Source organism: Klebsiella sp. P1954, from assembly GCF_018199955.1.
GTDB classification, from domain to species: domain Bacteria; phylum Pseudomonadota; class Gammaproteobacteria; order Enterobacterales; family Enterobacteriaceae; genus Klebsiella; species Klebsiella pneumoniae.
The window spans coordinates 1478219-1939591 of sequence record NZ_CP073373.1; the positions used below are offsets into that span (position 1 = coordinate 1478219).

Sequence of the window (461373 nt, forward strand, 5' to 3'; positions counted from 1 at the left end):
GCCTGTCGGTGCCATTGATGTTTGTGCTGCTGATGGTCTCCATGTATCTGGCGCTGCACCACGCCGGCGGCTGGCAGGCGATGACCCGTATTGCGCCGAGCGACACCATGACCTGGTCGGCGGCCATCACCATGGTCTTCGGCACTTTCGCCAGCGGCGCCACCCAGGCGACAAACTGGACCCGGCTGGCCAACTCCAGCCGGACCGCCATTCTCGCCAGCATGGGCAGCTTCCTCATCGGCAACGGGCTGATGATCGTCGCCGGCGCCTGGTGCGCTATCGTCTATCAACAGGCCGATATTGTGGAAGTCCTGATCCTGCAGGGGCTGTCGGTCGCCGCGGTGATCATGCTCTGTCTCAACCTGCTGACCATTCAGGGACCCACCATCTATAACGTCTCCGCCGCCGCCTGCCATCTGCTGCGCAGCGAACGTCGCCGGACGCTGACCCTCGCCGCCGCCGGGGTGGGCATTGTGCTGGCCATTGGCGGGATGTACGAAATGCTGATCCCCTTCCTCGTGCTGCTGGGCAGTATTATTCCGCCCATCGGCGGGGTGATCCTCGCCGACTACTGGTTCGCCCGCGGCGGGCGCTATCCCCTGCTGCAGAACGCCCGCCTGCCGCGTTTTAACTGGCTGGGACTCGGCGCCTACGCCGCCGGCGCGGTGGTGGCCTATCTTTCGCCGTGGATCGCGCCGCTGGTGGGGATCTCCGTCTCCGCGCTGGTCTATATCGCCCTGACTCTGCTAAGCAAACGCCAGCCTGCCGCCGTCGCGGAGCAGGAGCCATGAGCCTGACGGTCAGCGAACTGCTGGCCCTTGAGGGACTCTCCGCCCTGCGTCTGCGGGCGGGAAAGCAAGGGCTGCAGCGGGCCGTACGCTGGTACTACGTGGCGGAAAATGAACATATCGCCGAGTGGATCATGGGCGGCGAGCTGGTGTTTATCACCGGCATCAACCATCCCCGGGATGAAGCCAACCTGATCCAGTTGCTGATGGAGGGCAAACAGCGCGGCATCGCCGGGATGGTGATCCTCACCGGCGAGGCCTATATCCACGCCATTCCCGCCACGCTGATCGCCCTTGCCGACGAGCTGGGCATGCCACTGATCGAGCAGCCCTACCTGCTGAAGATGGTGATTGTCACCGAGCGCATCGGCACCGCGCTGGTCCGCAGCGAAAACGTCCTGCAGTCGCAGCGCGACATTCTGATGCAGCTGGTCACCGGCGACTATCCGGACCTGCAGATGCTCCATCAGCGCGCCCTGCACCAGCAGCTCGATTTTACCCGTCCGCTGCGGCTGGCGGCGCTGCGTCTGGAGGGGCTGTCCCGCCTGTTTCGCCAGTTCCCGCCCGAACAGGCCGAAGCCTGGCTGCTGCAGGCCCACCGCAGCGTGCGTCAGCAGCTGCAGCAGCAGCTCAACCAGCAGGGCAATTCCTTTCCGCTGCTGGAGCGCAGCAACATGTTCCTTTTCCTGCTGCCGGATGAGGAGGGGGAAGGCTTTCAGCAGAAAAAATGGCTACAGCAGTGGCTGCAGGCGCTGGCGGACGGAGAGGAGAGTTTGTCGCTGCTCTGCGGCCTCTCCGCGCCGGTCAGGCAGTTGCAGGGCTACCCGCGGGCGCTGTCGCAGGCGCGCCAGGCGCTGGATCTGTGCGATACCCTGCGGCCGACCCAGCGCATCAGCGACTATCAGCAGCTGGGGTTTATCAAACTGCTGTCCGCGGTCAGCGACCCGGCGCTGCTCAACGATTTTATGCACGACACCCTCGGCTGCCTGATCGAGCCGGGCCGTAAAGCGCCGTGGCTGCTGCTGGAGACCCTCGAGACGCTGCTGCAGGAGAACGGCAACGTGGTGCGGGCCGCCGACCGGCTGGGTCTCCATCGCAACACGTTGCATCAGCGCATCCAGCGCATTGAAAAAATGACCGGCTACCCGGTCAGCCACCCTCAGTTTCATCTCAACGCCTCGGTCGCGCTGGTGATCTGGCGTTTATCGCAAAACCATTTACAGGACCCACCATGAAAATTATTAACGCTCGCCTGCGCCGCCAGGAGGCGCTGTTTACTCTTGACCTGCAGGACGGGATGATTCACCGCATCACCGCCCAGGCCGCGATGCAGACTGCCGACGTCGGGGATATCGACGCCCAGGGCCGGCTGGCGATCCCGCCCTTCGTCGAGCCGCATATCCATCTTGACGCCACCCTCACCGCGGGTGAGCCGGAGTGGAACCGCAGCGGCACCCTGTTTGAAGGCATCACCCGCTGGAGCCAGCGCAAAGCGAGTATTACCCCGGAGGACACCCGCCAGCGGGCGCTGAAAACCATCGGCATGCTGCGCGATTTCGGCGTCCAGCACGTCCGCACCCATGTGGATGTCACCGACCCGTCGCTGGCGGCCCTGCAGGCGCTGCTGGCGGTGAAACAAGAGGCCGCCGATCTCATCGATCTGCAGATTGTCGCCTTTCCGCAGGAGGGAATCGAATCGTATCCCAACGGCCGGGAGCTGATGACGCGCGCCATCGAGATGGGCGCCGACGTGGTGGGCGGCATTCCGCACTATGAGAACACCCGCGACAAAGGGGTCAGCTCGGTGATGTTTTTGATGGACCTCGCCCAGCGCTACGGCCGCCTGGTGGATGTCCACTGCGATGAAATCGACGATCCGCAGTCGCGTTTCCTCGAAGTGCTGGCGGAAGAGGCGCGGGTGCGCGGCATGGGGGCGCAGGTCACCGCCAGCCACACCTGCGCGATGGGCTCTTACGATAACGCCTACTGCTCGAAGCTGTTTCGCCTGCTGAAAGCCTCGGGCATCAACTTCATCTCCTGCCCGACCGAAAGCATTCATCTGCAGGGCCGGTTTGACAGCTGGCCGAAACGGCGCGGCGTCACCCGGGTAGCGGAGCTGGATCGCGCCGGCATCAATGTCTGCTTTGCTCAGGACTCGATTCAGGATCCGTGGTATCCGTTGGGAAACGGCAATATCCTGCGCATTCTGGATGCCGGACTGCACATCTGCCATATGCTCGGCTATGACGATCTGCAGCGCTGTCTCGACTTTGTCACCGACAACAGCGCCCGGGCGCTCTGTCTGGGCGATAACTACGGCCTCGCCGAAGGCCGCCCGGCGAACCTGCTGATCCTCGATGCGGAAAACGACTACGAGGCCGTCCGTCGTCAGGCACGGGTGCTGACCTCCATTCGCCACGGCAGGGTGATTTTGCAGCGTGAGGTGGAGCACATCCGCTACCCGGCATAGGGCGCAAGGCGCTGCGCGACGACGCCTTTCTGTGATACCTTTTCAGGCAGTGTGCGTGACCGACGCCCGCCCGGGCGTCGGCTTCCTGGAAAACAGACGGCGCGAAACGACGATGAGCGATAAAAAATGGATTAAGGCCGAGGACGTGGCCAGACTGGCCGGGGTCTCGCGCTCGGCGGTCTCCCGCACCTTCACCCCCGGCGCCTCGGTGTCGGAGAAGACCCGGCAGAAGGTGCTGAGCGCCGCGGAAGCCCTGGGCTATCAGGTGAATATCATCGCCCGGACGATGATCACCGGCAGCAGTAATTTTATCGGCATCGTCACCGCCGGTTTCGACAACCCGTTTCGCAGCAAACTGCTGGCGCCGCTGGTCCATCAGCTGGCGCTCAACGGCTTTATACCGCTGCTGATGAACGCTGACGATCCGCAGCAGCTCGCCCCCTCGCTTAAACAACTGCTGAGCTATCACGTCGCCGGGGTGATCATCACCTCCGGAGCGCCGCCGCTGTCGCTGGCGGAGGAGTATCTGGCGCGCAAGATCCCCGTCACCCTGATCAACCGCCATGCGGACCTCGCCGGCTGCGACCGGGTGTGCAGCGATAACGCCCAGGGAGCGAAGCTGGTGGCGGATCTGTTCAGTCGCCGAGGCTGGCGGCAGGTTGGCTTTATTGGCGAAAATCGCGAGAACTTCAGCACCCGCCAGCGCTATGAGGCTTTTATCGCCCGGACGTCGGATATGGCGGTGAGCAGCCGCTTCTGCGACGGCGGCGGCTATCAGGCCGGCTACCAGGCTGCCAGAGAATTGGTTGCTGAAAACCCCGGGATGCAGGCGCTGTTTTGCGCCACCGATATGCTGGCGCTGGGCGCCCAGGACGGCCTGCGGGACGCCGCCGCCCCGCTGCCGGCCATCGTCGGCTTTGACGATATCCCGCAGGCGGACTGGCAGCCCTATCAGCTCACCACCGTTCAGCAGAATACCGCCCTGCTGGCCCACCACGCGGTGGATTTGTTAATGACGCGGATCGCCCGCTTCAGCCTGCCCTCGCGCCATCGCGAAGTGCCGGTGAAACTAATTATTCGTCATAGCGCCAAATGAAAAAATCATTTTATGCTGGAGCGATCACAGAATCTTCTGCGAAACCCGGCCACACTCATTCGGCCCTTCGGGGCTGTTTTTTTCACGCAAAATGCACACGTGTGCAAAATAGGGAGTCACTATGCAATCTCAGGAATCAGAAGCGCTACAGGCCCGCTACCGTCTGGCCTGCGAGCTGGCGAAAGCGGGGGCTGAGCTGGCGTTTGAATACTATCAACAGCGCGAGGCGTTGACCGTCGACCATAAGGGCGACGACCTGCAGGATGTGGTCAGCGTGGCCGATAAACGGGTGGAGGCCTTTGTCAAACAGCGCATTCAGAGCGCGTTTCCGGAGGATGGCTTTCTCGGCGAAGAGAGCGGCGCCCGCCTGCCCGACGCGCGAGTGCTGTGGGTGGTCGACCCCATCGATGGCACCAGCTGTTTCCTCAACGGCCTGCACACCTGGTGCCTGTCGCTGGCGATCGTCGCCGACGGCGAACCGGTCATCGGCGTGGTCTACGACCCCAACCATCGCGAGCTGTTTCACGCCCTGCGGGGCCATGGTGCCTGGCTCAACGACGCTCCGATCCGTCCGCACCCCGCGACGACGGTCAAAGAGGGCGTGATGGGCGTCGGCACCTCGCATCGCGTCACCCCGGCGGACTTTCTGCCGTTTCTGCAGGCGCTGCTCAGCGACGGCGGCATGTTTATCCGCAACGGCTCCGGGGCGTTGATGAGCGCCTGGGCGGCGGCGGGCCGGTTGATTGGCTACTACGAGCCGCACATGAACCCGTGGGACGCCCTGCCGGGGCTGGTGCTGATGCGGGAAGCGGGCGGCGCCAGCAACGATTTTCTGGCGCAGGAGGGGATCCAGCGCGGCAATCCGCTGCTGCTGGCCAGCCCAACGCTCTACCCGCAGCTGAAAAAGATGATCCCACAACCATTACATTAACCCTTACGGGTCAGGCTATTTCTGATTATGTACTCTACACAGTAACGATAACTTCATTCACGGACGAACCACATCAATCAGTCAGGCCTCCGACCTGCGGAGAACCACCTATGTCTGGAATTATCGCTTTTTTCCGGGCGTCGCCGCCGAAAGCGGGCGCCGCGTTTGATGAACACCGTTTTCGCCGGGTGCGCTGGCAAACCTTCATCGCCATGACCCTGGCCTACGTCACCTTTTACGTCTGCCGGTTATCCTTCACCGTCGCCAAAAGCGCGCTGGTGGAGCTGGGGATCACCCCGACGGAGCTCGGCATGATCGGCTCTACCCTGTTCTTCAGCTACGCCATCGGCAAACTGGTCAATGGTTTTATCGCCGATCACGCCAACGTGGTGCGCTATATGAGCCTCGGTTTATTGCTCAGCGCCGGGATGAACCTGATGATGGGGATGACCACCAACGCCCTGCTGCTGGCCATCTTCTGGGGGATCAACGGTTGGGCGCAGTCGATGGGCGTCGGCCCCTGCGCGGTCTCGCTGGCGCGCTGGTACGGCGTTAAGGAGCGCGGCACCTTCTATGGCATCTGGTCGACGGCGCATAATATCGGCGAGGCGGTGACCTATATGGTGATCGCCGCGGTGATCGCCGGGTTTGGCTGGCAGATGGGCTACCTGTCCACCGCCGCGCTCGGCGCCGCCGGCGTGGTGCTGCTGGTGCTGTTCATGCACGATTCGCCGCAGAGCAGCGGCTTCCCGTCCATCAACGTCATCCGCGATGAACCGCAGGAGGAGGTCGAAGCCCGCGGCTCGGTGTTTAAAAACCAGCTGCTGGCGCTGCGCAACCCGGCGCTGTGGACCCTCGCCCTCGCCTCCGCCTTTATGTACATCGACCGCTACGCCGTCAACTCCTGGGGGATCTTCTTTCTGGAGCAGGATAAAGCTTATTCCACCCTGGAGGCGTCCGGGATTATCGGCGTCAACGCTATCGCCGGCATCGCCGGGACCATCATCGCCGGCATGCTCTCCGACCGCTTTTTCCCGCGCAACCGCAGCGTGATGGCCGGATTCATCAGCCTGCTGAACACCGCCGGCTTCGCCCTGATGCTCTGGTCGCCGCACAATTACTACACTGATATTCTGGCGATGATTATCTTCGGGGCCACCATTGGCGCTCTGACCTGCTTCCTTGGCGGGCTGATCGCCGTCGATATCTCTTCGCGCAAGGCCGCCGGGGCCGCGCTCGGCACCATCGGCATCGCCAGCTACGCCGGCGCCGGCCTGGGCGAGTTTCTCACCGGGATCATTATTGATAAAACGGCTATCCTTGAAAACGGCAAAACGCTGTATGATTTCAGCACGTTGGCGCTGTTCTGGGTGGGTACCGGTCTGGGTTCCGCGCTACTCTGTTTTACCACTGCCGCCATCGTCGCCCGGCGCCATGCCGTCGAACGGCAGACCTCGTTCTCCTCATAACCGATTAACGAATAAGGAAGAAGATATGATGCCTGCAAGACATCAGGGGCTGTTACGCCTGTTTATCGCCTGCGCGCTGCCGCTGCTGGCGCTGCAATCTGCCGCCGCCGCGGACTGGCAGCTGGAGAAAGTGGTCGAGCTCAGCCGCCACGGTATTCGTCCGCCGACGGCCGGCAACCGGGAAGCCATCGAGGCCGCCACCGGACGTCCGTGGACCGAGTGGACCACCCATGACGGGGAGCTCACCGGCCATGGCTATGCCGCCGTGGTCAACAAAGGGCGTGCGGAAGGCCAGCATTACCGCCAGCTCGGCCTGCTGCAGGCCGGATGCCCGACGGCGGAGTCGATATACGTGCGCGCCAGCCCGCTGCAGCGGACGCGAGCGACCGCCCAGGCGCTGGTGGATGGCGCCTTCCCCGGCTGCGGCGTCGCTATCCATTATGTCAGCGGGGATGCCGATCCCCTGTTTCAGACCGACAAGTTCGCCGCCACGCAAACCGACCCCGCCCGCCAGCTGGCGGCGGTGAAAGAGCAGGCCGGGGATCTGGCGCAGCGTCGGCAGGCGCTGGCGCCGACCATCCAGCTATTGAAACAGGCGGTTTGTCAGGCCGATAAGCCCTGCCCGATCTTCGATACCCCGTGGCAGGTCGAGCAGAGCAAAAGTGGGAAGACCACCATTAGCGGACTGAGCGTGATGGCCAATATGGTGGAGACGCTGCGTCTCGGCTGGAGTGAAAACCTGCCTCTCAGCCAGCTGGCGTGGGGCAAGATCACCCAGGCCAGGCAGATCACCGCCCTGCTGCCGCTGTTAACGGAAAACTACGATCTGAGTAACGATGTGTTGTATACCGCGCAAAAACGCGGGTCGGTGCTGCTCAACGCTATGCTCGATGGTGTCAAACCGGAGGCGAATCCGAACGTACGCTGGCTGCTGCTGGTGGCCCATGACACCAATATCGCCATGGTGCGCACGCTGATGAACTTTAGCTGGCAGCTGCCGGGCTACAGCCGGGGAAATATCCCGCCGGGCAGTAGCCTGGTGCTGGAGCGCTGGCGCAACGCGAAGAGCGGAGAACGCTATCTGCGGGTCTATTTCCAGGCCCAGGGCCTCGACGACCTGCGTCGTCTGCAGACGCCGGACGCGCAGCACCCGATGCTGCGTCAGGAGTGGCATCAGCCGGGCTGCCGTCAGACCGACGTCGGTACGCTGTGTCCCTTCCAGGCGGCTATTACCGCCCTCGGTCAGCGTATCGACCGATCATCCGCCCCGGCGGTAGCCATGGTCCTGCCGTAGCGGCGCGGTGTTTGTCCGGGCCCGGGAAAACCTTTTTTTCCAGGCCCGGCACGACGTCCGTTATCCGTTGTCCGGCGCAAACGCCCCGGCGGCGACCTGCGCCGGGGTGACCACCCCGCTGTCCAGCACCCAGCCGCTTATCAGCCCAGCAGGCGTGACGTCGAACGCCGGATTGTAAACGGCGGCCCCCGTCGGCGCCCACTGTACCGCGCCGAAGCTGCCCGCCACTCCGGTCACTTCCGCCGCCGCGCGCTGCTCAATGGGGATCGCCGCCCCGTTCGGGCAATGGCGGTCGAGGGTGGTCTGCGGGGCAGCGACGTAAAACGGGATCTGGTGATAATGGGCCAAAACCGCCAGAGAATAGGTGCCGATTTTATTCGCCACGTCGCCGTTGGCGGCGATACGGTCGGCGCCGACCCACACCGCATCCACCTGCCCCTGCGCCATCAGGCTGGCGGCCATTGAATCGGCGATCAGCTGATAGGGCACGCCCAGCTCGCCCAGCTCCCAGGCGGTTAAACGACCGCCCTGCAGCAGCGGCCGGGTTTCATCAACCCATACGTTGGTCACTTTTCCCTGCCGGTGCGCCAGCGCGATAACGCCCAGGGCGGTCCCTACCCCGGCGGTCGCCAGGCCACCGGTGTTGCAGTGGGTCAGCAGTCGACTGCCGGGCTTCACCAGCGCACTGCCCGCCTCAGCGATGCGGTCGCACAGCTGTTTATCTTCTTCGACCAGACGCAAGGCTTCCGCTTCCAGCGCCTGCGGGTAATCCTCCCGGGCCAGCGCCTGCTTCATGCGATCCAGATTATTCATCAGGTTGACCGCCGTCGGCCGCGCCGCGCGCAGCGTCTCCAGCGCCTGCTGGAGTGCATCCCGGTTCAGGCCGCGCTGGGCCAGCAGGGCCAGCAGCAGGCTGGCGGACAGGCCAATCAGCGGCGCGCCGCGCACCCGCAGGGTATGAATATGGTCCACCAGCAGCGCAACGTTATCCGCCGCCAGCCAGCGTTGTTCCTGCGGCAAGGCCTGCTGGTCGAGAATAAAAAGCTGATTTTCACTCACCCGCAGGCTGGTGGTCTGTAATGTCTGCATGTCGTTAAATCCCTGTTGCGTTGTTGTATCACATTGTGTCAGGATGGAATCCAGAAGTATAGACGTCTGAACGGCTTAATCAGAATTCGAGGATCGAGGCAATGTCGCAATACCATACCTTCACCGCCCACGATGCCGTGGCTTACGCGCAACAGTTCGCCGGCATCGACAACCCATCTGAGCTGGTCAGCGCGCAGGAAGTGGGCGATGGCAACCTCAATCTGGTGTTTAAAGTGTTCGATCGTCAGGGCGTCAGCCGGGCGATCGTCAAACAGGCCCTGCCCTACGTGCGCTGCGTCGGCGAATCCTGGCCGCTGACCCTCGACCGCGCCCGTCTCGAAGCGCAGACCCTGGTCGCCCACTATCAGCACAGCCCGCAGCACACGGTAAAAATCCATCACTTTGATCCCGAGCTGGCGGTGATGGTGATGGAAGATCTTTCCGACCACCGCATCTGGCGCGGAGAGCTTATCGCTAACGTCTACTATCCCCAGGCGGCCCTCCAGCTTGGCGACTATCTGGCGCAGGTGTTGTTTCACACCAGCGATTTCTACCTCCATCCCCACGAGAAAAAGGCGCAGGTGGCGCAGTTTATTAACCCGGCGATGTGCGAGATCACCGAGGATCTGTTCTTTAACGACCCGTATCAGATCCACGAGCGCAATAACTACCCGGCGGAGCTGGAGGCCGATGTCGCCGCCCTGCGCGACGACGCCCAGCTTAAGCTGGCGGTGGCGGCGCTGAAGCACCGTTTCTTTGCCCATGCGGAAGCGCTGCTGCACGGCGATATCCACAGCGGGTCGATCTTCGTTGCCGAAGGTAGCCTGAAGGCCATCGACGCCGAGTTCGGCTACTTCGGCCCCATCGGCTTCGATATCGGCACCGCCATCGGCAACCTGCTGCTGAACTACTGCGGCCTGCCGGGCCAGCTCGGCATTCGCGATGCCGCCGCCGCGCGCGAGCAGCGGCTGAACGACATCCACCAGCTGTGGACCACCTTCGCCGAGCGCTTCCAGGCGCTGGCGGCGGAGAAAACCCGCGACGCGGCGCTGGCTTACCCCGGCTACGCCTCCGCCTTTCTGAAGAAAGTCTGGGCGGACGCGGTCGGCTTCTGCGGCAGCGAACTGATCCGCCGCAGCGTCGGACTGTCGCACGTCGCGGATATCGACACTATCCAGGACGACGCCATGCGTCATGAGTGCCTGCGCCACGCCATCACCCTGGGCAGAGCGCTGATCGTGCTGGCCGAGCGTATCGACAGCGTCGACGAGCTGCTGGCGCGGGTACGCCAGTACAGCTGAGTGCGCCTGTTTCCCTCACCCCAACCCTCTCCCACAGGGAGAGGGAGCACCCCCTAAAAAAGTGCCATTTTCCGGGATTGCCCGGCGGCGCTGCGCTTGCCGGGCCTACAGATAGCCGCATAACGGTTTGATCTTGCACTCTTTCGTAGGCCGGGTAAGGCGAAAGCCGCCACCCGGCAGACATGCGAGCACAATTTTGCGTTTACCTTACCCTCACCCCAGATACTCAATCACCGATAGCCCGCCGTTGTAATCGGTGCTGTAGATAATGCCCTGCGCATCGACAAACACATCACAGGACTGGAGCACCCGCGGGCGGCCGGGACGGGTATCCATCATTCTCTCAGGCGCAGCCGGCACCAGCGCCCCGGTCTCCAGCGGGCGATACGGGTTGGAAATATCGTAAGCCCGCACGCCGGCATTCTGATACGTGGCAAAAATCAGCGTTGAGCTGACAAAGCTCCCCGGCCGGTTCTCATGCAGGTTGTGCGGACCGAAATGCGCCCCTTTCGCCACATAATCCGCTTCGTCCGGCGGCGGGAAGGTGGCGATGCTCACCGGGTTGGTTGGCTCGCGGATATCAAACAGCCAGATCAGCTTCTCGCCGTCCTCCTGGTTGTCGAGCACCGCTTCGTCAAGCACCACCAGCAGATCGCGATCCGGCAGCGGCAGCGCGGTATGCGTTCCGCCGCCGAACGGCGGGCTCCAGTTGCGATGACTAATCAGCCTCGGCTGGGTACGGTCTTTGATATCCAGCAGCGTCAGGCCGCCGTCGCGCCAGCTGCCGTAGGCGGTATCCCCGGCAATAATGGCGTGATGCAGCGCATAGCGTTTGCCCTGCGGCCAGTCCGGTGTTTCACCGCCCGCCTGGTGCATCCCCGGCAGCCACCAGCGCCCGGCTACTTCGGGCTTACGCGGATCGGCCAGATCGATGGTCAGGAAGATGTAGTCGGTAAAACCGTCGATCAGCGCGGACACATACGCCCAGCGCCCGCCGACGTACCAGATGCGGTGAATACCGATGCCGTTAAGCGACAGGAAACTGATTTCCCGCGGCTGCGCGGGAGTGGAAATATCAAAGATGCGCAGCCCGGCGCTCCAGCCCCTGTCCTGCACATCGCTGACCGTGTCACCCACCGAGCGGGTGTAGTACACCTTCTCATCAGCAAAACGGGCGTCAGCAAACAGATCCCGGGCGTTGATCACCAGCAGCAGATCGTCATGCGCCTGGAGATGCACGTTCCAGGTGCCCGGCGGCGCGGCAATATAGTTGACGGTGGTGGGCCGGGTCGGATCGCGAACATCGACCACGGAAAAACCCTGCGACACCATATGGCCGATATAGGCGAATCCGCGGTGCACCATCAGCTGCACGCCGTCCGGACGACCGCCCTGATCGCTATGGCCAATCAGCCGCATATTGCGGCTGTATTCGGGGGAAGGTAATGCTGACATAGGGGATCCCTCTCGCCCGGTGGCATGGTTTTCCCCCTCTCCCTGCGGAGAGGGCCGGGGTGAGGGCACCAGGCCGCCACCCACCGCCACCCGGCTTGATTTTATTTGTTCTTCGCTTCCAGCGTCGCGAACCACGGCGCGATAAAGTCTTCGGTCTGGCCCCAGCCAGGGATAATTTTCCCCAGCGACGCCACGTTTACCGCTCCCGGCTGGGCCGCCAGCAGCGCCTGGGGAATCGCTGCCGCCTTGAAGTCGTAGGTGGCTGGCGTCGGCTCGCCGGCGATCTTGTTGGCGATCAGCCGCACGTTGGTCGCGCCGATAAGCTTCGGATCCACCGCCACGCTCACCTTCCACGGGCTGCCGGCTTCGCGCATCAGCTGCAAATCCTGGTTGGAAATATCAATGCTGTAGAGTTTGATCTCGGTGCGGCCGTTCTCTTTCAGCGCTTTATAGGCTCCCTGGCTAAAGGCATCCCAGGTGCCCCAGATCGCGTCAATTTTCCCTTTCGGATACTTGGCGAGGATCGCCCCCACCTTGTTGGCAGTGTCGCCCTGCACATCGGATGACACGGCGCCGATCGACTCCAGCTCTTTAATCCCCGGGTTTTGCTTCAGCAGCGTCTGGTAAGCCGCCTGACGGCGCTCCATCGGCGGGAAGCCCGCCACCCACAGCTTGACGATGTTGGCCTTGCCGTTGAAATCTTTCACCAGCTGGCCAAAAGAGAGCTCGGTCAGTGAGGCGTCATCCTGCTGGCTGACCGTCACCCCGGGGATCTCACCGCTTACCGCGGTATCGAACACCGCCACTTTGATCCCGGCGTCCACCGCCTTCTTCACCAGGGCGGTGGAATACGGGTCACGCCCCTGAGAGAGAATAATGCCATCGTATTTCTGGCTGATGGCCTGGTTGACGAAGTCCTGGAATTTGGCGTCATCGCCGTTGCTCAGGAAGGTGCTGATTTTGAAACCGAGCTTTTTGCCTTCCTGCAGCGCCCCGGCGACAAACTGGGTGGTGTTATCGTCAGACCCGAGGTTGCGGATCACGGCAATGCGGATCGGGCCGTTGTGTTCGGCAATCGCCGCCGGCACCGGCGTCGGGGCGGTGGCCAGCGCCGCCGTCGACTGCAGCAGACCCAGCGTCATCAGAGAGAGTGCGATCTTTTTCATGCGGTTTACCCTGTAAAATGTTAAGTACGGCGCTGAAAATAGGTCAGTGCCAGCGCGCCAGCCAGCACCAACCCTTTAATAATGTCCATCGCGTAATACGGCACCGAGAGCATCACCAGCCCGTTGGAGAGCACGCCGAGGATCACCGCCCCCACCAGCGTCCCCAGGGCGTTCGGTTTACCGGAGCCCGCCAGCGAAAAGCCGATCCAGGCCGCCGCCACCGCGTCCATCAGATAGCCGCCGCCGGCGTTGACCTGCGAAGAGCCGATGCGCGAGGCCAGCAGAATGCCGCCCAGCCCGGCCAGCAGCGAGGCAATCACGTATGCTGCGACTTTGTAACGCGTGATCCGCAGGCCGGAGAGCCGCGCCGCCTCCGGGTTGCCGCCGATGGCGTACATCCGCCGTCCGTGGGTAGTGAACGACAGCGCCAGCTGGGCGATCAGCGTCACCACCAGCATGATAATGACGATGGTCGGCACCTGCCCCAGCGCGCCAAAGGCCGCCGGGATAGTACCCTCCGCCATCTCGCCGCTCGGCAGAACCATGTTTTCGGTAATCGACCCACCGTAGCTGTAGGTCATTGCCACGCCCTGAATCACAAACAGGCTGGCCAGGGTGGCGAGCATGTCAGGAATGCGCAGCACCACGATCAGAAAGGCGTTAAACAGCCCCACCAGGGTGCAGAGCGCGAGGGTTATCAGAATCGCTTCGGTGGTCCCCAGGCCATGCCAGACAAACAGGGAAATCACCAGCGCGTTAGCCAGCGATGCCGTCGATCCGACGGACAGATCGAAGCCGCCGATGGTGAGGGAAATCGACACCCCAATGGCAATCACCGTCACGATGGCAATCGAGCGCAGAATGTTGATGATGTTGAACGGGTCAAGGAAGTTGTCCGAGGCGAGGCCAAAGACCGCCACCAGCAGCACCACGGTCAGCAACATGCCCCACTTATAGAGAAAATCAAAAAATCGCTGACGGCCCGATACCGTCGCGTTTACTGCCAGGGCCTTGCTCACGCTGCCGCTCCTCCGGTTGAATAATAAAGCAGTGTCTCTTCCCGGGCATCCGCGCCGGGGATCTCCGCTACGATCCGTCCGTCCCACAGTACGCAGATGCGGTCGCATAAACCGACCAGCTCGGCGAATTCACCCGAGGCATAAATCACCCCTTTGCCTTCCCGTGCCAGACCATCGATCAGCATGAACAGATCGGTTTTCGCTTTCACATCGACCCCTTTGGTCGGTTCGTCAAAAATCAAAACGTTGGCATCACCGCGCAGCCATTTGCCAATGGCCACCTTCTGCTGGTTGCCGCCAGAAAGACGGCGCAGCGTCTGACCGGGACCGGTAGCGCGCACGCCGAGGCGGGCAATCACCTCCTCCGCCCAGCGCCAGGCCTGCCGATGGCCAAACAGGCTCCAGCGCGAAAAGCTGTTATCGGCGCTGACCGCCAGGTTCATCGCGATCGGCTCTTCAATGAAAATGCCCTCTTTGCGTCGCTCCTCCGGGACCAGCGCCAGGCCGCGCCCCACCGAGTCGGCTGGATCGCGCGGTCGCCACGGCTGGCCGTTCAGCTCGCCACGCTGCACCCGGCTTTTGCTGGCGCCGAACAGCGCTTTGCACAGCTCGGTTTTGCCCGCGCCGGCCAGCCCGGCGATACCCAGAATTTCCCCCTTCCGCAGGCGCAGCGAAATATCCTGCAGCAACGCCTCATCATGCAGACCGTCAACCTGCAACAGCACCTCTTCGCCGTGCGGCGGGCGCGGCGGCGGGAAGATATCGCTCAGCTCGTGGCCCAGCATCTTTTCGACGATCTGTTCGCCGCTCAGCGGCCCCATCGGGCCGCTCTCAATCAGCCGCCCGTCGCGCAGCACCGTCAGGGTGTCGCAGATCGCCTTCAGCTCATGGATACGATGCGAAATAAACACCACCCCGATCCCCTGATGCTGCAGACGGCGTACTACCGCAAACAGACGCTCACTTTCATGCTGATCCAACGGCGCGGTGGGTTCATCGAGGATCAAAAAGCGGCAATGGTGCGACAGGGCGCGGGCCAACAGGATTTGCTGTTTTTCGGCGAGCGTGCAGCTGTCAATGGAGCGCCGGACGTCCAGCGCCACATCCAGCTGCGCCAGCGCCTCGCGCGCCAGCTGCCGAACCCGCGACCAGCGGAAGGTCATGCCCGGCTCCGCCAGCCTGTCCAGCATAATGTTTTCCGCAATGCTCAGGCCCGGCACCAGCGCCACGTCCACCTCCTGCTGCACCAGGTGGATCCCCAGCTGTTTAGCATCCCGCGGCGAACGAATGGTGACCGGCAGGTTGTTGATCGTCACTTCGCCCTCATAGTGGGCGTGGGTGCCGCACAGCACGGCCATCAGCGTCGACTTACCCGCGCCGTTGGCCCCGGTCAGGGCATGCACCGACCCGCCATGGAGGGTAAAGTCCACCTTGTTCAGCGCCTGAAAGCCGGAGAAGGCCAGGCTAATGTTATGCATCTCAAGGCGATTCGCGCTCATCACTGCTCCCGTGCGGCAATTAATCTTCTGATTTAACGAATTTTTCATAGCCGCCGCTGGCTGACAACTGCGTAAAAAGCATAAGATACAACGAAATAATATTAGCCATCTGGATGTCCAGACATAACATCAGGTTAGCCCAACACCCATAAGGACAGCTTCCATGAGCAACAGCGATATCCGCGTCGTGCCCGGCCCGGCCAACTATTTCTCCCATCCTGGCAGCCTTGAGCGGCTGAGCGATTTTTTTAACGCCGACCAGCTCTCGCGAGCGGTGTGGGTCTATGGCGAGCGCGCTCTGGCCGGCGCCGAACCTTTTCTGCCGGCGGCCTTCCACCTGCCGGAGGCGAAAAAGATCCGCTTTACCGGCCACTGCAGCGAACGCGACGTGGCGGGGCTGGTGCAGGCCTCCGGTGACGATCGGGCGGTAGTGATTGGCGTCGGCGGCGGCGCGCTGCTCGACAGCGCGAAAGTGCTGGCCCGCCGCCTGGGGGTACCGCTGGTGGCCATCCCGACTATCGCCGCCACCTGCGCGGCGTGGACGCCGCTGTCGGTGTGGTATAGCGACGCCGGACAGGCCCTGAATTTTGAGATCTTCGATGACGCCAACTTCCTGGTGCTGGTCGAACCGCGCATCATTCTCAACGCCCCGGCGGAGTACCTGCTGGCGGGCATTGGCGACACCTTAGCCAAATGGTATGAGGCCGTGGTGCTGGCGCCGCAGCCGGAGGCGCTGCCGCTCACCGTGCGGCTGGGGATTAATGGCGCGCTGGCGATCCGCGATGTGCTGCTGGCCAGCAGCGAAACGGCGCTGGCGGACCAGCGCCGCGGCGATCTGACCCAGGCGTTTCGCGATGTGGTGGAGGCGATTATCGCCGGTGGCGGGATGGTTGGCGGGCTGGGGGAACGTTACACCCGGGTCGCCGCCGCCCATGCGGTGCACAACGGACTGACGGTGCTGCCGCAGACGGATAAATTTCTCCACGGTACCAAAGTGGCCTACGGCATTCTGGTACAGAGCGCCCTGCTTGGTCAGGACGATGTGCTGGCGCAGTTAGTGCAGGCGTATCAGCGCTTTAACCTGCCGACCACCCTGGCGGCGCTGGAAGTCGATATCAATAACCGCGCAGAGCTGGACCGGGTCATTGCCCATACCCTGCGCCCGGGCGAGTCGATTCACTATTTACCGGTGACGTTAACCCCTGAGGTTCTGCGCGCGGCGTTTGAGAAGGTGGAATACTTCAGCCGTTAATCACCCCGACCGTCTATACCTAATGATGATGCTCACCACTCTCGCAACGAGGTCATCATGCAGATCGATTTAACAGGTAAGAAGGCGCTGGTTACCGGCGCCAGCCGTGGGTTGGGTCGCGCCATCGCGCTGTCGCTGGCGCGCGCCGGCGCCGATGTGGTTATTACGTATGAAAAATCGGTCGATAAAGCCCAGGCGGTCGCCGATGAAATAAAGGCCCTGGGTCGGTACGGCGAAGCGGTACAGGCCGACAGCGCCAGCGCGCAGGCGATTCAGGATGCCGTCACCCATGCGGCCCGGTCCCTCGGCGGGCTGGACATTCTGGTCAACAACGCCGGAATAGCCCGCGGCGGTCCACTGGAATCCATGACGCTGGCGGACATTGACGCGCTTATCAACGTCAATATCCGTGGAGTGGTCATCGCCACCCAGGAAGCGCTGGTGCATATGGCCGATGGCGGACGGATCATCAACATCGGCAGCTGTCTGGCTAACCGCGTGGCCATGCCGGGCATCGCGGTTTACGCCATGACCAAGTCCGCCCTCAACGCCCTGACCCGTGGCCTGGCGCGTGATTTAGGCCCTCGCGGGATCACCGTTAACCTTGTCCATCCAGGGCCGACCAACAGCGATATGAACCCGGAAGACGGAGAACAGGCGGAAGCCCAGCGCCAGATGATTGCGGTCGGCCACTACGGCCAGCCGGAAGACATCGCCACGGCGGTCACCTTCCTCGCCAGCCCGGCCGCCGGGCAGATCTCCGGTACGGGGCTGGACGTGGATGGCGGATTGAACGCCTGATCGCACATTTTCTGCAAGCCTCTGTCGCCCGGCAGAGGCCTTTCCGCGCCGCCTCGACGGGTTGCGTTTTGCCTCTTACCTGCGTTTTTTCTCCGCTCTACAGTACCCCATAAGAAATTCGGAATTTATCTAATAGTCTTATTATTTCCTTATATTTTGTGTGGGCGTACAGTGGAGGTACGGATGAAAATTGTCTGGTCAAAAACGGCAGATAAGCAATTTTCTAAAATCGATACTCGGTATAAGAGCCGCATTAAATCCAGGCTGGAGAAGATGGATGATAAAGCTTCACCTATCTCGGATATCAAAAAATTGTCCTCTCCCGAAAACCACTACCGGCTGCGATTAGGTGATTACAGAGTCATCTACACCTTTGGGGATCCACCGGGCGATACCTGCTACGTCGTGGCGGTTAAACGCCGAACCACCACCACCTACCTTCATGAGGAAGATACCGAATATGACTATTCAGTACATCAAGGATGAAGAAGGAAAAGACCAGTATGTCGTCATTCCTTACAGCGATTACTTTCGTATGCGCCTGGCTCTGCTGGAGTACGACGACGAGGATGAAAGCGACTGGTAAGATATTCCTTATGAATCAGATATCTATGATGACGTCATGCTGCCGGGCGAAGTCTGCGACGTGATGCATAAAGAAAACGTCAGCCTGCAGGCCGCGTGGCGCATCCTGCGCGGGATGTCCCAGCAGGAGGTAGCCGAAAAGCTTGGCATCAGCCAGTCCGCGGTGTCACAGCTGGAAGCGCTGGACTCCCGTCCGCAAAAGCGCACCCGCGAGAAGCTGGCGGCGATTTACGGCTGTACTCAGGAGCAGATCAGCCTCTATCTGCCGAAAGAGGGTTAACAGCACTTCGCCCCGCCCTTGCCGCCGTAGCGCGCGTCCTGGCGTTCGCGAAAGAACTCTTCATAGGTCATCGGCGTCTGATCCGGGTGGGTTATTCGCATGTGCTCGACGTAGTTATCGTAATCCGGCACGCCGATCATCATTTTGGCGGCCTGGCCTAAATATTTTCCTGCTTTGGAGAGGGTGTCAAACATAAGTCATTTCTCTTTTGTATCCCTCACCCCGAGCCTCTCCCAAAGGGAGAGGGAGGGTCGGAAATGTAGGCCGGGTAAGGCGAAGCCGCCACCCGGCACACCGGTTAATGCGCCCCTTTCGCCTGGGTCTCAATCGCGTCCAGGTTTTCAGGCATTGGCTCATACGGCGTCTCTTTCGCCGTCGGTTTATCCTCTTTCAGCGCCGCCAGCGCGGTTTTAATCGAGAACAGCGCCAGCACCACCACCACAATCATAAAGAAGATGGTCAGCCCGGCATCGAGACGGTTGTTAAACACCAGCTGCGCCAGCTGTGATTCGGTATATTGCGGCGGAATGTTGCCGCTGTCGATCATCGCCTGGAATTTATTAGCGATCGCCAGGAAACCGACTTTGGTGTCCGGGCTAAACGACTTCTGCCAGCCGGCGGTCAACGTACAGATCAGCAGCCAGCTGGTCGGCAGCAGCGCCACCCACGCGTAGCGCTGGCGTTTCATCTTGAACAGGACCACCGCGCAGAGCATCAGCGCCATCCCCGCCAGCATCTGGTTGGCAATACCGAACAGCGGCCACAGGGTGTTAATCCCGCCCAGCGGATCGACCACCCCCTGATGCAGGAAGTAGCCCCACGCCAGGACGCACAGCGCGGTCGCCAGCAGGTTGGCCGGTAGCGAGCTGGTTTTTTTCAGCCCCGGGCTAATCACGCCCAGCAGATCCTGCAGCATAAAGCGCGCCGCGCGGGTGCCGGCATCAACCGCCGTCAGGATAAACAGCGCCTCAAACAGAATGGCGAAGTGGTACCAGAACGAGACATCCATCAGTCCGCCCAGCGAGCCGTGCAGGATGTAGGCCATCCCCACCGCCAGCGTTGGCGCGCCGCCGGCGCGGGAGATAATCGACTGTTCGCCGACCTCGCTGGCGATTTGATGCAGCGTATCAGGCGTAATGCTAAAGCCCCAGCCGCTCACCACCTGCGCTGCCGAGGCGACGACATCGGTGGTACCCGCCGGCGCCAGCACCGCCATCGGGCTGTTCATCGCGAAGTAGACGCCCGGATCGATAATACAGGCCGCCACCAGCGCCATAATAGCGACGAAGGATTCCATCAACATGCCGCCGTAGCCGATAAAGCAGGCCTGGCTTTCGTTGGCCAACATTTTCGGCGTGGTGCCGGAGGAGATCAGCGCGTGGAAGCCGGAGACCGCGCCGCAGGCGATGGTGATAAACAGGAACGGGAACAGGTTGCCGGTCCATACCGGGCCGGTACCATCGACGAACTTGGTCAGCGCCGGCATCGTCAGGGTCGGGCGCATAATCAGGATGCCAATCGCCAGCCCCACGATGGTGCCGATTTTCAGGAAGGTGGAGAGATAATCGCGCGGGGCCAGCAGCAGCCAGACCGGCAGTACCGCAGCCACAAATCCGTAGCCCACCAGGATCCAGGTCAGCTGTACGCCGGTGTAATCAAACCACGGCGCCCAGGTCGGGCTTTCCGCCACCCAGCCGCCGGAGATGATGGCGAACACCAGCATCACCAGGCCTATCACCGACACCTCGCCGATGCGTCCCGGACGCAGATAGCGGATGTAGATGCCCATAAAGATCGCCAGCGGAATGGTAAAGGCGACGGTGTATGTCCCCCAAGGACTGTGGGTCAGCGCTTTCACCACAATCATCGCCAGGACCGCGAGGATGATCACCATGATCATAAAGCAGGCCACCAGCGCCAGGACGCCAGCGGTCGGTCCCATCTCCTCTTTAACCAGTTCGCCAAGCGAACGGCCATCGCGGCGGGTCGAAACAAACAGCACCATAAAGTCCTGTACCGCCCCAGCCAGCACCACGCCGGCGAGGATCCAGATCATCCCCGGCAGGTAGCCCATCTGCGCGGCGAGCACCGGGCCCACCAGCGGCCCCGCGCCGGCAATGGCGGCAAAATGGTGACCGAACAGCACTTTTTTGTCGGTTGGAACGTAGTCGAGGCCATCGTTATGCCGCACCGCGGGCGTCATCCGCGTCGGGTCAACGCCGAGCACGGTTTTAGCGATATACAGGCCGTAGAAACGATACGCGATCAAATAAACGCAGACCGCGGCGACGACAATCCACAGCGCGTTTATCTGCTCACCCCGGTTTAAAGCGATATAGCCGAGGGCGAAGGCTCCGATGACGGAGAGCAGCGCCCAGATAAGGTATTTCCCTGAATTATTCATTGTTGTGGTCCACCGGTAGGGTAATCAGGATGTTACATTTTGTTTCTAGATCACAACGCAGAATTTAACAACACCGAAACATCGCAGATGCCGTACACCCACAGAGATTTGTCTCACATTGCTAGCGAGATCACTTAAGGCAGGAAAATGAATGAAAGGGTTACCGTGAACGGTGCCGTTTTTTTTGTCGGGTGGCGGCTAACGCCTTACCCGACCTACAGATACTTAGCCCTGCTAAGCGCAATGCGAGCAGGGAAACTCCCGGATGGCGGCGCGCTGCGCCTTATCCGGGCTACCCCATTGCGCCGATACGTAGCCCGGCTAAGCGTAGCGCAAGCCGGGGAAACAGCGGCTTCTTAGCCCAGCACCGCGGTGCCCAGACGACAGGTGCAACAGCGCCGCCCCTTCTCGTCATATACCACAATCTCCCAGCTCTGGCTCTGGCGACCAAGATGCAGCGGACGGCACTCGCCGCGCACTTTCCCGCTGGAGACGGCCCGGTGATGGCTGGCGTTAAGCTCAGTCCCGACGACGCACTGCCCTTCTTCGGTCATCAGCCAACCGGCCATCGAGCCCAGCGTCTCCGCCAGCGCCGCGGAAGCGCCGCCGTGCAGCAGGCCAAACGGCTGATGCGTGCGCGCATCCACCGGCATCTCCGCCTCCAGCAGCCCCTCTTCCAGTCGGGTGTAGATGATGCCAAGATGCGCCACCATGGTATTTTCGCTGCTGGCGTTCAGCGCCGCCAGCGTAAGCTCTCGCTTCCAGGCCATTTACGCCCCCAGCGTCGAGCCGCCATCAACCACGATATCCTGCAGGGTGATATGGCTGGCGTGAGAAGAGGCGAGGAACAGAATGGTATTGGCGATCTCCTGCGGGCGGGCGATTTTACCCAGCGGGATGCCGAGCTTAAACTGCTCGCCGAAGCCGCGGATCCGCTGCTGCTCTGCATCGTCGCTGACCCACAGGGTGCGCTGCATATCGGTATCGGTGGAGCCCGGCGACACCAGATTACAGCGCACCCCGCTGCCCGCTAGCTCAAGGCCGACGGTCAGCGCCAGGCTTTTCAGCGCCGCCTTCGAGGCGCCATAGGCGCTCATGCCGATGCGCGGCGTGTGCGCAGCATCGGAGGCGACGGTGACGATCGCCCCGCCCCGCTGGCGACGGAACTGGGCCATCGTCTGCTGAAACAGGTTGAACGCCCCGCCGACGTTGACCGCGAAGGTCTGCTGCCAGTCTTCCGCGCTCAGCTGGTCGGTAGCGCCCATGCGCAGGATCCCGGCGGCGTTCACCAGCACATCTAAACGCTCGGTGTTCGCCAACAGCCGGCTACATGCCTCGCGTACCTGGTCGGCATCGGCAACGTCCAGCGTTTCGGTGGCAAACGGATAGCTTTCGCCGTCAAAGGCGAGGTCGAACCCGGTGACGTTGGCCCCGGCCTCGACGAAAGCCAGCGCGGTGGCATAGCCAATCCCTTTACCTGCGCCGGTCACCCACACGGTCTGACCGCGAAAATCCAGCGCCGCCATTAGTGCACCTCGCGGGAGAGCAGCGCCCACCAGGCGTCGATGGTCGGGTTTTTCGCCAGCATCACGAAGTCGATATCGCCGTGCACTTTGCGCCAGCGGGCGGCCAGGGCCATCATCCGCACCGAATCCAGACCGTAGTCGATTAGGTTTTCATCATCCAGCGGTTCATCGGATTCGTCGAGCAGCGGCAGAATTAGCTCACGCAGCGCCGCTTTGGAGGCTGGGAGCGGTAGCAGCTCTTCGGTCATCACCACGCGGCCGGAGCGGCCGGCGACGTATTTCAGCGCCATCAGGTGCTCTTCACGGCTGAAATCTGCCAGCGCGTCGGCGACAAAGAACGGTTTGATATCGCGCATGAAAGCATCGGTGGCGGTGGTCATGCAGCCGATATGGGCGTAAACGCCGGTGATGATCAGCTGGTCGCGACCGGTCTCTTTCAGCATCTCCTCCAGCGGCGAGCGATGAAACGCGCTGTAGCGCCATTTCACCAGCACGGTATCGTCTTCATCCGGCGCCAGCGCGGCAATCACCTGCTGCTGCTCCGGCGAGCGGGTCAGACCCGGCCCCCACATATCATTCAGCAGGGCGCGGTCTTCATCGCTCTGCTCTTTCGGCTGGGCGGTGTAGTACACCGGAATGCCGTTCTGTTTGCAGAAGTCGCGCAGGGCGGCGATATTAGCCACCACTTTCTCCATCATCGCGCTGTTTTCGCCCCAGAAGTTGAGGAAATACTCCTGCATGTCGTGGATCAGCAGCGCGGCGCGCGACGGCTCAAAGGCCCAGTTAACTTTGTTCGCCGGAATATCGCTGGCTTCCGGCAGCGCATAAGCCTGTAATTTAGGGATTGCCATTCTCTGTTCTCCTTCAGCCCAGCTTGCCTTCGGCCAGCCACTGACGTAATTGTTTTTTATCGACTTTGCCCACCGGCGTCAGCGGCAGCGCGGCAACGCACTCCACGCGGTCCGGCAGTTTAAATTCCGCCACCCCCTGCTCGCGCAGGAAGCGGCGCACGGCGACGGCGCGCAGCGGCGAGGTCACCACCAGATAAGCGCAGCTTTTCTCGCCCAGCAGATTGTCTTCGATGCTGACCAGCGCGGCGTGGATCACCGCCTCATGGCGCAGCAGCAGGTTTTCGATCTCTTCAGCGGCGATCTTCTCGCCGCCGCGGTTGATCTGATCTTTTTCCCGGCCCTGGACGGTGATATACCCATCTTCGTCGATCGAAATCAGATCGCCGGAGCAATAAAATCCCTCGGCGTCAAAGGCTTCCGCGTTATGCTGCGGGCTGTTGTAGTAGCCGCGGAAAGTGTACGGCCCGCGGGTCATCAGGCGGCCCACTTCGCCGCGCGGCAGCGGGTTGCCGTCGGCATCCGCTACCCACACTTCATCGTCCGGGCACATCGGACAGCCCTGGGTATTGATGATCCGCTCCGGGCTATCGTTAAGGCGGGTGTAATTTACCAGCCCCTCCGCCATGCCGAACACCTGCTGCAGCTGGCAGCCGATTTCCGCCGGAATGCGCGCGGCGAGCGTCGCTGACAGGCGCGCGCCGCCGACCTGCAGCAGCTGCAGCGATTGCAGCTGGGCGTTGCTGCCCCATTCGTGAATCGCCTGCAGCCACAGGCTGACTGCCGGCGGCACCAGCGAGGCAACGTTGATCTGATGTTTTTCGATCAGCGGGAAACAGAGCGTGGCACTCGGGTCGGCGGCGAGGATCACCCGCCCGCCGGCGAGGAAGACGCCGAGCGAACCCGGGGAACTCATCGCATAGTTATGCGCCGCCGGCAGCGCGTTGAGGTAGCGCGTTTCAGCGTTAATCCCGCAGATCTCATTGCTGCGGCGGATACTGTAGTCGTAATCGTTATGGGTGCGTGGGATAAGCTTCGGCGTCCCGGTGCTGCCGCCGGAGAGCTGGAAAAAGGCCACTTCGTCGGCAGGGGTTGGATTGGCGATAAAGTTATCCGCCGGGCGGTTAATCTCCGTCGCCAGATCGCGCTCGCCGCCGTCGTTACGCAACAGTGCGACGCGCAGGGAAGGATGTTCCGCGATAAACGCGTGGAGAAAGCTATCGTCAGCAAACAGCGCGTGCTCGCGATCGGCAATCAGCAGCGCCGGTTTAATCTGCGCAGCGTAGGCGTTAAGTTCGCTGCGCTGGTGGCTGAACAAAGCGTTCACTGGCGCGACGCCGATGCGCAGCAGCGCAAAGAAGGTCATGTAAAACTCGGCGACATTGCCCAACTGCACCAGCGCGGTCTCCCCGCGCTTCAGTCCCTGGCGCTGCAGCGAGCAGGCGAGGTTGTCCACCAGCTGGTTAAACTGGCGGTAGCTAATCTGCCGCTCGCCATCGATAATCGCCACGGCGTCATTGTCCGCGTGACGGGTGATCAGATTGGTTAACGGCAGATCCTGCCAGTAGCCTTTTTGACGATAGCGGGCCGCAAACTCTTCCGGCCAACGGGTAAATGCAATCATCCTTGCCTCTTAGTTCAAGCCAAATACGTTAAGCATGGTGGTCAGTTTGACGCCGGTTTCGCGCCATTCGCCCAGCGGCGAGGAGGCCGGAACAATGCCCGCGCCGGCAAACAGGCGCAGCGTACGCTGCTGCAGACGCGCGCAGCGGATAGTCACCACCCACTCGCCGTTGCCTTCGTCATCGCACCAGCCGACGATGCCGCCGAACAGCTGGCGATCGAAGGGTTCCAGTTCAGCAATCAGGCGCTTCGCCGCCTGATGCGGGAAACCGCTCAGCGCCGGCGTCGGGTGCAGCAGACAGGCCAGCGACATGGCGTTTTCTTCCGCCAGCGCGGTGCCTGCGATCGGCGTCGCCAGATGCCAGAGCGTCGGGGTGGTAATCAACTGCGGCGACTCCGGTAGCGACAGCTGACTGCTGCGCGGGCCCAGCACGCTCTTCATCGCCTGGGTCACCAGCTCGTGCTCGTGGCGATCTTTGCCGGAGGCCAACAGCCTGTTGCCTGCTTCCCGATCCAGCACATCGTCCGGCTGGCGACGGGCGGAGCCGGCCAGCGGCAGAGAGCTGAAGTGCTGTCCTTCTTTACGCAGCAGCAGCTCCGGGCTGGCGCCCAGCAGCACGCCGCCGTCGGAGAGCGGCACGTGGAAGTTAAAGCTGGCGGGGTTCTGGGCGATCAGTCGCTCCATCAGCGCGCCGCTGTCGACGCGGTCGCGGGTGGTAATATCGATAAGCCTTGATAGCACCACTTTGTCGACTTCCGGGGTGGCGGTCAGCGCGGCGGCGCGTTCCACCATGGCTAAAAACGCGTCCTGCTCCGGGATCTCCCGACGCTCCACCACCTCCATCGCCTCCAGCGGCGCGGCATAGCGGGCGGAACGCTGCTTTTCCGGGCGAGAGAACGCTTCCCAGCGCTCGGGGATATAGAGCTCGGAAGGCTGACAGGTGTCGAACGGGATAGCCCCGACCATCACCGGCTTGCGGATCCCCGCCGCCCGGGCCTCGGCAAAGGCGGCCGCCATCTGCTGCTGGAACTCGCCGTTCAGCGCATCGCCGCCAACGGCGGGCTGTGAGAAGCGACGGAAGCAGCCTGAAGTGGTAAAACTGCGGTACGGCGACATAAAGAAGAAGCTGTCCGGCGACAGGGTCCGGGTCGGTTTCTTTACATCCTCAGCCAGTGACGTTTCCATATCATCCTCCAAAAACGATAAAGATATTAAGAATAATTATCATTTATATTTTGGTTGGCTAACCTAAAAGGTATTGCCCGCCATGTCAACCGCGTTACGTCATGGCGCCGCCACTTTGGCTTGCATCCTGCTGACACAAAGTTGAAAATGAGACGCATTTATCACCTTTCAAATCAGGATGCGATGACGTGAACTTCTTTTCTTTCTGCCGCCGCGGTGCGCTGACCGGCATGCTGTTGCTTTTAGGAATTACCTCAGCCCAGGCGGCGGACTGGCCGCGCCAGGTCACCGACAGCTACGGGACGCATACCCTGCCGAGTCAGCCGCTGCGCATTGTCTCCACCAGCGTGACGCTTACCGGTTCGCTGCTGGCGATTGACGCTCCGGTGGTCGCCAGCGGCGCGACCACGCCGAACAACCGCGTCGCCGATAGCCAGGGCTTTCTGCGCCAGTGGAGCGAGGTTGCCAAAGCCCGCAAGCTGGCGCGGCTGTACATCGGCGAACCAAGCGCCGAAGCGGTGGCCGCCCAGATGCCGGATCTGATCCTGGTGAGCGCGACCGGCGGCGACTCCGCCCTGCCGCTGTACGATCAGCTTAAAACCATCGCCCCGACGCTGGTCATCAACTATGACGATAAAAGCTGGCAAACCCTGCTCACCCAGCTGGGGCAGATCACCGGTCATGAACAACAGGCCAGCGCGCGCATTGCCGACTTCAATAAACAGCTCGTTTCGTTAAAAGAAAAAATGAAACTGCCGCCGCAGCCGGTGACCGCCCTGGTCTATACCGCCGCCGCGCACAGCGCCAATATCTGGACGCCGGAATCGGCTCAGGGGCAGATGCTCGAACAGCTGGGCTTTAGCCTGGCGACGCTGCCGGGCGGCCTGCCCGCCAGCCATAGCCAGGGTAAACGCCACGATATCGTGCAGCTGGGCGGGGAGAACCTCGCGGCCGGTCTGAACGGCCAGAGCCTGTTCCTGTTCGCCGGCGATCAGAAAGATGCGGATGCCATCTACGCCAACCCGCTGCTGGCGCATCTCCCGGCGGTCGCAGGCAAACGCGTCTACCCGCTGGGCACCGAGACCTTCCGCCTTGACTACTACAGCGCTCTGCTGGTGCTCCAGCGTCTCTCCAGCCTGTTCGGCTAACGCGGGCTGCGCCATCAGGACGGGCTCTCGGCCTGCACACCTTGCCGGGCGGCGCTGCGCTTGCCCGGCCTACTGAGCTTGCACCGGCCTGCCGTACCCCAGGCCCGGTAAGGCGCAGCCGCCACCGGGCATCAGGCCGGGTACGCAACCTGAACTCTTTGCCGGGCGGCGCGGCGCTTGCCCGGCCTACAATGCCAGCGTCCCCAATCCAGACCGTAGGCCCGGTAAGGCGCAGCCGCCACCGGGCATCAGGCCGGGTACGCGGCCTGCACACCTTGCCGGGCGGCGCGGCGCTTGCCCGGCCTACTGAGCTTGCACCGGCCTGCCGTACCGTAGGCCCGGTAAGGCGCAGCCGCCACCGGGCATCAGGCCGGGAACGCGGCCTGAACACCTTGCCGGGCGGCGCGGCGCTTGCCCGGCCTACAATGCCAGCGTCCCCCAGTACCGTAGGCCCGGTAAGGCGTAGCCGCCACCGGGCATCAGGCCGGGTACGCAGCCTGAACACCTTGCCGGGCGGCGCGGCGCTTGCCCGGCCTACAATGCCAGCGTCCCCCAGTCCAGACCGTAGGCCCGGTAAGGCGCAGCCGCCACCGGGCAAGCGCACCCTACTTAACTTTCGTTGACAATTTCCGGGCGCTGGAAACGGCGCAGCTCGCGTAGCAGCCCAACCAGCAGCACACCGACAAGCGCCAGCGCCCAGCCGCTGGCGCTGGCGGATGCCGCCGGGGTCATCACCGCCCCTAAGCCGCCGAGCAGCGCCGCGCCGATGGCGTCGCCGGTGACGTTTTGCGCGGTCCACAGACCGTTAATCCGCCCGAGCATATGTTCCGGCGTCTGGGTCTGGATCAGGGTGTACTGCAGCAGCGAGCTAATAGCGCTCAGCCAGCCAAACAGCGCCAGGCACAGCGCGCCCAATGCCCAGTGCGGCATCAGGCTGAACAGCGCAATGGCGACAAACGATCCCACCGTCGTCGCCAGCATCAGCGCGCCCGGCCGCACCGTCTGGGCCAGTTGGCCGCTGGTCAACGCCCCCAGCGCCGCACCGAGCGGAATAGCGGCGTACAGCAGGCCAATCTGTCCGGCCGACATCTGCCAGCTACCGGCCAGCGCCGGATAGAGCACCCGCACCGCGCTGGCCATGGTCAGCAGACCGCCAAGCAGCGCAATCCCGCCGATAAGCGGGCTTCGGCAGAGGAAGGTCAGCCCCGCCAGCAGGGAGCGCAGCGGATGCTCGCGCGGCTGCGGAGGCGGCGGCAGCTGCGGCAGACGCAGCAGGGTTAAGGTGGTGATAAAGGTCCCCGCCGCCGCCAGGCCAAAGTTCCACGCCACGCCGCCGGTGGCCAGCAGCAGGCCGCCGATCATCGGCGAAATCACCGAGCCAAGGCGCACCGTCAACATGGTGATGGCCCCGGCCTGCATCAGGTTTTCCCGCCCCACCAGCGCCGGGGTCGCCGCCAGCAGCGCGGTCACCCCCAGCGAGGCGAAGAACCCATCCCAGATCCCCAGCAGGTAGATCGCCGCCAGCGACGGCTCCGGCAGCAGGGCGTTCAGACACAGGCCGACAAAGCCCACGCCGCAGGTGCCGCGCGCCAGCAGGATCAGGCGTTTACGTTCATAGCGGTCAGCCAGCACGCCCCCCACCATCAGACCAACAAACATCGACGCCCCGGTCAGCGTCACCGACAGCCCGACCTGCCAGGTCGAATGGGTCATCATCTGGATCTGCACCGGAATGGCCACGCCCAGCAGGCCAAGCGACAGAATAGAGATAAAGCGAGCGATAAAAACGGCGCGAAACGCCGGGTGAGTTTTCAGCAGGCTGAGATTGAGCAGCCAGGATTGTCGGTTCATTACAGCGCCTTGTCGTTATTTTTAATACCCTTTTTACTGTGGGTCATGCTACCATAGCTGAATAAAATCGATAACGATAATTACTATCATTATCATATCAGGGATGTCAGTTATGTCGTTTTCTACGACCGCGGTACGCTCTGTCGCCGTGCCCGGATTGTTGCTATTACTCGCCTTAGCCGCCGCGCTTAGCCTGACCATCGGCGCCAAATCGTTGCCGATCGGCACGGTATTCACCGCCTTCAGCGGAACCTGTCAAAGCGCTGATTGCACTATCGTGCTGGACGCGCGCCTGCCGCGCACTCTGGCCGGTCTGCTGGCCGGCGTCGCCCTCGGCCTCGCCGGCGCGCTGATGCAGACGCTCACCCGCAACCCGCTGGCCGACCCCGGCCTGCTGGGGGTCAACTCCGGCGCCAGCTTCGCCATCGTCCTCGGCGCGGCGCTGTTCGGGATCACTTCCCCGCAGGAGCAGCTGCTGCTGGCGTTCTGCGGCGCGCTCTGCGCCTCGCTGCTGGTAGCCTTTACCGGCAGCCAGGGCGGCGGTCAGCTGAGCCCGGTGCGCCTCACCCTCGCCGGGGTCGCCCTTGCGGCGGTACTCGAGGGGCTGTCCAACGGCATCGCCCTGCTCAACCCGGACGTCTACGATCAGCTACGCTTCTGGCAGGCCGGTTCGCTGGATATCCGCACCCTGCAAACGCTGAAAATTGTCCTGCTGCCGGTAGTGGTGGCGGGGATCGCCGCTCTGCTGCTGAGCCGGGCGCTGAACAGCCTGAGCCTGGGCAACGATACCGCCACCGCCCTCGGCAGCCGCGTCGCCCGCACCCAGCTGATCGGCCTGATCGTCATCACCGTCCTGTGCGGCAGCGCCACCGCCGTCGTCGGCCCCATCGCCTTTATCGGCCTGATGATGCCGCATATGGCGCGCTGGCTGGTGGGGGCCGATCATCGCTGGTCGCTGCCGGTCACCCTGCTCGCCACCCCGGCCCTGCTGCTGTTTGCCGACGTGATTGGCCGCCTGCTGGTGCCCGGCGAACTGCGGGTATCGGTGGTGAGCGCCTTTCTCGGCGCGCCGGTGCTGATCTGGCTGGTGCGCCGCCAGCCGCGGGGAGGTGGCCTGTGATTGCTCCGTCCCGCCGCCTGATAGCCAGCTGTCTGCTGCTGATGGCCGCCAGCCTGCTGATTTCCCTGCTCGGGCTGGCGCAAGGCCCGGTGCCCCTGACGATTGACCAGGTGTTCTCGGCGCTGTTCGGCGATGCGCCGCGCAACGTCGCGATGGTGGTGAACGAATGGCGGCTGCCGCGGGTGTTAATGGCGCTGCTCATCGGCGCCGCGCTCGGCGTCAGCGGCGCCATTTTCCAGTCGCTGACCCGTAACCCGCTCGGCAGCCCGGACGTGATGGGCTTTAACACCGGCGCCTGGAGCGGCGTGCTGGTGGCGATGGTCCTCTTCGGCCAGAACCTGACGGCGATCGCCCTGGCGGCGATGCTTGGCGGCGTGCTGACCTCGCTGGTGGTCTGGCTGCTGGCCTGGCGCAACGGGATCGAAACCTTCCGCCTGATCATTATCGGCATCGGCGTGCGCGCCATGCTGGTGGCATTCAACACCTGGCTGCTGCTGCGCGCCTCGCTGGAGACCGCCCTTTCTGCGGGCCTGTGGAACGCCGGATCGCTCAACGGCCTGACCTGGGGTAAAACCTGGCCGTCGGCGCCGCTGATCCTGCTGATGCTGGTGAGCAGCGCCCTGCTGGTTCGCCGGATGCGGCTGCTGGAGATGGGCGACGATACCGCCTGCGCGCTGGGGGTGCAGGTCGAGCGTTCGCGCCTGCTGCTGATGCTGGTGGCGGTGGTGCTCACCGCCGCCTCGACGGCGCTGGCCGGGCCGATCTCATTTATCGCGCTGGTGGCGCCGCATATCGCCCGCCGCCTGAGCGGCACGGCCCGCTGGGGACTGACCCAGTCGGCCCTGTGCGGCGCGCTGCTGCTGGCGCTGGCCGATTACGGCGCCCAACGGCTGTTTATGCCGTGGCAGCTGCCGGTTGGCGTGTTAACCGTCAGCCTCGGCGGTATTTACCTTATTGCATTGTTGATTCAGGAGTCCCGCAAAAAATGAGTGCTGTCCCCTCCCGTTTGCGCGGCGAGCAGTTAACCCTGGCCTACGGGAACAAGACCATCGCCGAGTCGCTGAACGTGACCATCCCTGACGGTCAATTCACCGCCATTATTGGCCCCAACGGCTGCGGCAAGTCGACGCTATTGCGCACCCTCAGTCGCCTGATGACGCCCGCCAGCGGCCACGTCTGGCTCGACGGCGCGCAGATCCAGCAGTACGCCAGTAAAGAGGTTGCCCGCCGCATCGGGCTGCTGGCGCAGAATGCCACCACCCCTGGCGATATCACGGTGCAGGAGCTGGTGGCCCGCGGGCGCTATCCGCACCAGCCGCTGTTTACCCGCTGGCGCAAAGAAGATGAAGAGGCGGTGAACAAGGCGATGCGGGCGACCGGGATCAGCGATCTGGCGCTGCAGAGCGTCGACACGCTTTCCGGCGGCCAGCGGCAGCGGGCGTGGATTGCGATGGTGCTGGCCCAGGAAACGGCGATTATGCTGCTGGATGAGCCGACCACCTGGCTGGACATCAGCCATCAGATCGACCTGCTGGAACTGTTGAGCGAGCTGAATCGCGAGAAGGGCTATACCCTGGCGGCGGTGCTGCACGATCTTAACCAGGCCTGCCGCTACGCCACCCACCTGATCGCCCTGCGCGACGGCAGGATCGTCGCCGAGGGGGCGCCGAAGGAGATAGTCACCGCCGATCTGATTGAACGGATTTACGGTCTGCGCTGCACGATCATTGAAGATCCGGTGGCGCATACGCCGCTGGTGGTCCCGCTGGGCCGCCGGTAATCTCCTCTTTCCCCGGCTTGCGCTACGCTGAGCCGGGCTACCTGCTGTAGCCCGAACTCAACCGTTACCCCAGAATCTCCCTGACCACCGGACCGATGGCCTCAAAGGCCTGCGGGGAGATGATATCGACGTGGGCGCAGTTCTGGCTGAACACCTCCAGTTCCCCCACCCACGGGCCCCATACGACCTGCGGATCCATCCCCTCCTGCCGCGTCTTCTCCGCCACGAACAGCGTCGCCTTGCCGTCAAACTTCGCGCTGTGGGCAGTAGTTAACAGCCGCACCGCATCGGCATAGTTGCCTTCGATAGCGCTGAACAGCTCGCCGGAGGCTTGCCCCTGCTGGGCGGCGAGGAACGCTTCGCGCTCGCGGTCGATCTCCGCCAGTACCTCGGGATCCAGCCCGTTGGCCTCTTTCTCCGCCCAGTTTTGCGTCTCCGGCGGCCAGGTATCCAGCAGGCCGAGGAAGGCCACCGCTTCGCCGCGCTGGCGCAAGCGGGCGGCAATCCCCTGGGCTAAGGTGCCGCCCAGCGAATACCCGAACAGGTAATAAGGGCCGTGCGGCTGCTGCGCCAGCAGCGTGCGCAGATGATGCTCGCACACCTCGTCGAGGCTGGCGGCGCTGGCCATCGGCCCCTGCGGGCGCGGCGACTGAATACCGGTAATCGACCAGCGCGGGCTGAGATAGCGCGCCAGCACGCTGAACTGCCAGGCGAAGCCGGAGGCGGGATGGAAGCAGAACAGCGTCGGGCCGTCGCTCTCGCGCAGCGGCAGAAGCGTATCCAGCCCCAGGCGCTGGGCCTGCTCATCGCTGAGATCGGCGGCCAGCAGCGCGCTCAGTTTGCCCACCGTCGAGGCCACCATCACCTGCCCCGGGGTCACCTGCCGCGCCAGCTGGCGGCTGAGCTGTGCCGCCAGGCGCATCGCCAGCAGCGAATGACCGCCAAGGGCGAAGAAATCGGCGTCGATATCGTTCACCTCGCAGCCCAGCAGCTGGCTGAAGGCGGCGGCGACAAGAGTTTCCATGCCGGGCTCCGGCGGCCGGCCGCTGCGCTCGCCGCCGAGGGTCGGCAGCGGCAGCGCTTTGCGGTCCAGTTTGCCGTTGGCGCTCAGCGGCAGCTCAGCGAGCTGCATCAGCACCACCGGCACCATATGCGGCGGCAGCTGTTCCGCCAGCCGCGCTTTCAGCGCCGCGGTATCCAGCGGCAGGCCGGAGTCAGAGACCAGATAGCCAACCAGCTGCCGGGCATCGCCGCCGGTCGCCGCCGCCTGGTTGAAGACGCAGGCGTGACTCACCGCCTGCGCCACGTCCGGCAGGGCCGACATCACCCGATCAATCTCGCCAAGCTCGATGCGCTGCCCGCGGATCTTCAGCTGATCGTCGCTGCGGCCAAGGTACTCCACCGCGCCGTTCGTCAGCCAGCGCGCCACGTCGCCGGTGCGATACATCCGCTCGCCGGGGGCAAACGGGTCGGCGATAAAGCGGCTGGCGGTGAGATCCGGGCGCCCCAGATAGCCCTGCGCCAGCTGGATGCCGGTGAGATAAAGATCCCCCGCCACCCCCGGCGGCACCGGGCGCATCGCGGCATCGAGAATGCGCAGCCCGGTGTTCCACACCGGCCAGCCAATCGGCACGCTGCTGCCGGTCACGGCCGCCAGCTCAGGGCCGCAGGCCGGGTACCAGCTGACGTCCACCGCCGCTTCCGTCGGGCCGTACAGGTTATGCAGCGGCGCACCGGTCAAGCGCTCCCACTCGCGGCACAATTCCGTCGGCAGCGCTTCGCCGCTGCAGAATACCCGCCGCAGCGTGCGGCAGGCAGCGACGCTGTCGGCATCCAGCGAGGCGACAAACGCCGCCAGCATCGACGGCACAAAGTGGGTGGTGGTCACGCCGTAGCGGGCGAAGAACTGCTGCATCGCCTGCGGGTCGCGGTGCGCCTCCGGCTCGGCCATCACCAGCTGCGCGCCGGCGATAAACGGCCACCAGAATTCCCACACCGACACGTCGAAACTGCACGGCGTTTTCTGCGCCACCACGTCGTCGGCAGATAACGGATAGCGATCCTGCATCCACAGCAGGCGGTTGACGATGGCGGTCTGGCCGACCATCACCCCTTTCGGCCGCCCGGTGGAGCCGGAGGTAAAGATGATGTAGGCGGTATGGTCTGGTTTTGACAGCGCCAGCGGCGCGTCATCCCCGGCGGCCAGCGGCTGCTGGTAGCAGAGGCTTTCCAGCCCCGGAATATCGCTGAAGCGGGCCAGTTGATCCTCCGTGGCGATCAGCAGCGACGGCCGGGCGTCTTCCAGCATCATCCGCAGGCGGTCGTCCGGGTAGCCGGTGTCCAGCGGCAGCCAGGCGGCCCCCGCTTCGACAATGCCGTGCAGCGCCAGGGTCAGGAACACCGAGCGCGGCAGGGCCACCGCCACGCTGTCCCCAGGCTTCACGCCGCGCTGACGCAGCAGCTGCGCGAGCGCCACCACCTGCTGACGCATCTCGCGATAGCTGAACTGCCAGCGGGCGTCCGCCAGCGCCGGGGCATCCGGGGTCTTCCGCGCCTGGTCGGCCACCAGCGCGCTGAGGGTGGTGGCAGGCAGCGGCACAGCGGTATCGTTGACCGCCGCCAGCCGGGCCAGCTCGTCGGCGGAGAGCATCTCTGCTTCGCCGCAGCGCAGCGTCGGATCGGCGGCGAACTGCGCCAGCAGCGCGGTCAGTCGCGCCATGTGGCGACGGAGCTCGGCTTCGTCGTACCGGGCCTTGTTGGCGAGGATCTCCAGCGACAGCCCGCCGGTCTCATCCGGGAACAGCGCCAGCTCGAGATCGTTGACCGGGCCGGTGGCGAGGGTGTGGGTCACTGCCTGCACACCATCGATATCTAGCTGGTAATCAAAGACTTTGACGTTCAGCACCGGGCCGAACAGCGGTTCGTCCCCTGCCGCTTTGCCGCTGTCGCGAACGATCTGCTCGGCGTCATAGCGCTGATGGCGGCGCATCTTTTTCAACTGAGCGGCGAGGCGCATCGCCAGGTCCGCCAGCGTCTCCTGGGCGTCAATATGCACCGCCAGAGGCAGGACATTGAGCACCGGCCCCGTCGAGGTCAGCGCGGCTGAACCCATCCGGCGCATAAAGATAAAGCCCGCCGCGTAGTCCATCCGGTTGCACAGGCGGCCCAGCCACAGCGTGGTGAGCGCCAGCGCCAGGTCAGCGGGCTGACACTGCGGCGCATGGCTGGCCAGGCGGCGGAAGGCGTCGGCGTTCATCTCCAGCTTCATCCGCCAGATATCGCTCCCGGCGGCGCGCCCGCCCAGCGGCGCGGCAGAGAGTGAGGCTGGCGCCGGTAACGCCTGGCGCTGGGCCTGCCAGAAGGCTTTATCCCGCTGCCAGGCCTCGCTGCCGGCGTAGCGCTGGTACTCGTCCACCACCTCGGCGAAGGGGGTGAAAGGCGACTCAGGAGTGGCTTCCCCACGCTGCCAGGCGCGGTAAATGGCGGCGATCTGCCGGGTTATCGCCGGGAAGCTGAAGCCATCCACCAGCAAGTGGTGATAACGCTGATACCAGTACCAGCGGTCGTCGCCGACGCGCAGCAGCTGATGGCACACCAGCGGGTTGCCGCCGTCGACGCGCAGATCCTGCGCCAGATCCGCCTGCATCCGCTCCGTAGCGGCGCGATGCGGATCCGGCGCCGTCCGCAGGTCAATGATCGACGGTTCGGCAAAGGTGCGGTCGGCCGCCAGCCACTGCCAGACTTCCCCCTCCTCTTCCTCAAAGCGCAGGCTGAGGGTGTCCGCCTGCTGCAGACCGGCGACAATCGCTTTTCCCAGCAGCGTCGGGTCGAGGGCGCCGCGTAGTTCAACATAGTGGGCTACGCTCCAGGCGCCTGGCAGAGTGGAGAGGCGCTCGGCCATCCAGATCCCCGGCTGCGCGGCAACCAGCGGTAAACGAGTGGTCATTGTCAGCTCCTTATGACGCATGATGGGCGGGGGTCAGTGTCGACCAGTTGGCCGCCAGCCAGGCGTTGCAGGCCTCGGCCGACTGCGGGGGGCACACCACCGTCCAGCCGGCAGGCAGGTCGCAATGCGCCGGCCACAGGCTGTACTGCTGTTGATCATTGCGCAGAATGTAAAACTGCCCTTGCGGATTGTCGAAGGGGTTACTGAATTGCATATCAAACTCCTGTCGTAAAACGCGATGCTAAGGGTGCGACAGCAGAGGCTGCCAGAGCTGGATAAGCCCTGCCGTCAGCCCGCCGCGCCAGCAAAGCGCATCATGCCCGCCGTCAACCTGACGCCAGAAAATCGTCTGCTGTGTTGTGGTGAGTTGCGCCAGTAGCGCCTGGTTCGCGCGAAAAATGATCGGTTCGCGTTGGCCCGCTTCCAGCCAGACGCGCAGCCCGGCCGCGGACACCTCACCCTGGCGAAGCTGTTCGCCGATAAAGCCCGTCCCGCGGCCATCACGGTGCGGCCACCAGTAGGAGCCTGACTGGCTGAGCACGCAGCCAAAGCGCTGCGGCCAGTTGAGAGCGGCGAACATCGCCGCCAGACCGCCGAAGCTTTGCCCGGCCACCACCGTCCGATCCGGGCGGTCGCTGAACGGGGCATAGCCGTGGACCAGCGGCAGGAGCTCCTCCTGCACCGCCAGCCAGAAATCGCGGTGACAGGGCAGCTCAACCCCGCGGCGCTGGTTGTCGATCGCGTCGATCAGCAGGTAGACCGCCGGCGGCAGTCTCCCCTCGCGGGTCAGGGCGGCCAGCGGCGACCACACCGGCATGCTCTCGGCCCAGAATTGGCCGTCGAGCAGGATCGCCAGCGGCCGCGTTTGCGGGTCGACAGCCTCGCCGGTGGTGTAGATCCAGACCCGGCGATGGTTGCCCAGACGCGCGCTGCGCCACTCAAGGCAACGGGCGGCAGGATATGCCTCATTAAGCGGGTCCCAGCCGGGCTGCGCGGGGGCCTGCGGCATCTCCAGGGCGGACACGCCATGGCCGCGTCCGCCCAGCCAGCTGTGCGGGTTCAGCGGATCGGCTATCGCCCGCGGCAGCAGTTTGCGCCAGCCTTCGCGTAGCAGCGCGCGGTCGGGCGCGTCAGCGCTGAACACCTCAGGGGAAAAATCATCGTCACGGTCGGAGGGAATAAAACAGTAGCTGCCGCGCCAGGTCGGCGACAGTGTAGTGCGCCAGAACCAGGCGTCGGTCCCGGGGAGACGTTGCAGCGATTGCGGTCGCGCATTCTGATGGTGGTCGGTCACGCCGGTGATATAGAGCCATACCCGACGATGGGGAGAGCAGGTCTCATCCCCCGCCGGGTCCCGCCACCAGAACGTTACCTCGATGGCGTCATCCACTGCGCGGCACTGCGGCCCCCGCAGGGTTTGCCACCACTCCTCGCTTCCTGTCCTTAACATTCTGTCATTAACCCTATGTATAGCGTGACTTTTTTAATTAATTGTCATTATTTATTGATAATATTATTGATAACTATTTGCATTTGCAATAGCGTATTAGCGCGCCGTGGGAAGCGCGTCTTTCATCAGAACATGTCAAATCGGGCTTATTCAGCCAGCGACGGAGTGCCTTTGCCCGCTTTTGGCAACATTTATGCCGCCTCCCCTCCCGGTGGGAAGGGGCGTTTGGGGAACGTGGCGACAAAAAGCAGGAATAACAATGAATAACAGGATCAAATCCCTGGCCTTGCTGGTCAATCTGGGAATTTACGGGGTTGCTTTTCCGTTAAGCGCAGCGGAAACCGCCACCGACGATAAAAACAGCGCCGCTGAAGAGACCATGGTGGTCACCGCCGCCGAGCAGAACCTGCAGGCGCCGGGCGTCTCCACCATCACCGCCGATGAGATCCGCAAACGCCCCCCGGCGCGCGACGTCTCGGAGATCATTCGCACCATGCCGGGGGTCAACCTGACCGGCAACTCCACCAGCGGCCAGCGCGGCAACAACCGCCAGATTGATATCCGCGGCATGGGCCCGGAAAATACCCTGATCCTGATCGACGGCAAGCCGGTCACCAGCCGCAACTCCGTGCGCCTTGGCTGGCGCGGCGAGCGCGACACCCGCGGCGATACCAGCTGGGTGCCGCCGGAGATGATCGAACGTATCGAAGTGATTCGCGGCCCGGCCGCCGCCCGCTACGGCAACGGCGCCGCCGGCGGCGTGGTGAATATCATCACCAAAAAAACCGGCGATGAGTGGCACGGCTCATGGAACACCTATATGAACGCCCCGGAGCACAAGGATGAAGGCTCCACCAAACGCACTAACTTCAGCCTCAGCGGCCCGCTGGGCGGCGATTTTAGCTTCCGCCTGTTCGGTAACCTCGACAAAACGCAGGCTGACGCCTGGGATATCAACCAGGGCCATCAGTCCGAGCGTACCGGGATCTATGCCGATACTCTGCCGGCCGGGCGCGAAGGGGTGAAAAACAAAAACATCGATGGTCTGGTGCGCTGGGAATTCGCTCCGATGCAGTCGCTGGAGTTTGAGGCCGGCTACAGCCGCCAGGGCAACCTTTACGCTGGCGACACCCAGAACACCAACACCAACGACCTGGTAAAAGAGAACTACGGTAAAGAGACCAACCGGCTGTACCGCAACACCTACTCGGTCACCTGGAACGGCGCCTGGGACAACGGGGTGACCACCAGCAACTGGGCGCAGTACGAGCGCACCCGCAACTCGCGCAAAGGCGAAGGCCTGGCCGGGGGCACCGAGGGGATCTTTAACAGTAATCAGTTCTCGGATATCGATCTGTCAGATGTGATGCTGCACAGTGAAGTCAGTATCCCGTTCGACTACCTGGTTAATCAGAACCTGACGCTGGGCAGCGAGTGGAATCAACAGCGGATGAAGGATAACGCGTCCAACACCCAGGCGCTGTCGGGAGGCGAAATTCCGGGCTACGACAGCACCGGCCGCAGCCCGTACTCGCAGGCGGAAATCTTCTCGCTGTTCGCCGAGAACAACATGGAGCTGACCGACACCACCATGCTGACTCCGGCGCTGCGTTTCGATCATCACAGCATTGTCGGCAATAACTGGAGCCCGTCCCTCAACCTGTCGCAGGGGCTGTGGGACGACTTCACGCTGAAGATGGGTATCGCTCGCGCCTATAAAGCACCGAGCCTGTATCAGACCAACCCGAACTACATTCTCTACAGTAAAGGCCAGGGCTGCTATGCCAGTAAAGACGGCTGCTATCTGCAGGGTAACGACGACTTAAAAGCCGAGACCAGCATCAACAAAGAGATTGGCCTCGAGTTTAAACGCGACGGCTGGCTGGCGGGCGTCACCTGGTTCCGCAACGACTACCGCAACAAGATTGAAGCGGGCTATGCCCCGGTCTATCAAAACAATAAAGGTACCGATCTCTACCAGTGGGAAAACGTGCCGAAAGCGGTGGTGGAAGGTCTGGAGGGGACGTTGAACGTTCCGGTGAGCGAGACCGTCAACTGGACCAACAACATCACCTATATGCTGCAGAGTAAGAACAAAAAGACCGGCGATCGTCTGTCGATTATCCCGGAATACACGCTGAACTCCACCCTGAGCTGGCAGGTTCGCGATGACGTTTCGCTGCAGTCGACCTTCACCTGGTACGGCAAGCAGGAGCCGAAGAAGTACAACTACAAGGGTCAACCGGTCACCGGCAGCGAGAAGAACGAGGTTAGCCCCTACAGCATCCTCGGCCTGAGCGCGACCTGGGACGTCACCAAATACGTCAGTCTGACCGGCGGCGTGGATAACGTCTTCGACAAGCGCCACTGGCGCGCGGGCAACGCCCAGACCACCGGGGGCGCCACCGGCACGATGTACGGCGCCGGCGCCGAGACCTACAATGAATCGGGCCGCACCTGGTACCTGAGCGTCAACACCCACTTCTGATAGCGGGTTCTCCCTCCCCCGCCCTTGCTGGACAAAGGGCGGGGGCAACCGCGGTAACCTTATCCTATGCGCCACCATCGCACCGTTTTGCCTCTGGCCGGCTATACCATCCAGCAGATCGACTTCGACCCGGCGACTTTCCAGCCTGAAGATCTGTTCTGGCTGCCCTATCACGCCAGCCTGACCGGGTGGGGCCGCAAGCGGCAGGCGGAGCACCTGGCCGGACGCATCGCCGCGGCATACGCCCTGCGCGAGGTGGGGGAGAAACGGCTTCCCGCCATCGGCGACCAGCGCCAGCCGCTGTGGCCCACGCCCTGGTTCGGCAGCATAAGTCATTGCGGCCAGCGCGCGCTGGCGGTGATCGCCGATCGGCCGGTGGGCGTCGATATCGAGCGCCGGTTTACCCCACAGCTGGCCGCGGAGCTGGAGAGCAGCATTATCAGCCCGGCGGAAAAAACGGCGCTGCTGCGCAGCGGCCTGCCCTTCCCGCTGGCGCTGACGCTGGCGTTTTCTGCAAAAGAGAGTGGGTTTAAGGCCTGCGATACCGACGTACAGGCGGGCGTCGGTTTTAACGATTTTACGCTGGCTGCAATAAAGGAAGGAAATCTGCGTCTTCGGCTCTCCACCGTGGAGTATCGGCTGCAATGGATTCAGGCAGGGGAATACATCATCACGCTCTGCGCGCCGTAAAAAAACCCGCGCGGCATCCCGCACGGGTTATCGGTTTTAGACGGCGAAAAATCAGCGCATTTTCTGCGCCAGCTCCGCGACGGAAGCGGCATCGAAACCGTGGTGTTTACGCAGCCAGCCGCGATCTGCCGCCGCCGCATACTCACCATCCGGGATCCCCAGACGTTTGAGCGGGATACCCACCCCAGCCTCAGCCAATACTTCCGCCACCAGGCTGCCCAGCCCGCCGTTGACGTTATGCTCTTCGACGGTGATCACCGAGCCGCACGGCCGGAGTGCCGCCAGCAGCGCCGCGGTATCGCAGGGTCGGATCGACGGCACGCTGACCACTTTCGCCTGGATACCGAGGTCGGCAAGCTGCTGCGCCGCCTCCACCACCTCATGCACCGTCGAACCGGTGGCCACCAGCGCGACGTCCTCGCCTTCGCGCAGGGTCAACACGGCGCCGGGAACAAAGCGATACGACTCGTCAAGCAGCTCCGGCAGCGCCTTGCCATCGAGACGAATATAGACCGGGCCCTGATAAGCAAGGGCATAGTCGATGATCTGTCGACATTCGCACGGCGTGGAGGGGGCGAAGATCTGGATATTGCCGAAGCCGCGCATCACCGCCAGGTCATCAATTGAATGGTGGGTGCTGGCCAGCGGACCGTAGCTGGCCCCGGCGTTTAGGCCAAACAGCTTGACGTTGGTGTTGTTGTAACAGACATCCACTTTGATTTGCTCATTGGCCCGCGAGATAAGAAACGGCGCGGCATTACAGGTCACCGCCACTTTTCCGCCCAGCGCCAGACCGGCGGCGGTGCCGACCATGCTCTGCTCGGCGATGCCGACGTTCACCAGCCGGCCGGGGAACTGTTTAATAAACGGCGCGATTTTGGCCGTTGACGTGGAGTCGGCTACCACCGGCACCAGATCGACGCCGCGCTCCACGGCGGCCATAAAGGCTTCGACCATGACGTTAGCCAGGTGTTCTGCATTACTCATCTTTCAGTTCCTCCAGTGCCAGTGCAATTTCTTCGCCTTTCGGCACCCGGTGGTGCCACTCCGGGCGCCCCTGGATAAAGGAAATACCGGCACCTTTCGTGGTGTTGGCAATAATAACGTTGGGTTTACCTTCCTGCTTCAGCCCCTCGATGGCCGAGATCACCGAGGCCATGTCGTTCCCCTCGCATTCGCTGACCGCCATGCCGAAGGCGCGCCATTTGTCGGCCAGCGGATCGGTATTCATGATTTCCCGCGTCGGCCCGGCCAGCTGGAGATTGTTCTTATCATTAATAATGACCAGGTTATCCAGACCGTAGTGCGCCGCCGCCAGGGCGGCTTCCCAGTTACTGCCTTCCGCCAGTTCGCCGTCGCCGGTGATCAAAAAAATGCGGCGGGTGCTGTTGCTTTTCTTCGCGGCCAGCGCCAGCCCCACCGCAACAGGCAAACCGTGGCCCAGCGCGCCGGTGTTGAGCTCGATGCCCGGCGTTTTCTGCCGCACCGGGTGGCCGGGGAGATGGGAATTGGCATGCTGGTAGGTCTCCAGCCACTCGACCGGGAAGAAGCCGGCTTCCGCCAGGACGCAGTAGTAGCAGCCCACGGCGTGGCCTTTCGACTGGATGTAGATATCGCGCTGCGGGTCGTCGAGCCGGTCCGGCGCGACGTTAAGGACGCGGAAATAGAGCGCGGTTAACAGTTCGACCTGCGAAAGGTCAGCCCCGGTGTGGCCGCCGGCCGGACTATTGGCGTTTAAGCGCACAATATGGCGCCGCACCGCGCGGGCTTTACGCTCCAGCGTCTGAATATCATATCTGTAGGGATTCATTTCACACCTCTGAATTTATTTTCAGCATGGAATATTTATTCCAGCAAGGACTAAAAAAACCAGATATCCCTATGCCGGGTGGTAAGCCTTCTGCCACAGCGCCCTACTCAGGAACATTCTGCCTCCCGCTCCAGGCGAAGCCCGGATAAACACATTGACTCGAAATCGCCTTGAATATATATTCAATAATGATTCTTTATTCGATTATGGCCTGGCTGTTTTGTTTTTGTCCATAGTCGATTTTGAGGATTGGCAAAAGTTAGACGCCTGTCACACTTAAGTCTGATTTTTTTTCGCGTATGATAAAAGTCACTACGATAATGGCTGCAGCTAACCGCCTGAAGAAAGGCGATAAATGATTTTCGAGGATTAATATGGCTAAGCAGGATGAACAACGGCTATTGGTTAAGATTGCCACGCTTTACTATCTGGAAGGACGAAAGCAGTCTGATATCGCCCAACTTCTCTCGCTGTCTCAGTCATTTGTCTCCCGCGCCATTACCCGCTGCCAGAAAGAAGGCGTCGTCAAGATCAGCGTCGTTCAGCCGTCCAACATCTTTCTGAAGCTCGAAAAAGGGCTTGAGGATCGCTACGGCCTTAAGCAGGCGGTGGTGGTGGATACCGAGGAAGAGGCCAGCGATCATACCATCAAGCGGGCGATTGGCTCCGCCGCCGCCCACTATCTGGAAACCCGGCTGCGGCCAAAAGATCTGATTGGCGTCTCCTCGTGGAGCTCAACCATTCGCGCGATGGTCGATGAAGTTCATGCGCAAAACCTGAAAGCCAGCGGCGTGATCCAACTGCTCGGCGGCGTCGGGCCAAACGGTAACGTGCAAGCGACGATTCTTACCCAGACCCTCGCCCAGCGCCTGAATTGCGACGCCTGGCTGCTGCCGTCACAGAGCATCGAAGGATCCATGGAGGAGCGCAACCGGCTGCTGGCCAGCAAAGACGTCGCTGACGTGGTGTCGCGCTTTGATGAAGTGGATATCGCCATCGTCGGCATCGGCATTCTCGAACCCTCTCAACTGCTGAAAACCTCCGGTAACTACTATCACGAAGATATGCTGCAGGTGCTGGCGGCGCGCGGCGCGGTGGGTGATATCTGCCTGCACTACTACGACAAAAACGGCCATCCGGTGTTACGCGATGATGAAGATCCGGTGATCGGTATGGCGCTGGAGAAGGTCAAAAAATGCCCGAACGTGGTCGCGCTGGCCGGCGGTACCGACAAAGTCGCGGCCATCAAAGGCGCCCTCACCGGCGGCTACATTGATGTTTTAATCACCGATTACCCTACCGCTCGCATGCTGGTTAGCGACTAACCTGCCGCGCTGCTTTTCCTCTCTGCCGCCCTGACGTGCTTTTTTAGCTTCAGGGCTGGCTCTGTTAATACATTTAAATTCAATCAGTTAATCAACCACTCCAGCCGCCTATCGCCGCTTTCGCCGATCGGCGAAATGTGATTGCCAGCACAATTGATGATTTTTCCGGTAGCCCGTCACCGGGTTTGTGGCTTAAGGTATCAAATAAATAATCACTATCGAATATATATTCAGTGATTAAAAAGATGATAATGAAATGTCACAACATGGCCTGCACAGACGCAGGAGACGGTGGGAGATATTCCTCGTCTTCGCGGTTCCAGGACACCGAGTGACCGAGGAGAGCACGATGCAGGCGACAGCAAAAGAGTTCATCATTGCCCTGGATGAAGGCACCACCAACGCCAAAGCGGTGGTGCTGGATAGCCGGGGCAAAGTTATCGTCAAATTCTCGCAGCCGCTGGCGATCCAAACGCCGCGCGACGGCTGGGTGGAGCAATCGGGCGAAGCGCTGGTTACCGCCTCACTGACGGTGATCGCCAGCGCGGTGGCCCACGTTGGCGCGGAAAACGTCGCCGCGCTGGCCATCAGCAACCAGCGGGAAACCGCCATCGGCTGGTATCGCGACAGCGGCGAACCGATTAACGCGGCCATTACCTGGCAATGCACCCGCAGCGCCGCGTTCTGCGACACACTGCGTCACGATCGTCAGGAACAGCACATTAAGCGTGCCACCGGCCTGCCAATCGCCCCGCTGTTCTCGGCCTCCAAAATGCGCTGGCTGCTGGATGCGACTGTCGATGGCCACCTGCGCGCCGAACGCGGTGAGATATGCCTCGGCACCATCGACAGCTGGCTGCTGTGGAATCTGACTGCTGGAGAAGCCTTCTGCTGCGACTACTCCAATGCCGCCCGCACCCAGCTGCTGAACCTGCACCGCGGCGAGTGGGACGACGAGATGCTGGCGCTGTTCGGCATTCCGCGCGCGGCGTTGCCGGACATTAAACCATCGAGCGGCCTCTTCGGCCATACCAAAGGACTGGCCGCCATTCCGGACGGTATTCCGATCATGTCGATGATCGGCGACTCCCACGCGGCACTGTTCGGCCACGCGCTCGGCGAGGCAGGCTGCGTCAAAGCCACCTACGGCACCGGCTCTTCGGTCATGGCCCCGGTCAAATCGGCGCAGTGCGATATCGACGCGCTGGCGACCACTGTCGCCTGGCACGATGGCGACCAGCTGGTGTGGGGCCTGGAAGGGAATATTCCTCACACCGGCGATGCCGTCGCCTGGATGGCGGACAGCACCGGACTGAGCGAACTCTCTGCCGCCGAGCTGGCCCATGAGCTGAATACCCTCCCCGCCTCCGTCGATTCAACCCTCGGGGTCTACTTCGTGCCGGCGCTGACCGGTCTTGGCGCGCCCTGGTGGGACGACAGCGCCCGCGGCGTGATTTGCGGCCTGAGTCGCGGGGTGAAACGCGCGCATCTGATCCGTGCGGCGCTGGAGTCCATCACCTATCAGATAGCCGACGTGGTGGTGGCGATGCGTCAGCATGAGGAGTTCACCCTGACGGCGTTGATGGTGGACGGCGGGCCGACCAACAATGACTGGCTGATGCAATACCAGGCCGATCTGCTCGGCTGCCCGGTGATGCGCAGCGACGTGCCGGAGCTGTCCGCCATCGGCGCGGCGTTGCTGGCGCGCAAAGCGCTCCATCCGGGGTCGACCGCCGATCTGCAGGCCTTCTTAACCGAACACAGCACCTTTCAGCCCGACATGGCCCGCCACCAGCGTTTACAAACGCGCTGGCAGGAGTGGCGCCATGCGGTCGACCGAACATTATGGAAACCGGACTCGCCAGCCTGACCGCCAGACTGCGCGACGACACGCATTCACTTATCACAGGAGAAACCCGGCCCATAACGATATCGCTATCCCCGAATACATCAGGGGAAATTTCAGACCGTAAAAGCCTGCCCGCTCAGGGGCTCATTTGTTCGAATATAAAAATACAGGAACAGAGTCATGAAATTACGTTTAACTCTTTTAACCGCTGCGACCCTGACTGCCTTCACCTTTGCCGCGCACGCCGCGGAGAAAGGCACCATTATGATCATGGTCAACTCGCTGGATAACCCGTATTACGCCTCGGAAGCCAAAGGCGCCAGCGAAAAAGCGCAAGCTCTCGGCTACAAAACCACCGTGCTGTCCCATGGCGAAGATGTCAAAAAGCAGAATGAGCTTATCGACACCGCAATTGGTAAAAAAGTGCAGGGCATTATTCTCGATAACGCTGACTCCACCGCCAGCGTCGCCGCCATTGAAAAAGCCAAAAAAGCGGGCATTCCGGTGGTCTTAATTAACCGCGAAATTCCGGTTGATGATGTGGCGCTGGAACAAATTACCCACAATAACTTCCAGGCCGGCTCTGAGGTCGCCAACGTCTTCGTCGAGAAAATGGCGGAGAAAGGCAAATACGCCGAGCTGACCTGCAACCTCGCCGATAATAACTGCGTCACCCGTTCTAAATCTTTCCATCAGGTCATTGACCAGTATCCGGATATGGTCAGCGTGGCGAAACAGGATGCCAAAGGCACCCTGATCGACGGCAAGCGCATTATGGACAGCATTCTGCAGGCTCACCCGGACGTGAAAGGCGTCATCTGTGGCAACGGGCCGGTAGCCCTCGGCGCGATTGCGGCGCTGAAAGCGGCCAACCGTAGCGATGTGATCGTCGTCGGCATCGACGGCAGCAACGATGAGCGCGACGCCGTGAAAGCCGGCACCCTGCAGGCAACCGTGATGCTGCAGGCGCAGGCCATCGCCGCTCAGGGCGTCACCGATCTGGATAACTACCTGCAAAAAGGTGAGAAGCCGGCGAAGCAGCGCGTGATGTTCCGCGGCATTCTGATTACTCAGGATAACGCCGATAAAGTCCAGGATTTCAACATTAAGTCCTGAGTTCGGGTGGTTGCGCCCCTGCGGGGGCGCAGAGGAGAGCATTATGTTTAAGAAAACCTGTCTGACGCTGGCCGTACTGGCGCTAGGGGGCTGTCGCATCGTCTCGCAGCAGGAGCTGGCAGACCTGAAATCCCCGCCCAACCCGCATATGGCGAATATGGATAAAACCTGGCAGCAGAGCATCGTACCGCAGGTGGTGACGAAAGCGCGTCCGGCGGCGGAACTAATGAGCGCGCTCAAGGCGGCAAAAGACAGGTGATGCTGCCAACTTACTGATTTAGTGTATGATGGTGTTTTTGAGGTGCTCCAGTGGCTTCTGTTTCTATCAGCTGTCCCTCCTGTTCAGCTACTGACGGGGTGGTGCGTAACGGCAAAAGCACCGCCGGACATCAGCGCTATCTCTGCTCTCACTGCCGTAAAACATGGCAACTGCAGTTCACTTACACCGCTTCTCAACCCGGTACGCACCAGAAAATCATTGATATGGCCATGAATGGCGTTGGATGCCGGGCAACCGCCCGCATTATGGGCGTTGGCCTCAACACGATTTTCCGCCATTTAAAAAACTCAGGCCGCAGTCGGTAACCTCGCGCATACAGCCGGGCAGTGACGTCATCGTCTGCGCGGAAATGGACGAACAGTGGGGATACGTCGGGGCTAAATCGCGCCAGCGCTGGCTGTTTTACGCGTATGACAGGCTCCGGAAGACGGTTGTTGCGCACGTATTCGGTGAACGCACTATGGCGACGCTGGGGCGTCTTATGAGCCTGCTGTCACCCTTTGACGTGGTGATATGGATGACGGATGGCTGGCCGCTGTATGAATCCCGCCTGAAGGGAAAGCTGCACGTAATCAGCAAGCGATATACGCAGCGAATTGAGCGGCATAACCTGAATCTGAGGCAGCACCTGGCACGGCTGGGACGGAAGTCGCTGTCGTTCTCAAAATCGGTGGAGCTGCATGACAAAGTCATCGGGCATTATCTGAACATAAAACACTATCAATAAGTTGGAGTCATTACCCAAAAGACATTGATAGCGCCTGTAAAACCCTCGGCTACCGTGCGCAGGATGAAAACCCCTGCATCTTCTACGTCAAGGTTTCAGGTACCGTCAGCAAACTCGATACCGCCTCGCGCAGCGGCAAAATGACCTTGACCGACGCCAGCGTCGGGAAGGTGACGGTGCAGATTGGCCCTACCCTGCGCGGCACCCAGCTGCGCGACGGCTACAGCGGCGCCAGCTATCAGGACTTTAATGACCAGGTGCTGTTCGGCGAGTACAGCAAGAATATCAACAGTCAGGCGGTCAAAATGATTCAGACAGCCAACGTCAAAACCGGCGACAGCGTGGAGGTGTACGGCGTCTTCTCGGCCTGGGATATTCCACAAACTCTCCCGGAAATTACCCCGGCGAAAATCATTCATGCAGGGGGACAATAATATGGCGCCGCACGATCTCGTCGCTCCCCAGCCCGTTGAGTCCGAAGTGATTATCGAAACCCGCGGCCTGTCGCGCGTCTATCCCGGCGTAACCGCCCTGGATAATGTCAATTACCGGGTCTATCGAAATAAGGTCAACGTGCTGATCGGAGAAAATGGTGCGGGTAAATCCACCATGATGAAAATGCTTGCCGGCGTTGAAACGCCCTCCTCCGGGCAAATTATCCTCGATGGTGAAGCGGTTTCATTACAGTCGACGCATCAGGCAGAAAAACTGGGCATCAGTATTATTTTTCAGGAACTGAATTTATTTCCCAATATGAATGTGATGGACAACATCTTCATGGCGAATGAATTCTTTCAGAAAGGACGCATTAACGAAAAATACCAGTACGCGCTGGCCAAATCGCTGCTGGAACGGCTGGAGCTGGATGTCGATCCTTACGCTCCGCTGGGTGAACTCGGTATCGGCCACCAGCAGTTAGTCGAGATTGCCCGCGCCCTGTCGAAAGACACCCGGGTGCTGATCATGGACGAGCCCACCTCGGCGCTGAGCCAGTCTGAGGTCAAAGTGCTGTTCAAGGTGATCGCGCAGCTTAAACGCCGCGGCGTGACCATCATCTATATCTCGCATCGCCTCGAAGAGCTGATGGAGATTGGCGACAACATCACCATTTTCCGCGACGGCCGTTTTATCAGCGAGCGTCACGTCAGCGACGCCAGCGTACCGTGGATCATCGAGCAGATGGTCGGTGATAAGAAAAAACACTTTGATTATCAACCGGCGCCGAAAGGCGACGCAGTGCTTGACGTCAAGGGGCTGACCGCGCTGCATCCGAGCGGCGGCTACAAACTTAATGACGTCACCTTCACCCTCAGCAAAGGCGAAGTGATCGGTATTTACGGCCTGCTGGGCGCCGGGCGCACCGAGCTGTTTAAAGGCCTGGTCGGCTTGATGCCCTGCCAGCGCGGCGAGGTGCATCTTAACGGCGAAAGCATCGGCAAATCTCGCTTTCAACAGCGCCTGAAAAAGGGGCTGGCGCTGGTGCCGGAGGACCGTCAGGGCGAAGGCGTGGTGCAGATGATGTCGATTCAGGCCAACATGACGCTCTCTGATTTCAGCCTGCAGGGGTTCCGCCGCGCCTGGCGCTGGTTGAACCCGCAGAAAGAAGAGTCCTGCGTGAAAGAGATGATCCAGCAGCTGGCGATCAAGGTCAGCGACGCCACATTGCCCATCACCTCGCTGAGCGGCGGCAATCAACAAAAAGTGGTGCTGGGTAAAGCGCTGATGACCCAGCCGCAGGTGGTGTTCCTCGACGAACCGACGCGCGGCATCGACGTCGGCGCGAAAACCGACGTCTATCACCTGATCGGCAAAATGGCTCAGCAGGGGCTGGCGGTGATGTTCTCATCTTCGGAACTGGATGAGGTGATGGCCCTGGCCGACCGCATCCTGGTGATGGCCGATGGCCGCATTACCGCCGATTTACCGCGCCATGCGGTGACCCGCGAACAGTTAATCGCGGCTTCAACACCTCAAGATTAATCAGGCTGGAATCCATCATGAACCAGAAATATATGATTTATATGTACCTGCTGAAGGCCCGCACCTTTATCGCCCTCCTGCTGGTGATCGCGTTCTTCAGCGTGATGGTACCCAATTTCCTGACCGCCTCTAACCTGCTGATCATGACCCAGCACGTGGCGATCACCGGCCTGCTGGCCATCGGCATGACGCTGGTCATTCTCACCGGCGGCATTGATTTGTCCGTCGGCGCGGTAGCGGGGATCTGCGGCATGGTGGCGGGTGCGCTGCTGACCAACGGCCTGCCGCTGTGGAACGGCGATATCCTCTTCTTTAATGTCCCGGAGGTGATCCTCTGCGTGGCGATCTTCGGTGTGCTGGTCGGCCTGGTCAACGGCGCGGTGATCACCCGCTTCGGCGTGGCGCCGTTTATCTGCACCTTAGGCATGATGTACGTCGCCCGCGGCTCCGCGCTGCTGTTTAACGACGGGAGCACCTACCCGAATCTCAACGGCATGGAAGCGCTGGGCAACACCGGTTTCGCCACCCTCGGCTCCGGCACCCTGCTCGGCGTCTATCTGCCGATCTGGCTGATGATCGGCTTCCTCGTGCTGGGCTACTGGCTGACCACTAAAACGCCGCTTGGCCGCTACATCTACGCCATCGGCGGCAATGAGTCTGCCGCCCGCCTCGCCGGCGTGCCGATCGTGAAAGCGAAAATATTCGTCTATGCCTTCTCCGGCCTGTGCGCGGCGTTTGTCGGCCTGATCGTCGCATCACAGCTGCAAACCGCGCACCCGATGACCGGCAACATGTTTGAGATGGACGCCATCGGCGCCACCGTGCTCGGCGGTACCGCGCTGGCCGGCGGCCGCGGCCGGGTGACCGGGTCAATTATCGGCGCCTTCGTCATCGTCTTCCTTGCCGACGGCATGGTGATGATGGGCGTCAGCGACTTCTGGCAGATGGTGATTAAAGGCGTGGTGATTGTCACCGCTGTGGTCGTCGACCAGTTCCAGCAGAAGCTGCAGAGCAAGGTCATCCTGATGCGCCGCCACGAGGAAAAACTGGCCGCCATCCCCCCCAACGGCGCCACCTCCAGCTAACCGGCAACGATTCACATCTTCCGCCGGGCCTGGTGCCCGGCTCAGCGAAAGGGAAAAAATATGCAACGAGATTTCCAGAACAAAACGGTGGTGATCACCGGCGCCTGCCGCGGCATCGGCGCAGGCATTGCCGAGCGCTTTGCCCGCGACGGCGCAAACCTGGTGATGGTCTCCAACGCCGAGCGCGTTCACGAGACCGCCGAAACGCTGCGTCAGCGCTATCAGGCGGATATTTTATCGCTGCGGGTCGATGTGACCGACGAAGCGCAGGTGCAGTCGCTGTATGAGCAGGCCGCCGCCCGCTTCGGCACCATCGACGTCTCCATTCAGAACGCCGGGGTGATCACCATCGATTACTACGACCGGATGCCAAAAGCCGATTTCGAAAAAGTGCTGGCGGTCAACACCACCGGCGTGTGGCTGTGCTGCCGCGAGGCGGCCAAATATATGGTGAAACAGAATCACGGCAGCCTGATCAACACCTCTTCCGGCCAGGGGCGACAGGGTTTTATCTACACGCCGCACTACGCCGCCAGCAAAATGGGCGTGATCGGCATTACCCAAAGCCTGGCGCACGAGCTGGCACCGTGGAACATCACCGTCAACGCCTTCTGCCCCGGCATCATTGAGAGCGAGATGTGGGATTACAACGACCGCGTGTGGGGCGAAATTCTCAGCACCGAGCAGAAGCGCTACGGCAAGGGCGAACTGATGGCGGAATGGGTCGAAGGGATCCCAATGAAACGCGCCGGTAAGCCGGAAGACGTGGCCGGGCTGGTGGCCTTCCTCGCCTCCGACGACGCGCGCTATCTCACCGGGCAGACCATCAATATCGATGGCGGTTTGATTATGTCGTAATCCCCCGCGGTTAGCGGGCCCCATCGCCCGAATAAGGCGTCCCGCATTGGCGCTACCACTCCGGGACGGCCCCCCGGTGGCGCTACGCTTACCGGGGTTACGTAACACCGCCGAAAGGTAGCCCGGATAAGGCGCGGCGCACCACCATCCGGGAAGCCAGGCTCCCGACGTTCGACACTATATTGAAGAGAATAATCATTATGATCGGTAAAGACTTTGCACAACACCTATTTAGCCTGCGGGATCGCGTCGCCTTCGTCACCGGCGCCGGCAGCGGCATCGGACAGACCATCGCCTGCAGCCTCGCCAGCGCGGGTGCACGGGTAGTCTGTTTTGATCTTCGCAACGACGGCGGGCTGGCGGAAACGGTCAGCCATATTGAATCCATCGGCGGTCAGGCTTGCTCTTATAACGGCGATGTCCGCCAGATTGCCGACCTGCGCGCCGCCGTCGCGCTGGCCAAAAGCCGCTATGGCCGCCTCGATATCGCCGTTAACGCCGCCGGGATCGCCAACGCCAATCCGGCCCTGGAGATGGAGAGCGAGCAATGGCAGCGGGTGATCGATATCAATCTCACTGGCGTATGGAACTCCTGCAAAGCGGAAGCGGAACTGATGCTGGAGTCCGGCGGCGGGTCGATTATCAATATCGCCTCGATGTCGGGGATTATTGTTAACCGCGGCCTCGACCAGGCGCATTACAACTGCTCCAAAGCCGGCGTGATCCATCTGTCGAAAAGCCTGGCGATGGAGTGGGTGGGCAAAGGGATCCGCGTCAATTCCATCAGTCCGGGATATACCGCCACGCCGATGAATACCCGTCCGGAGATGGTGCACCAGACCCGCGAGTTTGAAAGCCAGACGCCGATGCAGCGGATGGCGAAGGTGGAAGAGATGGCCGGCCCGGCGCTGTTCCTCGCCAGCGACGCCGCCTCGTTCTGCACCGGCGTAGACCTGGTGGTCGACGGCGGGTTTGTCTGCTGGTGATCCTCTCCTGCTTCAGGGCGCCACGCTGCGGCGCCCCTCTCCACCCCTGCCGTTAACCCAGCGGATACTGTTGAAACGCCGGCAGCGCCTCCCCCTTCTCCGCCAGCGCGCGAATATGTGGAAACTCAGCTGCCGACACCACCGCCGGGATCATCAACTGGATAAAGGACCAGACCACCGTGCTGGTGACCAGCACCTGATCCGGCTGCGCGGCGGCGGCGCGGTCTGCCAGCCGGGCGTCCCACTCCCGACAGGCGGCCAGCAGCTGGCCGGTCACCCGGGCTATCCACGGCTGATGCTGCTTCTCTTCCGGCCGCAGACGGTGCTCATAAACAAGCTGGACCGCTTTTTCACAGGCGGCGAGGATCACCCCCAGCAGGTGCAGATCGCGGGCCAGCGCCTCGGGATGCGCGGGAAGCAGCCGGCGCCCGGCCGGATTGGTCGTTTCGAAATAGTGGAGGATCAGCGTGGAGTCCATCAGCTGCGTCCCGTTATCGAGCACCACCGTCGGCGCCTTGACCACCGGATTAATGCGGGAAAATTCGTCAAAGCCGCTAAAGACCGATAGCGGCAGGCTCTCGAATTCCACGCCATAGAGCGCCAGAGAAACCGCCACGCGTCTTACATAAGGTGAATCCATCATACCAATGAGTTTCATCGTCACTCCTGCCTGCGATAAAGGGGTTGCGGCTTTACCTTACTGGAAAACCGAGGCCGCGAATATCACGGGATACTTACCGCAATGGTTAGTCAAACTAACAGATTGGCGACTCGCTGTAGCCCTCCACTCCCCCTTGTGCTATACCGACTGAGGCGGCATTTGGCTCCTTTTCAGCCTGTTTGCAGCGGCTTTAAAAGCCGCTAACCCGGTAGTAACGTTAACGTATCGACTCACTGACAGAGAAACCACCATGGCAGATTTTCCCCCTGTCGCCAGCCTGCGCAGCTTTGAAGCGGTGGCGCGCCTCGGCAGCGTGACGCAGGCCGCCCACGAGTTGAGCGTGACCCATTCGGCGGTCAGCCAGCACATCAAACAGCTGGAAGCCCTGGTCGGCGTCACGCTCTTTATCCGCCACGGCCGCGGAGTGCGCATCACGGAAGAAGGACGGCTCTATGCCCTGCAAATCCGCGAGGCGTTACAGCACATCGCCGACGCCACGCGCATGGTGCAGATCAAACCCCGCACCCTGGAAGTGACCCTGGCGACGATCCCCTCCTTTGGCTGCCACTGGCTGCTGCCGCGGCTGGCGCGCTTTCAGGCGCGGCATCCGCAGATCGCGGTGCGCCTGCTGACCAGCCTGGCGGTGGTTAACCTGCAACAGGAGGGTATCGATCTGGCCATTCGCATGGGGCAAGGCGATTGGGAGGGAATGGAAAGTCGGCATCTGTTTGCCGATGAACAGCTGGTGGTCGCCGCCCCCGGCTATCGCGGCGGTAACCTGCCGACCACCCCGCAGGCGATCGCCGCCAGCGATATTATTTTTTCCATGGAGTCCTGGAACGCCTGGTGCAGCCAGGCGGGGCTGGAAAAGCCGATCGTCCCCGCAGGCCTGCGCCTGAACGACTCCAATCTGGTGCTGGAGGCGGTCCGCCTGGGGGCCGGCGTGGCGCTGGAGCGGCGCTCCCTGGTGGCGGGGGCGATAGCCCGCGGCGAGCTGGTGCAGCTCACCGCCGTCACCGTCCCCTACCCCTGGCACTACTGGCTAACCGTCTCCCCGCAGGCGGAGAACCGGCCGGAAGTCGCCCGGTTCATCGCCTGGCTGGAGGAGGAGATCGCCCTCTGGCGCCAGCAGATCAGCGCTTAGCCTTCGGCCGACGGCGGCAGGCCCGTCCGGGCGGCGTGCTCCTGGGAGAGACGCCAGAAATCGTGCCCGGCGGGATACTGATAGAGGCGCAGGGAAAACTGTCCGGCCACCGCGGTAATGTACTCAAATATCGCCGACTGGGTGTTTTCGTAGTCTTTCCACAGCGTTGAGGAGGTGAAGCAGTAAATCTCCAACGGAATGCCCGAGGGCGACGGTTTCAGCGTTCTCGCCACAATGTACATCTGCTTAATAATATCCGGCCGCTCGGCGAGATAGTGCATCAGATAGTGGCGAAACAGGGTCAGGTTGGTCAGCCCGTTATCGATAAACCAGCGGTCGGCCACGCCGCCGGGATCCCGGCCGTCAAGCAGCGTGCCCAAAGGCTCACTCACCCCGCGGATGGTCAGCATCGAGGAGAGCATCTCCTGGTCGAGAAAACGCACCGAGTGTTGATCGATGGCGATACTGCGCATGATCCGCCGCGCCCCGGAGGAGAACATCGCCTGCCAGTTGGTATAGGTCTCGGTGAGGAAATTCTTGGTCGGGATACGGGAGATGGTATTGTCCCAGTTGCGGATGGTAATGGTGTGCAGCGCGATATCCGTCACCTCACCGCTGAGGTTCTTGTCAGGCATTTCAATCCAGTCCCCCAGCTGGAGCACGTCGTTGGACGACAGCTGAACGTTCGCCACCAGCGACAGCAGAGTATGCTGGAACACGATCATCAGTACCGCCGCCACGGCCCCCAGACTGGAGATAATAATGATCGGCGATTTGTTCGACATCACGGCGAGGATCATAATCGCCGCCAGGATGTGGACTAAGATTTTGCCTATCTGGATATAGCCCTTAATGGAATGATTTTTACGTTTGGTCTTTCGCAGATAGGAGCTGTTGACAATATCCAGCATCTCGTTGAAAAACACCGACATAAAAATAAAAAACAAGATCCCGCAGATAGTATTAATCGCCGTCACCAGCGATGCCGGCATCGCCGGCATAAACTGCAGAACGTAATAGACGATAATAACCGGAATGAAATTGGACAGTTTTTCGGCGATACGTCGATCCTTCTCCAGCGGCACATCCTGTTTGTGGCTACTAAAGAAGACCTTACGCACCACTTTAATCAGCAAGAACTTGCATAAAAGATGGGCAAATATGCCGGAGAGCAGCAGCAGAATAAGATTAAACCCCACCGCCAGCGCCGGATTACTCTCAATAAACGTCAGTAGATGATTCACATACGCCATGCTTTATCGCCTGAATAACTATGCCACTTCGCTAACTGCTTTATCCCAAGGGCATATATTTGGAAAATAAATCAATCCGCATCATGGCATATCGCTTAGCGTAACGTCCATGCGCGCACCGCTTCTAATCATTCACAGAAAATATGTCAGAGTTTGCATTAATCATTCTCTACGCTCACTATAAAGAGGCTTGTTATGAGGACGGAATAAGTCCAGGAGGAAACATGTTTAAAGCTCTTACCGCTATCGTCGCCTTAGCCGCCTCCGCCAGCGTTATGGCGCAAGGCGATGTCACGCTGAACAGTCTGGCTCAAGATGCCGCCACCCGGGCGTCGTTTAACCAGATGGTCAAAGGCCATCAGCTGCCCGCCTGGGTGACCACCGGCGGCACCGGTTCGCCCGCGCAGACGGTGAAACTGGGTAGCGAATCCTGGCAGGTGTTAAGCGCCTGCAAACCCCACGACTGCGGCCATGAACGTATCGCGGTGATCTGGTCGGAAAAAAGCAAACAGATGTCCGGCGTTTACTCGGTGGTCGATGAAAAAACCGACCAGGAGAAGCTGACCTGGCTTAACGTCAGCGATGCCCTGTCCATCGATGGCAAAACCGTGCTGTTTGCCGCCCTCAGCGGCAGCCTCGACAACCATCCGGACGCCTTTAACTACCAGTAACGACCATCGCCCCCGTCAGCCTTTCCCCGACGGGGGCTTCCCTGATTAGCCATCCGGGAACATCACGCTGTTCCCCGGCGCTTCCCGATGCAGATGGATAAAGTTCAGGTGCCGCTCGTACTGGTCGAGAATATCGGTGATCACCTGCTCTTTGCTGTAGTCCATCAGGTCGTTACCCTGACTGCCCTCCAGCAGGAAGGTCTCCAGCCGGTAATAGGTGGATTTCCCGCTGCGCGCCCGATAGGTAAAGCCCGGCACCGAGTACTGCTGCGGCCAGATCTTGTAGATAAAGTTCTGCTCGTCGCCCATGTGCACCAGCAGATCGAGGTGGCCAAGGTTCTCACCCTCTTCCGGCGGCAGGCTCTTCAGTTCCACCGCGGCGCCGCGCAGCCGCAGCTCCTGGGCCACCTCCTCCATCGCCGGGTAGCACACCGTCTCCATCATCAGTTTGGTATAGCGCGTGCCGGGGTAATTCATCAGCCGCGACAGGCGCTTCTTCCAGCTCAGACGATCCTGGAGGCCCATCGGGCGCGGGGCAGTGTCGCGGCTGGCGCTGACCCGACGGTAATCTTCCACTTTCAGAGATTTATACAGTCCGGCCATCACGAAGAAAATCACAAAGCTGAACGGCAGCCCCATGATCACCGTGGTGTTCTGCAGCGCCGAGATGCCGTTGGTCATCAGCATCCCGAGGGTCAACAGACCGATGGCCACCGACCAGAAGATGCGCAGCCAGTTCGGGGCGTCGCTGTTGATATCCTTCAGCTTCGAGGTGAAGTTCCCCAGCACCAGCGCGCCGGAGTCGGCGGAGGTAACGTAAAACAGCAGACCGGTGATGGTCGCCACCGACGCGCTAAAGGTAAACGCCGGATACTGCGCCAGCAGGCTGTAGAAGCCGCGCTCCGGGTGGGCCATCGCCTCCTGGGCAAAGGCCGCGTCGCCGTGGATGATCTCATACAGCGCGCTGTTGCCGAACACCGACAGCCACAGCAGGGTAAAGGTGAAGGGAATAATCAGGGTGCCCATCACAAACTGGCGGATGGTGCGCCCGCGCGAAATGCGCGCCAGGAACAGGCCCACAAACGGCGACCAGGCCACCCACCACGCCCAGAAAAAGAGCGTCCAGTTGTTCATCCATTCCACCGGCCGGTCGAAGGCGAAGCTGTTCAGCGTCATGCCCATAAAGCGATTGACGTAGTCGCCGACGTTGAGCACTAACGCATTGAGCAGGAAGGAGGTATCCCCCATGAACAGCACGAACAGGATCAGCCCCAGCGCGAGGGCGACGTTCAGCTCGGAGAGCACGCGGATGCCCTTGTCCACCCCGGAGGTGACCGAGATGGTGGCGATGATCACCGACAGCGCAATCAGGGCCGCTTTCGCCGCCAGCGAGTCCGGAATATCGAACAGCACGCTCAGACCGTAGTTGAGCTGCACGACGCCGATACCGAGGGTGGTGGCGATGCCGAAGATGGTGCCGATCACCGCCGCAATATCGACGCTGTGGCCGATGGGCCCATTGATCCGTTTGCCAAAAATCGGGTACAGCGCCGAGCGGATGGTGAGCGGCAAATTATAACGATAGCTAAAGTATCCCAGCGCCATGCCCATCAGGGCATACATTGACCAACCGGTTAAGCCATAGTGAAACAGGGTCCAGACCATCGCCTGGCGCGCCGCCTCGATGGTCTGCCCCGCCCCTTCCGGCGGCTGCATATATTGCGTCACCGGCTCGGCGACTGAGAAGAACATCAGGTCGATGCCGATGCCGGCGGCGAACAGCATCGCCGCCCAGCTCAGCAGGCTGAACTCGGGCTTTGACTGCTCCGGCCCGAGCTTCACCGAGCCGAAGCGCGAGCAGGCAATGCAGACGACGAAGACGATATACAGCGTCGCCGCCAGCAGATAGTACCAGCCGAAGGTTTTCGACACCCAGTCCAGGGTGCGCCCAATCCACTCGGCAGAAAAATCGCGAAAAAAGATCGTCATCAGGGAAAACAACAAAATCAGTCCGGCCGAGGTATAAAAAACCACCGGATTGATTTTGTCCTTTTCTCTGCTTTGCGAAAGATCTGTCATCCAGTATCCCCACTGTTTTTGTAACTATTAAAATCCAAATCCGCAACAATTAAGACACATTTTATATTGAACGTCCAATCAAAAACCGCTTTAATAGTTAACCAACGCTGATGAATGGAGTGGCAAAAATGCCCAAACTGGGGATGCAGCCGATCCGGCGCAGGCAGCTGATCGACGCCACGCTGGACGCAATAAATGAAGTCGGAATGCACGACGCGACCATCGCGCAGATTGCCCGGCGGGCGGGCGTATCGACGGGGATCATCAGTCACTATTTCAAAGACAAAAATGGTCTGCTGGAGGCGACCATGCGCGACATCACCAGCCAGCTGCGCGACGCGGTGCTCAACCGTCTGCACGCTCTGCCGGACGGCAGCGCCAGCCAGCGCCTGCAGGCGATTGTCGGCGGCAACTTTGATGAGACGCAGATCAGCAGCGCGGCGATGAAGGCCTGGCTGGCCTTTTGGGCCAGCAGCATGCACCAGCCGATGCTTTATCGGTTACAGCAGGTCAGCAGCCGTCGCCTGCTGTCGAACCTGGTGTACGAATTCCGCCGCGAGCTGCCGCGCGAGCAGGCGCAGGAGGCCGGCTACGGGCTGGCGGCGCTGATAGACGGCCTGTGGCTGCGGGCGGCGCTCAGCGGCAAACCGCTGGATAAAACGCTGGCGCAGTCGCTGACCAGCCACTTTATTCGTCAGCATTTACCGAACCCATAACCGAGGAGGCGTTATGTCCCGAATGGCAGAACAGCAGCTTTATATTAATGGTGGTTATACATCGGCCACCAGCGGTCGCACCTTCGAGACCATCAACCCTGCCACTGGCGAGGTGCTGGCGACCGTTCAGGCTGCCGGACGCGAGGATGTCGACCGCGCCGTCGAGAGCGCGCAGCGTGGGCAAAAAATCTGGGCGGCGATGACCGCCATGGAACGCTCGCGCATCCTGCGTCGCGCCGTCGACCTTCTGCGCCAGCGCAACGACGAGCTGGCGCGGCTGGAGACGCTGGATACCGGGAAACCCCTCAGCGAAACCGCCGCCGTCGATATCGTCACCGGCGCCGACGTGCTGGAGTATTACGCCGGATTGATCCCGGCGCTGGAAGGCAGCCAGATCCCGCTGCGCGACAGTTCCTTCGTCTACACCCGTCGCGAACCGCTGGGGGTGGTAGCCGGGATCGGCGCGTGGAACTACCCGATCCAGATCGCCCTGTGGAAATCGGCGCCAGCGCTGGCCGCTGGCAATGCGATGATTTTCAAACCGAGCGAAGTCACCCCGCTGACCGCCCTCAAGCTGGCGGAAATTTACAGCGAAGCGGGCCTGCCGGACGGGGTGTTTAACGTCCTGCCAGGGATCGGCGCGGAAACCGGCCAGTATCTGACCGAGCATCCGGACATCGCCAAAATCTCCTTCACCGGCGGCGTCGCCAGCGGCAAAAAAGTGATGGCCAACTCGGCCGCGTCATCACTGAAAGAGGTCACCATGGAGCTGGGCGGCAAATCGCCGCTGATTATCGCCGATGATGCCGACCTCGACCTCGCCGCCGATATTGCCATGATGGCCAACTTTTACAGCTCCGGTCAGGTCTGCACCAACGGCACCCGGGTATTTGTCCCGGCGAAACGGAAGGCGGAATTCGAGCACAAGATCCTCGAGCGGGTGGCCCGCATCCGCGCCGGCGATCTGTTTGCCGACGACACCAACTTCGGCCCGCTGGTCAGCTTCCCCCATCGCGACAACGTTCTGCGCTATATCGAGAGCGGCAAACGCGAAGGCGCGCGCCTGCTGTGCGGCGGCGAGGCGCTGAAAGGCGACGGTTTCGATAACGGCGCGTGGGTCGCCCCGACGGTGTTTACCGATTGCAGCGACGAGATGACCATCGTGCGCGAAGAGATCTTCGGCCCGGTGATGTCGATCCTCAGCTATGCCGACGAAGCGGAGGTCATTCGCCGCGCCAACGCCACCGAATACGGCCTCGCCGCCGGCGTGGTGACGCCCAACCTCAACCGCGCTCACCGAATTATCCACCAGCTGGAAGCCGGCATCTGCTGGATCAACAGCTGGGGGGAATCCCCGGCGGAAATGCCGGTTGGCGGCTACAAACACTCCGGCATTGGCCGCGAGAACGGCGTGATGACGCTGCAGAGTTACACCCAGGTGAAGTCCATCCAGGTTGAGATGGGTAAATTCCAGTCCATATTTTAACCGGGAGGTTTTTTTGCAATTTGACTACATCATTATTGGTGCCGGCTCCGCCGGCAACGTTCTGGCAACACGACTGACTGAAGATCCAAACACCACCGTCCTGCTGCTGGAAGCCGGCGGCCCTGACTACCGGTTCGATTTCCGCACCCAGATGCCCGCCGCGCTGGCTTATCCGCTGCAGGGCAAGCGCTACAACTGGGCCTACGAGACCGAACCTGAGCCGTACATGAACAATCGCCGCATGGAGTGCGGACGCGGCAAAGGGCTCGGCGGATCCTCGCTGATCAACGGCATGTGCTACATTCGCGGTAACGCGATGGATCTGGATAACTGGGCCAAAGAGCCGGGTCTGGAACACTGGAGCTATCTCGACTGCCTGCCCTACTACCGGAAAGCGGAAACCCGCGATATCGGGCCTAACGACTACCACGGCGGCGATGGCCCGGTGAGCGTGACGACGCCGAAGCCGGGCAATAATCCGCTCTTCGAGGCGATGGTTGAAGCCGGGGTGCAGGCGGGCTATCCGCGTACCGACGATCTCAACGGCTACCAGCAGGAAGGCTTTGGCCCGATGGACCGCACCGTGACGCCGCAGGGCCGTCGCGCCAGCACCGCCCGCGGCTATCTCGACCAGGCGCGCGGTCGCCCGAACCTGACCATCCGCACCCATGCGCTGACCGATCACATTATTTTTGCCGGCAAGCGCGCGGTGGGCGTCGAGTGGCTGGAGGGAGAGAGCACGATCCCGTCAAAAGCGACGGCCAACAAAGAGGTGCTGCTGTGCGCCGGGGCGATTGCCTCGCCGCAGATCCTGCAGCGCTCCGGAGTGGGTAACCCGGAGCTGCTCAGGCAGTTCGATATCCCGGTGGTGCACGATCTCCCCGGCGTGGGTGAGAACCTGCAGGACCATCTGGAGATGTATCTGCAGTACGAGTGCAAAGAGCCGGTATCGCTCTACCCGGCGCTACAGTGGTGGAACCAGCCGAAGATCGGCGCCGAGTGGCTGTTCGGCGGCACCGGCATCGGCGCCAGCAACCAGTTCGAAGCGGGCGGTTTTATCCGCAGCCGCGCAGAGTTCGCCTGGCCGAACATTCAGTACCACTTCCTGCCGGTGGCGATTAACTACAATGGCTCCAACGCGGTGAAAGAGCACGGCTTCCAGTGCCACGTCGGCTCGATGCGTTCGCCCAGCCGCGGCCACGTGCGCCTGAAGTCGCGCGACCCGCACGCCCATCCGGCGATCCTGTTTAACTATATGTCCCATGAGCAGGACTGGCAGGAGTTCCGCGACGCCATCCGCATTACCCGGGAGATCATGAACCAGCCGGCGCTGGATAAGTATCGCGGTCGCGAAATCAGTCCGGGAATAGAATGCCAGAGCGATGCCGAACTGGATGAGTTTGTGCGCAACCACGCCGAGACCGCGTTCCACCCGTGCGGGACCTGTAAGATGGGTTACGACGAGATGGCGGTGGTCGATGGCGAGGGCCGCGTCCACGGTCTGGAAGGATTGCGGGTGGTCGACGCCTCGATCATGCCGCAGATCATCACCGGCAACCTCAACGCCACCACCATTATGATCGGCGAGAAGATGGCCGACGCCATTCGCGGCCGCCAGCCGCTGCCGCGCAGCACCGCGACGTATTATGTCGCTGGCGACGCGCCGGTTCGCCGCTAACAGGTCAATGCCGGGCGGCGACTACGCCTTGCCCGGCCTACCCTGAGGCGATGTAACGTAGCCCCGGTAAGCGCAGCGCGACCGGGGTGCCGTTCCGGGTTTTGACCCCATAGGTTGATGTTAGCGAAACGCCTCCAGGCGCTTAATCTGCTGACCGTCGGCAGTAAAGTTCTCCGCCGCCAGCCACGCCCGCAGCGCCGCATCGCGCGCAGGCCACTCGCCGTCGATGATGGACAGCATATCGCTGTCGCGCGTCCGCCCTTTACGCACCAGCCTCTGCCGCAGACGTCCTTCCCAGCTAAAGCCCAGCCGCTCGGCGGCGCGGCGCGAGGCGACATTCATCGAATCGCATTTCCACTCCAGCCGACGATAGCCATGGTCAAAGCCGTTTTTGAGCAGCAGCCAGACCGCTTCGGTACCCAGCGGGGTGTTTTTCATCCGTCGCGACCAGGTGACATGGCCGATCTCAACCGTGCCCATTTCCCGCTCGATCGCCATATAGCTGACGATGCCCACCGCCTGCTCGCTACGCAGGTCAACCACCGCATACGGCACCAGAGCATCATCATTCACCTTGCCCGCGATCCAGTGGGCGGTCGCCGCCACGCTCTCCGGCCGCGTAGACGCCAGCCACGTCCAGTCGCTGTTGTCGCCGAGCGCATAGGCGGCAAACAGATCCGCCGCATGACGGTCAACGTCCAGCGGCTCCAGGCGGCAAAAACGGCCATTTAACGCTGTCCGCCGCAGGACTTGCGCCCCCTGCCAGCCAGGGACCAGGTCGTTCACCTGCTGGCCATACTCATTGATTTCCGGCACACCCACCTCCTCGCAATAGACAATGCGTTATAGCAAGAACCCCGCAGCGGAGAAAGGCGCTTCTGCGCGACCGGCAATAACCTGTCGTTCTTGAATATGCGTTTTTAGCATAAGGATATCCTTATTTTGACTTTACGCCTTATGGCAAGCGGCCTAACGTAGCGAGGCATAAAACAATAAAATAACCATTCTTCAGGGATTGCACATGACCAAAAAACTGTTGCCTTTACTGCTACTGTCGGCGCTCTCCGCCGCCGCGCATGCCGCCACGCCGCCCAACACGCTGGTGGTCGCCCAGGGTCTCGACGATATCGTCAGCCTCGACCCGGCGGAAGCGAACGAACTCTCCAGCATTCAGACGGTCCCCAGCCTCTATCAGCGTCTGGTGCAGCCCGACCGCAACAACCCTGAAAAAATCGTACCGATCCTCGCCGAAAGCTGGCAGGCCGATCCGGCGGCGAAAACCCTGACCATTAAACTGAAGCCGGATGCCAAATTCGCCTCCGGTAATCCGCTGCGCCCGGAAGATGTGATTTTCTCTTACACCCGCGCGGTGACGCTGAATAAATCGCCGGCGTTTATTCTCAACGTGCTCGGCTGGCAGCCGGACAACATCGCCAGCCAGCTGAAAAAGGTTGATGACCATACCCTGACGCTGCACTGGACCGCCGACGTCAGCCCGGCGGTGGCGCTGAATATTCTCTCCACCCCCATCGCCTCTATCGTTGATGAAAAACAGGTGGCGCCGAACGCGAAAAATAATGACTTCGGCAACGACTGGCTGAAGATGCACTCGGCGGGCAGCGGGGCCTATAAAATGCGCGTCTACCAGCCGCATCAGGCCATCGTGCTGGAGGCCAACGCCAGCTCCCCCACCGGCGCGCCGAAGATCAAGAGCATCATTATTAAAAACGTCCCCGACCCGGCTTCCCGCCGCCTGCTGATCCAGCAGGGGGATGCCGACGTGGCGCGCGATCTCGGCGCTGACCAGATTGCCGCCCTGCAGGATAAACCCGGCGTGAAGGTGCTGAGCATCCCGTCCGCCGAGCAGAACTACCTGGTGTTTAATACCGCCAACAGCGCCAACCCGCTGCTCAATAACCCGGCCTTCTGGGAGGCGGCGCGCTGGCTGGTCGATTATGAGGGCATCACCAAAAATCTGCTGAAAGGCCAGTACTTTATTCACCAAAGCTTCCTGCCGGCCGGCCTGCCGGGGGCGCTGGAGACTAATCCGTTCACCTTTGATCCGCAAAAAGCTAAGGCTATCCTCGATAAAGCGGGCATTAAGGATGCCCACTTCACCCTTGATGTGGAGAACAAACCGCCGTTTATCACCATCGCCCAATCGCTGCAGGCCAGCTTTGCCCAGGGCGGGGTGAAGGTGGATCTGCTACCCGCCGCCGGCAGCCAGGTCTATGCCCGGGTGCGCGCGAAGCAGCATCAGGCGGCGATCCGCCTGTGGATCCCGGACTACTTTGATGCCCACTCTAATGCCAGCGCCTTTGCCTGGAACGATGGTAAATCCAGCACCGTGGCCGGGCTCAACGGCTGGCAGATCCCTGAGCTGAATAAAGCCACCCTCGCCGCGGTGGCGGAGCCGGACCCAGCGAAACGCCTCGGCCTGTACAAAACGATGCAGGAAACCCTGCTCCAGCATTCGCCGTACGTCTTCATTGACCAGGGAAAAACCCAGATCGTGGTGCGTGACAACGTGAAGGGCTATCAGCAGGGACTGAACGCCGACATGGTCTGGTACGATAACGTGACCAAGTAAGCGGGTTTTGTCACCGGGTACGGCGGCCTTGTCTGCCCGGATGACCGACTCCTCACCCAGGCCCGGTCGGCATCGCGCCGCCGGGTACAATGCTGATATACCAGGAATTTCCATTTTCCATGCTATCGTTTTCCACTCACCTTACCCGCCTGCTGCAGGGGCTGTTTACGCTGCTGCTCACGCTGTTCGGGCTGTTGCTGGTCACCTTCTCGCTCTCCGCGCTGTCGCCCGTCGACCGCGTACTGCAGATCGTCGGCGACCATGCCAGCCAGTCGACCTATGACCAGGTTCGCCATCAGCTGGGTCTCGACCAGCCGCTGCCGGTGCAGTTCTGGCACTACCTGGTCAACCTGGCCCATGGCGATCTTGGCATCGCCAGCGCCACCGGCCAGCCGGTGCTCCACGACCTGCTGGCGGTCTTTCCGGCGACCCTTGAGCTGGCGACCCTGGCGCTGATCGTCGGCGCGGTACTGGGCATCGTCGCCGGGGTGCTGTGCGCCCGTTACGCCGGTTCGCCGTGGGATCTGGCGGTTCGCACCTTTACCCTGTTGGGCAACTCGGTGCCCATTTTCTGGCTCGGCCTGCTGATGCTGGCCCTGTTCTACGCCCGGCTGCAGTGGGCGCCAGGCCCGGGTCGCCTCGACGATATTTATCAGTACACCGTCGAGCCACGCAGCGGTTTTGCGCTGATCGACACCTGGCTCTCCGGCGATACCGCGGCGTTTAAAAATGCGATCGGCCATCTGGCGCTGCCGGTGCTGGTGCTGGCCTATTACTCGCTGGCCAGCATCACCCGCCTGACCCGCTCCGCCTGCCTGAGCGAGATGAACAAAGAGTACATTCTGCTGGCGCGGGCCAAAGGGGCCGGAGAGATGACGATTCTGCTGCGCCACGTCCTGCCCAATATCCGCGGCACTCTGCTGACGGTGACCGCTCTCGCCTGGACCTCCATGCTCGAAGGGGCGGTGCTCACCGAAACCGTCTTCTCGTGGCCGGGGATCGGCCGCTATCTCACCACGGCGCTGTTCGCCGGGGATACCACGGCGATCATGGGCGGCACGCTGCTGATCGGCGTGAGTTTTGTGCTGATCAATAACCTGACCGACCTGCTGGTACGGTTAACCGATCCGAGGGTGCGCTGATGCCGACTTATCTGTTTTTACGCCGTCTGCGCCGCTCACCCGCCGCCTTCAGCGGCCTGACCCTGGTGATCCTGCTGGTGCTGACCGCGCTGTTCGCCCCGTGGCTGGCGCCGCACGATCCCAACTGGCAGGATGCCGCCGCTCGTCTGCAGGGGCCCGGGGCGGGACACTGGCTCGGCACCGACAGCTACGGCCGCGACCTGCTGTCGCGCTTGCTCTACGGCGCCCGCCCGGCGCTGGGTCTGGTGGCGCTGGTGACCGCCATTACCCTGCCCGTCGGGCTGCTGGTAGGTATCCTCTCCGGTTACTATGGCGGGTGGCTGGAGCGGATACTGATGCGCTTTACCGACGTGGTGATGTCGATGCCGCGCCTGATCCTCGCCTTCGCGTTCGTGGCGATGCTCGGCCCGGGGCTGGTCAACGGCGCGCTGGCGTTAGCCCTGACCACCTGGCCGGCCTACGCCCGTCAGGCGCGCAGCGAAATTCAGCGCCTGCGCCATAGCGACTACCTCGCCGCGGCGGAGATGCTGGGCATTCGCGGCGGGCGGCTGCTGGTCGGCCATATTCTGCCGCTGTGTCTGCCGTCGGCGATTGTCCGGCTGGCGCTCGATCTGGCGGGCATTATCCTCGCCGCCGCCGGGCTCGGCTTTCTCGGCCTGGGCGCCCGCCCGCCGATGGCGGAGTGGGGAGCGATGATTGCCGACGGGATGCAGGTGATTTTCGACCAGTGGTGGATCGCCGCCATCCCCGGCGCGGCGATCCTGCTTGCCAGCCTGGCGTTTAACCTGCTGGGCGATGGCCTGCGCGATATTCTGGAGCCGCAACATGACTGACATCCGACTGACCGTCCAGGGACTCGCCGTCGACTATCCCACCGCCCGGGTGGTGGACAACGTCAGCTTCACCCTCGGCAACGAGCGGCTGGCGCTGGTGGGCGAATCCGGCTCCGGCAAATCGATGACCGCCCGGGCGCTGATGGGCCTGGTGCGCAAGCCCGGGGTGGTGAGCGCTGAACGGCTGGAGGTGCTGGGGCGCGATGTGCTGACCCTCAGCGCCCGCGGCTGGCGCGCGCTGCGCGGCAACGATATCGCCATGGTGCTGCAGGACCCGCGCTATGCGCTGAATCCGGTGCAGACCATTCAGACGCAGCTGGAGGAGGCGTTAACCCTCCATCAGCGTCTCAGCCGCCGCGCGCGCGCCGAGGCGGTCAAAGACGCCATCGCCGCCGTCGGTCTGGATCTGCCGGTCCTCAGCCGCTATCCCGGCGAACTCTCCGGCGGGATGGGACAGCGGGTGATGATCGCCCTCGCGCTGCTCAATAACCCGAAGGTGCTGATAGCCGACGAGCCGACCTCGGCCCTCGACGCCCGCCTGCGCAACCAGATCCTCGAGCTGCTGGTGGAGCAGTGCGCGCAGCGGCAGATGGCCATGTTACTGATCAGCCACGATCTACCGCTGGTGGCCGCGCATTGCGATCGCGTGCTGGTGATGTACCAGGGGAGACAGGTCGACGAGATGCCGGCGCGGGCGCTGCCGAGCGCGACGCACCCTTACACCCGCACCCTGTGGACCTGCCGGCCAAATGCCCACACCTACGGCCAGATGCTGCCGACCCTCGACAGAACCCAGGACTTTACGGAGACAGCCCATGGCGATCGTTAATCTTCAGGATTTACAGGTTACATTCGGCGCGAAGACGGCGGTCTCCGCCGCCAGTTTCCGTGTCGACGCCGGGGAAACCTTCAGCCTGATCGGCGCCTCGGGCTGCGGCAAATCGACGATTTTGCGCGTGCTGGCCGGATTGCAGCGTGAATGGCGCGGCAGCGTGGATCTGCTCGGCCAGGCCATTATGCCGGGCGCCCGCTTTCAGGGCGATCTGCGGCGCAACGTGCAGATGGTGTTTCAGGATCCGTACGCCTCGCTGCATCCCAACCATACCCTGTGGCGCACCCTGGCGGAGCCGCTGCAGATCCACGGCATCCGCGACGTTGCCCCGCGAGTAACCACCGCCCTTGAGCAGGTGGGTCTGGCCGCCGACGCCGTGCGCCGCTATCCGCATCAGCTCTCCGGCGGCCAACGGCAGCGCGTGGCCATTGCCCGCGCCCTGCTGCTGCGCCCGCAGATCCTGCTGCTGGATGAGCCGACCTCGGCGCTGGATATGTCGGTACAGGCGGAAATCCTTAATCTACTTAATCGTCTGAAACAGGAGCACGGCATGACCTATCTGCTGGTCAGCCACGATGCCGACGTCATCGCCCATATGTCCGATCGGGCGGCGTTTATGGCGGAGGGCGTGATCCAGCGCTTTTTCGATCGCGAAGCGTTGGTCAATGGAGAGCACCGGATGAGGTGAGGTCAGCGTATGCGCGGTTGTTTTGTCGGGTGGCGCTTCGCTTACCCGACCTACAGGATCCACTCACAGGCTCACACCCCGTAGGCCCGTGCAAGCGCAGCGCCGCCGGGCAAGATATCAGGCACGGTATCCTTGATTTCGCCGGGTGGCGGCTGCGCCTTACCCGGCCTACAGCCCCAAATCACCGCGGGTCCTGGGGCTGCTGAAACTGCCGGTGCTGGCGGCCTCAACATCGCTGAGACGTTCCCGGAAGGCCGGGGCAGCCCGCATGAATGCGGGCTGAGGGCCGTGTTTTGCACGGACGCTGCCTCGGCCCGACCCGAAGCCTGCAGGGATAAGTCGAAGGTACCGCGCAGCGGCGATGTTGCTGGCCGGAGCCCGGGGGTACAGGGGGCGGCGGCGACTGGCCGCCCCCTGTGTGCTCCCTGCGCCATGAATGACATAACGCAGACAATTAACCGGGAGCGCAAACTACGCTGAAGCCACCGATAACATAAACAACAACACTGCAGTGCTTCCCCTCACCCTGGCCCTCTCCCGAAGGGAGAGGGAACTGTCCGGCTGGCGTTTAGGCCCGTACAAGCGCAGCGCCGCCGGGCAATAATCAGGCACGGTACCCGTGGTGTTGCCGGGTGGCGGCTGCGCCTTACCCGGCCTACAGGATCCATTCACAGGCTCACACCCCGTAGGCCCGGCAAGCGCAGCGCCGCCGGGCAAGATATCAGGCACGGTATCCTTGATTTCGCCGGGTGGCGGCTGCGCCTTACCCGGCCTACAGGATCCACTCACAGGCTCACACCCCGTAGGCCCGGCAAGCGCGCCGCCGGGCAACAGTATCCGGCCCCCTCCCCTACTTCGCCAGACTGGCAAAGCGAGCAAAGACCGCATCAAAAATCGCCAGCCCTTGCGCCACCTGCTCAGCAGTAATGGTGCACGGCGGCACCACGTGAATGCGGTTCTCCACCACAAAGGCCAACAGCCCGGCCTCGGTTAAGGCCCCTTTGATCGCGGCCATGTCGGCGGCGGTCAGCGGCGTTTTTTGTTCACGGCTGCTCACCAGCTCCAGCGCCTGGAACAGGCCGCGACCGCGCACCTCGCCGATAATGGCGTGCTTCTCCGCCAGCGCCTCGAGACCGGGGCGCAGCACCTCGTTGCCGATAGAGGCCGCGTTCTCAACCACCTTCTCCTCTTTCATCGCGTCGATGGTGGCGACAATCGCCGCCATCGCCAGCGGATGGCCGGAGTAGGTCAGCCCCCCGGCAAAGAAGTGGTCGTCAAAGTAGCGGGCAATCGGCTCGCTAATCAGCACCCCGCCCGCCGGCACGTAGCCGGCGTTAACCCCCTTGGCAAAGGTCACCAGATCCGGCACCACGCCATCCTGCTCGAAGGCGAACCAGCTGCCGGTGCGGCCAAAGCCGGCCATCACCTCATCGAGGATCAGCACGATGCCAAACTCGTCGGCCAGGGCGCGCACGCCCTGCATATAGCCTGCCGGCGGCACGAGGATCCCGGCCGTGCCGGGGATGGACTCCAGCAGGATCGCCGCGATGGCCGTCGGCCCCTCGCATTCAATGATCCGCCGCAGATGCGCCAGCGCGCGCTGGCACTCCTCTTCTTCAGTCGCGGCGTTGAACTCGCTGCGGTAAAGGTAGGGGTTGAAGAAGTGAACATGGCCGCGGGAGAACTCATTCGGCACCCGGCGCCAGTCGCCGGTAGCGGCGATCGCGCTGCCGGTGTTGCCATGATAGGAACGATAGGCCGACAGCACCTTGTCGCGCCCGGTATAGAGCCGCGCCATGCGAATCGCGTTCTCATTGGCATCCGCCCCGGCGTTAGTGAAGAACACCTTACTGAAGCCCGCCGGCGCCAGGTCGACGATGCGCTTCGCCGCTTCGCCGCGGGCAAGGTTGGCGGTGGCGGGCGCGATGGTGACCAGGGTCTCCAGCTGCGCCTTCATAGCCGCCAGTACCCGAGGGTGCTGATAGCCAATGTTGACGTTCACCAGCTGGCTGCTGAAATCGAGCCAGGTGTTCCCCTCATAATCCCATAGCTCGCAGCCTTGCGCCCCGGCGATGACCAGCGGGTTGAGATTGCCCTGCATCGACCATGAATGAAACACATAGGCGCGATCTAATTGCCGAACTTCGTCATTGCTTACCGCGACCTCGTTGTGAATTGCCAGCTTCATACCCTGCCCTCTCTCATGTCGTAGTGGTTGGCTTCATCATTGGCCTTGGCCGCGCAAATCGGATAGAGCCAGTGCGCGCATAACGATGTGACACGGTGTCACATCCCTGCCCGTCGTCTGGCCCTGTGCCTTGTCGTCCGGCGTTTTTATAGTGAAGGGACAACCGCACAGGAGAATGAGATGGCAACGAGCAACGTAGTGTTTATCACCGGGGCGACCTCGGGTTTTGGCGAAGCGGCAGCGCAGGTGTTTGCCGACGCGGGCTGGTCGCTGGTGCTGAGCGGGCGCCGCTATCCGCGACTGAAGGCCTTGCAGGACAGACTCGCCGCCAGGGTGCCGGTGCATATTATTGAGCTTGACGTTCGTGACAGCGAGGCGGTGGCTGCCGCCGTGGCGTCGCTGCCCGCCGATTTCGCCGATATCACCACCCTGATCAACAACGCCGGGCTGGCGCTGTCGCCACTGCCGGCGCAGGAGGTGGCGCTAGAGGACTGGAAAACGATGATCGACACCAACGTCACCGGTCTGGTGACAGTCACTCACGCCCTGCTGCCGACGCTGATCCGCCATGGCGCCGGGGCGAGTATTATCAATATCGGCTCGATCGCCGGGCAGTGGCCCTATCCCGGCAGCCATGTGTATGGCGCCAGCAAGGCGTTTGTGAAGCAGTTCAGCTATAACCTGCGCTGCGATCTGCTTGGCACCGGCGTGCGGGTCACCGATCTGGCGCCGGGGATTGCCGAGACCGAATTCACCCTGGTGCGTACCAAAGGCGACCAGGCGGCATCGGATAAGCTCTATCGCGGCACCACGCCGCTGAGCGCGCGCGATATCGCCGAGCAGATGTTTTATATCGCCACGCTGCCGGCGCATATGAACATTAACCGGGTGGAGGTGATGCCGGTGCGTCAGGCGTGGCAGCCGTTCGCTATCGACCGGGATTAAGCGAAACCCGACGCATCCCCTGTCGGCGCTGCCGGCAGGGAATGCAGGCCGGACTAACGGCTGCTTTGCAGAAACTGCCTGACGCGTTCGGAGTCAGGCTGAGTGAAGAACTTCTCCGGCGGCGCCTTCTCTATCAGCAGTCCCTTCTCCAGAAACACCACCTCATTGGACACCTGGCGGGCAAAATCCATCTCGTGGGTCACCACCACCATGGTGTAGCCCTCGGCGGCAAGGGCTTTCATTACCCCCAACACCTCATTAACCAGCTCCGGATCCAGCGCCGACGTCGGTTCATCGAAGAGAATAACTTCGGGCGACATCGCCAGCGAACGAGCGATCGCCACCCGCTGCTTCTGCCCGCCGGAGAGAGTGATCGGGTAAACATCGGCTTTGTGCGCCATGCCGACTTTCTCCAGCTGCTGCATGGCCATGGCCTTCGCCTCGTCTCGTTTCATGCCCTTAACGCGCAGCAGCGCCTCGCTGACGTTCTGCTGCACGGTCAGGTGCGGCCACAGGTTAAAACTCTGAAAGACCATCCCCACCCGCTCGCGGATTTTGGCCAGCTGGCGGTGCGACATCGCCCGGCCGCGCTGTTCATCAATCCCCAGCCGTTGACCGCCGATATGAATTTCACCGCGGTCCGGCTGTTCCAGCCAGTTCATACAGCGCAGCAGGGTGGATTTTCCCGACCCGGACGAGCCGAGAATACTCACCACAGTCCCCTTCTCCACCGTCAGGTTAATATCCCGCAGGACTTCCACATTATCGAACTGTTTGGAGACGTTTTTGACGCTTACGGCAATAGACTCAGGCATGGCTCATTCCTCTTTTGGCTCCCCAGGCGGTCAGGCGCTTAATCAGCAGCTCCAGCAGAATGCTGATCGCCCAGTAAAGCCCAATGGCGACGATAAAGGCGTTAAACGGAATAAAATAGGTCGCCTGGACGCTGTTGGCGGCGGCGGTGATCTCCTGAACGGTAATAATGCTCAGGAAAGCGGTGTCCTTCAGGCAAATAATCAGCTGATTGCCGATCAGCGGTAAGGCGGAAGAGACGATATTGGGTAAAATAATCCGCCGAAAAATGGCATAGCGAGAAAAGCCCTGGGCAATCGCCGCTTCAATATATCCGCCGGAAAATACCCGCCGCTGGCTGCGCAATATTTCAAAGAAATAGGCGCCATGATAAATAATCAGGGCCAGTAAACCGGCGGTCCACGGCTCCATGCTAATACCGAGCTGCGGCAGTCCGTAATACAGAAGATAAGCGAGAATCAAAAAAGGGATCGCGCGCATCAGGCTGACGAAACCAATAATAATCCGGTTAATCACTTTCTTTTGATATTCGCTAAAATAGCACAGCGCAATACCGATAATCAGCGCCGCCAGGGCGGCGGTAATAAACAGTTCGAGGGTCGCGAATAACCCGGCAATAAAGCTATCGCGAACCGACCAGATAACGCCCCACTGATTCATAATGCCTCCCGTTCCTAGCGCGCCAGACGCCTGGCTTTACGTTCCGCGATACCCTGCAGCTTCAACAAACAGCCGATGATCGCCACATACAGCAGGCCGGCGGCGAGGATCGGCGACAGCGGCTCGTAGGTGACCGAGGAGATACGGTTGGTGACCCGGGTGAGATCCACCACGCCAATCACGGCGATGGCCGGGCTACCTTTGATCAAAAAGGACATCTCATTGACCAGCGCCGGCAGGCTCTCGATCCACATCTGCGGCAGCATGATGTAGCGGAAGTAGGTCCAGCGGCGCATTCCCACCGACTCCGCCGCCTCCCGCTGTTCGCGCGGAAAGGTGCGGAAGGCGTTGCGCCAGATCTCAGCGTTAAACGCCGACGTGTTTAGCGTCAGCGCCACGATGGCGGCCACGTTCTTATCGAGGTTAATGCCCATCGTGGGCAGGGAAAGGAACAGAAATAGCACCAGCGTCACCAGCGGCGTTGCGCGGGCCAGACTGATATAGATCACCAGCAGCTGGTCGATCACCGGCAGGCGCAGCATCCGTACCAGGGCGATCAGCAGGCCCGCCACCACCCCGAAGGCGATAGCGATGGCCGAAATCCAGAGGGTCGTCCATGCGCCTTCGATTAATAACTGCCAGGAAATTGCATCCATGAGGCCCTCCTTCTCAGCAACAGGCGGCGGTTACCCGCCGCGGAATATTACAGTCCGGCGAGTTTGTGAAACTGTTCCGGGCTGGTGATCGCCTCGGTCGGCAGGTTGTCATAGGTTTCGCCAAACCATTTTTTCTGCAGCTCGGCGAGCTTGCCGGTCTCCTTCATGTGGTTCATAAACTTGGTCATATAGGCCAGCAGCTGCGGCGAGTTTTTCGGGATCGGCCACGCCATATAGCCCGGTCCGGAGACGGCCAGCCCTTTGGCGAAGACCTTCGGTTTGGCTTTCGCCAGGTCGTTTACCGAGATCACCACGTTAATCACGTAATCCAGTCGCTTATTCGCCAGGTCGGCGTAGGCTTCCGGATAGGAGGGATACTCCACCACCGGTCCCAGCTTGCCGCCGGTCTTCTCCAGCATCGCCTTCAGCTCCGGCAAACGCGCCAGCAGCGCGCTCCCGGCCTGTACCCCCACTTTTTTGCCGCTGAGATCGGCAATGGTATTTAGCGAGGTATCGCCAGCGCGTTTGACGAAATAGTGCTGCGCGGAGGCCCACGGTGGGGTGAAATCAAAGACCTTCAGCCGCTCATCGGTAATAACCGCCCCGGTTAAGGCCATATCGTATTGCCCGGTGGAGACAGCCGCTAATAATCCGGTCCACGGTAATATGCTCTGGTCGACATGGAATTTGGCGTACTTACGTAATTCCTCAAGCATATCTTTGTTAAAGCCATCAGCCTGGCCATTATTCATAAAGTTAAATGGCGCATAATCATCTTCCGTCGCCACTTTCAAGGTGCCGGACTTTTCTATTTCCGGAAGATCGGCCGCGACGGCGTGATAAGAAAAAGCGACCGTTAATACAGCGCTCAGACACATTGATGCCAATGATTTTTTCATTATTTCACCCCTGATGGATTGGCCAGACGGGTTCATTCCAGAACGCGAAAAGGTTTCTGCAAAATAGTGGCCGGGGACGTTCCGGTCCACGGCGGCTGAATACGTTTTTAATGTGGGAGCGTTTTTCAATTCCGTATAGAGCCAGATGGGCCGCATCGCTGTGTCAGATGGCGGCAGGGTGGTATGGAATTTGCTGAGTGTAACGGGTGGTCGCAATGCGTTATTGCCAGAGGAGCCCCGTATGATCCGTCACCTGTTACACGTTGATTTTCAGCCTGGCCGCGGTTTGCAGGAACAGGTGCGAGAGACGCTGGTGAATGCCATTCTCAGCGGGATCTTCGCCGCCGACACCCCGCTGCCCTCCTGTCGCCAGCTGGCCAGCCAGCTTCGCGTCTCGCGTAACACCACCGCGCTGGTGTTTGAAAGTCTGGTCAACGAGGGCTACCTGATTAGCCGCCCACGCAGCGGTTACTACCTGCATCCCGACTATCATGAAGCTTCGCCTGCCGCCGTCGAGAGTGCACCGCAGCGCGAAGCGGCTGCACCACGCTGGGGCGACCGGCTGCAGATGACCCCCAGCCAGCAGGAGTCGATCCTCAAACCGGCGGGCTGGATGCACTACCGCTACCCGTTTATCTACGGCCAGCCCGATACCCGGCAATTCCCGCTGGCCACCTGGCGCTCGGCGGCGAACTGGCTGCACGGCGGGGTGCGCGACCCGGCGTGGGTCATCGACCATATTGACCAGGATGTGCCGATGCTGATCGAGCAGATCCGCACCCGGGTGCTGCCCAAGCGGGGCATTGTCGCCGCGCCGGATGAAATTCTCATCACCCTTGGCTCGCAAAATGCCCTCTACCTGCTGACCCGACTGCTGCTCTCTTCCACCACCCGCATTGGCGTCGAAAACCCCTGCTTCCGCGAAGCCATCAACACCTTTCTGCTCGCCGACGCCGAGGTGGTGCCGCACCCGGTGGATGAAGAGGGGATCGTGCTTAATGAGCGTCCCTGCGATTACTACTATGTCACTCCAGGCCATCAGGTGCCCACCGGGGTGACCATGAGCAGTGCGCGGCGTCGCCAGTTGCTGGAGCATGCCGCCCGCCATGACGCGGTCATTATTGAAGATGATTATGACTCGGAGAGTAACTTTACCCTCAACCCGCTGCCGGCGCTGAAGGCCAGCGATCGCAGCGGCCGGGTGGTGTATGTCAGCAGCCTGTCAAAAGCGCTGTCACCGGGGCTGCGGTTGGGGTTTATGGTCGCCGACCCGGACCTGATCGACGAGGCGCGCGCCCTGCGCCGGCTGGTCTATCGCCATCCGCCGACCAACATTCAGTACCAGATGGCCCACTTCCTTGCACAGGGCCATTATGAAACCCATCTGCGGCGCTACCACTATGACTCCGCCCAGCGCTGGGAGCGTCTGCACGCCGCCCTGCAGCGCTATCTGCCGTCGTGTCGCGCGCTGGCAGGGAGCGAACATGCTAACGCCTTCTGGCTGCAGACCCCGGCGCAGATCAACACCCAGCAGCTCACCTGGCGCGCCGCCCACGCCGGCGTGCTGATTGAGCCCGGGGCGCGCCATTTTCTCAGCGCCGCGCCGCCGGATAACTATTTTCGCATGGGATTCCACGCCATTAACCCTGACGCCATCGCCCAGGGGGTGGAGGTCCTGCGCGGCCAGCTGGAGCAGATGGGTTAGCGGTATTGTTCATACTCAACGGCGTCGCGCACGCTGAGCAGCGCCGGGCGCAGGCTGTCGAAAGGCACCGATCCGAGCGCAATGCGCAGCGCCTGCGGGATCGTGGCGGAGACGCAGAACGGCTCGGCGGTCGATACCGAAATGCGGCGTTCCATCAGCGCATTCGCCAGTCGATCGGCCCGGCTCTCTTCACCCAGCGGCAGCCAGACGAAGTACGAATCGGGATGACTGACGACGGGAAGCCCACAAAGCACCTCGCGGGCCACCTGCTGCCGCTGTCGCGCATCCTGGCGTTTCTGCGTTTCAAAGCGCGCCACCGTGCCATCTTCAATCCAGGCGCAGATCAGCGAACTTATCAGCGTCGGCGTATTCCACGTCGTGGCCCGGATGGCGCGCTCAATCTCCGGCCGATAGCGCGGCGGAGAAATCACCACCCCCACGCGCAGTCCGGTGGCGATATTTTTTGAAAATCCGGTGACATACACCGTTCTTTCCGGCGCATAGCTGACCACCGGCGGCGGCGGATGGCTCACCAGCCGGGCATAGGCGGCATCTTCAATAATCAGCAGATCGTGCTGGCGCGCGAGATCGGCCAGCGCCTGTCGCTGCCCGGTGTTGAGCACCCAGCCCAGCGGATTGTGCAGCGTCGGCATGGTATACACCGCCCGCACCCGCCGCTGCTGGCACAGCGTCTGAAGCGCCTGCAGGTCCGGTCCCTCCGGTCGACAGGGGATCGCCGCCAGCTCCAGATGATACAGCGCCGCCAGAACCTTGAAGCCCGAATAGGTCAGCGCATCCACCGCCACCACATCCCCCGGACGTAACAGCCCCATGACGGTCACCGCCAGCCCGTGCTGTGCGCCGTTGACGATCAGGACATTTTCCGCGTCCGGCGCAAAGTGCTGGCAGGTCAAATGGCGGGCGATAATGTCCCGCTCGGCGAGCCGCCCGGCGTGAGGCTGATAGCGCAGATGCGAGTCAATATCGCCCGCCATCGCCAGCTGCCTGAGCGCCTCGCGCAGCGCATCGCCCTGATCCGGCAGCGAAGGGTAGTTGAAATTGAGATCCACGACATCGGCGGCCACCACCTGCTGATCGACCCCGTGCCCCGGAGGCAGCGAGAGGTCGCGCACGAAGGTGCCGCGGCCGGTTTCGCCGCTGACCAACCCCATCTCTTCCAGTTCACGGTAGACGCGCGTGGCGGTGGCCAGCGAGAGGCGTTCTCCGGCGGCAAGGGTACGGTGCGTCGGCAGACGGGTGCCGGCGGGCAGCTGCCCGCTGCGGATCGCCTGCGCATATCGGTCGACAACGGCTTTATATCGGGCTTTCATCGTGAAATGTATCTATGACAATAATTTGATTGTATTAGATTGGCCACATTACCATCGCCGCTGACGATGCTCAAGCGGGCGCAGCCCAATCTGATAACGCGAGGTTAACGTGGTAGATTCAGCAATGGATAAATCGGCGCCCGGTCCCTGGTCCGGATGGCTTCATGGTTTACTGGGGGTGATCATTTTCAGCGGTTCGCTGCCCGCGACGCGGCTGGCGGTGCAGGATATGGATCCGTTGTTATTGACCTTTCTGCGCGCCTCTATCGCCGGGCTGCTTGCCATCGCGCTGCTGGTGGGCTTTCGCCAGAAACGCCCGCGCCTGGCGCAGCTTGTGCCCTTGATCATCGTCTCATCCGGGGTGGTGCTCGGCTTTCCGCTACTCACGGCGCTGGCCCTGCAGCGCATTACCTCGGCGCATTCGATTGTGTTTATTGGTCTGCTGCCGCTGATGACCGCCCTCTTTGGCGTACTGCGCGGCGGCGAACGCCCGCGGCGGGCTTTCTGGATCTTTTCGCTGCTGGGCAGCCTGCTGGTGGTGGGATTCGCCCTGACGCAAAATGCGGCGGCCTCACTCAGCGGCGATCTGCTGATGCTGGCGGCGGTTATCGTCTGCGGCCTCGGCTATGCGGAAGGGGCGAAGCTGACGCGGGAGCTCGGCGGCTGGCAGGTGATCTGCTGGGCGCTGGTGATTGCCCTGCCGTTGATGCTCCCCGCCTCGCTGCTGGTTCAGCCCGCATCCTGGCATGCCATCTCGGCCTCCTCCTGGGCGGCGCTCGGCTATGTGTCGCTGTTCAGCATGCTGATCGGCTTCATCTTTTGGTACAAAGGGCTGGCCGCGGGCGGGATCGCCGCCGTCGGCCAGCTCCAGCTATTGCAGCCGTTCTTCGGACTAGGCCTGTCGGCGGCGCTGTTGCACGAAACCGTCAGCCCCTTGATGCTGGCGGTCACGCTGGGCGTGGTGCTGTGCGTGGTGGGCTCGCGCAAATTTGGCCGCCAGCGGGTTGGCGAAGAAAACGGGGGCAACAATTGACCTGACGCGTCGCCTAATATCGCGGGATGCGGCGCGAGGCGAATGGATAAGCTGCGTAGCAAAGCCAACGTAAATGTGTGACGGGTATATACTTCAGGGAACACATCGACCGGGAGAGACTATGCCTTTAGCCGATTTTCACCGCTCCGATCCTTTTACCCTCGGTATCGAACTGGAGCTGCAGGTGGTGAACCCGCCGGGTTACGATCTCAGCCAGGATGCCTCGACGCTGATTGCCGACGTCCAGCATGAGCTGACCGTGGGAGAAGCCAAACACGACATCACCGAGAGCATGCTGGAGATCGCCACCGGGGTGTGCCGCGACATCAGCCATGCGCAAATCCAGCTCAGCGCCATCCAGCAGGCGGTCCAGCGCGCGGCGCTGCGCCATCATCTGCAGATCTGCGGCGGCGGTTCCCACCCCTTTCATGCCTGGCAGCGCCAGCAAATCAGCGATAACCCGCGCTATGTCAAAACCGTCGAGCATTTTGGCTATCTGGCACAGCAAGCGACGGTCTTTGGCCAGCATGTGCACGTCGGCTGCCAGAGCGGCGACGACGCCATCTATCTGCTGCATGGCCTGTCGCGCTTTGTACCGCACTTCATCGCCCTTAACGCCGCCTCGCCGTGGTTTGACAGCACCGACAGCCGCTTCGCCTGTTCGCGCCTGAACCGCTTCTCCTCCTATCCCGACAACGGTCCGATGCCGTGGGTGGCCGACTGGCAGGGGTTTCGTCGCCTGTTCCGCCAGCTGAGCTACACCAGCATGATCGATAGCATGAAGGATCTGCACTGGGATATTCGCCCCAGCCCGCAGTTTGGTACCGTCGAGGTGCGGGTGATGGACACCCCCTTGACCCTTGCCCAGGCGATCCACATCGCCGGCTTTATTCAGACCCTGGCCTGCTGGCTGTTGACGGAGCGTCCTTTTAAGCACCAGCCTGATGATTATCTGCTGTACCCCTTTAACCGCTATCAGGCCTGCCGCTACGGGCTGGACGGGACCCTCACCGACGTGCGCAGCGGGGAGCAGCGCAGCATCCGCCAGGAGATCCTGCAGCTCGCCGACCGGCTGGCCCCTTTCGCCCATCAGCTGAAGGCGACGGCAGCGCTGGAGGCGGTGGTTCGCCAGGCGAAATCGCCGCAAAGCGAGGCGCAGCAGATGCGCGACTTTATCGCCAACGGCGGTTCGCTTTCCGGGCTGGTGCAAAAACACTGTGAGATTTGGGCGGCATAAGGCAGCGAGGCGGGTATACTCGGCGCAGACTATAGAAAGGACTGCCCATGTTATTACGTTGCCTGCTCCCTCTGGCGCTGCTCCCTCTGGCGCTGCTGCCCCTGGCCGCCGTCGCCAGCGCCGCCTGTACCCTCACCGACCCGACGCTGACCCTGCAGAGCTATCGGGTGGATGCGCAGAAAGAGCGCATTGCGATGTACTGGCAGGATCGGCACGGCAAAGCCTGGGGTTCCCTGCGTTCGCTGCTGGCGGGTATCGATGGCGACGGCCGGGTGCAGATGGCGATGAACGGCGGCATTTACGATAAGGCCTACGCGCCGCTGGGGCTGTATATCGAAGACGGCAAACGGCTGACGCCGGTCAACCGCTCCGCCGGCGGCGGGAACTTCTTTATCCGCCCCGGCGGCGTATTCCTGGTGGAAAACGGCCGGGCGAAAATCGTGCCGCTGCCGGCGTACAAACCCTCTCCCGCCATCCGCTATGCGGTGCAGTCCGGCCCGATGCTGATTGAACATGGCGCCATCAACTGGCGACTGAAGCCCTCCGCCAGTTCGCGCAAGCTGCGCAACGGGGTTGGTATCGATAAGCAGGGCCGGGTGGTGTTTATGCTCAGCGATCGCGAGACCAACTTTTACGATTTTGCCTGCTATGCGCAGTCAAAGCTTGGCGTGCGGCAGATGCTTTATCTCGACGGCACCCTGTCGAAGATGTACCGCAAAGGCGGCAGCGTGCCGTGGCAGTATCATCCGTTCGTGACCATGATAACGGTGGAGAGAAAATAGCGGGCGCGTTTGGGGGCGGCCATTCCAGCCAGGAGAGTGAATAAATTAACGACAGGCCGGGCAAGGTATTGCCGCCGTGCCCGATGTCCTTGCCCGGTGGCGCTGCGCTTACCGGGCCTACAGAGTCTGTTCGCTATGGTATGGCACCTGAAATCTACGGGCGTGCAGCAGGGCCGATTCCCGCTGAAATCGGCGAACCGGAGGTCGGCAGATAAGGCGGGGCTCACGCCCAAACGCAACGTGAAGCAAAACCCACCCTCACCCTACCCCTCTCCCAAAGGGAGAGGGGACCGCCCGGTAGTCGTTGCAGCCTGGAGTATCCCCGTTACCGACCGGTAGCGCCGCGCTTACCCCCGCCGATGCGCCCACTCGCGCATACGCTGAAACAGTACATACAGCGACGGGATAAACAGGATGCCAACCATCGTCGCCACCAGCATCCCGCTGAATACCGTGGTGCCGATGATCCGCCGGCTCTGCGCCCCGGCGCCGGTAGCGAGCATCATCGGCATAATGCCGATAATAAACGACACCGCGGTCATCATTACCGCGCGGAAGCGGCGGGTAGCCCCCTCGCGCGCAGCGTCGACTATCGACAGCCCCTCCTCGCGCCGGCTGCGGGCGAACTCAACGATCAGAATCGCATTCTTCGCCGCCAGGGCGATCAGCAGCACCAGCCCTATCTGAACATACACATCGTTGGCATAGCCCGCGGTCCACAGCCAGAGCAGCGCTCCGCCGATGGCGAACAGCACCGAGAGCATGACGCTCGCCGGCAGCGTCCAGCTCTCATACTGCGCCACCAGGAACAGCCACGCCATCGCCACCGCCGCCAGCACGATCCACACCGCCTGATTACCGGTCTGCTGCTCCTGCCAGGAGATCCCGCTCCAGGCATAGTCATATCCCGGCGGCAGATGGGCCTGCAAAATCTGCTCCATGGCCGCCATCGCCGTGCGGCTGCTGACCCCCTCGGCCGCTGAACCGCTCACCGACACGGACGGGAATTGATTGTACTGCTGAATAAACGGCGCCCCCACCGTCGGCGTAATGGTGACCAGATTGCTCAGCCGCACCCGCTCGCCGTCGCGGCTGCGGACGTACAGCTCGCTAATCTGCTCTGCCCGCTCGCGCCACTGCATCTCATTTTGCATCACCACATGATAGACACGATTGTTACGGCTGAAATCGCCGGCGCGCGTGCCGCCGAACGCCGTCTGCAGGCTGCTGAAGATCTGCGCCACCGGCACATCCAGCAGCGCCGCCCGGTCGCGGTCAACCGTCAGGGTCAGCTGCGGCACGTTGCTGCTCCAGGTGGTAAACACCCGGCTCAGCTGCGGATGCTGGTTCGCCAGCTGGAGGATCTCCCGCGTCACCTGCTCCAGCTCCGCCGACGACTGACCGGCCTGCGCCAGGATGCGCAGATCAAACCCCGAGGCATTGCCCAGGCCCGGCAGGGTCGGCGGTGCGAAGGTCATGATCGTCGCCTCGGGTAGCGACAGCAGCTGGCGCTGAATATCCGCCATCACCGCATCCAGCGGCGGCCGCTGATGCCAGTCCTTGAGCATTACCGAGATAAACCCGCCGTTAGAGGCGCTGGTGCCGTTGAGAATGTTGAACCCGGACACCTGAATCACATCCTCCACCGCCGGGTTAGCCATCAGCAGCTTGCGCGCCTGGGCCATCACCGCTTCGGTACGCTCCAGCGACGCCGCCTCCGGCAGCTGCACGCTGGCAAACAGGTAACCCTGATCTTCCTGCGGCAGGAAGCCTTTCGGCATCGAGGTGAAGCTGAACGCCACCAGCGCGCCTGCCGCCACCGTCGCCGCCAGCGCCAGCCAGGGGCGGCGGTTCATCCAGCCTACCAGCCGGCCATAGCCGTCGCGGGTGCCGTCGAGAAGACGGTTAAACGCCCGCCACACCGCCGCTGGCCGGGCGGGACGCGGGCGCAGCAGCAGCGCGCAGAGGGCCGGCGTCAGGGTTAGCGCCACCAGGCTCGACAGGGCCACCGCGGTGGAGAGCGTTACGGCAAACTGCCGGTACAGCTCGCCGACGATCCCCGGGAGCAGCGCCACCGGCACAAACACCGCCAGCAGCACCAGGGTCGTGGCGATCACCGGCCCGGCGATCTGCCGCAGCGCCTGGGCGGTGGCCTGCAGGCGATCCAGCCCTTCCGCCATTTTGGTTTCCACATTCTCCACCACCACAATGGCGTCATCCACCACCATCGTCAGGGCGAGAATGATCGCGAACAGGCTGAGGGTGTTGGCGCTGTAGCCCAGCAGATAGAGCACCGCAAAGGTGCCGATCAGTGACACCGGGATCGCCAGCACTACGATCAGCGTCGCCCGCCAGCTCTGCAAAAATAGCGACACCACCACGACCACCGCCAGCAGGGTCAGCGCCAGCGAGACGCCGATCTCTTTGATCGTCGCCGCCACAAAGCGGGTGGTATCGAACTTCACCTCCCAGGTGAGATCCGCCGGAAAGCGAGTGTGCAAGCGGTTAAGCTCCGCACGCACTGCGCTGGCGACCTGCAGGGCGTTGGCGGTGGGCGTCGGATAGATCCCCAGATAGGCCGACGCTTTACCGTTCAGCTGGGCGCCGGAGCTGTAGCTGCGGGCGCCCAGCTCAATGGTCGCCACGTCGGCGAGGCGCACCAGCTGCCCCTGCGCGCCGCGGCGGAGGATAATCTCGCCAAAGCTGGCCGCCTCGTTCAGACGCCCCAGCCCGTTGATGGTCAGCGTCTGCTGCTGGCCGTTAAATACCGGCGGGGTGCCCACCTGCCCCGCCGCGCCCTGCACATTCTGCTCGCGCAGCGCCTGGGCGACATCATCCGTGGTGATGTTGAGCGCGTTCATGCGGTCCGGGCGCAGCCAGATGCGCATGCTGTAATCCCGGGCGCCAAACATCTGGACCTCGCCGACGCCGGGCAGGCGGGCCAGCGCCTCGCGCACCTGGGTGCTGGCGTAGTTGCTGACAAACAGCGGCGTCAGTGTGCCCAGCGGCGAGTAGAGGCTTACCCCCATAAGCAGATTGCTGGCGCGCTTGCGGACCTGGACGCCATTCTGCTGCACCTCCGCCGGGAGCTGCGCCAGCGCCTGCGCCACCCGGTTTTGCACGTCGATCGCCGCCAGGTCGGCATCGGTGCCCGCCGCGAAGGTTATGCTCAGGCGGTACGTCCCCTCATCCGAGCTGGTGGACTCCATATACAGCATATGATCGACGCCGTTGAGCTGGGTCTCCAGCGGGGCGGCGATGGCTTCCGCCACGTCTGACGCGCTGGCGCCCGGCCAGCTGGCGCTGACGTTCACCACCGGGGGGGTGATCGCCGGGTACTGCTCCACCGGGATCAGCTTCAGCGACACCGCACCGACAAAGGTCAGCAGCAGCGCGATCACCATGGCAAATCGCGGACGACGGATAAAAAAGGTCAGCATCCCTTCTCCTTAGCTAGTTCAGCACCTGCACCGCGGCGCCTTCGCGCAACCGCTGCGCGCCGTCGGTGATCACCTGCTCGCCCGCCTGCAGCCCTTTCTCGACCGCAAACTGCTGCCCCTGCTGCCCCGCGAGGGTCAGACGACGCTGCCCGGCGGTGTGGTCCGGCTTCAGCACCCAGCTGAAAAAGCCCTGCGGATCCTGCTGCACGGCGGCGGCCGGGACCATCACTCGCGACGGCAGTTCCTGCGGACGGAACAGGATCGTCACGCTGCCGCCCGGCAGCAGACGGTGCTGCGGATTGGCGAACTCGGCCCGCACCGCTACGCTGCCGGTGCGGGCGTCGATCCGGTTATCGATAGAGGTCAACACCCCGTCGCGCCGTTTACCATCAATCTCAATCTGCGCCAGCCACGCCTGCTTCAGGGCGTGGATATCGGCGTGCTGGCCGGTTTTACTGAAAAACGCGGCTTCGTCGAGGGCGAACGAGACCCGCACCGGATCCAACTGCACAATGTCCACCAGCACGCCGCTGGACGAATTGACCAGCGTCCCGACGTGAAAGGCGCTATGGCCCACGCGACCGGTCACCGGCGCCGCAATCCGGGTGTAGCTGAGCACTATCCGCTGGGCCTCGACGCGGGCTTTGGCCTGCTGCACGGCGGCGGCGGCGACGTCGCGCTGCATCCGGGCCGTATCGACGTCGTTGCGGCTGATGGAGTGGTTGTTGATAAGCCGCTCGTAGCGAGTGAGCAACTGCTGCGACTGACGTAATGAGGCTTCGGCGCTTTTCAGCTCGGCCTGCGCCAGAGCCAGCGCCGCGCGGGGCTGCGCGTCGTCGAGGGTAAACAGCAGGTCGCCTTCGGTAACATACTGCCCGTCCTGGAAGTGGCGCTGAACAATCACCCCTTCGGTGCGCGCGCGAATGTCGACGGCGCGGATCGCCTCGACCCGCCCGGGGATAGCGCGTTCTTCAGCATGAGGAGCCAGTTCAACCGTGGCGACGCGGACCGGCACCGCCGGCGCGGCGGTCGCCGTCAGGGCACCGCCGACCAGACCGCAGGCCAGCAGAGCAAAGCGGAAGGTTTTAATCATAGAGGATCCTTGCGACAGTAACGCGCGCCTGCAGCGAGGCGCGCGAGATTGTTCAGGCCGTTTTGCGGAACCGGCGCGTCAGACGCTTCTCGATTTCCACCACCAGGAACATGGCGACGCCGATGACCAGAGTGACAAACCAGTAGCGCAGCGGCAGCGCTTCCGTACCAAACATGCTCTGCATCAGCGGGACATAGATAATGACCAGCTGCATCAGCAGCAGGACGCCGGTCACCAGCCAGATGCCTTTGTTGCGCAGCAGACCCATGCTCAGGGAGAAGCTGTCGCTGCTGCGGCAGTTGATCATGTAGACCCACTGCGCCGTCACCAGCATCTGCAGCAGCACGGTGCGGATAAACTCCGGACTGTGGCCGCGCGGCGCCAGCCAGGCCTCAAGGATAAAGGCGGCAATCGCGATCATCGACCCGACGAAAGCCACTCGCCACACGGCGAAACCATCCATCACATGCTGGCCGGTTTTACGCGGCGGACGGTTCATCACGTTGCGCTCTGCGGCCTCAAAGGCCAGGCCGAAGGAGAGCGTCGCCGACGTCGCCATGTTCATCCACAGGATCAGCACCGGGGTCAGCGGAATAATGTTCCCCGCCAGCAGGGCGATGATGATCAGCAGCCCCTGCGCCAGGTTGGTCGGCATGATGAAGAGGATGGTCTTCTTCAGGTTGTCATAGACCCGACGGCCCTCTTTTACCGAGCTGGCGATGGTGGCGAAGTTATCATCGGTCAACACCATGTCGGCCGCCTCTTTGGTGACTTCGGTGCCTTTGATACCCATGGCGATACCCACGTCGGCCTGGCGCAGCGCCGGCGCGTCGTTAACGCCGTCGCCGGTCATGCCGACCACTTCGCCGTTATCCTGCAGGGCTTTAACCAGGCGCAGCTTATGCTCCGGGCTGGTACGGGCAAAGATGTCGTACTCCACCGCCGCCTTCGCCAGCGCCGCATCGTCCATGTGCTCCAGCTGGTAGCCGGTCATGGCCTGGCTGCTGTTGGTGATCCCCAGCATCTGGCCGATGCTCATCGCCGTCTGCGGGTGGTCGCCGGTGATCATTTTCACGCGGATGCCGGCGGTCTGGCAGGCGTGGATGGCGTCAATGGCTTCCGGACGCGGGGGATCCATCATCCCGGCGATGCCGAGGAAAATCAGTCCCTCCTGCAGGTCCTCATGGTTGAGGGTGGTGGCATCAAGGCTGGCTGGCTTACAGGCCGCCGCCACCATCCGCAGTCCCTGACGGGCGAAGCGCGCCATCTCCTCTTCCCAGTACTGCGCCTCGAACGGCACCGCGCCGTGGCGGCTCATCTGCTCGCGGCACATGGCGAAGATAACGTCCGGCGCACCGGTGATCAGCACCCGGGCATCGCCATCGATGTGCTGCAGGGTCGACATATATTTGTACTGCGAGTCAAAGGGGATCTTGGCCACCAGACGGGCCTCCACCGCCGGGAGCTGCGCTTTCGCCGCCAGCACTTTAAGCGCCCCTTCGGTCGGCCCGCCGGTGATCCCCCAAAGACCGCGCTCATCCTGGGTAAGCTGGCTGTCGTTACACAGGTCGATGGTGCGCAGCCAGGTCTCCAGCACGGTGCCGGGCTGAACCTGCACGGGCTCATCGCTCCCCTCGAGGAAGATCCGCCCCTGCGGCTCGTAGCTGTCGCCTTCCACCCGATAGCAGCAGTCGGCGGTGATGATCGCTTTGACGGTCATTTCGTTCATCGTCAGGGTGCCGGTTTTATCCGAGCAGACCACGGTCATGGCGCCGAGGGTTTCCACGGTCGGCAGCTTACGAATAATCGCCCGCTTGCGCGCCATCGTCTGCACGCCGAGCGACAGAATAATCGAGATGATCGCCGGCAGTCCTTCCGGTACCGCGGCTACCGCCAGGCTAATCAGCGACAGCAGCAGCTCGCCCATCGGGATATCCCGCAGCGCGAGGCTGAAGATAAACAGCGCCACCATCATGGCGAGAATAATGGCGAAAATCGCTTTGCCGAGCTTATCCATCTGCACCAGCAGCGGGGTACGGTGCTTCTCAATACCCGCCATCATCTGGTTGATATGGCCGAGTTCGGTCTGCGCGCCGGTGGCGGTCACCACGCCGACGCCGCCGCCGGCGCTGACGGTGGTCCCGGAAAAGACCATGTTCACCCGGTCGCCCAGCGGCAGATCGCCCTCCAGCGCGTCGGTGATTTTATCCACCACCGTCGACTCGCCGGTGAGGATCGCCTCTTCCACCCGCAGGTTGTGGGTTTCAATCAGGCGCATATCCGCCGGCACGCGGTCGCCGGCGCGCAGGATAACGATATCCCCCGGAACCAGGTCGCGCGTCGGGATAGTCTCATGCTTGCCGTTACGCTGGACGCGGGCATCGCTGGAGAGCATGTTGCGGATCCCCTGCAGCGATTTTTCGGCGTTGCTCTCCTGGATATGACCGATCAGGGCGTTAATCACCGTCACGCCGAGGATCACCAGGGTATCGACCCAGTGCCCCATGATGGCGGTCAGCGCCGCGGCGGCCAGCAGCACGTAAATCAGTACGTCGTTAAAGTGGGCGAGAAAGCGCAGCCAGCCCGGTTTGCCTTTCTTTTCCGGCAGCGCGTTCGGCCCACAGGTATTCAGGCGCTCGGCGGCGTCTGCGGAACTTAACCCAGCGGCCTGGCTTTTGGTCTGCGCCAGCACTGCGTCAACGGTCTGCTGCCAGACCTGCCGTGGCGCGGTGTCGCCCGAGGGCGTCGTAAACTTTGGGTTATTCATCTTGGTCAATTTACATTTTCCTTATAAATTCCGTGAGTCGGAAAGCCTGAAATCATTCCTGGCCAATGAAGTAAAAGAGGGCAAAAATGCCGATAAAAATGTGAACCAATACAAGTCTAAATTTTTCGCAAAATAAAAATTTTGTGATAAGTTAATTCCACAAACCAACTATTACAGAATATTAATAAACCAAAACTAAACGAGGTAAAATATGTTTGGAATCTACCGCGGGCGCCGTCTGGCGCTGTACATCGCGTTAGCTATCATCATTGCTACGCTGGTGGGATATAGCACTTACAGTTTTGTAAAAGCGCTGGCATAATAATGACGTTAATTTACACCCGGCTGCAATTAATTTAATTACAAATTATTTCAGATTAATTAACATGAGAGCGAAAGGCAGGCGATAATATTTAAAATAGTCGTGTTATAGCGAGTAAAAAAACAAAGCATATTGCGTTAAGCATTATTTTACCGGACAATATGTTTTTTAACTGATGATTAACATGACATGAAACATCCACTGGAAACGCTGCTCTCCGCCGCCGGGATCTTACTGCTGGCCCTGCTCTCCTGTCTGCTGTTGCCCGCGCCTTCGCTGGGCCTGACGCTGGCGCAAAAGCTGGTTGAGACATTCCATATGATGGATCTCAACCAGCTCTATACGGTGCTGTTTTGTCTGTGGTTCTTAGCGCTGGGCGTCATTGAGTATCTGGTGCTGCGCTGGGTGTGGCGTCGCTGGTTTTCCCTCGAGCGGTAAACCAGGAGAGGCGCGCCTCAGTGGGCGCGACTGTGGTTCTCTTTGCGGTAGGCGCCCGGCGGCTGATTGAAGGTCCGGGTAAAGACGCGGGTAAAAGTCTGTTGCGAATCAAAGCCATACTTGAGGCAGATATCGTAGACCCGCTGATCGGTGTCGCGCAGATCGCGGGCGGCCAGCAGCAGCTTCCTTTCGCGAATATAGCGCCCCAGGCTCTCCCCTTTGTACTGTAAAAACAGCCGTTGCAGATGCCATTTCGAATACCCGGCATGGCGAGCGATATCATCAATACGCAGCGGTTGATGCAGGTTATCATCAATCCACTCGACGATAGTATCAATCACCTGAGCGGAAATCGTCATATGCTCTCTCCTCTGATACTGCACTGGCGCTTAGCGCCACCAGGCGTTAAATGATTGCGTCTTATCGGCGACCCACACCGGCTCGCCCTGCACAGGCGTCAGCAGACGCCAGGCCCTTCCTTCGCTGGCAGCCGCCAGCCGTTGATACGGTTCATCCCAGCTGTGTTTCGCCAAAACGAATCGTCCTGCATGCCCAGGCAGCACCGCGCGAGCGCGCAGATCGTCGGCAGCCTGAGCCGTTTCATCCGGCATCATGTGGATATATTTCCAGTCCTGGTCATACTGCCCGTTCTCCATGATCGCCAGATCGACCGGACCGAACTCATCGCCTATCGCTTTAAAGTGCGGCCCATACCCGCTGTCGCCGCTGTAATAAATCTTTTGCTGCCGGGTAACGAACAGAAAACTGGCCCACAGCGTCTGGTTACGCTTCAGCCCACGGCCGGAAAAGTGCCGCGCCGGCAGCACGTGGACGGTGAGCTCGTCGCTGGCCGGTACCGCCTGCTGCCAGTCCGCTTCGGTAATCAGCGCCCCGTCCATTCCCCAGTAGCGCAGATGCGATCCGACCCCCAGCGGCGTAATGACCCGCTTAATTTTCGGCAGTAAGGCGCGAATGGTGGCGTAATCCAGATGGTCGTAGTGATCGTGGGAGATGATCAGCAGATCGATCTCCGGCATCCCTTCCGCCCGCCACGGATAGTCGCCGGGGAAGGCTTTATTGATAAAAGAGAACGGCGCCGCGTAATCGCTGAACACCGGGTCGATCAGGATGCGTTTTCCCGCCAGCTGCAGGTACCAGGAGGAGTGGCCGAGCCAGACCATCACGTCCTGCCCGAGGGGCAGCGTCGCCAGATCGGTCTTCACCAGCGGCAGCGGTTGCGCGGGACGGGCGTTTTCCCGTTTGGTCATCAGGAAATCCCACCACGCCTCCAGCATATTTTTCTGCCCGGTGAACCCTGGCGTGGGCAACTGGTTATGGAACTGGCCGTCCCGGTAGTGGGGAGACGCTTCCACCTGGCTAAGCTGTGCCCCCTGCGGCGCCTTACCAAAACCGGCATTAAGAACAAACGGCAATGTCGTTGCTGCTGCGAGTAACATGATGGCGACCACGCTGAAAGTGACACGGTTCATATCCTGACCAGACAAAAGCCCCCATCCCGGAGGCTTTATGATATAACTTGATTATGAGTGAATACGCACTCATTATTAGGAAAGCGATGAAAGTCGTCAAGACGATTTTCAATTTTTGCGTTCCGCCGTTGCAGCGACCTGGTCAGACGTGCCAAGATCGGCGGTTTGTTTAAACCTGCGTGAGGAAAAAAGTAGTGGCTCGTCCAAAGAGTGAAGATAAAAAGCAAGCGTTACTGGAAGCTGCCACCGTGGCTTTCGCCCAGTCCGGCATAGCCGCCTCGACGTCGGCCATCGCCCGCAGCGCCGGTGTGGCCGAGGGAACGCTGTTTCGCTATTTCGCCACCAAGGATGAGTTGCTCAACGAGCTGTACCTCGCGATTAAGCTGCGCCTGGTGCGCACAATGATCGCCGGGCTGGATCCGGACGAGAAGCGCCCGAAAGAGAACGCGCGCAATATCTGGAACAGCTATATCGACTGGGGCGTGCGCAACCCGATGGAGCACAAAGCGATCCGCCGGATGGCGCTCAGCGAGCGCATCACCGACGAAACCCGCCGCCAGGTAAAAGAGAGCTTTCCGGAGCTCAACGAAATGTGCCAGCTGTCGGTGAAAGAGATATTCCTCAGCGAGGCGTACCGCGCCTTTGGCGACGCCCTGTTTCTGTCGCTGGCGGAAACCACCATCGAATTCGCCAGCCACGATCCGCAGCGCGCCCGGGAGATTATCGCCCTCGGCTTTGAAGCCATGTGGCACGCCCTGCATGAGGCGGACGCATAATGACGCCGGAAACACTGCATCCCTGCGCTCACCGTATCGCCCTGACCTACCCGTTTACCGAACACTGCTGGCCCTTTGGGCCAGAGTACGACGTGTTTAAGGTCGACAGCCGCATCTTTATGATCACCATGACTATTCGCGGGCGGGCGCTGGTCAATCTCAAGGCCGAGCCGCAGAAGTCGCTGCTGAATCAGCAAATTTATCGCAGTATCGAACCCGGCTACCATATGAACAAGAAACACTGGATCACGGTGGTGCCAGGAGAGGATATCAGCGAGGATCTGCTGGCCGAGCTGATTGACGATTCGTGGCATCAGGTGGTGAACAAGCTGAGTAAAAAGGCGCAGCAGCGCCTGCGTCCGCGCTGATTTTCAGCCAAATGCGATAAGTGTTATCGCATTTTTCACCCTTATCATTTTGCGATCTTCGCTGTACTCTTCCTCTCCTGAACGCACCGGTAAGGTGCTGTAAACTGTGAGGAAGAGTTATGGATATCGTATCGGTCGCTTTGAAGCGCTATTCCACCAAGGCCTTTGACGCCACGAAAAAGCTGACTGCCGGGGAAGCGGAACAGCTGAAAACGCTGCTGCAGTACAGCCCGTCTAGCACCAACTCCCAGCCGTGGCACTTTATTGTCGCCAGCACCGATGAAGGCAAAGCTCGCGTGGCGAAAGCCGCCAGCGGCACCTACGTGTTCAACGAACGTAAAATTCTCGACGCCTCGCACGTGGTGGTGTTCTGCGCGAAAACCGCGATGGACGACGCCTGGCTGCAGCGCGTGGTGGATCAGGAAGAGGCCGATGGCCGTTTCGCCACCCCGGACGCAAAAGCCGCTAACCACAAGGGTCGCACCTTCTTTGCCGATATGCACCGCAAAGAGCTGAAAGATGACGATCAGTGGATGGCGAAACAGGTGTATCTCAACGTCGGCAATTTCCTGCTGGGCGTAGCGGCGATGGGCCTCGACGCCGTGCCGATCGAAGGGGTTGATTTTGCGATCCTCGATGAGGAATTTGACCTGAAAGCCCAGGGCTACACCAGCCTGGTGGTGGTCCCGGTCGGCCACCATAGCGTGGAGGATTTCAACGCTACCCTGCCGAAGTCGCGTCTGCCGCAGTCGACGACCATTACCGAGATTTAATCTCTCCACCAGGCGCCTTTCACCGGGCGCCTCTGGTGCCGCTTGTTATTGCCGGGTGGCGGCTACGCCTGACCCGGCCTACGTAACCATCTCTCTATCAGATTGTTACCCCTCAACGTAGGCCCGCGCAAGCGCAGCGCCGCCGGGCAGGGGCTGCGGGCGCGGAGCGGCTTTTATGCCGGGTGGCGGCTACGCCTTACCCGGCCTACGGCCCGTGCGACCTGTCGTTAATTTGCGCCGGTAAGTGAATAGCCACCGAGCGCGTTAGTAAAGTAAAACTTGCGGGTGCTTTATACCGCAGGCTAACGCGTATCGCGTTAAGGTATCCAGACTGGCGCGGGTGATATTGGCTTCCATTCTGGAGACTGTCGGCGCACTCACCCCCATCCTCTGCGCCACCTGGGCTCGGGTTAGCCCCGCCTGCTCGCGCCATTGCGCCAGCATAGTACGTAATCGCTGTTGACGTTCTTGCGCATCGAATGCAGCCTGAACCTCAGGCTGGCCAAGCAGTTCTGTTTTTAACGTATCCCAGTCAATGATCTTTTTACTCATTGCGCATCTCCTCTAATCGCTTCAGCGCCAGGCGAATTTCCGATGACGGGGTTTTTTGCGTTTTCTTGACAAAAACCCGTAGCAGAAAGAGCGTCTTGCCTTGCTGAAAAACGTAGATCCCTCGCCCCTGTACCGAACCTAACGCACGAATTTCAAATAGCCCCTGCCCCAGCGGTTTACTGTCAGGTTCTCTCAGCGCGGTGGGATTTTGGCGTAACTTGTCTAATTGCCGGATCATCTTCGCCTGGACAATGGGCGGAAGCGCCTGCAATTCCTTTTTAACGTCCACATGCACAACCAATCTGAACATCAGACTCCCTTCCTCTGGATGTTAGCATATAAGACAAATTGCCTTAAAGGCTAATCTTTGAGATACCCGGCAAGCCTATGCTCATTTGCAGCCAATCGCAGAAAAATGCGCTAAAACTGGAATCAGGGATGAAAAAAGGCCGCGACTGAGCGCGGCCTGAGTGGTTAGCGTTCTCAACGCGAGCTTATTTTTTCTCCACCTGCCCTTCGCCGGCATGCCAGATGCGCTCGGCATAGCGGCCAATCACCGCCAGCGAGACGGCAAGGATCAGGAAAATCAGCACCTTGTGCATCCCGTTCCAGAAAAACTCAAAGAAACGGGTATAGAGATTGATCGCCAGGAAGGTTAGTCCGAAGCCGCGCAGCATTCCGTCATCGGTTTTCAGGCTGATAAAAATGCAGACGCCGGCCGCTACGGCAAACAGCAGCCCCCACGGCAGGAGTCGCGCCTGGCTCACCTGGTACCAGCTGTCTGCGTCGTAATTGCCGAAAATCGACATGATCCACAGCGCAATAAACAGGTACGTGAGGCCCATCGCCTTGCTGACGGTAAACAGCTGCCGCTGGCGAAGCAGGGATTGCGCGCCGTAGCAGAGCGCCAGCAGCGCGCCGCCGAACAGGACGAAGCGAATCGGGTAGTTCATGCCCAGCCAGTAGGCGCCCCACCCCGAGACGTAGCCGGTTTCCGCGCCGAACCAGTTGCCCAGCGCCAGCAGAAAAAAGAGCCACACCAGCCCGGAGCGGGCAATATAGCCAATGGCACCGTAAATCACGCATCCGGCCAGAAACAGCGGTGCGATATGGCCGCTGCCGTTATCCAGCCGTTCGCCAAGCTGCCATAGCGCCACCGCGGTAAAGACGACGCCCAGAAACAAAATCGCCTCGGTGCTGTAGTGCCACTGCGTCTCCCGCCGCTGGCGGCGAAAACCCCAGCCGTAGCAGACGACTGCCAGCAGCGCAGGCAGCAGGATCCGCATCAGCGCCGAGTGGCTGAACAGGCTCAGCAGCCACGCCACCAGCTCGCTGTCGGCGAACAGACTGCCCAGGGAAATCAGCACGCAGGCCAGCGCGGTCCAGAAGGCATAGCGGCTCAGGCGCCGCCAGTCAAAGGGGGAGACGCGCATCGTTTGCGCCAGCCGCTGGCTGTCCGAGGGGGTTAACTCCCCGCTGGCCTGCCAGGCATTCAGCGCGCGCTGAATAATGCGCTGCTCTTTTCGGGTTACGTTCATAGGCATTCCTTGAGACTGATGACAAACCTGTTTTCGCTAATATGCTCGCCTTTCTGCCGGGCAGCGGCTGTCGCCCTCCCCGGCCTACTTAACCATTTATATATCAGATTGTTACTCCTTACCGTAAGCCCGCGTAAGCGCAGCGCCGCCGGGCATGATATCAGGCACGGAGCCGCTTTATTGCCGGGTGGCGGCTGGCGCCTTACCCGGCCTACGGTCCGTATCAGCCAGCCGTTAACTTACCCACTAGTGCGACTGAAACTGCCGCTGTTGCGGCCTCAACATCGCTGAGACGTTCCCGGAAGGCCGGGGCAGCCCGCATGGATGCGGGCTGAGGGCCGTGTTTTGCAGGGACGCTGCCTCGGCCCGACCCGAAGCCTGCAGGGATAAGTCGAAGGCACCACGCAGTGGCGATGTTGCTGGCCGGAGCCCGGGGGTACAGGGGGCGGCGGCGACTGGCCGCCCCCTGTGCGCTCCCTGCGCCGTAAGAGACATAACGCAGAAGACTAACCGGGAGCGCAATGTGCGCTGAAGCCACAGATAACATAAAAGACTTCCCGGCAGGGCTTTGCCTTCCCCCCTACTCCCGGAGGGAGAGGGAACCGTCCAGCAGCGCCGACCGGGCAATACCCGAAGATGGCATATTGCCAGCCATCTGATTCCTTGTGATTAATGTTGGTCCAGCCACGCCAGCGCCTGCTCGCCCGCCTCGTCCATCGGCAGGTAGACCAGCAGGCGCGAGCCGTTGCGCGGCGCCGAATACCAGTACATCTGCTGCAGGCTGAATCGCCCGAGCTGCGGGTGGTTAAAATGTTTAATCTGGTTTTCCACGCCGCGCACCTCGTAGCGCTGATGCCACAGCGCTTCAAACTCCGACGAGGCGGCGAAAAAGCGCGCCAGTTTGTTTTCCCACGCCGGATCGCCGCGGTGCTCGGCCATCGCGGCGCGGAAATAGGAGACGAAGGTCGGCAGCACATCGCGATTTTCGATCCGGCTGCGCCAGGTCTCATGGGTCAGATAGAGATAAATGCAGTTGCGATCTTCTTCCGGGAGGGTGGCGAAATCGATGCCCATCAGGCGGCAGAAGCTGTCGTTCCACGCCACAATATCAAAGTTCGGTTTCTGAATGCTGGCCGGCTGCGGCATCAGGCTGTCCAGCATCCGGCGGGTGCCAGGGCTGATGCCTTCGCACACCGTCACCTGGGTGGCTTCCGGCGGGGTCAGCCCGGCGAGCACGAACAGATGCCGGGTCTCCAGCGGACTGCACTGCAGGGCATTCGCCACCCCCACCAGCACCGCCTCCGACGGATTCACCTCCCGCCCCTGCTCCAGCCAGGTGTACCAGGTAACGCCGACGTCGGCGAGCATCGCCACCTCTTCCCGGCGCAGACCCGGCGTGCGCCGGCGGCCCACCCGGGGCAACCCCAGGCGCTGCGGATCGAGGCTTTCACGGCGGGCGCGCAGAAAGGCCCCCAGCTGTTTGCGTCGATCGTCCGGCACGGCGATCGTCGACTCCCGTTGCGGCATCGTGGTCATCACCCCTCCAGCATAGTAGTGCCAATACCAGTATAGACAGGAACTGGTACCCGTTTAATTTATCGGTAATGCTACGTCGGTCTGCTGAATGACGCAATGGAGAATCCCATGAATACGTCTGCTGTTTCACCCGGCCGCGCCGGTCTGTTGCTGCTGCTGAGCGGCCAGATGCTGCCGCTTATTGATACCTCGATCACCAATGTGGCGCTGGACGCCATCACCCACACCCTGGCGGCCAGCGCCACGCAGCTGGAGCTTATCGTCGCGCTGTACGGCGTCGCCTTTGCCGTCTGCCTGGCGATGGGCAGTAAGCTTGGCGATAACTATGGCCGCCGGCGCCTGTTTATGTGGGGCGTCGCCCTCTTTGGCATCGCTTCCCTGCTGTGCGGGATGGCGAACAGCATCGGCGCCCTGCTGGCGGCCCGCACCCTGCAGGGCGCCGGGGCGGCGCTGATTGTGCCGCAGATCCTCGCGACCCTGCACGTCACCCTCAAAGGCCCCGCCCACGCCCGGGCCATCAGCCTGTATGGCGGGATCGGCGGGATCGCCTTTATCGTCGGTCAGATGGGCGGCGGCTGGCTGGTGTCGGCGGACATCGCCGGGCTGGGCTGGCGCAACGCCTTTTTTATCAATGTGCCGATCTGCCTGCTGGTGCTGGCTCTGAGCCGCCGCTATGTGCCGGAAACCCGTCGCGAGACGCCGTCGCGGATTGACTGGCAGGGTACGCTGTACCTCGCGCTGATCCTCTGCTGCCTGCTGTTCCCGATGGCCCTCGGTCCGGAGCTGCACTGGCCGCTGTGGCTGCAGCTGATGCTGGTGGCGGTCCTGCCGCTGCTGTTCGCCATGCGTCAGAGCGCCCTGCGCCAGCAGCAGCGTGGCGACCATCCTCTGCTGCCGCCGCGTCTGCTGCAGTTGACCAGCATCCGCTTCGGGATGGCCATCGCCCTGCTGTTTTTCAGCGCCTGGTCCGGCTTTATGTTCTGCATGGCGCTGACCATGCAGGAGGGGCTGGGGATGGCGCCGTGGCAGTCCGGCAATAGCTTTATCGCCCTCGGCGTGGCCTATTTTATTTCGGCGCTGTATGCCCCGCGGCTTATCGCCCGCTACAGCATGGGGCGGATCCTGCTGACCGGTCTGGCGGTGCAGATCGCCGGACTCCTGCTGCTGTGCGCCACCTTCTCCCGCTTCGGCGTCGCCACCAGCGCCCTGACGCTGGTTCCCGCCACGGCGCTGATCGGCTATGGCCAGGCGCTGATCGTCAACAGCTTTTATCGGATTGGTATGCGCGATATCAGCGCCAGCGACGCCGGGGCCGGGAGCGCAATCCTCAGCACCCTGCAGCAGGCGACCCTCGGTCTCGGACCGGCTATCCTTGGTTCGCTGTTCCTGGCGCTGGCCCGTCGCGGCGGCGGAAACTATCCGCAGGCGCTGATTGATTTTCTGCTGGTCGAGGTGGCCATGATGCTGTTGCTGGGGGCGATAGCGCTGTGGCTGCGCCATCATCTCAACCGACAGCCGGCGACGGTGGCCTCGTAATACCGGCGGCGGTAATTTGCATAATAGCTATCCAGCGGTCATCATACCCGCTGGATATTCAGGAGACGTTATGCAGGAATTAATATCGCAAATTGCCGCCTTAGGAATCGAAATAACCCCCACCCGCTCGCTGATGATTATCTTCGGCATTATCTTGTTCACCGCCGTGGTCGTGCATCTGATATTGCACAAAGTGGTCCTGCGCGCATTTGAAAAACGGGCGCTGGCCAGCAGCCATCTGTGGCTGCAAATCATCACGCAGAATAAACTCTTTCACCGACTGGCCTTTACCCTGCAGGGGATCATCGTCAACGTCCAGGCGGTGCTGTGGCTGCAAAAAGGCAGCGAGGCCGCGGAAATATTAACCACCGTGGCCCAGCTGTGGGTGATGATATATGCCATGCTGTCCTTCTTCTCGCTGCTGGATGTCATTTTAAAACTGGCGCAGAAATTTCCCGCCGCCTCTCAGCTGCCGCTGAAGGGCATATTCCAGGGAATTAAGCTGGTGACGGCGATTATTATCGGCATTCTGATTATTTCGCTACTGATAGGTCAGTCACCGGCGATCCTGATTAGCGGGCTCGGCGCCATGGCCGCGGTGCTGATGCTGGTGTTTAAAGATCCGATCCTCGGTCTGGTGGCCGGTATCCAGCTCTCTGCCAACGATATGCTCAAGCTTGGCGACTGGCTGGAGATGCCGAAGTACGGCGCCGACGGCGCGGTGATCGATATCGGCCTCACCACGGTCAAGGTGCGCAATTGGGACAATACCATCACCACCATTCCGACCTGGTCGCTGGTCTCTGACTCGTTTAAAAACTGGAGCGGCATGTCGGCCTCCGGCGGCCGCCGCATCAAACGCAGCCTTAACATCGACACCACCAGCATTCATTTCCTCGATGAACAGGAGCAGCAGCGCCTGATCCGGGCGAAGTTACTTAAACCCTATATGGATTCACGCCACGAGGAGATTAGCGCCTGGAACCAGCAGTACGCCGGGGAGCAATCGATCCTCAACGAGCGGCGGATGACCAATGTCGGCACCTTCCGCGCCTATCTGCAGGAGTATTTACGCCATCATCCGCGCATCCGCCAGGATATGACCCTGATGGTGCGCCAGCTGGCGCCGGATGCCAACGGCTTGCCGATCGAGATCTACTGCTTCACCAACACCGTGGTATGGGCGGAATATGAGGGGATCCAGGCGGATATTTTCGACCATGTCTTCGCCGTGGTGGATGAGTTTGGCTTACGCATTCATCAAACGCCCACCGGCAACGATATTCGCGCGCTGACCGGCGCCTTCTCCCGCTGATCCTCAGACGCTGGCGCGGTCTATCACGCGCCAGTCCATCATCACCCGCTCGACGGCAGCGTCGGGATCGTCGATGCGTTTCATCAGTAGAGACACCGCCGTACGGCCGATCGCCCGGGAGGGCTGTTCGACGGTGGTCAGCTGCGGGGAGACCACTTCCGCCAGCTCGGTGCCATCGAAGCCGATCACCGCGATATCCTCCGGCACCCGCAGTCCGGCCTGGGCGATAGCCCGCAGCGCCCCGGCGGCGAGGGAGTCCGAAACGGCAAACACCGCATCGGGCTTCTCGTCTTGCGACAGCAGTTGCTCCATCGCCCGTTTACCGGCCGCCGCGCTAAGATCCTGCGCGTAGGTCACCTGCTGATACGCCAGACCGTGCACGTGCAGCACGCTTTTATAGCCGCGCTCGCGCAGACGGGCATAGCGATAGCTGAGGTCGTGATTAATGAGCGCGATGCGGCGGCGGCCGCTATCGGCCAACCGGGATACCGCCCCCTGAGCCGCCTCAACGTCGTTAATCCCGACGCAGGAGATGCTGCCGGTGTCGGCATACTCCGCGCACTGCACCCAGGGCGCGTCGCCAATCATGGTGGTCAGTTCCGGCAGGCTGGAGAGCGCGTTCATGGTAATAATGCCGTCGACCATTTTGCCGGAGAGCAGCTGCAGGCCCGAGGTCGAGCGGGCCAGATCCGACCCGGAGTTACACAGCAGAATGCGATAGCCATTCTTCTCCGCCTCTTCTTCTATCCCCTTCACCACCTCGGCGCAAAAGGGGTTAGCGATATTGGAGACCATCACCAGGATCATATTGCTGCGGGCGGTTCGCAGCTGACGCGCCAGCAGGTTCGGCTGATAGTTGCTCTCTTTGATCGCCTGCAGCACGCGCTCACGGTTTTTGGCTTTTACCGTATCGCTGTTGTTCAGCACCCGCGACACCGTGGCCACCGAGACGCCGGCCAGACGAGCAATTTTCTGAATAGACATAAACCCTGCACTTCCTGCGATAGAGGTGGATCCTGCAGGCTATCATAAATGACCTCTGATTGGCCTGCCAGCCTGGCGCGAAAGCGTAGCTCAGCGAGACGGTGTCCCGGGAAACTATTAATAATCAGGGCTTCTCTCCCGCCCCGTTAACGCGCATCCTTTTGCCGTTTCATATTCTCATTAGCGCAGGAGGCGCAACAGACCGCCTGCGCCCTATTTCTTCATTTATAATTAAGGATGATATCTCCATGAGGCTCTCCACCGCGGTTCTCGCCCTCAGCTGTGCCCTGGCAACGATCACCGGTTGCACCTCGTCAAAATCGTCACCGGAACGCCATGCCTACGCCTTCGTCGCCCACCGCTCCGATTTTGTCGGCGGCAATTTCACCGTCAACCGCCAGGAAAATTACCGTTTAAACCTGCCGACCTTCACGGCAATGTATGCCCGCGGGCAGCAGGATAAAGCCGCTGGCATGAGCGAAAGCGATGCCCGCCGCACCGCGGAAGCCATCAAACAGCAGGCGGCGCAGGGCACCCGCACCGAGCACACCTTCACCGGCAATGCCAGCGACAAATGGGATAATGCGATGGAAAATAAAGATGCCGTCCTGTTCGGCAACGAGCTCTCCGGTGCCTATCTCGACGGCTATCTTGGGGTGAAATAATCCTGCGCCCTGCCTGCGCTCAGCGTTCGACGCTGACCCAGCGCTGCTGCTGATGGCTTTTGACGATCGCCTCGATGATGTACATCACATCGGCGCCGTCGTCGAAAGCGGCGAAGCGCCGGGCCCCGGCCGCCGGCATCTTCCCGGCGCGCACCGCCTGATAAAAATGCCCCATCATATTCTTAAAAGCGTCCGGCCAGCCCTCAATATGGCCGCCGGGGTAATGGGCGCTGTCAGCGATTTCCGGCCGCAGCAGGCTCGGGTCATCGCTGAGCAGGCGATCCGGCTGCTCGCGGTGGCCGATCCACAGCCGCTGGGGCACTTCCTGATCCCAGGCCAGAGAACAGAGGCTGCCGTTAATCTCCACCGCCAGACGGTTTTTCCGCCCGGCGCTCACCTGAGAGACCATAAAGCTGCCCTTGCTGCCATCGTCAAAACGCAACAGCACCGAGCCAAAGTCCTCGGTATCGACAGGCCGCGTTTCATATGCCTGCGCCTCGTGAACGGCGCTGAAGGTCGCTTTGCCATTGACCGGCGCTTTACGCGTTGGCCAGACGATAGACAGATCCGCCATCACCTCGACAATCCGCCGACCGGTCATAAACTGCACGGTATCGCACCAGTGGGAGCCGATGTCGGCCACCGTCCGCGACGCGCCGCCCTGCGCCGAATCGACCCGCCAGTTGTAGTCGGTCTCCAGCAGCATCCAGTCCTGCAGATAGCTGCCGTGGGCCGCGAAGATTCTGCCGACCTCGCCATGGCGGATCATCGCCGCCGCCTGCTGGACCATAGCGAACTGGCGATAGACGAAGCTGACGCCATGCACCACGCCGGCCCGGGCGGCAAGCGCCACCAGCTCCCGCGCCTCCTCCGCCGTCATACACAGCGGCTTTTCCGAGAAGACGTGCAGCCCGGCGGCGAGGATCTGCCGGTTAATCTGGGCATGCAAATGGTTCGGCGTACAGTTATGCACCACCTGCAGCCCCGGATGGGCCAGCAGCGCCTCCACGCTGTCGTAGGCATGGGCAATGTTCAGCGCTCGCGCCTTGCGCTGCGCCGCCTCAAGGCGGCTGTCGCACAGCGCCACCACCTCGACATCTCCCAGCCGCCGGAGCGCCTCCAGATGCGCCGGGCCAATAAACCCTGCCCCGATAATCGCGACCTGAATCATGTTATTCCCTCCCGCCGGCGGCAAAGTCATCGAAGGCCCGTCCGGCAACGGGAATGATATGGCGGCGGATAAACTCGCTGCCCTCGCGCGCGCCGGTCTCACTATCCTTCAGGCAGCACTCCCACTCCAGCACCGCCCAGCCGGCAAAATCATATTCGGTCAGCTTACTGAACACCCCTTTGAAGTCGATCTGTCCGTCGCCGGGAGAGCGGAAACGCCCGGCCCGCTGCTGCCAGGGCTGGTATCCACCGTAGACGCCATTGCGCCCATTGCGGCGAAATTCGGCGTCCTTGACGTGAAACGCTTTAATACGCGCATGATAGATATCGATATAGGCCAAGTAGTCCATCTGCTGCAGATGCAGGTGGCTCGGGTCATAGAGCATATTGCAGCGCGGATGGTTATCCACCAGCGCAAGAAAACGCTCAAAGGTCACGCCATCGTGCAGGTCTTCGCCGGGGTGGATCTCATAGCAGACATCGACCCCCTGCTCGTCGAAGAGGTCCAGCAGCGGCCGCCAGCGCCGGGCCAGCTCGGCAAAGGCCTCATCCAGAAGCGGCTGATTGTGCGGCGGCCACGGATAAAAAAAGGGCCATGCCAGCGCCCCGGAAAAGGTCGCGTGCGCCTGCAGCCCCAGGCGGCCGGAGGCTACCGCCGCCTGGCGCACTTTCTCCACCGCCCAGCGCTGGCGCGCCTGCGGATCGCCATGCAGCGCCGCCGGGGCAAAGGCGTCGAACGCCGCGTCATACGTTGGATGCACCGCCACCAGCTGTCCTTCAAGGTGAGTGGACAGCTCGCTGATCACCAGCCCATGCTCCGCCAGGATGCCGCTGACCTCGTCGCAGTAGGTCTGGCTCGCCGCCGCCCGCTCGACATCAAAAATCGCCGGGTGGTTGCAGGGGATCTGCAATGCCTTGTACCCCAGGCCGGCGGCCCACTGCGCTATCCCCGCCAGGGTGTTGAACGGCGCCTGCGTCCCGATAAACTGCGCCAGAAAAATGCCCGGTCCCTTAATCGTTTTCATACCCCCTCCTGAAAAATTAGTGCGGCTCTTTCTCGTTGTACTGGAAAGAGAAAAGGAAAATCAGCGCGATAACCGCGGCGGCCACCGCCGGGATCCACCAGAAGGTCACCCAGGCCTGAGGCACGCTCTGGCCGGCCACCAGATGGTTATACAGCGCGCCGGAGATCTGCGAGCCCAGCAGCATGCCGATCCCGTAGGTGAACATCACAATCATGCTCTGCGCCTGGCCTTTTACCTTCTCGCCCGCCACGCGGTCGGTGTAGATAAAGCCAACGACAAAGAAAAAGTCATAGCACACGCCGTGCAGCAAAATGCCCAGATAGAGCAGGAAGCGCCCCTCCTCGCTGACTCCGAGAGCGAAAAAGGCGTAGCGGACGAACCACGCCGCCATGCCGATGAGCAGCATGTATTTCACCCCGAGGCGACGGAACAGCAACGGGATCACCAGCATAAAGACGATCTCTGACATCTGACCGAAGGACATCGCGGTGCTGACATCTTTGACGCCGGCATCCGCCAGATACGACGCGGTATAGGCGTAATAGGTGCCTAACGGCACGGAAATTAAGGTGGCGCAGAGGGAGAAAATCAGGAAATGGCGGGTTTTCAGCAGCGCGAAGGCGTCCGCGCACAGCAGGTCGCGAAACTGAACCGGCATGCCTTTGGCCGGCGCCGGGGTGTGCGGCAGCGTCAGGCTGTAGAGCGCCAGCGCGACCGAACAGAGCGCCGCCAGCGTGAAGATGCCGGTGGTATCAGAGATACCGGTCACCCCGATGCAGATCCCGGCGATAATCCAGCCGATGGTGCCGAACACGCGGACCACCGGGAAGGTTTTATCGACATTGGCCAGGCTGTGGAAGGCGATATTGTTGGTCAGCGCCAGGGTCGGCATATAGCACAGCGTATAGCCGAACAGCAGGCCAATCAGCAGGGCGCCGTTCTGCGCCACCAGCGCCTGCGGGACAAACCACAGGATCGCCGCCCCGGCCAGGTGCATCACCGCCATCACCTTCTGCGAGGCGAAAAAGCGATCCACCAGCATCCCCAGCACAAAGGGAGACAAGATTGAGGCGATCGGCCCGGCGGAGAACGCATCGCCGATCAGCAATGACATCTCATAGCGGGTCATCACCAGCCCCAGGGTCACCGACCAGCTGCCCCAGATAAAAAACTGCATAAACATCATTAACGACAGCCGCGGCACCAGAAAACGGTGGCTCACGCGGACACTTTCCCGACCTTCTGTTGTTGTGACCATGTTGCTCGCCCTCAGAAAAGTAATCGATTACAAAACCACTCAAAACAAAAGTAATCGATTACAAAAAGAAGATCGCCAGGCAAATGCGCCGCCTGCGAAGAGGATCACAATAAAAAGGCAGGCAGCCCCGCCGGACGGCGGGGCATCTCGCTTACGCCGGGCGGCGCAGCAGTTTGAAGGCGATAAACAGGAACAGGATCCACACCGGCAGCAGGATCGCCGACAGACGCATGCCGTCGATAGTGCACATCAGCGCCAGGATCAGCCCAAGGAAAGCAATGCAGAAGTAGTTGCTGGCGGGCGCCAGCAGCGCTTTGAACTTCGATTCGCGCCCTTTGCGGCGCTGGGCGGCGCGGAACTTCAGGTGCGCCATACAGATCATGATCCAGTTCAGCAACAACGTCGCCACCACCAGGGCCATCAGCAGCCCCAGCGCTTCATGCGGCAGCAGGTAGTTCAGCACCACCACCAGCGAAGTGATAATTCCGGAGAGCAGCAGGGAGTTCACCGGCACGCCGCGCTTGCTGACGCGGGCGAGAAATTTCGGCGCATTACCCTGCACCGACAGGCCGAACAGCATCCGGCTGTTGGAGTACACGCCGCTGTTATACACCGACAGCGAGGCCACCAGAATGACGAAGTTCAGCGCGGAGGCCACCAGGTTGCTGTCCAGATTATGGAAAATCATCACAAACGGGCTGCTGTCGGATTTGATCTCCACCCACGGGTAGAGCGCCAGCAGCACCACCAGCGAACCGATATAGAACAGCAGGATACGATAGACCACCTGATTGACCGCTTTGGGAATGCTCTTTTCCGGGTTTTGCGCTTCGGCGGCGGTGATGCCGATAAGCTCCAGCCCGCCGAAGGAGAACATGATCACCGCCAGCGACAGAATAAGTCCGTGCCAGCCGGTGGCGAGGAAGCCGCCGTGTTTCCACAGATTGTCGAACCCGGCTTTGCTGCCGCCGTGGCCGCCGAACAGCATCCACAGGCCGAAGGCAATCATGCCGATAATCGCCAGCACCTTGATCAGCGCGAACCAGAACTCCGCTTCGCCATACAAGCGTACGTTGACCAGGTTGACGGCGTTAATAATGATGAAGAAAGCCGCCGCCCAAACCCAGGTGGGCACGTCGGGAAGCCAGTACTGCATATAGATCCCGGCGGCGGTCAGCTCCGCCATCCCTACCAGCACGAACATCACCCAGTAGTTCCAGCCGGAGAGAAAGCCGGCGAACGGCCCCCAGTACTTATAGGCAAAGTGGGCAAAGGAACCGGATACTGGCTCTTCCACCACCATTTCGCCCAGCTGGCGCATGATCAGAAAAGCGACAATCCCGGCCACGGCGTAGCCCAGTAAGACCGCCGGGCCGGCCATTTGAATCGCGGGACCAATGCCGAGAAACAGGCCGGTGCCAATCGCGCCGCCAAGGGCGATAAGTTGAATATGTCGGTTCTGTAAACCGCGATGAAGCGTCGGGCCGCTCTCTTCTACGGCATCCGACGACGTTGACGCGTCTTTCACGTCGTTCCCCTGTGTGTTTTTGCGAAGGGGCACCTTTTATCACTTAGGGGGGATTGTCGCAAGTTGCGTGGGGCGAGCGTCAGCCGCCCGCCCCGCTTTTTTTAGCGTCAGAATTCGTAGCTCATTGAGACGCGGACGGTACGCGGATCGCCTTCGAACAGGTAAGTACCGGTATCGTCAATGCCAGACCAGTACTTCTCGTTGGTCACGTTGGTCACCCCGACGCGCCAGATCATTTCGTTCTGGTCGGCGTTCAGACGCATACGATAGCGCAGGCCTAAATCCAGGGTGGTGTAGCTATCCAGCTTCTTGGTATTGGCCGCATCGGCATACTGCGAGCCGCTATGATTGACGCGCGCGGTGGCGGTCAGGCCTTCCACCGGCTTGATGTCATATTCGGCGCCGAGTACCGCGTAGAAGTTAGCCACCCCGATGGCATCTTTACCGTCGGTTGCGCCTTCAGCGGTTTTAGTCTGTTTGGCATCCAGCCAGACGGTACTGGCGTTAAGACGCAGTCCCAGCATCGGCTCGCCAAAGACGTTCATCTCTACGCCGCGGTTACGCTGCTCGCCGTCGAGGCCGTAATTGCCAGCGGTATCGGAAATGGCGTTCGGTTTTTTGATTTCAAACAGCGCCAGCGATCCTCCGATCGTACCGTAGTCGATCTTGACGCCCACTTCGTCCTGCTTCGAGTGCGCGATCCCGGTACTCTGCCCGGCATTGGCCGCCGTCGTCGGCGCCACAGAGCCCGGCTGCAGCGCTTCGGTATGGTTAGCATACAGCGACAGCTGCTCCCACGGCTTGTACACCAGGCCAAACGTCGGCATCCAGCGGCTTTGGGTATAACGCGAAGAGGTATCTTCCAGCCCGGTGGCGTTGCTGTAGTTGCGCACAACCACTTTCTGATGACGAGCAGCGGCGGTAAACAGCACTTTATCGTTAAAGAAGCCGAGGGTATCACTCAGCAGCCAGCCCTGCGTACGGCTGCGCGAGGTGACCAGCGGATCGTGGTAGTTGCCGCCAAAATAGGCGTTATCCGGCATCGCCACATCATGGTTGTCATAGATATTAGTGGTCGGGTTCCTGGCCGACATCCGCCAGGCGGTCGCATCGGTATGCACCTGCGCCGCATAGCCGAGGTTCACCTTATGCGAAATCGCGCCGGTATTGAAATCGCCGCGTACCCCGCCCATGCCGCTGATCGCGTCGATAATGCGGTTAGTATCCAGGCGGCCCACCGTCGCATCGCCGTTTTTATTCAGAAGCTTCGGCGCGCTGTAGGTACCAATTTCATGCGAATGCTGGCCGCCGAGGGCGCTGTATACCGTCCAGCTATCGGTCAGGTCATATTCTGCCTTCGCCATGCCGAACTCGCTTTCAATATCGCTATAGCCCCACTTCTGGCTGTAGTTTTTGCTGTTGTCCGGCAGCGCCGGAACGAAATCCACGCCGCTGATATTGACGCCCATCGTACCACCGTGGAACGTTTTCTTCTGATAGCCGAAATCGAGCGAGGAGCGGAAACGGTCGCCGCGGTAATCAAGCCCCAGCGAAGCCAGCGTGGTACGGCGTTTATCATTATCGATAGCGCCTTCACCCTCGCGGTGCACCAGGTTGACCCGAGCGCCGAACTGGTTGTTGTCGCCGAAACGGCGCCCCAGGTCGAGGGTGCCGCCCACCTGAGAATCAGAGGTATAGTCGACGCCAACGCGTGCGGTCGGCAGATCTTCCGCCCGCTTCGGCTCGAGGTTAATCATCCCGCCGACGCCGCTGCTGGCCGCGCCGTTAAGCAGGCTGTTAGCCCCTTTGAAAATTTCAACGCGCTCCAGCATCTGGGTGTCCATCACCTGACGCGGCACCACGCCCGCCAGGCCGCCCATCGTCATGTCATCGCCATCGAGCTTAAACCCGCGGATTCGATAGGTCTCGGCGAAGTTGCCGTAGCCCTGTACGGCCTGCACGCCAGCGTCGTTACTGACGACATCGGCGATAGTTTTCGCCTGCTGATCCTGAATCAGCTTCGAGGTATAGCCGATGACGTTAAACGGGACGTCCATCGCTTTTTGTTCGCCAAGCATCCCCAGACGGCCGCCGTGGGCGATCTGGCCATCGAGGAATGCCGGAACCACCAGGTCGCCGCCGGATTTAAAATCGCTGGTTTCGTTAGCCTCGACGATGAGGGTCTCTTCGCCAGGCTGCTTCGCGGCGGCAGCGTCCGCGGCCATCACCGTTTGACTGGCGGCGCCGATGGCTAAGGCCAGCAGCGTTTTACGCAGCGGGAAGGATGAATAGTGCGTGGTGTGCATAATTTGCCCCATGGATGAGGATAAATGAATCAAAGGGCCCGTCGCCGGACCCGTTATTTTTATTGCGCGTTCAGGTCGATACGTACGACGCTGTCCGGGCCTTTAGTGGAGTGGTCTTTATTGAAGGGCTGTTTGACGGTGACAAACAGCGTCTGACCATCTGCGGAAAGCAGCAAGCTGTTTGGATTGGCCGGCAGCGCCCAGCTTTTCTTCAGCGTGTAGCGGCTGGCGTCAAGGCTGATGACCTTGCCGGATTCACGCTGTGAAATATAAATTTCGTGGCGTTTCTTATTGAACTGCACCGCCAGCGAATCGCCGACGTCGAGCTGTTTAAGCAGCTTGCCGCTGTGGATATCCAGCACCAGAGTGGTTTTCGCTTTCGAGTTGTCGGTCACGAACAGACGGCCGGTGTCGCTATCTTCGGCCATATTAAGCAGCAGCGCCGGCTTGTCGCCCAGCGGCTTCCAGCGCTGTTCAATGCGTTGGTTACGCGGGTTGATCACCAGAATTTCACCGCTGCCGTTAGCGGCGTACACGCGACCGGTTTGCGCGGAGTAGTGCAGGCCGGTCATCCATTTACCGGTATTTTTAATCCGCGTTTTCAGCTTCAGGGTAGTGGCGTCAACCACCCAGATTTGCGCCGGGTCGGCGACCGCGCCAACGTAGAGAGTATTATTCAGCAACAGCAGCTGACGGGCCCCATAAGGGCGACCTTTTTCATTGCGCTCGCTGAACAGCAGGCGGTTTTTTACCTTGCCGGTGGCGGTGTCGATAGCGCTGATGCCGCCGTCCAGCGAATTGCTGACATACAGCGTTTTACCCTCCGCAGAGAGCTGTAAAGCGAAGTTTTTCAGATCGGTATGCGTCAGGCCGATGGTATTGAGGGTGTGCGGATCCAGTGTGTAAACCGCCCCGCCCTGTACATTTTTAAAGCCTTCAGCGCTGGCGACGTACAGCACATCACCCTGCGGGCTTAACGCCATCTCGTACAGCCCTTCCGCTAGCTGGCGCTGCAGCGGTTGCGCCACGTTAGGGACTGGCGAGTCGACAACCGGTTGGGAAACGGCAGAGGAATGAGGCGTCGCGCAGCCGCTTAACGCCGCGCTGATGGCCAGCGTCAACGCCGGAAGTGTGTATTTCATTGGATCAACCCTATAAAAAATCAATGACCCGATGGACGAGCAGCGGCCGATATTGTGTGTTTCCAGCCTGCTGTCTTTACGTCACCCTACGCCTTCGCGACTCTTAGTGAACGACTCACTGGCGCAGCTCGAACCTTGCCAAAATTACGAATGAAAAAGAGAATGAGAACTATACTCATTATCTAATATCAAACAAGTCCTGGCGGGCAAAAAAGATAATCTGCTGATTTTTTTTACGGCAATGGCGGATTACGAGGGGAAGACAGGATCCGTGACGGGAAAAGCGTCCCGGAAGCGATGCCGTGCACCGCCCGGGTTGCAGGCCAGAAGGCACACGATGTGTCACCCATCTGGCGCAAAACGACACATGACAGCATTATGTCGCTGAACGGCGATTAATAGCGCACCATCACCGACTTCAGCTCCGTATAATCATCGATAAACGCGCTGCCGAATTCGCGCCCGATGCCCGAGCCCTTCATGCCGCCGAACGGTACCGCCGGGTCGAGGAAGGTATGCATATTGACCCATACGATGCCGGCCTCAATCGCCTCCGAGTAGCGTAGCGCCTGACGAATATTATCCGACCAGACGCTGGCCGCCAGGCCATACGGTGAGGCATTCATCCGCGCCAGCGCCTCTTCTTCACTGCGATAGCCGATAAAACTGCACACCGGACCGAAGGTCTCCTCGCGCATCAGGGTGCTCTCTTCGCTGCGCACTTTGACCGCGGTCGGCTGCAGGAAATAGCCCTCCCCCGGCAGCGCTTCGCCGCCGCAGACGATGGTATCGCCCTCGTCGCGGGCGGTCTGAATGAGCCGCAAAACTTTGTCATACTGCTGGCGGTTGGCCAGCGGCCCCATCAGCGTCCGTTCATCCAGCGGCGACCCCGGCGCAAAAGCGCTGAGCTTGTCTTTCAGCAGCGCCAGTACCGCATCCAGTTTTCCCTGCGGCAGATAAAAACGTTCCGCAGCGGCGCAAATCTGCCCCTGGTTCAGGTAGCCAGCTTCAATAATGCCGTTGACCATCGCCTCCGGCGTCAGGTCATCGAGGAACAGCGCGGCGTTTTTGCCCCCCAGCTCAAGGGTCACCCGTTTACCTGACGCGCTGGCCGACTGCTGGACTTTTTCACCGGTGGCCACCGAGCCGGTGAAGCTCACCTTGGCGCAGGCCGGATGCGTAATCAGCCGCTGGGCAATCTCGCCGCCGGCGCCGTTGACCACGTTAATCACCCCATCCGGGATACCCACCGCTTTTGCCAGCTCCGCCACGCGCAGCAGCGTCAGCGGCGTATATTCGCTCGGCTTGAGGACGATGGTGCAGCCGCAGACCAGGGCCGCCGCCAGCTTCCAGATGGCAATCATGATGGAGAAGTTCCACGGCACGATGCCAACCACCACCCCCAGCGGCTGGCGGCGGGTAAAGGCGGTATATTTCTCCCCGGCCATCGATGGCAGCGAGACATCCAGCGTTTCACCGGTGACTTTCCCCGCCCAGCCGGCGAAGTAGCGCAGGAACGCCACCGACTGGTCCAGCTCGAGCATCCGCGCCAGCGTGATAGTTTTGCCGGAACAGAGACTTTCCAGCTGCGCCAGCGCTTCGCGATGCTCTGCCAGCGTGTCCGCCAGCTTCAGCAGCAGCGCGCCGCGCGCCAGCGTCGGCATCTCGCGCCACTGACTAAACGCCTGGCGGGCGCTCTCCATAGCGCGATCCGCCTGGTCACTATCCGCCGCGGTGACCTCGGCAATCGCCCGCCCGGTCGCCGGGTTGATCACCGCGAACGGCGCGCCGCGGCCCGCCTCACGTTGACCGGCAATAAACTGCCCGTGCGGCTGGCGTAAGAAGGCGGTCACTTCCGCCAGTAAGGTTATCTCGCTCATCGTCAGCACCCGTTTTTCAGCAAAGTTAACCCATCACAGCACGGCTTCCCGCCGCAGCCTATCGTTCTAAAGAACGTCATTCTTCCGGACGATATTCAACGCCCGCGCGGCGTGCTGTGATGAGGGTCTTGAGCCAGGCAAGACCACAGGGTAACGCGATGAACATCAAGATCGATGCGCTGAACTACTACGGCGCGACGAAGAAATATCACCTCCATTTCCCGGCGCTACGGGAAGATATTGAAGCCGATGTGGTAATTATCGGCGGCGGCTTCTCTGGCATTAACACCGCCCTTGAGCTGGCGGAACAGGGGATCACCAACGTGGTGGTGCTGGAGGCGCGCCATCTCGGCTACGGCGGCACCGGGCGCAACGGCGGCCAGGTGATGGCCGGTATCGGCCACGATATCGAAGCGGTAAAAAAGCACGTCGGCAAAGAGGGGCTGGAGACGCTGTTTAAAATCGCCAACCTCGGCGCGGGCATCATTCGCGAACGCATCCGCAAATATAACATCGACGCCGATTTCGTGCCCGGCTACGGCTATCTCGCCTATAACCAGCGACAGCTTAAAACGCTGCGCCAGTGGGAGAAGGAGTTTAAAGCCGCTACCCCGGATGAAGAGATCGAACTGTATACCGGAAAAGAGGTGCAGCAGGTGGTGGGCTCCGAGGTCTACTGCGGCGCGCTGAAACATATGGGCGGCGGCCAGATCCATTCACTCAATATGCTGCTCGGTTCGGCGCAGGCCGCCCATTCGCTGGGGGTGAAGATTTTCGAATCCTCGCCGGTGGTGGAAGTGAATTACGGCAAACAGGTGCGGGTACGCACCGCGATGGGCAGCGTCAAAGCCGCCAAACTGCTGTGGGCCTGCGACAGCTTCCTCAACAATATGGAGCCGGAGATCTACAACAAGACGCTGGTCACTTACTCCTACCAGGTGTCGACCGAGCCGCTCTCCGATGAACTGATCGAACGCATCAGCCCGCTGCGCGGCGCCTTCAGCGATATTCGCCCGGTAATTAACTACTACCGCGTCACCCGGGAAAACCGCCTGCTGTTCGGCAGCGCCACCCGCTTTGTGGAGTATACGCCGAACGATTTCGCCGCCTGGAACCGCACCTTGCTGGCGGAGGTCTTCCCCTATCTCAGGGATGTGAAGATCGATTTTGCGTGGGGCGGGCCGATGGCCTGTAGCGCCAACCTGTTCCCGCAGATCGGCACCTTACGCGACCATAACAACGTCTTTTACGTCCAGGGGTACTCCGGCTTCGGCGTCACCCCGTCGCACATCGTGTGCAAAATCCTCGCCGAAGGGATCAACGGCGGTTCCGACCGCTATCGTCTGCTAAGCAGCATTCCTCACGCGACCATCCACGGCCGTGACAGCCTGCGTCTGTTATTAGTCACGGCCGGAAAACTGATGCATCAAACCGCCGGTTTCTGGAAAGGCCGGAGTTAACCAGGAGAACGCTATGCACGCTTTTAAACTTAAACACCCGGTACCTGATCTGCAGCCGATCGGCAGCGTCAGCCTGCTCGGCGCGACGCCGACCGCCGGCGACCCGCAGGTAGCGGGCGCGATGATCTACGGCGAGCCGCAGGACGCCTTTACCTGCGGACTGTTTTCGTCCACTGAGGGGAGCTTTACCATGACCTATCCGTTTACCGAGCACGCCACCGTGCTGGAGGGCGAAGTGGAGCTGACCGTCGCCGGCGGCGAGCCGCAGCGCTTTGCGCCGGGCGACAGCTGGTTTGTTAAACAGGGCACCGAAGTGGAGTGGAAAATTCTGACGCCGCGCTTTGTGAAGCACTACCTGGCGAACGTCGAGACCCGCTAACAAACTGATAATGCCCAGCGGCGCATTACGCCTTCTCCGGGCTACCAAATCGCGCAGCGCTGTAGCCCCGGTAAGCGGCAGCGCCACCGGGGGGTTTGAGGCCAAATTAAAGGCAGGCCGCACGGACCGTAGGCCGGATAAGGCGCAGCCGCCATCCGGCAGAAACAGGCGCAACGTGGCAAGACGGATGGCCCCGGTTTTCGGGGTCATATTGTTTATCCGCCGCGACATTCATCGACTGCGTCACAGAATCATGCGCCGCCCTCCACCTTCCGGACGATATTCGTTGAGCAGGATGCCCGCCTAAATTATGACTATCCGGGAGTGGCGCTGGCTATTCCCTGCCCTACCCCATTATTGTGCAGAGGTTGACTATGTTTAGTAACAGACTCGCCAGCCATCTTGAGCGCGGCGTCGTCGGCTTCCCGACCACCCTCGCCAGCTCCGTCGGGCTGATCATGGCCAGCCCGGTGATCCTGACGGTCACCAGCGGCTTCGGCATGGGCGGCGATACCTTCGCGCTGGCGGTACTGCTGGCCTTTATTATGATGCAGGCGCAGGTCACCACCTTTGCCGAGGCGGCGACGCTCATTCCCACCACCGGTTCGGTGTACGACTATATCTCCTGCGGCATGGGCCGCTTCTTCGCTATCACCGGCGCGCTGTGCGCCTATCTGATCGTCCATATCTTCGCCGGGACGGCGGAGACGATCCTGGCGGGCATTATGGCGCTGGTGAACTTCGAGTCGATTAACGCCCAGATGGCCGCCCACCAGAATACCTGGATGGTGGGCGTCGGCATGGTGGTAATTTTCGGCTTACTCAACGCCATCGGCGTGGAAATCTTCGGCAAGGTCGAAGTGGTGCTGACCTTCGGCATGTGGACCACGCTGACCATTTTCGGCCTGTGCGGCATTTTTATGGCGCCGGTGACTCATCTTTCCGGCTGGTTCGGCACGCCGCTGAACGTTAGCGATATCAACGGCCTGTTCGGCTATATCGGCATGGCGATGTTTATGTTCGTCGGTTGCGAACTGGTGACGCCGATGGCGCCGGAGATCAAACAGGCCCACCGCACCATACCGCGGGCGATGGCGCTGGGCCTGCTGGGGGTCGCCAGCTGCATGTTTATCTACGGCGCGGCGATCAACCGCCAGGTGGAGAATACCGTGCTCGACGCGGCCAACAACGTCCATCTGCTGGATACACCGATGGCGATCCCGGCCTTCGCCGAACGGGTGATGGGCCACGCCGGCCAGTACTGGCTGGGGGTCGGGCTGCTGTTGGCCGGCTGCGCCACCATCAATACGCTGATGGCCGCCGTGCCGCGTATTATCTACGGCATGGCGCTGGACGGCGCGCTACCCCGTTTCCTGACCTGGCTGCATCCGCGCTTTAAGACGCCGGTGATCGCCATTGCCATCGGGGTGGCGATCCCCTGCCTGCACGCCTGGTATCTGAACGGCGATCTGGACCGCATCGTGCCGCTGATCCTCGCCGCGGTCTGCGCCTGGGGCGTCGCCTATCTGCTGGTTACTCTGTCGGTGGTGATGCTGCGCATTCGCCGCCCGGACCTGCCGCGCGCCTACCGCTCGCCGTGGTTCCCGCTGCCGCAGATTATCTCCAGCGTCGGGATCATCATCGCTATCGTCAATATCACGCCGCCCGGGATGGACAGCCGCCAGGTGCTGGTGCCGTTCGGCATAATGCTCGGCCTGACCGCCGCTTACGCCCTGTTCTGGACGGTGTGCGTGCAGCGCGTCAATCCGTTCAAGCCGCTGGTAGTGGAAGAGGTGGTGGAGCGCGCCATCAACAATTATGAAAAACAGACCCGCGGGGAGATGACGCCAGATGTCCTCCGTCCCCTGGTTTGAAACGCCGTTAATGAACGCGGTGCAGCGCGATCTGGCGGGCTGGCCCAGCGAAAAGCTGAGCGAACGCAGCGCGCTGCTGCGCTTGAACGACGCCACCGCCGTCACCTTCAGCGTGCGTCAGAAGCGGCTGTTTATGGCCAGCATTCACAGCTGCGAGTTTGTCGTCGAGGGGCCGGTGACCCGGCCAGTGCGCGGTAACATTCGCGCCCATCAATCCGGCTGGTGGAAACGCCAGCCGATCCGCTTTATCGGCGGCAAAGGCAGCGAGGAACTCGCCGGCTATCTCAACGGTTTTCCTAATCTCCAGCAGACCTTAAGCGAGCTGGATTACCGCCGCTTTTCGCTGACCTTTGATAGTAGCGGCTGGCGCTGCAGCATTGAACCCTGGGCCGCCAGCGAAGTGGTCTGTAAAATGCCGCCGCTGCGCCGTTATCTGCGGCTGGAAGCGCAGCAGCGGATGCTGCTGCTCAGCGTGCTGGCGATGGTTAATCAGGCGGTAAGTCAGTGGATGCATGAGTGAGCCGGATGCCCGCGCCATCACGCGCCGATCAGACTCTCCAGAGGAATGCCGAACTGTGCGTGAAGCCGGCGAATCATCGGGAGCGTCAGGTTGCGCGTACCATTGAGAATTTCATACACGCGATTCGATTTACCAATCGCCGGCTCCAGATCTTTGACGGTCAGCCCCTGCTGCTCCATGCGAAACTTGATCGCCTCTATCGGCGTCGGCGGCTCGATGGGATAGTGCTTTTTTTCATATTCAGCAATCAGCAGGCACATCACCTCAAAAAAATCCCCTTCCGGCGTGTCCGGCGCAGGTTCATTATCAAAAAAAGGTTCAACCGCGCGTAACGCGGCCTCGTAATCTTGTTCAGTGCGGATAGGCTTCACATTCATCATTTACTTCCTCTCTATCGTCTCAGCGTTTATCTCGTCATATTCCTTATGCGAACCGATAAACTTAACGAACACCCACCCCCGCAGATAAGCAACGGCTACGATTAACCGGTAATCATTTCCTTTAATGTTGAATACCACCCGCTTATTTTTCAGAATACTTGCGCTGCGGTATTGGTCCTTTATCTCCGCCGGGGTTTTCCAGTCTGCTTTTGTCGCTTCGTCTACCCAGGCCTTTAGCGGTTGTTCAGCGTCGGGATTCTCCGCCCAGAAGTCCCTTAAGGTTTTCACTGAGATTATCTTCATGGGCAGAGACTAGTCCCATTTCGGGACTAAGTAAAGTAAAAGTCCCATATTGGGACTTTAGGGATCAACGTGAGCGTGAGCGACTATTGCAGGCCAAACTGCTGCGCCAGCCGATCGATGGCCTGGCGCTGGAACTGCGCGAACGTGGCGCGCGGCTGCTGCTGTTGAATAAATTCCAGCAGCGGATCCTGGACCTCGGTGCGGATGCCGCTCAGGGCTTCCATCACCGCCAGGCCGCAGAACGGCACGTAGGACTCGGCGTAGCCGCCCTCGTGCACCATCACCAGTTTCCCGCCGCACAGGCGATCCGCCGCCTGCTTGACCTGTTCGGTCATCGCCCGGAAGCTATCGCTGTGCAGCTGCATCCGCGCTAATGGATCCATGGCGTTGGCGTCATAGCCGCAGGCGATAATAATCAGCTCCGGCTCAAAACGCGCCAGCGCCGGAATAACGATAGTTTCCAGCGCATAGCGCCAGCTGTCATCCCCCGCCCCGGCCAACAGCGGAATATTGATGTTGTAACCTTCGCCCGCGCCCACGCCGCGATCGTCCTCGCCGGCGTAGCCCGGCGGGAAGCAGCCGTCCTGATGCAAGGAGATAGTCAGTACGTCGTCGCGCTGCAGGTAGATATGCTGGGTGCCGTTGCCGTGGTGAACATCCCAGTCAATGATCGCCACCTTGCCCAGCCCCAGCTGCGCTTTCGCTCGCTCGACGGCAATGGGAATATTGGCGAGGAAACAAAATCCCATCGACTGGTCCGGCAGGCAGTGGTGTCCGGGCGGGCGCGACAGCGAATAGGCGTTATCCAGCTCCCCCTTCAGCACCGCTTCCACCGCCGCACAGGCCAGCCCGGCGGAAAGACAGGCAATTTCATAACTGCCCGGCCCCAGCGGCGCCTCTTTGCCGAGCATGCCGCCGCCGTTATCGCTTATCGCCTTGAAGCGCTCCAGATAGCTGTCGGGGTGGATCCGCCGCAGGTCCTCAAGGCTCGCCGGCGCCGCGCTGCGCAGCGCCAGCTGCGGCGTCAGCCCGGAGACATCCATCAGGTTTTTCATCCGCCGTTTGGTCTCTGGCGATTCAGCATGACCGCCGCCGGCGGGCGGCTGTACCCACCCGCCCACTGGCAGCGTCACCGCGTGCAGACCGGTACTGTGCCAGAAACAACGTTCATCAAAAAAGAAACCGGTTTTTCTTTTCACTCTATCCTCCCGTGGGCTAAGCCTTCCCGGCGGCGGACGCCGCCACAATTAAAATCAGTGACAGCAGCACGCAGACGCCTGCCGCCGCCAGCAGCGGGTCGGCGCTGGCGAAGTGTTGCAGTAAGGCCCCCGCAAGCGCCGGGCCAGCCGCCATGCCGCCGCCGATCACCAGATTGATGCTGTTCATTAGCCGACCGCTGTTATCGAGCCCGGCCACGCGGGCGAGAATAAAGGGCAGCACGAAGGTCCAGGTGAACTTAAACAGCAGCGCCGCGATGGCGTAACGCACCAGCAGCGGCTGGCCGATCAGCAGCCCAACGCTGACGATCAACAGGCCGTAGCCCAGCCTCACCGGTAAACGATCGGCCCGCCGGGTGCCGCGCAGGGCCGCGCCGCAGGCGCCGATAATGCCGCAAACCGTCGCCGCCGCCAGCACCAGACCGACCTGCGTCGGGCTCAGCCCCGCCGCGCTGCCGATGGTGCCGATAAAGGTCCACACGGCGCTGAGGCTGATATAGAAAGTGAGCACCGCCAGCACCGCCAGCGCCTGACGCCACAGCGCCGTCGACGGCTGCTGGCGGGAGACTGAAAGCGGTTGAAAGCGCGGAGGGAAAGCGGATACCAGCGGCAAACAGCAGAGCATGATGGCAGCGAGGATCAGATACACCACCTTCAGGCCAAAGGTCGCGAACAGGCCGGGCAGCGCCAGCAGGCCAAGCATCCCTAACAGCAGTTGCCCGAGCACCCAGAAGGCGTAGACCCGCGACGGGTTCGGCGTTCCGGCCGCGCAGCTGATGCACAAAATCATCAACGTGCCGCCCGCCAGCGAGGCGATAAAGCGCGCCGCCAGCAGCGTCTCGTACTGGGTGACCACCGCCGAGGCGAGGTTGGCGGCCAGAAACACCACCCCGGCCGTCAGGGCAACCCGCCGCCAGTCGAGGCGGCTCATCCACCACCACGCCGGGAGCGTCGCCAGGCTCATCGCCCCCAGCTCCGCGGAGAACAGCCAGCCGATCTGCCCGGGTTTTAGCTGCCATTCGCTGGCCAGCTGCGCCGCTACCGCCGGCGCGGTCATCAGAATACCCGGCGCAATAGCGGCAAAAATCACGATCGCCGCCAGCAAACGCAGGGACACCACCAGCCCGGCGGGCCGGGAAAGCGCATTATCAGTGAGAGGTGTACTCGACATCGTAGGGCGTGCTCCGGTCAAAAAAGCCTCCCCCCGGAGGATCCTCCAGGGAGTGATACCCACAGGCATCAGGAAAACGCCGTGCTGCCACGGCGCGCGCGGGATGCGAAAGTCAGATCACAGATGCAGCGTACGCTGAGCGGCCGGCATCCAGGTTCGGGAAACCAGTTCGGTACGATTGACCACTTCGGTCTTGGCGAAAATATTGCGCAGGTGCGTTTTTACCGTCGAGAGCGAGATATCCAGCTGGCGGGCAATCAGCTTATTGCTGGCGCCTTCGCGCACCATGCCGACGATTTCCCGCTCTTTCGCCGTCAGGATGGCGGGCAGATCATCTTCTTCCTGCAGGCAGTCGCGAATGGCCAGCTCTACCAGCGGCAGCACCGCCTGGGCCCGCTGGCGCTCTTCGCTGGAGAAAGGCACGTCGCGCATCAGCGAGATACCGGCGACGATCCGCCGCTCGCGGCGGATGAAGATCTCGGTCATGTCACGCACGTTATTCGGCAACATAAATTCATGATAATAATGTCGGTTGCGATCGCAGAGCCGCGGCGTCATCGCCGCCACGGTGGTGTTCTGGTGGCTAAAGTGCGCCGGTAAATGCGGATCCAGCGGCTGGAAGTTTTCCAGATATTGTTGGTGCGTATTATCGGAAATATTATGCAATATATAGTTTTCGGGTTTTAACCGGTTATTTACTCGATAAAACACCGCTGAAGTCAGTGGAATTAACTGAGAAATAGTCTGTAAACAACGGGCTATTATCGCATCATTACGGCTGGCTTTTAACAAAGCAGACATGATAGGGCCTCCCCGTCGAGATGATGGTGCATGACACATGGATGACTACCGATAATTGAAGCATACATTTCACATTTAAGTAACACAATCATTAACATATTAACAATGTGATAGCCGTTACAAAATTTTCAGCAATACATTGTTATATAAAGCATTTAAAAAACACCCCGGCCATGCTTTACGATAGCGGCGTTAAAACATAAACAAATAAGATTAACACCCGGCGTACCTGCCCCTGGTGATAAAAAAACCCTATTCCCGACGCGTGATTCTCATCCTAAAGAACGATGGATTTTTGTTTTTTTTCACTTATACCCTTAACAGGATGCATTTAATTTTCGCCGCGGCTTAATCATGTGATTACGCCTGACCCGCTGTTGCCAAAATAATATCAACAGTACCGGTCATTAACCGAGGATAAGCCGATGCTGAATATCGCCGCCCTGCGCCAGCAGCAAATTCCGCTGGCCGCTGAGCCGCGCTCGCCGGTGCCGTTTCATATTCTGATGAAGCCGATTGGCCCCGCCTGCAATCTCGCCTGCCGCTATTGCTATTACCCGCAGGACGAAACGCCGGTCAACAAGATGGATGACGCGCGGCTGGAGCAGTTTATCCGCCGCTATATTGCCGCCCAGCCCGCCGGCGCGCGGGAAATCAACTTTGTCTGGCAGGGGGGCGAGCCGCTGCTGGCCGGCCTGAGCTTCTACAAAAAAGCGCTCGCCCTGCAGGCACGCTATGCCCCCGACGGCGTGACTATCAGCAACAGCCTGCAGACCAACGGGACGCTGATCAACGACCCATGGTGCCGACTGTTCCGCGAACATGGCTTTATTATCGGGTTGAGCCTCGAAGGCAACGAAGCGCTGCAGGACTACCATCGTCCGGATAAACGCGGCCGGTCGACCTGGTCGGCGGCGCTGCGCGGCATTGACCTGCTCCATCAGCATCAGGTGGACTTTTAATCTGCTGGTGGTGGTGCATAACGAGATGGCGGCCCACGCGGCGGCGATTTATGACCGGCTGGTCGGCCTCGGCGCGCGCTATCTGCAGTTTCAGCCGCTGATGAGCGAAGGCGCAGCGTTGCGCGAGGGCTATCAGCTGAGTGCCGATAACTGGGGGCGTTTTATGGTCGGCATCTGGCGACAGTGGCGGAAGCGCTGCGATAGGGGGCGGGTGTTCGTTATCAATATCGAACAGGCGTGGGCGCAGTATTTCACTCATACCAGCGGCAGCTGCGTGCACAGCGCCCGCTGCGGCAGCAACCTGGTGATGGAGCCCGACGGACAGCTCTACGCCTGCGACCACCTGATCAACGCCGAACATCGGCTGGGCCGCCTCGATGAGCAGACGCTCGCCGCCGCGGTCGACGCCTCGGTGCAACTGCCGTTCGGTCAGCAGAAAAGTCTGCGCCGTGAATGCCAGACTTGCTCGGTAAAAATGGTCTGCCAGGGCGGCTGCCCGGCGCATCTCAACGCCGCAGGCAACAACCGCCTCTGCGGAGGCTACTACCGCTTCTTTAGCGACATCCTCGCACCATTACGCCCCTTTTCCCGCGACCTTAATGGCCTGAAGGCCTGGCGGGCCGCGTTTGTTGGGACTGCGCATACTGCGTAGCGCCTTACCCTGATGATATCCCCCTCTGAACAGGAGAGTCAGTCGTGAACAAAAAAGCCATGGCCGCGACGGTCAGCATGATCCTCGCCGGTGGCGCGCACGCCGCGCAGCAGGAGCGTCCAAACGTCATCGTGATTATCGCCGATGATATGGGCTACTCGGACATCAGCCCCTTTGGCGGCGAGATCCCCACCCCCAACCTGCAGGCGATGGCCGAGCAGGGAATGCGCATGAGCCAGTATTACACCTCGCCGATGTCGGCCCCGGCGCGCTCAATGCTGCTCACCGGCAACAGTAACCAGCAGGCTGGGATGGGCGGCATGTGGTGGTACGACAGCACCATTGGCAAGGAGGGCTACGAGCTGCGGCTGACCGACCGCGTCACCACCATGGCCGAGCGCTTTAAAGACGCGGGGTATAACACCCTGATGGCCGGTAAATGGCACCTCGGTTTTGTTCCCGGCGCCACGCCGAAAGATCGCGGCTTTAACCACGCCTTCGCCTTTATGGGCGGCGGCACCAGCCACTTTAACGACGCGATACCGCTGGGGACCGTTGAAGCCTTCCACACCTACTACACCCGCGACGGCGAGCGCGTCTCCCTACCGGATGATTTTTACTCCAGCGAAGCCTACGCCCGCCAGATGAACAGCTGGATTAAAGCGACGCCGAAGGAACAGCCGGTCTTCGCCTGGCTGGCCTTCACCGCCCCTCATGATCCCCTGCAGGCGCCTGACGAGTGGATTAAGCGCTTCAAAGGCCAGTATGAGCAGGGTTACGCCGAGGTCTATCGCCAGCGCATCGCCCGCCTGAAAGCGCTGGGAATTATCCATGACGATACCCCGCTGCCGCATCTGGAGCTGGATAAAGAGTGGGAGGCGCTAACGCCAGAGCAGCAGAAATATACGGCGAAAGTGATGCAGGTGTATGCGGCGATGATCGCCAATATGGACGCGCAAATCGGCACCCTGATGGAGACGCTGAAACAAACCGGGCGCGATAAAAATACCCTGCTGGTCTTTTTAACCGATAACGGCGCCAACCCGGCGCAGGGATTCTACTACGAATCTACCCCGGAATTCTGGAAGCAGTTCGATAACAGCTATGACAACGTCGGCCGCAAAGGATCATTTGTCTCCTACGGCCCCCACTGGGCCAACGTCAGCAACGCCCCCTACGCCAATTATCACAAAACCACCAGCGCCCAGGGCGGCATCAATACCGACTTTATGATCTCCGGTCCCGGGATCACCCGCCACGGTAAAATCGACGCCTCGACGATGGCGGTGTATGACGTGGCGCCGACGCTATATGAATTCGCCGGCATCGATCCGAACAAGTCGCTGGCGAAAAAGCCGGTGTTGCCGATGATCGGCGTCAGCTTTAAGCGCTATCTCACCGGCGAAGTACAGGAGCCGCCGCGCGGCAACTACGGGGTTGAACTGCATCATCAGGCGGCCTGGGTCGATGGCGAATGGAAGCTGCGACGGCTGGTGCCGCGCGGCCTCACCGCCGGCGACGCGCCGTGGCAGCTGTTTAATCTGCACGACGACCCGCTGGAGACGCATGATGTCGCGGCCGAACATCCCGATCGGGTCAAAGCCATGAGCGAGGCCTACGAGGCATTTGCTAAGCGCACCATGGTCACCCGGGCACAGGGCAAGATGATCGACTACGTCGGCATCGACAGCAAAACCGGGCGCTATCTGGCGGTCGACCCCGCCACCATGAAGCCGGTGCCTGCGCCGCAGGCGATCCCTGTGAGCGAGATCCATTAACCACCACGGCTATCGTTCTTCCGGGCGATAGCCGGGACCTGACGCGCTTTTTAAGGTAATCGGAAACCCCATTACAGGAGAGTGCGGATGGCGAGAGTCGTGGTGATAACCGGCGGTGGAACCGGAATTGGCGCCGCCTGCGCGCGGCTGATGCGCGCCGCGGGCGACCGGGTGTTTATTACCGGACGGCGCGAAGCGCCGCTGCAGGCTGTCGCTGATGAGACCGGCGCCACGGCGCTGGTGGGCGATGCCGCCGACGGCGAGGTGTGGCGCCAGCGGCTGCTACCGGCCATCCTCGACCAGACCGGCGGGATTAATGTCCTCATCTGCAGCGCCGGCGGGATGGGCAACAGCCCCGCCGCCGAGACCAGCGACCGCCAATGGCGCGAGGCGCTGGACGGCAATCTAACCAGCGCCTTCGCCAGCGTTCGCGCCTGTCTGCCTTCGCTGATTGCCCGCCGCGGCAATGTGCTGTTTGTCGCCTCCATCGCCTCTCTGGCCGCCGGGCCGCAGGCCTGCGGCTACGTCACCGCCAAACACGCTTTAATCGGCCTGATGCGCTCCGTCGCCCGCGATTATGGCCCCCAGGGGGTACGCGCTAACGCCGTCTGTCCCGGCTGGGTCACGACGCCGATGGCGGATGAAGAGATGCACCCGCTGATGCAGGCGGAAGGGCTGTCGCTGGCTGAGGCTTATCAGCGGGTCTGTCGCGATGTTCCGCTGCGCCGCCCCGCCAGCCCCGAGGAGATAGCCGAGGCCTGTCAGTTTCTCTGTTCGCCGCAGGCCGCCATCATCAGCGGCGCTACGCTGGTCGCCGACGGCGGGGCCAGTATCGTCGATGTTCCCACTCTGGCGTTTGCCTAACGCCCTACTCTGTTCAGGAGCCCCTATGACTTCAGAAGCCGTATTTATCCAGGTCGGCGCGCTGGCCGATGGTTTTGCGCCGCACGGTAACCTGCTGGCTACCGCCAGCCTGCCCGCAGGCGAAAACTTTACCTTTTATGTCGCCGGGAGCGAGCCGCAGCAGCTGGTTATCGAAGATGAGCAGACGCTAAGCTGGAACGGCAAGCGCGCCCCCTGGCGAGCGACCGCCCTGCGCCCGGACATTCTGTTTATCGACTTCCTTGACCCGGAGCGGGATAACGCCAGCATTAGCGCGGTATGCAACCTGACGCAGCGCAATGCCACGCTGGTATACGGCCAGCTGCCGGACGAAGCCGCCGCGCGGCTGGACGCCTTCAGCCGGGTAGAACAAGGGTTGCCGCTGACCGCGGTTGAGGCCCGTTTCGTCTTCGCCCGCCTGGATGCCCAGCCGGGGCCGCTGCCGGGCTTTACCACCGCGCTGGTCGGCATGCGCAATCAGTACACCTATAGCCCGACCGAGCGCTATGAGCACATCTATCTCAACGATAATTTTTACGCCTGGCAGTGTCTGGACGGCGTGGAAAAGGGGCTGGCGGATGTCGATCGCTGCCACTATGTGCAGGTGGCGGAGGATCTCTATTTGTTCGTCTGGCGGGAGAAAATCATTCCCACGCTGGGGGTGATCCTCATCGATCTGCAGCAGATGCGCACTGACGGCAAGATCATGGGCTATCAGGGCAGCGATTTCGGCGCCCTCAGCAATTTTCCGGTCGGCGCCAGCGCGAAGATCCTCAACGTCACCCGCCATCAGGAATAGTAGGGCGCCGCCGGGCACGCTTTCAGGCACCGCACCCGTCATTTCGCCGGGTGGCGGCTGCGCCTTACCCGGCCTACCGGGGCCTCTCACAGGCTCACACCTCGCAGGCCCGGTAAGCGCAGCGCCACCGGGCGATGCCATCAGGCACGGAGCCGCTTTTATGCCGGGTGGCGGCTGGCGCCTTACCCGGCCTACAGGAGCCTCTCACAGGATCACACCTCGTAGGCCCGGTAAGCGCAGCGCCACCGGGCGATGCCATCAGGCACGGAGCCGCTTTATTGCCGGGTGGCGGCTGGCGCCTTACCCGGCCTACGGTCCGTAGCAGCCAGCCGTTAACTTACCCACTTGTGCGACTGAAACTGCCGGTGTTGCGGCCTCAACATCGCTGAGACGTTCCCGGAAGGTCGGGGAAGCCCGCATGGATGCGGGCTGAGGGCCGTGTTTTGCAGGGACGCTGCCTCGGCCCGACCCGAAGCCTGCAGGGATAAGTCGAAGGTACCGCGCAGCGGCGATGTTGCTGGCCGGAGCCCGGGGGTACAGGGGGCGGCGGCGACTGGCCGCCCCCTGTGCGCTCCCTGCACCATGACTGCCATAACGCAGACAATTAACCGGGAGCGCAATCGGCCCGGAAGTAACACAGAAGCTGTAGCCCTGCTAAGCGCAGCGCGAACAGGGACATTTCCGGTTGCGCCGTTATTTTGCCGGGTGGCGGCTGGCGCCTTACCCGGCCTACGGTCCGTAGCAGCCAGCCGTTAACTTACCCACTAGTGCGACTGAAACTGCCGGTGTTGCGGCCTCAACATCGCTGAGACGTTCCCGGAAGGCCGGGGCAGCCCGCATGGATGCGGGCTGAGGGCCGTGTTTTGCACGGACGCTGCCTCGGCCCGACCCGAAGCCTGCAGGGATAAGTCGAAGGGACCGCGCAGCGGCGATGTTGCTGGCCGGAGCCCGGGGGTACAGGGGGCGGCGGCGACTGGCCGCCCCCTGTGCGCTCCCTGCACCTTGACTGCCATAACGCAGACAATTAACCGGGAGCGCAATCGGCCCGGAAGTAACACAGAAGCTGTAGCCCTGCTAAGCGCAGCGCGAACAGGGACATTTCCGGTTGCGCCGTTATTTTGCCGGGTGGCGGCTGGCGCCTTACCCGGCCTACGCTCCGCGTCATGTTTAGCCTTCCCCCCTCTCCCCGCCGGGAAGAGGGATTGCCTCAGGCGCTGGCGCCGTCCAGCCGCGCCACTTGCTCCGCGCTCAGGCTCAGCGCCGCCGCGCGGGCAAAACTCTCCACCTGAGCCACGCTGGTGGCGCTGGCGATCGGCGCGGTCACCCCTTCGCGGCCGATCAGCCACGCCAGGGCAACCTCAGCCGGCTTCGCGCCCTGCTCGTCCGCGATCGCCGCCAGGGTATCGATAATCCGCATGCCGCGCGGATTCAGGTACTTACCAATCCCGCTTCCGCGCTGGCTCTGCGTCAGATCCGACGGCTGGCGGTACTTACCGGTTAAGAACCCCGAGGCCAGGCTGTAGTAGGTCACCACCCCGATATCGCGGCTGACGCAGAGATCGCACAGCGCGCCTTCAAACGCAGAGCGGTGGTAGAGGTTATATTCCGGCTGCAGCACCTGCCACGCAGGCAAGCCGCCCTTACGCGCCACCTCCAGCGCCCCCGCCAGCTGCATCGCATCGAGGTTAGAGGCCCCCATCGCGCGGATTTTTCCGGCCTGCTGCAGGCTGTGGAAGGCCTCCAGCGTTTCCGCCACCGGGGTTTGCGGATCCGGCCAGTGGGAGAAGTAGAGGTCGATATAATCGGTATTCAGGCGACGCAGAGAGTCGTCAACCGCCTGTTGGATCCAGGCTTTGCTGAGCCCTTTATGGCCGGGGAGGCCGAGATCGGAGCCGACTTTGGTGAAAATTTTGACTTTATCGCGCATGCCGGGGCGCGCCTGTAGCCAGCGGCCGATTATGGTTTCAGATTCGCCGCCCTGGTTGCCCTCCGCCCAGCGGGAATAAACATCCGCCGTATCGATAGCGTCAAAACCGTGGTCAACGAAAGCATCAAGAAGAGCAAAACTGGTTTTTTCATCGATGGTCCAGCCAAAGACGTTGCCGCCAAAGACTAATGGGGCGATGGAAAATCCGGTTTTGCCCAAAGGACGTGTCATCATGCCGAGTACTCCTTAGCTTATATTCTGCTTCCCTCAGGTAACCACAGGGGTCAGGAGAGGAGGTCGATTGGATAATCAGAAAAGGAATCTTACGGCGGGCGCTCCACGCCCGCAGGTACACTCTGACATTATGTCCCGGAATAAACATCAAAGCTAAAATATTTGCCAGCTAATTTTTTATAGGTGCCGTCGGCAAGAATCTTCGCAATCGCGCCGTTAATTTCCTGACGCAGCGCCTCATCGTCTTTACGCAAACCTATCGCCGCCCCGGCGCCAAACAGCGTATCGTCCTGCAGATGGCCGCCGACAAAGGCGAATTCCTTACCCTGCGGCTGCTGCAGGAAGCTGTAGTCGGCCATCATCCCGGAGAGCACCGCGCCGTCGATGCGCCCCGACTCCAGGTCACGCACCACGCTATCGGCCCCCTGGTAGGCCACAATGTTTATCCCCTGCGGCCGCCAGTGCTGGTTAACATACGTCTCCTGCGCTGAGCCCTGCTCCACGCCGATGGTTTTGCCCTTCAGCTGTTCCGGCGTATTGCCTTGCAGGGTATTTTTACGCGCCACGAGGAACACCGGCCCGTTATACAACTTGTCGCTAAAGGCAATCTGCGCTTTGCGCTTCTCGGTCATGTACATCCCGGAAAGGATCGCGTCGAATTTACGCGCCTTCAGCGCCGGGATAATGCCGTCGAAATTGCTTTCCACCCACACGCATTTCGCCTGCAGCTGCTGACAAATGGCGTTGCCTAAATCGATATCAAACCCCGCCAGCTTGCCCTGCGGATCTTTCCATTCAAACGGCGCGAAAGTCGGGTCGACGCCGAAGCGGATCTCCTTTCCCCCTTCGGCCAGCGCCGACGTCGACGCCATTAATGCCAGCCATAGCAACAGTGATTTTTTCATTCGCGTTCTTCTCCAGAGATTAGCGACAGTGTTTTTCCACCAGACGGGCGAACAGCGTCGCGCCGATGGTGATAATGTCATCGTTAAAGTCGTAGCCGGGGTTGTGCACCATGCAACCGCCCTTCTCTCCTTTCTCGCCATTGCCGAGCAGGAAGTAGCTGCCCGGGCGTTCACGCAGCATAAAAGCGAAATCCTCGCTGGCATTCATCGGCGAGACCGACTCCAGGACCCCTTCGCGGCCAAACACCTCCAGCGCCAGCGCCCGGGCGAAATCGGTCTCTTCAGGACTGTTGGTTAATACCGGATAGGAGTCGTAAACCTCCACTACGCTGCTGGCGCCATAGCTTTTAGCGGTAAAGTCAGCGAGCTCATGAATACGCTTGATCAGCAGGTCGCGGATTTCCGGCTTCATCGCCCGCACGCTCAGCTCCATCACCGCGCTCTCCGGAATGACGTTGGAGGCGATACCGGCCTGGAAGGTGCCGACGCTGACCACTGCCGTTTCCCCCGGCGGCACGTTGCGCGCCACAATGCTCTGCAGGGCCATCACCAGCGCCGCACCGGCGACGATCGGGTCGACGGTGCGCTCGGGGTGGGCGCCGTGGCCGCCGTAGCCGGTAATCGTGATTTTGACGGTGTCCGCCGAGGCCATGAAGTTGCCGGCGTAGAAGCCCAGCTTGCCTACAGGCAGGCCTGGCATGTTGTGCAAGCCAAAGATGCGTTCGCAGGGGAACTGCTCGAACAGGCCGTCTTTAATCATTAAATCCGCGCCGCCGATAGCCTCTTCCGCCGGCTGAAAAATCAGATGCACCGTGCCGTTGAACTGACAGGCCGGCGAGGCGATATATTTCGCCGCCGCCAGCAGAATGGTGGTGTGACCGTCATGGCCGCAGGCGTGCATTTTTCCTGGCGCCGTGCTGGCCCAGGGTAAACCGGTGGTTTCCTCGATCGGCAGGGCATCCATATCGGCGCGTAAACCGATGGTGCGCGGAGAATCGCCTTTGCTCAGGCTGCCGACCACGCCGGTCTTGCCGAGACCGCGCGTCACCTGATAGCCCCACTCCGTCAGCTTGCTGGCGACCAGTTCGCTGGTATTAAACTCTTCAAGACTTAATTCCGGATTGGCATGTAAATAATGACGGATAGAAATCATTTCCGCTTCCGTCGCTTTAATTTCTGGAATTACATAATCACTCATGCCGCTCTCCGGGAAATAAATTAAGGACTTATCACGGTATCGCGATGAAAAGTTTATGCAAGCAGCATTTCTAATACCTGGAATGGACGCATCTTATTTAATAATCCACTCACCACAGCGCAATGAATAATAAAAATAGTGCAATTAAAAAATAAAAGTTTATTTTTTTGAGAATTTCCCGTTATTTACCCTACCCTGCACGGCCACATCCAGCGTTATATAAAATAAACGGGCAGACAATTACAGAGGCTTTTCCTTCTCGCTATCGTCACGTTGGCGGGCTGCAGCGCGCCGATCGCCGCCTCCACCAGCGGCGTGGCGTCAGATACCGCCTCCCTGCCCTCGAAGGTCAACGTTTATCATCTGACCGAAAAAGAACTGTCCACCCAGGCAACGATCAATGGTTATAAATACTGGCCGGATGCTGCGCTGGATCCGTAGCTTTCCGCGAGTGCGCCATCGCCGGATCAGGCTTTTCCTGACCCGGCGTCGCGGAGCAGCGCATTTAGTGGCCGAGGGCGCCACTTACCAGAATCGAGGTGATGATCCCGGTCGCCGCGGCGATCAGCACATAGTTACCGTCGATATAGGACCAGTGATGGCCTTCCGGCGGGGGCGGCAGGCCGCGGTCGCTCCAGTCGCGGACGCGATATTCATCGCCACGGAACGGCGCCGGAGCCGGGTGGCCTTTGCGGAAATCGCTCCCGCGCCAGGCGAAATGGTCCTGCTCATGACGTGCCAGATCGCGTTTGTCATGGCCGTCGCGATCCGGGCCACGCTGGTCATGGTCGCCCTGATGATGCGCGTCAGGTCCGCCCTGCGGTGCATGCCCGTCATGGTCCGGACCGTTCTGCCACACCGTGGGTTGCCCCGGACGATGGCCGTCGTTCGGGCCATCGGCAAAGGCCGGGACGCTCAGCACACAGGATAAAATTACTGCCAGAGAAATCATCTTTTTCATGGTACACCTCCTGATTCAGCTCCTTTGTACCGGGCAAATGTGAAGAAAGAGTGAGTAACTGGTTAACCAGGACGATTCCTGGCATCGGCAGTTGCTGTGCTGCGCAACAGCCAGGCTGCGGGAGGAAGGACAATAAAAAAGGCCGCTTTCGCGACCTTTATTCAGACAGGTAAAAGGACTTATTCAGTCACTTTATTTTTTAACTCTTCGGCGCCGGTTTTGGTTTTATCCCAGCCCTTTTCCGCACCGGATTTGGTGGCGTTCCAGCCTTTTTCACTGACCTCTTTGGTCTTATCCCACCCCTTCTCGGTGCCTTCTTTGGTCTTGTTCCAGGTTTTCTGCGCGCCTTCGCTCACCTGGCTGCCGACGCTGTCCTGCTTGCCTTCGGCGGCGTGTTTCGCCTTCAGCTGCTGCTCTTCGCCCTCGTGCTGGGCCTGATGCAGCTTCTCTTTAGCGGTGTTGGCGTTGGCATTCGCCGCCGCGACGGTATCATCTGTTGCATGTGTTGTCGCAGCAAAAACCGGAGCCGCAACCAGAATAGCCGATAACGCAATCATTGCTTTTTTCATAATATCCTCTCTCACGTGTCGTGTTATGAGTCGCATTCAGGATGGCACAACGAACCGGGGATGACATTAGGAATTAGCCTGAAAAACGTCTTCGACCTCCAGCCATGGCAGAAAATGCTGCCGCCTCGCGCGCCCTGTCGGCGTTGGCATAATTTCCAACATGTTTGTTACATTTTATGAAATTTGCCCTTGATATACTTGCCGTTGACGTTTACTCGAGAATAATTCTCAGAATCATTATATTTATAAATTGGCAAACGGAACTCATTTTATGGCAAGAAAATCAGTAAGATCGCTGTTACTTACTGCGCTGCTCGCGACGCCCCTCCTCAGCTATGCAACCCAATATCCCCTGACGGTCACGGACCTCGACGGCCGGCAGGTCACCCTCGCCAAAGAGCCGCAGCGTATTATTTTGCAGGATGGCCGCGACATTATGACCCTCGCCCTGCTGGACCGGGACAATCCGTTTAAACGGCTGGTGGCATGGAATAATCTGGCGAAAAAGCAGGATGTTGCCACCTGGCAGATGCTGAAAACGACGTGGCCGCAGTCGGCCACGATCCTTGACATGGGCTTCAGCGATAAAGGGAACGTCGATCTTGAAAGCGTCATCGCCCGTCAGCCGGATCTGATGATCGCCCAGCTGCGCGCCAGGCCAGCGCTGATGGAGAGCGGCGTCATCGACAAGCTCAGCGCCCTGCACGTTCCGGTGCTGTTTGTCGACTATGAGATCGACCCGGCGAAAGATACCGCCCCCAGCATCGACCTGCTGGGCAAAGTCCTTAACCGCGAGAGCCAGGCCAAAGCCTTTACCGATTACTATCGTCAGCAGCTGCAGTCGATTCGCCAGAAGACCGCGACCATCACGCCGAAGGCCAACGTCTTCGTGGAAGCGCTGGCCGGCAACAGCGACGCCTGCTGCTTTACCCACGGCCACAGCGGCTGGGGCGGGCTGGTGGAGGCGGTCGGGGCGAACAATATCGGTTCGCAGCTGCTGCCGGGCGCCTCCGGGTTCGTTTCGCTGGAGAAAATCATCAGCATGAAGCCCGACGCCTGGATCATGACCGGCTCGAAGCGCGGCAACAGCCAGGTGTTGCCCCTGGGTTATGCGGTTAAGCCAGAGGCGGTGAAGGCCCTGGCGCAGACGCTGCTGGCGCGACCTGGGGTCAGCCAGATCCCGGCGGTACAGGAAAAGCGGGCCTATGGCGTTTATCACCACTTCTATAACCACCCGTGGAATATTGTCGGCATGGAATACCTGGCGAAAGATATCTACCCGCAGGCCTTCGGCGATCTCAACCCGGATGAGACGTACCATTATATTGTGCGCCATTTCACCGACCTGCCGGACCAGCCGTTCGTCTTCTCCTGGCAGCAGAGCGAGTAAATACAGCATGCGTTTAACCTCCGACTCCGTGCTCGACGGGCTGCCCGCCGGGACCTCTGGCGTGATGGATGACTATCGCCGTATCGTGCGTCGCCGTCTGCTGCTGATCCTCCTGCTGGCGCTGTTGATTGTCGCGTCACTGCTGCTCGATTTTATGCTCGGCCCCTCCGGTCTGCCGCTGCAGAGCCTGTGGCAGACGTTAACCGATCCGGCCAGCGCCGATCCGGGCACGCGCGCTATCGTCTGGGATATCCGTCTGCCCTATGCGGTGATGGCGATTATCGTCGGTCTGGCGCTGGGACTGGCCGGCGCCGAAATGCAGACCATCCTCAATAACCCACTGGCCAGCCCGTTTACCCTCGGCGTCTCCTCGGCTGCGGCGTTTGGCGCCGCGCTGGCGATTGTGCTCGGTATTGGCCTGCCCGGTATTCCCGGCCAGTGGTTTATCTCGGCCAACGCCTTTATCTTCGCCCTGCTGGCGGCCCTGCTGCTGGACGGCATCACCCGCTGGACCCAGGTGGCCACCTCCGGCGTCATTCTGTTCGGCATCGCGCTGGTCTTTACCTTTAACGCTCTGGTCTCGATGCTGCAGTTCATCGCCAACGAAGACACGCTGCAGGGGCTGGTGTTCTGGACCATGGGCAGCATCGATCGCGCCTCCTGGAGCAAAGTCGCCATCCTGCTGGTCGCCCTGGCGCTGGTGATGCCCCTGTCGCTGCGCAGCGCGTGGAAGCTGACCGCCCTGCGGTTGGGCGAGGACCGGGCCATCAGCTTTGGCATTAACGTTCGCCGTCTGCGCCTGACCACGCTGCTGCGGATCAGCATTCTGTCAGCGCTTTCGGTCGCCTTTGTCGGGCCAATCGGCTTTATCGGCCTGGTGGCGCCGCATATTGCGCGGATGCTCTTCGGCGAAGACCATCGCTTTTACCTGCCCGCCAGCGCGCTGATCGGCGCCCTGGTGCTCTCCCTGGCCTCCATCGCCTCGAAAAACCTGATCCCCGGGGCCATTATTCCGGTGGGGATCGTCACTTCCCTGGTCGGGGTCCCGTTCTTTTTGAGCATCATTTTACGTCATCGGGGGCAGGTATGAGCGACCAGACATTATCCGGGCTGTCGCTGTCTCACTTCAGCGCCGGCTACCCCAGACGCAAGGTGATCGAGAACCTGACGGTTCCCCATCTGCCGCGAGGGAAAATCACCGCGCTGCTGGGGCCAAACGGCAGCGGTAAATCAACGTTAATGCGGGCGATGGCGGGTCTGGGCCCCTGCGGCGGCGAGCTGCTGCTGGAGGGGGAAAATCTGCTGACGCAGCCGTTCTCACGTCGCGCAGAGCAGGTGGTCTATCTTCCGCAGACGCTGCCCGCCGGCGTGCATCTGCATGTGCTGGAGTCGATTATCGTTGCCCAGCGCGCCGCCGGAGGACGCCACAGTCCGCAGCGCCAGGAGGAAGTGATGGCGCTGCTGCGACAGCTGGGGATTGCCCATCTGGCGATGAGCTACCTCGATCAGCTCTCCGGCGGGCAAAAGCAGCTGGTGGGTCTCGCCCAGTCGCTGATCCGCCAGCCGCGCCTGCTGCTGCTCGACGAACCGCTCAGCGCCCTTGACCTCAACTACCAGTTTCACGTGATGGATCTGGTGCGCCGGGAGACCCGGCGGCGCAACATCGTGACCCTGGTGGTGGTGCACGACATCAATATTGCCCTGCGTCACGCCGACCACGTGCTGATGCTCAAGGCGGGCCAGCTGCTCGGCGACGGCACCCCGGCCGCGGTCATCACCCCCGAGACTCTGGCGGCCGTCTATGGGGTGCGCGGGCGTATTGAACCCTGTTCGCAGGGGGTGCGGCAGGTGATTATTGACGGCCTGGTGGACAGCGAGGCCTGACCGCGGCGCGGGGCGGTTCGTCCGCCCCGCGCCCGCCGGCTTAGTGATCGAGATAGATATAGTTTTCCCAGCTTTTCATACGGATCAGGATCTTCCTGATCAGCGACAGCTCTTTCAGATGATCCGAGTAGACCGCCGCCTCGAGGGTGGCCCCCTGCGGCAGAGCGTATTCGGCAAAACGCGGATCGGTCACCTTCAGCACCACCAGCGCCCGGCCATGGGTATTGAGCGCGTCTGTGGTCAGCAGTTTGCCCTGCCCCTGGAACTGGCTCTCGCCAATCGCCGGCAGCACGTCGGCCACTTCTCCGCGAAAGACGGTGCCCGGGATAGCCGGAAACATCAGCTCCGCGGGCTCGCCTTTATGCAGACGCTGCAGGGCGTTCTGGCGAAATGCCGCGACGTACTCCCGCGAGGCGGCGCCCTCCACCGGCACAAAGGTCATCAGCGGGATCATCCCCAGCGCAGTGGACATGGTGCCCGGCCGTAAGCCGACGGTACTGACATAGCCATCCTCCGGGGCGCGGACGACGGTGTTCTCCAGCTGAAACTGCGCCTTTTGCAGCTGCGCCAGCAGGGAGGCCACGGTGGTGTTTTTGCCCTTCACCACCGAGTCCAGCGCATTACGCGCCTGAACCACCTTCGCCTGAGCCGCGCTGACGCTGGCTTCATCGGCTTTCCACGTCTGCAGACGGGTATCAACCATTTGATCGGAGAAGGCGCCCTGGGCATGGCCCTCCCGATAGCGGGCATACTCTCGCCGCGACTGGTCACGCTGGGCCACCGCTCTGCTCAGCTCGGCCTGCGCCTGGCTTAACGCCGCGTTTAAGGAGAGCGCATCCTGACTGGCAGCTTTTATCTGCGCCTGCAGATCGTCCACTTTCGCCTGGAACGGCGTCGGGTCGAGGGTAAACAGCACATCGCCCTTACGCAGCATCTGGTTAGGCTTCACCGGTACGCTCTGCACCCGGCCGCGTACCTGCGACACAATCGGCACGGTGCGAAACACCTGGTTACCGACGTCGGTATAAGGGAAGTTGTAGTTCATCCCGAAGATCACCGCGCCAATCAGGGCGATACCGCCGAGCACCGCCGTCGGCACGGTCCACTTATTGAGCGGGATGCGAAAAACTTTAAACACCACGATGCATAGCGCGGCGTAGGTCAGCAACATTAACGTTTCCATTATTTTGCCTCCTTCGCTTTCAGAACGTCCACCTCGCGCTGGACCTGTTCCAGCTGCTGGACCACCGTTTCCAGACGCTGATGCAGCGCCTGCTGCTCGTCGGCAATGTGGCGCATCCCCCATCCGCGGTCTTCGCGCCACAGCGTCGCCCAGATCCATAACAAGGGCCACAGCGCGTGGAGGGTAAATAAGCTGACCCAACCGGCATAATGAATCGCATCCTGATGAGGATGACGCCGCTCTTTGGCGATTTCATAAGGAATATCGTGAATAACAATCACGCCATAAAAAAGTATTAAGGCCACGGCGATCAGAATGGCCAGCGCCACATAGTCCAGGGTCATAAAATAACTCCAGAGTGCAAGGTTAAATAAATAAAACAGCCAGATTCAGGCGTAACGGGGCCGGGGGAAAAAGCGCGCTTAGCGCTTTCCCTGGCGGTAATAGCAACGTGATGGCGTGAATCTGCCGAATCGGATTTAGAATTTCTCAGGAATATGACGGTCGATGGAGATCAGCTTGCCTTTTTTCACCGTGATATATCCCCCCTCGCGCAGCGCGGCCAGCACCTGGTACACATAGCTGCGCGAGAGATTGGTTCGTTTAATAATAAATGCCGACAGGCTCTCATGCTGACCCCCATCAATTTCGCCGCGATATAAATAGCGCGACAGCATCGATTTAATGGTCTGAAAGCTGGTCTGGCTGCCGCGTTCATAGTGGGCATCAAGGGCAAATATGCCCATATAGGCCAGGATCGTGGTCAGCTCTTGCATATAGCCCGGCGACGAATGAAAGAATATTCGCTCAAAATCGCTGGCGGTTATTTTCGCCAGCTGGCACTCGCCCAGACACTGATAATAGAGCGCGACCGACGGACAATAATGTTCCAGTAATCCTAACGGCATATGCGCGATAACAATCCCGACCAGGTTCTGCTCATCGCCAAAGGCCAATGTCATTTGCCCCTGCAGCAGAAAGTAGAGATAGCCCGGCTGCGGAATAAAGCCCTGGTCTTTGCCCAAACTCAGCGTTTCACTGCAGGCGATCACCGCCGGCAGATGCGTAGTCAGCGTCAGCTTCTGGTACCGATCGTAAATATCGCCAAAACTGGGGTTCATCGCGCTATGCACTCCTTTACCTTTGGCCACCGCGGCGGGGCTAACCGCGACCTGTTGAACTATACCTAAGCGGGTGGGGAAGGAAAAGTCCAGATCTGGAGTGGCGAAATATTCCGCCTGGCTCACATTTTTTACCCTCGCCTCCCTGTTTCGTGACCCAATCGTTCCGCTTACCGGTGGGCTGTGCTTTAATGAGCTAAACCGGTTTAATAAAGTTTAGCTTAGAGGAGCTTGTCGTATGAATGGAAAAATCTGGGTACTCGGCGATGCGGTCGTCGATCTCCTGCCCGATGGAGAGGGCCGCCTGCTGCAATGCCCCGGCGGCGCGCCGGCCAACGTGGCGGTCGGCGTGGCGCGCCTCGGCGGTGACAGCGGGTTTATCGGCCGCGTCGGCGACGATCCCTTCGGCCGTTTTATGCGTCACACCCTGGCGCAGGAGCAAGTGGATGTGAACTATATGCGCCTCGATGCGGCGCAGCGCACCTCCACGGTGGTGGTCGATCTCGATAGCCACGGGGAGCGCACCTTTACCTTTATGGTCCGTCCGAGCGCCGACCTGTTCCTTCAGCCCGAGGATCTCCCGCCGTTTGCCGCCGGTCAGTGGCTGCACGTCTGCTCCATCGCTCTCAGCGCGGAACCGAGCCGCAGCACGACATTCGCGGCGATGGAGGCGATAAAGCGCGCCGGGGGCTATGTCAGCTTCGACCCCAATATCCGCAGCGACCTGTGGCAGGATCCGCAGGACCTTCGCGACTGTCTCGACCGGGCGCTGGCCCTCGCCGACGCCATAAAACTTTCGGAAGAGGAGCTGGCGTTTATCAGCGGCAGCGACGACATCGTCAGCGGCATCGCCCGGCTGAACGCCCGCTTCCAGCCGACGCTACTGCTGGTGACCCAGGGTAAAGCGGGGGTCCAGGCCGCCCTGCGCGGGCAGGTTAGCCACTTCCCTGCCCGCCCGGTGGTGGCCGTCGATACCACCGGCGCCGGCGATGCCTTTGTCGCCGGGCTACTCGCCGGCCTCGCCGCCCACGGTATCCCGGACAACCTCGCAGCCCTGGCTCCCGACCTCGCGCTGGCGCAAACCTGCGGCGCGCTGGCCACCACCGCCAAAGGCGCCATGACCGCCCTGCCCTACAGGGACGATCTTCAGCGCTCGCTGTGATCCCCTTGGGCCGGTTAACGGCCCACTTTGCTGGCGACATCACAATTCTTAAACCGGTTTAGCAATTTTTATTTTCACCGCGTTACCGACATGTTTACCATATCAACTAAACCGGTTTAGCAAACATTAGCACACTCACTGATTTACCTTTGGATGTCACCAACATGTATAAAAAACGGAAGTTAGCCATTCTTATTGCTTTGCTAACCGGCACCGCCGCCGCCCATGGGCAGACAGACCTGAACAGCATTGAAGCGCGTCTCGCCGCCCTGGAAAAACGCCTGCAGGACGCCGAGACCCGCGCCAGCACTGCCGAAAGCCGCGCCGCCTCAGCGGAGCAGAAAGTTCAGCAGTTAACCCAGCAGCAGCAGCAAACCCAGGCCACCACCCAGCAGGTGGCCAGGCGCACCACTCAACTGGAAGAAAAAGCCGAACGGCCCGGCGGCTTTGAGTTCCACGGCTATGCGCGTTCCGGGGTGATCATGAACGACTCGGCCGCCAGTACCAAATCCGGCGCTTATATGACCCCCGCCGGGGAGACCGGCGGCGCCATTGGTCGCCTGGGCAACCAGGCCGACACCTATGTGGAAATGAACCTCGAACATAAACAGACCCTGGACAACGGGGCGACCACCCGTTTCAAAGTGATGGTGGCCGACGGACAGACCACCTATAACGACTGGACGGCAAGCAGCAGCGATCTGAACGTGCGCCAGGCGTTCGTTGAGCTGGGCAACCTGCCGACCTTCGAAGGCCCGTTCAAAGGCTCGACCCTGTGGGCCGGGAAACGCTTTGACCGCGACAACTTCGACATCCACTGGATTGACTCGGATGTGGTGTTCCTCGCCGGGACCGGCGGCGGGATCTACGACGTGAAATGGAACGACAGCCTGCGCAGCAACTTCTCGTTATACGGCCGCAACTTTGGCGATATCGCCGACAGCAGCAACAGCGTGCAGAACTATATCGTCAGCATGAATAACTTTGCCGGCCCGGTGCAGATGATGGTCAGCGGGATGCGGGCGAAAGATAATGACGACCGCCAGGACGCGAACGGCAATCTGGTGAAAGGCGATGCCGCTAACACCGGGGTTCATGCCCTGCTGGGCCTGCACAATGAGAGCTTCTATGGCCTGCGCGACGGGACCAGCAAAACGGCCCTGCTGTACGGCCACGGGCTGGGCGCCGAGGTTAAAGGCATCGGCTCCGACGGCGCGCTGCGCCCGGGGGCCAATACCTGGCGCTTCGCCAGCTATGGCACCACGCCGCTGAGCGATCGCTGGTTTATTGCCCCGGCCGTGCTGGCGCAGAGCAGTAAAGATCGTTATGTCGATGGCGACAGCTATCAGTGGGCCACCCTCAACCTGCGTCTGATTCAGGAAGTGACGCAGAACTTCGCCCTCGCCTGGGAGGGCAGCTATCAGTACATGGATCTGCAGCCTGAAGGCTACAACGATCGCCATGCGGTCAATGGCAGCTTCTACAAGCTGACCTTCGCCCCGACCTTCAAGGTGGGCAGCATCGGCGACTTCTTCTCGCGGCCGGAGATCCGCTTCTATACATCGTGGATGGACTGGAGCAAAAAACTGGACAACTACGCCAACGATGACGCATTAGGCAGCAACGGATTCAAATCGGGCGGCGAATGGTCGTTCGGTATGCAAATGGAGACCTGGTTCTGACGGCCACCGGGGCGACAGGGTAAATAACACATAAATATAAGGTTCGCGGCGCCTGCCACGGCTGGCGCCGCCCACGCCATATCATCATGCATTTAGAGGGTACTATGGATTTTGAACAGATTTCCCGCTCACTGCTTCCCCTGCTGGGCGGCAAGGAAAACATCGCCAGCGCCGCGCACTGCGCCACCCGCCTGCGGCTGGTGCTGGTCGACGACGCGCTCGCCGATCAGCAGGCGATTGGCAAAATCGACGGGGTGAAAGGCTGCTTTCGCAATGCCGGACAGATGCAGATCATCTTCGGCACCGGGGTGGTCAATAAAGTCTATGCCGCCTTTATCCAGGCCGCAGGCATCAGCGAATCGAGCAAATCCGAAGCCGCCGACCTGGCGGCGAAAAAGCTGAACCCGTTCCAGCGCATCGCCCGCCTGCTGTCCAACATCTTCGTGCCGATTATTCCGGCCATCGTCGCCTCCGGCCTGCTGATGGGCCTGCTGGGGATGGTGAAAACCTACGGTTGGGTCGACCCGAGCAACGCTCTCTATATCATGCTGGATATGTGCAGTTCGGCGGCGTTTATCATTCTGCCGATCCTGATCGGCTTTACCGCCGCCCGCGAATTTGGCGGTAACCCCTATCTGGGCGCGACCCTCGGCGGGATCCTCACCCACCCGGCGCTGACCAACGCCTGGGGCGTCGCCGCCGGCTTCCACACAATGAATTTCTTCGGCATCGAAGTGGCGATGATCGGCTACCAGGGCACCGTCTTCCCGGTGCTGCTGGCGGTGTGGTTTATGAGCATGGTCGAGAAGCGGCTGCGCCGCGTGATCCCTGACGCGCTGGACCTGATCCTCACTCCGTTCCTGACGGTGATTATCTCCGGCTTTATCGCCCTGCTGCTGATCGGCCCGGCCGGTCGCGCGCTCGGCGACGGCATTTCGTTTATCCTCAGCACGCTTATCAGCCACGCCGGCTGGCTGGCGGGCCTGCTGTTCGGCGGCCTCTATTCGGTGATCGTCATTACCGGTATCCATCACAGCTTCCATGCCATCGAGGCCGGACTGCTGGGCAACCCATCGATTGGCGTCAACTTCCTGCTGCCGATCTGGGCGATGGCCAACGTCGCCCAGGGCGGCGCCTGCTTTGCGGTGTGGTTTAAAACCAAAGATGCCAAAATAAAAGCCATCACCCTGCCGTCGGCGTTTTCGGCGATGCTGGGGATCACCGAGGCGGCAATCTTCGGGATTAACCTGCGCTTTGTGAAACCGTTTATCGCCGCGCTGGTGGGCGGTGCCGCCGGCGGCGCCTGGGTGGTGTCGATGCACGTCTACATGACCGCGGTGGGCCTGACGGCGATCCCGGGAATGGCTATCGTGCAGGCCAGCTCGCTGCTGAACTACATTATCGGAATGGCGATCGCCTTCGCCGTGGCCTTCGCGCTCTCTCTGACGCTGAAATACAAAACGGACGCTGAATAATGTCATTACCGTCACGTCTGCCTGCGATCCTGCAGGCCGTTATGCAGGGCCAGCCGCAGGCGCTGGCCGACAGCCATTATCCGCAATGGCATCTGGCGCCGGTCAACGGACTGCTGAACGATCCTAACGGCTTTTGCCAGGTCGCCGGGCGTTACCACCTGTTTTATCAGTGGAACCCGCTCGCCTGCGACCATACCTATAAGTGCTGGGGACACTGGAGCTCTGCCGATCTGCTGCACTGGCGGCACGAACCTATCGCCCTGATGCCGGATGAAGAGTATGACCGCAACGGCTGCTACTCTGGCAGCGCGGTCGAGTTCGAGGGCGCCCTGACTCTGTGCTACACCGGCAACGTGAAATTCCCCGACGGCGGGCGCACCGCCTGGCAATGTCTGGCGACCGAGAATGCTGATGGCACCTTCCGCAAGCTGGGGCCGGTGCTGCCGCTGCCAGAAGGCTATACCGGCCATGTGCGCGACCCTAAAGTGTGGCGGCAGGACGGGCGCTGGTACATGGTTCTTGGGGCGCAGGATGTGCAACAGCGCGGCAAAGTGCTGCTGTTTACCGCCAGCGACCTGCGGGAGTGGCGCCTGGTGGGCGAGATCGCCGGGCACGACGTGAACGGCCTGGCGAACGCCGGCTACATGTGGGAGTGCCCGGATCTCTTTCCGCTGGCGGACACCCACCTGCTGATCTGCTGCCCGCAGGGGCTGGCCCGCGAAGCGCAGCGCTTTCTCAATACCTATCCGGCGGTGTGGATGGCAGGCCGCTTCGACGCCGAACGCGGGATCTTCGACCACGGCCCGCTGAACGAGCTGGACAGCGGATTTGAGTTCTACGCGCCGCAGACCATGCAGGCCGACGATGGCCGCCGCCTGCTGGTCGGCTGGATGGGCGTCCCCGACGGGGACGAGATGCATCAGCCCACCCGCGCGCAGGGCTGGATCCATCAGATGACCTGCGTGCGTGAGCTGGAGTGGCAGGCTGGCACTCTGTATCAGCGTCCGCTGCGCGAGCTGGTCGCCCTGCGCGGGGAAGCCCAGGGCTGGTGCGGACAGACCCTGCCCCTCGCCCCGATGGAGCTGGCCTTTGACATCGCCCCCAACAGCACGCTGGGGCTGGACTTTGCCGGCGCCCTGCAGCTCACCGTCAATCGCGACGGCCTACGTCTGTCGCGCCGCGACCTGCAGACGGCGGAGATGCATCACCGCTACTGGCGCGGCGAGGCGCGACGCCTGCGGATCTTTATCGACCGCTCCAGCGTGGAGATTTTCATCAACGATGGCGAGGGGGTGATGAGCAGCCGCTTCTTTCCGGGCTATCCGGGGCAGCTCATCTTCAGCGGTGCGACGCCGGTGGCATTCTGCCGCTGGCTGCTGCGGCCATGCATGGTAGAATAAGCGTTTTGCTTTCAGGCTCCCGGGTGCTGATGAAAACCAAACGCGTAACTATCAAAGATATCGCCGAACTGGCGGGCGTCTCCAAAGCGACCGCCAGCCTGGTACTCAACGGTCGTGGTAAAGAGCTGCGCGTGGCGCAGGAGACGCGCGAGCGCGTACTGGCGATCGCTCGCGAACAGCACTATCAGCCGAGCATTCACGCGCGCTCGCTGCGCGATAACCGCAGCCATACCATTGGTCTGGTGGTGCCGGAGATCACCAACTACGGGTTTGCCGTTTTCTCCCACGAGCTTGAGACGCTCTGCCGGGAAGCCGGCGTGCAGCTGCTTATCTCCTGCACCGACGAAAACCCAGGTCAGGAGAGCGTGGTGGTCAATAACATGATCGCCCGCCAGGTCGATGGCCTGATTGTCGCCTCTTGTATGCACAGCGATGCCGACTATCAGAAGCTCAGCGAACAGCTGCCGGTGGTGCTGTTTGACCGCTCCCCCAGCGACAGCGCCCTGCCGCTGGTGATGACCGACTCGGTCACCCCAACGGCCGAGCTGATCTCCCGTATCGCGCCTCAGCATGCGGACGAGTTCTGGTTTCTCGGCGGCCAGCCGCGGCTGTCGCCGTCGCGCGACCGGCTGGCGGGGTTCACCCAGGGCCTGGCCCAGGCGGGGATCACGCTGCGCCCCGAGTGGGTGATCAACGGCAACTACCACCCCAGCTCCGGCTATGAGATGTTCGCGGCGCTCTGCGCGCGGCTGGGGCGTCCGCCGAAGGCGCTCTTCACCGCGGCCTGCGGGCTGCTCGAAGGGGTGCTGCGCTATATGAGCCAGCATCATCTGCTGGATTCCAATATTCATCTCGCCAGCTTCGACGATCACTATCTGTATGATTCGCTTTCCCTGCGCATTGATACCGTGCAGCAGGATAATCGCCAGCTGGCCTGGCACTGCTACGATCTGCTCAGCCAGCTGATCGACGGTCAGGCCCCGGAGCCGCTTCAGCGCTACCTGCCCGCCACCCTGCAGATTCGCCATCCCTGACGGCGCGGTTGGCAATTAGCGTTTTCGCCTGGCGCGCGCCGCCTGCCTCAGCGCCAGCAGCGCGCTGGCGAGCACCGCGCCAAGGCCGATCGTTACCGGCCAGCGGTAAGCCACCAGCAACGAGGGCAATCCACCATCCGGCGCCAGCATCACCAGATTCCAGCCCGCCAGCCCCGCGTTGCCGTTCAGTGCCCGGCTTAACATCCGCTGATGCGGGGCGAATGGCTGAATGGTCTGGTAGTGGCTGCCGAACAGCGGGGGCTGCATCTCTCGCGGGAACTGCGCCTGCACCTGGGCCAGCACGCTGGCCGGCAGCGCGTGCGATGCCGCCAGCAGATGCCCGTCGCCATTCACCAGCAGCAGCTGATAATGCCGCTCCCGGGCGAGGGTCTGGAGAGCGGCGCGCATCGCCGCCAGCGGCCAGGTCGCTTCCCGCTGCGGCGCCGGAATGTTCATCCGCCGCTCAAGGCGTTCCGCCACCCACTGCGCATCCTCCTCCAGCTGGCGGATCTGCCTCTCACGGTAAACCTCTCTGGCCGGCAAAGTCATGCCCCGACCGAGCGCCAGGATCGCCAGCCCCGCGAGCAGCGTGACGATAAGGCCCCTTTTTCCCGCTAGCCAGCGCGGCGAGAATTTGCCAAAGGATGGTGTATTCATACGACTCCAGAAACCGCAGGCCACGCGTGGCCCCTGACGAATGGACAACGGAAGTGGCGAAACTGTACAGGATGCGCAGCGCGGGCAAAACAGACAGGCGGAGCCTGGCGGGGAGTATTTTGTTTATTTCTGGACAGGACGGGCGGCAACGGCATCCTTCGCCGTTGCCGCCCGTTGATAAGATTAGTGTTTTTTCCGGTTGCGACGCATATCGATGGTTACTGCCGCAACGATAATGATGCCTTTAATAATATCCTGCACATAGGCATCGACGCCGACAAAGGTAAAACCGCTTTTGATCAGGCCAAGGATCATCGCGCCAATCAGGGTGCCGGTAATGCGCCCCACTCCGCCCATTAAGCTGCTGCCGCCGATCACCGCGGCGGCAATCGCGTCCAGCTCGTAGGACATCCCCATACTCGACTGGCCGCTACTGACGCGCGCCGCCAGCACCACCCCCGCCAGCCCGGAGAGCGCCCCGGCGATGGTGTAGACGATCACCAGATATTTATTCACATTGATGCCGGACACTTTGGCCGAGGTCATGTTGCCGCCGATGGCATACACATATTTGCCATACCGGGTATGCTTCAGCGCAATGTGAAACACGGCGGCGATCACGAAGAAGATAATCACCGGCATCGCCCCCTGGCCTATCGCCGTAAAGCTGTCGGAGAGGAAGCTGATCGGGTTGCCCTGAGTGTAATACTGCGCCAGACCGCGCGCCGAAACCATCATCCCGAGGGTGGCGATAAACGGCGGGATACCGGTCCGCGTCACCAGGAAACCGTTGGTCAGGCCGCACAGCAGGCCGACGCCGATCCCCGCGCAAATGGGGATCACCGCCGGCAGGTTGACCAGCGCCGGGAACATTGGCGACAGGCTATCGGAGGTTTGCGCCAGGCTGGCCGCCACCACCGCCGCAAGGGCAATAACCGAGCCGGAGGAGAGGTCAATCCCGGTGGTGATGATCACCTGGGTGACGCCGACGGCGATGATGCCGATAATCGCCACCTGCAGCACAATCAGCACCAGCCGGTTGGTATTGAGCAGGAACGACTGGTCGCGAACATACCAGCCGGCGATTTCAAAGGTCAGGGCAATCACCAGCATCACCACAAAGATGCCGGTATCTTTCGGCATTTTATGCCGCAAATTAGCGAAGAAGGAGGAACCCTCGCTGGCCGGAGCCGCCGTTAATTTCATATTACTCATTCTCTGTGCCTCAATGGGATGCCAACGACAAAATGGTTTCCTGGTCGGCTTCGTCTTTTTCCAGGATGCCGGTGATACGACCTTCATGCATCACCATGACCCGATCGCTCATGCCAAGGATTTCCGGCAGTTCAGAGGAGACCATAATCACCGCCACCCCCCGATTCGCCAGTTCACTGATAAGATGATAAATCTCCGCCTTCGCCCCGACGTCGATACCGCGGGTCGGCTCATCGAGAATTAAGATTTTCGGTTGCGCTAACAGCCAGCGCGCAATCAGGACTTTTTGCTGATTCCCCCCGCTGAGGTTATTAATAATTTGATCCATCGTCGGCGTTTTAATATTGAGCCGGCGTATTTGCTCCATGCAGTCTTCGGCCATTTTCACGTGCTGGACAAAACCGCTCTTGCCGATATATTCCGGCATTTTGACGATACTCATATTTTCCAGCACCGACAGCACCAGAAACAGGCCCGACTTTTTCCGGTCTTCGGTTAATAATGCCATCCCCTTTTCAATCGCCACGGAGGGGGAATCGATGGTCACCGGCGCCCCGTCGATCAGCACTTCGCCGCTGTCGAAGCGCTCCATACCGAACAGGCTTTCCATCACCTCGCTGCGCCCGGCGCCCACCAGCCCGGCCACGCCCAGGATTTCGCCACGGCGTACGCTAAAGCTGACGTCATGGAACACGCCCTGACGCGTCAGGTTGCGCACCGTCAGCACCTCTTCGCCGATGGTGTTATTAAATTTCGGAAACAGCTGGGTTAATTCGCGGCCCACCATCTGGGTGATCAGCGACTGGCGGGTAAATTCGGTGGTGTTTTTGCTCCCCACCCAGGTGCCGTCGCGAAAGACGCTGATCTCATCGGTGATGGCAAAGATCTCATCCATTTTGTGGCTGATATAGATGATCGCTTTACCCTGGGCGCGCAGATCGCGGATGATGGTGAACAGGTGAGCCACCTCGCCTTCGGTCAGCGCCGAGGTGGGCTCATCCATGATCACAATATCCGCGTTCCATGAGACCGCTTTGGCAATCTCCACCATCTGCTGGGCGGCGATGCTCAGGTCGCCCACCAGCCGGTCAGCGGTTAAGCGGATATTGAGCTTATCCAGCAGCGCCTGGGTCTGGCGGGTCAGCTGGCCGTGGTCGACAAAGCCGTACTTCATCGGCTCGCGCCCCAGCCAGATATTCTCCGCCACCGTCATATGCGGCACCAGATTGAGCTCCTGGTGGATCATCGAGATCCCCGAGCGCAGCGCATCCATGGTGTCGGTAAACTCCACCGGCTCCCCTTTCACGCGAATCGACCCTTTATCGGGGCGATAGATACCGATCAGGCATTTCATCAGCGTGGATTTACCGGCGCCGTTCTCGCCCATCAGGGCATGCACCGTTCCCGGACGCACGCGCAATGAGACATTATCGAGCGCCTTCACGCCGGGGAAGAACTTACTGATACCTTCGGCTTCAAGGGCAAAAGCGTTCATACATCCACCTCCGTACCACAGGTTGGCCAGGACTATTTCTGATTACGGTTGGTAAATTCAGCCATGTTCTCTTTGGTGATCAGCTGATACGGCACGTCGATGATTTTTTCCACTTTCTCGCCGTTCGCCAGCTTGATGGCCGCGTCGACTGCGCCTTCACCCTGGCCTTTCGCATCCTGGAAGATGGTGGCGATCATCTTGCCGCTCTTCAGCATCTGCAGCGCGTCCGGGGTGCCATCCACGCCGGCGATGAGAATATGGTTCGGGTTTTTGCCCAGCGCCTGCAGGGCGCCGATCGCCATTTCATCGTTGTTGGAGGCGATGGCCTGGATATCCTCACCGCTGGTCATCCAGTTGCTGACCACATCCACTGCGTCATTGCGGGTAAATTTCGCGGTCTGCTTCTGGACGATTTTGATGTTCGGGTATTTCGCTACCACCTCTTCCACCCCTTTGGTGCGGTCGCGAGTGGATTCATTCGCCAGGTCGCCGAGCAGGATCGCCACATTGCCCTTACCGTTCATCGCTTTCGCCAGCGCTTCCATCTGCAGACGGCCGGCGAGAATAGAGTCAGATCCCACATAGGCCATCTTGTCGGTCAGCTCCGCCTGCGGACGGCGGTTCACAAACACCAGCGGGATCCCGGCTTTGGTGGCCTGATCCATGATCGGTTTCACCGCGTTGGTATCCACCGGGTTGACGATAATGGCGTCCACCCCCTGGCCGATAAAGTTCTGCACCTGCTGCAGCTGCTGGGAGACATCCCCTTTCGCGTCTTCGATCTGCGATTTAACGCCATCTTTTTTCATCTCTTTTTGCATCGAGGTACGCAGGATCGTCAGGAAGTTATCGTCAAACAGCGCCATCGAGACGCCAATGGAGACATCTTTTGCCATAACCACCGCAGGCAGCATGCAGGCTAACAAAGAGGCAACAATCGTTTTCTTAATATTCATAGTTGATCCTTGATTTTGTAGGTACGCCGGTGAATGAAACAAAATGAAAAATTAATTTCAGTTACGTTGCGGCAAATGTCTGCTGGTATATCGACGACGCTGCGGCACCTCTCGCACTCCATCGTGATCTAAATCACAAATAACGGCTGTTTTATCATCACTATTTTGAAACATCAGTCCATTTACGCCGCAACCTGGATTTCAGACCATTTATTTCATTAACAAGACATTTGAAACTTTTATAAGTAAATAACTGAAATGAAAATTTTAAAACTATGCAGTAACAGAATTTTGACAGACATCTAACATTGCCGCATAAATGAGCGAAAAATGAGAAGCAGACAACGCTTTGAAGCGATCCCTCCCGGCGGGGTTGGCATTTACACGCCGGGGAAATCCGTGTTGTCAGAAAGGGAGGCGCCGCACGCCTTAGTCCACGTTCTCGGCGCTGTAGAGGATAAAGTCGACTTTACCGTCGGCATAGGTTTGCGGCTGGTAGCCGGACTCCAGATGGCGCAGCATCAGGTCGATCGCCAGCTGGGCGTGCTGGCGGGTGTTCTGATCGAGCGTTAACGCCAGGCTGCCCTTCGCCAGCTGCTGCCGGGTGGTGTTGTAACGCTCATGGGTGATCCAGCAGACGTCGCCTTCGCGGCGGTGGCGGGCCAGCGCCTCGGCAATCTGGGTATTGCCAAGCCCGGTGTTATAGATCCCAACAATATTCCGGCTGCGGCACAGGGCTTGCTCCACCAGGCGGGTGATCTGCTCCCGCCGCTCCTCGCCCGCCAGCACGTCGCTGAGCTGCAGGTGGGGAAAGCGCTGGCTCAGCACCTCGCGGAACCCCTGAATGCGCAGGCGATGCGCGCTGTAATCTTGCCGGCCGCTGACCATCAGCACCTCGCCGGGCCGCGGCGTCATTCTCCCCAGCATTAACCCCGCCGTGCGGCCAGCCTGCAGCTGATTGATCCCCACGTGGCAGAGTCGGTCGGCGCCGGGCAGGTCCGTCGCCAGGGTGATCGCCGGGACGCCAGCCTCCCGGCAGCGGCGCAGCGCGTCGTGCACCGCGGGATGGTCATTGCCGAAGACGATGATCCCCTGACGCTGCTGGCAACTGCGCGCAATGCGCCGGGCCAGCGTCGTCGGCTGCGACTCCGGGACAAAGGTGCGGTGCAAGGTCAGACGGCGATAGCCGAGGCTATCCGCCACGGCGGCAAAATCCTGCGCCAGCTGCGGAAAGAAGAACGAGTCATTGCTGCTGAGAAAGACCTCAATCTGCCAGGGAAAGCGGTGCTCCTCCGGCAGGATCCGCTTCAGTCCCGCCTCGCGCGCCGCCTGCAGCACTTTGCGCGTGGTCTGCGGCGATACGCCGCCGCGCTCGTTCAGCACCCGGTCAACGGTGGCCACGCCGACGCCAATCTGTCTGGCCAGCATCGCCAGTGAAATGTTTTTCATCGCCCCTCTCTTCATGATGGAAATCCATCAAAACGGCAGTGTCAGTGAGTTTAGCAAACCGATTATGGTGGCAGCGTCCCCTCGCCATTCTGGAGAAAAAAATGATCTGCAAACGTTTTGCCCTGGTAGGCAGTGGTTTTATCGGTCAGGTTCATGCCGCCAGTCTTGCCCGTCATGAAGGAAGTGCGCTGACGATGGTGGCCGATACCGCGCCGGAGCGCGCCCAGGCGCTGGCCGCCCGCTATGGCGCCCGGGCGGTGACCGTGAGCGAGGCGATCCATAGCGACGCCATCGACGCGGTGCTGATCGCCAGTTCAACCCCGTCGCATGCCGAACTGCTGGAAGCCGCCGCCCGGGCGGGCAAGGCGGTCTATTGCGAAAAACCGATCGACCTCTCCCTGGCGCGCGCCCATGAGGTGGTGGAGCGGGTGCTCCCCCTGAACGTGCCGGTGACTGTCGGCTTTAACCGGCGCTTCGACAGCAGCCATCAGCAGCTCCGCCGCCAGCTGGAGCAAGGGCTGATCGGCCGGGTCGAGCTGGTGCAGATGGTCTGCCGCGCCTCCAGCATGCCGCCGCTCGACTATCTGCGCAGCTCCGGCGGCCAGATGCGCGATCAGGCGATCCACTTCTTCGATCTCCTGCGCTTTCTCACTGGCGATGAAGTGCGCACCGTAGCAGCGATGGGCGCGGCGCTGGCCCTGCCGGACATTGCCGAATTTGGCGATGTCGACACCTCCATCCTGATGATGCAGATGCGCGGCGGCGCGCTGGCGCAGCTGGACAATACCCGCCGCACCGGCCACGGGTACGATGAACGGATCACCCTGCTGGGCGCCAAAGGCGCGCTGGAGTCCGGTAGCCAGTCGCCGGCGGGCCCTACCCTGTGGCGCGGCAATCAGCGCATTGAGCCGGGCCTGTGGCCGGACTGGTTCAGCCGGGTACAGGGATCTTATTACCAGCATCTTGACGCCTTTATTCGCTCCCTGAATGGTGAAACCGTCGCCGACCTGCCCGGCCTGCTGGACGGCCTGCAGGCGCAGGCCATTGCCGAAGCGGCGGTTCAGTCCCTGCAGCATGGTCAGTTTGTCGCCGTCGATGACTGTCGCTGAGCGGGTGCGAGGCAACCGCTATCAGGCGCTGCACCTGCCTTTATGCCGGGCGGCGGCGATGCCTTGCCCGGCCTACAGAAGACAGACATTAATACACCGTAATATCAATCGGTTGCATAGATATCCCAGGCCCGCGCAAGCGCAGCGCCGCCGGGCAAGAACAGCGGGCGCGGAGCCGCTGTTATGCCGGGCGGCGGCGTCGCCTTGCCCGGCCTACATAACACAGGCATCAATACACTGTAATATCAAACGGTTGCATTGATATCTCAGGCCCGCGCAAGCGCAGCGCCGCCGGGCAAGAACAGCCGACGCGGAGCCGTTTTATGCCGGGCGGCGGCGTCTCCTTGCCCGGCCTACATAACACAGGCACTAATCTGATTTAATATCAAACGGTTGCATAGATATCCCAGGCCCGCGCAAGCGCAGCGACGCCGGGCACCAGACATCCGGCGCCATGCGCGTCCTTTTGCCGGGCAATGGCAGATACGCTCGCGCTATCTGCAAACCAATGCCCGGCCGGCTCCTTAGCGTTCTTCGTTAAACACCGCGCCCACCTGGCGCCGCACCTCATCCATCACCTGCAGATTCTGCAGCACCCGACTGAGCGGCCGCAGCGGCGAGTCCTGCCCCCCCTGTCCGATGCACCAGGCAAAATGCTCCGCCTGCCAGAACAGCTGGTCGTAGCGATTGCGCGGCTCTTCCCAGCGCAGCACCTGCCCGCCCTGACTGGCGGCGAGCGTGAAGCCGCCGGGGGCGTAAAACTGGCCGTCGATCGTCAGGGTCGCCTGGCGTCCGGCCACCACCGCCCCGCCCGGCGTGTTGCTGAACAAAGTGGTGTTTAACAACCCCTGCATCCCGTTCTGCCAGCCGAACAGCATCGACGTCTGACCGTTAAGCCCCTCTGCCGTGGCGCTGCCGCGGGCGACAATCTCCTGCGGCATGCCGCCCACCATCAGCGCAAACGAGGTCACATAGCTGCCGAGGTCCATCATCGGCCCGCCGGCAAGATCGGCATTGAAGATGCGGTGGTCGCGGGTGAAATACTCGCCGTGATCGGCCAGCAGGGTATGCAGGTCGCCGAGCGCCCCATCCTCCAGCAGCTGGCGGATCACATCATATTTCGGCGCGTAATCGCACCACATTGCCTCCAGCGCCAGCTTCTCCTGGCGGGCGGCTTCGGCCTGCAGCTCACGCCCTTCGCCGAGGTTGAGGGCGAAGGGCTTCTCAATCAGCACGTGTTTGCCCGCCTTCAGCGCCTGCATGCCGTCGGGAAAGTGATGGTTGTGCGGCGTCGCAATATACACCGCATCAATATCCGGACGCGCCAGCATCTCCTCCACCTGGCCGTAAGCCTGGGGGATCCCCCATTCCGCGGCCACCCGGTCGGCCTTCGCCTGGCTGCGGGAAGCCACCGCCACCACCTGCTGCCGGCTGTAGGTTTTCAATGAGTGCACAAAGCGCTCGGCGATCCAGCCAGGACCGATAATGCCCCAGCGCAGGATGGGAATGCTCTGCGCCGCCGGGCGGCGCGGGGTTGGTAAGTGTGACGGAAACATAGCGGCTCCTTAGTCTTTAACCACGTTCACCCAGCGACGGCTGGCCATCGAGGCTTCAATCGCCGACAGCACGCGCTGATTCTGCAAACCAAATTCAAAGTTGGGATAGCAGTCGCCCTCCCCGCAAATCCCCTGCACCAGGTCATGCACTTCGATCACCTTGACGTCAAAATAGCCCAGCCCGCCGCCGCCAAAATCGAAGCCGAAGAAGCCGGCATAGGCCGGGATCTGGCTCCCGGCATACAGCGTCTTAAAGCCGCGGTCATGTTTGTCATCGTTGAAGCGATACACCTGCAGCTCGTTAAAGCGCTCCCCGTCCATATACAGCGTGCCTTCGGTGCCGGAGACCTCCCAGAACACGCCGAAGATCCGCCCGGCGGCGATGCGCGAGGCCTCAATCACCCCCGCGGCGCCGCTGTCGAAATTGACCAGGCACTGAACCTGATCGTCATTTTCCACTTCCCGCCACTCGGCATCGGCCGCGACCTGGCTGGCATACCCGGCATCGGTCTGCGGTACCGGACGCTGGCGCAGGCAGGTTTGCGCGCTGGCGGTCACTTCACGGATCCCGCCCAGCAAAAACTGGGCGACGGACAGGGTATGGGCGCCGAGGTCGCCAAGCGCCCCGCTGCCGCCGAGGGTTTTCGAGCAGCGCCAGGACCAGGGCAGGTTCGGGTCGTTATAAAACCCCTGATCAAAGGTGCCGCGAAAGCGCACCGGTTCGCCAATATCGCCCAGGGCGATAATCTGCTTTGCCAGCAGCGCCGCCGGCGTTTTGATGTTGTTAAAGGCCACCATGGTCTTCACCCCCGCGCGCCGTGCCGCCTGCGCCATCTCCTGCGCCTGCTGCTCATTGACCGCCAGCGGCTTCTCGCAATAGACATGTTTACCCGCCGCGATCGCCGCCATCGCCATTGTGTAGTGCAGATGGTTCGGCGAGGTGATATCCACCACATCAACCTGCGGATCGTTTACCAGCTCGCGCCAGTCGCCGTAGGCCTTTTCCGCCCCCAGTTTCGCCGCGTGGCGTTCGGCCATCGCCTGATCCTGATCCGCCAGCGCGTAGAGATGCGGGCGCTTGGGCAGATCGGGATAGAACATCGCCGCGCGACGGTAAGCGTCAGCGTGTGCCTGCCCCATAAAACCTGAGCCGATAAGGCCAATATTTAACCGCGCGCTCATGATGCGTACTCCTCTGACGATGAAGGGGAAGATAAATGGTGCGCCAGCCAGGCATAGGCGCGGCTGGCGGTGGCCAGCGGCGGCGCCATCGCCGGGTCCTGCTCGGCTTCGATAATCAGCCAGCCGCGGTAGTCGCTGTCCCGTACAAAGTCGAGGATCGGCGCATAGTCGATGCAGCCGTCGCCTGGGATGGTAAACAGCCCGGCACGCACCGCCTCGTTAAAGCTCAGGTTTTCACGATACAGACGCCCCAGCACCTGCGGACGCACGTCTTTCAGATGCAGATGGCGGATACGGTGGCCATATTTGTGCAGTACGCGCGGGATCTCGACCCCGGCGACAAAGGCGTGGCCGGTATCAAACGCCAGCCCGACGTTGTCATGGGTGTGAGACAGAAACCGCTCCAGCTCGTCATCGTGCTCCACCAGCATCATCAGATGATGGTGATAGGCCAGCTGGAGGCCATAGTCGCGCAGCAGCAGGTCGGCAAAGGTATTCAGCTTGTGGCAATACGCCGCCAGGCTGACGCGGCTTAACGGCGGCGAGAGCGAAATAGGCTCATCAAGCGGGGTTTCACCTGGCAGTTGCCCGCATTCGCCGTAAACCATCACCTTCGCACCGAGCTGCCGGAGGAGCTGGGCGTGCTCCCGCACCGCCTCCAGCTCAGCTTCCACGCTGCGGTCGGCCAGCAGGCCGCTGTACCAGCCGGACGCCAGGCGCAGGTCAGCCGCCGCCAGCAGCGGGCCCAGGGTTGCTGCCTGGCGGGGAAATTTCCGTCCTAACTCAATGCCCTGATAGCCCGCCTCCCGCGCCTCGCGCAGGCAGGTTTCCAGGGGAATTTCACCGCCTAAATCCTCGAGTACATCGTTGGTCCAGCACAGGGGGCTCACGCCCCACCGCAGTTGCTCTGTCGCCATCTTGTTCTCCTTTCCACCCTGTGGTCTTGTCTGGCATCACTATAAGCAGGTGACGACCGACGATGAAAACGGAGAAATGATGGAAATCCATCATTGCGTTGGCGGTATATTCGCTATTTCAGGTAACCCTGAAAAATAAATGGAAATAATGCTTGCCGCCGGCTTATTTTGCGGATAAAAATTACTGGCTTAATAACCCGCTTCAGAGGTTATCCCTTTCATTCGAAATATGATGATAGCAATATGAAAAAAACTCAACACCGCACCAGCGCGGGCTTTTGCCGTGCGCCAAGGACAGGCCTGCTGTTATTTGCCTGAATGACACATAGCCGCTTTTAAAACATCAAATAATTAACATTCTCTCTGCAATAATATGACAAGCAGTGGGAAGGTTGGCTTGCGAAATAAGCATGAAACTTTGATGTTTTACTAATAAATAACCCCAGAGCCTCTTGCTAATTACTTATCAGGACTGGTTGGGTTATTTTATTCTGACGCCAACGGGAGAATACACCAACGTGTATCCCTCTCTATGGCCCGGCACGCCGCTATCGCGATGAGAAACAATAAGATGAATAAGACCTGGCTTTTCACCACCCTCACCCTGGCGCTGGTCGCCGCCGCGCCGGCCCACGCCATTAGCGCGAAATACCGGGAACAGCTTGAACGTTCCGGCTGCACGCAGATGACCGACGGGACCACCTGCGATATTCATAAAACCAAAGCCGAGAATGCCGCCGCCGCGCAGCACGCCAGCAGCGGCTTCGCCCCCTGGGTGGGCACCTGGTATGTTTATACGGAGTATGGCGATAAAATTGATGAGATTACCGTCACCGCTAAAACGGTGAAAACCCATGGTCATCTGGTCGAGGAGGCGAAAGCCAGCCAGGGTAAACTGACCTTCCGGGTGAAAAGCTCAGCCTTTACGCTGAACGACGCCTTTAACGGCGTATGGGCAAACGGCAGCCAGCGCGGCTCCCTGCAAAAAGTCCTGTAATAACATCGCTCTGCCGACAGGCCGGGGATAATGCAGGGAGAACCTCCCGGCGCAGGCCGGGAGGGAGTGCAACGGATTATTTCTGCGGACGCATGGCCGGGAAGAGGATCACGTCGCGGATGGTATGGCTGTTGGTAAACAGCATCACCATGCGGTCGATACCGATACCCAGACCGGCGGTCGGCGGCAGGCCGTACTCGAGGGCGGTCACGTAGTCTTCGTCGTAGAACATCGCTTCGTCATCGCCCGCCGCTTTGGCGTTCACCTGATCCTGGAAGCGCTGCGCCTGGTCTTCGGCATCGTTCAGCTCGCTGAAACCGTTACCGATTTCGCGGCCGCCGATGAAGAATTCAAAGCGGTCAGTGATTTCCGGGTTGACGTCGTTACGGCGCGCCAGCGGAGAAACTTCCGCCGGGTATTCGGTGATGAAGGTCGGCTGAATCAGATGCGCTTCCGCCACTTCGTCAAAGATTTCGGTAACTATGCGTCCCAGCCCCCAGCTTTTCTCTACCTGAATACCGATAGATTCCGCCAGCGCTTTCGCCGCGTCGAAGTTATCCAGATCCGCCATGTTGGTTTCCGGACGGTGTTTCTTGATCGCTTCCCGCATGGTCAGTTTTTCAAACGGCTTGCCGAAATCAAACACCTGGTCGCCATACGGCACTTCGGTTTTGCCCAGCACCGTCTGCGCCAGGGTGCGGAACAGCGACTCGGTCAGTTCGATCAGGTCTTTGTAGTCCGCATACGCCATATACAGTTCCATCATGGTGAACTCTGGGTTATGGCGTACCGAGATCCCTTCGTTGCGGAAGTTACGGTTGATTTCAAACACGCGTTCAAAACCGCCAACCACCAGACGTTTCAGATACAGTTCCGGCGCGATGCGCAGGTACATATCGAGATCCAGGGCGTTGTGATGGGTAATGAACGGACGGGCGGACGCACCGCCAGGGATCACCTGCATCATCGGCGTTTCGACTTCCATAAAGCCGCGGGCCACCATGAACTGGCGCATGGTGGCGAGGATCTGCGAACGGATACGGAACGTATGACGCGACTCTTCGTTGGCGATCAGATCCAGATAGCGCTGGCGATAGCGAACTTCCTGATCCTGCAGGCCGTGGAATTTATCCGGCAGCGGGCGCAGGGCTTTGGTCAGCAGGCGCAGCTCGGTGCAGTGGATCGAGAGTTCGCCGGTTTGCGTTTTGAACAGCTTGCCGCGGGCGGCGATGATATCGCCGAGGTCCCATTTCTTAAACTGTTCGTTGTAGACGCCTTCCGGCAGGTCATCGCGCGCCACGTACAGCTGAATGCGGCCGCCGACGTCCTGGAGGGTGACGAAGGAGGCTTTGCCCATCACGCGACGGGTCATCATCCGACCAGCCACCGCAACTTCAACGTTCAGGGAAGCGAGTTCATCGTTGTCCTTCGCATCGAATTCAGCATGCAATTGGTCAGAGGTATGATCGCGACGGAAATCGTTGGGGAAAGCTACGCCCTGCTCACGCAGCGCAGCCAGTTTTTCGCGACGAGCTTTCAGTTCATTATTAAGGTCAATGGCCTCATCGGCACCTTGTGCTTGTTGTTCAGACATATGGATTCCTCATAACCTTGCTTTCAAACTAGCTTCGATAAATTGAACCAGGTCACCCTTCCGCGCGGCCTGTCTCTGGGAAGACACCAGAGCACAATCTTAACGATCCTGGATTCACTCCAAGCTGATCTCACTCAGCTATGGCTTCAGTAACGGTATTTTTTATCGTTGGCCTCCGCGCATGCCAGAATATCCTCCTCCTGTTCACTAAGCTGTGCAAGGAGCGACTTCGCGCTCCGCTGTTGAGGTAATGCCCCCGGTCGCGCTGCGCTTACCGGGGCTACGAATCGCGGCCCGGACAAAGTGTTTACGCCACGAGCCGGGACGAGCGTCAGGCGCCGCCGCCGGTAATTTCACCGGCAGCCGCACGACGTTTGCCGACGCTACAGGCCGCGGCAAAGGCGATAATGACCATCACCGCCACGCAGCCGAGGGTCCATTCGCCCATCTGCGCGAAGAAATGCTGATAGGCGGCAATCGCCGTATCGCTGATTTGCGATTCGGTGGTTTGCTGGGCGACCACGCCCGCCAGCCAGTTGGCCACCGCGCCGGTGGCCAGCATATAAATGCCGGTCAATACGCCGGTGACGCCGGGCATGTTCAGACGGGTGATTTGCGCCATCGCCACCGGGTCGATAAACAGTTCGGCAAAGCCCATCATCGCCAGCCCGGCGACCATCATGCCCATTGAGGCCTGACCGTCAGCCGCGCCATGGCGGGCATTGAGCGCCAGCAGCATAAAGCCGCCGCCCATCAGCAGCAGGCCGAAAGAAAATTTCAGCCAGACGCGCAGCACAGAACGCACGCTGCCTTCCGGGCGCATCAGCCACGCCAGCACCACGCCGGCCGCCATCACCGCTATCGCGTTAACTGACTGGAACAGCGCGGTCGGCACGTCCCAGTTCAGCAGACGACGATTGACGAAGTGGTCGATAAACAGGCTAATCGAGCTCCCGCCCTGCTGCGCCAGCACCCAGAACAGCGTTCCGGCGAGCATCAGCAGGACGATCTGCCACAGCGCGCGTCGATGCTCCGGGGCTTTGATCATGATCCGCGCCACCATCTGGGCAGCGAACAGGCAGACGATCGCCAGCAGATAGCCGGACCAGTTGTTTTGCAGCAGCAGCGTGAAAAATACCGGCGCCAGGCAGAGCATCACCAGCAGCCAGCCCCAGGTCGGCAGCACGAACTTCACCGCCCGCAGCGCCGGTTTATCGACGCCGCGGGTATGCCGGAAGTGGCGGCTGCCGCTTAAGAAAATCATCAGGCCGATAAACATACCGATCCCCGCAAGGGCGAAGCCGATATGCCAGCCGTACCACTGCGCCGCCAGTCCGCAGGCGATGGGCGCGGCAATCGAGCCGACGTTGCCGGCGGCGTACAGCAGCGAGAAACCGCCGTCGCGACGCGGGTCGTCGTGAGCGTACAGTTCGCCGAGCAGGCAGCTGATATTGGATTTAAACAGGCCGTAGCCGCAGATGATGATCGCCAGCGCGACGTACAAACTCCATGCGGAGGTCGACTCAACGCCCAGCACCACATGGCCGAGGGTCATCAACAGCGCCCCGGCAATTACCGCCGTGCGGTTGCCGAGCAGGCGGTCGGCAAGCCAGCCGCCGAGAATAGGGGTAACGTAAACCAGAGATGCGTAAGCGCTGAACAGGCTGATGGCGTGGCTGTCGTCGAAGCCAAGCTGGTGGGTAAGGTAAAGGATGAGTAAGGCGCGCATGCCGTAAAAGCTGAAGTACTCCCAGATCTGGATCGCAACGATGTAGTAAATCGCGCGCGGCTGTGAGGGTGTTTTCATGTGTTCTCCTTGCAGCGTGAAAAAGGGAAGTGGCAAGCCACTTCCCTGGTGTGCGTCTATTACTTGTTATTCTCTTCTTTCAGCACTTTAACGGTGTAACGACCATCCGCCTGACGATAGGCGCCGTGGATATCGGTTTCGAAGCCTGGATAGTGGGCGCCGATTTCGCACAGCATCTGCAGGAACTCCAGCACCGGACGGCTCTCTTCGGTGATCATCTCACCCGGCATCACCAGCGGCACTCCCGGAGGATACGGCAGGATCATGTTGGCGTTGACGCGGCCGACCATCTCTTCGAGATACACTTCTTCCGTCTGACCGTGCAGCTCTTTCTGGAACGCGGCATACGGGGTCATCACCATCGATGGCAGCACTTCAAACGCGCGGAACATCAGATCCGGCAGGTTGTGATGCTCAATCAGTTTGTGAATGTTCTGCGCGAGGTCCTGAATACGCATGTTTTCATAGAATTCAGGATCTTCACGGTACAGCGACGGCAGCATGTTTTTCACCCGCAGGTTCAGGTCGAACGCGCGTTTGAAGTCGGTCAGCGCACGCAGCAGGCTCAGCGCTTTAGTCTTATCGATACCGATACTGAACAGGAACAGCAGGTTGTACGGACCGGTTTTCTCTACCACGATGCCGTGTTCGTCGAGGTATTTCGCCACGATGCTTGCCGGAATACCGAAGTCATCCATGGTGCCGTCTTTCTTCATCCCCGGCGTCAGCAGCGTGACTTTGATCGGGTCGAGGTACATGTGTTCATTATCGATGTTTTTGAAACCGTGCCATGCGCTGTCGGAACGCAGCGGCCAGCATTCAGGACCATCGATATGCTCCGGCTGCCAGACGTCGAAGAACCAGCCGTCAGACTCGCCTTTCAGACGTTTGATCTCTTTACGGAACTTGATGGAACGTTCAATAGAGCCGTCGATCAGACGCTTACCAGCGTTCCCCTTCATCATCGCCGCCGCGGTTTCGGTGGAGGCCACGATCCCGTAGTGTGGAGAGGTGGTGGTGTGCATCATGTAGGCTTCGTTGAAGGTCTCTTCGTTAACGTCGCCTTTCACGTGGATCATCGACGCCTGGGAGAACGCCGCCAGCAGTTTGTGCGTGGACTGGGTTTCGTAAATCACTTTCCCTTCAACGCGGCCGCCGCTCATCCCGCATTTGCCTTCATAGATCGGCGAGAAGTTGGTGTAAGGGACCCATGCGGAGTCAAAGTGGATGGATTTCACATCCAGGGTTTTCTTGATGAAGTCGGTGTTATACAGCAGACCATCGTAAGTCGAGTTGGTGATAACCGCGTGTACCGGCCAGGTCGCGTTCGGCGTCTCTTTCACACGCTTGGCGATAGTCGCGTGCTGGAATTCGCTCTGCGGAATACCGCCGAGGATACCGTAGGCGTTACGGGTCGGACGGAAATAGATCGGCGTAATGTCGCTCATCATCATCAGGTGAGTCAGCGATTTGTGGCAGTTACGGTCAATCAGCACGGTGCTGCCGGCCGGCGCGGAGTACATGCCGACGATTTTGTTAGCGGTAGAAGTACCGTTGGTCACCATGTAGCTGCGTTCTGCGTTAAACACGCGAGCGATATACTCTTCCGCTTCTTTGTGCGGGCCGCTGTGGTCCAGCAGGGAACCCAGTTCAGAAACCGAAATGGAGATATCGGATTTCATGGTGTTGGAGCCAAAGAAATCGTAGAAGATGCTGCCTACCGGGCTTTTCTGGAACGCGGTACCGCCCATGTGGCCTGGGGTACAGAAGGTATATTTACCTTCACGGACATATTTGAACAGCGCTTTGGTCAGCGGCGGCAGAATGGTGTCGATGTATTCGTCAGTGTTCTGTTTGATTTTGTTCGCGATATCTTCCGCAGCGCCCAGCGCATATTCGAAGAAGCGAACCTGCATGCGCAGATCGTTCAGGCTAACGTCCAGAGTGGAGTAGGTGTTAGCGAACGCATACAGCGGCATGTACTCGTTCATTTTGCTGATTTCTTCGCACAGTTCGAGATTGTATTTATCCCAGTCGAAGATCACGCCGCACAGACGAGAGTTGTTTTCAATAAGTTTTAATAAGTCGTCACGGTCGTTCGGGTAGACAATACGGAAGTCCAGGCGTTCGAGAGCACGATGCAGTTCACGGATGGGTTCTTCTTTGAAGTAAACCCCCATGTGATTCATGATTGCAATAACGTTCATAGTCAAATCTCCAGATGTAGAAAGCCCCTCCCGTCGCGTGATGACAGGTGATGGAAGGAGCCTCAGGAAAACGGGTTACTGATTAGTGCGCGTTAGCGGTGGTGTTGTTATCCGATGCGTTGTTCTGGCGCTGGTGCATTTTGCGACCGTAGAACATCAGGATAATCAGGCTAACGATGAAGGTGCCGGCCAGTTCGAAGGAGCTTGCGCCCATCAGCGCGATGAAGCAGAACACGCAACCCAGTACCGAACAAATCAGGCTAACGAAGTTACGGATGTTGATGCCTTCGAAACGAATCAGGTCAACACAGGAGTAGAAGTAAGGCAGCATGGTCAGCAGTACCGCGATACCGGTCAGTTCGCCGAACAGGTCAGAGGCTTTACCACCGGCGGAGTTCATCAGGGTAATCAGCACCATCAGCGCGGTCATTTTCACTGCGGCCAGCAGCAGGCCTTTTTTCGGAATACCGTTGTTATCAACTTCGCCATACACTTTCGGGAAGTTACCGTCGTTGGCGGCACGCACACCGGCCTGGCCAACCAGCATCATCCACGAGCCCAGAGAAGTCAGGCAGGCAAAGGCGGTGAAAGCGGATACCATCGGTGCAGCCCAGCCGCCGAGGATGGTAGAGGCGCTAATTGCGAACGGCGCACCGGACGCGGCCATCTGAGAAGCAGGATACATACCGGCGATAACCTGAGTCGCGGCGATGTAGACGATACCGGCCATCGCAGTGCCCAGCATGGTAGCCAGCGGCACGGTACGTTTCGGGTTTTTCACCATCCCGGTACTCACGGCGGCGGATTCTACGCCAACGAAGGCCCACAGGCAGAGCAGGATACTTTTAATAACCGCGTGGCTATCGGTGGTGCTGGAGGTATTCCAGTTCGCCTGATAGGTAGCGACATCAAACCAGTGCCAGCCGACGACCGCGGTCATGACTACCGGAATAAGCACCAGTACCAGACCAATAGTGGTCAGACGGCTGACCCAGGTCCCGCCGAGCATATTAACGAAAGTAAAGATCCACACGATGGCAATACAGGCAATACCTGCTGGCACCGGGTTATTTAAAATTGGGAAGAACGTAGAGAGATAAGAAACTGCGGTAATCCCGATGGCCAGGTTACCAATCCAGTTTGCATGATAATAAAGGACACCGGTCTGGAAACCGAATGCCGGAGATATCTCGCCAGCGTAGGCAATAGGACCGCCCTGCTGCGGGTTTTTAGTGGCCAGTCGGGCATAAACATAAGCCAGAGACATCGCACCAATAATTGAAATCACCCAGCCCCAAATGGCAATACCACCGATGCTGGCCAGGTTCGCAGGTAATAATGCAATCCCGCTCCCCATCATATTACCGGCGACGACACCGGTACAGGCAAATAGCCCGATCTTCTTGGCAGAACTCATGGTTGTTTTTCTCCTAAGTTTATTTGGGAGGTACAGATCATGATACAGAACCATTAATTGACCCGACCAACTGCCAACAAGATTACTGATTTGTACGAGATAAGTCCTAAAGATAAAGTGATATAAAAACAAACATCAGACAAATGATATTTTGACCTTTTTCGCTTAACACATAAACATGACAACAGGGTGTCAGAAAAAGATAAACATCGTTGTATTACAGCAAGTTATAAGAAGCAGAGTGTGTTATCTGACTGTTATTTAAAGCCTCCTGAATGCTAAATAAAAATAACAACAAGAGGCTTCATGAGAAACATAAATTTAACCTCACCATGCCCAAAACCTTGCACATGATGAGGGTTTACTTATTCTGAAGAGAGAAAGTTGTCGAGATATGGAACGACTCGGTTAACCGACGTCTGGAAAACCCCATTTTCAATCCAGTACAGGGTATCTTCGCCAGGACGTAAATTAAACGCCGTGATGTAAGAATCGGCAGCCAGACGGTTCTCACCTTTCATCTCATAGACTTTGCCTAACAGCACATAATTTAGCCATGACATCTCTAAATCAATCGCACTATTAATTGCGGTATTTGCTTCGTCGACTTTGCCCTTCCCCAATGAATCCACCGCTTTTATTTGATAATAAATCGCCATGTCTTTTATACCCGGCATCGCCCCTACCCGCTCGACTTCACTGTAGAGGGCGGCCAGCTGTTTATCATCCAGCGGCTGTTGTGAATGGCGCAATACATCCACCAGCGTTTTTTCGGCATAGGCGTAAATAAAATCCGGCGCCCGCTTAATCACATCATCCAGCAGGCTACTGGCCTTACTTAATGAATCGACGTCGCCCTTCATTAACAGCTGATGCGACTGGTAGAAATAGGTTAACGCCACGCTTTGCGAGGGCTGATATTGCCTGAGCATCGCCTGCATTCGCGCCGGCCACGGCTGCGCCAGGGCATCCGACAGGCTGTTCATCAGATCGTTCTGGATGGTCAGCTGGTTATCGTTGGTCACAAAGTAGCGCTTATCCAGCATCGTCGAGCTGTCGGCGTTGTCCACCAGCTGGACCGACATAAAGCACTGCTGCGCCCGATAATGGCGCTGATTAACGAACTCAATGGTCAGCGTTTTGCCGGAACTGCTTGGTTCATTGATGTTGTAGTCCGTTTTGTCATGCACCATAAAGGTCGAGAAGGTGTTCAGCGAGGTGGTGATCAGGCTGGCCAGTCCTACGGCGTAGGAGTGCTGCGACGACCAGTTAGCGCAGGAGTTGCCATTCACCAGGTGGATATCGATATCGCGCGGATTGAGCAGCAGACGCGCCTTGTTGACCGGCGGCCGCGATTCCATGCTCGACAGCGCCACCAGCGCCACGCAGGTGCCCAGCGCCAACAGGAACAGCCCCCACACCAGGGCGGTAGTGAGGCGCTTGCGGCCTGACGGCGCGCTGGCCATGGTAGGAGCCGGTGGCGGCGCGGCGGCATCAGGGAGAGGGACAGAGACGTCGGATGGCGCACCGGCGGCCGGCGGCGCAGGAACAGCGGTCGACGGCGAAGGCGTCAGCGCCTCCATCGACGGGGCTAGCTCCTCCCCCTCTTCGGTGCACCAGATCACCGGCACCGTGAGCTTATACCCCCGTTTGGGTACCGTCGCGATGTACTCAAGGCTAACGTCGTCGCCGTCTTTGAGCGACTTGCGCAGTTCAGAAATACTCTGCGTGACGACGTGGCTGGTCACAACGTTCCGGGTCCAGACGTTTTCGATAAGCTCGTCCCGGCTAAGCACTTCCCCCGGATGGCGGGCAAAAAAGACCAGAAGATCGATTAAACGCGGTTCAAGGGTAAGCTGGCGCCCCTTCCTGCTGATTTGGTTTACAGAGGGGGTTACCAGCCATTCACCGACGCGAACAACAGGTTGTAGCATACAAGAAAGCCCCAGACAAAAAGGGAAAGGCGCGATGATAACACATTTGTCCTACCTATTTTTGCCAGGGGTCACTCCCTCAGGCATTAGGTCAGAATTGGCTCTTTATTAACAATAAAAAGCAATAATTCATTAACATCGTGATCATGAAATCTATATATAGCGATAAAAACGCATTTCCGCTGCCGCTATTGCCTAAGGCAATTCCGATAGCAGAAAAAAATAAGCCCGGAGGCTTAACGCGCTCCAGGCTCAATGCGTTGCGCGCCGATACGGCACGCTTTAAAAAAGGTTATTTATACACTTCCGCTGTGGCTTCAAAGTTAGGGCCATGCTCACGCGCAGCGGTGATCACGTAGTACTTTCCGCCTTTCTCATCGGCCAGCTTGGAGAGCTGATCGTGCAGATCGGAAGGCGAAGAGAATTCGCCACCGGACGGCCCCACCGAGATCGGCCCGACTTTGGTCAGTTTGAAGTGTTTCACTTCTTCTTTGGTAATCAACTGCGCGGCGGAGGCGCCAAATGCAACGGCGGAAAGGGCTAACGCGACTATCACTTTTTTCATCCTGCAATCTCCTTGGAATTAGCCTTCAGTCAGGCCCTTTCAGTATAGACGGCGATTTACTGAGCGTGCTACCGATGCGCTTATTTTTTGGCCGAGGCGTTCAGTAACGCGGCGGTACTCCTTCCGGGCGGGTCTTAAAGCGCCGGTGCAGCCACATGTATTGCTCGGGCGCCATCAGGATGCACTGTTCGATAATCTGATTCATCCAGGCCGCCGTAACCTCGGCGCTCGCCAGCGGCGGCGTGCGCTCCGGCGTCAGGGAGATCAATTCATACCCCATGCCGTTGGGCTTGCGCCGCGGAACAAACGGCACAATCGTCGCCCCGGACATTTTCGCCAGCATCCAGGTACCGGTGGTGGTCGCCGCCTGTTCGACGGCAAACAGCGGGGCGAAGACGCTGCTGGCCGGACCGTAGTCATGATCCGGCGCGTACCAGAGAATTTCCCCCTCTTTTAGCGCCCTGACCATCCCTTTCAGATTTTTTCGATCCAACATGGTCTTGTTAGAGCGCAAGCGTCCCCAGGTTTGCAGCCAGTCAATCAGCGGGTTATCGTTAGGACGGTAGACGCCAATGCCTGGGGTAAACATGCCGTACATTCGCGCACCCATTTCGAGGGTCAGAAAATGGATACCGATCAGTAAAATGCCCTGCTTTTCTTCCAGAAGCTCCACCACCTCGTTAACGCCACTGGTCTCGGTCCAGCGCGCTACCCGGTGCGTCGGCCAGAACCAGGCCATGCCGGTCTCCATCAGCCCCATGCCCAGCGATTCAAAGTTTTTCACCAGCAGCGCCTCGCGGTCGGCGGCGCTCATCTCGGGAAAGCAGAGTTCGAGATTACGTCTGGCAATCCGCGCGCGGCTTTTCATCACCCGCATTGCCAGCCGCCCAAGCGCCGTTCCCAGACGGTAGATCACCGGATACGGTAATTGCACCAGCAGCCACAAAAAGCCAATTCCCAGCCACAACAGCCAGTAACGCGGGTGCAACAGCGCGCGGGAAAATTTGGGTAAATTTGACATAGTAATCCTGTTAATTCACTCAATAATAGCTGAGCAAAAACCGCGAAATAAAGTAGCGGATCCTGCACGTAGTATTTTTCCAATTCGTGCGGTAATACTCAATCACAAAGCGCGTTATTATAAGCCGATTCCAGGATAAATTCAGCCCTTACGCTGGGGACTACTCTATTATTAGACGCAACGCGTAAAATTTCCTGTTTAATGCATAAATAAATAAACCTAACCTCTACGGCTCGGCCGATTGTCGATAAAATAGCCAGTACATTTGCCTCAGCCTCTCGACCAATACCTCTTTTACTCACGCTTTATTATGGCGATAGCGAACGCAAACAGTCCGTTTCGCCCGGTTTGACACGGCCAGCATGCGGTTATTTGTGACTGGGGCAAAGGTTAAGCATCGACATTGCGGATCCTTTTCCCAGATATGCTACGTTTACAGCGCTCATTCGACGCAAGTGCCTTTGCCGACGTCGCCGCTTTCAGAAGCCATAGTGAGAAGGAACTATGACAATGAATTATCAATTAGTGAAGCAAGTCAGAGAAAATAACCCATTAAGAAAAAGCTTCATTGACCTTGCCGTTAAGACTTTTGACCTGTCTTTTGAAGAGTGGTATCAGCAAGGTTACTGGACCGATGCCTATATCCCCTATGCTTTTGTCGAACGCAATAAAGTTATCGCTAACGCTTCGGCCAACATCATCGACCTGCGCTGGCAGGGCGAGCCCCGGCGTTATATTCAGATTGGCACCGTGATGACCGAGCCGGACCACCGTAATAAGGGATTAGCCGGCCAGCTTATCCATCACATCCTGCAGGACTGGCAGCAGGAGGCGGACGCCTTCTTTTTATTCGCCAATCCCACCACGGTGGATTTTTACCCCAAATTTGGCTTTACCCGCAGCGAAGAGTATCAATATATTATGCCGGTCTCCCCGCGAGCCGGTGATTTTCGTAAACTGGATATGGACAGCCCTGACGATGTCGCCCTGCTCCGCCATTACTATGAAAAATCCAACCCGTTCTCACCGCTGCGGGTGGAGCATAACTTTGGCCTGCTGATGTTTTACTGCTCAGCCTTTATGAAGCATTTTGTCTATTACTCGGCAAAAAATGAGGCGGTGGTCATCGCCATGCAAAACGGTCCGGTGCTGATCTGCTTTGATCTGTTCTGCGACGTGGGCAAGAGCCTGTCGACGCTGGTCAACGAACTGGCCGATGACCACGTTTACCAGGCCATCCTCGGTTTTACCCCCAGTGAAGACCGGCTCGGCGAGTATGAGAAGATAGAGGGAGAAGATATCCTCTTCGTCTATGACCAGAAGGAAAACCTGTTTAAAGACAGGAAGTTGATGTTTCCTTTACTGGCGCATGCCTGACGGCGCCGCGCCGCCAGGCAGATCAGTTATAAGTCACCACGAAGGTCGCGCTGGCGTTCGCTTCGCCCGCAGTCACTGCGGGCCCGTTGACCGCTCGCCGCGTCGGGAGACGTAATCCCGATAGCCCTCGCCAACGTAAATCTGCCGTGGCCGGTAGATGGTCAGCGGCGCCTGGTGCATCTCGTTCCAGTGCGCCACCCAACCGACCGTCCGACCGACCGCGGTGACCACCGCAAACATCGACGAAGGCAGATTCATCGCTTTAAGGATCACCGCGGTATAGAAATCCACGCTTGGCGACAGGCCATTGTCCACAAAATAGGGGTCGGTCAGCGCCACGTCCTCAAGGGCCATCGCCACCTGCAGCAGGCGGTCAGACATGCCTACCTCCGCCAGCACCCGATGGCTGGTTTCACGCAGGATATCGGCGCGCGGGTCACGGTGACGGTAGCGCGAGTTGCCAAAACCCAGCCGGCGAAATGCCTGCGGATCGCGCTTCGCCTGGCGCAGAAACGCCGGAACCTGATCGACGCTTTCAATCTCCTCCAGCATTCGCATGCTCGATTCATTTGCTCCGCCATGCATCGGCCCCCACAGCGACGCCAGCCCGGCGGCGACGCAGGCGAATAAGTTCGCCCCGGAGGAGCCCGCCGCGCGCACCGTAGTGGTCGAGGCGCACTGCCCGTGATCGGCATGCAGCACCAGGATCTGGTTCATCGCCTGCTCGATAACCGGATTGAGAACGTATTTTTCCGCCGGGATAGCAAACAGCATCTGCAGGAAATTACCGGCATAGGAGAGATCGTTGCGCGGATACGCTGCGGGTTGCTCAATGGTGTACTTGTAGCTCATGGCGGCGATAGTGGGCATTTTCGACAGCAGCCGGGTGGCGGCCAGCGCCCGGTGCTGCGGATTTTCCACGTCCAGGACGTCATGATAAAACGCCGCCAGCGCCCCCACCAGAGCGCACATCAGCGCCATCGGGTGCGAGTCGCGACGAAAGCCGCTGCACATGCGGGCTATCTGCTCATGGACCAGAGTATGGCGGGTGATGGTCTCGCGAAAGGTTTGATAGCTGGCCTCATCCGGCGCGTCACCGTTCAGCATGATGTAGGCCACTTCGAGAAAATCGCACTGGCGAGCCAGCTGATCCACCGGATAGCCGCGGTGCAATAGCACGCTGTTTTCCGTATCGATCCACGAGATCGCCGACTGGCATCCGGCGGTATTGGCGAAGCCGGGGTCATAGCTGCAGAATCCGGACTGATTTAGCCCGCGCATGTCGACTCCCACCGGCCCCCGCGTTCCCGGCACCTGCGGCAGGGCGATGGGCGGTTGTTGCCCGGCAAAAGAAAGCGTTAACGGTGTAGTGCTCATCCTGTTAGTCCCCCAGCAAGCTTATCAGCGACCTGAAGTCATTCTTCAGGCGGAAAGACCAACATAACCAATGTGATGCAGCTTATTCATTGATGTCATCACTATAACCCTGGCAAAGAGGATATTTTGCTGGCCTTCACGGGGAAACAGGCCGTCTTTCCCCAGCCCACCGCCGGATAGCGGCACAAATCGCCAAGGATAAAGGCGATCATCGCTGTCAAAATTTACGCTGAGTAAAGAAAGGATAAAGAAGAGCTACCATGAATTTTGTGCTGTCGATGACTCTTATCTGCATCGCCATCGCCTGGCTGATGATGAGCCTCCTGCCGGTGTAGATGCACCGCTAACCGCCACGCCAGTGGTCTGGATAACCCCTCCTTCAATTGATTTCCGCCGTGGTCTTCGCCTCTGAGGTTTCACAAGAGCCATATAAGAAGTACTGGTTGCATATCAGGCTGTTGCGTTTTCCCGCCGAGGGGTAGGCTAAAGGCCCACTGTTAAGGAGGTGATATGTCTGGACTTATTAATCCACATGCGGCCCCGGAAGAAGCAGCCTATGCGCTGCTGATTGAGCTCGTTCGCGCCCAGCGCGTGCCGCAATATGAAGGCGAAATTTCCGGCCTGCTGGCGATGTACGACGAAGCCGTTAAACACTTTAAAGAGAAAGAGACCGAGCGTTAGGCGTGGACATCGTGGTGCGAGGAAAGCGTGACGCCTGCGGGAGAGGCGCAGGCGTTGGCTGGATAGCGGCTTGGGTCATCAGCTGCCGCGGTAGGTAGAGTATCCGTACTGACTGAGCAGCAGCGGGATATGCAGTTTTTGATTTTGCTTTGTGACATTGAAAATAACCGGAATCACCGGGAAGAACGTATTCATATTTTGGCTTTTAAAATAGTCACCGGTTTTAAACGTCACTTTATACACCCCCGGCTCCATATTCTCCGCCTGCGGATAGAGCGATTTAATCCGCCCATCGGCATCCGTTTTACCGGTGGCGATATGCTGCCAGCTCTCCCCCTGCTGTTTATCCAGCTCAATCTGCACCCCCGGTGAAGGGAGCCCGGTTTGCTGATTAAGAATGTGTACGCTGAGCGTCCCCTCTGGCGCCGCCAGCGCGCTGAAGCTGAGCAGAGAAATTACGGAGGCGATAACTAATTTCATAATCGTGACCTTATTGGGCAAGTGAAAGTGCCCTAACTATAGTCAGCACGGCGGGGAAAAAAATTAAACTTTTTGTTATCAGATTGCGGTTATTTGGCGGGGAATGGTACAACTGGGTGTACTCTGAAACAGGCTGCAAGCGGCCTCCTGCGCATAGAAGTCGGCTAACAGATATGGTTTGCGAAGCCACTTTTCATCTTGAAAAGTAGATTTTTTGCGGATGGCGGGTAACGAACGCCCGAGACCCACCGCTGATATTTATACCGTTAGACGCTCGTTGTCAGAAGAGGGAATGATTGTATATAGACTTTGGATAAATGTTTGACCAGGATGGGAGCATAGCTTGTCACTGATGCGCTCAATTTTACAAGGAATAAACCGATGCCATTACCCGAACGTCTGCAACCAGCCAAAGTAAACCGCCAGAAACTGAAACAGCTAGCGGACATGGCCGAAGAGATACTGGCGCAAATTGATAACGGGGCTAAGGAAGAGGATACCGGGTTGAAAATGTTGATAAATGACTGGAATAGCCAGGTTATTAACCCGTATGCATTCTCTGATTTCCGGGATTTCTCTTCATGGACCAGTGCAAAAGACTTCACCGGGATGGCGTTTAATCAAGAAAAATACGTGGCGGATTTATCCTGGGATGAGCTGATTCAGATCATCCAGTTTGTGTGTCAGGCCGAAGGTAAGGAATCTGAACAAAGCTACGCGCTGGGACTGCTTGAGAAAAACTTTGATGCCAATCCATCCGACCTCATCTACTGGCCTAATGAATGGTTTCAGGATAAAGACATGCTTCATGTCGATTTAACGCCTGAAGAAATCGCCGGATACCTGATGGCAAAATCTGGCCGGCGGCTAAGCGATGCGCCGCAAATCGAGCTGAAGTATCCTATCCCTTCAAATATTTAAGGTGTATTATCCTGCCCGCAAAATGTGAGTACGGGCCCTGCTCCAGTGAGGAGTCTACCAGGTATATAGCCTGCGGATATTCAACGTAATGCGCGACTATTATGAATAATTCAGAGTAACGAACCATGCATAATTTGCGTTATGTCCGACACCCTTCAGAAGCCAGCGATAGTGTAAGTATCACTGCAAAAAGCAGGGCGAGGCTAAACGTTGTCTTGCAATAGGTAGACCAGGCGATCAACTACTGATGAATCCGTTTAACGCTCCGCCAGGCACCAACTCAATGAATGCCAAGTCATCGACAGCATGCACATCTTTGCTGATGAGTTACCACTTAATAACCCCCTGAGTGCTATCCAGGATTGATAGCGGAAATTAGAGGATAAAAGTACATAGCTGCAAAGGTGTTCGAGTTAGTCGGTTACGTCGTGCTCATGAAGCTATTTTGGGTAATTTGGATGTTGCTATTACCGCGGATGCGGAAAGTATTTCTCCATTTTCACGAACTCTGGTTCAACCCATTTAGGCCCCTTCACTACTTGACCATTCTCACCAGTCATCAAAATTCCGGCCTGATATAATCGGTCAAACGACTCGATTAAATAGCTGCGCGGAATAGTAGATCACTGAAAGGGAACTCAGCCCGGATTGTGCGATCTGATCAATCGCCAAACCAACCAAAACCACCAACCGGACTGAGCGATGCCGATCATAGCACCAATACCCCGTGGCGAACGACGCCTGATGCAGAAAGCTATTCATAAAACGCGCGATAAAAATCATGCCCGCAGACTCACGGCCATGCTGATGCTTCATCGGGGTGAACGGGTCAGCGATGTTGCCAGAACTCTCTGTTGTGCCCGTTCATCCGTTGGTCGCTGGATTAACTGGTTTACGCACTCAGGTATTGAAGGCCTGAAATCCTTACCCGCAGGGCGCTCCCGACGCTGGCCTTTTGAACATATCTGCACCCTGTTACGTGAGCTGATAAAGCATTCTCCCGGCGATTTTGGTTATCAACGTTCACGCTGGAGCACCGAATTACTGGCAATAAAAATCAACGAGATAACCGGTTGCCAGTTACATGCAGCAACCGTTCGCCGCTGGTTGCCATCTGCGGGGCTTGTATGGCGCAGGGCCGCGCCAACTCTGCGTATCCGTGACCCACATAAAGATGAAAAGATGGCGGTAATCCACAAAGCGCTGGATGAATGCAGCGCAGAGCATCCGGTATTTTATGAAGATGAAGTGGATATCCACCTTAATCCTAAAATCGGTGCGGACTGGCAGTTGCGCGGACAGCAGAAACGGGTAGTGACTCCGGGGCAGAACGAAAAATACTATCTGGCCGGCGCACTGCACAGTGGCACGGGTAAAGTTAGCTACGTGGGCGGCAACAGCAAAAGTTCAGCGCTGTTTATCGCTCTGCTGAAGCACCTGAAAGCCACTTACCGGCGGGCGAAAACAATCACGCTGATCGTTGATAACTACATTATCCATAAAAGCCGCGAAACACAGCGCTGGTTGAAAGCAAATCCCAAGTTCAGGGTAATTTACCAGCCGGTTTACTCGCCGTGGGTGAATCATGTGGAACGGCTATGGCAGGCACTTCATGACACGATAACCCGTAATCATCAGTGCCGCTCAATGTGGCAGTTACTGAAAAAGGTCCGCCATTTTATGGAAACCGCCAGCCCATTCCCCGGAGGAAAACATGGTCAGGTAAAAGTGTAGCGGTATTAGGCGCAGCTATTTAATTCCGCATTTGTGATGTGCTCTGTTCGCCCCCTGATGATTAATGGGTCTAATCTGTACAAAGGAATCTTGTACGCAAGCGCGGTTAGCAGGTCATCAATAGACTCATCACGAAGCATTGCCTTAAATCTTTCAAGTTCAATATCTGACATGTGAAATCAGGCTCCTGTTCCTTCAATATAACGAAGGAGTATTCATATATTACCCAAGCCTTAATATTTTTGAGGAGGGCTCCTGACAGCAACTGTATCCTACCACAGCCGCCATGCTTAGCGCTCGCTGATTATCGGTCTGAAAACATGATGCGGGTAATGAAGTGCCCCTGCTGTTACGTGTCGTTGGCTGACAATAATGCATTCCAACTCACGCGCATCAAACGGTGCTAAAGGCCACCGCCATCAGACAGCTTATAGGGTTTGTCCTTAGTTTTAGATATATCGACCTGGCGGGCTGCGAGCTTCACCTGGGGTATCTCCTTTCATTGAACAGGAATCTCCCTCCACATGAATGTGGATTTCAATGAATCATAGAAGACATTGAGGTAATGGAATATTTGAAAATGCCGCGTATATACTGGGTTGAGTAGACTTCAGAGGACGCTAAGAGAAGTGAGTATGGCACGCCCTACAGGATTCGAACCTGTGACCTACGGCTTAGAAGGCCGTTGCTCTATCCAGCTGAGCTAAGGGCGCCCTGAGAAGCAAGTGCTTCGCGGAGTGAAACGCGTGGAATTATACGGTCCACGTCGGTCGAGTCAATCCATTTTGCCAGGAAACTGCGGGGCTTATACGACGCTGGCGAAATATCCCCCACCAACTGTACAAGAAGCATACCGCCGGGGCTAATGCGCGCGTAAATCGACTCAGTGGCCAGGCGCAACGCACCAATAACCATGTAATAACCATGGTCATAACAGGCTAAATTAGCCTCAGACAGGATAAAACAGCAAACGAGGACTGACAGCGAGGCCCGCTTCTGACAAAATATCCTCATCCCCCTTTCGTAAAGATACAGATGGAATCCTCTCTCTGATGGCAGCAAAAATTATTGACGGTAAAACGATTGCGCAGCAGGTACGCTCTGAGGTTGCGGAAAAAGTGAAGGCTCGCGTTGCGGCCGGAAAACGCGCCCCTGGGCTGGCCGTCGTGCTGGTCGGCAGCAACCCGGCCTCGCAGATTTATGTCGGCAGCAAGCGCAAAGCATGTGAAGAAGTGGGCTTCGTCTCCCGCTCTTACGATCTCCCGGAAACCACCAGCGAAGCCGAGCTGCTGGAGCTTATCGACACTCTGAATGCCGATAAGACCATCGACGGTATTCTGGTTCAGCTGCCCCTGCCGGCAGGGATCGATAACGTCAAAGTTCTCGAGCGCATCGCGCCGGATAAAGACGTCGACGGCTTCCATCCTTACAACGTTGGCCGCCTGTGCCAGCGCGCGCCGCGCCTGCGTCCGTGCACTCCGCGCGGTATCGTGACCTTGCTGGAACGCTACAATATCGACACCTACGGCCTCAATGCGGTGGTCATTGGCGCCTCCAATATCGTCGGTCGCCCGATGAGCATGGAGCTGCTGCTGGCCGGCTGCACCACCACCGTCACCCACCGCTTTACAAAAAACCTGCGCCATCATGTCGAAAACGCCGACCTGCTGATCGTCGCGGTGGGCAAACCGGGCTTTATTCCTGGCGAGTGGATTAAAGAAGGGGCGATTGTGGTCGATGTCGGCATCAACCGTCTGGAAAGCGGCAAAGTGGTCGGCGACGTGGTGTATGAAGATGCCGCCGAACGCGCGTCCTACATCACCCCGGTTCCCGGCGGCGTTGGCCCGATGACCGTCGCCACCCTGATCCAGAACACGCTGCAGGCGTGCGAAGAGTATCACGACGTTGAGGAGGCCTGAGATGGCGACATTTTCCTTAGGTAAACACCCGCACGTTGAGCTGTGCGATCTGCTGAAGCTGGAAGGCTGGAGCGAAAGCGGCGCCCAGGCGAAGATCGCCATCGCCGACGGGCTGGTAAAAGTCGACGGCGCGGTGGAAACCCGCAAACGCTGCAAAATCGTCGCTGGTCAGACGGTGAGCTTTGAAGGCCAGAGCGTGACCGTCACGGCCTGACAACGAAAATAAAAACGCCCGCTTTTGCGGGCGTTTTTTTATGGCTTACTTCCGGCGCCAGGTGGTGCCCTGCGGGCCATCTTCCAGCACAATGCCCATCTCGTTGAGACGGTCGCGCGCCGCATCCGCCGCCGCCCAGTCTTTCGCTTTGCGCGCGTCCAGACGCTGCTGGATGAGCGATTCGATCTCCGCCACTTCCGCGTCATCAACCTGCGCGCCGCTCTGCAGGAACGCCTCCGGCTCCTGCTCCAGCAGACCCAGTACCGCAGCAAGCTTACGCAGGTGGGCCGCCATGGCGTTCGCCGCGGCCGCGTCCTCGGTTTTCAGACGGTTCACTTCACGCGCCATATCGAACAGCACCGAGTAGGCTTCCGGGGTGTTGAAGTCGTCGTCCATCGCCTCGATAAAGCGTGCTTCGAAGGCTTCGCCACCCGCCGCATCGACGGATTTGTCCGTCCCGCGCAGCGCGGTGTACAGACGCTCCAGCGCCGAACGCGCCTGCTTGAGGTTCTCTTCGCTGTAGTTCAGCTGGCTGCGATAGTGGCCGGACATCAGGAAGTAGCGAATCGTCTCCGCATCGTAATACTTCAGCACGTCGCGGACGGTAAAGAAATTACCCAGCGATTTCGACATCTTCTCGCGGTCAACCATCACCATGCCGGAGTGCATCCAGTAGTTGACGTATTCGCCGTCGTGGGCGCAGGTGGACTGGGCGATTTCGTTTTCATGGTGCGGGAACATCAGATCCGAACCGCCGCCGTGAATATCGAAGTGGTTGCCAAGCTGCTTGCAGTTCATCGCCGAGCACTCGATATGCCAGCCCGGACGGCCCGCGCCCCATGGCGACGGCCAGCTCGGCTCGCCCTCTTTCGACATTTTCCACAGGACGAAGTCCATCGGGTTACGCTTGACGTCAACCACGTCGACGCGCGCCCCCGCCTGCAGTTGATCGAGATCCTGACGTGACAGCAAACCGTAGTTCGGGTCCGTCGGCACGTCGAACATCACGTCGCCGTTATCTGCCACGTAAGCATGGCCTTTGGCGATCAGCTGCTCGGTGATCTCAATGATCTCCGCAATATGGTGCGTTGCGCGCGGCTCGCTGTCGGGACGCAGAATATTCAGCGCGTCAAAATCTTTGTGCATTTCGGCAATCATGCGATCGACCAGCGCGACAAAGCTTTCGCCGTTTTCATTAGCGCGCTTAATGATTTTGTCGTCGATATCGGTGATATTGCGCACGTACTTCAGCTTATAGCCGAGAAAACGCAGATAGCGCGCCACGACGTCAAAGGAGACGAAGGTACGTCCATGGCCGATATGACAGAGATCGTAAACGGTAATACCACACACGTACATGCCGACTTCCCCGGCATGGATAGGTTTAAATTCCTCTTTCTGGCGCGTCAGTGTATTAAAAATTTTTAACATCGAAGATTCCGTGTAGACGTGTGTGGGTAATGAAGTCTCTATAATACCCATAATTCAGACCGGACGCAGCACACATTGCAAGGTGCATCGACCCCCGCGGTTATGCTATAACACCCCCCTATATCTCACCCGACACCGGGTGCTGGCACCACACTCATCGGAACAGGATGCAAAAATGGTTACTTTCCACACCAATCATGGCGATATCGTAATCAAAACGTTTGACGACAAAGCGCCGGAAACAGTTAAAAACTTCCTGGACTACTGCCGCGAAGGTTTCTACGACAACACCATTTTCCACCGTGTTATCAACGGCTTCATGATTCAGGGCGGCGGTTTTGAACCTGGCATGAAACAAAAAGCGACCAAATCTCCGATTCAGAACGAAGCGAACAACGGTCTGAAAAACACCCGCGGCACGCTGGCGATGGCCCGTACTCAGGCGCCGCACTCTGCCACCGCGCAGTTCTTCATCAACGTGGTTGACAACGACTTCCTGAACTTCTCCGGCGAAAGCCTGCAGGGTTGGGGCTACTGCGTCTTCGCGGAAGTGGTTGAAGGCATGGACGTGGTCGACAAAATCAAAGCGGTTGCCACCGGCCGCAGCGGCATGCACCAGGATGTGCCGAAAGATGATGTGATCATCAAAAGCGTCACCGTCAGCGAGTAATTCGTGGCGACACTTTTTATTGCAGATTTGCACCTGCAAACAGAAGAACCGGCGATCACCGCCGGTTTTCTGCGTTTTTTACAGGGCGAAGCCCGCCAGGCGGACGCTCTGTATATCCTTGGCGATCTGTTTGAGGCATGGATCGGCGATGACGATCCTAACCCGCTGCACCAACAAATTGCCTCGGCAATCAAAGCCGTCGTCGACGCCGGCGTGCCGTGCTACTTCATCCATGGCAACCGCGATTTTCTCGTCGGCCAGCGCTTTGCCCGCCAGAGCGGGATGATCCTGCTCGCCGAAGAAGAGCGACTGGACCTCTATGGCCGTGAAGTCTTGATCATGCATGGCGACACGCTGTGCACCGATGACCAAGGCTATCTGGCGTTTCGCGCCAAAGTCCACACCCCGTGGATCCAGCGTTTGTTCCTGGCCCTGCCGCTGTTTATTCGCCATCGCATCGCCGCCCGCATGCGCGCCGACAGCAAAGCCGCCAACAGCAGTAAATCAATGGAAATTATGGATGTGAATCCACAGGCGGTAGTTGACGCAATGGAGCGGCATCACGTGCAGTGGCTGATCCACGGCCATACTCATCGCCCGGCGGTCCATGAACTGCAGGCCAACGGCCAACCCGCATGGCGTGTGGTACTTGGCGCCTGGCACAGCGAAGGTTCGATGGTCAAGGTGACGCCGGACGACGTCAAACTAATCCACTTTCCGTTCTAATTCCTGCGCGAGCACAATTCCGAAAGCGCCTTTTGCCCGGGCGAAGGTGCGCGCTTCCCCCCGCCCTGCATGCTAGTCTTCCACAACGTCACTCTCAAGGAACGAGCATGAGCAGGAAAAAGTGGAGTCAGCCGCTGATGTGGGGAATGATCATCGCGATCCTCAATCCGTTAGGGGTAAGTTATATCGCCTTAATCGGCGTCGTTATCGGCAACACGCTGACGTTTGTCTGGTGTGCGATGCTGGCGTGGGCTATCTATTTTTATGCCATTTATTTGCTCTGCACCCGCCCTCACGATAGCCGGCTGGTACAAATCTATTTACTGCTTATGGGCACCCTGATGCTCCCGTGGGGGGTAGTGCTGCTTATCACCTGTATCATGAGGGAGATAAAGGTCAATCAGGCACCCACGCCATCACCTCCAGGCGAGACAAAAGACGGCTAACCATGCGCACGCAACCGTTTTCCTTGCTGGCAGTTCATGCTATTCTCTGTGGCCTCTAAAGCAGTGTGAAACACACCCACAGGAGTTTTAAGACGCATGTCTTCCCGCAATAATTCGGCGCGTATCGCCATCGTGATGGGGTCCAAAAGCGACTGGGCTACCATGCAATTTACCGCAGAAATCCTTGATGCCCTGAACGTTCCGTACCATGTCGAAGTGGTCTCCGCCCACCGCACGCCCGATAAGCTGTTCAGCTTTGCTGAAAGCGCCGAAAGCCACGGTTATCAGGTGATTATTGCAGGAGCAGGCGGCGCGGCGCATCTGCCGGGCATGATTGCGGCGAAAACCCTGGTGCCGGTGCTCGGCGTACCGGTTCAGAGCGCAGCCTTAAGCGGTGTCGACAGCCTCTACTCCATTGTGCAGATGCCGCGCGGCATTCCGGTCGGTACCCTGGCCATCGGCAAAGCTGGCGCTGCGAACGCCGGCCTGCTCGCCGCGCAGATCCTTGCCCAGCACGATGCTGAACTGCACCAGCGCCTGAGCGCCTGGCGTCAGGCGCAAACCGATGAAGTGCTGGATAATCCGGATCCGCGGGGTGCGGCATGAAACAGGTATGCGTGCTCGGTAACGGCCAGTTAGGCCGTATGCTGCGCCAGGCCGGCGAGCCGCTGGGCATCGCCGTTTGGCCGGTCGGCCTGGAAGCCGACCCGGAAGCGGTGCCGTTCCAGCAGAGCGTCATCACGGCAGAAATTGAACGCTGGCCGGAAACCGCCCTCACCCGCGAGCTGGCCCGCCACCCGGCGTTCGTCAACCGCGATGTCTTCCCGATTATCGCCGACCGCCTGACGCAAAAGCAGCTGTTTGACAAGCTTGGCCTCGCCACCGCCCCGTGGCAGCTGCTGGCGGATAAAAGCGAGTGGCCGGCGGTGTTTGCCCGCCTTGGCGAACTGGCGATCGTTAAGCGTCGCGTTGGCGGTTACGACGGCCGCGGCCAGTGGCGTCTGCAGGAAAACGAGATCGATCAGCTACCGGCCGATAACTACGGCGAGTGCATCGTCGAGCAGGGGATTAACTTCTCCGGCGAGGTATCGCTGGTGGGCGCCCGCGCTCATGACGGTAGCACCGTCTTCTACCCGCTGACCCGTAACCTGCATCAGGACGGTATTCTGCGCGCCAGCGTCGCCTTCCCGCAGGCCAACGCTCGCCAGCAGGAACAAGCGGAAAGCATGCTGACGGCGATCATGAACGAGCTGAACTACGTCGGCGTGATGGCGATGGAGTGCTTCGTTACCGCCGAGGGGCTGCTGATTAACGAGCTGGCGCCGCGGGTGCACAACAGCGGCCACTGGACGCAGAACGGCGCGTCTATCAGCCAGTTCGAGCTGCATCTGCGGGCGATTACCGGCCTGCCGCTGCCGCCGCCGGTGGTCAACAGCCCGTCGGTGATGATCAACCTGATCGGCACCGATCTTAACTACGACTGGCTGAAGCTGCCGCTGGTGCACCTGCACTGGTATGACAAAGAGGTGCGCCCGGGTCGTAAAGTCGGCCACCTGAACCTCACCGACAGCGATACCGATCGCCTGAGCGCGACGCTGGAAGCGATCAAGCCGCTGCTGCCGCCGGAGTACACTAGCGGCCTGTTCTGGGCGCAATCGCAGCTCAGCTAAGCCCTTCGTGCCGGGGATTTGATCTATCCCCTTCCCCGGCACACCTTGAGGCGCGTACAATCCCCCCCTTGCTGTAAAGCTCATTTCTGTTTTGACTTCAGAGGATACCCCATGACCAATGGGACGGATTATCGCGCCATTCTCGCCAGCGATACGCCACTGATTGACGTACGCGCCCCGGTGGAGTTTAGCCAAAGCGCGATGCCGGCGGCGATCAACCTGCCGCTGATGAATGATGAAGAACGCGCCGCGGTCGGCACCTGCTACAAGCGTCAGGGGCCGGAAGCGGCGCTGGCGCTCGGCCATAAACTGGTCCAGGGTGACCTGCGCGCCAGCCGTACTCAGGCGTGGCTGGAAGCGTGCGCCCGTTACCCACACGGTTACCTGTGCTGCGCCCGCGGCGGCCAGCGCTCGCATATCGTCCAGCTGTGGCTGAAAGAAGCTGGCGTGGATTACCCCCTGATCGTCGGCGGCTATAAAGCGCTACGCCAGGCGGCGATCCAGGCCACCGACGAACTGGTGCAGCGCCCGATCGTGCTGATTGGCGGCTGCACCGGCAACGGCAAAACTCAACTGGTCTGCTCGCGCCCGGACGGTATCGACCTGGAAGGGCTTGCTCATCACCGCGGTTCTTCATTCGGTCGAACCCTGCAGGATCAGCATCCGCAGGCCACCTTTGAAAACCACCTGGCGGTCGGCCTGCTTAAAAAAGCCGAACAGCAGACCCGCTGGGTGCTGGAAGATGAAGGCCATATGATCGGCGCCAATCATCTACCGGAGAGCCTGCGCCTCCGCATGGCGCAGTCGCCGCTGGCGGTGGTGGAAGATCCGTTTGACGTTCGCCTCGAACGGCTGCGCGAAGAGTATTTCGATCGCATGTATCGCGACTTTATCGCCGCGTATGGCGAAGAGAAAGGCTGGCAGGCATACGGCGAGTATCTGCATCACGGCCTGTTTGCCATCCGCCGTCGCCTGGGGCTGCAGCGTTTTGCTCAGCTCACTGAACGGCTCGATGAGGCGCTGGTGCAGCAGCAGCGCACCGCCAGCACCGAGGCGCACTTTGCCTGGCTGGTACCGCTGCTGGAAGAATACTACGACCCGATGTATCGCTATCAGTTGGGGAAAAAAGCCGGGAAAATTCTCTTTCGCGGCAGCTGGCAGGAGGTCGCAGCCTGGCTGGCGAAGTAATCGCATGCTCTATTGTCCCGGCTTGCGGCGTAAACGCCTTAGCCGGGCTACCGGTCGGCGCGATTTGTAGCCACGGTAAGCGCGCGCGACCGGGGAGTTGTGACCGCTTAGAAGTCGTAGCGCAGACGGACCAGGTTCATATCGCCAAGGTTGTCGGTGCTGGAGGTAAACACGTGTTCGTAGTCAACGCGGAAACCGTAATCCAGCTGGAAGCTAATCCCCAGACCGTTATCGATACGCTGGTAGTTGCGGCCGTTCACATATTCCAGACGGTCGCCCATAAAGTACGGCTGAATAGATTTAACAGCGTATTGATTGATCGGGAATTTATAGCCCGCAAAATATTCAATCCCCCAGGCGTCACCGGCAAAGTAATTATGCACATCGGTTTTCTTGGTGGTGAGGAAGTTCTGATACCAGCCGCCGCCGAGGGAGAAGGTCCAGTTATCCGGGGTCCAGCTCAGCGCGGTACCGACGATATTCTGGTCATAGGTTTTGCTGTCGGCGCTTGACGGGTCGCGCATTTCGGCGCGGGTGTAGTTCCACGCGGTACCCCAGGTCAGATCCTTCATGATGTGGTAGTCCGCGCCAACAGAACCACCGCCTTTACGCTTGTAGCGCAGGCCGTTACCCGGCAGGTATTCGCTGTCTTCGAACAGATAAGAGCCGTAAAGATCGACATCACCTACAGTTTTCTTATATTTCAGCATATTACGTGAACGATAGGAGCCATCGTAATCGCCATTAATACCGTTCCCCGGGGCCTGACCGATCATATCGTAGTCCCAGATATCGGTTTTCACCCCCACCACATCATAGTAAATGCTGTTCTGCTGCCCGTAGGTTAACGTACCCCAGGTATCGCTTTTCAGGCCGGTATACAGCATGCGGCGGGTGGTATTGTTCGCGCCTTCCGCGTAGTGGTTATCCCAGTCAAACAGCGCCGGAATGTTCACGCCCAGCTCATAGTAGCTGATCCAGCTAATATCATCGAACAGGTAGTAATCCGCCGCGAAGCGGAAGCGGGTGCCGCCGTCAAAACCGTTACGCTTATAGGAGCCTTTGTCGCCATCGCCGGTCATCATGTTGAACTGCGGCCGGATACTGCCGCCGACGGTAAAGTTAAGCCGGCTTAACGGATCGCCCGCCTGCGGATCTTGTTTCAGCAGCGTAATCTCCGCGTGGGAAGGCAATGACGTTAACGCTAATGCTGCGCCGATCGAGATCGCCAGCGCTTTTATTGTGTGTGCCATAGTTTTTCCTTGATTAATAAGCCACCTTATATTTTCCAGTTGAATATTAACCGCGAATCAGCATAGCGTGTTGTTGGGTTTTTAATGTTTTGTGCTCTTAAAAATCAATGATTTATCAATTTGTGCGTTTAAAATAAAAGCGCCGCCAAAAACGGCGGCGCATCATCAAAATGCAATATTCTTACTGGCTAAACTGGCGGAATAGCGCTTTTCCTTTTAACAGACGCAGCCCCAGCCCGCCGCCGCACAGGGATAACAACACCGCTCCCGTCAGCGGCAGCAACACCCACAGGCGCCAGTCCGGCGCCCAGGGAAAATCAAAGACTTTCGTCTGCAGCATCGCCAGCGCCACTTCCGCGCCTATCGCCGCCACCAGGCCGGAAACCAGCCCCAGCAGGGCAAACTCCGCCCACAGCGTAGCGCGCAGCAGCGATTTTCCTGCCCCCAGCGTGCGCCAGACCACCAGCTCCTGATGGCGTTGACGCATACCGACCTGCACCTGCGCCAGCAACAGCAGCACGCCGCAGGCCGTCACCAGGCCTACCATCACCTCCAGCGCCCGGCTGACCTGGGAGAGCACCTGGCCGACCTGACGCAGGATGGCGCCGATATCCAGCAGACTGACGGTGGGAAACTCGCGGTTCAGCTGGGTCAACATCGCGGGACCGTTATCCCAGCGGAAGCTGGTGAGCCAGCTCTGCGGCTGCCCGTCCAGCGCCCCGGCGGGGAAAATAAAGAAGAAGTTTGGCCGCAGGCTCTCCCAGTCTACTTTGCGCACGCTGCTGACCTTCGCGCTGAACTCCTGGGTATCGCCGGTAAAGGTCACTGTATCGCCGATCTTTATCCCCAGCCGCTGCGCCAGCCCCTCCTCAATCGATACCTCGCCCGGCTTCGGCGGCCAGCTGCCGGCCACCAGCGGATTATGATCCGGACGCTGTTCGCTCCAGGTGAGATTAAGCTCGCGATTCAGCGCTTCGTCTTTGTTCCCGTCCGTGGATTGACCGTTGATCTGCGTCAGACGGGCCCGGACGATCGGATAGAATTCCGCCGCCCGCGTCTGGTGTTCGGCGAGGAAGGTCTTCACCGGCACTATCTGCTCAGGGGCGATATTGATCAGAAAGTAGTTCGGGCTCTGCGGGGGCAACTGCTGCTGCCAGCGGTCAAGCAGATCGCCGCGCAGCACCAACAGGAGCGCCAACAGCATAAACGACAGGGAAAACGCCGCCAGCTGGCTGAGGGTCGACCACGGCTGGCGCAGCAGGCGGTTCACCGCCAGACGCAGCGGCAAGGCTTTGAGCGTCAGGCGTTTGAGCAGCCACAGCAATCCCCAGCCCACCAGGCCGCACAGCAGCGCCAGCACCACCGCCCCGGCCAGCACCGACCACAGCAGCGGGCTGCCGCCCAGCAGCCAGGCCAACAGGCCCACCACCACGACGCTAACCGCCGGGACCCAGATTTTCAACGGCCAGACGTTAGCCACCACATCCTGACGCAGCACTCGCAGCGGCAGGGTCGCCAGCAGCAGTCGATAGGGTCGCAGGCCCACCAGCAGGGAAATGACGCCTGTCGCCCCGATAGCCCACAGCCACGGCCAACCGCTGGCAGCGGGTAACGCGGCGGGCAGCACCGGTTTGAGAACCAGCAGCAGCAGACGCTCCAGCGCCAGGCCCGCCACCCCGCCGGTTATCACCGACAGCGTCAACAGCAGCAGCCATTGGCCGACGATAAGCTTGCGCAGCTGCGACCTTCCGGCGCCCAGCGTCTTGAGTATGGCGACCAGATCATAGCGGCTGCGGCAGTAGTGGCTCATCGCTACCGCCACTGCGGCGACGGCCAGCAGCAGCGTCAACAGCGCGGATAACAACAGGAATTGCTGCGAGCGTTCGAGGGATTTGCCCAGCGCGCTGTCGTCCTGGTCAAGGCCAATCCAGCGATGCTCCGGGCCGAGCTTCGGCAGCAGCCACTGCTCATAATTGGCCAGCTGTTCAGCGTCGCCGGCGAACTTATAGCGCCATGCGACGCGACTGCCGGGCTGCACGGCCCCGGTTTTTGCCACGTCGGCCATATTCATCATCAGCCGCGGCGCCATCTGGAAGGGGTTAAACCCCGCATCCGGCTCCTGAATCACCTCCCCGGCAATGCGCAGCGTGGCATCGCCAACGTCAATCGTATCGCCGGTTTTCAGGTTCAGGAGCGCCATCAGCCTTGGCGCCAGCAGCACGCTCCCCGCCTGCGGCTTCAGCCCCGGCGGCTGCGTCTCGAGGGTGCCATACAGCGGATAGCGGTCGTCCACCGCCTTAACGTCCGCCAGCTGCGGCGTATCCCCGGCGAACGTCATGGTGGCAAAGCTCAGCTGCTCGCCGACGGTCAGCCCTGACTTCCGCGCCTGTGCGATCCACTCGGCGGGCACCTCGCGCGAACTGCGCAGCGTACGGTCGCCGGCCATAAACTCACGGCTTTGCTGGCTAAGGCCTTTCTCCATCCGATCGCTTATCGACCCCAGGGCCAGCACGCAGGCCACGGCGAGGCTTAACGCCAGCCAGACGATCAGCAGCGACGGCGAGCGCCATTCGCGCCAGAACCAGCGGGCGATCATGCTTCCTCCCGCAGCTGGCCATCCACCAGGCGCAGACGGCGATCGCAGCGCGCCGCCAGCAGCGGATCGTGAGTGACGAGGATCAGGGTGGTGCCGTGTTCGCGATTAAGCGAGAACAGCAGATCGGCAATTTTGTCCCCGGTCTGGCGATCGAGGTTGCCGGTGGGCTCATCGGCGAACAGAATGGCCGGGCGCCCGTTAAAGGCCCGGGCCAGCGCCACCCGCTGCTGTTCGCCGCCGGAGAGCTGCGCCGGCAGGTGGTGCAGGCGTTTGCCAAGTCCCAGCTGCTCAAGCAGCGCGCGGGCATCGCCCCGGCTCTGGCTATCGCTGGCGCCGCGCAACAGCGCCGGCAGCTCGACGTTCTCTAGGGCGTTGAGCGTCGGGATCAGCATAAACGACTGAAAAACAAAACCAACGTGCTGCGCCCGCAGCGCCGCCCGCGCCTCTTCATCCATCCGGTGCAGCGGTTTGCCCAGCATCGATACTTCCCCGCTGCTGCCATCGTCGAGGCCGGCGAGGATCGCCAGCAGGGTCGATTTACCGGAACCCGACTCGCCGATCAGGGCGATGGTCTGCCGCGGTTTGACAACCAGCTCAACTCCGGTAAGGATGGAGAGCTGATGCTCCCCCTGACCGACGGACTTCTTAAGATGATGAACTTCAAGTATGTTTTCCGCTGGCATGTGCCTTTCCTGTTGTTGTTCCTGTTTACCTGCCGCGCGATGGCGGCGGACACGCTGCTGATCCTCGGCGACAGCCTGAGCGCTGGCTATCGGATGGCGGCCAACGCCGCCTGGCCGGCGCTGCTCAATGAGCAGTGGCAGGCGAAAACGCCGGTGGTGAACGCCAGCATCAGCGGCGATACCTCGCAGCAGGGGTTGGCTCGCCTACCAGCGCTGCTTAAGCAGCACCAGCCGCGCTGGGTGCTGGTTGAGCTCGGCGGCAATGACGGACTGCGCGGTTTTCCGCCGCAGCAGACCGAGCAGACGCTGCGCACCATTATTAAAGATATCAAAGCGGCCAACGCCGAGCCGCTGCTGATGCAAATTCACCTGCCGGCGAACTATGGCCGCCGCTATAATGAAGCCTTCGGCGCGATTTACCCGGCCCTGGCCAAAGAATTCGCTATTCCTCTCCTGCCCTTTTTTATGGAGGAGGTCTATCTCAAGCCGCAATGGATGCAGGACGACGGCATTCACCCAAATCGCGACGCGCAGCCGTTTATCGCCGACTGGATGGCGAAGCGGCTGGCTCCCTTAGTTAATCATGACTCCTGAACGCCAGGGGTCGCTGACAGGTAAAGTTATGCAAAAAACGGTTTTAGTGACAGGCTGTTCCAGCGGAATTGGTCTGGAAAGCGCGCTGGATTTAACCCGCCAGGGCTTTCGCGTGCTGGCGGCCTGCCGCAAAGCAGAGGATGTCGCGCGGATGCAGGAGCTGGGGCTAACCGGTATTTTGCTCGATCTGGATGACCCGCAGAGCGTGGAGCGCGCGGCAGCGGAGGTGATTGCGCTGACCGATAATCGTCTCTACGGCCTGTTCAATAACGCCGGGTATGGCGTCTATGGCCCGCTGAACACCATCAGCCGCCAGCAGATGGAACAGCAATTTTCCGCTAACTTTTTCGGCGCGCATCAGCTCACCATGCTGCTGCTGCCGGCGATGACGCCGCACGGCGAAGGGCGCATCGTGATGACCTCCTCGGTGATGGGGCTTATCGCCAGTCCCGGCCGCGGAGCCTATGCCGCCAGTAAATATGCCCTCGAGGCATGGTCCGACGCGCTGCGCATGGAGCTGCGTCACAGCGGTATTCAGGTCAGCCTGATTGAACCGGGCCCGATCCGCACCCGCTTTACCGATAACGTCAACCAGACGCAAAGCGATAAGCCCGTAGAAAATCCGGGCATCGCCGCCCGCTTTACCCTCGGGCCGGAGGCGGTGGTGGAAAAAGTGCGCCATGCTTTTACCAGCGATAAACCAAAGCTGCGCTATCCGGTCACCCTGGTCACCCACGCGGTGGCGCTGCTTAAGCGCCTGCTGCCTGCCCGCGCGATGGACAAAATTATCCACGGCTGAGTTGAAGCGCGGAATGCCGCCCCCATGTAAAACAGAAATCGACTAACGAGAAATGCCCATGTCCGAACAGAATATTGTCAACATTAGCGAAGCGAACCTGCAGCAGACGCTACAGCAGTCCATGAACGTTCCGGTGCTGTTTTATTTCTGGTCTGCCCGCAGTCAGCACTGCGAACAGCTGACCCCGGTGCTCGAGCGCCTGGCAGCCCAATACAACGGCCAGTTCACGCTGGCGAAGGTCGATTGCGACGCCGAGCAGATGCTCGCTTCACAGTTTGGTCTGCGCGCCATCCCTACGGTTTATCTGTTCCAGAACGGCCAGCCGGTGGATGGTTTTGAAGGCCCGCAGCCGGAAGAAGCGATCCGCGCCCTGCTGGATAAAGTCCTGCCCCGTGAAGAGGAGCTGAAAGCTCAGCAGGCGCTGGCCCTGATGCAGGAAGAAAAATACGCCGATGCCCTGCCGCTGCTGAAGGAAGCCTGGCAGCTGTCGAATCAGGAAAGCCAGATTGGCCTGCTGCTGGCGGAAACGCTGATTGCTCTGCACCGTTCCGATGAAGCGGAAAGCGTGCTGAAAACCATTCCTCTGCAGGATCAGGATACCCACTATCAGGGTCTGGTGGCGCAGATTGAGCTGCTCAAACAGGCCGCCGACACCCCGGAAATCCAGCAGCTGCAGCAGCAGGTGGAACAGAATCCGGAGGATGCGCAGTTGGCCTCCCAGCTGGCGCTGCAGCTGCATCAGGTCGGGCGTAATGAAGAAGCGCTGGCCCTGCTGTTCAGCCATCTGCAGAAAGATTTAGGCGCCGGCGATGGCCAGGCGCGCAAGATGCTGCAGGAGATCCTCGCCGCCCTCGGTACCGGCGATGCGCTGGCCGCCAAATATCGTCGTCAGCTCTATTCACTGCTGTACTAATCCGTTGCCTTCCCCGGATAGCGCTGCGCTTATCCGGGCTACGCGAACTATGCGGAACGTAGCCTAAGTAGCCCGGGTAAGGCGTGAACGCCGCAACCCGGGATCGTTCACGGGCGCTTTTTCAACTGCGTCACCACCAGCTGATGGCGGGCGTTGAAGAACTTCCGGTAGGTCAGATAGCCGGCGATAATCGTCGACAGGCTGGCGGTTGACAGCAGCATAAAGGTCACCATGATCTGGTACTTAATCGCCTTCACCGGGTCAATACCGGCAAAAATCAGCCCCGACATCATCCCAGGCAAGCTCACCAGACCGACCGTTTTCGCCGAATCGACGGTGGGAATCAATGACGCGCGAATGCTCTCGCGAATCAGCCGCGCTGAGGCCATCTTCGGCGTCGCGCCGAGGCTCAGTTTCTCCTGAATCTGCTGCTGCTCGCTGCTGAAGCGCTGGCCCATATTGTTGTAGCACAGCCCCACCGCCACCATGGCGTTCCCGGCCACCATCCCGGCAATCGGGATCACCTGCATCGGCACGAAGGCGATCGAGCCAGAAAACACCAGTACCGCCAGCGTTAGTCCAGCGCCAGTAGTGATGGCGATAAACGACGAGATAAAAGCTTTGTCGATATATTTACTGCGCTTCTTCGCATTCCATGCCGCGTTAAAGCAGATAAACAGCACCATCAACAGCGTCAGAACCGCATGATTGACGTTAAAGATATATTTCAGCACATAGCCGACGATTATCAGCTGCACGATCGCCCGGCAAATACTCCAGATAATATCTTTTTCCAGCGCCAGCTTTTCCCGATAGCTGACCAGAATAGCGATCAGCACCAGCACCATCGACAGCGCCAGCGATTCGTTCGTAATGTTATGCCCGTTCATGCTGTACCTCCTGCATATTTCCGCCGGCAGGTTGCAGCGTAATCACTTCATCGGCATGCGAAATTTCATTGCGATCGTGGGTGACCCACAGAACAGCGACCTGTTTTTCCGTTACGTAGCCATGAATAATTTCATTCACATTCTGTTTATTACTTTCATCCAGCGCGCTGGTAATTTCGTCCAGCAGCAGCACGCGCGGCAGAAATTGTAGATTGCGGATCAGCGATACGCGCTGCTTTTCCCCTCCGGACAGTTCGTTAATGGATTTTTCCAGCATATTTTCGTCAAGGCCAAAGCGCTGCAGGTCGGCCAGCAGCGCCTGCGGATCCGGTTGTTTATTGCGGATCTGCCACGGAAAAATCAGATTATCGTAAACCGAATCACCGAACAGGGCCGGCGTCTGCGCGCAGTAAGAGACCTGTTGGCGATACCTTTCCGGCGACAGCGTCGCGACATCCGCATCGTCGAAGAACAGGCGCCCGGAGGTTGGGCTGAGCAGCGAGGCGATAATCTTCAGCAAGGTACTTTTCCCGCAGCCGGAAGGGCCGGTAATCAACTTGAATTCTCCGGCGCGAAGCTGAAAATTGATATTGTGTAAAATAACGGCGTCGTCGGTCTTAAACCCCACACCGTCGAGACGCAAAAGCGCGTTATTTTCCTTCATGAGTCTTCCTGATTATTTTCTGAAACACCGCTAGTTTACCGCACTTTCCTTTCTCCAGGATGAGGAGAAAGATATACTCAGTTTAAACATGCGCTATTTCCTTGTAGCGCCCCGCCAGGCAACAAGACAGGAGGTTTTTGATGCTAATTTTTATTCCTATCCTTATTTTCGTCGCGCTGGTTATTGTGGCCGCGGCGGTGAAAATTGTCCCGCAGGGCTACCAGTGGACGGTGGAGCGCTTCGGGCGTTTTACCCAGACGCTGCAGCCGGGATTAAGCTTAGTCGTGCCGTTTATGGACCGTATCGGCCGCAAAGTGAACATGATGGAGCAGGTGCTCGATATCCCCTCGCAGGAGGTTATCTCCCGGGATAACGCCAACGTCACCATAGACGCGGTCTGCTTTATTCAGGTGATCGACGCGCCAAAGGCCGCCTACGAGGTCAGCAATCTTGAGCAGGCGATCGTCAACCTGACGATGACCAACATCCGTACCGTGCTCGGCTCAATGGAGCTGGACGAAATGCTCTCCCAGCGCGACAGCATTAACACCCGCCTGCTGCATATCGTTGACGACGCCACCAACCCGTGGGGGGTGAAAATCACCCGCGTCGAAATTCGCGACGTTCGCCCGCCGGCGGAGCTTATCGCCTCGATGAACGCCCAGATGAAAGCCGAACGTACCAAACGCGCGTACATCCTTGAGGCCGAAGGGGTGCGACAGGCGGAAATTCTGAAAGCGGAAGGGGAAAAGCAGTCGCAGATCCTCAAGGCCGAGGGCGAACGGCAGTCCGCGTTCCTGCAGGCGGAGGCTCGCGAACGGTCCGCCGAAGCGGAAGCCCGCGCCACCCAAATGGTCTCCTCGGCGATCGCCTCGGGCGATATTCAGGCGATCAACTACTTCGTGGCGCAGAAATACACCGATGCGCTGCAGCAGATTGGCGCCGCTAACAACAGCAAAGTGGTATTGATGCCGCTGGATGCCAGCAGCCTGATGGGATCGATCGCCGGGATCAGCGAGCTGATCAAAGAAGGCGCTGGCGATCGGAAAAAATCATGATCGGCATGATCCTCGCACACCCCCATCTGTTCTGGCTAAGCCTCGGCGGGCTGCTGCTGGCGGCCGAGATGCTGGGCGGCAGCGGATACCTGCTGTGGAGCGGCGTCGCCGGCGTGGTGACCGGCGCCCTGACCTGGCTCCTGCCGCTGAGCTGGGAATGGCAAGGCACGCTGTTTGCCGTTCTCACCCTGCTGGCGGCGTGGCTGTGGTCGAAATGGCTGCGCAAGCGCGTCAAAACGCAGCGCCCGGCCGATGCCCAGCTCAACCAGCGCGGGCAGCAACTGGTGGGCCGCCGCCTGACGCTGGATGCCCCGCTGGTGAACGGCCGCGGCCACGTCCGCGTGGGCGATAGCTCCTGGCCGGTGATTGCCGATGAAGACTTCGCGGCGGGCAGCAAGGTTGAAGTGATTGCCGTAGAAGGGATTACGCTACGAATCAGACCCGCCGTCCGTTAAGCCTGCGCCTTGCGATGGCAGCAGCCGGAAAGATTATCGATAATCGGGCACTCCGCGCTGTCGTCGCCGGGGCAGGATTCGGCCAGCGCCAGCAGGTGCGCGCGCATATTTTGCAGCTCGCGGATATGGTTCTCGATATCCGCCACTTTCTCCAGCGTGCGTTTTTTCACATCGGCGCTGTGCCGCGACGGGTCGTTGAACAGGGCCACCAGCTCGCGGCACTCTTCCAGGTTAAACCCCACCTGGCGCGCCTGGCGCAGCAGCGTCAGCTCATCGAGATGCTGCTGACTATAGGTGCGGTAGCCGTTTTCGCTCCGCAACGGCGGCGTTACCAGCCCCTTCTCTTCATAAAAACGAATCGCTTTGCTGGTTAAGCCGGTTTTTTTCGCCACATCGCTGATATTCATTTTTTCTCCTTGACCTTCCCCTTGCTGGAAGGTTTAACCTTCTTAATACTCGATGAAAGAGTGGGTCTGGTCAATCGTTGACCGGAAAATTATTCAGGAGTTATTTATGTCTAACACTATTGACCTGACGCTGGATGGCCTCTCCTGCGGCCACTGCGTCAAACGCGTGAAAGAGAGTCTGGAGCAGCGTCCTGACGTTGAGCAAGCGGAAGTCACCCTCACTGAAGCCCATGTGACGGGCAGCGCCAGCGCGCAAGCGCTGATTGATACCGTTAAACAAGCCGGATACGGCGCGGAGCTCAGCCACCCAAAGGCTAAACCGCTGGCAGAATCATCAATCCCGTCGGAAGCACTGACAGCGGCCACTCCTGAGCTTCCGGCAGCCCATGACGAAGATGACAGTCAACAGCTGCTGATCAACGGCATGAGCTGCGCCAGCTGCGTCTCCCGGGTACAAAACGCGCTTGCCGCGGTGCCGGGCGTCTCACAGGCGCGGGTAAACCTGGCGGAACGCACGGCGCTGGTGATGGGCAGTGCGTCCGCCGCTGAATTAGTGCAGGCGGTGGAGAAAGCCGGCTATGGCGCGGAGGCGATCGAAGACGATCTGCAACGCCGCGAACGCCAGCAGGAAACCGCCCTCGCGACGATGAAACGTTTTCGCTGGCAGGCGATTGTCGCCCTGCTGGTCGGCGTGCCGGTGATGGTCTGGGGCATGATCGGCGATAACATGATGGTCAGTGACGACAACCGTTCGCTGTGGCTGGTTATCGGCCTTGTCACCCTCGCCGTCATGGTCTTCGCCGGCGGCCACTTCTACCGCAGCGCGTGGAAAAGCCTGAAAAACGGCACCGCCACCATGGATACGCTGGTGGCGCTCGGCACCGGCGTCGCCTGGCTGTACTCGATGAGCGTCAACCTGTGGCCGCAGTGGTTCCCGATGGAAGCCCGCCATCTCTATTACGAAGCCAGCGCGATGATTATCGGCCTGATTAACCTCGGCCATATGCTGGAGGCCCGAGCGCGTCAGCGCTCCTCGAAAGCGCTGGAAAAACTGCTCGACCTGACGCCGCCTTCGGCGCGGGTCGTCACGCCCGAGGGCGAGAAAGATCTGCCGCTCGCGGAAGTTCAGGCCGGCATGACCCTGCGCCTGACTACCGGCGACCGCGTCCCGGTCGACGGCATGATAAGCCAGGGCGAAGCCTGGTTTGATGAAGCGATGCTCACCGGCGAACCGGTGCCGCAGCAAAAAGGCGATGGCGACGCCATTCACGCCGGGACCGTGGTGCAGGATGGCAGCGTGCTGTTTACCGCCAGCGCCGTCGGCAGCCAGACCACGCTGGCAAGAATTATCCGCATGGTGCGCCAGGCGCAGAGCAGCAAACCGGAGATCGGCCAGCTGGCGGATAAAATCTCCGCCGTATTTGTTCCGGCGGTGGTCGTCATTGCGCTGATCAGCGCTGCGATCTGGTACTTCTTCGGCCCGGCGCCGCAGATCGTCTATACCCTGGTCATTGCCACCACGGTACTGATTATCGCCTGTCCGTGCGCCTTAGGCCTGGCGACGCCGATGTCGATTATCTCCGGCGTTGGCCGGGCGGCGGAGTATGGCGTGCTGGTCCGCGATGCCGATGCGCTGCAGCGCGCCAGTGAACTCGACACCCTGGTGTTCGATAAAACCGGCACCCTGACCGAAGGCAAGCCGCAAGTGGTGGCGGTGAAAACTTTCGCTGGCGTTGATGAGCATACCGCGCTGCGTCTTGCCGCCGCGCTGGAGCAGGGCTCAAGCCATCCGCTGGCGCGAGCGATCCTTGATAAAGCTGCCGACGGCCCATTGCCGGAAGTCAGCGGCTTCCGCACCCTGCGCGGCCTTGGCGTCAGCGGCGAGGCGGAAGGTCATCGTCTGCTGCTCGGTAACCAGGCGCTGCTCAACGAGCAGCATATCAATACCGCCGAGGTGGAAAGCGAGATGACAGCCCAGGCCTCACGCGGCGCCACGCCGGTGCTGCTGGCGGTGGATGGTCAGGCCGCCGCGCTGTTCGCCATCCGCGACCCGCTGCGCGAAGACAGCGTCGACGCCCTGGCGCGTTTGCATCGGCAGGGCTACCGGCTGGTGATGCTTACCGGGGATAACCCCACCACCGCGAAGGCTATCGCCAAAGAAGCCGGCATTGATGAAGTGATCGCCGGCGTGCTGCCGGACGGTAAAGCCGATGCCATTAAGCGTCTGCAGAGCCAGGGGCACAAAGTGGCGATGGTTGGCGATGGGATTAACGACGCCCCGGCGCTGGCCCAGGCGGATGTCGGGATCGCCATGGGCGGCGGCAGCGATGTCGCTATTGAAACCGCGGCGATCACCCTGATGCGCCATAGTCTTCACGGCGTGGCCGATGCGCTGGCGATTTCGAAAGCAACGTTACGCAATATGAAGCAGAACCTGCTGGGCGCGTTTGTCTACAACTCGCTGGGTATCCCGATTGCCGCCGGGATCCTCTGGCCGCTGACCGGCACCCTGCTCAACCCGGTGGTCGCCGGCGCGGCGATGGCGCTGTCGTCGATCACCGTGGTGAGTAACGCCAACCGCCTGCTGCGCTTTAAACCAAAAGAGTAAACGCTGTCAGATGAAACGGGCGCCGACGTTGTTCGGCGCCCGTTTTTTTGCCGGGACAAGAAAAGCCCGCCGGAAGGGTGACGTGTATCACCATATGCGCTAGCATGAAGTCCTCACACTTCGGAGCGCGTATGGGCCTGTTAAACCGGATAAAAATGCTGTGGCGAGCCGCCGTCGGCTCGTCTTATTCCTGGCCTGCGATGGATATCGTCCTGCCCGGCGAACGCTATTTGCACCTCGTCGGCAGTATCCATATGGGCACCCGCGACATGGCGCCGCCGCCGGCAAAGCTTCTGAAAAAAATACGCCAGGCCGATGCGTTAATCGTCGAGGCCGATATCAGCGGCAATGAAACCCCGTTTAGCAATCTCCCCACTTACCCACCGCTGGCGGAACGCCTGAGCGATGCGCAGCTGAGCGAGCTAGAGGCGCGAGCCGGCGAGCTGGGCCTGTCGGTCGGGCTGTTCGACAGCCAGCCGCTGTGGCAGGTGGCGATGGTCCTGCAGGCCACCCAGGCGCAGAAGCTGGGGCTGCGACCGGATTACGGCATCGATTATCAGTTGCTGATGGCCGCCCGCGAGAGCAACATAGCGGTGATGGAGCTGGAAGGCGCCGACAGCCAAATCGCGCTGCTGCGCGATCTGCCCGACGGGGGGATGGCGCTGCTGGAGGATACGCTAACCCACTGGCGCACCAACGCCCGTTTACTGCAGGTCATGATCGGCTGGTGGCTGGAGCAACCGCCGTCGCGCGGCGCGGTATCGCTGCCGACGACCTTTAGCCAGTCTTTATATGATGTGCTGATGCACCAGCGCAACCTCGCCTGGCGCGAGACGCTGCTGGCCTTGCCGCCGGGGCGCTACGTGGTTGCCGTCGGCGCGCTGCACCTGTATGGCGAAGGGAATCTGCCGGATATGCTGACATAAAAAAAATGGCCAATATTGCTATTGGCCCGTCAAAGAGGAATTTCATCATTATTATTATCCCGGGATTTGCATCCCGGATCGTCTGATTGTCGCTCAAAGTGACCATCACTGCCAACACTATTGCGCAAGATGGTACTATTTTTTAGACAACCTGCGGGCGTATTCTGACGTCACGCAAAACCGGTTGGTAAGAAGGATAGCTATGACTCCCGCCGTTAAATTACTCGAAAAAAACAAAATTTCCTTTCAGATCCACAGTTACGATCACGATCCCAATGAGACCAACTTCGGAGATGAAGTGGTGCGCAAGCTAGGCCTCAATGCCGACCAGGTTTACAAGACCTTGCTGGTCGCCGTGAACGGCGATATGAAGCATCTGGCGGTGGCCGTCACTCCGGTCGCCGGGCAGCTGGATTTGAAGAAAGTGGCGAAAGCGCTGGGCGCTAAGAAAGTCGACATGGCCGACCCGATGGTGGCGCAGCGTATCACCGGCTATCTGGTGGGCGGCATCAGTCCGCTGGGGCAGAAGAAGCGCCTGCCGACGGTGATTGACGCCCCGGCGCAGGAATTTGCCACCATCTATATTTCCGGCGGCAAACGCGGGCTGGATATTGAGCTGGCGGCCAGCGATCTGGCGCAGCTTCTCGATGCGAAGTTCGCCGATATCGCCCGCCGCGATTGATAAAACGATCCCGGATAGCGGCGCACGCGCCTTATCCGGGATACCCAACTTGTAGCCCCGGTAAGCGTAGCGCCACCGGGGAAATAGCCAACCTGAAGCCCAGGCTTACTGCCAGCTCACCTCGCCTTTCGGCTCATAGGCGGCGGCATCCAGCGGCGAGTTCTTCTCGATATACTCTTTCAGCACTTCGGCATCGATAAAGCCGGTATTCACATACCCGGGTTTATCGGCGATGTTCGGATAGCCATCGCCGCCGGTGGCGTTAAAGCTCAGCGTCGCCATCCGATAGGTCTTCGCCGGATCCACCGGTTCGCCTTTGATTTTCAGATCGTTCAGCTTACCGTCTTTGGCCACGAAACTGACGTTGGCAAACTGCGGATAAGCGCCGGAATCCGGCTTCATCTGCGCGACGGCGGTCAGGTAATCCACTACCTCTTTGCCGTTCATATCGACATAGGTCAGCACATTGCCGAACGGCTGGACCTTCATCACATCTTTGTAGGTGATATCCCCCGCCTCAATGGAGTCGCGGATCCCGCCGCCGCTCATCACCGCGAAATCCGCGTTGCTGCGCGCCATTTGCGCCGCCAGCAGCAGGTGGCCCATATTGGTCTGCACAAAGCGCACTTTACTGCGGTCGCCCTCCAGATGACCATTCACGCTGCCGATTTTGACCTGCAGCTGCGCCTTGCCTTTGTTCTGGAACGGCGTCAGCAGCGACATCATCTGCGGATTCTCGGCGATCTGCGGCGTATACAGCACCCGCTCGCTTTGGCCGTTATCGTAAGTCACTTTTTTCTTGAGGTTGACCGGGATCAGCTGATAGTGCACCAGCTTCATCTCGCCGTTGCGGAACTCAAAATCGGCGCGGCCGACGTATTTGCCCCACTCATGCGCCTGGACGATCCAGATGCCGTTCTGACGATCCGGAGCGCACGGGGTGCCAGGCACATAATCGACCTGCTTTTTATTTTCCGACGCCATGCATACCGGATCCTGCGAGTGACCGCCGACGATCATCGCCAGCGATCCCGCAGGTAAACTCCGCGCCATTTCAACATCGCCCGGCGCGTTAGAGCCGTGGTTGCCATTGTCGTAATGGCCCATATGGGTGGTGGCCAGGATCACGTCCGGCTTTTCATTCTGCTGCAGCTCCTGGATAACCAGCTTCGCCTCTTCCGCCGGTTTGCGGAATTCAATATCGGTGAAATATTCCGGATTGCCAATCTTGGCCGTATCGTCGGTGGTTAAGCCAATCACCGCGATTTTCAGCCCACCGCGCTTAAACAACGCCCAGGGTTTGAACAGCCGTTCGCCGGTGCTTTTCTGATAAATATTGGCCGACAGGAACGGGAACTTAGCCCACTTTTCCTGCTGGCGCAGCACGCTCAGCGGATTATCGAATTCATGGTTTCCCACCGCCATCGCGTCGTAGCCGATCAGATTCATGCCGCGAAAATCGGGCTCTGCATCCTGTAAATCAGACTCCGGTACGCCGGTATTAATATCGCCGCCGGATAACAGCAGGACGCTTCCCCCTTCCGCCGCCACCTCTTTCCGGATGCCATCGACCAGCGTTTTCTGCGCCGCCAGGCCATATTCGCCGTAGTCATTGCGCCAGAAATGGCCGTGGTGATCGTTGGTGTGCAGGATGGTAATTTTATAGGTTTTATCCTGCTCATAGGCCTGTGCCGACAGGCTGCCCAGCGATAAGGCGGCGAATAACGCCAGCGCTACGCTGTGTTTGAAATAATGCATGCTTCACTCCCTGACTTAATCCCAAGTGCCGAAAGTATAGCGAGTTAGTCGCGTTGACAAATATGTTTTCAGAATTGCGACTTCCTTCAAACCTTATCAGCAGGTATGTTAGTCGGATAATAATTCTACCTGCATCCTCTATACGCCTTCGCGTTGTATGGCATTGCGTCAGCCCGTTCGTCATATTTCCCATGCAGTAGCCGGGAAAATCAGGGCAGTCGCCATGGCTGACAAAAGACGAAAGCTATATAAAAAAGTGACGTGAACCTATGGCAATCAATCAGACCGCTCAACCCTTGTCCGGCCCCGCTGCGCCGCCGCAAAAAGCACGCACCTCGTTTGGCATCTTAGGCGCGATCAGCCTGTCCCATTTGCTTAACGATATGATCCAGTCGCTTATTCTCGCTATCTACCCGCTGCTGCAGGCGGAGTTCTCCCTTACCTTCGTGCAGATCGGCATGATCACCCTGACCTTCCAGCTCACCTCATCGCTATTCCAGCCGGTGATTGGCTACATCACCGATAAACGCTCGATGCCGTGGTCGCTGCCGGTGGGCATGTGCTTCACCCTCTGCGGTTTGATTCTCCTCGCGCTGGCCGGTAGCTTCGGCATGGTGCTGCTGGCCGCCGCGCTGGTAGGTACCGGCTCCTCGGTTTTCCATCCGGAATCGTCCCGCGTAGCGCGGATGGCCTCCGGCGGCCGTCACGGCCTGGCCCAGTCGCTGTTCCAGGTGGGCGGCAACTTCGGCAGCTCGCTTGGCCCATTGCTGGCGGCGGTGATCATCGCCCCGTACGGCAAAGGCAACGTCGCCTGGTTTGTGCTTGCCGCTCTGTTGGCTATTGTCGTGCTGTCGCAAATCAGCCGCTGGTATGCCGCGCAGCATCGAATGAATAAGGGCAAACCGAAACCGGCCATCGTTAATCCGCTGCCGCGCAAGAAGGTCATTCTGGCGGTAGGCATTCTGCTGATGCTGATTTTCTCGAAATATTTCTATATGGCGAGCATTAGTAGCTATTACACCTTTTATCTGATGCATAAATTCGGCTTAACGGTGCAAAACGCCCAGCTTCATCTGTTTGCCTTCCTGTTCGCAGTGGCTGCCGGGACGGTGATTGGCGGGCCTGTTGGCGATAAAATTGGGCGTAAATATGTGATTTGGGGTTCTATCCTCGGCGTAGCGCCTTTCACCCTTGTTTTACCCTACGCCAGCCTTGAATGGACGGGGATTTTAACGGTGATCATTGGTTTTATCCTCGCCTCGGCCTTTTCCGCTATTCTGGTCTATGCGCAGGAACTGCTGCCGGGACGCATCGGCATGGTTTCTGGCCTGTTTTTCGGCTTCGCCTTTGGCATGGGCGGCCTTGGCGCCGCGGTGTTAGGCCTGCTGGCGGACCATACCAGCATTGATCTGGTTTATAAAATCTGCGCCTTCCTGCCGCTGCTGGGATTCCTGACGATATTCCTTCCTGATAACCGGCAAAAAGCCTGATTATTTGGCGGCCAAAGTGCAACCTTGGCCGCCGTTAACCCTTGTGTCATCAGCCTGTTCCACGATTTCCCCGCGCCATTTTCCCTTCTGTGCCTTTTCATCGGCTAATTGCATTTTTTTGCACAACTCAAGAATTATTCATAAACAAAGTGAACGTTTTTGTCATAAACTATTACCCGGACAGGGTAGCAAAATGGACCGATACACCACTGGAAAGGAGACGGAATGCACCACGCAACACCGCTTATCACCACCATTGTCGGCGGCCTCGTGCTCGCCTTTATTCTCGGCATGATTGCCAATAAGCTACGTATTTCTCCTCTGGTGGGATATCTCTTAGCGGGCGTGCTGGCCGGACCTTTCACCCCTGGCTTTGTTGCTGACACCAAACTGGCTCCGGAACTGGCGGAACTTGGCGTCATTCTGCTGATGTTCGGCGTCGGGCTGCATTTCTCACTTAAAGACCTGATGGCGGTAAAATCGATCGCCATCCCCGGGGCTATCGCCCAGATAGCCGTGGCGACGCTGCTGGGTATGGCGCTCTCCGCCGCCCTCGGCTGGTCGCTGATGACCGGCATCGTCTTTGGCCTGTGCCTCTCCACCGCCAGTACCGTAGTGCTGCTGCGCGCGCTAGAGGAACGACAACTGATTGACAGCCAGCGCGGGCAAATCGCCATCGGCTGGCTGATTGTGGAAGACCTGGTGATGGTCCTGACGCTGGTCCTGCTGCCGGCGATTGCCGGTATGGCGGAGAAAGGCAACGTCGGCTTCGCGTCCCTGGCCCTCGACCTCGGGATCACCATTGGCAAAGTGGTGGCCTTTATCGCCATTATGATGCTGGTCGGCCGCCGGCTGGTGCCGTGGATCATGTCGCGCAGCGCCGCCACCGGCTCACGCGAGCTGTTCACTCTGTCGGTGCTGGCCCTGGCGCTGGGCATCGCCTTCGGCGCCGTGGAGCTGTTTGATGTCTCTTTTGCCCTCGGCGCCTTCTTTGCCGGCATGGTGCTTAACGAATCCGAGCTCAGCCACCGCGCCGCCCATGACACCCTGCCGCTGCGCGACGCCTTCGCGGTGCTGTTCTTCGTCTCCGTCGGCATGCTGTTTGACCCGATGGTGCTGGTCCAACAGCCGCTGGCGGTGCTGGCGACGCTGGCGATTATTATCTTTGGTAAATCCGCAGCCGCCTTTTTCCTTGTGCGGATGTTTGGTCACTCGCCGCGCACCGCGCTGACCATCGCCGCCAGCCTGGCGCAGATTGGCGAGTTTGCCTTTATTCTCGCCGGCCTGGGAATGGCGCTTAACCTGCTGCCGCAGGCCGGACAAAATCTGGTGCTGGCCGGGGCGATCATCTCAATTATGCTCAACCCGGTGCTGTTTACCCTGCTGGAAAAATATCTCGATAAAACCGAAACCCTCGACGAGCAGACGCTGGAAGAGGTCCTGGAAGACGAGAAGCAGGTGCCGGTCGATATCTGCAACCACGCGCTGTTGGTCGGCTTCGGCCGCGTCGGCAGCCTGCTGGGCGAGAAGCTGATGGCCCAGGGGATCCCGCTGGTGGTGGTTGAAACCTCGCGCACCCGCGTGGATGAGCTACGCGAGCGCGGGATCAGCGCGGTGCTCGGCAATGCCGCCAATGAAGAGATCATGGAGCTGGCGCATCTCGATTGCGCCCGCTGGCTGCTGCTGACAATCCCTAACGGCTACGAGGCCGGAGAGATTGTCGCTTCCGCACGGGAAAAATGTCCGAATATCGAGATTATCGCCCGCGCCCATTATGATGACGAAGTGGACTACATTATCGATCGCGGAGCCAATCAGGTGGTGATGGGCGAACGGGAAATTGCCCGCGCCATGCTGCGGCTTCTGGAAACGCCACCGGCCGGCGAAGTGGTCACCGGCTGATGTACTGCCCTCTCCCCGCCGGGAGAGGGCCGCGCTTACCGATCCCAGTACGCCTCTTCCAGGCTGTCCTCACGTTCCGGCAGGCCGCGGGTTAAACGCGGCGAGTGCTGGTTCAGCACCTGATAGCTCACGCGGTTGGCATATTTACACACCTGCGCCAGCGAGGAGTAGGTCAGCCATTTGCATTTGTGCTTGCTGGAGTTGGGTACGTTATTGCGGTGGTAGTTATTGGCGGTGATGTCATGCAGCAGCGCCGCCAGCGCGCCGTCGCCTGCGCCGTTGGTGTTCATGATCTTCTCGGGGCCGCCCATATAGGGAGCGATATGGGAATATATGCGCAGCGGATTAACGCAATCCTGGTGACGCATCGCGCGGCTGAATTCAAACTGGTTAAACTCCGGGATCGCTCCCGGCAGCAGCGGATGCTGGGTTTTACGCTTCGCCTCTTCTTCAGTGAAGCCCGCCATATACAGGCCCGCCGGGCCGGCGGTGCACAGCACCAGGTCGACCCAGTCCAGCGCCTTATTCGCCGCTGACAGCGGATCGGCAAAGCCGGTCAGCGCTTCCCCTTCCTCTTCGTTCATTGCCAGAATAGAGACATGCTCCTGCAGGAACTCCTGCCACCACGCCGGGTTATCGGCAATCACGTATTTGGTTCCGAGGGTTAACACCACCGGTACATCGTGCTTTTTGGCATACTCAATAGCCTTCATCGTGGCGTCCGGCATCGGCTCGCCCGGCTTGCAGCGGACCAGGTAAGAGGTCAGCACCAGCGCCGAGGCGCCGGCGATCACCGCTTCCGGAATGCTTTCCGGACGCAGCTTGTTCATGTGGCCCGGGCTGATGGCGAAGGTGCGCTCGCCGCTGTCACCGATCAGGGTAAAGCAGCGGCCAATGGCGCCGTCGACGCCCTGCAGATAGTTCAGATCGGTGCGGCTGGAGGTATTGCACAGGTAACGATAGGCGTAGCCGCCGATTTCGATATTGCTGCACATCACGCCAAGCAGCACCGAGCGATCGTCCGCCAGCACCGAGTAGTTGTGCATGGTATTGCCGATGGTGCCGCCGGCAAACTGATGGGTAATGAGATTGTTGCGCACCAGCTCCTGGTACAGCGCCTCGGCGACGTCATCTTCAATCACCAGCGAATGGCCCGCGCTCAGGCCGTAGCGCACGATAAACGCCTCATCCACTTTCGCTTCGATATCCACCAGCGTCTGGTCGATACCGACCACCCAGGAGACGCTGGATTCATTCTCCGGCTGAATTTGCTGCAGCAGCGGATCGCGGGCGTTAACGGGAAAATAGTGTTTAGATTTGCGTTTACCGGGAAATTTCATAGTGGCGCTTAAATAACAGGGAACAAGCGGGAAATAGTAGCATATTCCCCGCCCTGCGCGCGATCAGCGATAAGGCGCCGTCAGATTGACCATCATCTCAATATGCGCTGCGTCCGCATTAAGCGCCGGAATATATTCATATTGCTTGCCGCCTGCTTCGAGGAATATTTCCCGGTTCTGGACGGCGATTTCTTCCAGCGTTTCGAGACAGTCGGCGGCAAACCCCGGGCACAGCACCTGAATATGCTTCGTCCCTTTCTCGCCGAGCATCTTTAGCGTTTCATCGGTGTACGGCGTCAGCCAGGGTTCCCGGCCAAAGCGCGACTGGAAAGTCATCATCACCCGCTCCGGCGGCAGCCCCAGCGCGGAAACCAGTTCCCGCGTCGTATCGCGACAGCGCTGAGGATAATCATCGCCCTGGTTGGCATAGCGCTGCGGGATCCCATGATAGGAGAGCAGCAGCAGATCCGGTTCCCCATGGACAGCGAAGGAAGCGCGCACGCTGGCCGCCAGCGCATGGATATAGTCCGGATGTTCGGCATAGTCGCGAATAAACGAGATACCCGGAATGGCGCGCTTTTTCGCCAGAATCCGCGCCAGTTCGTCCCAGACGGCGGCCACCGTCGAGCAGGAATATTGCGGATACAGCGGCAGCACCACGATGTGCTCCACCCCCTGCGCCAGTAAGTCATCCACCGCGCTGGCCAGTGACGGTGAACCATAGCTCATGCCCAGCGCCACCGGGGTATCCGGCAGCCTGGCAGCCAGCGCCTGCTGCTGGCGACGACTATACACCATCAGCGGCGATCCCTCTTCCATCCACACGGACTGATAGAGCTTCGCCACGCGCGGGGAGCGAATCGGCAGTATGACGCCGCGCAGCAGCGGCCACCATAGCAGACGAGACGTATCCACCACCCGTTTGTCGCTGAGGAATTGTCGCAGATAGCGCTTCACCGCCCCGGGGGTGGGCGCATCGGGAGTGCCTAAATTGGCCAGCAAGATACCTGTTTTCGTCTGATGCATTACCGCCTCTTAACCATTTGAATCGCAGCCAATTGTAGCTGAAATGGCGCTAAACGGAACCAATCATAGCAAAAGGTAGAAATGAGAGGAGTTCTCATCCTGCCGCAGCAGGATGAGAAAAGGCTTTATCAGCCGAGGATTTTTTCCAGTTCGGCGCGCACGTCAGCTACCGCTTTGGTGCCGTCGACTTTGGCGTATTTGGTATTGCCCGCCTGCGCTTCTTTGGTGTAGTAGCCGATCAGCGGCGCTGTCATCTGATGGTATTCTACCAGACGCTTACGCACGGTCTCTTCCTGATCGTCTTTACGAGTGGTCAGCTCTTCGCCGGTCACGTCGTCTTTGCCTTCCACCTTCGGCGGATTGAATTTGATGTGGTATACGCGACCGGATGCCGCGTGGACGCGACGGCCAACGATGCGGTCGACGATCAGTTCGTCCGGCACGTCGAATTCCAGCACGTAATCAACGGTAATGCCCGCCTCTTTCATGGCGTCAGCCTGCGGAATGGTCCGCGGGAAGCCGTCCAGCAGGAAGCCGTTACGGCAATCTTCCTGGGCGATACGCTCTTTCACCAGCGCGATGACCAGCTCATCGGTCACCAGCTTGCCAGCGTCCATAATGTCTTTCGCTTGCTTACCGAGCTCAGAGCCGGATTTTACCGCCGCGCGCAGCATATCGCCGGTGGAGATTTGCGGAATACCGTATTTCTCCATGATGAACTGAGCCTGAGTTCCTTTACCCGCGCCCGGAGCGCCAAGCAGAATAATACGCATTACGAAAATCCCCTCAAAAGTCGATTCAATTTTTCAAAAACGCTAAACCATACCACCAGAACGGCGATGGCTCAAGGAAGGCGGTGCGGCTGAAACGGTTAATGGTGAGATATTTTATGCAATCCAATGTGAAATGCCCCGCCTGAGCACATCGCTCAGACGGGGCATTTATCCCGTTCCCGGCGTCGCGTCGCTCGGCCGGGCTACTCGTTCAGGTTCGCGTCAGGAAGCCAGCAGCTGGTTCATACGGCGGATAAACTGGTTCGGATCTTCCAGCGTGCCGCGCTCGGCCAGCAGCGCCTGATCCAGCAACAGTTCCACCCATTCGCCGAACTGCGCGTCGTCCTGGGTATCGGCCGCGCGTTTCACCAGCTGATGCGCCGGGTTCAGTTCGAAGATGTATTTCACTTCCGGCGCCGCCTGGCCCGCTGCCGCGAACAGCTTCGCCATCTGAGTGCTCATCTCGTCGGCGTCGGTGGTGACAATCGCCGGGGTGTCGGTCAGACGATGGGTCAGACGTACTTCTTTCACCCGGTCGCCAAGCAGGTTTTTCACCCGCTCAACGAACGGCTCCAGCGCTTTTTCGGCTTCTTTGGTGGACTCGTCTACTTCATCCGCCAGCTTGTCCAGCGACTCGTCGGCTTTAGCGACAGACTGGAACGCTTTGCCGTCGAACTCGGTCAGGTAGCTCATCATCCACTCGTCGATGCGATCGGAGAGCAGCAGCACTTCGATCCCTTTCTTACGCAGCAACTCGAGGTGCGGGCTGCTCTTCGCCGCCGCATAGCTGTCGGCTGTGATGTAGTAGATCTTCTCCTGACCTTCTTTCATGCGTGAGACATACTCTTCCAGCGATACGGTCTGCGCGGAGGAGTCGGTATGGGTGGTTGCGAAACGCAGCAGTTTGGCGATCGCTTCCTGGTTGCTCGGATCTTCCGCCGGGCCCTCTTTCAGCACCAGGCCGAACTGTTTCCAGAAGGTTTGGTATTTTTCAGCGTCGTCTTTCGCCAGCTTATCCAGCATCTGCAGCGCGCGTTTGGTCAGCGCGGTGCGCAGGTTGCGGGTCACGCTGCTGTCCTGCAGGATTTCACGGGAGACGTTCAGCGGCAGATCGTTGGAATCGATCAGGCCGCGCACGAAGCGCAGGTAGTTCGGCATAAACTGCTCGGCGTCGTCCATGATGAACACACGCTGGACGTACAGCTTCAGGCCGTGTTTATGATCGCGGTTCCACATATCCCACGGTGCCTGCGACGGGATATACAGCAGGCTGGTGTACTCCTGCTTACCTTCCACGCGGTTGTGGCTCCAGGTCAGCGGGTCGCTGTAGTCGTGAGCGATATGCTTATAAAACTCTTTGTATTCGTCGTCGTTAACTTCGGATTTGCTGCGGGTCCACAGGGCCTGCGCCTTGTTGATTTTTTCCCACGAAATCACGGTTTCGCCGTCTTTCTCTTCCCGTTTTTCAATCTCAACCGGCAGCGCGATATGGTCGGAATACTTGCTGATGATAGAGCGCACGCGCCAGTCGTTGAGGAAATCATCTTCGCCTTCGCGCAGATGCAGGGTGATTTCGGTGCCGCGATCGGCTTTGGTGATATCAGCTACGGTATATTCGCCTTCGCCGGCGGATTCCCAGAACACGCCGTTTTCCGGCTTGTCGCCCGCCGCACGGGTACGCACGGTCACTTTGTCCGCCACGATGAAGGCCGAATAGAAGCCGACGCCGAACTGACCGATCAGCTGGCTATCCTTCGCCTGGTCGGAACCCATCGATTCGAGGAACGCTTTGGTGCCGGATTTGGCGATGGTGCCGAGATGGTCGATAACCTCTTCCCGGTTCATACCGATACCGTTATCGGCGATGGTCAGGGTGCGGTTGTCTTTATCAAACGAAACCCGCACGCGCAGCTCGCCGTCTCCCTCATACAAATCCGGCTGCGACAGCGCGCGGAAACGCAGCTTATCGGCCGCATCAGAGGCGTTGGAAATCAGCTCACGCAGAAAGATTTCTTTGTTGGAATAGAGGGAATGGATCATCAGGTGCAGAAGCTGTTTTACTTCTGACTGAAAACCACGAGTTTCTTGTCCTTTCATCTGATTCAACCTCAACAATGCCATTTTAAATGGGTAAAAAACCGTTGAGTGGGAGATGGGGACAGAGGGGAAATTTTTCAAGCGGAGGCGGCGAAGGCCGCCTCCATTTGTTCAGAAAGTAATCTTGTGGCGACCGGCCAGGGAGTGGGACAGCGTGGTGCCGTCGACCATCTCCAGCTCGCCGCCCACCGGCACGCCGTGGGCGATTCGGCTGGCGTCGACGCCATACTGCGCGCACAGCTCCGCGATGTAGTTGGCCGTCGCCTCGCCCTCAACGGTCGGGTTGGTGGCGAGGATCACCTCGGTGATCGACTCCGCCTCCAGCCGTTGCTCCAGGCGATCGAGCCCGATGTCATCAGGCCCGATGCCGTCGAGCGGCGACAGGTGCCCCATCAGCACGAAGTAGCGGCCGGAATACTGCCCGGTCTGCTCAATGGCATAGATGTCCGCCGGACTCTCTACCACGCAGATCTGGCCGTTTTCCTGGCGACGCGGGTTGCTGCAGATATTGCACACCTCCTGCTCGGTGAAGGTGCGGCAATCGGCGCAGTGGCCGATCTCCGACATCGCACGCGTCAGCGCCTGCGCCAGGCGCATCCCGCCGCTGCGATCGCGCTGCAGCAGGGTAAACGCCATGCGCTGCGCTGACTTCGGGCCGACGCCCGGCAGACAGCGCAGCGCTTCCATAAGCTGAGTTAACAGCGGGCTGGTTTGCATCAGAACGGCATCTTGAAGCCTGGCGGCAGTTGCATACCGGCAGAAACGGAAGCCATCTTCTCTTTCTGGGTCTCTTCGATACGGCGCGCGGCGTCGTTGAACGCGGCAGCCACCAGGTCTTCGAGCATCTCTTTGTCGTCTTCCAGCAGGCTTGGGTCGATCTCCACACGGCGGCAGTTGTGCGCGCCGTTAATGGTCACTTTCACCAGACCCGCGCCGGATTCGCCGGTTACTTCCAGCTGAGCGATCTCTTCCTGCATCTTCTGCATTTTTTCTTGCATCTGCTGGGCCTGCTTCATCAGGTTACCCAGGCCGCCTTTTCCACCAAACATAGGCTTCTCTCTCAGTCAGTCATCGTTAAAGGTACTGAATGCCAGTCAGACTGGCATTCAAATGGGGCGAATACTCTCTTCATCCAGATCGGCGTCGAAGAAACGACGCAGGGTCTGAATGTTATTATCCGCGATAATGGCTTCGCGCGCCTGCGCGAGCTTCTCTTCATAAATAGCCTGCCGCCACTCCAGCGGCGTACGCATCGCGGGATTATCGTCTTCCACGATGGTCAATTCAACCGGCGTACCGTACAACACCCCCAGCGCTTCAGCCAGCTTTTGCTGCGCGCTGGCGGAATTGAGGTGGCGCTGGCTGGGACGCAGATGCAGACAGACGCGGCTGCCCTCCTGCTCTTTCCACGCGTTGAGCGCCACCTGCTCGACCAGCTTCGGTACCGCCAGCTGGCTCACTTCCGCCGCCCAGCTGTCGCGCTCGACCGCTTCTTCGGCGAGCTTGGCCGCCAGCTCCGGCGTCTTCTCATGCTCCAGCGCCTTTTTCAGCGCTTTGGGCGTGGCGACTTCGACTTTGGTCTCTTCCACCACCGTCGTCGCCTTCCAGCGATAGGCCTCTTTCTTCGCCGGGGCCTGCTCCAGCGCGGCCGCGGCCGGACGAGCCTGGACGCGCTCGGTAATCGAACTCAGTCGCTCCAGCGCAGCGTTATTCACCGGCCGCGCGCGGGAAGCGGCTGCCGGTTCACTCTTTTTTGGGGTGGTTGCTCCCTGGCTGCGCTGCAGGTGGCTGCGGGCCGCCAGCACCTGGCTGGTGGTCGGCGGCAAACTCTGCGGCGACTGTGGCGACGGCGCGGCGGGGGCAACCGGCTGACGCGGCGCGGGCGCGGCGGCCTGTGCCGGCTGCGCCTCCGGCTCCGGCAGCGGCTTACGCGGATGAAACGCCAGGGCACGCAGCAGCGTCATTTCGACGCCCATCCGCCGGTCCGGGGCGTAAGGCAGCTCTTTGCGGCCAATCAGCAGCGTTTGGTAGTAGAGCTGAACGTCGCCGGGCGGTACGGTTCGCGCCAGTTCGCGCATCCGCACTTCGACCGCGGCCATGTCGGCGCCCAGCGCCGAAGGCGACAGCTGAACCATGGCGATGCGGTGCAGCAGGCTTTGCATCTCGACCAGCAGCGCCTCCCACTCGACGCCGCGTGCGGCGGCGTCATTGACGCCCGTCATGACCCGCTCGCCGTCGGCAGCAACCAGCGCTTCAATCAGCGACAGCGCCTGATCGTCATCAAGGGTGCCGAGCATGGTGCTCACCGATGCGGCCGTCAGCTGCCCTTCCCCACTGGCAATCGCCTGATCGGTCAGGCTTAAGGCATCGCGCAGGCTGCCATCGGCCGCCCGCGACAACAGCTGCAGCGCGCGGGGCTCAAAGGCAATCTGCTCTTCGCCAAGAATATGCTCCAGCTGATGGCGGATCTGTTCAACGTCCAGCGCCTTCAGGTGGAACTGCAGGCAGCGGGATAAGATCGTTACCGGCAGCTTCTGCGGATCCGTCGTCGCCAGCAGGAATTTGACGTGCGCCGGCGGCTCCTCCAGCGTTTTTAACAACGCGTTGAAGCTGTGACGCGACAGCATATGGACTTCGTCGATGAGATAGACCTTAAAGCGGCCGCGAGCCGGCGCGTACTGGACGTTGTCCAGCAGATCGCGGGTATCTTCGACTTTGGTTCGCGAGGCGGCGTCAATCTCAATCAGATCGACAAAGCGCCCCTGTTCAATTTCCCGGCAGTTATCGCACACGCCGCAGGGGGTGGCGGTGATGCCGGTTTCACAGTTTAACCCTTTCGCCAGCAGACGGGCGATGGAGGTCTTCCCGACCCCGCGGGTACCGGAAAAAAGATAAGCGTGATGAATGCGCCCTAACGACAAGCCGTTCGCCAGTGCGGTCAGCACATGTTCCTGGCCGACGACGTCAGCAAAGGTTTGTGGGCGCCATTTACGGGCTAAGACCTGATAACTCATGGGCTGGCTCTGAAACGCTGGAAGGTGAAATCACGAAGGGGTCATGCTATCACAGCCCCGCCCGATCGGCGAGGCTATGTGGAGGGATTTGCTTAGTGGCCCGGGAACGGCACCAGACTGTAGCAGTGGATCCCCAGCTTCTCCAGGCGCTGTTCGCCGCCCAGATCGAAGAGATTGATAATGAAAGCGGCATCGTGCACTTCGCCACCGAGGCGGCGGATCAGTTTGACCGTGGCGTCGATAGTGCCGCCGGTCGCCAGCAGATCGTCAACCACCAGCACTTTATCGCCCGGTTTAATGGCGTCAACGTGGATCTCCAGCTGATCGGTGCCATACTCCAGCTCATAGGTCTCGGCGATGGTTTCACGCGGCAACTTACGCGGCTTGCGTACCGGAACAAAGCCCACGCCCAGCGCCAGCGCGACCGGGGCGCCGAACAGGAAGCCACGCGCCTCAGTCCCTACCACTTTGGTAATACCCGCGTCTTTGTAGCGCTCGGTCAGCAGTTCAATGCTAAGCGCGTAGGCCTTCGGGTCTTCCAGTAAGCTGGTGACATCGCGGAAAAGAATGCCAGGTTTTGGATAATCCTCGATACTCTGGATGCTGTTCTTCAGATATTCAAGCTGCTGTGCAGTTGCGGTCATAAGTGTATGCCTGATTGAAACGGTATTACCCACGGGCGTGCAAAAGGGGCCAAAGAAACATTTGTTTAACCTTTGACCAGGCTTGCCCGCGCTCGAAAACGCCAGAATTTACTGGCTGTCGGCAACAATTGCAACAGGCATTATTGCGCATCAGTGCTTTTGTTGCTTTGCGTCAACCACCGGAATGCGCCACATAAAGATCAGCAGACAGGCCAGAATGACCAACAGCATGATGCGCACCCACGTAAGCTTAACCAGCCATAGCGAAATAGCAAAAGTCACCACGATCATCGCAATGGCGCGCGGTTTAGCGCCGCGAGGCATGGCGCGGTACTGTTGCCAGTGGCGAAGATAGCCGCCAAACCAGGAGCGATACAGCAGCCACTGGTGAAAGCGCGGCGATGAGCGGGCAAAGCACCAGGCGGCGAGCAGAATAAACGGCGTCGTCGGCAGCAACGGTAAGAAGACGCCCAGCGTACCCAGCGCTACCGCCAGCCAGCCGATAATGGTTAAAATAACAGGTGGCATAATGCGAATCGTTATCAAACAGATGAGGCTACTGTAGCACAGTTGGCTGACGGAAAATGGAGGGGGTTGGTGAAAACTGCTCAACTTTTACAAACGCTGAACGACCAGCTGAGTGAGCTGGCCGCGCTGGTGGCGCCGCTGGCGGAGCACGCGACCCTCAGCCCGCGCTTTGACCGCCAGCTCTTCCACACCCGCAGCACGCTGATGCAGGCCTATCTGGCGGAAGCCCAACACAACTTTAACCAGCTCCGCCAGGCCGTCGAGCGCCAGCAGCTGCCGCAAGTGGTCTGGATTGCCGAGCGTCTGGCGGCACAAATCGCCGCGCTGCGCCGTGAAACCGCCACCTGGTCCTTGCGCAGTTGGGACCACGCGTCGCCAACGTTGAGCCGCTGGCAGCGCCGTCGCCTGCAGCATCAGGAGTATGAGCGCCGCCTGCTGGCGATGCGCGACCAACGCCAGCGTCAGCTGGCGCAGGCGACCAGCCTTGACGAGCAGCAGCGGCTGGGGAAAGAAGTTGAAGCCTACAGCGGCCGGTTGGCGCGCTGCCGACAGGCGCTGGACAAGATTGAAAACGTACTGGCGCGGCTGACGCGCTAACAGGAGAGCCCGATGTCGCTGGAAAATGCATCCGATGAGGTCAAACTGGCCGTCGATTTAATCATGTTGCTGGAATCGCATCAGATCCCGGCGCAAACCGTGCTGAGCGCGCTGGAAATTGTCCGGCGGGATTATGCAAACAAGTTAAAAAACGCGGAAAGCGGGTCGCAAAACCCAGAGAAGTAGGATGTTGTCTCCGGCAGTGTGCTGGCAGTCTGGTCCTCTGCGCATGACGCCACTGGAGACAATATTGATGGAAAAAGTCAGTCAAACCCCACACGACGCGGTGTTTCGCCAGATGCTCATGCATCAGGCGGTCGCGAAGGATTTTTTGCAGTTGTACCTCCCCGCGCCGTTTCTGGCGATCTGCGAACTGGATTCGCTGCAGCTGGTCTCCGGTAGCTTTGTTGAAGAGGACCTGCGCGCCAGCTATTCCGATATCCTTTACTCACTGCGCACGCGTCATGGAGCGGGCTATGTGTACGCGCTGATTGAGCACCAGAGTACCCCGGACAAGCTGATGGCATTTCGCCTGCTGCGCTATGCGCTGGCCGCCATGCAGCGTCATCTGGACGCCGGCCACGACACGCTGCCGCTGGTGGTGCCGATTCTGTTTTATCACGGCAAAGTGAGCCCCTGGCCCTGGGCCCGCAACTGGCAACAGCTATTCGCCGATCCGGCGCTGGCGAAGGCGCTCTATAGCAATGATTTTCCGCTGGTGGACCTCACCGTAATGCCAGATAATCAGATCGCCCGTCATCGGCGGATGGCCATGCTGGAGCTGCTGCAAAAGCATATCCGCCATCGCGATCTGGCCGAGCTGCAGGTGCCGCTGATTGCGCTGATGACGCAAGGCTATCTGACAGAAGCGCAGCTGAATACGCTGCTGCGCTATATGTTGCAGGCGGGAACTACGGAACATCCGGGGGCGCTGATCCGCACGCTGGCGGCGCAGTCGCCCAGGCATAAGGAGCTGATGATGACCATTGCCGAATGGCTGGAAGAGAAAGGCCGTAAACAGGGACAGCAAGAGGGTGAGCAGGAAGCTACCCGCAGCATCGCCGCCAGAATGCTGGCGCGCGGCCTCGAACGTCAAACCGTGCAGGAGCTCACCGGGCTGAGCGATGAAGAACTCGCCGCGCTGGCGCCCTGATACAGCAGGGGCGGCTTTGCGCCGCCCCTCTTCGATCAGGACGCGGTGGTGGGCGCCAGATCGTCGCCTTTCCCGTCCCGTTTCACTTCGGTAACTTCATCGCCTTTTTCATTGCGCAGATGAACTTCCAGCTGGTTAAAGGCAATGTTGATTTCATTCTCCCGGCACAGGCGGTCGATGGCGCGGTTGAGCTCATCCACCGTGTAGCTGCGATCGCGCAGTTCACGAACATACAGACGCAGTTCATGATCCAGGGTACTGGCCCCGAAGGTGGTGAAGAAAACCGCTGGCGCCGGCTCCTGCATCACTTTCGGATGATCGTGCGCGGCCTTCAGCAGCACCTCTTTCACCTTATCCAGGTCTGAGCCATAGGCGACGCCGAGGCGGATCACCACCCGGGTCACGGTGTCGGAGAGCGACCAGTTGATCAAGCGCTCGGTAACGAACGCCTTGTTCGGGATAATCACCTCTTTGCGATCGAAGTCGGTGATGGTGGTGGCGCGAATACGGATTTTGCTTACCGTCCCCGAGAAGGTTCCGATAGTGACCGTATCCCCAATGCGCACCGGACGTTCGAACAGAATGATAAGGCCGGAGACAAAGTTACCGAAGATCTCCTGCAGACCAAAACCTAAACCAACCGACAGCGCGGCCGCCAGCCATTGCAGTTTATCCCAGGAGACGCCCAGCGCCCCGAATACCGTCATCGCCCCGATAGCGATAATCGCATAGTTGAGAATGGTGGTGATGGCGTAGGAGGTCCCCTGACGCATGTTGAGCCGCGACAGCACCAGCACCTCCAGCAAACCCGGCAGGTTGCGGATCAGCGCCCAGGCGACCATTGACGCCACAATGGCGAACAACAAACTGCCCATCGTCACGCTGCGCACCACGCTGGCCCCCGCCTCGGTGCCGTTGTAGTGCCAGAGGGTAATGCTGTCGAGGTAGGCGAAAACGGTGATCAAATCAGACCAAATCGCCCAGAACATCACCGCGAACAGCGCGACCATCACCAACATGGTGATGCGCAGCGTCTGCTGGTTGACCTGCTCGAGAGCGATAGTTGGCTCTTCCTGCGGCTCGGCGCCTTCCGCCCCTTCCTTCACCAGATGTTGACGGCGCGCCAGCGCGCGGCGCCAGGCGATACGCCGCGCCGCCACGCTCAGGCCACGCAGCACGGTCTGGTACAGCAGGTTCCAGATCATCACCAGATACACGGTCTCGATCCAGCGTCCCGCCAGACGCAGCGTCGTGTAGAAGTAGCCGGTTGCCGTCAGCACCATCAGGGCCACCGGAACGATAGACAACACCGTGATCGTCAGCAGGCGCAGGCTGTGCGACTCTTTATCGCGCCAACTTTCCCGGCACATCGGCCAAACCAGCACCGCGATCAGCAGTAAGTTGAAGAAAATCACCAACTGCCCCAGCACGTCGTCCATCAGGTTCAGCGGCGACAGTTCGGAAATCACAGACCAGAAATTCAGCGGCAGCAGCGCCAGGCTGACGCGAACAATCTGCCGCCGCCAGTGGCTGGTCAACTGCGCCGGCATATTAAAGTGGTTGACCGCGACGCCGTTCTTTTCCAGCACTTTCCAGCACAGGCCAAACACCAGCCAGAACATAGCCAGCTTTTTACTGTACGCCCACAGCAGTCCGCTAATATTTAACTGCATGGTGAGTAAGATCAGACCGATAGCCAGAATCAACAGTACCACCGGTAAGGCGCGGATCAGATCGATCAGGATCGCCTTCGGCGTATGCAGTTGGGTATCGTTGCGCAGCTGTCCCACCTGGGAAGCAAGCTTTGCCTGATAATCCTTGAGCCACTGCAGACGCCAGCGGATGAGGCCGGCAATCAACAGCAGCGGTAAACCGGCCAGGAAAGCGACAAACACCGCAGGCCACGCTTTTTCCCAGTTCACGGTGATTTTCATCGCCTTAAACTGACCTTTCAGCGCCTCCGGGAAGGCCTTAATCCACTCCCAATCCATCGGTTTATTGCTGTTCACCCAGAAAATTTGCTGGGTCAGAATTTCCTTCAGACTGCTCGAGACGCTCATCAGCTGCTGCTGGTTGATCTGCAGGTTGATGGCCATCATCAGCTGGTTGCCCAACTGTTTGTTGAACTGATCAAGCAGTTCGCGACGCATGTCGATCACTTCCAGTAGCGCGGCGTGGACTTCATCGTTCACTTCGCTGCTGTGCCCCTCCTCCAGTTTGGCGACAAAGGCATCGCTCTGGAACAGCGCGTCGCGCTGCTGGTTCACCTCAAACTGTTCAAGCCGCAGGTCGGCGATGCGGTTGGTCATATCCTGCAGCTCATCCGCCGACGGTAATGTCTGTTGTTGTTGGTAAAGAATACGCGACAGCAGCAGGCTCCCCCGCAGAACTGAAATTTGCTCTTTAATATCCCGTTCAGACTGCAGCGCGCGGTCGAGCCAGTTCTTGACCTGGATATTGCGCTGCACCAGCTGGTTACCGTTCTCTGTTGCCTGGATCAGCTTCTCGCTGAGCTGATGGTTAATATCCAGCTCCTGCTTGACCAGCGGGTTGGCCTGAATACGCGCCGTTTCGTCGGGGGTAACCGCCTCCTGGGCGGTTTTCTCGGTCAGGGTCAGCCGTTTGCTGTTCACGGCCTCCTGCAGCAGCTGTAGCTGATGCTCCAGCCGGTTGCTCCAGGCGGTGACGTAGTCACGCTGCTTCTGTAGGGTATCCTGCAGGATAGTGTTGCCTTCGAGGCTCTTGCGCTGTTGCTCGATCTGCGCGTTGAGCAATGCCTGTTGAGCCTGCAACAGCACCTGCTGGGTCGGGCGTAGGGTCTCGTCGCCCACCGAGGTGCCATTCAGACGATTGCGGATCTGCTGCAGCTGCTGGGAGGCGTTGAACATCGCATTTTGCACGCGTTCCGGCTGCGTTTGCAGGGAAACCAGCTGGCTGTTATAGGTCGCCAGATCGTTTTGCGCATTCTGCAGATCGTCCAGCGTCTGGGTGACGCGCGACTCCAGCTGACGCAGGGAGAGCGTACTTAGCGTTTTGCGCGTCGCGTCGTCGTTCGGGACATCGCTCAGGTTGTTGAGGCTCTCCACCGCCTGGCGCAGCTTCGCCGGCGCCTGCTCGACCTGCTGTCGCAGCTGTGCCGTCTCGCTTTTGATACGCTCGATTTTATCCAGCGTTTCCAGCGTCTGAGTCAGATCCTGCTGGACCAGTTTGTCCTGCGGAGTCAGTTCTTTTTGCTTGTTTAACGTATTGAGCTGGCTCTGCACCTCTGCCCGATCGGGGAGATCCGCGGCGCGGCCCTGGACTGGGCTGAAAAGGCCAATAAAACAGAGCAGCGTGATAATAAAGATGAACGTGGCGCGTTGCCTGGAGATCGTGTGCAGCATAGTTAATATGAATGAATGCAAATGCCGGAGAATACCGGGGGTCGTCGCAAGCGCGCAGAATAGCACTTCTCAGCGCTGGCGAATAGCGGCGGACGGCGCTAAAAATTCACGCCCATCCGCGCGCTACCTTTAAGCTGACAAGCTCTCCGGGCCGCGTAGCGTCGGGCAGAATTGATACATCTCCAGCAGAATAGCGACGTAGTCCCGCGCTTCCGCATGCAGGTCGAACGAATCGGGGGCAAACAGCCAGTTTTCCATCAGCCCGGAAAGGTAGCTGCGCATTAACACGGCCGCCCGCCGGGTGAGTAAATTGGCGGGCAGCAGCTTCGCCGCGATGCACTCTTTCAAGGTCTGCTCGATACGCTCATAACTCGCCAGGGAGAGCTGCCGCTGGGCCTGCTGCACCACGGTCATTTCACCGACGAACTCACACTTATGATAGATAATCTCCATCATTAATCGTCGACGTTCTTCGGTGATGCTACCAACTTGCTGATTTAGTGTATAATGGTGTTTTTGAGGTGCTCCCGTGGCTTCAGTCTCCGTCTGCTGTCCCTCCTGTTCCGCTACTGAAGGCGTGATGCGTAATGGCAAAAGTACTGCCGGGCATCAACGTTATCTCTGCTCTCACTGCCGTAAAACATGGCAGCTCACCTTCACTTATGCCGCTTCTCAGCCCGGTACACACCAGAAAATCATTGATATGGCTATGAACGGCGTCGGTTGCCGTGCCACCGCACGACTAATGGGCGTGGGCCTCAACACCATTTTGCGCCATTTAAAAAACTCAGGCCGCAGTCAGTAACCTCCCGGATACAGCCGGGCAGTGATGTCATTGTCTGTGCGGAGATGGACGAGCAATGGGGCTACGTCGGTGCAAAATCACGTCAGCGCTGGCTGTTTTACGCGTATGACAGGATACGCAGGGCGGTGGTAGCCCACGTTTTCGGTGAACGCACTATGGCCACACTGGAGCGTCTTCTGAGCCTGCTGTCAGTTTTTGACGTGGTGGTATGGATGACGGACGGCTGGCCGATGTATGAGTCACGTCTGAAGGGAAAACTGCACGTCATCAGTAAGCGTTACACGCAGCGAATTGAGCGACACAACCTGAATCTGAGACAGCATCTGGCAAGGCTGGGCAGGAAGTCCCTGTCGTTCTCAAAATCGGTGGAGCTGCATGACAAAGTCATCGGGCACTATCTGAACATAAAACACTATCAGTAAATTGGAGTCATTACCACGTTCTTCTGTCACTGTCGCTTCAAGAACATAGACTAGAATCTCCCTGATAACTGAGAGTGGATCGTTGGGGAATTTTGCCCGATACTCAATTTCGAGATCGCTAATACTGGCGTCTGACAGCTCCCAAATTTCGTTGAATAAATCTGATTTATTCTTGAAATGCCAGTAGATAGCCCCCCTCGTTACACCCGCAGCTTTTGCAATTGTTGCCAACGAGGTAGATGATACGCCTTGCTGCGAAAACAGACGCAGAGCAACATCCAGAATCAGTTGCCGGGTTTCACGTGCCTGTTGTTTGGTTTTTCGTGCCATAGGTTAATGACTTTACAGAGGTTACGTTTACATACATTTGTGAATGTATGTACCATAGCATGACCATAATAGAAAGACTGTAGTGGGTTTGTGGTTGTTTGAGCCACTGAACATTTTGAAATTGGACACTCGAGGTTTACATATGAACAAAAACAGAGGGTTAACGCCTCTGGCGGTCGTTCTGATGCTCTCAGGCAGCTTAGCGCTAACAGGATGTGACGATAAACCGGCTCAACAGGGAGCCCAGCACATGCCGGAAGTCGGTATTGTGACGCTCAAATCCGCACCTCTACAAATAACCACCGAACTGCCAGGCCGCACCAGCGCTTATCGCATTGCGGAAGTCCGTCCTCAGGTCAGTGGCATTATTTTAAAACGTAACTTCGTGGAAGGTAGCGATATCCAGGCCGGCGTCTCCCTGTATCAGATCGATCCAGCCACCTATCAGGCCAGCTATGACAGCGCCAAAGGCGACCTGGCAAAAGCCCAGGCGGCGGCAAACATGGATCAACTGACGGTCAAGCGTTATCAGAAACTGTTGGGCACCAAATATATTAGTCAACAAGACTACGATACCGCCGTTGCGACGGCGCAGCAGAGCAATGCGGCCGTGGTCGCGGCGAAAGCGGCCGTTGAAACCGCGCGCATCAATCTGGCCTACACCAAAGTCACCTCGCCGATCAGCGGCCGGATTGGTAAATCCACCGTGACCGAAGGGGCGCTGGTACAGAATGGTCAAACGACCGCCCTGGCAACCGTTCAGCAGCTGGATCCGATCTATGTTGACGTCACCCAGTCGAGCAATGATTTCCTGCGCCTGAAGCAGGAGCTAGCCGACGGCCGCCTGAAACAGGAAAACGGCAAAGCGAAAGTGGAGCTAGTGACTAATGACGGTCTTAAGTATCCGCAGTCCGGCACGCTGGAATTCTCGGATGTCACCGTCGATCAGACCACCGGCTCAATCACGCTACGCGCTATTTTCCCGAACCCGGATCACACCCTGCTACCGGGGATGTTCGTCCGTGCCCGTCTGGAAGAAGGGATTAACCCTGACGCCCTGCTGGTACCGCAACAGGGTGTTACCCGTACGCCGCGCGGCGACGCCAGCGTCATGGTAGTGGGGGAAGGCGATAAAGTCGAAGTCCGCCAGGTCACTGCTTCTCAGGCGATCGGCGATAAATGGCTGGTCACTGACGGTCTGAAATCCGGCGATCGCGTTATCGTCACCGGCCTGCAAAAAATCAAACCAGGTGTGCAGGTAAAAGCGCAGGAAGTAGCTTCTGATGATAAACAGCAAGCCGCAGGCAACGCGCCATCAGAACAAACCAAGTCTTAACTTAAACAGGAGCCGTTAAGACATGCCTAATTTCTTTATCGATCGCCCCATATTTGCATGGGTGATCGCCATTATCATCATGCTGGCTGGGGGATTATCAATCCTCAAATTGCCGGTGGCGCAATATCCGACGATTGCGCCGCCAGCAATTTCCATTACCGCCATGTACCCCGGTGCTGACGCCGAAACGGTGCAGAACACCGTAACTCAGGTTATCGAACAGAATATGAACGGTATCGATCACCTGATGTACATGTCCTCAAATGGCGACTCCACCGGTACGGCAACCATTACGCTGACCTTCGAATCCGGTACCGATCCGGATATCGCCCAGGTTCAGGTTCAGAACAAGCTGGCGCTGGCGACGCCTCTGCTGCCGCAAGAAGTACAGCAGCAAGGGATTAGCGTTGAGAAAGCGTCCAGCAGCTTCCTGATGGTTGTCGGCGTCATTAACACCAACGGCACCATGAACCAGGACGATATTTCGGACTACGTGGCGGCCAACATGAAGGATCCGATTAGCCGTACCAGCGGCGTCGGCGACGTTCAGCTATTCGGTTCCCAGTATGCGATGCGTATCTGGATGGATCCAAACAAACTGAACAACTTCCAGCTTACGCCGGTGGATGTGATCAGCGCCCTGAAAGCGCAGAACGCCCAGGTGGCCGCGGGCCAGTTAGGCGGTACGCCGCCGGTGAAAGGCCAGCAGCTTAACGCCTCGATCATCGCGCAGACGCGTCTGACCAATACGGAAGAGTTTGGCAACATCCTGCTGAAGGTGAACCAGGACGGTTCCCAGGTTCGTCTGCGTGATGTCGCCAAAATTGAGCTGGGCGGCGAAAGCTATGACGTGGTGGCGAAGTTTAACGGCCAGCCGGCATCCGGTCTGGGTATTAAACTGGCTACCGGCGCGAACGCGCTGGATACCGCCAACGCTATTCGCGCTGAACTGGCGAAGATGGAGCCGTTTTTCCCGTCGGGGATGAAGATCGTTTACCCGTATGACACCACCCCGTTCGTGAAAATTTCTATTCACGAAGTGGTTAAAACGCTGGTGGAAGCGATCATCCTGGTGTTCCTGGTCATGTATCTGTTCCTGCAGAACTTCCGCGCCACCCTGATCCCCACCATCGCGGTACCGGTGGTCCTGTTAGGCACCTTCGCGGTGCTGGCGGCGTTTGGCTTCTCGATAAACACCCTGACGATGTTCGGGATGGTGCTCGCCATCGGCCTGTTGGTGGATGACGCCATCGTGGTGGTAGAGAACGTCGAGCGCGTGATGGCGGAAGAGGGCCTGCCGCCGAAAGAAGCGACGCGTAAATCGATGGGACAGATTCAGGGCGCGCTGGTTGGTATCGCTATGGTGCTGTCGGCGGTATTTATCCCGATGGCGTTCTTCGGCGGCTCAACCGGGGCCATCTATCGCCAGTTCTCCATCACTATCGTTTCCGCGATGGCGCTGTCGGTACTGGTGGCGTTAATCCTGACGCCGGCGCTGTGTGCCACGATGCTGAAACCCATTCAGAAAGGCAGCCATGGCGCGACCACCGGCTTCTTCGGCTGGTTTAACCGCATGTTTGATAAGAGCACGCACCATTACACCGACAGCGTAGGCAACATTCTGCGCAGCACCGGTCGTTATCTGGTGTTGTATCTGATTATCGTGGTGGGTATGGCATGGCTGTTCGTCCGTCTGCCGAGCTCGTTCCTGCCGGACGAGGACCAGGGGGTATTCCTGAGTATGGCGCAGCTGCCTGCGGGCGCCACCCAGGAGCGTACGCAGAAAGTGTTGGATGAGATGACGAATTACTATCTCACCAAAGAGAAGGACAACGTGGAATCCGTGTTTGCGGTTAACGGCTTCGGTTTCGCCGGCCGCGGCCAGAACACCGGTATCGCGTTCGTTTCGCTGAAAGACTGGAGCCAGCGTCCGGGTGAGGAAAACAAAGTTGAAGCGATCACCGCGAGAGCAATGGGCTACTTCTCGCAGATTAAAGATGCGATGGTCTTCGCCTTTAACCTGCCGGCTATCGTTGAACTGGGTACCGCGACCGGCTTTGACTTCGAGCTGATTGACCAGGGCGGTCTCGGCCACGAAAAACTGACCCAGGCGCGTAACCAACTGTTTGGCATGGTGGCGCAGCATCCTGACGTGCTGACCGGCGTGCGCCCTAACGGTCTGGAAGATACACCGCAGTTTAAAATCGATATCGATCAGGAGAAAGCTCAGGCGCTGGGCGTCTCCATCAGCGACATTAACACCACGCTGGGCGCAGCCTGGGGCGGAAGCTATGTCAACGACTTTATCGACCGCGGCCGCGTGAAGAAAGTGTACATCATGTCCGAAGCGAAATACCGTATGCTGCCGGAAGATATCGGCAAGTGGTATGTTCGCGGCAGCGATGGTCAGATGGTGCCGTTCTCTGCTTTCTCGACCTCGCGTTGGGAATACGGTTCGCCGCGTCTGGAACGCTACAACGGTCTGCCGTCACTGGAAATCCTCGGTCAGGCCGCGCCAGGCAAGAGTACCGGTGAGGCGATGGCGCTGATGGAAGAGCTGGCGGGTAAACTGCCTTCCGGTATCGGCTACGACTGGACCGGGATGTCTTATCAGGAGCGACTGTCCGGCAACCAGGCCCCTGCCCTGTATGCCATCTCGCTGATTGTCGTCTTCCTGTGTCTGGCGGCGCTGTATGAGAGCTGGTCGATTCCGTTCTCGGTTATGCTGGTCGTCCCCCTGGGTGTGGTCGGTGCGCTGTTAGCCGCCACCTTCCGCGGGCTAACCAACGACGTTTACTTCCAGGTGGGTCTGCTGACCACCATCGGCCTGTCGGCGAAGAACGCAATATTGATCGTTGAATTCGCCAAAGACCTGATGGAGAAAGAGGGCAAAGGGCTGATTGAGGCGACGCTTGAAGCAGTACGTATGCGTCTACGTCCAATCCTGATGACATCTCTGGCGTTCATCCTCGGGGTAATGCCGCTAGTTATCAGCTCCGGCGCCGGCTCCGGTGCGCAGAACGCCGTCGGTACAGGCGTAATGGGCGGGATGGTGACCGCGACGATCCTGGCGATCTTCTTCGTGCCGGTGTTCTTTGTGGTGGTTCGTCGCCGCTTTAGCAAAAAATCGGAAGATATAGAGCACAGCCATCAGGTTGAGCATCATTAATCTTCACTCCTGAACAAAGGGCCGCTACCGCGGCCCTTTTTTATCACTGGCTGGCAAGGCACATATTGCCATTGTTTATTTTTCGTTCTGCATTTAATATATATTGATATGGCGCAGGCTATTTTTAGCAGCTTGTTCAACAACTCGGGATCGGCAAACACTCATTTACCAGGAATAATCTTACTATCATTATCCACGGGTCGGCGGTTTCTGAACGCGACAGCTGCCTGCCTTAAACCAATGATTCATAAGATTTCTCTATTTCTCCGGCTGTGGGCCAGCGCCTGCGAAATTAATTCGTCTATTTTTAAGATAATTTCTCGCTGATAATTGTAATTTTTCGTAATAGCACGATGAAATCTGTTGGAGAGTGGATTATAGTTAAATCAGCAGGATTACTCAGTTAGTGTCAGGTCAGTTAGTCGTGTTCATCCCACAACGGTGTTTGCTAGTCGTCGTTTAAACCACTCAAAAGGGGATGCGTTATGGACGAATACTCGCCAAAAAGACATGATATTGCACAGCTACGCTTTCTCTGCGAAACGCTGTATCATGACTGCCTTGCAAACCTGGAAGAGAGCAACCATGGCTGGGTCAACGACCCGACGTCGGCTGTCAATCTCCAGTTAAATGAATTGATCGAGCACATTGCCACATTCGCTCTTAATTATAAAATTAAGTATGCAGAGGATAATAAGCTGATCGCTCAGGTTGACGAATATCTGGACGACACTTTTACGTTGTTCAGTAACTACGGCATTAACTCTACGGATTTGCAAAAGTGGAAAAAATCCGGTAACCGACTATTTCGTTGCTTTGTCAACGCCAGCCGGGAAAACCCGGCCAGTCTATCGTGTTAGAATTATTACAATCAAAAGGTGGAATTATGTCTGATAAGCCATTAACTAAAACAGACTATTTGATGCGCTTACGTCGTTGCCAGACAATTGACACGCTGGAGCGCGTCATTGAAAAAAATAAATATGAACTGTCTGATAATGAGCTGGCGGTATTTTACTCAGCTGCCGACCATCGTCTGGCGGAACTGACCATGAATAAGCTATACGATAAAATCCCGACCTCTGTCTGGAAATTTATCCGCTAATTTACGCGTACTACGTGGTCTGCTGGCCGGACGGTACGGGTCAGCCGCCGTAGGGTATCTTTGTGATAGACATCACATCATTCAGCCAACAGCAACCCTGTAACCGGTTTCTTTTTTATACTGCTACGGCCATCAACAGTCAGGTATAAGGAAGACCCATGAGTGAAGAAAAACGCAAAATGATCGCCGGTGAGCTCTATTTATCTGGCGACCCAACGCTTCGCGCCGATCGCCTGCGCGCCAGACAGTTGTTGCACCGTTATAATCATTCCGCCCCGGATGACCAGGAACAACGTCAGCATATTCTGGCCGAGCTGTTCGCTCGCGCCGGCGATGCGTATATCGAGCCAAGCTTTCGCTGCGACTATGGTTATAATATTTTTCTCGGCGCCGGTTTTTACGCCAATTTTGACTGCGTGATGCTCGACGTCTGCCCTATCCATATTGGCGATAACTGTATGCTGGCGCCAGGCGTCCATATTTATACCGCCACTCATCCGCTGGACGCCGATGCGCGTAATAGCGGCCAGGAATACGGCAAGCCGGTAACTATTGGCCACAATGTGTGGATTGGGGGTCGGGCAGTGATCAATCCCGGCGTGACCATTGGCGATAATGCGGTCATTGCGTCCGGCGCGGTGGTCACCAAAGACGTCCCTGCCTGTACCGTCGTCGGCGGTAACCCGGCGCAGATCATTAAGCGCCTTCCGCCGACAAATCCGTAACTGTTATGCTTTTCTGTAACTGATCTGTTACTTTCTCCGCAGAATATTGCAACATAAAATAGCCTTCAGGCTGAGCCTGCCGCGCCTGGTCCGCCGGGCGCGGCAGGCTCATTGCAGAATTCGAGGACCAAGATGACAGAAATACAACGCCTGCTGATTCACACCATTGACGAACTCAACGTCCAGGAAAAACGCGATAATCGCCCGCGTTTTAGCATCAGTTTTATCCGCAACCATCCGGGACTGTTTGTTGCCATGTATGCCGCGTTTCTGGCGACGCTGGTGGTCATGCTGCGCTCTGAAACGCTGGTAGACTCGGTCTGGTTGCTGGTGGTGCTGTTCATTCTGTTCAACGCCTTTTTCTTCTTTGACGTCTATCCACGCTATCGCTACGAGGATATCGATGTCCTCGACTTTCGCGTGTGCTACAACGGGGAATGGTACAACACCCGCTTTGTCCCCCGGCAGCTGATCGACCGTATCCTGCAGTCGCCAGACGTCGATAGCGAGCAGAAGGCGCAGCTCAAAAAGATGGTCGCCACCAAAGGCGAGCTCTCCTTCTACGATGTCTTTACCCTCACGCGCGCCGGTGCTGCGCAATAAGGCGATTTAGGGTCCGCAGCGCCGGGAGATAGCGAGAAGCAGAGGTATTGCCATACCCAAGCACCAGTCCGCTCCGCGCTCGCTGCGGGTCGAGATAGAAATGACTTAACGCGGCGGGCGCCAGCTGAAACTGGCGCGCCTGCTGCGCAAGCGTCCGGTCATTAACGCCCTCCATCGCCACCGTCAGGTGCATCCCCCCTCCCCCGCCGAGAACGTCGCACGGCACGGTTATCTCTTGCGCCAGCGCCTCGCGCAGCTGTTGCTGACGTTTACGGTACAGGCGGCGCATCGCTGCCAGATGGCGCGCATAGTGTCCCTTCTCGATAAAGCTGGCCAGCGCCCGCTGTTCAGCACGGTGTCCCCCGCGCAGCAGCGCGCCAATGGCGTCCTGAGCAGCATCCGCCAGCGCGGGCGGCATAACCATAAAACCGATACGCAACGCCGGAAACAGCGTTTTGCTGAAGGTGCCGAGATAGACCACCGGGGCATCAGGCACCATTCCCAGCATCGCCGGGATCGGTTCTCCGCTATGGCGAAACTCGCTGTCGTAGTCATCCTCCACAATCCACGCCCCGTGCCGGCGGGCATATTCCACGAGCGCCAGACGGCGCCCGGCGCTCATGATGCTCCCACAGGGATACTGGTGTGAAGGAGAGGTGAAAATGAGCCGGGGCGGCTCCGCGACGCCGTTGGCAATACACATCCCTTCATCGTCGACAGCCATTCCTCTGACCCGCAGCCCCGCCCGCTGGAAGCCACTCCTCGCCCCCAGGTACCCCGGTTCTTCCAGCCACACGCTGTCGCCCGGGTTGGTCAGTAGCGAGGCGCATAAGTTGACGCCTTCCAGCGCGCCTTCGGTGATGACGATCTGCCGGATATCGCACCGGATGCCCCGGGAGAGCGCCAGATGACGAGCGATAGCCTCTCGCAGCAAAGGATCGCCCGCGGCTTCGCCATAACCCAGCAGCGCGCTACCATCTTCGCGTAGCACGTTATCCATCAGTCGCCGCCACAGCGGCAGCGGGAAATAGTTTACCGCCGGCATGCCTGGCGTAAATGCCAGCGTCGGTGAGTCGCGGCGCATCGCGGCTGGCAGCCTTTGCAGCCGCTCAGGCAGCACGACGGGCGGCATCTGACCCGCCTCCTGGCGGCAGGAGGCGAGTGGTGCCACCTGCGTTCCCTGACGGCTCCGTGTCAGGTATCCCTCCAGCGCCAGCTGTTCCAGTGCGGCATTGACCGTATTCCGCGACAGGTGTAGCCGTTCGGCCATCACCCGCGATCCGGGTAAACGGCAGCGGGCCGTCAGGGTTCCCTGCAGGATAGCGTCACGTAAGGTGTGGTAAAGGGCGCGCTGTAAGGTTTCGACCGTGCGGTTCCGCATCCCCTGCGTCAACAGCGTAAAAAACCCCTCGTCCGGTATATTCATTTTGCCTCCTCGTGGCCCCATAAAAACATACTCTAATGGCACTTTTTATGGAACCAGCGAGCGCGTACGCTGCCTGTAAATCCCCAATAAGGAAACCGCAATGTGCGAATATAATCAGTTTGGCCAGGCGCTCGGCGTCGCGCTGCCTGACTGGCAGCCGCGCCCCTGGCCGACACGACAGGTATTACAGGGCAGCCGTTGTCGACTCGAACCGCTGACTCTTGCTCATGCCAGCGATCTGTTCGCCGCTCACCAGCTGGCGCCAGACGCCCGCAGCTGGACGTGGCTGCTGCGTGAACCTGAGAGCAACCTTGCAGAATTCAGTGCCTGGGTGGAGCAGGTCGCCACGCTGGCAGACCCGATTCATTTTGCCGTCGTTGACCAGCAGCGAGGGAAAGCGGTCGGCTCGCTGGCGTTAATGCGTATCGATATCGCTCACGGTGTGGTAGAGGTGGGGCATGTGCATTTTTCACCGTTACTGAGCCGAACGGCCATGGCCACCGAAGCGCACTGGCTGTTGATGCAGTATGTCTTTGATACGCTCGGCTACCGTCGCTATGAATGGAAATGCAACAGTCTTAATATCCCATCAGCCCGGGCGGCAAGGCGGCTGGGGTTTCAGTACGAAGGACGTTTTCGCCAGGCGCTGGTGAGTAAAGGACACAACCGGGACACGGACTGGTTTTCGGTGATAGACGGCGAATGGCCGGAGCTGGATAACGCCATGCGCCAATGGCTGGCCGCCGACAATTTTACCGCCGACGGCCAACAGCGCCGCTCGCTGGAGAGTTTCCGTTAACGGCGTTTTTTGCGCCCCTGCACCGCTTTGAAGCGGGGGTTGCTCTTACAGATAACGTACAGCCGCCCTTTGCGTTTAACCAGCTGGCAATCCGGGTGGCGCTGTTTAGCGCTACGTAATGAGTTGACGACCTGCATCATGCTTTCCTTTTCGCATCAATAAAGCCGCCGAAGCGCTGGCGGAATCGGGCTGCACTGCCTTCATTGGCGAAGGTTTTTTGTTTGCCCGTGTAGTACGGATGCGATTTCGAGGAGACGTCGATCGTCACATACGGAAAAGTTTCGCCATCGAGTTCAATCACGCGATCGGTGCGGATAGTTGAGCCGACTTTAAAATACTCATTCGCGCTGGTGTCGTGAAACACCACCGTACGATAGGGAGGATGGATATGGGCTTTCATGATGACCTCTATATTACGTTATAACATAACAATAAGGTTACGCCGTGCTGTGACAAAGATCAACCCTTCTCAATTTAAGGGTAAGGTGATAAGGCGAGTTTCCCCGCCTTTGGCGTCAGGGTGCCAGACGGTGGGCGATGGCGCGGAGCTGTTCCGCAATGGCCTGCAGATCTTTTCCCTGCTCAATTCGGGCGCCGCTGGAATGGCGTATCACCAGGCGCGCTGGCAGAATGGATGAGGTATGAGGCGCCCCGCTGGTGCTGGCGAGGATCCGCCGCACCGCCTCTTTCCCCTGCAGGTCGAGGTCGAGCGACACGGTACTCAGCGCCGGATAGAAAAAGGAGCTTTCGTAAGTATCGTCATAGCCAATAACCGACTTCTCACCCGGCACCGCCACCTGATGCTGATGGAAGGCGCTGAGCACCCCCAGCGCCATCTGATCATTACCCACCAGCACAGCGCTGAAATTAGGCGTTTCGCGCAGCATCTGCAGCGCGCCGGCGTAGCCGCTCTGCGCATCCCAGTTGCCGTGCAGGACGGTCACCGGCTTCAGACCGTAACCATCCAGGGTCTCCAGCCAGCTTTTTAACCGGAGTTTGGCCGAGACTGAGCTGTCCGGCCCCGCCAGCAGGGCGATCTCCCGATGCCCCATCTCATAGAGATATTTGACGCTGGCCCGGGTGCCGTCCGCCGGGTTAAACGAAACGTTAAACACGGAGCTGTAGGGATCAACGTCGAGAAACAGGCAGACGATATCATCGTTGTCAGCAGCGATTTTCTGCGCCTGCTCGGTCTCCAGCGGCACGTTGATAATGACTTTATCCACCCGCTGAGATTTCAGCTCATTGATGGAATCCTGGATGCTTTGGTTGACGCTCTCATCGATCATCGAAATCAGAACCTGGTAACCTTCCAGGTTGGCATAGCGTTTTACCGCCGCCGCCACCTGGGAAGGCGCATGCCAGGCCAGAGAAATAGTCACCAGCCCGACCGTCTGGCTCTCCTTCCCCACCAGCTGCTGCGCCAGCCGGTTTGGCACATAGCGTAAGGCCTCTATCGATTTCTCCACCTTGCGACGCGTCGCTTCGGATACATTAGCTGATTTGTTGAGTACCCTGGACACGGTCTGGTAAGAGACGCCCGCATGGCGTGCGACGTCTTCCAGAGTAGCGCTTTTAGACTTCATGGTCCGGTTCCTTATGTTGTTATCCCATGATTGTAACAGGGGCCATTTGAAAAAACGCTCACCGCCACCTCTCACTGCAAAACAATAGCGATAAAAGTATTACGTTCACAATACAACGAATTGTGAATCATCTCACCCATCGCAACAAAAACTACCGTGATTATTTGCAGTTAGTCACACAATAATCATATCTCATTTGCCTGAAGTTACATTTAGGCATTTTATGACACCAGTTATGTGAACGTAATACAAAACAATAAGAGGATAGAGATGAACACTACACTGCGCGCCCTTTCAGTCGCGTTAGCCGCTGCGCTAATCGCTCCTTCCGCGTTTGCGGCCACCGCCGCGATCCCAACGATCGATTTCCATGGCTATATGCGCGCCGGGGTTGGGGTCTCCGGCGACGGTAGCGAAGCGGAATGGCAAAAAAATAAGCTGGGCCGTTTGGGGAACGAGTCGGATACCTATGGCGAGCTGGAGCTGGGCTCTGAGGTCTATAAGAAAGATGACGTCAGCTTCTATCTCGACAGTATGGTCAGCATGGTCTCCGACGGCTCTAACGATAATGAAACCACGCTGAACGATGATGCACAGTTCGGCTTACGTCAGTTGAACCTGCAGATAAAGGGGCTGATCCCTGGCGATCCGAATGCGGTGATCTGGGGCGGTAAACGTTACTACCAGCGCCATGATCTGCATATCATCGATACCAAATACTGGAACATTTCCGGCTCCGGAGCCGGGGTGGAAAACTACACCCTCGGCCCGGGCGCCGTCTCGCTGGCCTGGATCCGCGGCGATGCCAACGATGTTGACTATCGCGTCGATGGCGATAGCAACGTCAATATCAACTATATCGATTTACGCTACGCGGGCTGGAAGCCATGGGCGGGCTCGTGGACCGAATTCGGTATCGACTACGCGATGCCAAACACCACCAAAAAACAGGATAGCTACGGCGGACTGTACGATGCTGACAACGGCGTCATGCTGACCGGTGAAATCAGTCAGGATATGCTGGGCGGCTATAACAAAACCGTGCTGCAGTACGCCAACAAAGGCCTGGCGCAGAACATGGTCTCCCAGGGCGGCGGCTGGTACGATATGTGGAACTACGTGAACGACGCCACCGGTTATCGCGTGATTAACACCGGCCTGATCCCGATTACTGAGAAGTTTTCTATCAACCACGTTCTGACCTGGGGCTCGGCGGATGACATTAGCGACTATACCGACAAAACGCGGATGCTGTCGCTGGTCGCCCGCGGGCAGTACCAGTTCACCGACTACGTGCGCCTGATTGGCGAAGTCGGCGGTTTCTATCAGAAAGACAGCTACAACAATGGCACCAGCTACAAACAGGCCGGTGAGAAATACACCATTGCGTTGGGCCTGGCGGACGGGCCAGACTTTATGTCACGTCCGGAATTACGCATTTTTGCTTCATATTTGAATGATTCCGAAGATGGTAAACCGTTTGAAGACCAGACGGCGAATAATACCTGGAATTTCGGCGTGCAGGTTGAGGCCTGGTGGTAATTGCGCACGGCTAAGACTCATACGTTATTTTTATCTCCTGCTGTAAGACTGTTAATTATCTTCCGGTAAACTTTATTGCCACTGCTGTCTTTGTCTTATTTTCGGGATAACCTGCTTTCAGGTTATCCCGTTTTATTTATTTCCGGGCGGCAAAATGTTCATCCAGAAGCTGACGCAGCGCATCGGACTGCTTACCGAAAATAGCATGCACCTGCTGACCAAGAATAATAACCCCCAGCGCGCCCTGCTGCTGTAATGCTTCGGAGTCCACGGCCGCAAGATGGCGAACGCTAACCCGCAGACGGGTAATACAGGCGTCCACTTGCGTAATATTCGCTTCGCCACCAAAGGCCTGAATCAGCGCCTCGATTTGCTGTTTTTCCGCCTCGCTTAATGGCTGTGCCGGACGCGCTGGGGAGAAATAGTGCAGGAAGGATTTTAAACTCACCATAATTAACTCCAGGTTTAAGATAAAAAAAAGCCTGCTCGTCAGAGCAGGCGTGGAGAAGAAGAAATTACGCGTGACGACGGAGAATACGGCAATCCCATGCCGACAGGGTCAGTGGAGCCGATACCGCCGCGTCGGTCAGGCAATCCCAATACCCTTGCGGCAGGGTCAGGGTATGGTTTTGCGCGCTGTAGTTCTGCAGGAAGATAAATGCGTTGTCACCGTCGGTGCGCGCAGTCGCCACCACGCCGGGTGGTAACTCCGCCGCTATCGCCCGCGGCAGGGCCAGCTCCTTGCTCAGGGCGGTAAAGAAATCGCGCTGGAAGGCTAAATCGTTGCGGGAGGCCACATGCCAGGCTTTGCCTTTCCCGAACGCGTTCACCGTCACAGCCGGCCGTCCGGCATAAAAATCATCCCGGTAGGTGGCCAGCGCCTGGGCGCTCTCGATATGGATCAGTTCGCAGAGATGGCGCACCTGATAAGGGCCCTGCAGACCGCACTGATTCCCGGCAAGCCCCTGCACCAGATTAAACTCGCCGTCATTCAGGCAGTCGATCTCTTCCGCCCAGATCCCCAGCAGATTGCGCAGCGGGCCCGGGAAGCCGCCGAGATAGCAGAGATCGGACTCATTGACGATACCGGTCCAGTAGGTGGTCACCAGGTGGCCGCCGTTGGCGACAAACGCCTCCGCCCGACCGGCAAAGCCGTCGCGCACCATATATAACATCGGGGCAATCACTAACTGATACGGCGTTAAATCGACATCGGCGTCAATCACATCGACGGCGATGCCCTGCTCCCAGAACGGGCGGTAGTGCTCGTTGACCGTCTTCTCATATTCCATCCCAAGATTGCGCGGCCCCTGGGCGTCATCCAGCGCCCAGCGGTTCTGCTGGTCGAAGATAATCGCTACTTTCGCCTCGGTGCGACAGCCCCTCACCTCCGGCAGCTTGCTGAGGATCTCGCCGAGCTGGCAGACTTCGCGGCCAATGCGGGTATCAATATGTCCGACGTGGTCGACAACTGCGCCGTGAAATTTCTCAACCGAACCGCGGCTTTTCCTCCACTGGAAATACTGCACCGAGTCGGCGCCATGCGCCACCGCCTGTAGCGAGGAAAGAATATGCATTCCCGGCTTCTTCAGTTTGCTGGTCGGCTGCCAGTTGGTGGCGCCCGGGGTGGACTCCATCAGCACAAACGGTTTGCCGCCCTTCAGGCTGCGCATCATGTCGTGATACATCGCGGTGTAACAGGCCAGCGCGGTTTCGTCTTTATCGCGGTGCCACATCGGATAGCTGTCCCAGGAGATGAAATCCAGCGCCTCCGCCAGCTGCCAGTAGTCGTAATCGTAGAAATACTCCATAAAGTTGGTAGTCACCGGCAGGGAAGCATTCGCCGCCTTCAGCGGAGCAATTTCATGGCGGCAGAAATCGGTCACCTGAGCGGTGTTAAAGCGATGCCAGTCAAGATTGAGACCGTGGATCGACATCTCGCCCTGCGGCGCAGGCGATTCAATCTGCGACCAGTCAGTATAGGTATGACTCCAGAAGGTACTCCACCAGGCCTGGTTGAGGTTCTCCAGGGTCTGGTAACGCGCCTTCAGCCAGTCGCGAAAACGGTTCTGGCAGAGATCGCAATGGCATTCACCGCCATATTCGTTGGAAATATGCCAGCCCAGCACCGCCGGGTGTGAGGAATAACGTTCTGCCAGCAGGGTATTGATTTGCAGGGTTTTCTCGCGATAGACCGGTGACGACATACAGTGGTTGTGACGGCCGCCGTGCAGGGCCGGCACCCGATCGCGCCCCACCCGCAGAACCTGCGGATAGCGCTGCGACATCCACGCCGGACGCGCGCCACTCGGCGTGGCCAGAAAGACATGAATGCCGGCGGCATACAGTTTATCGAGGATAATATCCAGCCAGGCGAAATTAAATACCCCTTCGCGTGGCTCCAGTTTCGCCCAGCTAAATATTCCCACCGACATCACATTGCATTTTGCCTGCTGCATCATGGCAATGTCTTTATCAATAATATCGGGGTCATTCTCCCATTGCTCCGGATTATAATCCGCGCCATGCAGCAGCGTACTAACCTTCGGATGTAAAGGTGCAAATTTATTCATAATAAACTTCCTGAAAAAGACGACAAAAAAATTAATTAAAAACTTTTACCGACGGCAATACTTTTCCCTGGCAATCAAATAGCGCCTGATTTTCACGTGCATTACCCTCTTTCCACTCGTCGTGGATATATTTCATCCCCGCCGGGGTGGCCCAGGTATTTCCCGGCACGGCAATCCATGTAGGCTCCCAATAGAAAATACCTTTGCCACGCTGGTCTGGCACATCAACCACCGCCTGCATTAAATCGTGAATATAGTTATATTGCCCCTGTACGCTGGCGGGATATCCCCCATCCTTTTCCTCTTTCGCCTGGAAACTATTTTCCGCGTTATCGCAGTTGGCCAGGGTATAGGCATAGGCCGCCTCGACGACGATGACGTCTTTGTTATAGCGTTTGCTGATGTCATCCATATTGGCCTTCAGGGCGCTGATCGGGCCATTCCAGTAGGTGTACATCGACAGACCAATCACGTCATACGGTACATGGCGCTTGTCGATCTCATCAAACCACCAGCGGAAGGTATCGTTCTTGGTCCCTTCGGCCAGATGCAGCATGATTTTCACCTGCTCGCCCTGGCGCAGGTTCTCCTTCAGGCCAGCGATAGCCGCGTTCAGCAGGCCAGCCAGCCGGTCGAACTCTCCGCCGCCCTGCCCCCAGCTTTTCCCTTCCGGCCACAGGATGCCGCCGTTGATTTCGTTGCCGATCTGCACCATATCCGGCAGCACGCCCGCCTGCTTAAAGCGGGCGATGGTATCGCGGGTATAGTCATGAATCGCCGTTTTCAGCTGCGGGTAATCCAGCTTTTCCCAGGCTTTCGGCTTGAACTGCTTGCCGGGATCGGTCCAGAAATCGCTGTAGTGAAAATCAAGCAGCAGCTTCATCCCCTGGGCTTTCGCCCGTTTCGCCAGCGCCAGGGTGGTGGCCAGATCATTGTTCCCACCGCCATAGTCCTCGCCGCTCGCCGATTGCGGATCCACCCACAGACGGAGGCGGACATAGTTGACGCCGTTCTCTTTCAGAATAGCGATCGGATCCTTGCGCTGATTATTCTGATCGTAGAACGTCGCCCCGTGCTTTTCGGCATCAAGCAGTGTGGAGATATCCGCTCCTTTGATAAAGTCCGCCGGCATGCCCTGAAACGCGCGGGTTGCAAGCGCGTCCGCGGCCAGAGAAGAGGTGGAGAAACTGCATGCCAGACAAACCGCAAGCCATGCGGGTGTGAATCTTTTCATGTGCTTATCCTTTAGTACTGCCCGAGGTCAGGCCGGAGACGAAGTATTTTTGTAGCGCCAGGTAGAGGATCGCCACCGGTACGGCGATCAGCACCGCCCCCGCCGCGTAGGTGGTGTAGCTGGCACCCATTTTTTGCGCCACCAGGTTATACAGACCGATAGGCAGCGTGTATTTATCCGGGGTACGCAGGATGGTGCTGGAGAGGATGAAATCCCCCAGCGGCCCAGTGAACGAGAACAGCGCCACCACCGCGAGGATGGGCCTCGACAACGGCATGATGATCTCGATAAAGATGCGAAAGCTGCTGGCGCCGTCCATGCGAGCGGACTCATCCAGGTCTTTAGGGATCGCGTCGAGATACCCTTTCATCAGCCAGGTATTCATCGGGATCATCCCCCCGACGTAGATCAGCACCAGCGCCAGATGGCTGTTAATCAGGCCAAGCAGTTGCGACAGGACAAAGATGGCAATCAGCGCGGAAAACTGCGGGATCATCTGCAGCAGCAGGAACAGCATCAGCCCGTTCTGCCGCCCTTTAAAGCGGAAGCGGGAGAAGGCGTAAGCGGTAAAGCTAACGCTAATCAGGGTCAGCACCATGGTCAGGAAGCTGATTTTCATCGAGTTCCAGTACCAGGTGAGGTAATTCACATTGCCATTGAACAGATCGGCATAGTGCTGGAACGACAGGTTTTCCGGAATGATAGAGGTACTGAGCAGGCTATTGCCGGCGTTCAGCGACGCCCCGACCGTCCAGACCAGCGGATAGATAATCACCACCGAGACCAGGATGACCACCAGCCAGGTGAGAGAGAGTCGGATCCACTTTTCGCGTTTAATACTGGGTGATTGAGCCATGTTGCTTCCCTTACGCCATGTCGTCATTTTTGAAGGATTTGGTGGCGCGGAACTGCCACAGCGCCAGGCCGACGACAAAGATCGACAGCAGGATCGTGATGGTCGCCGCGATGGCGTACTGCGACGAAGACATCGTCAGCTTATAGATCCACGACACCAGAATATCCGTCCCGCCGGCGTTAGAGCCTGCCACCGCAGGGCCGCCGTTGTTGAACAGGTAAATGATATTGAAGTTATTAAAGTTGAAGGTGTACTGGGTGATGATGATCGGCGCGATCGCATACAGCACCAGCGGCAGGGTGATGGTGCGCAGACGGGTAAAGGCGCTGGCGCCGTCCATCGTCGCCGCTTCATACAGATCGTCCGGGATCGCCTGCAACACGCCGGTGGTCATGGCAAAGACAAACGGGAAGCCAAGCCAGGTCTGCATCATGATCAGCGCCGTTTTGGTCCAGAACGGATCGGTGAGCCATGCCTTCGGACTGATGCCAAAAAAGGACAGGATCGCGTTGTTGATGACCCCGAAGGAGTCGTTGAACATGCCGGCAAAAACGAGAATGGTGACAAACCCCGGCACCGCCCACGGCAAAATAAAGATGGTGCGGATCAGCGGCTTAAAGCGCAGATCTTTTTGGTTCACCAGAATCGCCAGCAGCACGCCCACCGTACACTGCAGGGTGGTCGCCAGCAGCGTCCACACCACGGTCCACTGCAGCACATCCAGGAAAGTGGAGCGCCAGATGGAGAGGGTGAAAATATTAATAAAGTTTTTCAGCCCCACCCAGTCCACCAGCTTCGCCGGCGGGGTGTGGTACAGGTTGTAGTTGGTGAAGGCGATGGCGAAACCGAACAGAATCGGAAAGATCACCACAAACACCAGCAGAATAAAGCCCGGGGTGATCATCAGGTACGGAAAGCCGTCGCTCAGCAGCATCTGGTACTGCTTACGCACGCTGTTGAGGGCGATCCCCTCATCGCGTTTTTTGCCGTTGAGCCACGCATCCCGCAGCGAGAGAAAATAGATCAGCACGCCGAAAGCGACGATCAGCACGCTGATAATCCCCTCGGCTAACAGGAAGATAGAGTTATCCCGCGGTACCTCTTCACCCAGGGTATATAACCCCCACAACCCCTCACGCAGGAAATCATAAAAAATCCCCAGAAAGCTGCTCAGCAGCACCAGGAAGACCAGCCCTTTCAGCCACTGGCGATGATAAAACTGACCGAAACCCGGCACGATTGCCAGCAGCAGGCCGCACCATGCATGGCGCCCGGGCCCGCGTGCGTCGCTAAAATTTTCGCTGGAATGGATGCTCACACTCGACTCCTTCTACAAACGGGAGGTCCCCCTCCCGCTCGGTGACTTCACGTGACGGTGAATTACTGATTGCTGGCCTGCATCGCTTCGATCTGCATCGTGATCTGTTTCACCGCGTTATCGAGCGCGGCCTGCGGCGCCTGCTTACCGGTGAGGCTCAGTTCAAGCGCGGCGTTGGCCGGCCCCCACACTTCCCCCATCTCGGGAATGCCCGGCATCGCCACCGCTCGCGCCGACTGGATGGCGACGGCGCTGGCCTTTTGGTCGTTTTTAATCACCGGATCGTCAATCATCGCCTTCAGCGGCGGAATTTCGCCAGTGGCGACATAGCGGGCTTTCACATACTGCGGCTGGTTGATGAACTCGATAAACTGTTGCGCCAGCGCTTTGTCTTTACTCCAGGTCGATACTACATAGCCTTTGACGCCGAGGAAGGAGCTCATCGGCTTGCCGTCCGGCAGAGTCGGCAGGGGCGCCACGCCATAGTTAATGCCAGCGGCTTCATACGGCTGGAAGGCCCAGGGGCCGTTGATCACCGCCGCCGCTTTTTTCTCGGTAAACAGGGAATCGATGGCATTCAGCCCGTTATCGCCGAGGATCCCCGCCGGAAAGACCTTCTCGGCATAGAATTTTTTCAGGAAGGTGACGGCTTCGACGGCGCCGGGGGTATTGAGACCCACCTGCTGCGGGTTAAAGCCGCCGCTGTCGTTTTTAGCAAAGATATAGCCGCCCATCGGGCCAATCGCCCCCCAGCTGTAATAGATCTGGTCAAACTTGGCGAGCAGGCCGTATTTGTTCTGCTCGCGCTGGGTTTTCGAGTAGTCCAGCCAGGCCTGCAGGCTGTCCAGCGGCTTGTCGATCAGGTCCTTGTTGTAGATAAGCACCAGGGTTTCCACCGCCTTCGGGATCCCATACAGCGCGTTGTCCATGCGGAAGGCATTGATGGAGGCTGGCGTAAAGGCATCCTGTTTCGCCTGATCGACGCTGAGCGGCGAGAGTAGTCCCTGTACCACGGCGCCGCCGAGCTGGTCATTCGGGATCACTAGCACGTCCGGCCCAATGCCCGCCGGGCCGTCGAGGCGCAGTTTTTCCAGTTGCTGGGCGTAGGGCATCTCCTGGAGATTGACCTTCACGTTGTACTGCTTTTCAAAATCGCTAACCGCGGTTTTGATGCCAGCGGATTTTTTAATGTCCTCCCAGACGTTGAGCTGCCCGGCGGCATGCGCCTGCAGGCTGGCGAGTTGCCCCGCCGCCAGGGTGGTAAGGATCAGTGCAGCAAGCGTGTTCTTTTTCATTATCAACCTCATGTGAAGGTATAACAATTTAATGGTTTTTATTTGAATTCCGGCTGCCAGTTAGAAAAATAAATCTTTTCGAACTGCCGTATTACTTGGAAAACATGTTCTGATGCGCTTTTGTTATACGCTACGCTTTGATCGTTGATAAAACTACCATAAGCTGCCAGTTGTGTGATCATCCTTGCAGAAATGAAACGTCCCTGTATGGCGCAAAATCCGCGGAAGTTATAGTCAGGGCATGATTTTACTGCTGTTGAACATCGTCACACCGATTTGTTACACGTAATACAAATCACACTCAACATAGCGATAAGCCAACGGCAAATAACAGCTACTCACTCCGGGGAATGTGGATGTCCAATATACGACTGAGGAATGTCACCAAAAGGTTCGGCAGCACGGTGACGCTGCACCAGGTCAATCTCGATATTGAAGATGGCGAGTTTGCCGTCTTCGTCGGCCCTTCCGGTTGTGGAAAATCGACGCTACTGCGCATGATTGCCGGGCTGGAAGAGGTCAGCGAAGGAGAAGTACTGATCGGCGATGAGGTGATGAATGATGTCGTGCCCGCCCGCCGCGGCGTGGCGATGGTCTTCCAGTCCTATGCGCTCTATCCGCACATGACGGTGGCAGAGAACATGGGCTACGGGCTGAAGGTGAATAAAGTGCCGAAAACGGAGATCCGTCGCCAGGTGGAAATGGTGGCTAAAACGCTGCAGCTCTCGCACCTGCTGGATCGTAAACCGAAGCAGCTCTCTGGCGGCCAGCGGCAGCGCGTGGCCATTGGCCGGGCGATCGTGCGTAATCCCCGGGTGTTTATGTTCGATGAGCCGCTCTCTAACCTTGATGCGGAGCTGCGCGTCGATATGCGCCTGCATATTGCCCGTCTGCACCAGGAGCTGAAGACCACTATGGTGTATGTCACGCACGATCAGGTGGAGGCGATGACGCTGGCCGATAAAATCGTGGTCATGAACTACGGGAAAGTCGAACAAATGGGTTCGCCGATGGCGCTGTACTACAATCCGGTCAACAAATTCGTCGCCGGCTTTATCGGCTCGCCGAAGATGAACTTTCTGCCGGCTATCGTCAGCGACTGGCAGCCGGAACGCTTAACGGTCACCCTCGCGCAGGACCATCAGCTGGCCCTGAATATCGCCACCCAGCCGCTGAAGCCCGGCGCTGCGGTGACGCTGGGGATCCGGCCGGAGCACCTCACCCCGGAAGTCGCCACCGGTACCGTGGTGGAGTTTCAATGTGAAGTGGTGGAGCGTCTGGGCAACAATACCTATCTGTTCGGCCAGTGCTACGGCCACGACAACGTCAAGGTTCTGCTGCCCGGCGACGTCCATTTCCGCCCCTGGCAGAAAATTAATCTGGCTTTCGATGAGCGCTTTTGCATGGTGTTTGATGAGAATGACCTGCGCATCAGCGCTGATATCCCGGCGCCGGATGCACACTAGCTAACATATTGCTGTCATCTGCGCAGCGTATGCTGCGACTGAATGCCGGAACACACCCTGCCCGGCATTCACACCCTCATTTTTATTCTGCTACATCGGAATCATCCTTCTCTCCCGGCATCGCAGCCTGTTGTGATGCCGGCTTTTTCCCCAAACGACGCGTTTTCTCCCGCTGCGCCCGAATTATCTTTCGCATATACTGATGACACCCGGCGAACGATAAGGACACAGGCATGAGGACCCGGCATCTGATGGCGCTGTTTACAGGAGTGCTGATACTGGCCATCATCCTGCCCATTTCACTCAGCATCTGGCAGGCGGCGCGGCAGGCCAAAATGCAGTTCTATCGTGAACTGGATGACTATTCCAACCGTATCGTCGTTCGGACGCTGCAGGTTGCCGACCAGGCCCGGGAAGCGTTACGAGAGGCTGACGCACACACCGCCGCCTCCTGTAGCCCTGAACATCTGCTTACGCTCCGCCGCATCGCCTATACCCATCGCTACATTCAGGAAGTGCTCTGGCTGCGTGATTCCGTGCCGCAATGCTCCTCCCTGGAAGACCATAGCGTCGCGGTCACCTTCCCCCCGCCGGACCACATTGCCCCCGACGGCTATCGCACCTGGCTGACCTCAATTAACGATCTTGGCCTCGATCATCAGATGACGGCCATGGGCAGCCGGCAGCACATGGTGATGATCGACCCCGTCTCCTTTATTGATGTCGTTCCCGCCAGCGAAGAGAAGATCCATACCATGCTGTTTGGCCTGGACCACCAGAAAATGGTGATCAGCAGTCAGCCGCTGCCGGCGAAAGTCTGGCAACGCATTAAAGATCCGCATGTGGATATGCTTACTCTGGATAACACAGTCTACCGGATCCAGCGCATTCCCGAGCTGGGCTCTGGCATCGTAACCTGGTCTTCAACCTTGCCGCTGCAGCAGCGCATTCGACAGCAGCTGTTCTTCTGGCTCCCTGCCGGCATTTTCACCAGCCTGCTCGCCACCTGGCTGCTGCTGCGTCTGCTAAGGCACCTGCGCTCACCGCGCAACAGCATGCTGGACGCCCTCAATTCCGAAGCGATTCAGGTTCACTATCAGCCGATTATTTCGTTGCAGGAAGGGAAAATTGCCGGGGCGGAGGCCCTGGCCCGCTGGCAGCAGCCCGATGGCACTTTTTTATCGCCGGATATCTTTATTCCCCTGGCCGAGCAGACCGGGCTCATCACGCAGCTGACGGAAGATATCGTCAGGAAAATTTTTGCCGATCTCGGCCCCTGGCTGCGGCAGCGGCCGGAAGTGCACATCTCCATCAAACCTGTCGGTAGATGATTTACGCTCGCCCACCCTGCCGACGTTGTTGCACAATCAGCTACAGCACTGGGGGATCGCCGCCGAACAGATCATCCTTGAAATCACCGAGCGTGGTTTTGTCGACCCGGAGACGACTATGCCGGTGATCGCTCACTACCGTCAGGCTGGCCATCGGATCTCGATTGATGACTTTGGCACCGGCTACTCCAGCCTGAGCTATCTGCAGAAACTGGACGTCGACACGCTGAAAATCGATAAATCTTTTGTCGATACCCTCGAGTACCGGCCGCTGACGCCGCACATTATTGAAATGGCCAAAGCGCTCAATCTGGCCACCGTCGCCGAAGGGGTGGAAACCGAAAGCCAGCGCGACTGGCTGCGCCAGCACGGCGTTCAGTACGCCCAGGGGTGGCTGTACAGCAAAGCGCTGCCAAAAGAGCAGTTCATTCTGTGGGCAGAGCATAACCTCCATGCGCATTAAGCGGCGGGTGGCTTGAGCGGAACGTCAGGGGGCGCTACTTCAGATAGGATTTAATCACCTGCATCACCGTCTCCAGATCCGCTTCGCGCTGCGTCTCGTCAGGCTCTTTCACCACATGGTCGGTAAGATGCCCCTGAATAACCTGCAGCATCATGCCGTTGACCGCGCCGCGGATCGCCGCCAGCTGCTGTAATATTTCAGCGCACTCATGCTCGCGATTAAGCATTTTCTCTAACGCGGTACTCTGCCCCTGAATTTTCTTCAGCCGGGTCAGTAACATCTTTTTGTGTCGAACTGTATGTGACATTGCACGATCCACCGTTTCATTCTGTCCGGGATTACCGACCTGCGTGGTCAGCAACGCCTGCCAGCATACCATGATCCTTTTTATTAGCCGCTTTATCTACTGGGGGGTAGTATTTTACTACTGGGGGGGAGTAGGATAAACGCACTTTTGGCAAGGATCCCGATATGAACGATTACACTTCCCTTCTGCAGCAGGGCAATGCCTGGCTGTTTATACCCAGCGCAATACTGCTCGGCGCGCTGCACGGTCTCGAACCCGGGCACTCAAAAACCATGATGGCCGCCTTTATCGTGGCGGTGCGAGGAACGTTAAAACAGGCGGTACTGCTGGGGCTGGCGGCCACGGTTTCGCATACGGCAGTGGTCTGGCTGATCGCCATGGCCGGCCTGTGGTTTGGCCGCGGCTGGAACGCGCAGACCTCTGAACCCTGGTTTCAGCTGGTCTCAGGGATTGTCATTGTGCTGATTGCCTGCTGGATGCTCTGGCGCACCTGGCGCGAATCGCAGCCTCACACGCACCATGAGCACCACCATGAACATGAGCACCACCATGAACATGAGCACCACCATGAACATGAGCACCACCATGAACATGATCACCACCATGACCATGATCACCGCCATGACCATGATCACCGCCATGACCATCACCATGCGTCCTCATCCGCCGCGCCGCTGGTGGCGGAGGAGTGGCAGGACGCGCATCAGCGGGCTCATGCTCAGGAGATCAACCGGCGCTTTGATGGCCGCCAGGTGACGACCGGGCAGATCGTACTGTTTGGCCTGACCGGGGGGCTGATCCCCTGCCCGGCGTCCATTACCGTGCTGCTTATCTGTTTACAGCTGAAGAAATTCTCGCTGGGCGCCACGCTGGTGCTGGGCTTTAGCGTTGGTCTGGCGCTGACGCTGGTGGCTTCCGGGGCCATCGCCGCCCTGAGCCTTAAACATGCCACCCGCCGCTGGCCGTGGCTTAACGACCTCTCGCGCAAGGCGCCCTGGTTCTCAGGCTTACTGATTATTGTGGTGGGGATCTACATGATGCTTCATGGCCTGAGCGGCCTGTAAGCGATGAAAGGCCCTCTCCGTGATGAAGAGGGCGATGGGTTAATTCAGGAGACTATTTCCCGGGGAGGGCTGACCGCGTTGCGGCTGACGGGCTGGCTGAACCACGGTAGGCACAGCTGGATCAGCGGCCCAATCGACAGCGCGTAGATGACGGTTCCGACGCCAAATTTGCCCCCCAGCAGCCAGCCAATCAGCAGTACGGAAAGCTCGATCGCCGTCCGGATACCGCGCAGTGACCAACCAGTGCGAGCATGCAGACCGGTCATCAGGCCATCGCGCGGCCCGGGGCCAAAGCCCGCGCCAATATACATCCCGGTAGCGATAGCGTTCAGCACAATCGCTCCTACCAGCAGCGCACTGCGCGCCACCATCGACTCCAGCGGCGGCAGGACGGCCAGCGTGGCGTCCGCCGCTAGTCCCAGCACGATGACATTGCTCACCGTGCCGAGCCCCGGCATTTGCCGGATCGGGATCCACAGCAGCAGTACCGCCGCGCCGGTCAGGATAATCACCGTACCGAAACTGATCCCCAGCTGTTTAGCCACCCCGAGATGGAAAACATCCCACGGATCGGCGCCGAGATTGGCATGCACGAAGAGCGCCGTGGACACGCCGTAAAGCACCAGACCAATATATAACTGCAGCAGGCGACGAAGCATATTTTTTCCTCAACATCATTGCGAATGCCCTCATCATCAGCAAAAATGGACTGATAATTAATGGCCAGTTTTGGAAAAGTGGATCGCTATGTCAGCCCGACGCTTTGGAACCCAATCGCTGGTACGCCTGCTCGGCAACTGGCAGGAGACCAGCTCACGCACGCCGCTATGGCGCCAGCTGGCGGAAGCACTCCGCCTGCTGATCCTTGATGGTCGCCTGACGCTGCAAACGCGCCTGCCCGGCGAGCGCGAGCTGGCGGCGGCCCTGAACGTCAGCCGGACCACCATCGCCAGCGCCCTCGGCCAGTTGCGGGAGGAGGGCTTTCTCTACAGCCGCCAGGGGAGCGGGTCACGCATTGTTTTGCCGGAACGCCCCGCCGATCTTCCTCTGCCTGCCGGCATCTCATCTACGCTTAATCTCTCTACCGCCGCCCTCAGCGCCGGGCCGGAGGTCCATCAGGCCTTCCAGCACGCTATGACCCTGCTGCCGCCCTATCTCGCACAGACTGGCTATGACCAGCAGGGGCTGCCGGTGCTGCGGGAGGCGATTGCCCGGCGCTACAGCGAACGCGGTCTGCCGACGCGGCCCGATGAGGTGATGGTGGTCAACGGCGCGCTCAGCGCCTTCGCGCTGATCCTGCGCCTGTTCACCGGGCCGGGCGATCGGGTGGTTATTGACGCCCCCACCTATCCGATGGCCATCAGTGCCATTCAGGGCGCCTCCTGCCGCCCCGTCGGGGTTGCGCTTCCGCAGCAGGGATGGGACTGCGATGGACTGGCGGCGACTATTGCGCAGACTGCGCCGCGGCTGGCGTGGCTGATGCCGGATTTTCACAACCCCACCGGACGCTGTATGGATGCCCCCACCCGCCAGCGGGTTGCGGACATCGCCGCCAGGACGCGAACAACGCTGGTAATCGACGAGACCATGGCCGACCTTTGGTATAACGCGCCGCCGCCCCCGCCGCTGGCCAGCTTCAATCCCGATGCCGCGGTGCTCACCATTGGTTCGGCCGGGAAAAGCTTCTGGGGGGGACTACGTATCGGCTGGATCCGCGCCAGCGCGCGGACCATCGCCTCGCTTATTCAGGCCCGCGATTCGCTGGATTTGGGTACGCCGCTGCTGGAGCAACTGGCCTGCAGCTGGCTACTGGAAAATGCCGCCACACTGCTGCCGCCGCGGCGGGATATGCTCAAGGCGCGCCGGGACATGTGCGAAACGCTGATGGCGGAATATTTTCCCCGCTGGCGGTTTTCGCCACCGGAAGGTGGGCTCTCTTTTTGGGTGGAACTTCCTGACATGCTGGCCACCCTGTTCTCTGCGCGTGCGGAAAGCCAGGGGATCCATATCGGCACCGGTACGCGGTTTGGGCTGGAAGGGGCGTTCGATCGCTATTTACGTCTGCCGTTTACGCTGCCGGATGAAGCATTGCGCCGGGCCTTCTCCACGCTACAACCGCTGTGGCAAAGCCTTGCTGAACAGAAGGAAAATACACGTTTGCGAAAAATAATATAAGAAAATAGCGACGGGCTGACTTCAGCCCGTCAAATGACCTTCATCCATGAGGTATATGAGATGTTTTTATAAAATTGCCTGGCTATCCTGCCCTCTGGTTATGGCAACCCAATGACAGAAAGAAGGCAATTTCATTAATGCTGGCGCGGAATAGGAAACCCTTTCAGGGAAATAATAAAGCCATCTTCATCTTTTTTGATTTTAGCGCCGGTGTCACACCAGTCGGAAGCAATGCGAAAGAACTCATCACTACCGATATTCCAGTTCAGGCGGACGTGTTTTACGTATCCTGAGCGCAACATATCGCAAGCTTCGCTATAGTTGCTGGCTGTAGAGAATTGTTGTTTCATTTTTTCTTCTTCAGAAGTTTTCTTAATGCTTTGATTTCTTTAGGGGTAAGTGGCGTTGCTTCCTCTTCGGTATGCTGGCTGTCAATGTCCTCTTCCGTCACCCCCGCCTCACCTGCTGACTCCTCCAGCTGAAAAGCCAGCTGCAGCAGCTTTTCCGTTGCCGTTCCCAGGTTCTCGTTATTAACTTCCGCAAAATGACGCAACTTTTCTTTTAGCTCTGCGTCAATTTTTACATTCAAAACCACTGTGGTCATAGCTACGCTTCCCGTGCAATAAAATCATCATAATTAATACACGAAGTTAACATGCTGATCCAGAGATATATTTTACAGCATGAGCCTGGCAACAAATTCCCATCAATAAGATGCGCTTTATTTATGACATGCAAATGACATTAATATTTCAGTAGTATTTCAGATTTATGACAAGTAAATATTATGGAATAAAAGCAGGGGGTTTTAACAACAAAAACTAATATGCGATCTTTATCAGAAATTAATTATTGCAGGAGTAAAAACCGGACAAATATAAGGGAAACACCAGGCGGGAGAAATGGGTGGGGGCCCTGCCAGCTACATCCCGGCACACACGTCGTCTGCTCTGGCTGCTTCCTTCCGGACCTGACCTGGTAAACAGAGTAGCGTTGCGGGAGAACCAACAGAGCCCCCATTGAGAGCGTTAGTTGCCTAACGCGCTGGCGCATTATCCCTGCTGACCTGGTGAATTGCAAGCTCACACCGTCCGCCTGCTGGTTTATTGCGCAATAACGCGAATAAAACCAGCCACTCACGGTCAGCCTGTGAGATTGCGAGCCCGCGCTCAGCACACATCCGGGTTATCCACCATACTTATCCTCTTCGTCCTCTTTTATCACCAGTACATTGTCTCGACGGTAATCGAATGACTGACTCATCACCACAGACCATCACTCTGCCTTTACCTGCTATTGAAGGGATGACCATCGCCTTTCAGGGCGTAAACTACCTGCGTCCTGAAAAAATGCTCGACTTCGCGACCATCAGTCCCGCGCCGGTGCGGGCGGTTACGCCGCTGGCGCTGCTCTATTCCACCGTCGGCGTGCTGCGCCAGGTGGAGCTACGCAAGCTGCCGGTCTATATCAGCGGTCGGGTGGTGTACCCTATCTCGTCGTTAACCATGCCGGGCCTGCGCGCGAGGCTGATCATCAACGCCACTTCGCAGCGGTTGAAATTTCTTGAGAGTCTCATCGCCAGCTCAGCCTCCGACAATGTCCATGGCATGCAGATCCTCGGCCTCGCTCTGACGTTCACCGTCGAACAGGCCGCCTGACCCAGGCCGGCTGTACAGCTCCTGGCTTAGCGCTTATGCTGACGTTTTGCCGGTAACAGGACAGAAAATGGCTCCGCACGACACATTTCCCCAACGCGTCTGGCACATCGTGGCGTCGATACCGGAAGGGTATGTCACGACCTACGGCGAGGTCGCCCGGCTGGCAGGTTCACCGCGCGCGGCGCGCCAGGTGGGCGGCGTATTGAAGCGCCTGCCGGAAGGGTCCACCCTGCCATGGCATCGGGTGGTCAATCGCCATGGCGATATCTCCCTCACCGGCCCCGATCTACAGCGGCAGCGTCAGGCGCTGCTGGCCGAGGGTGTGCAGGTCTCCGGCAGCGGCCATATCGATCTCCAGCATTATCGCTGGGTTTATTGAAGGCAAAAAAAAAGCCCCCATCCGGGGGCGTAGCGAGCTTACTGGGCGACAGGAACTGCGGTCTGCTGGACCGGAACCAGCGTCAGGTCGGCATGAGTGCCGCCCTGGTTTATGACCGTCTGCACGGTATCGGTAATAAACATCAACTGGCCGTTAACCGTGATCGCCGCGCTTAGCAGAATGCGAGCGTTCGGTTGAATATCTGCCGGGTTGTAAGGCAGCGCAAAGTTAAATGGCGCCTGTTTGCCTTCGGTACGCACCGCTTTTTGCGACAATACGCGGGCTGGCGCATCTGCCAGAGAAGCATCCGACAGGGTCACCGTCAGTACCGCATCCGGCGGTAAAGCGATTCTCTGGCGGATATTAATCGTCCCCGTGACGCTCGGCTGCTGCTGCGCCACGCTCAGCGTCGCGATACCGTAAGGGTCGGGCGCGGCCGCCTGCGTCGAAGAATTGTTCGAGTGGTGATTAGCACAGGCGGTCAGCGTCGCGGCGACGGCTAAGGCACTAAACATATAGGCAAATTTCATGATGTTCTCCTTATCATCCCTTAATACCCAGGAGGATGTTCCGCCGCTTCGCCGGCAGGAACTTTCGTGTCGTCAATAAGTGTGGCACAGATCTCAGATTTGTTCCTGTTAACTGGTCGTTATTCAGATTATTACACCCATCGGACCACTTGCGATTCCAGGTTATACTTGGCCACATTACGCGCGCTGCGCCGCTATTGTTAATTGAGGATAAGTATGAGTCAGGCACTCTCTAATCTGCTGGCATTATTAGATCTGGAAAAAATTGAGGAAGGGTTGTTTCGCGGGCAGAGCGAAGACCTGGGGTTACGTCAGGTTTTTGGCGGCCAGGTAGTGGGTCAGGCGCTGTATGCGGCAAAAGAGACCGTGCCCGTTGAGCGTCTGGTTCATTCGTTTCACAGCTACTTTCTTCGCCCCGGCGATAGCCAGAAGCCGATCGTTTACGATGTGGAGGTGCTGCGCGACGGCAACAGCTTCAGCGCCCGTCGGGTAGCCGCCATCCAGAACGGGAAGCCGATTTTCTATATGACCGCCTCCTTCCAGGCGCCAGAGAATGGCTATGAGCATCAGAAAGCAATGCCGGCCGCCCCCTCCCCTGACGGCCTGCCTTCGGAAACCGATATCGCTCGCAAGCTGGCGCATCTCCTGCCGCCGCAGGTGAAAGACAAATTCCTCTGCGATAAACCGCTGGAGATCCGTCCGGTAGAGTTTCATAACCCAATGAAAGGCCATATCGCCGAACCGGTGCGCCAGGTCTGGCTGCGCGCCAACGGCGCCGTCCCTGACGATCTGCGTATTCATCAGTATCTGCTGGGCTATGCTTCAGACTTTAACTTCCTGCCGGTGGCGCTGCAGCCGCACGGCGTTGGTTTCCTTGAGCCCGGCATGCAGGTCGCCACCATCGACCACTCTATGTGGTTCCACCGGCCGTTTAATATTAATGAATGGCTGCTTTATAGCGTCGAAAGCACCTCGGCCTCCAGCGCCCGCGGCTTCGTTCGCGGCGAATTCTACACCCAGGATGGCACGCTGGTTGCCTCAACGGTTCAGGAAGGGGTGATGCGCAACCGCAACGCATAAAAAAAGCCTCCCGGACGGGAGGCTTTTCGCTATCAGGAGAGAATGGCTTTTTTATCAGGCGTTATAGGCGTTTTCGCCATGGCTGTTGACGTCCAGCCCTTCGCGCTCCTGCTCTTCCGGCACGCGCAGCCCGACGGTCATATCCGCCACTTTGTAGCCGATGAATGCCACAACGCCGGACCAGACCACGGTGATGGCGATACTTTCCAGTTGCACCAGCAGCTGATGGCCCATGGTGACGCCTTCCGCATAACCGACGCCGCCCAGAGAAGTCGCCGCGAAGATACCAGTCAGGATACAGCCGACGATGCCGCAGACGCCGTGAACGCCGAAGACGTCGCAAGGATCATCCACACGCAGCCAGCGTTTCAGCGCAGTCACGCCCCAGATACCCGCCAGGCCAGAGGCGATACCGACGATCAGCGCCCCGCCGACACCGATATAACCACACGCCGGCGTAACGCCAACCAGACCGGCAATTGCCCCGGAGCAGGCGCCCAGCAGTGAAGGTTTGCCGCGCAGAGCCCATTCGCCAAAGGTCCACGCCAGGATAGCCGCAGCGGTCGCCACGACGGTGTTAACGAACGCCAGGGCCGCAATTTCATTCGCTGCGCTGGCAGAGCCGGCGTTGAAGCCGAACCAGCCCACGTAGAGGATAGCGGTGCCAGTGAACACCATCGGCAGGTTATGCGGTTTGAACGCTTCTTTGCCGAAGCCCACGCGTTTGCCCATCATATAGGCGCCGACCAGCCCGGCGACCGCGGCGTTGATGTGCACAACGGTGCCGCCGGCGAAGTCCAGCGCGCCATGGGTCGCCAGCAGACCGCCGCCCCAAACCATATGCGCAATCGGCACGTAGGAGAGTGTCATCCACACCACCACGAAGATCAGTACCGCGGAGAAACGAATACGTTCCGCCAGCGCCCCGACAATCAGCCCGACGGTGATGCAGGCGAACGAGCCCTGGAAGGCCACGTGGATATACTGATAGAAGGTGCCCATCAGCGCTTTCAGCTCAATATTTTTCAGCATCACCCAGTCAAAGCTGCCGAAGAAGCTGCCGCCGGTGCCGAAGGCCAGGGTATAGCCATAAATCACCCACAATACGCAGACCAGGCCAAAGGTGACAATCACCTGAGTCAGCATGGACAGAACGTTCTTACCGCGGATCAGGCCGCCGTAAAACAGCGCAATCCCCGGGATAGTCATAAACAGAACCAGCGCGGTGCAAATCATCATAAACGCGTTATCGGCTTTGTCCGCCACCGCAGGCGCGGCCATCGCCAGCCCCGGCAGAAGGGCTAATGCCCCCAGACCCGATTTCATTGTTGCCATTTTCATTGTTTCGTTCCCCATCACTGTGTGGTCTGGAAATTACAGTGCCGCTTCGTCAGCTTCGCCGGTACGGATGCGAATGACGCGCTGCAATTCAGCGACGAAAATTTTGCCGTCGCCAATTTTTCCGGTGTAAGCCGCTTTGCTGATGACATCGATGACTTCATCCAGCTGATCGTCGGCAATCGCCACATCAATCTTCACTTTTGGCAGAAAGTTGACGCTATACTCGGCGCCGCGGTAGAGCTCCGCGTGACCTTTCTGACGGCCAAATCCTTTGACTTCAGTGACCGTCAGGCCCTGAATGCCGATGGAAGACAAAGCTTCACGCACGTCTTCCAGTTTGAATGGTTTGATTACCACGGTAACCAGCTTCATAAGTCCCCTCCAGTCAGTATTCGGTAATGGCCGCAGCTAACACGATGGATATAAAGCAAGGGCTATGCCAGAAATGAAAAAAGGCCGCAAAGCGGCCCTTTGATGGCAAAAAACAGGGGACAGGTCAGGCAATATCCTGCGCAACGGCGCCTGGCGCGCAAAAATGCACCACAACGGTGCATTTGATGTAACGTTTTTGCACCATGGCAGGCCGCCCAGCGTTCCCTGCCTGCTGGTGGTGCATCAGGCGCTGAGCGACTCCTCTCTGGCGCTGGCCGCCAGCTCTTCGCCGGCCAGCTGCAGCTGATACATCTGCCAGTAGCGGCCTTTCGCCGCCAGCAGCTGCTGATGGGTGCCCCGCTCGACAGCCTGACCTCGATGCAGAACCAGGATGGTATCGGCCTCCACAATGGTCGACAGCCGATGGGCAATAACCACGAGGGTGGTATGCTGGCGGACCTTCGCCAGCGCCTGCTGGATCGCCTGCTCGGTACCTGAGTCGATGTTTGCCGTCGCCTCATCCAGAATCAGTACCTGCGGGGTGTCCACCAGCACGCGAGCCAGCGCCAGCAGCTGCTTCTGCCCGACGGAGAGATTATTGCCCTGCTCGCCCAGTTGGGTGTACAGCCCATCGCTCATGCTGCGCGCCACCGCCGCCAGCTGCACCGCCTCCAGCGCTTCCCAAACCTGCGCCTCACTGATGTCCCGGCCCAGCGCGACGTTGGCGTAGAAGGTATCCGCCAGCACTACGGGATCCTGTTGCACCATCGCGATGCCCCGACGCAACGCGCTGTGGCTGAGGGATGCGAGCGGTCGACCATCGATGCGGATCTCGCCGTGGGTTAACGGGTAATAGCCCATCATCAGACTGGCGAGGGTACTTTTTCCGCTGCCGGTATGTCCGACCAGCGCCACGAAGCTGCGGGAGGGAATATCCAGCGTGATATCCTGGAGAACCAGACGGTCCCCCCGGTAAGCAAAGGAGAGATGGTCAATTTCCACCCGACCGCTGCTCAGCGGCGCGTCATCCGTACCCCACGCCTGGCGCGGGCGATCCATCAGCTCGAAAACGCGCTCGCCGGCGACCACCGCCTGCTGCAGCATCGACTGCTGGGTGGTCAGCTCGATAAGCGGCTCGTTAAGGCGTCCAAGATAGCTGATAAACGCGTACAGGACCCCGACCTCGATCGTGCCCACCGCGCTAAAGCCGAACAGCATCAGCAGCCCGCACAGCACCAGCGAGGAAAAAAGGCTCAGCAGCGGGCGCAGCAGAAAACCGTCCAGGCGCAGCGTCTGCATCCGCGCCAGATAGTGGGCATAGCTGGCCTCGCGCATCCGTTCGCCAAAGCGCGCCTGCTGGCGGAACTGCTGGATGACGCCCATGCCGTTGATCACTTCGTTGAAGCCATCGTTGATGTCGGCAAGCCAGGCGCGCACCCGCCGCACGATCGGCGTGCTATAGCGCTGATAGATAATCATCACGATCAGCACCGCCGGGAAAATCGCGATCGCCACCAGCGCCATCCGCCAGTCGAGGCTAAACATCGCCACCAGCATCGCGCCGATCAGCGCGGCGCTGCGCAGTACCGTAGCCACCACCGTCACGTACAGATCGCGAATGACTTCCGTATCGTTGGTTACCCGTGAGATAAGCTGCCCAACCGGCTGGGTATCAAACTCGCTGAGCGGCTGATGCAGGGCGGCATCCATCACGTCGCTGCGCAACTGCTGGACGACGCCGACCGCGGCGCGGTTAAACAGCAGCGACTGGTTATAGTGCAGGAGCGCCGCCAGCAGCTGCAGGCCGATATAGGCTACCGCCAGGCCGGCCACCAGCTTCAGCGGCAGCGTATGTTTCGCCACCATGTTGTCGATGAAATAGCTGATAAGCAGCGGGCCGCTCACTTCCGCCGCCGCCGCAATCCACATCATCGCCACCGCGATGGCCAACGGCTTGCGCCACGGTGAACCATAGGCCAGCAGGCGTTTAAGCGTCGGCCAGAGTTCGGTAAAGCTACGCATCCAGGGCCTCCTCTTGCGTCTGCGGAACCTCGTCGAGCGCGGCCTCCAGCTGCTGATATCGATACATGTCGCGGTACCAGCCGGGCTGCACGGCCAGCGCCTCGTGGCGGCCGCGCTGGGCAATATGCCCATGCTGCAGTACCAAAATTTCACTGGCCTCAGTGAGCGCCGACAGGCGGTGGGCGCTGATAATGACCGTCCGCCCCTCCCCCCACTGGCGCAGGTTATGCAGGATCTGGTGCTCGGTGCGGCCATCCACCGCCGATAAGGCATCGTCGAGGATCAAAATTTCGGCCTCCAGCAGCAGGGCGCGAGCAATCGAGATGCGCTGTTTCTGGCCGCCGGAGAGCATCACGCCGCGCTCGCCCACTTCGGTCTCGTAGCCCTGAGGCAGACGCAGAATGTCGTCATGCACGCTGGCCAGTTGTGCAACCCGCTCAATCTGTGCCTGCGTCGCGTCCGGTTTTCCCAGCGCGATATTATTGGCGACGGTATCGGAGAATAAAAATGGCGTCTGATTGACCACCGCCAACCGGGCGCGCCAGCTGTCGAGCTGCAGAATCGGCAGCGGCAGATCGTGAAAGCGGATCTCGCCGTGAGTGACGTCAAAATGGCGCTGCAGCAGCGCCAGAATGGTGCTTTTGCCGGCGCCCGTCGGCCCGCAGATGCCCAGCATTTGCCCCGGCTGGAGAGTAAAATTTACCTGCTCCAGCGAAGGTTTGCTCGCCTGCGGATAGATGAAATCACGGATAGCAACCTGCAGGACGCCGCGGCCTGCCGGCACCGCCTCGGTCCCGTCATCCACCGCCGGCGCCTCTTCAAGCATCGTGCGGATACGACCATAGGCCGCGCTACCGCGCTCCACGATGTTAAACATCCACGCCAGCGCCAGCATCGGCCAGATCATCAGGCCAAGATACATCACGAAGCTGGTCAGCTGGCCCAGGGTCAGGCTGCCGTGGATCACCATCCAGCTGCCGCCGCCGATGGCCAGCAGGTTAGCGGCCCCGATGGCGATATAGATGGTGGGGTCGAAGCGGGCGTCAATGCGTGCCACGCGCATGTTTTTCGCGCCGGTATCGGCAGCATCGGCAGCAAACTGCGCCGACTGGCGATCCTCCAGCCCAAACGCCTTAATCATGCGGATGCTGGTCAGGCTCTCCTGCGTGCGATCGTTGAGGCTGGAAAAGGCCGCCTGAGCAACGCGAAAACGTTCGTGAAGCGCATCGCCGTTGCGTTTGATCGCCAGGGCCATCAGCGGCATCGGCAGCAGCGCCAGCAGAGTAAGCTGCCAGCTAATCTGCGTCGACATTACAATCAATACCGCACAGCCCATCACCAGGGAATCCACGAGGGTTAATACTCCTTCGCCAGCGGCAAACACCACCCGGTCCACGTCATTGGTGGCGCGGGCGATAAGATCCCCAGTGCGATGGCGCAAATAGAACGCCGGATGCTGGCGGCTCAGTTGCCGGTAAAAATCTTCCCGCAGCTCAACCGCCAACTGGTAAGAAGCGCCGAACAACAGCACGCGCCAGACATAGCGCAGCAGGTAGACCATCACCGCGATCAGCACCAGCGCGCCGATCCACATCCACACCTTCTCCGCGGTGTAATGCTGTTGCGTCACGCCGTCGACCACAATGCCCACCACCTTCGGTGGAATAAGCTGCAGAACGGCAATAATGACCAGCAGGGCAATTGCGCCAAGATAGCGGCGCCACTCCCGGCGGAAGTACCAGCTGAGTTGAGCAAATAATCGCAAGCAATAAAATCCTGATTTTGTAATGGGTTACGGCGCAATACCGTTATTCGACAGGCAAGGCGGTGGTATATTTTATCTGTTCCATGGCAAAACTCGAAGTGACATCCGACAGACCAGGCACACTGTTCACTAAACGTTTATAAAAGTCGTCATAGCGTTTCATATCAGCCACCTGCACCCGTAGCAGGTAGTCATACTCCCCCGCCATCCGCCAGAAGCCGAGCACTTCCGCCATCTGCGTCACTTCGCTCACGAACTGACAGTACCAGTCGCTGCTATGATGCTGAGTCTTGATCAGGACGAACGCCGTCAGCCCCAGCCCCACCTTTTCCGCGTCCAACAGGGCGACGCGCCCGCGGAGAATACCCTCGTCTTCGAGCCGTTTCAGGCGTTTCCAGCAGGGCGTGGTGGTCAGATTAACGGCATCGGCCAGCGCCTGCAAAGAGAGGGTGCAATCTTCCTGCAGTAGCGCCAGCAGCTTACGGTCAATTTTATCTAGCATTGGGCATCCTCAGAGAAAATTTTGCTCTCATAATGGTAATCCACAGGTTAAATGGCAACAATTTTTCCTGCGCTTTCCGCTAAGCTAGGCACAAAATGACAAACAGGAAATCACGATGAATAGCGCCTGGGTTAAACATGCCATTAGCGAAATCAACGCTGACTATCAGCGTTCCGCCGACACGCACCTGATCCGTCTGCCGCTGCCCGCTTTTCCGGGCATCCACCTGTATCTGAAAGATGAAAGCACCCACCCCACCGGCAGCCTGAAGCATCGCCTGGCGCGGTCGCTGTTTCTCTATGGCTTGTGCAACGGCTGGATCAAAGAAGGCACGCCAATTATAGAGTCCTCCTCAGGGTCAACCGCCGTTTCGGAGGCCTATTTCGCCCGCCTGCTGGGGCTGCCGTTTATCGCTGTGATGCCCTCCTGCACCGCCAGACGCAAAATCGAACAGATCGAGTTCTACGGCGGACGCTGCCATTTTGTGCAGAGCGCCGGCGAAATCTACGCGGCTTCCGAAACGCTGGCCCGCGAGCTGAACGGCCATTATATGGATCAGTTTACCTTCGCCGAGCGGGCCACCGACTGGCGCGGCAACAACAATATCGCCGACAGTATTTTCCGCCAGATGAGCCATGAGCCGCACCCGCAGCCGTCATGGATCGTCATGAGCGCCGGCACCGGCGGCACCTCAGCGACCATTGGCCGCTATATTCGCAGCCAGGGCTACGAGACGCAGCTGATGGTCGTTGATCCGCAGAATTCGGTGTTCCTCGATTACTGGCAGACCCGCGACGCCAGCCTGCGCAGCCCGGTCGGCAGCAAAATTGAAGGCATCGGACGGCCGCGCGTCGAGCCGTCGTTTATTCCCGACGTTGTCGATGAGATGCTGCGCGTGCCGGATGCGGCGAGCGTAGCCACCGCCCTGTGGCTGGAAACGCAGCTTGGGCGCAAGGTCGGCGCCTCGACCGGCACTAATATGTGGGGCGTATTGCAGCTGGCCGCGCGGATGCGCGAGGAAGGTCGCACCGGCTCGATAGTGACACTCCTGTGCGACAGCGGCGAGCGTTACCTGGAAAGCTATTACAACCCGCAGTGGGTGGCGGACAATATCGGCGATATTGCGCCCTGGCAGGCGGAGATCGCCGGTCTGGTCGAAAGGCGATAAAAAAAGCCAGATAGAAGCCTATCTGGCTTGCTGGAAGGGTCTCTCTATTCGGGGGAATAAGGAAGATCAGGATTATCCAGCCAATGAGTTAAAAAATGGGAGACTGCCTGATTCCGACAGTCGCCAATTACCGGCAGATGCGGCAGCTCGGCTTTCAGCTGCGGCATCGCGTTGCCCATGATGAACCCCCGCCCAACGCTGCCCAGCATCTCGCGGTCGTTCATCGCATCGCCGAAGGCCATGCACTCCTGCAGGGTGAAGCCTAAATGCTGGCTGAGCACCGCCAGCGCCGCGCCTTTATTGCAGCCAACCGGCAGCACCTCCAGACAGTCCATTGCCGAGAAGCAGAGAAATGCGCGATCGCCCAGCGTCTCATTCAGCTGGATCCGCAGACGGCGCAAATCGTCATGATCGCCGCAGAAACAGATCTTGGTGACATGCTGCGCCGACATGCGCTTCAGATCGCACAGTTGATAGTGAAAGCCGCTGAATACATGCGCTTGCAACAATTCAGGCCTTGCCTGGCCGGTGAACCAGCCGCCATCGTTAAAGACGTGCATGCTGGCCTGGGTATCCCATTTGCCGTGCAGCACCGCTTCCGCCGCCTCGGGAGCGAGATCCTGGCGATAAAGCTCCTCCCCTTCCAGCGAATGGATGCGCGTCCCGTTGCCGGTGATCAGAAATGCATCAAGGGAAAATTCGCCAATCACATGGTGCATCTCCAGCACATGGCGGCCGGTGGCGAAGGTCAAGGTGATATCGCGCTCACGCAGCCGTTTCAGCGCGGAAAGCGTCTTTTCTCCAAGACGATGGTCCGGCATCAGCAGGGTGCCGTCCATATCAAATGCCGCCAGTTTTGCCATGGTATATTCCCCGATGTGTGATGGGCTTCGCTTGTGTTGCAGTATCACCTGGGATATACGGAAGTAATAGTGAATAGATATTATTAATTGTTCCGGGTTTACAGCGGCCCGGTGGACGACGGCCCCCATGCGACTCTTACACCGTTTAAATCAATACCAGCGCCTATGGCAGCCCTCAGCCGGGGCGCCGCAGCAGGTCACCGTCGGCGAACTGGCGGAGCGCTGTTTTTGCAGCGAACGCCACGTCCGTACTCTGCTGCGTCAGGCGCAGGAGGCCAGGTGGCTAAGCTGGCAGGCCAGCTCCGGGCGCGGCAAACGCGGACAGCTCTCATTTCACAAAACCCCGGAAAGTCTGCGCAACGAGATGATGGAGCAGGCGCTGAACAACGGTCAGCAGCAAATCGCGCTGGAGCTGGCGCAGCTTGCCCCGGTGGAGCTGAAAGCCCTGCTCCATCCCTTCCTCGGCGGTCAGTGGCAAAACAATACCCCCACGCTGCGTATTCCTTACTATCGCCCGCTGGAGCCGCTGCGTCCCGGCTTTCTCCCCGGCCGCGCCGAGCAGCATCTGGCCGGACAAATCTATGCCGGGCTGACGCGCTTCGACGAAGGCGACAATATGCCGATCGGCGATCTGGCGCACCACTGGCAGGTCTCCCCGGACGGCCTGCGCTGGCATTTTTATATCCGCTCCACGCTGTGCTGGCACAATGGCGATACGGTGGAAACCGCGCAGTTGCGACAGCGGTTACTGCTGCTGCTTGAGCTGCCCGCCTTGCGGACCCTCTTCGCCAGCATCAGCCGTATCGATGTCACCCATGCCCAGTGTTTAACAATAACCCTGCATCGCCCTGACTACTGGCTGCCGTTCCGCCTCGCCAGCTACTGCAGCGTGCTGGCGCATCCCGACGATCCGGCCATTGGCTGCGGACCGTTCCGCCTGAAGCGGTTTAGTCCGGAACTCGTCCGCCTGGAAAACCATCCCCGCTACCACCTGCAGCATCCGCTGATCCAGGCGGTGGAGTACTGGATCACTCCTCAGCTCTTTGACCGCGATCTCGGCACCAGCTGCCGCCATCCGGTGCAGATCACCATCGGCGATCGCGAAGAGCTGCATAATCTGCGTCAGGTCAGCAACCGTATCAGCCTTGGCTTCTGCTATTTGACCCTGCGCCACAGCCCTCGGCTTAGCAAAGCGCAGGCCCAGCGGCTGGTGTCGATAATCCATCACTCGTCGCTACTGGATACGCTGCCGCTGGAGGAGGATCTGATTACGCCAAGCCATGAGGTGCTGCCGGGCTGGTCCATCCCGCAGGGACCGGCAAACAACGCGGTACCGCTGCCGGCCAGGCTCACCCTGCTCTATCATCTCCCGGTCGAGCTACATGCGATGGCCGAACAGCTGAGGCAACGTCTGGCTCTGCTGGGCTGCGAGCTGACGCTCCTGTTCCACGACGCTAAAAACTGGGAAGGCTGCCAGCATCTGGGGCAGGCCGACCTGATGATGGGCGACCGTCTGATCGGCGAAGCGCCGGAGTACGCCCTGGAACAGTGGCTGCGCTGCGATATGCTGTGGCCTAATTTGCTGACCGGGGCGCAATATGCTCATCTGCAGGCGACATTAGACGCGGTGCAGTCTCAGCCCGACGCTCGCAGCCGCAACGATGCGCTGCGCAACGTATTTAACAGCCTGATGGAAGACGCCATCATGACGCCGCTGTTCAAGTATAACTATCGGATCAGCGCGCCACCGGGGGTCAATGGTCTGCGCCTCAACGCCCGGGGCTGGTTCGACTTCGCCAGCGCCTGGCTGCCGGCCTCGTCGACGTGAGAGAGCTGGTGATGGAGGGCGTCTGGCGCTACCATATCGCCTTTATTCATTTAGTCAGGAATTGCCATGAAACGCGCCGTAGTTGTCTTCAGCGGAGGACAAGATTCAACCACCTGTCTGGTGCAGGCTCTGCAACAGTATGATGAAGTGCATTGCGTCACTTTTGATTATGGCCAACGCCACCGCGCGGAAATCGACGTTGCGCGCGAACTCGCCCTGAAACTGGGCGCCGTCGCGCATAAAGTGCTGGACGTCACTCTGCTCAACGAACTGGCAGTCAGCAGCCTGACCCGCGATAACATTCCGGTACCGGACTATCAGCCTGATGCCGAGGGTATTCCCAACACCTTTGTCCCCGGGCGTAATATTCTGTTTTTAACCCTGACGGCAATCTACGCCTATCAGGTAAAAGCCGAAGCCATCATCACCGGCGTGTGCGAGACCGACTTCTCCGGCTACCCGGACTGCCGCGATGAGTTTGTCAAAGCGCTGCACCACGCCGTCAGCCTGGGGATGGCGAAAGACATTCGCTTTGAGACGCCGCTGATGTGGCTGAATAAAGCCGAGACCTGGGCGCTCGCCGACTACTGGGGTCAGCTGGATCTGGTGCGCCGGGAAACCCTCACCTGCTACAACGGCATTAAGGGCGATGGCTGCGGCCAGTGCGCCGCCTGTAACCTGCGCGCAAACGGACTCAACCAGTATCTGGCGGACAAGGTCGGGGTAATGGCGGTGATGCAGCAAAAAACCGGACTGGCGCAGGCATAATCTCCGGGGATCGATTTACCGGAGCTTTGACTCAAATTCCCCGGTGGCGCGATGCTTACCGGGGCTACGGGTTCATCACCTGCCGTGGGCCCGCCACTCGCACGACGGTTGTCAGCGCAGGTTCATCTGGTCAAGTTTCGCACGCAATTCCCCTTCCAGCGGCAGCGCCTTCTGGGTTTTCAAATCGATACAAACGAAGGTAATCAGCGCATCGGCCACTACTTCGCCATTGGGGTTGAGGGTGACCACCTGGCTTAGGGTGCCGCTTTTGCCGTTGAGTTGCTCCAGTTTGCTGCTCACCGTCAGCACATCGCCCAGTACCGCCGGACGACGATAGTTAATATTGATATTCACCACCACGAAGGCGATGTTTTTCTCCATCATCCACTGAAACGCGGGGCTGTTTTCCAGGCCGTCCCAGCGGGCTTCCTCAAGGAACTCCAGGTAGCGAGCGTTGTTCACATGCTGGTAGACGTCCAGATGATAGCCGCGAACTTTAATTTGTGTCTGCATAGCACTAATGCCTTTCTGTTATTGTTGTTTATGAGGTAAGAGGTCACACCACTTGATGCAACCTCTTTATCCTGGCAAAAAATCACCGCTGTGCAAGGTCTGGCATAAAATTTACAGCGTCAGATGGGCTAAATTGCGCTCCACCAACGCGCTCCCCATTCCCGGGACCTGCTTCAGATCATCGAGGGTTTTGAACGGCCCGTACTCTTCGCGGTAGCTGACAATAGCCTGGGCTTTTTTCAATCCTACGCCATTCAACGCCTGCGCCAGCTGTTCGGCGCTGGCGCGGTTAATGCTGACCTTTGTCGCCCCGATGTCAGGCTCGCCGGGCACCGCTTCCGCCTTCGCCGAAGAGGACGCCTGCACATTTTCTTTATTCACCGCCGCTTTGCCGCTGGCGGGTGCCGCCAGCGCCCCCTGTACCCCTACCGCAAAAACCAGAACGCCCGCGGCCATCAGTGCTTTTATTCCATATTTCATGCTGATATCTCCTTGTGTGTAGACAGCAAGGTCACGATAGCGTCAGTGCGGATGGTCGACAAAAGGCAAATCACAGAAATGGAAAGGGCCGCGAAAGCGGCCCTTGAGGATTACATCGTGTTGCCCATTTTTGCGAGACGACGCGAAATTACTGCTGCTGGTCGATGCTGTCGCCGAGCTTAATTTTCGCCGCCTTGCGCAGGTTGCTCATCAGCGCTTCGAAAGCGATTTGGGCATTGTTCTGGGTGATCCCCTGAACCATGGCCTTCTTCTGCTCTTCCGGCATGCTGCCGGCTTTCACCTCATCCAGCGCTACCAGCACCACATCGCCTTGCATATTGCTGCCCACGCCGTAGACCGGTTTACCCTGCTGCGGCAGCGGCAGGGTAAATGCCAGCTGGCTCAGCGGATCCTGGCCGGTACGAGAAAGCGTCTGCGGCGCGCCAAAGCTCAGGCCAGCCGCCTTCATCGCTTCATCGCCTTTGCCGTCTTTCAGCGCCGCCAGCAGCTTGTCGGCCTCCAGTTTCGCCTGCTGTTCCGCTTTATTGTGCTTAACGATATCGCTAACCTGTGCCTTCACTTCGGCAAGCGGCTTCACCGCCTCGGCTTTGTGTTCGCTAATGCGCAGAACAAAAGCGCGATCGCCGTCAACGGTAATGATATCGGAGTTGCTGCCCGGCGCGCCGTTCTCACCCACCAGACCGCCGTTGAAAATAGCGTCAGCGACCGGTTTAAAGTTCAGCTCCTCCGGCAGGTTATCGCGGCCAAACCAGCCGGTTTCTACGACCTTCAGCCCGGCGACCTGCGCTGCGCTCGCCAGCGATTCATTATCGTTGCTGGCCGCATCGCTCACCTTCTGCTGCAGCGCGTAGTAAGCATCCAACGCTTTTTCCTGCTTCACTTTCGCCGCAATGTCATTACGCACGTCAGCCAGCGGCTTCACCTGCGCCGGCTGGACGTCGTCCAGACGAGCTACCAGGAAGCCAACCGAGGATTTGATCACGCCAGACAGCTGGCCTTTCTCTTTCAGCCCGGCATCTTTGAGCTCAGGCACGGTAGAGGCATCTTCCATCCACCCCATATCGCCGCCGTTGCGGGCAGAGATAATATCGGTCGATTTTTCTTTCGCCAGCGCGGCGAAGTCCGCTCCTTTTTGCAGCTCGGCCAGTACCGCTTTCGCATCGGCTTCAGTTTTGGTCTGAATCACGCTGTAGCGGTTGCGCTGCGGCTGAGTGAACTGATCCTTGTGCTGGTCGTACCATGACTGAATCTCTTCGTCAGAGGCGCTCTCCTGCATGCTGGCGGCATCCATTTTGATGTAGCTGACGCGGAACTGCTCCGGCGCCATAAAACGGGCCTGATTCTGCTGCCAGAAGGCGTTGATTTCCTCATCGCTGGCGGTCTGTTTTGCCGCCAGGGCATTTACGTTGATGGTCGCTTCGCGGACCACCCGCTGTTGAGATACCAGCGCCGCCAGCTGATCGGACTCGCCCGGCAGCATGAAGTCGGTACCCGCAATGGCGTTAATCAGCTGCTGCGTGGTCAGCTGGTTACGCAGCGCCTGGGCGTACTGATCGGTGGTCATCCCCATCTGGGCGACAATACCGCTGAAACGCTGGTTGTCGAACTTACCGTTCGTCTGGAACGCCTGGGTCTGGAAGATCGCCTGCTTCACCTGCTCATCGCTGATGCTGAGGCCCAGCTCGCGGGCATACTGATCCAGAAGCGACTCATCGATCAGGCGGTTCAGCACCTGCTGGCGCATGGTTTTCATGTAGTTTTCGTTCGCCGCCAGCTCGGAGAATTGATCGCCAAGCTGCTGCTGCATACGGTTACGTTCGCTGGCGACGGCGTTTTCAAACTGCCCACGGCCAATCTCCTGGCCATTCACTTTTGCGGCATAGTTTTTGCCACCGCCAATCAGGTAACCACTCACCCCGGTCAAAATGAACGAGACGATAATGATACCGAAAATAATCTTGAGCACGACGCTGTTGGCGGCCGTGCGTAGGTTGTCCATCATGGTGTAACAACGCTCCGCTGTAGATGACTTTAGCTCGCGCAGCATAGCACGTGATGGCCGCCGCGCGTGAGGACGTATTTTGACAAGAAAACAGGGTGATTGTCAGCCCACAAGTGGCGATAAACACACATAAAGTGGTCTGAAAAGGCAATAAAAAAGGCACATCTCACGATGCGCCCTTGTACTTCGTCACATTCCCTGACGGGAAAGCCGATCAGTTCACCGCGTCTTTCAGCGCTTTACCAGCACGGAAGCCCGGCACTTTTGCGGCAGCGATAGTAATTTCTTTACCTGTTTGCGGGTTGCGACCAGTACGGGCGGCACGTTCTTTAACAGCAAAGGTACCAAAACCTACCAGCGCAACGTCATCCCCAGCCTGCAGAGATTCAGTAACAGAAGCGATTAAAGCATCTAACGCACGTCCAGCTGCAGCTTTAGAAATGTCCGCACCCGCAGCAATTTTGTCAATCAGTTGAGATTTATTCACTGTTCTCTTCCTCTCTTTATAATTTATATCGCACCTGAGTCCTTCATAGTGCGACCGCGCAGCAGTTATATCAGGACTGTCATGCCCTTACAACAGCAGTTGTCGATGACCCCCCTGCCAGCGATCTAAGTTAGCTACACAAAAAAAGGCTGGCAAGTCCGAAATGACTTACCAGCCCTATTTTTATTAGCGCAATTTGCGCAGAATCACTATTTCGCGGTCACAACCTGCATGCCGAACGGTTCGTTCTGCAGCGCAAGTGTCAGAACTTCCTCGATTCGTTTCACCGGATGGATATCCAAATCGGCGATAACGTTATCCGGAATTTCTTCAAGGTCGCGTTTGTTCTCATCAGGAATCAGAACAGTCTTAATGCCGCCGCGATGCGCCGCCAGCAGTTTTTCCTTCAGACCGCCGATCGGCAGCACCTGACCACGCAGAGTGATTTCACCGGTCATCGCCACATCAGCGCGTACCGGGTTACCGGTCAGGCAGGAGACCAGCGCCGTGCACATGGCAATACCCGCGCTCGGACCATCCTTAGGCGTCGCCCCTTCCGGCACGTGCACGTGAATGTCACGCTTCTCGTAGAAGTCGGCGTTAATGCCCAGCTTGTCAGCCCGCGAACGTACCACCGTCAGCGCAGCCTGAATCGACTCCTGCATCACCTCGCCCAGCGAGCCGGTGTAGGTCAGCTTGCCTTTGCCCGGCACGCAGGCGGTTTCGATGGTCAGCAGATCGCCGCCCACTTCCGTCCACGCCAGACCGGTCACCTGACCGACGCGGTTCTCACTATCGGCGCGGCCATAGTCGAAGCGCTGTACGCCGAGATAATCATGCAGATTCTCACCGTTAATTTCGATGTGTTTCAGCGATTTATCCAGCAGCAGTTGCTTAACGGCCTTGCGGCACAGCTTGGAGATTTCACGCTCCAGGCTACGTACCCCCGCTTCCCGCGTGTAGTAACGAATAATGCCGATAATGGCGCTATCGTCGACGGTCAGCTCGCCTTTCTTCAGCGCGTTACGTTCGATCTGCTTCGGCAGCAGATGACGTTTGGCGATGTTCAGTTTTTCATCTTCGGTATAGCCGGAGAGACGAATCACTTCCATACGGTCCAACAGCGGCGCCGGAATGTTCATGGAGTTGGAAGTCGCCACGAACATCACGTCACTGAGATCGTAATCCACTTCCAGGTAGTGGTCGTTAAAGGCCACGTTCTGTTCCGGATCCAGCACCTCAAGCAACGCGGAAGCCGGGTCACCGCGCATGTCGGAAGACATTTTGTCGATCTCGTCCAACAGGAACAGCGGGTTTTTGACCCCCACTTTCGCCATTTTCTGGATCAGTTTGCCCGGCATCGAGCCAATGTAGGTCCGACGATGACCGCGGATTTCCGCTTCATCGCGCACGCCGCCAAGCGCCATACGAACGTATTTCCGTCCGGTCGCTTTGGCGATGGATTGACCCAGCGAGGTTTTACCTACCCCCGGCGGTCCCACCAGACAAAGGATTGGCCCCTTGATTTTGTTCACCCGGCTCTGCACCGCGAGATATTCAAGGATGCGATCCTTCACGCGCTCCAGGCCATAGTGATCGGTATCGAGGATCTCCTGGGCCTGACGCAGGTCTTTTTTGACCTTACTGCGCGCATTCCACGGCACCTGCACCATCCAGTCGATGTAGCCACGCACGACGGTCGCTTCCGCAGACATCGGCGACATCATCTTCAGCTTCTGCAGTTCCGCTTCGGTTTTTTCTTTCGCCTCTTTCGGCATTTTCGCCGCGTCGATCTTACGCTTCAGCGCTTCGTTTTCGTCCGGGGCGTCGTCCATCTCGCCGAGTTCTTTCTGAATCGCTTTCATTTGCTCGTTCAGATAGTACTCGCGCTGGGATTTCTCCATCTGCTTTTTGACGCGGTTGCGAATGCGCTTCTCAACCTGCAGCAGATCGATTTCCGATTCCATCATCGCCATCAGATATTCCAGACGTTCGTTAACGTCGGACATCTCAAGCACAGACTGCTTGTCAGCCAGCTTCAGCGGCATGTGCGCCGCGATGGTATCCGCCAGGCGCGCCGGATCGTCGATGCTGTTCAGCGACGTCAGCACTTCCGGTGGGATCTTCTTGTTCAGCTTGATATAGCCTTCAAACTGGCTGATAGCGGTGCGAACCAGCACTTCCTGCTCGCGTTCGTCAATCGCCGGCGAGTCGAGATACTCCGCTTTCGCCGAGAAATGCTCGCCATTATCAGACAGCGCAGAAATGCGAGCACGCTGCAGCCCTTCGACCAGCACCTTCACGGTGCCGTCCGGCAGCTTCAGCATCTGCAAAATAGACGCCACGGTTCCAACGGTGAAAAGATCGTTTACACCCGGCTCATCCGTCGACGCTTCTTTCTGCGCAACCAGCATGATTTTTTTATCATGGTCCATGGCCGCTTCGAGGCAACGGATAGATTTTTCCCGCCCTACGAACAGGGGTATGACCATGTGCGGATAAACCACCACATCGCGCAATGGCAATACGGGGATTTCAATGCGTTCAGAACGCTCAGGATTCATAGAGCTCTCTCTTAGTTTAAAGTCCGCCAGGTAGCCGACGACGCTACACTCCACTGCATCGTCGTTAATATGTAATCCAGTATATGGGGATGTATTCCACACATTCAACGGCGGGAATGCAGGAAAAATAAAAGGGGAGATAAAATCCCCCCTTTTTGTTAACTGCTTGAGTGAAATGGTTAATTATTCACCAGATGCCTGCTGAGCTTCCGGTTTGCCGTAGATCAGCAGCGGTTTGCTCTGACCGGCGATAACCGACTCATCAATGACCACTTTTTCGACATCTTCCATCGAAGGCAGGTCATACATGGTATCCAGCAGCGCCGCTTCCACAATTGAGCGCAGGCCACGGGCGCCGGTTTTACGCGCCATCGCTTTCTTGGCGATAGCGTCCAGCGCTTCGTCGCGGAATTCGAGCTCTGCGCCTTCAAGGCTAAACAGCGCCTGATACTGCTTGGTCAGGGCGTTTTTCGGCTCTTTCAGGATCTGGATCAGGGCTTCTTCGCTCAACTCGTTCAGGGTCGCCACTACCGGCAGACGGCCGATGAACTCCGGGATCAGACCAAACTTGATCAGATCTTCCGGCTCGACCTGAGCCAGCAGTTCCCCTTCGCTCGCTTTGTCGGACTTCGCTTTTACCGTCGCGCCAAAACCAATGCCGGAGCCGGTTTCCACACGGTGGGAAATCACTTTGTCCAGGCCAGCGAACGCGCCGCCGCAGATAAACAGGATCTTGGAGGTATCAACCTGCAGGAACTCCTGCTGCGGATGTTTACGCCCGCCCTGCGGCGGAACGGCGGCAACGGTCCCTTCGATAAGCTTCAGCAGCGCCTGCTGCACGCCTTCGCCTGAGACGTCGCGCGTAATCGACGGGTTATCGGATTTACGCGAAATTTTGTCGATTTCGTCGATATAAACGATGCCGCGCTGCGCTTTCTGCACGTCGTAATCGCACTTCTGCAGCAGTTTCTGAATGATATTTTCGACGTCCTCACCCACATAACCGGCTTCGGTCAGGGTAGTGGCGTCCGCCATGGTAAACGGCACATCCAGCAGGCGCGCCAGCGTTTCCGCCAGCAGCGTTTTACCGGAACCGGTCGGCCCGATCAGCAGGATGTTGCTTTTACCCAGCTCTACGCCATTGCTGGTATCGCCATTGCGCAGACGCTTGTAGTGGTTGTATACCGCGACCGCCAACACCTTCTTCGCCTGTTCCTGACCGATGACGTAGTCATCAAGGTGGTGGCGAATCTCGTGCGGCGTCGGCAGCGCGCTGCGCTCGCGGTGCGGCGCCACTTCTTTAATCTCTTCGCGAATGATGTCGTTACATAAATCAACGCATTCGTCGCAGATATACACGGATGGCCCGGCGATCAGCTTACGCACTTCATGCTGGCTTTTGCCGCAAAAAGAGCAATACAACAATTTGCCCGATCCATCTTTGCGTTTATCTGTCATGAGTCCAAACCTCTTTTTAAGTTCTTTGTGCCGCACACGACGACGCAAATGCCATTCTCAGGCGCAAGCCGCCATATAGCGTTGTGCCGCCCTTCATTAGTATATACACAAAATCCTTCGCGCTACATCGAGCCGGTAGCGAAGCCACCGGCCGCAAGCCTGCCAGATAAGCGGCCGAATAAAAGCCAACCGCTCGCACAGACGTGGCGAGAAGGATGAAGCGTAAAGCGGCACCCTTGCGCCTTGGGCATCAATTACGATGGGTCAAAATAGAGTCGACCAGCCCGTACTCCACGGCTTCCGCAGCAGACAGGAAGCGGTCACGCTCGGTGTCACGCTCAATCTGCTCAAGAGACTGGCCGGTATGATGCGCCATCAACTCATTCATGCGTCCTTTCACCTTCAGGATTTCACGGGCGTGGATCTCAATATCCGTCGCCTGTCCCTGATAGCCGCCCAGCGGCTGGTGGATCATCACGCGGGAGTTCGGCAGGCAGAAGCGCTTGCCTTTCGCCCCGGCGGTCAGCAGGAACGCGCCCATAGAAGCGGCCTGCCCCATACAGATGGTGCTGACATCCGGCTTGATGAACTGCATGGTGTCATAAATCGACATCCCGGCGGTGATTACCCCGCCCGGAGAGTTAATGTACAGGTAAATGTCTTTTTCCGGGTTTTCCGCTTCCAGAAACAGCATCTGCGCCACGATCAGGTTTGCCATGTGGTCTTCGACCTGGCCGGTCAGAAAAATGACGCGTTCCTTAAGCAGACGGGAGTAGATATCAAAAGAACGTTCACCGCGTGAGGTCTGTTCAATGACCATCGGCACCAGGGCCATATGGGGTGCAAAGTTGTCTCGTTCGCCACTGTATGACATTTCCGTCTCCTGGAGTAATTTTAAAATACCTGCTGCACTGATTGTAACCTTACGGACGGATTATCAGCCACAGTTTCTATCCGCTGAATGCGTCACCGCCTCTTCAATACGCGTGCGATTGCGGATGCAGTTGCCTCCCCCGGTAATGGGGATGGTGTTGCCATATTTCAAGCATAACAAGCTTTTGCTGTAACGCTATCATGGTTAATGCGTTTTCGCACCGTGCCTGTGGCTATCATTATCTTAAAAAAAAACCCGCCGCCTTTCGGCAACGGGTTTTTGCTCGAACCTTAAACGATAGCGGCGAAATTACGCCTGCTGGTTCATCAGTTCGTTGAAGGAAGTGGCTTTTTCAGACACTTTGGCTTTCGCCAGCACGGCTTCAACAGCCTGCTCTTCCAGCGCCACGTTGCGCATGTTGTCCATCAGCTCTTTGTTCTTGCTGTAGAACTCAACGACTTCAGACGGATCTTCGTACGCAGAAGCCATCTCTTCGATCAGGGCTTTTACGCGCTCTTCGTCAGCTTTCAGCTCGTTGGTGCGGATCACTTCGCCCAGCAGCAGACCAACAACGACGCGACGTTTAGCCTGCTCTTCGAACAGCTCGCGCGGCAGTTCCAGAGCCTGTTTCTCATTGCCGCCGAAACGCTGAGCAGCCTGACGACGCAGCACGTCGATTTCGCTGTCGATCAGGGCAGCCGGAACGTCGATCTCGTTGGCTTTAACCAGACCTTCGATAGCCTGAGACTTCACGCGGTTACGCACAGCGCCTTTCAGCTCGCGTTCCATATTTTTACGCACTTCAGCGCGCAGGCCAGCGACGGAACCATCTTCCACGCCGAAACGTTTGATGAACTCTTCGGTCAGCTCAGGCAGTTCACGCTCTTCGACTTTCTTCAGGTTGATAACGAACTTAGCCGCTTTACCTTTCAGGTTTTCTGCGTGGTACTCTTCCGGGAAGGTCACGTCGATGGTGAACTCTTCACCCGCTTTGTGGCCTTTGATACCGTCTTCGAAGCCCGGGATCATGCGACCCTGGCCCATCGCCAGTACGAAGTCAGAGGCTTTGCCGCCTTCGAACTCTTCGCCGTCAACAGAACCGGTGAAGTCGATGGTTACGCGATCTTCAGCGTCAACCGCGCCTTCTTTTTCTTTCCAGGTCGCCTGCTGCTTGCGCAGAGTTTCCAGCATGGTATCAACGTCAGCGTCGGTGACTTCAACAACCGGTTTTTCAACTTCGATCGCGTCCAGACCCTGCAGTTCAACTTCCGGATACACTTCGAACTCTACCGCGTAGGTGAAGTCTTCGCCCAGTTTGTATTCGCCCGGAACGTAGTTCGGCGCGCCGGCCGGATTGATTTTTTCTTTGATGATCGCGTCAACGAAATGACGGCTCATCAGGTCGCCCAGCACGTCCTGGCGAACGGAAGCGCCATAGCGCTGAGCAACAATATTCATCGGCACTTTGCCTTTACGGAAGCCGTCAATGCGAACTTTTTTCGCTACGTTGACCAGCTCGCTTTTGACAGCATTCTCGATGCTGTCAGCGGCGATAGTAATCGTTACACGGCGCCCAAGGCCCTGAGTGGTTTCAACTGAAACTTGCATCTTGTTACCTCAAAAAAATCACAGTGCTCGGTCAACTCTGGAAGCGCGTGTAGGTGGCTTCGCAGAACCGGGATGCCCTCTTCAAATCAGAAACACATTCCCTGTCGTCAGAATCATCCCGAAGACATTCATATATAAGACGCGGCATTATAGCGGCATCACTTTTGTGAGTCGAGAACGGTTGTCGCCTGATGCTGCGGCATTTTTCACATTTCCCGCTCAAATTTGCCCGCAAAAGCGCTGACTTTGCGCATTTTCCAGGCAAAACAAAACGGCCCGTAGGCCGTTTTTGCTAAATCTGCAAGCAACATACTGGAAAAGCGCCAGCGGTTGCAAATGGGATTTCTAAGCGATACTCCCTGCGCCGCGGCACGGCGGCGAAGCAAATACCGTATCCTGTAATGCTTCCCATTCTTTAATCGTGTAGGTGTGCAGCGCCAGGGCATGCACCGTATTCGACAGCTCCTCGGTTAGCGTGCCGTAGATCATACGGTGGCGATTGAGGAAACGCTCGCCAGTGAAGCGATCGCTCACTAACACCACTTTAAAATGACTTTCAGAGCCCGCAGGGACGTTGTGACGATAACTTTCATCCACGACTTCGAGATACATCGGGTCGAACGCTGCTCTAAGTTTTGCTTCGATCTGTTCACGTATCATCATGAATTTTCTCCTCCGACAACGCTGAGATGCCGCCACTCCATTTAAATGTTAGCCGCTTTTACCGCTTCCATTAGGAGAAAACAACAAAAAATTAGCATTGTTCTGATATTTTCATTCAAAAGTATCACGTTTACTGGCTCTGGTCGCCAGATCCGTCGGGGAACGAGCCATTAACCGTGGCGGGACGCTCAGAAAACCGCCAGCACGATGGATTTACACGCGTTGCCACTTCCCCTTGCCGTTGGCAATGCTATGATGGCGGTAATTTTCCTTATAACAACACCATGCGTTGAGACCTGAACATGCTTAAGAAGATTCTTTTCCCGTTGGTCGCCATGTTTATGCTGGCAGGATGCGCCACGCCGCCGACCACCATTGAAGTATCGCCGAAAATCACGCTGCCGCAGCAGGATCCAAGCCTGATGGGCGTGACCGTCAGCATCAACGGCGCCGATCAGCGTCCGGACCAGGCGCTGGCGAAAGTGACGCGTGACAATCAGCTGGTCACTCTCACCGCCTCCCGCGATCTGCGCTTCCTGCTGCAGGAAGTGCTGGAGAAACAGATGACGTCTCGCGGCTACATGATTGGCCCGAACGGCGCGGTCGATCTGCAGATCATCGTCAACAAACTCTATGCTGACGTCTCTCAGGGTAACGTGCGCTATAACATCGCCACCAAAGCCGATATCGCCATCATCGCCACCGCGGCAAACGGCACGAAAATGACCAAAAACTACCGCGCCAGCTACTCCGTTGAAGGCGCCTTCCAGGCCTCGAACAAAAACATCGCTGATGCCGTCAACAGCGTCCTGACCGATACCATCGCCGATATGGCGCAGGACACCAGCATCCACGATTTCATCAAGCAAAACGCGCGTTAATGCTATCGCGAACCCGGCCTCCGCCGGGTTCGTGCTTTATGCTATGTCCAGTCATTACTTACGCATTTTTCAGCAGCCGAAATCAGCCATTTTGCTGATCCTTGGCTTCGCCTCCGGTCTGCCGCTGGCTCTCACCTCCGGTACCCTGCAGGCCTGGATGACGGTGGAAAATATCGATCTGAAAACGATCGGTTTTTTCTCGCTCGTCGGCCAGGCCTATGTCTTTAAATTCCTCTGGTCCCCGCTGATGGACCGCTACACGCCGCCGTTTCTTGGGCGTCGTCGCGGCTGGCTGTTGACCACCCAGGTATTACTCCTGCTGGCGATCGCGGCGATGGGCTTTCTTGAGCCGGTCACCCAATTACGCTGGATGGCGGCGCTGGCGGTGGTGATCGCCTTCTGTTCGGCGTCGCAGGATATTGTGTTCGACGCCTGGAAAACCGACGTGTTGCCAGCAGAAGAGCGTGGCGCCGGCGCCGCGATCAGCGTGCTGGGCTATCGCCTGGGGATGCTGGTCTCCGGTGGACTGGCCCTGTGGCTTGCCGACCGCTATCTCGGCTGGCAGGGGATGTACTGGCTGATGGCGGCGCTGCTGGTACCCTGTATTATCGCCACGCTGCTGGCGCCCGAACCGAGCGACGTTATCCCGGTCCCCAGATCGCTCGAGCAGGCGGTAGCCGAACCGCTGCGCGATTTTTTCGGCCGCAACAACGCCTGGCTGATTCTGCTGCTCATCGTCCTTTATAAGCTTGGCGATGCGTTTGCCATGAGCCTGACCACCACCTTCCTCATCCGCGGCGTGGGATTTGACGCTGGCGAAGTGGGAATGGTGAACAAAACCTTAGGCCTGTTCGCCACCATTCTCGGCGCCCTGTACGGCGGCGTCCTGATGCAGCGGCTGACGCTGTTTCGGGCACTGCTCATTTTCGGTTTGCTGCAGGGGGTCTCTAACGCCGGCTACTGGCTGCTGTCGATTACCGATAAGCACCTCTATTCCATGGCGACCGCGGTATTCTTTGAAAACCTGTGCGGGGGAATGGGGACGGCGGCATTTGTCGCGCTGCTGATGACGCTATGTAATAAGTCGTTCTCCGCCACCCAGTTCGCGCTGCTCTCGGCGCTCTCTGCGGTCGGTCGCGTATACGTTGGGCCGATTGCCGGCTGGTTTGTCGAGGCTCACGGTTGGTCGACCTTCTATCTCTTCTCTGTCGTTGCGGCGGTGCCGGGGATTGCCCTATTGCTGCTGTGCCGGCAAACGCTTGAGCATACCCAACGCACCGCAAGCTTTATGCCGCGTAGCGAGTTCCCGCAGGCCTATGCGCTGGCGCTGGGGATCCTGACACTGGGCTGCCTGCTGCTCGCGGTGTGGCTGGCGCTGCTGATCCTCAACGCGCTGGATTATACGTCGTTCTCCTTCCTGTCCGGCCTGCTGGAGGTTGCCGCGCTCACCGCCGTCGGCGGAATTTTGTTCGGCGGCCTGCTTGACTATCTGGCGCTGCGTAAAACCCGCCTGATTTAAGGATCCAGCATCATTATTAGCCGTTGTAATTACGAAACGTAATTATAACGGCTTATTAACGCTTTTATATTGTCCGCCGCGCTATTTGTTGTTTTGTGCGTTTTTGATTTCTGGAAATTATTGACAGTTTTCGTTCGATTCTTTAAATAATTTAACCGATTCAGCTCCGGGGATTTTATTTTTCGTTTTCACAATGTCTTTTATTTGATAATTAAATGTTAAACAATTGTTCTAATTTGTGGGTGGTTATGCCCATTAGCCGCTAAGCACTCCTTTTCTTATCCCTTTCGTTATCAATCCCGCGAAAATCAGGCTTTGCAAGCGATTAAGTAACACTACGTTACATATGTGACAAACCAAGCAGAAGCCGCTAACACAGAACTGACAGAGATCCAATCATGTTTACAGTAATGCAACCTTACCGTAAAATGCCCATACACTTTAAACGCCACCAGATCCCGTGGAATTGAGGTCGTTCAATGAGACTCAGGAAATACAATAAAAGTTTGGGATGGATGTCATTAATCGCAGGTACTGTATTACTCAGTGGTTGTGATTCTGCACTCCTTGACCCAAAAGGACAGATTGGACTGGAGCAACGCTCTTTGATTCTGACGGCCTTCGGCCTGATGATGATTGTCGTTATTCCCGCCGTCTTGATGGCAGTAGGATTTGCCTGGAAGTATCGCGCGAGCAATAAAGATGCGAAGTATAGCCCGAACTGGTCACACTCCAACAAAGTGGAAGCTGTGGTCTGGACGGTACCTATTCTGATCATCCTGTTCCTGGCCGTTCTGACCTGGAAAACCACTCACGCACTGGAGCCAAGCAAACCGCTTGTCCATGACGAGAAGCCAATCACCATCGAAGTCGTATCGATGGACTGGAAATGGTTCTTTATCTATCCGGAACAGGGTATTGCTACCGTTAACGAAATCGCCTTCCCGGCGAACGTACCGGTACACTTCAAAGTGACCTCTAACTCGGTGATGAACTCGTTCTTTATTCCGCGCTTAGGTAGCCAGATTTATGCAATGGCCGGTATGCAGACTCAGCTGCACCTCATTGCTGACGAAGCTGGTACTTATGACGGTATCTCCGCTAGCTACAGTGGCCCGGGCTTCTCAGGTATGAAGTTCAAAGCGATTGCCACCCCGGATCGGGCGACTTTCGATCAGTGGGTTGCAAAAGCGAAACAGTCTCCGAACTCCATGGACTCCATGGCCGCGTTCGAGAAAGTGGCTGTGCCTAGCGAATACAACAAAGTGGAATATTTCTCTAACGTGAAACCGGATCTGTTCAAAGATGTTGTGAACAAATTCATGTCTCACGAGAGCATGAACATGTCTAAACCTGAAGGCGAGCACGCTGCTCACGACGGGATGGAAGGCATGGACATGAGCCACGCGGAAACCGCTCACTAAGGGGCCGAGGAAGAAAACGATGTTCGGAAAACTTACACTGGATGCAGTGCCCTACCACGAACCTATTATCGTGGTAACGGTGGCTGCGATTATCATTGGGGGACTGGCGCTTCTGGCAGCCATCACTTACTTCGGTAAGTGGTCCTACCTATGGAACGAGTGGCTGACTTCTGTCGACCACAAACGTCTCGGTATCATGTACGTTATCGTGGCAATCGTCATGCTGCTGCGTGGCTTTGCTGACGCCATCATGATGCGTAGCCAGCAGGTGCTGGCTTCGGCCGGGGAAGCCGGCTTCCTGCCGCCTCATCACTACGATCAGATCTTTACCGCCCACGGCGTTATCATGATCTTCTTCGTGGCGATGCCGTTTGTTATCGGTCTGATGAACCTGGTGGTTCCGCTTCAGCTCGGCGCGCGCGACGTAGCCTTCCCGTTCCTCAACAACCTGAGCTTCTGGTTCACCGTTGTGGGCGTGATTCTGGTTAACCTGTCTCTGGGCGTTGGTGAGTTCGCGCAGACCGGTTGGCTGGCCTATCCGCCGCTGTCGGGAATTGAGTACAGTCCTGGCGTAGGGGTTGATTACTGGATTTGGGCGCTGCAGCTCTCCGGTATCGGTACTACCCTGACCGGTATTAACTTCTTCGTGACCATTATCAAGATGCGCGCCCCGGGCATGACCATGTTCAAGATGCCAGTATTCTCCTGGGCATCTCTGTGCGCTAACATCCTGATTATCGCCTCGTTCCCAATTCTGACCGTCACCATCGCGCTGCTGACCCTGGATCGTTACCTGGGCACCCATTTCTTTACCAACGATATGGGTGGCAACATGATGATGTACATCAACCTGATTTGGGCCTGGGGTCACCCGGAAGTGTACATCCTGGTTCTGCCGGTGTTCGGGGTCTTCTCCGAAATCGCCGCGACCTTCTCGCGTAAGCGTCTGTTCGGTTACACCTCTCTGGTATGGGCAACCGTCTGTATTACCGTTCTGTCGTTCATCGTTTGGCTGCACCACTTCTTCACCATGGGTGCTGGCGCGAACGTAAACGCCTTCTTCGGTATTACTACCATGATTATCGCGATCCCGACCGGGGTTAAGATCTTCAACTGGCTGTTCACCATGTATCAGGGTCGCATCGTCTTCAACTCGGCGATGATGTGGACTATCGGCTTTATCGTGACCTTCTCCGTAGGTGGGATGACCGGCGTGCTGCTGGCGGTACCGGGCGCGGACTTCGTTCTGCACAACAGCCTGTTCCTGATTGCGCACTTCCATAACGTTATCATCGGCGGCGTAGTGTTCGGTTGCTTCGCAGGTCTGACCTACTGGTGGCCGAAAGCCTTTGGCTTCACCCTGAACGAAACCTGGGGCAAACGCGCTTTCTGGTTCTGGATCATCGGCTTCTTCGTGGCGTTTATGCCGCTGTACGTGCTGGGCTTCATGGGTATGACCCGTCGTCTGAGCCAGCAGATCGATCCGCAGTTCCACCCGATGCTGGTTATTGCAGCTTGCGGTGCAGCGCTGATCGCCTGCGGTATTCTGTGCCAGCTGATTCAGTTCTACGTGTCTATTCGCGACCGCGATCAGAACCGTGACCTGACCGGTGACCCGTGGGGTGGCCGTACGCTGGAGTGGGCAACCTCTTCTCCACCGCCGTTCTACAACTTCGCTATCGTTCCTCAGGTTCACGAACGTGATGCCTTCTGGGAAATGAAAGAGAAAGGTGAAGCGTACAAACAGCCTGCTCACTATGAAGAAATTCATATGCCGAAAAACAGCGGCGCCGGCATCGTGATTGCCGCCTTCGCTACGGTATTTGGTTTCGCCATGATCTGGCATATCTGGTGGATGGCGATCGCCAGCTTCATCGGCATCGTAGCGACCTGGATTATTAAGAGCTTTGACGAGGACGTGGATTACTACGTACCGGTTGCAGAAGTCGAAAAACTGGAAAAACAGCATTTCGATGAGATTAACAAAGCAGGGCTGAAAAATGGCAACTGATACTCTTGCGCATACTGCCCACGCGCATGAACACGGGCACCATGATACAGGACCGATGAAGGTATTCGGTTTCTGGATCTACCTGATGAGCGACTGCATTATCTTCGCTACGCTGTTTGCTACCTATGCCGTTCTGGTGAACGGCACGGCCGGCGGACCGACGGGCAAAGATATTTTTGAACTGCCGTTCGTTCTGGTTGAAACCGCACTGCTGCTGTTCAGCTCCATCACCTACGGCATGGCGGCTATCGCCATGTACAAAAACAACAAAAGCCAGGTGGTTTCCTGGCTGGCGTTGACCTGGTTGTTTGGCGCCGGATTCATCGGGATGGAAATCTATGAATTCCATCACCTGATCATGGAAGGCTTTGGTCCGGATCGTAGTGGCTTCCTGTCCGCGTTCTTCGCGCTGGTCGGCACCCACGGTCTGCACGTGACCTCCGGTCTTATCTGGATGGCGGTGCTGATGTTCCAGGTTTCACGTCGTGGCCTGACCAGCACTAACCGCACGCGTATCCTGTGCCTGAGCCTGTTCTGGCACTTCCTGGACGTCGTGTGGATCTGCGTGTTCTCGGTTGTCTATCTGATGGGGGCGATGTAATGAGTCATTCTACCGATCATAGCGGCGCTTCTCACGGCAGCGTGAAGAGCTACATGACAGGATTTATCCTGTCCATCATCCTGACGGTCATTCCGTTCGCCATGGTGATGAGTGGCTCCGCCTCGCATGCGGTTATCCTTGGCACCATTCTGGTGACCGCTGTGGTGCAGATCGTGGTACACCTCGTGTACTTCCTGCATATGAACAGCAAGTCCGATGAAGGTTGGAACCTGACCGCATTTATCTTCACCGTAATCATCATTGCGATCGTGGTTGTCGGCTCCATCTGGATTATGTGGAACCTGAACTACAACATGATGATGCACTAAGAGCGGCGAGTATGTTTAAGCAATACCTGCAAGTAACGAAACCAGGCATTATTTTTGGCAACCTGATCTCCGTGATCGGCGGTTTCCTGCTGGCCTCCAAAGGCCACATCGACTATCCGCTGTTCGTCTGGACGCTCCTTGGAGTATCCCTGGTGGTCGCCTCGGGTTGTGTATTCAACAACTACATCGACCGGGACATCGATCGTAAGATGGAACGGACGAAAAACCGGGTGCTGGTCAAAGGGCTGATCTCGCCAGAAGCTTCGCTGGTGTACGCCACCTTGCTGGGTATTGCTGGCTTCATGCTGCTGTGGTTCGGCGCTAACCCGCTGGCCTGCTGGCTGGGGGTGATGGGGTTCGTGGTTTATGTCGGCGTCTACAGCCTGTACATGAAACGCCACTCCGTCTACGGCACGCTGATTGGCTCACTCTCCGGCGCTGCGCCGCCGGTGATTGGCTACTGCGCGGTCACCGGTGATTTCGACAGCGGTGCGGCTATCCTGCTGGCTATCTTTAGCCTGTGGCAGATGCCTCACTCCTACGCCATCGCGATTTTCCGCTTTAAGGATTATCAGGCGGCGAATATTCCGGTGCTGCCGGTGGTGAAAGGCATTTCGGTCGCCAAAAACCATATTACGCTGTACATCGTCGCCTTTGCCGTGGCAACCCTGATGCTCTCGCTGGGCGGCTACGCCGGGTATAAATACCTGGTCGTGGCGGCAGCGGTCAGCGTCTGGTGGCTGGGCATGGCGCTGCGTGGCTATAAAGTGGCCGATGATAAAGTCTGGGCGCGTAAGCTGTTCGTCTTTTCTATCGTCGCCATCACCGCGCTGTCCGTGATGATGTCCGTTGACTTTATGGTGCCGGATTCACATAGTCTGCTGGCTTACGTGAGATAATTACGCACTCCCGTACGATCTAAAGCCCCGTATTTACGGGGCTTTTTCTTTCCTGTTTCATCATCGCTTTCTTTCTCATTTCATACTTCCCTCCCCTCTTCCGACGCTTTCCCGCTATCTTTCATATCAAAAAATGAGGAAAAATTGAGCCAGCACACACCGGGCATCACTCGCGCCGCACGGTCCTGCGATGCTACCTTTCGCCGGGGCTCTTGCCCCTTTGGGAAATAATCACTACAAGGAATTGCAATGAAAGAGTTAACACTGAACGAAATGGAGTATATCTCCGGTGGCTTTAATCTGTTCGGCGCAGCCAGCGGCTTCGCCAGCTTTGTCGCCAACTCTGGCGTCGGCTTCACCTCTTTTGTTCTGACCTCCGGCACCGCATTTGCCTCCTTCGTCGGCGACAGCGCGATGGCGTTTGGTTCCTTCCTGACCGGACAGTCAAACTGGGAAACCTTTGTGACCGCCGGAAAGGAAAACTGGGGAAGCTTTGTTAACACCGCCGGCAACAGCTGGAATACTTTCGTGAATAACGCGGCCAGCGACTGGAACACCTTTCTGACCAAAGCGTCGGCCTAAGCGACGTCTATCTTAGGGCAGCGCCACTGGCTGCCCTGTTTAACCCACCAGCATCGCCTGCGCGCTGTAGAGCAGATCGAGGTGATCGCGGCATAACGCTTCCAGCGAAGTGCGCGATTGATGACTGGTCAGACTCAGCGCCCCCCACCAGGTCCCTTCCCTGTCGGTTAACGGCACCGCCAGCACCAGCATGCCAATCTCAAACTCCTGCTCAATGGTGGCGTATCCCTGGCGCCGTACCTGGGCGATTTTCTCCATCAGCGACGCGATATCGGTCACCGTATAGGGGGTACGTTGTTCCCGGGTTATGCGCTGCAGGACGGTCTCACACTCTGCTTCCGGCAGCGAAGCCAGCCACAGTCGCCCCCCGGCGGTACAGAAAATGGGCACCCGCTCCCCAAGCCGCACCGACGTAGAGTTGAACGGCGTATGCCGACTGCGGGCGATATAGACCAGTTCATCTTCATCCACCACCCCCACCGAGGCGTGCTCTTCGGTCCGGCTGGCGATGTATTCGACAATCGGCCGTACCATGCGAGGAAACTGCGCCGAATCGACATAGGCCTGGCCAAGCCGCAGCGTCTTTGGGGTAAGCCAGTAATAGCGCCCGTCGGTTTGCAGATAGCGCTCATGCAGGAGCGTCAGCAGAAAACGTCGCGCGGCGCTTTGCGTCAGGCCGCTCATTTTCGCCGTCTGGGCGACGGTGAGCTTTGGGCAGGTTTTGGAAAAAAGCTGAATTAGCGCCAGCCCTTTTTGTAAACCGACGATCAGATCGCGTGGATGAATGGTGTTTTGCATATTCGCTCACATTTTTGCAACATCATTATCGATTTCCTGCGATTATCGCAGCGTTCGTGCGATTAACAACCGACATGTCCGAATTCTGCGTTGTCGCTCCCAGCTTCCACTGAAATACTTTCACAACATTCATTTAACAAATGAGGTTTGAAATGGTCAGTGGAACTACCCAGGTTGTCGCCGTGATTGGTCATCCGATCGCCCAGGTGAAATCACCGGATAACTTCAACCGCTACTTTGCCGAACAGCACATGGACAGCGTCATGATCCCGGTGGATATCGTCCCGGACGCGGTGGCCGCCTACCTTAACGCTCTGCGCGGCTGGCAGAACATGACCGGCGTGCTGGTGACGGTACCGCATAAACAACGCGCCGCCGCGCTGGTCGACGACCTCACGCCGCGCGCCCGCCGACTCAACGCCGTCAATGTGATCCGCAAGCTGGCGGATGGCCGCCTGCAGGGCGATATGCTGGACGGCGTCGGCTTTCAGCTCGCCGCCGAAGCGCAGGGTTTTCAGCCGGCAGGTAAGCAGGCGCTGCTCTCCGGTTGCGGCGGCGTCGGCAGCGCCATCGCCTGGGGACTGTGCGAGGCGGGGATCCGTCGGCTGGCCCTGCACGATCAAACCCCGGCCACCCGGCAGCGCCTGCATGACCTTCTGGCTGAGGCCTTTCCGGCGGTGCAACTGAGCGCGCTGCCAGACACCCTTTACGGCCTCGATCTACTGGTTAATGGCTCACCGGCCGGCATGGCCGGATTTGATGAGCTGCCTCTACCGCAGGCGCTTCTGGATACGCTCGACAGCACCACTCATGTGGCCGACGTTGTCACCGCCCCGGTGATGACGCCGTTGCTCACTTTCGCCGCCGCCCGTGGTTGCAAAGTACAGACCGGGCCGGAAATGGCGCTGGCGCAGATGAGGCTGATGGGCCAGTTTATCGGTGCCATCCCGCAGGCGCAGGGAGCGGCGGCATGAAGAGCTGGGATGTGATCGTCATCGGCAGCGGCGCGGCCGGTTTTGCCGCCGCGGTCACCGCCTGCTGTAAAGGGCTGTCGGTGCTGATGCTGGAGAAAGCCGGCCAGTTCGGCGGCACCTCGGCCATCTCCGGCGGCGCCGTGTGGCTGCACGATACCGACCAGGCGCGCGCCGAGGGCAAAAGCGGTAGCGCCGAGGCGATGAAAACCTACCTGCGAACCATTATCGGCGAGGGCCAGTACCGTGAAGATCTCGCCGAAGCGTTTGTCAGCGCCGGGCGGGAGGCGCTGGCCTTTCTCGAGCGTGAGGGGGCAGTAAAGTACAGCCTGCGTCCGCTCTCGCCCGATTACTATCCGGATGAACCCGGCGCAGTCGACGTCGGGCGCGCGCTGGAGGTGGTGGAGTATGACGGCCGTGAACTGGGGGACGCGTTTCGCGACCTGCGTTCGCCGCCGCCGGGGATGCTGCTGTTTGGCGGGATGATGGTCAACCGCGTCGATATTCAACATTTTCTCGACATGCGCCGCTCGCTGCGCTCCCTGGCCCATTGCACCCGGCTGCTGCTGCGCTATGCCCGCGACCGGGTGAAGTACCCTCGCGGTACCCGCCTGGCGATGGGCAATGCGCTGGTTGCCCGCATGGCGACTACGGCGCTGCGTAAAGGCATGAGCCTGCGGCTGAATGTCAATGTTCTGACGCTGTGCGAAGCGCAAGGCGCGGTCCGCGGGGTGGAGATTGAGTATCAGGGGCAAAGAGAGACGCTGCACGCCCGACGCGGGGTGGTGCTGGCCGCAGGCGGCTTCGCCGCGGGCGCGCTGGCGGCGCGCTATCGGCCGCACACCCGCGAGCATTTCACCATGTCGCCGCCGGCCAACGATGGCGCCGCGCTGCATCTCGCGGCGGCGCTTAACGCTCGCGAGGGAACCGATCGGGCCTCCAACTTTTTCTGGGCGCCGGTATCGGTGCTGACCCGGGCCGACGGCAGCGAGGAGCGCTTCCCCCATCTGGTAACCGATCGCGCAAAACCGGGCGTGATTGCCGTCAATCAGCGGGCGGTACGCTTCGTCAACGAGTCCAGTTCCTATCACCATTTCGCCAGCGCAATGCAGGATGCAGCGGAAAATGCCCCCTGTTTTTTACTCTGCGACGCCCAGGCGATGAAGCGTTATGGCCTCGGGCTGGCACGCCCGGCGCCGGTCAATAATGACGCCCTGGTCGCCGCCGGCTATCTGCACAAAGCCGATACCCTGGCCGCGCTGGCGCAACAGCTTGGTCTGGATGCCCAAACCCTGAGCGAGACGGTAGCCCGCTACAACCGCGACGCCGCGCAGGGCGTGGATCGGGAATTTGCTAAAGGCGGCAACAGCTATAACCGGGCGATGGGCGATCCGGGCCATCAGCCTGACGCCTGTAATGCCCCCCTGCTCAGCGCGCCGTTCTATGCCATCAAACTTTATACCGGCGATCTGGGGACCTCACGGGGCCTGGTCACCACCGCCGATGCCCAGGTCGTCAATACCCAAGGAAACCCCATCCGGGGGCTGTACGCGGTGGGAAACGACATGGATTCGCTGATGGCCGGCACCTATCCGGGCCCCGGCATCACCCTCGGCCCGGGGCTGACGTTTGGCTATCTCGCCGCCTGCCATCTGGCACAACACTCCACCCACTAATCAGGAAAACATCATGATCTACGAAAAACGCACGTACACCATCAATCCGCTGAAAATGGCCGACTGGCTGGCGCTGTACCAAAGCGATGCCCTGGCGGTGCAAACCGACCATCTCGGCCAGCTAATCGGCTTCTTTTTTACCGAGATCGGCGTGGTCAATCAGGTAGTGCACATCTGGGCTTATGAAAGCCTGGACGATCGTCTGGTGCGCCGCGCGCGGATGGCCCAGGACGAACGCTGGCAGACCTTCTCGCGTAAAAATCGCGAACTGGCCGCCGTGGAACGCCTCGAGTCGGTGCTGATGCGCCCCACCGCTTTTTCACCTCTGCAGTAAGGAGTCCAACATGAGCGGGCCTGTGAAGGTGGATGTGCTGGTGGTCGGCTCCGGCGCCGCGGGGCTCTCTGCCGCGGTGACTGCGGCGATGCACGGCGCCAGCGTCATGGTGGCGGAGAAAGCGTCAGTGCTCGGCGGAACCAGCGCCTGGTCCGGCGGCTGGCTGTGGATCCCCCGCAACCCGCTGGCGCGGGCGGAGGGCATCGACGAAGCAGCCGACGCGCCGCTGACCTATCTGCAGCATGAGATGGGGGGCGAAGCCGCCGATATTCGTCTGCAAACCTTCCTGCGTTACGGGCCGGAGATGGTGGAGTTTTTCCATCAGCGGACGGCGGTGCAGTTTCTCTCGGGCAGCGCCATGCCGGACTTTCACCCGTCGCCGGGTGCGGCGAACGGTGGGCGGTCGGTCACCGCGCAACCCTACGATGGCCGCCTGCTCGGCGACTGGCTCCATCGCCTGCGTCCGCCGCTGGAAACCATTAGTCTGGGCGGGATGGGCATCGCCGGCGGCGCGGATATGGCGCATTTTTTCAATGCCACCCGCTCGCCGCGCTCCGCGCTGTATGCCGCCCGCCGCCTGCTGCGCCACGGCTGGCAGCGGCTACGCGCCGGACGGGGGCAGCATCTGGTCAATGGCAATGCGCTGGTCGCCCGTCTGCTGCGATCCGCCCTCGACGCCGGCGTGCGTTTTCAGCTCAATGCCCCGGTGGTCCGGCTGCTGCAGGGTCCGCGGGGCGTGTCCGGCGCGGTGCTGCGCAGCGACGGCGGGGAGATTCACGTCGAAGCTGGCGCCGTGGTGCTGGCCTGCGGCGGTTTTCCCCACGATCGCCAGCGGCTGGCGCAGGTGGTGCCTCACGCTGCGGAGGGTTACGGCCATTTCTCCGCCGCACCGCCGGACAATCAGGGCGAGGGGATCAGGCTTGGCGAATCCGTCGGCGGCCAGTTCGACACTTCCCTGCGCCACCCGCTGGCCTGGGCGCCGGTGTCCCGCGTCACTCTGGCCAGCGGCCAGCAGCTAATGTTTCCTCATCTGGTGGAGCGCGCCAAACCCGGGGTGATCGCCGTCCTGCCCAACGGCAAACGTTTTGTTAACGAGGCCGACTCTTATCATGACTTTATCGCCGCCCTGCTGGCGGCCACACCCGCGGGCGACACGCCGCAGGCCTGGCTGCTGGCCGATCGTCGCGCGCTGCGTCGCTACGGCCTGGGCCACGCCAGACCGTTCCCGTTCACTCCCACCGCCTGGCTGCGTACCGGCTATCTGCAGCGAGGAAACACTCTGGCGGAGCTGGCGAAGCAGTGCGCTATCGACGCCAATGCGCTGGCGGAAACCGTTGAACGCTTTAACCACTTCGCCAGCACTGGCGAAGACGTCGATTTTCACCGCGGGGCATCAGCCTATAACCGCGCCCAGGGTGACCATCAGGTGACGCTCGGACCGCTGCGCGAAGGGCCGTTCTACGCGGTGCGCATTCTGCCCGGCTCGCTGGGCACCTTCAGCGGATTGCAAACCGACGAACACGCCCGGGTGCTGGATGAACAGCAGCAGCCGATACCGGGTCTGTACGCCATCGGCAACGACATGTCGAGCGTGATGCGCGGCTATTACCCCAGCGGAGGGATCACCCTCGGGCCCGCCATGACCTTCGGCTATCTGGTGGGTAAAAACCTGGCAAAAAAAACAAATATAAACAATAGCATAACTTGATTTCCACGAATGGATGCACCCTAACTCTCTTCACCTGCAACTGTACCGGAGCCCTTTATGAACAAGCGTACCCTATCGCTCGCCGCGCTGACCCTGCTCGATGTCCCTCCCCCCGAACAGGTGCGGATTGCGGCCAGAACCGGTTTTACCCACGTTGGGCTGCGACTGCTCCCCGCCACACCGACCGACCCGGACTACGACATGCTGGGCGATACCCCGGCCGTCCGGGCGACGCTCGCCGCGTTGATGGAAACTGGCATCCGCGTGTCGGACGTGGAGATCGTCCGCCTGACCCCCGGGTTTACCCTCGACGATCGGCTGCAGCGTTTTATGGAGACCGCCGCGCGTCTTGGCGCCGGACAGGTGTTAGTCGCCGGCAATGATGACAACCTTCAGCGCAGCGCTGACAACCTCGCCATCCTCGCCGCGGCCGGTCGTCCATTTGGGCTGACCATGAATCTTGAGCCGATGCCCTGGACCCAGTTGCGCAACATCGCCGCAGCGCAAGCACTAATCGCCGCCAGCGGGCGGGAAGACATCGGCATTCTGGTGGACGCTCTCCATTTCTGGCGCGCGGGAGAATCGCTCGCCGCCCTCTCCAGCCTGCCCGCGCATCATCTCAACTATATGCAACTCTGCGATGGCGCGGCGCAGAGGCCGGAGAGCGAGCAGGAACTTATCCGCCAGGCCCGCTCGGCGCGCAACGTGCCGGGGGAAGGCGGTCTGGATCTGCATGGTCTGATGTCGGCCCTGCCGGCGACGCTGCCGGTCTCTCTCGAAGTGCCGCTTGACGGCGAGCAAGGCGCCCTGCCGCCTCTTCAGCGGGCGCAGTTACTGTTCGATGCCGCGCAGCCCTACCTGCGCGCCTGCGCATAAGGAATACGCTATGACACAGACTCAACGCCTGGATGTCAGAGAGTTAATAAATCGTAACCCGCTGAGCCGATTTCAGAAGCTGATTATATTTCTCGGCTTTTGCGTCATCGCTCTCGATGGTTTTGATATCGCGATCATGGGCTTTATCGCCCCGACGCTAAAGCTGGAATGGGGGGTAAGCAACCACCAGCTGGGTCTGGTGATCAGCGCCGCGCTGATCGGCCTCGCGCTGGGGGCGATTTTCTCCGGCCCGCTCGCCGACTGGCTGGGACGTAAGAAAATCATCATCAACAGCGTTTTCTTCTTCGGTTTCTGGACCATCGCCACCGCCTTCTCGCACAACGTAGAACAGATGATGTTCTTTCGCTTTATGACTGGCCTCGGGCTGGGCGCCGCGATGCCGAATATCGGGACGCTGGTGTCGGAATACGCCCCGGAACTCCAGCGTTCATTTATTATCACCGTCATCTTTTGCGGCTTCACCTTCGGCGCGGCGGCGGGAGGATTTTCGGCATCGTGGCTGATCCCCCAGTTTGGCTGGCACTCGCTGATGGCGCTCGGCGGTATTCTGCCGCTGCTGTTTGCCCCCCTGCTCATCTGGCTGCTGCCGGAATCGGTTCGTTTTCTGGTGATCAAACAAGCGCCCGCGGCGCGCATACGCGCCATTCTTAACCGTCTCTATCCCGGACAAATCAGCGACAATGTGACGTTTATCCTGCCGGCGCAGCCAGCGGCCGGCAACGCGATGCGCATTGTCCTCTCCCGCCAGTACGGTTTCGGCTCGCTGATGCTATGGCTGGTCTACTTTATGGGGCTGTTCCTGGTCTATATCCTCGGCAGCTGGCTGCCAACGCTGGTTAAAGCGGTAGGAATGACCGTTAGCCAGGCGGCCATCATGACGGCGATCTACCAGGCGGGCGGCACCCTCGGCTCGTTGTTTGCCGGCTGGCTGATGGACAGGATCAACCCCCATCGCGCGCTGGGGATAATCTACGCCGTTGGCGGCCTGTTCACCATGGCGATGGGCTACGCCGCGGGCAGCTTTGCCTTGCTCTGTATGCTGGCGTTTATCAGCGGCGCCTGCCTGAACGGCGCGAATACCGGCATGAACGCCCTCTCCGCCCGCTACTACCCTACACAGGCGCGGGCGACGGGCTCCAGCTGGATGCACGGCGTCGGGCGCATCGGCGCCATTCTCAGCGCCTTTGCCGGCGCCGAGATGATGGCGCTCAACCTGCCCTTTGAAAGCGTCTTTTTGATCCTCGGCATCCCGGCAGCCCTCACCGTCGCAGGCCTGGCGGCGAAGGGCATCTTTGCGGCCGGTCATCCTGCCGTCGCTTCAACTTCCCCCGCGTCTGTGCGCGGAGCGTCATAGCGGCATCTGGTTCCCGGTGCAATCGGCGGATTGCACCGCCTTCAGCAGCTAATAAAGAAAATTTATTTCATATTTTTTTGAAACGAAAAAACGCCCGCAACAATCTGGACGACTCCGGCAGGCGATATCCCGCCCTCACCTTTTCAACCAAGCGCAAAAGAAACTATCGCTAATTCGATCCCCCTCGCATATATGGAAAATAAATTCCACAACACAATTGAAACAGAACAAACATTTCCTTAAGTTGAAGTCAGTCTATCCGGATGCGCGTTGCCGCAGGCGTCGGCATTGAGCGCCTCAGAGTGCAAATGATTTCAAAAAGGAGAGCACCATGTTAAACGGCCTGAAACCCTTATCCCGTTCCCTGCGCTGGGGCATGGTCGGCGGCGGGGGAACCAGTCAGATCGGCTACAGCCACCGCTGTGCGGCGCTGCGTGACAATGTTTATACCCTGCTGGCCGGCGCGCTTGACGTCGATGCCGAGCGCGGGCGCGCGTTCGGTGAGCAACTGGGCATCGCGCCGGAGCGCTGCTACGCCGACTACCAGACCCTGTTTCGCGAAGAGGCGCAGCGCCCTGACGGGATCGAGGTCGTCTCGGTCACCACCCCGAACAATACCCATTTCGCCATTACCAAAGCGGCGCTGGAGGCGGGACTCCACGTTATCTGCGAAAAGCCCCTCTGCTTTACCGCCGAAGAGGCGCGCGAGCTGGTGGAACTGAGCAAAAAACAGAACAAAATCGTCGGCGTCACCTACGGCTATGCCGGCTATCAGATGATCCAGCAGGCGCGGCAGATGATTGCCGATGGACTGCTCGGCGAGATCCGCATCGTTAACATGCAATTCGCCCACGGCTTCCATAACCAGGCCGTCGAGCTGCAGGCAGAATCCACCCGCTGGCGAGTAACACCGAAGTTTGCCGGGCCCAGCTATGTGCTTGGGGATCTGGCCACCCATCCGCTGTTTGTCGCCGAAACCATGGCGCCGCAGCTCAATATCAAACGGCTGATGTGCTCCCGTCAGAGCTTTGTTCCCTCCCGCGCGCCGCTGGAAGATAACGCCTTTGTTCTGATGGAATATGACAACGGCGCGGTTGGATCCATGTGGACCAGCGCGGTCAACAGCGGCGCCATGCACTCGCAAAAAGTGCGCATCGTCGGCGAAAAAGCAAGCATCGAATGGTGGGATGAGCATCCTAACCAGCTCAGCTATGAGGTGCAGGGCGAGCCGGCGCGCATTCTGGAACGTGGGATGCCCTACCTGTCGCCGAACGCGCTGGCGGATGACCGCATTGGCGGCGGCCATCCGGAAGGGCTGTTCGAAGCCTGGGCCAACCTCTATCGCCGCTATGCGCAGGCGATTGACGCCACGGATCGCGACGATCGCGCCTTCCTGCAAGACTTCTGGTATCCGGACGTCGAAGCCGGGCTGCACGGCGTCTATTGGGTAGAGCAGTGCGTCAAATCGGCTGACGCTGGCAGCCAGTGGGTTGACTTTACTTTACCTTAATTTTCCCCCTCGCCAGTGGAGTCCCCCTCCACTGGTTTATTGATTTTTACCAACTTGTCGCATCGCGCAACAGCCCCGTAATATCTGTTAAACAAACATTTATTTACGCTTCTTACCCCCCGCCGCTACACTAGGCGCAGTTTTTATATTGAGGTGGTAATGAACGATAACAAAATGACGCCAGGGGAACTGCGCGCGACCTGGGGTTTGGGGACAGTATTCTCCCTGCGCATGCTTGGCATGTTTATGGTCCTGCCGGTTCTGACCACGTATGGCATGGCGTTGCAGGGTGCCAGTGAAGCGCTGATTGGCCTGGCGATCGGTATCTACGGCCTGGCGCAGGCGGTGTTCCAGATCCCCTTCGGACTGTTATCTGACCGTATTGGCCGTAAGCCATTGATCGTCGGCGGCCTGCTTATCTTCGTGCTCGGCAGCGTCATCGCCGCGCTCACCGACTCCATCTGGGGCATCATTCTTGGCCGCGCCCTGCAGGGCTCCGGCGCCATCGCCGCCGCGGTTATGGCCCTGCTGTCCGATCTCACCCGCGAACAGAACCGCACCAAAGCGATGGCCTTTATCGGCGTCAGCTTCGGCGTCACCTTCGCCATCGCCATGGTGCTGGGGCCGATTGTCACCCACCAGCTGGGTCTGCACGCGCTGTTCTGGATGATCGCCATCCTGGCGACCGTCGGCATCCTGCTCACCCTGTGGGTGGTGCCCAACAGCCATAACCATGTCCTTAACCGCGAATCCGGGATGGTGAAGGGCTGCTTTAGCAAGGTGCTGGCGGAGCCGCGCCTGCTGAAGCTTAACTTTGGCATCATGTGCCTGCACATTATGCTGATGTCCACTTTTGTCGCCCTGCCCGGACAACTGGAGGCCGCCGGCTTCCCGGCCGCCGAGCACTGGAAAATTTACCTGGTCACCATGGTTATCTCGTTCATCTCGGTGGTGCCGTTTATCATCTACGCCGAAGTGAAGCGCAAGATGAAGCGCGTCTTCTTGCTCTGCGTCGCCATCCTGCTGATTGCAGAAATTGTCCTCTGGGGCGCCGGAGGCTACTTCTGGGAGCTGGTGGCGGGCGTTCAGCTCTTCTTCCTGGCGTTTAACCTGCTGGAAGCGCTGCTGCCGTCGCTAATTAGCAAGGAGTCTCCGGCGGGCTACAAAGGCACCGCGATGGGCGTCTACTCCACCAGCCAGTTTCTCGGCGTGGCGATTGGCGGCGCGCTTGGCGGCTGGGTCGATGGTTTCTTTGATTCGCAAACCGTGTTTCTGCTGGGCGCCCTGCTGGCGATGCTGTGGCTGCTGGTGGCCAGCACCATGAGCGAGCCGCCGTACGTCAGCAGCCTGCGGGTGGAGGTGCCGGACGGCGTGGTGGTCGACAGCGCGCTGCAGGCGCGTCTGCTGAGCGCCAGCGGGGTTCATCAGGCGCTGGTGGTACCCGAGGAGCGTTCGGTGTATATCAAAATCGACAGCAAGGTCACCAACCGCTTCGAGATAGAGCAGCTCATCAAAGGGGTATAAAAAAAGCGGGGAATTCCCCGCTTTTTGCTGTCTGCCCGCCGCCTTAGTCGCGGAAGTTTTTGAACTGGAACGGCTGTCCCAGATCGCCACCGCGCACCAGCGCCATCACCGACTGCAGATCGTCGCGGGACTTACCGGTCACGCGGATCTCTTCACCCTGAATCTGGGCCTGCACTTTCAGCTTGCTGTCTTTGATCAGTTTAACGATCTTCTTCTGCACCGCGCTTTCAATGCCTTGCTTCAGCTTCGCTTCAACAAACCAGGTTTTACCGCTGTGCACGATATCTTCCGGTACGTCGAGGGAGGTGCCTTCAATGCCGCGCTTGAGCAGCTTGGCGCGCAGGATATCCAGCAGCTGGTTCACCTGGAAGTCAGACTCGCTCAGCACTTTAATGGTCTTGTTGGCGTCGTTTAATTCAAAAGTGGCTTCAACGCCACGAAAATCAAAACGCGACTCGACTTCGCGGCTCGCGTTGTCCACCGCGTTACGGGCTTCCTGAAGATCAACTTCAGAGACAATATCGAAAGATGGCATCTTTTCCTCTCCTTCCGTTTCTTTTGCGTTGCATAATACCTGCAACGCGGCATAACTCAACTTGTTATCCCGGAAGCTTAGCTGATTACGCAACGCTCGCGCTATTTTCCCCGTGATGTCCGACGATGCGAAAAGCGACGAGATAGACTTTAGCCATCAGCGCCTGGGATAGCGGCAGATGAGGAGGAACAATGAAAGTAACCGTACTGGGATGCGGTGCGCTGGGACAACTATGGCTGACCGCGTTGTACAAACAGGGACATGAAGTCCAGGGCTGGCTGCGCGTACCGCAGCCATTCTGTAGCGTCAACGTCATTGAAACCGATGGCTCAGTGTTCAACGAATCGCTGACGGCCAACGACCCCGATTTTCTCGCCAGCAGCGAGCTGCTGATCGTCACCTTAAAGGCCTGGCAGGTGTCGAATGCGGTAAAGCACCTGGCCGGGATCCTGTCGGACACCACGCCAATTGTGCTGATTCATAACGGCATGGGCACCGTCGAGGAGCTGCGCGGCGTGAAACAGCCATTGCTGCTGGCCTCCACGACCCAGGCGGCGCGGCGCGATGGGAATGTCATCATCCACGTTGCCCAGGGCACCACGCATATCGGACCGGCAAAAAGCTACGAGGGGGACTACAGCTATCTCGCAGAAGTTCTGCAGAGCGTGCTGCCGGATGTCGCCTGGCATAACAATATCCACTCGGCCATCTGGCGCAAGCTGGCGGTTAACTGCGTGATTAACCCTCTGACCGCGCTCAAAGGGTGTAAAAACGGCGATCTGCGCGACTATACGCAGGAAGTTGCGGCCATTTGTCGCGAGGTGGCGGCGGTGATGGAGCGCGAAGGTATTCATACCTCGGCGGAAAACCTGCTATTTTATGTCGAACAGGTAATTGAAAGTACGGCAGAAAATATCTCTTCCATGCTGCAGGACGTTCGCGCCCAGCGGCATACAGAGATCGACTACATCACCGGTTTTCTGCTCAACCGCGCCCGCGCCCACGGCGTCGCCGTACCGGAAAACGCCCGCTTATTTGAATTGATCAAGCGTAAGGAGAATGAATATGAGCGCGTCGGCACTGATTTGCCTCGCCCCTGGTAGCGAAGAGACCGAAGCGGTCACCACTATCGACCTGCTGGTCCGCGGCGGAGTAAAGGTGACCACCGCCAGCGTCGCCAGCGACGGCAGCCTGACCATCGTCTGTTCGCGCGGCGTCAAACTGCTAGCGGATGCGCCGCTGGTCGAGGTGGCCGATGGTGATTTCGATATCATCGTCCTCCCGGGCGGTATCAAGGGCGCAGAGTGCTTCCGCGACAGCACGCTACTGGTGGAAACCGTCCGCCAGTTTCATCTCTCTGGGCGCATTGTGGCCGCCATCTGCGCCGCCCCGGCGACCGTGCTGGTACCCCATAATCTGTTCCCGATCGGCAACATGACCGGTTTTCCGGCGCTGAAGGAACATATCCCCGCCGAGCAGTGGCAGGATAAAAGAGTGGTCTGGGATCCGCGGGTGAATCTGTTAACCAGCCAGGGTCCGGGGACTTCGATTGATTTCGCCCTGAAAATGATCGATCTGCTGGTGGGGCGCGAGAAAGCGTATGAGGTCGCCTCACAGCTGGTGATGGCCGCTGGCATCTATAATTACTACGAAGCCTGATAGCCGGTCCGCGCCGCGGGCTGGCTCCCCTTTTCCTGAGGAGTCGTAGCATGTCCCGGAGCGCAACCGATTCTCGCGATCTTGTTATCAGCCGCCTGCTCAGCGCGCCCGCCCCAGCCCTGTGGCGCGCGTGGGCCGACCCGGCATTACTCCGAACCTGGTGGTGCCCGAAGCCCTGGCAAACCGAGGTTCTGGCCTTTGATTTTCGCGCCGGCGGGGCCTTTCACACCGTGATGCACGGGCCTGACGGTGAACGCAGCGATAACCCCGGCTGTTTTCTTGAGGTTATCCCGCAACAAAAAATCGTCATGACCTCGATGCTGACGGCGGATTATCGCCCCGCCGTTTCCCCCTTCGCGATGACGGCCATCATCACCTTTGCCGATGAACAGGGCGGGTGTCGCTATACGGCTACGGTGCTGCATGCCGATGATGAAACCCGCGAGCAGCATGAGCAGATGGGATTTTTCGAGGGCTGGAATATCGTCATCGATCAGCTCAATGACCTGGCGCTGACCCTGCGCTAATATACTCCCCTGCCAATAGTAAAAAGGCCTTCCATCAGGGAAGGCCTTTTGCATCATAACAACCTGTTACGGGCGATAAACTTTCACGTTGCTGAAGCCCTGCTCGCGCAAATAAAGCGCCTGCAGACGGCTCATCACCCCGCGCTCGCACCACAGCAGCCAGGTTTTGCTCTGATCGAGATCGCCAAATTTGGTGCTTAGCTTGTAGAACGGCAGGGAAACAACTTCAACCCCCTCGACCTTCAGCGGCTTGTCTTCCTGCTCGTCGATGGAGCGAATGTCGAGGATCGCGTCATTGGCGCCAAAGCCGGTCACGGTTTCCACTTCCACCACCGTCTCTTCCGTCTGCTGGGCGATCTCGCGGATATCGATATTGCTCGCCTCTTCTACCACTTTATCAAGGATGCTGAAATCGAAGTGTTCTTCTTCCGCTTCAATCTTCGCCTTCACCGCCTTCACGGTCGGGCTCTTGGAGATCACGCCGCAATATTCCGGCATGGTGCGGGCAAAATCTTCCGTGCCGATCTCACGCGCCAGGTCGATGATGTGCTCTTTATCGTGCGAAATCAGCGGGCGCAGGATCAGAGTATCGGAGACATTATCGATCAGGCGCAGGTTAGTGAGGGTCTGACTGGAGACCTGGCCGAGCGCTTCGCCGGTGACCAGCGCCTGCACGCCATAGCGTTCCGCGACTTTTGACGCGGCGCGGACCATCATGCGCTTGAGCACGACGCCCATCTGGCCGTCGTCCACTTTTTCAAGGATTTCGCCGACTACTGGCTCAAAGTTAATCGCCACAAAGCGAACGCGGTGTGAGCTGCCGAAGCGGTTCCACAGATAATGCGCGACCTGACGGACGCCAATCTCATGGGCGGCGCCGCCAAGGTTAAAGAAGCAGTAATGAACGCGGCAGCCGCGGCGCATCAGCATGTAGCTGGAGACGCCGGAGTCAAAGCCGCCGGAGATCAGCGACAGCACATCTTCCTGGGTGCCGATCGGGAAACCGCCGATGCCTTCATAGCGGCCTTTCACCAGCAGCAGGCGATCGTTTTCAATCTCGAGATTGACAGTGACGTCCGGGTCGGTCAGCTTCACGCGCGCCGTTTCAATATGCTGATTCAGACCGCCGCCGACGTAACGTTCCACTTCAATTGAGGTGAATTCATGTTTGCCGCGACGCTTCACTCGCACGCAGAAGGTTTTGCCTTCCAGCGCCTCGCGCCACAGCGGCAGCGTCTGCTCGAAAATATCGTGCAGCGAGGTGAACGGCACGTCTTCGACTTCCAGAATATGGTGGATGCCGGGGATACGGGTCAGCGCATCGCGAATAGCCGGGCGTTGATTTTCATCTTTCGCGCGAACTTCGATATGATCCCAATGACGGACGACGGCCAGCGTCTCATCATAGTTTTTGAGAACGTTACGAATGTTCCCGGTTAAGATTTTAATGAAGCGCAACCGCACAGATTGGCTTTTGATGGTGATTTCCGGGAACAATTTAATGATAAACTTCATAGCGACAATAGTTCGTTGGCAAGCCCGACGGGGCTATAAGCAAAAGTTGTAAAGCAGCGCACACCGGTGCCTGCATCCTGGGCGCGGAGTATATCACCATTGCGCGTTATTTGCTTACACGCGTGACTTCGTTACCATACCCGGTATTGCCGTCGCGACATAACAAGAGTCTACATTCACTATGCCAAAGAAAAATGAGGCCCCGGCCAGCTTTGAAACTGCTCTGGGCGAACTGGAGCAGATCGTTAACCGTCTGGAAAGCGGCGATTTGCCGTTAGAGGAAGCGCTAAGCGAATTTGAGCGCGGCGTACAGCTGGCGCGCCAGGGGCAAAGTCAGCTGCAGAAGGCCGAACAGCGCGTGCAGATCCTGCTGGCGGATAGTGAAGATTCCCCGACCACGCCTTTTACGCCGGACGCTGAATAAATGGATTTCCCGCAACAATTGCAGGCCTGTGTGGAACAGGCAAACGAAGCGCTGCGCCGTTTCATCGCCCCGCAGCCCTTTCAGAACACTCCGCTGGTGGAAGCGATGCATTATGGCGCATTGTTAGGCGGTAAACGCCTGCGTCCCTTCCTTGTCTACGCCACCGGCGAGATGTTCGGCGTGTGCCGTACCACGCTGGATGCTCCTGCCGCGGCGGTCGAATGCATTCATGCCTACTCCCTGATGCATGATGATTTGCCGGCGATGGATGATGACGATCTGCGCCGCGGCCTGCCGACCTGCCATATTAAATTTGGCGAAGCCAACGCAATTCTTGCGGGAGATGCCCTGCAAACGCTGGCGTTCTCTATACTGAGTGATGCGCCGATGGTCGACGTTCCTGACCGGGACCGGCTGGCGATGGTTTCCGAACTGGCGCAGGCCAGCGGCGTGGCGGGCATGTGCGGCGGCCAGGCGCTGGATCTGCAGGCCGAGGGACAGCAGGTTGATTTACAGGCGCTGGAGCGTATCCATCGCCATAAAACGGGCGCCCTGATCCGCGCCGCCGTCCGGATGGGAGCCCTGAGCGCCGGCGAACGCGGCCGCGCCGCCCTGCCCGCGCTGGATCGCTATGCGGAAAATATCGGTCTTGCCTTCCAGGTCCAGGATGACATTCTCGACGTGGTAGGGGATACTGCGACCCTTGGCAAACGTCAGGGTGCCGACCAGCAATTGGGTAAAAGCACCTATCCCGCCCTCCTGGGTCTTGAGCAAGCCCGGAAGAAAGCGCACGACCTGATCGCTGATGCCCGCCGGTCGTTAGATGAGCTGGCCGCACAATCTCTAGATACTTCGGCACTGGAAGCGCTCGCGAATTACATTATTCAGCGCGATAAATAAACAAAAAATGAGTCTCTGATGAGTTTTGATATTGCCAAATACCCGACCCTGGCGCTGGTAGATTCCACCCAGGAGTTGCGCCTGTTGCCAAAAGAGAGCCTGCCGAAGCTATGTGATGAGCTGCGGCGCTATCTACTGGACAGCGTCAGCCGTTCCAGCGGTCACTTTGCCTCTGGCCTCGGCACGGTGGAACTGACCGTGGCGCTGCACTACGTGTATAACACGCCGTTCGATCGCCTGATCTGGGACGTCGGCCATCAGGCCTACCCGCATAAAATTCTGACCGGTCGCCGGGACAAAATCGGCACCATTCGTCAGAAAGGCGGCCTGCATCCCTTCCCGTGGCGCGGTGAAAGCGAGTATGACGTGCTGAGCGTCGGTCACTCCTCCACTTCCATTTCCGCGGGTATCGGGGTGGCTATCGCCGCCGCGAAAGAGGATAAGCAACGGCGCGCGGTGTGCGTCATTGGCGACGGGGCGATCACCGCCGGCATGGCGTTTGAGGCGATGAACCACGCCGGGGATATCAAACCCGACCTGCTGGTGGTGCTGAATGACAATGAAATGTCGATTTCCGAGAACGTCGGCGCGCTGAACAATCATCTGGCGCAGCTCCTCTCCGGTAAGCTCTACTCCACCCTGCGCGAAGGGGGCAAAAAGGTCTTCTCCGGGGTGCCGCCGATTAAAGAGCTGCTTAAGCGTACCGAAGAGCATATCAAAGGGATGGTGGTGCCGGGCACGCTGTTTGAAGAGCTGGGCTTTAACTACATTGGCCCGGTGGATGGCCATGACGTGCTCGGTCTGGTCTGCACGCTGAAGAACATGCGCGACCTGAAAGGCCCGCAGTTCCTGCATATTATGACCAAAAAAGGCCGCGGCTATGAGCCCGCTGAGAAAGACCCGATCACCTTCCATGCGGTGCCAAAATTCGACCATACCAGCGGCGTACTGCCCAAAAGCAGCGGCGGCCTCCCTTCCTACTCGAAAATCTTCGGCGACTGGCTGTGTGAAACGGCGGCCAAAGACAGCAAGCTGATGGCGATCACGCCGGCGATGCGCGAAGGTTCAGGGATGGTGGAGTTTTCGAAGAAATTCCCCGATCGGTACTTTGACGTCGCCATTGCCGAGCAGCATGCGGTCACCTTCGCCGCCGGGCTGGCGATTGGCGACTACAAGCCGGTGGTGGCGATCTACTCCACCTTCCTGCAGCGAGCCTACGATCAGGTGATCCACGATGTGGCTATCCAGAAGCTGCCGGTGCTATTTGCTATCGACCGCGCCGGGATCGTCGGCGCAGACGGCCAAACGCATCAGGGAGCGTTCGATCTCTCCTTCCTGCGCTGTATTCCGGATATGGTGGTAATGACCCCGAGCGATGAAAATGAATGTCGCCAGATGCTGTACACCGGCTACCACTACAGCGACGGCCCCTGCGCGGTGCGCTATCCGCGCGGTAGCGGCACCGGCGCGACGCTCGAGCCGCTGGCATCGCTGCCGATCGGCAAAGGGGTGGTGAAACGTCAGGGCGAGAAAATAGCGATCCTCAACTTTGGCACCCTGCTGCCGGAAGCCGCGGCGGTAGCGGACAAACTCAACGCCACCCTCGTGGATATGCGCTTTGTGAAGCCGCTGGATACCGCGCTGATCCTCCAGCTGGCCGGCGAGCACGACGCGCTGGTGACGCTGGAAGAGAACGCCATCATGGGCGGCGCCGGCAGCGGCGTGAACGAAGTGCTGATGGCCCACCGCCGGGCGGTACCGGTGCTCAATATTGGCCTGCCGGATTATTTTATTCCTCAGGGCACTCAGGAAGAGATCCGCGCCGACCTCGGTCTTGATGCCGCCGGTATTGAAGCCAAAATCCGCGACTGGCTGGCATAATTGCCCCTTCCGCTCCTGCTATGCTTAAGGGATACCCTTGATGAATAGCAGGAGCGCACTATGCACTATATCCCCCTCGGTGATACTGCCTTACGTGTTTCCCGACTCTGCCTCGGCTGCATGACCTTCGGCGAGCCGGACCGCGGCAGACACGCCTGGACGCTTCCGGAAGAGAGCAGCCGCCCGCTTATCCAGCACGCCATTGAAGGCGGCATCAACTTCTTCGATACCGCAAATAGCTACTCCGACGGCAGCAGCGAAGAGATCGTTGGCCGCGCCCTGCGCGACTTTGCCCGCCGTGACGAGGTGGTTGTCGCCACCAAGGTGTATCACCAGGTCGGCGATCTGGCGGAAGGACTTTCCCGGGCGCAGATCCTGCGCTCCATCGACGACAGCCTGCGCCGTCTCGGGATGGACTATGTCGACCTGCTGCAGATCCACCGCTGGGACTATACCACCCCGATTGAAGAGACGCTCGAAGCGCTGGACGAGGTGGTGAAAGCCGGCAAAGCGCGCTATATCGGCGCCTCGTCCATGCATGCCCGACAGTTTGCCCAGGCGCTGGCGCTCCAGCAGCAGAACGGCTGGGCGCGCTTCGTCACCATGCAGGATCACTACAACCTGATTTACCGGGAAGAAGAGAATGAGATGCTGCCCCTGTGCCAACGTAACGGCGTAGCGGTGATCCCATGGAGTCCGCTGGCGCGCGGCAGACTAACCCGCCCCTGGGGTGAGACCACCGCCCGGCTGGTCTCAGATGAGTTCGGCAAATCGCTGTACAGCGCCAGTGAAGAAAACGATGCGCAGATCGCCGGGAATCTCGCGGACGTGGCGGAAGAACTCGACGCCAGCCGAGCCCAGGTCGCCCTCGCCTGGCTGTTAAGCAAACCCGGCGTCGCCGCGCCGATTATCGGCCCGTCGCGTCAGGAACAGCTCGATGATCTGCTGCAGGCGGTGGATTTGACGCTCTCCCCGGAACAGATCGACAAGCTGGAGGCGCCGTATCAGCCGCATCCGGTGGTGGGATTTAAGTGACGGGCGTGGTTTCCCCGGCAGCGTAGCGTTGCCGGGGAGAGGCGGTTAAAGCAGACCGATGGGCCAGTGATGGCCAATGACGTACAGCACGCCGGCGGAGATCACGCCGGCGACGATATCATCGACCATAATCCCCATTCCGCCGTGGATATTGCGATCAAACCAGCGAATCGGCCACGGCTTCCACATATCGAAGATACGGAAAATCACGAAGCCGGCGGCCACCCACTGCCAGTCCATGGTCGGCAGCGCCATCAGGGTGATCCACATCCCGACGAACTCGTCCCAGACGATGCTGCCGTGGTCATGGGTGCCCATATCTTTGGCCGTGCGATGGCACAGATAGACGCCGATACAGATGCTCATCATCACCACCAGCGAGTAAAGCTGCCAGGGGAGAAAGGTCATCAGATACCAGAACGGGATCGCCGCCAGCGAGCCCATCGTCCCCGGCACCACCGGGCTTAAGCCGCTGCCAAAGCCGGTCGCCAGCAGATGCCACGGATTACGCATACTCAGGCGGCTAAGCGCCTCATCTCGACTACGCAAAGTGATCGTATCCCTTTAAATCAAGCGCGACCGGCTTACCGTCGCGGATAAACTGCAGCCCTTCGCTCTCCGGCGCAATCTGTCCGATACAGGTAAAACGCGCGCCAAGATGGCCAAGAGCCACGTCCAGCGCCCCGCGGTTCAGCTCCGGTACGGTAAAGCACAGCTCGTAATCTTCCCCGCCGGCGAGCGCCCAGCGCAGCGCCTGCTCAGAATCAACCTGGCGCAGCATCGCATCGGAGTACGGCATGGCATCGAGATCGATACGTGCGCCGCAGCCGCTGGCTTTGAGAATATGGCCCAGATCGGAGATCAGGCCGTCGGAGAGATCGATAGCCGATGTCGCCAGGTCACGCAGCGCCTGGCCCTGCAGCACGCGCGGCATCGGCCGCAGATGACGGGCCAGCAGGTAGTCGGCGTCAGACGGTTCATCCACCGTCAGCCGGTTCTGCAGCACCGCCAGGCCGGCGGCGCTATCTCCCGGAGTGCCGGTAACATAGATCCAGTCCCCCGGCTTCGCGCCAGCGCGTTTCATGGCGCGTCCCGGCGGCACAAAGCCGTGGATACCCAGCGTCATGGAGAGCGGGCCACGGGTAGTGTCGCCGCCAATCAGTTGCATATCGTAATAGTCCAGCTGGACAAACAGGCTGTCGCTGAAGGCTTCCAGCCAGACTTCATCCACCTCCGGCAAGGTCAGCGCCAGCGTGAGCCACGCCGGCTCCGCGCCCATTGCCGCGAGGTCGCTCAGGTTCACCGCCAGCGCTTTATAGGCGAGGTCGGCCGGGTCGATATCGGGTAAGAAGTGATTGCCCGCCACCAGGGTGTCGGTGCTGATTGCCAGCGTTTTTTTCTCGGGAATATGCAGGAGCGCGCAGTCATCGCCGATGCCGGTTTCAACATCAAGGCGGGCGCTTTTAACGCGATCAAAATAACGGGCAATCAGGGAGAATTCGCCGCATGCCATACGTTATGCCTCAGCAAAATAATAAATAAGGCCGGGCTGCGAGGCGACCCTCGCAAAACCCGGCCTGCAGTTTACTTCTTGTGGGGACGAATTACCGGAGCCGCTTTGTCCAGCACGCCGTTAACGAACTTGTGGCTATCTTCAGCGCCGAAGGTTTTCGCCAGTTCGATAGCTTCATTGATGGCCACTTTATACGGTACGTCATCACGTTTGGACAGCTCAAACAGCGCGATACGCAGCACCGCTTTTTCAACCTGGCCCAGCTCTTCCAGCTGGCGGGACAGGTAGGGCTTCATCAGGCCGTCGAGGTACGCGCTGTTAGTCGCCACTCCGGACAGCAGTTCGCGGAAATACAGAACATCAACATCTTTTACGTCCTGTTCCGCCAGGAACTGGTATTCGACATCAGCGATGTCGTTGTGGGACAACTGCCAGGAGTAGAGCGCCTGAACGGCACACTCACGGGCGCGGCGACGAGCAGCAGGTTTCACGGAATTCCCCTTACAAAAATCAGGCCTTGATGGCTTTCAATACGTTAATCATTTCCAGCGCGGTCAGCGCAGCTTCTGCACCTTTGTTACCAGCTTTGGTGCCAGCGCGCTCAATGGCTTGTTCAATACTTTCAGTGGTCAGAACACCAAAGGCTACCGGGATTTCGCTGTCCTGAGCGACATGCGCCAGGCCATTGCTGGCACCGCCTGCCACATATTCAAAGTGGGCGGTACCGCCGCGAATCACCGTCCCCAGCGCGATCACCGCGTCATATTTACCGGTTTTCGCCAGTGCGCCAGCCGCCAGCGGCAGCTCATACGCGCCTGGAACCCAAACGACGGTGATGTTTTCATCTTTTACCTGACCAATGCGTTTCAGGGCGTCAATCGCGCCTTCCAGCAGGCTGTCATTGATAAAGTTGTTGAAACGCGCAATGGTGATGGCGACGCGAGCGTCCGGGGTAGCAACGTTAGCTTCAATAATGTTCATACTCTTCCTTCGGGTTCATGTGCCCCGCAAGGGGGGCGGATTTTATCATATTATTCTGAGCGCTGCTTCCTAATAATCAGGAAAGCCTCACGCAGTGGTTAAATGCAGGCAGACATCCGGGCCAACCTGACGTATCTCATTGAATTTAAAATGGGGGGCCTGGCTCAGCTCTTCAAGCCCCGGCAGCGCGCATAATCCACGCGCCGCATTGCCTAACAGTTTAGGCGCAATATAGACGATAAGCTCGTCGACCAGACCCGCCTGCAGCAGCGCCCCGGCAAGCGTGGCCCCTGCCTCAACCCAGACGCTGTTGATCTGCTGTTTGCCGAGCAGCATCATCAGCAGCACCAGATCGAGATGGCCGTTATGCTCCGGAACCAGCAGCGTGCGGGCGCTTTCCGGCCACTGCCGTTCATCGGCGCGCAGGCGGGCAAACAGCGTTTCCCCCGCCTGCTGCACAATACGATGCTCAGGCGTGACGCGGTTCTGGCTGTCGATGACGACGCGCAGCGGCTGGCGCAAATTCTCTTCGGGATAAAGCGCCTGGGTATCGGCGCTCAGCTCCTGCCAGCGCACGGTCAGCGCCGGATCGTCCGCCAGCACGGTGGCGCTGCTGGTCAGGATGGCATGGCTCTGGGCGCGCAGACGCTGCACGTCGCGTCGCGCCTGCGGGGAGGTGATCCACTGGCTTTCGCCGCTGGCCATCGCCGTGCGGCCGTCCAGCGAGGCGCCCAGCTTCAGCTGCACCCAGGGAAAACCGGTGCGCATCCGCTTCAGAAAGCCCTTATTCAGCGCTTCCGCTTCGTTCATCATCAGCCCATGGCTGACCTCAATGCCGGCCTGCTGCAGGCGATACAAACCGCGCCCCGCCACCTGCGGGTTCGGATCCTGCATCGCGGCGACCACGCGACTAACGCCGGCGGCAATCAGCGCATCGCAGCATGGCGGCGTACGGCCATGGTGGCTGCAGGGCTCAAGAGTGACGTAGGCGGTGGCGCCGCGCGCCTTTTCGCCAGCCATGCGCAGGGCGTGCACTTCAGCATGCGGCTCGCCGGCGCGATAGTGAAACCCCTCGCCGACGATCTCGCCGTCTTTCACAATGACGCAGCCGACGTTAGGGTTAGGATGGGTAGTAAAGCGACCGCGCGCGGCAAGCTTCAGCGCACGCGCCATGTACATTTCGTCCTGCATGGCTTAGTCCTGTAAGCGGGCGATCTCTTCGCCGAATTCTTTAATATCTTCGAAGCTGCGATAGACCGACGCGAAGCGAATATAGGCGACTTTATCCAGCTTTTTCAGCTGCTCCATCACCAGGTTGCCGATCATTTTGCTGGCCACTTCGCGCTCGCCGGTGCCGCGCAGATGAGTCTTGATATGGTTGACCGCCATTTCCACGTCGTCGGCGCTAACCGGACGTTTCTCCAGCGCTTTCAGCATCCCGCTGCGCAGCTTGTCTTCGTTGAAGGGTTCGCGCACATCGTTACTCTTCACCACCCGCGGCATCACCAGCTCCGCCACTTCGAAGGTGGTAAAGCGTTCGTTACAGACCAGGCACTGCCGACGGCGACGCACGGAAGAGCCTTCCCCCACCAGACGAGAGTCGATCACTTTGGTATCCACGGCGAAACAGAAAGGGCAATGCATAGCGCGTCCTGACAGGTAGTTAAACTGAAGAGTAGTTTACCGCGAAGTGACCGGACTACAAAGAAAGAGCTTTTGAGACAAAGGATCTATGGGAGATGAGGCCGGTTTGGCTACCATTAAGCATCCTCTGTAAACGGAATCCTGACCATGACAAGACGTTACCTGAAGCTCGCCATCGCGGGCTGCCTGTTCACCCTGACCGCCTGCGCCCAGCAAAGCGAAATCCGCCAGATGCACCAGAGCGTGAGTACGCTGAGCCAGGAGATGACCCAGCTCAACCAGCAAACGATCAAAATCACCCAGCAAAACGCGCTGAACGCCAAATCCACCCGCGGCGTCTATCTGCTGCCGGAGGCCAAGACCCCGGCGCGGCTGGAGAGCCAGATCGGCACCCTGCGCATGTCGGTGGGCAGTATTACCCCGGATGGCGATGGGTCACGCCTGACCTTACGCATTCAGGGCGAATCCAACGATCCGCTGCCGGCCTTCACCGCCACCGTCGCTTCCGGACAGATCACCGGCACCACCCACAGCTATCAGGAAGTCAATGTTCAGGATCAGCTGATTAGCGCGCCGGCCAGCACCCTCGCCCCCAGCGATGTCGATATCCCGTTGCGCCTCAATGTAACGCCAGATAAAGTCGGTTTTATTCGCGTACACGATATCCAGCCCGCCGCCGCCCAGTAAGCCTTCAGCCGGGCCTGCCCCGCCCGGCTACGTCCTGCCCCGTCTTTCTTATCCACTTACAACTTTTCGCAAGAGTTCATTAGAAATCGTTCTGCAGCGCGATTTTCAGTAGCATTTTGTCAAGAAATGCATAGAATCGTGAACGCAATCGATTACGCATGTTCTGGTTATGTGAAACAACACGTATTTTTGTGAGCAATGATTCCTATAATAGACCCCCACAGAAAGACGAAATATTTAGAAACGCTTCGGCACTTCTTTTAACGCCTTCAGGCTCAATTTAAACAGTGGCATTACTATGAAAAAAACATTACTGGCAGCGGGTGCGGTTGTGGCGCTCTCCACTACTTTTGCCGCGGGCGCGGCAGAAAACGACAAACCGCAGTATCTGTCTGACTGGTGGCACCAGAGTGTTAACGTGGTGGGCAGCTACCACACCCGTTTTGGACCGCAGATCCGTAACGATACCTACCTGGAATACGAAGCGTTCGCCAAAAAAGACTGGTTTGATTTCTACGGCTATATCGATGCCCCGGTATTCTTCGGCGGCAACAGCACGGCAAAAGGTATCTGGAACAAAGGTTCCCCGCTGTTTATGGAGATCGAACCGCGTTTCTCTATCGATAAGCTGACCAATACCGACCTGAGCTTCGGGCCGTTCAAAGAATGGTATTTCGCCAACAACTATATCTACGATATGGGCCGCAACGACTCCCAGGAGCAGAGCACCTGGTATATGGGTCTGGGTACCGATATCGATACCGGCCTGCCAATGAGCCTGTCGCTGAACGTCTACGCCAAGTACCAGTGGCAGAACTACGGCGCCTCCAACGAAAACGAATGGGACGGCTATCGCTTCAAAGTGAAATACTTTGTGCCGCTGACCGACCTGTGGGGCGGTTCGCTGAGCTACATCGGCTTCACCAACTTCGACTGGGGTTCTGACCTCGGCGATGACAACTTCTACGATCTGAACGGGAAGCACGCGCGCACCAGCAACTCTATCGCCTCCAGCCACATCCTGGCGCTGAACTACGCGCACTGGCACTACTCTATCGTCGCCCGTTACTTCCATAACGGCGGCCAGTGGGCTGATGATGCGAAGCTGAACTTCGGCGATGGTCCGTTCAGCGTTCGCTCGACCGGCTGGGGTGGTTACTTCGTGGTCGGCTACAACTTCTGATTGCTGATACAGCAAGACAGCGCCCGGGCCGCAGCTCCTGCTGCCCGGGCTTTTTTATTTCTCCCGCACCTCGCACCGGACCTTGCGCAGAAAATCGCTTAACGAGCGGTCGGCGCACTCGCTGAATCGACGTTCGGTCGCGCTTACCTCCAGGCAACGATCGAGGCGAAAATTGCGGTAATCATTGCGCAGTTCGCACCAGGCCACCAGCAGCCAGCGCTCCCCCCAGAAAAACAGCCCCAGCGGCAGCACTTCACGCCACGTCACCTGACCGGATTCATCCTGGTAGTGAAGCTGTAATACCTGCTGATTGGATACGGCCTGATGGATAACGTCAAAATGGGTTTTAGCATAGCGATGCGCGCCAAGGTCAGGGGCAAACAGGCGGGTCTGCTCCGCCTGGCGCCGACGCGCCTCCGGCAGGATCGCCAGCATCTTCTCCTGGGCGGATTCCAGCGACTGCGACAGCGCCTCACCGCCCCAGGTTTTCAGCAGCCGAATCGCAGCGATCAGCGCCTCGGACTCTTTGGTGGTCAGCATCAGCGGCGGCAGATCGTAGCCCGCCAGCAGCCGGTAGCCGCTGCCCGCTTCGCCCTCCACCGGTACGCCGGAGAGGGAGAGATCGCGAATATCGCGATAGACGGTACGCTCCGACACGCCCAGCCGCTCCGCCAGCAGCGCGGCGGTAGTGAGCCGCCTGCCGCGCAGGATCTGCACAATCTGAAATAAACGGTCGGCGCGTCGGGTCATGTCTCACTTCACCAAAAGTTAAGGTTAAGCCGGCTGGTGCAGGCCGACGCGGTTGCCCTCGCTGTCGGTAAACAGGGCGATGGTGCCAATATCATTCGGCAGCGTCAGCGGGCCGAAGACACAGGCCCCACCCGCCGAGGCAACGCGCTCCAGCGTGGCGGCAAGATGATCAGTATGCAGATAAATAATAGCGCCCTGCGCCGAGGGCGCGATACCTTCAAATTTGGCCAGCGCGCCGCCGGGGGCCGGATCCTGATGCGGGAACACCGCCAGCTCGGCGCAGTCCATGGTTTCGCGACGCAGCGACACTTGCATCACCGGCTCATAAAACGCGACGGCGCGATCCATATCGGCGACCGGAATTTCAAACCAGTTAATCACGTTGTTCATACTTCCTCCTGCTCGTTAGTGAGTTCAGAGGCAGTGTATGGGAGGGCTCCTGACAGCATACTGTCAGCAGGTTTTGTCGCGGGCAAAAAAATCCCGGCCGCAAGGGCCGGGATAGCTTTATCTCAACTGAACCGGATTACGGCAGAATAGACGGCTGATCCGCCCCTTCTTTCTCAACCTTCTGCTGGATCAGATGCTCGCGCTTCATGCCCAGCTTCAACGCCAGCGCGGAGGCGACGTAGATAGAGGAAGCCGTACCGATAGAAACACCGATCAGCATGGTCAGCGAGAAGCCTTCCAGAATCGGGCCGCCGAACAGGAACAGCATCAGGATCACCATCAAAGTGGTACCAGAGGTGATCAAGGTACGGTGCAGCGTCTGGGTCAACGACACGTTAAAGATCTCATACGGCGTACCGCGGCGGATCTTACGGAAGTTTTCACGGATACGGTCCGATACCACGATACTGTCGTTCAGCGAGTAGCCGATAACCGACATCAACGAGGCCACGATGGTCAGGTCGATCTCGATATGGAACAGCGACAGCACGCCCATGGTGATCACCACGTCGTGCGCCAGGGCGATAACCACCCCGGCGGCCAGACGCCATTCGAAGCGGAAGCCGACGTAGATCAGGATACAAACCAGCGCCGCAATCAGCGCCAGGGCGCCGGTTTGCGCGAGGTCCGCGCCGACGCTCGGGCCGACAAACTCAATACGCTTCACTGCCGCATTCTGGCTGGTCGATTCGTTAATCACCGTCACGACCTTGCTGCCCAGCTCCTGGCTGCCGTTGGCGTCATGCACCGGCGGCATACGTACCATGATGTCGCGGCTGCTGCCAAAGTTCTGCACCTGCGGCTCTTCAAAGCCCGCTTTCTGCAGGGAATCGCGCATCTGGTCCAGATCGACCGGTTTCTCAAGGGTAATTTCAATCACCGTACCGCCGGTGAAATCGAGCCCCCAGTTAAACCCGCGAACGCCGATGATGGCGATCGACACAATCAGCAGAAAACCTGAAATGCCGAAGGCCCAGTAGTCCCAGCGCATAAAGTCCCAGACTTTACGGCCGTGGTTCAATTGTTCAACAGTATATTCCTGTGCCACAACGCACTCCTCAGATAGACAGCTTTTTAACGCGCTTGCCGCCGTACAGCAGGTTCACGATGGCACGGGTGCCGACGATAGCGGTAAACATTGAGGTCGCGATACCGATACCGGTGGTAATCGCAAACCCTTTAATGGCACCGGTACCGACCGCGTACAGGATGATCACTTTGATAAGCGTCGTCACGTTGGCGTCGAAGATCGAGCTGAACGCGCCGCGATAACCTTCGTCAATCGCCTGCTGAACGGTACGCCCGTTGCTCAGCTCTTCTTTGATACGCTCGTTGATCAGAACGTTAGCATCGACCGCCACCGCAAGGGTTAACACGATACCCGCGATGCCCGGCATGGTCAGCGTCGCCCCCGGGATCAGGGACATAATGCCGACAATCAGTATCAGGTTGGCAATCAGCGCCGAGGTCGCAATCAGGCCGAACTTCTTATAGAAGAGGATCATGAACAGGATAGAGACCACCAGACCGGCCAGACAGGCTTCCAGACCCTGCTTGATGTTCTGCATTCCCAGGGTTGGGCCGATAGTCCGCTCTTCGACGATCTGAATCGGCGCAATCAGCGCGCCGGCACGCAGCAGCAGCGACAGCTGACGCGCTTCGTTCGGATTGCTGATACCGGTGATACGGAAGCTGTTACCCAGACGCGACTGGATGTTGGCGATGTTAATCACCTCTTCCTCTTTCGCCAGGATAGCGCGACCGTTAGCGTCTTTCTTACCGCTGTCTTTATACTCCACGAACAGGGTCGCCATCGGCTTGCCGATGTTGTCCTTAGTGAAGTTAGACATGATGTTACCGCCCGCGCTGTCCAGCGAGATGTTGACCTGCGGCTGGTTGTACTCATCCATGCTGGAGGTCGAGTCGGTGATATGGTCCCCGGTCAGGATCACCCGCTTGTACAGCACTACCGGCTGGCCTTCACGCGTCTGCTTCACTTCCGAGTCGCCCGGCACGCGGCCAGAGGCGGCGGCGGACTGGTCCACGTTAGTATTGACCAGACGGAACTCGAGGGTCGCGGTCGCGCCAAGGATTTCCTTCGCACGCGCGGTATCCTGGATACCCGGCAGCTCAACCACGATGCGGTCAGCGCCCTGACGCTGAACCAGCGGCTCGGCGACGCCCAGCTGGTTCACACGGTTACGCAGGATATTAATGTTCTGCTGAACCGCGTACTCACGGGCTTCTTTCAGGCGCTCATCGGTCATCACCGCTTTCAGGCTGTTGTCACCCTGAGAGGAAATAACCAGATCGCGATGGCGAGGGCTGAGATAAGAGATAGCCTGGTCGCGCGCCGCGCTGTCGCGGAAGACGATGCTCAGACCGTAGTTGTCTTCTTTACGCACGGTCGCGTAAGGAATGCCTTTGTCGCGCAGCTCGCTGCGCAGGCTATCGATGTTCTGTTCCTGCAGTTTGCCTAACGCGGTGTCCATGTCGACTTCCATCAGGAAGTGCACGCCGCCGCGCAGATCAAGACCCAGCTTCATCGGCTCGGCATAGAGCGCCGCCAGCCAGCGTGGGGTTGCCGGAGCAAGGTTCAGCGCCACGACGTATTTGTCACCCAGCACGTTAAGCAGCGCTTCGCGCGCGCGCAGCTGGGTATCAGTGGTGTCGAAGCGCGCAAGAATAGCGCCCTCTTCCAGTGCCACAGACTTCGCGGTTATTTTTTCTTCTTGTAAAGTTTTCTGGACCTGGATCAGCGTTTGCTCACTGGCGGCGACGCCGCGCGCGCCAGTGATTTGAACAGCCGGATCCTCACCATACAGGTTGGGAAGCGCATAGATCAGGCCGACGACAATGACGACGACCAGCATGACGTACTTCCACAAAGGATAACGGTTTAACACGGCAGTTCCCTTTGGGAAAAGTTAGATTACAGCGCCTTCATGGTGCCTTTCGGCAGAACGGCAGCAACGAAGTCACGTTTGATAACCACTTCAGTGGTATCGTTCAGCGCGATAGCAATGTAGCCAGTTTCCGCTACTTTGGTCACGCGACCGACCAGACCGCCGTTGGTCAGCACTTCATCACCTTTGGCGATGGAGTTCATCAGGTTCTTATGTTCCTTGGTGCGCTTCTGCTGTGGACGCAGGATCATGAAGTAAAAAATCAGACCGAACACCACCAGCATCAGAATCAGAGACATCGGGCTGCCCTGCGCCGGTGCACCCGTTGCCGCTACCGCATCAGAAATAAAAAAGCTCATTGAAATTCCCTCATTATTAAAATTAATCAACGTTCAAAGGAGGCACGGTGCGCCCCTGACGTTGGTAAAAATCGGTCACGAAGCTCTCTAATTTACCCTCTTCGATAGCCTTGCGTAAACCAGCCATTAAACGCTGATAGTAGTGCAGGTTATGAATGGTATTGAGACGCGCGCCCAATATTTCGTTGCAACGGTCGAGGTGATGCAAGTAAGCGCGTGAATAATTGCGACATGTATAGCAATCACACTCGGCGTCCAGCGGCGCGGTATCGCTTTTGTGCTTCGCGTTGCGGATTTTCACCACGCCGTCGGTGACGAACAGGTGGCCGTTACGCGCGTTGCGCGTCGGCATGACGCAGTCGAACATATCGATACCGCGACGTACCCCTTCCACCAGATCTTCCGGCTTCCCGACGCCCATCAGGTATCGTGGTTTATCGGCTGGGATCTGCGGGCAGACGTGCTCCAGAATACGGTGCATGTCTTCCTTTGGCTCACCAACCGCCAAACCGCCGACAGCGTAGCCATCAAAGCCAATCTCTACCAGACCTTTCACCGAGATATCGCGTAAATCTTCGTAAACGCTACCCTGAATAATGCCGAACAGCGCATTTTTATTGCCAAGGCTATCGAAACGGTCGCGGCTGCGCTTCGCCCAACGCAGAGACATCTCCATTGAGCGCTTGGCGTAATCCCAGTCCGCCGGGTACGGCGTACATTCGTCGAAGATCATCACGATGTCAGAGCCGAGATCGTACTGAATCTCCATTGATTTTTCCGGATCGAGGAAAATCGGATCGCCGTTGATCGGATTGCGGAAGTGGACGCCCTGCTCGGTGATCTTACGGATATCGCCAAGGCTGAACACCTGGAAACCGCCGGAGTCGGTCAGGATCGGTCCTTTCCACTGCATAAAACCGTGCAGATCGCCGTGCAGCTTCATGATCTCCTGACCCGGGCGCAGCCACAGGTGGAAGGTGTTGCCGAGAATAATCTGCGCGCCGGTGGCTTCCACCTCTTCCGGCGTCATCCCTTTGACGGTGCCGTAGGTGCCAACGGGCATAAAGGCCGGTGTTTCCACCACGCCGCGCTCAAACACCAGGCGACCGCGGCGGGCGCGACCGTCGGTGGTATCCAGTTCAAATTTCATGCTTGCTCCTGCGTCAGAAAAACAGTCCGACGTTTTCATACTCGCCACGGAATGATTCCGTAGCTAAAAAATGCGTTATGGCGTCTACAAGCCGGCGTACCGGCCTTTTCAGGGACGCTCAGAAATAGCCTGCGGATTGTACGTGATAAACATCGCATCCCCGTAGCTAAAAAAGCGATATTTCTGCTCAACCGCCACCTTATAGGCGTTCATGGTGTGCTGATAACCCGCAAACGCCGACACCAGCATAATCAGTGTGGATTCAGGGAGATGGAAGTTAGTCACCAGCGCATCGATCACCTGGTACTGATAACCCGGGTAGATGAAAATCTGCGTATCGTCGAAGAACGGCGCGATCAGCGCGTCTTTCGCCGCCTGCGCCGCGCTCTCCAGCGAACGTACCGAGGTAGTGCCCACCGCGATCACGCGGTTGCCGCGCGCTTTCGCCGCCAGCACCGCATCGACCACCTCCTGCGGCACTTCGGCATATTCGGAGTGCATGGTGTGCTCTTCAATGCTGTCGACGCGCACCGGCTGGAAGGTGCCCGCGCCCACATGCAGGGTGACAAACGCCATCTCAACGCCTTTGGCGCGCAGTTTATCCAGCAGCGGTTCGTCGAAATGCAAACCGGCGGTCGGGGCGGCTACCGCGCCCGGCCTGGTGCCATAGACGGTTTGATAGAGCTCGCGGTCGGCGTCTTCGTCCGGGCGGTCAATATAGGGCGGCAGCGGCATATGGCCGATCCCGTTAAGGATCTCCAGCACCGGGCGCTCGTCGTTAAACTCCACTTCAAACAGCGCGCCGTGGCGCGCCAGCATCGTGGCCTTAATACTTTCGTCATCGCCCAGCAGCAGTTCGGCGCCCGGTTTCGGCGCTTTCGAGGCGCGAATATGGGCCAGAATACGCTTATCATCCAGCATCCGCTCCACCAGCACTTCAATCTTGCCGCCGCTGGCCTTGCGGCCGAACAGACGCGCCGGGATCACCCGGGTGTTGTTAAACACCAGCAGATCGCCGGGATTGAGCTTATCGAGGATGTCGGTGAAGGTGCCATGCGTCAGCGCGCCCGTCGGCCCGTCCAGGGAGAGCAAGCGACAGCTACTGCGCTCAGGCATCGGATAGTGGGCGATCAGAGATTCGGGTAGTTCAAAAGCAAAATCGGTAACGCGCATGACGGTAACTCAGACTGAATAAAGAGGCGGGTAGTCTAGTGCCGGGGCGGTCTGGCTGCAACCTTTACCCCTCCGGATGAATGACATAATCTATATTCCAAATCATTCCGAATGCCGCCATGCGGCAACCGAATGCCTTACCGGTGGCAAAGGTGCCGCGCGCGGCCAGACAGCATGCCATTCGGCCACCGAGGCGCCGTTCAGCGCAACATCGGTGTTTCCACCTGCCCGCTCGTATTTAAAGGATGTCGTTTTATGAATTTTCTCGCCCACCTGCACCTGGCCCATCTCGCCGACAGTTCGTTGCCCGGCAACCTGATGGCCGACTTCGTGCGCGGCAACCCGCAGGGCGACTATCCGGCGGAGATCATCGACGGCATCTTTATGCATCGGCGGATTGACGTGATGACTGACAACCTGGCGGAAGTCAAAGAGGCGCGGGAGTGGTTTCGCCCGCAGACCCGCCGCGTCGCCCCCATCACCCTCGACGTCATGTGGGATCATTTCCTGTCCCAGCACTGGGCGCAGCTCTCCCCTGACCTGCCGCTGGACGAGTTCGTACGCTACGCCGAGCGGCAGATCGTCCCCATCCTGCCCGACTCGCCGCCCCGCTTCGTCAATCTCAATCAATATCTGTGGTCGGAGCGCTGGCTGGAGCGCTATCGGGAAATGGATTTTATTCAGCGCGTGCTGAACGGCATGGCCAGCCGCCGTCCACGTCTCGAGGCGCTACGCGACTCCTGGCAGGATCTGGATACCCATTACGACCGTCTGGAGACGCAGTTCTGGCGCTTTTATCCGCAGATGATGCGCCTGGCAGAAAACAAACAGCTGTAATAGCCACGTCATTGATAGGTAAAAGCTGGCTGAACGATTGTTAGCGCCTCTTTGTGTTATTGCCGGGCAGGCTCTATACTTGCCCGCGTTGCGTTCCAAATAACCTTAGTAATTACAGGAGAATCAAATGGTTCTGGTCACTCGTCAAGCGCCGGATTTTACTGCAGCCGCTGTGCTGGGTAATGGTGAGATCGTTGAGAAATTCAATTTCAAACAGCACACCAACGGTAAACCTACCGTTCTGTTCTTCTGGCCGATGGACTTCACCTTCGTGTGCCCGTCTGAGCTGATCGCGTTCGACAAACGTTACGAAGAATTCCAGAAACGCGGCGTGGAAGTGGTTGGCGTTTCCTTCGACTCCGAGTTCGTTCACAACGCATGGCGTAACACCCCGGTAGACCAGGGCGGTATCGGCCCGGTTAAATACGCGATGGTTGCTGACATCAAACGTGAAATCCAGAAAGCTTACGGTATCGAGCATCCGGACGAAGGCGTAGCGCTGCGCGGCTCTTTCCTGATCGACGCTAACGGCGTGGTACGCCACCAGGTGGTTAACGACCTGCCGCTGGGCCGTAACATCGACGAAATGCTGCGTATGGTTGACGCCCTGCAGTTCCACGAAGAGCACGGCGAAGTCTGCCCGGCGCAGTGGGAAAAAGGAAAAGAAGGTATGGCCGCCTCTCCGGAAGGCGTTGCAAAATACCTGACCGAAAACGTTTCCAGCCTGTAATCGGCACGCGTTTTAATAAAAGGCTCGCTCAGGCGGGCCTTTTTTGTTAGCGGCGTCAAAATTTAAGAAAATGACCCGCCGATATTTGTGACCAGCGATACACTTCTGGCGAAAAAATTCGCTCTACCTCTCACTTTTTCTCTGGCAAATTTCAGCGTCAAAATACAAAGTCTTCATAACAGCCTGAAAAATATATAAATTATTTATATCGTTTTCTGCCGGTGCTTTGCCGTCGATGTGATCCCCATCAATATTTAAAACCGCGGATGTGATCTCATCCATCATTTTCATCAATGTATTTGGTCATGATTTAACTCAGGAACAGGAATACGTTCAGGAGCTGAGGATGGAAATTATTTTTGACCCGTCGTTAATCGCCCTTAAGCAGAATATATCCCGTGCGGAAGAGGCCATCGAACTGGCGGGTTCATTACTTGCCAGGCGCCAGATTTGCAGCGCCGAATATGTCACCGAGATGCTGACGGTATATGAAGATTTTGGCGCCGCCATCGTGATAGATGACGGGATTGCCATGCCGCATGCCCGCCCGGAAAAAGGGGCATTACAGACCGGGTTCTCACTTGTCACCACCGCCACGCCAATCTCCTTCGGCCACGATGAGTTCGATCCGGTTTCCGTGGTCATCGCGATCGCCGGCGCCGATGCTGACAGTCATATCAAAATGATCCAACTGATAGCCTCGCTGATCGAGTCAGATATTGTGACCTTTCTTCAGCAGGAAAATGACGTTAATTCAGTCTTACATTTCATTCAAAAACAAATGGAGTAGTCATTATGTTAGTTATCAGAACGGTTTGTGGTAACGGTATTGGCAGCTCATTGATGGCTGCGAATAATGTGAAAAAGATCTGTGACGAATTAGGCATCAAAGCGGACGTCGCCTCGGTCGATTTTGCTAACGCCGTCGGGGAAAAAGCCGACCTTTACGTCACGATCAAAGAACTGGCAAATCAATTTCCGGCCCACTGTCATGTCGCCATCATTCGCAGTTACGTCCATAAAGCGAAGATCGCCGAGGATATTACCGATGCGCTGATGAAAATTGCTGCGACTCACTCTTAATCAGCATAGAGGGAACGACCATGCAGGCTATTCTTAGTTTCTTAACGGAAATATTCAGTCAACCCGCCTTTTTAATGGGGCTTATCGCCTTCGTTGGTTTAGTGGCGCTGCGCTCCCCTGGCAATAAACTGCTTACCGGCACATTAAAGCCGATTTTAGGCTATTTGATGTTGAGCGCTGGGGCAGGCGTTATCGTTGCCAATCTCAATCCGCTGGGCGGTATTATCGAGGCCGGATTTAATATCCGCGGCGTTATTCCGAACAATGAAGCCATTGTCTCCGTCGCCCAGAAAATGCTGGGCGTGGAAACCATGAGTATTTTGCTGTTAGGCTTTATTTTCAACCTGATTATCGCCCGCTGTACCAAGTATAAGTATATCTTTCTGACCGGCCATCATTCGTTCTTTCTCGCCTGCCTGTTCTCCGCCGTTCTGCAGGCGGCGGAGTTCCAGGGCTGGATGTTGATCCTGATCGGTGGATTCCTGTTGGGCTCATGGTCGGCCATCTCCCCGGCCATCGGTCAGCGTTACACCAGGCAGGTAACCGAAGACGGCGGGATCGCCATGGGCCATTTCGGCTCTCTCGGCTACTACCTCTCGGCATGGATCGCCAGCCGGACCGGCAATCCGGCAAATTCCTTCGCCGATACCGAAATTTCAGAAAAGTGGGGCTTTCTGCGCGATACCACGGTTACCACCGGTATCGTGATGTTTGTTATCTACTTTGTCTGCAGCGCTGTCGCCGGGTCGGCGTACCTGAGCACCATCACCGACCAAAACATGCTGATCTTCTCGGTGCTGACCGGTCTGCAGTTCGCCGTTGGCGTAGCCATTGTCTATAACGGCGTGCGGCTGATCCTCGGCGATCTGGTGCCGGCGTTCCAGGGCATCAGCCAGAAGCTGATCCCGGACTCCATCCCGGCCGTTGACTGCGCGGTGTTCTTCACCTTTAGCCCCACCGCGGTGGTAGTGGGATTCATCAGCTCCTTTGTGGGCGGGCTGGTCGGGATGCTCTTGCTTGGCGGGCTGGGCATGGCGCTGATTATTCCCGGCATGGTGCCGCACTTCTTCTGCGGCGGCACGTCCGGCGTCTTCGCCGACAAACTGGGCGGTAAGCGCGGATGTATCATCGCCTCCTTTATCGGCGGGATCTTCCTCGCCTTCCTGCCGGCGATGCTGCTGCCGGCGCTCGGCAACCTCGGGTTTGAAAACAGCACCTTCGCCGATTTCGACTTCGCGGTATGGGGCATCATTATCGGGAATGCGTTCACCCAGTTTGGTCAGATCACTATCTATCTGATTTGTCTGGCGCTGCTCGTCGCGCTGCTGGCGCCTTTCTGCTTCCGTCACGTCCAGGTGGTGGGCAACACGCTCAGCTATGAGGAGCTTACGGCGAAGCAGAAAAATGAATAAGCGAGGTCATTTTTCCCGGCGGGAGGGCCACGCTTTCCGCCGCTGACAAATAATCAGGAGTGGTTATGGCTATTTTGTCCATTGGATTTGCTTGTTTCGATCAGTTTTTCTTTCTCAATGAATGGCCCCAGGAGAATACCAAAAACTTTTGTCATGATTTTATTGAAAGCGGCGGCGGTCCGGCGGCCAATGCGGCCTGGCTGCTGGGATTATGGGGCGAGGAGGTTTATTACATTGGTCATCTGCAGCAGGACCTTTACGGTCAGCGCATTATCGATGAGTTTGCCGAGGCGGGGGTGGATACCAGCCAGGTGGTTTTCTCCGATGACATGATCACCCCGCTGGCCTCGGTGCTGGTCAATCGCTTAACGGGTTCGCGGACGATTATTACCCGCAAGATGCAAACGCCGCCTTCCCTGACCTACGAGCAAAAGCTCAAACTGGACGACCTCGCCGAGCGACTGATTGCCAGCGAGGAGCCGGTTACCATTTTAATTGACGGCCATGAGGCGGAAATCAGTGAATATTTAATTAAGAAACTGCCCAACGCCAGGGTCGTGATGGACGGCGGGTCACTGCGCGCCAGCAATATTAAACTGGCGGCCTGGACTGACTATTTTGTAGTGAGCGAACATTTCGCCCGCGATTATATGAGCTATCGCTCGCTGAGCACCGAAGCAGAAATTAAAGCGGCCCTGATTGAGTTGAATAAAATTTGCCGCGGTGAAGCATTTATTACCCTTGGCGAAAAAGGCTGCGCTTTTTTAAAAAGCGGTATGCTGCAGATCGTCCCGTCCTGGCTGTGCAATGCCGTTGATACCACCGGCGCCGGGGATGTATTTCACGGCGCCTTCACCTATGGCGTCCATTACTCATGGCATATCGATAACATTATTTTATTTGCCAGCCTGACCGCCGCCATTTCTATTGAGAAAAAAGGGGTTCGGGAATCGATGCCGGACCTGGCGGTCGTCCACCACTCGTTAAATAGCTACGAGAGAAACTTAACGCAATATTTTGAAGAATAACTGCATTTAATAAATATCAAGAGGTGAATATGTTAGTGTCGATGAAGGACATGCTTCAGCATGCCCTGCGGGACGGCTACGCCGTCGGTCAGTTCAACATTAATAATCTGGAATGGGTCGGCGCCGTATTAAGCACCGCCCAGCAGTGCCGCTCACCGGTTATTTTGGGGGTGTCCGGCGGCACGGTTAAGCATATGCTCGGGTTAAAATGTATTCATGACATCGTGGTTAACGCCATGGAGTATTTGCATATTGATGTTCCGGTGGCGCTGCATCTGGATCATGGCACCTCCCGGGAGGCCTGCGAAGCGGCGATCGCCGCCGGCTTCAGTTCCATTATGTTCGATGGCTCGCATCTGCCGTTCAGGGAAAACCTGGCCATTACCCGCCACCTGGTGACGCTGGCCCACAGCAAAGGTATCTCTGTGGAGGCCGAACTGGGGACCATCGCCGGCAGTGAAGACGGCATTGTCAATTCCGAAGTCATCTACGCCGATCCGCAGGAGTGCTACACCCTGGTGACAGAAACCCAGGTGGATTGCCTCGCCGCCGCGCTGGGCTCCACCCATGGTCTGTATAAAGGTAAAGCCCGGCTGGGATTTACCGAGATGAAAGCCATTGCCGAGCAGGTGAAGGTTCCGCTGGTGCTGCATGGCGGCACCGGTATTGCCGATGAGGATATGCGCCGGGCGATTGCCTGCGGCACCGCCAAGATTAACGTTAATACCGAAAATATGTACGCCTGGTGCCAACAGGTGAAAGCAATTTTCGCCGCCGACACCGGGCACGATGTGAACGATCCGCGGAAAGTCATCGCCCAGGGACTGCAGCCGGTACGCGAGATGATTGCCCGCCGCATGGCGCTCTTTGGCTCAGAGCAGCGCTATTGACGCCGGGCCTGCGGCTGAAACCACCGCCCCGACGCTGCCGGGGCGGTGGCGTCAGGTATCAAAAGGCAAAGCAGGAGCAGCCCAGCACGCCCCAGAAGGCCTGCTCGTCAGAGACCGGAATCGACGACTTACGCGCAATATCATGCTGATGGCCGTGGACGCCACAGCTACCGCAGCACTGGTGCATCTGCACCATGGCGCCGATTTTAGCCGTCGCCGGCGGAGCGGAACGGTAATGGCCCGGGACCTTCACCACCGGCGACCACTCCGGCAGCACCGGGATCGGCGGCGGCGCCAGCGGCGAGAAGTGACCGGCGGCATAGACCACTTTGCCGTCAACCACCGTCAGCACCGACTCAATGCCTTTGATCTCCTCTTCCGCGACGCTGAAGTAGTCTTTCGACAGCACCACCAGATCGGCAAGCTGACCGGCGGCCAGACGGCCTTTCTTGCCCTGCTCGCTGGAGAACCAGGCGCTGCCCGCCGTCCACAGCTCCAGCGCGACATCGCGCGGCAGGCGGTTGGCGTCGTCATACATCGCCATCCCGCCAACGGTGCGCCCGGAGACCAGCCAGTACAGCGCGGTCCATGGGTTATAGCTGGCGACGCGGGTCGCATCGGTGCCCAGCCCCACCGGCACGTCCAGCGCCAGCATCTTTGCTACCGGCGGGGTATGTTTCACCGCCTCTTTGCCGTAGCGATCGACAAAATATTCGCCCTGGAAGGCCATCCGATGCTGCACCGCAATACCGCCCCCCAGCGCCTTCACCCGCTCAATGTTACGCTCGGTAATGGTCTCGGCATGATCGAAGAACCAGTGCAGGCCATTAAACGGGATATCGCGGTTCACCTTCTCAAACACGTCCAGCATCCGGCTGATGGAGTCATCGTAGGTGGCATGCAGGCGGAACGGCCAGCGATGCTCCACCAGATGGCGTACCACCCGCTCCAGCTCATCCTCCATGCCTTGCGGCAGATCCGGCCGCGGCTGCAGGAAATCTTCAAAATCCGCCGCCGAAAATACCAGCATCTCGCCGGCGCCGTTGGCGCGATAGAAGTCAGTCCCCTGCCCCGGCTTCAGCATGTCGGTCCAGCGTTCGAAATCCTCCAGCTCCTGCTTCGGCCGCTGAGTAAACAGGTTGTAGGCGATGCGCACGGTCATCTGATCTTTCGCGTGCAGCTGTTCGATAATTTCGTAATCTTCCGGATAGTTCTGGAAGCCGCCGCCGGCGTCGATGGCGCTGGTCAGCCCCAGTCGGTTCAGCTCGCGCATAAATTGACGGGTGGAGTTCACCTGCAGATCCAGCGGCAGCTTCGGCCCCTTGGCCAGCGTAGCGTAAAGGATCATGGCGTTCGGTTTGGCGATCAGCATCCCGGTCGGGTTGCCGTGGCTATCGCGGACGATCTCGCCGCCCGCCGGATCCGGCGTCTCTTTGGTATATCCCACGGCTTTCAGCGCCGTACGGTTCAACAGCGCGCGATCGTAGAGATGGAGCACAAACACCGGCGTATCAGGCGCCGCCTCGTTCAGCTCTTCCAGGGTCGGCATCCGCCGCTCGGCGAACTGAAATTCGCTCCAGCCGCCGACCACCCGCACCCACTGCGGGGACGGCGTGCGATCCGCCTGATCCTTCAGCATTCGCAGGGCATCCGCCAGCGAGGGGACGCCCTCCCAGCGGAGCTCAAGGTTGTAGTTCAACCCACCGCGGATCAGGTGCAGATGAGAATCGTTGAGGCCCGGGATCACCGTATGCCCTTTGAGATCGACGATTTGCGTCCCCTCGGCGGCAAAGCTCATGATCCGATCGTGACTTCCGGTGGCAACAATTTTTCCGTCGGCGATGGCTACAGCTTCCGCCAGGGGATTCGCACGATCGAGGGTATGAATCTGACCGTGGGTCAGAATCAGTGTGGCAGTTTGCGACATAACGCACTCCTTGAGGAGGCTGACTCAGTTTTTCTTCAACCAGCCAGCAAACAGGCGGGTCACGATGGGCATCCAGAACCAGACCACCAGCGCAACCACGCAGGCATCATTGATGAGGTGCAGCAGCAGGCTCCCCTTAAGCGACGGCAGCAGCATGCCGGTCACCGCAGGCACCAGGTTGGTGCTGGGGAAAATCACCAGCAGGGTGATCAGAAACTGTTTCCAGCGCCGCGGCTGGCGTACGTTCACCGTCGGCGGGGTAAACCAGAAGGCCGGTTCAGTCCGCACCTCAGTCCGATCGCCTTCCGTCAGCAGTGGGGCAATCTCAGCCACCAGTTGCCGACGGGTTTCCGACTGCGTCCAGGCGTAGAGGTGCTCCAGGGTATCGAAGCGGATTATGACGCTCCACAGATTCTGCCCTGCGGCGGGCCGGATCACATTCGCCCCAAGATGGCCGGGAAATTCTGCCGCAATGGGCATAATTTTACCGAGCCACTCTTCGTAGCGCTGGCTGTGTTGCGGATCGAGCAGATGGCTGATAACCAGGGTCACCGATTTTTGCTGCGCCATGACGAGTTCCTTGCTTCAGGGAAATGGCCGGTTTTCTCCTGCCACTCTCCATAAATGATCTGACACAACATCCTTCATGCTGCGTTGAAGCGGCAGGCGGGCACGTCCCCGTGAACTTGAATTCAGTAGCTGGGGACGGACAAACGCAGCCAACAACGCAGCAGCCTGAAGGATGGAGTGATTTACGCTTTACGCTCCGGCGCGCCATGCACCATGGTATAAGCGTAATCCACGCCCATCCCGTAGGCGCCGCTGTGTTCGCGCACCAGGTCCATTACCGCATCGTAGGTCGCTTTGCGCGACCAGTCGCGCTGGTACTCCAGCAGCACCTGCTGCCAGGTCACCGGCACCGCCCCCGCCTGCACCATCCGGTCAATAGACCGCTCATGGGCGTCGACAGAGGTGCCGCCGGAGGTATCCGTCACCACATAGACCTCGTAGCCCGCCTCCAGCGCCATCAACGCCGGGAAAGTCAGGCAGACTTCGGTCCACAGAGCGGAGATCACCAGCTTTTTACGGCCGGTCGCTTTCACCGCTGCCACAAACGCATCGTCTTCCCAGGAGTTCATGGAGGTACGTTCAATCGGCTTGACGTCAGGATGCACGGCCAATAATTCCGGCCAGATATAGCCGCTAAAGCTTTTGGTCTCTACGGAGGTATAAATCACCGGTACATTAAAAATTTTGCCCGCTTTCGCCAGCGCCACGGTGTTATTTTTCAGGGTCTGGCGATCGATATTCGCCACGCCAAAGGACATTTGCGGCTGATGGTCAATAAAGATAAGCGCGGAATTAGTGGGATCGAGCAGTTCACGAATAGACATTAAATACCTTCTTAATCAATTAGTTAAAAAGATGACATGATGATTAATGCGTCGTGTGGATCCTGACTGATAAAGCATGGTGAGTATAGCCAGTTATTTCTAACAAGTTATTAAGGATTTTTTATGGTTTATATTTTTTGCCGCGACCAGGATTTATTCACGCCTGTTTTAATCAAATTTTTACGCCAAACTGTTCTGATTTATTCACTGGCTTTGATTATTGCGCTTAGGTACAACAGAGAAAACAAATTAATGGATAGCTTCATATGCGCGTAAACTTTGATGTTTTGATGATCCTTGATGCCCTTGACCGCCACGGATCCTTCGCCACCGCCGCGGAGTCGCTGTATAAAACCCCCGCCGCTCTGAGCTATATGATCCAGAAGCTGGAGAGCGATCTGAACATCGTGCTGTTGGATCGTTCCGGCCATCGGGCAAAATTTACCGATACCGGGCGGCTGATGCTGGAGAAGGGGCGACAGCTTTTAAGTGCCGCCAGAGATCTGGAAAAGCAGGCCCAGCAGCTGAGCGCGGGCTGGGAGCGAGAGCTAGCCATCGCCCTTGACGCCTCATTTCCCTTTTCGGCCCTGCTGCCGCTGATCGCCGAGTTTTACGCGCAAAACCCACAGACGCGACTGAACTTCAGCCATCACACCCTCGCCGGTTCGTGGGAAGAGCTGACCCATCATGGGGCGGATATTATCCTCGGCGCCATCAATGAGCCGCCCACCTCCGCGGAGTGGTCATGGCAAACCCTCGGCGCGTTGGATAACATCTTCGTCGTCGCCCCCCATCACCCGCTGGCTCAGGCGAAGGAGCCACTGGCCAATAAACAGCTCAGCCAGCATCGGGCCATCGTGATCCGCGACAGCGCCCGCTATTGCCATCCGCTCAACAGCAATCTCCTCGACGAGCAGCCGCAAATCGGCGTCGATGATTTCGCCAGTAAAGTCGAACTATTGTGCGCCGGGCTGGGCTGCGGCTTTCTGCCGCGCCATATCGCTCGCCCGTGGCTGGTAAAAGGCAGTCTGGTGGAGAAGAGCGTCGCCTGCTGGCGGGAAAAGGATATTACCTATATGGCCTGGCGCAGCGGGAATGATGGGCTGGCTCAGCGCTGGTGGCGGGAGGCGCTCCTCCGCGGCGACCTGCTGAGCCAGCTCTACCATTAACGGCCGGACCAGACGTTGGCGGAGATGGCCGGGAGGGTCAGCACCCCGTCCTGGAAGGCGCCGGCGCCCTCCTGCAGCGTCCACCCGGCCACGTTCAGCAGCGGGGAATCTTCGATAACCACCTCGCAGGCTTCCCCGCGGTTAATCGCCACCAGCACCCGCTGCTGTTTGTAGACACGGACAAACACCACAACGTTATCCTCGGCGTAAATCACCTGACAGCCGCCGTAGCGCAGCGCCTGGTGGGCCTTACGCAGTTTCGCCATCCGCTGATACAGCGCCAGCAGCTGGGTATCCTGCAGCGCCGGATCCCACGGGAACGGTTTGCGGCAGAACGGATCGTTATTGCCATCCACGCCCACCTCGTCGCCATAGTAGATGCACGGTACCCCCGGCCAGCTGAACAGCCACACCACCGCCAGCGGCAGGCGCGCTACGTCTTTGCCAAGAAGAGATTTAAAACGCGCCGTATCATGGCTGTCGAGCTGGTTGAACATCCGCAGCTGCTGCTGATGCGACAGCCCGGCGCGATAATTATCCATCCACGCCATACAGGTCTGGGCATCTATTTTCTGCGGATCGTAAGAGATATCGGTATTGGCGAGGAATCCCCAGATCGGGAAGGTGAAGCCACGATAGTTCATCGCCGCGTCTTCGGCATCCGCCTGCAGCCACTGGCGCGCGTCGCCAAAATGTTCGCCAAAGACAAAAGCTTCCGGCTGCGCTTGCTTCGCTGCCTGGGTAATGCCGGCGATATGCTGCAGGTTATTCCGCGCCCCGCCGCCTTCGCCCAGCATATGCACCACGTCAAGACGCCAGCCGTCCATGCTCCATGGCGCCTTCAGCCAGTGGCGTACGATACTGTCTTCACCGGCATAGATCTCGTTGACCAGGCTGGTCGACCGATAGTCGAGCTTCGGCAGACTGGCATAGCCCAGCCAGTTGTGCGCCTGCCCCTCCTCTGAGAAGGTAAACCAGTCGCGCCACGGGGAGTCCGGATCGTGGCCGGCGCCGCCGCTGCCCTGCTGGTGACGGTCGAACCAGGGATGGGAATCGCCGGTATGGTTGAACACGCCGTCGAGGATCATGCGCATTCCCGCCCGCTGGGTGTTGTGGCGCAGCCGGAGCAGCGCCGCGTCGCCGCCAAACTGCGGATCGACGCGCCGATAATCCTCGGTATCGTATTTATGCACGCTGGGGGCGGCGAAAACCGGGTTCAGATACAGAGCGGTTACGCCGAGCTGCTTCAGGTAGGGAAGTTTTTCGCTGATGCCGTCGAGATCCCCGCCGTAGAACGTCGACCCGCCCGCCTCGCCGGTAAGCGGGTCGTCCCACGCCTTGCGCACAATCTCCCGTCCCGCCGCGTGATGGTAATAGACCGCATCCTGGTCGGCGTCACGCGCGGCGCTGCGGGCAAAGCGATCGGGGAAAATTTGATAGAACACCTGATCGGCCACCCACTGCGGGCCGGCGTCCGGCAGGTCAATGGCGAACTGCTCCAGTCGGGCCGGCGGGAATCGGGTGAAGCCTTGTGGCGTAAACCAGCGCTGATGGTCGGCCCACAGCAGCTTAAAGCTGTAGCGGCGGCGCGGCTGGCCGCTGGCGAGAGAGATTTCGCCGCGCCATGCCACCACGCCTGGCTGCGGCGCCTGGCGGAGCCGCTGCATCGGCAGCGACAGCTCTTCGTTATCCTCTTCCGCGCGCAGCGTGATCCGCTGCGGCAGCGACTCACCGCTTAACCACAGAGTAATAAACAGTCGGTCCTGTTGCACCTTGATAAAGGGTGCAACCGGAAGGTGCCATGCCTTCAACATCGTGAATCCTCATTGTGCAGAATGGGCACACCTTGCCATAGCCGCCGGGCGCAGAACTCATCATCTCAGAACTTTTTGGGGGAGGATAACGGGGGAGGACGCGGGACCGCAAGCCGCCCCGGCCGCGCGATGCTGACCGGGGCGATGTCGATTACTGAGCCTGCGCCAGGCGGCGCTCACGGCGGGTCTTAAAGACCCAGCCGAGCAGCAACAGCGCAATCCACGCCATACCGACGTACAGCGAGATGCGGGTGTCCGGATGATAGCCGATAAGGGCGATAATAAAGGCCAGGAACAGCAGGCCGATCACCGTGGTCACCACCCCGCCAGGGACTTTGAATTTCAGCGCCTTAACCTCTTCGGGCGACAGACGGCGGCGGAAGGCTATCTGTGACAGCAGGATCATAATCCACACCCACACCGTGGCGAAGGTGGCCAGGGAGGCGATCACCAGGAAAACGTTCTCCGGCATGATGTAATTTAGGTATACCGCAAACAGCAGCGCAATGGTCATCACCATCACCGTCACCCACGGAATACCGCGACGCGACGTTTTAGCGAACACCTTCGGCGCGCTGCCCTGCTCAGCCATGCCGTGCAGCATACGGCCCACGCCGAACACGTCGGAGTTAATCGCCGACAGCGAAGCCGTCAGGACCACGAAGTTAAGAATACTGGCCGCGAAGGTAATACCCAGATGCTGGAAGGTCAGGACGAAGGGGCTGCCGTCGGTTCCCACCTGATTCCACGGGTAGATGGACATAATGACGAACAGCGTGCCGACGTAGAACACCAGAATGCGCATCGGCACCGAGTTGATGGCGCGCGGAATGGATTTCTCCGGGTCCTTCGCCTCACCGGCGGTAATGCCGATGATTTCGATGCCGCCGTAAGCGAACATCACCATCTGCAGCGACATCACCATTCCCAGCCAGCCGTTGCTGAAGAAGCCGCCGTTGCTCCACAGATTATGAATCCCCGTCGGCTGGCCGCCGTTGCCGATCCCCCAGATAATGATGCCGAACCCGGCGAGGATCATGATGATAATGGTGGCCACTTTGAAGAACGAGAACCAGAACTCCAGCTCGCCAAACACCTTGACGCTCATCAGGTTGACGGCGCAGATGATCAGCACCACGCTGAGCACCCAGATCCAGTGCGGCACCGTCGGGAACCAGACGCCCATGTAGATGCCGAAGGCGGTAACGTCGGCGATGGCGACGATCAGGATTTCAAAGCAGTAGGTCCAGCCGGTGATATAGCCCGCCAGTCCGCCGAGGTTTTCCTGGGCATAGCGGGAGAATGAGCTGGCGGCAGGGTTATGCACCGACATCTCACCGAGCGCCCGCATAATGATATATGCCGCGACGCCGCCGATAATGTAGGCCAACAGTACGCTGGGTCCGGCCATTTTAATGGCGTCGGCCGAGCCGTAAAAAAGCCCGGTGCCGATGGCGGAACCCAGGGCCATAAAGCGAATGTGCCGGGTGCTTAGCCCGCGCTTAAGCTTGTTACTACTTTCCATCGTGGTTTTTCAATGCCGTTTAACACAAAAAATAAAAAACCACGGAACCCGAAGTCCCGTGGTTAAACGCTTGTCCTCACCGCCGGTTAATGCGCGCTGGAAGTCACCTGACGTCCGGCTGCGCGATCCCAGATCACCGCGAGAATGGTCATCACGGCGGTGGGCATCAGCCAGGCCAGGCCCTGCTCCGCCAGCGGCAGACGCGCGGTCCAGTCCGGCAGAATCGCGGCAAATGCCGATGACTTAATCCCGTCAATGATACCAAACATCAGGCTGATAAACATGGCCGGCGCGATAACGCGGGACGAATTATGCCACCAACTGCGGGTAAAGCTTAATACAACCAGTGCGATACACGGCGGATAGATAGCGGTCAGCACCGGAATCGATACCTGGATCAGATGGCTAAGGCCCAAATTGGAGACCGCCATGGAGAACAGGCCGAGAACAAAGACCAGCGTGCGATAGGAGAACGGCAGATACTGGGCAAAGAACTCAGCGCAGGCGCAGGTCAGGCCCACCGCCGTCACCAGGCAAGCGATGAAGATCAGCGCCGCCAGCAGGAAACTGCCCGCCCCGCCGAAGGTGTGCTGCACGTAGGCATGGAGGATCGCCGCGCCGTTGGCGGACTGATCCACGAGAGTAGCGCTGTCAGAGCCCAGACGGAACAGCGCCAGATACAGCAGGGTCAGGCCGACGCCCGCCATCAGGCCAGCCCAGACGGTATAGCGGGTCAACAGACGCGCTTCGCTGACGCCGCGTGAGCGAGCGGCATTAACAATCACGATGCCGAACACCATCGCGCCGAGGGTATCCATGGTCAGGTAGCCGTTGACGAAGCCATTGGAGAATGGCGCCGTACGATACGCTTCCAGCGCGTCGCTGATCGGGCCCGCTGGCCAGATGATGGCGGCGACCGCCAGCACAATCAGGGCGATAATTTTCAGCGGCGCAAGGAAATTGCCCACGGTGTCCAGCAGTTTGCCCGGATAGAGGGAGACCAGAATCACCAGCGCGAAGTAAATAACGCTGTAGATCAGCAGCGGCAGCGGGCCGTCGCCGGTCAGCGGCGCAATACCGACCTCAAAGGAGACGGTCGCGGTACGCGGCGTCGCGAACAGCGGTCCTACCGCGAGATAGCACACCACCGCCAGCAGGATACCGGCCACTTTACCAATCGGGGTGCTCAGGCTTTCAACGCCGCCGCCGACTTTCGCCAGCGCCACCACCGTCAGCACCGGCAGACCCACCGCAGTGATCAGGAAGCCGATCGCCGCCGTCCAGACGTGCTCGCCCGCCTGTAAGCCAACCATCGGAGGGAAAATAATGTTGCCTGCGCCAACGAACAACGCGAAGGTCATAAAGCCCAACGCTATGATGTCGCGAGATTTTAACTGATGGGTCATAAATTCATTACTGCCTGTGGATGTGGTGTTGTAAAAAAAATGGAAAAATACCGCGCTCCCCTCTCAGGGACGATACAGCGGCCATTGCCGGTAAACTCAGCGAGATATGCTCCCGAAGCGGCGTGGGAAAGAATTGTTTTTGGTATTACCACGCAAAAGCAGTCTGTCATCGATTGCGCAGGCGCAATTTAAACGCTTATAACGTTTTAAAGCAAGGCACGATCGCAAAAGCAGATGATTATGCTGGTTATGTCTTTCACACCAGAATCATTTACCATATTGATAGAAAACCCGTGGCTTATCATGCGAACAAAAAAGCAGCGCACGCTCATTAAATAGGCGAGAAAAAACGACTGCCAATGAAAATGACCAGCTGAAGCTGGTCATTGGCAAGATAAACTGACAGCGCGTCGATCAGGCGTCATTTTTGGCAATTAATCGTTCCGGGAGCAGGAAGCTAAAGCGGGTTCCCTTGCCCACCGTGCTGTCGATTTCCAGCCGGCTGTCATGATGGTTAACCGCGTGTTTGACGATCGCCAGTCCCAGGCCACTGCCCCCCGTTTGCCGGGAACGGGCTTTATCCACCCGATAAAAACGCTCGGTCAGACGGGGAATATGCTCCGGCGCAATGCCTGGCCCGTTATCCTCGACGCTGAACAGCGCTCCCTGCGGGGTTCGCTGCCAGCTGACGCGAATTTCGGTCCCCGGCGGGGTGTGGTTCACCGCGTTATAGACCAGGTTGGAGATGGCGCTGCGCAGCTGCTCCTCATTACCCAGCACCTTGAGCTGCTCATCGACGGTGAAGATCAGCGTCTGTTTCTCCTGGCTGAGAGTTTGCGCCTCGCGCTCCACCACCCGCAGCATCATCGGCACGTCGATGCGATCATTCATCGCCAGCGCCGGCGCGGCTTCAATACGCGACAGCGTCAGCAGCTGCTTCACCAGGCCTTCCATACGTTGAGTTTGCTCCCGCATGGTGTGCAGGGCTTTTTCTCGGGTCGCCCCCTCCAGCACCTGCTCCTGCATCATCTCCAGATAGCCCTGCAGCACCGTCAGTGGGGTGCGCAACTCATGGCTGACGTTGGCGAAAAAGTTCCGCCGCGCCCCTTCCAGCTGATGCATCTGCGTCACGTCGCGCGCCACCATCAGCCACTGCTTGTCGCTGTAGGGCATCACGCGAATTTCCAGATGACGGGCGTTATTCAGCACCAGATTGAGCGGCTTTGAAAAATCGCGCTGTTTCAGATAGTTGGCGAACTCAGGATAGCGCAGAAGGTTAAGAATGTTTTGGCCACTGTCGTCCGGCCAGCGCAGGTTTAGAATCTGCTGCGCCAGGCCATTACACCAGAAAATAGCCCCCTCTTCCGTGGTCAGGACGACCGCATCCGGCAGCGATTCCGCCCCGCTGCGAAAGCGTTTAATCAGGCTTCCCAGCTCGCGCCGACGCTTTTTATTACGCATCTGCATCTGGTGCAGACCATACAGCAGCGGCTCCCAACTGCCGCGGCCAGGCGGAGGAGTCATGCTCCGGTCCACCCACAGCCACCACGACAGGCGCATCAAATTCCAGAAATGCCAGATCAGCAAACCGGTCACTGCCGCCAGTAAAAACCACGGCAGATGACCCACAAACGCCCCCAGAATCAGGGCCGGAATACACGCTAAAAAGAGCTCCAGCGCCAGCCTTTTCCATGACAGCCGTTCCAGCACGGGTCACACTCCTGTCAAAATTCAGAAACGGGCGGAGAAACGATACCCCGTGCCGCGAACCGTTTGCACCATACGATCATGGCCACTGTGTTCCAGCGCTTTGCGCAGGCGGCGAATATGGACGTCCACCGTGCGGTCTTCCACATAAACGTTGGTCCCCCAGACGTGGTTCAGCAGCTGTTCTCGGCTGTACACCCGCTCCGGATGGGTCATAAAGAAGTGCAATAATTTAAATTCCGTCGGTCCCATATCCAGCGGACTGTCGCCGGTCATTACCCGGTGCGATGAAGGGTCGAGGCTCAGCCCCTGCATTTCGATCACCTCTTCCACCGCCATCGGTGAAATACGGCGCATCACCGCTTTGATTCGCGCCACCAGCTCTTTCGGAGAGAAAGGCTTGGTGATGTAGTCATCCGCGCCGGTCTCCAGGCCGCGAACGCGATCCTCTTCTTCTCCACGCGCGGTCAGCATCACTACCGGAATATCCCGCGTCATCGCCTCGCGCTTGAGCAGTTTAATAAACTGCAGCCCCGAACCGCCCGGCAGCATCCAGTCCAGGAGAATCAAATCAGGCCAGGGTTCATTGAGTTGATTCACCGCGCTGTCATAATCTTCCGCTTCGACAGGCTGAAAGCCATTTTGCTCCAGAACAAAGCAGACCATTTCGCGGATTGGAGCTTCATCTTCAACGACCAGAATTCTTCTCGCCATTATTTACCCTGTGTTTTTTAGCCATCAGTATAGAAGTGCGGCGTCATTATGCGTCACTTTTGTGACAGATTTATGAAAAAAATGACCGTCTGATGATCGGGTATTTTGAAGCACGACGCGGACTTACCCCTCACTAACAAGTGGTATACTGCCGCCCATGCTTTTTTCGCTAGGGAAGATTTATGCGCCTCCTTCACACCTCCGACTGGCACCTGGGCCAGAATTTTTACAGCAAAAGCCGCGCGGCCGAACACGACGCTTTTCTTACCTGGCTACTGGACCGCGCGCAGGAGCATGAAGTCGACGCCATTATCGTGGCTGGCGATATTTTTGATACCGGCTCGCCGCCGAGCTACGCCCGCGAACTGTATAACCGTTTCGTCGTCCAGTTGCAGCAGACCGGCTGTCGCCTGGTGGTGCTGGCGGGCAACCACGACTCGGTGGCGATGCTCAATGAATCCCGCGATATCCTCGCCTTTTTACACACCACCGTGGTGGCGAATGCCGGCTACGCGCCGATTGAGCTGCCGCTGCGCGACGGCACGCCGGGCGCCATCTTCTGTCCGGTGCCGTTTTTACGCCCGCGCGAGCTGGTGACCAGCCAGGCCGGTCACTCCGGTCGGGAAAAACAGCAGCTGCTGCTGCACGCCATCAGCGACTATTATCAGGAGCAGTATCAGCAGGCCTGCGCGCTGCGCGGCGATCGGCCGCTGCCCATCATTGCCAGCGGCCATCTGACCACCGTCGGCGCCAGCAAAAGCGATGCCGTCCGCGACATTTACATCGGCACACTGGATGCCTTTCCGGCGCAACACTTCCCCCCTGCCGACTACATTGCGCTGGGCCATATTCACCGGGCGCAGATGGTCGGCGGCTGCGAGCATATCCGCTACAGCGGCTCGCCGCTGCCGCTGAGCTTCGATGAAACCGGCAAAGCGAAATCGGTGCATCTGGTGAGCTTTAGCGAGGGGCGACTTAGCGCCGTGGAAACCCTGGAGGTGCCCGTGACCCAGCCTCTGGCGGTAATCAAAGGCGATCTGGCCGCCATCACCGCCCAGCTGGAGCAGTGGCGCGGCGTCGAGCAGGACCCGCCGGTGTGGCTGGATATCGAAATCACCACCGAGGACTATCTGCACGATATTCAGCGTCATATTCAGGCGCTGACGGAGGATCTGCCGGTGGAAGTGCTGCTGGTGCGCCGCAGCCGCGAGCAGCGCGAGAAAATACTGCTCAACGCCCAGCGGGAGACGCTCAGTGAACTGAAGGTGGAGGAGGTATTCGAGCGCCGGCTGGCGCTGACCGAAATTGACGATATGAAGCGCGCCCGGCTGCATGAGCTGTTCGCCCATACGGTGCATACGCTCACCGCGGAGGATGAAAACGCATGAAAATCCTCAGTCTGCGTCTGAAAAACCTCAACTCCCTGAAAGGGGAATGGAAGATAGACTTTACCGCCGAGCCGTTCGCCAGCAATGGCCTGTTCGCCATTACCGGCGCCACCGGGGCCGGGAAAACCACGCTGCTCGATGCCATTTGCCTGGCGCTCTATCATGAAACGCCGCGCCTGAATAAAGTCTCCCAGTCGCAAAACGACCTGATGACCCGCGATACCGCCGAGTGTCTGGCGGAAGTCGAATTTGAAGTAAAAGGCATCGCCTACCGCGCTTTCTGGAGCCAGAACCGGGCCCGTAACCAGCCGGATGGCAATCTGCAGGCGCCCCGCGTCGAGCTGGCGCGCTGCGCTGACGGCAAAATCCTCGCCGATAAAGTCTCGGACAAGCTGGAGCAAACCGCGACGCTTACCGGCCTCGACTATGGCCGCTTCACCCGCTCGATGCTGCTTTCCCAGGGGCAATTTGCCGCCTTCCTGAACGCGAAGCCGAGCGATCGCGCGGAGCTGCTGGAGGAGCTGACCGGCACGGAAATCTACGGCCAGATTTCAGCCATGGTCTACGAACAGCACAAAGCCGCTCGCCATGCGCTGGAGAAGTTCGAAGCCCAGGCGGCGGGCATCGTCCTGTTGACGGAGGCCCAGCAGCAGGCGCTGCAGGAAAGTTTGCAGGTACTTACTGACGAAGAAAAAGCCCTGCTGGCCCAGCAGCAGAGCCAGCAGCAGCAGCTCCAGTGGCTGACCCGCCGCGACGAGCTGGCGCAGCAACAGCAGCAGGCCGCCACCCGGCAGCAGCAGGCCCGCCAGGCGCTGGCGGACGCCGCCCCGGCGCTGGCGAAGCTTGAGCTGGCCCAGCCCGCCGCCCAACTGCGTCCCCTGTGGGAGCGCCAGCAGGAGCAGACGGCAGGCCTGACGCAAACCCGGCAGCGGATCAGTGAAGTAAATGCTCGCTTACTTGCCAGCACGGCGCTGCGCGCGCGCATCCGCCAGGGCGCCTTGCGCGCTCAGCAGCAGCGTCAGGCTGAACTGGCCGATCTGGCGCAGTGGCTGGCCGCCCATGAGCGTTTCCGCTTATGGGGTCAGGAGATCGCCGGCTGGCGAGCGCAATTCTCGCAACTGACGCGGGATAAACAACAGCTAACGGCTCAGAGCACCCGCCTGGCCGCGCTACGCCAGAAGCTGGCCACGCTGCCAGCCAGCCCTCTCACCCTGAGCGCAGATGAAGTTGCCGCAGCGATAGAACAGCAAACCCAATCGCGGCCGCTGCGCCAGCGCCTGATCTCCCTGCATGAGCAGCATCAGCTGCTGCGCAAGCGTCTGCGCCAGAACGCCGACAGCGTCCAGCAGGCGCAGGCGGAGCAGGTAAAACTTAACGCTACCCTGACGCTGCGCCGGGAACAATATAAAGACAAAAACCAGCACTATCTCGACCTGAAGGCGCTCTGCCAGCGGGAAGAAACGATTAAAGACCTGGAAAGCTACCGCGACCGGCTCGAGGCGGGTAAGCCCTGTCCGCTGTGCGGCGCCTGTGAACACCCGGCGATTGAACAATACGCCTCGTTGACGCTCACGGATAATCAGCGCCGCCGCGATGCGCTGGAAAAGGAGGTCGCCGCGCTGAAAGAAGAAGGCCTGCTGATCCTCGGGCAGGTCAAGGCCCTGACGCAACAGCTTCAGCGTGACACCGAAGCGGCCGGGCGGCTCGCAGAGGAAGAGCAAGCGCTTACTAAAGCGTGGCAGGAGACCTGCGACTCTCTGCACATCGCGCGGGATATTGCGCAAGAGATAAACGACTGGATGCAGGAGCAGGAGCGCTACGAGCAGCAGCTCTATCAGCTCAGCCAGCGCCTGATGTTGCAGAGTCAGCTTAACGATCAGCAGGCGCTGGAGCGCCAGGCCGAGCAGCAGCTGGCGGCCACGCGCCAGGGACTGGAGAGCGCCCTGCAGGCCCTGGCCCTGAGCCTGCCGGCAGAAGGGACAGAAGCCGCCTGGCTGCACGCTCGCGAAAGCGAATTTGCCCAGTGGCAGGCGCAACAGACCCAACATGATGCCATTCAGCAGCAAATCGCTGCTCTGCGGCCACTGCTGGAGACGCTGCCGACCAGCGACGAGACAGAGGTTGAAGCTGAGTCGGCCATCCCGGACAACTGGCGCGAAATCCACGAGGAATGCCTGTCGCTGCACAGCCAGCTTGTCGCCCAGCAGCAGCAGGAAACCCAGGAAAAGGCGCGTCTGGACCAGTCGCAGGCGCAATTTACCTCCGCCCTGGCCGCCAGCCGCTTTAGCGATCGGGAGGCGTTCCTCGCCGCGCTGCTGGATGACGAGACCGCCCAGCGGCTGACGCAGTTAAAACAGACGCTGGAGCAGCAGCTTCAGCAGGCGGCCGCGCTCTGCGAGCAGGCGACCCGGCAATATGAGGCGCACCTGGCGCTGCGTCCGCAAGGGGTGGACGCTGACGTCCCCACCCTGCAAACCCAGCTGCACGCCCTGGCCCAGCGGCTGCGGGATAACACTACCCGCCAGGGTGAGATCCGCCAGCAGCTCAGGCAGGACGCAGAGAGCCGTCAACAGCAGCAGGCGCTGGGGCAGCAGATTGCAGAGGCGGCGCAGCTGGCGGACGACTGGGGCTATCTCAATTCGCTGATCGGCTCCAGCACCGGCGACCGGTTCCGCAAATTCGCCCAGGGGCTGACGCTGGATAATCTGGTCTGGCTGGCAAACCAGCAGCTCAACCGCCTGCATGGCCGCTATCTGCTACAGCGCAAGGCCAGCGAGGCGCTGGAGCTGGAGGTTGTCGATACCTGGCAGGCCGACGCCGTGCGCGACACCCGCACCCTCTCCGGCGGCGAAAGTTTCCTCGTCAGCCTGGCGCTGGCCCTGGCGCTGTCAGACCTGGTGAGCCATAAGACGCGGATTGACTCCCTGTTTCTTGATGAAGGCTTCGGCACCCTCGACAGCGAAACGCTGGACACGGCGCTGGACGCCCTGGATGCCCTTAACGCCAGCGGTAAGATTATCGGGGTGATCAGCCACGTGGAGGCGATGAAAGACCGCATTCCGGTGCAGATCAAAGTGAAGAAGATTAACGGCCTGGGCTATAGCCGGCTGGACAAAGCGTTTGCGGTGGAGTGAGGTCTGAATTATGGCGATGTCCCCTCACCCTAACCCTCTCCCGAGGGAGAGGGTCCGGGTGCGGGGAAGCGGTTCAGGTCCCCTGGAGCGGCCACAGCCAGGCCGCGCCGCGTACCCCGCTGGAGTCGCCGTGCATCGCTTTGCGGATCGGCGTTTCACACTCGCCGCCGAAGACCCACTGCTTCACCAGGTCCGGCACCGTCTGATACAGTCGTTCGACGTTGCTCATCCCGCCGCCCAGCACGATAACGTCCGGGTCGAGGATATTCACCACGTGGGCCAGCGATTTCGCCAGCCGCTGTTCATAGCGGCTCAGCGCCAGTTCAGCCTTTTCGTCACCTTCTCCCACCAGGCGCATAATCTCGCTGCCGGTTAACCCTTTGCCGCTCAGCCGCTGATAGTCGGTGGCGAAACCGGTGCCGGAGATAAAGGTTTCGATACACCCCTGTTTGCCGCAGTAGCAAGGGACTTCCGCACGGTAGCGCAGCTCATCGTCGTTCATCCACGGCAATGGGTTATGTCCCCATTCGCCAGCGTTACCATTGCCGCCGATATGCGCCCGCCCGTTGAGCGCCACCCCGGCGCCGCAGCCGGTGCCGATAATCACCGCGAATACCGTTTGCGCCCCCGCCGCCGCGCCGTCCACCGCTTCCGACACCGCCAGACAGTTGGCATCGTTAGCCAGCCGGACTTCCCGCTCAAGGCGCAGGCTGAGGTCCTTATCAAAGGGCTGGCCGTTGAGCCAGGTCGAGTTGGCGTTTTTCACCACCCCGGTATAAGGCGAAATTGAGCCAGGAATGCCCATCCCCACGGTACCCTGCTGTCCGGTCGCCTGCTCGGCCATCGCCACCAGAGTGGCGATGGTCTCGATGGTTTGCCGGTAGTCCTCCCGCGGCGTGGGTAACCGGTGGCGAAACAGCTGCTCTCCCTGATCGCTCAGGGCTATCACTTCGGTTTTTGTTCCACCTAAATCAATACCAATACGCACGCTCAGCTCCTCACCCCGATTAACAATGCAAGCATAGCGACAATTCGCTATCATGCCCGCCTGATTTAACGACAAAGCCGTGGAAATTATCATGCTGTGGTTCAAAAATTTAATGGTTTACCGTCTCAGCCGCGATATCGAATTGCGCGCCGAGGAGATGGAAAAACAGCTGGCCGAGCTGACATTTACCCCTTGTGGCAGCCAGGATATGGCGAAAACCGGTTGGGTGTCGCCGATGGGATCGCACAGCGACGCGCTGACGCATACGGCAAACGGCCAGATCATTATCTGCGCGCGTAAAGAAGAGAAGATCCTGCCGTCGCCGGTGATTAAGCAGGCGCTGGAGGCAAAGATCCAGAAGCTGGAAGCCGATCAGGGGCGCAAGCTGAAGAAGACCGAGAAAGATTCCCTGAAAGATGAAGTGCTGCACTCGCTACTGCCGCGCGCCTTCAGCCGCTTCAGCCAGACAATGATGTGGATCGACACCGTCAACGGCCTGATCATGGTCGACTGCGCCAGCGCGAAGAAAGCGGAAGATACTCTGGCCCTGCTGCGTAAAACCCTCGGCTCGCTGCCGGTGGTGCCGCTGACCCTGGAGAATCCGATTGAGCTAACGCTGACCGAGTGGGTCCGCTCCGGCACCGTGGCGCAGGGCTTCCAGCTGCTGGACGAAGCCGAGCTGAAAGCGATGCTGGAAGATGGTGGCGTGATCCGCGCCAAGAAGCAGGATCTGGTTAGCGACGAAATCGCTGTACACATTGAGGCCGGGAAGGTCGTCACCAAGCTGGCGCTGGACTGGCAGCAGCGTATTCAGTTTGTGATCTGCGACGACGCGTCAATTAAGCGCCTCAAGTTCTGCGATGAACTGCGCGACCAAAACGAAGATATCGATCGGGAAGATTTCGCCCAGCGCTTTGACGCCGACTTTATCTTAATGACCGGCGAGCTGGCTGCCCTGATCCAAAGCCTGGTGGAAGGGCTCGGCGGCGAAGCGCAGCGCTAAGCGCCGCTTTCCTTCCTGCCGGGCAGGAAGGAAAAAACAACCCGGCGGCAGGCGCCGGGCGTCACGCTGGCTTACAGATAGCGGCACAGATAAGAGGTTGGCTCAGCCACCTGCAGATGAAATTCGCTGTTGCCTGGCACATTGAAAACTTCGCCGGCAGCGTAAACTTTCCACTCAGTCTCACCCGGCAGCAGGACATTCAGCGCCCCGCTGACTACCGTCATCTCTTCCGGCTGCGCCGTACCAAAGGTGTATTCCCCTTCCGCCATCACGCCTACGCTGGCGCGACCGGTACTGCTGCTGGTGAAGCCAATGGATTTCACTTTTCCGTCAAAGTATTCATTGCTTTGAAGCATAAACAAGCCCTTCTGATCGTCGGTTAAAGGCTCAATATAGGGGGCGCTCCTTGCCCCTGTCACGCGAAATTAACACATTAGACCAATAGTTCTGCCGCCAGTCGGGAAACCAGCACATTCGACAGCAAAACCGGAACATCGAGGGCTTTTTGTAACACATCGCGATGATGCTGATAGTAACCGAGACAGTCGAGGACCAGCACGTCGGCGCCCTGCTCCAGAAGCGTTTTGCCGGCGGTTAATAGCTCGCTGTCGCTGCCGGTAAACGGATTGGCCAGCGCGTAGTATGGCGACTTTTCCAGCGAGAGCCACTTTTGTCGCTGCATGGGCATGATCTCTTCCACCGGCACGATCACCCCTACCTGGTGCCCATCGACGATCGATGCCACCAGCGGCGGGATGATCCGCTGCGGCTCGAGGAGGATCGCGTGGTGGGTGGTAAAACCGGTCAGCTGTTCGGAACTGAGCAGCAGGATCACATCATAATGTTGTCGATCCAGCATCGCGATCGCGCTGCGGACATCGCGTTCAATTTTCTGTCGCGACACCATCACCAACTGGTTATTACTGAGCAAGGTCAGGAGTCCTTTCTCGCCGTCACCTACGGCGTACTCGGCCATTACCTCGTCAGGCGTCATCTCGCCCAGCAGGCTGATGTGGGCGATCTGTTCTTCCCTGATATGTTCGGTCAGGAGCGGCAATACTCCCGCCAGCGGCACAACGCCGATGGTCAAAATTGCCATCGTTGCACTACTCATATCATGTACCTTTTCACAACCACTGCTTCAACACAGGCTTTCCACACACAGCATCCGCCCCCCTGGTGAGTAAAAATCAACCGTCGAGAAGCGTAGCAGCTCCACGCCGCGGTTGAATGTAAAGATTGCCGGGCGGAGGCGCCGTGCCTGAAAAATCCGTGTGTTAGATATTCATTAGTACGACTGATAAATAAAAAATGTGAGATACGCCCGATATTGCCAGCATGGCGGGCAATTCGGGCTCAGGGGGTTACGACTTGTCAGGATCTTCATAACGCCGTTTGGCATCCACGGCTTCCTGCTCGGTAGGATGTTCGCTGATAAGCGAATCAGGCTCAGGATAATCCGCACGGAGCTGATACCAGGTCACCGTCTGACCCTGAGGACCTTTCTCTACCGCAACCACGCGCGCTTCTCTCGGATATGGGGGCCTGTTTGGCATAGTTCTTCCTTCTTCTGGTAGCAGAACTATTAAGTATAGGCGCCCCTCGCCGCCTTAATGTAAGTAAATTCTTAACTTACCGGGGTTGCCGTCGCGCTGCATAGCATGGACATAATCTGCTCCACCACCCGATCCGGCGAGGCCGTGGCATCCACAATATGGTGGGCAGCGTCCCGGTATAACGCTTCGCGCTGCGCCAGCACCTCGCCCACTTCCTCGCGCACCGGTTTTCCGGTCAGCGTCGGCCGCTGTTCAGCTTTCGGGTAGGCTTCCAGACGGTCAATCAGCGCCGACACCGAGGCCTGCAGATAAATCACCACGCCATTCTCCCGCATAAACTGACGGTTACCTTCCGCCAGCACAATGCCGCCGCCGGTGGCGATTACCGTATTCGGCAGGGTCACGGCCTTCAGCGACAGGGTCTCCAGTTCGCGAAAACGCGCCCACCCTTCCGCCTGCACGATCTCAGCCACCGTCCGCTGCTCATGGGCCTGTAGCCGATGATCGGTATCGGAGAACTGAAAATGCCGCGCTCGCGCCAGCGCATGGCCGACGGTGGTTTTACCGCAGCCGCGTGGCCCAATAAGAAAGATAGGCTGTGTCATAACCGAAGACCCCCTGGTTCCGTCTGTCGCAAAAAAATGAAAACGAAAGCACGTATTATCGCTGACTGTCCCGCAATGCATACGTAAAGAAAAGATTACACAACTTCTTTACACCCCATTACCACGGTGAGAAGAGGGGCTATTAATGTAAACTTATCATTGCATTTAGTGTTTAACCAGCTTTACTTCCCGCTTGGCGTTATTTTTTATCCACCGCTGGCGTAAACGGTAACACATTTATGCATAGCTTTACGAAGCAACATATTTACAACATCATGTTTCAGAAGCACCCTGATGCCTATTCGACAGTGTGACAGAGGAATGTAACATGCAATCTGAAGAACAACGCCTTATTGATGGACTGTTTTCCCGGCTGAAAGAGGCTGAGGCGCACAGCGCATCGCGCGATGCCAGCGCCGAGGAGCGGATTGCCCAACACGTGAGCGCGCAGCCGGCGGCCCCCTACTATATGGCGCAAACCATTCTTATCCAGGAAGCCGCGATTAAACAGCTTAACGATCGCATCCAGGCGCTGGAGAGTCAGGTCAGCCAACTGCAGGCGGCAAAGCCCAGCAGCGGCGGCTTCCTCTCCGGCCTGTTTGGCGGTGGCGGCTCGTCACGCGGTTCTGACCCTATCCCGGGCGCGGAGCAATATGGTCGCCCGCAGGCCAGCGCTCAGCCGCAGTATACGCCACCACCGCAGCAGAACTATGCCCCGCAGGCTGCCGCACGCGGCGGCGGCTTTATGGCGGGCGCGCTGCAAACGGCCGCTGGCGTGGCAGGCGGCGTGGTGCTGGGCAATATGCTGACCAATATGTTCAGCGGCTCGCACCCGCAGGAGATAGTCAATATCATCGAAGAGAAGCCGCAGCCTGATGCCGCCTCCGCGCAGGACAGCATCGCGCAGGACACCACCGCAGGTGACGATCCGTTCCGCCAGGGAGACGATCAGTTCCTTGCCGACAATACCTGGAACGACGACTTCGACGCCGGCTTTGGCGACGATGATTTTGGCAGCGATGACGATAGCTGGGTTTAACCCTGGCGACGCTTAACCGCCAGCAACCACTTCTCCAGCTCGGCGGCAAACTGTTGCCGATCGCGCTGCGATAAACTATCCGGGCCGCCGGTCTGAACGCCGCTGGCCCGTAATGTCTCCATAAAATCCCGCATTGTCAGCCGCTCGCGGATCGTCGCCTCGCTGTAACGTTCCCCGCGCGGATTCAGCGCCGCCCCGCCCTTCGCCAGCACCTCCGCCGCCAGCGGGATGTCGGCAGTGATCACTAAATCTCCCGCCGCGCACTGGCGAACGATTTCATTATCCGCCACGTCAAAACCCTGCTCAACCCGCAGGGTGCGGATGAAACGCGACGGCGGCACGCGCAGCGGCTGGTTCGCCACCAGCGTCAGCGGAGTCTGGGTCCGCTCTGCCGCGCGGAACAAAATCTCTTTAATCACGTTCGGACACGCGTCCGCATCCACCCAAATGGCCATGCCAGCTCCTGTTACCTGCAATAAGTGACGCCAATGTTACCTGCTTTTCTCCCCCAGGAAAGCGCCAGGATGGTAAGCTAATCAGATCGTAACGAAAAAAGCAGAGGGGAATGGTGATGGATAAGAAAATTGGCTTTATCGGCTGCGGCAATATGGGTAAGGCCATTCTGGGCGGGCTGATCGCCAGCGGTCAGGTACAGCCGGGACAAATCTGGGTCTACACCCCGTCGCCGGACAAGGTTGCAGCTCTGCGCGACCAGTATGGCATCAACGCCGCCAGCAGCGCCCAGGAAGTGGCGCAGATTGCCGATATCGTCTTCGGCGCGGTTAAACCGGGGATCATGACCAAAGTGCTGGGCGATATCGCCTCCAGCCTGAATAAAGAGTCGCTGGTGGTCTCTATCGCCGCCGGCGTTACGCTTGAGCAGCTGGCGCGCGCCCTTGGCCACGATCGCAAAATCATTCGCGCGATGCCGAATACGCCGTCGCTGGTTAACGCCGGTATGACCTCCGTCACGCCTAACGCCCTGGTGAGCAGCGAAGATGTTGCCGAAGTGCTGACTATTTTCCGTTGCTTTGGCCAGGCGGAGCAAATTGCCGAGCCGATGATCCATCCGGTGGTGGGGGTAAGCGGTTCGGCGCCGGCCTATGTCTTTATGTTTATCGAAGCGATGGCCGATGCCGCCGTCCTCGGCGGAATGCCGCGCGCTCAGGCCTATAAATTCGCCGCCCAGGCGGTGATGGGCTCCGCCAAAATGGTGCTGGAGAGCGGAGAACACCCAGGGGCGCTGAAAGATATGGTCTGTTCCCCTGGCGGGACCACTATCGAAGCCGTGCGCGTGCTGGAAGAGAAAGGGTTCCGCTCGGCGGTAATCGAAGCCATCACCCAGTGTATGGAAAAATCAGAGAAATTGAGCCGCTCCTGAAGCTGAGCTGGCGGGCTTCAAGCCCTGAGAGGTTAAAGAACAAGGGAGCGCGAGCGCTCCCTTTTTTTCAGGCTTTCTTCAGGCAGCTACTCATGAAGGTACTGCGTTCATCGCCCTTCAGTGATTTCGCCGTGGCCGCTTTGCTGCAGTCGCTCATTTTCTGCTGCTGAGGGGTGAGCGCCTTTCCCTGCGAGGTCGTGGTCTCTTTTTTCAGACACTGGCTCATAAAGGTTTTGCGCTCCTCACCTTTCAGCATTTTGGCTGACGCTTGCTGATTGCAGTCCGTCATCCTTTGCTGCTGAGGAGTGGGCGTTTTTTCTGCCGCGCCAACCGCGCTGATAAAGATCAAGCCAAACAGTAGGGTCATCAATAAAGTTATTTTCATCGCACCATCCTTCTGTGAGTGGAACGTTGTAAGTCTGGACGCAGATAGAAAAAAAACCAGCCGGTGACGCAATTTCGCCACCGGCAGCGACTTATTTGAGACTCAGGGCAGCTTTCATGGTCGTGAACAGGTCGGTCTGATCGGTCAGGCCGACGACGTTAGCCGCATGCGGACCGTAGGCCGCAATGCGCAGTTGGGTGCCGGTGTGCTCCATCGACTCTTCCTCAGAGTTGCCGTAGCTCATCACCATCACCGCGCCATCGTGCGTGTTCAGAGCCTGGGTCAGCCCCGGGGCTTTGCTATCCGCCGGGATGATCTGGCTGGCATGCGCATGGTCGGCGGTGACGATCACCAGGGTATTACCGTCTTTTCGCGCGAATTCCAGCGCCTTCTGCACCGCTTCGTCAAGATCAACCGTTTCGCCGATCTGGCCGCACGGATTGGCCGCATGGTCCTGCTTATCGATGGACGCACCTTCGACTTGCAGGAAGAAACCTTTCTCATTGCGACTCAGCAGGTCAATCGCTTTCTCCGTCATCTGCGCCAGCGTCGGCAACGAGGCGTCACGCTTCGGGTTTGGCGTACAGGTCACCGGCGGCTTATCGATATTACCGTGATAAGACGCCTTCGGCCCTTCCCAGCGTACCGGCATATTGCCATCGGCAAAGAGTCCCAGCAGCGGTTTATCCTGACTGGCTTCCGTCGCGGCGGCAAGAGAAGCCGCGTCGGTCACAATCTGGTAGCCGCGCGCTTGCGCCTGCTCGCGCAGGGTTTTGCCCTGCCACTCGCCCGCCGTCGCCGTTTCGGCAAAGGTCTTCGCGCCGCCGCCCAGGGTGACATCCGGTCGGGCGTTCAGCAGCTGTTCGGTAATGGAGCCTTTGCCCCCTTTTTCCAGCGCATTGCTGGGGCATTTTTCGCTGGTAACCGTCGGGCCGTAGCATTTACGCGATGTCACATGCGCCACCAACGCCGCGGGGGTGGCGTCCTGCAGCTCGGCGGTGGAAACGTTGCCGGTGGCCAGCCCCGCCGCTTTCGCCAGCTCGAGGATGGTCTGATGCGAATTCTCATGAATATCGACGCCCAGCGCGCCGTTATAAGTCTTCACGCCGGTGGTCCAGGCGGTGGCGGAGGCCGCCGAGTCGGTCACGTAGTCCGGTTTCCCGGTTTTTTTATCCAGCGAATAATGCGTGTACTGCCCGGTTAACGGCAGAGCATCAATTCCTTTAAAGAAACCGCCCGCCCCCTCGGCATAGTTTCGCGCAGCGGTAATTTCCGAATCACCCATGCCATCGCCAATCAGCAAAATAACGTTTTTAGCTGGCTTATTGATTAACGAGGCGCGCAGCGCTTCGGTTTGATCGCCTGTTAAACGACGCGCGCCGCCAGGAGTGGTGATATCTCCCTGCGCAGCGCGATTTTCCAGAACCGGCGCAGCAGTAGTTTCTGCATGAATAACCGGCGAGCCCAGTAGAGGAATCAGGGCAATAAACAGGGCGCTTAATTTCACTTTTGTCATCTCCATGTAAAAAATACTTAAAAAAACAAAACGAGGGAGACTTTATAAAAGGGAGATGACAGAAAAATGACGGCATCCTTGTCGTGTCACAAAGACTAGCTACGAGGATGCCGCAACAGCTTCTTTAGATATTGCTGCAACAGCATCGCATCATGGTCGTTGACCGGTGGACAGGGGGTCACCTGGTCAATCGCCTGTTCAATATCCTGAATCAATGCCTGCTGGGCATCATGCTCCATATGGCGCAATAATGCGGTGACCACGATCTCCAGCGCTTCAACCTGCACCGTCAGTTCCTTTGCTTCTTCTTCCTTTTGCGCCAGTTTAACCAGTAACTCAGCAATGAGATTCTTCATAGCACCAGTTCCTTATGCGAGGCCTGTTTTGATTGGGATGTCATACGCGATGACGGACCTCAGAATTACTTAAATTAAGAATCATCGCAACACCCAATATACAGCGAAACGTTTTACCACAATAAAATACCACTATAAATAGTATTGTTTAATCATGACCGGGGTTGCTTATAACCAGATTGCCTGGAAAATAATAAAATGGAATAGCGTTCACGCCATGACGATAACAAAAAGTAATAGTAAATCCGCTGAGGCGAATAATGCTGACGGTATCGCAATAAATACCGTCAGCAGAGGTTCAGGCGTTAGCCCGGCGGGTTTGGCGCAGCATCCACGCCAGCTGCCAGAGGTTAATGAAAACGATAATGGCGGTGGCAATAAACACCCAGCGGAAGCCGGCCATGGCTGACACAGAGGCGCCAATTAGCGGCCCGGCGACGTTGCCCAGATACATAAACGACTGGTTATAGCCAAAGATACGCCCGGTGACGCTGTCGCTGCTGTACTTCAGCAATAAGGTCTGCACCGCCGGGAGCATCGCGCCATCGGCAAAGCCGAGCAGAAAACGCAGCGTACCCAATTGCAGCGGGGTGGTGACAAAGGACATGGCGAAGAACATCACCACCGCGCAGCAGAGCGTCGCCAGCAGGATCCGCGAGGTGCCGATGCGGTCGCCAAGCTTACCCAACCGTGGCGCAGAAATCAGTGCCGACACGCCGGGCACCGCGGCGATCATCCCGGCCAGAAAAGCGATATTGTTGCTGTCCGGCGCCATCGACTTAATAAACAGCGCCAGAATCGGGCCGATTGAGCCGTTGCACAATTGGATCACCAGGGTGGTGAAGAACAGGCTGATCACCAGCCCCGGATAGGGCAAAGAGGCAAAGACTTGTTTCCCGGTGAGACGCTCGCTTTTGCTGACCTGCGGGCGAACGCCCTCTTTAATCAGAAACAGGGTCACCAGAAAACTGATGGTCAGCAGGATCGCCGTAATAAAAAAGACCATCCGCAGCCCGACGTGGTCCGCCAGGAAACCGCCCAGCAGCGGACCGCCGATCACCCCGCTAATTTGCGCCGTCGACAGCGTGCTTAGCGCCCAGCCGCTGCGCTCGCGCGGCACCTGGGAGGCCACCAGCGCCATGGCGTTGGGAATATAACCGGAGGTTAAGCCCATGATCGCCCGCAGGATAAACAGCTGCCAGACGTTGGTGGCGAAGGCCTGCAGTAAAATGGCAATCGCCATCCCCAACGAGGCGCGCAGCAGCATGAGCTTGCGGCCTTTACGGTCCGCCAGGCTTCCCCACATTGGCGAGACGATCGCCGAGACAAGAAAAGTGACGCTGAAGGTCAGCCCCGACCACATCGATAGCGCTTCATGCGAGGTGACGCCGAGCTGGGAGACGTAGAGGGGTAAAAAGGGGAGAATTTGACTAATCGCCAGGCCGGTAAAAAAGCAACCAAACCAGACGGAGATGAGATTAACCTTCCAGGATTCCATAACTACGCGTATTCATTAATGATTTGCCAATTATTATCTAGCTTAGCAATTTCATCCCACTGGTGTACTACCATAGATGCGCTGGCGGTGAGTTTGGTGTTTTATGGCTGCGGATGAGAGCCTGACGAAGCATTTTCTGGTCATTTAGGCTGCTCATAGCGCTTTATGCTCAAAAGCAGAAGCCCTGCCCGCGCATGCCGAAATGAAAATGGTTGGCGTGAGCCGCGTTGTACTCTGGCCCCAGCGCGTTACCGAAGTAATGGCAACTGCTGCTCAACAGCACCGCCAGCCAGGGGCGCGAAGTCTCGCTCCGCCAGCCCTGCAGGACGCTAACGCGTCTACCGTCCGCCAGACGGAAACCGCTGACGTCCAGCGCGTCCGCCGTGGCGTGTTCACTGCGCCGCGCCTGTTGACGATGGTAAATATTGCGGCAGGCAAAGCTGCCGAGATGATCGATCTGACGCAGATCGCTCGCCATCAGCTGCCGGGTCAGCGGCTTCGCCTGCTGCTCGATGTACAGCGCACTGCTCAGCGCCAGCGGGCAGCTGGCGAGAAAACTACTGCTCAGCTGCACCGAGCCAAAATTCGCCACCCGCACCACGTTACGCAGAGGGCAGCTTCCCTCGCTGTCGGCCACCGGCCGGCTGGCGATAAGCCGCCGGCGATTGGCTTCCGCCAGCAGGGAGGCGCACTGGTCTGCCGTCAGCCTGCGCAGCTTAAACGACGTCAGCCAGCCCGGGGGATCGTCCAGCGCCAGCGGCGCCAGCGGATTCAGGTGCGGCGGCAGATTGCGGTATCCCAACAGGCCCGCGCCGAGCAGCCCGGCCAGCACCAGCAGCGTCTTTCCTCTCACGCCCACTCCCGTCAATTGATCAGGTAAATATTATGGCAGCCAGGCAGCGGTTTCACATGGTATGTTATGCCCTTTGATGTTATCTGGATGGAAGTTGAAATGGCAAAGATGAGGGTTGGGATCGTTTTTGGCGGCAAGTCGGCGGAGCATGAAGTGTCGCTGCAGTCAGCGAAGAATATCGTGGAAGCGATTGATAAATCGCGCTTCGATGTGGTTCTGTTGGGTATTGATAAACAGGGGCTGTGGCACATCAACGACGCCGGCAACTACCTGCTCAACGCACAGGATCCTGCCCGCATTGCCCTGCGCCCTTCCACGGTGACTCTGGCGCAGATCCCGGGCCGCGAAGCGCAGCAGCTGATTAACGCCGAAAGCGGCCAACCGCTGGCGGCCATCGATGTGATTTTCCCGATCGTCCACGGCACGCTGGGTGAAGATGGCTCCCTGCAGGGGATGCTGCGCATGGCGAATCTGCCGTTCGTCGGCTCCGATGTGCTGGGCTCTGCAGCCTGTATGGATAAAGACGTGACCAAACGTCTGCTGCGCGACGCCGGGCTCGCCGTCGCCCCGTTTATCACACTCACCCGCGCCAACCGCGCGCAGTTCAGCTTTGCCGATGTCGAAGCGAAGCTTGGCCTGCCGCTGTTCGTTAAGCCGGCTAATCAGGGCTCGTCGGTTGGCGTCAGCAAAGTTAAAAACGAAGAGCAGTACCATCAGGCGGTGGCCCTGGCCTTCGAATTTGACCATAAAGTGGTGGTGGAGCAAGGCATTAAAGGGCGGGAAATTGAGTGTGCGGTGCTGGGTAACGACCACCCGCAGGCCAGCACCTGCGGTGAAATCGTCCTCAACAGCGAGTTTTACGCCTACGACACCAAGTATATCGACGATCAGGGCGCGCAGGTGGTAGTCCCGGCCGCTATCGCCCCTGAGCTCAACGACAAAATTCGCGCTATCGCGGTGCAGGCCTACCAGACCCTGGGCTGCAGCGGCATGGCTCGTGTCGACGTGTTCCTCACCGCCGACAACGAGGTGGTGATCAACGAGATCAACACCCTGCCGGGCTTTACCAACATCAGCATGTATCCGAAGCTGTGGCAGGCCAGCGGTCTCGACTACACCAGCCTGATCACCCGCCTGATTGAGCTGGCGCTGGAGCGCCATGCCGCGGACCGGGCGCTGAAAACCTCCATGAACTAAAACGCGTTTTACCCCGCCTGGCAGCGGCGGCCTCAGGCCTCTTCTGCCGGGCGGCGGCGGATCACAAAGCCCGCAATCCAGAAGCTAATGACCCAGGTGATCAGACCGACGGCGTAGGATTGCCACCCCTGTGTTTCAAACCCCAGCAGCCCCACCACGCCATTAAGAATAAAAATCAACCCCAGCGCCACGGCGTAGTAGTGCCAATCGCGGCGAATTTTATCAGTGAGCTTCATGCGGCCTCCAACAGCAAAAAACGCATCTTCGCATAGCCGCCCGCGGCGGTCTGTAGCGATATGGAGAATGTTGCTGGATTGCGACGCCGCTCTCCCTTTTGTGCTCCTGTGGCGCAGTTAACACAACGGCGAAAACAGGATTATTCCTGGACGGCAATTACCAGCAATCTGATACTGATGATGGCCCCTGACTGCCAGAATACCTGACATAGAGCTGGAGAAAAAACCAGCAGCGCAGATGTGGGAGGGCCTATGGCTGAATTCAGTTTTTCAAAATCGCTTTTGGGAAATAAAAAAAGGGGCGCGCTGACTGGCAGCCATGTCGCCTACGGGCTGTTCGTGTTGATCTGCTGCTGGGCCGGCGCGCAGATGCTCAGCATGCTGATCCACGCCCCCGGGGTATTTGAACGCCTGATGCAAGCCCAGGACGCCAGCCGTCCGCAAGTCGACATCAGCCTCGCCGTGGGTACCCTCTTTGGTCTGATCCCTTTCCTTATCGGCTGCACGTTCATCGGGGTACTGGCGCTTATCGTGCGCTGGCGTCAGCGCCGTTAACGCCGCGCCATACAGTTTGCCCGCCGCTCATCAACCCGTTTCGCAAACCACGCCGTCGTCAGATTTCGGGTGATTTTTGGACTCTCCAGCTGGATCCCTGGCAACATCTCCCGCGGCAGGGTTTTGCCCGTCTTTTTCTCGGCGAGACGGAAAACCTGCTGATAGAGATCGGTCTTCTCAAACGCCAGGCTGTCGCCCTTTTTCAACTGACGATGGATCTCGCTGTCGCTCATCCCCAGCTGGCTCGCCAGGCGACGCACCGCCAGCTCGGTGCTGCCCGGCTCCTCGCTGTCGTAGCGGATAAGGTCGCCGTCGAGCGCCAGTTTTACCCCGCTGGCTTTCACCACCGCGTTCTGGAAGGCGGCGTTACGGCTGGCGTACCAGCCGGCGTTGAAGTCGGCAAAGCGGTACAATGGCGCACTATAACTGGCCGGATAGTTCAGCAGATGATAGGTGCCAAACCACAGGCCACCGCGCAGACTGAAGACCTCCTGGCGCACCGTGCCGTTCATTTTCCACGGGTAGCCGGAGGTGTGCTGCTCGGCAAAAGCAATGCTGACCTGCATCGGCCCCCCGGTGTGCACCGGGTTAAGGGAACCGAACAGCTTCTGCCCCATCGGCACCATCCCGATAAAGTCATCAAAAATGGCGCTCAACTGCTTTTCCGTCTTCACATTGTCCAGACGGTCGCTATAGCTTTTACCGTTTGGCGAGGTGATCTTCAGCGCGGTATGGACCAGAAACGGCGGAATGTGCATTTTTTCCGCCCGGCGGTCAATTTCCTGCCAGGCGATTTTATTCAGCCCCGGCACCACCGGATCGGACTGATAGTTAGACTCTTGCTGCGCGACCGCCAGCACCGAGCAGACGTTTTCTTCCGTCGGCGCCAGCTTCTGGCTGTCAAACGCGGTGGCGATGGCTTGCGCCCAGGCCTCCCGATCCTTGAGGCTGGCCGGCATTTTCTGCCGCACCACCGACGCCACGTCAACAGGCTTCTCGCCCTCTTTCAGCGCCGGAGCCTGCTGGCTGGTACAGGCGCTCAGCGCCATGGCCGCCAGCAGCGTCAATGAAACGGGAATAATGCGCGATAAACGTGCGGCCATTATGCTTCCTTGTCTTGATTAACGTAATGTCGGGATCGCTTCCTGCAGCGGTTTGCCGTCCAGCTCGCGTTCAAAACTGCGCAGACGTTTGTAGATGGACATCAGTTCCACCAGCGTTGTCCACGAGCTGATCAGGTACTGGAACGAGCCGCGCACCTGGCCGAAGACGTTAGTAATTTGCGTCATCAGCCCGAGGGTAATCGTACCGGCAACGATCGACGGAAACAGCAGGAAAAGGCCGAAAACGTTATCCACCTGCAGATAGAGGATGCGGGCGATATTGAAATACATATAGTGAAAATAGAGACGGAAATAGTTGCGACGCACCGCGCGGAATAGCTCGCGCACCGTCGGCGGCGTGGCGCGAGTTTCATCGTCCTCGCCGTAAACCAGCTCTTTACGATAGGCCGCTTCCACGCGCTGGTTTTTAAACTCCAGGCCCGGCAGCTTAATCCCCACCACCGCCAGCAGGCCGGTACCCATCAGCGACCAGACGATAGCGGCAATCACCAGGCCATACGGCAGATGGCCGACGATAGGCAGGTCGGGAACATGTTCGGAGAGCGTCACCAGCACCGGCAGGAAGGCGATCAGGGTCATCACCGCGTTGATAAAGCTCACGCCCATATCTTCGAGGGTGGAAGCAAAACGCATGGTATCTTCCTGCACACGCTGCGCGGCGCCTTCGATATGGCGCAGATGCTGCCAGTGGGCCATATAGTGCTCGTTCATCGCCGTGCGCCAGCGGAAGACGTAGTGGCTGACGAAGAAGTTGTTCATCACGCCAATAATCACCGCGATGATCGCGATGCCGAGAAAGACGCCGATTTCCTGATAAAACTGGTTGATGCTGACCTTATGCGGGGTGGCCAGCGCGCTCTGGATCAGGTCGTAGAACGGCGCATACCAGGCGTTGATCGCCACCCCGACTTCCACCAGAAACCAGGTGACGAAGATGATGAGCGAGGTGCCGAGAATCGACCAGTACTGCCAGCGGTGCGGGCAGTAGACAAACCAGAACAGCGCGAACACGCCGACGCAAAACAGATAGTAAGCGTAGAACACCAGATAGTTGAGCGACCAGAAGCGCGCCGCGCTGATCGCCACATTTTGCGATGCCCCGGTGACCCGCAGCAGCCAGTCGCCGCCGCCCGCCTGCCAAAAGATCACGGCCAGCATCGACCAGATAAAGGCAGAAATAAAAAACGGCCCCGGTTTGGGGAAAAAAGATTTAAACATCATTGTCTCCTGCTAACTTCTTATCGTTCTGCTATTGCTGTGTACGACGCATACGTCGGCCGCCGCGTGGATGAGCCCTCGCGGGACAGACGAATGATAAGACCGGATATCAACAGCTTAGTTCTGCTGCCATGCGTGCAGAATTGTTTCTGTGGGTTTCACCTGTAAAGGATTGCCAGGAATGGTCAGCGTACGCCACACCTCATTGTAGTGGGCGATAAGCGTCGCGGCCTGCGCGGCGGGGCGGTCGGCGGTGGTGTGGGCATCTTCCGCGATAACAATACCGTACCCGCGGCTGGCGCCATTTTTAATGGTGGTATCGAGGCAGTAGTCGGTGGCGCAGCCGCAGATGACGAACTGCTGAATGTCGTGTTCGTCCAGCACCTGCGCCAGCGAGGTGTGATAGAAGGCATCGCAGGCGGTTTTGGTGACATACAGCGCGCCAGCCGGCTGCTCCAGCTCAGGAAGCAGGGCGAAGCCTTCGCTGCCGGCTTCGAGGCCGCCGGCTTCATCATGCTGAATGAAAATAACCCTGTCCGCCGCGCGCACCAGACGATTAATTTGCGCGACGCAGCGCTCGCGCGCCAGACGCGGCGTGGCGAACACACCGTTTTGCATATCCACGACCATCACTACCCGTTGAGCCGTCATTGTTCTCTCCCACGAACCTTCAGCCAAACGGTCATCATACGCGCCGGCGAAAAAAGCCGGTATCCGAAAGCGTAAAAAAGTCTTTTTTACGCACCGTTACCTTTTTCCTGCAGGAATGTCGTGAATCCCGCTTTGTTCTGCGCCACTTCGTAGTATAAATACCCTCTTCTTTTTTATTTATTTAATGGATGATCTCCGTTGAAACGTAGTTTGCTCATTTTTGCTGCGCTGTGCGCGGCGTCGTGGACCTCGGTGCAGGCCGCACAGCCTACCGTTGACCCGGTTTTCGCCTCGGATGTGGTCGATCGTTACGCCAATCATATCTACTACGGCAGCGGCGCCACCGGCATGGCGCTGGTGGTTATCGATGGCAATCAGCGTGTTTTTCGCAGCTTTGGCGAAACCCGCCCGGGGAATAATCAGCACCCGCAGCTCGACTCGGTGATCCGTATCGCCTCCCTCAGCAAACTGATGACCAGCGAGATGCTGGTGAAGCTGCTCGACCAGGGGGTGGTGAAACTCAACGATCCGCTGAGCAAATACGCCCCGCCGGGCGCCCGGGTGCCTGACTGGCAGGGAAAACCAATCACCCTGGTTAACCTCGCGACCCATACCAGCGCCCTGCCGCGCGAGCAGCCTGGCGGCGCCGCTCATCGTCCGGTGTTTGTCTGGCCGACCCGCCAGCAGCGCTGGAACTGGCTCTCTACCGCGACCCTGAAGACCGCGCCGGGCTCGCAGGCGGCCTACTCCAACCTGGCCTTCGATTTACTGGCGGACGCGCTCTCCACCGCCGCCGGCAAACCGTATCCGCAGCTGTTTGAAGAGCAGATCACCCGGCCGCTGGGGATGAAGGACACCACCTTTACCCCGTCACCGGATCAGTGCCAGCGGCTGATGATCCCGGAAAAAGGCGCCAGCCCGTGCAACAACACCCTGGCGGCGATCGGCAGCGGCGGAGTCTACTCGACGCCGGGGGATATGATGCGCTGGATGCAGCAGTTCCTGTCATCCGATTTCTATACCCGCAGCCAGCAGGCCGACCGGATGCAGACGCTGATTTATCAGCGTAACCAGCTGACCCGGGTGATTGGTATGGACGTGCCGGGCCGCGCCGACGCGCTGGGCCTCGGCTGGGTGTATATGAAGCCGAAGAACGGCCATCCGGGGATTATTCAGAAAACCGGCGGCGGCGGCGGGTTTATCACCTATATGGCGATGAATCCGCAGGCTAACGTTGGCGCCTTTGTGGTGGTAACCCGCTCGCCGTTAACCCGCTTCAACAATATGAGCGATGGCATCAACGACCTGGTCAGCGAGCTGAGCGGCGCACAGCCCAACATGCAGACGGCCAGCCAGTAAGCCCGGGGAAGGTTTCGCCGATGCGCCATAACGATCGTTTTGGCGAAACATCCCGCTGCCATTTCAGTTACACTATCGTCTTTCATTTCACAAAATCAGGCAAACCATGACAGATTTAATCACTCGCCCCCGCCGCCTGCGTCAATCCGCTGCGCTGCGCGCCCTGTTTGAAGAGACAACACTGAGTTTGAACGACCTGGTGTTGCCGATCTTTGTTGAAGAAGAAATTGATGATTACAAAGCGATCGAGGCCATGCCCGGCGTGATGCGCATTCCGGAAAAATATCTGGCGCGCGAGATCGAACGCATCGCCAACGCCGGGATCCGCTCGGTGATGACCTTTGGTATTTCTCATCACACCGATGCCACCGGCAGCGATACCTGGAATGAAAATGGTCTGGTGGCGCGTATGTCGCGGATTTGTAAGTCCACGGTGCCGGAGATGATCGTCATGTCCGATACCTGCTTCTGCGAATATACCTCCCACGGCCACTGCGGCGTGCTGTGCGACCACGGGGTGGATAACGACGCGACCCTGGAAAACCTCGGCAAACAGGCCGTTGTCGCCGCCGCCGCGGGGGCGGATTTCATCGCTCCTTCCGCCGCGATGGACGGTCAGGTGCAGGCGATTCGCCGCTCGCTGGACGCCGCCGGCTTCACCAATACGGCGATCATGTCCTACTCGACCAAGTTCGCTTCTTCCTTCTACGGTCCGTTCCGCGAAGCGGCCGGTACCGCGCTGAAGGGCGATCGGAAAACCTATCAGATGAGCCCGATGAATCGCCGGGAGGCCATTCGCGAGTCGCTGCTCGATGAAGCCCAGGGCGCCGACTGCCTGATGGTGAAACCGGCTGGCGCCTACCTGGATATTCTGCGCGATATCCGCGAACGCAGCGATCTGCCGCTCGGCGCCTATCAGGTCAGCGGTGAGTACGCGATGATCAAATTTGCTGCCCAGGCGGGCGCTATCGATGAAGAGAAAGTGGTTCTGGAAAGCCTCGGCGCTATCAAACGCGCAGGCGCCGACCTGATCTTCAGCTATTTCGCCCTCGATCTGGCCGAGAAAAAGATCCTCCGTTAAACCCGCCCCTCCCCGGTGGCGCTGCGCTTACCGGGGCTACCAAACCTCATCTCCGGTGCGCTGTATTTATCGCGACCACCACACCGTAGCCCGGATAAGGCGCTTGCGCCGCTATCCGGGGACAGGCGCTAACCAATATCTGTAGCTAAAACTTTGCGCGCCGCTTTCCACCTTCTGCGCCTTCTCCTTGGCGTACCGGATTTCGCCTTCTAACGTGTTAAACCACATCATAAATACCGAATTCCAGGAGATCCTGTGGTGGCTTATCGACGTTATTACATTAAGGGGGGAACCTGGTTCTTCACTGTTAACCTTAAAGACCGTAGAAGCATGCACCTAACTGAAAACATAGAATTATTGCGCTACTCTGTCGCCGTTGTTAAACAACATCGCCCCTTTATTATTGATGCCTGGGTGGTGTTGCCTGAACATCTGCATTGCATCTGGACACTACCTCATAATGATGACGATTTTTCTTCACGCTGGAGAGATATCAAAGGCTGTTTTAGCAGAACGTTAAAACGACAACCCCTCTGGCAACCGCGCTTCTGGGAGCATGCCATACGCGATGAAGATGATTACCGCCGACACGTTGATTACATCCATATCAATCCACTTAAGCATGGCTGGGTCACCCGGGTGATCGATTGGCCATTTTCAACCTTTCATCGCGATGTCCAGCGCGGGCTATATCCCCCAAATTGGGCTGGCGATAGCTTTGATCTTAGCTGCGGTGAACGCCGATAGCCTCTCCCCGGTGGCGCTGACGCTTACCGGGGCTACAAATCGGCGCCAACCGTAGCCCGGATAAGGCGCTTGCGCCGCTATCCGGGGAACCTCGCTTGCTGCGACCGAAACTTCACCCAACTGTAATCTGAACGACATCTCCACCTTCTACTGTCTGGGCAGGACGGAGGAGGAGCCACTATGTTTAGTCTCGACAACGTACTCGATGACCTGTGGCCTCAGGCGAGGCCCGCCCCCTGGCAAAAGAAACTGTTAAAAAAGCTATTTTATGAGGAAGAGTTTCAACAATTTGCCGACCGTCACCGCCACCTGAAGGGGCTTGATACGGTCGAACAGGTGCTGGAATACCTCAATATCCGCTGCGCCATCCCGGCGCACGATCTCGAACAAATCCCCGAATATGGCCCGCTGGTCATTATCGCCAACCACCCCACCGGCACCCTCGACGGCCTGGCGCTCCTGTATGCGGTATCCCGCGTGCGCCGCGATGTCAAAGTGGTCACCAACCGCATGCTCACCCACCTTGAGCCCCTGAGCTCGCTGTTTATCCCGGTAGATAATATTCATGGCCGCACCGCTAAAGCGGCGCTGCAGCAGATGGACCAGCAGCTGCAGGCCGGCGGGGTGCTAATCTTCTTCCCGGCGGGGGAAGTCTCCCGCCTCACCCGTCGCGGCATCCGCGATAAAAAATGGCACTCCGGCTTTATTAAGCTGGCGGCAAAATATCGCGCCCCGCTGCTGCCGGCGTGGATTGACGCCCGCAACAGCGCCCTGTTTTACGCCAGTACGCTGGTCTCCGACAACCTGCCGCTGCTCCTGCTGATGCAGCAGATGTTTCGCCGGCGCAACAGCAGCCTGCCGGTGCGTATCGGCCAGCAGATCCCCTGGTCGAACTGGTTCGATGCCCAGTCCAGCGCTCGCGAGCTTACCGGCCGCTGCTATCAGCACCTTGAACAGCTGCGCAAAGGGCTGCCGGGGCGGTTTAAAACCGAAAGCGCCATCGCCCGTCCGGAAGACCGGGCGCTGCTCAAACGCGAACTGCACAAGGCCGAATGCCTGGGCCGCACCGCCGATGGCAAAGTGATTTACCTCTGGCAGCGCAACGGCCAGGAGGACGCGCCGCTGCTGCGCGAGCTGGGACGTCTGCGGGAAATAGCCTTCCGCGCGGTCGGGGAAGGCAGCGGCAAACGGCGGGATATCGACGGGTATGACGACGACTATCTACATCTGATCCTGTGGGATGAAGAAGACCTCGAGATCGTCGGCGCTTACCGCTTTATGCCGACGACCATCCAGCTGGCAAAGCGCGGCCTGGAGGGGATCTACAGTTACAGTCTGTTCCATTACGACGGGCGGATGGACGATGTCCTGCAGCACGGCATTGAGCTGGGGCGCAGCTTTATCCAGCCGCGCTACTGGGGGCGTCGCGGGCTGGACTACCTGTGGTCCGGCATCGGCGCTTATCTGGCGCGCTATCCGCACTATCGCTATCTGTTTGGTCCGGTGTCGATTTCTGGCGGATTGCCGCCCGCCGCCCGCGATCTGCTGGTGGCATTCTACCGGCTGTGGTTCCCGGCGACGCATCCGCTGGCGGAGTCGCGTCGCCCTTATCCGGCGTCGCTGCCCGACGTGCTGGCGCAGTTTGGCGGGGAGGATTACAACGACGACCTGGCCCGGCTGAAGTCCCTGCTCGGCAACCTCGGCTGCGCGATCCCCCCGCTGTATAAGCAGTACTCGGAAGTGTGCGAGCCGGGCGGCGTGCAGTTTATCGATTTCGGCAGCGACCCGGATTTCAACAACTGCGTGGATGGTCTGGTGCTGGTGGATCTCACCTACCTGAAGGCCAATCGCTACCAGCGCTATATTGGCGCGCATCTGGGTGCGCAAAAATCGGCATAAACGCTTTTTCCCGGCTTGCGGCGCGTTGCGCCTTAGCCGGGCTATGGTTCACCGTTTCCGACGGTTCGGTAGCCCGGAAAAGGCGCATCAGGCGCCGTCTCCGGAAGCAGCGGGCAATGTTTTCCGCGGCTCGCGGCTGATACCTTAACCGGCTACAAGCCTTACCCCGCCCGGTAATACGGCTTATCGCCGAGGATCGTCGCCCGGTGCATGATCCGCCGCTGCGGCAGATAGTCGGCGTTGGCGTAATGCTGCGTCACCCGGTTATCCCAGATAGCGACATCGTTCGGCTGCCAGCGCCAGCGCACCTGAAACTCCGGTTTAGTGACATGAGCAAACAGGAAGTTCAGCAGCGCTGCGCTCTCTTTCTCACTCACCTCGACAATTCGCGTGGTAAAGCCTTCATTAACGAACAGCGCCTGCTTGCCGGTCACCGGGTGGGTACGCACCACCGGGTGCAGCAGCGGCGGATGCTTCGCCACCGCTTCCTGCCAGCGCCGATGCTCGGCTTCGGTCTTGTTGTACTTATACTCCTGGAACGATTTGCGGAAATCGTGTTCGGCATGCAGGCCGCTCAGCAGCTGCCGGAAAGGTTCTGACAGCGCTTCCCAGGCGGCGATGCCGCTGGTCCACAGGGTGTCCCCGCCGGTCGTCGGCAGCTCTTTCGCCGCCAGAATGGCGCCGGCGGGCGGCGTGTCGATAAAGGTGACATCGGTATGCCAGTTGTCATTATCCGGCGGATTATCGTTGTGGGTATCGAGGACGATAATCTCCTCCACGCCAGGGGCGTGAGGGTAGACCGGATGGATATGCAGGTCGCCAAACCGCAGCGCCAGGTCGCGCTGTTGCGCCGGGGTGATATTTTGCTCGCGCAGGAATACCACCTGATGACGCAGCACCGCGTGATACAGCTGCTCAAACTGGTTGTCGCTCAGCGGACGGGTTAAATCCGCCCCGCTCACCTGCGCGCCAATATACGGCCCCAGCGGGGTAATGCTCAGACGTTCACTCATTGTACTTCTCCATGCCAGGGCGTCAGGCGCCGTTGCAGCGCGCGCAGACCCAGTTCCAGTAAAAAGGCGATAATGGCAATCACCGCGATCCCCGCCAGCACCACATCGGTGGCGAGAAACTCGCCGGCAGACTGCACCATAAATCCTAATCCGCGGGTGGCGGCGATCAGCTCAGCGGCCACCAGCGTTGACCAGCCCACCCCGAGACCAATGCGCAGCCCAGTGAGGATCTCCGGCAGCGCGCCGGGCAGGATCACCAGCCACAGCACCTGCGCCCGGCTGGCGCCAAGCGAACGAGCGGCGCGAATCCGCACCTGCTGCGCGCTTTTTACCCCTGCCAGCGCCGACATGGCTACCGGCGCGAAAATCGCCAGGTAGATCAGCAGGATCTTCGAGGTTTCACCGATGCCAAACCAGATCACCATCAGCGGTAGGTAGGCCAGCGGCGGCACCGGACGATAGAGTTCGATCAGCGGGTCGAGGATCCCGCGCACCGTCGAGTTGAGCCCCATGGCGATCCCCACCGGTACGCCAATAAGCACTGCCGCCAGCAGGGCGATAACGATCCGCGTCAGGCTCGCCGCCAGGTGCTGCCAGAGCGTCGCATCCATAAAGCCCTGCGGCCCGGCGATGGTGATAAGCTTCTGCAGCACCTGGCCCGGCGGCGGCAGAAACAGCGGGCTAATCAGCTGCAGCGCCGCGACCGCCCACCAGACGGCCAGCAGCACCGCCAGGGTCGCCACGCTGAGGGTGAGCTCACGGGAGAGCGGCCAGCGCCACTTCAGCGTCGACTGACGCGGTTTGTCGTTCAGTACCACGCTCATGAGAAAGCCTCCCGTTGGTCAAACACCCGGCTCAGAATGTATTCCCGCTGTTCAATAAAGCGCGGGTCGGATTTGATGCTGCGGCAGGATTCGCCCGCAACAAAGCGACGGCTGAAATCAAGCGGCAGCCTCTCCACCACCCGTCCCGGCCCCGGCGACAGCAGCACCAGCTCGGTCGCCATGAAGATGGCCTCTTCAATATCATGGGTGATCAGCAGCACCTGTTTGCCGGTCTCATGCCACAGTTTCAGCAGCAGCGTCTGCATCTGCTCGCGGGTAAAGGCGTCAAGCGCGCCGAAGGGCTCGTCCAGCAGCAACAGCTGCGGATTCGCCGCCAGCGCCCGGGCGATGCCCACCCGCTGGCGTTGACCGCCGGACAGTTGCCAGATAAAGCGCTTTTCCGCCCCTTCGAGCCCCACCTTCTTCAGCATCTGCGCCGCCGCTTGCCGGCGCTGCGCTTTATCCACGCCCGCCAGCTGGAGGCCTAGCGCCACGTTATCCTGCACATTGCGCCACGGCAGCAGACCTTCATTCTGGAAGACCACCCCGCGCTCTGCGCCCGGCCCGGTCACCCGCTGACCTTCGAGGGTGATGCTGCCGTGCTGATAGGGCACGAATCCGGCAATCAGGTTCAGCAGGGTAGTTTTACCGCAGCCCGAAGGCCCCAGCACCACCAACAACTCCCCACTCTCCAGCGTCAGGTTGATATCCGCCAGCGCCGGTTTACCGCCGTAGTCGGCGGAAAGATGCGAGATTTGCAGCATCGCCGCCTCCTTTACTTCACAAAGCGGTCAGTAACGTACTGACGATAATCGGTTCCCGCCGCAGGCACTTTGCCCTGCTCTTTCAGGAAGCGCGCGGTATCGACGATGGCCTGATTGACCGGCCCGTTCAGCGCCTGCGCCTGCTCAGCGGCGGTGAGATAGGTATTGCCCTTCACCAGCCCGGGGACATCGGCTTCCGGCACGCCGCTCAGGCGCGCCAGCTTGCTGATGTTGTCCGGCTGTTTTAGCCATGCCTCCGGGTTGGCGATGTAGGGCTGCTGGGCGTCGATGGCGCTTTTAGCAAACGCTTTGACGATCTCCGGATGCTGCTCGGCGAAGTCCTTACGGACCACCCAGACGTCAAGGGTCGGCGCGCCCCACTCCCCAACCTGAGAAGAATCGGTCAGCACCTTGCCCTCTTTTTCCAGTTCGTTAACCGCTGGCGCCCAGACGTAAGCGCCATCGATATCCCCGCGCTGCCAGGCGGCGATAATCGCCGGCGGCTGCAGGTTAATAATCTGTACCTGGCCCGGCTTGATGCCCCAGTGTTTGAGCGCCGACAGCAGGCTGTAGTGGGTGGTGGAGATAAACGGCACGGCGATGCGCTTGCCGATCAGATCTTCCGGTTTGGTAATGCTTTTCTTCACCACCAGCGCTTCGGAGTTGCCGAGCTTTGAGGCAAGCAGGAACACTTCAATCGGCACCTGCTGGCTGGCGGCCACCGCCAGCGGGCTGGAGCCAATATTACCGATCTGCACATCGCCGGAGGCCAGGGCGCGTACCACGCTGGCGCCGCTGTCAAATTTCCGCCAGTCGACGGTCGCCCCGCTGGTTTTGGCGAAGGTGTTGTCCGCCTGGGCGACTTTCGCCGGCTCAGCGGAGGTTTGATACGCCACGGTAACGTTGACCGCCTGCGCCTGGAAGGCGGCAACAGCCAGCGCCGCCAGAAGAGTAATTCGCGATGTGAATGCCATAATGTCTGCTTCCCCTGAGTTGTTATAGGTGCAGTATTTCCGGCATCAGGATGGAGATGAAGTAATTAAAAATTCTGGCTAATAGCGAATCGTTTTTAGAACAAAAGCGGGAAAGGATAGTTGGTTTTGTGCGGTGAGTTAGTGGCAGATGGTTGGCGCCGGGCGGCGGCTACGCCTTACCCAGCATCCGGTTCGCGCAATATGTAGGCCGGGTAAGCGCAGCGCCACCCGGCAAAAATTTAGCGCTTCGCGTTAAGCGCGGCGATGTCCTTCGGCGTGGTGCGGCAGCAGCCGCCGATCAGCTTCGCCCCGGCCGCCAGCCACTGCGGCAGATAATCCGCCAGGCTGGCGCAGGCTTCGCCATGATGGTGCCAGGTCTTGCTCACCGCATCATAATGTTCGCCGGAGTTAGGATAGACCACCAGCGGCAGGGCCGTCAGGCTGTGCAGATGCGCCAGCGCCGCGGGCGTATTTTCCAGCGCGATACAGTTGATCCCCACCGCCACCACCTGCGGGTTATCCGCCAGGGCGGCCATCACCTCGCGCAGCGGCGTACCGTCGCTGAGATGTTCGGCGTCGCGCAGCGTGAAGGAGTACCAGGCGCGGGCGCGGGGATACTCCTGCAGCAGGGCCGCCAGGGCCTGGATCTCAGCGAATGACGGCAGGGTTTCACAGGCCAGCAGGTCGGCGCCGGCATCCAGCAGCGCTTCGACGCGCGGGCGGTGGAAGGCCTGGAACTCTGCCGCGCTGCGCTGATAATCGCCGCGATACTCCGAGCCGTCGGCGAGAAACGCGCCATACGGCCCCACCGAACCGGCCACCAGCAGCGTACCGGCCTGCGGGTTCTCGGCGAGGTACGCCTCGCGCGCTTTGCGCGCCAGCTCGACGCTTTTGCCGATTAGCGCACGGGACTGCGCCTCATCCAGCCCGCGCGCGGCAAAGCCCGCCGGAGTGGCCTGATAGCTGGCGGTGATCGCCACCTGCGCCCCGGCGCGAAAGTAGTCGAGATGCACATCGCGGATCAGCTGCGGGTTCTCCAGCAGCACTTTCGCCGACCACAGGCTGTCGGCCAGATCGCAGCCGCGGGCCTCCAGCTCGGTGGCCATGGCGCCGTCCAGTAGCACGAAAGGCTGGGCGGCAAGCAGGGCGGTAAACGGATTAGTCTGCGACATGTTGGGGCTCCTGAGTCATATTCCGTGAACGAGTAAGATACCAGGCACCATAGCACAGGGCCACAAAGGGGATCCCGCACCACAGCGCAATTCTCTGGCTCGGGTCAAAAGCGAGGCCCACGCAGGCCACCAGGCACAGCACAAAGCCCAGAACGGGCACCACCGGATACCAGGGAGCGCGATACTGCAGATCGCTCAGCGCCTTACCCTGCTGCAGATGGCGGCGGCGGAACATAAAGTGCGAGGCGCAGATGCTCAACCACACCGCCACCACCGCAAAACCGGAGATCGCCGACAGCGCGACAAACACCGTATCTGGCGCCACCACGCTGGAGAACAGCGCCAGCACGCCGCCCAGCATACTCACCGACAGGGCGGTCACCGGCACGCCCCGTTTATTGACTTTGGCAAAGCAGGCCGGCAGCGTCTTCTCGTTCGATAGCGACCAGAGCATCCGCCCCGAAGCGTACAGGCCGGAGTTAGCCGCCGACAGGATCGCCGTCAGGATCACGAAGTTGAACATGTCCGCCGCATAAGGGATGCCCACCTTCTCAAACACCAGCACGAAGGGGCTTTTCTCCACTCCCGCCTGCTGCATCGGGATCAGCGCCGCCAGCACAAACACGGTGCCGATAAAGAAAATAATCAGCCGGGCGATGGTGGTGCGGATGGCAACCGGAATAACCTTATGCGGGTTTTCCGTCTCTCCGGCGGCAATGCCGATAAGCTCCGTCCCGGAGAAGGCGAAGTTCACCGCCACCATGGTCATCAGGATCGGCAGGCCGCCGTGCGGGAACCAGCCTTCGGCGGTGATATTGCGCAGGCCCGGCGCCGGGGAGCCATCCTGCATCGGAATGATGCCGAAAATGGCCGCGCCGCCGAGAATAATAAACGCGACGATGGTGATCACTTTCACCAGCGAGAACCAGAACTCGCCTTCGGCGAAGAAGCGCGTCGAAATGATGTTAAGGCCGAAGATCACTGCGCAGAACACCACGCACCAGATCCAGACCGGCACCTGCGGGAACCAGTACTGCATGCAGAATCCCGCCGCGGTGAAGCTCGACCCCAGCGCCACCGTCCACGTTAACCAGTAGAGCCACGCCACGGTATAGCCCGTCGCCGGGCCAAGATAGCGCGCCGCGTAAACGTGGAAGGCGCCGGTCTCTGGCATCGCCACCGACAGTTCGCCAAGGCACTGCATCACCAGCCAGACCACCAGGGCGCCAATCAGATACGCCAGCAGCGTCCCGGCCGCGCCGGTGGTGGAGATGATATAGCCGGTATTGAAGAATAAGCCGGTGCCAATCACGCCGCCGAGCGACAGCATGATCAGATGGCGCGTTTTCATGGTGCGCTTCAGCTGCCCACCTTGTTGTTGTGTTGTGCTTTGCATTTTATTTTCTCACGCCAGCCCGCTTGCCCGGGTCATGCTGCGTATAAACGTATAGACATCTAAACATCCAAAAGAAGAAGTGTTATACCGTGCCGCCGCTGAAAAAGCAAAGCCGCTGCACCAGGGCGCGCGCCGACAGCGTGCAGCCTGCTCCATTTTTGCGCAGCGCCAGCGGGCGCGCCACGGACTGACGCCTTATCGCGGCAGACAACGTTCTGGCACTCTCTTTGCAGCCTGTCGTTCAGCACCTTTCTATCTGGCGAGGCAATACGTATGACAGAGCACACCACCACCTTAAAAAGAACGCTCGGCAGTTTTCGTTTATGGGGGATCGCCGTCGGACTGGTGATATCCGGGGAGTACTTCGGCTGGAGCTACGGCTGGTCGCAGGCGGGCACGATGGGGTTTATGGTCGTCGCCCTGGCGGTCGCCGCCATGTACTGCGCCTTTATTTTCAGCTTTACCGAGCTGACCACCGCCATCCCGCACGCTGGCGGCCCTTTCGCCTACGCCTACCGCGCCTTCGGGCCCACCGGCGGCTTTATCGCTGGTTTTGCCACCCTGATTGAATTCGTCTTCGCCCCGCCGGCCATCGCCATGGCCATCGGGGCCTACCTCAACGTGCAGTTTCCGGCGCTGGATCCGAAATGGGTCGCCTGCGGCGCCTACGTGATCTTTATGACGCTCAATATTCTCGGCGTCGACATCGCCGCCACCTTCGAGCTGATCGTCACTCTGCTGGCCATCTTCGAGCTGCTGGTGTTCATGGGCGTGGTCGCCCCCGGCTTCTCCTGGAGCCACTTCACCACTAACGGCTGGGCGGGCGCGGACAGCTTCAGCGGCCTGGCGCTGCCGGGGATGTTCGCCGCCATTCCGTTCGCCATCTGGTTCTTCCTCGCCATTGAGGGGGCCTCCATGGCGGCCGAAGAGGCCAAAGATCCGCAGCGCACCATTCCCCGCGCCCTGGGCGGCGGCATTCTGACGCTGACGGTGCTGGCGATCGGCGTGATGGTCTTCGCCGGCGGCGTCGGCGACTGGCGCGCGCTGTCCAATATTAACGATCCGCTGCCCCAGGCGATGAAGACGGTGGTGGGCAACGGCAGCGGCTGGCTGCATATGCTGGTGTGGCTGGGGCTGTTTGGCCTCGTCGCCTCCTTCCACGGCATCATTATGGGCTACTCGCGGCAGATCTACTCCCTCGCCCGCGCCGGCTATCTGCCCGCCGGGCTGGCCTCCCTCAACCGCCGCACGCGCACCCCGCATCTGGCAATCCTCGCCGGGGGCGTGGTGGGGATCGCCGCGATCTTCTCCGACTCGCTGATCACCATCAGCGGCATGCCGCTGACCGCCTGCATCGTCACCATGTCGGTATTTGGGGCTATTGTTATGTATATCACTTCCATGGCGGCGCTGTTCAAACTGCGCCGTAGCGAGCCGAAGCTGATCCGTCCGTTCCGCGCCCCGCTCTACCCGCTGGCGCCGGCCTTTGCCCTCGGCATGGCGGTGCTCTGCCTGGTGGCGATGGTCTGGTATAACCTGCTGTTGGCGCTGATTTTCGCGGCGATGATGCTCGGCGGCTACCTGTGGTTCCGCAAAACCGCAGCGGCCCGTGAACGGGCGCCAGTGGATCCTCAACTGCGCACGGTCTCCTGAGGAGGCGGCATGTATAAAACCACGCTATCGGGCCAGGTATGGCGCTTTGATAGTCTGAAAACGTTGATGGCGAAAGCGTCGCCGGCCCGCTCCGGCGACGCCCTCGCAGGGATTATCGCCACCTCAGCCGAAGAGCGGATGGCGGCGAAAATGGCCCTCGCCGAGGTGCCGCTGACCGACATTCTCGACAACCCGCTTATCCCTTACGAGCAGGACGAAGTGACTCGCCTGATCCTCGACACCCATGATGCGCAGGGCTTTGCCGCCCTGCGTCACCTGACGGTCGGCGATTTTCGCGACTGGCTGCTGGATGATGCTACCGATACCGCCACGCTGCAGCGGGTCGCCCGCGCCATCACCCCGGAGATGGCGGCGGCGGTCAGTAAGCTGATGCGCAATCAGGATCTGATCCTTGCCGCCAGCAAATGCCAGGTGGTGACGCGCTTTCGCAACACCATCGGCCTGCCCGGCCACCTCAGCGTACGCCTGCAGCCCAACCATCCCACCGACGACCTGAAAGGCATCGCCGCCAGTATGCTCGACGGGCTGCTGTACGGCGCCGGGGACGCGGTGATCGGCATCAACCCGGCCAGCGACAGCTTACCGGTGCTGGCGCAGCTGAACGTCATGCTGGACGATATTATTCAGCGCTTCGCCATCCCTACCCAGTCCTGCATTCTGACCCATGTGACCAATACGCTGCAGCTGATTGAGCGCGGCGCGCCGGTGGATCTGGTGTTCCAGTCGGTGGCCGGTACCGAAGCGGCCAACAGCGGCTTCGGCATCAATCTTGCCATGCTGCAGGAGGCCCGCGAGGCGGCCCTGAGCCTCAGGCGCGGTACCCTCGGCAGCAATGTGATGTATTTTGAGACCGGCCAGGGAAGCTGCCTGTCGGCCAACGCCCACCACGGCGTCGATCAGCAAACCTGTGAGGCGCGGGCCTACGCCGTCGCCCGCCACTTTGAACCGCTACTGGTCAATACCGTGGTCGGTTTTATCGGTCCGGAGTATCTCTACGACGGCAAGCAGATTATTCGCGCCGGGCTGGAGGATCATTTCTGCGGCAAGCTGATGGGCCTGCCGATCGGCTGCGACGTCTGCTATACCAACCACGCGGAAGCGGATCAGGATGATATGGACACCCTGCTGACCTTGCTGTGCGCCGCCGGGCTCACCTTCCTGATCGGCGTGCCCGGAGCGGACGATATCATGCTCAATTACCAGAGCACCTCGTTCCATGACGCGCTGTACGCCCGTCGCCTGCTGGGCTTAAAGCATGCCCCGGAGTTCGCCGACTGGCTGGCGAAAATGCAAATTATCGATCCGCACGGCGCGCTGCGGCTCACCGACGCCCGTCATCCGCTGCTGTCCGTCCTGCCGCAAGGAGCCTCCGTATGAACCGTCCCGATGCCTGGAACCCGCTGCGTGAATTTACCGATGCGCGGATCGCCCTGGGGCGCAGCGGCGCCAGTCTGCCGACCCGCGAAGTCCTCAACTTTGGTCTGGCCCATGCCAGAGCGCGGGATGCCATTCATCAGCCGTTCGCCAGCCAACAATTGGTGGCGCCGCTGGCGGCGCTCGGCCTCGATGCCCTGACGGTGCACAGCGCCGCGCCGGACCGTCATACCTATCTGCGGCGCCCGGATCTCGGGCGGCAGCTCGCCGATGAGAGTCGCGCCGACCTCGCCGCCAGCGGCGTCCGCCCCGCCGACCTGCTGCTGGTGATCGGCGACGGCCTCTCTTCCTGGGCGGTAGAGCGCCAGGCGGTGCCGTTGATCCGCGCCCTGCTGCCCTATCTGCGGACGCTGGGTATCGGCCTGGCGCCGGTGGTACTGGCGCATCAGTCACGGGTGGCGCTGGGGGATGATATTGGCGAAACCCTGAAAGCCCGCGCGGTGGCGATCCTGATTGGCGAACGACCGGGTCTCTCCTCGCCGGACAGCCTCGGCGTCTACCTCACCTGGCAGCCTCATCGTCAGCGTCTGGAGTCTGAGCGCAACTGTATCTCCAATATTCGGCCGGAGGGATTAAGCCATGACGCCGCCGCCTTTAAACTGGCCTGGCTGCTGGAGCAGGCTTTTTGGCGTCGGCTTACCGGGGTGGGTCTGAAAGATGAAAGCGATAATCCGGCGCTGCATGGTAAAATAAAACCGTTGCCCCCTTTAAAATAATAAGTCACGCGAGCAGCAGAATAGATTTTTAATATTATCTTGTGCACCTGACATTATATTCCGCCGCGTGCTGAAATTGCCCGGCGGCGCTTCGCTGGTACGGGTCTACGGAAGCCGTGCCAGCGGTTTATATGGCGTATTTTTCAGGCCGGGTAAGGCGCCAGTCGCCCCCCGGCAAAATGCTTTCACCGTACCAAAAACCGTGTTGTCGCCAGCCTTATGCCCTTCCCTGCAGGTAATAAGAATATTGCATGAGTAAAAACGAAACGGACGTTGTAAGGTAAATCAGCGCATTAAAAATACCCGTCATACTTCAAGTTGCATGTGCGTTGGCTGCGTTCTCTCCCCAGTCACTTACTTCTGTAAGCGTCTGGGGACTCGCTTACTTGCCGCCTTCATGCGACTCGAATTAATTAGGGTATATATCTCGTTATCTATTCAACATAACAGCCAATAATTCGCCGGATACGCTGGCGCATTATTCCTCAATGTTATGCAGTCATTGATGGTTAAAGATAAATAATCGACCGACGGAGAAATACCAATGAAATCGTTTTCCGGGAAAGCGTCTTTAATGGCCACGCTGGTTGCCGCGCTGGTCGGCGCCAGCAGCGCGCAGGCAGCGGAAATTAAAATCGGGGTGGTATTACCCCTGAGCGGCGCCCTCAGCGGCTATGGCCAGCCGTCGCAGAAAGGGCTGGACATTATTCAGGCCATCACCCCGACGTTAAAAAATGGCGATACCATCAAGCTTATCGTTATCGATGATAAAAGTGACAAAGTCGAAGCGGCCAACGCCATGCAGCGCCTGGTCTCCAGCGATAAAGTGGATGCCGTGATCGGGGAAGTCACCTCCTCCAACACCCTGGCGATGACCAAAATCGCCGACGACAGCAAAACGCCGCTGGTCTCCTCCACCGCCACCAACGACCGCGTCACCCGCAACCATCCCTACGTCAGCCGGGTCTGCTTCTCGGACAGCTTCCAGGGGGTGGTCGGGGCCAATCTGGCCTCCCGCGATCTGAAAGCCAAAACCGCCGCCATCGTGTTTGACAGCAGCAACGACTACTCCGTCGGCCTGGCGAAAGCGTTCCGCACCCAGTTCCTGAAAAACGGCGGCACCATTCCCATCGAGGTCCAGGCCCCGGGCGGCAGCAAGGACTTTAAAGCCCAGCTGGCGAGCGTCAAGGCGAAGAATGTCGACATGATTTACATGCCGATCTACTACACCGAAGGGGCGCTGATTGCCGTGCAGTCTAAACAGCTGGGGCTCAACAAACCGGTGGTGGGCGGCGACGGTCTGGCCGCGGATCAGGTCTTCTTCGATGTCGGTAAAGACGCGGTCAACGGCTATATGACCACCGATTACTACTCGCCGAACGCCAAAGAGCAGACCCCGGCGGGGGAAACCTTCATCAAAGCCTGGGAAGCCAAATACCAGCAGCCGACCCATACCTGGGGCGCAATGGCGGCGGACGCCTATAACGTCATCGTCAACGCCATGAACCAGTGCAGCGATCCCCACGATCGGGTCTGCGTGAATGAAAAAATCCGCGCCACCAAAGATTTCCAGGGGGTGACCGGCACGCTGACGTTACAGAACGGCGATGCCATTCGCAGCGCGGTCATCAACGAAGTGAAAGATGGCAAGCTGGCGTTTCGTACCGTGGTTAACCCTTAAGTTGTGACGAGGCTACAAAATGGACGGCGCCATTTTTCTCCAGCAAGTGGTCAATGGAATGAGTCTTGGGGGCATGTACGCCCTGATTGCCATCGGTTATACGATGGTTTATGGCGTGCTGCGGCTGATCAACTTCGCACATGCGGACGTGATGATGGTCGGCGCGTTTAGTACGCTGTTTTTATTTTCTTCGGTTGGGCTACCCTTCGGGGTAGCCGTTTTCCTGACCCTCGGGCTGTGCGGCCTGTTTGGTATGCTGATTGACCGGGTCGCCTATCGTCCGCTGCGTCAGGCCTCGAAAATCTCCATGCTGATCACCGCCATCGGCGTCAGCTTCTTTCTCGAAAACCTGTTTAACGTACTGTTTGGCGGCAGCTCGCGCTTCTTCTCCGCCCCTGACTTTTTCAACCAGACCCGGGCCTTCGGCAGCGTCATCATTACCAACGTGGCGTGGATTGTGCCGCTGATCACCGTCCTGCTGCTGCTGGCGATCCTCTGGCTGCTGTACCGCACCCGCTATGGGATGGCGATCCGCGCGGTGGCCTTTGACGTCAACACCGTGCGCCTGATGGGCATTGACGCCAACCGGATCATCTCCCTGGTCTTCGCCCTCGGCAGTAGTCTCGCGGCGCTCGGCGGCGTGTTCTACTCCATCAGCTACCCGACGATCGATCCCCTGATGGGCGTGCTTATCGGCCTGAAGGCCTTCGCCGCCGCCGTGCTGGGCGGGATCGGCAGCGTCACCGGCGCGGTGCTGGGCGGCTTTATCCTCGGTTTTACCGAGGTGGTCGCAGTGGCGATCTTCCCCGAACTGGGCGGCTATAAAGACGCTTTCGCCTTCCTGTTCTTGATTCTGGTCCTCTTGTTCCGCCCGGTCGGCATTATGGGCGACGAACGTCTGGAAAGGAGCCGTTTCTGATGCTCAACGCGACGACGACCGCCGGGGCGCAGCTGCGCAACCTGGTCATTATTGTCATCTGTATCGCGCTGCTGGCCGGAATCAACGTGGTTTTCAATGACTACATTGTTCGTGTCATCAGCACCATTTTTATCTTTATGATCCTCGCGGTCAGCTACAACCTGATCAACGGCGTGACCGGCCAGCTGTCGCTGGAGCCGAACGGCTTCGTGGCGGTGGGCGCCTACGTGACCGCCCTGCTGATCCTCTCCAGCGACAGCAAGGTAGACATGTTTGAAATGGCCGCCCCCAGCCCGTGGATCCTCAGCCTGCACGCGGGCTTCCTCCCCGCCCTGCTGATAAGCGGCCTGTGCGCGGCGGCGCTGGCGGTGTGCCTCGCCGTGCCGGTCTTCCGGGTACGTGGCGACTACCTGGCCATTGTCACCCTCGGCTTTGGGTTTATCATCAAGATCCTCGCCATTAACAACCCGCAAATCACCAACGGCGCCATCGGGCTGAACGATATTCCGCAGCAGCCGCATCTCCTGTTCTGGTGCGGGCTGTTCGCCCTGCTGGCCACCGGCATGATCCTCCAGCTGGTGTGGTCGAAGTATGGCCGGATGATGAAAGCTATTCGCGACGATGAAGATGCGGCGATCGCCATGGGGGTCAACACCTTCCGCATTAAAACCTGCGCCTTCGCCACCAGCGCCTTCTTCGAAGGGATCGGCGGCGGTCTGCTGGCTTCCCTGCTGACCACCATTTCCCCGGGGCTGTTCGACTTTATGCTCACCTTCCAGCTGCTGATTATTATCGTCCTCGGCGGGCTCGGCAGCACCACCGGCGCCCTGCTCGGCACCGTGCTGGTGGTCGGCAGCGGCGAGTGGCTGCGCTTCCTCGATCAGCCGCTGCAGTTCTTCGGTCACGATCTCGGCGCGTACCCGGGCCTGCGAATGGTGGTCTTCTCCCTGCTGTTGCTGATCATCATGCTCTTCGCCCGCGAGGGGCTGTTGGGGAAAAAAGAGATTTGGCAGACCGGAAAAAGGAGCGGCGGCTATGGCGGAAAATAATGTTATCCTGCAGGTGCAGGACGTCACCATGCAATTCGGCGGCCTGCGGGCCATCGACAACGTCAGCTTCCATGTTGACGAGGCGGAGATCTTTGGCCTTATCGGCCCTAACGGCGCGGGCAAAACAACCCTGTTTAACGTCATTACCGCCAACTATAAACCCACCAGCGGCAGCGTCACCCTGGCGGGCACGTCGCTGAAGGGGCTGAAGCCCAACCAGGTGGTGAACGCCGGGATCGCCCGCACCTTCCAGAATATCCGCCTGTTTAACTCCATGACGGTGCTGGAGAACGTGATGGTCGGGCTCGACCGCGCCAGCCGCTACTCGCTGCTGGAGGCGGCCCTGCATATTGGTCGCTACTTTCCGGCCGAGCGGGCGGCGAAAGCCAAAGCGATGGCCATCCTGGAGGATATCGGCATCGCCCACTTCGCCCATATGCAGGCCACAAACCTAAGCTATGGCAACCAGCGCAAAGTGGAGATCGCCCGCGCGCTGGCCACCGCGCCTAAGCTGCTCCTGCTCGATGAGCCGGCCGCCGGGATGAACCCGAAGGAGACCGAGGATCTGGCGGAGCTGATCTTCCGCATGCGCCATGACTATCAGCTAAGCGTCCTGTTAATCGAGCACGATATGCCCTTCGTCAACCGCCTGTGCGAGCGGGTGATGGTTCTGGAGTACGGTAAGCCGCTGTTCAGCGGCCTGATGGCCGAGGCGATCCAGCATCCGGACGTCATTTCCGCTTATCTGGGAGAAGCCAATTATGCTTAACGCCCGGGAACTGAAGGTCTTTTACGGCGTGATCCAGGGTCTGAAGGGCGTCGATATCGATGTCTATGACCGGGAAATCGTCACCCTGATCGGCAGCAATGGCGCCGGTAAAACCTCCACCCTGAACGGGATCGTCAACCTGGTGCGCTCCAGTGGGCGCGTCAGCTTCCTCAACGACGATATCTCACGCAGCCAGACCCACCAGATCGTGCGTCGCGGGCTGGCGCTGGTGCCGGAGGGACGGCGCGTCTTTACCAACCTGACCATCGAAGAGAACCTGCGCATGGGCGCTTACAATAATCTCGCCGGCTACGCCCGCCTGCGCGATCGCATGTACGCCCTCTTTCCGCGGCTCAAGGAGCGGCGCCATCAGATGGCGGGCACCATGAGCGGCGGCGAGCAGCAGATGCTGGCCATCGCCCGGGCGCTGATGAGCGAGCCGGTGTTATTGATGCTGGATGAACCGAGCCTCGGGCTGGCGCCGAAAATTGTCGGCGAGCTGTTCGGCATCATTAAGCAACTGCGCGAAGAGAATATGACGGTGCTGCTGGTGGAGCAGAATGCGACGGCCGCGCTGGCGATCGCCGATCGGGCGTATGTCCTGGAGAATGGCCGGATCACCTTGTCAGGCGCGGCGCGGGAGATGCTGACTAATCCGGAAATTAAGCGGATGTATCTGGGGGGATAGGCATGGTCAAAACTGCCTGGGCTGCGGCGGCGCCTCCCGCGATGCCGCAACCTCAGGCAGTCTCTTGCTACACAAAGCACACCTCGTTCCAGTAGGCTTCTCGCGTCCTGCGTCGCTCAGTATGTCTTATCATGACGGAACCACCGGGTTTCCACATTGCCAATGTCCACGCCGTAGAGGCTGGCTACCGGCAGGATCGCCTCCATGACGCGCTGGGTATCCTGCTGTCCGGCTTCACCGTTGGACAAAAAAGCCAGCCAGCCCGTTAACCGTTGCCACAATGCCACTTTCGTTTTCTCCTCTGTCGGGAAGCGAATCGCCTGGGTCTATTTCAACCACAGTTGGCCGGGCGCGGGAAATATTAATTCCGAATTTGCAATCCTGGCTGGCGCATATTACCCCCGGTCCTATCACCCTCTCCCTGGCCCTCTCCCTGAGGGAGAGGGGACCGCCCGGCAGTCGTTGCCGTCCTGGTAAAACGCCAGCGGCGCATAAAGAATACCCATAGGTTTGTTAAGTTCTTTTTGGTTATAGATAAGAATTTTTTCTTCTTTGCCGCCGACGGGCAATTTGTGGGAGCGTGATGTCCACAAAACAAAACAGGGATTCAGGGGAAAAACTATGCGCAATAAAACCACAAAAATCGCACTGGCGCTGGGTATGCTGCTGCTCGCCTCGCAGGCACAGGCGGACCAGCTGGCTGACATCAAAGCCGCCGGCGTCGTAAAAGTCGCCACCTTCGACGCCAACCCGCCGTTCGGCTCCGTGGACGCCAAAACCCACCATATCGTCGGCTACGACGTCGACTTTGCCCAGGCGCTGGCGAAAGCGCTCGGCGTCAAACTCGAGCTGGTGGCCACCAACCCGGCCAACCGTATTCCGCTGCTGCAGTCCGGCAAAGCCGACCTGATCGTCGCCGACATTACCATCACCCCGGAGCGGGCCCAGGTTATTGATTTCTCAACGCCGTATTTCGTCACCGGCCAGCAGTTCCTCGTGCCGGCCGGCTCTCCGGATAAGCTCGATGAGTACAGCAAAGCGCGCATCGGCGCGGTGAAAGGCACCACCGGCGAACAGGCCCTGCACCAGCGTTTCCCGCAGGCTCGCGTCCTCTCCTATGACGATATTCCGCTGGCCCTGACCGCCCTGCGCAACGGCAACGTCCAGGCCATCACCCAGGACAGCACCATCCTCGCCGGTCTGCTGGCGGAAGCACCGGATAAAGCCAAGTTTAAAATTCTGCCCGACCTGCTCAGCAAAGAAGAGATTGGCGTGGGCGTGAAGAAAGGCGAACCGGCCCTGCTGAAGGCCGTCAACGATGAGCTGGTGAAGCTGGAGAAAACCGGCGAAGCCGCGAAAATCTATAATGTCTGGTTTGGCCCTGCCACTAAAACGCCGCAGCCGCGCGCCTTTACCATAGAAGCGAAATAATATGTTCTCGGGTTTACTCTCCCACTCCGCGGCTCCGGCCGCGGATTTTTCACGTCTGCAGCGCGCCAGCATTACGTTCCGTGATGTGGCCAAGCGCTACGGCGATCATCAGGTACTTAACGCGATCAACCTGCAGGTCGATCCCGGCGAAGTGGTGGCGATCCTCGGCCCTTCCGGATCGGGAAAATCGACGCTGATCCGCTTGATCAACCAGCTCGAATCCTTAAGCGGCGGCGAGATCCTGATCGACGGCAAACCGACCAGCCGGCTGAGCGGCAGCGCCTTGCGCCAGCTGCGCAGCCGCGTCGGCTTTGTCTTCCAGCAGTTCAACCTTTATGCCCACCTGACGGCGCAGGAGAACATCACTCTGGCGCTGGAGCGCGTTCATGGCTGGGAAAAAAGCGCGGCTCAGGCGCGGGCGCTGGCGCTGCTGCGTCAGGTCGGACTGGAAGAAAAAGCGCAGCAGATGCCGGCGCAGCTCTCCGGCGGCCAGCAGCAGCGGGTGGCCATCGCCCGCGCCCTGGCCTCCTCGCCGCAGATTATCCTGTTCGATGAGCCCACCTCGGCGCTCGACCCGGAGATGATCGGCGAAGTGCTGCAGGTGATGAAAACCCTCGCCCACAGCGGGATCACCATGCTGGTGGTGACCCACGAGATGCAGTTTGCCCGCGAAATTGCCGACCGGGTGGTGTTTATCGACGGCGGCGACATCCTCGAAGTCGCCCCGCCGGCTGAGTTTTTCGCCCATCCGCAGCATGCCCGCGCGCGGCGTTTTCTGCAGAAGGTGCTGGATCCGCTGCACCAGGAGAGCCTCGAGTGACGCCGATGCTTGACTGGCACGGCGTCCTGAGCGGGCAGCCGTTGCAATGGATTATCTCTGGTTTTCTCACCACCGTCTGGGTCAGCGTCGCCGGGATCCTGCTCGCCACCCTGCTGGCGGTCCTGCTGCTGGCCCTGCGCCTCGGCGGCGGACGCGCGGGGCGCGGACTGGTGGCCGCGTGGGTCTCGTTGTTTCGCAACACTCCGCTGCTGGTCCAGCTGCTGTTCTGGTACTTTGCCGCCTGGAACCTGCTGCCGCTGGCGGTGAAGGAGGTGGTGAACGACGAACACGCCTGGTCCATTCTGCCGGGCAACGTCTGGTGGCTGACGCCGGAGTTCCTCTGCTCAATGTGGGGGCTGGGGGTCTTTACCTCCGCCTTTCTGGTGGAAGAGATCGCCTCCGGACTGCGCGCCGTCAGCCACGGGCAGCGGGAAGCCGCGCTGTCGCAGGGCTTTACGCCGTGGCAGGAGCTGCGCTTTATCCTCCTGCCGCAGGGGCTGGCCAACGCCTGGCAGCCGATTGTCGGCCAGTATCTTAACCTGATGAAACTCTCATCGCTGGCCAGCGGCATCGGCTTTGCGGAACTGACCTATCAGGTGCGGCAGATTGAGAGCTATAACGCGCACGCCCTGGAGGCGTTTGCCGTCGGCACCGCGCTGTACCTGGCGCTGGGGGTGGCGATGGGCGTGGCGCTCACGCGTCTCGGCCCGGGAAGAAAACTGCAACGGAGCGCCCGACATGAACGCTAATCTGGCGGTGATCGCCGATAACCTCGATTACCTGCTGTGGGGCCGGCTGGCGGAGGGCCAGCCCGGCGGCGTGGCGCTGACCCTGCTGATGGCCATCGGCGCCACCCTGCTGGCGCTGCCGGGAGGCATTGCGCTGGCGGGCCTGGCCTGGCGCTACGGCGGGCTGGTGCGGCGTCTGCTGTTTCTGTGGGCGGAAATTATCCGCGGCATCCCGCTGATATTTGTCATCTTCTGGCTGTGGTATCTGCTGCCGATGCTGACCGGCGGCGATCTGCCCGGCGCGGTGACCGTGACCCTGGCGCTGGCGTGGTTTACCGCCGCCTCGGTGATGCACTCGGTGCTGGCCGGGCTGCAGTCGCTGCCGAAAGGACAGTATGAGGCGGCGCTGACCCAGGGGTTCGCTCCCGGGCAAACGCTGCGCCTGGTGCTGCTCCCGCAGGCGCTGCGCAACGTTCAGCCGTCGCTGGTGGGGATCTTTATCGGCCTGCTGAAGGACACTTCGCTGGCGTTTATCGTCAACGTCCCGGAGCTGACCACCGTGGCCGGCCAGGTCAACAACCGGGTGCAGATCTATCCCCTGGCGATCTTCGTCTTCACCGGCGCGGTGTACTACCTGCTGTGCTGCGGTCTGAGCCTGCTGGCCAGCCGGCGCTTTACCCGCCGCGCGACCACCAGATAAGGCTCACTCCGCGGGACGGGGCTTCAGCGGACAGGTATCGCTGATCTTAATAAATTTGTCGTTATAGACCAGATAGTGGTTCCCCGGCTGGCGCAGCGCCGGCTGGCGAACCACGTCCCCGGGACGCAGATACCACGCGTCCCCCTCCTCTTCGGTCGAATCGCATCCGGGCTTAATCAGCAGCTTAAACCAGGTATTGCCGGTGTTGCTCACCGTCCCGGCCACCTTATCGAAAGACCATTTAAACTGTACCTCGCGCGGGCGCACCACCAGAATGGTATCCATCACCACCACCGGCTCCATGCTGACCTCGCCGCCGGTCGGGCTGCGCCTCGTCAGGTTGCGGGTGGGGATTTCGCGAAACGAGACCCGATAGTAGCGCTCGCGGTTATCCCGCGGCCCATGATAGTAAAATTTAAAATACTCGCTCTCACCTGCCTGCAGCACCAGCTGGCGGGGGGCGAACAGCAGTTCGCCATCCACCGGCCGGGAGCGGACTTCGCTGCCGCCCGGGCGATCGATGGCGCTGACGGCGATGCGGTACAGCCGCGCGCTTTTATTGTTGTTGACCACCCGTTTGCTGGCGAAATCCGCTTCGGCAGGCAGGGAAAAGGTCAGGTTACCGACCGAGATCGCCTGCGCCAGCGGCGCTGCCAGCAGGCAGCCCACCGTCAGCAGGGCCTTAGTTAATGTTGCGCCACGTCGCCTGGACATGAATCTCTCCTGAAGCGCTGACTTCGCCAAACCAGCCGTTATCGTCTACCGTCCGCAGCGAAATGGCGTTATCCATCGGAATCGAAAATTTCACCGTGGTCTTATCCATCTGCCCCACTTCGCCGGAGATATCGGTCCACGGCGTGGTCAGCCACAGCGCATCGGTCATATCCCGCCAGCTGTCATCGCACCCGGCATCGTAGGTCTGCGTCGTGCCGCTGCGGGTGATAAAAGAGAGCGTCGCCGGGAACGGCACTTTCGCCGTACCGTCATCGGAGCTGAAGAGACAGTAGGAACGCCCGCCAATCACCTGCGCCGGTCCGGTCACCTTGATCAGCACTTCATCGGCGGCCGTTTTACCGCTGGTGGTGACGATGTAGCCGAAATCGAGCGCCGGTTCGCCGCTGCCGACATACCCCTCGCGCGACGGCGCCGAGGTATATTCGTCGGAGATAATGCTGATGCTGAAATCACGAGGCTTGATAATCAGCGTGTTGGAGGTGGAAAACTCATACCAGCCTGACTCCGGCGAGGTGGTGTTCTGAAAGCGAAAGTTGAACAGATCCTTGGTGTTGATATCGCTGATCCCCAGATTGACCATCTGTTTAAAGAAGTTGCTGGAGAAGAAAACATAGATCGAGTCTGAGCTCTTCATCTCGTTGAAGGTGTAGTAATAGGCGGTATTGCTCACCGGCTTCCATGAGCTGCCGTTGAGGCTGAACTGCATATCGTACGCCCCGACGGCCGAGGCCAGCGACGAGTTGGCGATCGCCGGGAAAATATGGATCGAGGTGTTGCTTAAGCCGTTGGTCTGCAAGGTATAGTTGACCATCTTACAGCTTAATCCTGCGCGGCTGCCGATGGTCTGCGTCCGGCAGTCGGCGTTCCCTTCCCCGAGGGTCGGCACGCCGTCGCTGTTGATAAACACCTCCGCCAGCGAGTGGGTATTAATCAACCGCAGGTTCGCGGCTTTGGTGTGGGTGACGTTGCGCACATACCAGTTACCGGAGGCCTGATCCTTACAGCGCGCGCCGCTGCTGGCATCGTAGTTCACCGAGGTCTGACAGGCATTAATGGTCATCGTAAAGCTGCCGCCGACCGGCATCTGCTGCAGATATTGATAGAAGGCGTCCGACATCATGCCGTGCATCCACTTCGCGCCGCCGCTGGTCACCGTCGCGCCGTAAAACCCGCTGGCGTCGGTGGTCTGCGGCAGGATCAGGCTGGTAGCCATATCGCACCCGGCGTACCAGTTGATGCAGCGCAGGCCGGTTAAGGGGTGTGAAACCGGTGAGTTTTCCAGCCACATATCAAACTTCCAGTTGGCATTGAGCCCGGTGTTGTAGCCGTTATCGATATAGCCGAGACTCTGCTGATAGATGGTCCCGGAGCCGGTGTATTTTAAGCCGGTCCAGCGGTTAGCGCCGGTCATACGCGGATCCAGCGCCCCGCCGGGGGTGACGAAAAAGTTGTCGTCGGAGTTGTTTTCCACAAACACAAACTCGCGCGCCGGCGCATCCGACCAGGTGGTCTTGGTCACCGCCGCCCTGAGCGCGGCTGCCGGCCAGAGCAGCGCGAGGATCGCCAGCGCCATCAGTGCATTAACTTTCATTCTCTTCTCCTGACTGCTGCACCGCCGCCCACGACGAGAGGCCGCTGCAGACCACATCCCCCACCCAGACGGCGCCGCGCGCCTGGCTGAGCTCCAGCGCCACTTCGCAGGTTTTATTGCCGCCGTAGCTGAAATCGATAGTGGGGTATTTCTTATCCACGTCCATGACAAACTCGCCGTTTTCATCGGTGCGGGTACGGCCGATATGGTTGTTAATCCGCGCATTCGCCAGCAGCGTGCCGTCTTCTGCACGAATACGGCCGGAGACGGTGACCATCTGCTTCACCTCTGGCTCAATCACCGCGACGTTGCCCGGATAAAGGGTCAGATGACTCTTGCGCCCGCTGACGATGTCGTAGCTGTCGAGCGAGTTTTTGCTGTTCTGCAGCTCCACCTCATAGCGACCATAGGGAGAGAGCGGCAGGTAGTTACGCTTGCCGCTGAGCGGGAAGATCCGCCCGTTAACCCTGGCGCTAATCTGACCATCGTCCTCCAGCCCGGTGTTGAAGATCACCCCGGCGTTGCCGTCGGTTCGTCCGCTGGCGGCGATATTTTTGCCCTGCCAGCCGACGCTGCCGCTGGCGGTGAGGTTGGTGTTGACGTAGCCGTCCGCCGCGCTGTTGACGTTCAGCGTGCCGCTGGCGTAGCGGGCGTCGAACTGGGCATACGCGCCGCCGCTGAGGGTTTTGTCATCCCCGGTATCGCCGGAGATGGCCCGCGACAGATTGGCGCCGATGGTGCGAATAGTGCCTTCATCAAACTGCTTGCGCGCTGAGAGGTTAGCCATGGTGTAGCCGTTCTGATGGGTCATCCCGGCGCTGAACCAGTTGCCCAGCGGCAGCGACAGATCGAGGGCGATATATTTCCCGGTGTTGGCGCTGCTGTCGCCATTGTTATAGCGCTGGATCCCCGCCCGCAGGCCGAGCGAGCCAAAGGCGCCGCTGTAGACCGTCTGATAGTAATCCGCGGTGTAGTAATGGCTGTTGTAGCGACGGTCATCGTTGTAGCTGACGCTGAACGTCCCCAGCTTCGACCACAGCGCGTTCAGGTTGAGGGTGCCGCCGATCGCCCGGTTGTCGGCATCGCTGCGCCGCAATTGATCGCCAATGCGGGTTCTCTCCTGGTTAACCCACACTGAACTGAATCCCCCGGGCAACGTGGCGCTGATGCTGCCGACGCTGCTCCACGAGCTGTCGCTGGCCAGCATGTTTTGCAGGTTAACGTTGATCGACTCGCCCAGCGGTAGCGTCAGGCGGGTTTCCCCCACCGCCTGGTTGTCGTAGCCATAGCCCGTAGCCGCCCAGCTCAGGGTGCTGAGCGACCCGGAGGCCGAAAGGCCTGCCAGCCAGCTCTCTTTCGCCGGCCGGGTCTTTTTCCCGCTCTCTGACCAGCGATCCATATGAAAACTGCCGCCCCATACCTGCCACGCCAGCGGCGCGCCGGCGCCGCGTCCCCGGCTGAACAGCTTATTGACCCGCTGGGTGCGTTTGCTGACCACCCGACCATTGACGATCACCTCCACTTCCACGTCGTAAATACCGTACGGCAGGCCGCGGGTATCCACTTCATGGTTGCCCATAGCGAAGTTCTGGACGCTCAGCAACCGACCGTCACGGGTGAGATGCACCTCGCCCGCCGCCGGCAGAAAGGCGATCACCGGCGTGGCGGACTGGCTGTTGTCGAAGACGGTGGAGCTGGCCTGGTTCCCCCAGGAAAGGCCGTAAATCTTACCGGCCGAAATAGCGGTCATCGGTCCCAGGGACTGCAGGTTCCAGGTGTCAAGCATCCCGCCGGCAAAGCGGTGGCCGGCGAAATCGCGCTCATACATGGCCTTATATAATTCACTGTCCTGCTGACCGCTGCCGATGCCGTACAGCGAGCCGTCGAGCACCACGTGATGCTCCCGCAGCGCCGTGACGTTGTTCAGCGACAGGTAGCTGGAGGTGTTGCTCCCGCCGTTACGCATCTGGTTGTTATAGACGCCGAGGTTATAGCTCAGGTTGCTGCTGAGGGTGTTCACGCTGGACTGACCGATATCTTCGCTGCGCGAGCGCAGGACGGTGCCCAGCGCCTCGCGCTTGACCACCAGCTGCAGCAGCAGCTGGCGCAGGCTGAGATCCAGCTGTGCGCTGTCGGTCAGGGGAATGGTGAGCGCCTCGCTGAACGGGGCGTTGGCCAGGCCGATCAGCTGCTGGCGGGTCTGTTCGCTGACGCTGGCGTTACCTTCGCTCTCCTCCAGCTGGATCTGCCGGACGCGCAGCTGGCCGCCGTCCAGCCAGATAAAGGCGCTGCCGATCCGCTGATCGTCCCGGGTGCTCTGGCTGCCGGCGAGATGAATATAGAGCGGGACGCTCATGCCGTCCTGCAGCGCCTGGCTGAAGGCCTGCGGAATAATCACCCCGCCAATCTGCTGCGCGCCTGCGGCAGCAGCGCTGACGTCGGGCTGAACGAACAAAAAGATCATGCCGAAGGCAAGCCGTGTTTTCAGTCCTGGGGTAATCCATCGTTGAGGCATCGTCGTTATCCATCTGCACAGCTGTCTATTTCACGGGAACAAACTGCTCACCCTGCCAAAGCGCCACCCGTCCTTTTTTATCCGCCGTGTCCACGCGCGTAAAACGGCGCGATTTACCCGGCATCAGGTAGTAATTTTCTTTACACTCCTTACCATCGGCGGCCTTCAGGCAGGGGCCGTAGGCGAGGATCCGCAGCGTCGCATTCCCGGTGTTGGTCAGAGAGCCGTTGGCGTACTGAAAGCGATAGTTCACCTGCCGGGGCGCCACCACCAGGATGGTGCCGATGCGGGCGGAAGCAGTGGCCACCGCGCTGCGGTTGGCGTTATCGCGTTGGGCATCGCTGAGCGCCTGATCGAACCAGACAATGCGGTAGTAGCGCTCTTTGTCATCCGCCGGGCCTTTGTAGAAGAAGCGGATCACATCGCTGGCCTGGGCGGGTAGCAGCAGGCTGGCGGGAGTGAGCAATACCTCATCCGGTTTGTCCATCGGGATAACCTGCCCGCCGTCCAGCGGGGAAGAGAGCCGTTCGAGATGGATATTGATCAGTCGACCGCTGTCTGTGCTGTTCTTGATCGTTTTGCTCAGCGTGCTGCTGCCGCTGTTCATAAAGGATGAAATATCGCCGACATCCAGCGCCTGCGCCGGCGACACCCCGGCAAGCAGCAGCCCGAGGGCCAGAAGGTGCTTTTTCATAACAATTCCGTCCGTGAAAAAAGCAGGGGGAGATCCCCCTGCTGGTGCATCAGAAGGATCAGCTGGTCCAGGTGGCGTCGAACTGTACGCTGACGTCGCCGCTCCAGATCCCTTCCGGCAGAGTGCTGTAATCGGTCACGGCGGTGGTGCCGTTGGTGGTGCCGCTGATGATGGAGAAAGTGAAACCATCCTGCGCTGTGGTACGGCCGCTGGCGTTGTAGCCATTAGCCAGCGCGCTGAGGTTGCCGCCCATAATATTGTTGGCGGTATCGATCATCACGGTATCGCCAGTTTTTTCCACCGCGGCGCCGTTATAATCCACGCCCACGCTCAGCGTGGAGCCGGAGGTATCCAGCTGGGTTAAGGTGTTGGTGATAAGACGCGAGGTCAGCTTAAAGGCGGTCGCCGTTGTGTCCCCCTCAATCGCCACGTCAAACAGACCTTTCTGCGAGTTAAAGCCTTTAATGCCTTCGGCGTACTGGAACGCCAGGCTGCCGAGCGGGGTCACAACCAGCTTGCTGGTGGTGTCTTTTTTAGCGGTCGCAGACCAGGTCGCTACAGCCTGAGCCGTTACGTCAGCAGCCTGCGCCACGCCCATACCGGTAAACGCCGTTACCAGAGCTATTGCCAGAACCTTTTTTTTCATCGCTTTTTCATCCTGAGTTGAATTAAGGACATGATGTCCCGGTGAACCATTTAAAAAACAGAATTGCCTGGGTGTTACTGAACTAACTTATATATTTTGGAATACAGTTTGGCCTCAGCATTACGCCGATGGGTATACACTGTCTTCACGCTACAATTTTCAATTCTGGCGATCGATTTCGGCTGCATGCCCTGGGCGGTCATGCGGATAATTTTCATTTCCCGATCTGTAATTTTATCTTTCTTAATATCTTTGCGGAGAAACCTGCCATTAATTACATAGGCCAGTTCTTTTCGAATATCGCGACTCAGACCAACATATACCACGCCGCGAATATCGCTATTGTAATACCAGTAGTTCGCTAAGGCCTCTGATTTCCTGGCCGCAATCAATACGACCTGTTTCCCCTTTACCGCGGATAGCCATTCGCTGTCGCGCCTGATAAATTCGTTTAATGAAGCCGTATTGAGATTGATAAACACAAAATCTTTTCTGATTTTCTCCAGTGAGAGATAAATTAATTCGTCGATGTCTAAAATCAGTTCGGACAGTCCTTTATAGAAATAGGAGTCATCGGCAGACCAAATATACTTATCGGAACAGCTTTTATATTCCATATAGTTTTTAACCTCATAGTCCTTGAAGTAATCATTTTTACAACGTCACTGCTTGCCAGGCCTATAAAGTTTACTGGCGTATTCGTTTCCTTTAATAAATCGCCATTAAATAAGACACGCATTACTTATCAATATTGGATAAGCGGGGATTAAACTATAATTATTTTCTGCTTGGCGTTGAATTTAAGTTTTTTCCTATGGAGTGTCAACATGCGGAAAGGCAATGAATTTCGCGCCCAGGTCAATATTTACAAAAACTGAAAATATCAAATTTTTGAGCGCCAGAAAAAGACATTTATTTTCATAAGGTTATTGGTAATATAACCGTCAATTCTTATCTGCGCTTTATATTATCCAGGATCTTCGCCCTATTATGTTAGGAATATTCTTAATGGAACTCTTGAATGGCTTATCAAATAAACCGGATTTAGCACAAAAGAAAGGATATAAATCTACAAATAAACAAAAACCAGGATGATTCACCAACACATAAGACTAATGAATAGATTAACCTGCCGCACAAAATAGTTATGTATATGTTAATACATGCGGGATGTTGAATGCTAAACAAAGGCAGACGCATTATCTATTCGATTAAACAGTCTTCTTCATCAAGATTAAGCGAAGATTGCCGAAGGCTGTCTACGCCTACGAACCGGTCTGTCCCCGCGTCCTCCAAAGCATAGCGGCTTTTCGGCGCTTCGCCAGCCGCCGGCATGCCGCACGCGTTGAGCCGCTGGCCGTCGCTCTTTCACGCCAGTTCACGCTTTGTTCGCAATACCGTCATCGAAATTTCATATAAAGACCTATTAATAGTGGCCAGTTAATGACGAACCTGGACACTCTTATGAACAGCTCTCTTGCCGCGGTGGCCGAAACTGATTTCCAGCCGTTCACCGATCCCGCTGCCGGCCGGCAGCGGAAGGTCTTAAGCGTGCGTAATCTGAGTAAAGCTTATCAAGCCCAGCACAAGGTGCTGGACGGCATCAGCTTTGATCTGCACGCCGGGGAAATGGTCGGGGTCATTGGCCGCTCCGGCGCCGGTAAATCGACGCTCCTGCATGTCCTCAACGGCACCCACAGCGCCAGCGGCGGAGAAATTCTTAGCTACCCGGAAGTCGGTACCCCGCACGATGTCTCACAGCTGAAAGGCCGCGCGCTCAATGCCTGGCGTAGCCACTGCGGAATGATTTTTCAGGACTTCTGCCTGGTGCCGCGCCTCGACGTGCTCACCAACGTCCTGCTGGGCCGCCTCAGCCAGACTTCAACCCTGAAATCGCTGTTTAAAATCTTTCCCGCAGCCGACCGGGCGCGCGCCATTGCGCTGCTTGAGTGGATGAACATGCTGCCGCACGCGCTGCAGCGGGCGGAGAACCTCTCCGGCGGGCAGATGCAGCGGGTGGCGATCTGCCGGGCGCTGATGCAAAACCCCGGGATCCTGCTGGCCGACGAGCCTGTCGCCTCGCTGGATCCGAAAAACACTCAGCGCATCATGGATGTGCTGCGCGAGATTAGCGAGCAGGGTATCAGCGTGATGGTAAACCTGCATTCGGTGGAGCTGGTCAGGGCCTACTGCACCCGGGTTATCGGCGTCGCCAGCGGCCAGCTTATTTTTGACGATCACCCCTCCCGGCTGACGCAGGATGTGCTGCAGCGGCTGTACGGCGATGAAGTTAGCCAATTGCATTAATTTCACTCACACGGGCAACATAATGAAAAAATATATGACTGGCGCAGTTCGTTTATCCGCAATGGTCGCGGGCATGATGATGGCATGGCAGGCAGCGGCGGCGCAGCCGAAAGAGCTCAATCTGGGCATTCTCGGCGGCCAGAACGCCACCCAGCAAATCGGCGATAACCAGTGCGTGAAAGCCTTCCTAGATAAAGAGCTGAACGTGGATACCAAACTGCGCAACTCTTCCGACTATTCCGGGGTGATCCAGGGCCTGCTGGGGGGCAAAGTCGACGTGGTGCTGAGCATGTCCCCCTCCTCCTACGCCTCGGTTTATCTCAATAATCCGAAAGCGGTGGATATCGTCGGCATCGCCGTGGACGACAAAGATCAGTCTCGCGGCTATCACTCGGTGGTGATCGTCAAAGCCGACTCCCCGTACAAAACGCTGGACGATTTAAAAGGCAAAGCCTTCGGCTTCGCCGATCCGGATTCCACTTCCGGGTATCTGATCCCTAACCATGCGTTTAAAGAAAAATTTGGCGGTAACGCCGACAACAAATACAACAACACCTTCTCCAGCGTCACCTTCTCCGGCGGCCATGAGCAGGACATCCTCGGCGTGCTGAATGGCCAGTTCGCGGGCGCGGTCACGTGGGCCTCGATGGTTGGCGATTACAACACCGGCTACACTACCGGCGCGTTCAACCGCCTGATTCGCATGGATCATCCGGATCTGATGAAGCAGATCCGCATTATCTGGCAATCGCCGCTGATCCCGAACGGCCCGATCCTGGTGAGCAATGCGCTGCCGGCGGACTTTAAGGCGAAGGTCGTGGCGGCAGTGAAAAAGCTGGACACCGAGGATCACGCCTGCTTTATCAAAGCGATGGGCGGTACTCAGCACATCGGCCCGGGCAGCGTGGCTGACTTCCAGCAGATTATTGATATGAAACGCGAGCTGGTGAGCGCGCGTTAATCCTGCCTCAACGCCGCCTGCTTGCCCCAGGGTAAGCGGCGGCGCTACGTTGAAGATCCCCGACGCATGAAGACGACCCACACCGAATTTGAACGCTATTACCAGCAGGTACGCTCGCGGCAAAAGCGCGATGCCGTCTGCTGGTCGCTGCTGCTGCTGGCGCTCTATTTTGCCGCCGGCAGCGCCGCGGAATTTAATCTGCTGACTATCTGGCACTCGCTGCCCCATTTCTTTGACTATATGGCAGAGACCATTCCGCCCCTGAGCGCCGGCAACCTGTTCGCCGATGTGCAGACCAAAGGGTCGCTGGCCTGGTGGGGCTATCGCCTGCCGATCCAGCTGCCGCTGATCTGGGAAACCCTGCAGCTGGCGCTGGCCTCGACCCTGGTGGCAGTCGCCATCGCCACGGTTTTCGCGTTTCTTGCCGCCAATAACGCCTGGTCCCCGGCGCCGGTGCGCTTTGCCATTCGCGTGCTGGTAGCCTTTTTGCGCACCATGCCCGAGCTGGCGTGGGCGGTGATCTTTGTGATGGCGTTCGGCATCGGCGCGATCCCGGGCTTTCTGGCGCTGATGCTTCACACCGTCGGCAGCCTGACCAAACTGTTTTACGAGGCGGTGGAAAGCGCGCAAAACAAACCGGTACGCGGCCTGGCGGCCTGCGGCGCGTCCCCGCTGCAGAAAATTCGCTTCGCCCTCTGGCCGCAGGTGAAACCGCTGTTTCTCTCCTATGGCTTTATGCGGCTTGAAATCAACTTCCGCTCGTCGACCATTCTCGGGCTGGTGGGCGCGGGCGGCATCGGTCAGGAGCTGATGACCAACATCAAGCTCGACCGCTACGATCAGGTGAGCATCACCCTGCTGCTGATCATTCTGGTGGTGTCGGCGCTGGACATGCTGTCCGGTCGTCTGCGCCTGCGGGTACTGGAGGGTAAGAAATGAGCGTCTGGCACATGCAACCGGATCTCGCCGCCAGCCGGCGGCAGCATAAGCAGCTCTATCAGGTCCAGGGGCGCTACCTGCTCTACGTCGGGCTGGTGGCGCTAGCCTGCGTGCTCTATTACGTCTGGTTTTTTCTGCAGTTTGGCATCAGCGGCGAGCAGCTGACCACCGGCCTGCAGCAGATTGGCCGCTACCTGGCGCGGATGTTCGTCTGGCACGACTTCTGGAACTGGCCGTTCGGCTATTACTTTACGCAAATCGGCGTCACCCTGGCCATCGTCTTCGCCGGGACGCTGACCGCCACGGTGCTGGCGCTGCTGCTCTCCTTCTTCGCCGCCCGCAACATCATGCGCGGCGTGGTGCTGGGGACCCTCGCCCTGCTGATGCGCCGCCTGTTTGATGTGCTGCGCGGGATCGACATGGCTATCTGGGGGCTGATTTTCGTGCGTGCGGTCGGCCTCGGGCCGCTGGCAGGGGTGCTGGCGATCATCATGCAGGACACCGGCCTGCTGGGACGGCTGTACGCGGAAGGTCACGAAGCCGTGGACCGATCTCCCGGGCGCGGGCTGACCGCCGTGGGCGCGAATGGCCTGCAAAAGCATCGCTTTGGCATTTTTACCCAGTCGTTCCCGACCTTCCTCGCGCTGAGCCTGTATCAGATTGAATCCAACACCCGCTCCGCGGCGGTGCTGGGCTTCGTCGGCGCCGGCGGTATCGGGCTTATCTATGCCGAGAATATGCGTCTGTGGAACTGGGATGTGGTGATGTTTATCACCCTGCTGCTGGTGGCGGTGGTGATGATCATGGACACCCTTTCCGCCTGGCTGCGCCGTCGTTATATCGGCGGCGCCGCGGTGCCGCTGTATCAGGGCGGACGCTAGCGCACATTTGCGCCGGATGGCGGCTGCTCCTTACCCGGCCTACAGCCCCAAATCACCGCTGGCGCAGGGGCTGCTGAAACTGCCGGTGCTGGCGGCCTCAACATCGCTGAGACGTTCCCGGAAGGCCGGGGCAGCCCGCATGGATGCGGGCTGAGGGCCGTGTTTTGCAGGGACGCTGCCTCGGCCCGACCCGAAGCCTGCAGGGATAAGTCGAAGGCACCACGCAGTGGCGATGTTGCTGGCCGGAGCCCGGGGGTACAGGGGGCGGCGGCGACTGGCCGCCCCCTGTGCGCTCCCAGCGCCATGAGTGACATAGCGCAGAAAAAATATTGGGAGCGCAATCTGTCCGGAAATAACATAGAAGTTGTAGCCCTGCCAGGCGCTGTATGCACAGGGAAATTTACGCTTGTACCGTTATTCCGCCGGGTGGCGGCTGCGCCTTACCCGGCCTACTCGTCAGGCTCCGACTGTCTCCAGGCCCGGTAAGCGCAGCGCCACCGGGCGATAGCATCAGGCACGGAGCTGCATTTATGCCGGGTGGCGGCTGGCGCCTTACCCGCCCTACAGGGTTTATCCGGACTGGGACGACTGAACCCACAGGCCTGTAGAAAAATTTATCCGCTCCGCTATTCCAGCCGCCAGCTCAGCACCGGCCAGCCGTATCCGGCACCGGCCGCCTGCAGCTGCGGACAGGGATTGACCAGCCGCACGCGATCCGCATGCAGGCACAGCGGCAGATCGTTAATGGAATCGGTATAGAACGTCACCTCGCCGTCATACTGCGGATGCGCCTCGCGCCACTGCGCCAGACGCGCCACCTTCCCCTGCTGATAGCTGGGGATCCCGGTGATTTCACCGCTGTAGCCGCCGTCGACCATCGCCACGTCAATACCCAGCGCCTGATCGATCTCCAGCGCGGCGGCCACCGCCTGCACCAGCAGGCTAACCGAGGCGGAGATAATCAGCATCTGCTCTCCCTCGGCCCGCAGACGACGAATGAGCTCCCACGCCTGCGGATAGACCCGGGGCAGGATCGCCTCGCGCACGCAGCGGGCCACCAGCGCGTCAACGTCCGACTTCGGTATTCCGGCCAGCGGCGCCTGGATCAGGGCCACATAATCGGCGATATTCATCTCTCCCCGGTCATAATCCGCCATTAGCCGCGCCTCGCGGGCAAGATACCCCTTCTGCGTCGCCAGCCCTTCGCGAACCATAAACTGGCTCCAGACCGTACTGCTATCGCCCTGTATCAGGGTGTTATCGAGATCAAAAATCGTCAGCGTGTTGCCCATGGTACTTTCCCTTACTGGTCAAAATAAGCTGCCGGGAGCATGCGTAAAAAAGATGACAGGAAAATGAACCGGACGCCGCAGCGCCCGGCTCGCCATCAGCCGGCGCGGACCTTCGCGGTGCGGAACACCAGCACGATCCCGCCGACGATCGCCATCATACCGATCATCGCCGCCGCCGGCAGTCGGTTGCCCAGCAGCAGATAATCCAGCAGCGCCGTGATCGCTGGCACCAGATAAAAGAGGCTGGTGACATTGACGATATTTCCCGCGCTCAGCAGACGGTACAGCAGTAGCTGGGCGACCACCGAAATCAGCAGCCCGAGAAACAGCACCGGAATAATCAACCCGGCGTTAACGGTAAACTGGAAGCCGCTGACCGGGGCAATCAGCAGGCACAGCCCCAGACTAACGGCATACTGCAGCGGCAGGACATCCGCCGGCGCCTGACGGCTGCGCTTTTGCCACAGCGCACCAAAGGTCATCAGCAGCAGCGCCGCCAGCGCAAACAGGATCCCCACCGTCGCCATCGGCGAGGCCGCCAGGCTGCGCCACACCAATAGCACCAGCCCCGCCAGGGCAAGCAGCAGTCCTGACAGCCGCCGCCCCTGCAGGCGGCGCTCCACCACGCAAAGCGTAAGGATGGGCTGGATCCCCATGATGGTGGCGATAAGTCCCGGCGTCACGCCGTTGGCCATCGCCTCGAAGTAACAGACCGAATAGCCGCCAATCAGCATCAGACCGGTGGCAGCTGTCTGCAGGCGGGTGCCCGGCGCGGGCAGCCAGCGCCGACGGACGATAGCCAGCGGCGCCAGCGCGACCAGGGCAACCAGAAAACGAAAGACCAGCAGCGCCATCGGCGAGGCGTTATCCAGTCCCCAGCGGGTGAAGATGGCCGCGCTGCCCCACAGCAGCACAAAAAGGGCCGTTGTCGCCTGCGAGGCGAGCAGAGAATAGCGAACGTACATAGCATGCTCCAGAACGTCAAACACAAGGTATCAAGCGTCATACCGGCAGGTAAGCGCCTGCTAAAGACGGCGTTAAGCGCCGAAAACTACCCGGTCTGGAGGGGGAGGCGGTGGGCAGAGCGTGGCGAAGCGATGATGAGGCGCAGACGTCATCCACCCCGCGTCGAAAGCGGCGCCGGGCAAAGTCTCGCTAGAGATGGCGTAATGCGTCATGGAATGCCTCGTGAAATGTTCCTGTCAGCATCCTGGCATAGACCGTTGCGAAGTGACAACTGCCCTTTATGGCTGATCCATCCCGAGGTTGTTTATTTTTAATCGTAAATAAACGTAAAGGCGGCCTCGGCTTATTCAGCCGTGGTTTTTAATCGGCTATAAAACAAAGCAGTCTGCTTGCTACTTCGAAAATAACGATATGAAGCCAAAACTGACGCATGCTCTCTTTTTAATTCCTTTTTTGTTGTTGGCAGGATGCACCTCCTCACCGAAACAGGCAAAGAACACAAAATCTCATGCGGATATGACCATTGACGGCGGATCGGACGATCTGATCCCGGTGGTGGCGGCCCTGCATGATCAGATGCACACCTGGCAGGGAACCCCCTATGAATGGGGCGGTACTGAACAAAGCGGCGTCGACTGCTCGGGTTTCGTCTGGCGCACGCTGAAGGATCGCTTTAATCTGCCGATGGAGCGGATCACCACCCGCGAGCTGCTGCACATGGGCGTGCGGGTCAATAAGCGGGATTTACGTCCCGGCGATCTGGTGTTCTTCCGCACCCGGGCCGGGATGCACGTTGGCTTTTACGATACCGATCATAATTTCCTTCACGCCTCGAGCAGCCAGGGCGTGATGCGCTCTTCGCTGGACAACCCTTACTGGGAATCGGCGTTCTATCAGGCGCGTCGTCTGCCGAAGGAGTATAACGCGCAGATCACCATGAACAGCGACACCCTGCATCTGGCGAAGAATCGCCGCTAAAAAAAAAGCCGCAGCCAGGGCTGCGGCGGGTGGTTCTGCGGTTAATCAGAACTGGTAGGTCATACCCAGCGCGACGATGTCGTCATCGTTGATGCCGAGTTTGTTATCGCTTTTCAGCTGGTTGATTTTGTAATCCACGAAGGCGTTCATGTTTTTGTTGAAGTAGTAGGTCAGGCCCACGTCGATGTAGTTAACCAGATCTTCACTCCCCACCCCTTCGATATCCTTCCCTTTCGACAGCACATAGCCGAGGGACGGACGCAGACCGAAGTCGAACTGATACTGCGCCACCGCTTCAAAGTTCTGCGCTTTGTTGGCAAAGCCGCCGCTGATCGGGGTCATCTTGCGGGTTTCAGAGTACATGGTCGCCAGGTAGATATTGTTGGCGTCATATTTCAGGCCGGTCGCCCAGGCTTCCGCTTTCGAACCCTGGCCGCGGGCCAGCAGGTTCTGATCGTTGGTACGGTCGGAGCTGGTGTAGGCTGCGCTGACGGCGAAGTCGCTGCCGCCGAAATCATAGCTTAACGAGGTGCCGACGCCGTCGCCGTTCTGTTTCTTCGCTTCACGGCCTTCGTTTTTACCCTGGTACTGCAGGGTCAGATCCAGGCCATCCACCAGACCGAAGAAGTCGGTGTTGCGGTAGGTCGCCAGGCCGCTGGCGCGCTTGGTCATAAAGTTATCGGTCTGGGCAGAGGAATCGCCGCCGAATTCCGGGAACATATCGGTCCAGGCTTCCACGTCGTACAGGGCGCCAAGGTTACGACCGTAATCGAAGGAGCCGTAGTTCTTCAGCTTCACGCCGGCGAACGCCAGACGGGTTTTCTGGCTGGAGTCGCTCTCGGTTTTGTTACCGGAGAATTCAGATTCCCAACGGCCATAGCCGGTCAGGTCGTCGTTAATCTGCGTTTCGCCTTTAATACCGAAACGCACGTAGGTCTGATCGCCATCCTTGCTGTCATAGTCGCTGAAATAGTGCATGGCTTTGATCTTGCCGTACACATCCAGCTTGTTCGCGTTCTTATTATAAACTTCCGCTGCCTGCGTCGCTGTTGAAGCCACAAAGCCCATCATCATTAATGCCAGAGTACTCTTTTTCATTATTCAGTCCTGGTGATTTATTTATACGCGCTATTCAATTGCGGGCGCTCGCCCATCAAAAACTGGAGGTTTTTTAACGCCGGGATATTAAATATTTATGACAAGATGGAACTTTTTATAAAAAAGGGTATTTAAATGTATCTGACATATTTTTGTCACATTCCCTCTCCAGAATGCCCGATCCCGCGCAATAAAATGGCGCGCCCGCCGCCCCGGGTGTTGGCAAGCGGGCCGACTCCTGCTACAACATCAGCTCGATATCGATATTCCTTTTGAACGGCAGAGAATCATGAGTGAAAGCCAGACGCTGGTGGTAAAACTGGGCACCAGTGTTTTAACAGGCGGGTCCCGTCGCCTGAACCGCGCCCATATCGTCGAGCTTGTGCGCCAGTGCGCACAGTTGCACGCCATGGGACACCGTATTGTCATCGTGACCTCCGGGGCCATTGCCGCCGGGCGCGAGCACCTTGGTTACCCGGAACTGCCCGCCACCATCGCCTCCAAGCAGCTGCTGGCGGCGGTGGGACAAAGCCGTCTGATCCAGCTGTGGGAACAGCTGTTTTCTATCTATGGCATTCACGTTGGCCAGATGCTGCTGACCCGCGCCGACATGGAAGACAGAGAACGGTTCCTCAACGCCCGCGACACTCTGCGCGCGCTGCTGGATAACAGCATCGTCCCGGTCATTAACGAAAACGACGCCGTCGCAACCGCGGAAATCAAAGTGGGCGATAACGACAATCTCTCCGCGCTGGCCGCGATCCTCGCCGGGGCGGATAAGCTGCTGCTGTTAACCGACCAGCCAGGCCTGTTCACCGCCGACCCGCGCAGCAACCCGCAGGCGGAGCTGATTAAAGACGTCTACGGCATCGACGACGCGCTGCGCGCCATCGCCGGTGATAGCGTCTCCGGACTTGGCACCGGCGGCATGGGCACCAAGCTGCAGGCCGCGGACGTCGCCTGCCGGGCGGGGATTGATACCATCATCGCCGCCGGGAACCGCCCGGACGTCATCGGCCATGCGATGGCAGGCCTGCCGGTAGGTACCTGCTTCCACGCCCAGGAGTCTCCGCTGGAGAACCGTAAGCGCTGGATCTTCGGCGCGCCGCCAGCGGGGGAAATCACCGTCGATGCGGGCGCGACCCAGGCGATCCTCGAAAGAGGCAGCTCGCTGTTGCCAAAAGGGATCAAAATCGTCAGCGGCAACTTCTCCCGCGGCGAAGTGATCCGCATCCGCAATAGCGAAGGACGCGACATCGCTCACGGCGTCAGCCGCTACAACAGCGATGCGCTGCGCCTTATCGCCGGCCAGCACTCGCAGCAAATCGATGCCATTCTGGGCTATGAATACGGCCCGGTGGCCGTCCACCGCGATGATATGATCATCCGTTAAGGAGCTGAAAATGCTGGAACAAATGGGCATTGCCGCCAAAGCGGCCTCCTGGCAGCTGGCGTTACTCTCCAGCCGGGAAAAGAATCAGGTACTGGAAAAGATCGCCGATTATCTGGAAGCGCAGACCGACGATATTCTGCGCGCCAACGCGGAAGATTTAGCCGAAGCTCGCGCCAATGGCCTGAGTGAAGCGATGCTCGATCGCCTCGCGCTGACCCCGGCGCGTCTGAGCGGCATCGCCAGCGATGTGCGCCAGGTGTGCAATCTGGCCGATCCGGTCGGCCAGGTGATCGACGGCGGGCTGCTGGACAGCGGTCTGCGTATTGAACGTCGCCGCGTCCCGCTGGGGGTGATTGGCGTGATTTATGAAGCGCGTCCTAACGTGACGGTCGACGTCGCCTCCCTGTGCCTGAAAACCGGCAACGCGGCGATCCTGCGCGGCGGGAAAGAGACCTGGCGCACCAACGCCGCCACGGTGAAGGTGATCCAGCAGGCGCTGCAGGAGTGCGGTCTGCCGGCCGCCGCGGTACAGGCTATCGAGAGCCCGGATCGCGCGCTGGTGGGCGAAATGCTGAAGATGGATAAATACATCGATATGCTGATCCCTCGCGGCGGCGCGGGCCTGCACAAGCTGTGCCGTGAGCAGTCAACGATCCCGGTGATCACCGGTGGGATTGGCGTGTGCCATATCTTCGTGGATGAAACCGCCGAGATCGCCCCCGCGCTGAAGATCATCGTCAACGCCAAGACCCAGCGGCCGAGCACCTGCAATACCGTGGAAACGCTGCTGGTGCACCGCAACATCGCCGATACCTTCCTGCCGGCGTTGAGCAAGCAGATGGCCGAGAGCGGCGTCACCCTGCACGCCGCCCCTTCCGCCCTCCCCGCGCTGCAAAACGGCCCAGCGAAGGTCGAGCCGGTGAAAGCGGAGCAGTATGACGACGAGTATCTGTCGCTGGATCTAAACGTCAAAGTGGTGGCTGATATGGACGAGGCTATCGCCCATATCCGCGAACATGGCACCCAGCACTCCGACGCCATCCTGACCCGCACCCTGCGTAACGCCAACCGCTTTATCAATGAAGTGGACTCTTCCGCGGTATATGTGAACGCCTCCACGCGCTTCACCGACGGCGGCCAGTTCGGCCTCGGCGCGGAAGTGGCGGTCAGCACCCAGAAGCTGCACGCCCGCGGCCCGATGGGGCTGGAAGCGTTAACCACCTATAAGTGGATTGGTTTCGGCGACGATACCATTCGTGCGTAAATGAGAACGGGCGATGCAAAAATAGGCAGTTGATTCCACTGGCTATTGACGCATCGCCCGCTAAGTTCTAACCTTTTGCCTCGTGATTCACGCTCGTGAACACCTCTTGCAGGGCCGATATAGCTCAGTTGGTAGAGCAGCGCATTCGTAATGCGAAGGTCGTAGGTTCGACTCCTATTATCGGCACCATTAAATCAATAAGTTACGATAAATCCTCTCGTTAATTTCATTAACTATTTCTTTCATGTAAGCACTTTGTAAGCACCCGCGCCGTATGTCAATCAACGCTATTCTGGCGTTTTCCCTACCTCAAATTGTTACCTTATCCATGGTGGTTTAATCCCGTATATCTGGGTAGATTTAACTTTCTCCATTAATAACTGTATAAAAATCAATTAATAAAAAAGTCTACCCATGGTCCAGGGTTTACTCCACCCATGGTTCTCATTGTCTACTCACATCGCTCTCAATACTTCCCAACAGTAAGGAACTCTGAACGATGCCAGACTCATTACAACCTCAAGAAGCATTTGCAACACGCCAGATATTAACAACTAATGAAGCCGCCGACTTCCTAGGGCTGAAACCGCAGACGCTACGTTGCTGGGCGTGCTATGGCAAAGGACCGATAAGCCCAGTAAGAATTGGTAATCGCCTGCGCTGGAGGTTGTCGGACTTAGAGAAACTGGTCAGTAAATGAAACGTTATAGGCAGGGATGGGGATAATTCCCATCCTCTTGCGGATATAAACGTCAGCTCATAACTCGTTATCATTTCTAAACTATTTTCCCAGATTTAATTATGAACAAATTAAATAGGCACGATATCGGGCCGTGGCACGCTCACGCCCAAAAACTACATCAAGGGGAGTCGCCTACGGCTCAAAGAGACTTCCTGGAAGCTATTCATGTAAGCCTATCGCAACATGATGAGTTGGTGAAACGCGTAAAATCGCTGGAGCTTGCATTAGCAGCCATGCAAAACAGAGAGGCCATCCCTGAAGGGATGGCTCCTTTAATCATGCTGGCAACAGAAATAGGGATATCCACCAGCAAGGCAGAAGCATTAGCACAGAACAGTGGCGTAATGATGCTTCGGCAAAAGGCCGGAGTTATTGTCCATGAAGTCAAATTCAGGGAGGCAGCACTGAACGTCATTCGCGAGGCAAAGCGAAAATACGGTAGTAAATACTGGTTCCACCCTCTGATCGGTAAGTTCACCATGACCAGGAGACCTCAAGCATGACAGCAGAGATGCAAATGCAGGAAGTTATGTCTGATGCGCTTTACAGCTGCCTATATCGCTGGGTGAATGGCCATCAGGTTGAACGGGAAGATGCCGAACTGGCGATGAAACAACATCAGGACTCCACTACCCGGTATGGTCAGTTGACAAAGGAACTTTACCGACTAGTGGATAGCAACCAAACTACTTACGAGTGGTTATGCGATAAGGGACTATTGGCAACGGATACCAGAAAACAGCGCGAATATCGCATGGCACTGGTAGCCAATATCATCGGCCCCGACAACCTGAAGGTTCTATTGTGCGACGCCCCCCGGATTAACCGGGTGTTTCCCGCTTCTACAATATTGCCGGATACCTTGTCCACATCGCCTGAAGAATGGTTGAGAATGGCAGTTACCGACCTCTCTCGTATGGGAGCAAGCCAGCGCGGAGAAGTGCTCATGGCACGTTACAACGACGCGTTGGCGATACATGCCGATTCCGATATCGTTCACTGTTATAACGGCGTGGTATGGGGGCCTGTGTCTGATAAAGAGCTACAACGAACAATGGCGCAGATCTTTATTGATGCGAAAACTGCCTATTCGCAGAACGGTATTAAGTCAGCGGTCGAAACCATGAAGTTAAGCCTACCTGTTATGGGGATTACAGCCCGTAATCTCATTGGGTTCAGTAATGGGGTATTTGATACCCGTTCCGCTCAATTTCGTGAGCACAACAAGGATGACTGGCTTCTGATTGCAAGCGAATTACCATTCAGTGCTCAGGTGGAAGGTGAAAGGCTGGATACCCATGCCCCAAACCTCTGGAAATGGTTGAGTCGTTCTGTCGGTAACAACAACCGGAAAGCGGATCGCGTATTAGCGGCGCTGTTTATGGTGCTGGCTAATCGTTACGACTGGCAACTTTTTCTTGAGGTTACTGGTCCTGGGGGTAGTGGTAAGAGCGTTTTCGCGGAAATATGCACAATGCTGGCGGGAAAAGTCAACACGGTTTCAGCTGGTATGAAGGCGCTTGAGGATTCGCGGGATCGTGCGCTGGTGGTTGGTTACTCGCTGATTATCCTGCCAGATATGACGCGTTATGCCGGTGATGGCGCGGGCATCAAGGCGATAACCGGCGGGGACAAGGTATCTATCGATCCGAAACATAAGGCACCGTACTCCACTCGCATCTCTGCGGTAGTACTGGCAGTCAACAATAATGCTATGTCATTTAGCGATCGCAGCGGAGGTATTTCCCGGCGCCGGGTGATTTTCAATTTTTCCGAAGTTGTGCCGGAAAATGAACGTGATCCGATGCTGGTCAAAAAAATAGAAGCCGAGTTGGCGATCGTAATTCGTTATCTACTGTTCAAGTTTGCTGATCAAGATGAAGCAAAGCGGTTACTGTATGAACAACAGAAATCTGAGGAAGCTTTGGTTATTAAACGTGAAGGGGATTCACTGGTGGACTTTTGCGGCTACCTGATAACATCAGTTGTCTGTGACGGCATGTTTATTGGGAACGCTGAAATTATGCCGTCTAACCCACGTCGTTACCTGTACCACGCTTACCTTACCTATATGCGGGCCAATGGGCTTAGCAAGCCGATATCGCTTACCAGGTTCGGTACAGATATGCCGGGAGCAATGGCGGAATATGACAAGACGTACCAGAGGCACAGGACAAAACAAGGATTGCGGTCAAACGTTATGTTGAACGAAGACTCGAAAGAATGGATGCCCTCATGTGACTCGACTCAAAATAAAGTTTATAGGTGAAGTGTTCACCACTATTCATCCTGTTGAAAATCTATTAATAATAGTGAGTTAACGGATGAATATTTTTTATTAACTATTCATTAAATATTCACCTGTTCACCTTATTCCTTATTCCTTATTATCTAATAAGGTGAAGTGTTAAGGTGAACAGTAGTGAAAGCTTGAAGATGAAGCCATCATCACTTAATCCAATGAAAACAAATAAGAAAAATTTAAAGGTGAACAGGTGAGCCTGTCTTTTTAATTTTTATAGCGGAGTTAATGGGATCGACTGCTACAACAATGCAGTGTTGCTGGAGAAAGAGGGCGTGTTCAGAGTTCCGTGTCATTACAGTGTCATCACGCTATTCAGTTGGCTATCAGGTTATGACGCTGAGACATATCTGCCGGGGTATTGAGAGGTATCGGCCAACGATCAGGTGGATTGAGGATAAACTGTTGCATTGAAAATGCGGTGTTTTTCTTGGTACTGATAGCGATGTGTGAGTATCGTAGGTCAAGTGAATCACGCGGTAAATCATGGAAACTTTAGGGGGAGCATAGTGGGGCTATACGAGAAGTGGTGTGACTCAACCAAAGAACAGGAACAGCGCAAGTATTACTGGATCTATGTCGAAAAGGATGGTGGCCGCGACGATATCCGCGATGACCTTGCTGAGATTATCCGTTCCCATTACGACCGACTCGAACGTATCGTCGAGGACGTAAGTCGGCTCGGATACAAGGTAGCCGCAAAAATCCTCAGCGAAGCTATGCCTCAGACGTCCAGAAGTCGCTCAGGCGATCTTGGCGAGATTCTTGCGACAGAGTTGGTTGAGGAAGAGATCGGCCTGCGTGTTCCTGTACGCCGTCTCCGCTATAAGGACGGCCGCAACATGGCTATGCGCGGCGACGACTTTATTGGTGCCGGATATGACGGTAATGGCGAGAAGCTCTGGCTTCTTAAAGGCGAAGCTAAAAGTAACAGGGTGCTGGGTAAAGCTACGGTCACGAGCGCTCGCAAGGTACTCAACCGCGATAATGGTCGTTGCACGCCTGATTCTCTGTTATTTGTTGCCAATAGGCTGTTGGAGAGTCAAGACCCTGATGACAACGAGCTAGGCCGCAGTCTCCGTGACGAAGTAGGCCTGAAGTTGCTTCCCGCCGACCGTATTGATCACATGCTCTTTACTATGTCGGGCAACGGGCCCCACGCGTCACTAAAAAAGGATCTCGATGCCACGAGCACCAATCGAGACCATTACGTCGTGAATATCCATATCGAAGATCACCAGGATTTCATCGCAGCCATGTATCAAGAGGCGGAAGACCTTGGAGACGATTGACGAACTGACCTCATTCCTTGCGGCCGCAACCGCCGATGGCATCCTTAGCCGTCTCCTCTATCGTGGTACGGCTTGGTCGTTGATGCGCAGGGAAGGCGTACTACCACCGAATGCGCCGCAGTTCGGCGCGACAATCGAAACCGATCTTGCTGAACATGGCTTCGCCCTGCTGCGGGGCGCGATGGCCCTGCGTGCTCAGGCTGGGGCTTCGAATCTGACGAGTAAGGCATTCGAACGCGCAGCCAATGCTTTCGAGGCTCTTATTCGCAATGGTGATCCAGAGGCTCCAGGCCGCGGGTTCCACCGCACTATCGCCGCCGCGGCCTATCACTTGGCTGGCTTTTCTGCCGTCGCTTATTCGCTTTTCAACGAGATGTCACAGGATCTCAATGCATCACCGGGTGAGATGGCTATTCGACATCTAATCCTGCGCGATCTAGGCCAATTACGCACTTTTGTTCGCGGGTGGTTGGACGACGAGACTCACGACGATGAACAGATTGCCGAAGTGCTACGGGGAGAAAACGGGGACATTGATGAGGTGTTAGCGACCATCCTCAATACTACAATCTGCAGAGCCTTGGCCCATTTTGACTTCGCACTCGAGACAGGTGAATCTGAGCCGATTGAGAAAGCACGGGCACTGCTCGCCGTAGCGGTTAGTCTGGCAGATAATTCGGAGAATGTTCCTTTGTGGTGGATCTCGAACCTCTGTCGCCACCTGATTGATGACCTTTGGCAGCATTCGCTACATCAGAATCTGCCGACCGAGCCGCCAGAGGGGGCAGAGGACAAATACCCAGACCTGCGTCAACTGTTTATCTCGTCGCTCTATGCGCGCAAGACTTCCGAGGTGGAGCTATGGCCGTCTCAATTGGAAGCGGCCCAGCGTTCCACGGACCTCACCGACGATTTGGTCGTCGCTTTGCCGACCAGCGCAGGCAAGACGCGGGTGGCCGAGATTGCCGTGCTGATGACTTTGTCTTCAGAACGGCGGGTGTTGATCGTCACGCCATTGCGTGCTTTGTCCGCCCAGACCGAGCGATCCTTCAGAAAGACCTTCGCGCCCCTCGGTTTTAGTGTTTCCTCGCTTTACGGTGCCAGCGGCCTTTCAACTGGCGATGAAGATGCCCTGCGTTCCCGCGAAATCGTCATCGCAACACCAGAGAAGCTCGACTTCGCCCTGCGAAGTGACCCATCCCTGATCGATGATGTCGGTCTGATCGTCCTCGATGAAGGGCACATGATCGGCCCGAGCGAGCGCGAAATCCGCTACGAAACGTTAGTGCAACGTCTGCTTCGACGCGCGGATGCGGGCGAACGTCGGATTGTTTGTCTCTCCGCTATTCTGCCAAGTGGCGACGAACTCGATGATCTCACCGCATGGATACGCTCCGACGAACCGGGTGAACCTGTGCGTTCCGACTGGCGCCCCACACGGCAGAGGTTTGGCGCGCTAATATGGAGGGGCGAGGATGCGCTGCTCCGGCTTGACCTCGATGACAATGGTCCGTTCCTCGACCAATTCGTCGTACGAAAACCGGCGCGGGGTCGGGAGAGGAAGCCCTATCCGCGCAAGAATTCGCATCTCGCCTTGTTCGTGGCGTGGGAATTCGCTGGACAGGGCAAGCGAACCCTGATCTTTTCCACCCAAGCAAATTGGGTCGAGAGCTACGGCAAACAGGTAGTGGACCTATGTAGGCGTGGCTATCTGGACTCGCTGTTGGGGGATAATGCGTTGATCGCACGCGCTTTGGAGGTCGGTAAGGAATGGTTGGGCGAAGACCATCCCGCCGTTGCCTGCTTGAGGGTCGGTGTTGCAATCCACCACGGGCGGCTGCCGAGCCCGTTCCTGCGTGAGGTGGAAGTTTTACTATCAGAGGGGGTGCTGAAGGTCATCGTCGCGTCGCCGACACTGTCGCAGGGACTCAATCTCAACGCCGCTGTCTTGTTAGTACCAACATTATATCGTGCATCTGAGAAGATTAAAGGCGAGGAATTCGCGAATGTGGCCGGGCGCGCTGGTCGCGCCTTCGTGGACGTCGAGGGCCTCATCGTCCATGTAATGTTCGACAAGATAAATTGGCGAAAGGAAGAATGGAGAGAGCTGGTCGTCTCTGCGAAGGCCCGCACACTGAAGAGCGGACTCATCCAGATTGTCGCCGAGATCCTTGTTCGGCTGTCTCGCGAAGGTGTCCTAGGTCGAGATGATGCTTGGGAATACCTCGCCAACGCCCGTGAGGCTTGGCGATCTCCCGTAGAAGAAACCGCTGTCGCTGAACGCCTAGCTGCTGGGGGCGAATACGAAGCTGGTGACGACGATGAAGGCGCTGATAGCGATGATGATAAGGAAGAAACCATTGACGAGGAGCCGCTCTCGCAGATCGTCGAACGTCTCGATGCAACCGTGTTCGGTCTGCTCGAGGCGCTTGATGCTGATCGCAACGACCTTCCAAAACTCTTGGATGACGCACTCAGAGGCTCACTTTGGGCCCGTCAGATCGCCCGCGAGGATGAGGACGTAATCCCACTGCATAAGAAGGTGTTTGAAGCGCGTGCCGCTCTCATCTGGAAGACCACCACGGCTCAGGCGCGACGGGGGCATTTTGCCATGGGCGTTGGACTTGAGGCTGGTCTCACCATTGACGCCATGGCTGACGAGTTAGCTGATCTCCTCGATCGTGCCGACGCTGCTGCGTTGAACGGTGACGTCAACGAACTTGTCGAAACCCTCGGTGGCCTTGGTGAACGTCTGCTGTTCATGAGACCCTTTGTTCCCGACAATGCGAACGCGCTGCCGACGAATTGGAAGGCCATCCTACGTAGTTGGGTGTCTGGCGAAGATGTTGTTAACATCGGACCGCAGAACATGCGGGTCGTTGAAGAGGCTTTCACCTATCGTTTGGTTTGGGCATTAGAAGCTGTCCGTGTCCGACGAATGTCTCTCGGCTGGTCGCCGGAAACGGTGGTTGGTGGCGCGGCAGCAGTTGTTGAAACAGGCGTCCCGCAATTCATGATGGCGATGTTGATCCGTGCAGGCCTTCCATCACGGCGCGCGGCTATGGCAGCGATCAAGTGTGCCAATCCTGTATTTGTAACTCCTTTTGAGATGCGAGCTTGGCTTGAATCCGACGAGATTACGGCCTATACCGTCGCAGGCGACTGGCCAACACCTGACACGGCCTCGCTATGGGCACATTTCCGAACCGAAGCCCTCAGAGCAGGCATTCAAAAATGGTCTGTTGAACATTATAAGCGTCTGCTTGATACCGAGACTGCCCCTATTGCTGGTCTTTATCGGATCGTCACTGACGAGGGGGACGGACGGACTTGGCTGGCGACGCCAGACTATTCGCGGATTGCCGCATTCAAAAAGTCGGCGGTTGACCCCAAGCCCAGCCTGTTCTCGGGCCGCGTGCCCGGCAACACCAGGCTGGTGGACGTATTGCGAATTGGCCGCGGAAAGCTCCGCTGGCCACCTGCTGATGCATAATACTGGAAGGAAAGTATGTTCTAACTGAGGGTAATAGCCCAGAATCACGTCCCTTTGTTAGAGGAAGAAAATGTATTACCAGCTACGACTACGGCGGCTTGCTCGCTTCAGTCGTGTCAAAGGAAGAGGTAACGAGCTGTGGCTAGTGATCTTTACGGGCAGATTGCCCGTATTCTGCAGACGATGACTCATAGAGAGCTTAGTGAGGCACCGCAGCAGATCGCCGGATTGGTGGTCGCAAATGGTGAGGGCCTTTCAAAGCGAGAGCGTATCGACTTGGCGCTGGCAAACCTTACACAGGCGGAATTGGCGCGTTTCGCACTTAAATTCGCCGCGCATCGTGGAGATGTCGCACTCGATGAGTTGGGCCGTAGGGTACTTGAGGCCGGTGACCAGCCTTTGTCCCACATCACACGACGAGACATCGCTCGGGCGTTCGGAGATGATCTCGCTGGTGAACGTGGCACGGTAGAGGTGGTCGAACGATATTTCCCCCTTTCCTCGCCTTTTGAAAACCTTTTTGGAAGCAATGGCCGAAGTTTACGAGATCAAGTCGCTCAGCACATGGATGTCAATCCCGGCGACTGGTCGGTGGAACACCTATTTAGTAAGATCGGCGCATTCACTTGCTCCATTGCTAGGTTTGGAGCATTGCTCGAAGAAGCTGTTCACCCTCTCTCCCGGTCGGGAGACGAACAGTTGCAGACTGTCACTGCCCTTAACGAGATCCTTGCGCGCGACGGATATGAGCTAGCGGAGGAATGTGAACTCTCTGGTCATCCAATCTTTGGGTTTCGCCCTATCGTGCGTGGGGTTGAAGGGCGACCTAAGAACCTGATCTTTGCCTCGCGGGGACCGAAGCCGGAGATTGGTTTCGCCGACGCCATCAACAACGACATCGTCATTCTATCCAATGAAGAAAGTTGTTTGGTCTATGACCGGCCAATTGGCTCAAACGGCCTTCTCTGGTCCGAGCTTGTCGCTTGGTGGAACGATATCTCCCCAGAGGGCAATGCTGCAAACCTTGGAGCACGACTTCAAGAGTCTCTGGCCTCAGATGCTGAGCGAAAGCTCTTTGCCACTTATTTTAAGGCCTATAGAAACGTCCTTGGCGAGACGCTGCCCGCGCTCCTTCCACAGGTCTACCTTCATTATGACCCTGCTGTCATGAAAACCCTGCGCCATCGCTTACCTCTTCCGCGTCAACGCATGGACTTTTTGCTACTGCTCCCAGGGTGTCAGCGTATCGTGATAGAGGTGGATGGAAAGCACCATTTCACGGAAAACGATCATCCGTCATTAAAGGTGTATGCAGACATGGTGTCGGCTGATCGCGAGTTACGTCTCGCTGGATATGAAATCTATCGATTTGGGGCGAACGAGTTGGTCGGGGACGGTGCTGCGCCGAGGATCTCCGACTTTTTCGAAAAGCTCTTTCGATTGCATCGTCTCGTATAATGAATGACTTTTTGGTGTGTTAATCAACGGGGAACAGGTCAGCACGAGCATGCCGTATATCTGTGGTAGCGTCTTACTCACTCATAGGTAAAGCTCATCACCTGTGCTTATACATAGCCAGCACACACCGTTTCTGCCTATAAATAAGATATAGGCATTTTCATAGGGCGGTATGATTTTACATGTAGCGTTCAAACTGCCACGCAGCGATGACCACCAGCATGAACAGAACGACGAGGGCAACGCACAGCACTCTGCGCCTCATATAGAGTGCAGCTCCAGCAGAAAGACCAATTAACACCAGTGTGAATGGCCAAGCGACAATTGCCGTCAGGTACGCCACAATCAGGTAGTCTTTTATCATGAATATCTCCCTGACTCGTATCCAAGTAGCAGAAAAGCCTATCTATTGAGATGAACGCTGATCATTATCCGTCTTTACACCCATTTTTGCAGGATTTTTCATATCTCATGCAGGTGCGTGAAAACCACTACACAAAGCGGGCAGGCGTGATGGGGATACGAGCGTGCGCTGAAGGTTATAATGGATAACTGCATGCTAGCAATGATTCCCAGAAAATGCGTGTGGTGCGAAAAAGCTACGGTTATACTGTGCACATAACGAACTATCAAAATGAACAATAAAGGAGGGGATGAGATGACTGTAACTACACATCAGAAACCTCTTAATACTTTTTTACGCCGGGTTAGCGCTCTTGACGCTCGTCTGGCTGAAGGCCTTTCAAAGTTGCTTCCTGATTGGTGGGATGACTCGCTTAATAATTCAGCCAGTATCAGCCAGCAGGTCATTTTAGGATTAGCAAAGTTTGCAAATCTGGATTTAACGACAGTTATTAATCCTACAGCTCAATTGAGGTTCAATGAGTCAGTGCGGAGATATAAGCACGCCGCAAACAAGTCTGTTGAAGAGTTACAAGCGGCAACGGCAGTTGTAGATGGTATGGCAAAAATTGCAGCTTCAGTTGCAAAAAAACCTTATCAGGGCCTCCCTTCTGCTCGTGATATCCGAGAGTCAATTCTGTCTCAAGGAAAGCCTTGGGTAGACTTTCTGTCGCTACTGGAATTTTCTTGGTCCGCAGGTATTCCTGTGTTGTATATGACTGATATTCCAGCTAGAAAAAAGATGGATGCGGTTGCTATAAAGGTTTCTGAGCGTCCAGTTATAGCTCTTACGAAAAAACATAAACATGCAAGTGGAGTTTTGTTTGGCTTGGCTCATGAGCTTGGGCATATCGCCTGCGGTCATCTTGAAAATAACTCGTTATTAATCGATGAAAAAATTAATGAAGACGATGTTGATAACCCCCAAGAAATAGAGGCCAATGCTTACGCGATAGAGCTACTTAATGGTAGGCCTGATGCGGCATTTCACAGTAAAGGATGGATCACAGCAGAGGTGCTGGCCTCAGAAGCTCTGCGCATAGGACGTCACAATAAGGTCGATCCGGGGCATGTAGCTTTGAATTACGCCAAAACTATGAGCCGCACGCATAGTGGAAATTTTTTCCCTGTATGTGGGAAAGCACTGAACTTACTTTACCCTCGTTTGGATTGGATGGAGCAAGCTGCTGGAACTTTTCTTGAGTATGTTGATGAAGAGAAGGTTTCGGAAGACAAGTTTGAAATGCTCTGCAGAATGAACAACATCGAGGTGTAACGCCAGTGGCTGTATTACTTGATAACGATGTAGTACTGAAATTGGCCCAACTTGATCTACTTGCTGATGGTTGCAAATTACTTACAAGTAAGTATGGCCAACTTTATGTTTTAGATACACTTGTGTATCAGTTGAGAGGAAAATCTTCCCTTCGTCGATATGGCGCTGCTGCATTAGAGCGAGTCCAGCAATGCTTATCACAGGGAACATTTTTGATGTTTGAAGAGCTGATCACAGACCCGCGCTTGATTCATTTACAGAACAATTTCGAGAATCTTGACGAAGGTGAGATGCGCTTACTTCAAGGTTTATTGAATCATCAGGATTTGCTTCTATCAGGCGATAAACGTTTTTTGAAGGCTATTGCTGAAACTGGGTTTATAGAAGATGCTGCTCTAAATAATCGATTTGTCTGTTTAGAGCAGGTGGTTTGCTTTCTTATAAATGAATTATCCTTGGAACATGTCAATGCGAAAGCATCGCTCGCTTTTAAGGGAGAATGCAGGGTTGATAGCGCTTTAAGAACATGCATTGGTAATGGACGTACACATGAACATGTTGTTGAGGGCGTACTTCAACAGCTTAGAGAACTGCCAGCAACATTGCTATCAATAGAGTTGCATTGGCGTTTATCTCCGTCTTAGCAAGATGGTTCTAAGAAAAAGGGCGCAGACAAGCTGCACCTTTTTTCTTATCGTTATCTGGTTCCGGGCTTATACCCAATAGACTGTTTAACCGAACATTTTGCTTCAACGATAGGTGTTACGCTGAGGTGGGTTATCGAACTAACTGAAGAGTACCTCTCGGAATAATCAATGGCCGATTAATTGAAAACAAATCTCTTATTAACTCCTGGCTTAGTCCTGTCTTAGCAAGAATGTTAAGCCATGTTGCATCATCGAGCATATCGATAGCAGAAGAGAACATATTAGGTTCTTCAGATTTCAAAAGCTCATCCCCAGGCTCAACTTTGGTATATCCCTTTGAATTAAGATGAATATACCCAGTTCTTGCCTGCTCTTGAGTTAACAGGCCAAGAGATGTTGCTCGAAAGATGCACATTTTCAAACTGATCTTCCATCTAAGTTTGAAAGCAACTAATGCATTCCAATCAAATTGCTTACCTCTGATGCGAGGGAACTCTTTTATAAATGATAACCGAGGCGCGAGTAACGCACTGGAGAAACGATCAGCCTGTGATTCAGTAGTCTTATCACCAGTTATTATCCCTTCATGCATTACTAAATGCCCTAATTCATGACCTATATCAGAACGGAATCTACAAACACTTTTTTTCGCATTGTTCCGTATAATAACCGGTCTGTTGTTATGGACTGTAAATGCATCAACTTTATCATCAACACCCGTTACATAAGCAACAATCACACCAGCACTCTCAGCCAATTTAGCCATTGATGAGATAGGGCCAAGTCCAAGGTTCCACACTCGGCGGCATTCCTCAGCTACACGCTCAATATCGTTAAAGGTTTTCAGTTCAGCCCCTGGAAACTCAGGGATACTGACATCAGGAAACTCTATCTCTTCCTCTATTGCAGATATAATGATATTAAGTATCTCTGCCCTAGCCAAAACACTATTTGTGAGAGTTTGAGTTCGTGACTTTTTACTTCTGAAATGGCAAACATCACTTTCAAGTGCATATTTACGCTCAGAGTACAGAAAGTCAGGTTTTATTTTTAAAGCGTTCGCTATTAGTTCTAAAACCTGCTCTGTGGGTTTAAAACCCTTTTCCATTTTACTCACGAACTGTTTTGTTTTGCCTATTTTATCGGCAAGTTCTTCGCATGAAAGCCCAACAGCCATCCTGGCCAATTTGAGCTTATCCCCGCGATAGTCATCAAAGTTAATCACCTGATGTTCCATTACTACTCACATCCTGATCGTTTTCTTTTTTACGGCGACGAAGAAGAGCATCATCAATTTCAGCCTCACCAGGAAGGGAAGTTGAATCGACAGGAATAAGTGGTACTGTTACATTAGATTGATGAGTAACCATACTAATCTGAGCTCCATAACTATTAAAACCGACTAGTGCGACTTCCCACCTAGGCAATGATTGCTCTAACTCGTCGCCTTCCTCTTCGGTTATAAATGGCTCAGCCAGAATGCGCCACGTAATATCGTGCTCAGCTTCGACATCTCCAAACAATGAAAGCTGTTCGTGCTCCACTTTGTTGCGCAAAAGACGATGACGCTTTTTAGGATTGTCGATGCAATCCTTGGAAAACTGCAGCGGGACTTTATTTAAAGCCAATACATAATTCAATCCCTTGGATAGCATTTCCAGCCCCGGGATTGATGATTCGTTCTGGATCAGATGATTTCGCACCCAATCATACGCCCTCACCCCTTTTGACCAGTTACTATCCAATACATGCTGGTGATAGTAGAGCTGATCTAATACGCTGGCAATCTCAGACAGTAAGTGCTGAACATCAGCTTCAGCAAGGTAAGGCTGAAACTCCCAACAAGGTGCTAGCTGATTGTTACTCATCTTAAGTTTCGCCTTTTCCAGAATTCGTAAACCATATATTTTCGCATTTACTCTGTTTTGTCAACCAAGGTGTGCGAAAGTAATACATCTAAACATTACACATGCAGGCATATTCCAGTAAGGGCTCCACTACCTCCCCGGCCTGAGGGGAAGTAGCGGACATAGCTCGTCCAATGATTATGCTGCATATTGCCCGCCACGCTGACAAGATCGCCTTTACTGTGTTTTGCCAGCGCGTCACCTGCTTGCCAAAGGCAATGACGCCCAGCCAGAAGGTAGCCTCTCCGTTACTGATTCTGCTGGCGCCACTCTTTTACCATATCCTTCGTGACCTCCTTCTTGTAGCAGACAGGCGAATATCCTCCCGCTTTGCTCCAGGCGCTGCGGCGGCCGCATGAGCTTCCGTTCCGTGCCGTATTGAATGGGCAAGCGCAGGTACCTGGGTAGGATGCTATAGAGTCGTCGATAATTCTTTGCTTAACCTGGTCATCAGTTAACTGGTTCGATTTGGCGATGGCCATATCTGACACAAAGACGAAAGCAGCAGCAAGTACGGAAATAGTGGCTAACTTGATGTTCATTTGGTTCTCTCCGGGCTGTAGATGAACATCCAAGGTATTCGTTGAAAATTTAGCCAACATTGATCTTTCGCAACTGCAGGTGGCGCCCTGCAAGAAAAGGTAGGTCAGGCTGGTGGCTAGATCTAAGTCAAAAGCATCCATTTTCAACTCATCATCTTTTTGAAGGCGTCAGCGGTTTCTTGTGGATTAATCCCTGCAGCCCGTGCTTGAGCGTTACTGCTGCTTTTGCCTGCTGTCTCCACGTTCAGCCGGCTGGTGTATATTCCGCTAACCTCTTTAGCGGCCTGCTCCAGAATATCGGCCGTCATTCCGAAGTTCTTCATGCTTTCGGCGTTTACAGCCATGCGGTTGAGAACGCGGAGATGATAGGCTTTATTGGAGATCGGAATGTCCGAGGTATCTTTATGGAAGCGTTCTCGGGTGACGTTGCATATGTCTACCCACTTTTGAGCCAGCCCCTTACTGCTGACCTTAGTCGGATCGTGTGATTCGACCTGCTGGCGGGTTATTTCAGCCAAATCTTTCCCTTACGGATTCCACGACCTGAGTAGGCGTCTCATGGCAAGCAATGGATTGGACAATAAATATTTTTCACTCAGCCATTAACGTTGCCATATTCCCCATACGTCCAGAACTATCCAGAATTCTCACGACCACCAGCCAGCAAATCACGCATCTGGCGGGCAGACGCTTTTTAAGCCTTAACAGCTCCAGTCTGGCGCGCGTGAGATCAGCTTTCGCTTTCTGCAACTCAAACCTCATGATGCGGTCAGTATGCAAGCCCATCATACCGTTGAGAAGTGCCATTTCCCGCCATGTCTCTGTTCCGTACTCTGGGTCGCTTTGTATTAGCAGCCCGAGATGTTCGGCCAGCATCAGGTTGCGTACCCTGCTTTTTAGCAACGGAGAAAGCTCGTAAGCCTCTTCAAGCGGGAAGAATGCATGCCGACTACGTTCACCGTGCTTAACCGCGTTCGTGTTGCGCCAGTATTGATGGCTGAAATTGGAAGAGGGTTAGCGACTTTCTTTCCCGACAGGATGTACAAAGTTAACTGCGCCACCCACCAGCAATGAAAAGGGGCTACGCATTGTCGCCCCGAACTGCCAGGCAGCAAAAACCAGAAAACCAACCAAGACAACGATGGACACATTCAGCACCCGCCGCTCAGCATGCAGTAACACGACAACGGCAACCGATAGCAGGATCAGCGTCACAGGCCAGCAAGAAGCAAGCGCAATGTACGACATCAACAGGTAATCCATTATCATGGTTCACCTCTTCATTTTGACCTGAACATCCAATCATTCGTCGAACAATACTCGTGGAATACTGCGCTAATGTTGCGACAGACAACCCAACTCAGAATTATTATCAACGCTAAGCGTGGTGAAGCTTCTCAGGGTTACTTAATCCACTATGAAGGAGTTACGGCCAATAAAATTATTTACGATTCTCATCTACTCACTGGAGTTCGGAGAGAATTTTATCCGGGGACACACTACCCAGGAAGGTGTGAGCAGACTTATCCAACACAACCATTGCAGGCGTTACGGTAACACCCAGTCGGTCAGCGAGCTCCGATTGTTTAATCACCAGATTTTTACATTTTTCTGAGTTATCGTTGCCTGGCAAAAAACCGGCCATGGCATTCTGAAGACTCTTTTGGCGATCGGACGCACACCAGACTCGCCCCATATCTTCGATAACCGAATCCTTGATGGATGTCGGCACCACCGTCAGAAACGACATTGTCAGTCCTGCGTCAGTATATTTTTTGATATTTTTAACGACATAGCTGCAATAAATACATTGGTTATCGACAAAAACTAACAGCCTGTGCTTTTCTGCGCCTGCCTGGAAAGTTATGGGTTCCAGCTCAGGTAAGGAGCGAGATATATCCTCGTAGGCCATCTGGGGGGTCGTATCAGAAGCAGATACTGACGAAGCCTGAACGCCTGAGCTGACTAAAACAAAAATACCTGCGGCTAATGATTTAAGAAAAAAATGCCTCATTCCCTCTCCCCCTTCCTGTTTATAATTCCAGGACGTTAACGCCCGGCTCTCGCCATAGTTAACTCCTTTTTTATCATTTGGAAAATACGATCGTTTCTGATTTATGCTGGCTTCATCATTGGGCAGTAGCAATTAGCTGCATGCCCGGTCTCATTTCCCGCTTTTCGGGTAAAGTCCGACAGACCGCGCAGGCCTGGCTGATGCAGTTGCCGGAACATCACTTCCTGTTCGGCACCATACTGCAGCTTACACTCGCGGACCCGCCGCTGCATCGTCCTGCGGAGGCTGCCAGGGTATTGACCGGGATATTTATCCTGCAGCATTTCCAGCAGGGTCGTGGGCATCAGAGCTGGTCTTTCCTTCAACAGGGGAACAAGCTCGATGTCCCAGACGGCCTCAAGCGGATCTTTACGCGTCCGCCAGTGACGATTACCGGTTTTAGACCACTGATCTTTTTCGATCCTGCGACCTGAGCGAACAGAGATACCGGCCTTCATGGCCGAGATATGCTGGGTTACACCTTTCTTACGCTGAGTCATGTAATAACTGACCTGATGAGTATTGAGCGTCACGCCATTTCCTGTGGGATCATGAACATGGTGCTCAGATTACAAAATCGGCCAGAATAATCAGCGCCAACCGGACTGAGTTATTGTCGTCTCATATATGGGGCCAGTTTAGATTTTCATTATGGGCACACCTCTGCGTACACGCCAATCATGCGCTTTGTTGCGTCTTTATGATATCCCATGATAACAAAAAAGCCCGGTATCTGCGGGCTTTAGGGGTTTCGTGCTGGTGGGTGAATCGTCCTGATAGCTTATTTGCTTTTCTTGATGTGAAGAATCAATGTGGCTATTGAATAGCCACAAGTGAGCTAATCGTTAGTTTTTTGAATTAAAAAATCGCATATATAATGAATATTATAAGTATTAATAACTCGAACAATGTATAGATGAGCCAATTTGATAGCAGTTGGTTTGTACAGGTTTATTCTGTTGCATGATTTGTCCTGCTGCCATCATTCTTTCCCCCGTTCCTGTATCGTGATAAATATTGGTGGCACCATATTGGACGACAAAGCCATTATTAAGTAACACTTTATAGTCGGCTTTATCCCATGACCAGTCGGACATAAACCGGTTTGCATAGGTCAACAGTTCAACTGTACCTTCTGTCTGCACACCATCAGGTGATCCTAGTCTGTCAATCACATCTGCACGACTCATTCCTTGGCTGATTTTAGCAAACTTCTCTCCTGTCACGCAGGCGGTTAGTACCAGTGTGACGAAACACAGGGTGACAACTCTTATGAACATATCAGAATCCTTCGAATAAAAATAAATTTCATTAAAACAATTCATTAACAATATTTGTAGCTAGTGCGAGAGTGTCTACTACAGTTGAAATGAGATTTAAAAGCAGTAGATTGATGTACTGTAGATGTTTAGACGACAGAAATCCACACTGTGTAGCATGAAAAACACTCATGCAAAACATCTACCAAATGCAAGGATTCGGATTTCTTTGAATCTTAAGAGGTTGCGTACAGAAAAAGGACTGAGTCAGGAAAAAACAGCCGAATTGGCGAATTTCCATCGTACCTATGTTTCTCAGTTAGAAAGATGCGTCACAAATATCAGCATTGATGGATTGGAGCGCTTGGCTTATGCCTTGGAAGTTGATGTCACAGAGCTTCTACGGATTCCCGATGCAGACTAAAATGCTGTAGTTAGGCTGTTGGCTTACCTGGTACATTCATTATAGGGTCTGAACGCCTCCTCAAGGCCCTTCTCTGCCGTTAACCCGTTGGGTTTGATATTGATTAGCCAATTATCATCGTGTGGGCTAAATCCCCGCCTTTTCCATTAAACTTCGGGCCGGGTGCCACTGTGTTTTCGGTTCATGTCTTACCATACTTACGAATGTACGCGTTTTATAAATACTATTGCTGTACTGTTATCCGTCAGCTATTCCACTGGAAACACTGGAAGTTGGCTACGGATGTAATACATCTCCTAGGTTTGGTATGGCATCCTTCAGGGTTTACTATCGAAGCACTTTGCACTGACCGTCGAGTATTTCTCAAAGTTGACCGACTAAGGTTGATTTTTGTGATAAATCGCGAGCATACGTCACTACCTTCCCGTTTAGAATGTGTCCTCATGTTGTGTCAATTGGCTTCCTCTAAAGCGGAGTCAGAGCATTTTATCTGGGTATTCACAGCGCAAAATTTGCGACTCTGCACAGTCAGTGTGTTGGATATGCGCAATCCAGCAAAAAAACCAATAAAAAAGCAAATAAAACAATTTGTTACGTCTCGTTTAATCTGTTAAGAAACAGCTGATTTTGCGCAAACTAAGATGCGAATTCATGGTGTTTCTTTTAATGATTTCGGAAATTAACGCTATAACTTCAGGCCAGAACCCTCATCGTGAAATACCTCGGGTTTTATTGTTCAGGCGCATAAATACTCCATGATCACCAAGGAGAACTGCACTTCATATGCTGGGATGTATTGTAAACTTCGCAATATACCCTACCCCATGAACAGTTAAGAATTGTTAAGGTTCAGATGATAAGTGACAAAGAGAAGTATAGGTTGCTGCGATTGTATAAAGCTGTGTTGAACAGAAATCATGAGGCACGTCTTGAGTGGCGAAAGCAATTTGATGAGGGTGACAGGGGAAACCTGCTCGACCAGATGCTGGTGGGAAGACACGAGCATCTGATATTACCACCAGAACCAGAATATGAGCCTTATCCTGATATCAGTGGCCTGCGGTGTGGTGCCAGAACCCGCTCAGGCACGGCCTGCAAAATTACAGCTATCTATTCCAACGGGCGCTGTAAATTTCACGGAGGCTTGAGTACCGGCGCGAAAACTAAAGGCGGCAGAGCGCGGCAATATGAGGGTTATTGTGCATGGCTGGAGAAACAACGGGCCAGCAAAGCTGGCAGGAAGCGAACGCGCAAATATGTCAGCGATGTGGCAAGAATTGGCTCTCTCATCTTGTCGAAGATCGGTGCTAGTGAAAAGGACAGAAAGTTACAGGCAGTAGACGGTATAGGCTTACGTATGTCAGGTGGTGCGCTGGTGGCAGAGTTGCCGAACAGCCATAGCATCACGGTACGACTGACGACCACCAGCCCGCAGTATGGTGGCGCCCGATGGTGGTATGTTTGTCCGACTTGCGGGAAGAGGAAAGCTTCTCTGTATTTTCTCGACGAATCGCTGTGCTGCCGTCAGTGTGCCGGGCTTCATTATGCTAGTCAAAGTAAATAATTGGCGGCATCAAGTCATTTAAAAATAGCTTGATGGCCGGAAGTCTATATAGGATGCGGGCTTAGCCCTGCTTCGGACAGCTTTGCGAGGCTGCGGTGTTGTGGGCTGGGAGCCACATAAGAGCTTCGAGATAAAAAGCCGGACCGTGCAGCCTTGGGCTGCGCGGTCGAGGGATGACCACCAGCGGAAACCGGCAGCATCAGCTTGGCATTGACGGCGCGGCCTTGCCCGCGTCCTCCTTCCTGAATCACCGCTCCCCCGCTATGAAAGCTTCCAGTATGTGCGAAATCAGCGTCGCCGCACCGACAGCCTCCTCGTAGGTCTGCGCGTGAAGCGTGGCGTAGCGATCAAGGTCGAGGTCGGCTTTCTGGCTGGCCGGGTATGGGACCTGTTTGTAACTGCGATGGATTACGAAGGTCCCTTATTTTCGCCCTAGATCACCGTGGCTCGATTGCTCTCTGAATAATTTGATGAAGACCATGTGACCCAATCTGTTCGGGATCGCCATTTACATAAGTGAGCAGGTCTTTGCTTGAACTCCAGCGCCAAGTTGAGGGGCTGATTCGTTCAATAATTTCTTCGCTTTCAAGCAGAAGTTCATTCAACAGTGGTAACTCATCAGGCACCAATGTTTTAATCCTACGAGCGAGCGCATAGAGCCAGAGGTTTACTTGGTGCGCATTGTTGTAGGATTTACAGCTTATCTGCGCGCTCATCGGCCGCCTGATGGTCCGAGCCAGTGCATCAAAGACATTCCTAAGTTCTCTGACAATCTCCACTCGATCTGCTGAGACTAGGTATTTGGTCGCAATAGCCAGCTCATCGGTGAATGCACCGTCCGCATCTAGAGTAAAATAGAGACTCTCATTCTTGAGTGCTGTACGCCATTGGGTAGTCAGCTCTGTCAACCACTGATGGGCAACTTGAGTGATATCGATTGTTCTTTTTTCCAGCATGGGTACGAGCATGGATTCAAGAATCCAGGGCGTGAAATGGTGTAGCCTGCCGAGGCGTCCCCGAACAGGTTGAAGAATATCCTTGAGCTCATCGTCCGCGAGAGGAGCCTTTAACGATTGGATTAAACAAGCGATGAGTTGTGGTTTAATCTCCGAATTAAGGTAGTTGGCTTCGTTGATCAGCCAGCACAAAATGATACGTCGAACAGTGGCTGATTCGATATGGTCGATTTTTGAAAGGGCTTCAATTCCCCAGACTCCCCTGTTAAGGGCGTTTTCAAGAGCATGAAGCCCTATCCAGATTATTACACTCACATTGCTCTGCAAAAGCGCATCAATTTGCTCATGATGCTTGTCAAAGCTGACGCACAAACAAATATGCTTAAGGGCTTCAACCACAAGCGCGTGAGTACGAGGAGACTTGATTGGTTCAGAGAATATTGTGTTTAACCAAGATACCAACTGCTTTGGAGCTTGCGACCATAGGAGTTGTATGGAGTAGTAATCGCTCCATGAGGTATCTACGGGTGAATATGTGAATGTACTGAACGGATCATTTTTTGAAAGCAGTAGTGCTGTAAGTCCCTGTGAACAGTAGTGTTCAATGTCAAGTTGTTTTTTTGTGAGACGTGGTTGCAGTGCTTTTGCTCTGGAGGGAGAGATGTGCTCCAACAGTGCAACCTTCACAAGTTCGGATAATACTGATTGCTCCTTGTTGTAGAGGCTACCTGCATAGCGACTAGCCGGGGAGTTGGCTATGACATAACCAAGGGCATCCCAAGCTGAGTGGAAATCTGCTATTGGCAACCCTTCAGTCCAGAATTTGGCGGGAAGAGCGTCAAAGCGATCTCCGTCAAGTTTCCCATCCTTAATATATCCTTTAGCACTCATCTGCTCCATGAGTACAGCTCCTGACAAGTTTGAAAGCTGCTCATCATCAAGCCACCAAGCTAGCACGCTACCAGCGCATGGTAGCTCAGCAAATGAGGAATTGTGATTTAGTCCTTTAGGCTTCTCCTCCTCACATGGGCTAATATCGGCAGAATTGAAAATTATTCTTGCAGGAAGGTGGGGATTACCCTCTCCATAGAGTGTACTTTGGATAATCTGATCAACGTACTCAAATACTTGCGGAATCACGTCCAGAGGAATAGGGGTTACCAATAGAGGATGTTTCTCGCTGGCCCTCTGAACTGAATTGGAAAGATGGTACCCAGCTAACGGCTGACCATTGGCTGAGCGAATGAGGATCATGCGGTCGTGGAGTTTTTTATCTGGTACTGAGAGTATTTTGAGGCAAACACTTCCAAAGTAGCCATTATTCCAACCTGAACATCTCGCTAGAAGATTTTCAACACGGTTGGGCTCATCGGCCTCTTTTATGCTGTCATCATTCGACATTTTTTCCGTCGTGATGACAAGGTAATCAGCAGTAGCAGTGCCCAGTCGGTTGAGAAGCTCAATCCCTACATCCTCCATAAATGGGTCGATCCAAGCAATTTTCGCGTCGTGGTGCCGTTCGAAAATGCCTTTGAGCCAGTCTATCAACTCGAGACGGCTCATACCGCTGCTGTCGTTGAGAGTAGGAAAGAACCGTCCGTCGGATTTCTTGGGGCATAACTGTTTGACTCTGTTCTGGATGAGCCAGTTGAGTGGAACCCATGGATCATCCGCATACCCGCCCATTTGTGACCGAGACGGACGACTAATAGCACGCCCAATCTGTCCTGCTGTCTCCAGTCTGGCCCTTTCCCTTTTCGGTACTTTTTTTGCCAACCATTCGAATTGGTAGTTTGCCCTAATGGGTTCGACTAACTGCATGTTGAGATTCATTTCGCGCACAAATTCTGCGCCGGTTTGAAGCAGGAGGAATGATTGCTCACCATTTATTCCAAGCGCATAAACCTCCATTGTATAAGCTGTGCTAGCTTGGTCCTGAAACACTTTGAGTTCAAATGTGTGATGGAGAGGGTATGAAGCATTCTTGCTGAGGTTGGCGATATAAGAGGACTGAAGGCCACCATCACTGTACGCCTTGACAATAACCAACAGATCGGAAGGTTCCCGGGTTAGTGGTTCGAATAGCGTCAGAGATGACTGCTGCCCCTTCAAAGATACGTCATACTTGCTGCGCTCTGAAGCATTGAGCCCAGGAGCACAGATGAACTCAAAGTCTCCAATTCGCCAAGAGTCAATTGTGGAGAAGTCTAAGCCAGTATCTGCATCCAATACTTGGCATGCAAATTTGGCAATCTTCATGTCATATCCTTCCAACACACTGAATAATTTTGATTTTTCTCTTGGAGAAATTGCGCCGCTGTCAACACTGGAATAGCTGGTCGGGCTTAGCCGATTAGTTTGAAATCTATAATAATCGCGTGTCGGCAAATGCATTACAGGGCGAGTGATAGGATTCACACAAAATGTACTTGTTCCTATCGCCTTAGCCAATTTGTCGCTGATATGCAGCCCGGAGAATTGGCAAGATTTCTGAAACGTCTCTCCGCAGATGAAGTGCTCAAGGAAAGTCCTCAGTCTCTCGGTAGAGGTATGAAGTGTCAAGGCGTGAGTTCTGACTGAGCAATTCTCAGTAAGTGGCATTTTGGAACTAACGCTCCCGCTCCAACTGTTTGATTGGTAGTTTCCTGATAGTGACCGACCATACAGAAAACGTAGTTCACTTGAATCTTCCCACTCGATCTCCAATAGCCAGATTTGGCTTACAGTGAGATTTTGATCATCTCCGAACAAGTCATATAGCCTAGAGTCTGAAAGCAACGCGCACATTGGACTCGTCATAGGGTCTCCTTTGTAGTGCTGAGTAAAAAGTGGATATAGATATGTGGCGCTGGCTGGAAGTAAACTGGCCCCCTGAATCTCCAGCCTATTGTTATCACTTAAGTTAGTGATAGTCGGTAAGTGTCAACGAAGTTGTCACACCTGAGGTTCACTATGCGGCCTGCTTTTCCCGCTCCGCGTTCAGCGTTACCTCCGCTTTCCACTGCCAGTTTCGCGTTCAGCTCCGCCAGCTTAACCGTAAGCTTACAGCGAGAACCTCATTGACGGAGATGTTTTATTCAGCTGGCAGGCTTACTCGCCATGGTAACAGCTCGTGGACAGATTGACTGGCCAGTCAGCTATGACGTTGAGGACATGACGGAGGTACCTCTCTGGATCCACGCCGTTCAATTTGCACGTACCGATCAGGCTGTACAACAGCGCTCCGTGCTCACCGTGGTCGGAGCCGAAGAACAGGAAGTTCTTGCGACCCAGACTGACCGTCCGCAGGGCATTTTCAGAGATGTTGTTATATGCTTCAGCCCAGCCACCCTCTGCATAGTACGTCAGTGCCGGCCACTGGTACAGGGCGTACGCGAACGCCTTCTCCAGCTCTGAGTGCCTTGAGGGCGTTTTCATCTTTTCACGCAGACAGCTTTCCAGGGCTTTCAGCTGTGGTTTAGCTTTTTGCTGACGTTCAGCAAGGCGCTGTTCTGTCTGCATTCCCCTTATTTCCGCCTCAACGGTATACAGCTCGCCGATACGTTTCAGGGCTTCCTCCGTCAGGACTGACGGAGTGCGGACCTGTACGTCGTGGATCTTGCGGCGGGCGTGAGCCCAGCAGGCTGCTTCCATTATTTTTCCATTGAGGTACAGCTCGCTGAACCCAGCGTACGCGTCCGCCTACAGCACGCCGCTGAAGCCAGCAAGATGGGTCTGCGGGTGGAGGCCTTTTCTGTCCGGGCTTTAAGCGAACCACACCGCTGGCGCAATTGCTGAGCCGGCGTTGCGATCATCACGAACGTACGTCCACAACCGCACAGTCTTCGTCTTCTTATTACCCTGCAGCAGCAACGGGACGGGGGTATCATCAGCATGGAGTTTGCCGCCGGTCAGGACATAGTTATGAAACACCTCTTCCTGCGGGGACAGCAACCATCAATCCGGATAGTGCAGCGGAATGCCCGTCAGGGAGAAAATGGAATCAATGAACCCCTGAGCAGTCCGCAAGGTCAGCCGGAATACGCGTTTAATCACCAGAACGGTAGTAATGGCAAGGTCAGAATAGCGCTGAGGTCCTCCGCGTGCTGAAGGCGTTGCAGACTCATACCATGCCTGAACAGCCTAACCATCTAGCCAGGAAGCGAGGGAGCCGCGATTGATAAGTGCTTTGTTGTAAGTGCGCCAGTTTTTGATTCGGAACTTCTGCTTTGCCACGGAACTACCAGGGTTGTCAGGGAATGTGTGATCTGAACCTTCAACTCAGCAAAAGTTCGATTTATTCAACAAAGCCACTTAGATGCTGTTTGGTTTTTTTATTTCATTATCAGATTTTCGTTCGTATCGATTGATTGGTTTAATAGTGTTATAAAGCATAGCTCAACCAGCTCAAATCTGAGCTAATACAAATATTCAATAATATTATTGTTTATTTTTGATTTTCCCTTTGCCTCTCATTTTTTTCCATCGATATTCAAAAATTTCCTTGCGGCTGAACTCATTGGATAGTTTGTTCCATACATCCTTTTTGATTCCCTGCTTGCCGTTTTCTTGGTAGATCTCCAATGGTTCATATCCTAAATCTCTAATGGCTTTAAGAATAAGTATTTCGTGACGTTGATCCATGCTGGTTTTTTTATCTTCTCCATTTTTACTCGCAGAGGGGAAATAGTCATTTATCTGTTTTTTTAATTCAATTACAGTCGATTCCCGAAGCTTTTCCATTTCCTTTTTATAATGCTCCACATACATTTCTTTTGCTCTTTTTCTATTGCCGCTTTCGTTAATTTCGAGTCTCTCGATATCTTCAGATTCTTTTTCTATCTTCGTGATTAATCCAAATCCGAAAAATTCAATATCAACAAGAAAATCAACTAAATCATCTCTTTCGCATGGGATAGTAATGGCCGGTTTTGTGTAATCTCCTGTTGGATGATTAATTAAAATATGAAGCTCCTCTTTTGTTAACGAATCTCTTATCTCTTTGTTTATTTCTGAAGGAGGCGTTACCCATATACCATCTTCCTTTAAGGTCATTCCTGGTGCAGGCCAATCGTTACAATCACAAGGCTCTATATCAAAGATCATCATAATATCGATAAATCGAACTTTCATTTTTCAATTCTCGCTTGTGAGTTTTCAACCAAACGGATATGTGTTTTTTCTTTTTCAGGTGTGACAAAAAGTATCCCGGCCTGTTCAAGCACCCACTCTTCAATCTTAGTATGCCATTTGCGCAATAAATCTATTGGTCTGCGACGGTAGTGCTTTTCAGCTAACGCGCTGGGTTTGTGGCCCATGATTTGAGCAACAATCCCTACAGGTACTTCAATCCATTCGGAAAGAGTCCCGAAAGATCTTCTTAATCCATGCAGGCTGATGTGTGGTAAGCCTGCATTTTCCAATGCCCGATTATGTGCAAGGCGAGGTTCTTTGATACGCCCATCAGTGCTGCGGGCACTGGCGAAAACGTAGGGGTTATCTGTTATGCCATCGTTCAACTTTTGACGTGGTAAACTGTGAGCCAACATTGAAACATATGGCGTCAGCGGTATAACCCTTTCTCCCTCAATTTTGTCCCTGATAGTCATACTGTGCCATTTAAAATCAATGTCATTCCATTTTAGGTTCGCCAGTTCTTCTCGGCGAGCGCCAGTCAGCAGTAGGATTTGTAGGTAGTTGGAAATTGTCCGGTTGCTTAGTTGCTGCACTGCAGCGAACCAGTTGGCTAGCTGTTCTCGTTGCAAGCAATCATCTTTAGTTTCAGCACGAGCTAAGTGCTCTTTTACTTCATGGGACAGGCATACGTTCTTGTCCGCCAACCCAGACCATGGGCTTTGTTCAAGCCAAGATAAAAAAGCACGCAGCAACCGATAAGCATGGGCTGCAACACTAGGACGTTCATTACTTTCATGTTGTAGCCACTCGGCGAGTTTAGCCGCATTTAGTTCTTTGAGACGCAAGGGCATTAAAGAGGCTAGGGGGCCTGCAACTGTTTTACCCTTACCTCGGGTCTTTGATTTTCCACCAGGGGTAGAGAGATTGAAATGGTCGGTGATATAGCGAGGTGAACGTAGTTTGCCCGTTTTTGGGCTGCGAGTAGTTTTCAGGTGTTCTATGTAAGCCGACCATGCAACCTGAAGCGTAGTAGTTTCTCGTTCAGCCTGCATGAACTTTTCTTCTGCCGCTTTGCGACGTTCCTCTTTGGCTTCTCGTGGATCTATACCTGTATCGCACAGAGCTTGTAAGCGACGAGCTTCCTTACGGGCATTATTCTCTGAGCTATCTGCGGGGCCATCCAGACGCCACACTTTTACACTGCCGATAGTTATTCGCAATGACTTACCATGGACCCTGCTTTGGAATATGAATGCCTTATCTCCTGTTGCAGTAATTCGTAAACCTAGACCTGGCACCTCACTGTCCCAGTAGAAGGTTTGTACTTTGTTGGCGTCAGCTTTGGCTTTGTCGATAACACTGGTTGTGAGTTTGATGCGATTAGAGTTAGACATTAATTTTCACTCGATTACACGAACTTTCATGTAAGCTATATGTAAGCATTTGACGGGTATTAAGGTCAATGGTTATCCATGCAAATACATCTTTGATTTTATTTAATTCATTGTTATTATTGTATTTTTATATTTTAATCAACGTTAATGAATAAAAATAAATGATTGTTTTTTCGCATTCGTAATGCGAAGGTCGTAGGTTCGACTCCTATTATCGGCACCATCACTTCAAAATCCTGTTAAATCCATTGATACGCACAGCTTTCTACCGCCTGAAATAGGATCTTTTACTGAGTGAATTTTTAGTAGCAGTTGCCGCTGTGGTTAATAATGGCAATTGGGATTGTTAACTCATAGCGGCGTGTCGTTTCCTGGCTCAAACGCGTACAAAGTGTGAATAGTCGCATCGTTCCGCCAACGACTTGAAACCGATGACGTTGCCAGCATCTCTAATCCGCTCCCAGAACCCCCATCAATCCGCCTCTGCTACGTTTTCAGCCATCGGATCACAACGGCTAGCTAAGGCTGGTGGCATGCTTGCCTAGAGATAAGAACGAATGTGATAAATTTTCGCCCGATTACCCATTCGGAACTCATAAGTAAGGGCAACGAGCCCCTGCATGATGGAGTTTCAAAATGTCACGTACACAAGCGGAATGCCGCCATCATGGGCGCCACATGAAGCAGAAGCGTCGCCAGTATTTTCGTGTTTTCTCCAGAGTGTCGCCACGCATGGCCGGAATCATTGCACGCCCCAAACATCTTGCTCATGCCCTATGTTTGGAAATCAGGGTGAGCGCCACGGTATGAGTTGGCAAGAGATTAACTACCACTTGCGATATGCTGATTGGCAGGAGGATAAATGCACCATGATTTCACCGTAGAACATTTGTAATGTACCTTATTTGGAGCTTACTTATGTCTACATTTAATACCCATAAAGACCGTAATCGCCGCGGTAAACCATTGCCGCACTGGCGCGTGCAGTACGCAACTCACTATCGTATAAAACACATTCACTACACCGTTCGATATGGAGACAACGCGCCCCGTGTGAATCACGGCAAAAATCCGCGTCTTTGGAACAGCTTCTTATATATGACCCGCCGACGTCGCATTGATGATCGCGCCCTAGCTTATGCTGTAGTAACTGGCGAAGATTCTGATAGCCTGCTATGGTACCGAACAATCGGCCCTTGGAATATTACTGGTAAACCTCAAACCCGATGCAGCGGGTTTTTTATCCCAAGATTAACGCTACCTCTTATTGAGGTGGTCAGTAGCAGGTATTGGCTTTGAAATGGATCTAAGCTTCTTTTTGGTAGTGCGAAAATTGAGTGCTTATGTCCCTTTTAAAATATTCTCAAAATCGGCACTGCTCAGCTCAGGTGTAGAACATAACATATCTCTGGCCAATGCACGGCGACGCTGAAGGAGTTCATCTAATGTTTCTTCAAACGTCGTGATTTCAGAGTCCATTACCGTCGGATAATACACATATACATCTTTTGTCTGGCCGATACGGTAAGCGCGGTCAGTTGCCTGATCTTCTTTTGCCGGATTCCAACAGCGGGTGAAATGAATAACGTGGTTTGCTTTCTGCACGTTAACCCCAAATCCAACTGCGACGGTGGAGAGAATAATCACGCCAAAGCCGGATTGGGACTGGAAATTATCAATCAATCGCTGGCGGCTATTCTGGCTATGACTCTTAGTACTGGTGTCGCCGTTGATGATCACCGGACGGAAACCGAATCGCTGTTGAATAGCATGCTGTATCTCGCGCTGGAGATCGCGCAGCTCAGTAAAGATGATTACTTTGTCTTTGCTGGTGTGCTTAATTTCATCTAGCGTTTTCAACATCCAGTTTAGCTTTGGCGACCCTTCCCTATATCGAGGCTCAGGGTTAACGACTGCTGGGTGTGCACAAATGAGTTTAAGACGATGTAATAACCCCAGCATCCCCGCCCCCGCCTGCTGCATTCCTTCACTAATTGCCTGCTGTTGTTGCCAGTTCGCTATCGAAGAAAGATACAGTTGCTTTTGAGGGCCAGAAAGCGGCAGTTGCTTACAACTAACGACTTCGATTTTTTGCGGTAAATCACGCGCAACTTCTTCTTTAGTCCGGCGTAATGTTTGTGGTTCAATCAACGCTCGTAAGCTTTCAAGCTGCCCTGTATCCCGACCCGCTTCGTTCTCTATCGGGCGAACATAGTGTCTGCCAAATTCATTGAGTGCACCTAACAGGCCAGGCTGTGCGAAATCAAAGAGGCTCCACAGGTCTACAAGCGTGTTTTCGACAGGCGTGCCGGTACATGCCACTTTGAATCTTGCTTGTATCGCATTGGCTGCATGAGTGATTAATGCCGCCGGGTTCTTTATTTTTTGTGCCTCGTCGCAGACCATGATGGACCATGGCTGGCGCGCCAGGGAGAACTCCTGATCGCGAAGCGTCTCGTAGGTTGTCAGAATGATTTTCGCTTCACCCTGCCAGCCGGGTTTGAGCAAATTTTTAATCCCCTGACTTTGGAGATGAGCAGGAATCGCCTGTTTCGGGTATTTCACCGCTTTGATAGTGTCGCCATACAATTTCATCACCGAAATCCCAGAGGTGTAGAAGAAATTGTCGAGTTCACGCTCCCAGTTATCCAAAAGAGAGACGGGGGCAACGATGAGACTTGGTGGCTCGTCAGGGAATTTTTCAATGAACCACACCAGGAAGGTCAGAATCTGCAGCGTTTTCCCCAGCCCCATATCATCCGCGAGCAGGCAACCTGCAGTTTCCTGAGGTGAACGAAGGAAAAGCTGCTGAAGCCAGGCCACACCTTCACGCTGGTGGTCTTTGAGTCGGATGTGCTCTTTCAGGCTCAGTGGAATTTCAGGTTCAGCATTGCGTGCATTGAGGAGTGAATTTCGGCGCTGTTTAATGTAAACCGCTTCTTCAATATTCTGTTCAATTTTGAGCACTGCCCGGGCTGCTTTTTCAACAACATTGCTCTCTGATTCATGTGCTGCATTTTGCTGTTTTTCCCAGTTCTTACTGAAGGTTTTCGCCGCATCCAGTGGCAGTTCAGTCTCATTCCAGGGAGAGATGATATGCGTTTCGCCAGTCGCTTCGGCATAGGTTATTCTCTCCTGCAGTTCATCGAAATGCTGCAGATTATCGGGTTGCCAGCCATCCAGTGTTTCTACCGAAAATTCGGAGAAGTCGATGCCAACAGGGAGCCAGTTTTCACTTTGCGCCTTGGTCAGCCAGGGAGAGGATATTTTTTCGAACTCACCGATGCCGATGACGCGATCGCCATATTTGCCCAGATCCAGGACATCGCTAAATTCTTTACCTTCGACTTCCTGTTGCCAGCGCGTCAGCAGTGACTGGCAGTCATGCCATTGCTGTTCCGTGAATTGGCTCAGTTCCAGCTCGTAACCCTGCCAGGAACCTGCTGGCATTTGTGCGGCAACACTTATCCCTACGGCCTGAACAAATTTATCCAACTCCCATGGAGCAGAGAAAAGGAATGTCACTTCCGGTTGCGGTATGGGAGAGACAGGTTCAAGTACCAGCGTAATATCGTTTATCTTGTTCTCATCATTTACACTGGGTTGAAGTCTGAAATGGTGGAAGAAGATATGGGCATCAAACAGCGCCTGCTCATGCTCTTCAGGGGCAATAACACTGGCGGCATCTTCACCCAGGAAAGTATAGGGGTTGCGAACAAAGGAAAGAGCCTCACTACCGGCCACCCGACGGCCTGGGATTGAGTGTATTGAATTCAGAACTTCTTTCACTTCGGGTGGGATAATGACATGGCTGAGTTCACCGTTCTCCCCGGGAATACGGTAGCTATCATGAACCTGAGCGTTCTTATCAAAACTGCCGAGCCAGTTTGCAGGTTGGTCCTCAAAGTGGGGTTCAATCTCGATAACGGCAGTATCAGCAACTGTCGCCTTACGGAGGCGTAACGACAATGAAGTGGGTTTAATGACATGCGTTTTTTCTAAATAATCATCAAATTTTGCAGCGGCCTGTTTCGCGCATTTGCGAATTGTGGCCCATCCCAGCTGGTTAGTGGTTTCGCCGGGGGCCTGAGTTTGCTGGATGCTTAGCTGCTCGGTTGCCTGCAAGAGCGCCCAGTTTTCTCGTGATAACAGATGCTGCTGGTTTTCATGAGTAAAAATAGCCCCGGTGCGGCTGAAACGGATAGTTTGACGTGAGGGAAGCGTAGTCCATTCAGCAATCCAGACGCGGAAATCCTTATCGCTTAGCGCTCCTCGTGAACTCATGCTTGCACGTAAAGGCAATACTTCAGGTATGCCAATTAGAGGCAGGCTACTGGCATGCTCTTCATCTTCCAGCAGGTGATACAACGCCTCCCAGCTCAGCAACCATCGGTCTGTGAGTGATATTAGATAGTCTTCTTCAGCCAGTTGCTCAAGCCAGGATGCCAGCGCCCAAAGCTCGGGATCATCCACCAAAGATTGAGGGAAGCTGAGCCCGTTTTCTTCAGCCCGGTACTGATTCTTCAGGTGGCGTTCTATCTGCTGACGGTCTCCCGTCAGTTTACTTAACAGACGTTTTAGCATTATTTGATCCAGTAACGGTGCGGTTCTTTGGCCACGGGGGTGAAACCGAGTCTGAGTAATTCTCTTTCCGTTGTGTCATCCGGTGTTTTGAGCTGTACAGACAACACGCCACCTTTTTGCCGATTATCGCTGACGATGCAGGAAATATTTTCCAGCAGGCGCTGTATGGCCGTATCCCGCAGCGGATTAATGATTTTGACATCAGAGAGCGAAGTGGGGGAGGACTCTTTTTTATCAACAAACTTAATGGGTTCTTCAGCCATCCAGCGAATGCCCAGTTTGTGCAGTTCATCATCGTATTTCAGCATCCAGCCGGTGATGCGAACGTTGCTGTATCCATAAGCCCGAGGAGCATGCGGTAATCGCAGGATGCAGCGCCCCTGGCTTTTTAAGTGCACATTAATCTCCAGAGATCCAGACTCGGGATTGAACGGAGCCTCGCCGATGCGGTAAGCGTACATCGCGTTCCCCGTTCCTGAAAATTCAACGAAGATGTAATCGTTTATCTGCATGATCATCGCGTTATCAAAACTACGGCCACCGCGCAGATGGCTCAGCCTCCCACGATTCTCCTCCCGGAATTTCACAAAATCGCTGTCACGATCGGTCCAGGCATCCTGCCCCATCACGATACGGGTGAACCCCATCTGATTGGCGAAACGCAGCCAATAGTGCAGCCTGGCCTGATCGACATCACCATTGCCGCGAAGCAGCTCAAAGAAGTGCATCAAGTCCTGTTTTGCCAGCCAGCCCCGGACCATCGCAGCCACTGGTTCGGATACATACTGATGCCACTTATTCTGCTGACTCTTGAGTTGCGGGTTATCCCAGTATTCCAGTGCAGCCTGTTTCAGGGCGGAATGCGCCTGATCGCGATAGGTTGAATGATAGTAACGGGTTAGCGTCGCCGTCATGATGTCATCGCGAAAACGTACCCACTGCGCTGCCAGCCCTAATAACCAAATGATTTTGTCCAGATAGTGAGGATCGTCCAGGGTATCAAGCTGAGCCAGTAGCACCGTGAAAATACGTTTCCATAGCCAGCTGCTGTCAGGGATTTGCGCGATTTTTTCTAGTGAGGAGAGTGAGTTGCTTTCGCCCGCGAGTAACTGTTGGGAGATTACGCCGCCTGCCTGAGGTGTAAAAATATCGTGGTAAAACTCAATCGTTTTCATCCACGATTTTTCTCTGCGGATAGCGGACTTCACCACCAGGTAGCCCTGAGCGATGTGGCCACGCAGCACGCACCAATGCGGATTTGATTCCGGAGTTTCGTTCCTGTAAGCAAAATAGCTGGCACAGAGTGCAGCCCAATCCCGGCGCTTCAGCGTTTTGGTTTCGATCCGCTTTTTGATAGCGCTGTTCACCTCAGGGAAAAGCTGCTCATCTTCCAGCAATATCGGCTGATTGGGGTGGAGTGGATCCGTATCAACAAGACCATAAAACACCATTCGCCACTCACGTTCGGTCAATTCTTCTGCAAGACGAAATCGACGCAGCGCCGCCAGCCGCATCTCATGTGGAGGCGCAGGGATTTTCTCGGCTTTATCAAATCGCTTTTCCATGTCGAGACCCGCAGAGGTCAGAGCATGAAAATCATGACGCAGGAAATTGTCATTCTGCTGGCTGGAGGACAGCTTCGCTGCAATACGTTGTGCAAGAGAGCTTAGTGCTGGCGTCATTGTGGCATTACCAACTGGCAAACTTCTTTATTCACAACAGGCGGAAAATCCACCTCTTCAGTGCCATCGCGTTTATCTTTGAGCCCAAAGAACTGCATGCGTAGCTCGACGCGACGGCTGGCTTCTTTGCTCTCTTTAGCGTTGTTAAAGGAGACGCCACCCGCAAGGAAAAGCTTACGAATCTGGATTTGTTGTTCTGCGGAGATGCTCTTTTGCAGAGGGCTGCGGCTATCGAGCAAGCTACACATTACCCATTCAGAACGCTGTAAGGATAGATGCAGGTTGTAAAGATACGAGCCATCGGTGTCAGTAAAACCTTCAATGACGATTTGCTTAAACCACTTTTTACCTTCTTCGCTGTCGGAGGCTTCAAGTACAAGCGGCACTACATCCTGTAATGCTTTTTGCCCTTCGGCATTCAGGAAAAATCGGTTGTGGTCGAACCGGCCTGCTTCACCGAAGCTGATGCGGTTATCGTGGCAATCAACCACAATCGTTTTATTCACGCTGCGAGCATGCAATTCCAAGCGTTCACATAATCTGGAGATATCCTGTCCCCTCGTTTTTTCACCTTGTTCTGCACGCTGAATACGTTGGGTCACAGAACTCAATGACGCTACCATGACGACCAAAAATAACACCATCATAGCGGTCATTAGATCGGCGTAAGAAATCCAGAAGGGTTTTTCAGCTTCATCACTATGGCGCTTTTTAACGCCAAATGCATTCGCAAACATCATCTATCCCCCCTCAGGCACGTACGCGAGACAGAACATCATCAAGTTCGCTGACGCTTTCTCCGATCTGTTCGACAGAGCCAGCGAGCAAGTTAGAGGCTTTTGCCATTTCGACATCCAGTTTGCCCAGTGTTTTATCCAGGCTACGTGAAACGCCCTCTGAGAAGTCTTCAAACCCTTTGCCAAGCACGTCGCTAACATTTTCCATAAAGGTCTGCGCTTCACGGTTATAACTTTGCAGGCGCTCACCATGCTGCTTAAGATCGGTGATGAACTGGCTGCGAGTGGTTTGTTCTGACTGGGTATTGGCAGCAAGTAGCTCCAGCATGGCGATGGATTTGCTAACGGCTTCCCGATTATTACGGTAATCCGCCACCACAGACGTGAGTTCGCTAGTGGCAAGTGAAAGCGATGAACCGGCTGATTGTGCTTTGTTCAGAACATCTGCGGTGAGGTGGTTGGCCTCTGATACCCGATCTCCTGCATGTTCAAATCGCTCGGCGGCAACGCGCATTTTGTCTGCGCCGTTTTGCATATCCTGAATCTGTCGGCTGGTTTGTTCTGCGAGTTTGTTCAGTGTTTCGGTCGTACCCTGATGCTGGTTGGCAACGGTCTCGATCAGCTTTTTGATTTGATCGTCCACTTCACTCATTACTCGCTGTGTCTGCTCATGCAGTGATTGCTGATTTACCTGTTGGTTTGCGGAAATCTGCTGTTGGCCTTTATCGATCTGACCAAACAGGCTACCTAACTGTTCACCAAGCGCTTCAACAGAGGTCGCCATTTTTTCCATCGTGGCACTTTGTCCCTGTTGCACTGAATTCTGAATAGCTTCAATAAATGCGGACATGTGCTCGGCCTGCGCTTTTTCTCGCGCCTCGCTGTCAGCGAACATTTTTTCCAACTGACGTGCCATTCGTTCACCGGCGCCTTCCCCTTCAGCACCGATTTTGGCGACGGATGCCTGAAGGCTACTGAGCATATCGTTCATTCCAGCCTGCATTGCCTGCTGGCCCGATTTCATTTCGGATAACAGCTGCTCCATCAACTGTGCGCTGCCCTGGCGGGAGTCATCGCTGACCTGACGCATATCCTGCAACAGTGCGGAGAAGCCGCTCTGCATGGTCTGGATGGCGCCTACGGTTTGCCCCATCATTTCATTAAGGTTCGTAAACTGTTGGCCAAAGGTGGTGTCGAGCTTCGCCATAAATGCGGTGAGCACATCCTGCAGCATGTTCTGTACCATGCCGCTTTGATCGCCGCTGGCAGTCTGAACCGCACCCGCAATTTTATCCAGCGGTGACTTCAGGCTATTTTCAATTGCCCCGCTCACCTGATCGGCAAACTGTGCGCCTGATTCACGGTAGGTGTTGCTTAACGTATTCGCGAGGCGTTCATTTTCAACTTTCTGGCTTTCGGCGAGATGAAGCAGCATGTCACGAAGATCGGTAACCAGGCTCTCTTTCAGATGACGCGCCTGGGTTGCGCTTTCGTTGCTGGATTTCACCAGCGAGGCGAGGTATTCCTCACCTACGCCGCTAACGTAGAGCTTGTCGATAGCGGCGGTAAATTTTTCGAGATACTTATAGCACTTGGCGATGGATAGTTTTTCCAGCCAGGTGATGAAAATAGAGGCAGCAATAGCCACGGCAGAGCCAAGGAAAGCATACAACACATCGTGCAGCAAATTATTGACACTGCTGGTAACCTGCTCTGGAGTGCTGGGATCGAAGTGGTTGAGGCCAATCATCAGGCCGTAAAATGTACCGATAATACCCACACCGGTCAGAATACCGGGCAGGTGCTTGAAGAATTCCGTATTGAGTGGGATATCGACTAACTGTTGTTCGGAGAAGTAGCTAGAGCTTGGCGCCGTGGCACGAATGCGGACAATTTTTTCTTCCCCACCTTCTAGCTCGCGTTGAGGATGTAACGACTCTTCAAACTCATTCCACGCGTGTTTGAGCTCAGGGCGCTTAAACAGATTTTGCAGATGTGCAAGCTGTTCCTCTGGGGAACTGCTTTCAATGCTAGTAATTGAACGGGTGTATTTTTTCAGGCTGTTAACAATTTTAATAGCTCGGAATAAATAAAAGAAAAGAAAGCAAGCAACGGCCAAGCTTACGATGCTGATTACGGTGAAAGGCACATTATGGGGCTCCACAGATGTAAGAGTAACTAAAAAGGAATTAAGCCAGGACATATTTTTACCCTTTGAATATATTAATCAGCATTCAGATTACCATCGACAACATTTTGATTACCTTCAATCAAAATTTATGAGTTGTGATAGTCATCGCCGCGCCGTGATCCGCAAACCACTCCGACCGTTCAGGGGATGAACGATGCAAGCAAGCAGATTTTATGGAATGGCGGTTAGTTTCCTATTATTTATCGATCAAAAGCAAATTTCTTTACGCTGTGTCGTATGTAATGGTACCTGTTCCGGGTATCTTTTTGCGAACCGCATTCCAAAATCATACTTGCAAGGGGCCGTCGTTGCGTTTTCACAGCGAACTACCTTATGAACAACAGTTCCTGCGCAAGCTGGATAGGCATGCAAGGTTGTGGTCAATGAGCCCCTAGAGACTGGCATGATCTAGGGTCATGTTTAATGATGATTAGGCCTTTTCGTCCCCCATTCCGCACTTGTCTGAGGTACGTCGCTCTGATGCTAGGATAGAAATGCACGGAGTAAATCACAAACGCAAACTTTCCCCAACTTTTTCTCAAGGTGTCTTTTATAGATGCATATATAATCAATAAGCGTTCGAGGACCGATTGGTATACTGGAAGCGCGAAACTCGAGCCAGTTTTCCCTAAGTTCCGAGAAGACAGGCGTCTGCTCGTTCGTCCGTAATCCGCTTCAACTCTTTCTGAAGACGGCGGATCTCGGCCTGAGCATCTGACTGTTCATTATGAGTGGAAGAATCCGTACCGTACTTCTTTATCCAGGCGTAAAGACTGTGAGTGGTGATATCGAGACGTGTTGCAACACTGGAAACAGAATGACCACGATCAACAACTTGTTTGACTGCTTCAATTTTAAACTCTTCAGGATAACGCTTACCGCTCATGGGCACCTCTCTTTAAGTCATCTTAAATGACTCTGAGGTGTCTGTTAAACCCGTGGCGATTCAACATCATGAAATTACCAAGCTCTGCATTCGTAATACGAAGGTCGTAGGTTCGACTCCTATTATCGGCACCACCTCAATCAAAATGTTAAAGAAAACACTCCCTTAAAGCCTCTCTGGGATTCATTTTCCCTGATGTCGGCCAAAGCCCTTAAACTCAATGCGCTTATCGCTGAGCCAGGGCATCAAAACTGCCATCACCGTTCAGAGATAGCTCCCCATGGACTTACTAGTACCTCGATTATCCGTGGCTCATAACCCCGTTAAGAAAGTGGCTCGTCTTTATAATATTTTGCGCCTAGGCCGCCCTGTTCAAACCGTTAATCCAGTAATTTCATCTCCAGCGCCCTGCTCATCGCTTGAGTGCGACTATTCACTTTAAGCTTCGCGTAGATGTTTTTGATATGCCATTTGACCGTCTCGGCAGAAATAGCGAGGGAGCGAGCGATTTCTTTGTTCATCTGACCTTCAGCAATCAGCTGTAATATCTGAAACTCACGCTCGCTGAGCTCGCCAGGAATATCGGGGCTTCCACTATTAAACGGTGTTCCGTCTACAGGCCCGCGCTTGTCTGCCCAGGATCCCTGCACTCCCCTTTTCTCTGTCCAAGCCGAAGAGGATTCATTCATACCGATAAGCAAAGGTTGCAAGGTATCGCCAGCGTCAAGAAAGAGGCCCGTGAGATGCTGTTGTTCAGCCAGCTGCACGACTGGCTGAAATGTCGTGCGCGCAGCGGCAGTTTTGCCACTGTTCCACAAGGCCAATGACCAGAGCGTACGCAGACGCGCTGCGGTTAACCTGTCCCTCCGGCTTTCCTGATCGGAGACCATCTCAGCCAGTAAAACGCAGGCTTGCGGTGCCTGGCCTCTGGCGAGAAGAAGCCGGCTGCGGCCAAGGGATGCAGACATAACGATGGCGCGTTGGCAGGGATGTTCGGCATCCATTCTGAAGCTGGCGGCCATTTGTTCAAGCTGTCGCTGCAGTTGCTCTGCGCCGGTGAAATTGCCGCACTGCAGTCGCACCCTCACCTGCTCGGCTAACAACATGGCCTGGAGCCGTTGCCAGCCGCGAGACACAGCAAGACGCTGCGCATGCTCCAGCAATCGCTCGGCCTCATAGGGCATATCGTTATCTAAGGCCTGACGCGCGAGATAGGTATAGCTACGACTCAGCGCGTCGGGTGGACTGAATCGGTCGATGAATTCGAGCCGGTCGGCTAACAGATGCTCGGGCGAGTCACCCCTCTGACATTCATAGGCTATCTCCGCCAGCAGCGGCGCCAGCGTCGCGCCACTGGTCGACTGGGTACCGGTATAACATTCAGCCTGGCGCAACGTTTTCTCTGCGTACCACCCGGCTTTTCCCAGATCGCCCTGACAAAGATGGCACTGGGCAATGATAAACGCGCGATAAACCGAGACAAACAGATTATCTAAAGGACTTTCCGGAGAGGGCATATGCTGTTGAACCTCCAGCGCGTCGTGATAGCGCTGGTTAACAACATGGCAATAGCTGAGAATATTGCATATCAGACCATCAACCCAGGTGTCGCCGCAGGGCACTTCGGCCAGCAACGGCTGAACTATAGCCAGACTCTCCGGGATGTTTTCCGCAAAGGCTTCGCAAATTGCCCGCACAACGCGCAATTTACACCAGGTGCTGCGGGTTAAATCATCGCGATGATGCAGTACCATCTGATCGAGGTTATCAAGCAACTGCCTCGACTCATCAAAGTGGAAATAATGCGCCAGTGCCCAGGCCAGGTTAATTTGCAGGTCAATGCGCGACGGATCGGTGCTGGGCGGTAAATGATGCATCCATGAAATCAGGGTATCGATATCCCCTTCTTCCGCCAGTGACTGAGCGCTTGCGCCGTCCTGCACGGGGCTATGCACCGGCTTGCCTGCGCTGAGCGCATGGCGTACCGCCTCTGACCACAGCTTCTGTTCGACGAACCACTGACTGGCTAATTCATGTAGCTGTTTGCGGTCAATATCGTTGTTCTGCTGCAGCATGGTCCGAAGATTTTCCTGCAACAGAGGATGGTAGCGAAACCAGTAGCCTTGTTCGTCAAGGGCTGACAAAAAAAGGTTGTGTCGCTCAATCCATGCCAGCATCGCTTTACTATCATCACGTCCAGTCACTGCATTGCATAGTTCGGCATTTAACCGACTGAGGAAGGACGTTTTCACCAGGAAATCGAGAACCTCTTCCGGCAGCGGATCCAGTACCACCTCTTTCAGATAGCGGGCAATGGATCGTGTTCCTCCATGCATATTACGCAACAGATGCTCGGGATCATTCTGTAATTCTGCCGACAATGAAGCGATCTTCATGCCCGCGATCCAGCCCTCTGTCACGGACTGTAGCCGCTGTGCATGATGGTTGCTGAGGGGTAGCGCAACCGTGCGGCTAAAATAGTGTTTTGTTTCTTCGAGCGTGAATTGCAGGTCTCGATCATAGATCTCCACCAGTTGGTCCTGGGCCTGCAGCTGGCTCAGCGCAAGATTCGGGTGGAAACGGCTGCCAATGATCAGATGCAAGGCGGCAGGCGCATGCTTGATTAAATACCCCAGCGCTTCATAGACCCCACGATCGTTAATCACGTGGAAGTCGTCGATAATCAGGTACACGTCATGCGGGCAGTAGTGTAGCTGGTTAATGAGCCCGGCCAGCAGTTGCTCGGAGCTGGAGAGCTTCTGCTCTTCCATGTCACGCCAGAAATCGGCGTCCCAGTCAGCATAGAGTGGACGCAATGCTTGCAGCAGATAAGGAATAAACTGCCATACGTCATCATCATCCTCATCGAGGCTCAGCCAGGCAATACGTTCGCCCTGGGCGACCATCTGCTGATGCCATTGCGCCAACAGCGTGGTTTTGCCAAATCCAGCGCCGGCGCAGACGACGCCCAGCCGGCACTGCTGAACGGGACTGAGAAGCTGAAGCAGCCGGGGGCGCTCCAGCAATTGTATTGAGGAGCGAGGCGGGACGAATTTGGTCAGGATTAGCGGCAAGCCTCGCGTCAGCCGCAATGGCCCGGAGACCAGTGAGGGTGATTGGCGACCTTCTAAATCCAATGGCTTCATCCGTGGTGTCTACTCGCTTTGTTTTTTTCAATTGTACGCCAGCCCCCGGGATGACATGGGGCAGCCAAACTTTATTGCTACACAAAATTTAGAAAGTTTGACCTCAAGCATGAAAACCCCCACCTACCCCCCCCATGAAGGTGGCTTCGCACTCCCTTTAACCGCTCGTAGATTCATTGCATGGGTGTGGCCAGGGTTATCCGCCCTGTCTGTTGGCCCCGCCTGGGTGACCTTTATTGAGGAGAATTAAACGATGCTCAGCAAACAGGCGTTATTGCAGGCTTACCGCAAGATGCGGGAGATCAGAACATTTGAAGAGCGGTTGCATCAGGAAAATACCAGCGGTGATATTCCGGGCTTCATTCACCTTTACACCGGTGAGGAGGCCATCGCTGTGGGGGTCTGCGAAAATTTAACGAGCGCAGATTTTATTGGTTCAACACACCGTGGACATGGCCACTGTATTGCTAAAGGTTGCGACATTCACGGCATGATGGCCGAAATATTCGGTAAGGACAGCGGGTTATGTCGCGGTAAGGGCGGGTCGATGCACATTGCCGATCTGTCGAAAGGAATGCTGGGAGCGAACGCTATCGTTGGGGGAGCCCCTCCCCTGGCCATCGGCGCCGCGCTAACGGCAAAGACGCTAAAAACCGGCAACGTCGGTGTCTCTTTTACGGGCGATGGGGGTTCTAATCAGGGCCTGGTCTTTGAAGCCATCAATATGGCCGTCGTGCTCCAGCTTCCAGCCGTCTTTATTTTCGAGAATAACGGTTACGGCGAAGGGACCGGTCACGACTACGCCGTGGGCGGGCGTGATATCGCCCGACGCGCCGCTGGCTTCGGCCTGCCGGCAGTGACCGTCGATGGCACCGATTTCTTTGCCGTTTATGAGGCAACCTCAGAGGCGGTCAAGCGTGCGCGAGAAGGCGGTGGCCCAAGCGTCATTGAGGCCAAAGCCTTCCGCTGGCATGGTCATTTTGAGGGCGATCCCGCGCTATACCGCGCGGAAGGTGAAGTGCAACGCCTGCGTGAACAACATGATCCGCTAAAGATTTTTACCGCTAAGGTCAAGCGACAAATCACCCAGGAAGAACTAACGGCGATTGACGAGGAAGTAGAAGCCCTGGTCAACGATGCCGTATTGAAGGCCCGGGCCGCTGCCTACCCGGCTCCGGAAGACCTGCTGACAGACGTGTACGTCTCATACTGAGGGTGATAACCATGACAATAAAAACCTATCGTGAAGCGGTCAAGGAAGCCCTGGCTCAGGAAATGGAACGCGATGAACGCGTGGTGCTCATCGGTGAAGACTTGCGTGGCGGTCATGGCGGAAATGCGCCCGAAGAGGCTAAAATAGAAGCCTTTGGCGGTGTGCTGGGTGTCACTAAAGGGCTGTGGACGCAGTTCGGCTCCGATCGGGTGATCGACACGCCCATTACCGAGTCGGCCATCATCGGTATGGCGGCCGGCGCCGCAGCGACGGGTTTGCGGCCGGTCGCGGAATTGATGTTCATGGATTTTTTTGGCGTGAGCCACGATGCACTGTACAACCAGGCGGCTAAGTTCCGCTACATGTTTGGTGGCAAAGCCAGAGCTCCGCTGGTAATGCGAGGGATGATCGGCGCGGGGTTTTCCGCCGCAGCCCAGCATTCACAGTCACCCTATAATATCTTTGCCACCACGCCTGGACTGAAGGTGGTGGTGCCCTCGACGCCTTATGACGTCAAGGGTCTATTAATCCAGTCCATTCGCGACGACGACCCGGTGGTATTCTGCGAGCATAAAATGCTGTACGACCTCAAGGGCGAGGTACCGGACGAGAGCTATACCATCCCGCTAGGTGTAGCCAACTATACCCGCGAAGGAGAGGACGTCACCATCATTGCGCTGTCGGCAATGGTGCATAAAGCCAACCAGGTGGCGGACAAGCTGGCCAAAGAGGGGATCTCGGTCGAGGTAGTCGACCCGCGAACCATTTCGCCGCTGGATGAGGAAGGGATTCTGGAATCGGTGGCGTCCACGGGGCGGGTCGTGATTGTCGACGAATCCGCTGCACGCTTCGGTTTTGCTCATGATGTCGCGGCGCTGATTGCGTCCCAGGCATTCCATTTCCTCAAAGCGCCCGTTCTGCTGGTGACGCCGCCACACACGCCGGTCCCGTTCTCCCCAGCTCTCGAAAAACTCTGGATCCCTGGCGTTGAACGTATCGAAGCCGCCGTCCGTCAAGTGCTGGAGGATTAACCTATGAGCGAAATCAAGACGCTTGAAATGCCAAAGTGGGGGCTTTCCATGGAGGAAGGCTTGCTCGCTCGATGGGCAATCCAGGAGGGTGACGATTTCACCAGAGGGCAGGAAATCTGTGAGATTGAAACCAGTAAAATCGTCAATGTGCTGGAGGCCCCCTTTGCCGGTACGTTACGTCGGATGCTCGCCCGCGAGGGTGAGACGCTTCAGGTAGGCGCCGTGCTGGCCCTGGCGGCTGACGCGTCGGTCAGCGATGCTGAACTGGACGAATTTGTTGCCCGCCTGGCGACGGCGAAACCCGCAGCCCCAGGCCCGGAGGCTGCCGCGCCGGACGTAGCGGCACAGGCAGGCGCTAAGCCAGCTTCCGTTGTTTCGCCGCCATCCAACAGCCCCGAGCCCCCTGTTGGGCAGACCGTCATCCCCGTCAGTCTGCAAGGTGTGACCGATGTGACTCAGGTTAATGCCACGCCCCATGCGTTACGACTGTCTGCCCGCTGGGGTGTCGACCTGAAAAAAGTCCGCGGCAGCGGGCGCGGGGATCGTATCTCTGTTTCTGATCTGGAAAGCGCGATCGTTGCCGCCGGCGGTCGCCTGGCCTCTCCGACGCCCCCCGTTCGTCGCAGCAAAGCGCCCCGCTCGCATGCCGATGACAGCCAGGTATCGGCCACCCCGCTGGCGCGCCGCCTGGCCGGCAAACTGGGTATCAACTTGCATGACTGCCGAAGCAGCGGTTCACGCGGTCGGGTAAGTCGCGATGATGTGCTGGCCGCGGCGTTGTTACTCGACGAGCACCCGCAGACCAGTCCTGTGCAGGAGAGTGCCCCGGCCCCCTTTGAGAGCATTCCGATGTCCGGTATGCGGCGGGCTATCGCTTCTCGCCTGCAAACGTCCAAGCAACAGTCTCCCCATTTCCGTTTGAGCGTCGATCTCGATCTGGAGCGACTGTTAGCGTTACGTCAGGACATTAACCGCGAAGTACCCGGCGTCAAGATTTCGGTGAATGACCTGCTGGTGAAGGCCTGCGCCCTGGCGCTGGTGGCCGTGCCTGACGTCAATATCCAGTTTGATGAAGCGGCACAAAGTATCCGCCGCTTTACGGATGCCGACATTTCGGTGGCCGTTGCGCTGCCTGCCGGGCTAATTACCCCTATTGTTCGCTCGGCGAACCGGAAATCGATCAGCGACATATCGAACGAAATTCACTCGCTGGTGACCAGAGCCAAAGCGGGCACGCTGAAGCGGGAAGAGTTCCAGGGCGGGACCTTTAGCCTGTCAAATCTGGGGATGCTCGGCGTCCGGCAGTTTGACGCCATCATCAATCCACCGCAAAGCGCAATCCTCGCCATTGGCGCCGGCGAGGTCCGGGCGGTAGTACGCGACGGGCAAATCGTCGCGCGCCAGCAAATGACGGTATCGCTATCCTGCGATCACCGGGTCATCGATGGCGCGGCAGGTGCGGCTTTTCTCCGGGAACTCAAGCGACTGATTGAAACCCCGACCTTGATGTTTATCCAGGAGACGAGCTATGCACGATAAATACGATGTGCTGATCATCGGCGGGGGTCCAGGGGGATACGTTGCCGCCATCCGTGCCGGCCAGCTAGGGCTTCGTACCGCATTAGTTGAAAAACAACATCTGGGCGGCATCTGCCTGAACTGGGGATGCATTCCAACCAAGGCGCTGCTGCATGGCGCTGAGGTTGCGCACACTATCACCCATGCCAGTCAGCTGGGCATCAGCGTGGGTGAGGTGAACGTCGATCTGCAGAAACTGGTGCAGTTTAGCCGTACCGTATCGCAACAGCTCACCGCTGGGGTTGCGTACCTGTTGAAGAAAAATGGCGTGCAGGTCATTGATGGCACCGCGCGGCTGCGTGGCAAGGGGCAAATCACGGTCGAGGATGCCCAAGGGGAGGCGCGCGATTACCGGGCCGATCATGTGATCCTGGCAACCGGCGCCCGACCACGCGCATTGCCAGGCATAGCGCCAGATGGCGAACATATCTGGACCTATTTCGAGGCGCTGCGGCCTAAGCTATTGCCCAAGTCGCTCTTAATCATCGGTTCAGGGGCGATTGGCGTCGAGTTCGCCAGCCTTTATAACGATCTGGGCTGTAAAGTGACGCTGGTCGAGCTAGCGTCGCAGATTTTGCCAGTGGAAGATGCCGAGGTGTCTGCAGCAGTGCGTAAGTCATTCGAAAAACGCGGTATTCAGATCCATACCCAAACCCTGGTGACGCAAGTACAGCTCACCGATACCGGGGTGCGCTGCACACTAAACAACACCGGCGGCGAATATTCTCAGGATGTCGAACGTGTGCTGCTGGCGGTTGGCGTACAGCCGAATATTGAAGATCTGGGGCTGGAAGCACTGGGCGTCGAGTTAGACCGCGGTTTTATCAAGACGGACGCGGCTTGTCGCACTAACGTATTCGGGCTTTATGCCATCGGCGATGTAGCCGGCCCGCCGTGCCTGGCGCACAAGGCCAGCCACGAAGGCGTGATCTGCGTTGAGACACTGGCCGGTGTCGAAGGCGCCCACCCTCTCGATCGCGACTATGTGCCTGGTTGCACTTATGCCCGGCCCCAGGTTGCCAGTCTGGGCCTGACGGAATCGACGGCCCTGGCCAGGGGACGGCCCGTCAGGATCGGTAAGTTCTCTTATCAGAGCAATGGTAAGGCGCTGGCCAGCGGCGAGACAGAGGGTTTTGTGAAGACGATTTTCGATGCTGAAACCGGCGAGTTGCTGGGCGCGCATATGGTTGGCGCACTGGTCACGGAACAGATCCAGGGCTTTGGCATCGCCCGTCACCTGGAGGCCACAGACGAAAGTCTCCTGTCGATGATCTTTGCGCATCCGACACTTTCCGAAGCGATGCATGAATCCATACTCGCGGCCTGCGATCAACCGTTGCATCAATAAGAAATAAGGGAGGCGATAGCTGCGCGATACGGAGTAAGTTCCCGTTATCCCTCCCGCACTCCCCGGCAGAAGATCCCCAACAACGGTTACGGCAGGATCTATTGATCTGAAACGCTAAGCGCCATGCGTAAATTCTGTATGTTTAGTAGACAACCAAACGACAGGAGGAGCGCTCTATGACACAGCACGAAAGGTTTTGCCAGGCCTGCGGAATGCCGATGTCCGCACCCGATGCGCAAGGGGCCAGCGATAAATATTGCGCGTATTGCAGCGACAGCGACGGTAATCTGAAATCCTGGGAAGAGGCCGTATCCGGTCTGGCGGCTTTTCTCGACGCCTGGCAAAAGGTGGGCGTAGCGGAATCACGGAAACGGGCAAAACGTTACCTGACGGCGATGCCTGCCTGGGCGCACAAAGCGGACGAGTAATTTGCCCGGGCGGCAGGAGGAAATCATCCCGGGGACAGACCGCCATGCCGACAACATTGCTATAGCGTTTTTGTACGCCATCCGGACAGGAATAAATACGCGTTTGGGGATGACGACCTGCAGGCTGGAGCATGCATGGATGCGTTCTTCATGCAGATGAAATAAACGCCTGGCGTTCTCCCCCTTGTCCGGATGCGTTATTGCCTGGTTTTTAAGGGGTCGATTTCTGTATTTAACCCGGCACTTCTCAGGTAATACAACATATTGATGTGATGAATCTCTCATTTCAACGATACCAACTGGACAATAAGTTATCGCGTGTGTTAGTTATTTAATCACGCAAGAGAACAGATTTAATTTAAACAAAAGTTAAACCTTTCTCACTTTGCTAAAAAATTGCATTGATAATGCTTTGGATCCCTGAACCATTATCAAAAGGGTATGTGAACAGAAAGCCCTCAGAGACGCGAGTCTCTGAGGGCTTTTTTTTTGTTTTTTTTATCTCAGGAGTAAATAAATGTCTAAAGAACGTCGTCTCTCAAGAATATTCGCAAAAGACGGTAAATCCGTGACCTTAGCGCTGGATGGCTACTATTTTTCCACGAAAACAAATGGTATTGATAATACGATAAATCAGCTCCCTGCTCTGGTGGAACACGGCCTGGATTGCGCGCTCGTCACGTACGGCATGTTGAAGAATTATCGGGAAGCATTGAACAGCGTTCCCGTTGTGTTACGCGTCGACAGCACGGTCAGTATCTTTGACAATACCGTTCCCGATACTACCCCCGTTTTTTCCGTCGAAGATGCGCTTAAAGTCGCTGCCGAGGGCGTGGTCTGCATGACCTTCCCCGGCGCCTTCAATGAAGAAAAAACCCACATTATGGCGATGCAACTCGCACAGGCAGCGGATCGCTGGAATGTACCGCTGATTGTCGAATCGCTCCCGTATGGTTATCCCGTCACCAGCGATGACTCTAACAATCCGGCCATCATCGCTGCATCGGCCCGCGCAGCGGTGGAGCTGGGCGCGGACGTCATCAAAACGCGTTTTACCGGTTCACCAGAGGACCGACTGATCGTTGAAGCTGCTGGCGTGCCGGTGCTTGCCTTAGGAGGGCCAAAAACCGGCATCGACGGTTACTTCAAATTTGTTCAGCACTGTATGCAGATGGGTGCGAAAGGCGTGGCTGTGGGACGAAACATTACCCAGGATCCGCAGCCGGCGAAAGTGGTAGCAGGTCTGAATGCCATCATCCATGAAAACGCAACAGCGGAAGATGCATACAGCCTCTACATGGCTAAATAACATCGGAAATTAATATGATTTCAAATAACACCATCATCCCTTCCATCAGGAAGTATAAATACTTTGAGAAAGCATTATCCTGCCAGTCAGAATATGTGCTGCTATCCGAAGCGAATATCGGCAATCTGCAGTCGCTGATTGGCAAATGCCATCAAAGCGGTAAGAAGGTCCTCGTTCACCTTGAATTACTGGGCGGCTTTAAACCGGATCAGGCGGGGATCAATCTGCTGAAAAATTATTACAAGGTTGATGGTGTTATTTCTTCCAATCTCTCCGCGCTACGCTACGCCAAAAAAGAGGGATTGCTGACCGTATATCGGGTTTTACTTATCGATTCGCGATCGCTTGATCAGTCGCTCGATATTGTTAAACACAGTCCACCGGACGCAATTGAAATCTTACCTGCTGAATATGCCTGCCAGTGTCTGGAGTTGATTAGCCGAAATTTGAAAGGCTTTGATGTGGTATTCATCGCCGGAGGCTTTGTTAAGCGCAAATACCTTGTAGATAAAATATTCCATGCCGGATTTAAAGGGATAACCACCAGCGAGCCCGGCTTATGGTAACCAATAAGGAGTCCACGCGAATGAAAGATGAATACGTCATGGGCATCGACAATGGTGGAACCGTCACCAAGGCAGCCATCTATGACCGTAAAGGACAGGTGCTCGCCATCGCCTCAAAATCCACGCAGATGCTGACACCTCGGGAATTCAACACAGAGCGCAGTATCGATGAGCTGTGGGCCGCGAATGTCGAAGTGATTAAAAAAGCGATTGAGCAATCAGGTATCGACGCCAGCCAGATAAAAGGAGTGGCCGTCACCGGTCATGGTAACGGTCTGTATCTGGTCGACGAAGAAGGTCACCCGGTGCGTAACGGCATTATATCCACCGATAGCCGGGCAAAAGAGTACGTTGAGAGATGGCAACGCTCACCAGAATTCCTTACCGACATTTTGCCAAAAACGATGCAGTCCATCTGGGCCGGACAACCTGTCGCCCTGCTGGCATGGCTGAAGGATTTCGAGCCCGAGACGCTGCAAAAAGCGCGTTATATTTTTATGGTCAAGGACCTGATCCGTTTTTACCTGACCGGAGAGGCTTTTCTTGAGCTGACCGATATCTCAGGGACCAACCTGATCAACGTACGTGACTGCAAGTATGACGATGAACTACTGGCGTGGTGGGGACTTGATGAACTGCGGGACAAATTGCCCCCCATCAAACGCTCAACAGAATGCTGCGGAAAAATCACTGACGACGTGGCCCGTCTGACCGGTTTATGCGCAGGTACGCCGGTTTCTGGCGGGGTGTTTGATATCTCGGCCTCTTCCATTGCCTCGGGGATTAACAGTCTCGATAAGATGGCGATCGTCACCGGCACCTGGAGCATAAACGAATACGTTACCGACCACCCGGTTATTGATAAAGATCTGTTTATGACCTCCATTTATCCCATTGAGGGTAAATGGCTCATCACCGAGGCCAGCCCCACCTCCGCGAGCAACCTGGAGTGGTTTATTAACAACTTTATGGAGAGCGATCGGAAAACCTCCGCCGAACAAGGATCGTCGGTCTATGACCTGTGTAATAAGCTGGTTTCGTCAACGACGCCGGATGAAAGCCACCTGTTGTTCTTTCCGTTCGTGTTTGGCTCTAATACCATTCCCGACGCCTCGGCCGGCTTTATCGGTGTCAACAGCTTCCATAAAAAAGCCCATTTTCTGCGGGCGATTTATGAGGGCGTGGCCTTCAGCCATCTCTACCACACCGAGCGCTTACGCAATATTAACCCGAAGCTAAGCCGCACTATTCGTATTGCTGGCGGCGTCACGAACTCCCCGGTCTGGCTGCAGATATTCGCCGATATCTTCCAGGCCACGCTGGAAATCGTTGACGTCAAAGAGCACGGGACCCTGGGTACCGCGATGACCGCCGCCGTTATGGTGGGCTGGTTTGCGGAGGTATTTGCTGCCTCAAACGACATGGTCCATGTCTCACGCACCGTCTCCCCTAATCCGGAAAACCACCGGGTCTACCAGACCAAATACCAGCTTTATAAAAACCTGTTATCAGAAATGCAGTCGCCGTGGAAAAGCTGCAGCAACTACATCGCGCACTAAGTGAGGAAAAAATGGATCTGAATTTAACGAATCGTACGGCCATCGTGACAGGCGGCGCAACCGGCCTGGGGAGAGAGTTTGTTCTTTCTCTCGCCAAAGAAGGCGTCAATATCTGCTTTACCTATATGCGTGAGGAAGAGCATCCCGAACGGCTGATCGAAACGGTGAAGGCCAGCGCGAACGTAGAGATTATTGCGGTCAAAACCGATCTCTCTGACGAGCAGAGCCGGGAAAATCTGTTTGCCACCTGTATCGACAGACTGGGCAAAGCCGACATTCTGGTGAATAACGCCGGGATCTGGCTGAGCGGCTACGTCACCGAGATCAGCCCGCAGGACTGGGATCTGGTGATGAATGTCAATCTGAAAGCCATCTTCCATCTCAGCCAGCTGTTTGTAAATCACTGCCTGCAGCATGACCAGATGGGCAGCATTCTGAATATTACCTCGCAGGCCGCGTTCCACGGCTCCACGACGGGACATGCGCACTACGCGGCAAGTAAGGCCGGCCTGGTCGCCTTTGCTATCTCTCTGGCGCGGGAAGTCGCCAAACAAAAAATCAATGTGAACAATATCGCCGTCGGGATCATGGATACTGCGATGATCCGTAAGAACATTGAGCAAAACCCTGACTATTACGTCAGTCGTATTCCGGTGGGCCGCGTGGCCCAGCCGCAAGAAATTGCCGACATCGGTGTCTTCATGGTTTCTCCTAAGACCAGCTATATGACGGGAGCAACTCTGGACGTTACCGGCGGTATGTTGATGCGTTAATCTAGGGAGAATCATTATGAAATGTCTGGCAATTGCCGATCTGTTTATCAATGCAGCGATGATGGAATCAGGACTGAAAGCGCTCAGGGATAACGGGATTGAAGTAGAAGTACGCGAGTGGTCACATGACTCCGTTGAGAAACTTCAGGAAGATAATCTGCGGGTTGAACAGGAAGGGGCAGAAGCCGTGGCCTTACCGGAAGCGCTGCTTCAGGGAACGGATGATATTGACATCCTGATCACTCAGTTTGCCCCCGTCAATACTGCGGTGTTCGATAAACTACCAAAGCTGAAATATGTAGGCGTGCTCCGCGGTGGCGTGGAAAACGTGAATCTTCAGGTGGCGAACGCCCGGGGCGTTGAGGTGATGAACACCCCGGGGCGTAACGCTCGCAGCGTCGCCGAATTCACGGTCGGCATGATCCTGGCGGAAATGCGCAATATCGCCCGTTCACACGATGCCCTGCGTGACAAATACTGGCGTAAAGACAGCCCGAACCATCAGGCAATCCCTGAGCTTGGCGGAAAAGTCGTGGGGCTGGTTGGCCTCGGTCATATTGCCCAACTGGTCGCGGGATTTCTCAGCGGCTTTGGCACGGAGATTATCTTTTACGATAAGTACGTTGCAGGCCATGAACGTTATGAGAAAGTCGATTCTCTGGACGAACTGGTACAACGCGCCGACGTTATCTCGTTACATGCTCGCCTGACGCCGGAAACCGAAAATCTGATTAACGCACACCATTTCGCGCTGATGAAGCGCAGTGCCATCATTGTTAACACGGCACGCTCCGGGTTAATCAATGAAAAAGAGATGATTGATGCGCTCAGATCCGGGCAAATCATGGGCGCCGCGCTTGATACCTTTGATGACGAGCCGCTTCCAGACGACAGTGCATTCTATACTCTGAATAACGTGACCATTACGCCGCATATTGCCGGGAGTACCATTGACGCATTCAGTAATTCGCCCAAACTCTTCGCTGAGATCCTTTTAAAGAAACTCAGTTAAATATTAAAAGAACCATTAAAGGTATTAACAGGGCCCAATGGGCACGGGTTTACTCGTGCCCAATTCGCCCGCCTTTTAAGGAATCATTATGGATATTATCAACAGCATTATTAGTCTGGGGGCATCAGTAATGATGCCAGTAATATTCTTTATTATCGCGCTTTGCTTTGGCGTTAAAATCGGTACGGCATTTAAAGCAGGGATGCTGGTAGGCATTGGTTTTGAAGGGGTGGGGCTGGTGATTGGCCTGCTGCTGACAAACCTGGGCCCGGCATCGCAGGCGATGGTTGAGCGTATCGGCCTGCAGTTAACGGTCGTTGATACCGGTTGGCCTACCGCATCGACCATTGGCTGGGGTTCGCCGCTGATGCTGCCCGTCGTGGTGGGCTTTATCGTCATCAACCTGGCCATGCTTCTGTTGAAATTAACCAAAACGGTGAATATCGATATTTTTAACTACTGGATTTTCCTGATCATGGGGTCTGTGGTCTATGCCGGAACGGGAAATTACTGGCTTTCGGTCGGTATTACATTCGCTATTTTTGTGTTGACGCTATTGGCGGCAGATTTAACGGCGCCGTATTTACAAAAAAACTATAATCTTAAAGGGATATCATTCCCCCATCTTACCTGTATAGCTTACGTGCCGTTTGGCATTGCCTGTAATTACATCATTGATAAGATCCCGCTTATCAATAAAATCAATTTCGATCCGGAAAGTATTAATAAAAAATTCGGCGTTTTTGGCGAGCCTCTTACCCTGGGGTTCGTACTGGGACTGCTGTTGGCCTTCCTGGCGGGATATGACGTTTCCGCGGCCGTTTCACTGGCCATTAAGGTTTCAGCCGCCATGCTGCTGCTGCCTAAAATGATTGAAATTCTGGTGCAGGGATTGTTGATTGTCCGTGATGCCGCTGAAGCAAAACTGAAGGCTAAATTCCCGGGGCGCGATTTTTACATCGGGATGGATACGGCGTTACTGATCGGGGAACCTTCGGTACTGGCGACCGGTCTGCTGTTAATCCCTATGGCTGTGGTGCTGTCTATCATTCTGCCCGGCAACCGCGTACTGCCCTTTGTCGATCTGGCTTCCTTAATGTTCCTGCTGGCAATGGTCACGCCGTTCTGTAAACGAAATATGTTCCGCATGTTCATAACCGGAACCCTGATCGTGACCTGCATCCTGTATGTCGGGACGGACATTTCGCAAGAATACACTCAGGCGGCGGTGAACTCGCATATTCCGGTGCCGGAAGGGATGGCCGAGATCACCAATATCGTCGGCGGCGCCACGACGCCTGTCGGCTGGCTGGCCGTCAAATTTGGCGAGTTTTTTAGCGCCACACATTAGTACAAGACCACTCAAGTAAACAGAGGGCAAACTGCTGCCCTCTGCTTCTTCCTCTTATACTGTGCACTGAATAGCTGGCTCAGCTACGCCCCTGGTTTGAACATCTGACCAGCGCGTCCGCCCCCTGCGCGGCGAGGTGGCTCATTTCTTTTGTACCCCCTCCCGTTTTCAACCCAACCTGCTATGCTCCTTCTTTCCCTGTTCTCTGGAGATCCCGATGCTGACCATCTGGGGCCGAAAAACCTCCTCTAACGTGCAGGCGCTGATGTGGTGTGTTGGCGAGCTTGGGCTGGACTATCTCCGGTTCGACGTGGGGCATCGCTATGGCGGTACCGACAGCGAGGCGTTTTATCAGCTCAATCCCAATCGTACGGTGCCAGTGCTGCAGGATGGCGATAATCCGCCGCTGTGGGAAACCGGCGCGATCCTTCGCTATTTAGCCAGTCGCTACGCCGACGACGCCTTCTGGCCGGGCGACCTGCTGGCTCGTACTGAGGTTGATCGCTGGGCCGAGTGGTCAAAGCAGAATATCGCCCTCGGCTTTACGGCGCCGGTGTTCTGGCGCGTGGTGCGCACGCCTGCCGCCGAGCGGGATCCGCAGGCCATCGCCGCGGCGGTGACGGCCCTGGAGCAAAAGCTGGCGATTGCCGAGGCACGTCTCGCCGGGAGTCGCTATCTGGTGGGCGATACGTTCACCCTGGCCGATATCCAGTTTGGTCATGTGCTGTACCGCTACTTTGCAATCGATATCACCCGTCGTCCCCTCCCCCACCTTGCGGCGTATTATGCACGGCTAACCGCACGGCCCGCCTTTCGCCAGCACGTCATGGTTAGCTACGACGAACTGAAGGTCTGAAGGTGGTCGGTAGCGCCTCCTGACGCTACCGACATACCGGTTAACGCGCCATCAGGACAAACACGCCCCAGCCGAGATATTCCCGGGTCCAGGTGACGTGGTGTAGCGGCGCAGTGGTCAACTGCTGGCGAACCTCCGGTGCGAAGTCATCGTGCGGATTGGCCTCCAGCCAGCGGCGCATTGTCAGCCATTTCGCCGCTTCATAACGATCCCAGCCCTCCTGGTCGGCCAGCACCATCTCCACCACGTCATAGCCCAGTTCGCCAAAGTGGGCGACCAGCGCCGGTAGCGTCAGGAAGTCATCGGGTGACTGCGCGCCGCAGGCAATCGCCTCTTCTGCCGTGGCCGGACGTTTGCGCCACCATGGCTCGCCGATAAGCAACATGCCGCCTGGGGTAAGGCTCTGCTTCAGCAGCTCGATTGTGCCTGCCACCCCGCCGCCGATCCACGTGGCCCCCACGCAGGCGGCAACATCGCACGGCTGGCTGGCGACATATCCGCTGGCATCCTGGTGCACAAAGGTTACCCGGTCGCTTACCCCGAGCTCCTCTGCCCGGGCGGCCGCCTGCTGACTGAACAGCAGGCTCATGTCTACGCCGGTGCCGACGATCTGATGATCGCGCGCCCAGCTACAGAGCATCTCGCCGGAGCCGCTGCCGAGGTCGAGAATGGTGGTGCCCGGCGCCATTCGCAGCGCCCGTCCCAGCGTGGCGTACTTTTCCGGGGTAAAAGGGTTATGGATACGGTGCTCGCTTTCACTGATGGTAAAAATGCGAGGGATATCGATCATGAGGTTTTCTCCTTGAGAGCCATACGCCCGGGCAGCGACCCTGCCCGGGTCGCTATTTCAGCGGTTGTCCGCTTGCGCGCGAACGTTATTCAAACCGGTAATGTTGATCCGGTACGGCTGGCCGTTCACCGACTTAATCAGCTTTTTGGTTTTGAGCTTTTTGAAGACCGCAAGGGTGCAGTCGCTCAGCAACAGCCCTTCGCGGGTGTAACATTCAACGGCGGTAATGCGGCCGGAGGTATCGCGGACGTGCGCAATACGGCCACCTTTGGCGAGAACGTGTAAGGTCCGTTGTTCCTGACGGGATAAATTCATACTGAAACCTGTTCATTATCATGTGCGAAAACATGCCTACACCCGCAGGTGTGTGCGTAAGGTTTAAGCGCAGCGATAATCAGTCCGGCCTGGGCAGGTCGGGAAACTGATTATCTGATAATGACATTCTCCAGCATCGAAGCCTCAGTGAGCATTGAAAGGTATTTACCGGCTGAATATTAACACCTTCATCTGGTAAGGATATTGTGCAGATTAAAAACTGTGACCGGTATTACGATTTCCCTCGGCCTTATCCCCATTTTGCGCTATCCGCCACCCGCTCTGTTCCGCAACTTTCACCACCACCTTATCCCCCCTCCCGTATTGTTAAATAATTGTTGTCAGATCACAAAATGGAAACAAAAAGGCCATTTCGTACGCATTTTATAAAAATGTAGATATTTTTAATTTATGGCTACGAAATGAACATCACCCTGACCTTACAGCGAGGAACGATCCTGATGAACGCCCTGACCGCAGTAAAACCGACACCCGCGCCGGTAGCCCAGCAATACCCTGGCTTTTCTTTCACCCCTTCCGCCCAGTCGCCGCGCCTGCTGGAGCTCACCTTTTCCGCCGAAACGACCACGCAATTCCTGCAGCAGGTCGCGCAGTGGCCGGTGCAGGCGCTGGAGTACAAATCTTTCTTACGCTTCCAGGTCGGCAAGATCCTCGACGATCTGTGTGGCAATCAGCTGCAGCCGTTGCTGATCAAAACATTGCTCGATCGCGCGGAAGGCGCGCTGCTTATCAACGGCGAAGGGATCGATCACGTCAGCCAGGCCGAGGAGATGGTCAAGCTGGCCACCGCCGTCGCCCACCTGATTGGTCGTTCCAACTTCGACGCCATGAGCGGTCAGTATTACGCCCGCTTCGTGGTGAAAAATGTCGATAACTCAGACAGCTACCTGCGCCAACCGCACCGGGTGATGGAGCTGCACAACGACGGCACCTACGTCGAAGAGCAAACCGACTACGTATTAATGATGAAGATCGACGAGCAGAACATGCAGGGCGGCAATTCCCTGCTGCTGCATCTCGACGACTGGGAGCATCTCGACGAATTTTTCCGCGACCCGCTGGCTCGCCGCCCAATGCGCTGGGCCGCGCCGCCGAGCAAAAACGTCAGCAAGGATGTTTTCCACCCGGTGTTCGACGTCGATTCGCTGGGCCGCCCGGTAATGCGCTATATCGACCAGTTCGTCCAGCCGAAAGATTTCGAAGAAGGCACCTGGCTGAGCCGCCTTTCCGACGCGCTGGAGACCAGCAAAAACATCCTTTCCATACCGGTGCCGGTGGGCAAATTTCTGCTCATTAACAACCTGTTCTGGCTGCACGGCCGCGACCGCTTTACGCCGCACCCGGACCTGCGCCGCGAGCTGATGCGCCAGCGCGGCTACTTTGCGTATTCCACGAATCATTACCAGACTCATCAATAAGGGTTTTCAGGCGAAGGAATTGAGCGGATGTATGATTTCGTGATTATCGGCGGCGGCATCATCGGCATGTCGACCGCCATGCAGTTAATTGAGATTTACCCGGACGCCCGCATTGCGCTGCTGGAAAAAGAGGCCGGCCCGGCCTGCCATCAGACTGGCCACAACAGCGGCGTGATCCACGCCGGGGTGTACTACACGCCCGGCAGCCTCAAGGCGCAGTTTTGCCTCGCCGGCAACCGCGCCACCAAGGCCTTTTGCGAGCAGAACGGCATCCGCTATGACGTCTGCGGCAAAATGCTGGTCGCCACCTCGCCGCTGGAGATGGAGCGGATGCGCGCCCTGTGGGATCGCACCGCCGCCAACGGCCTGCAGCGCGAGTGGCTAAGCGCCGGGGAGCTACGCGAGCGCGAACCGAACATTACCGGGCTCGGCGGGATCTTCGTCCCTTCCAGCGGCATCGTCAGCTACCGCGAAGTGGCGGCGGCAATGGCGAAGAACTTCGAAGCGAAAGGCGGAACGATCGTCTACAACGCCGAAGTCAGCGCCCTGAAAGAACATGCCAGCGGCGTGGTGATCCGCACCCGCCAGGGCGGAGAATATGAGGCCTCGACGCTGATCGCCTGTTCGGGCTTGATGGCCGATCGGCTGGTAAAAATGCTCGGCGTCGACCCCGGGTTTATCATTTGTCCGTTCCGCGGCGAGTATTTCCAGCTGGCACCGCAGCACAACCAGATCGTCAACCATTTGATCTATCCGATCCCCGATCCGGCGATGCCGTTCCTCGGCGTCCACCTGACCCGCATGATCGACGGCAGCGTCACCGTCGGCCCCAACGCCGTGCTGGCTCTGAAGCGCGAAGGCTACCGCAAGCGCGATATCTCGCTGGCCGATACCCTGGAGATCCTCACCTCGCCCGGCATCCGCCGGGTACTGCAAAACAACCTGCGCTCCGGACTGGGCGAAATGAAGAATTCGCTGTGCAGAAGCGGCTATCTGCGGCTGGTGCAAAAATACTGCCCGAGCCTGACGCTGAGCGATTTACGCCCGTGGCCGGCCGGCGTGCGGGCGCAGGCCGTGTCGCCGCAGGGCAAGCTGATCGACGATTTTCTCTTCGTTACCACCGCGCGTTCGATACATACCTGCAATGCGCCATCGCCAGCGGCCACCTCCGCTATCCCGATCGGCGCGCATATCGTCAGCAAGGTGCAGACCCTGCTGGCCAGCCAGAGCAATCCCGGACGCACGCTGCGTGCGGCACGTAGCGTGGAGACACTACACGCCGCTTTTACCCGTTAACCACCCTGAAGACAGGAAGCGTTTATGCAACTCAACGATATGACACTGTTTCGCCAGCAGGCGATGATCGATGGCCAGTGGCGCGATGCGCCCAACGGCGACGTGATTGCGGTCACCAACCCGGCCAACGGCGAGCAGCTCGGCAGCGTGCCGAAAATGGGCGCCGATGAAACCCGCGAAGCGATTGAAGCCGCCAATCGCGCCCTACCCGCCTGGCGCGCCCTGACCGCCAAAGAGCGGGCGAACATTCTGCGCCGCTGGTTCGATCTTATGATGGAGAATCAGGACGATCTCGCTCGCCTGATGACCCTCGAGCAGGGAAAACCGTTGGCGGAAGCCAAAGGCGAAATCAGCTACGCCGCCTCCTTTATTGAGTGGTTCGCCGAAGAAGGTAAGCGCATCTACGGCGACACCATTCCCGGCCACCAGGCCGACAAGCGCCTGCTGGTGATTAAGCAGCCCATCGGCGTTACCGCCGCCATCACGCCGTGGAACTTCCCGGCGGCGATGATCACCCGCAAAGCGGGCCCGGCGCTGGCCGCCGGCTGCACCATGGTCCTGAAACCGGCCAGCCAGACGCCGTTTTCCGCGCTGGCGCTGGCCGAACTGGCGAATCGCGCCGGGATCCCCGCCGGAGTATTCAACGTGGTCACCGGCTCCGCCGGCGCGGTCGGCGGCGAACTGACCAGCAACCCGCTGGTGCGCAAGCTCTCCTTTACCGGCTCTACCGAGATTGGCCGCCAGCTGATGGAGCAGTGCGCGAAAGACATCAAAAAAGTCTCCCTGGAGCTGGGCGGCAACGCGCCGTTTATCGTCTTTGACGATGCCGACCTCGATAAAGCCGTCGAGGGGGCGCTGGCGTCGAAGTTCCGCAACGCCGGGCAGACCTGCGTCTGCGCCAACCGCCTGTACGTCCAGGACGGGGTGTATGACCGTTTCGCCGAGAAGCTGCAGCAGGCGGTGGAAAAACTGCGCATTGGCGACGGCCTGCAGGACGGCGTCACCACCGGCCCGCTGATCGACGAGAAAGCCGTGGCCAAAGTTGAAGAACACATTGCCGATGCCATCGCCAAAGGTGCGAAGGTGGTCACCGGCGGCAAACCGCACGCCCTGGGCGGCAACTTCTTCCAGCCGACCATCCTGGTCAACGTTCCCGACAGCGCCAAAGTGGCGAAAGAGGAGACCTTCGGCCCGCTGGCCCCGCTGTTCCGCTTTAAAGATGAAGCCGACGTCATTGCCCAGGCCAACGATACCGAGTTCGGTCTCGCCGCCTATTTCTACGCCCGCGATCTGAGCCGCGTCTTCCGCGTCGGCGAAGCGCTGGAGTACGGCATCATCGGCATCAATACCGGCATTATCTCCACCGAAGTCGCGCCGTTCGGCGGCGTTAAGGCCTCCGGCCTCGGCCGCGAAGGGTCGAAGTACGGCATCGAAGATTACTTAGAAATCAAATATATGTGCATTGGCCTTTAACAGGAGCGACAGATGAACAGCAATAGAGCAATGATGGCGCGTCGCAGCGACGCGGTCCCGCGCGGCGTCGGCCAGATCCACCCTATCTTCGCCGAACGCGCGGAGAACTGCCGGGTGTGGGACGTGGAAGGCCGGGAATATCTCGATTTTGCCGGCGGTATCGCGGTGCTCAATACCGGCCACTTGCATCCGCAGATTGTCGCCGCCGTCGAAGACCAGCTGAAAAAGCTGTCGCATACCTGCTTCCAGGTGCTGGCCTATGAGCCTTATCTGGCGCTGTGCGAAAAGATGAATCAAAAGGTGCCCGGTGATTTCGCCAAGAAAACCCTGCTGGTCACCACCGGGTCGGAAGCGGTGGAGAACGCGGTGAAGATCGCCCGCGCGGCAACCGGGCGCAGCGGCGCTATCGCCTTCACCGGCGCCTATCACGGCCGCACCCATTACACCCTGTCGCTGACCGGCAAAGTGAATCCTTACTCCGCCGGTATGGGCTTAATGCCGGGCCATGTCTATCGCGCCCTCTACCCGTGCGCGCTGCACGGCGTCAGTGATGACGAGGCGATCGCCAGCATCCATCGCATCTTCAAAAACGATGCCGCGCCGGAAGATATCGCCGCCATCATTATTGAGCCAGTGCAGGGTGAAGGCGGGTTCTATGCCGCCTCCCCGGCCTTTATGCAGCGCCTGCGCGCTCTGTGCGACGAGCACGGCATTATGCTCATCGCCGATGAGGTCCAGAGCGGCGCGGGCCGCACCGGTACCCTGTTCGCCATGGAGCAGATGGGCGTCGCGGCGGATATCACCACCTTCGCCAAATCCATCGCCGGCGGTTTCCCGCTGGCGGGCGTCACCGGCCGCGCAGAGGTGATGGACGCCATCGCCCCCGGCGGACTGGGCGGCACCTACGCCGGCAACCCCATCGCCTGCGCCGCCGCCCTGGCGGTATTACAGATTTTCGAGCAGGAGAATCTGCTGGAAAAAGCCAACCAGCTCGGCACCACCCTGCGCCAGGGCCTGCTGGCGATCGCTGAAGATCATCCGGAGATCGGCGACGTGCGCGGTCTGGGGGCGATGATCGCCATTGAGCTGTTTGAAGAGGGCGACCGCAGCAGGCCGAACGCCAGGCTGACGGCGGATATCGTCGCCCGCGCCCGCGACAAAGGCCTGATCCTGCTCTCCTGCGGGCCGTACTACAACGTGCTGCGCATCCTGGTGCCGCTGACCATCGAAGAGGCGCAGATCGAGCAGGGGCTCAAGATCATCGCCGACTGCTTTAGCGAGGCGAAACAGGCATAGAACAGAACACATGCGGAAGCGAAGTACGTTCGTAAGGGAATGAAGACGAGACCTGCAAAACAACAATAATACGCGTGCCCCGGCGCGGGAACGTCGGGGCGCTCTCCCAGGTGACACACTTCGAGAGGGTAAATGATGGGGCAACTGTCGCAATCACAGGATTTAGGGGCGGGGCTGAAGTCGCGCCACGTCACGATGTTATCTATCGCCGGGGTGATCGGCGCGAGTTTATTTGTCGGCTCCAGCGTCGCCATTGCCGAGGCAGGCCCGGCGGTGCTGCTGGCCTATCTGTTTGCCGGGCTGCTGGTGGTGATGATTATGCGTATGCTGGCCGAAATGGCGGTCGCCACGCCGGATACCGGCTCCTTTTCCACCTACGCCGATAAAGCCATCGGCCGCTGGGCGGGGTATACCATCGGCTGGCTATACTGGTGGTTCTGGGTCCTGGTTATTCCGCTGGAAGCCAATATCGCGGCGATTATTCTGCATTCGTGGGTGCCGGGCGTCCCGGTGTGGTTGTTCTCCCTGGTCATCACTCTCGCCCTCACCGGCAGTAACCTGCTGAGCGTCAAGAACTACGGCGAATTCGAGTTCTGGCTGGCGCTGTGCAAAGTGATCGCTATTCTGGCGTTTATCGTACTGGGCGCGGTCGCCATTACCGGCTTTTATCCCTATGCCGAAGTGAGCGGCATTTCGCGGCTGTGGGATCACGGCGGCTTTATGCCTAACGGCTTCGGCGCGGTGCTGAGCGCGATGCTGATCACCATGTTCTCGTTTATGGGCGCGGAGATCGTCACCATCGCCGCCGCCGAATCGGATACCCCGGATAAACATATCGTGCGCGCCACCAACTCGGTGATCTGGCGTATCTCTATTTTTTATCTGTGCTCGATCTTTATCGTCGTCGCCCTCATCCCATGGAATATGCCGGGGCTGAAGAGCATCGGCTCCTACCGCTCGGTGCTCGAGCTGCTGCATATTCCCTATGCCAAGCTGATTATGGACGGCGTGATCCTCCTGTCGGTCACCAGCTGTCTGAACTCGGCGCTGTATACCGCCTCGCGGATGCTCTACTCCCTGAGCCGTCGCGGCGATGCGCCGGCCATTATGGGCCGGACCAACCGCAGCAAAACGCCATACGTGGCGGTGCTGCTCTCCACCGGCGCGGCGTTCCTCACCGTAGTGGTGAACTACTATGCCCCCGCCAAGGTGTTTAAATTTCTCATCGACAGCTCTGGCGCCATCGCCCTGCTGGTCTATCTAGTGATCGCCGTTTCACAACTGCGGATGCGCAAAATCCTTCAGGCGCAAGGCGGTGAGATCCGTCTCAGAATGTGGCTCTATCCATACCTGACCTGGCTGGTGATCGCCTTTATCACCTTCGTGCTGGTGGTGATGCTGTTTCGTCCGGCGCAGCAGCTGGAGGTGATCTCTACCGGCCTGTTAGCTCTGGGAATTATTTGTACGGTACCGATTATGTCACGCTGGAAAAAGCTGGTATTGTGGCAAAAACTGCCGCTGCAAAATACGCGTTAACCCTGTTCCCGGCGCCCGCCGGGAAGAGTATTCAGGAGTAAGAACATGACCGCCATTCCCCAGGCGACGGCCATTGACGGATACCGTTGGTTAAAAAACGACATCATCCGCGGGGTTTACCACCCCGATGAGAAGCTGCGGATGAGCCTGCTGACGTCGCGCTATGGCCTGGGGGTCGGTCCGCTGCGCGAGGCGCTTTCGCAACTGGTGGCCGAGCGGCTGGTAACGGTGGTCAATCAGAAAGGCTATCGGGTGGCGCCCATGTCGGAACAGGAGCTTCTCGATATCTTCGACGCGCGCGCCAACATGGAGGCCATGCTGGTGCGTCTCGCCATTGAACGCGGCGGCGACGAGTGGGAAGCCGAGCTGCTGGCCCGCACCCATCTGCTCAACAAGCTGGAGTCGTGCGAAGCGAGTGAGCACCTACTCGATGAATGGGACCAGCGCCATCAGGCGTTTCACACCGCCATCGTCGCCGGCTGCGGTTCGCAGTATCTGCTGCAGATGCGCGAACGGCTGTTCGATCTGGCGGCGCGCTACCGCTTCATCTGGCTGCGCACCACCGTGCTGTCGGTGGAGATGCTGGAAGATAAGCATGTCCAGCATCAGACCCTGGTGGACGCTATTCTGGCGCGCGACGCCGAACAGGCCAGCGCGCTGATGCGTGAGCACTTACTGACTCCGATCCCGATTATCCAGCAGGCGATGGCCGGCAAGCTGTCGCCGCAGGCAGGGTGAGTCAGATGGTGGGGTGGAAATTACGGGTATGGCGGCACGCATCTCCACGCCGCACGGGCGTGGAGAAATCGTATCCGTAGATCAATCAGGCCCGCAGGCGAACCGGCTCGCTGAAATCGTCGGCCGGTTCCAGCTTCAGATTAAAGGTGGTCAGCAGCGCTGCCGCGCGCTCGTGGAACTCGCGCAGCGTTTTTTCCAGTCTCTCGCTCACTTCCGGGTCGTCAATGTCGACCGCCTGCCATGAACCTTCTTTATTGAACAGGCCAAACTGGTAGCTGTAGGTGAAACGTGACTCTTGTGCTTCCATTTCCATCCACCAGCCCCAGAATTCACGCTTCTCCGGTGCGGGCTTAACATTGACGCAAACTGCCAGGCAATCGAAAAAGAAACGGTTGTCATGGCACTGCTCTTCGCGAATGTAAGGCCCCAGCGCCGTGAATTTCTTGATCAACTTACTTTTCAGGTGTCCACTCGGTAACGTCATTGCGATCTCCTTTAGTGATGCAACTGTTTTACCAAACCAATAGAATTTAGCAATAAATTAACCAAATCTATGATTGATCCAGCGGGCGATCTGTCGCAATGCGTGATCAAAATTGCGATACACCGGGTTAAACGGGATCTCCAGCAGTTTGCCATCGGCAGATGACGAGGTGATTAACCGCGACTCCTCTTCGGGGCTGAACGGATCGTCCTTCCAGAAGCCGGAGAGCATCGGCGTCGGGCAACGGCGCCCCAGCAGTCCCTGGGTTTTTAACGAATAGCGGTTGAGCTCCACGCGTAGCGCTTCATCGGAGGCGTCATGCATGCCCAGCCGCGAAGCCAGCACGTCAAGATACATCTCCGGCACGCGCCCCTGATGCAGGGGATCCACCAGCAGACCATGAACGACCGGGCCCAGACAGGCTACAGCCTTCAGCCGCTGCGGCTCCAGATAGCCCAGACGCACCGCGATATTGGCGCCAAAGCGGAAGCCGAAAGCGGCGACCCGGGTATGGTCAATCCACGGCACATTTTCCAGATGGCGCAGCGCGTGCTGATGCAGCAGGCTGGTGTCCTGATTTAGCGTCCATTTTGACGAGAAGCCGATGGAGGGCATATCAATGGTCAGCATGGCAATGCCGAGCGGTGAGAAGTAGTTCTCATACAGGTTGTAATAATCGGTCTGCAGCGAGTCCAGCCCCCCGCACATCAGCACCGTCGGAAACGGCCCCTCGCCTTTCGGCATATGCAAAAAGCCGGTTATCGGCGAGCCGCCAGGGATGGTGAACTCCAGCTCGCGCAGCGAGCCCGGCAGCCGCTGGGCGGCTTCTTCATACGCCCGGTTGGCTAAAGCCTGCGCCTGTTCCGCCAGCTCATCGCCTTTAATATGCGGATAAGCGGCAATGCTATACAGGTTCGAGGCATGCAGCCAGTGGCGGCCGCTCAGCAAAGGATCGGCTTCCTGCCCGGCCTTTTGCTGCCACTGCATGGCTTCTTTCGCCCACTCGAAGATCCAGTTGCCGCCGCGATAGCCGATGACGGTATCGAACAGCTCAGGATCGGTTCGTTCGGCCTCGCTCATCACAATGCGCGCTTGCACATCGAGGATCTCCTGCGGAGTTACGCCGCGCCAGATCCACATCAAACGGTTGATCAGACGGTACCAGTGATCGACGTGATTGCCGCTCAGCGCCGACTGCATCGCCTGGGGTTTTCCGGCAGAAAACCGACGCACCAGCGTAGAAGTTTCGGGATGTTTGAAGCGAGGTTTAAACAGCGTTTCGCTGAGGTTAGCCTGTGACATGTGCAGTCTCCGTCGTAGTGCCACTCCGGATATTGTAACCTGCTAAAGGATAAAAAAAACCACGCCCGGCAAGCCGGGCGTGGTAAATAGCACTGTCCTGAAGAATTAACGACCTGCGATAGGCGGTACAAACACCACGCCCATATCCCACGGCTGTTCAATCCAGGTATCCTGCGGAATATCCACAACGTAATCGTCCACCAGCGGGCGGCCTGCCGGCTTGGCGAAAATGGTGACAAAGTGCGCTTTGGGATACATTTCGCGGATCGCCACGGCGGTACCGCCGGTATCCACCAGATCGTCGATGACGATAAAGCCTTCGCCATCGCCTTCCGCACGTTTCAGCACTTTCAGCTCGCGCTGGTTATCATGGTCGTAGCTGGAGATGCATACGGTATCAACATGACGAATGCCCAGTTCACGCGCCAGTAAGGCTCCCGGTACCAGTCCGCCGCGGCTAACGGCAATAATGCCTTTCCATTGCTCAACCGGCAGCAGACGGCTGGCCAGTTTGCGGGCGTGAATCTGCAACATGTCCCAGGTGACGACGTATTTTTCGCTCATGTGAAGTGTCCCAGCCTGTGTAATACGGCTTAAATAATGTTCGAGGGGGAAAATGGTTGCGCGAGATTATAGAGATCTGACGCACTAAAAACCAGTGTTAAGCGGTTTGCGCAACGCTTTTTGCGTTGTTTACACTACCTGCGGCGGTGGAAAGTGGTATTCTCAACCCCATCGCGCAAGCCCGGGCTTGTTGTGTATTTTAACGCTAACCCTCGTCCTGCAACCGCTGTATGCAGGAGTCTGTAAGGAGACTTACCGTGTCTGAACTGTCTCAACTATCCCCGCAGCCGCTTTGGGATATTTTTGCCAAGATTTGCTCCATCCCGCACCCGTCCTATCACGAAGAACAGCTCGCCGAGCATATTATGGGTTGGGCAAAAGAAAAAGGCTTACATGCGGAACGCGACCAGGTTGGCAACATTCTGATTCGTAAAGGCGCGACTGCCGGTATGGAAAACCGTAAGCCGGTAGCGCTGCAGGCGCACCTCGATATGGTGCCGCAGAAAAATAACGACACCGTCCACGACTTCGTTAAAGATCCGATCCAGCCGTACATTGACGGCGAATGGGTGAAAGCGCGCGGCACCACGCTGGGCGCGGACAACGGTATCGGAATGGCGTCCGCACTGGCGGTACTGGCCGATGATAGCGTCGCTCACGGCCCGCTGGAAGTGCTGCTGACCATGACCGAAGAAGCCGGCATGGACGGCGCGTTCGGTCTGCAGGCCAACTGGCTACAGGCCGATATCCTGATCAACACCGACTCCGAAGAAGAAGGCGAAATCTACATGGGTTGCGCCGGCGGGATCGATTTCACCTCTAACCTGGCGCTGACCCGCGAAGCGATTCCCGCCGGGTTCCAGAGCTTTAAAGTCACCTTAAAAGGGCTGAAAGGCGGCCACTCCGGCGGTGATATTCACCTTGGTCTGGGTAACGCCAACAAGCTGCTGTCGCGCTTCCTCGCCGGCCACGCCGATGAGCTGGATCTGCGTCTGGTCGATTTCAACGGCGGCACGTTGCGCAACGCCATCCCGCGTGAAGCTTACGCTACTGTCGCCGTCGCCGCGGATAAAGCCGATGCGCTGAAAGCGCTGGTGAATACTTACCAGGCGCTGCTGAAAAACGAGCTGGAGGCCAAAGAGAAGAACCTGGTGGTGCTCGTGGAAGCGGTCGATAACGACAAAGCGGCGCTGACTCAGGCTTCCCGCGACACTTTCATCCGTCTGCTGAACGCCACGCCGAACGGGGTTATCCGCAACTCTGACGTGGCGAAAGGCGTAGTGGAAACTTCGCTGAACGTCGGCGTCGTCACCATGACCGATGACAACGTACAGATCCACTGCCTGATCCGCTCGCTGATCGACAGCGGCAAAGACTACGTGGTCAGCATGCTGGATTCTCTGGGTAAGCTGGCGGGGGCGAAAACCGAAGCCAAAGGCGCTTACCCTGGCTGGCAACCGGACGCCAATTCGCCGGTGATGCACCTGGTACGCGAGACTTACCAGCGTCTGTTCAACAAGACGCCGAACATCCAGATCATTCACGCCGGTCTGGAATGCGGTCTGTTCAAAAAACCGTATCCGGAGATGGACATGGTCTCCATCGGGCCAACCATTACCGGTCCGCACTCCCCGGATGAGCAGGTCCATATCGAGAGCGTCGGTCAGTACTGGACGCTGCTGACCGAGCTGCTGAAAGCCATTCCGGCTAAATAAGCCCCACAACCGGCGGCGGCCCGCCGCCGGTTTTACCCCGCATCACCTTAGCGCCACGCGTTTTTCCATCCGGTAATTAATAAACCACTCCCCGCGCGCCGCCACCCGTTGCTCAGCCACCACCTTAAAACCATGGGCCGTAAAACAGGGCTTTGCGGTAATGCTGGCGTCCACCGTCAGGATTTGCGCTGGATACTGAACGCAGAGCGCCTCGATAAGCGCGCCGCCGATACCCTGGCGGGCACGATCCGGCGAGACGAACAGCAAATCGATATGCGTCCCGATGGCGGTGATAAAGCCAACCGGCTGGCTGTTGACCACGGCCACCAGGCCGATTGAGTCGGCCAGCTTTTGTCGCCAGCGCGTCTCATCCACCTGCGCCCAGGCCGCGATCTGCCCCGGGGTATAGTCCCGACTGGCGGTTTCCCGCACCGCGCGCAGAAAGATCTGGCAGAGCAGTGGCAAATCGCTGTCGCGGTAAGCACGAATATGCATGGCTAAATCCCTAATAAAAGCTGCCTTTCCAGCTGCGGATCGAGCAACGTCACGTGGAGCCCAACCAGGCGCACGCCCCGTCCGCCGCGGCGCTCATCCCAGGCTTTGTGCGCGGTGGCGATCAGATCCTCTTTGTTCAGCCGCGGCCAGACGTGCTCCTGGGTGGTCAGCTGGAAATCATTGAATTTCAGTTTAATGCCCTGGCGGGCGATCAGCAGATCAGGTTTGACCTTCGCCAGTCGCCTCTCCAGCTCGGGATAGAGGTTTTCGATAATCGCTTCGCACTCCGGCCATTCATGTATATCTTCCGCTAAGGTGCGCTCCACGCCCACCGATTTACGCTGCCGATCGTTATGAATTTCCCGCTCATCAATCCCGTGGCTGCGCTCCCACAGAATACGCCCGAATTTACCGAAGCGCTTAAGCAGCATGGCCAGATCGCTGTTCTGCACATCGCCACAGGTTCGCAGGCCCATATTTTCCAGCTTCGCTGCCGATACCTTCCCGACGCCGGGTATTTTCGCCAGCGGCAGCGCCCGCACAAACTCTGCCACCTGATGGGGAGCGATAACGAACTGGCCGTTGGGTTTATTCATATCTGAAGCGATTTTAGCGAGAAACTTCACCGGCGCCACCCCCGCCGAGGCGGTGAGGCGCAGCTCCCGTTCGATGGTCTGGCGGATCTCCTGGGCTATCAGGGTGGCTGACCCGTGACAATGCTCGCTGTCGCTGACGTCAAGATAGGCTTCATCCAGCGACAGCGGCTCAATGCGCGAGGTATAGCGGGAGAAAATTTCGCGGATATGGTTCGAGGCTTCTTTGTAGGCATCAAAGCGGCCAGGAAGCAGCGTGAGGTGCGGGCACAGCTTGAGCGCCGTCGCCGTCGGCATGGCGCTGCGCACGCCAAACTTACGCGCAGGATAGTTCGCGGTACTAATCACGCCACGTTGTACCCGACTGCCGCCTATCGCGAGGGGAATATCGCGCAACGCTGGGTTGTCGCGCATCTCCACCGCCGCAAAGAAACAGTCCATATCGACATGGATAATTTTACGCATCGTCAGACTCAACACTGTATACCCATACAGCATAGCAAAAACAGATGCGAATTTTATGCTTTTTTTATTTCATCGGCTAAAAAAGCGGTTAAAACATAAAACTGCAATAAATTATGTTTATTTTCATTGAGTTAAAAGATAAATCAGGAAGATATAATCATGAAGAAAATACTTACCGCGCTTTGCCTGCTGGCCACCGCCGGCGCCTGGGCCGCTCCACAGCTGATAGCCCACCGCGGCGGCACCGGCGATGCGCCGGAAAATACCCTGCCGGCCATTAAGCTGGCGCTGGAGAATAACGCCGAAGCCATCTGGGTCACGGTGCAGTTAAGCCGCGACGGCGTACCGATGCTCTACCGGTCAAGCGATCTTTCCGCATTGACCAATAGCGAGGGCAAAGTTTCCAGTTTGACCGCCGCCGAGCTGGCGAAAGTCGACGCCGGCTGGAAATGGGGGGATGACAGCCACCCGTGGCGTGGTAAGCAGGCCACCATTCCGACCTTGCAAAGCGTTTTACAGCAATGGCCGCACACTTTTTTCTATATCGATATCAAATCTCCGGATGCCGATCCGACCGTGATGGGCCAGCGCCTGCTTGAAGTGTTAAAAACCACCGATAGCCTCGATCGCGTGCGGGTCTATTCCACCGAAGACCGCTATATCGCCGCCCTGCCGTCAGCCATCCCTCGCTTTGTCACTCGCAGTGAAACCCGCACCAGGCTTGCCAATATTTCGCTCAGCCATCAGTGCCAGCCAGCGAGTCAACGCGATGGTGAGCAGTGGTATGGCCTGGAGCTGAAGCGCAAAGTCGAGGTGGTGGAGAAATTCACCCTTGGCGAAGGGATCTCCCCGGCGACGCTCACCTGGGATAAAGAGGCAATGGATTGCTTCCGCTCGCAGGATAAAGCGCACATTATCTTCTTCGGCATCAACAGTGCGGAAGACTACCGCATGGCGATAGAACTGGGCGCCGACGGGGTGATGGTGGATTCTCCGGCGCAGGCGAAAAGCTGGCAGTAAGGGAGTCAACGGCTAAAAAGGCCGCGAAAGCGGCCTCACATTGCTGGCATGTTGTTGCCGGGTGGCAGCTGGCGCCTTACCCGGCCTACAAAACCGAAGCAGCAGCCCCGGCAAGCGCAGCGCCGCCGGGCACGGAGCCGCTTTATGCCGGGTGGCGGCTGGCGCCTTACCCGGCCTACAAAACTGAAGCAGCAGGTCCGGCATGCGCAGCGCCGCCGGGCATTACAAAATACGCCGCTGCTGACGCTGCGCCTCGCGGGCGAGGCGCTTTTTACGCGCGTCGCACGGTTCCGGACAATCGCAGACTTTCTCCAGCCCCAGCGCGGAGATCCCACCGCAGCTGCCCTGGATGCTCTTGCGCTTCACCAGGTAGCCCAGCGACATGCCGAAGATCACCAGCGCAAAAATCACAAAGGTCGCGATAAATACCGTCAGCATCGTCAGCCTCCAAAGTCGTCGAGGAGAATATTCTCGTCCTCGACGCCCAGATCTTTGAGCATCTTAATTACCGCGGCGTTCATTACCGGCGGCCCACACATGTAGAACTCGCAGTCTTCCGGCGCCGGGTGATCGCGTAGATAGTTCTCGTACAGAACGTTATGGATAAAGCCGGTATGCCCGGTCCAGTTATCTTCCGGCAGCGGATCGGAGAGCGCGACGTGGAAGGTAAAGTTTGGATTGTCGCGCGCCAGCTGTTCAAACTCCTCATCGTAGAACATTTCGCGCAGCGAACGGGCGCCGTACCAGAAGCTGATTTTGCGCGTGCTGTGCAGGCGCTTGAGCTGGTCGAAAATATGCGAACGCATCGGCGCCATCCCGGCGCCGCCGCCGATAAACACCATCTCGGCGTCGGTTTCTTTAGCAAAGAACTCGCCAAACGGCCCGGAAATCGTCACCTTATCGCCCGGCTTCAGCGACCAGATATAGGATGACATGATCCCCGGCGGCGCATCCGGGACCTTCGGCGGCGGCGTCGCGATGCGCACATTGAGCATAATGATGCCCTTCTCTTCCGGATAGTTAGCCATTGAGTAGGCGCGCAGGGTCGGCTCTTTCACCTCAGAGACATAGCGAAACAGGTTGAACTTATCCCAGTCTGAACGGTATTCATCGGGAACATCAAAATCTGCATAGGCCACTTTATGCGGCGGGCATTCAATCTGAATATAGCCCCCGGCGCGAAACGGCACCACCTCCCCCTCCGGGATCCGCAGCTTGAGCTCTTTAATGAAAGTGGCTTTGTTATCGTTAGAGATAACTTCACACTCCCATTTTTTGACGCCGAAAATCTCTTCCGGCAGTTCAATCTTCATGTTCTGCTTCACCGCCACCTGACAGGCCAGACGGCAACCGGCTTTGGCATCCCGCTTGGTAATATGCGAAAGCTCGGTCGGCAGGATATCCCCGCCGCCCTCTTTAACAGTTACCCGACACTGGCCGCAGGAGCCGCCGCCGCCGCAGGCGGAGGAGACGAAGATCCCGTTGCTGGACAGCGTGTTCAGCAGTTTGTCACCCGCAGGGGTGCGGATCTGTTTATCCGCTTCGTTATTGATCTCAATAACCACGTCGCCCGCGTTCACCAGCTTTGAGCGCGCTGCCAGGATAAGCCCCGACAGCACCAGCACAATCAGCGTGAACATCACGACGCCAAGAATAATTTCCATACTTATTCGCCCTTATAGCTGCACGCCGGAGAAGGACATAAAGCCCAGCGCCATTAGTCCGGTGGTGATAAAGGTGATCCCTAACCCGCGCAAACCGGCAGGCACGTTGGCGTACTTCATTTTTTCGCGGATCCCCGCCATCGCCACGATCGCCAGCATCCAGCCAATGCCGGAGCCGAAGCCGTAGACGATGGACTCCGGGAAGTTGTAATCGCGCTGCACCATGAACGACACGCCGCCGAAAATCGCACAGTTAACCGCAATCAGCGGCAGGAAGATGCCCAGCGCGTTGTACAGTGCCGGAAAATACTTATCGAGGATCATCTCGAGGATCTGCACCAGCGCGGCGATCACTCCGATAAAGGTGATGAAGTTAAGAAAGCTGAGATCCACCCCCTCAACCAGCGCGCCGTCGCGCAGCACCAGGTTATAGACCAGGTTATTGATTGGCACGGCAAGCCCCAGCACTACCGTCACCGCGACGCCGAGGCCGAAGGCGGTGGAGACCTTTTTCGACACCGCAAGAAAGGTGCACATCCCGAGGAAGAAGGCCAGCGCCATGTTCTCAACGAACACCGCGCGGACAAACAGGCTGATGTAATGAGCCATCACCGATTACTCCTTTTCCTGCTGCTCAGGCTTCCAGCTACGCAGGGCCCAGATCAGCAAACCGATAATGAAGAACGCGCTCGGCGCCAGCAGGAACAGGCCGTTCGGCTGATACCAGCCGCCGTTCTGCACCGTTTCCAGCACCGTGATACCGAACAGCTTGCCGCTACCGATAAGCTCGCGCAGGAAGCCGACGATAATTAGGATCGCGCCATAGCCGAGACCGTTGCCAATACCATCCATAAAGCTCGCCAGCGGCGGCGACTTCATGGCGTAGGCTTCGGCGCGGCCCATCACGATGCAGTTGGTGATGATAAGCCCGACGAATACCGACAGCTGTTTGGAGGTCTCATAGGCGAAAGCCCGCAGCAGCTGATCCACCACGATCACCAGCGAGGCGATGATCGCCATCTGCACGATGATGCGCACGCTATTGGGAATATGGTGGCGGATCATCGAGATAAACATGCTGGAGAACGCCGTCACCAGGGTCACCGCAATGGTCATCACGAAGGCGGTTTCCAGTTTGGTGGTTACCGCCAGTGCGGAGCAGACGCCCAGCACCTGCAGGGCGATGGGGTTATTGGCGATGAGCGGCCCCACCAGCACGCGCTTCACCTCTTTCATATCGCTCTGTTCAGCCATTATTCAGCTCTCCCTCACGAACCTTTTTCAGGAACGGACCAAAGCCCAGTTCGCCCATCCAGAAATCAAAGCTATGCTGTACGCCATTGGACGTCAGCGTGGCGCCGGATAAACCGTCAACCGCGTGGAGATCGCCTGCGCGCGCGCCGCCTTTCACCACCTTCAGCGCCGGCATACCGTTGTCATCCAGCACCTGCTTGCCGACAAACTGCTGGCGCCAGTTCGGGTTTTCCACCTCGCCGCCCAGCCCCGGCGTTTCGCCCTGATCGTAGTAAGTAATGCCTTTTACCGTGCGGCCATCGACGTCCAGCGCCACGAAGGCATACATCATCGACCACAGGCCGTTGCCATAAATGGGCAGCACCACCTGCTCAATCTTCTGCTGCGCGTCGCGCACCAGGTAAATTTCCGCCAGATTACTGCGTCGCTTTATACCAGCCGGATCCTGACTGGCATCCAGGGCCATACTCTGCTGCGGATCCTTCAGCGCCTGAGCCTGATTAAATTTACCCGGGTCTTTCTCCAGCAGTTCGCCGGTGGCCAGATTCACCAGTCGCGGGGTAATGCGCGCCGCGAAGGTGTCCGCTACCGCATCCGCATCCATACCGGGGTGCATCAGCCCTGACACTGCCAGGATATTGCGCTGCTTATCCAACGCCCGCTGCGCCTGCTGGCGGGATTTCAGCCCCACGGCCGAGCCCGCCACCACGATGGAGCAGACCAGACAAAGCACCAGCACCACCAGCAGCGTTTTGCCGATGCTATCGTTACTTTTCTTCTCAGCCACGCGACTTCCTCCGCTTAATATTGGCCTGCACCACCAGATAATCGAACAGCGGTGCGAAGAGGTTGGCGAAGAGGATCGCCAGCATCATCCCTTCCGGATAAGCCGGGTTCACCACGCGGATCAGCACGCACATCACGCCGATCAGCACGCCGTAACTCCATTTCCCTTTATCGGTAAACGAGGCGGATACCGGGTCCGTCGCCATAAACATCATCCCGAAGGCGAAACCGCCGAGCACCAGATGCCAGTACCATGGCATAGCGAACATCGGGTTGGTGTCGGAGCCGATAACGTTAAACAGGGTGGCGGTGGCGATCATGCCGATCATTACCCCGGCGACGATGCGCCAGGACGCGACGCGGCCAAAGAGGATGATCGCCCCGCCGATGAAGATCATCAGCGTTGACACTTCGCCAATTGAGCCGGGAATATTGCCGAGGAAGGCATCCATCCAGCTCACCGGCACGCCAGTCGCCACGTTCACCAGCGCTTCACCGCCGCCGCTGGCCCACTGGGAGAGCGGCGTGGCGCCGGAGAAACCGTCCGCCGCGGTCCATACGAGGTCGCCGGAAATCTGCGCCGGATAGGCGAAGAACAGGAACGCGCGCCCCGCCAGAGCCGGGTTGAGGAAGTTGCGCCCGGTGCCGCCGAAAATCTCTTTGGCGATCACCACGCCGAAGGAGATCCCCAGCGCCGCCTGCCACAGCGGCAGCGTGGGCGGCACAATCAGCGCGAAGAGAATAGAGGTAACGAAAAAACCTTCGTTAATCTCATGCTTGCGCACAATCGCGAACAGCACTTCCCAGAAGCCGCCGACGATAAAAACGGTGATATAGATCGGCAGGAAGAAGACCGCGCCCAGGGTCATCATGCTCAGCCAGCCGGCGTCGGCACTGAAGCTCACCCCTAACCACTGGGCGACGCTGTAGTGCCAGTTGTTGGCGATCGCCTGCTGCAGCTGTTCGGCGCCGTATAGCTTGTGCAGCGCCGGAATGGTCTGCAGCCCAACGTTGTACATGCCCCAGAACATCGCCGGGAATACGGCAAACCACACGAGGATCATCATCCGCTTCAGGTCGATGGCGTCGCGCACGTGCGCCGCGCCGCGGGTTACCTGGCCCGGCGTGTAGAAGATGGTCGCCGCCGCCTCATACAGCGGGTAATATTTTTCCAGCTTGCCGCCATGCGTGAAATGCGGCTCAAGTTTCTCAATCAGGTGCTTTAAGCCCATCTCTTATCCTTCCTGCTCAATCCGGGTTAACACGCTGCGCAGCGCCGGGCCATATTCATACTTTCCAGGGCAAACATAGGTGCACAGCGCCAGATCTTCTTCATCCAGCTCCAGACAGCCCAGCGCCTGAGCGCTGTCGGTGTCTCCGGCCAGCAGATCGCGCAGCAGTATGGTCGGCAGGATATCCAGAGGCATCACCCGCTCGTAGTTGCCGATCGGCACCATCGCCCGCTCGCCGCCGTTGGTATCGGTGGAAAAATGAAAGCGCTTGCGCTTGAAGAAATGGCCCAGCGTGGTGCGGGTAATCGAGAATTTCTCTTTGCCCGGCATCACCCAGCCGAAGAGCTCTTTTTCCCGCCCTTCTTTGACCACGCTCACCTGCAGATGGAAGCGCCCCAGGAAGGCGTGAGGGCCATGGGCGCGGGCGCCGCTAAGCACCGAGCCGGAAATGACCCTGTTTTCCCCCTCCTGCAACTCACCTGCCAGCAGATCCTCCAGGCTGGCGCCGAGCGTCGTTTTGACCAGCCGCGGAGATGTTACCTGCGGGCCGCCGAGCGCAATTATCCGTTCGCAGTAGAGCTCCCCGTCGAGGAAAAGCTTACCAATGGCGATCGCGTCCTGATAATTGAGGTGCCAGACCTGCTTATTCAGGCTCACCGGCTCCAGAAAGTGAATATGCGTTCCCGGCAGCCCCGCCGGGTGCGGCCCGCTGAACTGATTGAAACAGACCTGGCCGAGAGGATGACCGCCCAGCTTGCCGCCGCTGGGCTGGCAGACGTGCACTTTCCCGTCGGTCAAGCGCGTGAGCACGGTAAGACCGGCGTCGAAGGCGGCACGTTCGGCCAGAATAATCGGCTGCGGCTCCGCCGCCAGCGGATTGGTGTCCATGGCGTTAACAAAGATAGCGGCGGGCGTGCTCCCCGGGAGCGGCGTTTTGCTGAACGGTCGGGTACGCAGCGCCGTCCATTGGCCCGACGCCAGCAGCTGCTGCTGTACGGTGTCGCGCGGCAGTTCGGCCAGCGCGTCCGCGGCGTAACGGGTAAACGCCACCGCGTCATTGCCCTCGATATCAATCACCACCGACTGCAACACGCGCCGTTCGCCGCGGTGGATCGCGCTGACGATCCCGCTCGCCGGGGCGGTAAAGCAGACGCCAGGGATCTTTTTATCTTCGAACAGGATCTGACCTTTTTTGACCCGATCGCCTTCTTTAACCGCCATCGCGGGACGCATGCCAACGTACTCTTCGCCGAGTAGCGCGACGCGCTTCACCGCTGGCGCGGGAGAAATCTGCTGTAATGGCATGCCAGCTAT

The 461373-nt window shown here is 58.2% G+C and carries 417 protein-coding genes, 3 tRNA genes, 1 other RNA gene, 16 pseudogenes and 1 other annotated feature (2 of these 438 only partly in view); of the genes and pseudogenes, 209 read left to right on the forward strand and 228 right to left on the reverse strand.

The features are described 5' to 3' along the window. The 7 genes from codB to KB890_RS07295 all read left to right on the forward strand — a co-directional run. Positions 1–791, forward strand: the 3' portion of a protein-coding gene (gene codB, locus KB890_RS07265) for a cytosine permease (protein WP_004179003.1). 472 nt of this gene lie to the left of the window's left edge; only the last 791 of its 1263 coding nucleotides appear in the window; its start codon lies beyond the left edge, outside the window; its stop codon occupies positions 789–791. After that, positions 788–2023: a PucR family transcriptional regulator gene (locus KB890_RS07270; RefSeq protein ID WP_020324583.1), complete on the forward strand. Its 1236-nt coding sequence runs from the start codon at positions 788–790 to the stop codon at positions 2021–2023. The genes codB and KB890_RS07270 overlap by 4 nt, the downstream gene beginning before the upstream one ends. After that, positions 2020–3258: a cytosine deaminase gene (codA, locus tag KB890_RS07275; RefSeq protein WP_020324575.1), complete on the forward strand. Its 1239-nt coding sequence runs from the start codon at positions 2020–2022 to the stop codon at positions 3256–3258. The genes KB890_RS07270 and codA overlap by 4 nt, the downstream gene beginning before the upstream one ends. Before the next feature lie 145 nt (positions 3259–3403). Continuing rightward, positions 3404–4354, forward strand: a complete 951-nt coding sequence (locus KB890_RS07280; protein ID WP_073578776.1) for a LacI family DNA-binding transcriptional regulator — start codon at positions 3404–3406, stop codon at positions 4352–4354. Positions 4355–4475: 121 nt separating this feature from the next. Further along, positions 4476–5285 (forward strand): inositol monophosphatase family protein, encoded by an 810-nt coding sequence (locus KB890_RS07285; RefSeq protein WP_004151655.1) that lies wholly within the window; start codon positions 4476–4478, stop codon positions 5283–5285. A 110-nt stretch (positions 5286–5395) separates the two neighbouring features. Next, positions 5396–6754, forward strand: coding sequence for an MFS transporter (locus tag KB890_RS07290; RefSeq protein WP_002894151.1), 1359 nt, complete (start codon positions 5396–5398; stop codon positions 6752–6754). Positions 6755–6779: 25 nt separating this feature from the next. Further along, positions 6780–8048, forward strand: a complete 1269-nt coding sequence (locus KB890_RS07295) for a histidine phosphatase family protein (RefSeq protein ID WP_020324577.1) — start codon at positions 6780–6782, stop codon at positions 8046–8048. Positions 8049–8108: 60 nt separating this feature from the next. Here the strand turns inward: KB890_RS07295 and mtnA are convergent, their stop codons facing one another. Then, positions 8109–9137 (reverse strand): S-methyl-5-thioribose-1-phosphate isomerase, encoded by a 1029-nt coding sequence (gene mtnA / locus KB890_RS07300; RefSeq protein ID WP_020324567.1) that lies wholly within the window; start codon positions 9135–9137, stop codon positions 8109–8111. A gap of 101 nt (positions 9138–9238) precedes the next feature. On the opposite strand from mtnA, the gene mtnK reads away from it, so the two are divergent. After that, on the forward strand, positions 9239–10438 hold the full coding sequence (mtnK, locus tag KB890_RS07305; protein ID WP_020324576.1) for an S-methyl-5-thioribose kinase: 1200 nt from the start codon (positions 9239–9241) through the stop codon (positions 10436–10438). A 213-nt stretch (positions 10439–10651) separates the two neighbouring features. On the opposite strand, the gene KB890_RS07310 is transcribed toward mtnK, so the two are convergent. The 4 genes from KB890_RS07310 to KB890_RS07325 all read right to left on the reverse strand — a co-directional run bounded on the left by KB890_RS07310 (position 10652) and on the right by KB890_RS07325 (position 15577). Next, positions 10652–11893, reverse strand: a complete 1242-nt coding sequence (locus KB890_RS07310) for an LVIVD repeat-containing protein (protein WP_020324568.1) — start codon at positions 11891–11893, stop codon at positions 10652–10654. A gap of 101 nt (positions 11894–11994) precedes the next feature. Beyond that, entirely contained in the window at positions 11995–13059 is a 1065-nt protein-coding gene (locus KB890_RS07315) for a sugar ABC transporter substrate-binding protein (RefSeq protein ID WP_002894036.1), read from the reverse strand. 20 nt (positions 13060–13079) lie between these two features. Then, a complete protein-coding gene (locus tag KB890_RS07320; protein WP_004176906.1) occupies positions 13080–14078 on the reverse strand; it encodes an ABC transporter permease in 999 nt (332 codons plus the stop codon). Further along, a complete protein-coding gene (locus KB890_RS07325; protein WP_020324587.1) occupies positions 14075–15577 on the reverse strand; it encodes a sugar ABC transporter ATP-binding protein in 1503 nt (500 codons plus the stop codon). The genes KB890_RS07320 and KB890_RS07325 overlap by 4 nt, the downstream gene beginning before the upstream one ends. Before the next feature lie 163 nt (positions 15578–15740). Here KB890_RS07325 and KB890_RS07330 point away from each other — a divergent pair, with 163 nt between their 5' ends. The 4 genes and pseudogenes from KB890_RS07330 (at position 15741) to KB890_RS07345 (ending at position 18495) form a co-directional block, all read left to right on the forward strand. Then, positions 15741–16829, forward strand: a complete 1089-nt coding sequence (locus tag KB890_RS07330; protein WP_020324572.1) for an oxidoreductase — start codon at positions 15741–15743, stop codon at positions 16827–16829. A 57-nt stretch (positions 16830–16886) separates the two neighbouring features. Further along, complete coding sequence (locus KB890_RS07335; protein ID WP_020324574.1) at positions 16887–17630, forward strand: SDR family NAD(P)-dependent oxidoreductase; 744 nt, start codon at positions 16887–16889, stop codon at positions 17628–17630. A gap of 183 nt (positions 17631–17813) precedes the next feature. After that, a complete protein-coding gene (locus tag KB890_RS07340) occupies positions 17814–18116 on the forward strand; it encodes a type II toxin-antitoxin system RelE family toxin (RefSeq protein WP_002893907.1) in 303 nt (100 codons plus the stop codon). Further along, a pseudogene (locus KB890_RS07345) lies at positions 18091–18495 on the forward strand (helix-turn-helix domain-containing protein). Before KB890_RS07340 ends, KB890_RS07345 begins: the two are co-directional and overlap by 26 nt. On the opposite strand, the gene KB890_RS07350 reads toward KB890_RS07345, so the two are convergent. From KB890_RS07350 to entC, 7 genes are all read right to left on the reverse strand, one after another. After that, positions 18492–18689, reverse strand: a complete 198-nt coding sequence (locus KB890_RS07350) for a YbdD/YjiX family protein (RefSeq protein ID WP_002893903.1) — start codon at positions 18687–18689, stop codon at positions 18492–18494. The pseudogene KB890_RS07345 and the gene KB890_RS07350 overlap by 4 nt on opposite strands. A 104-nt stretch (positions 18690–18793) precedes the next feature. Further along, entirely contained in the window at positions 18794–20899 is a 2106-nt protein-coding gene (cstA, locus tag KB890_RS07355) for a pyruvate/proton symporter CstA (protein ID WP_002893896.1), read from the reverse strand. A 356-nt stretch (positions 20900–21255) separates the two neighbouring features. Then, positions 21256–21669, reverse strand: coding sequence for a proofreading thioesterase EntH (gene entH, locus KB890_RS07360; RefSeq protein WP_002893892.1), 414 nt, complete (start codon positions 21667–21669; stop codon positions 21256–21258). Further along, positions 21670–22416, reverse strand: a complete 747-nt coding sequence (gene entA / locus KB890_RS07365) for a 2,3-dihydro-2,3-dihydroxybenzoate dehydrogenase EntA (protein WP_024622880.1) — start codon at positions 22414–22416, stop codon at positions 21670–21672. Between the two features lie 8 nt (positions 22417–22424). Next, positions 22425–23276, reverse strand: a complete 852-nt coding sequence (gene entB / locus KB890_RS07370) for an enterobactin biosynthesis bifunctional isochorismatase/aryl carrier protein EntB (protein WP_020324582.1) — start codon at positions 23274–23276, stop codon at positions 22425–22427. Between the two features lie 13 nt (positions 23277–23289). After that, on the reverse strand, positions 23290–24897 hold the full coding sequence (gene entE / locus KB890_RS07375) for a (2,3-dihydroxybenzoyl)adenylate synthase EntE (RefSeq protein ID WP_020324573.1): 1608 nt from the start codon (positions 24895–24897) through the stop codon (positions 23290–23292). 9 nt (positions 24898–24906) lie between these two features. Continuing rightward, positions 24907–26082 carry an isochorismate synthase EntC gene (gene entC, locus KB890_RS07380; protein ID WP_004176916.1) on the reverse strand — a complete coding sequence of 392 codons (1176 nt, stop codon included), beginning with the start codon at positions 26080–26082 and terminating at the stop codon, positions 24907–24909. Between the two features lie 188 nt (positions 26083–26270). Here entC and fepB point away from each other — a divergent pair, with 188 nt between their 5' ends. Continuing rightward, entirely contained in the window at positions 26271–27230 is a 960-nt protein-coding gene (gene fepB, locus KB890_RS07385; protein ID WP_004147526.1) for a Fe2+-enterobactin ABC transporter substrate-binding protein, read from the forward strand. 609 nt (positions 27231–27839) lie between these two features. On the opposite strand, the gene entS is transcribed toward fepB, so the two are convergent. Next, positions 27840–29081, reverse strand: coding sequence for an enterobactin transporter EntS (gene entS / locus KB890_RS07390; protein ID WP_004147525.1), 1242 nt, complete (start codon positions 29079–29081; stop codon positions 27840–27842). Positions 29082–29193: 112 nt separating this feature from the next. Here entS and fepD point away from each other — a divergent pair, with 112 nt between their 5' ends. From fepD to fepC, 3 genes are read left to right on the forward strand one after another with little or no spacing between them, the layout of a single operon-like run. Next, positions 29194–30201 carry a Fe(3+)-siderophore ABC transporter permease gene (fepD, locus tag KB890_RS07395; protein ID WP_004176917.1) on the forward strand — a complete coding sequence of 336 codons (1008 nt, stop codon included), beginning with the start codon at positions 29194–29196 and terminating at the stop codon, positions 30199–30201. Further along, the gene (fepG, locus tag KB890_RS07400; protein ID WP_020323968.1) at positions 30198–31190 is read left to right on the forward strand and encodes an iron-enterobactin ABC transporter permease; all 993 of its coding nucleotides are present in this window, start codon (positions 30198–30200) and stop codon (positions 31188–31190) included. The genes fepD and fepG overlap by 4 nt, the downstream gene beginning before the upstream one ends. Further along, entirely contained in the window at positions 31187–31981 is a 795-nt protein-coding gene (gene fepC, locus KB890_RS07405) for an iron-enterobactin ABC transporter ATP-binding protein (protein ID WP_020323973.1), read from the forward strand. The genes fepG and fepC overlap by 4 nt, the downstream gene beginning before the upstream one ends. A gap of 64 nt (positions 31982–32045) precedes the next feature. Here the strand turns inward: fepC and entF are convergent, their stop codons facing one another. From entF to fes, 3 genes are read right to left on the reverse strand one after another with little or no spacing between them, the layout of a single operon-like run. Further along, positions 32046–35927: an enterobactin non-ribosomal peptide synthetase EntF gene (entF, locus tag KB890_RS07410; RefSeq protein WP_020323970.1), complete on the reverse strand. Its 3882-nt coding sequence runs from the start codon at positions 35925–35927 to the stop codon at positions 32046–32048. 10 nt (positions 35928–35937) lie between these two features. Then, the gene (locus KB890_RS07415; RefSeq protein ID WP_004176919.1) at positions 35938–36141 is read right to left on the reverse strand and encodes an MbtH family protein; all 204 of its coding nucleotides are present in this window, start codon (positions 36139–36141) and stop codon (positions 35938–35940) included. Positions 36142–36168: 27 nt separating this feature from the next. Beyond that, positions 36169–37377 (reverse strand): enterochelin esterase, encoded by a 1209-nt coding sequence (gene fes, locus KB890_RS07420; protein ID WP_020323966.1) that lies wholly within the window; start codon positions 37375–37377, stop codon positions 36169–36171. A gap of 259 nt (positions 37378–37636) precedes the next feature. Between fes and fepA the strand changes: the two genes are divergently transcribed. Beyond that, positions 37637–39865 (forward strand): siderophore enterobactin receptor FepA, encoded by a 2229-nt coding sequence (gene fepA / locus KB890_RS07425; protein ID WP_009483791.1) that lies wholly within the window; start codon positions 37637–37639, stop codon positions 39863–39865. 66 nt (positions 39866–39931) lie between these two features. Next, entirely contained in the window at positions 39932–40555 is a 624-nt protein-coding gene (gene entD / locus KB890_RS07430; RefSeq protein ID WP_020323974.1) for an enterobactin synthase subunit EntD, read from the forward strand. 51 nt (positions 40556–40606) lie between these two features. Here the strand turns inward: entD and KB890_RS07435 are convergent, their stop codons facing one another. Further along, positions 40607–41542 (reverse strand): transketolase family protein, encoded by a 936-nt coding sequence (locus KB890_RS07435; RefSeq protein WP_020323965.1) that lies wholly within the window; start codon positions 41540–41542, stop codon positions 40607–40609. Next, entirely contained in the window at positions 41535–42365 is an 831-nt protein-coding gene (locus KB890_RS07440) for a transketolase (RefSeq protein ID WP_020323967.1), read from the reverse strand. Before KB890_RS07440 ends, KB890_RS07435 begins: the two co-directional genes overlap by 8 nt. Before the next feature lie 374 nt (positions 42366–42739). Between KB890_RS07440 and KB890_RS07445 the strand changes: the two genes are divergently transcribed. From KB890_RS07445 to KB890_RS07490, 10 genes and pseudogenes are all read left to right on the forward strand, one after another. Then, positions 42740–43690: a sugar-binding transcriptional regulator gene (locus tag KB890_RS07445; protein ID WP_002893602.1), complete on the forward strand. Its 951-nt coding sequence runs from the start codon at positions 42740–42742 to the stop codon at positions 43688–43690. A 349-nt stretch (positions 43691–44039) separates the two neighbouring features. Next, positions 44040–45560 (forward strand): FGGY family carbohydrate kinase, encoded by a 1521-nt coding sequence (locus tag KB890_RS07450; protein ID WP_004183330.1) that lies wholly within the window; start codon positions 44040–44042, stop codon positions 45558–45560. Positions 45561–45719: 159 nt separating this feature from the next. Next, positions 45720–46655 (forward strand): D-ribose ABC transporter substrate-binding protein, encoded by a 936-nt coding sequence (locus tag KB890_RS07455; protein ID WP_012737614.1) that lies wholly within the window; start codon positions 45720–45722, stop codon positions 46653–46655. Positions 46656–46698: 43 nt separating this feature from the next. Further along, positions 46699–46908, forward strand: a pseudogene (locus KB890_RS07460) (DUF2291 family protein); the annotation flags it as partial. A gap of 56 nt (positions 46909–46964) precedes the next feature. Next, a protein-coding gene (locus KB890_RS07465; RefSeq protein ID WP_095033700.1) for an IS1-like element IS1B family transposase occupies positions 46965–47662 on the forward strand; the annotation gives its coding sequence in 2 pieces (ribosomal slippage) (positions 46965–47214 and positions 47214–47662; 699 coding nt in all). Positions 47663–47679: 17 nt separating this feature from the next. Next, positions 47680–48096: pseudogene (locus KB890_RS07470) on the forward strand (DUF2291 family protein); the annotation flags it as partial. Position 48097: 1 nt separating this feature from the next. Continuing rightward, positions 48098–49642, forward strand: coding sequence for a sugar ABC transporter ATP-binding protein (locus KB890_RS07475; protein WP_002893593.1), 1545 nt, complete (start codon positions 48098–48100; stop codon positions 49640–49642). Positions 49643–49659: 17 nt separating this feature from the next. Next, the gene (locus KB890_RS07480) at positions 49660–50727 is read left to right on the forward strand and encodes an ABC transporter permease (RefSeq protein WP_002893591.1); all 1068 of its coding nucleotides are present in this window, start codon (positions 49660–49662) and stop codon (positions 50725–50727) included. Between the two features lie 60 nt (positions 50728–50787). Beyond that, positions 50788–51585 (forward strand): SDR family oxidoreductase, encoded by a 798-nt coding sequence (locus tag KB890_RS07485; protein WP_004176929.1) that lies wholly within the window; start codon positions 50788–50790, stop codon positions 51583–51585. Between the two features lie 200 nt (positions 51586–51785). Continuing rightward, the gene (locus tag KB890_RS07490; RefSeq protein WP_020324256.1) at positions 51786–52571 is read left to right on the forward strand and encodes an SDR family oxidoreductase; all 786 of its coding nucleotides are present in this window, start codon (positions 51786–51788) and stop codon (positions 52569–52571) included. A gap of 52 nt (positions 52572–52623) precedes the next feature. On the opposite strand, the gene KB890_RS07495 is transcribed toward KB890_RS07490, so the two are convergent. Then, the gene (locus KB890_RS07495; RefSeq protein ID WP_020324258.1) at positions 52624–53229 is read right to left on the reverse strand and encodes a glutathione S-transferase; all 606 of its coding nucleotides are present in this window, start codon (positions 53227–53229) and stop codon (positions 52624–52626) included. Positions 53230–53482: 253 nt separating this feature from the next. On the opposite strand from KB890_RS07495, the gene KB890_RS07500 reads away from it, so the two are divergent. Then, a complete protein-coding gene (locus KB890_RS07500) occupies positions 53483–54376 on the forward strand; it encodes a LysR substrate-binding domain-containing protein (protein ID WP_020324259.1) in 894 nt (297 codons plus the stop codon). On the opposite strand, the gene KB890_RS07505 is transcribed toward KB890_RS07500, so the two are convergent. After that, positions 54373–55629, reverse strand: coding sequence for a mechanosensitive ion channel family protein (locus tag KB890_RS07505; protein ID WP_020324255.1), 1257 nt, complete (start codon positions 55627–55629; stop codon positions 54373–54375). The two genes, KB890_RS07500 and KB890_RS07505, sit on opposite strands and share 4 nt — an antisense overlap. Before the next feature lie 224 nt (positions 55630–55853). Between KB890_RS07505 and ivy the strand changes: the two genes are divergently transcribed. Beyond that, entirely contained in the window at positions 55854–56300 is a 447-nt protein-coding gene (ivy, locus tag KB890_RS07510; RefSeq protein ID WP_020324260.1) for an Ivy family C-type lysozyme inhibitor, read from the forward strand. 45 nt (positions 56301–56345) lie between these two features. Here ivy and betT read toward each other — a convergent pair whose 3' ends face one another. Then, the gene (gene betT, locus KB890_RS07515; protein WP_004142478.1) at positions 56346–58379 is read right to left on the reverse strand and encodes a choline BCCT transporter BetT; all 2034 of its coding nucleotides are present in this window, start codon (positions 58377–58379) and stop codon (positions 56346–56348) included. Positions 58380–58507: 128 nt separating this feature from the next. Here betT and betI point away from each other — a divergent pair, with 128 nt between their 5' ends. Genes betI through betA form a run of 3 tightly spaced genes read left to right on the forward strand, consistent with a single transcriptional unit; the run spans position 58508 to position 62259 of the window. Then, positions 58508–59095, forward strand: coding sequence for a transcriptional regulator BetI (gene betI / locus KB890_RS07520; protein ID WP_004151671.1), 588 nt, complete (start codon positions 58508–58510; stop codon positions 59093–59095). 13 nt (positions 59096–59108) lie between these two features. After that, the gene (gene betB, locus KB890_RS07525; RefSeq protein ID WP_004178943.1) at positions 59109–60581 is read left to right on the forward strand and encodes a betaine-aldehyde dehydrogenase; all 1473 of its coding nucleotides are present in this window, start codon (positions 59109–59111) and stop codon (positions 60579–60581) included. 13 nt (positions 60582–60594) lie between these two features. Next, positions 60595–62259, forward strand: coding sequence for a choline dehydrogenase (betA, locus tag KB890_RS07530; protein WP_004142489.1), 1665 nt, complete (start codon positions 60595–60597; stop codon positions 62257–62259). A 120-nt stretch (positions 62260–62379) separates the two neighbouring features. Here the strand turns inward: betA and KB890_RS07535 are convergent, their stop codons facing one another. Further along, complete coding sequence (locus KB890_RS07535; RefSeq protein ID WP_002893466.1) at positions 62380–63075, reverse strand: GNAT family N-acetyltransferase; 696 nt, start codon at positions 63073–63075, stop codon at positions 62380–62382. A gap of 205 nt (positions 63076–63280) precedes the next feature. On the opposite strand from KB890_RS07535, the gene KB890_RS07540 reads away from it, so the two are divergent. The 5 genes from KB890_RS07540 to KB890_RS07560 all read left to right on the forward strand — a co-directional run bounded on the left by KB890_RS07540 (position 63281) and on the right by KB890_RS07560 (position 68344). After that, the gene (locus KB890_RS07540) at positions 63281–64849 is read left to right on the forward strand and encodes an ABC transporter substrate-binding protein (protein ID WP_004142499.1); all 1569 of its coding nucleotides are present in this window, start codon (positions 63281–63283) and stop codon (positions 64847–64849) included. A 119-nt stretch (positions 64850–64968) separates the two neighbouring features. After that, positions 64969–65991 (forward strand): ABC transporter permease, encoded by a 1023-nt coding sequence (locus KB890_RS07545; RefSeq protein ID WP_004178939.1) that lies wholly within the window; start codon positions 64969–64971, stop codon positions 65989–65991. Next, the gene (locus tag KB890_RS07550) at positions 65991–66824 is read left to right on the forward strand and encodes an ABC transporter permease (protein ID WP_004142505.1); all 834 of its coding nucleotides are present in this window, start codon (positions 65991–65993) and stop codon (positions 66822–66824) included. The genes KB890_RS07545 and KB890_RS07550 overlap by 1 nt, the downstream gene beginning before the upstream one ends. Further along, positions 66817–67653 (forward strand): ABC transporter ATP-binding protein, encoded by an 837-nt coding sequence (locus KB890_RS07555; protein WP_004178937.1) that lies wholly within the window; start codon positions 66817–66819, stop codon positions 67651–67653. The genes KB890_RS07550 and KB890_RS07555 overlap by 8 nt, the downstream gene beginning before the upstream one ends. Continuing rightward, the gene (locus KB890_RS07560) at positions 67640–68344 is read left to right on the forward strand and encodes an ABC transporter ATP-binding protein (RefSeq protein WP_004178936.1); all 705 of its coding nucleotides are present in this window, start codon (positions 67640–67642) and stop codon (positions 68342–68344) included. The genes KB890_RS07555 and KB890_RS07560 overlap by 14 nt, the downstream gene beginning before the upstream one ends. Before the next feature lie 850 nt (positions 68345–69194). Here the strand turns inward: KB890_RS07560 and KB890_RS07565 are convergent. Beyond that, complete coding sequence (locus tag KB890_RS07565; RefSeq protein ID WP_004183313.1) at positions 69195–70532, reverse strand: aspartate aminotransferase family protein; 1338 nt, start codon at positions 70530–70532, stop codon at positions 69195–69197. 180 nt (positions 70533–70712) lie between these two features. Here KB890_RS07565 and KB890_RS07570 point away from each other — a divergent pair, with 180 nt between their 5' ends. Further along, entirely contained in the window at positions 70713–71477 is a 765-nt protein-coding gene (locus KB890_RS07570; protein WP_004176941.1) for an SDR family NAD(P)-dependent oxidoreductase, read from the forward strand. A 53-nt stretch (positions 71478–71530) separates the two neighbouring features. Here the strand turns inward: KB890_RS07570 and KB890_RS07575 are convergent, their stop codons facing one another. Genes KB890_RS07575 through KB890_RS07590 form a run of 4 tightly spaced genes read right to left on the reverse strand, consistent with a single transcriptional unit; the run spans position 71531 to position 74505 of the window. After that, complete coding sequence (locus KB890_RS07575) at positions 71531–72292, reverse strand: amino acid ABC transporter ATP-binding protein (protein ID WP_004151676.1); 762 nt, start codon at positions 72290–72292, stop codon at positions 71531–71533. Then, the gene (locus KB890_RS07580) at positions 72285–72950 is read right to left on the reverse strand and encodes an amino acid ABC transporter permease (RefSeq protein ID WP_002893189.1); all 666 of its coding nucleotides are present in this window, start codon (positions 72948–72950) and stop codon (positions 72285–72287) included. Before KB890_RS07580 ends, KB890_RS07575 begins: the two co-directional genes overlap by 8 nt. A gap of 14 nt (positions 72951–72964) precedes the next feature. Beyond that, positions 72965–73606, reverse strand: coding sequence for an amino acid ABC transporter permease (locus KB890_RS07585; protein ID WP_004223524.1), 642 nt, complete (start codon positions 73604–73606; stop codon positions 72965–72967). A gap of 47 nt (positions 73607–73653) precedes the next feature. Continuing rightward, the gene (locus KB890_RS07590) at positions 73654–74505 is read right to left on the reverse strand and encodes a transporter substrate-binding domain-containing protein (protein ID WP_022631237.1); all 852 of its coding nucleotides are present in this window, start codon (positions 74503–74505) and stop codon (positions 73654–73656) included. Positions 74506–74746: 241 nt separating this feature from the next. Here KB890_RS07590 and KB890_RS07595 point away from each other — a divergent pair, with 241 nt between their 5' ends. After that, complete coding sequence (locus KB890_RS07595; RefSeq protein WP_004176948.1) at positions 74747–76210, forward strand: MocR-like pyridoxine biosynthesis transcription factor PdxR; 1464 nt, start codon at positions 74747–74749, stop codon at positions 76208–76210. Here KB890_RS07595 and KB890_RS07600 read toward each other — a convergent pair. Continuing rightward, positions 76207–77541, reverse strand: coding sequence for an aminotransferase-like domain-containing protein (locus tag KB890_RS07600; protein WP_020325247.1), 1335 nt, complete (start codon positions 77539–77541; stop codon positions 76207–76209). The genes KB890_RS07595 and KB890_RS07600 overlap by 4 nt on opposite strands. A 124-nt stretch (positions 77542–77665) precedes the next feature. Here KB890_RS07600 and KB890_RS07605 point away from each other — a divergent pair, with 124 nt between their 5' ends. From KB890_RS07605 to KB890_RS07615, 3 genes are all read left to right on the forward strand, one after another. Then, positions 77666–78574: a DMT family transporter gene (locus KB890_RS07605; RefSeq protein WP_020325250.1), complete on the forward strand. Its 909-nt coding sequence runs from the start codon at positions 77666–77668 to the stop codon at positions 78572–78574. 121 nt (positions 78575–78695) lie between these two features. Continuing rightward, the gene (locus KB890_RS07610) at positions 78696–79811 is read left to right on the forward strand and encodes a YbdK family carboxylate-amine ligase (protein WP_002893127.1); all 1116 of its coding nucleotides are present in this window, start codon (positions 78696–78698) and stop codon (positions 79809–79811) included. 47 nt (positions 79812–79858) lie between these two features. Continuing rightward, on the forward strand, positions 79859–80593 hold the full coding sequence (locus KB890_RS07615; protein ID WP_020325254.1) for a phosphodiester glycosidase family protein: 735 nt from the start codon (positions 79859–79861) through the stop codon (positions 80591–80593). A gap of 347 nt (positions 80594–80940) precedes the next feature. Here the strand turns inward: KB890_RS07615 and KB890_RS07620 are convergent, their stop codons facing one another. From KB890_RS07620 to KB890_RS07630, 3 genes are read right to left on the reverse strand one after another with little or no spacing between them, the layout of a single operon-like run. Further along, positions 80941–84033, reverse strand: coding sequence for an efflux RND transporter permease subunit (locus KB890_RS07620; protein WP_020325244.1), 3093 nt, complete (start codon positions 84031–84033; stop codon positions 80941–80943). 13 nt (positions 84034–84046) lie between these two features. After that, complete coding sequence (locus tag KB890_RS07625) at positions 84047–85126, reverse strand: efflux RND transporter periplasmic adaptor subunit (RefSeq protein ID WP_020325242.1); 1080 nt, start codon at positions 85124–85126, stop codon at positions 84047–84049. A 52-nt stretch (positions 85127–85178) separates the two neighbouring features. After that, entirely contained in the window at positions 85179–87902 is a 2724-nt protein-coding gene (locus tag KB890_RS07630) for a cation-transporting P-type ATPase (RefSeq protein ID WP_016946851.1), read from the reverse strand. Between the two features lie 502 nt (positions 87903–88404). On the opposite strand from KB890_RS07630, the gene KB890_RS07635 reads away from it, so the two are divergent. Continuing rightward, the gene (locus KB890_RS07635) at positions 88405–88653 is read left to right on the forward strand and encodes a DUF1158 domain-containing protein (RefSeq protein ID WP_020325243.1); all 249 of its coding nucleotides are present in this window, start codon (positions 88405–88407) and stop codon (positions 88651–88653) included. 17 nt (positions 88654–88670) lie between these two features. On the opposite strand, the gene KB890_RS07640 is transcribed toward KB890_RS07635, so the two are convergent. Together KB890_RS07640 and KB890_RS07645 are read right to left on the reverse strand one after the other, a co-directional pair. Then, on the reverse strand, positions 88671–89012 hold the full coding sequence (locus KB890_RS07640) for a RamA family antibiotic efflux transcriptional regulator (RefSeq protein ID WP_002893035.1): 342 nt from the start codon (positions 89010–89012) through the stop codon (positions 88671–88673). Between the two features lie 30 nt (positions 89013–89042). After that, positions 89043–90158: an MBL fold metallo-hydrolase gene (locus tag KB890_RS07645; RefSeq protein ID WP_020325248.1), complete on the reverse strand. Its 1116-nt coding sequence runs from the start codon at positions 90156–90158 to the stop codon at positions 89043–89045. Positions 90159–90337: 179 nt separating this feature from the next. On the opposite strand from KB890_RS07645, the gene KB890_RS07650 reads away from it, so the two are divergent. From KB890_RS07650 to nfsB, 3 genes are all read left to right on the forward strand, one after another. Further along, on the forward strand, positions 90338–90919 hold the full coding sequence (locus KB890_RS07650) for a TetR/AcrR family transcriptional regulator (RefSeq protein ID WP_020325240.1): 582 nt from the start codon (positions 90338–90340) through the stop codon (positions 90917–90919). Next, positions 90919–91287, forward strand: coding sequence for an MmcQ/YjbR family DNA-binding protein (locus tag KB890_RS07655; protein WP_020325252.1), 369 nt, complete (start codon positions 90919–90921; stop codon positions 91285–91287). Before KB890_RS07650 ends, KB890_RS07655 begins: the two co-directional genes overlap by 1 nt. A 119-nt stretch (positions 91288–91406) precedes the next feature. Next, on the forward strand, positions 91407–92060 hold the full coding sequence (gene nfsB, locus KB890_RS07660; protein WP_004178896.1) for an oxygen-insensitive NAD(P)H nitroreductase: 654 nt from the start codon (positions 91407–91409) through the stop codon (positions 92058–92060). Between the two features lie 264 nt (positions 92061–92324). On the opposite strand, the gene KB890_RS07665 is transcribed toward nfsB, so the two are convergent. From KB890_RS07665 to KB890_RS07680, 4 genes are all read right to left on the reverse strand, one after another. Further along, positions 92325–92612 carry a helix-turn-helix domain-containing protein gene (locus tag KB890_RS07665; RefSeq protein ID WP_004142561.1) on the reverse strand — a complete coding sequence of 96 codons (288 nt, stop codon included), beginning with the start codon at positions 92610–92612 and terminating at the stop codon, positions 92325–92327. Further along, positions 92605–92922 (reverse strand): type II toxin-antitoxin system RelE/ParE family toxin, encoded by a 318-nt coding sequence (locus KB890_RS07670; RefSeq protein ID WP_004142563.1) that lies wholly within the window; start codon positions 92920–92922, stop codon positions 92605–92607. The genes KB890_RS07665 and KB890_RS07670 overlap by 8 nt, the downstream gene beginning before the upstream one ends. A 184-nt stretch (positions 92923–93106) precedes the next feature. Next, positions 93107–94150 (reverse strand): DUF2157 domain-containing protein, encoded by a 1044-nt coding sequence (locus tag KB890_RS07675; RefSeq protein WP_020325241.1) that lies wholly within the window; start codon positions 94148–94150, stop codon positions 93107–93109. Between the two features lie 669 nt (positions 94151–94819). Continuing rightward, positions 94820–95686, reverse strand: a complete 867-nt coding sequence (locus tag KB890_RS07680) for a helix-turn-helix transcriptional regulator (RefSeq protein ID WP_004151823.1) — start codon at positions 95684–95686, stop codon at positions 94820–94822. A gap of 108 nt (positions 95687–95794) precedes the next feature. On the opposite strand from KB890_RS07680, the gene KB890_RS07685 reads away from it, so the two are divergent. Beyond that, positions 95795–97222 (forward strand): MFS transporter, encoded by a 1428-nt coding sequence (locus KB890_RS07685; RefSeq protein WP_009308097.1) that lies wholly within the window; start codon positions 95795–95797, stop codon positions 97220–97222. A gap of 70 nt (positions 97223–97292) precedes the next feature. Further along, positions 97293–98537 (forward strand): mechanosensitive ion channel family protein, encoded by a 1245-nt coding sequence (locus tag KB890_RS07690; protein WP_004142570.1) that lies wholly within the window; start codon positions 97293–97295, stop codon positions 98535–98537. A 3-nt stretch (positions 98538–98540) separates the two neighbouring features. On the opposite strand, the gene KB890_RS07695 is transcribed toward KB890_RS07690, so the two are convergent. Continuing rightward, the gene (locus KB890_RS07695; protein ID WP_004176981.1) at positions 98541–99521 is read right to left on the reverse strand and encodes a LacI family DNA-binding transcriptional regulator; all 981 of its coding nucleotides are present in this window, start codon (positions 99519–99521) and stop codon (positions 98541–98543) included. A 248-nt stretch (positions 99522–99769) separates the two neighbouring features. Between KB890_RS07695 and KB890_RS07700 the strand changes: the two genes are divergently transcribed. Continuing rightward, complete coding sequence (locus tag KB890_RS07700; RefSeq protein ID WP_022631232.1) at positions 99770–100186, forward strand: Exc2 family lipoprotein; 417 nt, start codon at positions 99770–99772, stop codon at positions 100184–100186. Between the two features lie 19 nt (positions 100187–100205). On the opposite strand, the gene KB890_RS07705 is transcribed toward KB890_RS07700, so the two are convergent. The 7 genes from KB890_RS07705 to KB890_RS07735 all read right to left on the reverse strand — a co-directional run bounded on the left by KB890_RS07705 (position 100206) and on the right by KB890_RS07735 (position 110495). Then, positions 100206–101357 carry a Gfo/Idh/MocA family protein gene (locus KB890_RS07705; RefSeq protein WP_004183287.1) on the reverse strand — a complete coding sequence of 384 codons (1152 nt, stop codon included), beginning with the start codon at positions 101355–101357 and terminating at the stop codon, positions 100206–100208. A gap of 1 nt (position 101358) precedes the next feature. After that, a complete protein-coding gene (locus KB890_RS07710; RefSeq protein ID WP_020323729.1) occupies positions 101359–102381 on the reverse strand; it encodes a sugar phosphate isomerase/epimerase family protein in 1023 nt (340 codons plus the stop codon). A gap of 16 nt (positions 102382–102397) precedes the next feature. Beyond that, a complete protein-coding gene (locus tag KB890_RS07715) occupies positions 102398–103603 on the reverse strand; it encodes an MFS transporter (RefSeq protein ID WP_004198867.1) in 1206 nt (401 codons plus the stop codon). 187 nt (positions 103604–103790) lie between these two features. Further along, a complete protein-coding gene (gene pheP / locus KB890_RS07720; RefSeq protein ID WP_004178890.1) occupies positions 103791–105167 on the reverse strand; it encodes a phenylalanine transporter in 1377 nt (458 codons plus the stop codon). 107 nt (positions 105168–105274) lie between these two features. Beyond that, positions 105275–107473, reverse strand: a complete 2199-nt coding sequence (locus KB890_RS07725; protein ID WP_020323731.1) for a TonB-dependent receptor — start codon at positions 107471–107473, stop codon at positions 105275–105277. A gap of 59 nt (positions 107474–107532) precedes the next feature. Next, a complete protein-coding gene (locus KB890_RS07730; RefSeq protein ID WP_020323723.1) occupies positions 107533–108615 on the reverse strand; it encodes a YncE family protein in 1083 nt (360 codons plus the stop codon). A gap of 395 nt (positions 108616–109010) precedes the next feature. Then, complete coding sequence (locus tag KB890_RS07735; protein ID WP_004178887.1) at positions 109011–110495, reverse strand: aldehyde dehydrogenase family protein; 1485 nt, start codon at positions 110493–110495, stop codon at positions 109011–109013. Positions 110496–110653: 158 nt separating this feature from the next. On the opposite strand from KB890_RS07735, the gene KB890_RS07740 reads away from it, so the two are divergent. From KB890_RS07740 to KB890_RS07755, 4 genes are all read left to right on the forward strand, one after another. After that, positions 110654–111955: an NAD(P)/FAD-dependent oxidoreductase gene (locus KB890_RS07740; RefSeq protein ID WP_004176990.1), complete on the forward strand. Its 1302-nt coding sequence runs from the start codon at positions 110654–110656 to the stop codon at positions 111953–111955. A gap of 13 nt (positions 111956–111968) precedes the next feature. After that, positions 111969–112334, forward strand: coding sequence for a cupin domain-containing protein (locus KB890_RS07745; RefSeq protein WP_002892824.1), 366 nt, complete (start codon positions 111969–111971; stop codon positions 112332–112334). Between the two features lie 374 nt (positions 112335–112708). After that, on the forward strand, positions 112709–114208 hold the full coding sequence (locus KB890_RS07750; protein WP_002892820.1) for an APC family permease: 1500 nt from the start codon (positions 112709–112711) through the stop codon (positions 114206–114208). Next, complete coding sequence (locus tag KB890_RS07755; protein WP_004178886.1) at positions 114186–114728, forward strand: DUF3156 family protein; 543 nt, start codon at positions 114186–114188, stop codon at positions 114726–114728. The genes KB890_RS07750 and KB890_RS07755 overlap by 23 nt, the downstream gene beginning before the upstream one ends. A gap of 17 nt (positions 114729–114745) precedes the next feature. Here KB890_RS07755 and KB890_RS07760 read toward each other — a convergent pair whose 3' ends face one another. The 5 genes from KB890_RS07760 to KB890_RS07780 form a co-directional block, all read right to left on the reverse strand. Continuing rightward, on the reverse strand, positions 114746–115108 hold the full coding sequence (locus KB890_RS07760) for a helix-turn-helix domain-containing protein (RefSeq protein ID WP_004178885.1): 363 nt from the start codon (positions 115106–115108) through the stop codon (positions 114746–114748). Then, entirely contained in the window at positions 115109–115411 is a 303-nt protein-coding gene (locus tag KB890_RS07765) for a type II toxin-antitoxin system HigB family toxin (protein ID WP_004178884.1), read from the reverse strand. Between the two features lie 83 nt (positions 115412–115494). After that, on the reverse strand, positions 115495–116610 hold the full coding sequence (locus KB890_RS07770; RefSeq protein ID WP_020323726.1) for a class II histone deacetylase: 1116 nt from the start codon (positions 116608–116610) through the stop codon (positions 115495–115497). A 16-nt stretch (positions 116611–116626) separates the two neighbouring features. After that, complete coding sequence (locus KB890_RS07775) at positions 116627–117799, reverse strand: MFS transporter (RefSeq protein ID WP_020323722.1); 1173 nt, start codon at positions 117797–117799, stop codon at positions 116627–116629. Between the two features lie 117 nt (positions 117800–117916). Then, positions 117917–118600, reverse strand: coding sequence for a helix-turn-helix transcriptional regulator (locus KB890_RS07780; RefSeq protein WP_020323721.1), 684 nt, complete (start codon positions 118598–118600; stop codon positions 117917–117919). 425 nt (positions 118601–119025) lie between these two features. Here KB890_RS07780 and KB890_RS07785 point away from each other — a divergent pair. From KB890_RS07785 to KB890_RS07800, 4 genes and pseudogenes are all read left to right on the forward strand, one after another. Next, positions 119026–120214 (forward strand): annotated as a pseudogene (locus KB890_RS07785) (anaerobic sulfatase maturase). A 44-nt stretch (positions 120215–120258) separates the two neighbouring features. Next, positions 120259–121992 carry an arylsulfatase gene (locus tag KB890_RS07790; RefSeq protein ID WP_020323720.1) on the forward strand — a complete coding sequence of 578 codons (1734 nt, stop codon included), beginning with the start codon at positions 120259–120261 and terminating at the stop codon, positions 121990–121992. Positions 121993–122079: 87 nt separating this feature from the next. After that, positions 122080–122856, forward strand: coding sequence for an SDR family NAD(P)-dependent oxidoreductase (locus tag KB890_RS07795; RefSeq protein WP_020323725.1), 777 nt, complete (start codon positions 122080–122082; stop codon positions 122854–122856). Between the two features lie 25 nt (positions 122857–122881). Further along, positions 122882–123673, forward strand: a complete 792-nt coding sequence (locus tag KB890_RS07800) for a MoaF C-terminal domain-containing protein (protein WP_009308084.1) — start codon at positions 122882–122884, stop codon at positions 123671–123673. 1207 nt (positions 123674–124880) lie between these two features. On the opposite strand, the gene KB890_RS07805 is transcribed toward KB890_RS07800, so the two are convergent. The 4 genes from KB890_RS07805 to KB890_RS07820 all read right to left on the reverse strand — a co-directional run bounded on the left by KB890_RS07805 (position 124881) and on the right by KB890_RS07820 (position 128290). Then, a complete protein-coding gene (locus tag KB890_RS07805; RefSeq protein WP_020324545.1) occupies positions 124881–125834 on the reverse strand; it encodes an aldo/keto reductase in 954 nt (317 codons plus the stop codon). A 128-nt stretch (positions 125835–125962) separates the two neighbouring features. Beyond that, positions 125963–126739, reverse strand: coding sequence for an ABC transporter substrate-binding protein (locus KB890_RS07810; RefSeq protein ID WP_002892707.1), 777 nt, complete (start codon positions 126737–126739; stop codon positions 125963–125965). 19 nt (positions 126740–126758) lie between these two features. Further along, complete coding sequence (locus KB890_RS07815; protein ID WP_004176999.1) at positions 126759–127937, reverse strand: M20 aminoacylase family protein; 1179 nt, start codon at positions 127935–127937, stop codon at positions 126759–126761. Between the two features lie 215 nt (positions 127938–128152). Next, positions 128153–128290, reverse strand: coding sequence for a hypothetical protein (locus KB890_RS07820; RefSeq protein WP_032408802.1), 138 nt, complete (start codon positions 128288–128290; stop codon positions 128153–128155). Here KB890_RS07820 and KB890_RS07825 point away from each other — a divergent pair. Further along, positions 128253–128378, forward strand: a complete 126-nt coding sequence (locus KB890_RS07825) for a hypothetical protein (RefSeq protein WP_019705351.1) — start codon at positions 128253–128255, stop codon at positions 128376–128378. The genes KB890_RS07820 and KB890_RS07825 overlap by 38 nt on opposite strands. 64 nt (positions 128379–128442) lie before the next feature. Here KB890_RS07825 and KB890_RS07830 read toward each other — a convergent pair whose 3' ends face one another. Continuing rightward, the gene (locus tag KB890_RS07830) at positions 128443–128898 is read right to left on the reverse strand and encodes an RcnB family protein (RefSeq protein ID WP_020324546.1); all 456 of its coding nucleotides are present in this window, start codon (positions 128896–128898) and stop codon (positions 128443–128445) included. A 179-nt stretch (positions 128899–129077) separates the two neighbouring features. Further along, positions 129078–129467 (reverse strand): hypothetical protein, encoded by a 390-nt coding sequence (locus KB890_RS07835; RefSeq protein ID WP_002892699.1) that lies wholly within the window; start codon positions 129465–129467, stop codon positions 129078–129080. A gap of 271 nt (positions 129468–129738) precedes the next feature. On the opposite strand from KB890_RS07835, the gene KB890_RS07840 reads away from it, so the two are divergent. The 3 genes from KB890_RS07840 to KB890_RS07850 all read left to right on the forward strand — a co-directional run bounded on the left by KB890_RS07840 (position 129739) and on the right by KB890_RS07850 (position 132741). Then, positions 129739–130857, forward strand: a complete 1119-nt coding sequence (locus tag KB890_RS07840) for an ABC transporter substrate-binding protein (RefSeq protein WP_020324543.1) — start codon at positions 129739–129741, stop codon at positions 130855–130857. Between the two features lie 61 nt (positions 130858–130918). After that, complete coding sequence (locus KB890_RS07845) at positions 130919–131947, forward strand: FecCD family ABC transporter permease (protein WP_072143255.1); 1029 nt, start codon at positions 130919–130921, stop codon at positions 131945–131947. Continuing rightward, on the forward strand, positions 131944–132741 hold the full coding sequence (locus tag KB890_RS07850; protein WP_012068390.1) for an ABC transporter ATP-binding protein: 798 nt from the start codon (positions 131944–131946) through the stop codon (positions 132739–132741). Before KB890_RS07845 ends, KB890_RS07850 begins: the two co-directional genes overlap by 4 nt. A gap of 40 nt (positions 132742–132781) precedes the next feature. On the opposite strand, the gene KB890_RS07855 is transcribed toward KB890_RS07850, so the two are convergent. The 3 genes from KB890_RS07855 to KB890_RS07865 all read right to left on the reverse strand — a co-directional run bounded on the left by KB890_RS07855 (position 132782) and on the right by KB890_RS07865 (position 135045). Then, positions 132782–133924, reverse strand: a complete 1143-nt coding sequence (locus tag KB890_RS07855; RefSeq protein ID WP_004178875.1) for an HlyD family secretion protein — start codon at positions 133922–133924, stop codon at positions 132782–132784. After that, the gene (locus KB890_RS07860; protein ID WP_002892695.1) at positions 133924–134268 is read right to left on the reverse strand and encodes a DUF3302 domain-containing protein; all 345 of its coding nucleotides are present in this window, start codon (positions 134266–134268) and stop codon (positions 133924–133926) included. The genes KB890_RS07855 and KB890_RS07860 overlap by 1 nt, the downstream gene beginning before the upstream one ends. Before the next feature lie 135 nt (positions 134269–134403). Then, positions 134404–135045 carry a helix-turn-helix domain-containing protein gene (locus KB890_RS07865; RefSeq protein WP_004151802.1) on the reverse strand — a complete coding sequence of 214 codons (642 nt, stop codon included), beginning with the start codon at positions 135043–135045 and terminating at the stop codon, positions 134404–134406. A gap of 238 nt (positions 135046–135283) precedes the next feature. Here KB890_RS07865 and KB890_RS07870 point away from each other — a divergent pair, with 238 nt between their 5' ends. The 5 genes from KB890_RS07870 to KB890_RS07890 all read left to right on the forward strand — a co-directional run bounded on the left by KB890_RS07870 (position 135284) and on the right by KB890_RS07890 (position 141798). Continuing rightward, positions 135284–136207, forward strand: coding sequence for an aminoimidazole riboside kinase (locus KB890_RS07870; RefSeq protein ID WP_004142652.1), 924 nt, complete (start codon positions 135284–135286; stop codon positions 136205–136207). A 164-nt stretch (positions 136208–136371) separates the two neighbouring features. After that, positions 136372–137889 (forward strand): carbohydrate porin, encoded by a 1518-nt coding sequence (locus KB890_RS07875; RefSeq protein ID WP_004147437.1) that lies wholly within the window; start codon positions 136372–136374, stop codon positions 137887–137889. Positions 137890–137993: 104 nt separating this feature from the next. Further along, entirely contained in the window at positions 137994–139364 is a 1371-nt protein-coding gene (locus KB890_RS07880; protein WP_002892640.1) for a sucrose-specific PTS transporter subunit IIBC, read from the forward strand. Next, the gene (locus tag KB890_RS07885) at positions 139364–140764 is read left to right on the forward strand and encodes a sucrose-6-phosphate hydrolase (RefSeq protein ID WP_020323872.1); all 1401 of its coding nucleotides are present in this window, start codon (positions 139364–139366) and stop codon (positions 140762–140764) included. The genes KB890_RS07880 and KB890_RS07885 overlap by 1 nt, the downstream gene beginning before the upstream one ends. A 23-nt stretch (positions 140765–140787) precedes the next feature. Beyond that, on the forward strand, positions 140788–141798 hold the full coding sequence (locus KB890_RS07890) for a LacI family DNA-binding transcriptional regulator (RefSeq protein WP_014907957.1): 1011 nt from the start codon (positions 140788–140790) through the stop codon (positions 141796–141798). 47 nt (positions 141799–141845) lie between these two features. On the opposite strand, the pseudogene KB890_RS07895 reads toward KB890_RS07890, so the two are convergent. The 5 genes and pseudogenes from KB890_RS07895 to KB890_RS07915 form a co-directional block, all read right to left on the reverse strand. Continuing rightward, positions 141846–142455, reverse strand: a pseudogene (locus tag KB890_RS07895) (hypothetical protein). Positions 142456–142638: 183 nt separating this feature from the next. Next, a complete protein-coding gene (locus KB890_RS07900; RefSeq protein ID WP_004152946.1) occupies positions 142639–143661 on the reverse strand; it encodes an ABC transporter permease in 1023 nt (340 codons plus the stop codon). 19 nt (positions 143662–143680) lie between these two features. Beyond that, a complete protein-coding gene (locus tag KB890_RS07905; protein WP_004142660.1) occupies positions 143681–145165 on the reverse strand; it encodes a sugar ABC transporter ATP-binding protein in 1485 nt (494 codons plus the stop codon). A 32-nt stretch (positions 145166–145197) separates the two neighbouring features. Next, positions 145198–146121 (reverse strand): sugar ABC transporter substrate-binding protein, encoded by a 924-nt coding sequence (locus KB890_RS07910; RefSeq protein WP_002892597.1) that lies wholly within the window; start codon positions 146119–146121, stop codon positions 145198–145200. Positions 146122–146550: 429 nt separating this feature from the next. Then, positions 146551–147570: a LacI family DNA-binding transcriptional regulator gene (locus KB890_RS07915; protein ID WP_004191476.1), complete on the reverse strand. Its 1020-nt coding sequence runs from the start codon at positions 147568–147570 to the stop codon at positions 146551–146553. Between the two features lie 101 nt (positions 147571–147671). Between KB890_RS07915 and KB890_RS07920 the strand changes: the two genes are divergently transcribed. Then, entirely contained in the window at positions 147672–148679 is a 1008-nt protein-coding gene (locus tag KB890_RS07920) for a Gfo/Idh/MocA family oxidoreductase (RefSeq protein ID WP_020324713.1), read from the forward strand. A 524-nt stretch (positions 148680–149203) separates the two neighbouring features. Here the strand turns inward: KB890_RS07920 and KB890_RS07925 are convergent. Genes KB890_RS07925 through iolE form a run of 3 tightly spaced genes read right to left on the reverse strand, consistent with a single transcriptional unit; the run spans position 149204 to position 152334 of the window. Further along, on the reverse strand, positions 149204–150235 hold the full coding sequence (locus tag KB890_RS07925; RefSeq protein ID WP_020324719.1) for a Gfo/Idh/MocA family protein: 1032 nt from the start codon (positions 150233–150235) through the stop codon (positions 149204–149206). A 9-nt stretch (positions 150236–150244) separates the two neighbouring features. Further along, a complete protein-coding gene (locus tag KB890_RS07930; protein WP_020324716.1) occupies positions 150245–151417 on the reverse strand; it encodes a Gfo/Idh/MocA family protein in 1173 nt (390 codons plus the stop codon). Beyond that, positions 151414–152334 carry a myo-inosose-2 dehydratase gene (iolE, locus tag KB890_RS07935; RefSeq protein WP_020324720.1) on the reverse strand — a complete coding sequence of 307 codons (921 nt, stop codon included), beginning with the start codon at positions 152332–152334 and terminating at the stop codon, positions 151414–151416. Before iolE ends, KB890_RS07930 begins: the two co-directional genes overlap by 4 nt. A gap of 571 nt (positions 152335–152905) precedes the next feature. On the opposite strand from iolE, the gene KB890_RS07940 reads away from it, so the two are divergent. Further along, entirely contained in the window at positions 152906–153331 is a 426-nt protein-coding gene (locus KB890_RS07940) for a hypothetical protein (RefSeq protein ID WP_020806212.1), read from the forward strand. A gap of 76 nt (positions 153332–153407) precedes the next feature. Here the strand turns inward: KB890_RS07940 and lysS are convergent, their stop codons facing one another. The 7 genes from lysS to KB890_RS07975 all read right to left on the reverse strand — a co-directional run bounded on the left by lysS (position 153408) and on the right by KB890_RS07975 (position 163876). Next, complete coding sequence (gene lysS, locus KB890_RS07945) at positions 153408–154925, reverse strand: lysine--tRNA ligase (protein ID WP_002892491.1); 1518 nt, start codon at positions 154923–154925, stop codon at positions 153408–153410. Between the two features lie 331 nt (positions 154926–155256). Further along, positions 155257–156732, reverse strand: coding sequence for a dipeptide permease DtpD (gene dtpD / locus KB890_RS07950; protein ID WP_004151795.1), 1476 nt, complete (start codon positions 156730–156732; stop codon positions 155257–155259). Positions 156733–156791: 59 nt separating this feature from the next. Then, the gene (cadA, locus tag KB890_RS07955; protein ID WP_002892486.1) at positions 156792–158939 is read right to left on the reverse strand and encodes a lysine decarboxylase CadA; all 2148 of its coding nucleotides are present in this window, start codon (positions 158937–158939) and stop codon (positions 156792–156794) included. Positions 158940–159021: 82 nt separating this feature from the next. Further along, positions 159022–160356 (reverse strand): cadaverine/lysine antiporter, encoded by a 1335-nt coding sequence (cadB, locus tag KB890_RS07960; protein WP_002892484.1) that lies wholly within the window; start codon positions 160354–160356, stop codon positions 159022–159024. A gap of 365 nt (positions 160357–160721) precedes the next feature. Further along, positions 160722–162290, reverse strand: a complete 1569-nt coding sequence (gene cadC, locus KB890_RS07965) for a lysine decarboxylation/transport transcriptional activator CadC (protein ID WP_020324721.1) — start codon at positions 162288–162290, stop codon at positions 160722–160724. Between the two features lie 292 nt (positions 162291–162582). After that, complete coding sequence (locus KB890_RS07970; protein WP_002892402.1) at positions 162583–162855, reverse strand: YdgH/BhsA/McbA family protein; 273 nt, start codon at positions 162853–162855, stop codon at positions 162583–162585. A 100-nt stretch (positions 162856–162955) separates the two neighbouring features. Continuing rightward, entirely contained in the window at positions 162956–163876 is a 921-nt protein-coding gene (locus KB890_RS07975; RefSeq protein WP_002892400.1) for a Kdo(2)-lipid IV(A) acyltransferase, read from the reverse strand. Between the two features lie 510 nt (positions 163877–164386). Here KB890_RS07975 and KB890_RS07980 point away from each other — a divergent pair. Then, a complete protein-coding gene (locus KB890_RS07980; protein WP_002892397.1) occupies positions 164387–165253 on the forward strand; it encodes a GNAT family N-acetyltransferase in 867 nt (288 codons plus the stop codon). Between the two features lie 72 nt (positions 165254–165325). Here the strand turns inward: KB890_RS07980 and KB890_RS07985 are convergent, their stop codons facing one another. Together KB890_RS07985 and KB890_RS07990 are read right to left on the reverse strand one after the other, a co-directional pair. Continuing rightward, a complete protein-coding gene (locus tag KB890_RS07985; protein ID WP_004178865.1) occupies positions 165326–166630 on the reverse strand; it encodes a citrate synthase in 1305 nt (434 codons plus the stop codon). Between the two features lie 45 nt (positions 166631–166675). After that, positions 166676–166816: a hypothetical protein gene (locus KB890_RS07990; protein WP_020316410.1), complete on the reverse strand. Its 141-nt coding sequence runs from the start codon at positions 166814–166816 to the stop codon at positions 166676–166678. 324 nt (positions 166817–167140) lie between these two features. On the opposite strand from KB890_RS07990, the gene KB890_RS07995 reads away from it, so the two are divergent. Then, on the forward strand, positions 167141–167311 hold the full coding sequence (locus KB890_RS07995) for a hypothetical protein (protein WP_002892370.1): 171 nt from the start codon (positions 167141–167143) through the stop codon (positions 167309–167311). 78 nt (positions 167312–167389) lie between these two features. Here the strand turns inward: KB890_RS07995 and uraH are convergent, their stop codons facing one another. Next, positions 167390–167791, reverse strand: coding sequence for a hydroxyisourate hydrolase (gene uraH / locus KB890_RS08000; protein WP_002892366.1), 402 nt, complete (start codon positions 167789–167791; stop codon positions 167390–167392). Positions 167792–168172: 381 nt separating this feature from the next. On the opposite strand from uraH, the gene KB890_RS08005 reads away from it, so the two are divergent. Both KB890_RS08005 and KB890_RS08010 read left to right on the forward strand, forming a co-directional pair. Then, positions 168173–168712 (forward strand): hypothetical protein, encoded by a 540-nt coding sequence (locus tag KB890_RS08005; protein WP_020324711.1) that lies wholly within the window; start codon positions 168173–168175, stop codon positions 168710–168712. 702 nt (positions 168713–169414) lie between these two features. Beyond that, complete coding sequence (locus tag KB890_RS08010; RefSeq protein WP_031280730.1) at positions 169415–170446, forward strand: IS630-like element ISEc33 family transposase; 1032 nt, start codon at positions 169415–169417, stop codon at positions 170444–170446. Positions 170447–170451: 5 nt separating this feature from the next. Here the strand turns inward: KB890_RS08010 and KB890_RS08015 are convergent, their stop codons facing one another. From KB890_RS08015 to KB890_RS08020, 3 genes and pseudogenes are all read right to left on the reverse strand, one after another. Then, entirely contained in the window at positions 170452–170619 is a 168-nt protein-coding gene (locus KB890_RS08015; protein ID WP_159224467.1) for a hypothetical protein, read from the reverse strand. 233 nt (positions 170620–170852) lie between these two features. Beyond that, positions 170853–170930 (reverse strand): annotated as a pseudogene (locus KB890_RS27560) (DUF4102 domain-containing protein); the annotation flags it as partial. A 152-nt stretch (positions 170931–171082) separates the two neighbouring features. Further along, positions 171083–171159: transfer RNA gene (locus tag KB890_RS08020), tRNA-Arg, on the reverse strand. Positions 171160–171498: 339 nt separating this feature from the next. On the opposite strand from KB890_RS08020, the gene folD reads away from it, so the two are divergent. Both folD and ybcJ read left to right on the forward strand, forming a co-directional pair. Beyond that, positions 171499–172365, forward strand: coding sequence for a bifunctional methylenetetrahydrofolate dehydrogenase/methenyltetrahydrofolate cyclohydrolase FolD (folD, locus tag KB890_RS08025; protein WP_004143017.1), 867 nt, complete (start codon positions 171499–171501; stop codon positions 172363–172365). Position 172366: 1 nt separating this feature from the next. Beyond that, positions 172367–172579 carry a ribosome-associated protein YbcJ gene (gene ybcJ, locus KB890_RS08030; RefSeq protein ID WP_004143016.1) on the forward strand — a complete coding sequence of 71 codons (213 nt, stop codon included), beginning with the start codon at positions 172367–172369 and terminating at the stop codon, positions 172577–172579. A 45-nt stretch (positions 172580–172624) separates the two neighbouring features. Here the strand turns inward: ybcJ and cysS are convergent, their stop codons facing one another. Then, a complete protein-coding gene (gene cysS, locus KB890_RS08035; RefSeq protein ID WP_004143010.1) occupies positions 172625–174010 on the reverse strand; it encodes a cysteine--tRNA ligase in 1386 nt (461 codons plus the stop codon). Between the two features lie 175 nt (positions 174011–174185). Between cysS and ppiB the strand changes: the two genes are divergently transcribed. From ppiB to mnmH, 6 genes are all read left to right on the forward strand, one after another. Beyond that, entirely contained in the window at positions 174186–174680 is a 495-nt protein-coding gene (ppiB, locus tag KB890_RS08040) for a peptidylprolyl isomerase B (RefSeq protein WP_004151319.1), read from the forward strand. A 3-nt stretch (positions 174681–174683) separates the two neighbouring features. After that, entirely contained in the window at positions 174684–175406 is a 723-nt protein-coding gene (gene lpxH, locus KB890_RS08045) for a UDP-2,3-diacylglucosamine diphosphatase (protein WP_004893764.1), read from the forward strand. 107 nt (positions 175407–175513) lie between these two features. Next, entirely contained in the window at positions 175514–175852 is a 339-nt protein-coding gene (locus KB890_RS08050) for a hypothetical protein (protein WP_004191612.1), read from the forward strand. 96 nt (positions 175853–175948) lie between these two features. Further along, entirely contained in the window at positions 175949–176458 is a 510-nt protein-coding gene (gene purE, locus KB890_RS08055) for a 5-(carboxyamino)imidazole ribonucleotide mutase (protein WP_004151322.1), read from the forward strand. Then, positions 176455–177522, forward strand: a complete 1068-nt coding sequence (gene purK, locus KB890_RS08060; protein WP_020324714.1) for a 5-(carboxyamino)imidazole ribonucleotide synthase — start codon at positions 176455–176457, stop codon at positions 177520–177522. Before purE ends, purK begins: the two co-directional genes overlap by 4 nt. Before the next feature lie 111 nt (positions 177523–177633). Continuing rightward, positions 177634–178710, forward strand: a complete 1077-nt coding sequence (gene mnmH, locus KB890_RS08065; RefSeq protein ID WP_020324715.1) for a tRNA 2-selenouridine(34) synthase MnmH — start codon at positions 177634–177636, stop codon at positions 178708–178710. Between the two features lie 107 nt (positions 178711–178817). Here mnmH and KB890_RS08070 read toward each other — a convergent pair whose 3' ends face one another. Next, positions 178818–179963: a porin gene (locus KB890_RS08070; protein ID WP_019705338.1), complete on the reverse strand. Its 1146-nt coding sequence runs from the start codon at positions 179961–179963 to the stop codon at positions 178818–178820. A 91-nt stretch (positions 179964–180054) separates the two neighbouring features. Here KB890_RS08070 and KB890_RS08075 point away from each other — a divergent pair, with 91 nt between their 5' ends. After that, positions 180055–180168, forward strand: coding sequence for a hypothetical protein (locus KB890_RS08075; protein WP_004219504.1), 114 nt, complete (start codon positions 180055–180057; stop codon positions 180166–180168). On the opposite strand, the gene ybbP is transcribed toward KB890_RS08075, so the two are convergent. Both ybbP and ybbA read right to left on the reverse strand, forming a co-directional pair. Then, a complete protein-coding gene (ybbP, locus tag KB890_RS08080; RefSeq protein ID WP_012737525.1) occupies positions 180145–182559 on the reverse strand; it encodes a putative ABC transporter permease subunit YbbP in 2415 nt (804 codons plus the stop codon). The two genes, KB890_RS08075 and ybbP, sit on opposite strands and share 24 nt — an antisense overlap. Next, a complete protein-coding gene (gene ybbA / locus KB890_RS08085) occupies positions 182556–183242 on the reverse strand; it encodes a putative ABC transporter ATP-binding protein YbbA (RefSeq protein WP_004146399.1) in 687 nt (228 codons plus the stop codon). Before ybbA ends, ybbP begins: the two co-directional genes overlap by 4 nt. Between ybbA and tesA the strand changes: the two genes are divergently transcribed. From tesA to KB890_RS08100, 3 genes are read left to right on the forward strand one after another with little or no spacing between them, the layout of a single operon-like run. After that, positions 183213–183836, forward strand: a complete 624-nt coding sequence (gene tesA, locus KB890_RS08090; RefSeq protein ID WP_004196998.1) for a multifunctional acyl-CoA thioesterase I/protease I/lysophospholipase L1 — start codon at positions 183213–183215, stop codon at positions 183834–183836. The two genes, ybbA and tesA, sit on opposite strands and share 30 nt — an antisense overlap. Continuing rightward, a complete protein-coding gene (locus KB890_RS08095; RefSeq protein ID WP_009484702.1) occupies positions 183826–184635 on the forward strand; it encodes an SDR family oxidoreductase in 810 nt (269 codons plus the stop codon). Before tesA ends, KB890_RS08095 begins: the two co-directional genes overlap by 11 nt. 58 nt (positions 184636–184693) lie before the next feature. Next, complete coding sequence (locus tag KB890_RS08100) at positions 184694–185548, forward strand: co-chaperone YbbN (protein ID WP_002892263.1); 855 nt, start codon at positions 184694–184696, stop codon at positions 185546–185548. Between the two features lie 107 nt (positions 185549–185655). Here the strand turns inward: KB890_RS08100 and fetB are convergent, their stop codons facing one another. Both fetB and fetA read right to left on the reverse strand, forming a co-directional pair. Further along, positions 185656–186438, reverse strand: a complete 783-nt coding sequence (fetB, locus tag KB890_RS08105; RefSeq protein ID WP_004177223.1) for an iron efflux ABC transporter permease subunit FetB — start codon at positions 186436–186438, stop codon at positions 185656–185658. Then, the gene (gene fetA / locus KB890_RS08110; protein ID WP_020324712.1) at positions 186425–187102 is read right to left on the reverse strand and encodes an iron efflux ABC transporter ATP-binding subunit FetA; all 678 of its coding nucleotides are present in this window, start codon (positions 187100–187102) and stop codon (positions 186425–186427) included. Before fetA ends, fetB begins: the two co-directional genes overlap by 14 nt. Positions 187103–187242: 140 nt before the next feature. Here fetA and KB890_RS08115 point away from each other — a divergent pair, with 140 nt between their 5' ends. Both KB890_RS08115 and KB890_RS08120 read left to right on the forward strand, forming a co-directional pair. Continuing rightward, positions 187243–188160, forward strand: coding sequence for an SPFH domain-containing protein (locus KB890_RS08115; protein WP_002892258.1), 918 nt, complete (start codon positions 187243–187245; stop codon positions 188158–188160). Further along, positions 188157–188615, forward strand: a complete 459-nt coding sequence (locus tag KB890_RS08120; protein ID WP_004142979.1) for an NfeD family protein — start codon at positions 188157–188159, stop codon at positions 188613–188615. Before KB890_RS08115 ends, KB890_RS08120 begins: the two co-directional genes overlap by 4 nt. On the opposite strand, the gene cueR is transcribed toward KB890_RS08120, so the two are convergent. Beyond that, the gene (gene cueR, locus KB890_RS08125; RefSeq protein ID WP_002892208.1) at positions 188612–189022 is read right to left on the reverse strand and encodes a Cu(I)-responsive transcriptional regulator; all 411 of its coding nucleotides are present in this window, start codon (positions 189020–189022) and stop codon (positions 188612–188614) included. The two genes, KB890_RS08120 and cueR, sit on opposite strands and share 4 nt — an antisense overlap. Before the next feature lie 106 nt (positions 189023–189128). On the opposite strand from cueR, the gene copA reads away from it, so the two are divergent. The 3 genes from copA (at position 189129) to ybaK (ending at position 193238) form a co-directional block, all read left to right on the forward strand. Further along, positions 189129–191630, forward strand: coding sequence for a copper-exporting P-type ATPase CopA (gene copA, locus KB890_RS08130; protein WP_004178775.1), 2502 nt, complete (start codon positions 189129–189131; stop codon positions 191628–191630). A 131-nt stretch (positions 191631–191761) separates the two neighbouring features. Next, positions 191762–192556, forward strand: a complete 795-nt coding sequence (locus KB890_RS08135) for a TraB/GumN family protein (RefSeq protein ID WP_004151327.1) — start codon at positions 191762–191764, stop codon at positions 192554–192556. Positions 192557–192758: 202 nt separating this feature from the next. Next, the gene (gene ybaK, locus KB890_RS08140) at positions 192759–193238 is read left to right on the forward strand and encodes a Cys-tRNA(Pro)/Cys-tRNA(Cys) deacylase YbaK (RefSeq protein WP_002892205.1); all 480 of its coding nucleotides are present in this window, start codon (positions 192759–192761) and stop codon (positions 193236–193238) included. A gap of 105 nt (positions 193239–193343) precedes the next feature. Here the strand turns inward: ybaK and ushA are convergent, their stop codons facing one another. Further along, positions 193344–194996, reverse strand: a complete 1653-nt coding sequence (ushA, locus tag KB890_RS08145) for a bifunctional UDP-sugar hydrolase/5'-nucleotidase UshA (RefSeq protein WP_020325189.1) — start codon at positions 194994–194996, stop codon at positions 193344–193346. Between the two features lie 269 nt (positions 194997–195265). Between ushA and KB890_RS08150 the strand changes: the two genes are divergently transcribed. Then, complete coding sequence (locus tag KB890_RS08150; RefSeq protein ID WP_004147385.1) at positions 195266–196486, forward strand: MFS transporter; 1221 nt, start codon at positions 195266–195268, stop codon at positions 196484–196486. A gap of 225 nt (positions 196487–196711) precedes the next feature. Next, a complete protein-coding gene (gene ybaL / locus KB890_RS08155) occupies positions 196712–198388 on the forward strand; it encodes a YbaL family putative K(+) efflux transporter (RefSeq protein ID WP_002892195.1) in 1677 nt (558 codons plus the stop codon). Between the two features lie 35 nt (positions 198389–198423). Here the strand turns inward: ybaL and KB890_RS08160 are convergent, their stop codons facing one another. The 9 genes from KB890_RS08160 to KB890_RS08200 all read right to left on the reverse strand — a co-directional run bounded on the left by KB890_RS08160 (position 198424) and on the right by KB890_RS08200 (position 207810). Then, the gene (locus KB890_RS08160; RefSeq protein ID WP_002892192.1) at positions 198424–199728 is read right to left on the reverse strand and encodes an inosine/guanosine kinase; all 1305 of its coding nucleotides are present in this window, start codon (positions 199726–199728) and stop codon (positions 198424–198426) included. A gap of 63 nt (positions 199729–199791) precedes the next feature. Then, positions 199792–200754, reverse strand: coding sequence for a ferrochelatase (gene hemH / locus KB890_RS08165; RefSeq protein WP_002892189.1), 963 nt, complete (start codon positions 200752–200754; stop codon positions 199792–199794). Between the two features lie 128 nt (positions 200755–200882). Continuing rightward, a complete protein-coding gene (gene adk, locus KB890_RS08170) occupies positions 200883–201527 on the reverse strand; it encodes an adenylate kinase (RefSeq protein ID WP_002892184.1) in 645 nt (214 codons plus the stop codon). Between the two features lie 222 nt (positions 201528–201749). Then, positions 201750–203624 (reverse strand): molecular chaperone HtpG, encoded by a 1875-nt coding sequence (htpG, locus tag KB890_RS08175; RefSeq protein WP_004177228.1) that lies wholly within the window; start codon positions 203622–203624, stop codon positions 201750–201752. A 111-nt stretch (positions 203625–203735) separates the two neighbouring features. After that, entirely contained in the window at positions 203736–204341 is a 606-nt protein-coding gene (gene recR, locus KB890_RS08180; protein WP_002892177.1) for a recombination mediator RecR, read from the reverse strand. Beyond that, positions 204341–204673: a YbaB/EbfC family nucleoid-associated protein gene (locus KB890_RS08185; RefSeq protein WP_002892173.1), complete on the reverse strand. Its 333-nt coding sequence runs from the start codon at positions 204671–204673 to the stop codon at positions 204341–204343. The genes recR and KB890_RS08185 overlap by 1 nt, the downstream gene beginning before the upstream one ends. 57 nt (positions 204674–204730) lie before the next feature. Then, on the reverse strand, positions 204731–206638 hold the full coding sequence (dnaX, locus tag KB890_RS08190) for a DNA polymerase III subunit gamma/tau (protein ID WP_020325187.1): 1908 nt from the start codon (positions 206636–206638) through the stop codon (positions 204731–204733). After that, positions 205334–205398, reverse strand: a sequence feature (DnaX frameshifting element). It overlaps the preceding gene by 65 nt. A 92-nt stretch (positions 206639–206730) precedes the next feature. Beyond that, on the reverse strand, positions 206731–207282 hold the full coding sequence (gene apt, locus KB890_RS08195) for an adenine phosphoribosyltransferase (protein WP_002892145.1): 552 nt from the start codon (positions 207280–207282) through the stop codon (positions 206731–206733). 150 nt (positions 207283–207432) lie between these two features. Continuing rightward, on the reverse strand, positions 207433–207810 hold the full coding sequence (locus KB890_RS08200; RefSeq protein WP_002892144.1) for a DUF454 family protein: 378 nt from the start codon (positions 207808–207810) through the stop codon (positions 207433–207435). Between the two features lie 69 nt (positions 207811–207879). Between KB890_RS08200 and priC the strand changes: the two genes are divergently transcribed. The 3 genes from priC (at position 207880) to KB890_RS08215 (ending at position 209560) form a co-directional block, all read left to right on the forward strand. Further along, complete coding sequence (gene priC, locus KB890_RS08205; RefSeq protein WP_002892142.1) at positions 207880–208407, forward strand: primosomal replication protein N''; 528 nt, start codon at positions 207880–207882, stop codon at positions 208405–208407. A gap of 12 nt (positions 208408–208419) precedes the next feature. Beyond that, positions 208420–208593 carry a pleiotropic regulatory protein RsmS gene (rsmS, locus tag KB890_RS08210; RefSeq protein ID WP_002892136.1) on the forward strand — a complete coding sequence of 58 codons (174 nt, stop codon included), beginning with the start codon at positions 208420–208422 and terminating at the stop codon, positions 208591–208593. A 67-nt stretch (positions 208594–208660) separates the two neighbouring features. Next, a complete protein-coding gene (locus tag KB890_RS08215) occupies positions 208661–209560 on the forward strand; it encodes an Rpn family recombination-promoting nuclease/putative transposase (RefSeq protein ID WP_020325194.1) in 900 nt (299 codons plus the stop codon). Positions 209561–209595: 35 nt separating this feature from the next. Here KB890_RS08215 and mscK read toward each other — a convergent pair whose 3' ends face one another. Both mscK and acrR (KB890_RS08225) read right to left on the reverse strand, forming a co-directional pair. Next, complete coding sequence (gene mscK, locus KB890_RS08220; RefSeq protein WP_022631229.1) at positions 209596–212943, reverse strand: mechanosensitive channel MscK; 3348 nt, start codon at positions 212941–212943, stop codon at positions 209596–209598. Between the two features lie 129 nt (positions 212944–213072). Next, positions 213073–213426: pseudogene (gene acrR / locus KB890_RS08225) on the reverse strand (multidrug efflux transporter transcriptional repressor AcrR); the annotation flags it as partial. Positions 213427–213472: 46 nt separating this feature from the next. Here acrR (KB890_RS08225) and KB890_RS08230 point away from each other — a divergent pair. Next, positions 213473–214170 (forward strand): IS1 family transposase gene (locus KB890_RS08230; protein ID WP_223174630.1). Its coding sequence is split into 2 segments (ribosomal slippage): positions 213473–213722 and positions 213722–214170, totalling 699 coding nucleotides; the frame shifts between segments, so codons are not numbered across the junction. Between the two features lie 15 nt (positions 214171–214185). Here KB890_RS08230 and acrR (KB890_RS08235) read toward each other — a convergent pair. Next, positions 214186–214500, reverse strand: a pseudogene (gene acrR, locus KB890_RS08235) (multidrug efflux transporter transcriptional repressor AcrR); the annotation flags it as partial. A gap of 142 nt (positions 214501–214642) precedes the next feature. Here acrR (KB890_RS08235) and acrA point away from each other — a divergent pair. The 5 genes from acrA (at position 214643) to maa (ending at position 220835) form a co-directional block, all read left to right on the forward strand. After that, complete coding sequence (acrA, locus tag KB890_RS08240; protein WP_002892072.1) at positions 214643–215836, forward strand: multidrug efflux RND transporter periplasmic adaptor subunit AcrA; 1194 nt, start codon at positions 214643–214645, stop codon at positions 215834–215836. A gap of 22 nt (positions 215837–215858) precedes the next feature. Then, complete coding sequence (gene acrB / locus KB890_RS08245) at positions 215859–219005, forward strand: multidrug efflux RND transporter permease subunit AcrB (protein WP_002892069.1); 3147 nt, start codon at positions 215859–215861, stop codon at positions 219003–219005. A 485-nt stretch (positions 219006–219490) separates the two neighbouring features. Then, complete coding sequence (gene tomB, locus KB890_RS08250) at positions 219491–219865, forward strand: Hha toxicity modulator TomB (protein WP_002892066.1); 375 nt, start codon at positions 219491–219493, stop codon at positions 219863–219865. Positions 219866–219891: 26 nt separating this feature from the next. Further along, positions 219892–220110, forward strand: a complete 219-nt coding sequence (locus KB890_RS08255; RefSeq protein ID WP_002892050.1) for an HHA domain-containing protein — start codon at positions 219892–219894, stop codon at positions 220108–220110. 158 nt (positions 220111–220268) lie between these two features. Beyond that, entirely contained in the window at positions 220269–220835 is a 567-nt protein-coding gene (gene maa / locus KB890_RS08260) for a maltose O-acetyltransferase (protein ID WP_002892030.1), read from the forward strand. On the opposite strand, the gene KB890_RS08265 is transcribed toward maa, so the two are convergent. Continuing rightward, the gene (locus KB890_RS08265) at positions 220807–220947 is read right to left on the reverse strand and encodes a hypothetical protein (protein ID WP_004147370.1); all 141 of its coding nucleotides are present in this window, start codon (positions 220945–220947) and stop codon (positions 220807–220809) included. The two genes, maa and KB890_RS08265, sit on opposite strands and share 29 nt — an antisense overlap. A 20-nt stretch (positions 220948–220967) precedes the next feature. On the opposite strand from KB890_RS08265, the gene KB890_RS08270 reads away from it, so the two are divergent. Beyond that, positions 220968–221438: a YlaC family protein gene (locus KB890_RS08270; RefSeq protein WP_002892026.1), complete on the forward strand. Its 471-nt coding sequence runs from the start codon at positions 220968–220970 to the stop codon at positions 221436–221438. Here the strand turns inward: KB890_RS08270 and KB890_RS08275 are convergent. Further along, positions 221413–222864 carry a MocR-like pyridoxine biosynthesis transcription factor PdxR gene (locus KB890_RS08275; protein WP_002892023.1) on the reverse strand — a complete coding sequence of 484 codons (1452 nt, stop codon included), beginning with the start codon at positions 222862–222864 and terminating at the stop codon, positions 221413–221415. The two genes, KB890_RS08270 and KB890_RS08275, sit on opposite strands and share 26 nt — an antisense overlap. A 100-nt stretch (positions 222865–222964) precedes the next feature. On the opposite strand from KB890_RS08275, the gene KB890_RS08280 reads away from it, so the two are divergent. Then, positions 222965–223663 carry a GNAT family N-acetyltransferase gene (locus KB890_RS08280; RefSeq protein ID WP_002892021.1) on the forward strand — a complete coding sequence of 233 codons (699 nt, stop codon included), beginning with the start codon at positions 222965–222967 and terminating at the stop codon, positions 223661–223663. Here KB890_RS08280 and ykgO read toward each other — a convergent pair. From ykgO to KB890_RS08295, 3 genes are all read right to left on the reverse strand, one after another. Continuing rightward, positions 223660–223800, reverse strand: coding sequence for a type B 50S ribosomal protein L36 (gene ykgO / locus KB890_RS08285; protein WP_002892018.1), 141 nt, complete (start codon positions 223798–223800; stop codon positions 223660–223662). The genes KB890_RS08280 and ykgO overlap by 4 nt on opposite strands. After that, entirely contained in the window at positions 223800–224063 is a 264-nt protein-coding gene (locus tag KB890_RS08290) for a type B 50S ribosomal protein L31 (protein ID WP_002892011.1), read from the reverse strand. Before KB890_RS08290 ends, ykgO begins: the two co-directional genes overlap by 1 nt. Before the next feature lie 115 nt (positions 224064–224178). Further along, positions 224179–225249: a LacI family DNA-binding transcriptional regulator gene (locus tag KB890_RS08295; protein ID WP_002892007.1), complete on the reverse strand. Its 1071-nt coding sequence runs from the start codon at positions 225247–225249 to the stop codon at positions 224179–224181. 270 nt (positions 225250–225519) lie between these two features. Between KB890_RS08295 and KB890_RS08300 the strand changes: the two genes are divergently transcribed. After that, a complete protein-coding gene (locus KB890_RS08300) occupies positions 225520–226791 on the forward strand; it encodes a maltoporin (RefSeq protein ID WP_020325179.1) in 1272 nt (423 codons plus the stop codon). 136 nt (positions 226792–226927) lie between these two features. On the opposite strand, the gene KB890_RS08305 is transcribed toward KB890_RS08300, so the two are convergent. The 6 genes from KB890_RS08305 to KB890_RS08330 form a co-directional block, all read right to left on the reverse strand. Further along, on the reverse strand, positions 226928–227242 hold the full coding sequence (locus KB890_RS08305; protein ID WP_002892003.1) for a glucose PTS transporter subunit EIIB: 315 nt from the start codon (positions 227240–227242) through the stop codon (positions 226928–226930). Positions 227243–227306: 64 nt separating this feature from the next. Then, positions 227307–229364 (reverse strand): beta-galactosidase, encoded by a 2058-nt coding sequence (locus KB890_RS08310; protein WP_020325192.1) that lies wholly within the window; start codon positions 229362–229364, stop codon positions 227307–227309. A gap of 31 nt (positions 229365–229395) precedes the next feature. Then, positions 229396–230598 (reverse strand): glycoside hydrolase family 53 protein, encoded by a 1203-nt coding sequence (locus KB890_RS08315; RefSeq protein WP_004178761.1) that lies wholly within the window; start codon positions 230596–230598, stop codon positions 229396–229398. A gap of 4 nt (positions 230599–230602) precedes the next feature. Then, entirely contained in the window at positions 230603–231454 is an 852-nt protein-coding gene (locus KB890_RS08320; protein ID WP_004204761.1) for a sugar ABC transporter permease, read from the reverse strand. 10 nt (positions 231455–231464) lie between these two features. Further along, positions 231465–232772, reverse strand: a complete 1308-nt coding sequence (locus KB890_RS08325; RefSeq protein WP_004177243.1) for a carbohydrate ABC transporter permease — start codon at positions 232770–232772, stop codon at positions 231465–231467. A gap of 62 nt (positions 232773–232834) precedes the next feature. After that, positions 232835–234067: a maltodextrin ABC transporter substrate-binding protein gene (locus tag KB890_RS08330; protein ID WP_002891991.1), complete on the reverse strand. Its 1233-nt coding sequence runs from the start codon at positions 234065–234067 to the stop codon at positions 232835–232837. Between the two features lie 356 nt (positions 234068–234423). Here KB890_RS08330 and KB890_RS08335 point away from each other — a divergent pair, with 356 nt between their 5' ends. Together KB890_RS08335 and KB890_RS08340 are read left to right on the forward strand one after the other, a co-directional pair. Beyond that, positions 234424–235533, forward strand: coding sequence for an ABC transporter ATP-binding protein (locus tag KB890_RS08335; protein ID WP_009307951.1), 1110 nt, complete (start codon positions 234424–234426; stop codon positions 235531–235533). A gap of 233 nt (positions 235534–235766) precedes the next feature. Continuing rightward, positions 235767–237327, forward strand: a pseudogene (locus KB890_RS08340) (EAL domain-containing protein). Positions 237328–237361: 34 nt separating this feature from the next. Here the strand turns inward: KB890_RS08340 and KB890_RS08345 are convergent. Then, positions 237362–237634 carry a metal/formaldehyde-sensitive transcriptional repressor gene (locus KB890_RS08345; RefSeq protein ID WP_002891985.1) on the reverse strand — a complete coding sequence of 91 codons (273 nt, stop codon included), beginning with the start codon at positions 237632–237634 and terminating at the stop codon, positions 237362–237364. 164 nt (positions 237635–237798) lie between these two features. On the opposite strand from KB890_RS08345, the gene KB890_RS08350 reads away from it, so the two are divergent. Beyond that, positions 237799–238698 carry a nickel/cobalt efflux protein RcnA gene (locus tag KB890_RS08350; protein ID WP_020325178.1) on the forward strand — a complete coding sequence of 300 codons (900 nt, stop codon included), beginning with the start codon at positions 237799–237801 and terminating at the stop codon, positions 238696–238698. A gap of 44 nt (positions 238699–238742) precedes the next feature. Here KB890_RS08350 and KB890_RS08355 read toward each other — a convergent pair whose 3' ends face one another. Continuing rightward, complete coding sequence (locus tag KB890_RS08355; RefSeq protein ID WP_004177248.1) at positions 238743–239357, reverse strand: membrane protein YczE; 615 nt, start codon at positions 239355–239357, stop codon at positions 238743–238745. A gap of 88 nt (positions 239358–239445) precedes the next feature. On the opposite strand from KB890_RS08355, the gene KB890_RS08360 reads away from it, so the two are divergent. Continuing rightward, positions 239446–240873, forward strand: a complete 1428-nt coding sequence (locus KB890_RS08360) for a MocR-like transcription factor YczR (protein ID WP_004142690.1) — start codon at positions 239446–239448, stop codon at positions 240871–240873. 134 nt (positions 240874–241007) lie between these two features. Here the strand turns inward: KB890_RS08360 and KB890_RS08365 are convergent, their stop codons facing one another. The 3 genes from KB890_RS08365 to ffs form a co-directional block, all read right to left on the reverse strand. After that, complete coding sequence (locus KB890_RS08365; protein WP_004142688.1) at positions 241008–241223, reverse strand: hypothetical protein; 216 nt, start codon at positions 241221–241223, stop codon at positions 241008–241010. After that, positions 241220–241477 carry a hypothetical protein gene (locus KB890_RS08370; RefSeq protein WP_004147352.1) on the reverse strand — a complete coding sequence of 86 codons (258 nt, stop codon included), beginning with the start codon at positions 241475–241477 and terminating at the stop codon, positions 241220–241222. The genes KB890_RS08365 and KB890_RS08370 overlap by 4 nt, the downstream gene beginning before the upstream one ends. Before the next feature lie 309 nt (positions 241478–241786). Beyond that, positions 241787–241883, reverse strand: an RNA gene (ffs, locus tag KB890_RS08375) — signal recognition particle sRNA small type. 240 nt (positions 241884–242123) lie between these two features. On the opposite strand from ffs, the gene KB890_RS08380 reads away from it, so the two are divergent. Continuing rightward, on the forward strand, positions 242124–242531 hold the full coding sequence (locus KB890_RS08380) for a dTDP-glucose pyrophosphorylase (RefSeq protein ID WP_004178755.1): 408 nt from the start codon (positions 242124–242126) through the stop codon (positions 242529–242531). Positions 242532–242598: 67 nt separating this feature from the next. After that, positions 242599–242910 (forward strand): MGMT family protein, encoded by a 312-nt coding sequence (locus tag KB890_RS08385; protein ID WP_004142687.1) that lies wholly within the window; start codon positions 242599–242601, stop codon positions 242908–242910. A 38-nt stretch (positions 242911–242948) separates the two neighbouring features. On the opposite strand, the gene KB890_RS08390 is transcribed toward KB890_RS08385, so the two are convergent. Then, positions 242949–243440, reverse strand: a complete 492-nt coding sequence (locus tag KB890_RS08390) for a YbaY family lipoprotein (protein WP_002891903.1) — start codon at positions 243438–243440, stop codon at positions 242949–242951. Between the two features lie 216 nt (positions 243441–243656). Here KB890_RS08390 and tesB point away from each other — a divergent pair, with 216 nt between their 5' ends. Further along, positions 243657–244520, forward strand: coding sequence for an acyl-CoA thioesterase II (tesB, locus tag KB890_RS08395; RefSeq protein WP_002891899.1), 864 nt, complete (start codon positions 243657–243659; stop codon positions 244518–244520). A 54-nt stretch (positions 244521–244574) separates the two neighbouring features. On the opposite strand, the gene amtB is transcribed toward tesB, so the two are convergent. The 5 genes from amtB to KB890_RS08420 form a co-directional block, all read right to left on the reverse strand. Beyond that, positions 244575–245861, reverse strand: a complete 1287-nt coding sequence (gene amtB / locus KB890_RS08400; RefSeq protein WP_004152876.1) for an ammonium transporter AmtB — start codon at positions 245859–245861, stop codon at positions 244575–244577. Between the two features lie 33 nt (positions 245862–245894). Then, the gene (gene glnK, locus KB890_RS08405) at positions 245895–246233 is read right to left on the reverse strand and encodes a P-II family nitrogen regulator (RefSeq protein ID WP_002891893.1); all 339 of its coding nucleotides are present in this window, start codon (positions 246231–246233) and stop codon (positions 245895–245897) included. Between the two features lie 243 nt (positions 246234–246476). After that, positions 246477–248255 carry a SmdB family multidrug efflux ABC transporter permease/ATP-binding protein gene (locus tag KB890_RS08410; protein WP_002891880.1) on the reverse strand — a complete coding sequence of 593 codons (1779 nt, stop codon included), beginning with the start codon at positions 248253–248255 and terminating at the stop codon, positions 246477–246479. Next, positions 248248–250020, reverse strand: coding sequence for a SmdA family multidrug ABC transporter permease/ATP-binding protein (locus KB890_RS08415; RefSeq protein ID WP_004147344.1), 1773 nt, complete (start codon positions 250018–250020; stop codon positions 248248–248250). Before KB890_RS08415 ends, KB890_RS08410 begins: the two co-directional genes overlap by 8 nt. A gap of 43 nt (positions 250021–250063) precedes the next feature. Further along, entirely contained in the window at positions 250064–250522 is a 459-nt protein-coding gene (locus tag KB890_RS08420; protein ID WP_002891873.1) for an Lrp/AsnC family transcriptional regulator, read from the reverse strand. A 115-nt stretch (positions 250523–250637) separates the two neighbouring features. Here KB890_RS08420 and KB890_RS08425 point away from each other — a divergent pair, with 115 nt between their 5' ends. Continuing rightward, the gene (locus KB890_RS08425) at positions 250638–251690 is read left to right on the forward strand and encodes a PLP-dependent cysteine synthase family protein (RefSeq protein ID WP_009307943.1); all 1053 of its coding nucleotides are present in this window, start codon (positions 250638–250640) and stop codon (positions 251688–251690) included. A 44-nt stretch (positions 251691–251734) separates the two neighbouring features. On the opposite strand, the gene cof is transcribed toward KB890_RS08425, so the two are convergent. Beyond that, entirely contained in the window at positions 251735–252553 is an 819-nt protein-coding gene (gene cof, locus KB890_RS08430) for an HMP-PP phosphatase (RefSeq protein ID WP_004151335.1), read from the reverse strand. Positions 252554–252680: 127 nt separating this feature from the next. Between cof and KB890_RS08435 the strand changes: the two genes are divergently transcribed. Continuing rightward, positions 252681–254381 (forward strand): SgrR family transcriptional regulator, encoded by a 1701-nt coding sequence (locus KB890_RS08435; RefSeq protein ID WP_020325198.1) that lies wholly within the window; start codon positions 252681–252683, stop codon positions 254379–254381. 66 nt (positions 254382–254447) lie between these two features. After that, the gene (gene queC / locus KB890_RS08440; protein WP_002891863.1) at positions 254448–255149 is read left to right on the forward strand and encodes a 7-cyano-7-deazaguanine synthase QueC; all 702 of its coding nucleotides are present in this window, start codon (positions 254448–254450) and stop codon (positions 255147–255149) included. Positions 255150–255260: 111 nt separating this feature from the next. On the opposite strand, the gene KB890_RS08445 is transcribed toward queC, so the two are convergent. The 9 genes from KB890_RS08445 to bolA form a co-directional block, all read right to left on the reverse strand. Next, positions 255261–255662: a YbgC/FadM family acyl-CoA thioesterase gene (locus KB890_RS08445; protein WP_002891860.1), complete on the reverse strand. Its 402-nt coding sequence runs from the start codon at positions 255660–255662 to the stop codon at positions 255261–255263. A gap of 111 nt (positions 255663–255773) precedes the next feature. After that, positions 255774–256142 (reverse strand): helix-hairpin-helix domain-containing protein, encoded by a 369-nt coding sequence (locus KB890_RS08450; protein WP_020325191.1) that lies wholly within the window; start codon positions 256140–256142, stop codon positions 255774–255776. Positions 256143–256290: 148 nt separating this feature from the next. Next, positions 256291–258165, reverse strand: a complete 1875-nt coding sequence (gene ppiD, locus KB890_RS08455; RefSeq protein WP_004213767.1) for a peptidylprolyl isomerase — start codon at positions 258163–258165, stop codon at positions 256291–256293. Between the two features lie 214 nt (positions 258166–258379). Continuing rightward, complete coding sequence (hupB, locus tag KB890_RS08460; protein WP_002444653.1) at positions 258380–258652, reverse strand: nucleoid-associated protein HU-beta; 273 nt, start codon at positions 258650–258652, stop codon at positions 258380–258382. A gap of 209 nt (positions 258653–258861) precedes the next feature. After that, positions 258862–261216 (reverse strand): endopeptidase La, encoded by a 2355-nt coding sequence (gene lon / locus KB890_RS08465; protein WP_004151336.1) that lies wholly within the window; start codon positions 261214–261216, stop codon positions 258862–258864. A gap of 183 nt (positions 261217–261399) precedes the next feature. Further along, entirely contained in the window at positions 261400–262674 is a 1275-nt protein-coding gene (clpX, locus tag KB890_RS08470; RefSeq protein ID WP_002891807.1) for an ATP-dependent protease ATP-binding subunit ClpX, read from the reverse strand. Positions 262675–262924: 250 nt separating this feature from the next. Further along, positions 262925–263548, reverse strand: a complete 624-nt coding sequence (gene clpP / locus KB890_RS08475) for an ATP-dependent Clp endopeptidase proteolytic subunit ClpP (RefSeq protein ID WP_002891804.1) — start codon at positions 263546–263548, stop codon at positions 262925–262927. A 309-nt stretch (positions 263549–263857) separates the two neighbouring features. Continuing rightward, positions 263858–265156 (reverse strand): trigger factor, encoded by a 1299-nt coding sequence (gene tig, locus KB890_RS08480; protein WP_004147333.1) that lies wholly within the window; start codon positions 265154–265156, stop codon positions 263858–263860. A 345-nt stretch (positions 265157–265501) separates the two neighbouring features. Beyond that, positions 265502–265819 carry a transcriptional regulator BolA gene (gene bolA, locus KB890_RS08485; RefSeq protein ID WP_002891649.1) on the reverse strand — a complete coding sequence of 106 codons (318 nt, stop codon included), beginning with the start codon at positions 265817–265819 and terminating at the stop codon, positions 265502–265504. 302 nt (positions 265820–266121) lie between these two features. Between bolA and KB890_RS08490 the strand changes: the two genes are divergently transcribed. The 8 genes from KB890_RS08490 to KB890_RS08525 all read left to right on the forward strand — a co-directional run bounded on the left by KB890_RS08490 (position 266122) and on the right by KB890_RS08525 (position 274065). After that, the gene (locus KB890_RS08490; protein WP_002891647.1) at positions 266122–266700 is read left to right on the forward strand and encodes a lipoprotein; all 579 of its coding nucleotides are present in this window, start codon (positions 266122–266124) and stop codon (positions 266698–266700) included. Between the two features lie 43 nt (positions 266701–266743). Beyond that, positions 266744–268219: a muropeptide MFS transporter AmpG gene (gene ampG, locus KB890_RS08495; protein ID WP_004178749.1), complete on the forward strand. Its 1476-nt coding sequence runs from the start codon at positions 266744–266746 to the stop codon at positions 268217–268219. Positions 268220–268698: 479 nt separating this feature from the next. Further along, positions 268699–269643 carry a cytochrome o ubiquinol oxidase subunit II gene (gene cyoA / locus KB890_RS08500; protein ID WP_002891641.1) on the forward strand — a complete coding sequence of 315 codons (945 nt, stop codon included), beginning with the start codon at positions 268699–268701 and terminating at the stop codon, positions 269641–269643. A 19-nt stretch (positions 269644–269662) separates the two neighbouring features. Further along, complete coding sequence (cyoB, locus tag KB890_RS08505) at positions 269663–271654, forward strand: cytochrome o ubiquinol oxidase subunit I (protein WP_002891638.1); 1992 nt, start codon at positions 269663–269665, stop codon at positions 271652–271654. After that, the gene (locus KB890_RS08510; protein WP_002891635.1) at positions 271644–272255 is read left to right on the forward strand and encodes a cytochrome o ubiquinol oxidase subunit III; all 612 of its coding nucleotides are present in this window, start codon (positions 271644–271646) and stop codon (positions 272253–272255) included. Before cyoB ends, KB890_RS08510 begins: the two co-directional genes overlap by 11 nt. Continuing rightward, a complete protein-coding gene (locus tag KB890_RS08515; protein ID WP_002891634.1) occupies positions 272255–272584 on the forward strand; it encodes a cytochrome o ubiquinol oxidase subunit IV in 330 nt (109 codons plus the stop codon). Before KB890_RS08510 ends, KB890_RS08515 begins: the two co-directional genes overlap by 1 nt. 11 nt (positions 272585–272595) lie before the next feature. Further along, entirely contained in the window at positions 272596–273483 is an 888-nt protein-coding gene (gene cyoE, locus KB890_RS08520) for a heme o synthase (protein WP_002891629.1), read from the forward strand. 249 nt (positions 273484–273732) lie between these two features. Then, a complete protein-coding gene (locus tag KB890_RS08525; RefSeq protein ID WP_004178748.1) occupies positions 273733–274065 on the forward strand; it encodes a hypothetical protein in 333 nt (110 codons plus the stop codon). Positions 274066–274104: 39 nt separating this feature from the next. On the opposite strand, the gene KB890_RS08530 is transcribed toward KB890_RS08525, so the two are convergent. Then, positions 274105–274863, reverse strand: coding sequence for an IclR family transcriptional regulator domain-containing protein (locus tag KB890_RS08530; protein ID WP_002891624.1), 759 nt, complete (start codon positions 274861–274863; stop codon positions 274105–274107). Between the two features lie 152 nt (positions 274864–275015). Between KB890_RS08530 and KB890_RS08535 the strand changes: the two genes are divergently transcribed. The 8 genes from KB890_RS08535 to KB890_RS08570 all read left to right on the forward strand — a co-directional run bounded on the left by KB890_RS08535 (position 275016) and on the right by KB890_RS08570 (position 284837). Further along, positions 275016–275837: a shikimate dehydrogenase family protein gene (locus tag KB890_RS08535; RefSeq protein ID WP_004178747.1), complete on the forward strand. Its 822-nt coding sequence runs from the start codon at positions 275016–275018 to the stop codon at positions 275835–275837. Continuing rightward, complete coding sequence (locus KB890_RS08540) at positions 275834–277510, forward strand: FAD-dependent oxidoreductase (protein WP_004178746.1); 1677 nt, start codon at positions 275834–275836, stop codon at positions 277508–277510. Before KB890_RS08535 ends, KB890_RS08540 begins: the two co-directional genes overlap by 4 nt. A gap of 13 nt (positions 277511–277523) precedes the next feature. After that, positions 277524–277844, forward strand: coding sequence for an NIPSNAP family protein (locus KB890_RS08545; RefSeq protein WP_002891541.1), 321 nt, complete (start codon positions 277524–277526; stop codon positions 277842–277844). 10 nt (positions 277845–277854) lie between these two features. Further along, the gene (locus KB890_RS08550; protein ID WP_004178745.1) at positions 277855–279552 is read left to right on the forward strand and encodes an FAD-dependent oxidoreductase; all 1698 of its coding nucleotides are present in this window, start codon (positions 277855–277857) and stop codon (positions 279550–279552) included. Positions 279553–279609: 57 nt separating this feature from the next. Then, positions 279610–280428, forward strand: coding sequence for a sugar phosphate isomerase/epimerase family protein (locus tag KB890_RS08555; RefSeq protein WP_002891476.1), 819 nt, complete (start codon positions 279610–279612; stop codon positions 280426–280428). Positions 280429–280438: 10 nt separating this feature from the next. After that, positions 280439–281803 carry an MFS transporter gene (locus KB890_RS08560; protein WP_004178744.1) on the forward strand — a complete coding sequence of 455 codons (1365 nt, stop codon included), beginning with the start codon at positions 280439–280441 and terminating at the stop codon, positions 281801–281803. Positions 281804–282134: 331 nt separating this feature from the next. After that, positions 282135–283313: a Gfo/Idh/MocA family protein gene (locus KB890_RS08565; RefSeq protein WP_004178743.1), complete on the forward strand. Its 1179-nt coding sequence runs from the start codon at positions 282135–282137 to the stop codon at positions 283311–283313. 159 nt (positions 283314–283472) lie between these two features. Beyond that, complete coding sequence (locus KB890_RS08570) at positions 283473–284837, forward strand: MFS transporter (protein ID WP_004144660.1); 1365 nt, start codon at positions 283473–283475, stop codon at positions 284835–284837. A 43-nt stretch (positions 284838–284880) separates the two neighbouring features. On the opposite strand, the gene KB890_RS08575 is transcribed toward KB890_RS08570, so the two are convergent. Further along, positions 284881–285372 (reverse strand): YajQ family cyclic di-GMP-binding protein, encoded by a 492-nt coding sequence (locus KB890_RS08575; RefSeq protein ID WP_002891465.1) that lies wholly within the window; start codon positions 285370–285372, stop codon positions 284881–284883. A gap of 191 nt (positions 285373–285563) precedes the next feature. Between KB890_RS08575 and panE the strand changes: the two genes are divergently transcribed. From panE to KB890_RS08590, 3 genes are read left to right on the forward strand one after another with little or no spacing between them, the layout of a single operon-like run. Next, complete coding sequence (gene panE, locus KB890_RS08580) at positions 285564–286475, forward strand: 2-dehydropantoate 2-reductase (protein WP_004178742.1); 912 nt, start codon at positions 285564–285566, stop codon at positions 286473–286475. Next, the gene (yajL, locus tag KB890_RS08585; RefSeq protein WP_002891460.1) at positions 286438–287031 is read left to right on the forward strand and encodes a protein deglycase YajL; all 594 of its coding nucleotides are present in this window, start codon (positions 286438–286440) and stop codon (positions 287029–287031) included. Before panE ends, yajL begins: the two co-directional genes overlap by 38 nt. Before the next feature lie 50 nt (positions 287032–287081). Then, on the forward strand, positions 287082–287558 hold the full coding sequence (locus KB890_RS08590; protein WP_004178740.1) for an SRPBCC family protein: 477 nt from the start codon (positions 287082–287084) through the stop codon (positions 287556–287558). Between the two features lie 66 nt (positions 287559–287624). Here the strand turns inward: KB890_RS08590 and thiI are convergent, their stop codons facing one another. Further along, positions 287625–289073 (reverse strand): tRNA uracil 4-sulfurtransferase ThiI, encoded by a 1449-nt coding sequence (thiI, locus tag KB890_RS08595; RefSeq protein WP_004151340.1) that lies wholly within the window; start codon positions 289071–289073, stop codon positions 287625–287627. Between the two features lie 181 nt (positions 289074–289254). On the opposite strand from thiI, the gene xseB reads away from it, so the two are divergent. The 4 genes from xseB to KB890_RS08615 are packed head-to-tail and all read left to right on the forward strand — an operon-like array spanning position 289255 to position 293313. Then, positions 289255–289497: an exodeoxyribonuclease VII small subunit gene (xseB, locus tag KB890_RS08600; protein WP_002891398.1), complete on the forward strand. Its 243-nt coding sequence runs from the start codon at positions 289255–289257 to the stop codon at positions 289495–289497. Beyond that, entirely contained in the window at positions 289498–290397 is a 900-nt protein-coding gene (ispA, locus tag KB890_RS08605) for a (2E,6E)-farnesyl diphosphate synthase (protein WP_004144656.1), read from the forward strand. Between the two features lie 18 nt (positions 290398–290415). After that, positions 290416–292278 (forward strand): 1-deoxy-D-xylulose-5-phosphate synthase, encoded by a 1863-nt coding sequence (gene dxs / locus KB890_RS08610; protein WP_094965579.1) that lies wholly within the window; start codon positions 290416–290418, stop codon positions 292276–292278. Between the two features lie 60 nt (positions 292279–292338). Further along, the gene (locus KB890_RS08615; RefSeq protein WP_004147313.1) at positions 292339–293313 is read left to right on the forward strand and encodes an aldo/keto reductase; all 975 of its coding nucleotides are present in this window, start codon (positions 292339–292341) and stop codon (positions 293311–293313) included. 45 nt (positions 293314–293358) lie between these two features. Here the strand turns inward: KB890_RS08615 and pgpA are convergent, their stop codons facing one another. The 6 genes from pgpA to nrdR all read right to left on the reverse strand — a co-directional run bounded on the left by pgpA (position 293359) and on the right by nrdR (position 297451). Next, complete coding sequence (gene pgpA / locus KB890_RS08620; protein ID WP_004178738.1) at positions 293359–293862, reverse strand: phosphatidylglycerophosphatase A; 504 nt, start codon at positions 293860–293862, stop codon at positions 293359–293361. Then, positions 293855–294826, reverse strand: coding sequence for a thiamine-phosphate kinase (thiL, locus tag KB890_RS08625; protein ID WP_004178737.1), 972 nt, complete (start codon positions 294824–294826; stop codon positions 293855–293857). The genes pgpA and thiL overlap by 8 nt, the downstream gene beginning before the upstream one ends. 71 nt (positions 294827–294897) lie before the next feature. Then, entirely contained in the window at positions 294898–295317 is a 420-nt protein-coding gene (gene nusB, locus KB890_RS08630) for a transcription antitermination factor NusB (RefSeq protein WP_002891356.1), read from the reverse strand. 19 nt (positions 295318–295336) lie between these two features. Further along, the gene (gene ribE, locus KB890_RS08635; RefSeq protein WP_001021161.1) at positions 295337–295807 is read right to left on the reverse strand and encodes a 6,7-dimethyl-8-ribityllumazine synthase; all 471 of its coding nucleotides are present in this window, start codon (positions 295805–295807) and stop codon (positions 295337–295339) included. Positions 295808–295894: 87 nt separating this feature from the next. Beyond that, positions 295895–296998: a bifunctional diaminohydroxyphosphoribosylaminopyrimidine deaminase/5-amino-6-(5-phosphoribosylamino)uracil reductase RibD gene (ribD, locus tag KB890_RS08640; protein ID WP_004144650.1), complete on the reverse strand. Its 1104-nt coding sequence runs from the start codon at positions 296996–296998 to the stop codon at positions 295895–295897. 3 nt (positions 296999–297001) lie between these two features. After that, entirely contained in the window at positions 297002–297451 is a 450-nt protein-coding gene (gene nrdR, locus KB890_RS08645; protein ID WP_002890417.1) for a transcriptional regulator NrdR, read from the reverse strand. Between the two features lie 147 nt (positions 297452–297598). Between nrdR and KB890_RS08650 the strand changes: the two genes are divergently transcribed. Together KB890_RS08650 and KB890_RS08655 are read left to right on the forward strand one after the other, a co-directional pair. Continuing rightward, complete coding sequence (locus KB890_RS08650) at positions 297599–298138, forward strand: SadB/YajI family lipoprotein (protein WP_002890414.1); 540 nt, start codon at positions 297599–297601, stop codon at positions 298136–298138. A gap of 298 nt (positions 298139–298436) precedes the next feature. Next, positions 298437–299321, forward strand: coding sequence for a nucleoside-specific channel-forming protein Tsx (locus KB890_RS08655; protein WP_002890412.1), 885 nt, complete (start codon positions 298437–298439; stop codon positions 299319–299321). Positions 299322–299375: 54 nt separating this feature from the next. Here the strand turns inward: KB890_RS08655 and KB890_RS08660 are convergent, their stop codons facing one another. The 8 genes from KB890_RS08660 to KB890_RS08695 all read right to left on the reverse strand — a co-directional run bounded on the left by KB890_RS08660 (position 299376) and on the right by KB890_RS08695 (position 306290). After that, positions 299376–300071, reverse strand: coding sequence for a helix-turn-helix transcriptional regulator (locus KB890_RS08660; protein WP_004178736.1), 696 nt, complete (start codon positions 300069–300071; stop codon positions 299376–299378). Positions 300072–300095: 24 nt separating this feature from the next. Continuing rightward, positions 300096–300461 carry a VOC family protein gene (locus KB890_RS08665; protein ID WP_002890404.1) on the reverse strand — a complete coding sequence of 122 codons (366 nt, stop codon included), beginning with the start codon at positions 300459–300461 and terminating at the stop codon, positions 300096–300098. A 136-nt stretch (positions 300462–300597) separates the two neighbouring features. Next, positions 300598–301569, reverse strand: coding sequence for a protein translocase subunit SecF (gene secF, locus KB890_RS08670; protein ID WP_002890403.1), 972 nt, complete (start codon positions 301567–301569; stop codon positions 300598–300600). Between the two features lie 10 nt (positions 301570–301579). After that, positions 301580–303427 (reverse strand): protein translocase subunit SecD, encoded by a 1848-nt coding sequence (gene secD / locus KB890_RS08675; RefSeq protein ID WP_002890400.1) that lies wholly within the window; start codon positions 303425–303427, stop codon positions 301580–301582. A 26-nt stretch (positions 303428–303453) separates the two neighbouring features. Continuing rightward, positions 303454–303786: a preprotein translocase subunit YajC gene (yajC, locus tag KB890_RS08680; protein WP_002890398.1), complete on the reverse strand. Its 333-nt coding sequence runs from the start codon at positions 303784–303786 to the stop codon at positions 303454–303456. 22 nt (positions 303787–303808) lie between these two features. Next, complete coding sequence (gene tgt / locus KB890_RS08685; RefSeq protein WP_020325196.1) at positions 303809–304936, reverse strand: tRNA guanosine(34) transglycosylase Tgt; 1128 nt, start codon at positions 304934–304936, stop codon at positions 303809–303811. Positions 304937–305044: 108 nt separating this feature from the next. Further along, positions 305045–306109 (reverse strand): tRNA preQ1(34) S-adenosylmethionine ribosyltransferase-isomerase QueA, encoded by a 1065-nt coding sequence (gene queA, locus KB890_RS08690; protein WP_002890390.1) that lies wholly within the window; start codon positions 306107–306109, stop codon positions 305045–305047. 64 nt (positions 306110–306173) lie between these two features. Beyond that, on the reverse strand, positions 306174–306290 hold the full coding sequence (locus KB890_RS08695; protein WP_004218831.1) for a hypothetical protein: 117 nt from the start codon (positions 306288–306290) through the stop codon (positions 306174–306176). Between the two features lie 74 nt (positions 306291–306364). Here KB890_RS08695 and acpH point away from each other — a divergent pair, with 74 nt between their 5' ends. Both acpH and KB890_RS08705 read left to right on the forward strand, forming a co-directional pair. Further along, on the forward strand, positions 306365–306946 hold the full coding sequence (gene acpH, locus KB890_RS08700; RefSeq protein ID WP_004178734.1) for an ACP phosphodiesterase: 582 nt from the start codon (positions 306365–306367) through the stop codon (positions 306944–306946). Between the two features lie 127 nt (positions 306947–307073). Beyond that, a complete protein-coding gene (locus KB890_RS08705) occupies positions 307074–307676 on the forward strand; it encodes a peroxiredoxin (RefSeq protein ID WP_004178733.1) in 603 nt (200 codons plus the stop codon). A 123-nt stretch (positions 307677–307799) separates the two neighbouring features. Here the strand turns inward: KB890_RS08705 and KB890_RS08710 are convergent, their stop codons facing one another. Then, entirely contained in the window at positions 307800–307967 is a 168-nt protein-coding gene (locus KB890_RS08710) for a hypothetical protein (protein WP_020325174.1), read from the reverse strand. Positions 307968–308022: 55 nt separating this feature from the next. Between KB890_RS08710 and KB890_RS08715 the strand changes: the two genes are divergently transcribed. The 5 genes from KB890_RS08715 to fba all read left to right on the forward strand — a co-directional run bounded on the left by KB890_RS08715 (position 308023) and on the right by fba (position 312089). Then, complete coding sequence (locus tag KB890_RS08715) at positions 308023–308466, forward strand: PTS sugar transporter subunit IIA (protein ID WP_004197009.1); 444 nt, start codon at positions 308023–308025, stop codon at positions 308464–308466. A gap of 5 nt (positions 308467–308471) precedes the next feature. Then, the gene (locus KB890_RS08720; protein ID WP_002890376.1) at positions 308472–308759 is read left to right on the forward strand and encodes a PTS sugar transporter subunit IIB; all 288 of its coding nucleotides are present in this window, start codon (positions 308472–308474) and stop codon (positions 308757–308759) included. A gap of 20 nt (positions 308760–308779) precedes the next feature. Then, entirely contained in the window at positions 308780–310171 is a 1392-nt protein-coding gene (locus KB890_RS08725; protein WP_004151345.1) for a PTS ascorbate transporter subunit IIC, read from the forward strand. Positions 310172–310236: 65 nt separating this feature from the next. Then, on the forward strand, positions 310237–311199 hold the full coding sequence (locus KB890_RS08730) for a carbohydrate kinase family protein (protein WP_002890372.1): 963 nt from the start codon (positions 310237–310239) through the stop codon (positions 311197–311199). 35 nt (positions 311200–311234) lie between these two features. Continuing rightward, on the forward strand, positions 311235–312089 hold the full coding sequence (gene fba / locus KB890_RS08735; RefSeq protein WP_004218830.1) for a class II fructose-1,6-bisphosphate aldolase: 855 nt from the start codon (positions 311235–311237) through the stop codon (positions 312087–312089). A 58-nt stretch (positions 312090–312147) separates the two neighbouring features. On the opposite strand, the gene KB890_RS08740 is transcribed toward fba, so the two are convergent. The 3 genes from KB890_RS08740 to KB890_RS08750 form a co-directional block, all read right to left on the reverse strand. Next, positions 312148–314016, reverse strand: a complete 1869-nt coding sequence (locus KB890_RS08740) for an amidohydrolase (RefSeq protein WP_004178729.1) — start codon at positions 314014–314016, stop codon at positions 312148–312150. Between the two features lie 24 nt (positions 314017–314040). Continuing rightward, entirely contained in the window at positions 314041–314586 is a 546-nt protein-coding gene (locus KB890_RS08745) for an antibiotic biosynthesis monooxygenase (RefSeq protein ID WP_002890365.1), read from the reverse strand. 182 nt (positions 314587–314768) lie between these two features. Further along, complete coding sequence (locus KB890_RS08750; protein ID WP_002890357.1) at positions 314769–315410, reverse strand: hydrolase; 642 nt, start codon at positions 315408–315410, stop codon at positions 314769–314771. 266 nt (positions 315411–315676) lie between these two features. Here KB890_RS08750 and KB890_RS08755 point away from each other — a divergent pair, with 266 nt between their 5' ends. Beyond that, positions 315677–316579 carry a LysR substrate-binding domain-containing protein gene (locus tag KB890_RS08755; RefSeq protein ID WP_002890353.1) on the forward strand — a complete coding sequence of 301 codons (903 nt, stop codon included), beginning with the start codon at positions 315677–315679 and terminating at the stop codon, positions 316577–316579. On the opposite strand, the gene malZ is transcribed toward KB890_RS08755, so the two are convergent. The 5 genes from malZ to phoB form a co-directional block, all read right to left on the reverse strand. Continuing rightward, entirely contained in the window at positions 316576–318393 is a 1818-nt protein-coding gene (gene malZ, locus KB890_RS08760; protein ID WP_004147293.1) for a maltodextrin glucosidase, read from the reverse strand. The genes KB890_RS08755 and malZ overlap by 4 nt on opposite strands. A 151-nt stretch (positions 318394–318544) precedes the next feature. After that, the gene (gene proY / locus KB890_RS08765) at positions 318545–319918 is read right to left on the reverse strand and encodes a proline-specific permease ProY (protein WP_002890348.1); all 1374 of its coding nucleotides are present in this window, start codon (positions 319916–319918) and stop codon (positions 318545–318547) included. 86 nt (positions 319919–320004) lie between these two features. Then, on the reverse strand, positions 320005–321324 hold the full coding sequence (brnQ, locus tag KB890_RS08770; protein WP_004144627.1) for a branched-chain amino acid transporter carrier protein BrnQ: 1320 nt from the start codon (positions 321322–321324) through the stop codon (positions 320005–320007). Between the two features lie 414 nt (positions 321325–321738). Then, entirely contained in the window at positions 321739–323034 is a 1296-nt protein-coding gene (gene phoR, locus KB890_RS08775; RefSeq protein ID WP_002890344.1) for a phosphate regulon sensor histidine kinase PhoR, read from the reverse strand. A gap of 21 nt (positions 323035–323055) precedes the next feature. Continuing rightward, positions 323056–323745 (reverse strand): phosphate response regulator transcription factor PhoB, encoded by a 690-nt coding sequence (gene phoB, locus KB890_RS08780; protein WP_002890343.1) that lies wholly within the window; start codon positions 323743–323745, stop codon positions 323056–323058. A 182-nt stretch (positions 323746–323927) separates the two neighbouring features. On the opposite strand from phoB, the gene sbcD reads away from it, so the two are divergent. Together sbcD and sbcC are read left to right on the forward strand one after the other, a co-directional pair. Continuing rightward, entirely contained in the window at positions 323928–325133 is a 1206-nt protein-coding gene (gene sbcD / locus KB890_RS08785; protein WP_004178728.1) for an exonuclease subunit SbcD, read from the forward strand. Beyond that, the gene (sbcC, locus tag KB890_RS08790; protein ID WP_004178727.1) at positions 325130–328267 is read left to right on the forward strand and encodes an exonuclease subunit SbcC; all 3138 of its coding nucleotides are present in this window, start codon (positions 325130–325132) and stop codon (positions 328265–328267) included. The genes sbcD and sbcC overlap by 4 nt, the downstream gene beginning before the upstream one ends. 73 nt (positions 328268–328340) lie before the next feature. Here the strand turns inward: sbcC and mak are convergent, their stop codons facing one another. After that, positions 328341–329255, reverse strand: a complete 915-nt coding sequence (mak, locus tag KB890_RS08795; protein ID WP_002890286.1) for a fructokinase — start codon at positions 329253–329255, stop codon at positions 328341–328343. Between the two features lie 91 nt (positions 329256–329346). On the opposite strand from mak, the gene rdgC reads away from it, so the two are divergent. Next, entirely contained in the window at positions 329347–330258 is a 912-nt protein-coding gene (gene rdgC, locus KB890_RS08800; protein ID WP_002890285.1) for a recombination-associated protein RdgC, read from the forward strand. Positions 330259–330329: 71 nt separating this feature from the next. Here rdgC and ppnP read toward each other — a convergent pair whose 3' ends face one another. The 4 genes from ppnP to aroL all read right to left on the reverse strand — a co-directional run bounded on the left by ppnP (position 330330) and on the right by aroL (position 332419). Continuing rightward, on the reverse strand, positions 330330–330614 hold the full coding sequence (ppnP, locus tag KB890_RS08805; protein WP_002890284.1) for a pyrimidine/purine nucleoside phosphorylase: 285 nt from the start codon (positions 330612–330614) through the stop codon (positions 330330–330332). Between the two features lie 77 nt (positions 330615–330691). Then, positions 330692–331372: an AroM family protein gene (locus KB890_RS08810; RefSeq protein ID WP_004144619.1), complete on the reverse strand. Its 681-nt coding sequence runs from the start codon at positions 331370–331372 to the stop codon at positions 330692–330694. Positions 331373–331622: 250 nt separating this feature from the next. Continuing rightward, the gene (locus tag KB890_RS08815) at positions 331623–331814 is read right to left on the reverse strand and encodes a YaiA family protein (protein ID WP_002890278.1); all 192 of its coding nucleotides are present in this window, start codon (positions 331812–331814) and stop codon (positions 331623–331625) included. A gap of 71 nt (positions 331815–331885) precedes the next feature. Then, a complete protein-coding gene (gene aroL, locus KB890_RS08820; protein ID WP_002890276.1) occupies positions 331886–332419 on the reverse strand; it encodes a shikimate kinase AroL in 534 nt (177 codons plus the stop codon). Positions 332420–332747: 328 nt separating this feature from the next. Here aroL and KB890_RS08825 point away from each other — a divergent pair, with 328 nt between their 5' ends. Next, the gene (locus KB890_RS08825) at positions 332748–333458 is read left to right on the forward strand and encodes a DUF2076 domain-containing protein (RefSeq protein ID WP_002890273.1); all 711 of its coding nucleotides are present in this window, start codon (positions 332748–332750) and stop codon (positions 333456–333458) included. On the opposite strand, the gene KB890_RS08830 is transcribed toward KB890_RS08825, so the two are convergent. After that, complete coding sequence (locus KB890_RS08830) at positions 333455–333913, reverse strand: YaiI/YqxD family protein (protein WP_002890230.1); 459 nt, start codon at positions 333911–333913, stop codon at positions 333455–333457. The genes KB890_RS08825 and KB890_RS08830 overlap by 4 nt on opposite strands. Positions 333914–334029: 116 nt before the next feature. Between KB890_RS08830 and proC the strand changes: the two genes are divergently transcribed. Beyond that, on the forward strand, positions 334030–334839 hold the full coding sequence (gene proC / locus KB890_RS08835; RefSeq protein WP_002890227.1) for a pyrroline-5-carboxylate reductase: 810 nt from the start codon (positions 334030–334032) through the stop codon (positions 334837–334839). 67 nt (positions 334840–334906) lie between these two features. On the opposite strand, the gene KB890_RS08840 is transcribed toward proC, so the two are convergent. The 5 genes from KB890_RS08840 to KB890_RS08860 all read right to left on the reverse strand — a co-directional run bounded on the left by KB890_RS08840 (position 334907) and on the right by KB890_RS08860 (position 339447). Beyond that, positions 334907–335224, reverse strand: coding sequence for a PsiF family protein (locus KB890_RS08840; RefSeq protein ID WP_002890225.1), 318 nt, complete (start codon positions 335222–335224; stop codon positions 334907–334909). A 91-nt stretch (positions 335225–335315) separates the two neighbouring features. Next, positions 335316–336746, reverse strand: a complete 1431-nt coding sequence (gene phoA / locus KB890_RS08845; RefSeq protein WP_020806146.1) for an alkaline phosphatase — start codon at positions 336744–336746, stop codon at positions 335316–335318. Between the two features lie 89 nt (positions 336747–336835). Continuing rightward, positions 336836–337096: an anti-adapter protein IraP gene (iraP, locus tag KB890_RS08850; protein WP_002890221.1), complete on the reverse strand. Its 261-nt coding sequence runs from the start codon at positions 337094–337096 to the stop codon at positions 336836–336838. A gap of 298 nt (positions 337097–337394) precedes the next feature. Then, positions 337395–338594, reverse strand: coding sequence for a multidrug efflux MFS transporter (locus KB890_RS08855; RefSeq protein ID WP_002890219.1), 1200 nt, complete (start codon positions 338592–338594; stop codon positions 337395–337397). 169 nt (positions 338595–338763) lie between these two features. After that, positions 338764–339447, reverse strand: a complete 684-nt coding sequence (locus tag KB890_RS08860) for an extensin-like domain-containing protein (protein WP_004177278.1) — start codon at positions 339445–339447, stop codon at positions 338764–338766. Between the two features lie 99 nt (positions 339448–339546). Here KB890_RS08860 and ddlA point away from each other — a divergent pair, with 99 nt between their 5' ends. Further along, on the forward strand, positions 339547–340644 hold the full coding sequence (ddlA, locus tag KB890_RS08865) for a D-alanine--D-alanine ligase (protein WP_004177279.1): 1098 nt from the start codon (positions 339547–339549) through the stop codon (positions 340642–340644). A 32-nt stretch (positions 340645–340676) separates the two neighbouring features. On the opposite strand, the gene KB890_RS08870 is transcribed toward ddlA, so the two are convergent. Then, positions 340677–340880 carry a DUF2754 family protein gene (locus KB890_RS08870; protein ID WP_002890215.1) on the reverse strand — a complete coding sequence of 68 codons (204 nt, stop codon included), beginning with the start codon at positions 340878–340880 and terminating at the stop codon, positions 340677–340679. A 252-nt stretch (positions 340881–341132) separates the two neighbouring features. Here KB890_RS08870 and KB890_RS08875 point away from each other — a divergent pair, with 252 nt between their 5' ends. Continuing rightward, positions 341133–341435, forward strand: coding sequence for a YaiY family protein (locus KB890_RS08875; protein ID WP_002890210.1), 303 nt, complete (start codon positions 341133–341135; stop codon positions 341433–341435). Here KB890_RS08875 and KB890_RS08880 read toward each other — a convergent pair. From KB890_RS08880 to KB890_RS08890, 3 genes are all read right to left on the reverse strand, one after another. Further along, positions 341432–342538, reverse strand: a complete 1107-nt coding sequence (locus KB890_RS08880) for a DUF1615 domain-containing protein (protein ID WP_004178725.1) — start codon at positions 342536–342538, stop codon at positions 341432–341434. The two genes, KB890_RS08875 and KB890_RS08880, sit on opposite strands and share 4 nt — an antisense overlap. A gap of 18 nt (positions 342539–342556) precedes the next feature. Then, the gene (gene sbmA, locus KB890_RS08885) at positions 342557–343777 is read right to left on the reverse strand and encodes a peptide antibiotic transporter SbmA (protein WP_004178724.1); all 1221 of its coding nucleotides are present in this window, start codon (positions 343775–343777) and stop codon (positions 342557–342559) included. Between the two features lie 117 nt (positions 343778–343894). Continuing rightward, positions 343895–344407: an isochorismatase family protein gene (locus tag KB890_RS08890; protein ID WP_072145332.1), complete on the reverse strand. Its 513-nt coding sequence runs from the start codon at positions 344405–344407 to the stop codon at positions 343895–343897. Between the two features lie 219 nt (positions 344408–344626). Here KB890_RS08890 and ampH point away from each other — a divergent pair, with 219 nt between their 5' ends. From ampH to KB890_RS08910, 4 genes are all read left to right on the forward strand, one after another. After that, the gene (gene ampH, locus KB890_RS08895; protein ID WP_004178722.1) at positions 344627–345787 is read left to right on the forward strand and encodes a D-alanyl-D-alanine-carboxypeptidase/endopeptidase AmpH; all 1161 of its coding nucleotides are present in this window, start codon (positions 344627–344629) and stop codon (positions 345785–345787) included. Positions 345788–345893: 106 nt separating this feature from the next. Further along, positions 345894–346868: a porphobilinogen synthase gene (gene hemB / locus KB890_RS08900; RefSeq protein WP_002890201.1), complete on the forward strand. Its 975-nt coding sequence runs from the start codon at positions 345894–345896 to the stop codon at positions 346866–346868. Positions 346869–347123: 255 nt separating this feature from the next. Further along, positions 347124–347615 (forward strand): REP-associated tyrosine transposase, encoded by a 492-nt coding sequence (locus KB890_RS08905; protein ID WP_004178721.1) that lies wholly within the window; start codon positions 347124–347126, stop codon positions 347613–347615. Between the two features lie 180 nt (positions 347616–347795). Beyond that, on the forward strand, positions 347796–349514 hold the full coding sequence (locus KB890_RS08910; RefSeq protein WP_004178720.1) for a bifunctional ornithine lipid synthase OlsF: 1719 nt from the start codon (positions 347796–347798) through the stop codon (positions 349512–349514). 161 nt (positions 349515–349675) lie between these two features. On the opposite strand, the gene tauD is transcribed toward KB890_RS08910, so the two are convergent. From tauD to KB890_RS08945, 7 genes are all read right to left on the reverse strand, one after another. After that, entirely contained in the window at positions 349676–350527 is an 852-nt protein-coding gene (tauD, locus tag KB890_RS08915) for a taurine dioxygenase (protein ID WP_004147277.1), read from the reverse strand. Beyond that, a complete protein-coding gene (gene tauC, locus KB890_RS08920) occupies positions 350524–351351 on the reverse strand; it encodes a taurine ABC transporter permease TauC (RefSeq protein ID WP_002890196.1) in 828 nt (275 codons plus the stop codon). Before tauC ends, tauD begins: the two co-directional genes overlap by 4 nt. Then, a complete protein-coding gene (tauB, locus tag KB890_RS08925) occupies positions 351348–352115 on the reverse strand; it encodes a taurine ABC transporter ATP-binding subunit (protein WP_004178719.1) in 768 nt (255 codons plus the stop codon). The genes tauC and tauB overlap by 4 nt, the downstream gene beginning before the upstream one ends. An 11-nt stretch (positions 352116–352126) precedes the next feature. Further along, positions 352127–353089, reverse strand: a complete 963-nt coding sequence (tauA, locus tag KB890_RS08930; protein ID WP_002890192.1) for a taurine ABC transporter substrate-binding protein — start codon at positions 353087–353089, stop codon at positions 352127–352129. 239 nt (positions 353090–353328) lie between these two features. Further along, on the reverse strand, positions 353329–354261 hold the full coding sequence (gene mmuM / locus KB890_RS08935) for a homocysteine S-methyltransferase (RefSeq protein ID WP_004144601.1): 933 nt from the start codon (positions 354259–354261) through the stop codon (positions 353329–353331). Beyond that, complete coding sequence (gene mmuP / locus KB890_RS08940) at positions 354248–355657, reverse strand: S-methylmethionine permease (protein WP_002890161.1); 1410 nt, start codon at positions 355655–355657, stop codon at positions 354248–354250. Before mmuP ends, mmuM begins: the two co-directional genes overlap by 14 nt. Before the next feature lie 82 nt (positions 355658–355739). After that, on the reverse strand, positions 355740–355868 hold the full coding sequence (locus KB890_RS08945) for a hypothetical protein (protein ID WP_012737473.1): 129 nt from the start codon (positions 355866–355868) through the stop codon (positions 355740–355742). Between the two features lie 62 nt (positions 355869–355930). On the opposite strand from KB890_RS08945, the gene eat reads away from it, so the two are divergent. Genes eat through eutC form a run of 3 tightly spaced genes read left to right on the forward strand, consistent with a single transcriptional unit; the run spans position 355931 to position 359481 of the window. Further along, a complete protein-coding gene (eat, locus tag KB890_RS08950) occupies positions 355931–357310 on the forward strand; it encodes an ethanolamine permease (protein ID WP_020325200.1) in 1380 nt (459 codons plus the stop codon). Between the two features lie 9 nt (positions 357311–357319). Next, positions 357320–358708 (forward strand): ethanolamine ammonia-lyase subunit EutB, encoded by a 1389-nt coding sequence (locus tag KB890_RS08955; RefSeq protein WP_004144598.1) that lies wholly within the window; start codon positions 357320–357322, stop codon positions 358706–358708. Continuing rightward, positions 358705–359481, forward strand: a complete 777-nt coding sequence (gene eutC, locus KB890_RS08960; RefSeq protein ID WP_004178718.1) for an ethanolamine ammonia-lyase subunit EutC — start codon at positions 358705–358707, stop codon at positions 359479–359481. The genes KB890_RS08955 and eutC overlap by 4 nt, the downstream gene beginning before the upstream one ends. A 438-nt stretch (positions 359482–359919) precedes the next feature. Here eutC and KB890_RS08965 read toward each other — a convergent pair whose 3' ends face one another. Next, entirely contained in the window at positions 359920–360063 is a 144-nt protein-coding gene (locus KB890_RS08965; protein WP_004144596.1) for a hypothetical protein, read from the reverse strand. On the opposite strand from KB890_RS08965, the gene KB890_RS08970 reads away from it, so the two are divergent. The 5 genes from KB890_RS08970 to KB890_RS08990 are packed head-to-tail and all read left to right on the forward strand — an operon-like array spanning position 360056 to position 364587. Then, on the forward strand, positions 360056–361162 hold the full coding sequence (locus tag KB890_RS08970) for an ABC transporter substrate-binding protein (RefSeq protein WP_004147267.1): 1107 nt from the start codon (positions 360056–360058) through the stop codon (positions 361160–361162). The genes KB890_RS08965 and KB890_RS08970 overlap by 8 nt on opposite strands. Before the next feature lie 19 nt (positions 361163–361181). Continuing rightward, positions 361182–362081 (forward strand): branched-chain amino acid ABC transporter permease, encoded by a 900-nt coding sequence (locus KB890_RS08975; RefSeq protein ID WP_002890128.1) that lies wholly within the window; start codon positions 361182–361184, stop codon positions 362079–362081. Then, positions 362081–363130 carry a branched-chain amino acid ABC transporter permease gene (locus KB890_RS08980; protein ID WP_004178717.1) on the forward strand — a complete coding sequence of 350 codons (1050 nt, stop codon included), beginning with the start codon at positions 362081–362083 and terminating at the stop codon, positions 363128–363130. The genes KB890_RS08975 and KB890_RS08980 overlap by 1 nt, the downstream gene beginning before the upstream one ends. Next, positions 363117–363899, forward strand: a complete 783-nt coding sequence (locus KB890_RS08985; protein ID WP_004151354.1) for an ABC transporter ATP-binding protein — start codon at positions 363117–363119, stop codon at positions 363897–363899. The genes KB890_RS08980 and KB890_RS08985 overlap by 14 nt, the downstream gene beginning before the upstream one ends. Beyond that, positions 363892–364587, forward strand: a complete 696-nt coding sequence (locus KB890_RS08990) for an ABC transporter ATP-binding protein (RefSeq protein ID WP_002890126.1) — start codon at positions 363892–363894, stop codon at positions 364585–364587. The genes KB890_RS08985 and KB890_RS08990 overlap by 8 nt, the downstream gene beginning before the upstream one ends. Before the next feature lie 116 nt (positions 364588–364703). Here the strand turns inward: KB890_RS08990 and KB890_RS08995 are convergent, their stop codons facing one another. Then, complete coding sequence (locus KB890_RS08995; protein WP_002890108.1) at positions 364704–364874, reverse strand: hypothetical protein; 171 nt, start codon at positions 364872–364874, stop codon at positions 364704–364706. 334 nt (positions 364875–365208) lie between these two features. Between KB890_RS08995 and KB890_RS09000 the strand changes: the two genes are divergently transcribed. The 4 genes from KB890_RS09000 to KB890_RS09015 are packed head-to-tail and all read left to right on the forward strand — an operon-like array spanning position 365209 to position 368266. Further along, positions 365209–366018 carry an ABC transporter substrate-binding protein gene (locus tag KB890_RS09000; protein ID WP_004178716.1) on the forward strand — a complete coding sequence of 270 codons (810 nt, stop codon included), beginning with the start codon at positions 365209–365211 and terminating at the stop codon, positions 366016–366018. A 1-nt stretch (position 366019) separates the two neighbouring features. Further along, the gene (locus KB890_RS09005; protein ID WP_020325188.1) at positions 366020–366838 is read left to right on the forward strand and encodes an amino acid ABC transporter ATP-binding protein; all 819 of its coding nucleotides are present in this window, start codon (positions 366020–366022) and stop codon (positions 366836–366838) included. Continuing rightward, the gene (locus KB890_RS09010; protein WP_004178715.1) at positions 366835–367587 is read left to right on the forward strand and encodes an amino acid ABC transporter permease; all 753 of its coding nucleotides are present in this window, start codon (positions 366835–366837) and stop codon (positions 367585–367587) included. Before KB890_RS09005 ends, KB890_RS09010 begins: the two co-directional genes overlap by 4 nt. Beyond that, complete coding sequence (locus tag KB890_RS09015; protein WP_004178714.1) at positions 367577–368266, forward strand: amino acid ABC transporter permease; 690 nt, start codon at positions 367577–367579, stop codon at positions 368264–368266. The genes KB890_RS09010 and KB890_RS09015 overlap by 11 nt, the downstream gene beginning before the upstream one ends. Before the next feature lie 3 nt (positions 368267–368269). Here the strand turns inward: KB890_RS09015 and KB890_RS09020 are convergent, their stop codons facing one another. The 6 genes from KB890_RS09020 to ecpR all read right to left on the reverse strand — a co-directional run bounded on the left by KB890_RS09020 (position 368270) and on the right by ecpR (position 375064). Next, a complete protein-coding gene (locus KB890_RS09020; RefSeq protein WP_002890061.1) occupies positions 368270–368980 on the reverse strand; it encodes a fimbria/pilus periplasmic chaperone in 711 nt (236 codons plus the stop codon). Continuing rightward, complete coding sequence (gene ecpD / locus KB890_RS09025; protein WP_004178713.1) at positions 368949–370592, reverse strand: fimbrial adhesin EcpD; 1644 nt, start codon at positions 370590–370592, stop codon at positions 368949–368951. Before ecpD ends, KB890_RS09020 begins: the two co-directional genes overlap by 32 nt. Next, entirely contained in the window at positions 370582–373107 is a 2526-nt protein-coding gene (locus KB890_RS09030; protein WP_004147261.1) for a fimbrial biogenesis outer membrane usher protein, read from the reverse strand. Before KB890_RS09030 ends, ecpD begins: the two co-directional genes overlap by 11 nt. A 25-nt stretch (positions 373108–373132) precedes the next feature. After that, positions 373133–373801, reverse strand: a complete 669-nt coding sequence (locus KB890_RS09035) for a fimbrial chaperone EcpB (RefSeq protein ID WP_004144586.1) — start codon at positions 373799–373801, stop codon at positions 373133–373135. Between the two features lie 58 nt (positions 373802–373859). Further along, complete coding sequence (ecpA, locus tag KB890_RS09040; RefSeq protein WP_002890053.1) at positions 373860–374447, reverse strand: common pilus major fimbrillin subunit EcpA; 588 nt, start codon at positions 374445–374447, stop codon at positions 373860–373862. A gap of 74 nt (positions 374448–374521) precedes the next feature. Next, positions 374522–375064, reverse strand: a complete 543-nt coding sequence (gene ecpR, locus KB890_RS09045; protein ID WP_004178712.1) for an ECP biosynthesis operon DNA-binding transcriptional regulator EcpR — start codon at positions 375062–375064, stop codon at positions 374522–374524. Positions 375065–375911: 847 nt separating this feature from the next. Here ecpR and phnC point away from each other — a divergent pair. From phnC to phnE (KB890_RS09065), 4 genes are all read left to right on the forward strand, one after another. Then, positions 375912–376754, forward strand: coding sequence for a phosphonate ABC transporter ATP-binding protein (phnC, locus tag KB890_RS09050; protein WP_002890003.1), 843 nt, complete (start codon positions 375912–375914; stop codon positions 376752–376754). Between the two features lie 22 nt (positions 376755–376776). After that, positions 376777–377715, forward strand: a complete 939-nt coding sequence (gene phnD / locus KB890_RS09055) for a phosphonate ABC transporter substrate-binding protein (protein WP_002890002.1) — start codon at positions 376777–376779, stop codon at positions 377713–377715. 66 nt (positions 377716–377781) lie between these two features. Beyond that, a complete protein-coding gene (gene phnE / locus KB890_RS09060; RefSeq protein WP_004196985.1) occupies positions 377782–378654 on the forward strand; it encodes a phosphonate ABC transporter, permease protein PhnE in 873 nt (290 codons plus the stop codon). Further along, positions 378651–379535, forward strand: a complete 885-nt coding sequence (gene phnE / locus KB890_RS09065; RefSeq protein WP_004178709.1) for a phosphonate ABC transporter, permease protein PhnE — start codon at positions 378651–378653, stop codon at positions 379533–379535. The genes phnE (KB890_RS09060) and phnE (KB890_RS09065) overlap by 4 nt, the downstream gene beginning before the upstream one ends. Positions 379536–380161: 626 nt before the next feature. On the opposite strand, the gene KB890_RS09070 is transcribed toward phnE (KB890_RS09065), so the two are convergent. Both KB890_RS09070 and KB890_RS09075 read right to left on the reverse strand, forming a co-directional pair. Further along, a complete protein-coding gene (locus KB890_RS09070; RefSeq protein WP_004177299.1) occupies positions 380162–380827 on the reverse strand; it encodes an HAD family hydrolase in 666 nt (221 codons plus the stop codon). 95 nt (positions 380828–380922) lie between these two features. Continuing rightward, positions 380923–381792, reverse strand: coding sequence for a DMT family transporter (locus KB890_RS09075; RefSeq protein WP_004178708.1), 870 nt, complete (start codon positions 381790–381792; stop codon positions 380923–380925). 412 nt (positions 381793–382204) lie between these two features. On the opposite strand from KB890_RS09075, the gene KB890_RS09080 reads away from it, so the two are divergent. Further along, complete coding sequence (locus KB890_RS09080) at positions 382205–382771, forward strand: NlpC/P60 family protein (protein ID WP_020324135.1); 567 nt, start codon at positions 382205–382207, stop codon at positions 382769–382771. Positions 382772–382816: 45 nt separating this feature from the next. Here KB890_RS09080 and phoE read toward each other — a convergent pair whose 3' ends face one another. Next, positions 382817–383869, reverse strand: a complete 1053-nt coding sequence (gene phoE, locus KB890_RS09085) for a phosphoporin PhoE (protein ID WP_004144576.1) — start codon at positions 383867–383869, stop codon at positions 382817–382819. A gap of 289 nt (positions 383870–384158) precedes the next feature. Between phoE and proB the strand changes: the two genes are divergently transcribed. The 9 genes from proB to KB890_RS09130 all read left to right on the forward strand — a co-directional run bounded on the left by proB (position 384159) and on the right by KB890_RS09130 (position 395813). Further along, positions 384159–385262, forward strand: coding sequence for a glutamate 5-kinase (gene proB / locus KB890_RS09090; RefSeq protein WP_004144574.1), 1104 nt, complete (start codon positions 384159–384161; stop codon positions 385260–385262). A gap of 10 nt (positions 385263–385272) precedes the next feature. Further along, a complete protein-coding gene (gene proA, locus KB890_RS09095) occupies positions 385273–386526 on the forward strand; it encodes a glutamate-5-semialdehyde dehydrogenase (RefSeq protein WP_004147253.1) in 1254 nt (417 codons plus the stop codon). Positions 386527–386639: 113 nt separating this feature from the next. Then, positions 386640–386715, forward strand: a tRNA-Thr gene (locus tag KB890_RS09100). A gap of 310 nt (positions 386716–387025) precedes the next feature. Next, the gene (locus tag KB890_RS27800; protein WP_071604873.1) at positions 387026–387226 is read left to right on the forward strand and encodes a helix-turn-helix domain-containing protein; all 201 of its coding nucleotides are present in this window, start codon (positions 387026–387028) and stop codon (positions 387224–387226) included. A gap of 275 nt (positions 387227–387501) precedes the next feature. Then, positions 387502–387771: a hypothetical protein gene (locus KB890_RS09110; RefSeq protein ID WP_223178539.1), complete on the forward strand. Its 270-nt coding sequence runs from the start codon at positions 387502–387504 to the stop codon at positions 387769–387771. Then, the gene (locus KB890_RS09115) at positions 387768–389537 is read left to right on the forward strand and encodes a DNA primase family protein (protein ID WP_020323953.1); all 1770 of its coding nucleotides are present in this window, start codon (positions 387768–387770) and stop codon (positions 389535–389537) included. The genes KB890_RS09110 and KB890_RS09115 overlap by 4 nt, the downstream gene beginning before the upstream one ends. 542 nt (positions 389538–390079) lie before the next feature. Next, positions 390080–390862, forward strand: a complete 783-nt coding sequence (locus KB890_RS09120; RefSeq protein WP_020323947.1) for a HamA C-terminal domain-containing protein — start codon at positions 390080–390082, stop codon at positions 390860–390862. Continuing rightward, entirely contained in the window at positions 390849–394355 is a 3507-nt protein-coding gene (locus tag KB890_RS09125) for a DEAD/DEAH box helicase (protein ID WP_020323939.1), read from the forward strand. The genes KB890_RS09120 and KB890_RS09125 overlap by 14 nt, the downstream gene beginning before the upstream one ends. A 138-nt stretch (positions 394356–394493) precedes the next feature. Further along, positions 394494–395813, forward strand: coding sequence for an AbiJ-related protein (locus KB890_RS09130; RefSeq protein WP_020323941.1), 1320 nt, complete (start codon positions 394494–394496; stop codon positions 395811–395813). Between the two features lie 178 nt (positions 395814–395991). On the opposite strand, the gene KB890_RS09135 is transcribed toward KB890_RS09130, so the two are convergent. Continuing rightward, on the reverse strand, positions 395992–396177 hold the full coding sequence (locus KB890_RS09135) for a hypothetical protein (protein WP_020323937.1): 186 nt from the start codon (positions 396175–396177) through the stop codon (positions 395992–395994). Positions 396178–396471: 294 nt separating this feature from the next. On the opposite strand from KB890_RS09135, the gene KB890_RS09140 reads away from it, so the two are divergent. Then, positions 396472–397491, forward strand: a complete 1020-nt coding sequence (locus tag KB890_RS09140; protein WP_020323938.1) for an ImmA/IrrE family metallo-endopeptidase — start codon at positions 396472–396474, stop codon at positions 397489–397491. Positions 397492–397496: 5 nt separating this feature from the next. Continuing rightward, positions 397497–398135: a hypothetical protein gene (locus KB890_RS09145; RefSeq protein ID WP_023279818.1), complete on the forward strand. Its 639-nt coding sequence runs from the start codon at positions 397497–397499 to the stop codon at positions 398133–398135. 133 nt (positions 398136–398268) lie between these two features. Here the strand turns inward: KB890_RS09145 and KB890_RS09150 are convergent, their stop codons facing one another. The 10 genes and pseudogenes from KB890_RS09150 to KB890_RS27570 all read right to left on the reverse strand — a co-directional run bounded on the left by KB890_RS09150 (position 398269) and on the right by KB890_RS27570 (position 403920). Continuing rightward, positions 398269–399375 carry a helix-turn-helix domain-containing protein gene (locus tag KB890_RS09150; RefSeq protein ID WP_022631223.1) on the reverse strand — a complete coding sequence of 369 codons (1107 nt, stop codon included), beginning with the start codon at positions 399373–399375 and terminating at the stop codon, positions 398269–398271. After that, entirely contained in the window at positions 399356–400006 is a 651-nt protein-coding gene (locus tag KB890_RS09155; protein WP_020323948.1) for a hypothetical protein, read from the reverse strand. Before KB890_RS09155 ends, KB890_RS09150 begins: the two co-directional genes overlap by 20 nt. A gap of 167 nt (positions 400007–400173) precedes the next feature. Next, positions 400174–400301 (reverse strand): annotated as a pseudogene (locus KB890_RS27565) (single-stranded DNA-binding protein); the annotation flags it as partial. Continuing rightward, positions 400294–400587 (reverse strand): hypothetical protein, encoded by a 294-nt coding sequence (locus KB890_RS09160; RefSeq protein WP_023279819.1) that lies wholly within the window; start codon positions 400585–400587, stop codon positions 400294–400296. The pseudogene KB890_RS27565 and the gene KB890_RS09160, both read right to left, overlap by 8 nt. A gap of 143 nt (positions 400588–400730) precedes the next feature. After that, positions 400731–401175, reverse strand: a pseudogene (locus KB890_RS09165) (DUF2280 domain-containing protein). Between the two features lie 3 nt (positions 401176–401178). Continuing rightward, positions 401179–401463 (reverse strand): hypothetical protein, encoded by a 285-nt coding sequence (locus tag KB890_RS09175; RefSeq protein ID WP_023279821.1) that lies wholly within the window; start codon positions 401461–401463, stop codon positions 401179–401181. 138 nt (positions 401464–401601) lie between these two features. Next, complete coding sequence (locus tag KB890_RS09180; RefSeq protein ID WP_020323951.1) at positions 401602–401850, reverse strand: hypothetical protein; 249 nt, start codon at positions 401848–401850, stop codon at positions 401602–401604. 199 nt (positions 401851–402049) lie between these two features. Beyond that, on the reverse strand, positions 402050–402601 hold the full coding sequence (locus tag KB890_RS09185) for a thioredoxin fold domain-containing protein (RefSeq protein ID WP_020323942.1): 552 nt from the start codon (positions 402599–402601) through the stop codon (positions 402050–402052). A 155-nt stretch (positions 402602–402756) separates the two neighbouring features. Beyond that, positions 402757–403173 (reverse strand): annotated as a pseudogene (locus KB890_RS09190) (IS21 family transposase); the annotation flags it as partial. Positions 403174–403533: 360 nt separating this feature from the next. Further along, on the reverse strand, positions 403534–403920 hold the full coding sequence (locus tag KB890_RS27570; RefSeq protein WP_022631219.1) for a hypothetical protein: 387 nt from the start codon (positions 403918–403920) through the stop codon (positions 403534–403536). Positions 403921–404077: 157 nt separating this feature from the next. Here KB890_RS27570 and KB890_RS09200 point away from each other — a divergent pair, with 157 nt between their 5' ends. Both KB890_RS09200 and KB890_RS09205 read left to right on the forward strand, forming a co-directional pair. Beyond that, the gene (locus tag KB890_RS09200; RefSeq protein WP_071604874.1) at positions 404078–404323 is read left to right on the forward strand and encodes a helix-turn-helix domain-containing protein; all 246 of its coding nucleotides are present in this window, start codon (positions 404078–404080) and stop codon (positions 404321–404323) included. Positions 404324–405176: 853 nt separating this feature from the next. Then, on the forward strand, positions 405177–405887 hold the full coding sequence (locus tag KB890_RS09205) for an HGGxSTG domain-containing protein (RefSeq protein ID WP_022631218.1): 711 nt from the start codon (positions 405177–405179) through the stop codon (positions 405885–405887). Between the two features lie 247 nt (positions 405888–406134). Here the strand turns inward: KB890_RS09205 and KB890_RS09210 are convergent. From KB890_RS09210 to KB890_RS09235, 6 genes and pseudogenes are all read right to left on the reverse strand, one after another. Then, a pseudogene (locus tag KB890_RS09210) lies at positions 406135–406266 on the reverse strand (DUF2274 domain-containing protein); the annotation flags it as partial. Positions 406267–406324: 58 nt separating this feature from the next. Continuing rightward, the gene (locus KB890_RS09215; RefSeq protein WP_020323936.1) at positions 406325–409642 is read right to left on the reverse strand and encodes a VPA1262 family protein; all 3318 of its coding nucleotides are present in this window, start codon (positions 409640–409642) and stop codon (positions 406325–406327) included. A 274-nt stretch (positions 409643–409916) separates the two neighbouring features. Further along, a pseudogene (gene tnpC, locus KB890_RS09220) lies at positions 409917–410776 on the reverse strand (IS66 family transposase); the annotation flags it as partial. A gap of 6 nt (positions 410777–410782) precedes the next feature. Next, positions 410783–411102 (reverse strand): annotated as a pseudogene (locus KB890_RS09225) (transposase); the annotation flags it as partial. Between the two features lie 160 nt (positions 411103–411262). Continuing rightward, the gene (locus tag KB890_RS09230) at positions 411263–411955 is read right to left on the reverse strand and encodes a hypothetical protein (protein WP_020323782.1); all 693 of its coding nucleotides are present in this window, start codon (positions 411953–411955) and stop codon (positions 411263–411265) included. Next, entirely contained in the window at positions 411952–413352 is a 1401-nt protein-coding gene (locus KB890_RS09235; protein ID WP_020323778.1) for a tyrosine-type recombinase/integrase, read from the reverse strand. The genes KB890_RS09230 and KB890_RS09235 overlap by 4 nt, the downstream gene beginning before the upstream one ends. A gap of 151 nt (positions 413353–413503) precedes the next feature. On the opposite strand from KB890_RS09235, the gene KB890_RS09240 reads away from it, so the two are divergent. Beyond that, positions 413504–413575, forward strand: a tRNA-Thr gene (locus tag KB890_RS09240). Positions 413576–414693: 1118 nt separating this feature from the next. Here the strand turns inward: KB890_RS09240 and zorD are convergent. The 6 genes and pseudogenes from zorD to KB890_RS09270 all read right to left on the reverse strand — a co-directional run bounded on the left by zorD (position 414694) and on the right by KB890_RS09270 (position 426578). Continuing rightward, complete coding sequence (gene zorD / locus KB890_RS09245; protein ID WP_094965576.1) at positions 414694–417936, reverse strand: type I Zorya anti-phage system protein ZorD; 3243 nt, start codon at positions 417934–417936, stop codon at positions 414694–414696. Then, entirely contained in the window at positions 417936–419618 is a 1683-nt protein-coding gene (gene zorC / locus KB890_RS09250; RefSeq protein WP_004178703.1) for a type I Zorya anti-phage system protein ZorC, read from the reverse strand. The genes zorD and zorC overlap by 1 nt, the downstream gene beginning before the upstream one ends. Further along, entirely contained in the window at positions 419615–420355 is a 741-nt protein-coding gene (gene zorB1 / locus KB890_RS09255) for a type I Zorya anti-phage system protein ZorB1 (RefSeq protein ID WP_004195968.1), read from the reverse strand. The genes zorC and zorB1 overlap by 4 nt, the downstream gene beginning before the upstream one ends. Before the next feature lie 13 nt (positions 420356–420368). After that, on the reverse strand, positions 420369–422558 hold the full coding sequence (gene zorA1, locus KB890_RS09260; protein WP_004178700.1) for a type I Zorya anti-phage system protein ZorA1: 2190 nt from the start codon (positions 422556–422558) through the stop codon (positions 420369–420371). Positions 422559–423201: 643 nt separating this feature from the next. After that, positions 423202–423432 (reverse strand): annotated as a pseudogene (locus KB890_RS09265) (transposase); the annotation flags it as partial. Positions 423433–423812: 380 nt separating this feature from the next. Then, positions 423813–426578: a LuxR C-terminal-related transcriptional regulator gene (locus KB890_RS09270; RefSeq protein WP_004195965.1), complete on the reverse strand. Its 2766-nt coding sequence runs from the start codon at positions 426576–426578 to the stop codon at positions 423813–423815. A 253-nt stretch (positions 426579–426831) separates the two neighbouring features. Here KB890_RS09270 and KB890_RS09275 point away from each other — a divergent pair, with 253 nt between their 5' ends. From KB890_RS09275 to KB890_RS09330, 12 genes are all read left to right on the forward strand, one after another. Beyond that, positions 426832–427791 (forward strand): thiamine pyrophosphate-dependent dehydrogenase E1 component subunit alpha, encoded by a 960-nt coding sequence (locus KB890_RS09275; RefSeq protein WP_004178694.1) that lies wholly within the window; start codon positions 426832–426834, stop codon positions 427789–427791. An 11-nt stretch (positions 427792–427802) separates the two neighbouring features. Further along, positions 427803–428822, forward strand: a complete 1020-nt coding sequence (locus tag KB890_RS09280) for an alpha-ketoacid dehydrogenase subunit beta (RefSeq protein WP_004178692.1) — start codon at positions 427803–427805, stop codon at positions 428820–428822. Positions 428823–428825: 3 nt separating this feature from the next. Continuing rightward, a complete protein-coding gene (locus tag KB890_RS09285) occupies positions 428826–430361 on the forward strand; it encodes a 2-oxo acid dehydrogenase subunit E2 (RefSeq protein ID WP_004178691.1) in 1536 nt (511 codons plus the stop codon). Beyond that, positions 430351–431748, forward strand: a complete 1398-nt coding sequence (gene lpdA, locus KB890_RS09290) for a dihydrolipoyl dehydrogenase (RefSeq protein ID WP_004178690.1) — start codon at positions 430351–430353, stop codon at positions 431746–431748. The genes KB890_RS09285 and lpdA overlap by 11 nt, the downstream gene beginning before the upstream one ends. 176 nt (positions 431749–431924) lie before the next feature. Beyond that, positions 431925–432176 carry a zinc ribbon domain-containing protein gene (locus KB890_RS09295; RefSeq protein ID WP_002889874.1) on the forward strand — a complete coding sequence of 84 codons (252 nt, stop codon included), beginning with the start codon at positions 431925–431927 and terminating at the stop codon, positions 432174–432176. Positions 432177–432693: 517 nt separating this feature from the next. Then, positions 432694–433485 carry a class I fructose-bisphosphate aldolase gene (locus tag KB890_RS09300; protein WP_002889868.1) on the forward strand — a complete coding sequence of 264 codons (792 nt, stop codon included), beginning with the start codon at positions 432694–432696 and terminating at the stop codon, positions 433483–433485. 14 nt (positions 433486–433499) lie between these two features. After that, on the forward strand, positions 433500–434051 hold the full coding sequence (locus KB890_RS09305) for a glycerol-3-phosphate responsive antiterminator (RefSeq protein WP_002889866.1): 552 nt from the start codon (positions 433500–433502) through the stop codon (positions 434049–434051). Positions 434052–434071: 20 nt separating this feature from the next. Then, positions 434072–435610 carry an FGGY-family carbohydrate kinase gene (locus KB890_RS09310; RefSeq protein WP_004178689.1) on the forward strand — a complete coding sequence of 513 codons (1539 nt, stop codon included), beginning with the start codon at positions 434072–434074 and terminating at the stop codon, positions 435608–435610. An 11-nt stretch (positions 435611–435621) separates the two neighbouring features. Continuing rightward, positions 435622–436383, forward strand: a complete 762-nt coding sequence (locus KB890_RS09315; RefSeq protein ID WP_004177323.1) for an SDR family NAD(P)-dependent oxidoreductase — start codon at positions 435622–435624, stop codon at positions 436381–436383. Between the two features lie 16 nt (positions 436384–436399). Further along, positions 436400–437395: a 2-hydroxyacid dehydrogenase gene (locus tag KB890_RS09320; protein ID WP_002889854.1), complete on the forward strand. Its 996-nt coding sequence runs from the start codon at positions 436400–436402 to the stop codon at positions 437393–437395. 88 nt (positions 437396–437483) lie between these two features. After that, complete coding sequence (locus KB890_RS09325; protein WP_004178688.1) at positions 437484–438746, forward strand: PTS galactitol transporter subunit IIC; 1263 nt, start codon at positions 437484–437486, stop codon at positions 438744–438746. A gap of 217 nt (positions 438747–438963) precedes the next feature. Continuing rightward, the gene (locus tag KB890_RS09330) at positions 438964–439602 is read left to right on the forward strand and encodes a glutathione S-transferase family protein (RefSeq protein ID WP_004178687.1); all 639 of its coding nucleotides are present in this window, start codon (positions 438964–438966) and stop codon (positions 439600–439602) included. Between the two features lie 40 nt (positions 439603–439642). Here KB890_RS09330 and KB890_RS09335 read toward each other — a convergent pair whose 3' ends face one another. Next, on the reverse strand, positions 439643–440392 hold the full coding sequence (locus KB890_RS09335) for an SAM-dependent methyltransferase (RefSeq protein ID WP_002889849.1): 750 nt from the start codon (positions 440390–440392) through the stop codon (positions 439643–439645). Between the two features lie 57 nt (positions 440393–440449). Continuing rightward, the gene (locus tag KB890_RS09340; protein WP_004178686.1) at positions 440450–440707 is read right to left on the reverse strand and encodes a YjhX family toxin; all 258 of its coding nucleotides are present in this window, start codon (positions 440705–440707) and stop codon (positions 440450–440452) included. A 461-nt stretch (positions 440708–441168) separates the two neighbouring features. Here KB890_RS09340 and glaH point away from each other — a divergent pair, with 461 nt between their 5' ends. From glaH to csiR, 6 genes are all read left to right on the forward strand, one after another. Further along, on the forward strand, positions 441169–442146 hold the full coding sequence (gene glaH, locus KB890_RS09345; RefSeq protein WP_002889847.1) for a glutarate dioxygenase GlaH: 978 nt from the start codon (positions 441169–441171) through the stop codon (positions 442144–442146). 27 nt (positions 442147–442173) lie between these two features. Beyond that, positions 442174–443442 carry an L-2-hydroxyglutarate oxidase gene (lhgO, locus tag KB890_RS09350; RefSeq protein ID WP_004178684.1) on the forward strand — a complete coding sequence of 423 codons (1269 nt, stop codon included), beginning with the start codon at positions 442174–442176 and terminating at the stop codon, positions 443440–443442. Between the two features lie 24 nt (positions 443443–443466). Next, positions 443467–444915, forward strand: a complete 1449-nt coding sequence (gene gabD, locus KB890_RS09355) for an NADP-dependent succinate-semialdehyde dehydrogenase (protein ID WP_004178683.1) — start codon at positions 443467–443469, stop codon at positions 444913–444915. Positions 444916–444927: 12 nt separating this feature from the next. After that, positions 444928–446211 carry a 4-aminobutyrate--2-oxoglutarate transaminase gene (gabT, locus tag KB890_RS09360; RefSeq protein ID WP_004178682.1) on the forward strand — a complete coding sequence of 428 codons (1284 nt, stop codon included), beginning with the start codon at positions 444928–444930 and terminating at the stop codon, positions 446209–446211. A gap of 135 nt (positions 446212–446346) precedes the next feature. After that, positions 446347–447747 (forward strand): GABA permease, encoded by a 1401-nt coding sequence (gene gabP / locus KB890_RS09365; protein WP_002889795.1) that lies wholly within the window; start codon positions 446347–446349, stop codon positions 447745–447747. A 45-nt stretch (positions 447748–447792) separates the two neighbouring features. Next, the gene (gene csiR, locus KB890_RS09370) at positions 447793–448485 is read left to right on the forward strand and encodes a DNA-binding transcriptional regulator CsiR (RefSeq protein WP_004177331.1); all 693 of its coding nucleotides are present in this window, start codon (positions 447793–447795) and stop codon (positions 448483–448485) included. 85 nt (positions 448486–448570) lie between these two features. Here csiR and crl read toward each other — a convergent pair whose 3' ends face one another. From crl to gpt, 3 genes are all read right to left on the reverse strand, one after another. Further along, entirely contained in the window at positions 448571–448969 is a 399-nt protein-coding gene (crl, locus tag KB890_RS09375) for a sigma factor-binding protein Crl (RefSeq protein ID WP_004178681.1), read from the reverse strand. A 57-nt stretch (positions 448970–449026) separates the two neighbouring features. Further along, positions 449027–450271 (reverse strand): esterase FrsA, encoded by a 1245-nt coding sequence (frsA, locus tag KB890_RS09380; protein ID WP_002889742.1) that lies wholly within the window; start codon positions 450269–450271, stop codon positions 449027–449029. A 105-nt stretch (positions 450272–450376) separates the two neighbouring features. Then, entirely contained in the window at positions 450377–450835 is a 459-nt protein-coding gene (gpt, locus tag KB890_RS09385; RefSeq protein WP_002889733.1) for a xanthine phosphoribosyltransferase, read from the reverse strand. A 257-nt stretch (positions 450836–451092) separates the two neighbouring features. Between gpt and pepD the strand changes: the two genes are divergently transcribed. Next, positions 451093–452550 carry a cytosol nonspecific dipeptidase gene (gene pepD / locus KB890_RS09390; RefSeq protein WP_004152033.1) on the forward strand — a complete coding sequence of 486 codons (1458 nt, stop codon included), beginning with the start codon at positions 451093–451095 and terminating at the stop codon, positions 452548–452550. Between the two features lie 42 nt (positions 452551–452592). On the opposite strand, the gene KB890_RS09395 is transcribed toward pepD, so the two are convergent. Continuing rightward, positions 452593–453045 carry a GNAT family N-acetyltransferase gene (locus tag KB890_RS09395; RefSeq protein ID WP_002889727.1) on the reverse strand — a complete coding sequence of 151 codons (453 nt, stop codon included), beginning with the start codon at positions 453043–453045 and terminating at the stop codon, positions 452593–452595. 2 nt (positions 453046–453047) lie between these two features. Further along, positions 453048–454103, reverse strand: a complete 1056-nt coding sequence (gene dinB / locus KB890_RS09400) for a DNA polymerase IV (protein ID WP_002889726.1) — start codon at positions 454101–454103, stop codon at positions 453048–453050. Between the two features lie 159 nt (positions 454104–454262). Here dinB and KB890_RS09405 point away from each other — a divergent pair, with 159 nt between their 5' ends. Further along, positions 454263–455123, forward strand: coding sequence for a glycerophosphodiester phosphodiesterase family protein (locus KB890_RS09405; protein ID WP_004178680.1), 861 nt, complete (start codon positions 454263–454265; stop codon positions 455121–455123). Between the two features lie 222 nt (positions 455124–455345). On the opposite strand, the gene nqrM is transcribed toward KB890_RS09405, so the two are convergent. The 7 genes in view from nqrM to KB890_RS09440 are tightly spaced (at most 12 nt apart) and all read right to left on the reverse strand, a layout consistent with a single transcriptional unit that may run on beyond the window. Further along, the gene (nqrM, locus tag KB890_RS09410; RefSeq protein ID WP_004178678.1) at positions 455346–455561 is read right to left on the reverse strand and encodes a (Na+)-NQR maturation NqrM; all 216 of its coding nucleotides are present in this window, start codon (positions 455559–455561) and stop codon (positions 455346–455348) included. Between the two features lie 2 nt (positions 455562–455563). Continuing rightward, positions 455564–456787, reverse strand: a complete 1224-nt coding sequence (gene nqrF, locus KB890_RS09415; RefSeq protein WP_002889720.1) for an NADH:ubiquinone reductase (Na(+)-transporting) subunit F — start codon at positions 456785–456787, stop codon at positions 455564–455566. 12 nt (positions 456788–456799) lie between these two features. After that, positions 456800–457396: an NADH:ubiquinone reductase (Na(+)-transporting) subunit E gene (gene nqrE, locus KB890_RS09420; protein WP_004177335.1), complete on the reverse strand. Its 597-nt coding sequence runs from the start codon at positions 457394–457396 to the stop codon at positions 456800–456802. A gap of 6 nt (positions 457397–457402) precedes the next feature. Further along, entirely contained in the window at positions 457403–458041 is a 639-nt protein-coding gene (locus KB890_RS09425; protein ID WP_002889716.1) for an NADH:ubiquinone reductase (Na(+)-transporting) subunit D, read from the reverse strand. Continuing rightward, a complete protein-coding gene (locus KB890_RS09430) occupies positions 458034–458828 on the reverse strand; it encodes a Na(+)-translocating NADH-quinone reductase subunit C (protein ID WP_004177336.1) in 795 nt (264 codons plus the stop codon). The genes KB890_RS09425 and KB890_RS09430 overlap by 8 nt, the downstream gene beginning before the upstream one ends. Beyond that, a complete protein-coding gene (locus tag KB890_RS09435; protein WP_004147186.1) occupies positions 458821–460059 on the reverse strand; it encodes an NADH:ubiquinone reductase (Na(+)-transporting) subunit B in 1239 nt (412 codons plus the stop codon). The genes KB890_RS09430 and KB890_RS09435 overlap by 8 nt, the downstream gene beginning before the upstream one ends. A gap of 3 nt (positions 460060–460062) precedes the next feature. Continuing rightward, on the reverse strand, positions 460063–461373 hold the 3' portion of the coding sequence (locus KB890_RS09440; protein ID WP_002889702.1) for a Na(+)-translocating NADH-quinone reductase subunit A. The gene runs 33 nt beyond the window's last position; only the last 1311 of its 1344 coding nucleotides appear in the window; its start codon lies off the right edge, out of view — the gene reads right to left on this strand; the stop codon is at positions 460063–460065.

What these genes read in the sequence shown, in the direction of transcription:
- KB890_RS07610 (WP_002893127.1), top strand. Translation starts at nt 78,696, where the DNA reads ATGCCTTTAGCCGATTTTCACCGCTCCGATCCTTTTACCCTCGGTATC.
- KB890_RS08355 (WP_004177248.1), bottom strand. Translation starts at nt 239,357, where the DNA reads ATGCTTCGTCGCCTGCTGCAGTTATATATTGGTCTGGTGCTTTACGGC.
- KB890_RS08755 (WP_002890353.1), top strand. Translation starts at nt 315,677, where the DNA reads ATGCGCGTAAACTTTGATGTTTTGATGATCCTTGATGCCCTTGACCGC.
- KB890_RS08875 (WP_002890210.1), top strand. Translation starts at nt 341,133, where the DNA reads ATGGCTGAATTCAGTTTTTCAAAATCGCTTTTGGGAAATAAAAAAAGG.
- tauA (WP_002890192.1), bottom strand. Translation starts at nt 353,089, where the DNA reads ATGGCATTCACATCGCGAATTACTCTTCTGGCGGCGCTGGCTGTTGCC.
- KB890_RS08560 (WP_004178744.1), top strand. Translation starts at nt 280,439, where the DNA reads ATGACACAGACTCAACGCCTGGATGTCAGAGAGTTAATAAATCGTAAC.
- lpdA (WP_004178690.1), top strand. Translation starts at nt 430,351, where the DNA reads ATGCACGATAAATACGATGTGCTGATCATCGGCGGGGGTCCAGGGGGA.
- apt (WP_002892145.1), bottom strand. Translation starts at nt 207,282, where the DNA reads ATGACCGCAACTGCACAGCAGCTTGAATATCTGAAGAACAGCATCCAG.
- KB890_RS07695 (WP_004176981.1), bottom strand. Translation starts at nt 99,521, where the DNA reads ATGTCTATTCAGAAAATTGCTCGTCTGGCCGGCGTCTCGGTGGCCACG.
- clpX (WP_002891807.1), bottom strand. Translation starts at nt 262,674, where the DNA reads ATGACAGATAAACGCAAAGATGGATCGGGCAAATTGTTGTATTGCTCT.
- ecpR (WP_004178712.1), bottom strand. Translation starts at nt 375,064, where the DNA reads ATGGAATATAAAAGCTGTTCCGATAAGTATATTTGGTCTGCCGATGAC.
- KB890_RS07690 (WP_004142570.1), top strand. Translation starts at nt 97,293, where the DNA reads ATGCAGGAATTAATATCGCAAATTGCCGCCTTAGGAATCGAAATAACC.
- ybaL (WP_002892195.1), top strand. Translation starts at nt 196,712, where the DNA reads ATGCACCACGCAACACCGCTTATCACCACCATTGTCGGCGGCCTCGTG.
- KB890_RS08315 (WP_004178761.1), bottom strand. Translation starts at nt 230,598, where the DNA reads ATGAAAAGATTCACACCCGCATGGCTTGCGGTTTGTCTGGCATGCAGT.
- KB890_RS07505 (WP_020324255.1), bottom strand. Translation starts at nt 55,629, where the DNA reads ATGGCGTATGTGAATCATCTACTGACGTTTATTGAGAGTAATCCGGCG.
- tauC (WP_002890196.1), bottom strand. Translation starts at nt 351,351, where the DNA reads ATGAGCGTGGTACTGAACGACAAACCGCGTCAGTCGACGCTGAAGTGG.
- KB890_RS08290 (WP_002892011.1), bottom strand. Translation starts at nt 224,063, where the DNA reads ATGAAAGCCCATATCCATCCTCCCTATCGTACGGTGGTGTTTCACGAC.
- nrdR (WP_002890417.1), bottom strand. Translation starts at nt 297,451, where the DNA reads ATGCATTGCCCTTTCTGTTTCGCCGTGGATACCAAAGTGATCGACTCT.
- tauD (WP_004147277.1), bottom strand. Translation starts at nt 350,527, where the DNA reads ATGAGTGAACGTCTGAGCATTACCCCGCTGGGGCCGTATATTGGCGCG.
- ppiB (WP_004151319.1), top strand. Translation starts at nt 174,186, where the DNA reads ATGGTTACTTTCCACACCAATCATGGCGATATCGTAATCAAAACGTTT.
- cysS (WP_004143010.1), bottom strand. Translation starts at nt 174,010, where the DNA reads ATGTTAAAAATTTTTAATACACTGACGCGCCAGAAAGAGGAATTTAAA.
- KB890_RS07585 (WP_004223524.1), bottom strand. Translation starts at nt 73,606, where the DNA reads ATGGATGCAATTTCCTGGCAGTTATTAATCGAAGGCGCATGGACGACC.
- thiI (WP_004151340.1), bottom strand. Translation starts at nt 289,073, where the DNA reads ATGAAGTTTATCATTAAATTGTTCCCGGAAATCACCATCAAAAGCCAA.
- aroL (WP_002890276.1), bottom strand. Translation starts at nt 332,419, where the DNA reads ATGACACAGCCTATCTTTCTTATTGGGCCACGCGGCTGCGGTAAAACC.
- KB890_RS07745 (WP_002892824.1), top strand. Translation starts at nt 111,969, where the DNA reads ATGCACGCTTTTAAACTTAAACACCCGGTACCTGATCTGCAGCCGATC.
- KB890_RS07805 (WP_020324545.1), bottom strand. Translation starts at nt 125,834, where the DNA reads ATGATGACACGTCCTTTGGGCAAAACCGGATTTTCCATCGCCCCATTA.
- KB890_RS08360 (WP_004142690.1), top strand. Translation starts at nt 239,446, where the DNA reads ATGTCAGCCCGACGCTTTGGAACCCAATCGCTGGTACGCCTGCTCGGC.
- KB890_RS08015 (WP_159224467.1), bottom strand. Translation starts at nt 170,619, where the DNA reads ATGTCAGATATTGAACTTGAAAGATTTAAGGCAATGCTTCGTGATGAG.
- purE (WP_004151322.1), top strand. Translation starts at nt 175,949, where the DNA reads ATGTCTTCCCGCAATAATTCGGCGCGTATCGCCATCGTGATGGGGTCC.
- KB890_RS07875 (WP_004147437.1), top strand. Translation starts at nt 136,372, where the DNA reads ATGTATAAAAAACGGAAGTTAGCCATTCTTATTGCTTTGCTAACCGGC.
- tesA (WP_004196998.1), top strand. Translation starts at nt 183,213, where the DNA reads ATGAACTTCAAGTATGTTTTCCGCTGGCATGTGCCTTTCCTGTTGTTG.
- KB890_RS09425 (WP_002889716.1), bottom strand. Translation starts at nt 458,041, where the DNA reads ATGGCTGAACAGAGCGATATGAAAGAGGTGAAGCGCGTGCTGGTGGGG.
- KB890_RS09005 (WP_020325188.1), top strand. Translation starts at nt 366,020, where the DNA reads ATGTTCTCGGGTTTACTCTCCCACTCCGCGGCTCCGGCCGCGGATTTT.
- KB890_RS08335 (WP_009307951.1), top strand. Translation starts at nt 234,424, where the DNA reads ATGTCCAATATACGACTGAGGAATGTCACCAAAAGGTTCGGCAGCACG.
- KB890_RS08275 (WP_002892023.1), bottom strand. Translation starts at nt 222,864, where the DNA reads ATGAATATACCGGACGAGGGGTTTTTTACGCTGTTGACGCAGGGGATG.
- KB890_RS09320 (WP_002889854.1), top strand. Translation starts at nt 436,400, where the DNA reads ATGAAATGTCTGGCAATTGCCGATCTGTTTATCAATGCAGCGATGATG.
- KB890_RS08410 (WP_002891880.1), bottom strand. Translation starts at nt 248,255, where the DNA reads ATGCGTAGCTTTACCGAACTCTGGCCGACGCTTAAACGCCTGCTGGCC.
- KB890_RS07710 (WP_020323729.1), bottom strand. Translation starts at nt 102,381, where the DNA reads ATGAAAACGATTAAGGGACCGGGCATTTTTCTGGCGCAGTTTATCGGG.
- KB890_RS07655 (WP_020325252.1), top strand. Translation starts at nt 90,919, where the DNA reads ATGACGCCGGAAACACTGCATCCCTGCGCTCACCGTATCGCCCTGACC.
- codA (WP_020324575.1), top strand. Translation starts at nt 2,020, where the DNA reads ATGAAAATTATTAACGCTCGCCTGCGCCGCCAGGAGGCGCTGTTTACT.
- KB890_RS07880 (WP_002892640.1), top strand. Translation starts at nt 137,994, where the DNA reads ATGGATTTTGAACAGATTTCCCGCTCACTGCTTCCCCTGCTGGGCGGC.
- rsmS (WP_002892136.1), top strand. Translation starts at nt 208,420, where the DNA reads ATGTCGCTGGAAAATGCATCCGATGAGGTCAAACTGGCCGTCGATTTA.
- KB890_RS07735 (WP_004178887.1), bottom strand. Translation starts at nt 110,495, where the DNA reads ATGAGCGAGATAACCTTACTGGCGGAAGTGACCGCCTTCTTACGCCAG.
- phoE (WP_004144576.1), bottom strand. Translation starts at nt 383,869, where the DNA reads ATGAAAAAGAGTACTCTGGCATTAATGATGATGGGCTTTGTGGCTTCA.
- KB890_RS09305 (WP_002889866.1), top strand. Translation starts at nt 433,500, where the DNA reads ATGATTTCAAATAACACCATCATCCCTTCCATCAGGAAGTATAAATAC.
- dtpD (WP_004151795.1), bottom strand. Translation starts at nt 156,732, where the DNA reads ATGAAAACACCCTCACAGCCGCGCGCGATTTACTACATCGTTGCGATC.
- KB890_RS08200 (WP_002892144.1), bottom strand. Translation starts at nt 207,810, where the DNA reads ATGCCACCTGTTATTTTAACCATTATCGGCTGGCTGGCGGTAGCGCTG.
- KB890_RS09395 (WP_002889727.1), bottom strand. Translation starts at nt 453,045, where the DNA reads ATGCATATTCGTGCTTACCGCGACAGCGATTTGCCACTGCTCTGCCAG.
- iraP (WP_002890221.1), bottom strand. Translation starts at nt 337,096, where the DNA reads ATGAAGAATCTCATTGCTGAGTTACTGGTTAAACTGGCGCAAAAGGAA.
- KB890_RS09435 (WP_004147186.1), bottom strand. Translation starts at nt 460,059, where the DNA reads ATGGGCTTAAAGCACCTGATTGAGAAACTTGAGCCGCATTTCACGCAT.
- KB890_RS09300 (WP_002889868.1), top strand. Translation starts at nt 432,694, where the DNA reads ATGTCTAAAGAACGTCGTCTCTCAAGAATATTCGCAAAAGACGGTAAA.
- KB890_RS07905 (WP_004142660.1), bottom strand. Translation starts at nt 145,165, where the DNA reads ATGAACGCTTTTGCCCTTGAAGCCGAAGGTATCAGTAAGTTCTTCCCC.
- KB890_RS07560 (WP_004178936.1), top strand. Translation starts at nt 67,640, where the DNA reads ATGGCGATCGTTAATCTTCAGGATTTACAGGTTACATTCGGCGCGAAG.
- KB890_RS09000 (WP_004178716.1), top strand. Translation starts at nt 365,209, where the DNA reads ATGCGCAATAAAACCACAAAAATCGCACTGGCGCTGGGTATGCTGCTG.
- KB890_RS09335 (WP_002889849.1), bottom strand. Translation starts at nt 440,392, where the DNA reads ATGATCGATATCCCTCGCATTTTTACCATCAGTGAAAGCGAGCACCGT.
- KB890_RS07860 (WP_002892695.1), bottom strand. Translation starts at nt 134,268, where the DNA reads ATGACCCTGGACTATGTGGCGCTGGCCATTCTGATCGCCGTGGCCTTA.
- lon (WP_004151336.1), bottom strand. Translation starts at nt 261,216, where the DNA reads ATGAATCCTGAGCGTTCTGAACGCATTGAAATCCCCGTATTGCCATTG.
- KB890_RS08815 (WP_002890278.1), bottom strand. Translation starts at nt 331,814, where the DNA reads ATGCCAAACAGGCCCCCATATCCGAGAGAAGCGCGCGTGGTTGCGGTA.
- KB890_RS08530 (WP_002891624.1), bottom strand. Translation starts at nt 274,863, where the DNA reads ATGCAAAACACCATTCATCCACGCGATCTGATCGTCGGTTTACAAAAA.
- KB890_RS07330 (WP_020324572.1), top strand. Translation starts at nt 15,741, where the DNA reads ATGAGCAACAGCGATATCCGCGTCGTGCCCGGCCCGGCCAACTATTTC.
- nqrM (WP_004178678.1), bottom strand. Translation starts at nt 455,561, where the DNA reads ATGCTGACGGTATTTATCGCGACCTTTGTGATTTTTGCGCTGGTGATC.
- purK (WP_020324714.1), top strand. Translation starts at nt 176,455, where the DNA reads ATGAAACAGGTATGCGTGCTCGGTAACGGCCAGTTAGGCCGTATGCTG.
- mmuP (WP_002890161.1), bottom strand. Translation starts at nt 355,657, where the DNA reads ATGCAAAGCACAACACAACAACAAGGTGGGCAGCTGAAGCGCACCATG.
- KB890_RS08050 (WP_004191612.1), top strand. Translation starts at nt 175,514, where the DNA reads ATGAGCAGGAAAAAGTGGAGTCAGCCGCTGATGTGGGGAATGATCATC.
- KB890_RS09030 (WP_004147261.1), bottom strand. Translation starts at nt 373,107, where the DNA reads ATGCCTCAACGATGGATTACCCCAGGACTGAAAACACGGCTTGCCTTC.
- sbcC (WP_004178727.1), top strand. Translation starts at nt 325,130, where the DNA reads ATGAAAATCCTCAGTCTGCGTCTGAAAAACCTCAACTCCCTGAAAGGG.
- KB890_RS08730 (WP_002890372.1), top strand. Translation starts at nt 310,237, where the DNA reads ATGGCTATTTTGTCCATTGGATTTGCTTGTTTCGATCAGTTTTTCTTT.
- dinB (WP_002889726.1), bottom strand. Translation starts at nt 454,103, where the DNA reads ATGCGTAAAATTATCCATGTCGATATGGACTGTTTCTTTGCGGCGGTG.
- KB890_RS07795 (WP_020323725.1), top strand. Translation starts at nt 122,080, where the DNA reads ATGGCGAGAGTCGTGGTGATAACCGGCGGTGGAACCGGAATTGGCGCC.
- phnE (WP_004178709.1), top strand. Translation starts at nt 378,651, where the DNA reads ATGAGCGTCTGGCACATGCAACCGGATCTCGCCGCCAGCCGGCGGCAG.
- KB890_RS07475 (WP_002893593.1), top strand. Translation starts at nt 48,098, where the DNA reads ATGGCGCCGCACGATCTCGTCGCTCCCCAGCCCGTTGAGTCCGAAGTG.
- KB890_RS08870 (WP_002890215.1), bottom strand. Translation starts at nt 340,880, where the DNA reads ATGAAGCTCACTGATAAAATTCGCCGCGATTGGCACTACTACGCCGTG.
- KB890_RS07870 (WP_004142652.1), top strand. Translation starts at nt 135,284, where the DNA reads ATGAATGGAAAAATCTGGGTACTCGGCGATGCGGTCGTCGATCTCCTG.
- KB890_RS07455 (WP_012737614.1), top strand. Translation starts at nt 45,720, where the DNA reads ATGAAATTACGTTTAACTCTTTTAACCGCTGCGACCCTGACTGCCTTC.
- KB890_RS07675 (WP_020325241.1), bottom strand. Translation starts at nt 94,150, where the DNA reads ATGAACGTAACCCGAAAAGAGCAGCGCATTATTCAGCGCGCGCTGAAT.
- KB890_RS07705 (WP_004183287.1), bottom strand. Translation starts at nt 101,357, where the DNA reads ATGATTCAGGTCGCGATTATCGGGGCAGGGTTTATTGGCCCGGCGCAT.
- KB890_RS08745 (WP_002890365.1), bottom strand. Translation starts at nt 314,586, where the DNA reads ATGGCGCAGCAAAAATCGGTGACCCTGGTTATCAGCCATCTGCTCGAT.
- KB890_RS07910 (WP_002892597.1), bottom strand. Translation starts at nt 146,121, where the DNA reads ATGAATATTAAGAAAACGATTGTTGCCTCTTTGTTAGCCTGCATGCTG.
- KB890_RS08750 (WP_002890357.1), bottom strand. Translation starts at nt 315,410, where the DNA reads ATGTCTATTCGTGAACTGCTCGATCCCACTAATTCCGCGCTTATCTTT.
- KB890_RS08510 (WP_002891635.1), top strand. Translation starts at nt 271,644, where the DNA reads ATGGCAACTGATACTCTTGCGCATACTGCCCACGCGCATGAACACGGG.
- KB890_RS09270 (WP_004195965.1), bottom strand. Translation starts at nt 426,578, where the DNA reads ATGAAGCCATTGGATTTAGAAGGTCGCCAATCACCCTCACTGGTCTCC.
- ppnP (WP_002890284.1), bottom strand. Translation starts at nt 330,614, where the DNA reads ATGCTTCAAAGCAATGAATACTTTGACGGAAAAGTGAAATCCATTGGC.
- ivy (WP_020324260.1), top strand. Translation starts at nt 55,854, where the DNA reads ATGTTTAAAGCTCTTACCGCTATCGTCGCCTTAGCCGCCTCCGCCAGC.
- KB890_RS09140 (WP_020323938.1), top strand. Translation starts at nt 396,472, where the DNA reads ATGACTGTAACTACACATCAGAAACCTCTTAATACTTTTTTACGCCGG.
- KB890_RS09205 (WP_022631218.1), top strand. Translation starts at nt 405,177, where the DNA reads ATGATAAGTGACAAAGAGAAGTATAGGTTGCTGCGATTGTATAAAGCT.
- KB890_RS07285 (WP_004151655.1), top strand. Translation starts at nt 4,476, where the DNA reads ATGCAATCTCAGGAATCAGAAGCGCTACAGGCCCGCTACCGTCTGGCC.
- KB890_RS08810 (WP_004144619.1), bottom strand. Translation starts at nt 331,372, where the DNA reads ATGAGTAGTGCAACGATGGCAATTTTGACCATCGGCGTTGTGCCGCTG.
- eat (WP_020325200.1), top strand. Translation starts at nt 355,931, where the DNA reads ATGACAGAGCACACCACCACCTTAAAAAGAACGCTCGGCAGTTTTCGT.
- KB890_RS07480 (WP_002893591.1), top strand. Translation starts at nt 49,660, where the DNA reads ATGAACCAGAAATATATGATTTATATGTACCTGCTGAAGGCCCGCACC.
- KB890_RS07980 (WP_002892397.1), top strand. Translation starts at nt 164,387, where the DNA reads ATGAATTATCAATTAGTGAAGCAAGTCAGAGAAAATAACCCATTAAGA.
- cof (WP_004151335.1), bottom strand. Translation starts at nt 252,553, where the DNA reads ATGGCAAAACTGGCGGCATTTGATATGGACGGCACCCTGCTGATGCCG.
- KB890_RS08255 (WP_002892050.1), top strand. Translation starts at nt 219,892, where the DNA reads ATGTCTGATAAGCCATTAACTAAAACAGACTATTTGATGCGCTTACGT.
- mtnK (WP_020324576.1), top strand. Translation starts at nt 9,239, where the DNA reads ATGTCGCAATACCATACCTTCACCGCCCACGATGCCGTGGCTTACGCG.
- KB890_RS08150 (WP_004147385.1), top strand. Translation starts at nt 195,266, where the DNA reads ATGGCAATCAATCAGACCGCTCAACCCTTGTCCGGCCCCGCTGCGCCG.
- KB890_RS08615 (WP_004147313.1), top strand. Translation starts at nt 292,339, where the DNA reads ATGCACTATATCCCCCTCGGTGATACTGCCTTACGTGTTTCCCGACTC.
- KB890_RS07855 (WP_004178875.1), bottom strand. Translation starts at nt 133,924, where the DNA reads ATGGAAACGTTAATGTTGCTGACCTACGCCGCGCTATGCATCGTGGTG.
- KB890_RS08565 (WP_004178743.1), top strand. Translation starts at nt 282,135, where the DNA reads ATGTTAAACGGCCTGAAACCCTTATCCCGTTCCCTGCGCTGGGGCATG.
- KB890_RS08890 (WP_072145332.1), bottom strand. Translation starts at nt 344,407, where the DNA reads ATGGTCGTGGATATGCAAAACGGTGTGTTCGCCACGCCGCGTCTGGCG.
- KB890_RS07635 (WP_020325243.1), top strand. Translation starts at nt 88,405, where the DNA reads ATGAAACATCCACTGGAAACGCTGCTCTCCGCCGCCGGGATCTTACTG.
- htpG (WP_004177228.1), bottom strand. Translation starts at nt 203,624, where the DNA reads ATGAAAGGACAAGAAACTCGTGGTTTTCAGTCAGAAGTAAAACAGCTT.
- yajC (WP_002890398.1), bottom strand. Translation starts at nt 303,786, where the DNA reads ATGAGCTTTTTTATTTCTGATGCGGTAGCGGCAACGGGTGCACCGGCG.
- KB890_RS07350 (WP_002893903.1), bottom strand. Translation starts at nt 18,689, where the DNA reads ATGTTTGACACCCTCTCCAAAGCAGGAAAATATTTAGGCCAGGCCGCC.
- KB890_RS09135 (WP_020323937.1), bottom strand. Translation starts at nt 396,177, where the DNA reads ATGATAAAAGACTACCTGATTGTGGCGTACCTGACGGCAATTGTCGCT.
- KB890_RS27800 (WP_071604873.1), top strand. Translation starts at nt 387,026, where the DNA reads ATGCCAGACTCATTACAACCTCAAGAAGCATTTGCAACACGCCAGATA.
- KB890_RS07885 (WP_020323872.1), top strand. Translation starts at nt 139,364, where the DNA reads ATGTCATTACCGTCACGTCTGCCTGCGATCCTGCAGGCCGTTATGCAG.
- proA (WP_004147253.1), top strand. Translation starts at nt 385,273, where the DNA reads ATGCTGGAACAAATGGGCATTGCCGCCAAAGCGGCCTCCTGGCAGCTG.
- KB890_RS09155 (WP_020323948.1), bottom strand. Translation starts at nt 400,006, where the DNA reads ATGAGTAACAATCAGCTAGCACCTTGTTGGGAGTTTCAGCCTTACCTT.
- KB890_RS08985 (WP_004151354.1), top strand. Translation starts at nt 363,117, where the DNA reads ATGGCGGAAAATAATGTTATCCTGCAGGTGCAGGACGTCACCATGCAA.
- KB890_RS07545 (WP_004178939.1), top strand. Translation starts at nt 64,969, where the DNA reads ATGCTATCGTTTTCCACTCACCTTACCCGCCTGCTGCAGGGGCTGTTT.
- entS (WP_004147525.1), bottom strand. Translation starts at nt 29,081, where the DNA reads ATGAACCGACAATCCTGGCTGCTCAATCTCAGCCTGCTGAAAACTCAC.
- cueR (WP_002892208.1), bottom strand. Translation starts at nt 189,022, where the DNA reads ATGAATATCAGCGATGTGGCGAAAAAAACCGGCTTAACCAGCAAAGCG.
- KB890_RS08490 (WP_002891647.1), top strand. Translation starts at nt 266,122, where the DNA reads ATGCTTAAGAAGATTCTTTTCCCGTTGGTCGCCATGTTTATGCTGGCA.
- clpP (WP_002891804.1), bottom strand. Translation starts at nt 263,548, where the DNA reads ATGTCATACAGTGGCGAACGAGACAACTTTGCACCCCATATGGCCCTG.
- KB890_RS08970 (WP_004147267.1), top strand. Translation starts at nt 360,056, where the DNA reads ATGGCCACGCTGGTTGCCGCGCTGGTCGGCGCCAGCAGCGCGCAGGCA.
- KB890_RS07850 (WP_012068390.1), top strand. Translation starts at nt 131,944, where the DNA reads ATGAGCGACCAGACATTATCCGGGCTGTCGCTGTCTCACTTCAGCGCC.
- uraH (WP_002892366.1), bottom strand. Translation starts at nt 167,791, where the DNA reads ATGAAATTAGTTATCGCCTCCGTAATTTCTCTGCTCAGCTTCAGCGCG.
- KB890_RS08370 (WP_004147352.1), bottom strand. Translation starts at nt 241,477, where the DNA reads ATGACCACAGTGGTTTTGAATGTAAAAATTGACGCAGAGCTAAAAGAA.
- lysS (WP_002892491.1), bottom strand. Translation starts at nt 154,925, where the DNA reads ATGTCTGAACAACAAGCACAAGGTGCCGATGAGGCCATTGACCTTAAT.
- KB890_RS09035 (WP_004144586.1), bottom strand. Translation starts at nt 373,801, where the DNA reads ATGAAAAAGCACCTTCTGGCCCTCGGGCTGCTGCTTGCCGGGGTGTCG.
- KB890_RS07315 (WP_002894036.1), bottom strand. Translation starts at nt 13,059, where the DNA reads ATGAAAAAGATCGCACTCTCTCTGATGACGCTGGGTCTGCTGCAGTCG.
- fepA (WP_009483791.1), top strand. Translation starts at nt 37,637, where the DNA reads ATGAATAACAGGATCAAATCCCTGGCCTTGCTGGTCAATCTGGGAATT.
- KB890_RS07835 (WP_002892699.1), bottom strand. Translation starts at nt 129,467, where the DNA reads ATGAAAAAAGCAATGATTGCGTTATCGGCTATTCTGGTTGCGGCTCCG.
- KB890_RS08115 (WP_002892258.1), top strand. Translation starts at nt 187,243, where the DNA reads ATGCTAATTTTTATTCCTATCCTTATTTTCGTCGCGCTGGTTATTGTG.
- panE (WP_004178742.1), top strand. Translation starts at nt 285,564, where the DNA reads ATGAAAGTAACCGTACTGGGATGCGGTGCGCTGGGACAACTATGGCTG.
- KB890_RS08855 (WP_002890219.1), bottom strand. Translation starts at nt 338,594, where the DNA reads ATGGAATCCTGGAAGGTTAATCTCATCTCCGTCTGGTTTGGTTGCTTT.
- KB890_RS08100 (WP_002892263.1), top strand. Translation starts at nt 184,694, where the DNA reads ATGTCCGAACAGAATATTGTCAACATTAGCGAAGCGAACCTGCAGCAG.
- ybcJ (WP_004143016.1), top strand. Translation starts at nt 172,367, where the DNA reads ATGGCGACATTTTCCTTAGGTAAACACCCGCACGTTGAGCTGTGCGAT.
- KB890_RS08655 (WP_002890412.1), top strand. Translation starts at nt 298,437, where the DNA reads ATGAAAAAAACATTACTGGCAGCGGGTGCGGTTGTGGCGCTCTCCACT.
- KB890_RS09230 (WP_020323782.1), bottom strand. Translation starts at nt 411,955, where the DNA reads ATGAAAGTTCGATTTATCGATATTATGATGATCTTTGATATAGAGCCT.
- frsA (WP_002889742.1), bottom strand. Translation starts at nt 450,271, where the DNA reads ATGTCACAGGCTAACCTCAGCGAAACGCTGTTTAAACCTCGCTTCAAA.
- lhgO (WP_004178684.1), top strand. Translation starts at nt 442,174, where the DNA reads ATGTATGATTTCGTGATTATCGGCGGCGGCATCATCGGCATGTCGACC.
- rdgC (WP_002890285.1), top strand. Translation starts at nt 329,347, where the DNA reads ATGCTGTGGTTCAAAAATTTAATGGTTTACCGTCTCAGCCGCGATATC.
- ykgO (WP_002892018.1), bottom strand. Translation starts at nt 223,800, where the DNA reads ATGCAGGTCGTCAACTCATTACGTAGCGCTAAACAGCGCCACCCGGAT.
- tesB (WP_002891899.1), top strand. Translation starts at nt 243,657, where the DNA reads ATGAGTCAGGCACTCTCTAATCTGCTGGCATTATTAGATCTGGAAAAA.
- tgt (WP_020325196.1), bottom strand. Translation starts at nt 304,936, where the DNA reads ATGAAATTTGAACTGGATACCACCGACGGTCGCGCCCGCCGCGGTCGC.
- glaH (WP_002889847.1), top strand. Translation starts at nt 441,169, where the DNA reads ATGAACGCCCTGACCGCAGTAAAACCGACACCCGCGCCGGTAGCCCAG.
- cadC (WP_020324721.1), bottom strand. Translation starts at nt 162,290, where the DNA reads ATGCTACAACCTGTTGTTCGCGTCGGTGAATGGCTGGTAACCCCCTCT.
- KB890_RS08420 (WP_002891873.1), bottom strand. Translation starts at nt 250,522, where the DNA reads ATGCTAGATAAAATTGACCGTAAGCTGCTGGCGCTACTGCAGGAAGAT.
- nqrE (WP_004177335.1), bottom strand. Translation starts at nt 457,396, where the DNA reads ATGGCTCATTACATCAGCCTGTTTGTCCGCGCGGTGTTCGTTGAGAAC.
- ecpD (WP_004178713.1), bottom strand. Translation starts at nt 370,592, where the DNA reads ATGAAAGTTAATGCACTGATGGCGCTGGCGATCCTCGCGCTGCTCTGG.
- entD (WP_020323974.1), top strand. Translation starts at nt 39,932, where the DNA reads ATGCGCCACCATCGCACCGTTTTGCCTCTGGCCGGCTATACCATCCAG.
- KB890_RS07900 (WP_004152946.1), bottom strand. Translation starts at nt 143,661, where the DNA reads ATGAAATTAACGGCGGCTCCGGCCAGCGAGGGTTCCTCCTTCTTCGCT.
- KB890_RS08550 (WP_004178745.1), top strand. Translation starts at nt 277,855, where the DNA reads ATGAGCGGGCCTGTGAAGGTGGATGTGCTGGTGGTCGGCTCCGGCGCC.
- KB890_RS09080 (WP_020324135.1), top strand. Translation starts at nt 382,205, where the DNA reads ATGAAGCCAAAACTGACGCATGCTCTCTTTTTAATTCCTTTTTTGTTG.
- ribE (WP_001021161.1), bottom strand. Translation starts at nt 295,807, where the DNA reads ATGAACATTATTGAAGCTAACGTTGCTACCCCGGACGCTCGCGTCGCC.
- phoB (WP_002890343.1), bottom strand. Translation starts at nt 323,745, where the DNA reads ATGGCGAGAAGAATTCTGGTCGTTGAAGATGAAGCTCCAATCCGCGAA.
- tomB (WP_002892066.1), top strand. Translation starts at nt 219,491, where the DNA reads ATGGACGAATACTCGCCAAAAAGACATGATATTGCACAGCTACGCTTT.
- KB890_RS08540 (WP_004178746.1), top strand. Translation starts at nt 275,834, where the DNA reads ATGAAGAGCTGGGATGTGATCGTCATCGGCAGCGGCGCGGCCGGTTTT.
- KB890_RS07775 (WP_020323722.1), bottom strand. Translation starts at nt 117,799, where the DNA reads ATGTCGAGTACACCTCTCACTGATAATGCGCTTTCCCGGCCCGCCGGG.
- KB890_RS08825 (WP_002890273.1), top strand. Translation starts at nt 332,748, where the DNA reads ATGCAATCTGAAGAACAACGCCTTATTGATGGACTGTTTTCCCGGCTG.
- KB890_RS09175 (WP_023279821.1), bottom strand. Translation starts at nt 401,463, where the DNA reads ATGCTGGCCGAACATCTCGGGCTGCTAATACAAAGCGACCCAGAGTAC.
- KB890_RS07680 (WP_004151823.1), bottom strand. Translation starts at nt 95,686, where the DNA reads ATGACCACGATGCCGCAACGGGAGTCGACGATCGCCGTGCCGGACGAT.
- betB (WP_004178943.1), top strand. Translation starts at nt 59,109, where the DNA reads ATGTCCCGAATGGCAGAACAGCAGCTTTATATTAATGGTGGTTATACA.
- KB890_RS07740 (WP_004176990.1), top strand. Translation starts at nt 110,654, where the DNA reads ATGAACATCAAGATCGATGCGCTGAACTACTACGGCGCGACGAAGAAA.
- KB890_RS08955 (WP_004144598.1), top strand. Translation starts at nt 357,320, where the DNA reads ATGTATAAAACCACGCTATCGGGCCAGGTATGGCGCTTTGATAGTCTG.
- acrA (WP_002892072.1), top strand. Translation starts at nt 214,643, where the DNA reads ATGAACAAAAACAGAGGGTTAACGCCTCTGGCGGTCGTTCTGATGCTC.
- KB890_RS07940 (WP_020806212.1), top strand. Translation starts at nt 152,906, where the DNA reads ATGAATAAGACCTGGCTTTTCACCACCCTCACCCTGGCGCTGGTCGCC.
- KB890_RS08380 (WP_004178755.1), top strand. Translation starts at nt 242,124, where the DNA reads ATGACTGACTCATCACCACAGACCATCACTCTGCCTTTACCTGCTATT.
- gabP (WP_002889795.1), top strand. Translation starts at nt 446,347, where the DNA reads ATGGGGCAACTGTCGCAATCACAGGATTTAGGGGCGGGGCTGAAGTCG.
- KB890_RS07810 (WP_002892707.1), bottom strand. Translation starts at nt 126,739, where the DNA reads ATGAAAAAATCACTGTTGCTATGGCTGGCATTAATGGCGTCGACGTCG.
- glnK (WP_002891893.1), bottom strand. Translation starts at nt 246,233, where the DNA reads ATGAAGCTGGTTACCGTGGTAATCAAACCATTCAAACTGGAAGACGTG.
- ddlA (WP_004177279.1), top strand. Translation starts at nt 339,547, where the DNA reads ATGGCAAAGATGAGGGTTGGGATCGTTTTTGGCGGCAAGTCGGCGGAG.
- KB890_RS07925 (WP_020324719.1), bottom strand. Translation starts at nt 150,235, where the DNA reads ATGTTTCCGTCACACTTACCAACCCCGCGCCGCCCGGCGGCGCAGAGC.
- KB890_RS09075 (WP_004178708.1), bottom strand. Translation starts at nt 381,792, where the DNA reads ATGTACGTTCGCTATTCTCTGCTCGCCTCGCAGGCGACAACGGCCCTT.
- proY (WP_002890348.1), bottom strand. Translation starts at nt 319,918, where the DNA reads ATGGAAAGTAGTAACAAGCTTAAGCGCGGGCTAAGCACCCGGCACATT.
- ribD (WP_004144650.1), bottom strand. Translation starts at nt 296,998, where the DNA reads ATGCAGGACGAAATGTACATGGCGCGTGCGCTGAAGCTTGCCGCGCGC.
- phnE (WP_004196985.1), top strand. Translation starts at nt 377,782, where the DNA reads ATGAAGACGACCCACACCGAATTTGAACGCTATTACCAGCAGGTACGC.
- KB890_RS08350 (WP_020325178.1), top strand. Translation starts at nt 237,799, where the DNA reads ATGAACGATTACACTTCCCTTCTGCAGCAGGGCAATGCCTGGCTGTTT.
- ybaK (WP_002892205.1), top strand. Translation starts at nt 192,759, where the DNA reads ATGACTCCCGCCGTTAAATTACTCGAAAAAAACAAAATTTCCTTTCAG.
- tauB (WP_004178719.1), bottom strand. Translation starts at nt 352,115, where the DNA reads ATGCTGCAAATCTCGCATCTTTCCGCCGACTACGGCGGTAAACCGGCG.
- KB890_RS07340 (WP_002893907.1), top strand. Translation starts at nt 17,814, where the DNA reads ATGAAAATTGTCTGGTCAAAAACGGCAGATAAGCAATTTTCTAAAATC.
- KB890_RS08445 (WP_002891860.1), bottom strand. Translation starts at nt 255,662, where the DNA reads ATGCAGACACAAATTAAAGTTCGCGGCTATCATCTGGACGTCTACCAG.
- gpt (WP_002889733.1), bottom strand. Translation starts at nt 450,835, where the DNA reads ATGAGCGAAAAATACGTCGTCACCTGGGACATGTTGCAGATTCACGCC.
- KB890_RS08295 (WP_002892007.1), bottom strand. Translation starts at nt 225,249, where the DNA reads ATGAAGTCTAAAAGCGCTACTCTGGAAGACGTCGCACGCCATGCGGGC.
- KB890_RS09405 (WP_004178680.1), top strand. Translation starts at nt 454,263, where the DNA reads ATGAAGAAAATACTTACCGCGCTTTGCCTGCTGGCCACCGCCGGCGCC.
- KB890_RS07970 (WP_002892402.1), bottom strand. Translation starts at nt 162,855, where the DNA reads ATGAAAAAAGTGATAGTCGCGTTAGCCCTTTCCGCCGTTGCATTTGGC.
- entC (WP_004176916.1), bottom strand. Translation starts at nt 26,082, where the DNA reads ATGGAAACGTCACTGGCTGAGGATGTAAAGAAACCGACCCGGACCCTG.
- crl (WP_004178681.1), bottom strand. Translation starts at nt 448,969, where the DNA reads ATGACGTTACCGAGTGGACACCTGAAAAGTAAGTTGATCAAGAAATTC.
- KB890_RS07550 (WP_004142505.1), top strand. Translation starts at nt 65,991, where the DNA reads ATGCCGACTTATCTGTTTTTACGCCGTCTGCGCCGCTCACCCGCCGCC.
- acrB (WP_002892069.1), top strand. Translation starts at nt 215,859, where the DNA reads ATGCCTAATTTCTTTATCGATCGCCCCATATTTGCATGGGTGATCGCC.
- gabD (WP_004178683.1), top strand. Translation starts at nt 443,467, where the DNA reads ATGCAACTCAACGATATGACACTGTTTCGCCAGCAGGCGATGATCGAT.
- KB890_RS07605 (WP_020325250.1), top strand. Translation starts at nt 77,666, where the DNA reads ATGGATAAATCGGCGCCCGGTCCCTGGTCCGGATGGCTTCATGGTTTA.
- KB890_RS09115 (WP_020323953.1), top strand. Translation starts at nt 387,768, where the DNA reads ATGACAGCAGAGATGCAAATGCAGGAAGTTATGTCTGATGCGCTTTAC.
- KB890_RS07490 (WP_020324256.1), top strand. Translation starts at nt 51,786, where the DNA reads ATGATCGGTAAAGACTTTGCACAACACCTATTTAGCCTGCGGGATCGC.
- proB (WP_004144574.1), top strand. Translation starts at nt 384,159, where the DNA reads ATGAGTGAAAGCCAGACGCTGGTGGTAAAACTGGGCACCAGTGTTTTA.
- betT (WP_004142478.1), bottom strand. Translation starts at nt 58,379, where the DNA reads ATGACAGATCTTTCGCAAAGCAGAGAAAAGGACAAAATCAATCCGGTG.
- KB890_RS07555 (WP_004178937.1), top strand. Translation starts at nt 66,817, where the DNA reads ATGACTGACATCCGACTGACCGTCCAGGGACTCGCCGTCGACTATCCC.
- fes (WP_020323966.1), bottom strand. Translation starts at nt 37,377, where the DNA reads ATGTTAAGGACAGGAAGCGAGGAGTGGTGGCAAACCCTGCGGGGGCCG.
- KB890_RS07920 (WP_020324713.1), top strand. Translation starts at nt 147,672, where the DNA reads ATGATCTGCAAACGTTTTGCCCTGGTAGGCAGTGGTTTTATCGGTCAG.
- KB890_RS07780 (WP_020323721.1), bottom strand. Translation starts at nt 118,600, where the DNA reads ATGTCTGCTTTGTTAAAAGCCAGCCGTAATGATGCGATAATAGCCCGT.
- zorB1 (WP_004195968.1), bottom strand. Translation starts at nt 420,355, where the DNA reads ATGTTTGCGAATGCATTTGGCGTTAAAAAGCGCCATAGTGATGAAGCT.
- KB890_RS09180 (WP_020323951.1), bottom strand. Translation starts at nt 401,850, where the DNA reads ATGGATTACCTGTTGATGTCGTACATTGCGCTTGCTTCTTGCTGGCCT.
- KB890_RS08280 (WP_002892021.1), top strand. Translation starts at nt 222,965, where the DNA reads ATGTGCGAATATAATCAGTTTGGCCAGGCGCTCGGCGTCGCGCTGCCT.
- KB890_RS07640 (WP_002893035.1), bottom strand. Translation starts at nt 89,012, where the DNA reads ATGACGATTTCCGCTCAGGTGATTGATACTATCGTCGAGTGGATTGAT.
- KB890_RS08975 (WP_002890128.1), top strand. Translation starts at nt 361,182, where the DNA reads ATGGACGGCGCCATTTTTCTCCAGCAAGTGGTCAATGGAATGAGTCTT.
- KB890_RS07565 (WP_004183313.1), bottom strand. Translation starts at nt 70,532, where the DNA reads ATGAAGCTGGCAATTCACAACGAGGTCGCGGTAAGCAATGACGAAGTT.
- iolE (WP_020324720.1), bottom strand. Translation starts at nt 152,334, where the DNA reads ATGGCGACAGAGCAACTGCGGTGGGGCGTGAGCCCCCTGTGCTGGACC.
- KB890_RS08390 (WP_002891903.1), bottom strand. Translation starts at nt 243,440, where the DNA reads ATGAAATTTGCCTATATGTTTAGTGCCTTAGCCGTCGCCGCGACGCTG.
- entF (WP_020323970.1), bottom strand. Translation starts at nt 35,927, where the DNA reads ATGACCACTCGTTTACCGCTGGTTGCCGCGCAGCCGGGGATCTGGATG.
- KB890_RS08695 (WP_004218831.1), bottom strand. Translation starts at nt 306,290, where the DNA reads ATGGCATGCTGTCTGGCCGCGCGCGGCACCTTTGCCACCGGTAAGGCA.
- fepC (WP_020323973.1), top strand. Translation starts at nt 31,187, where the DNA reads ATGAGTGCTGTCCCCTCCCGTTTGCGCGGCGAGCAGTTAACCCTGGCC.
- adk (WP_002892184.1), bottom strand. Translation starts at nt 201,527, where the DNA reads ATGCGTATTATTCTGCTTGGCGCTCCGGGCGCGGGTAAAGGAACTCAG.
- proC (WP_002890227.1), top strand. Translation starts at nt 334,030, where the DNA reads ATGGATAAGAAAATTGGCTTTATCGGCTGCGGCAATATGGGTAAGGCC.
- KB890_RS07335 (WP_020324574.1), top strand. Translation starts at nt 16,887, where the DNA reads ATGCAGATCGATTTAACAGGTAAGAAGGCGCTGGTTACCGGCGCCAGC.
- KB890_RS08270 (WP_002892026.1), top strand. Translation starts at nt 220,968, where the DNA reads ATGACAGAAATACAACGCCTGCTGATTCACACCATTGACGAACTCAAC.
- fepD (WP_004176917.1), top strand. Translation starts at nt 29,194, where the DNA reads ATGTCGTTTTCTACGACCGCGGTACGCTCTGTCGCCGTGCCCGGATTG.
- ispA (WP_004144656.1), top strand. Translation starts at nt 289,498, where the DNA reads ATGGATTTCCCGCAACAATTGCAGGCCTGTGTGGAACAGGCAAACGAA.
- phnD (WP_002890002.1), top strand. Translation starts at nt 376,777, where the DNA reads ATGAAAAAATATATGACTGGCGCAGTTCGTTTATCCGCAATGGTCGCG.
- sbmA (WP_004178724.1), bottom strand. Translation starts at nt 343,777, where the DNA reads ATGTTTAAATCTTTTTTCCCCAAACCGGGGCCGTTTTTTATTTCTGCC.
- KB890_RS08305 (WP_002892003.1), bottom strand. Translation starts at nt 227,242, where the DNA reads ATGGTGAGTTTAAAATCCTTCCTGCACTATTTCTCCCCAGCGCGTCCG.
- KB890_RS08160 (WP_002892192.1), bottom strand. Translation starts at nt 199,728, where the DNA reads ATGAAATTTCCCGGTAAACGCAAATCTAAACACTATTTTCCCGTTAAC.
- ecpA (WP_002890053.1), bottom strand. Translation starts at nt 374,447, where the DNA reads ATGAAAAAAAAGGTTCTGGCAATAGCTCTGGTAACGGCGTTTACCGGT.
- cadA (WP_002892486.1), bottom strand. Translation starts at nt 158,939, where the DNA reads ATGAACGTTATTGCAATCATGAATCACATGGGGGTTTACTTCAAAGAA.
- maa (WP_002892030.1), top strand. Translation starts at nt 220,269, where the DNA reads ATGAGTGAAGAAAAACGCAAAATGATCGCCGGTGAGCTCTATTTATCT.
- KB890_RS09315 (WP_004177323.1), top strand. Translation starts at nt 435,622, where the DNA reads ATGGATCTGAATTTAACGAATCGTACGGCCATCGTGACAGGCGGCGCA.
- KB890_RS07440 (WP_020323967.1), bottom strand. Translation starts at nt 42,365, where the DNA reads ATGAATCCCTACAGATATGATATTCAGACGCTGGAGCGTAAAGCCCGC.
- KB890_RS08980 (WP_004178717.1), top strand. Translation starts at nt 362,081, where the DNA reads ATGCTCAACGCGACGACGACCGCCGGGGCGCAGCTGCGCAACCTGGTC.
- entB (WP_020324582.1), bottom strand. Translation starts at nt 23,276, where the DNA reads ATGGCAATCCCTAAATTACAGGCTTATGCGCTGCCGGAAGCCAGCGAT.
- KB890_RS07575 (WP_004151676.1), bottom strand. Translation starts at nt 72,292, where the DNA reads ATGCCTGAGTCTATTGCCGTAAGCGTCAAAAACGTCTCCAAACAGTTC.
- KB890_RS08310 (WP_020325192.1), bottom strand. Translation starts at nt 229,364, where the DNA reads ATGAATAAATTTGCACCTTTACATCCGAAGGTTAGTACGCTGCTGCAT.
- hemH (WP_002892189.1), bottom strand. Translation starts at nt 200,754, where the DNA reads ATGCATCAGACGAAAACAGGTATCTTGCTGGCCAATTTAGGCACTCCC.
- KB890_RS08715 (WP_004197009.1), top strand. Translation starts at nt 308,023, where the DNA reads ATGGAAATTATTTTTGACCCGTCGTTAATCGCCCTTAAGCAGAATATA.
- copA (WP_004178775.1), top strand. Translation starts at nt 189,129, where the DNA reads ATGTCTAACACTATTGACCTGACGCTGGATGGCCTCTCCTGCGGCCAC.
- ybbA (WP_004146399.1), bottom strand. Translation starts at nt 183,242, where the DNA reads ATGCCAGCGGAAAACATACTTGAAGTTCATCATCTTAAGAAGTCCGTC.
- hemB (WP_002890201.1), top strand. Translation starts at nt 345,894, where the DNA reads ATGACAGATTTAATCACTCGCCCCCGCCGCCTGCGTCAATCCGCTGCG.
- KB890_RS09340 (WP_004178686.1), bottom strand. Translation starts at nt 440,707, where the DNA reads ATGAATTTATCCCGTCAGGAACAACGGACCTTACACGTTCTCGCCAAA.
- KB890_RS09150 (WP_022631223.1), bottom strand. Translation starts at nt 399,375, where the DNA reads ATGGAACATCAGGTGATTAACTTTGATGACTATCGCGGGGATAAGCTC.
- KB890_RS09330 (WP_004178687.1), top strand. Translation starts at nt 438,964, where the DNA reads ATGCTGACCATCTGGGGCCGAAAAACCTCCTCTAACGTGCAGGCGCTG.
- mtnA (WP_020324567.1), bottom strand. Translation starts at nt 9,137, where the DNA reads ATGCAGACATTACAGACCACCAGCCTGCGGGTGAGTGAAAATCAGCTT.
- cyoE (WP_002891629.1), top strand. Translation starts at nt 272,596, where the DNA reads ATGTTTAAGCAATACCTGCAAGTAACGAAACCAGGCATTATTTTTGGC.
- KB890_RS08070 (WP_019705338.1), bottom strand. Translation starts at nt 179,963, where the DNA reads ATGGCACACACAATAAAAGCGCTGGCGATCTCGATCGGCGCAGCATTA.
- KB890_RS07325 (WP_020324587.1), bottom strand. Translation starts at nt 15,577, where the DNA reads ATGAGCGCGAATCGCCTTGAGATGCATAACATTAGCCTGGCCTTCTCC.
- dnaX (WP_020325187.1), bottom strand. Translation starts at nt 206,638, where the DNA reads ATGAGTTATCAGGTCTTAGCCCGTAAATGGCGCCCACAAACCTTTGCT.
- betI (WP_004151671.1), top strand. Translation starts at nt 58,508, where the DNA reads ATGCCCAAACTGGGGATGCAGCCGATCCGGCGCAGGCAGCTGATCGAC.
- malZ (WP_004147293.1), bottom strand. Translation starts at nt 318,393, where the DNA reads ATGTTGAAGGCATGGCACCTTCCGGTTGCACCCTTTATCAAGGTGCAA.
- KB890_RS07415 (WP_004176919.1), bottom strand. Translation starts at nt 36,141, where the DNA reads ATGCAATTCAGTAACCCCTTCGACAATCCGCAAGGGCAGTTTTACATT.
- KB890_RS07665 (WP_004142561.1), bottom strand. Translation starts at nt 92,612, where the DNA reads ATGAGTAAAAAGATCATTGACTGGGATACGTTAAAAACAGAACTGCTT.
- KB890_RS07830 (WP_020324546.1), bottom strand. Translation starts at nt 128,898, where the DNA reads ATGAAAAAGATGATTTCTCTGGCAGTAATTTTATCCTGTGTGCTGAGC.
- KB890_RS08185 (WP_002892173.1), bottom strand. Translation starts at nt 204,673, where the DNA reads ATGTTTGGTGGAAAAGGCGGCCTGGGTAACCTGATGAAGCAGGCCCAG.
- KB890_RS07915 (WP_004191476.1), bottom strand. Translation starts at nt 147,570, where the DNA reads ATGAAAAACATTTCACTGGCGATGCTGGCCAGACAGATTGGCGTCGGC.
- KB890_RS08740 (WP_004178729.1), bottom strand. Translation starts at nt 314,016, where the DNA reads ATGTCGCAAACTGCCACACTGATTCTGACCCACGGTCAGATTCATACC.
- KB890_RS08535 (WP_004178747.1), top strand. Translation starts at nt 275,016, where the DNA reads ATGGTCAGTGGAACTACCCAGGTTGTCGCCGTGATTGGTCATCCGATC.
- dxs (WP_094965579.1), top strand. Translation starts at nt 290,416, where the DNA reads ATGAGTTTTGATATTGCCAAATACCCGACCCTGGCGCTGGTAGATTCC.
- amtB (WP_004152876.1), bottom strand. Translation starts at nt 245,861, where the DNA reads ATGAAAATGGCAACAATGAAATCGGGTCTGGGGGCATTAGCCCTTCTG.
- queC (WP_002891863.1), top strand. Translation starts at nt 254,448, where the DNA reads ATGAAACGCGCCGTAGTTGTCTTCAGCGGAGGACAAGATTCAACCACC.
- KB890_RS07570 (WP_004176941.1), top strand. Translation starts at nt 70,713, where the DNA reads ATGGCAACGAGCAACGTAGTGTTTATCACCGGGGCGACCTCGGGTTTT.
- KB890_RS09280 (WP_004178692.1), top strand. Translation starts at nt 427,803, where the DNA reads ATGACAATAAAAACCTATCGTGAAGCGGTCAAGGAAGCCCTGGCTCAG.
- tig (WP_004147333.1), bottom strand. Translation starts at nt 265,156, where the DNA reads ATGCAAGTTTCAGTTGAAACCACTCAGGGCCTTGGGCGCCGTGTAACG.
- KB890_RS08720 (WP_002890376.1), top strand. Translation starts at nt 308,472, where the DNA reads ATGTTAGTTATCAGAACGGTTTGTGGTAACGGTATTGGCAGCTCATTG.
- KB890_RS08135 (WP_004151327.1), top strand. Translation starts at nt 191,762, where the DNA reads ATGGGCCTGTTAAACCGGATAAAAATGCTGTGGCGAGCCGCCGTCGGC.
- mscK (WP_022631229.1), bottom strand. Translation starts at nt 212,943, where the DNA reads ATGCTGCACACGATCTCCAGGCAACGCGCCACGTTCATCTTTATTATC.
- KB890_RS08010 (WP_031280730.1), top strand. Translation starts at nt 169,415, where the DNA reads ATGCCGATCATAGCACCAATACCCCGTGGCGAACGACGCCTGATGCAG.
- KB890_RS07290 (WP_002894151.1), top strand. Translation starts at nt 5,396, where the DNA reads ATGTCTGGAATTATCGCTTTTTTCCGGGCGTCGCCGCCGAAAGCGGGC.
- mnmH (WP_020324715.1), top strand. Translation starts at nt 177,634, where the DNA reads ATGACCAATGGGACGGATTATCGCGCCATTCTCGCCAGCGATACGCCA.
- KB890_RS09285 (WP_004178691.1), top strand. Translation starts at nt 428,826, where the DNA reads ATGAGCGAAATCAAGACGCTTGAAATGCCAAAGTGGGGGCTTTCCATG.
- KB890_RS08095 (WP_009484702.1), top strand. Translation starts at nt 183,826, where the DNA reads ATGACTCCTGAACGCCAGGGGTCGCTGACAGGTAAAGTTATGCAAAAA.
- KB890_RS07450 (WP_004183330.1), top strand. Translation starts at nt 44,040, where the DNA reads ATGCAGGCGACAGCAAAAGAGTTCATCATTGCCCTGGATGAAGGCACC.
- phoA (WP_020806146.1), bottom strand. Translation starts at nt 336,746, where the DNA reads ATGGAGATGACAAAAGTGAAATTAAGCGCCCTGTTTATTGCCCTGATT.
- KB890_RS08450 (WP_020325191.1), bottom strand. Translation starts at nt 256,142, where the DNA reads ATGAAATATGGAATAAAAGCACTGATGGCCGCGGGCGTTCTGGTTTTT.
- KB890_RS08880 (WP_004178725.1), bottom strand. Translation starts at nt 342,538, where the DNA reads ATGGCCGCACGTTTATCGCGCATTATTCCCGTTTCATTGACGCTGCTG.
- KB890_RS07590 (WP_022631237.1), bottom strand. Translation starts at nt 74,505, where the DNA reads ATGAAAAAATCATTGGCATCAATGTGTCTGAGCGCTGTATTAACGGTC.
- cstA (WP_002893896.1), bottom strand. Translation starts at nt 20,899, where the DNA reads ATGAATAATTCAGGGAAATACCTTATCTGGGCGCTGCTCTCCGTCATC.
- KB890_RS07930 (WP_020324716.1), bottom strand. Translation starts at nt 151,417, where the DNA reads ATGAGCGCGCGGTTAAATATTGGCCTTATCGGCTCAGGTTTTATGGGG.
- KB890_RS08570 (WP_004144660.1), top strand. Translation starts at nt 283,473, where the DNA reads ATGAACGATAACAAAATGACGCCAGGGGAACTGCGCGCGACCTGGGGT.
- KB890_RS09200 (WP_071604874.1), top strand. Translation starts at nt 404,078, where the DNA reads ATGAAAAACACTCATGCAAAACATCTACCAAATGCAAGGATTCGGATT.
- xseB (WP_002891398.1), top strand. Translation starts at nt 289,255, where the DNA reads ATGCCAAAGAAAAATGAGGCCCCGGCCAGCTTTGAAACTGCTCTGGGC.
- KB890_RS08910 (WP_004178720.1), top strand. Translation starts at nt 347,796, where the DNA reads ATGTTTAGTCTCGACAACGTACTCGATGACCTGTGGCCTCAGGCGAGG.
- KB890_RS07815 (WP_004176999.1), bottom strand. Translation starts at nt 127,937, where the DNA reads ATGAGTGATTATGTAATTCCAGAAATTAAAGCGACGGAAGCGGAAATG.
- phnC (WP_002890003.1), top strand. Translation starts at nt 375,912, where the DNA reads ATGAACAGCTCTCTTGCCGCGGTGGCCGAAACTGATTTCCAGCCGTTC.
- KB890_RS07620 (WP_020325244.1), bottom strand. Translation starts at nt 84,033, where the DNA reads ATGCTGACCTTTTTTATCCGTCGTCCGCGATTTGCCATGGTGATCGCG.
- ushA (WP_020325189.1), bottom strand. Translation starts at nt 194,996, where the DNA reads ATGCATTATTTCAAACACAGCGTAGCGCTGGCGTTATTCGCCGCCTTA.
- KB890_RS09110 (WP_223178539.1), top strand. Translation starts at nt 387,502, where the DNA reads ATGCAAAACAGAGAGGCCATCCCTGAAGGGATGGCTCCTTTAATCATG.
- KB890_RS08525 (WP_004178748.1), top strand. Translation starts at nt 273,733, where the DNA reads ATGAAAGAGTTAACACTGAACGAAATGGAGTATATCTCCGGTGGCTTT.
- KB890_RS07755 (WP_004178886.1), top strand. Translation starts at nt 114,186, where the DNA reads ATGTCCTCCGTCCCCTGGTTTGAAACGCCGTTAATGAACGCGGTGCAG.
- KB890_RS07540 (WP_004142499.1), top strand. Translation starts at nt 63,281, where the DNA reads ATGACCAAAAAACTGTTGCCTTTACTGCTACTGTCGGCGCTCTCCGCC.
- KB890_RS07270 (WP_020324583.1), top strand. Translation starts at nt 788, where the DNA reads ATGAGCCTGACGGTCAGCGAACTGCTGGCCCTTGAGGGACTCTCCGCC.
- KB890_RS08320 (WP_004204761.1), bottom strand. Translation starts at nt 231,454, where the DNA reads ATGGCTCAATCACCCAGTATTAAACGCGAAAAGTGGATCCGACTCTCT.
- KB890_RS07985 (WP_004178865.1), bottom strand. Translation starts at nt 166,630, where the DNA reads ATGAGCACTACACCGTTAACGCTTTCTTTTGCCGGGCAACAACCGCCC.
- KB890_RS09070 (WP_004177299.1), bottom strand. Translation starts at nt 380,827, where the DNA reads ATGGGCAACACGCTGACGATTTTTGATCTCGATAACACCCTGATACAG.
- KB890_RS07435 (WP_020323965.1), bottom strand. Translation starts at nt 41,542, where the DNA reads ATGAGTAATGCAGAACACCTGGCTAACGTCATGGTCGAAGCCTTTATG.
- brnQ (WP_004144627.1), bottom strand. Translation starts at nt 321,324, where the DNA reads ATGACCCATCAGTTAAAATCTCGCGACATCATAGCGTTGGGCTTTATG.
- KB890_RS07625 (WP_020325242.1), bottom strand. Translation starts at nt 85,126, where the DNA reads ATGATTAAAACCTTCCGCTTTGCTCTGCTGGCCTGCGGTCTGGTCGGC.
- KB890_RS08545 (WP_002891541.1), top strand. Translation starts at nt 277,524, where the DNA reads ATGATCTACGAAAAACGCACGTACACCATCAATCCGCTGAAAATGGCC.
- KB890_RS08215 (WP_020325194.1), top strand. Translation starts at nt 208,661, where the DNA reads ATGGAAAAAGTCAGTCAAACCCCACACGACGCGGTGTTTCGCCAGATG.
- acpH (WP_004178734.1), top strand. Translation starts at nt 306,365, where the DNA reads ATGAATTTTCTCGCCCACCTGCACCTGGCCCATCTCGCCGACAGTTCG.
- csiR (WP_004177331.1), top strand. Translation starts at nt 447,793, where the DNA reads ATGACCGCCATTCCCCAGGCGACGGCCATTGACGGATACCGTTGGTTA.
- nfsB (WP_004178896.1), top strand. Translation starts at nt 91,407, where the DNA reads ATGGATATCGTATCGGTCGCTTTGAAGCGCTATTCCACCAAGGCCTTT.
- KB890_RS09160 (WP_023279819.1), bottom strand. Translation starts at nt 400,587, where the DNA reads ATGAACATCAAGTTAGCCACTATTTCCGTACTTGCTGCTGCTTTCGTC.
- KB890_RS08005 (WP_020324711.1), top strand. Translation starts at nt 168,173, where the DNA reads ATGCCATTACCCGAACGTCTGCAACCAGCCAAAGTAAACCGCCAGAAA.
- KB890_RS07615 (WP_020325254.1), top strand. Translation starts at nt 79,859, where the DNA reads ATGTTATTACGTTGCCTGCTCCCTCTGGCGCTGCTCCCTCTGGCGCTG.
- KB890_RS08425 (WP_009307943.1), top strand. Translation starts at nt 250,638, where the DNA reads ATGAATAGCGCCTGGGTTAAACATGCCATTAGCGAAATCAACGCTGAC.
- KB890_RS09235 (WP_020323778.1), bottom strand. Translation starts at nt 413,352, where the DNA reads ATGTCTAACTCTAATCGCATCAAACTCACAACCAGTGTTATCGACAAA.
- KB890_RS07750 (WP_002892820.1), top strand. Translation starts at nt 112,709, where the DNA reads ATGTTTAGTAACAGACTCGCCAGCCATCTTGAGCGCGGCGTCGTCGGC.
- zorA1 (WP_004178700.1), bottom strand. Translation starts at nt 422,558, where the DNA reads ATGTCCTGGCTTAATTCCTTTTTAGTTACTCTTACATCTGTGGAGCCC.
- KB890_RS08590 (WP_004178740.1), top strand. Translation starts at nt 287,082, where the DNA reads ATGTCCCGGAGCGCAACCGATTCTCGCGATCTTGTTATCAGCCGCCTG.
- KB890_RS07865 (WP_004151802.1), bottom strand. Translation starts at nt 135,045, where the DNA reads ATGAACCCCAGTTTTGGCGATATTTACGATCGGTACCAGAAGCTGACG.
- yajL (WP_002891460.1), top strand. Translation starts at nt 286,438, where the DNA reads ATGAGCGCGTCGGCACTGATTTGCCTCGCCCCTGGTAGCGAAGAGACC.
- KB890_RS07685 (WP_009308097.1), top strand. Translation starts at nt 95,795, where the DNA reads ATGAATACGTCTGCTGTTTCACCCGGCCGCGCCGGTCTGTTGCTGCTG.
- KB890_RS07295 (WP_020324577.1), top strand. Translation starts at nt 6,780, where the DNA reads ATGATGCCTGCAAGACATCAGGGGCTGTTACGCCTGTTTATCGCCTGC.
- KB890_RS09215 (WP_020323936.1), bottom strand. Translation starts at nt 409,642, where the DNA reads ATGACGAGTCCAATGTGCGCGTTGCTTTCAGACTCTAGGCTATATGAC.
- KB890_RS08330 (WP_002891991.1), bottom strand. Translation starts at nt 234,067, where the DNA reads ATGAAAAAGAACACGCTTGCTGCACTGATCCTTACCACCCTGGCGGCG.
- nqrF (WP_002889720.1), bottom strand. Translation starts at nt 456,787, where the DNA reads ATGGAAATTATTCTTGGCGTCGTGATGTTCACGCTGATTGTGCTGGTG.
- KB890_RS08345 (WP_002891985.1), bottom strand. Translation starts at nt 237,634, where the DNA reads ATGTCACATACAGTTCGACACAAAAAGATGTTACTGACCCGGCTGAAG.
- KB890_RS09020 (WP_002890061.1), bottom strand. Translation starts at nt 368,980, where the DNA reads ATGTCCAGGCGACGTGGCGCAACATTAACTAAGGCCCTGCTGACGGTG.
- KB890_RS08575 (WP_002891465.1), bottom strand. Translation starts at nt 285,372, where the DNA reads ATGCCATCTTTCGATATTGTCTCTGAAGTTGATCTTCAGGAAGCCCGT.
- KB890_RS07485 (WP_004176929.1), top strand. Translation starts at nt 50,788, where the DNA reads ATGCAACGAGATTTCCAGAACAAAACGGTGGTGATCACCGGCGCCTGC.
- KB890_RS07725 (WP_020323731.1), bottom strand. Translation starts at nt 107,473, where the DNA reads ATGCACACCACGCACTATTCATCCTTCCCGCTGCGTAAAACGCTGCTG.
- KB890_RS08365 (WP_004142688.1), bottom strand. Translation starts at nt 241,223, where the DNA reads ATGAAACAACAATTCTCTACAGCCAGCAACTATAGCGAAGCTTGCGAT.
- thiL (WP_004178737.1), bottom strand. Translation starts at nt 294,826, where the DNA reads ATGGCATGCGGCGAATTCTCCCTGATTGCCCGTTATTTTGATCGCGTT.
- folD (WP_004143017.1), top strand. Translation starts at nt 171,499, where the DNA reads ATGGCAGCAAAAATTATTGACGGTAAAACGATTGCGCAGCAGGTACGC.
- KB890_RS08555 (WP_002891476.1), top strand. Translation starts at nt 279,610, where the DNA reads ATGAACAAGCGTACCCTATCGCTCGCCGCGCTGACCCTGCTCGATGTC.
- KB890_RS08665 (WP_002890404.1), bottom strand. Translation starts at nt 300,461, where the DNA reads ATGAACAACGTGATTAACTGGTTTGAAATTCCGGTCGCCGATATGGAT.
- KB890_RS08385 (WP_004142687.1), top strand. Translation starts at nt 242,599, where the DNA reads ATGGCTCCGCACGACACATTTCCCCAACGCGTCTGGCACATCGTGGCG.
- KB890_RS07760 (WP_004178885.1), bottom strand. Translation starts at nt 115,108, where the DNA reads ATGATGAATGTGAAGCCTATCCGCACTGAACAAGATTACGAGGCCGCG.
- cyoA (WP_002891641.1), top strand. Translation starts at nt 268,699, where the DNA reads ATGAGACTCAGGAAATACAATAAAAGTTTGGGATGGATGTCATTAATC.
- KB890_RS08705 (WP_004178733.1), top strand. Translation starts at nt 307,074, where the DNA reads ATGGTTCTGGTCACTCGTCAAGCGCCGGATTTTACTGCAGCCGCTGTG.
- KB890_RS07580 (WP_002893189.1), bottom strand. Translation starts at nt 72,950, where the DNA reads ATGAATCAGTGGGGCGTTATCTGGTCGGTTCGCGATAGCTTTATTGCC.
- KB890_RS09295 (WP_002889874.1), top strand. Translation starts at nt 431,925, where the DNA reads ATGACACAGCACGAAAGGTTTTGCCAGGCCTGCGGAATGCCGATGTCC.
- KB890_RS07765 (WP_004178884.1), bottom strand. Translation starts at nt 115,411, where the DNA reads ATGAAGATAATCTCAGTGAAAACCTTAAGGGACTTCTGGGCGGAGAAT.
- KB890_RS07730 (WP_020323723.1), bottom strand. Translation starts at nt 108,615, where the DNA reads ATGAAATACACACTTCCGGCGTTGACGCTGGCCATCAGCGCGGCGTTA.
- entH (WP_002893892.1), bottom strand. Translation starts at nt 21,669, where the DNA reads ATGGCCTGGAAGCGAGAGCTTACGCTGGCGGCGCTGAACGCCAGCAGC.
- cadB (WP_002892484.1), bottom strand. Translation starts at nt 160,356, where the DNA reads ATGAGTTCTGCCAAGAAGATCGGGCTATTTGCCTGTACCGGTGTCGTC.
- KB890_RS07600 (WP_020325247.1), bottom strand. Translation starts at nt 77,541, where the DNA reads ATGAAAGCCCGATATAAAGCCGTTGTCGACCGATATGCGCAGGCGATC.
- KB890_RS08660 (WP_004178736.1), bottom strand. Translation starts at nt 300,071, where the DNA reads ATGACCCGACGCGCCGACCGTTTATTTCAGATTGTGCAGATCCTGCGC.
- KB890_RS09015 (WP_004178714.1), top strand. Translation starts at nt 367,577, where the DNA reads ATGAACGCTAATCTGGCGGTGATCGCCGATAACCTCGATTACCTGCTG.
- gabT (WP_004178682.1), top strand. Translation starts at nt 444,928, where the DNA reads ATGAACAGCAATAGAGCAATGATGGCGCGTCGCAGCGACGCGGTCCCG.
- mmuM (WP_004144601.1), bottom strand. Translation starts at nt 354,261, where the DNA reads ATGTCGCAGACTAATCCGTTTACCGCCCTGCTTGCCGCCCAGCCTTTC.
- KB890_RS08840 (WP_002890225.1), bottom strand. Translation starts at nt 335,224, where the DNA reads ATGAAAATAACTTTATTGATGACCCTACTGTTTGGCTTGATCTTTATC.
- KB890_RS27570 (WP_022631219.1), bottom strand. Translation starts at nt 403,920, where the DNA reads ATGTTCATAAGAGTTGTCACCCTGTGTTTCGTCACACTGGTACTAACC.
- KB890_RS07840 (WP_020324543.1), top strand. Translation starts at nt 129,739, where the DNA reads ATGGCAAGAAAATCAGTAAGATCGCTGTTACTTACTGCGCTGCTCGCG.
- zorD (WP_094965576.1), bottom strand. Translation starts at nt 417,936, where the DNA reads ATGCTAAAACGTCTGTTAAGTAAACTGACGGGAGACCGTCAGCAGATA.
- KB890_RS09185 (WP_020323942.1), bottom strand. Translation starts at nt 402,601, where the DNA reads ATGAGGCATTTTTTTCTTAAATCATTAGCCGCAGGTATTTTTGTTTTA.
- fetB (WP_004177223.1), bottom strand. Translation starts at nt 186,438, where the DNA reads ATGAACGGGCATAACATTACGAACGAATCGCTGGCGCTGTCGATGGTG.
- queA (WP_002890390.1), bottom strand. Translation starts at nt 306,109, where the DNA reads ATGCGCGTTACCGATTTTGCTTTTGAACTACCCGAATCTCTGATCGCC.
- KB890_RS08435 (WP_020325198.1), top strand. Translation starts at nt 252,681, where the DNA reads ATGCGACTCTTACACCGTTTAAATCAATACCAGCGCCTATGGCAGCCC.
- fetA (WP_020324712.1), bottom strand. Translation starts at nt 187,102, where the DNA reads ATGAAGGAAAATAACGCGCTTTTGCGTCTCGACGGTGTGGGGTTTAAG.
- KB890_RS07670 (WP_004142563.1), bottom strand. Translation starts at nt 92,922, where the DNA reads ATGTTCAGATTGGTTGTGCATGTGGACGTTAAAAAGGAATTGCAGGCG.
- ybbP (WP_012737525.1), bottom strand. Translation starts at nt 182,559, where the DNA reads ATGATCGCCCGCTGGTTCTGGCGCGAATGGCGCTCGCCGTCGCTGCTG.
- ppiD (WP_004213767.1), bottom strand. Translation starts at nt 258,165, where the DNA reads ATGATGGACAACCTACGCACGGCCGCCAACAGCGTCGTGCTCAAGATT.
- KB890_RS07310 (WP_020324568.1), bottom strand. Translation starts at nt 11,893, where the DNA reads ATGTCAGCATTACCTTCCCCCGAATACAGCCGCAATATGCGGCTGATT.
- KB890_RS08830 (WP_002890230.1), bottom strand. Translation starts at nt 333,913, where the DNA reads ATGGCCATTTGGGTGGATGCGGACGCGTGTCCGAACGTGATTAAAGAG.
- KB890_RS08300 (WP_020325179.1), top strand. Translation starts at nt 225,520, where the DNA reads ATGAACACTACACTGCGCGCCCTTTCAGTCGCGTTAGCCGCTGCGCTA.
- bolA (WP_002891649.1), bottom strand. Translation starts at nt 265,819, where the DNA reads ATGATGATACGTGAACAGATCGAAGCAAAACTTAGAGCAGCGTTCGAC.
- KB890_RS08515 (WP_002891634.1), top strand. Translation starts at nt 272,255, where the DNA reads ATGAGTCATTCTACCGATCATAGCGGCGCTTCTCACGGCAGCGTGAAG.
- KB890_RS08710 (WP_020325174.1), bottom strand. Translation starts at nt 307,967, where the DNA reads ATGAAAATGATGGATGAGATCACATCCGCGGTTTTAAATATTGATGGG.
- zorC (WP_004178703.1), bottom strand. Translation starts at nt 419,618, where the DNA reads ATGACGCCAGCACTAAGCTCTCTTGCACAACGTATTGCAGCGAAGCTG.
- entE (WP_020324573.1), bottom strand. Translation starts at nt 24,897, where the DNA reads ATGATTGCATTTACCCGTTGGCCGGAAGAGTTTGCGGCCCGCTATCGT.
- KB890_RS07495 (WP_020324258.1), bottom strand. Translation starts at nt 53,229, where the DNA reads ATGAAACTCATTGGTATGATGGATTCACCTTATGTAAGACGCGTGGCG.
- KB890_RS08120 (WP_004142979.1), top strand. Translation starts at nt 188,157, where the DNA reads ATGATCGGCATGATCCTCGCACACCCCCATCTGTTCTGGCTAAGCCTC.
- eutC (WP_004178718.1), top strand. Translation starts at nt 358,705, where the DNA reads ATGAACCGTCCCGATGCCTGGAACCCGCTGCGTGAATTTACCGATGCG.
- KB890_RS09325 (WP_004178688.1), top strand. Translation starts at nt 437,484, where the DNA reads ATGGATATTATCAACAGCATTATTAGTCTGGGGGCATCAGTAATGATG.
- ampG (WP_004178749.1), top strand. Translation starts at nt 266,744, where the DNA reads ATGTCCAGTCATTACTTACGCATTTTTCAGCAGCCGAAATCAGCCATT.
- KB890_RS07595 (WP_004176948.1), top strand. Translation starts at nt 74,747, where the DNA reads ATGATCCGTCACCTGTTACACGTTGATTTTCAGCCTGGCCGCGGTTTG.
- KB890_RS07800 (WP_009308084.1), top strand. Translation starts at nt 122,882, where the DNA reads ATGACTTCAGAAGCCGTATTTATCCAGGTCGGCGCGCTGGCCGATGGT.
- KB890_RS08725 (WP_004151345.1), top strand. Translation starts at nt 308,780, where the DNA reads ATGCAGGCTATTCTTAGTTTCTTAACGGAAATATTCAGTCAACCCGCC.
- KB890_RS07500 (WP_020324259.1), top strand. Translation starts at nt 53,483, where the DNA reads ATGGCAGATTTTCCCCCTGTCGCCAGCCTGCGCAGCTTTGAAGCGGTG.
- cyoB (WP_002891638.1), top strand. Translation starts at nt 269,663, where the DNA reads ATGTTCGGAAAACTTACACTGGATGCAGTGCCCTACCACGAACCTATT.
- KB890_RS07995 (WP_002892370.1), top strand. Translation starts at nt 167,141, where the DNA reads ATGTCTGGACTTATTAATCCACATGCGGCCCCGGAAGAAGCAGCCTAT.
- KB890_RS07445 (WP_002893602.1), top strand. Translation starts at nt 42,740, where the DNA reads ATGGCTAAGCAGGATGAACAACGGCTATTGGTTAAGATTGCCACGCTT.
- KB890_RS09275 (WP_004178694.1), top strand. Translation starts at nt 426,832, where the DNA reads ATGCTCAGCAAACAGGCGTTATTGCAGGCTTACCGCAAGATGCGGGAG.
- KB890_RS07975 (WP_002892400.1), bottom strand. Translation starts at nt 163,876, where the DNA reads ATGTCAAATTTACCCAAATTTTCCCGCGCGCTGTTGCACCCGCGTTAC.
- KB890_RS08650 (WP_002890414.1), top strand. Translation starts at nt 297,599, where the DNA reads ATGACAAGACGTTACCTGAAGCTCGCCATCGCGGGCTGCCTGTTCACC.
- recR (WP_002892177.1), bottom strand. Translation starts at nt 204,341, where the DNA reads ATGCAAACCAGCCCGCTGTTAACTCAGCTTATGGAAGCGCTGCGCTGT.
- sbcD (WP_004178728.1), top strand. Translation starts at nt 323,928, where the DNA reads ATGCGCCTCCTTCACACCTCCGACTGGCACCTGGGCCAGAATTTTTAC.
- KB890_RS07700 (WP_022631232.1), top strand. Translation starts at nt 99,770, where the DNA reads ATGAGGCTCTCCACCGCGGTTCTCGCCCTCAGCTGTGCCCTGGCAACG.
- KB890_RS08990 (WP_002890126.1), top strand. Translation starts at nt 363,892, where the DNA reads ATGCTTAACGCCCGGGAACTGAAGGTCTTTTACGGCGTGATCCAGGGT.
- KB890_RS08265 (WP_004147370.1), bottom strand. Translation starts at nt 220,947, where the DNA reads ATGAGCCTGCCGCGCCCGGCGGACCAGGCGCGGCAGGCTCAGCCTGAA.
- KB890_RS09310 (WP_004178689.1), top strand. Translation starts at nt 434,072, where the DNA reads ATGAAAGATGAATACGTCATGGGCATCGACAATGGTGGAACCGTCACC.